General features: G+C 69.7%; 421 protein-coding genes, 4 tRNA genes, 5 pseudogenes and 3 riboswitches (2 of these 433 running past the window's edge). Of the genes and pseudogenes, 278 read left to right on the top strand and 152 right to left on the bottom strand.

Annotated elements, in window-relative coordinates; genetic code table 11:
* Both OG828_RS21485 and mqnE read left to right on the top strand, forming a co-directional pair.
* Window positions 1-355 carry the 3' portion of an Lrp/AsnC family transcriptional regulator gene (locus OG828_RS21485; protein ID WP_210581025.1) on the top strand. The gene continues 101 nt to the left of window position 1, outside the view, so the window shows 355 of its 456 coding nt (coding positions 102-456); its start codon lies off the left edge, out of view; it ends in the stop codon at window positions 353-355.
* Between the two features lie 41 nt (window positions 356-396).
* Entirely contained in the window at window positions 397-1,560 is a 1,164-nt protein-coding gene (mqnE, locus tag OG828_RS21480; protein ID WP_210581027.1) for an aminofutalosine synthase MqnE, read from the top strand.
* Here the strand turns inward: mqnE and OG828_RS49575 are convergent.
* Window positions 1,496-1,747 (bottom strand): MarR family winged helix-turn-helix transcriptional regulator, encoded by a 252-nt coding sequence (locus OG828_RS49575; RefSeq protein WP_443062425.1) that lies wholly within the window; start codon window positions 1,745-1,747, stop codon window positions 1,496-1,498. The genes mqnE and OG828_RS49575 overlap by 65 nt on opposite strands.
* Here OG828_RS49575 and OG828_RS21475 point away from each other — a divergent pair.
* The 5 genes from OG828_RS21475 to OG828_RS21455 all read left to right on the top strand — a co-directional run bounded on the left by OG828_RS21475 (window position 1,676) and on the right by OG828_RS21455 (window position 4,361).
* Window positions 1,676-1,972: a hypothetical protein gene (locus tag OG828_RS21475; protein WP_328502027.1), complete on the top strand. Its 297-nt coding sequence runs from the start codon at window positions 1,676-1,678 to the stop codon at window positions 1,970-1,972. The genes OG828_RS49575 and OG828_RS21475 overlap by 72 nt on opposite strands.
* Window positions 1,973-2,073: 101 nt before the next feature.
* A complete protein-coding gene (locus OG828_RS21470) occupies window positions 2,074-2,733 on the top strand; it encodes a UdgX family uracil-DNA binding protein (RefSeq protein WP_328502026.1) in 660 nt (219 codons plus the stop codon).
* A 16-nt stretch (window positions 2,734-2,749) separates the two neighbouring features.
* A complete protein-coding gene (locus tag OG828_RS21465; RefSeq protein WP_328439117.1) occupies window positions 2,750-3,274 on the top strand; it encodes a GNAT family N-acetyltransferase in 525 nt (174 codons plus the stop codon).
* 85 nt (window positions 3,275-3,359) lie between these two features.
* Window positions 3,360-3,659: a DUF4229 domain-containing protein gene (locus tag OG828_RS21460; RefSeq protein ID WP_210581034.1), complete on the top strand. Its 300-nt coding sequence runs from the start codon at window positions 3,360-3,362 to the stop codon at window positions 3,657-3,659.
* A gap of 36 nt (window positions 3,660-3,695) precedes the next feature.
* The gene (locus OG828_RS21455) at window positions 3,696-4,361 is read left to right on the top strand and encodes a TetR/AcrR family transcriptional regulator (protein WP_328439114.1); all 666 of its coding nucleotides are present in this window, start codon (window positions 3,696-3,698) and stop codon (window positions 4,359-4,361) included.
* Here the strand turns inward: OG828_RS21455 and OG828_RS21450 are convergent.
* Window positions 4,349-5,203: a MaoC family dehydratase gene (locus OG828_RS21450; RefSeq protein ID WP_328502025.1), complete on the bottom strand. Its 855-nt coding sequence runs from the start codon at window positions 5,201-5,203 to the stop codon at window positions 4,349-4,351. The genes OG828_RS21455 and OG828_RS21450 overlap by 13 nt on opposite strands.
* Window positions 5,204-5,545: 342 nt before the next feature.
* Between OG828_RS21450 and OG828_RS21445 the strand changes: the two genes are divergently transcribed.
* Window positions 5,546-7,489, top strand: a complete 1,944-nt coding sequence (locus OG828_RS21445) for an AMP-dependent synthetase/ligase (protein WP_328439110.1) — start codon at window positions 5,546-5,548, stop codon at window positions 7,487-7,489.
* Here OG828_RS21445 and OG828_RS21440 read toward each other — a convergent pair.
* Genes OG828_RS21440 through OG828_RS21430 form a run of 3 tightly spaced genes read right to left on the bottom strand, consistent with a single transcriptional unit; the run spans window position 7,486 to window position 9,598 of the window.
* Window positions 7,486-8,460 (bottom strand): protein-glutamine glutaminase family protein, encoded by a 975-nt coding sequence (locus OG828_RS21440; RefSeq protein ID WP_328502024.1) that lies wholly within the window; start codon window positions 8,458-8,460, stop codon window positions 7,486-7,488. The two genes, OG828_RS21445 and OG828_RS21440, sit on opposite strands and share 4 nt — an antisense overlap.
* Window positions 8,460-8,705, bottom strand: a complete 246-nt coding sequence (locus OG828_RS21435) for a DUF397 domain-containing protein (protein ID WP_328439106.1) — start codon at window positions 8,703-8,705, stop codon at window positions 8,460-8,462. Before OG828_RS21435 ends, OG828_RS21440 begins: the two co-directional genes overlap by 1 nt.
* Entirely contained in the window at window positions 8,702-9,598 is an 897-nt protein-coding gene (locus OG828_RS21430) for a helix-turn-helix domain-containing protein (RefSeq protein ID WP_328502023.1), read from the bottom strand. The genes OG828_RS21435 and OG828_RS21430 overlap by 4 nt, the downstream gene beginning before the upstream one ends.
* Window positions 9,599-9,698: 100 nt before the next feature.
* Here OG828_RS21430 and OG828_RS21425 point away from each other — a divergent pair, with 100 nt between their 5' ends.
* The gene (locus OG828_RS21425; protein WP_328502022.1) at window positions 9,699-10,109 is read left to right on the top strand and encodes an ATP-binding protein; all 411 of its coding nucleotides are present in this window, start codon (window positions 9,699-9,701) and stop codon (window positions 10,107-10,109) included.
* A 116-nt stretch (window positions 10,110-10,225) separates the two neighbouring features.
* Window positions 10,226-11,362: a sugar ABC transporter substrate-binding protein gene (locus tag OG828_RS21420; RefSeq protein WP_328502021.1), complete on the top strand. Its 1,137-nt coding sequence runs from the start codon at window positions 10,226-10,228 to the stop codon at window positions 11,360-11,362.
* A 26-nt stretch (window positions 11,363-11,388) separates the two neighbouring features.
* Here OG828_RS21420 and OG828_RS21415 read toward each other — a convergent pair whose 3' ends face one another.
* From OG828_RS21415 to OG828_RS21400, 4 genes are all read right to left on the bottom strand, one after another.
* The gene (locus OG828_RS21415; RefSeq protein ID WP_328502020.1) at window positions 11,389-12,261 is read right to left on the bottom strand and encodes a LysR family transcriptional regulator; all 873 of its coding nucleotides are present in this window, start codon (window positions 12,259-12,261) and stop codon (window positions 11,389-11,391) included.
* Window positions 12,262-12,425: 164 nt separating this feature from the next.
* Window positions 12,426-13,064: a class I SAM-dependent methyltransferase gene (locus OG828_RS21410; protein WP_328502019.1), complete on the bottom strand. Its 639-nt coding sequence runs from the start codon at window positions 13,062-13,064 to the stop codon at window positions 12,426-12,428.
* 31 nt (window positions 13,065-13,095) lie between these two features.
* Window positions 13,096-13,410: an AzlD domain-containing protein gene (locus tag OG828_RS21405; RefSeq protein WP_328502018.1), complete on the bottom strand. Its 315-nt coding sequence runs from the start codon at window positions 13,408-13,410 to the stop codon at window positions 13,096-13,098.
* The gene (locus OG828_RS21400) at window positions 13,407-14,069 is read right to left on the bottom strand and encodes an AzlC family ABC transporter permease (protein WP_328502017.1); all 663 of its coding nucleotides are present in this window, start codon (window positions 14,067-14,069) and stop codon (window positions 13,407-13,409) included. The genes OG828_RS21405 and OG828_RS21400 overlap by 4 nt, the downstream gene beginning before the upstream one ends.
* A 106-nt stretch (window positions 14,070-14,175) precedes the next feature.
* Here OG828_RS21400 and OG828_RS21395 point away from each other — a divergent pair, with 106 nt between their 5' ends.
* A complete protein-coding gene (locus OG828_RS21395) occupies window positions 14,176-14,724 on the top strand; it encodes a helix-turn-helix domain-containing protein (protein WP_328502016.1) in 549 nt (182 codons plus the stop codon).
* A 104-nt stretch (window positions 14,725-14,828) separates the two neighbouring features.
* On the opposite strand, the gene OG828_RS21390 is transcribed toward OG828_RS21395, so the two are convergent.
* Entirely contained in the window at window positions 14,829-15,032 is a 204-nt protein-coding gene (locus tag OG828_RS21390) for a cold-shock protein (protein WP_003992177.1), read from the bottom strand.
* A gap of 305 nt (window positions 15,033-15,337) precedes the next feature.
* On the opposite strand from OG828_RS21390, the gene OG828_RS21385 reads away from it, so the two are divergent.
* The 8 genes from OG828_RS21385 (at window position 15,338) to OG828_RS21350 (ending at window position 24,723) form a co-directional block, all read left to right on the top strand.
* Window positions 15,338-16,186, top strand: coding sequence for a menaquinone biosynthetic enzyme MqnA/MqnD family protein (locus tag OG828_RS21385; RefSeq protein WP_328359157.1), 849 nt, complete (start codon window positions 15,338-15,340; stop codon window positions 16,184-16,186).
* Window positions 16,187-16,267: 81 nt separating this feature from the next.
* Window positions 16,268-17,947 (top strand): serine/threonine-protein kinase, encoded by a 1,680-nt coding sequence (locus tag OG828_RS21380; protein WP_328502015.1) that lies wholly within the window; start codon window positions 16,268-16,270, stop codon window positions 17,945-17,947.
* 173 nt (window positions 17,948-18,120) lie between these two features.
* Entirely contained in the window at window positions 18,121-20,769 is a 2,649-nt protein-coding gene (locus tag OG828_RS21375) for a YfhO family protein (RefSeq protein WP_328502014.1), read from the top strand.
* Window positions 20,770-20,810: 41 nt separating this feature from the next.
* Window positions 20,811-21,794, top strand: coding sequence for a glycosyltransferase family 2 protein (locus OG828_RS21370; protein WP_328359151.1), 984 nt, complete (start codon window positions 20,811-20,813; stop codon window positions 21,792-21,794).
* Window positions 21,794-22,258, top strand: coding sequence for a GtrA family protein (locus tag OG828_RS21365; protein WP_328359148.1), 465 nt, complete (start codon window positions 21,794-21,796; stop codon window positions 22,256-22,258). The genes OG828_RS21370 and OG828_RS21365 overlap by 1 nt, the downstream gene beginning before the upstream one ends.
* 82 nt (window positions 22,259-22,340) lie before the next feature.
* Entirely contained in the window at window positions 22,341-23,027 is a 687-nt protein-coding gene (locus OG828_RS21360; protein ID WP_328504909.1) for a prepilin peptidase, read from the top strand.
* Window positions 23,028-23,099: 72 nt separating this feature from the next.
* Window positions 23,100-24,299 carry a cyclic dehypoxanthinyl futalosine synthase gene (gene mqnC / locus OG828_RS21355; RefSeq protein ID WP_328439083.1) on the top strand — a complete coding sequence of 400 codons (1,200 nt, stop codon included), beginning with the start codon at window positions 23,100-23,102 and terminating at the stop codon, window positions 24,297-24,299.
* Window positions 24,300-24,306: 7 nt separating this feature from the next.
* Window positions 24,307-24,723 carry an imidazolonepropionase-like domain-containing protein gene (locus OG828_RS21350; RefSeq protein ID WP_328502013.1) on the top strand — a complete coding sequence of 139 codons (417 nt, stop codon included), beginning with the start codon at window positions 24,307-24,309 and terminating at the stop codon, window positions 24,721-24,723.
* A 73-nt stretch (window positions 24,724-24,796) separates the two neighbouring features.
* Here OG828_RS21350 and OG828_RS21345 read toward each other — a convergent pair whose 3' ends face one another.
* Window positions 24,797-25,780, bottom strand: a complete 984-nt coding sequence (locus OG828_RS21345; RefSeq protein WP_328502012.1) for a chitinase — start codon at window positions 25,778-25,780, stop codon at window positions 24,797-24,799.
* 271 nt (window positions 25,781-26,051) lie between these two features.
* Here OG828_RS21345 and OG828_RS21340 point away from each other — a divergent pair, with 271 nt between their 5' ends.
* From OG828_RS21340 to OG828_RS21325, 4 genes are read left to right on the top strand one after another with little or no spacing between them, the layout of a single operon-like run.
* On the top strand, window positions 26,052-26,336 hold the full coding sequence (locus OG828_RS21340; protein WP_328502011.1) for a hypothetical protein: 285 nt from the start codon (window positions 26,052-26,054) through the stop codon (window positions 26,334-26,336).
* A gap of 19 nt (window positions 26,337-26,355) precedes the next feature.
* Window positions 26,356-28,641, top strand: a complete 2,286-nt coding sequence (locus OG828_RS21335; protein WP_328502010.1) for a bifunctional polysaccharide deacetylase/glycosyltransferase family 2 protein — start codon at window positions 26,356-26,358, stop codon at window positions 28,639-28,641.
* 1 nt (window position 28,642) lies between these two features.
* Window positions 28,643-29,746 (top strand): acyltransferase family protein, encoded by a 1,104-nt coding sequence (locus OG828_RS21330; RefSeq protein WP_328502009.1) that lies wholly within the window; start codon window positions 28,643-28,645, stop codon window positions 29,744-29,746.
* A gap of 35 nt (window positions 29,747-29,781) precedes the next feature.
* Window positions 29,782-30,477, top strand: coding sequence for a demethylmenaquinone methyltransferase (locus OG828_RS21325; RefSeq protein WP_301983193.1), 696 nt, complete (start codon window positions 29,782-29,784; stop codon window positions 30,475-30,477).
* Between the two features lie 26 nt (window positions 30,478-30,503).
* On the opposite strand, the gene OG828_RS21320 is transcribed toward OG828_RS21325, so the two are convergent.
* The gene (locus OG828_RS21320; RefSeq protein WP_328359125.1) at window positions 30,504-30,845 is read right to left on the bottom strand and encodes a PASTA domain-containing protein; all 342 of its coding nucleotides are present in this window, start codon (window positions 30,843-30,845) and stop codon (window positions 30,504-30,506) included.
* A gap of 93 nt (window positions 30,846-30,938) precedes the next feature.
* Window positions 30,939-31,445: a GNAT family N-acetyltransferase gene (locus OG828_RS21315; RefSeq protein WP_328359122.1), complete on the bottom strand. Its 507-nt coding sequence runs from the start codon at window positions 31,443-31,445 to the stop codon at window positions 30,939-30,941.
* Window positions 31,446-31,542: 97 nt separating this feature from the next.
* On the opposite strand from OG828_RS21315, the gene OG828_RS21310 reads away from it, so the two are divergent.
* Complete coding sequence (locus OG828_RS21310; RefSeq protein WP_328359119.1) at window positions 31,543-32,829, top strand: geranylgeranyl reductase family protein; 1,287 nt, start codon at window positions 31,543-31,545, stop codon at window positions 32,827-32,829.
* A 108-nt stretch (window positions 32,830-32,937) separates the two neighbouring features.
* Entirely contained in the window at window positions 32,938-34,773 is a 1,836-nt protein-coding gene (locus OG828_RS21305; RefSeq protein WP_328502008.1) for a hydroxysqualene dehydroxylase, read from the top strand.
* 82 nt (window positions 34,774-34,855) lie between these two features.
* On the opposite strand, the gene OG828_RS21300 is transcribed toward OG828_RS21305, so the two are convergent.
* Window positions 34,856-35,698 (bottom strand): C40 family peptidase, encoded by an 843-nt coding sequence (locus tag OG828_RS21300; protein ID WP_328359113.1) that lies wholly within the window; start codon window positions 35,696-35,698, stop codon window positions 34,856-34,858.
* A gap of 713 nt (window positions 35,699-36,411) precedes the next feature.
* Here OG828_RS21300 and OG828_RS21295 point away from each other — a divergent pair.
* The 19 genes from OG828_RS21295 to OG828_RS21205 all read left to right on the top strand — a co-directional run bounded on the left by OG828_RS21295 (window position 36,412) and on the right by OG828_RS21205 (window position 58,067).
* A complete protein-coding gene (locus tag OG828_RS21295) occupies window positions 36,412-36,771 on the top strand; it encodes an NADH-quinone oxidoreductase subunit A (protein ID WP_033319564.1) in 360 nt (119 codons plus the stop codon).
* A 13-nt stretch (window positions 36,772-36,784) separates the two neighbouring features.
* Window positions 36,785-37,339 (top strand): NuoB/complex I 20 kDa subunit family protein, encoded by a 555-nt coding sequence (locus OG828_RS21290; RefSeq protein WP_010041554.1) that lies wholly within the window; start codon window positions 36,785-36,787, stop codon window positions 37,337-37,339.
* Entirely contained in the window at window positions 37,336-38,091 is a 756-nt protein-coding gene (locus OG828_RS21285; RefSeq protein ID WP_328502007.1) for an NADH-quinone oxidoreductase subunit C, read from the top strand. The genes OG828_RS21290 and OG828_RS21285 overlap by 4 nt, the downstream gene beginning before the upstream one ends.
* Window positions 38,088-39,410, top strand: coding sequence for an NADH-quinone oxidoreductase subunit D (locus tag OG828_RS21280; RefSeq protein WP_328359105.1), 1,323 nt, complete (start codon window positions 38,088-38,090; stop codon window positions 39,408-39,410). The genes OG828_RS21285 and OG828_RS21280 overlap by 4 nt, the downstream gene beginning before the upstream one ends.
* Entirely contained in the window at window positions 39,407-40,279 is an 873-nt protein-coding gene (gene nuoE, locus OG828_RS21275; RefSeq protein WP_328359102.1) for an NADH-quinone oxidoreductase subunit NuoE, read from the top strand. Before OG828_RS21280 ends, nuoE begins: the two co-directional genes overlap by 4 nt.
* Window positions 40,276-41,625, top strand: a complete 1,350-nt coding sequence (gene nuoF / locus OG828_RS21270) for an NADH-quinone oxidoreductase subunit NuoF (protein WP_210581079.1) — start codon at window positions 40,276-40,278, stop codon at window positions 41,623-41,625. Before nuoE ends, nuoF begins: the two co-directional genes overlap by 4 nt.
* Window positions 41,622-44,126 (top strand): NADH-quinone oxidoreductase subunit G, encoded by a 2,505-nt coding sequence (locus OG828_RS21265; protein ID WP_328502006.1) that lies wholly within the window; start codon window positions 41,622-41,624, stop codon window positions 44,124-44,126. The genes nuoF and OG828_RS21265 overlap by 4 nt, the downstream gene beginning before the upstream one ends.
* Complete coding sequence (gene nuoH / locus OG828_RS21260) at window positions 44,123-45,487, top strand: NADH-quinone oxidoreductase subunit NuoH (protein WP_328359090.1); 1,365 nt, start codon at window positions 44,123-44,125, stop codon at window positions 45,485-45,487. Before OG828_RS21265 ends, nuoH begins: the two co-directional genes overlap by 4 nt.
* Window positions 45,480-46,082 (top strand): NADH-quinone oxidoreductase subunit NuoI, encoded by a 603-nt coding sequence (nuoI, locus tag OG828_RS21255; protein WP_328439067.1) that lies wholly within the window; start codon window positions 45,480-45,482, stop codon window positions 46,080-46,082. Before nuoH ends, nuoI begins: the two co-directional genes overlap by 8 nt.
* A complete protein-coding gene (locus OG828_RS21250) occupies window positions 46,079-46,897 on the top strand; it encodes an NADH-quinone oxidoreductase subunit J (RefSeq protein ID WP_328359084.1) in 819 nt (272 codons plus the stop codon). Before nuoI ends, OG828_RS21250 begins: the two co-directional genes overlap by 4 nt.
* A complete protein-coding gene (gene nuoK / locus OG828_RS21245) occupies window positions 46,894-47,193 on the top strand; it encodes an NADH-quinone oxidoreductase subunit NuoK (protein WP_210581089.1) in 300 nt (99 codons plus the stop codon). Before OG828_RS21250 ends, nuoK (OG828_RS21245) begins: the two co-directional genes overlap by 4 nt.
* Before the next feature lie 14 nt (window positions 47,194-47,207).
* Window positions 47,208-49,172, top strand: a complete 1,965-nt coding sequence (gene nuoL, locus OG828_RS21240; RefSeq protein ID WP_328359079.1) for an NADH-quinone oxidoreductase subunit L — start codon at window positions 47,208-47,210, stop codon at window positions 49,170-49,172.
* Between the two features lie 5 nt (window positions 49,173-49,177).
* Complete coding sequence (locus OG828_RS21235) at window positions 49,178-50,749, top strand: NADH-quinone oxidoreductase subunit M (RefSeq protein WP_328359076.1); 1,572 nt, start codon at window positions 49,178-49,180, stop codon at window positions 50,747-50,749.
* The gene (gene nuoN / locus OG828_RS21230; protein WP_210581095.1) at window positions 50,746-52,395 is read left to right on the top strand and encodes an NADH-quinone oxidoreductase subunit NuoN; all 1,650 of its coding nucleotides are present in this window, start codon (window positions 50,746-50,748) and stop codon (window positions 52,393-52,395) included. Before OG828_RS21235 ends, nuoN begins: the two co-directional genes overlap by 4 nt.
* Window positions 52,396-52,578: 183 nt before the next feature.
* The gene (gene recQ / locus OG828_RS21225) at window positions 52,579-54,567 is read left to right on the top strand and encodes a DNA helicase RecQ (protein ID WP_328502005.1); all 1,989 of its coding nucleotides are present in this window, start codon (window positions 52,579-52,581) and stop codon (window positions 54,565-54,567) included.
* A 189-nt stretch (window positions 54,568-54,756) separates the two neighbouring features.
* A complete protein-coding gene (locus OG828_RS21220; RefSeq protein ID WP_328502004.1) occupies window positions 54,757-55,275 on the top strand; it encodes a toxin-antitoxin system HicB family antitoxin in 519 nt (172 codons plus the stop codon).
* An 84-nt stretch (window positions 55,276-55,359) separates the two neighbouring features.
* On the top strand, window positions 55,360-56,208 hold the full coding sequence (locus OG828_RS21215; RefSeq protein ID WP_328502003.1) for a DUF4097 family beta strand repeat-containing protein: 849 nt from the start codon (window positions 55,360-55,362) through the stop codon (window positions 56,206-56,208).
* A 63-nt stretch (window positions 56,209-56,271) separates the two neighbouring features.
* Window positions 56,272-57,279 (top strand): ATP-binding cassette domain-containing protein, encoded by a 1,008-nt coding sequence (locus tag OG828_RS21210; RefSeq protein WP_328502002.1) that lies wholly within the window; start codon window positions 56,272-56,274, stop codon window positions 57,277-57,279.
* Complete coding sequence (locus tag OG828_RS21205; RefSeq protein WP_328502001.1) at window positions 57,276-58,067, top strand: ABC transporter permease; 792 nt, start codon at window positions 57,276-57,278, stop codon at window positions 58,065-58,067. The genes OG828_RS21210 and OG828_RS21205 overlap by 4 nt, the downstream gene beginning before the upstream one ends.
* A gap of 51 nt (window positions 58,068-58,118) precedes the next feature.
* Here the strand turns inward: OG828_RS21205 and OG828_RS21200 are convergent, their stop codons facing one another.
* Together OG828_RS21200 and fahA are read right to left on the bottom strand one after the other, a co-directional pair.
* Window positions 58,119-59,060 (bottom strand): M56 family metallopeptidase, encoded by a 942-nt coding sequence (locus OG828_RS21200; RefSeq protein WP_328439057.1) that lies wholly within the window; start codon window positions 59,058-59,060, stop codon window positions 58,119-58,121.
* Between the two features lie 181 nt (window positions 59,061-59,241).
* Entirely contained in the window at window positions 59,242-60,462 is a 1,221-nt protein-coding gene (gene fahA, locus OG828_RS21195) for a fumarylacetoacetase (RefSeq protein ID WP_328439056.1), read from the bottom strand.
* A 298-nt stretch (window positions 60,463-60,760) separates the two neighbouring features.
* On the opposite strand from fahA, the gene OG828_RS21190 reads away from it, so the two are divergent.
* Window positions 60,761-61,588 carry an HAD family hydrolase gene (locus OG828_RS21190; protein ID WP_328359050.1) on the top strand — a complete coding sequence of 276 codons (828 nt, stop codon included), beginning with the start codon at window positions 60,761-60,763 and terminating at the stop codon, window positions 61,586-61,588.
* Between the two features lie 3 nt (window positions 61,589-61,591).
* On the opposite strand, the gene OG828_RS21185 is transcribed toward OG828_RS21190, so the two are convergent.
* Window positions 61,592-62,074: a transglycosylase SLT domain-containing protein gene (locus OG828_RS21185; RefSeq protein ID WP_328439055.1), complete on the bottom strand. Its 483-nt coding sequence runs from the start codon at window positions 62,072-62,074 to the stop codon at window positions 61,592-61,594.
* A 3-nt stretch (window positions 62,075-62,077) separates the two neighbouring features.
* Window positions 62,078-62,251, bottom strand: a riboswitch (cyclic di-AMP (ydaO/yuaA leader).
* A gap of 274 nt (window positions 62,252-62,525) precedes the next feature.
* Window positions 62,526-64,514 (bottom strand): CocE/NonD family hydrolase, encoded by a 1,989-nt coding sequence (locus OG828_RS21180; RefSeq protein ID WP_328502000.1) that lies wholly within the window; start codon window positions 64,512-64,514, stop codon window positions 62,526-62,528.
* A 214-nt stretch (window positions 64,515-64,728) separates the two neighbouring features.
* Here OG828_RS21180 and OG828_RS21175 point away from each other — a divergent pair, with 214 nt between their 5' ends.
* From OG828_RS21175 to OG828_RS21155, 5 genes are all read left to right on the top strand, one after another.
* A complete protein-coding gene (locus tag OG828_RS21175) occupies window positions 64,729-65,739 on the top strand; it encodes a polyprenyl synthetase family protein (protein WP_328359041.1) in 1,011 nt (336 codons plus the stop codon).
* 146 nt (window positions 65,740-65,885) lie between these two features.
* On the top strand, window positions 65,886-66,887 hold the full coding sequence (locus tag OG828_RS21170; protein ID WP_328501999.1) for a CHRD domain-containing protein: 1,002 nt from the start codon (window positions 65,886-65,888) through the stop codon (window positions 66,885-66,887).
* Between the two features lie 260 nt (window positions 66,888-67,147).
* Window positions 67,148-68,377, top strand: a complete 1,230-nt coding sequence (locus OG828_RS21165; protein ID WP_328359035.1) for a LolA family protein — start codon at window positions 67,148-67,150, stop codon at window positions 68,375-68,377.
* 62 nt (window positions 68,378-68,439) lie between these two features.
* Window positions 68,440-69,414, top strand: coding sequence for an ABC transporter ATP-binding protein (locus tag OG828_RS21160; protein WP_328501998.1), 975 nt, complete (start codon window positions 68,440-68,442; stop codon window positions 69,412-69,414).
* Window positions 69,401-70,300 (top strand): ABC transporter permease, encoded by a 900-nt coding sequence (locus OG828_RS21155; RefSeq protein WP_328439050.1) that lies wholly within the window; start codon window positions 69,401-69,403, stop codon window positions 70,298-70,300. The genes OG828_RS21160 and OG828_RS21155 overlap by 14 nt, the downstream gene beginning before the upstream one ends.
* A gap of 16 nt (window positions 70,301-70,316) precedes the next feature.
* On the opposite strand, the gene OG828_RS21150 is transcribed toward OG828_RS21155, so the two are convergent.
* The 3 genes from OG828_RS21150 to OG828_RS21140 form a co-directional block, all read right to left on the bottom strand.
* A complete protein-coding gene (locus OG828_RS21150) occupies window positions 70,317-70,898 on the bottom strand; it encodes a flavodoxin family protein (RefSeq protein ID WP_328359026.1) in 582 nt (193 codons plus the stop codon).
* A gap of 92 nt (window positions 70,899-70,990) precedes the next feature.
* A complete protein-coding gene (locus OG828_RS21145; protein ID WP_443062510.1) occupies window positions 70,991-72,124 on the bottom strand; it encodes an amidase in 1,134 nt (377 codons plus the stop codon).
* Window positions 72,121-72,624 carry a DUF6668 family protein gene (locus OG828_RS21140; RefSeq protein WP_328359023.1) on the bottom strand — a complete coding sequence of 168 codons (504 nt, stop codon included), beginning with the start codon at window positions 72,622-72,624 and terminating at the stop codon, window positions 72,121-72,123. Before OG828_RS21140 ends, OG828_RS21145 begins: the two co-directional genes overlap by 4 nt.
* A gap of 264 nt (window positions 72,625-72,888) precedes the next feature.
* Between OG828_RS21140 and OG828_RS21135 the strand changes: the two genes are divergently transcribed.
* Window positions 72,889-74,361: a tetratricopeptide repeat protein gene (locus tag OG828_RS21135; RefSeq protein WP_328501997.1), complete on the top strand. Its 1,473-nt coding sequence runs from the start codon at window positions 72,889-72,891 to the stop codon at window positions 74,359-74,361.
* Between the two features lie 27 nt (window positions 74,362-74,388).
* Here the strand turns inward: OG828_RS21135 and OG828_RS21130 are convergent, their stop codons facing one another.
* The 3 genes from OG828_RS21130 to OG828_RS21120 form a co-directional block, all read right to left on the bottom strand.
* Complete coding sequence (locus tag OG828_RS21130; RefSeq protein ID WP_328501996.1) at window positions 74,389-75,333, bottom strand: M28 family metallopeptidase; 945 nt, start codon at window positions 75,331-75,333, stop codon at window positions 74,389-74,391.
* Between the two features lie 171 nt (window positions 75,334-75,504).
* On the bottom strand, window positions 75,505-75,972 hold the full coding sequence (locus OG828_RS21125; protein ID WP_328501995.1) for a VOC family protein: 468 nt from the start codon (window positions 75,970-75,972) through the stop codon (window positions 75,505-75,507).
* 26 nt (window positions 75,973-75,998) lie between these two features.
* Entirely contained in the window at window positions 75,999-76,445 is a 447-nt protein-coding gene (locus OG828_RS21120) for a winged helix-turn-helix transcriptional regulator (protein WP_328501994.1), read from the bottom strand.
* A 99-nt stretch (window positions 76,446-76,544) separates the two neighbouring features.
* Here OG828_RS21120 and OG828_RS21115 point away from each other — a divergent pair, with 99 nt between their 5' ends.
* Window positions 76,545-78,056 carry an MFS transporter gene (locus OG828_RS21115; RefSeq protein WP_443062424.1) on the top strand — a complete coding sequence of 504 codons (1,512 nt, stop codon included), beginning with the start codon at window positions 76,545-76,547 and terminating at the stop codon, window positions 78,054-78,056.
* Here OG828_RS21115 and rarD read toward each other — a convergent pair.
* Together rarD and OG828_RS21105 are read right to left on the bottom strand one after the other, a co-directional pair.
* A pseudogene (gene rarD / locus OG828_RS21110) lies at window positions 78,041-78,778 on the bottom strand (EamA family transporter RarD); the annotation flags it as partial. The gene OG828_RS21115 and the pseudogene rarD overlap by 16 nt on opposite strands.
* A gap of 173 nt (window positions 78,779-78,951) precedes the next feature.
* Window positions 78,952-79,806 carry an SDR family oxidoreductase gene (locus tag OG828_RS21105; protein ID WP_328501992.1) on the bottom strand — a complete coding sequence of 285 codons (855 nt, stop codon included), beginning with the start codon at window positions 79,804-79,806 and terminating at the stop codon, window positions 78,952-78,954.
* A gap of 90 nt (window positions 79,807-79,896) precedes the next feature.
* On the opposite strand from OG828_RS21105, the gene OG828_RS21100 reads away from it, so the two are divergent.
* From OG828_RS21100 to OG828_RS21090, 3 genes are all read left to right on the top strand, one after another.
* Window positions 79,897-80,283, top strand: coding sequence for a winged helix-turn-helix transcriptional regulator (locus OG828_RS21100; RefSeq protein ID WP_328501991.1), 387 nt, complete (start codon window positions 79,897-79,899; stop codon window positions 80,281-80,283).
* Window positions 80,284-80,521: 238 nt separating this feature from the next.
* The gene (locus tag OG828_RS21095) at window positions 80,522-81,085 is read left to right on the top strand and encodes a DUF6082 family protein (protein ID WP_328501990.1); all 564 of its coding nucleotides are present in this window, start codon (window positions 80,522-80,524) and stop codon (window positions 81,083-81,085) included.
* A gap of 155 nt (window positions 81,086-81,240) precedes the next feature.
* On the top strand, window positions 81,241-81,498 hold the full coding sequence (locus OG828_RS21090) for a hypothetical protein (protein ID WP_328358996.1): 258 nt from the start codon (window positions 81,241-81,243) through the stop codon (window positions 81,496-81,498).
* A 108-nt stretch (window positions 81,499-81,606) separates the two neighbouring features.
* Here OG828_RS21090 and OG828_RS21085 read toward each other — a convergent pair whose 3' ends face one another.
* The 5 genes from OG828_RS21085 to OG828_RS21065 form a co-directional block, all read right to left on the bottom strand.
* Window positions 81,607-82,686 (bottom strand): 2-oxoacid:ferredoxin oxidoreductase subunit beta, encoded by a 1,080-nt coding sequence (locus OG828_RS21085; protein WP_328501989.1) that lies wholly within the window; start codon window positions 82,684-82,686, stop codon window positions 81,607-81,609.
* A complete protein-coding gene (locus tag OG828_RS21080) occupies window positions 82,679-84,607 on the bottom strand; it encodes a 2-oxoacid:acceptor oxidoreductase subunit alpha (protein ID WP_328358990.1) in 1,929 nt (642 codons plus the stop codon). The genes OG828_RS21085 and OG828_RS21080 overlap by 8 nt, the downstream gene beginning before the upstream one ends.
* 253 nt (window positions 84,608-84,860) lie before the next feature.
* A complete protein-coding gene (locus tag OG828_RS21075; protein WP_307841042.1) occupies window positions 84,861-85,520 on the bottom strand; it encodes a response regulator transcription factor in 660 nt (219 codons plus the stop codon).
* Between the two features lie 452 nt (window positions 85,521-85,972).
* On the bottom strand, window positions 85,973-87,364 hold the full coding sequence (locus tag OG828_RS21070) for a sensor histidine kinase (protein ID WP_328358984.1): 1,392 nt from the start codon (window positions 87,362-87,364) through the stop codon (window positions 85,973-85,975).
* Window positions 87,365-87,494: 130 nt separating this feature from the next.
* Window positions 87,495-88,715, bottom strand: a complete 1,221-nt coding sequence (locus tag OG828_RS21065; protein WP_328358981.1) for a sensor histidine kinase — start codon at window positions 88,713-88,715, stop codon at window positions 87,495-87,497.
* Window positions 88,716-88,911: 196 nt separating this feature from the next.
* On the opposite strand from OG828_RS21065, the gene OG828_RS21060 reads away from it, so the two are divergent.
* From OG828_RS21060 to OG828_RS21000, 13 genes are all read left to right on the top strand, one after another.
* Window positions 88,912-89,319 (top strand): NADH-quinone oxidoreductase subunit A, encoded by a 408-nt coding sequence (locus tag OG828_RS21060; protein WP_328358978.1) that lies wholly within the window; start codon window positions 88,912-88,914, stop codon window positions 89,317-89,319.
* The gene (locus OG828_RS21055; protein WP_328501988.1) at window positions 89,310-90,002 is read left to right on the top strand and encodes an NADH-quinone oxidoreductase subunit B; all 693 of its coding nucleotides are present in this window, start codon (window positions 89,310-89,312) and stop codon (window positions 90,000-90,002) included. Before OG828_RS21060 ends, OG828_RS21055 begins: the two co-directional genes overlap by 10 nt.
* Entirely contained in the window at window positions 89,999-91,132 is a 1,134-nt protein-coding gene (locus OG828_RS21050) for an NADH-quinone oxidoreductase subunit C (RefSeq protein WP_328439037.1), read from the top strand. The genes OG828_RS21055 and OG828_RS21050 overlap by 4 nt, the downstream gene beginning before the upstream one ends.
* The gene (locus OG828_RS21045; RefSeq protein ID WP_328358970.1) at window positions 91,129-92,097 is read left to right on the top strand and encodes a complex I subunit 1/NuoH family protein; all 969 of its coding nucleotides are present in this window, start codon (window positions 91,129-91,131) and stop codon (window positions 92,095-92,097) included. Before OG828_RS21050 ends, OG828_RS21045 begins: the two co-directional genes overlap by 4 nt.
* Window positions 92,098-92,099: 2 nt before the next feature.
* Window positions 92,100-92,855 (top strand): NuoI/complex I 23 kDa subunit family protein, encoded by a 756-nt coding sequence (locus OG828_RS21040; protein WP_328501987.1) that lies wholly within the window; start codon window positions 92,100-92,102, stop codon window positions 92,853-92,855.
* Complete coding sequence (locus OG828_RS21035; RefSeq protein WP_328439035.1) at window positions 92,852-93,595, top strand: NADH-quinone oxidoreductase subunit J family protein; 744 nt, start codon at window positions 92,852-92,854, stop codon at window positions 93,593-93,595. Before OG828_RS21040 ends, OG828_RS21035 begins: the two co-directional genes overlap by 4 nt.
* On the top strand, window positions 93,595-93,984 hold the full coding sequence (nuoK, locus tag OG828_RS21030) for an NADH-quinone oxidoreductase subunit NuoK (protein ID WP_328501986.1): 390 nt from the start codon (window positions 93,595-93,597) through the stop codon (window positions 93,982-93,984). The genes OG828_RS21035 and nuoK (OG828_RS21030) overlap by 1 nt, the downstream gene beginning before the upstream one ends.
* The gene (locus OG828_RS21025; RefSeq protein WP_328501985.1) at window positions 93,981-95,975 is read left to right on the top strand and encodes an NADH-quinone oxidoreductase subunit 5 family protein; all 1,995 of its coding nucleotides are present in this window, start codon (window positions 93,981-93,983) and stop codon (window positions 95,973-95,975) included. Before nuoK (OG828_RS21030) ends, OG828_RS21025 begins: the two co-directional genes overlap by 4 nt.
* 6 nt (window positions 95,976-95,981) lie before the next feature.
* Window positions 95,982-97,556, top strand: coding sequence for a complex I subunit 4 family protein (locus tag OG828_RS21020; protein ID WP_328439033.1), 1,575 nt, complete (start codon window positions 95,982-95,984; stop codon window positions 97,554-97,556).
* Entirely contained in the window at window positions 97,553-99,076 is a 1,524-nt protein-coding gene (locus OG828_RS21015; RefSeq protein ID WP_328439032.1) for an NADH-quinone oxidoreductase subunit N, read from the top strand. Before OG828_RS21020 ends, OG828_RS21015 begins: the two co-directional genes overlap by 4 nt.
* Before the next feature lie 177 nt (window positions 99,077-99,253).
* Entirely contained in the window at window positions 99,254-100,117 is an 864-nt protein-coding gene (gene htpX, locus OG828_RS21010) for a zinc metalloprotease HtpX (RefSeq protein ID WP_328358950.1), read from the top strand.
* Window positions 100,114-100,509 (top strand): YccF domain-containing protein, encoded by a 396-nt coding sequence (locus tag OG828_RS21005; RefSeq protein ID WP_328501984.1) that lies wholly within the window; start codon window positions 100,114-100,116, stop codon window positions 100,507-100,509. Before htpX ends, OG828_RS21005 begins: the two co-directional genes overlap by 4 nt.
* A gap of 129 nt (window positions 100,510-100,638) precedes the next feature.
* Window positions 100,639-100,770 (top strand): hypothetical protein, encoded by a 132-nt coding sequence (locus OG828_RS21000; protein WP_328358944.1) that lies wholly within the window; start codon window positions 100,639-100,641, stop codon window positions 100,768-100,770.
* 60 nt (window positions 100,771-100,830) lie between these two features.
* Here OG828_RS21000 and OG828_RS20995 read toward each other — a convergent pair whose 3' ends face one another.
* The gene (locus OG828_RS20995; RefSeq protein ID WP_328439029.1) at window positions 100,831-102,078 is read right to left on the bottom strand and encodes an APC family permease; all 1,248 of its coding nucleotides are present in this window, start codon (window positions 102,076-102,078) and stop codon (window positions 100,831-100,833) included.
* 161 nt (window positions 102,079-102,239) lie between these two features.
* Between OG828_RS20995 and OG828_RS20990 the strand changes: the two genes are divergently transcribed.
* Window positions 102,240-102,506, top strand: a complete 267-nt coding sequence (locus OG828_RS20990) for a GlsB/YeaQ/YmgE family stress response membrane protein (protein WP_328501983.1) — start codon at window positions 102,240-102,242, stop codon at window positions 102,504-102,506.
* Window positions 102,507-102,592: 86 nt separating this feature from the next.
* Here OG828_RS20990 and OG828_RS20985 read toward each other — a convergent pair whose 3' ends face one another.
* A complete protein-coding gene (locus OG828_RS20985; RefSeq protein WP_189941171.1) occupies window positions 102,593-103,081 on the bottom strand; it encodes a YajQ family cyclic di-GMP-binding protein in 489 nt (162 codons plus the stop codon).
* A gap of 220 nt (window positions 103,082-103,301) precedes the next feature.
* Here OG828_RS20985 and OG828_RS20980 point away from each other — a divergent pair.
* Window positions 103,302-103,383 (top strand) — tRNA-Tyr (locus tag OG828_RS20980).
* A 91-nt stretch (window positions 103,384-103,474) separates the two neighbouring features.
* Entirely contained in the window at window positions 103,475-103,687 is a 213-nt protein-coding gene (locus OG828_RS20975) for a hypothetical protein (protein WP_246886709.1), read from the top strand.
* 35 nt (window positions 103,688-103,722) lie between these two features.
* Here OG828_RS20975 and OG828_RS20970 read toward each other — a convergent pair whose 3' ends face one another.
* Both OG828_RS20970 and OG828_RS20965 read right to left on the bottom strand, forming a co-directional pair.
* A complete protein-coding gene (locus OG828_RS20970) occupies window positions 103,723-104,379 on the bottom strand; it encodes an NAD(P)H-binding protein (protein WP_210582750.1) in 657 nt (218 codons plus the stop codon).
* 244 nt (window positions 104,380-104,623) lie between these two features.
* Window positions 104,624-105,928 carry an amidohydrolase family protein gene (locus OG828_RS20965; protein ID WP_328501982.1) on the bottom strand — a complete coding sequence of 435 codons (1,305 nt, stop codon included), beginning with the start codon at window positions 105,926-105,928 and terminating at the stop codon, window positions 104,624-104,626.
* 244 nt (window positions 105,929-106,172) lie between these two features.
* Between OG828_RS20965 and OG828_RS20960 the strand changes: the two genes are divergently transcribed.
* From OG828_RS20960 to OG828_RS20935, 6 genes are all read left to right on the top strand, one after another.
* Window positions 106,173-106,245: transfer RNA gene (locus OG828_RS20960), tRNA-Thr, on the top strand.
* 46 nt (window positions 106,246-106,291) lie between these two features.
* Window positions 106,292-106,364 (top strand) — tRNA-Met (locus OG828_RS20955).
* Between the two features lie 88 nt (window positions 106,365-106,452).
* Window positions 106,453-106,617, top strand: coding sequence for a 50S ribosomal protein L33 (gene rpmG, locus OG828_RS20950; RefSeq protein WP_003948671.1), 165 nt, complete (start codon window positions 106,453-106,455; stop codon window positions 106,615-106,617).
* Window positions 106,618-106,814: 197 nt separating this feature from the next.
* Window positions 106,815-107,267, top strand: a complete 453-nt coding sequence (locus OG828_RS20945) for a MaoC family dehydratase N-terminal domain-containing protein (RefSeq protein WP_328358924.1) — start codon at window positions 106,815-106,817, stop codon at window positions 107,265-107,267.
* Window positions 107,268-107,269: 2 nt separating this feature from the next.
* Window positions 107,270-107,698, top strand: a complete 429-nt coding sequence (locus OG828_RS20940) for a MaoC family dehydratase (protein ID WP_328439027.1) — start codon at window positions 107,270-107,272, stop codon at window positions 107,696-107,698.
* A gap of 144 nt (window positions 107,699-107,842) precedes the next feature.
* A complete protein-coding gene (locus tag OG828_RS20935; protein ID WP_328501981.1) occupies window positions 107,843-108,898 on the top strand; it encodes a UDP-N-acetylmuramate dehydrogenase in 1,056 nt (351 codons plus the stop codon).
* 22 nt (window positions 108,899-108,920) lie between these two features.
* On the opposite strand, the gene OG828_RS20930 is transcribed toward OG828_RS20935, so the two are convergent.
* On the bottom strand, window positions 108,921-109,553 hold the full coding sequence (locus OG828_RS20930; RefSeq protein WP_328501980.1) for an NAD(P)-dependent oxidoreductase: 633 nt from the start codon (window positions 109,551-109,553) through the stop codon (window positions 108,921-108,923).
* 138 nt (window positions 109,554-109,691) lie between these two features.
* Here OG828_RS20930 and OG828_RS20925 point away from each other — a divergent pair, with 138 nt between their 5' ends.
* Window positions 109,692-110,318 carry a TetR/AcrR family transcriptional regulator gene (locus OG828_RS20925; RefSeq protein ID WP_328501979.1) on the top strand — a complete coding sequence of 209 codons (627 nt, stop codon included), beginning with the start codon at window positions 109,692-109,694 and terminating at the stop codon, window positions 110,316-110,318.
* A gap of 15 nt (window positions 110,319-110,333) precedes the next feature.
* Here the strand turns inward: OG828_RS20925 and OG828_RS20920 are convergent, their stop codons facing one another.
* Together OG828_RS20920 and OG828_RS20915 are read right to left on the bottom strand one after the other, a co-directional pair.
* Complete coding sequence (locus OG828_RS20920) at window positions 110,334-111,365, bottom strand: adenosine deaminase (protein ID WP_328501978.1); 1,032 nt, start codon at window positions 111,363-111,365, stop codon at window positions 110,334-110,336.
* A gap of 121 nt (window positions 111,366-111,486) precedes the next feature.
* Window positions 111,487-112,713, bottom strand: a complete 1,227-nt coding sequence (locus OG828_RS20915; RefSeq protein ID WP_210572687.1) for a pyridoxal phosphate-dependent aminotransferase — start codon at window positions 112,711-112,713, stop codon at window positions 111,487-111,489.
* 272 nt (window positions 112,714-112,985) lie between these two features.
* Here OG828_RS20915 and OG828_RS20910 point away from each other — a divergent pair.
* The 48 genes from OG828_RS20910 (at window position 112,986) to truA (ending at window position 151,957) form a co-directional block, all read left to right on the top strand.
* Window positions 112,986-113,058: transfer RNA gene (locus OG828_RS20910), tRNA-Trp, on the top strand.
* 109 nt (window positions 113,059-113,167) lie between these two features.
* Window positions 113,168-113,449, top strand: a complete 282-nt coding sequence (secE, locus tag OG828_RS20905) for a preprotein translocase subunit SecE (RefSeq protein ID WP_210572689.1) — start codon at window positions 113,168-113,170, stop codon at window positions 113,447-113,449.
* Window positions 113,450-113,526: 77 nt separating this feature from the next.
* Window positions 113,527-114,378, top strand: coding sequence for a transcription termination/antitermination protein NusG (nusG, locus tag OG828_RS20900; RefSeq protein WP_328439024.1), 852 nt, complete (start codon window positions 113,527-113,529; stop codon window positions 114,376-114,378).
* A 167-nt stretch (window positions 114,379-114,545) separates the two neighbouring features.
* Window positions 114,546-114,980: a 50S ribosomal protein L11 gene (gene rplK / locus OG828_RS20895; protein ID WP_328358897.1), complete on the top strand. Its 435-nt coding sequence runs from the start codon at window positions 114,546-114,548 to the stop codon at window positions 114,978-114,980.
* Window positions 114,981-115,057: 77 nt separating this feature from the next.
* The gene (gene rplA, locus OG828_RS20890; RefSeq protein WP_210572693.1) at window positions 115,058-115,783 is read left to right on the top strand and encodes a 50S ribosomal protein L1; all 726 of its coding nucleotides are present in this window, start codon (window positions 115,058-115,060) and stop codon (window positions 115,781-115,783) included.
* Window positions 115,784-115,913: 130 nt separating this feature from the next.
* Entirely contained in the window at window positions 115,914-116,759 is an 846-nt protein-coding gene (locus OG828_RS20885) for a hypothetical protein (RefSeq protein ID WP_328501977.1), read from the top strand.
* 87 nt (window positions 116,760-116,846) lie between these two features.
* Entirely contained in the window at window positions 116,847-117,701 is an 855-nt protein-coding gene (locus OG828_RS20880) for a DUF1396 domain-containing protein (RefSeq protein WP_328439022.1), read from the top strand.
* A gap of 282 nt (window positions 117,702-117,983) precedes the next feature.
* Window positions 117,984-118,514, top strand: coding sequence for a 50S ribosomal protein L10 (gene rplJ / locus OG828_RS20875; protein ID WP_328358887.1), 531 nt, complete (start codon window positions 117,984-117,986; stop codon window positions 118,512-118,514).
* A 122-nt stretch (window positions 118,515-118,636) separates the two neighbouring features.
* Entirely contained in the window at window positions 118,637-119,023 is a 387-nt protein-coding gene (gene rplL / locus OG828_RS20870) for a 50S ribosomal protein L7/L12 (RefSeq protein WP_210572984.1), read from the top strand.
* A gap of 607 nt (window positions 119,024-119,630) precedes the next feature.
* Window positions 119,631-123,116, top strand: a complete 3,486-nt coding sequence (gene rpoB / locus OG828_RS20865) for a DNA-directed RNA polymerase subunit beta (RefSeq protein ID WP_328358884.1) — start codon at window positions 119,631-119,633, stop codon at window positions 123,114-123,116.
* Window positions 123,117-123,218: 102 nt separating this feature from the next.
* Window positions 123,219-127,118 carry a DNA-directed RNA polymerase subunit beta' gene (locus tag OG828_RS20860; protein WP_328358882.1) on the top strand — a complete coding sequence of 1,300 codons (3,900 nt, stop codon included), beginning with the start codon at window positions 123,219-123,221 and terminating at the stop codon, window positions 127,116-127,118.
* Between the two features lie 167 nt (window positions 127,119-127,285).
* Window positions 127,286-127,882 carry a DUF1707 and DUF4190 domain-containing protein gene (locus OG828_RS20855; protein ID WP_328358880.1) on the top strand — a complete coding sequence of 199 codons (597 nt, stop codon included), beginning with the start codon at window positions 127,286-127,288 and terminating at the stop codon, window positions 127,880-127,882.
* Between the two features lie 308 nt (window positions 127,883-128,190).
* Window positions 128,191-128,562, top strand: coding sequence for a 30S ribosomal protein S12 (gene rpsL, locus OG828_RS20850; RefSeq protein WP_003948652.1), 372 nt, complete (start codon window positions 128,191-128,193; stop codon window positions 128,560-128,562).
* A 2-nt stretch (window positions 128,563-128,564) separates the two neighbouring features.
* Entirely contained in the window at window positions 128,565-129,035 is a 471-nt protein-coding gene (rpsG, locus tag OG828_RS20845; protein ID WP_003992340.1) for a 30S ribosomal protein S7, read from the top strand.
* Window positions 129,036-129,076: 41 nt separating this feature from the next.
* Window positions 129,077-131,203, top strand: coding sequence for an elongation factor G (gene fusA, locus OG828_RS20840; RefSeq protein ID WP_328358877.1), 2,127 nt, complete (start codon window positions 129,077-129,079; stop codon window positions 131,201-131,203).
* A gap of 155 nt (window positions 131,204-131,358) precedes the next feature.
* Entirely contained in the window at window positions 131,359-132,552 is a 1,194-nt protein-coding gene (tuf, locus tag OG828_RS20835) for an elongation factor Tu (RefSeq protein WP_151482642.1), read from the top strand.
* Window positions 132,553-132,835: 283 nt separating this feature from the next.
* Window positions 132,836-134,014 carry an acyltransferase family protein gene (locus OG828_RS20830; RefSeq protein WP_443062423.1) on the top strand — a complete coding sequence of 393 codons (1,179 nt, stop codon included), beginning with the start codon at window positions 132,836-132,838 and terminating at the stop codon, window positions 134,012-134,014.
* Window positions 134,015-134,430: 416 nt separating this feature from the next.
* Window positions 134,431-134,739 carry a 30S ribosomal protein S10 gene (gene rpsJ / locus OG828_RS20825; protein WP_003948644.1) on the top strand — a complete coding sequence of 103 codons (309 nt, stop codon included), beginning with the start codon at window positions 134,431-134,433 and terminating at the stop codon, window positions 134,737-134,739.
* A 17-nt stretch (window positions 134,740-134,756) separates the two neighbouring features.
* The gene (gene rplC, locus OG828_RS20820) at window positions 134,757-135,401 is read left to right on the top strand and encodes a 50S ribosomal protein L3 (protein WP_210572712.1); all 645 of its coding nucleotides are present in this window, start codon (window positions 134,757-134,759) and stop codon (window positions 135,399-135,401) included.
* An 8-nt stretch (window positions 135,402-135,409) separates the two neighbouring features.
* On the top strand, window positions 135,410-136,066 hold the full coding sequence (gene rplD / locus OG828_RS20815; protein WP_210572714.1) for a 50S ribosomal protein L4: 657 nt from the start codon (window positions 135,410-135,412) through the stop codon (window positions 136,064-136,066).
* Complete coding sequence (gene rplW / locus OG828_RS20810; protein ID WP_210572716.1) at window positions 136,066-136,485, top strand: 50S ribosomal protein L23; 420 nt, start codon at window positions 136,066-136,068, stop codon at window positions 136,483-136,485. Before rplD ends, rplW begins: the two co-directional genes overlap by 1 nt.
* A 38-nt stretch (window positions 136,486-136,523) precedes the next feature.
* The gene (gene rplB / locus OG828_RS20805; protein ID WP_059192905.1) at window positions 136,524-137,360 is read left to right on the top strand and encodes a 50S ribosomal protein L2; all 837 of its coding nucleotides are present in this window, start codon (window positions 136,524-136,526) and stop codon (window positions 137,358-137,360) included.
* A gap of 12 nt (window positions 137,361-137,372) precedes the next feature.
* Complete coding sequence (gene rpsS / locus OG828_RS20800) at window positions 137,373-137,654, top strand: 30S ribosomal protein S19 (RefSeq protein ID WP_007384069.1); 282 nt, start codon at window positions 137,373-137,375, stop codon at window positions 137,652-137,654.
* Window positions 137,655-137,696: 42 nt separating this feature from the next.
* Window positions 137,697-138,044: a 50S ribosomal protein L22 gene (rplV, locus tag OG828_RS20795; RefSeq protein WP_155058649.1), complete on the top strand. Its 348-nt coding sequence runs from the start codon at window positions 137,697-137,699 to the stop codon at window positions 138,042-138,044.
* Window positions 138,044-138,877 carry a 30S ribosomal protein S3 gene (gene rpsC, locus OG828_RS20790; RefSeq protein WP_210572717.1) on the top strand — a complete coding sequence of 278 codons (834 nt, stop codon included), beginning with the start codon at window positions 138,044-138,046 and terminating at the stop codon, window positions 138,875-138,877. The genes rplV and rpsC overlap by 1 nt, the downstream gene beginning before the upstream one ends.
* A 5-nt stretch (window positions 138,878-138,882) precedes the next feature.
* A complete protein-coding gene (rplP, locus tag OG828_RS20785) occupies window positions 138,883-139,302 on the top strand; it encodes a 50S ribosomal protein L16 (RefSeq protein ID WP_328358859.1) in 420 nt (139 codons plus the stop codon).
* Complete coding sequence (gene rpmC / locus OG828_RS20780; protein WP_010036720.1) at window positions 139,302-139,526, top strand: 50S ribosomal protein L29; 225 nt, start codon at window positions 139,302-139,304, stop codon at window positions 139,524-139,526. The genes rplP and rpmC overlap by 1 nt, the downstream gene beginning before the upstream one ends.
* Window positions 139,526-139,813, top strand: a complete 288-nt coding sequence (gene rpsQ, locus OG828_RS20775) for a 30S ribosomal protein S17 (RefSeq protein ID WP_003992363.1) — start codon at window positions 139,526-139,528, stop codon at window positions 139,811-139,813. The genes rpmC and rpsQ overlap by 1 nt, the downstream gene beginning before the upstream one ends.
* 165 nt (window positions 139,814-139,978) lie before the next feature.
* Complete coding sequence (gene rplN / locus OG828_RS20770; RefSeq protein ID WP_003998823.1) at window positions 139,979-140,347, top strand: 50S ribosomal protein L14; 369 nt, start codon at window positions 139,979-139,981, stop codon at window positions 140,345-140,347.
* 2 nt (window positions 140,348-140,349) lie between these two features.
* A complete protein-coding gene (rplX, locus tag OG828_RS20765; protein WP_003992365.1) occupies window positions 140,350-140,673 on the top strand; it encodes a 50S ribosomal protein L24 in 324 nt (107 codons plus the stop codon).
* Window positions 140,673-141,230: a 50S ribosomal protein L5 gene (rplE, locus tag OG828_RS20760; protein ID WP_121787373.1), complete on the top strand. Its 558-nt coding sequence runs from the start codon at window positions 140,673-140,675 to the stop codon at window positions 141,228-141,230. The genes rplX and rplE overlap by 1 nt, the downstream gene beginning before the upstream one ends.
* A 5-nt stretch (window positions 141,231-141,235) precedes the next feature.
* Entirely contained in the window at window positions 141,236-141,421 is a 186-nt protein-coding gene (locus OG828_RS20755) for a type Z 30S ribosomal protein S14 (protein WP_003948630.1), read from the top strand.
* Between the two features lie 211 nt (window positions 141,422-141,632).
* Window positions 141,633-142,031: a 30S ribosomal protein S8 gene (rpsH, locus tag OG828_RS20750; protein ID WP_015658459.1), complete on the top strand. Its 399-nt coding sequence runs from the start codon at window positions 141,633-141,635 to the stop codon at window positions 142,029-142,031.
* Between the two features lie 24 nt (window positions 142,032-142,055).
* A complete protein-coding gene (gene rplF / locus OG828_RS20745) occupies window positions 142,056-142,595 on the top strand; it encodes a 50S ribosomal protein L6 (RefSeq protein ID WP_210572735.1) in 540 nt (179 codons plus the stop codon).
* Between the two features lie 3 nt (window positions 142,596-142,598).
* Complete coding sequence (gene rplR / locus OG828_RS20740) at window positions 142,599-142,982, top strand: 50S ribosomal protein L18 (RefSeq protein WP_210572736.1); 384 nt, start codon at window positions 142,599-142,601, stop codon at window positions 142,980-142,982.
* Between the two features lie 40 nt (window positions 142,983-143,022).
* Window positions 143,023-143,631, top strand: a complete 609-nt coding sequence (gene rpsE, locus OG828_RS20735; protein WP_030671799.1) for a 30S ribosomal protein S5 — start codon at window positions 143,023-143,025, stop codon at window positions 143,629-143,631.
* Window positions 143,631-143,813 carry a 50S ribosomal protein L30 gene (rpmD, locus tag OG828_RS20730; RefSeq protein WP_005481207.1) on the top strand — a complete coding sequence of 61 codons (183 nt, stop codon included), beginning with the start codon at window positions 143,631-143,633 and terminating at the stop codon, window positions 143,811-143,813. The genes rpsE and rpmD overlap by 1 nt, the downstream gene beginning before the upstream one ends.
* 2 nt (window positions 143,814-143,815) lie before the next feature.
* Complete coding sequence (gene rplO, locus OG828_RS20725) at window positions 143,816-144,271, top strand: 50S ribosomal protein L15 (RefSeq protein ID WP_014674382.1); 456 nt, start codon at window positions 143,816-143,818, stop codon at window positions 144,269-144,271.
* A gap of 245 nt (window positions 144,272-144,516) precedes the next feature.
* Entirely contained in the window at window positions 144,517-145,830 is a 1,314-nt protein-coding gene (gene secY, locus OG828_RS20720; protein WP_328358836.1) for a preprotein translocase subunit SecY, read from the top strand.
* On the top strand, window positions 145,830-146,492 hold the full coding sequence (locus tag OG828_RS20715) for an adenylate kinase (RefSeq protein WP_328358833.1): 663 nt from the start codon (window positions 145,830-145,832) through the stop codon (window positions 146,490-146,492). Before secY ends, OG828_RS20715 begins: the two co-directional genes overlap by 1 nt.
* Before the next feature lie 134 nt (window positions 146,493-146,626).
* Window positions 146,627-147,463 (top strand): type I methionyl aminopeptidase, encoded by an 837-nt coding sequence (map, locus tag OG828_RS20710; protein ID WP_328358830.1) that lies wholly within the window; start codon window positions 146,627-146,629, stop codon window positions 147,461-147,463.
* Between the two features lie 250 nt (window positions 147,464-147,713).
* Window positions 147,714-147,935 (top strand): translation initiation factor IF-1, encoded by a 222-nt coding sequence (gene infA / locus OG828_RS20705; RefSeq protein ID WP_003948620.1) that lies wholly within the window; start codon window positions 147,714-147,716, stop codon window positions 147,933-147,935.
* A gap of 58 nt (window positions 147,936-147,993) precedes the next feature.
* A complete protein-coding gene (gene rpmJ, locus OG828_RS20700) occupies window positions 147,994-148,107 on the top strand; it encodes a 50S ribosomal protein L36 (protein WP_003998809.1) in 114 nt (37 codons plus the stop codon).
* A gap of 224 nt (window positions 148,108-148,331) precedes the next feature.
* Window positions 148,332-148,712, top strand: a complete 381-nt coding sequence (rpsM, locus tag OG828_RS20695; protein ID WP_037680379.1) for a 30S ribosomal protein S13 — start codon at window positions 148,332-148,334, stop codon at window positions 148,710-148,712.
* 69 nt (window positions 148,713-148,781) lie between these two features.
* Window positions 148,782-149,186, top strand: a complete 405-nt coding sequence (rpsK, locus tag OG828_RS20690; protein ID WP_003956432.1) for a 30S ribosomal protein S11 — start codon at window positions 148,782-148,784, stop codon at window positions 149,184-149,186.
* 124 nt (window positions 149,187-149,310) lie between these two features.
* On the top strand, window positions 149,311-150,333 hold the full coding sequence (locus OG828_RS20685) for a DNA-directed RNA polymerase subunit alpha (RefSeq protein WP_210572742.1): 1,023 nt from the start codon (window positions 149,311-149,313) through the stop codon (window positions 150,331-150,333).
* Window positions 150,334-150,450: 117 nt separating this feature from the next.
* The gene (gene rplQ / locus OG828_RS20680) at window positions 150,451-150,954 is read left to right on the top strand and encodes a 50S ribosomal protein L17 (RefSeq protein ID WP_328358824.1); all 504 of its coding nucleotides are present in this window, start codon (window positions 150,451-150,453) and stop codon (window positions 150,952-150,954) included.
* Window positions 150,955-151,099: 145 nt separating this feature from the next.
* The gene (gene truA, locus OG828_RS20675) at window positions 151,100-151,957 is read left to right on the top strand and encodes a tRNA pseudouridine(38-40) synthase TruA (protein WP_328501975.1); all 858 of its coding nucleotides are present in this window, start codon (window positions 151,100-151,102) and stop codon (window positions 151,955-151,957) included.
* A gap of 6 nt (window positions 151,958-151,963) precedes the next feature.
* Here the strand turns inward: truA and OG828_RS20670 are convergent, their stop codons facing one another.
* The 6 genes from OG828_RS20670 to OG828_RS20645 form a co-directional block, all read right to left on the bottom strand.
* Window positions 151,964-153,991 (bottom strand): acyltransferase family protein, encoded by a 2,028-nt coding sequence (locus tag OG828_RS20670; RefSeq protein WP_328501974.1) that lies wholly within the window; start codon window positions 153,989-153,991, stop codon window positions 151,964-151,966.
* Between the two features lie 35 nt (window positions 153,992-154,026).
* Window positions 154,027-155,124, bottom strand: a complete 1,098-nt coding sequence (locus OG828_RS20665) for an NDP-sugar synthase (RefSeq protein WP_328358815.1) — start codon at window positions 155,122-155,124, stop codon at window positions 154,027-154,029.
* Between the two features lie 15 nt (window positions 155,125-155,139).
* The gene (locus tag OG828_RS20660; RefSeq protein ID WP_328501973.1) at window positions 155,140-156,366 is read right to left on the bottom strand and encodes a glycoside hydrolase family 113; all 1,227 of its coding nucleotides are present in this window, start codon (window positions 156,364-156,366) and stop codon (window positions 155,140-155,142) included.
* Window positions 156,367-156,387: 21 nt separating this feature from the next.
* Window positions 156,388-157,839, bottom strand: a complete 1,452-nt coding sequence (locus OG828_RS20655; RefSeq protein ID WP_328358809.1) for a glycosyltransferase family 2 protein — start codon at window positions 157,837-157,839, stop codon at window positions 156,388-156,390.
* Between the two features lie 257 nt (window positions 157,840-158,096).
* Entirely contained in the window at window positions 158,097-159,446 is a 1,350-nt protein-coding gene (locus OG828_RS20650; RefSeq protein ID WP_328501972.1) for a glycoside hydrolase family 26 protein, read from the bottom strand.
* Between the two features lie 174 nt (window positions 159,447-159,620).
* The gene (locus OG828_RS20645) at window positions 159,621-160,433 is read right to left on the bottom strand and encodes a hypothetical protein (protein ID WP_443062422.1); all 813 of its coding nucleotides are present in this window, start codon (window positions 160,431-160,433) and stop codon (window positions 159,621-159,623) included.
* A 203-nt stretch (window positions 160,434-160,636) separates the two neighbouring features.
* On the opposite strand from OG828_RS20645, the gene OG828_RS20640 reads away from it, so the two are divergent.
* The 5 genes from OG828_RS20640 to OG828_RS20620 all read left to right on the top strand — a co-directional run bounded on the left by OG828_RS20640 (window position 160,637) and on the right by OG828_RS20620 (window position 167,658).
* Window positions 160,637-161,803 (top strand): CapA family protein, encoded by a 1,167-nt coding sequence (locus OG828_RS20640; RefSeq protein WP_328501971.1) that lies wholly within the window; start codon window positions 160,637-160,639, stop codon window positions 161,801-161,803.
* A gap of 210 nt (window positions 161,804-162,013) precedes the next feature.
* Window positions 162,014-164,275 (top strand): HAMP domain-containing protein, encoded by a 2,262-nt coding sequence (locus tag OG828_RS20635; protein ID WP_328501970.1) that lies wholly within the window; start codon window positions 162,014-162,016, stop codon window positions 164,273-164,275.
* A gap of 6 nt (window positions 164,276-164,281) precedes the next feature.
* Window positions 164,282-166,006, top strand: a complete 1,725-nt coding sequence (gene pgsB / locus OG828_RS20630; RefSeq protein ID WP_328501969.1) for a poly-gamma-glutamate synthase PgsB — start codon at window positions 164,282-164,284, stop codon at window positions 166,004-166,006.
* A gap of 72 nt (window positions 166,007-166,078) precedes the next feature.
* Window positions 166,079-166,561: a poly-gamma-glutamate biosynthesis protein PgsC/CapC gene (locus tag OG828_RS20625; RefSeq protein ID WP_019753111.1), complete on the top strand. Its 483-nt coding sequence runs from the start codon at window positions 166,079-166,081 to the stop codon at window positions 166,559-166,561.
* Between the two features lie 17 nt (window positions 166,562-166,578).
* Window positions 166,579-167,658, top strand: coding sequence for a C40 family peptidase (locus OG828_RS20620; RefSeq protein WP_328501968.1), 1,080 nt, complete (start codon window positions 166,579-166,581; stop codon window positions 167,656-167,658).
* Between the two features lie 60 nt (window positions 167,659-167,718).
* On the opposite strand, the gene OG828_RS20615 is transcribed toward OG828_RS20620, so the two are convergent.
* Window positions 167,719-168,615 (bottom strand): hypothetical protein, encoded by an 897-nt coding sequence (locus OG828_RS20615; protein WP_328501967.1) that lies wholly within the window; start codon window positions 168,613-168,615, stop codon window positions 167,719-167,721.
* A 296-nt stretch (window positions 168,616-168,911) separates the two neighbouring features.
* On the opposite strand from OG828_RS20615, the gene rplM reads away from it, so the two are divergent.
* The 3 genes from rplM to glmM all read left to right on the top strand — a co-directional run bounded on the left by rplM (window position 168,912) and on the right by glmM (window position 171,464).
* Window positions 168,912-169,355 (top strand): 50S ribosomal protein L13, encoded by a 444-nt coding sequence (rplM, locus tag OG828_RS20610; RefSeq protein WP_328358788.1) that lies wholly within the window; start codon window positions 168,912-168,914, stop codon window positions 169,353-169,355.
* A 42-nt stretch (window positions 169,356-169,397) separates the two neighbouring features.
* Window positions 169,398-169,919: a 30S ribosomal protein S9 gene (gene rpsI, locus OG828_RS20605; RefSeq protein ID WP_210572764.1), complete on the top strand. Its 522-nt coding sequence runs from the start codon at window positions 169,398-169,400 to the stop codon at window positions 169,917-169,919.
* A 186-nt stretch (window positions 169,920-170,105) separates the two neighbouring features.
* Window positions 170,106-171,464, top strand: coding sequence for a phosphoglucosamine mutase (gene glmM / locus OG828_RS20600; protein WP_328358784.1), 1,359 nt, complete (start codon window positions 170,106-170,108; stop codon window positions 171,462-171,464).
* Window positions 171,465-171,478: 14 nt separating this feature from the next.
* Here glmM and OG828_RS20595 read toward each other — a convergent pair whose 3' ends face one another.
* The gene (locus OG828_RS20595) at window positions 171,479-172,429 is read right to left on the bottom strand and encodes a DUF389 domain-containing protein (RefSeq protein WP_328501966.1); all 951 of its coding nucleotides are present in this window, start codon (window positions 172,427-172,429) and stop codon (window positions 171,479-171,481) included.
* A gap of 16 nt (window positions 172,430-172,445) precedes the next feature.
* On the bottom strand, window positions 172,446-173,423 hold the full coding sequence (gene coaA, locus OG828_RS20590) for a type I pantothenate kinase (protein ID WP_328358778.1): 978 nt from the start codon (window positions 173,421-173,423) through the stop codon (window positions 172,446-172,448).
* Window positions 173,424-173,644: 221 nt separating this feature from the next.
* Here coaA and OG828_RS20585 point away from each other — a divergent pair, with 221 nt between their 5' ends.
* A complete protein-coding gene (locus tag OG828_RS20585; RefSeq protein WP_328358775.1) occupies window positions 173,645-174,679 on the top strand; it encodes an ATP-binding cassette domain-containing protein in 1,035 nt (344 codons plus the stop codon).
* The gene (locus OG828_RS20580) at window positions 174,676-175,491 is read left to right on the top strand and encodes an ABC transporter permease (RefSeq protein WP_328358772.1); all 816 of its coding nucleotides are present in this window, start codon (window positions 174,676-174,678) and stop codon (window positions 175,489-175,491) included. Before OG828_RS20585 ends, OG828_RS20580 begins: the two co-directional genes overlap by 4 nt.
* A gap of 48 nt (window positions 175,492-175,539) precedes the next feature.
* On the opposite strand, the gene OG828_RS20575 is transcribed toward OG828_RS20580, so the two are convergent.
* Window positions 175,540-176,199, bottom strand: a complete 660-nt coding sequence (locus OG828_RS20575) for a hypothetical protein (protein ID WP_328501965.1) — start codon at window positions 176,197-176,199, stop codon at window positions 175,540-175,542.
* A gap of 833 nt (window positions 176,200-177,032) precedes the next feature.
* On the opposite strand from OG828_RS20575, the gene OG828_RS20570 reads away from it, so the two are divergent.
* Entirely contained in the window at window positions 177,033-181,853 is a 4,821-nt protein-coding gene (locus OG828_RS20570) for a ricin-type beta-trefoil lectin domain protein (protein WP_328501964.1), read from the top strand.
* 73 nt (window positions 181,854-181,926) lie between these two features.
* Window positions 181,927-183,279 (top strand): hypothetical protein, encoded by a 1,353-nt coding sequence (locus OG828_RS20565; protein ID WP_328501963.1) that lies wholly within the window; start codon window positions 181,927-181,929, stop codon window positions 183,277-183,279.
* 75 nt (window positions 183,280-183,354) lie between these two features.
* On the opposite strand, the gene OG828_RS20560 is transcribed toward OG828_RS20565, so the two are convergent.
* Window positions 183,355-183,978: a TetR/AcrR family transcriptional regulator gene (locus OG828_RS20560; protein ID WP_328501962.1), complete on the bottom strand. Its 624-nt coding sequence runs from the start codon at window positions 183,976-183,978 to the stop codon at window positions 183,355-183,357.
* Between the two features lie 119 nt (window positions 183,979-184,097).
* Between OG828_RS20560 and OG828_RS20555 the strand changes: the two genes are divergently transcribed.
* Window positions 184,098-184,466 (top strand): hypothetical protein, encoded by a 369-nt coding sequence (locus tag OG828_RS20555; RefSeq protein WP_328501961.1) that lies wholly within the window; start codon window positions 184,098-184,100, stop codon window positions 184,464-184,466.
* A gap of 260 nt (window positions 184,467-184,726) precedes the next feature.
* Here OG828_RS20555 and OG828_RS20550 read toward each other — a convergent pair whose 3' ends face one another.
* From OG828_RS20550 to OG828_RS20540, 4 genes are all read right to left on the bottom strand, one after another.
* Entirely contained in the window at window positions 184,727-185,200 is a 474-nt protein-coding gene (locus OG828_RS20550; protein ID WP_328501960.1) for an SMI1/KNR4 family protein, read from the bottom strand.
* Between the two features lie 132 nt (window positions 185,201-185,332).
* Entirely contained in the window at window positions 185,333-185,422 is a 90-nt protein-coding gene (locus OG828_RS49570; RefSeq protein WP_443062421.1) for a hypothetical protein, read from the bottom strand.
* Window positions 185,423-185,738: 316 nt separating this feature from the next.
* Window positions 185,739-186,161, bottom strand: a complete 423-nt coding sequence (locus OG828_RS20545; protein ID WP_328501959.1) for a hypothetical protein — start codon at window positions 186,159-186,161, stop codon at window positions 185,739-185,741.
* The gene (locus tag OG828_RS20540; RefSeq protein ID WP_328504906.1) at window positions 186,154-190,548 is read right to left on the bottom strand and encodes a ricin-type beta-trefoil lectin domain protein; all 4,395 of its coding nucleotides are present in this window, start codon (window positions 190,546-190,548) and stop codon (window positions 186,154-186,156) included. Before OG828_RS20540 ends, OG828_RS20545 begins: the two co-directional genes overlap by 8 nt.
* Before the next feature lie 763 nt (window positions 190,549-191,311).
* Here OG828_RS20540 and glmS point away from each other — a divergent pair.
* Window positions 191,312-193,159 (top strand): glutamine--fructose-6-phosphate transaminase (isomerizing), encoded by a 1,848-nt coding sequence (gene glmS, locus OG828_RS20535; RefSeq protein WP_328501958.1) that lies wholly within the window; start codon window positions 191,312-191,314, stop codon window positions 193,157-193,159.
* Here the strand turns inward: glmS and OG828_RS20530 are convergent.
* Together OG828_RS20530 and OG828_RS20525 are read right to left on the bottom strand one after the other, a co-directional pair.
* Window positions 193,120-193,341, bottom strand: coding sequence for a DUF397 domain-containing protein (locus tag OG828_RS20530; RefSeq protein WP_328501957.1), 222 nt, complete (start codon window positions 193,339-193,341; stop codon window positions 193,120-193,122). The two genes, glmS and OG828_RS20530, sit on opposite strands and share 40 nt — an antisense overlap.
* 7 nt (window positions 193,342-193,348) lie before the next feature.
* Window positions 193,349-194,152 (bottom strand): helix-turn-helix domain-containing protein, encoded by an 804-nt coding sequence (locus OG828_RS20525; protein ID WP_328501956.1) that lies wholly within the window; start codon window positions 194,150-194,152, stop codon window positions 193,349-193,351.
* Window positions 194,153-194,383: 231 nt separating this feature from the next.
* Here OG828_RS20525 and OG828_RS20520 point away from each other — a divergent pair, with 231 nt between their 5' ends.
* The 9 genes from OG828_RS20520 (at window position 194,384) to tsaE (ending at window position 202,408) form a co-directional block, all read left to right on the top strand.
* Complete coding sequence (locus OG828_RS20520; protein ID WP_328501955.1) at window positions 194,384-194,794, top strand: ATP-binding protein; 411 nt, start codon at window positions 194,384-194,386, stop codon at window positions 194,792-194,794.
* A gap of 64 nt (window positions 194,795-194,858) precedes the next feature.
* On the top strand, window positions 194,859-195,149 hold the full coding sequence (locus OG828_RS20515) for a hypothetical protein (protein ID WP_328501954.1): 291 nt from the start codon (window positions 194,859-194,861) through the stop codon (window positions 195,147-195,149).
* On the top strand, window positions 195,146-195,517 hold the full coding sequence (locus OG828_RS20510; RefSeq protein WP_328438989.1) for a holo-ACP synthase: 372 nt from the start codon (window positions 195,146-195,148) through the stop codon (window positions 195,515-195,517). Before OG828_RS20515 ends, OG828_RS20510 begins: the two co-directional genes overlap by 4 nt.
* A gap of 55 nt (window positions 195,518-195,572) precedes the next feature.
* Entirely contained in the window at window positions 195,573-197,006 is a 1,434-nt protein-coding gene (locus OG828_RS20505) for an NAD(P)H-hydrate dehydratase (protein WP_328501953.1), read from the top strand.
* 280 nt (window positions 197,007-197,286) lie between these two features.
* Window positions 197,287-198,111 carry a L,D-transpeptidase family protein gene (locus tag OG828_RS20500; RefSeq protein WP_328501952.1) on the top strand — a complete coding sequence of 275 codons (825 nt, stop codon included), beginning with the start codon at window positions 197,287-197,289 and terminating at the stop codon, window positions 198,109-198,111.
* A 165-nt stretch (window positions 198,112-198,276) separates the two neighbouring features.
* Window positions 198,277-198,921, top strand: a complete 645-nt coding sequence (locus tag OG828_RS20495; RefSeq protein WP_328358724.1) for a M23 family metallopeptidase — start codon at window positions 198,277-198,279, stop codon at window positions 198,919-198,921.
* Between the two features lie 501 nt (window positions 198,922-199,422).
* Window positions 199,423-200,604, top strand: coding sequence for an alanine racemase (alr, locus tag OG828_RS20490; RefSeq protein ID WP_328501951.1), 1,182 nt, complete (start codon window positions 199,423-199,425; stop codon window positions 200,602-200,604).
* A gap of 72 nt (window positions 200,605-200,676) precedes the next feature.
* Window positions 200,677-201,921: an alpha/beta fold hydrolase gene (locus OG828_RS20485; RefSeq protein ID WP_328358718.1), complete on the top strand. Its 1,245-nt coding sequence runs from the start codon at window positions 200,677-200,679 to the stop codon at window positions 201,919-201,921.
* Window positions 201,893-202,408, top strand: coding sequence for a tRNA (adenosine(37)-N6)-threonylcarbamoyltransferase complex ATPase subunit type 1 TsaE (gene tsaE / locus OG828_RS20480; RefSeq protein WP_328438985.1), 516 nt, complete (start codon window positions 201,893-201,895; stop codon window positions 202,406-202,408). The genes OG828_RS20485 and tsaE overlap by 29 nt, the downstream gene beginning before the upstream one ends.
* A gap of 378 nt (window positions 202,409-202,786) precedes the next feature.
* Here the strand turns inward: tsaE and OG828_RS20475 are convergent, their stop codons facing one another.
* Complete coding sequence (locus tag OG828_RS20475; RefSeq protein WP_328501950.1) at window positions 202,787-203,341, bottom strand: hypothetical protein; 555 nt, start codon at window positions 203,339-203,341, stop codon at window positions 202,787-202,789.
* Between the two features lie 108 nt (window positions 203,342-203,449).
* On the opposite strand from OG828_RS20475, the gene tsaB reads away from it, so the two are divergent.
* Genes tsaB through OG828_RS20455 form a run of 4 tightly spaced genes read left to right on the top strand, consistent with a single transcriptional unit; the run spans window position 203,450 to window position 205,926 of the window.
* Complete coding sequence (gene tsaB, locus OG828_RS20470; protein WP_328358709.1) at window positions 203,450-204,103, top strand: tRNA (adenosine(37)-N6)-threonylcarbamoyltransferase complex dimerization subunit type 1 TsaB; 654 nt, start codon at window positions 203,450-203,452, stop codon at window positions 204,101-204,103.
* Between the two features lie 17 nt (window positions 204,104-204,120).
* Entirely contained in the window at window positions 204,121-204,594 is a 474-nt protein-coding gene (gene rimI, locus OG828_RS20465; RefSeq protein ID WP_328372023.1) for a ribosomal protein S18-alanine N-acetyltransferase, read from the top strand.
* A complete protein-coding gene (tsaD, locus tag OG828_RS20460; RefSeq protein WP_328358706.1) occupies window positions 204,587-205,672 on the top strand; it encodes a tRNA (adenosine(37)-N6)-threonylcarbamoyltransferase complex transferase subunit TsaD in 1,086 nt (361 codons plus the stop codon). Before rimI ends, tsaD begins: the two co-directional genes overlap by 8 nt.
* Window positions 205,669-205,926 (top strand): hypothetical protein, encoded by a 258-nt coding sequence (locus tag OG828_RS20455; protein ID WP_328358703.1) that lies wholly within the window; start codon window positions 205,669-205,671, stop codon window positions 205,924-205,926. Before tsaD ends, OG828_RS20455 begins: the two co-directional genes overlap by 4 nt.
* On the opposite strand, the gene OG828_RS20450 is transcribed toward OG828_RS20455, so the two are convergent.
* A complete protein-coding gene (locus OG828_RS20450) occupies window positions 205,877-206,392 on the bottom strand; it encodes a hypothetical protein (protein ID WP_328358700.1) in 516 nt (171 codons plus the stop codon). The genes OG828_RS20455 and OG828_RS20450 overlap by 50 nt on opposite strands.
* A 19-nt stretch (window positions 206,393-206,411) precedes the next feature.
* Window positions 206,412-208,712, bottom strand: coding sequence for a glycoside hydrolase family 3 N-terminal domain-containing protein (locus tag OG828_RS20445; protein ID WP_328438981.1), 2,301 nt, complete (start codon window positions 208,710-208,712; stop codon window positions 206,412-206,414).
* 119 nt (window positions 208,713-208,831) lie between these two features.
* Here OG828_RS20445 and OG828_RS20440 point away from each other — a divergent pair, with 119 nt between their 5' ends.
* The 5 genes from OG828_RS20440 to OG828_RS20420 all read left to right on the top strand — a co-directional run bounded on the left by OG828_RS20440 (window position 208,832) and on the right by OG828_RS20420 (window position 215,041).
* Window positions 208,832-209,899: a LacI family DNA-binding transcriptional regulator gene (locus OG828_RS20440; RefSeq protein ID WP_328438980.1), complete on the top strand. Its 1,068-nt coding sequence runs from the start codon at window positions 208,832-208,834 to the stop codon at window positions 209,897-209,899.
* Between the two features lie 132 nt (window positions 209,900-210,031).
* Window positions 210,032-211,081, top strand: coding sequence for an LCP family protein (locus OG828_RS20435; protein WP_328501949.1), 1,050 nt, complete (start codon window positions 210,032-210,034; stop codon window positions 211,079-211,081).
* Window positions 211,082-211,192: 111 nt separating this feature from the next.
* A complete protein-coding gene (locus tag OG828_RS20430; RefSeq protein WP_328501948.1) occupies window positions 211,193-211,543 on the top strand; it encodes a YciI family protein in 351 nt (116 codons plus the stop codon).
* A 48-nt stretch (window positions 211,544-211,591) separates the two neighbouring features.
* Complete coding sequence (locus OG828_RS20425) at window positions 211,592-212,875, top strand: RNA polymerase sigma factor (protein ID WP_328501947.1); 1,284 nt, start codon at window positions 211,592-211,594, stop codon at window positions 212,873-212,875.
* Between the two features lie 132 nt (window positions 212,876-213,007).
* On the top strand, window positions 213,008-215,041 hold the full coding sequence (locus OG828_RS20420; protein ID WP_328504905.1) for a cell wall-binding repeat-containing protein: 2,034 nt from the start codon (window positions 213,008-213,010) through the stop codon (window positions 215,039-215,041).
* On the opposite strand, the gene OG828_RS20415 is transcribed toward OG828_RS20420, so the two are convergent.
* Entirely contained in the window at window positions 215,019-216,209 is a 1,191-nt protein-coding gene (locus OG828_RS20415) for a class I SAM-dependent methyltransferase (protein WP_328501946.1), read from the bottom strand. The two genes, OG828_RS20420 and OG828_RS20415, sit on opposite strands and share 23 nt — an antisense overlap.
* A gap of 90 nt (window positions 216,210-216,299) precedes the next feature.
* Here OG828_RS20415 and OG828_RS20410 point away from each other — a divergent pair, with 90 nt between their 5' ends.
* From OG828_RS20410 to groL, 4 genes are all read left to right on the top strand, one after another.
* On the top strand, window positions 216,300-217,214 hold the full coding sequence (locus tag OG828_RS20410; protein WP_328501945.1) for a polysaccharide deacetylase family protein: 915 nt from the start codon (window positions 216,300-216,302) through the stop codon (window positions 217,212-217,214).
* A complete protein-coding gene (locus tag OG828_RS20405; RefSeq protein ID WP_328501944.1) occupies window positions 217,211-217,909 on the top strand; it encodes a polysaccharide deacetylase family protein in 699 nt (232 codons plus the stop codon). Before OG828_RS20410 ends, OG828_RS20405 begins: the two co-directional genes overlap by 4 nt.
* 306 nt (window positions 217,910-218,215) lie before the next feature.
* A complete protein-coding gene (groES, locus tag OG828_RS20400) occupies window positions 218,216-218,524 on the top strand; it encodes a co-chaperone GroES (RefSeq protein WP_003998759.1) in 309 nt (102 codons plus the stop codon).
* A 117-nt stretch (window positions 218,525-218,641) separates the two neighbouring features.
* Window positions 218,642-220,264 carry a chaperonin GroEL gene (groL, locus tag OG828_RS20395; RefSeq protein WP_328358673.1) on the top strand — a complete coding sequence of 541 codons (1,623 nt, stop codon included), beginning with the start codon at window positions 218,642-218,644 and terminating at the stop codon, window positions 220,262-220,264.
* Between the two features lie 68 nt (window positions 220,265-220,332).
* On the opposite strand, the gene OG828_RS20390 is transcribed toward groL, so the two are convergent.
* From OG828_RS20390 to OG828_RS20380, 3 genes are all read right to left on the bottom strand, one after another.
* Window positions 220,333-221,040 carry an ester cyclase gene (locus OG828_RS20390; protein ID WP_328358670.1) on the bottom strand — a complete coding sequence of 236 codons (708 nt, stop codon included), beginning with the start codon at window positions 221,038-221,040 and terminating at the stop codon, window positions 220,333-220,335.
* 71 nt (window positions 221,041-221,111) lie between these two features.
* Window positions 221,112-221,885 (bottom strand): SDR family NAD(P)-dependent oxidoreductase, encoded by a 774-nt coding sequence (locus tag OG828_RS20385; RefSeq protein ID WP_328358667.1) that lies wholly within the window; start codon window positions 221,883-221,885, stop codon window positions 221,112-221,114.
* A 226-nt stretch (window positions 221,886-222,111) separates the two neighbouring features.
* Entirely contained in the window at window positions 222,112-222,777 is a 666-nt protein-coding gene (locus OG828_RS20380) for an MOSC domain-containing protein (protein WP_328501943.1), read from the bottom strand.
* A 182-nt stretch (window positions 222,778-222,959) separates the two neighbouring features.
* Between OG828_RS20380 and OG828_RS20375 the strand changes: the two genes are divergently transcribed.
* A complete protein-coding gene (locus tag OG828_RS20375; RefSeq protein WP_328358661.1) occupies window positions 222,960-223,856 on the top strand; it encodes a LysR family transcriptional regulator in 897 nt (298 codons plus the stop codon).
* A gap of 79 nt (window positions 223,857-223,935) precedes the next feature.
* Here OG828_RS20375 and OG828_RS20370 read toward each other — a convergent pair whose 3' ends face one another.
* Window positions 223,936-224,262, bottom strand: a complete 327-nt coding sequence (locus OG828_RS20370) for a WhiB family transcriptional regulator (protein WP_210572845.1) — start codon at window positions 224,260-224,262, stop codon at window positions 223,936-223,938.
* Between the two features lie 380 nt (window positions 224,263-224,642).
* On the opposite strand from OG828_RS20370, the gene OG828_RS20365 reads away from it, so the two are divergent.
* From OG828_RS20365 to OG828_RS20350, 4 genes are all read left to right on the top strand, one after another.
* On the top strand, window positions 224,643-225,254 hold the full coding sequence (locus tag OG828_RS20365; protein WP_003948568.1) for a response regulator transcription factor: 612 nt from the start codon (window positions 224,643-224,645) through the stop codon (window positions 225,252-225,254).
* A 295-nt stretch (window positions 225,255-225,549) separates the two neighbouring features.
* A complete protein-coding gene (locus OG828_RS20360; RefSeq protein WP_210572847.1) occupies window positions 225,550-226,137 on the top strand; it encodes a sigma-70 family RNA polymerase sigma factor in 588 nt (195 codons plus the stop codon).
* 154 nt (window positions 226,138-226,291) lie between these two features.
* A complete protein-coding gene (guaB, locus tag OG828_RS20355; RefSeq protein WP_210572857.1) occupies window positions 226,292-227,797 on the top strand; it encodes an IMP dehydrogenase in 1,506 nt (501 codons plus the stop codon).
* A 116-nt stretch (window positions 227,798-227,913) separates the two neighbouring features.
* On the top strand, window positions 227,914-229,038 hold the full coding sequence (locus OG828_RS20350; protein WP_328438971.1) for a GuaB3 family IMP dehydrogenase-related protein: 1,125 nt from the start codon (window positions 227,914-227,916) through the stop codon (window positions 229,036-229,038).
* Window positions 229,039-229,706: 668 nt separating this feature from the next.
* On the opposite strand, the gene OG828_RS20345 is transcribed toward OG828_RS20350, so the two are convergent.
* Window positions 229,707-230,915 (bottom strand): nucleotide sugar dehydrogenase, encoded by a 1,209-nt coding sequence (locus tag OG828_RS20345; RefSeq protein WP_328501942.1) that lies wholly within the window; start codon window positions 230,913-230,915, stop codon window positions 229,707-229,709.
* Window positions 230,916-231,195: 280 nt separating this feature from the next.
* On the opposite strand from OG828_RS20345, the gene OG828_RS20340 reads away from it, so the two are divergent.
* From OG828_RS20340 to OG828_RS20300, 9 genes are all read left to right on the top strand, one after another.
* Entirely contained in the window at window positions 231,196-232,899 is a 1,704-nt protein-coding gene (locus OG828_RS20340; RefSeq protein ID WP_328358649.1) for a glycerol-3-phosphate dehydrogenase/oxidase, read from the top strand.
* Between the two features lie 115 nt (window positions 232,900-233,014).
* On the top strand, window positions 233,015-235,060 hold the full coding sequence (locus OG828_RS20335; protein ID WP_328501941.1) for a serine/threonine-protein kinase: 2,046 nt from the start codon (window positions 233,015-233,017) through the stop codon (window positions 235,058-235,060).
* A gap of 154 nt (window positions 235,061-235,214) precedes the next feature.
* Window positions 235,215-238,004 (top strand): protein kinase, encoded by a 2,790-nt coding sequence (locus tag OG828_RS20330; RefSeq protein WP_328501940.1) that lies wholly within the window; start codon window positions 235,215-235,217, stop codon window positions 238,002-238,004.
* A 145-nt stretch (window positions 238,005-238,149) separates the two neighbouring features.
* The gene (locus OG828_RS20325) at window positions 238,150-239,805 is read left to right on the top strand and encodes a serine/threonine-protein kinase (protein ID WP_328501939.1); all 1,656 of its coding nucleotides are present in this window, start codon (window positions 238,150-238,152) and stop codon (window positions 239,803-239,805) included.
* A gap of 66 nt (window positions 239,806-239,871) precedes the next feature.
* A complete protein-coding gene (locus tag OG828_RS20320) occupies window positions 239,872-241,299 on the top strand; it encodes a serine/threonine-protein kinase (protein ID WP_443062509.1) in 1,428 nt (475 codons plus the stop codon).
* 111 nt (window positions 241,300-241,410) lie between these two features.
* The gene (locus OG828_RS20315) at window positions 241,411-243,078 is read left to right on the top strand and encodes a serine/threonine-protein kinase (protein ID WP_328501937.1); all 1,668 of its coding nucleotides are present in this window, start codon (window positions 241,411-241,413) and stop codon (window positions 243,076-243,078) included.
* 63 nt (window positions 243,079-243,141) lie between these two features.
* Window positions 243,142-244,863, top strand: coding sequence for a serine/threonine-protein kinase (locus tag OG828_RS20310; RefSeq protein ID WP_328501936.1), 1,722 nt, complete (start codon window positions 243,142-243,144; stop codon window positions 244,861-244,863).
* A 137-nt stretch (window positions 244,864-245,000) separates the two neighbouring features.
* Window positions 245,001-246,614 (top strand): succinic semialdehyde dehydrogenase, encoded by a 1,614-nt coding sequence (locus OG828_RS20305; protein WP_328501935.1) that lies wholly within the window; start codon window positions 245,001-245,003, stop codon window positions 246,612-246,614.
* 77 nt (window positions 246,615-246,691) lie between these two features.
* The gene (locus tag OG828_RS20300; RefSeq protein WP_328501934.1) at window positions 246,692-248,470 is read left to right on the top strand and encodes a GMC family oxidoreductase; all 1,779 of its coding nucleotides are present in this window, start codon (window positions 246,692-246,694) and stop codon (window positions 248,468-248,470) included.
* A gap of 85 nt (window positions 248,471-248,555) precedes the next feature.
* On the opposite strand, the gene OG828_RS20295 is transcribed toward OG828_RS20300, so the two are convergent.
* Window positions 248,556-249,560: a cell wall protein gene (locus tag OG828_RS20295; protein WP_328501933.1), complete on the bottom strand. Its 1,005-nt coding sequence runs from the start codon at window positions 249,558-249,560 to the stop codon at window positions 248,556-248,558.
* Between the two features lie 581 nt (window positions 249,561-250,141).
* Window positions 250,142-250,429 (bottom strand): chorismate mutase, encoded by a 288-nt coding sequence (locus OG828_RS20290; protein WP_328358619.1) that lies wholly within the window; start codon window positions 250,427-250,429, stop codon window positions 250,142-250,144.
* Between the two features lie 314 nt (window positions 250,430-250,743).
* On the opposite strand from OG828_RS20290, the gene guaA reads away from it, so the two are divergent.
* Complete coding sequence (gene guaA / locus OG828_RS20285; RefSeq protein ID WP_328501932.1) at window positions 250,744-252,324, top strand: glutamine-hydrolyzing GMP synthase; 1,581 nt, start codon at window positions 250,744-250,746, stop codon at window positions 252,322-252,324.
* Window positions 252,325-252,342: 18 nt separating this feature from the next.
* On the opposite strand, the gene OG828_RS20280 is transcribed toward guaA, so the two are convergent.
* Complete coding sequence (locus OG828_RS20280; RefSeq protein WP_328501931.1) at window positions 252,343-252,816, bottom strand: pyridoxamine 5'-phosphate oxidase family protein; 474 nt, start codon at window positions 252,814-252,816, stop codon at window positions 252,343-252,345.
* A 139-nt stretch (window positions 252,817-252,955) separates the two neighbouring features.
* Between OG828_RS20280 and OG828_RS20275 the strand changes: the two genes are divergently transcribed.
* Window positions 252,956-253,750 (top strand): class II aldolase/adducin family protein, encoded by a 795-nt coding sequence (locus tag OG828_RS20275; RefSeq protein ID WP_328358610.1) that lies wholly within the window; start codon window positions 252,956-252,958, stop codon window positions 253,748-253,750.
* A gap of 30 nt (window positions 253,751-253,780) precedes the next feature.
* Here the strand turns inward: OG828_RS20275 and OG828_RS20270 are convergent, their stop codons facing one another.
* Entirely contained in the window at window positions 253,781-254,665 is an 885-nt protein-coding gene (locus OG828_RS20270) for a DUF4429 domain-containing protein (protein ID WP_328358607.1), read from the bottom strand.
* A gap of 237 nt (window positions 254,666-254,902) precedes the next feature.
* On the opposite strand from OG828_RS20270, the gene OG828_RS20265 reads away from it, so the two are divergent.
* A complete protein-coding gene (locus OG828_RS20265; RefSeq protein WP_328358604.1) occupies window positions 254,903-256,198 on the top strand; it encodes a hypothetical protein in 1,296 nt (431 codons plus the stop codon).
* Window positions 256,199-256,316: 118 nt separating this feature from the next.
* Window positions 256,317-256,847: a DoxX family protein gene (locus OG828_RS20260; protein ID WP_210572894.1), complete on the top strand. Its 531-nt coding sequence runs from the start codon at window positions 256,317-256,319 to the stop codon at window positions 256,845-256,847.
* A 3-nt stretch (window positions 256,848-256,850) separates the two neighbouring features.
* Here OG828_RS20260 and OG828_RS20255 read toward each other — a convergent pair whose 3' ends face one another.
* Together OG828_RS20255 and OG828_RS20250 are read right to left on the bottom strand one after the other, a co-directional pair.
* A complete protein-coding gene (locus tag OG828_RS20255) occupies window positions 256,851-257,117 on the bottom strand; it encodes a hypothetical protein (protein ID WP_328438958.1) in 267 nt (88 codons plus the stop codon).
* Window positions 257,104-258,732 carry a PspC domain-containing protein gene (locus OG828_RS20250; RefSeq protein WP_328501930.1) on the bottom strand — a complete coding sequence of 543 codons (1,629 nt, stop codon included), beginning with the start codon at window positions 258,730-258,732 and terminating at the stop codon, window positions 257,104-257,106. The genes OG828_RS20255 and OG828_RS20250 overlap by 14 nt, the downstream gene beginning before the upstream one ends.
* Window positions 258,733-258,911: 179 nt before the next feature.
* Here OG828_RS20250 and OG828_RS20245 point away from each other — a divergent pair, with 179 nt between their 5' ends.
* From OG828_RS20245 to OG828_RS20210, 8 genes are all read left to right on the top strand, one after another.
* Window positions 258,912-260,204 (top strand): ATP-binding protein, encoded by a 1,293-nt coding sequence (locus OG828_RS20245; RefSeq protein WP_328358595.1) that lies wholly within the window; start codon window positions 258,912-258,914, stop codon window positions 260,202-260,204.
* Window positions 260,201-260,938, top strand: a complete 738-nt coding sequence (locus OG828_RS20240; RefSeq protein ID WP_328358592.1) for a response regulator transcription factor — start codon at window positions 260,201-260,203, stop codon at window positions 260,936-260,938. The genes OG828_RS20245 and OG828_RS20240 overlap by 4 nt, the downstream gene beginning before the upstream one ends.
* Before the next feature lie 61 nt (window positions 260,939-260,999).
* A complete protein-coding gene (locus OG828_RS20235; RefSeq protein ID WP_328501929.1) occupies window positions 261,000-262,253 on the top strand; it encodes an AAA family ATPase in 1,254 nt (417 codons plus the stop codon).
* A complete protein-coding gene (locus tag OG828_RS20230; RefSeq protein WP_328501928.1) occupies window positions 262,253-262,969 on the top strand; it encodes an RloB family protein in 717 nt (238 codons plus the stop codon). Before OG828_RS20235 ends, OG828_RS20230 begins: the two co-directional genes overlap by 1 nt.
* A 17-nt stretch (window positions 262,970-262,986) precedes the next feature.
* Window positions 262,987-265,818, top strand: a complete 2,832-nt coding sequence (locus OG828_RS20225; protein ID WP_328501927.1) for an N-6 DNA methylase — start codon at window positions 262,987-262,989, stop codon at window positions 265,816-265,818.
* A gap of 161 nt (window positions 265,819-265,979) precedes the next feature.
* Window positions 265,980-268,787, top strand: a complete 2,808-nt coding sequence (locus tag OG828_RS20220; protein ID WP_328501926.1) for a type I restriction-modification system subunit M — start codon at window positions 265,980-265,982, stop codon at window positions 268,785-268,787.
* Window positions 268,777-269,985, top strand: a complete 1,209-nt coding sequence (locus OG828_RS20215; RefSeq protein ID WP_328501925.1) for a restriction endonuclease subunit S — start codon at window positions 268,777-268,779, stop codon at window positions 269,983-269,985. Before OG828_RS20220 ends, OG828_RS20215 begins: the two co-directional genes overlap by 11 nt.
* Before the next feature lie 87 nt (window positions 269,986-270,072).
* Window positions 270,073-270,243 carry a hypothetical protein gene (locus OG828_RS20210; protein WP_328501924.1) on the top strand — a complete coding sequence of 57 codons (171 nt, stop codon included), beginning with the start codon at window positions 270,073-270,075 and terminating at the stop codon, window positions 270,241-270,243.
* A 97-nt stretch (window positions 270,244-270,340) separates the two neighbouring features.
* On the opposite strand, the gene OG828_RS20205 is transcribed toward OG828_RS20210, so the two are convergent.
* The gene (locus tag OG828_RS20205; protein WP_328501923.1) at window positions 270,341-270,793 is read right to left on the bottom strand and encodes an ATP-binding protein; all 453 of its coding nucleotides are present in this window, start codon (window positions 270,791-270,793) and stop codon (window positions 270,341-270,343) included.
* Between the two features lie 110 nt (window positions 270,794-270,903).
* On the opposite strand from OG828_RS20205, the gene OG828_RS20200 reads away from it, so the two are divergent.
* The 8 genes and pseudogenes from OG828_RS20200 to OG828_RS20165 form a co-directional block, all read left to right on the top strand.
* On the top strand, window positions 270,904-271,251 hold the full coding sequence (locus tag OG828_RS20200; RefSeq protein ID WP_328504904.1) for a helix-turn-helix domain-containing protein: 348 nt from the start codon (window positions 270,904-270,906) through the stop codon (window positions 271,249-271,251).
* Complete coding sequence (locus OG828_RS20195) at window positions 271,200-271,742, top strand: DUF5753 domain-containing protein (protein ID WP_328501922.1); 543 nt, start codon at window positions 271,200-271,202, stop codon at window positions 271,740-271,742. Before OG828_RS20200 ends, OG828_RS20195 begins: the two co-directional genes overlap by 52 nt.
* Window positions 271,739-271,984: a DUF397 domain-containing protein gene (locus tag OG828_RS20190; protein WP_328501921.1), complete on the top strand. Its 246-nt coding sequence runs from the start codon at window positions 271,739-271,741 to the stop codon at window positions 271,982-271,984. Before OG828_RS20195 ends, OG828_RS20190 begins: the two co-directional genes overlap by 4 nt.
* Window positions 271,985-272,220: 236 nt before the next feature.
* Complete coding sequence (locus OG828_RS20185; protein WP_328501920.1) at window positions 272,221-272,553, top strand: hypothetical protein; 333 nt, start codon at window positions 272,221-272,223, stop codon at window positions 272,551-272,553.
* A gap of 112 nt (window positions 272,554-272,665) precedes the next feature.
* Complete coding sequence (locus tag OG828_RS20180) at window positions 272,666-273,244, top strand: hypothetical protein (protein WP_328501919.1); 579 nt, start codon at window positions 272,666-272,668, stop codon at window positions 273,242-273,244.
* Between the two features lie 113 nt (window positions 273,245-273,357).
* Window positions 273,358-277,092: a type I restriction endonuclease subunit R gene (locus OG828_RS20175; RefSeq protein ID WP_328501918.1), complete on the top strand. Its 3,735-nt coding sequence runs from the start codon at window positions 273,358-273,360 to the stop codon at window positions 277,090-277,092.
* 37 nt (window positions 277,093-277,129) lie between these two features.
* On the top strand, window positions 277,130-277,918 hold the full coding sequence (locus OG828_RS20170) for a M48 family metallopeptidase (protein WP_328501917.1): 789 nt from the start codon (window positions 277,130-277,132) through the stop codon (window positions 277,916-277,918).
* A gap of 80 nt (window positions 277,919-277,998) precedes the next feature.
* A pseudogene (locus OG828_RS20165) lies at window positions 277,999-278,301 on the top strand (response regulator transcription factor); the annotation flags it as partial.
* Between the two features lie 34 nt (window positions 278,302-278,335).
* Here OG828_RS20165 and OG828_RS20160 read toward each other — a convergent pair.
* Both OG828_RS20160 and OG828_RS20155 read right to left on the bottom strand, forming a co-directional pair.
* Window positions 278,336-278,968 carry a hypothetical protein gene (locus tag OG828_RS20160; RefSeq protein ID WP_328438956.1) on the bottom strand — a complete coding sequence of 211 codons (633 nt, stop codon included), beginning with the start codon at window positions 278,966-278,968 and terminating at the stop codon, window positions 278,336-278,338.
* A 100-nt stretch (window positions 278,969-279,068) separates the two neighbouring features.
* The gene (locus OG828_RS20155) at window positions 279,069-280,109 is read right to left on the bottom strand and encodes a C40 family peptidase (protein ID WP_328438955.1); all 1,041 of its coding nucleotides are present in this window, start codon (window positions 280,107-280,109) and stop codon (window positions 279,069-279,071) included.
* A gap of 440 nt (window positions 280,110-280,549) precedes the next feature.
* Here OG828_RS20155 and OG828_RS20150 point away from each other — a divergent pair, with 440 nt between their 5' ends.
* A complete protein-coding gene (locus tag OG828_RS20150) occupies window positions 280,550-280,903 on the top strand; it encodes a hypothetical protein (protein ID WP_328358584.1) in 354 nt (117 codons plus the stop codon).
* A gap of 94 nt (window positions 280,904-280,997) precedes the next feature.
* Here the strand turns inward: OG828_RS20150 and OG828_RS20145 are convergent, their stop codons facing one another.
* Entirely contained in the window at window positions 280,998-282,161 is a 1,164-nt protein-coding gene (locus OG828_RS20145) for a C40 family peptidase (RefSeq protein ID WP_328358581.1), read from the bottom strand.
* A gap of 8 nt (window positions 282,162-282,169) precedes the next feature.
* Window positions 282,170-282,340: riboswitch (cyclic di-AMP (ydaO/yuaA leader) on the bottom strand.
* Window positions 282,341-282,603: 263 nt separating this feature from the next.
* On the opposite strand from OG828_RS20145, the gene OG828_RS20140 reads away from it, so the two are divergent.
* On the top strand, window positions 282,604-283,692 hold the full coding sequence (locus OG828_RS20140) for a ScyD/ScyE family protein (RefSeq protein WP_328501916.1): 1,089 nt from the start codon (window positions 282,604-282,606) through the stop codon (window positions 283,690-283,692).
* 233 nt (window positions 283,693-283,925) lie between these two features.
* A complete protein-coding gene (gene pcrA, locus OG828_RS20135; protein ID WP_328501915.1) occupies window positions 283,926-286,409 on the top strand; it encodes a DNA helicase PcrA in 2,484 nt (827 codons plus the stop codon).
* A gap of 107 nt (window positions 286,410-286,516) precedes the next feature.
* Here pcrA and OG828_RS20130 read toward each other — a convergent pair whose 3' ends face one another.
* Window positions 286,517-288,121: a M23 family metallopeptidase gene (locus OG828_RS20130; RefSeq protein ID WP_328501914.1), complete on the bottom strand. Its 1,605-nt coding sequence runs from the start codon at window positions 288,119-288,121 to the stop codon at window positions 286,517-286,519.
* Window positions 288,122-288,204: 83 nt separating this feature from the next.
* Window positions 288,205-289,068, bottom strand: a complete 864-nt coding sequence (locus OG828_RS20125) for an esterase/lipase family protein (protein WP_328438951.1) — start codon at window positions 289,066-289,068, stop codon at window positions 288,205-288,207.
* Window positions 289,069-289,571: 503 nt separating this feature from the next.
* Between OG828_RS20125 and OG828_RS20120 the strand changes: the two genes are divergently transcribed.
* Window positions 289,572-289,988 carry a cobalamin B12-binding domain-containing protein gene (locus OG828_RS20120; RefSeq protein ID WP_328358566.1) on the top strand — a complete coding sequence of 139 codons (417 nt, stop codon included), beginning with the start codon at window positions 289,572-289,574 and terminating at the stop codon, window positions 289,986-289,988.
* Window positions 289,989-290,110: 122 nt separating this feature from the next.
* On the opposite strand, the gene OG828_RS20115 is transcribed toward OG828_RS20120, so the two are convergent.
* Together OG828_RS20115 and OG828_RS20110 are read right to left on the bottom strand one after the other, a co-directional pair.
* Complete coding sequence (locus OG828_RS20115) at window positions 290,111-291,709, bottom strand: DUF5691 domain-containing protein (protein ID WP_328501913.1); 1,599 nt, start codon at window positions 291,707-291,709, stop codon at window positions 290,111-290,113.
* A gap of 82 nt (window positions 291,710-291,791) precedes the next feature.
* On the bottom strand, window positions 291,792-293,147 hold the full coding sequence (locus OG828_RS20110) for an SWIM zinc finger family protein (protein ID WP_328501912.1): 1,356 nt from the start codon (window positions 293,145-293,147) through the stop codon (window positions 291,792-291,794).
* Between the two features lie 133 nt (window positions 293,148-293,280).
* Here OG828_RS20110 and OG828_RS20105 point away from each other — a divergent pair, with 133 nt between their 5' ends.
* The 7 genes from OG828_RS20105 (at window position 293,281) to sucD (ending at window position 304,923) form a co-directional block, all read left to right on the top strand.
* Complete coding sequence (locus OG828_RS20105) at window positions 293,281-294,432, top strand: ATP-binding protein (RefSeq protein ID WP_328501911.1); 1,152 nt, start codon at window positions 293,281-293,283, stop codon at window positions 294,430-294,432.
* Window positions 294,411-296,834, top strand: coding sequence for a DUF5682 family protein (locus OG828_RS20100; protein ID WP_328501910.1), 2,424 nt, complete (start codon window positions 294,411-294,413; stop codon window positions 296,832-296,834). The genes OG828_RS20105 and OG828_RS20100 overlap by 22 nt, the downstream gene beginning before the upstream one ends.
* Before the next feature lie 286 nt (window positions 296,835-297,120).
* Window positions 297,121-298,284 (top strand): VWA domain-containing protein, encoded by a 1,164-nt coding sequence (locus OG828_RS20095; RefSeq protein ID WP_328501909.1) that lies wholly within the window; start codon window positions 297,121-297,123, stop codon window positions 298,282-298,284.
* Between the two features lie 256 nt (window positions 298,285-298,540).
* Window positions 298,541-299,716, top strand: a complete 1,176-nt coding sequence (locus OG828_RS20090; protein WP_328501908.1) for a hypothetical protein — start codon at window positions 298,541-298,543, stop codon at window positions 299,714-299,716.
* 330 nt (window positions 299,717-300,046) lie between these two features.
* Window positions 300,047-302,347 carry a hypothetical protein gene (locus OG828_RS20085; RefSeq protein ID WP_328501907.1) on the top strand — a complete coding sequence of 767 codons (2,301 nt, stop codon included), beginning with the start codon at window positions 300,047-300,049 and terminating at the stop codon, window positions 302,345-302,347.
* A 489-nt stretch (window positions 302,348-302,836) separates the two neighbouring features.
* Window positions 302,837-304,015 carry an ADP-forming succinate--CoA ligase subunit beta gene (gene sucC, locus OG828_RS20080; protein ID WP_210572937.1) on the top strand — a complete coding sequence of 393 codons (1,179 nt, stop codon included), beginning with the start codon at window positions 302,837-302,839 and terminating at the stop codon, window positions 304,013-304,015.
* Window positions 304,016-304,038: 23 nt separating this feature from the next.
* Window positions 304,039-304,923, top strand: coding sequence for a succinate--CoA ligase subunit alpha (sucD, locus tag OG828_RS20075; protein WP_124439782.1), 885 nt, complete (start codon window positions 304,039-304,041; stop codon window positions 304,921-304,923).
* A gap of 158 nt (window positions 304,924-305,081) precedes the next feature.
* On the opposite strand, the gene OG828_RS20070 is transcribed toward sucD, so the two are convergent.
* On the bottom strand, window positions 305,082-306,185 hold the full coding sequence (locus OG828_RS20070) for a helix-turn-helix domain-containing protein (RefSeq protein WP_328501906.1): 1,104 nt from the start codon (window positions 306,183-306,185) through the stop codon (window positions 305,082-305,084).
* A gap of 96 nt (window positions 306,186-306,281) precedes the next feature.
* Here OG828_RS20070 and OG828_RS20065 point away from each other — a divergent pair, with 96 nt between their 5' ends.
* Entirely contained in the window at window positions 306,282-307,931 is a 1,650-nt protein-coding gene (locus OG828_RS20065) for a cell division protein PerM (RefSeq protein WP_328501905.1), read from the top strand.
* 867 nt (window positions 307,932-308,798) lie between these two features.
* Here the strand turns inward: OG828_RS20065 and OG828_RS20060 are convergent.
* A complete protein-coding gene (locus OG828_RS20060) occupies window positions 308,799-309,620 on the bottom strand; it encodes a hypothetical protein (protein WP_328501904.1) in 822 nt (273 codons plus the stop codon).
* Window positions 309,621-309,971: 351 nt separating this feature from the next.
* Here OG828_RS20060 and purN point away from each other — a divergent pair, with 351 nt between their 5' ends.
* Together purN and purH are read left to right on the top strand one after the other, a co-directional pair.
* Window positions 309,972-310,601: a phosphoribosylglycinamide formyltransferase gene (purN, locus tag OG828_RS20055; RefSeq protein ID WP_328358526.1), complete on the top strand. Its 630-nt coding sequence runs from the start codon at window positions 309,972-309,974 to the stop codon at window positions 310,599-310,601.
* Entirely contained in the window at window positions 310,598-312,169 is a 1,572-nt protein-coding gene (purH, locus tag OG828_RS20050) for a bifunctional phosphoribosylaminoimidazolecarboxamide formyltransferase/IMP cyclohydrolase (RefSeq protein WP_443060159.1), read from the top strand. Before purN ends, purH begins: the two co-directional genes overlap by 4 nt.
* Before the next feature lie 46 nt (window positions 312,170-312,215).
* Here purH and OG828_RS20045 read toward each other — a convergent pair whose 3' ends face one another.
* The 6 genes from OG828_RS20045 to OG828_RS20020 form a co-directional block, all read right to left on the bottom strand.
* Entirely contained in the window at window positions 312,216-314,009 is a 1,794-nt protein-coding gene (locus OG828_RS20045) for a serine/threonine-protein kinase (RefSeq protein WP_328501903.1), read from the bottom strand.
* 141 nt (window positions 314,010-314,150) lie between these two features.
* On the bottom strand, window positions 314,151-315,986 hold the full coding sequence (locus tag OG828_RS20040; RefSeq protein WP_328501902.1) for a PhoX family protein: 1,836 nt from the start codon (window positions 315,984-315,986) through the stop codon (window positions 314,151-314,153).
* The gene (locus OG828_RS20035) at window positions 315,986-317,956 is read right to left on the bottom strand and encodes a peptidoglycan recognition protein family protein (RefSeq protein ID WP_328501901.1); all 1,971 of its coding nucleotides are present in this window, start codon (window positions 317,954-317,956) and stop codon (window positions 315,986-315,988) included. The genes OG828_RS20040 and OG828_RS20035 overlap by 1 nt, the downstream gene beginning before the upstream one ends.
* A 204-nt stretch (window positions 317,957-318,160) precedes the next feature.
* The gene (locus tag OG828_RS20030) at window positions 318,161-318,520 is read right to left on the bottom strand and encodes a hypothetical protein (RefSeq protein WP_328501900.1); all 360 of its coding nucleotides are present in this window, start codon (window positions 318,518-318,520) and stop codon (window positions 318,161-318,163) included.
* Between the two features lie 225 nt (window positions 318,521-318,745).
* Complete coding sequence (locus OG828_RS20025) at window positions 318,746-319,204, bottom strand: hypothetical protein (protein WP_328501899.1); 459 nt, start codon at window positions 319,202-319,204, stop codon at window positions 318,746-318,748.
* A gap of 96 nt (window positions 319,205-319,300) precedes the next feature.
* Window positions 319,301-320,194 carry a hypothetical protein gene (locus OG828_RS20020; protein ID WP_328501898.1) on the bottom strand — a complete coding sequence of 298 codons (894 nt, stop codon included), beginning with the start codon at window positions 320,192-320,194 and terminating at the stop codon, window positions 319,301-319,303.
* Window positions 320,195-320,315: 121 nt separating this feature from the next.
* Here OG828_RS20020 and OG828_RS20015 point away from each other — a divergent pair, with 121 nt between their 5' ends.
* Complete coding sequence (locus OG828_RS20015) at window positions 320,316-321,329, top strand: helix-turn-helix domain-containing protein (protein WP_328358505.1); 1,014 nt, start codon at window positions 320,316-320,318, stop codon at window positions 321,327-321,329.
* Between the two features lie 52 nt (window positions 321,330-321,381).
* Here OG828_RS20015 and OG828_RS20010 read toward each other — a convergent pair whose 3' ends face one another.
* Together OG828_RS20010 and OG828_RS20005 are read right to left on the bottom strand one after the other, a co-directional pair.
* Window positions 321,382-321,750, bottom strand: coding sequence for an ATP-binding protein (locus OG828_RS20010; RefSeq protein ID WP_328438927.1), 369 nt, complete (start codon window positions 321,748-321,750; stop codon window positions 321,382-321,384).
* Window positions 321,747-321,956, bottom strand: a complete 210-nt coding sequence (locus OG828_RS20005; RefSeq protein WP_328358499.1) for a hypothetical protein — start codon at window positions 321,954-321,956, stop codon at window positions 321,747-321,749. Before OG828_RS20005 ends, OG828_RS20010 begins: the two co-directional genes overlap by 4 nt.
* Window positions 321,957-322,074: 118 nt before the next feature.
* Here OG828_RS20005 and OG828_RS20000 point away from each other — a divergent pair, with 118 nt between their 5' ends.
* On the top strand, window positions 322,075-322,929 hold the full coding sequence (locus OG828_RS20000) for a helix-turn-helix domain-containing protein (RefSeq protein WP_328438926.1): 855 nt from the start codon (window positions 322,075-322,077) through the stop codon (window positions 322,927-322,929).
* Entirely contained in the window at window positions 322,910-323,197 is a 288-nt protein-coding gene (locus OG828_RS19995; protein ID WP_328501897.1) for a DUF397 domain-containing protein, read from the top strand. Before OG828_RS20000 ends, OG828_RS19995 begins: the two co-directional genes overlap by 20 nt.
* A gap of 97 nt (window positions 323,198-323,294) precedes the next feature.
* On the opposite strand, the gene OG828_RS19990 is transcribed toward OG828_RS19995, so the two are convergent.
* The 4 genes from OG828_RS19990 to OG828_RS19975 all read right to left on the bottom strand — a co-directional run bounded on the left by OG828_RS19990 (window position 323,295) and on the right by OG828_RS19975 (window position 326,985).
* Window positions 323,295-323,705, bottom strand: a complete 411-nt coding sequence (locus tag OG828_RS19990; protein WP_328501896.1) for a peptidase inhibitor family I36 protein — start codon at window positions 323,703-323,705, stop codon at window positions 323,295-323,297.
* Between the two features lie 97 nt (window positions 323,706-323,802).
* Window positions 323,803-325,362: a protein kinase domain-containing protein gene (locus tag OG828_RS19985; protein WP_328501895.1), complete on the bottom strand. Its 1,560-nt coding sequence runs from the start codon at window positions 325,360-325,362 to the stop codon at window positions 323,803-323,805.
* Window positions 325,359-326,105, bottom strand: a complete 747-nt coding sequence (locus OG828_RS19980; RefSeq protein ID WP_328358484.1) for an FHA domain-containing protein — start codon at window positions 326,103-326,105, stop codon at window positions 325,359-325,361. Before OG828_RS19980 ends, OG828_RS19985 begins: the two co-directional genes overlap by 4 nt.
* A gap of 142 nt (window positions 326,106-326,247) precedes the next feature.
* The gene (locus tag OG828_RS19975) at window positions 326,248-326,985 is read right to left on the bottom strand and encodes an RDD family protein (RefSeq protein ID WP_328501894.1); all 738 of its coding nucleotides are present in this window, start codon (window positions 326,983-326,985) and stop codon (window positions 326,248-326,250) included.
* Window positions 326,986-327,227: 242 nt separating this feature from the next.
* Here OG828_RS19975 and OG828_RS19970 point away from each other — a divergent pair, with 242 nt between their 5' ends.
* The 5 genes from OG828_RS19970 to OG828_RS19950 all read left to right on the top strand — a co-directional run bounded on the left by OG828_RS19970 (window position 327,228) and on the right by OG828_RS19950 (window position 331,960).
* Window positions 327,228-328,082: a bifunctional methylenetetrahydrofolate dehydrogenase/methenyltetrahydrofolate cyclohydrolase gene (locus OG828_RS19970; protein WP_328501893.1), complete on the top strand. Its 855-nt coding sequence runs from the start codon at window positions 327,228-327,230 to the stop codon at window positions 328,080-328,082.
* Window positions 328,083-328,134: 52 nt separating this feature from the next.
* A complete protein-coding gene (locus OG828_RS19965) occupies window positions 328,135-328,620 on the top strand; it encodes a DUF3017 domain-containing protein (RefSeq protein ID WP_328504903.1) in 486 nt (161 codons plus the stop codon).
* Between the two features lie 80 nt (window positions 328,621-328,700).
* Window positions 328,701-329,150 carry a helix-turn-helix domain-containing protein gene (locus tag OG828_RS19960; RefSeq protein WP_328501892.1) on the top strand — a complete coding sequence of 150 codons (450 nt, stop codon included), beginning with the start codon at window positions 328,701-328,703 and terminating at the stop codon, window positions 329,148-329,150.
* Window positions 329,151-329,373: 223 nt separating this feature from the next.
* Window positions 329,374-330,552: a helix-turn-helix domain-containing protein gene (locus OG828_RS19955; protein ID WP_328358472.1), complete on the top strand. Its 1,179-nt coding sequence runs from the start codon at window positions 329,374-329,376 to the stop codon at window positions 330,550-330,552.
* Window positions 330,553-330,970: 418 nt separating this feature from the next.
* Window positions 330,971-331,960, top strand: a complete 990-nt coding sequence (locus OG828_RS19950; protein ID WP_328501891.1) for a malate dehydrogenase — start codon at window positions 330,971-330,973, stop codon at window positions 331,958-331,960.
* Between the two features lie 49 nt (window positions 331,961-332,009).
* Here OG828_RS19950 and OG828_RS19945 read toward each other — a convergent pair whose 3' ends face one another.
* From OG828_RS19945 to OG828_RS19925, 5 genes are all read right to left on the bottom strand, one after another.
* On the bottom strand, window positions 332,010-335,321 hold the full coding sequence (locus tag OG828_RS19945; protein WP_328501890.1) for an SAV_2336 N-terminal domain-related protein: 3,312 nt from the start codon (window positions 335,319-335,321) through the stop codon (window positions 332,010-332,012).
* Between the two features lie 240 nt (window positions 335,322-335,561).
* A complete protein-coding gene (locus OG828_RS19940; protein ID WP_328358456.1) occupies window positions 335,562-336,512 on the bottom strand; it encodes an AAA family ATPase in 951 nt (316 codons plus the stop codon).
* Complete coding sequence (locus tag OG828_RS19935; protein WP_328501889.1) at window positions 336,509-338,653, bottom strand: VMAP-C domain-containing protein; 2,145 nt, start codon at window positions 338,651-338,653, stop codon at window positions 336,509-336,511. The genes OG828_RS19940 and OG828_RS19935 overlap by 4 nt, the downstream gene beginning before the upstream one ends.
* A gap of 2 nt (window positions 338,654-338,655) precedes the next feature.
* A complete protein-coding gene (locus tag OG828_RS19930) occupies window positions 338,656-339,060 on the bottom strand; it encodes a CU044_2847 family protein (RefSeq protein WP_328501888.1) in 405 nt (134 codons plus the stop codon).
* A gap of 103 nt (window positions 339,061-339,163) precedes the next feature.
* Window positions 339,164-340,075 (bottom strand): bifunctional helix-turn-helix transcriptional regulator/GNAT family N-acetyltransferase, encoded by a 912-nt coding sequence (locus OG828_RS19925; protein WP_328501887.1) that lies wholly within the window; start codon window positions 340,073-340,075, stop codon window positions 339,164-339,166.
* Window positions 340,076-340,242: 167 nt separating this feature from the next.
* Between OG828_RS19925 and OG828_RS19920 the strand changes: the two genes are divergently transcribed.
* From OG828_RS19920 to OG828_RS19885, 8 genes and pseudogenes are all read left to right on the top strand, one after another.
* Complete coding sequence (locus OG828_RS19920; RefSeq protein WP_328501886.1) at window positions 340,243-342,027, top strand: hypothetical protein; 1,785 nt, start codon at window positions 340,243-340,245, stop codon at window positions 342,025-342,027.
* On the top strand, window positions 342,014-342,373 hold the full coding sequence (locus OG828_RS19915; RefSeq protein ID WP_328358441.1) for a hypothetical protein: 360 nt from the start codon (window positions 342,014-342,016) through the stop codon (window positions 342,371-342,373). The genes OG828_RS19920 and OG828_RS19915 overlap by 14 nt, the downstream gene beginning before the upstream one ends.
* Before the next feature lie 10 nt (window positions 342,374-342,383).
* Window positions 342,384-343,925 (top strand): hypothetical protein, encoded by a 1,542-nt coding sequence (locus OG828_RS19910; RefSeq protein ID WP_328501885.1) that lies wholly within the window; start codon window positions 342,384-342,386, stop codon window positions 343,923-343,925.
* Between the two features lie 160 nt (window positions 343,926-344,085).
* Window positions 344,086-345,597, top strand: a complete 1,512-nt coding sequence (locus OG828_RS19905) for an aldehyde dehydrogenase family protein (protein ID WP_328501884.1) — start codon at window positions 344,086-344,088, stop codon at window positions 345,595-345,597.
* A gap of 107 nt (window positions 345,598-345,704) precedes the next feature.
* A complete protein-coding gene (locus tag OG828_RS19900) occupies window positions 345,705-347,234 on the top strand; it encodes a GMC family oxidoreductase (RefSeq protein WP_328501883.1) in 1,530 nt (509 codons plus the stop codon).
* Window positions 347,234-348,305, top strand: a pseudogene (locus tag OG828_RS19895) (quaternary amine ABC transporter ATP-binding protein); the annotation flags it as partial. The gene OG828_RS19900 and the pseudogene OG828_RS19895, both read left to right, overlap by 1 nt.
* Before the next feature lie 502 nt (window positions 348,306-348,807).
* Window positions 348,808-350,748 (top strand): ABC transporter permease, encoded by a 1,941-nt coding sequence (locus OG828_RS19890; protein WP_328501882.1) that lies wholly within the window; start codon window positions 348,808-348,810, stop codon window positions 350,746-350,748.
* Window position 350,749: 1 nt separating this feature from the next.
* Complete coding sequence (locus tag OG828_RS19885) at window positions 350,750-351,709, top strand: ABC transporter substrate-binding protein (RefSeq protein ID WP_328358426.1); 960 nt, start codon at window positions 350,750-350,752, stop codon at window positions 351,707-351,709.
* 58 nt (window positions 351,710-351,767) lie between these two features.
* Here the strand turns inward: OG828_RS19885 and OG828_RS19880 are convergent, their stop codons facing one another.
* Window positions 351,768-352,265 (bottom strand): carboxymuconolactone decarboxylase family protein, encoded by a 498-nt coding sequence (locus OG828_RS19880; protein ID WP_328358424.1) that lies wholly within the window; start codon window positions 352,263-352,265, stop codon window positions 351,768-351,770.
* Between the two features lie 47 nt (window positions 352,266-352,312).
* On the opposite strand from OG828_RS19880, the gene pdxR reads away from it, so the two are divergent.
* Window positions 352,313-353,698: a MocR-like pyridoxine biosynthesis transcription factor PdxR gene (pdxR, locus tag OG828_RS19875; RefSeq protein WP_328501881.1), complete on the top strand. Its 1,386-nt coding sequence runs from the start codon at window positions 352,313-352,315 to the stop codon at window positions 353,696-353,698.
* Between the two features lie 19 nt (window positions 353,699-353,717).
* Here the strand turns inward: pdxR and OG828_RS19870 are convergent, their stop codons facing one another.
* Entirely contained in the window at window positions 353,718-354,611 is an 894-nt protein-coding gene (locus OG828_RS19870) for a DMT family transporter (protein WP_328501880.1), read from the bottom strand.
* 148 nt (window positions 354,612-354,759) lie between these two features.
* Here OG828_RS19870 and OG828_RS19865 point away from each other — a divergent pair, with 148 nt between their 5' ends.
* Together OG828_RS19865 and OG828_RS19860 are read left to right on the top strand one after the other, a co-directional pair.
* Complete coding sequence (locus OG828_RS19865) at window positions 354,760-355,104, top strand: hypothetical protein (RefSeq protein ID WP_328358418.1); 345 nt, start codon at window positions 354,760-354,762, stop codon at window positions 355,102-355,104.
* Between the two features lie 20 nt (window positions 355,105-355,124).
* Window positions 355,125-356,324 (top strand): glutathionylspermidine synthase family protein, encoded by a 1,200-nt coding sequence (locus OG828_RS19860; protein WP_328501879.1) that lies wholly within the window; start codon window positions 355,125-355,127, stop codon window positions 356,322-356,324.
* Window positions 356,325-356,341: 17 nt separating this feature from the next.
* Here OG828_RS19860 and rocD read toward each other — a convergent pair whose 3' ends face one another.
* Window positions 356,342-357,547, bottom strand: a complete 1,206-nt coding sequence (rocD, locus tag OG828_RS19855) for an ornithine--oxo-acid transaminase (protein ID WP_328501878.1) — start codon at window positions 357,545-357,547, stop codon at window positions 356,342-356,344.
* 91 nt (window positions 357,548-357,638) lie between these two features.
* A riboswitch (ZMP/ZTP riboswitch) is annotated at window positions 357,639-357,748 on the top strand.
* A 44-nt stretch (window positions 357,749-357,792) separates the two neighbouring features.
* On the opposite strand from rocD, the gene OG828_RS19850 reads away from it, so the two are divergent.
* The gene (locus tag OG828_RS19850; protein WP_328358406.1) at window positions 357,793-359,244 is read left to right on the top strand and encodes a glycine hydroxymethyltransferase; all 1,452 of its coding nucleotides are present in this window, start codon (window positions 357,793-357,795) and stop codon (window positions 359,242-359,244) included.
* Between the two features lie 17 nt (window positions 359,245-359,261).
* Here the strand turns inward: OG828_RS19850 and OG828_RS19845 are convergent, their stop codons facing one another.
* The 3 genes from OG828_RS19845 to OG828_RS19835 all read right to left on the bottom strand — a co-directional run bounded on the left by OG828_RS19845 (window position 359,262) and on the right by OG828_RS19835 (window position 361,545).
* Entirely contained in the window at window positions 359,262-359,903 is a 642-nt protein-coding gene (locus tag OG828_RS19845; RefSeq protein WP_328501877.1) for a hypothetical protein, read from the bottom strand.
* A gap of 141 nt (window positions 359,904-360,044) precedes the next feature.
* Window positions 360,045-360,956, bottom strand: a complete 912-nt coding sequence (locus OG828_RS19840) for a hypothetical protein (RefSeq protein WP_443060158.1) — start codon at window positions 360,954-360,956, stop codon at window positions 360,045-360,047.
* Entirely contained in the window at window positions 360,943-361,545 is a 603-nt protein-coding gene (locus tag OG828_RS19835; RefSeq protein ID WP_443060157.1) for an RNA polymerase sigma factor, read from the bottom strand. The genes OG828_RS19840 and OG828_RS19835 overlap by 14 nt, the downstream gene beginning before the upstream one ends.
* Window positions 361,546-361,645: 100 nt before the next feature.
* Between OG828_RS19835 and trpS the strand changes: the two genes are divergently transcribed.
* On the top strand, window positions 361,646-362,659 hold the full coding sequence (gene trpS / locus OG828_RS19830) for a tryptophan--tRNA ligase (protein ID WP_328438896.1): 1,014 nt from the start codon (window positions 361,646-361,648) through the stop codon (window positions 362,657-362,659).
* 149 nt (window positions 362,660-362,808) lie between these two features.
* Window positions 362,809-363,387, top strand: a complete 579-nt coding sequence (locus OG828_RS19825) for a 2'-5' RNA ligase family protein (RefSeq protein ID WP_328501876.1) — start codon at window positions 362,809-362,811, stop codon at window positions 363,385-363,387.
* Window positions 363,388-363,396: 9 nt separating this feature from the next.
* Here the strand turns inward: OG828_RS19825 and OG828_RS19820 are convergent, their stop codons facing one another.
* Together OG828_RS19820 and OG828_RS19815 are read right to left on the bottom strand one after the other, a co-directional pair.
* A complete protein-coding gene (locus OG828_RS19820) occupies window positions 363,397-364,152 on the bottom strand; it encodes a decaprenylphospho-beta-D-erythro-pentofuranosid-2-ulose 2-reductase (protein WP_328358388.1) in 756 nt (251 codons plus the stop codon).
* A 19-nt stretch (window positions 364,153-364,171) separates the two neighbouring features.
* Entirely contained in the window at window positions 364,172-365,521 is a 1,350-nt protein-coding gene (locus tag OG828_RS19815; RefSeq protein WP_328501875.1) for an FAD-binding oxidoreductase, read from the bottom strand.
* Window positions 365,522-365,669: 148 nt separating this feature from the next.
* On the opposite strand from OG828_RS19815, the gene OG828_RS19810 reads away from it, so the two are divergent.
* The 4 genes from OG828_RS19810 to OG828_RS19795 are packed head-to-tail and all read left to right on the top strand — an operon-like array spanning window position 365,670 to window position 368,470.
* Entirely contained in the window at window positions 365,670-366,161 is a 492-nt protein-coding gene (locus OG828_RS19810; protein WP_328504902.1) for a phosphatase PAP2 family protein, read from the top strand.
* On the top strand, window positions 366,154-367,140 hold the full coding sequence (locus tag OG828_RS19805; RefSeq protein ID WP_328501874.1) for a decaprenyl-phosphate phosphoribosyltransferase: 987 nt from the start codon (window positions 366,154-366,156) through the stop codon (window positions 367,138-367,140). The genes OG828_RS19810 and OG828_RS19805 overlap by 8 nt, the downstream gene beginning before the upstream one ends.
* Window positions 367,134-367,565, top strand: a complete 432-nt coding sequence (locus OG828_RS19800; protein WP_443060282.1) for a GtrA family protein — start codon at window positions 367,134-367,136, stop codon at window positions 367,563-367,565. The genes OG828_RS19805 and OG828_RS19800 overlap by 7 nt, the downstream gene beginning before the upstream one ends.
* A complete protein-coding gene (locus tag OG828_RS19795; protein ID WP_328438892.1) occupies window positions 367,553-368,470 on the top strand; it encodes a YihY/virulence factor BrkB family protein in 918 nt (305 codons plus the stop codon). Before OG828_RS19800 ends, OG828_RS19795 begins: the two co-directional genes overlap by 13 nt.
* On the opposite strand, the gene OG828_RS19790 is transcribed toward OG828_RS19795, so the two are convergent.
* Window positions 368,418-369,704, bottom strand: a complete 1,287-nt coding sequence (locus OG828_RS19790) for a D-alanyl-D-alanine carboxypeptidase family protein (protein WP_328501873.1) — start codon at window positions 369,702-369,704, stop codon at window positions 368,418-368,420. The genes OG828_RS19795 and OG828_RS19790 overlap by 53 nt on opposite strands.
* Before the next feature lie 91 nt (window positions 369,705-369,795).
* On the opposite strand from OG828_RS19790, the gene OG828_RS19785 reads away from it, so the two are divergent.
* The 3 genes from OG828_RS19785 (at window position 369,796) to OG828_RS19775 (ending at window position 371,937) form a co-directional block, all read left to right on the top strand.
* Window positions 369,796-370,038 carry an SCO4848 family membrane protein gene (locus OG828_RS19785; protein WP_210578149.1) on the top strand — a complete coding sequence of 81 codons (243 nt, stop codon included), beginning with the start codon at window positions 369,796-369,798 and terminating at the stop codon, window positions 370,036-370,038.
* Between the two features lie 45 nt (window positions 370,039-370,083).
* Window positions 370,084-371,343 (top strand): metallophosphoesterase, encoded by a 1,260-nt coding sequence (locus tag OG828_RS19780; RefSeq protein ID WP_328501872.1) that lies wholly within the window; start codon window positions 370,084-370,086, stop codon window positions 371,341-371,343.
* A gap of 192 nt (window positions 371,344-371,535) precedes the next feature.
* Window positions 371,536-371,937, top strand: coding sequence for an ATP-binding protein (locus tag OG828_RS19775; protein WP_328358358.1), 402 nt, complete (start codon window positions 371,536-371,538; stop codon window positions 371,935-371,937).
* 3 nt (window positions 371,938-371,940) lie between these two features.
* On the opposite strand, the gene OG828_RS19770 is transcribed toward OG828_RS19775, so the two are convergent.
* Window positions 371,941-373,401: a sensor histidine kinase gene (locus OG828_RS19770; protein WP_328438889.1), complete on the bottom strand. Its 1,461-nt coding sequence runs from the start codon at window positions 373,399-373,401 to the stop codon at window positions 371,941-371,943.
* Window positions 373,398-374,087: a response regulator transcription factor gene (locus OG828_RS19765; protein WP_210578125.1), complete on the bottom strand. Its 690-nt coding sequence runs from the start codon at window positions 374,085-374,087 to the stop codon at window positions 373,398-373,400. The genes OG828_RS19770 and OG828_RS19765 overlap by 4 nt, the downstream gene beginning before the upstream one ends.
* A gap of 169 nt (window positions 374,088-374,256) precedes the next feature.
* Between OG828_RS19765 and OG828_RS19760 the strand changes: the two genes are divergently transcribed.
* Window positions 374,257-376,659 carry an MMPL family transporter gene (locus OG828_RS19760; RefSeq protein WP_328504901.1) on the top strand — a complete coding sequence of 801 codons (2,403 nt, stop codon included), beginning with the start codon at window positions 374,257-374,259 and terminating at the stop codon, window positions 376,657-376,659.
* On the opposite strand, the gene OG828_RS19755 is transcribed toward OG828_RS19760, so the two are convergent.
* From OG828_RS19755 to OG828_RS19735, 5 genes are all read right to left on the bottom strand, one after another.
* Complete coding sequence (locus OG828_RS19755; RefSeq protein ID WP_328438888.1) at window positions 376,652-377,260, bottom strand: Uma2 family endonuclease; 609 nt, start codon at window positions 377,258-377,260, stop codon at window positions 376,652-376,654. The two genes, OG828_RS19760 and OG828_RS19755, sit on opposite strands and share 8 nt — an antisense overlap.
* Window positions 377,261-377,350: 90 nt before the next feature.
* Window positions 377,351-378,100, bottom strand: coding sequence for a TetR/AcrR family transcriptional regulator (locus OG828_RS19750; RefSeq protein ID WP_328358347.1), 750 nt, complete (start codon window positions 378,098-378,100; stop codon window positions 377,351-377,353).
* 11 nt (window positions 378,101-378,111) lie between these two features.
* On the bottom strand, window positions 378,112-378,633 hold the full coding sequence (locus OG828_RS19745; protein WP_328501871.1) for a thiol-disulfide oxidoreductase DCC family protein: 522 nt from the start codon (window positions 378,631-378,633) through the stop codon (window positions 378,112-378,114).
* Entirely contained in the window at window positions 378,630-379,025 is a 396-nt protein-coding gene (locus OG828_RS19740; RefSeq protein ID WP_210578111.1) for a hypothetical protein, read from the bottom strand. The genes OG828_RS19745 and OG828_RS19740 overlap by 4 nt, the downstream gene beginning before the upstream one ends.
* Before the next feature lie 113 nt (window positions 379,026-379,138).
* Entirely contained in the window at window positions 379,139-379,549 is a 411-nt protein-coding gene (locus OG828_RS19735; RefSeq protein ID WP_328358338.1) for a VOC family protein, read from the bottom strand.
* Window positions 379,550-379,744: 195 nt separating this feature from the next.
* On the opposite strand from OG828_RS19735, the gene OG828_RS19730 reads away from it, so the two are divergent.
* Window positions 379,745-380,686: a hypothetical protein gene (locus OG828_RS19730; RefSeq protein ID WP_328501870.1), complete on the top strand. Its 942-nt coding sequence runs from the start codon at window positions 379,745-379,747 to the stop codon at window positions 380,684-380,686.
* Here OG828_RS19730 and OG828_RS19725 read toward each other — a convergent pair.
* From OG828_RS19725 to OG828_RS19710, 4 genes and pseudogenes are all read right to left on the bottom strand, one after another.
* Window positions 380,648-381,166 carry a hypothetical protein gene (locus tag OG828_RS19725; RefSeq protein ID WP_328358332.1) on the bottom strand — a complete coding sequence of 173 codons (519 nt, stop codon included), beginning with the start codon at window positions 381,164-381,166 and terminating at the stop codon, window positions 380,648-380,650. The two genes, OG828_RS19730 and OG828_RS19725, sit on opposite strands and share 39 nt — an antisense overlap.
* Window positions 381,167-381,738: 572 nt before the next feature.
* Complete coding sequence (locus OG828_RS19720; RefSeq protein WP_328358329.1) at window positions 381,739-382,257, bottom strand: hypothetical protein; 519 nt, start codon at window positions 382,255-382,257, stop codon at window positions 381,739-381,741.
* 160 nt (window positions 382,258-382,417) lie between these two features.
* A pseudogene (locus tag OG828_RS19715) lies at window positions 382,418-382,554 on the bottom strand (succinate dehydrogenase iron-sulfur subunit); the annotation flags it as partial.
* A 256-nt stretch (window positions 382,555-382,810) separates the two neighbouring features.
* Window positions 382,811-383,215: a hypothetical protein gene (locus OG828_RS19710; RefSeq protein ID WP_328501869.1), complete on the bottom strand. Its 405-nt coding sequence runs from the start codon at window positions 383,213-383,215 to the stop codon at window positions 382,811-382,813.
* A gap of 1 nt (window position 383,216) precedes the next feature.
* On the opposite strand from OG828_RS19710, the gene OG828_RS19705 reads away from it, so the two are divergent.
* Window positions 383,217-383,618, top strand: coding sequence for a hypothetical protein (locus OG828_RS19705; RefSeq protein ID WP_328358323.1), 402 nt, complete (start codon window positions 383,217-383,219; stop codon window positions 383,616-383,618).
* A 375-nt stretch (window positions 383,619-383,993) separates the two neighbouring features.
* Here OG828_RS19705 and OG828_RS19700 read toward each other — a convergent pair whose 3' ends face one another.
* Together OG828_RS19700 and OG828_RS19695 are read right to left on the bottom strand one after the other, a co-directional pair.
* Entirely contained in the window at window positions 383,994-384,176 is a 183-nt protein-coding gene (locus tag OG828_RS19700; protein ID WP_328358321.1) for a DUF397 domain-containing protein, read from the bottom strand.
* Window positions 384,177-384,183: 7 nt separating this feature from the next.
* Window positions 384,184-385,035 carry a helix-turn-helix domain-containing protein gene (locus OG828_RS19695; RefSeq protein ID WP_328358318.1) on the bottom strand — a complete coding sequence of 284 codons (852 nt, stop codon included), beginning with the start codon at window positions 385,033-385,035 and terminating at the stop codon, window positions 384,184-384,186.
* A 233-nt stretch (window positions 385,036-385,268) separates the two neighbouring features.
* On the opposite strand from OG828_RS19695, the pseudogene OG828_RS19690 reads away from it, so the two are divergent.
* The 3 genes and pseudogenes from OG828_RS19690 (at window position 385,269) to OG828_RS19680 (ending at window position 386,840) form a co-directional block, all read left to right on the top strand.
* Window positions 385,269-385,726: pseudogene (locus OG828_RS19690) on the top strand (ATP-binding protein).
* Between the two features lie 80 nt (window positions 385,727-385,806).
* On the top strand, window positions 385,807-386,157 hold the full coding sequence (locus OG828_RS19685; protein ID WP_328358312.1) for a hypothetical protein: 351 nt from the start codon (window positions 385,807-385,809) through the stop codon (window positions 386,155-386,157).
* Entirely contained in the window at window positions 386,154-386,840 is a 687-nt protein-coding gene (locus OG828_RS19680; RefSeq protein WP_328501868.1) for a nucleotidyl transferase AbiEii/AbiGii toxin family protein, read from the top strand. Before OG828_RS19685 ends, OG828_RS19680 begins: the two co-directional genes overlap by 4 nt.
* 68 nt (window positions 386,841-386,908) lie before the next feature.
* On the opposite strand, the gene OG828_RS19675 is transcribed toward OG828_RS19680, so the two are convergent.
* The 5 genes from OG828_RS19675 to OG828_RS19655 form a co-directional block, all read right to left on the bottom strand.
* Window positions 386,909-387,688: a succinate dehydrogenase iron-sulfur subunit gene (locus OG828_RS19675; protein ID WP_328501867.1), complete on the bottom strand. Its 780-nt coding sequence runs from the start codon at window positions 387,686-387,688 to the stop codon at window positions 386,909-386,911.
* The gene (gene sdhA, locus OG828_RS19670; protein ID WP_328358304.1) at window positions 387,688-389,442 is read right to left on the bottom strand and encodes a succinate dehydrogenase flavoprotein subunit; all 1,755 of its coding nucleotides are present in this window, start codon (window positions 389,440-389,442) and stop codon (window positions 387,688-387,690) included. The genes OG828_RS19675 and sdhA overlap by 1 nt, the downstream gene beginning before the upstream one ends.
* A gap of 19 nt (window positions 389,443-389,461) precedes the next feature.
* Window positions 389,462-389,944: a succinate dehydrogenase hydrophobic membrane anchor subunit gene (locus tag OG828_RS19665; protein WP_328358301.1), complete on the bottom strand. Its 483-nt coding sequence runs from the start codon at window positions 389,942-389,944 to the stop codon at window positions 389,462-389,464.
* Window positions 389,945-389,949: 5 nt separating this feature from the next.
* A complete protein-coding gene (gene sdhC / locus OG828_RS19660) occupies window positions 389,950-390,330 on the bottom strand; it encodes a succinate dehydrogenase, cytochrome b556 subunit (RefSeq protein ID WP_301983468.1) in 381 nt (126 codons plus the stop codon).
* A gap of 240 nt (window positions 390,331-390,570) precedes the next feature.
* The gene (locus OG828_RS19655; protein WP_328442364.1) at window positions 390,571-391,095 is read right to left on the bottom strand and encodes a 2-oxo-4-hydroxy-4-carboxy-5-ureidoimidazoline decarboxylase; all 525 of its coding nucleotides are present in this window, start codon (window positions 391,093-391,095) and stop codon (window positions 390,571-390,573) included.
* A gap of 202 nt (window positions 391,096-391,297) precedes the next feature.
* Between OG828_RS19655 and OG828_RS19650 the strand changes: the two genes are divergently transcribed.
* The 3 genes from OG828_RS19650 (at window position 391,298) to OG828_RS19640 (ending at window position 394,189) form a co-directional block, all read left to right on the top strand.
* Window positions 391,298-392,908, top strand: coding sequence for a beta-N-acetylhexosaminidase (locus tag OG828_RS19650; protein ID WP_328504900.1), 1,611 nt, complete (start codon window positions 391,298-391,300; stop codon window positions 392,906-392,908).
* 121 nt (window positions 392,909-393,029) lie between these two features.
* Window positions 393,030-393,533, top strand: a complete 504-nt coding sequence (locus tag OG828_RS19645) for a hypothetical protein (protein WP_328504899.1) — start codon at window positions 393,030-393,032, stop codon at window positions 393,531-393,533.
* Between the two features lie 86 nt (window positions 393,534-393,619).
* Window positions 393,620-394,189 (top strand): hypothetical protein, encoded by a 570-nt coding sequence (locus OG828_RS19640; RefSeq protein ID WP_328501866.1) that lies wholly within the window; start codon window positions 393,620-393,622, stop codon window positions 394,187-394,189.
* 9 nt (window positions 394,190-394,198) lie between these two features.
* Here OG828_RS19640 and OG828_RS19635 read toward each other — a convergent pair whose 3' ends face one another.
* The gene (locus OG828_RS19635) at window positions 394,199-394,693 is read right to left on the bottom strand and encodes a DUF1877 family protein (RefSeq protein ID WP_328358295.1); all 495 of its coding nucleotides are present in this window, start codon (window positions 394,691-394,693) and stop codon (window positions 394,199-394,201) included.
* A gap of 165 nt (window positions 394,694-394,858) precedes the next feature.
* Here OG828_RS19635 and OG828_RS19630 point away from each other — a divergent pair, with 165 nt between their 5' ends.
* Window positions 394,859-395,254 (top strand): hypothetical protein, encoded by a 396-nt coding sequence (locus OG828_RS19630; RefSeq protein ID WP_328501865.1) that lies wholly within the window; start codon window positions 394,859-394,861, stop codon window positions 395,252-395,254.
* Between the two features lie 48 nt (window positions 395,255-395,302).
* On the opposite strand, the gene OG828_RS19625 is transcribed toward OG828_RS19630, so the two are convergent.
* Entirely contained in the window at window positions 395,303-397,846 is a 2,544-nt protein-coding gene (locus tag OG828_RS19625; RefSeq protein ID WP_328504898.1) for an FG-GAP-like repeat-containing protein, read from the bottom strand.
* Window positions 397,847-398,278: 432 nt separating this feature from the next.
* On the opposite strand from OG828_RS19625, the gene OG828_RS19620 reads away from it, so the two are divergent.
* The 5 genes from OG828_RS19620 (at window position 398,279) to OG828_RS19600 (ending at window position 402,134) form a co-directional block, all read left to right on the top strand.
* On the top strand, window positions 398,279-398,896 hold the full coding sequence (locus tag OG828_RS19620) for an RNA polymerase sigma factor (protein ID WP_328501864.1): 618 nt from the start codon (window positions 398,279-398,281) through the stop codon (window positions 398,894-398,896).
* A gap of 60 nt (window positions 398,897-398,956) precedes the next feature.
* Entirely contained in the window at window positions 398,957-399,688 is a 732-nt protein-coding gene (locus OG828_RS19615) for a hypothetical protein (protein ID WP_328501863.1), read from the top strand.
* Window positions 399,609-400,097 carry an outer membrane protein assembly factor BamB family protein gene (locus OG828_RS19610; RefSeq protein ID WP_328504897.1) on the top strand — a complete coding sequence of 163 codons (489 nt, stop codon included), beginning with the start codon at window positions 399,609-399,611 and terminating at the stop codon, window positions 400,095-400,097. The genes OG828_RS19615 and OG828_RS19610 overlap by 80 nt, the downstream gene beginning before the upstream one ends.
* Before the next feature lie 292 nt (window positions 400,098-400,389).
* A complete protein-coding gene (locus OG828_RS19605) occupies window positions 400,390-401,064 on the top strand; it encodes an RNA polymerase sigma factor (RefSeq protein WP_328358283.1) in 675 nt (224 codons plus the stop codon).
* Window positions 401,064-402,134: a hypothetical protein gene (locus OG828_RS19600; RefSeq protein WP_328501862.1), complete on the top strand. Its 1,071-nt coding sequence runs from the start codon at window positions 401,064-401,066 to the stop codon at window positions 402,132-402,134. The genes OG828_RS19605 and OG828_RS19600 overlap by 1 nt, the downstream gene beginning before the upstream one ends.
* Window positions 402,135-402,328: 194 nt before the next feature.
* On the opposite strand, the gene OG828_RS19595 is transcribed toward OG828_RS19600, so the two are convergent.
* Entirely contained in the window at window positions 402,329-403,147 is an 819-nt protein-coding gene (locus tag OG828_RS19595) for a L,D-transpeptidase family protein (RefSeq protein WP_328501861.1), read from the bottom strand.
* Window positions 403,148-403,281: 134 nt separating this feature from the next.
* Between OG828_RS19595 and OG828_RS19590 the strand changes: the two genes are divergently transcribed.
* On the top strand, window positions 403,282-404,862 hold the full coding sequence (locus OG828_RS19590) for an acyl-CoA mutase large subunit family protein (protein ID WP_328501860.1): 1,581 nt from the start codon (window positions 403,282-403,284) through the stop codon (window positions 404,860-404,862).
* On the opposite strand, the gene OG828_RS19585 is transcribed toward OG828_RS19590, so the two are convergent.
* A complete protein-coding gene (locus OG828_RS19585; RefSeq protein WP_328501859.1) occupies window positions 404,838-406,415 on the bottom strand; it encodes an FAD-dependent oxidoreductase in 1,578 nt (525 codons plus the stop codon). The two genes, OG828_RS19590 and OG828_RS19585, sit on opposite strands and share 25 nt — an antisense overlap.
* A gap of 72 nt (window positions 406,416-406,487) precedes the next feature.
* Here OG828_RS19585 and OG828_RS19580 point away from each other — a divergent pair, with 72 nt between their 5' ends.
* Window positions 406,488-407,138, top strand: coding sequence for a TetR/AcrR family transcriptional regulator (locus tag OG828_RS19580; protein ID WP_328501858.1), 651 nt, complete (start codon window positions 406,488-406,490; stop codon window positions 407,136-407,138).
* 87 nt (window positions 407,139-407,225) lie between these two features.
* Here the strand turns inward: OG828_RS19580 and OG828_RS19575 are convergent, their stop codons facing one another.
* Both OG828_RS19575 and OG828_RS19570 read right to left on the bottom strand, forming a co-directional pair.
* Window positions 407,226-408,113, bottom strand: coding sequence for a class I SAM-dependent methyltransferase (locus tag OG828_RS19575; RefSeq protein WP_328501857.1), 888 nt, complete (start codon window positions 408,111-408,113; stop codon window positions 407,226-407,228).
* A gap of 115 nt (window positions 408,114-408,228) precedes the next feature.
* Window positions 408,229-409,350 carry an acyltransferase family protein gene (locus tag OG828_RS19570; protein WP_328504896.1) on the bottom strand — a complete coding sequence of 374 codons (1,122 nt, stop codon included), beginning with the start codon at window positions 409,348-409,350 and terminating at the stop codon, window positions 408,229-408,231.
* 253 nt (window positions 409,351-409,603) lie between these two features.
* On the opposite strand from OG828_RS19570, the gene OG828_RS19565 reads away from it, so the two are divergent.
* Together OG828_RS19565 and OG828_RS19560 are read left to right on the top strand one after the other, a co-directional pair.
* Complete coding sequence (locus OG828_RS19565) at window positions 409,604-411,067, top strand: glycosyltransferase family 29 protein (RefSeq protein ID WP_328501856.1); 1,464 nt, start codon at window positions 409,604-409,606, stop codon at window positions 411,065-411,067.
* Window positions 411,064-413,391: a glycosyltransferase gene (locus tag OG828_RS19560; protein WP_328501855.1), complete on the top strand. Its 2,328-nt coding sequence runs from the start codon at window positions 411,064-411,066 to the stop codon at window positions 413,389-413,391. The genes OG828_RS19565 and OG828_RS19560 overlap by 4 nt, the downstream gene beginning before the upstream one ends.
* 92 nt (window positions 413,392-413,483) lie before the next feature.
* Here the strand turns inward: OG828_RS19560 and OG828_RS19555 are convergent, their stop codons facing one another.
* The 3 genes from OG828_RS19555 to OG828_RS19545 all read right to left on the bottom strand — a co-directional run bounded on the left by OG828_RS19555 (window position 413,484) and on the right by OG828_RS19545 (window position 414,892).
* A complete protein-coding gene (locus OG828_RS19555; RefSeq protein ID WP_328501854.1) occupies window positions 413,484-413,930 on the bottom strand; it encodes a PIN domain-containing protein in 447 nt (148 codons plus the stop codon).
* The gene (locus OG828_RS19550; protein WP_328501853.1) at window positions 413,927-414,169 is read right to left on the bottom strand and encodes a type II toxin-antitoxin system Phd/YefM family antitoxin; all 243 of its coding nucleotides are present in this window, start codon (window positions 414,167-414,169) and stop codon (window positions 413,927-413,929) included. The genes OG828_RS19555 and OG828_RS19550 overlap by 4 nt, the downstream gene beginning before the upstream one ends.
* 339 nt (window positions 414,170-414,508) lie before the next feature.
* Entirely contained in the window at window positions 414,509-414,892 is a 384-nt protein-coding gene (locus OG828_RS19545) for a DUF6193 family natural product biosynthesis protein (RefSeq protein ID WP_328501852.1), read from the bottom strand.
* A 274-nt stretch (window positions 414,893-415,166) separates the two neighbouring features.
* Between OG828_RS19545 and OG828_RS19540 the strand changes: the two genes are divergently transcribed.
* Window positions 415,167-416,612 carry an NF041680 family putative transposase gene (locus OG828_RS19540; RefSeq protein ID WP_328442637.1) on the top strand — a complete coding sequence of 482 codons (1,446 nt, stop codon included), beginning with the start codon at window positions 415,167-415,169 and terminating at the stop codon, window positions 416,610-416,612.
* A gap of 374 nt (window positions 416,613-416,986) precedes the next feature.
* Here the strand turns inward: OG828_RS19540 and OG828_RS19535 are convergent, their stop codons facing one another.
* The 3 genes from OG828_RS19535 to OG828_RS19525 form a co-directional block, all read right to left on the bottom strand.
* Entirely contained in the window at window positions 416,987-418,210 is a 1,224-nt protein-coding gene (locus OG828_RS19535; RefSeq protein ID WP_328501851.1) for a hypothetical protein, read from the bottom strand.
* Window positions 418,207-418,755, bottom strand: coding sequence for a SigE family RNA polymerase sigma factor (locus OG828_RS19530; RefSeq protein ID WP_328501850.1), 549 nt, complete (start codon window positions 418,753-418,755; stop codon window positions 418,207-418,209). The genes OG828_RS19535 and OG828_RS19530 overlap by 4 nt, the downstream gene beginning before the upstream one ends.
* A gap of 430 nt (window positions 418,756-419,185) precedes the next feature.
* Entirely contained in the window at window positions 419,186-420,271 is a 1,086-nt protein-coding gene (locus OG828_RS19525) for an IS110 family transposase (protein ID WP_328500514.1), read from the bottom strand.
* 632 nt (window positions 420,272-420,903) lie between these two features.
* On the opposite strand from OG828_RS19525, the gene OG828_RS19515 reads away from it, so the two are divergent.
* Window positions 420,904-421,077 carry a hypothetical protein gene (locus tag OG828_RS19515; protein WP_328501849.1) on the top strand — a complete coding sequence of 58 codons (174 nt, stop codon included), beginning with the start codon at window positions 420,904-420,906 and terminating at the stop codon, window positions 421,075-421,077.
* A 42-nt stretch (window positions 421,078-421,119) separates the two neighbouring features.
* Entirely contained in the window at window positions 421,120-421,839 is a 720-nt protein-coding gene (locus tag OG828_RS19510; RefSeq protein WP_328501848.1) for a class I SAM-dependent methyltransferase, read from the top strand.
* Here the strand turns inward: OG828_RS19510 and OG828_RS19505 are convergent.
* The 4 genes from OG828_RS19505 to OG828_RS19490 form a co-directional block, all read right to left on the bottom strand.
* Window positions 421,824-423,524 (bottom strand): phospholipid carrier-dependent glycosyltransferase, encoded by a 1,701-nt coding sequence (locus OG828_RS19505; protein WP_443062420.1) that lies wholly within the window; start codon window positions 423,522-423,524, stop codon window positions 421,824-421,826. The two genes, OG828_RS19510 and OG828_RS19505, sit on opposite strands and share 16 nt — an antisense overlap.
* Before the next feature lie 77 nt (window positions 423,525-423,601).
* A complete protein-coding gene (locus OG828_RS19500) occupies window positions 423,602-424,576 on the bottom strand; it encodes a class I SAM-dependent methyltransferase (protein WP_328501847.1) in 975 nt (324 codons plus the stop codon).
* A 140-nt stretch (window positions 424,577-424,716) separates the two neighbouring features.
* On the bottom strand, window positions 424,717-426,072 hold the full coding sequence (locus OG828_RS19495) for an alpha-2,8-polysialyltransferase family protein (protein WP_328358250.1): 1,356 nt from the start codon (window positions 426,070-426,072) through the stop codon (window positions 424,717-424,719).
* The gene (locus OG828_RS19490) at window positions 426,072-427,058 is read right to left on the bottom strand and encodes a glycosyltransferase family 2 protein (protein ID WP_328501846.1); all 987 of its coding nucleotides are present in this window, start codon (window positions 427,056-427,058) and stop codon (window positions 426,072-426,074) included. Before OG828_RS19490 ends, OG828_RS19495 begins: the two co-directional genes overlap by 1 nt.
* A 198-nt stretch (window positions 427,059-427,256) precedes the next feature.
* Between OG828_RS19490 and OG828_RS19485 the strand changes: the two genes are divergently transcribed.
* The 4 genes from OG828_RS19485 to OG828_RS19470 all read left to right on the top strand — a co-directional run bounded on the left by OG828_RS19485 (window position 427,257) and on the right by OG828_RS19470 (window position 432,088).
* The gene (locus OG828_RS19485) at window positions 427,257-428,600 is read left to right on the top strand and encodes a DUF6716 putative glycosyltransferase (RefSeq protein ID WP_328358244.1); all 1,344 of its coding nucleotides are present in this window, start codon (window positions 427,257-427,259) and stop codon (window positions 428,598-428,600) included.
* 107 nt (window positions 428,601-428,707) lie between these two features.
* Window positions 428,708-429,940 carry an N-acylneuraminate cytidylyltransferase gene (locus OG828_RS19480; RefSeq protein ID WP_328358239.1) on the top strand — a complete coding sequence of 411 codons (1,233 nt, stop codon included), beginning with the start codon at window positions 428,708-428,710 and terminating at the stop codon, window positions 429,938-429,940.
* 8 nt (window positions 429,941-429,948) lie between these two features.
* Window positions 429,949-430,887, top strand: a complete 939-nt coding sequence (locus OG828_RS19475; protein WP_210578069.1) for an N-acetylneuraminate synthase family protein — start codon at window positions 429,949-429,951, stop codon at window positions 430,885-430,887.
* A gap of 118 nt (window positions 430,888-431,005) precedes the next feature.
* A complete protein-coding gene (locus OG828_RS19470) occupies window positions 431,006-432,088 on the top strand; it encodes a hypothetical protein (protein WP_328358234.1) in 1,083 nt (360 codons plus the stop codon).
* Window positions 432,089-432,266: 178 nt separating this feature from the next.
* On the opposite strand, the gene OG828_RS19465 is transcribed toward OG828_RS19470, so the two are convergent.
* Window positions 432,267-432,926 (bottom strand): class I SAM-dependent DNA methyltransferase, encoded by a 660-nt coding sequence (locus OG828_RS19465; RefSeq protein ID WP_328501845.1) that lies wholly within the window; start codon window positions 432,924-432,926, stop codon window positions 432,267-432,269.
* A gap of 530 nt (window positions 432,927-433,456) precedes the next feature.
* Here OG828_RS19465 and OG828_RS19460 point away from each other — a divergent pair.
* The 8 genes from OG828_RS19460 to OG828_RS19425 all read left to right on the top strand — a co-directional run bounded on the left by OG828_RS19460 (window position 433,457) and on the right by OG828_RS19425 (window position 443,733).
* Window positions 433,457-434,677: a M20 family metallopeptidase gene (locus tag OG828_RS19460; protein ID WP_328504894.1), complete on the top strand. Its 1,221-nt coding sequence runs from the start codon at window positions 433,457-433,459 to the stop codon at window positions 434,675-434,677.
* Between the two features lie 320 nt (window positions 434,678-434,997).
* Window positions 434,998-436,041: a BMP family lipoprotein gene (locus OG828_RS19455; RefSeq protein ID WP_328358228.1), complete on the top strand. Its 1,044-nt coding sequence runs from the start codon at window positions 434,998-435,000 to the stop codon at window positions 436,039-436,041.
* A 732-nt stretch (window positions 436,042-436,773) separates the two neighbouring features.
* Complete coding sequence (locus OG828_RS19450) at window positions 436,774-437,820, top strand: BMP family lipoprotein (RefSeq protein ID WP_328501844.1); 1,047 nt, start codon at window positions 436,774-436,776, stop codon at window positions 437,818-437,820.
* A gap of 210 nt (window positions 437,821-438,030) precedes the next feature.
* Window positions 438,031-439,590: an ABC transporter ATP-binding protein gene (locus tag OG828_RS19445; RefSeq protein ID WP_328358222.1), complete on the top strand. Its 1,560-nt coding sequence runs from the start codon at window positions 438,031-438,033 to the stop codon at window positions 439,588-439,590.
* Between the two features lies 1 nt (window position 439,591).
* Window positions 439,592-440,713 carry an ABC transporter permease gene (locus OG828_RS19440; protein WP_328358219.1) on the top strand — a complete coding sequence of 374 codons (1,122 nt, stop codon included), beginning with the start codon at window positions 439,592-439,594 and terminating at the stop codon, window positions 440,711-440,713.
* Window positions 440,710-441,984 (top strand): ABC transporter permease, encoded by a 1,275-nt coding sequence (locus OG828_RS19435; protein ID WP_328438872.1) that lies wholly within the window; start codon window positions 440,710-440,712, stop codon window positions 441,982-441,984. The genes OG828_RS19440 and OG828_RS19435 overlap by 4 nt, the downstream gene beginning before the upstream one ends.
* Window positions 441,981-442,370 carry a cytidine deaminase gene (locus tag OG828_RS19430; protein ID WP_328358213.1) on the top strand — a complete coding sequence of 130 codons (390 nt, stop codon included), beginning with the start codon at window positions 441,981-441,983 and terminating at the stop codon, window positions 442,368-442,370. Before OG828_RS19435 ends, OG828_RS19430 begins: the two co-directional genes overlap by 4 nt.
* Window positions 442,371-442,440: 70 nt before the next feature.
* A complete protein-coding gene (locus tag OG828_RS19425) occupies window positions 442,441-443,733 on the top strand; it encodes a thymidine phosphorylase (RefSeq protein ID WP_328358210.1) in 1,293 nt (430 codons plus the stop codon).
* 237 nt (window positions 443,734-443,970) lie between these two features.
* On the opposite strand, the gene OG828_RS19420 is transcribed toward OG828_RS19425, so the two are convergent.
* Window positions 443,971-444,894 (bottom strand): AEC family transporter, encoded by a 924-nt coding sequence (locus OG828_RS19420; RefSeq protein ID WP_328501843.1) that lies wholly within the window; start codon window positions 444,892-444,894, stop codon window positions 443,971-443,973.
* A 177-nt stretch (window positions 444,895-445,071) separates the two neighbouring features.
* Here OG828_RS19420 and OG828_RS19415 point away from each other — a divergent pair, with 177 nt between their 5' ends.
* Window positions 445,072-445,458: an STAS domain-containing protein gene (locus tag OG828_RS19415; protein WP_328438869.1), complete on the top strand. Its 387-nt coding sequence runs from the start codon at window positions 445,072-445,074 to the stop codon at window positions 445,456-445,458.
* On the opposite strand, the gene OG828_RS19410 is transcribed toward OG828_RS19415, so the two are convergent.
* Window positions 445,342-446,355, bottom strand: a complete 1,014-nt coding sequence (locus OG828_RS19410) for a sigma-70 family RNA polymerase sigma factor (protein WP_328501842.1) — start codon at window positions 446,353-446,355, stop codon at window positions 445,342-445,344. The genes OG828_RS19415 and OG828_RS19410 overlap by 117 nt on opposite strands.
* Before the next feature lie 386 nt (window positions 446,356-446,741).
* Entirely contained in the window at window positions 446,742-448,028 is a 1,287-nt protein-coding gene (locus tag OG828_RS19405; RefSeq protein ID WP_328501841.1) for an MFS transporter, read from the bottom strand.
* 62 nt (window positions 448,029-448,090) lie between these two features.
* Here OG828_RS19405 and OG828_RS19400 point away from each other — a divergent pair, with 62 nt between their 5' ends.
* Window positions 448,091-449,062, top strand: a complete 972-nt coding sequence (locus OG828_RS19400; RefSeq protein ID WP_328501840.1) for a LysR family transcriptional regulator — start codon at window positions 448,091-448,093, stop codon at window positions 449,060-449,062.
* Window positions 449,063-449,163: 101 nt separating this feature from the next.
* On the opposite strand, the gene OG828_RS19395 is transcribed toward OG828_RS19400, so the two are convergent.
* The gene (locus OG828_RS19395) at window positions 449,164-449,925 is read right to left on the bottom strand and encodes an alpha/beta hydrolase (protein WP_328438865.1); all 762 of its coding nucleotides are present in this window, start codon (window positions 449,923-449,925) and stop codon (window positions 449,164-449,166) included.
* A gap of 113 nt (window positions 449,926-450,038) precedes the next feature.
* Between OG828_RS19395 and OG828_RS19390 the strand changes: the two genes are divergently transcribed.
* Window positions 450,039-451,202 carry an adenosine deaminase gene (locus OG828_RS19390; RefSeq protein ID WP_328358190.1) on the top strand — a complete coding sequence of 388 codons (1,164 nt, stop codon included), beginning with the start codon at window positions 450,039-450,041 and terminating at the stop codon, window positions 451,200-451,202.
* Between the two features lie 156 nt (window positions 451,203-451,358).
* Window positions 451,359-451,706 carry an ATP-binding protein gene (locus tag OG828_RS19385; RefSeq protein WP_210578053.1) on the top strand — a complete coding sequence of 116 codons (348 nt, stop codon included), beginning with the start codon at window positions 451,359-451,361 and terminating at the stop codon, window positions 451,704-451,706.
* 97 nt (window positions 451,707-451,803) lie between these two features.
* Here the strand turns inward: OG828_RS19385 and OG828_RS19380 are convergent, their stop codons facing one another.
* The 5 genes from OG828_RS19380 to afsQ1 form a co-directional block, all read right to left on the bottom strand.
* Window positions 451,804-452,004, bottom strand: coding sequence for a PspC domain-containing protein (locus OG828_RS19380; protein ID WP_328358183.1), 201 nt, complete (start codon window positions 452,002-452,004; stop codon window positions 451,804-451,806).
* A 139-nt stretch (window positions 452,005-452,143) separates the two neighbouring features.
* Window positions 452,144-452,695: a VanZ family protein gene (locus OG828_RS19375; protein WP_210578051.1), complete on the bottom strand. Its 552-nt coding sequence runs from the start codon at window positions 452,693-452,695 to the stop codon at window positions 452,144-452,146.
* A gap of 88 nt (window positions 452,696-452,783) precedes the next feature.
* The gene (locus OG828_RS19370) at window positions 452,784-453,386 is read right to left on the bottom strand and encodes a hypothetical protein (RefSeq protein ID WP_328358175.1); all 603 of its coding nucleotides are present in this window, start codon (window positions 453,384-453,386) and stop codon (window positions 452,784-452,786) included.
* Entirely contained in the window at window positions 453,386-454,960 is a 1,575-nt protein-coding gene (locus tag OG828_RS19365; RefSeq protein ID WP_328501839.1) for a HAMP domain-containing sensor histidine kinase, read from the bottom strand. Before OG828_RS19365 ends, OG828_RS19370 begins: the two co-directional genes overlap by 1 nt.
* A complete protein-coding gene (gene afsQ1 / locus OG828_RS19360) occupies window positions 454,957-455,634 on the bottom strand; it encodes a two-component system response regulator AfsQ1 (protein WP_055611283.1) in 678 nt (225 codons plus the stop codon). The genes OG828_RS19365 and afsQ1 overlap by 4 nt, the downstream gene beginning before the upstream one ends.
* 243 nt (window positions 455,635-455,877) lie before the next feature.
* On the opposite strand from afsQ1, the gene OG828_RS19355 reads away from it, so the two are divergent.
* Window positions 455,878-456,624 (top strand): SigE family RNA polymerase sigma factor, encoded by a 747-nt coding sequence (locus OG828_RS19355; RefSeq protein ID WP_210578048.1) that lies wholly within the window; start codon window positions 455,878-455,880, stop codon window positions 456,622-456,624.
* Window positions 456,625-456,788: 164 nt separating this feature from the next.
* Here OG828_RS19355 and OG828_RS19350 read toward each other — a convergent pair whose 3' ends face one another.
* Window positions 456,789-457,442: a uridine kinase family protein gene (locus OG828_RS19350; RefSeq protein ID WP_443062419.1), complete on the bottom strand. Its 654-nt coding sequence runs from the start codon at window positions 457,440-457,442 to the stop codon at window positions 456,789-456,791.
* A gap of 117 nt (window positions 457,443-457,559) precedes the next feature.
* On the bottom strand, window positions 457,560-458,368 hold the 3' portion of the coding sequence (locus tag OG828_RS19345; protein ID WP_328501837.1) for an aldehyde dehydrogenase family protein. The gene runs 91 nt beyond the window's last position; 809 of the gene's 900 nt are visible here — the last part of the coding sequence; its start codon lies off the right edge, out of view — the gene reads right to left on this strand; its stop codon occupies window positions 457,560-457,562.

Here is a 458,368-nt window from a genome sequence, read left to right as displayed (position 1 = left end):
CACCGACCGCATCAACCGGCTGGAGGCGGCCGGTGTCATCACCGGTTACCGCGCCACCGTCGACGCCGCCTCGCTCGGCCTCGGCGTCACCGCGCTGATCGGTATCTCGCTCTCCGACGCCACCGACCACGAGGACGTGGCCCGGCGACTGAGGGATCTCTCCGAGATCGAGGACTGCTGGTTCATCGCCGGCGAGGACTCCTACATGCTCAAAGTGCGCGCCGCCGACGTGGACGGCCTGGAGAAGATCATCCGTCGGCTCAGCGGCACCAAGGGCGTCTCCCGGACCCGTACGACGATCGTGCTCTCCACGAAGTGGGAGAACCGGGTCGGAGAACTGCCCGAAGAAGCGTAGGCGTACGGTTGTCGAGGCTGTCTGAGAAAGGTGTGACCCCCATGGACGTCGGGCTCAAGCGCGAGCTGGAGCAGAAGGTCAGGGCCGGTGAGCGGCTGACCCGTGAGGACGGCATCGCGCTGTACGAGTCGGACGACCTGGCCTGGCTGGGCGGGCTGGCGCACGAGGTGCGGACGCGCAAGAACGGCGACGTCGTGCACTTCAACGTCAACCGGCACCTCAACATGACCAACGTCTGCACGGCCTCCTGCGCCTACTGCTCGTTCCAGCGCAAGCCGGGCGAGAAGGACGCGTACACGATGCGCATCGAGGAGGCCGTGAAGCTCGCCAAGTCGATGGAGGGCGAGAACCTCACCGAGCTGCACATCGTCAATGGGCTGCATCCCAATCTTCCGTGGCGGTACTACCCCCGTTCCCTGCGCGAGCTGAAGGCGGCGCTCCCCGACGTGTCGCTCAAGGCGTTCACGGCGACGGAGATCCACCACTTCGAGACGATCTCCGGGCTGAGCGCGTCCGAGATCCTGGACGAGCTGATCGACGCCGGTCTTGAGTCCCTCACCGGCGGCGGCGCGGAGATCTTCGACTGGGAGGTGCGGCAGCACATCGTGGACCACCGCACCCACTGGGAGGACTGGTCCCGCATCCACCGGCTGGCGCACGAGAAGGGTCTGAAGACCCCCTGCACCATGCTGTACGGCCACATCGAGGAGCCGCGGCACCGCGTGGACCATGTGCTCCGGCTCCGTGAGCTGCAGGACGAGACGAACGGCTTCCAGGTCTTCATCCCGCTGCGCTACCAGCACGACTTCGTCGACATGAAGGACGGCAAGGTACGCAACCGCCTCCAGGCGCGCACGCAGATGGCGACGGGTGCGGAGGCTCTGAAGACCTTCGCCGTCTCCCGTCTCCTCTTCGACAACGTCCCGCACGTCAAGGTCTTCTGGGTCATGCACGGCGTCCAGACCGCGCAGCTGGCCCTCCAGCACGGCGCCGACGACATGGACGGGTCGGTCGTCGAGTACAAGATCACGCACGACGCGGACGACTTCGGTACGCCGAACAAGCTCACCCGTGAGGATCTGCTGGACCTGATCCGGGATGCGGGGTTCCGGCCGGTGGAGCGGAACACGCGATACGAGATCATTCGGGAGTACGAGGGTCCGGACCCGGAGCGCCGGGAGTCGCCGCAGCCGATGCGGGTGTGATTTCGAGGGCCGCGGTGGCCTGGGCCGAGCGCATGGCGTGCAGACCGGTGTCCGTGAGGACGGCGTCGTTGCCGCGTCCGTCGTTGTCGGGACGTTCCTTGCGGACCATGCCGTGGTGGGCCAGCCCGTCGACCACGCGGGTGATCCGGGAGGGTGTGAGACCGGCCGCGGCAACGAGTGCGGACATACGCATGCGCCGGTCGGGGCCTCGCTCAAGAGGAGCAGTACAGCGAACGTCGCCGTGCGCGCGGCCGGCTACACCGGCGAGATCATCCTGGAGACCGCGGAGGCCGGCGGGATGATGCAGATGGCCGCCGACCAGGACGAACTCGTCGCGAGTGCGAAGGCCCACCGCCTGCTCGGCTGGCGCCCCCGCCACGCCTCGTTCACCGACAACCCCGAGCAGCACTAGCGCGCGTGGAAGGCCGGCCAGTCGAGCACCACCGACTGAACACGCGGCGGGGCGGCGGCGCACGACCGCGCTGACAGGGCCGACGTGGGTACTCGGGCGGCATGACTAGTACTAAGGCGCCTGAGGATGCCTACACCGCTGAGCCCTTCCTTCCCGACCGCGGTGGTCTTCCCGCCCTGCGTCGCGCCGCCGCCGACTGCCGCGGCTGCCCCCTGCACCGGGACGCCACCCAGACCGTCTTCGGCGCCGGGAACTCGGACGCTCGCGTCATGCTCGTCGGCGAGCAGCCCGGCGATCAGGAGGACCGTCAGGGCAAGCCCTTCGTCGGGCCCGCCGGGCGGCTCCTGGACAGTGCGCTGGAGGAGGCCGGCATCGACCCGGCGGACGCCTATGTCACCAATGCCGTCAAGCACTTCAAGTTCACGCAGGCCGAGCCGCGTAAGCGCCGTATCCACAAGGCGCCGACGCTGCGTGAGATGACGGCGTGCGGGCCGTGGCTCGCGGCCGAGCTGGCGGCCGTGGAGCCGGAGTTGATCATCGTGCTCGGTGCCACCGCGGGCAAGGCGCTGCTGGGGTCGTCGTTCCGGGTGACGCAGGTGCGCGGGGCGGTGCTGGAGGAGGAGATCCATGGACGTCGGGAGCGGCTGGTGCCGACCGTGCACCCGTCGTCGGTGCTGCGGGCGCAGGACGACAAGGACCGGAGGGCGGCGTACGAGGGGCTGGTCTCGGATCTGAAGGTGGCGGCGCGCGCACTGTCGTAATGGCTACGATGCTGGCGTGTCCCTTACTTTCACCCTGGACCCCGCCGTCGATCCCGCCCTCCGCGACGGCATTCTCGGCCTGTGGACCGACGTCTCCAACGCGGGCGGCTCCGTCGGTTTCGTGCCCCCGGTGACGCGGGAGGCGATACGCCCGGAGCTGGTGAAGCACTTCGCGGCGATGGCGGAGGGCCGCACCCGGCTGCTCGTCGGGCACGACGAGGCCGGGCAGGTCGCGGCGGCCGCCTTCCTCACGTTCAACACGCACCGGCTGATGACGCACTGGCTGTGGCTGTACACGGTGATGGTGCACCCGCGGCACCAGGGCCGGGGCTACGGCCGTGACCTGCTGTCCGCCGCCGAGGACGCGGCCCGCGGCTTCGACGGCATCGAGGCGATCCGGCTCACCTGCCGGGGCGGCAACGGTCTTGAGCGGTTCTACGGCTCCTGCGGCTACAAGGAGGTCGGGCGGGTCCCCGGCGCGATCCGCGTCGCTCCCGGGGACGACCGGGACGACGTGCACATGCTGCTGACGCTGAGCTGACCGTCGTACACCCCCCTCCAAGATCGGAAGGTGCGCGTGCTTCACTGGATGACGGACCTTTTTGGAATCGGAAGAGTGGATTGAGATGCTCCGCTACACACTGATGCGCCTCGGGATCTTCGCGGGCTGCCTCGTGGTCGTCTGGGGCCTCGTCTACTCCGGCCTGGCCCCGCGCGGTCTCGGCGAGTCCAACGGCATGTGGGTCGTCCTGCTGGCTCTGGTGATCTCCGCCCCGATCAGCTTCGTGGCGCTGCGCAAGGAGCGGGACCGGGCGTCGGTGCGGATCGTCCAGAAAGTGGACCGGGTGAAGGCCAACCTGGACGCCAACCGCTCCCAGGAGGACGTGGCGGACGACGCCTCCCGTGCGCAGGGGCACGCCTCTTAAGGCACTGCCGCGGCCTGCGAACCGTAGGCTGACCCCATGGGTGCCGTGAAGACCAAGCGGATGCCGCGTGCCGTCCGTGAGCAGCAGATGCTCGACGCCGCCGTGCGGACCTTCGGCCAGCGGGGATACATGGCCGCGTCGATGGACGAGATAGCCGAACTGGCGGGCGTCTCCAAGCCGTTGGTCTATCTGTACCTCAACTCGAAGGAAGACCTCTTCACGGCGTGCATCCGCCGGGAGGCGGCCGCGCTCACTGAAGCGGTCCGCAAGGGCGTCGACCCGGGGCTGCCCGCCGACCGCCAACTCTGGGCGGGGCTGCGGGCGTTCTTCACGCACACCTCGCAGAACCCGGACGCCTGGTCGGTGCTGCATCTCCAGGCCCGCACGCACGGCGAGCCGTTCGCTTCCGAGGTCGCCGCGATGCGCGAGGAGATCGTCGCGTTCGTCACGCAGTTGATCCTGGCCGGCGCCCGCGAGGCACACCACGACCCGGACCTGCCGGAGCGCGAGGTCGCCGGTCTCGCCGAGGCCCTGGTCGGCGCCGCCGAGTCCCTCGCCGCCTGGGCCAACACGACACCGGGCATGACCGCCCGTCAGGCCGCCGCAACACTCATGAACTTCGCCTGGGCAGGCCTGGGCGGCCTGATCGCGGGCCGCCCCTGGTCCCCACCGGAGGAGCCGGAGCCGGCTCAGGCCGGGTAGACCGCGCCACTCACATGCGTCCGGTCGCCGCCCCGTAGCTCGAAGCGTTCGCCGTCCGCCGTGTACGTCACCGTGCCCGGCAGCAGCACCGGTGCCTTGAACTGGGCCCGCACCAGCGCCCGTTCCGGGACGCCGTGTGCCGCCAGGCATCGGGCCACGGTCCACATCCCGTGGGCGATGGCTCGGCGGAAGCCGAAGAGGCGGGCCGTGAAGGCGTAGAGGTGGATCGGGTTGCGGTCTCCGGACGCGGACGCGGACGCGTAGCGCCGGCCGATGTCTCCGGCCAGCCGCCACTCGGCGATGACGGGCAACGGCTCCGTCTCTTTCTTCGGATTCTTCGGAGTCGGAGATCGTGGTGGGGTACGGGCGTCCGTCCGATGCCGGGCCAGATACGTGCTCCGCGACTCCCATACGACGTCCCCCGCCGCCCGCACCTCCGTGACGACCGCGGCCTCCGTGCCCCGCCGATGGGGCGCCAGTCCCTCGACGTGGACGCCGACTTCGTACTCCCCGGTCGCCGGGAGCGCACGCCGCTGGGTGATCTCGATCGACGTATGGACGAGTCCCAGCAGCGGCAGCGGAAAGCCCCGGCCGCTCATCAGCCGCATGGCCAGCGGAAAGCCCAGCACATGCGGATAGGTGACCGGCAGCGCGTCGTCGCCGGTGGCGAAGCCGCAGACGCGTTCGTAGGCGGCCAGCCGGGCGAGGTCGATGCGGACGCCGGGCAGGACGAGCCGGGTGCGGGGGAAGTCGGCGTCCGGGCGGGGCCGTTTGAAGGGGGAGAGGAGGGCGCCGCGGGCGAGCAGGGGCGTGAGCGCGGGCGCGTCGGTCAGGTCGGCCATGGTCATCTCCCCACGCGGAAACTATGCTTACTCTGGAGTAAAGTTACCTCAGGTAAGGCCAGGTCGGGAGGTGAACATTCCTCACCTTAGGGGGTTCCAACGTGCTGGCGGAGCAGGGAAGTTGACGTCCGTCCGGCCGGTTCCTGTGTGATCGCCGAGGTTGCACATCCCCGGCCCCTTACCGCCCCGTAACCCGCACGAACTCCACACCTGGGCGCCGTACGATCTCCCACCTAACCAGCGGTAACACGCGTGGCCGCACACCGCTGGTGAACGCCGCAGTACGCGCTGCGCGTACTTCATGCAGCAGAGGTACGAGCTGCACGCCCCAGGAGCTGCCCCATGTCGATCCCGCAAGCGTCCCCGTCCGGCTCCACCCCCGACTTCGGCATCGACCTCGACTACGACGGCGAGCCGATCCTCAGGGCGCCGGAGATCCGTCGGCTGGACGGAGTGGTGCGGGAGGTGGCCATCCCGCCGCTGGTCGCACCGGCCGTGCACGGCTCGCTCGCCGACCTGCCGTTCGACCGTGCGGAGACGCAGCCGGAACTTGTCGTCCTCAGCCGCAAGACGGAGGACGACAGCTGGATCGACGTGACCGCCGCCGAGTTCGCCGCGCAGGTGCACGCGGTGGCCAAAGGGCTGATCGCCGAAGGGCTGGTCCCCGGCGACCGGGTCGCCGTCATGGCGCGTACGAGGTACGAGTGGACGCTCCTCGACTTCGCCGCCTGGGCCGCCGGCCTGGTGACCGTCCCCGTCTACCCCACCTCCTCCGTCTTCCAGGTCCGCTGGATCCTCCAGGACTCCGGCGCGGTCGCCCTGGTCACCGAGACCGCCGCGCAGGCCGCCGCCATCGGCCCCGAGCGCGAACGCCTGCCCGACCTGCGCCATATGTGGGTCATCGAGAAGGGCCATGTGGACCGGCTGGCGGAGCTGGGCGAGCAGGTGCCGGACCAGGAGGTGGACGTACGCCGCGGGATGCTGGTCCCCGACACCATCGCCACCCTCGTCTACACCTCGGGCACGACCGGCCGGCCCAAGGGCTGCGCGCTCAGCCACGGCAACTTCTTCGCCGAGGTCGACAACGCGATCGAACTCCTGTACCCGATCTTCAAGGCGCGGACGAGCGAAGAGGCGTCGGTTCTGCTGTTCCTGCCGATGTCGCATGTCTTCGGCCGGATGGTGGCGATCGCATGCGTCCGGGCGGGAGTACGGTTGGGTCATGCGCCGAGCCTGAAACCGGACGACCTGCTGCCGGACCTGGCGAGCTTCAGACCGACGTGTCTGCTGGCCATCCCGTACATGCTGGAGAAGATCTTCAACAGCGCGCGGGCGCGTGCGGAGTCGAGCGGCCGGGTCTCGGCGTTCGACCGTGCGACGAACGTGGCCATCAAGTACGGCGAGGCGATGGAGGCGAAACAGACGGGGACGGGCTCGGGCCCCAACCGGGCGCTGAAAGCCGCGCGCACCTTCTACGACCCGCTGGTCTACCGCCGTATCCGCAACGCCATGGGCGGACGCGTGCGGTACGCGATCTGCGGCGGCTCACCGCTGGGCAGGCGGCTGGCCGCGTTCTACGCCGGGGCGGGCATCGAGATCTACGAGGGCTACGGTCTGACCGAGGTCACCGCCGCGGCGACCATCACACCCCCGCTCAAACCCCGTCTGGGCACGGTCGGCTGGCCGCTCCCCGGTACCAGGGTCCGCATCGCCGCGGACGGCGAGATTCTGCTGGCCGGCGGTCAGGTGCTGCGCGGCTACTGGGACCCGCAGGCCGGCGGAGTCGTCCCCGCGGCCCCCGACGGCTGGCTGGCGACGGGGGACATCGGCGCGCTGGACGACGAGGGCTACCTGACGATCACCGGCCGCAAGAAGGAACTCCTGATCACCGCGGGCGGCAAGAGTGTGGCCCCGGCCCCGCTGGAGAACTGGCTCCGCTCCCACCCGCTGATCTCCCAGGCGATCGTCGTCGGCGACGGCCGCCCCTACGTCTCCGCGCTGATCACCCTCGACATGGACGGCATCACCCACTGGCGCCGCATGAACGGCAAACACCCCGTCCCCGCCGAACTCCTGGTCAACGACGAGGAGTTGACCGCCATCCTGCAACGCGCCGTGGACGACGCCAACAAGCTCGTCTCCCGCCCCGAGTCGATCCGTCGCTTTGCGATTCTGCCGCAGGACTTCACGGAGTTCTCCGGCCATCTGACGCCCTCCATGAAACTGCGCCGCGAGGCGGTCATGCGGGACTTCGCGGCGGATGTGGAGCGGCTGTACGAACGTTAGTGGGGACTGTATTCCGTGGCGCTGAGCTGGTCCGGCCGATTGTCGTCGCCCGGTCTCCCGAGGAATCCCCAGGCGGTCTGGTGGACGTTCGTGTCCTTGTTCACCTGGACGCGGTCGGCCCACTCGCTCAGTTCGAGCGGACCCGACCTGGAGAAGACGGGATCGATGACCAGGACTCCGTCCGCCGTCGTCACCGAGGCCGCGACGTGGTGCCTCCACTGGTGATCGGCGTGCACACGGCCCCCCGATGACGTGGCCCACTGCTTCGAGAGATGGTTGGCGGCGATCGCCGGGTCCCGCTCGGCGATCGCCAGACAGATCGCGTGGGCCCTGTCCTCACAGCCGTCCTCGCCCACCTCACCGCCGGAGCTGCCGAAGGCGGGCGTCAGTTGGGGCCACATGGCTTCGAGGGTGTCTTTGGTCGGAGGCCCTGCGGACGGGAAGTCCTGCGCAAGGTATTCGAGCTGGTCCTCGAGTTTTTCCAGATACGTGGTCTTCGTCTTGCTGTCCGGTTTCTCACGGACGAGCCTGATGGCCTCGCGCACGGTCTCCACCGACCGCAGGGGAGCCAGGTTCTTCAGCAGGGAAAGAATGTCCAACATGTCTTGGGCTTTATTCTTGGCCTGCTGGGAAATGCCCTCGTTGTCCGCCTGCTCCAGCATTGCGGTTATCTTGGTCTGCTGCCTGGTGATCCGCTCCACGCTGTCCGCCGAGAACTGCTCCTCCCACTCCTCCTCCTCGGAGGAGCTCCCGGCTTCCCGTGCCTGCTTCGCCGGCTCTTGCTCCTCCGGCGACTTGGACCTCTTGCGTTTGCCGCCCGGGGCCTCCATGCGCTGGATCACCGCGGTGACGGCGGCATTGCCCGCAGTGCGCTGCAACGCCAACAGGGGGTGGGCGGGTTGAGGGGTACGCGCCCGGGCGGTCGAGTCCGTTCCCTGCGCGTGCGTCTCGTCACGGGCCGACCGGCGCATCAAGCACTCCCGGCGTAGGTGAGGAAGTCGGCCCAGACTGTGGGGGAGAGGGTGAGGCGGGGGCCGGTGGGGTTCTTGGAGTCGCGGATGTGGATGGTGTGGGGGCAGGTGGCGACTTCTACGCATTCGCCGCCCTCGCCTCCGCTGTGCGTCGACTTGCGCCAGACGTACGCGGCTTCGAGGCACTCGCCGCCCTCGCCGTCGCTGTAGCTGGACTTGAACCAGTCGAGCCTGTCGATGTTCACAGCTCCCCCAACTTCTTCTCGATCAAGGTGCGGGACTCCAAGGGACTGAGGGCCAGTGCCCGCATGATTCCATAGCGCTCGGCGAGCTTCCGTACTTCCTCCGTGTCAGTGATAAGCCTTGGATAGCCCTGCGCTTCCGTATAGCCCACCTGCGCATGCTTCTGGGGCGTCAGCAGGTTGAACGCACCGCCCAGGTTGGGGTGTTCCTCGACCTTGGTCGGCATGACCTGGAGTTCGACGTTCCGCAGGCTGCCGATCTTCAGCAGACGCTCCAACTGCTCCGCGAAGACCGCCTTCCCGCCGATCGGCCGGTCGAGGATGACCTCTTCGAGCACGTAGCTGATGACGGGCAGGGGGTCGCGCTCGAAGACCTGCTGCCGGGACAGCCGGTCCGACACCCGCTTCTCGATGGCCTCCTCGCTCAGCAGCGGGCGCCGCTTGACGAACACGGCGTGCGCGTAGTCCGGCGTTTGTAGCAGCCCCGGCATGCCATGGTTGGCGTAGAAGTGCAGCTCGACGGCCTCCGCCTCCAGCGCCGCGTAACTCCGGTACCACTCCGGATGCCGGGTCCGCCGCTTGGACATCGCCTGCTCGACGTCCTCCATCGCCTCCTTCAACAGCCCGTCGGCGTTGAGGAGTTCGTCCGCCTTCTCCAGGAACTCCGGCCGGGGTGCCCGCACTCCCCGCTCCATCGCCCCGATCTGGTCGGGCCCGTATCCGACCATGGCGCCGAACTGCTTCTGTGTCAGCCCCGCCCGCTCGCGCAGCAGCCGGAGCATCCTGCCCAGCGTGCGGAACAACTCGATGGTTCCATCCGCCTCCGCCGGCGTCTCCGGCCGCCGCTCCCGCTCATCCGTCACGTGCGTCACCGCCCCTGCGTCGTCGTTGGTCACGGCCGACTGCCCGACATCGCACGCCCCGCAGCCGTACTGCTACGCAGAGTCGCGCCGTCGCCCCTGGCCAGCGTAGATACAACCGGCCACGCTGAGTGACGTGAACGCCGAAATCTCCACCCAGCGCCTGAGTGCCACCCCCCGAGGTGCCCGGCTCGCCAGACGACTCACCGCGTTGCAACTCGCCGCGTGGGGGCACCCGTACGACAGCGAGGTGAACCGCACCGCGCAGCAGCTGGTCGCCGAGCTCGCGGCGAATGCCGTGACGCACGGTCGTGTTCCCGGGCGGGACTTCGAGTTGCGGCTGCTGCTGTTTCCTGAGGAGACCGTGCGTATTGAGGTGAGTGACCCGAGGGGGGATCGGCAGCTCCGGTTCATCAATGAGCCGGAGGGGGAGTGTGGGCGGGGGTTGATTCTCGTCTCGCTGCTCGCTCTCACCTGGGGCGTTGCGGAGCGCGACGTCGGGAAGACGGTGTGGGTGGAACTCGCCCTCAAGGAGCCGGGGTTCTGAGCGCGGAAAACGGTTGCCGTCCTGTGACGACAACCGCTTGACGTGACATGCCGCCGGGGCATTGGCTACCGCCACCCGGGTAGCAACGCCGCTCATCCGCTCGGAAGGCTCCAGTAGTGAACCCTCTTTCCCCCCACACATCAGCCCTACGCCGTATCTGCATAGCGATCGCCGCCTCCGTCTCGGCCCTGTCGATCACCGCGTGCGGTGTCGTCGACGGAATCGGGGACAGCGACAGCTCCGCGACCCCGGAGAAGGGCGACGACATCACGGTGGGCCTGCTCCTGCCGGACAAGGACACGACCCGTTTCGACAAGTTCGACCATCCGCTGATCAAGAAGGAAGTCGCGACCCTCACCAACAACAAGGGCAAGGTCGTCTACGCCAACGCCGAGGCGAGCGTGGCCGAGCAGAGCCGGCAGTTCCAGAAGATGATCGCCGACAAGGTGGATGTCATCCTCGTCGACGCGCTGGATGCCAAGGCCATCGCCTCGGACGTACAGAAGGCCAAGGACGCGAACATTCCGGTCATCGCCTACGACCGGCTCGCGCAGGGGCCCATCGACGCGTATGTCTCCCACGACAACGAGCTGGTCGGCGAGGTGCAGGGCCGCGCCATCATGGGCGAACTCGGCTCGCGGGCCGAGTCCTCCAAGGTCGTCATGATGAACGGCGACCCCGACGACCCGAACACGGCACTGTTCAAGAAGGGCGCGCTCGATGAACTCGAAGGCAAGGTCGACATCGTCGAGCAGTACGACACGGACAAGTGGTCGCCCGACGTCGCCGAAGCGAACATGGGGAAGGCGATCGAGGCCGTCGGGGTGGACGACATCGCCGCCGTGTACGCGGCGAGCGACGGCCTCGCGGGCCCCGTCATCACGGCGCTGAAGGCGGCGGGCGCGAGCAGGATTCCGCCGGTGACCGGGCAGGACGCGAATCTGGACGCGGTGCAGCGGATCGTCGCGGGCGACCAGTACATGACCGTGTACAAGCCGTTCGCCGAGGAGGCGACCCAGGCCGCGAGGATGGCCGTGTTCAAGGTCCAGGGGCGCTCGATCGAGTTCGACGCACTGACTCAGGACAAGGTCGACAGCCCGACGCAGGACGACATTCCCGCACAGCTGGTACCGGTGATCGCGGTCACCCAGGACAACATCGAGGAGACGCTGATCCAGGACGACGTCTACACCGTCAAGGAGATCTGCACCGCGGAGTACGGGGCGGACTGCGCGGCGATCGGCCTGAAGTAAGCCCGGAGTGGAGTGGCGCGGAGCGGTCAGGCCTGCGCGCCGTCCCTCCGGTAGCTCTCGACCAAGTGCGCGAACGCCCTGGTCGGCGGGCTGAGCGCATCCCAGCGGCGCACGGCCCAGCCGACGGGCAGCGGGCGGAGGCCGGGGAGCGGGATCAGGCGGAGGGCTCCGTCGCCGGGGACGGGCAGCCCCGGCAACGCGGGCACGACCGCCCGCCCGACCCCCAGCTCGGCCAGGAGCAGCGCGGTGTCCCAGTCGGCCACGCTGGTGTCGAAGCTGAAACGGACGCCCAAGTCGGCGCAGGCGGCGTCGAGATGGGCGGCCGAGGTGGAGGTCGGGGGCAGCCGTATGAGGCGTACGTCCTCCAGCGCGGCGGCGTCCAGGGACGCGCGGTCGGCCAGCGGATCGCCGGCCCGCACCGCCAGTACCCACGGCAGCTCCACCACCGGCCGCTGCTCGATGCCCCGCACCGGTCGGCCCAGCGTGATCCACGCCAGGTCCAGGTCGCTGTCGGCCAGCGCGTCGAAACACGCCCGGCTCGAACTCTCCGTACGGAACTCCAGGTTGACCTTGGGATGCCGCTGCCGGAACGTCACCACCGCGTCCGACATGAAGTGCCGTACGGTCGTCGCGCCGGTCGCCACCTGTACCGTGCCGCTCTCCCCGTCGGCCAGATCCCGCAGCCGCCGCAGCGCCAGCTCCAGCCCGACGAGCCCTTCGGACGCGGCCGCCTCCAGAACGCGGCCGGCATGTGTCGGTACGACACCCCGAGGCTGCCGCTCCAACCGCTTCACGTGCTGGGTCACCGTGGACTGGGTGCACGAGAGATCGCGTGCCACCGCACTGAGGCTCCCGGCCCGGCACACCGCCATGAATACACGCAGGTCGTCGGGGGTCACAACACGACCGTCTGCGGCGCGCTCGAGCTTCGATCGCCAGGCCATGTGTCCGTTGCTTTCCGACCGGGGCGCCGCGTTTCCTGAGCAGCTGCGGGTTCGTTGTGGCTGGTCGCGCAGTTCCCCGCGCCCCTAGCGGGGCGCTGCACCTCGGCGCGTTTGTCTGGCTATGCGGGTTTGCGGGCGATCAGCGACGCCTGTTCCGTCGTCTCGTTCGGGGCAGCCTCTCGCACCATCCGCATGACGGGCGCGAACCCTGCCGCCCGGAGCAGGCCGTCGATCTGGTCCGGTCGGCGGCGTTGGAAGTCCAGGGTCACCTCATGCCCCCAGGGCCGTTCGTGGCGGCGGGGCTCGTCGCCGATCTGGAAGGCGATCAGGAGGTGGCCGCCCGGTGCCAGGACGCGGCGGAACTCGGCGAAGAGGGAGGGGAGTTCGGTCACGGGGGTGTGGATGGACGAGTACCAGGACACGGCGCCCGCGAGCGAACCGTCGGGAAGGTCCAGCTCCAGCATCGAGCCCTGCTCGAACCGCAGCTCCGGATTCTCCCGCCGGGCGATCGCGAGCATCGACTCCGACAGGTCGAGCCCGAAGGCGGACAGTCCGAGGGAGGCGAGGTGGGCCGTCGCCCGCCCCGGCCCGCAGCCCAGGTCGGCCACGCGACCGCCTGCCCCCACCAGTTCCGCGAACCCGGCGAACACCGCCCGGTCCAGCGGCGTGGCGAACGCGGTACGGAAGAGGTCGGCGTAGTCCTCGGCGATGGCGTCGTAGAAGGTGCGGGTGGCGGTGAGGAAATCGGCTTCGGTCATGGCCGGGGACCCTACCGACGCCCACTGACACTCACCCCACACCCGCCGCCCGCAACACCGCCGTTGTGACCGCCGCCCCCAGCACGACCACCACGAACGGCGCCCGACACCACGCCAGCATGCCCGCCACCAGCACCCCACCCGGCCGCGCCCACCCCGCGAAGTCCCCGCCCTCGGTCAGTGCTCCGGTCGCCAGCAGCGCGGTGAGCAGGACGATCGCGCCCGCCGACATCAACTCCTGGACCTTCGGCGGGAGTTCCACACGCCCGTACAGAACCGGTCCGACCAGCCGGAAGGCGTACGTCCCCACCGCCAGCGCCAGGATCATCGCGACCGTCGCGTTCATGCCGCCGCCCGCCTCCGTCCGTATACCAAGAGTCCGGCGAGCGCGAGCAGTACCGGCACCCCGGCGGGCACGGCGGGGGTCACCGCCAGTGCCACGACCGCGCCGAGCACGGCGGCCCGTCGTATGCCCGCGTCCTTGCGCAGGGTGGGCAGTACCAGGGCCACCAGGACGGCCGGGAAGGCCGCGTCGAGGCCGTACGTCGCCGTGTCGCCGAGCGCGCTTCCCGCGAGGGCGCCCGCGAGGACGCCGGTGTTCCAGGCGGCGAACAGGCCCAGGCCGTTCACCCAGAATGCCGTGCGGCGTCGTACCGGATCGGGCTGGGCGAGGGTGAAGGCGACCGTCTCGTCGGTGACGAGGTGGGCGCCGAGGAAGCGGGCGAGCCGGCTCCGGGTGCCGAGGACGTCCGCCACGGCCAGGCTGAAGGCCGCCGTCCGGGTGTTCAGGATCAGCCCGGTCGCCGCCGCGGCGAACGGCCCGCCCCCGGCCAGCAGTACGCCGACCGCGCTGAACTGCGCCGAACCCGCGTACACGACCAGCGACATCACCACCGGCACCCAGACCGGCAGCCCGCCGACCACGGAGACCGCGCCGAAGGAGACGCCGACGACACCGCTCGCCAGCCAGACGAGGGCGCTGTCGCGCACCAGAGGTGCCATCATCGGTGTTCGGAGTAGCGAACGCATGTTTTCTAGGATGAACACACAGGTGCCTGTTCGTCAAGGCGAACGAACGTACCTGTAGAGCGAACGACAGGAAGTGAAGCGTATGAGTGAGCCCCTCACCTGGATCGCCGCCTCCCTGCGCCGTGAGCGCACCCGGGCCGGGCTGTCGCTGTCCGAGCTGGCCAAGCGGGCGGGGATCGCGAAGTCCACGCTGTCCCAGCTGGAGGCGGGCAGCGGGAACCCCAGCGTGGAGACGCTGTGGGCGTTGGGGGTCGCGCTCGGGGTGCCGTTCAGCGCGCTGGTGGAGCCGCCGGTTTCGGCCGTTCAGGTGATCCGGGCGGGGGAGGGACCTACGGTCGCCTCCGAACGGGCGGACTACGTGGCCACCTTGCTCTCCGCCAGTCCGCCCGGCGCCCGGCGGGACATCTACCACCTGCGGGCGGAACCGGGTCCGGCCCGGGAGTCGGAGCCGCACATTCCGGGGAGCGTGGAGCACTTGATCGTCAGCACGGGCCGGGTGAAGGCGGGACCCCGGGGCGAGGAGGTCGAGCTGGGGCCCGGCGACTACATGTCGTATCGCGGAGATGTGCCGCATTCGTACGAGGCACTGGCGGCCGGGACGACGTTCGTGCTGGTCATGCAGCATGTGTGAGGTGCGGGGGTGTAAAGGCAGGAGCCCCGTCGCCTTGCGGCGCGGGGCTCCTTGGGTACTGCTATTCGTTCCGGATCAAAGCACCAGGCTCCGAGGCCGAAGACTCAGACGGGGGTGACGTTCTCCGCCTGCGGGCCCTTCGGGCCCTGAGTGACGTCGAAGGAGACCTGCTGGTTCTCCTCCAGCGAGCGGAAGCCGCTCGCATTGATCGCGGAGTAGTGAACGAAGACGTCGGGGCCGCCGCCTTCTTGGGCGATGAAACCAAAGCCCTTTTCGGCGTTGAACCACTTCACGGTTCCGGTAGCCATAAGCCCTCCTTGGGCCCAAAGGGTTGCCCTGCTCCAGAACCTGCAAGTGTGAAAACAGTGCCGCACAACTGCATACGTCTGAAAACGACGAGAGCCCGCGGTTACATGCTCCGCAGGCTCTGTACTGCAAGGGAAACCAAACTGCAACTTGCGGCGAGCCTAGCATGCAGGCAGCCGAAAGCAATAGAGGCCAAGATCACGTCACTCGGAAGTTTGAAGATCAAGGCGGGGGCTGACGGGGCCTATGAGGCGGTTCGCGGCACCCTGAAGAGTGCACCGTACCCCACGGGGTCTAGTCTCGCGATGTGGACATTTCTCGCACCCGGCCGCGCGTCGGCCACATTCAGTTCCTCAACTGCCTGCCCCTGTACTGGGGGCTCGCGAGAACCGGCACCCTCCTCGACTTCGAGCTGACCAAGGACACCCCGGAGAAGCTCAGCGAGCAGCTGGTCAAGGGTGACCTGGACATCGGGCCCATCACGCTCGTGGAGTTCCTGCGCAACGCCGACGACCTGGTCGCCTTCCCGGACATCGCCGTCGGCTGCGACGGACCGGTGATGTCCTGCGTGATCGTCTCGCAGGTCCCGCTGGACCGGCTGGACGGCGCCCGGGTCGCCCTCGGCTCGACCTCGCGCACCTCCGTCCGCCTGGCCCAGCTGCTGCTGGCCGACCGCTACGGCGTGCGGCCCGAGTACTACACGTGCCCGCCCGACCTGAGCCTGATGATGCAGGAGGCCGAGGCGGCCGTACTGATCGGGGACGCCGCGCTGCGCGCCAACCTGCTCGACGGTCCGCGCTTCGGCCTCGAGGTGCACGACCTCGGCGCGCTGTGGAAGGAGTGGACCGGCCTGCCCTTCGTCTTCGCCGTCTGGGCCGCCCGCCGCGACTACCTGGAGCGCGAGCCCGTCATCACCCGCGCGGTGCACGAGGCCTTCCTCGCCTCCCGCAACCTCTCCCTCGACGAGGTCGGCAAGGTCGCCGAACAGGCGGCCCGCTGGGAGGCCTTCGACGAACAGGTCCTGGAGCGGTACTTCACGACCCTCGACTTCCGCTTCGGGGCACCCCAGTTGGAGGCGGTCGCCGAGTTCGCCCGCCGCGTCGGTCCGACGACGGGCTTCCCGGCCGACGTGAAGGTGGATCTGCTCCAGCCGTAGGAGCGTCTGTACCCATAGGCTGCCGGGAGTGCAGGCGCACGCGCAGGAGACTGGCGTGCGCGGGGGAGAGGGGGGCGCGCCATGCAACCGCTCGACGTCGACGAACCCACCACCGTGGGTCCCTACCGGCTGCTCGGCCGGCTCGGCTCCGGCGGCATGGGGCGGGTCTATCTGGGCCGCAGCTCCGGCGGCCGCACGGTCGCGGTGAAGATCGTGCACCCGCATTTCGCCCTCGACGAGGAGTTCCGCGCCCGCTTCCGGCGCGAGGTCGACGCCGCGCGCCGGGTGGGCGGCGCCTGGACCGCGCCGGTGCTGGACGCCGACCCCGACGCGCGAGTGCCGTGGGTGGCCACCGCGTATGCGGCGGGCCCCTCGCTGAGCGCGGCGGTCACGGACCGGGGTCCGCTGCCGCTCCATTCCGTACGAGCCTTGGGTGCGGGTCTGGCCGAGGCGCTGGCGGCCGTGCACGAACTGGGGCTGGTTCACCGGGATGTGAAGCCCTCGAACGTGCTGCTCACCCTCGACGGGCCGCTGCTGATCGACTTCGGGATCGCCCGGGCCACGGACGGCACGGCGTCTCTCACCTCCACCGGCGTCTCGATCGGCTCGCCCGGCTATATGTCGCCCGAGCAGATCCTCGGCAAGGGCGTCACGGGTGCGGCGGACGTCTTCTCGCTGGGGGCGGTGCTGGCGTACGCGGCGACGGGGGAGCCGCCGTTCCGCGGTGACTCGTCGGCGGCGCTGCTCTACAAGGTCGTCCACGAAGAGCCCGAACTCGGGCCCCTGACCGGTGACTTGCGGGAGCTGGTGGCGGCCTGTCTCGGGAAGGACCCGGAGGCACGGCCCTCGCCGGGTGAGGTGGCCCGGCTGCTGGCTCCGGAGGGCGCGGCCCGGTTGGTCTCGGGCGGGTGGCTGCCGGGGGCGCTGGTGGAGCAGGTGAGCCGGGGTGCCGTACAGCTGCTGAATCTTGAGGCGGCGGGGGACGTGGTGTCGGGGCCGGTGGGGTTCAGTAATCCGTCGGTGGGGGAGTTCGGGCCGCCGCCTGTCATGCCGTCCGTCGCGTCGTCGGGTTCCGTGCCGTCGCCGGTCATGCCGTCCGTCGCGCCGTCAGGTTCCGCGCCGCAGGCCTCCGTGCCCGAGCCGCGTGACGCCGCGCCGACGGTGCCTCCGCAGCAGCCCGGCAAGCTCTCCGTTTCCGTGGCGGCGACCTCGGCGCCGGGTGACGGGGGGCGGGGGCGGAGGGTGAGCTGCACGGTGGCTCTCGCGGTCGCGGGGGCGCTGGCGGCGGTGACGGTGGGGTCGGTGTTCGTGTTCGACCTGCTGCCGGGAGACGGCAACGCGTCGGACACGGCGGGCGGTTCACCGTCCAGCTCGGCGTCCAGTGAGGCGCCGGGTGACAGCAACCCGACCGCTGTGCCCGCCGCCTACCTCGGCACCTGGGAAGGCCAGGCCACCGGACTCGGCGGCAGCCTCCCCATGGGCACCTTCCGGGTCACCCTCCACAAGGCTGACGTGGGCGAGGAGTTGGGGACTCTTCGGCAGACCGATCCGGTCGGCCTCGTCTGCAATGACGTACTGACCCTGAAGAGTGTGTCGGCGAAGCAGATCGTGGCGACGTCCGTGGGGGCGGAGGGCAATCACGCGGGGTGCAGTCAGGCCGCCGCGACGGTGCGGATCACTCCGGTCGGGGACGATCTGACCTACCGGTCGGACAGTGCGGAGTCGGGGAATCCGACGGCCCGGATGTCGAAGATCAATTAGCGGTTCCCGCTTCAGGACACCTTTTGTCTACCTTTTGGTAATGCCCCGTTCGGGAAACTCCGGTGCGCGTATCCGGAATTGTTCCCCACAGTTCCTCATGTCACACAACCATTCCTGAGCAGCGCTCATCTAAGACGGCGAATCACCCGCAATTCTCCGGAGGCTTGCCGAGAATGGTCAGTCCGAGCCTGCCCTTGACGGAACAGGCGACCCAGGCAACGCCGTCGCCCGGGGCCGCGCACGGAACCCGGACCCGGCTCCGCCTCCGTCTGCTTCGCCGTCCCGCTGGCCCGGCAGGCACCGCCGCGCTGCTGGCCGCGGCCCTCACCCTCGCCGTCCTGTGCGCCGGCGACATCATCGCCCGCAGCTACCCCTTCGGCTCCCGCACCCGCAGCGTCAACGACCTCGGCAACCAGTACGTCCCCTTCCATGCCCACCTGTGGGACCTGCTGCACGGGCGGGCCGACGGCGGCCTCCTCGTCAACTGGCAGTCCGGGTACGGCTCCAGCTTCCTGCCCGACCTCGGTACGTACGTCAGCAGCCCCTTCGCCCTGCTCGTAGGGGTGTTCCCGCGGGACGAGATCGACCTCGCGGTGTATGTGATCACCCTGCTGAAGGTGGCGTCGGCGGGCGCTGCGATGGCGTACCTGCTGCTCCGGATGCGTCCCGGCCGCTGGTGGGCCGCGGGGCTGCTGGGTGCGTCGTACGCCCTGTGCGGCTGGACGTTGGCCTCCGCCATCTACAACGTGATGTGGCTCGACGGCCTGCTCGCCCTGCCGCTGCTGTGCCTGGTCGGCGAGTGGGCGCTGAACGACCGGCGCCGGGTGCTCGGCGTGATCATCGTGGCGCTCGTCTGGATCGCCAACTTCTACACGGCGTACATGGCCACGCTCGCCGCCGGTCTGGTGGTGTTACTGCGGCTGTGGCTCGCGGACCTCGACCGGCGGCAGCGCCTCGCGGCGGCGGGCCGCGCCGTCCTGACCATGGCGCTCGGCGTCGGACTGGCCGCGCCGCTGGTGGTCGTCGTGTACTTCGGCACCAAGCACGCCTACCCCGGCGTGGTCCGGACGTTCGTCCCCTCATCGACCGAGGACATGGTGGCCCGGCTGCTGCCGACGACGTACAACTTCGGTACGCCCGCCATCTACGTCGGCACCACAGCGCTGCTGCTCGCCCTCGCCCTGCCCTTCCACCGGAAGGTCCCGCGCCCGGTCCGCTACGGCTGGACGCTGCTCGCCGTCGCCGTCGCGCTGTCGTTCCAGTGGGGCCCGACCCACCTTCTCTGGCACGCCTTCTCCACCCCGAACGGCAGCTCGTACCGCCAGACCTTCGTGCTCTGCGGGCTGCTGGTGATCGCCGCGTGGCATGCGCTGGCGTACGGCCCTCCCGGGCGGCGCGCGTTGGGTGCAGCGGGCGGACTGCTGGCGCTGATCATCGCCGTCGCGAGCCGCAGCGCGCTGACGGACCGCTCCTTCGTCCTGCCGCTCGCCCTGCTCGCCGCCGCGGGCGCCCTGTGCGGGCTGGCCCTGCTCGCCCGCCACCACAGCGGGCGGCGCAAGACGGTCCTCGCCGGACTGGCCGTCACCCTGCTCATCGGCACGCAGGTCGCCGAGGCCACCGCCACCTCCGCCGTCGCCACCCGGCTGCGCTTCGGGCACCTGGACGACTACGCGCCCTGGGGACCGCGGCAGCAGCAACAGGCGGACGCGATCGCCGAGGCCGACGGCTGGCCCCGCCATCGGACCGACCCGGGCCGGGAGCAGACCGTCGGCAACGATCCGCTGATGGTGGGCGGTCAGGGCGCCCAGTACTACAGCAGCCTGACCGCCGACGTCCTCAGCCGCACGCTCATCGCCCTCGGAGGCGGCTACACCTCGCGCGGCCGCAACATCCAGAGCCTGGACAACGCCGTCACGGACGCGATCTTCGCCGTCGGCGCGCGGGTGCACTCACCGCCGGACCCGCACCAGGGCTGGTTCCCGCAGGACGGCACCAAGGCGACCGTGACCCGCCAGGACGTGCCGCCCCTGGTGACGGTGCGGCCGACCGCCGGCGCGAACGTCTCCGCCTTCGGACCGTCGCCGTACCGCAACCAGGAACTGCTGCTGGGCGCCCGCGTCTACACCGTGCCCCCCATCACCGTCCGCACCCCCTCCGGGAAGCAGCCGCAGCGCAGCGGCGACAGCCGACCCGGCCTGCGGGTCAACGGCCCCGGCAAGTCGACGATCACCGCCACCTGCCGGCCCGGCAGCGAGGCGTACCTCTGGGCCCCGCACTTCGCGGGCACCGCGAGCATCGCCGGGGCGCGGACCCCCGGGCGGTTCCGCTCCGACCCCGGTACCAAGATCGCCGCGATCGAGCCCGTCGGCACGGTCCCGGCGTCCGGACGGCTCCGCATCGAGCTGTCCCCGAACGGGCCGGGCGTCGTCCCCGAGGGCGCGGTCGGCTGCCTCGACACCGGGCGCCTGCGCGCCGCCGTCGACCGGCTGAAGACCACGGGCGCCACGAAGGTGTCCGTCTCCGACGGCACGATCCGCGCCGAACTGCCGCCCGGCAGCAAGGGAACCGCGGTCGTCGCGGCCCCGCGCATCGCCGGCTGGCGCTGTGCGACCGGTGCCGCCGACGCCGTACCCGCGAAGCAGTACTACGGCCTGATCGCTGTCCCCCTGGACGGCTCCTCGACCAGTCTCACCTGCACGTTCCACCCACCGGGCCTGCGCCTGGGCGGAGCCGTCGGCGCCGCCTCCCTGCTGACCCTCATCGCCCTCAGCGTCCTCGCCGCGGTCAGACGACGGCGCGCACACCACCATCCGAGCGCCTGACCACCGCTCGCCGACCGGACCTCACGGGGAGTACCCGAACCATGCTCATCTCGATCGTCGCACCCTGCTTCAACGAAGAAGACGTCATAGCCAGGTTCCACGACGCGGTCCAGAAGATCGCGGAGGAACTCCTGCCGCTCGGCCACGACATGGAGTTCGTCTACGTCGACGACGGCAGCCGCGACCGGACCCTCGAGGAGTTGCAGCGGTTGGCCGAACTCGACGCGCGCGTGCGCTATGTCTCCTTCAGCCGGAACTTCGGCAAGGAGGCAGCCCTGCTCGCCGGTCTGCGCCACGCCTCGGGAGACGCCGTGATCGTCATGGACGCGGACCTCCAGCACCCGCCGGAGCTGATCCACCGCATGGTGGAACTGCACACCCAGGGCTACGACCAGGTCATCGCCAAGCGCACCAGGACCGGCGACCGCTTCACCCGCACGGTCACCGCCCGCCTCTACTACCGCCTCATCAACCGGCTCGTCGACGTCGAACTCGTCGACGGCGTGGGCGACTTCCGCCTGCTCTCCCGGCGTGTGGTGGACGCGATCGTGGACCTCACCGAGTACAACCGCTTCTCCAAGGGCCTGTTCGCCTGGGTCGGCTTCCCCAGCACCACCTTCGAGTACGAGAACGCCACCCGCGCCCACGGCAGCAGCTCCTGGAGCTTCCGCAGCCTGCTCAACTACGGCCTCGACGGCCTGCTCTCCTTCAACAACCGCCCGCTGCGCGCCGCCCTCTACCTCGGCATGGCACTGCTGTTGTGCACGGGCCTCTACACGGCGTGGATCGTGGGAGCCGCGCTCATCAACGGCGTCGAGACCCCGGGCTATGTCACGATTATCACGGCCGTCACCGCCGCGGCGGCCATGCAAATGATCATGCTGGGGATCATCGGTGAGTACACCGGGCGGATCTACTACGAGGTCAAGGGCCGCCCGCACTTCCTGGTGAAGGCGACGAACGTGGACCGAGCCCAGCACCCGGCACGATGCGGCGGTCACCCGACCAAGGATCTCATTCCCTGATGAGCAATTCCCTGACCAGCGACTCCCCGACGAGTAACTCCCGGACGAGCACGCGAACCGGAACCGAATCGGAGCCCCGCCCGATATCGGGCCAGATCGTCGTCTTCGCCGTCGTCGGTGTCATCAACACCGGCACGTACTACGGCCTTTACCTGCTGCTCCTGCCGCACCTTCCGTACATGGCCGCGCACCTCGTCGCCTCCGGTCTCAGCATGATCGGATCCTTCTTCCTCAACACCCGGTTCACTTACCGGACGAGACCGACCTGGCGGAAATTCCTGCTGTTCCCCCTGACAAACGCGACGAGCTTCGTCGTCACCACGGCAGGGGTGTACGTCATCGTCGACATCCTGCACGCCGGAAGCCGCTTCGCTCCGCTGCTCGCGTCGATGGTGGCGATCCCGGCGACGTTCGTGGTGTCCCGGACGATCATGCTGCCGAGGGCCGGCAGAAGCTCTCAGTAAAAAAGGATCGGCAGAACCGCCGCTGCCATACTGACTCCTTGTGACTGGCCTCCTCGTGACCGTCGCCGCGTTGTGGGGCGCGATGGCGGGCGCGCTGCTGCCCCGCGCGGCCTACCGCTTCGCCGTCCCGTCCGGAGAGGCGTGGCGTGAGCGGTGCCCCGGCGGGCATCCGATCCGTGGATGGGCCGGGCGGGCACGATGCGCGGATTGCCCATCCCCGTCGTACGGCCCCGCCACCACCCCCCTCCTCCCCCTGACCACCGCCCTCGTCTGCGCCGCCCTCGCCGCCGCCACCGACACCCGCCCCGAAATCGCCGTCTGGCTCCTCCTCGCCCCCGTCGGCGTGCTCCTCGCGGTCGTCGACTTCCGGGTGCGGCGTCTGCCGGACGCGCTGACCCTCCCGCTCGCGGCGGCGGTCCTGGTCCTTCTCGGGCTTGTCGCGCTCGTCCCCGAGCACACCGGGGACTGGCTCACCGCCCTGTTCGGCGCGCTGACGCTCGGCTGCGGCTACCTCGTCCTGTTCCTGATCAACCCCGGCGGCATGGGCTTCGGCGACGTCAAGCTGGCCCTCGGCATGGGCGCCGCGCTCGGCTGGTACGGCTGGCCGACCGTGATGCTCGGCACGCTCGCGGGGTTCGTACTGGGGGCGCTCTACGGCGGTGCGCTCGTCGTCGCGCGGAAGGCGGGCCGGAAGACGGCGATCCCGTTCGGGCCGTTCCTGATCGCGGGGGCGTATGTCGGCTTGCTGATCGGGGCGTACACGGCCTGAGGTCGGCTCGGTAAAAGGCCTGGCGTAGGCTGGTTGGGTCCGTCCACAACCCTTGACGAAAGGGACGCTCCGGTGACCGAGAAGGCCGACCTTCAGTCCGTCCTCGACCGTGCCGCCGAGGGTGGGCGGATCACCCCGGAGGAGGCGCTCGACCTCTACCGCGACGCCCCGCTGCACGCGCTCGGCGCCGCCGCCGACGCCGTACGCAAGCGCAGGTACGCCGGGACCGAGCACATCGCGACGTACATCATCGAGCGCAACATCAACTACACGAACGTCTGCGTCACGGCCTGCAAGTTCTGCGCCTTCTACGCGCCCCCCAAGGACACGGCCAAGGGCTGGACCCGCGACCTCGACGACATTCTGCGGCGGTGTGCCGAGACGGTCGAGCTCGGCGGCACGCAGATCATGTTCCAGGGCGGACACCACCCGGACTTCGGCGTCGAGTACTACGAGCAGCACTTCTCGGCGATCAAGCAGGCGTTCCCGCAGCTCGTCATCCACAGCCTGGGGGCGAGCGAGGTCGAGCACATGGCCCGGATCTCCAAGGTGAGCGTCGAGGAGGCGATCCAGCGCATTCACACCGCCGGCCTCGACTCCTTCGCCGGCGCCGGCGCGGAACTCCTTCCCGCGCGCCCCCGCAAGGCCATCGCGCCCCTCAAGGAGTCCGGCGAGCGCTGGCTGGAGATCATGGAGGCCGCGCACAAGCTGGGTGTGGAATCGACGTCCACGATGCTCATGGGCACGGGCGAGACCAACGCCGAGCGCATCGAGCATCTGCGGATGATCCGAGAGGTACAGGACCGCACGGGCGGCTTCCGGGCCTTCATCCCGTACACCTACCAGCCCGAGAACAACCACCTGAAGGGCCGCACGCAGGCCACGCTCTTCGAGTACCTGCGGATGATCGCCATCGCGCGCCTCTTCATGGACAACATCGCCCACATCCAGGGCTCTTGGCTGACCACGGGCAAGGAGGTCGGCCAGCTCTCCCTCCACTACGGCGCCGACGACCTCGGCTCGATCATGCTGGAGGAGAACGTCGTCTCCAGCGCGGGCGCCAAGCACCGCTCCAACCGTCTCGAGATCATCGACCTGATCCGCAAGGCGGGACGCGTCCCGGCCCAGCGCTCGACCACGTACGAGCACCTCGTCGTCCACGACGACCCGGCCAACGACCCCGTCGACGAGCGCGTCATGTCCCACATCTCGTCCACCGCGATCGAGGGCGGCACGGCACACCCCGAGCTGAAGCTCCTCGCTTCCAACTGACCTACGCGTGCTGACGATTCACGCGGCGGACGAGGGCGGCGCCGTCGCGGTGGCGGGGACGCGCGTCGCCGCGGTGGGGTCGCTCACCGAGCTGACGGAACGGTTCCCGGATGCGCGGGTGCGGCAGTGGCCCGGCGGCGTCCTCGGCCCCGCGCGCGTGCACGACGGCCCCCTCCCGGACGCCCCGACACCGCGCGAACGGATTCACGCGGTGCTGAAGGAGGGAGCGGTGGCGGTACTGGAGGAGCACGCCGACACCGCTGAACTGCGGGCAGCGGCGGCACGGAACGACGTGCTCGTGCTGCCGAGCACCCGGCCCACGACGATCACCGAGAACGCCCGGGCGGATCTGGCGGTGTTCGACGAGAAGGGCGAGTGCATGGCGACGGTGTGCGCGGGGCGTCTGGTGCATAGACGCCGTTAAGTTCAGCGCCCCTTTTAGGGGCGCGGGGAACTGCGCGACCAGCCCTCCACGACCCGCACTCGCCGACGCACCCTCACCCGGCAAACGCTTCCGCAAACGCTCCTACCTCCTGCTCAACACCGCTGCAATTCGTAGCCGCGTCATCTTCGTCCGCGTTCCCGCCCGCACACTCCTGATCCCGGAACGTCGACCACATGGACACCCACGCAACCGACCTCTGCTCCGCAAACGCCCGCACTTCCGCCGCATCCGACAACGTGAACGTCTCCCCATCCACGTCGTTCACCCCGATCATCGAAGTCAACGCCATTCCACGCCAAGCCGCCGCATCGGACAGCCCGAAAACATCCGCCAGTTGATCGTGCGCCGCCTTCGCCGCGGTGATCGCATAGCCCCCCATATCCCCGTCGTACGACTCGCCGTAATTCATGGTCATGAGGTTGACCGTGGAGACCTGCACGGAGTGGTCGTTGGCCGACTCCAGCAACACCAGGCTGTCGTCGTCCAGCCCCGACGGCATGACCGGCAGCGTGAACGACACGTTCAGGTCACTGCGCTCCTGCTGAAGCAACGCGATGGCCTCGGACCGCAGTTCGACCGAGGCGGAGTCGGCCAGCGCATCGCCCTCGATGTCGAAGTCGGCCTGCTCGGACCCGGCGGCGTCCAGCGCCTTGCCGTAGGCCTGAGCCAACTCGCTCGCGCTGTCGCAGCTTTCCGCCAGTTCCTTCCCGGAAGCCCCGCCGAAGGAGACGCGGACGGAGGCGCCGGACTCCTTGAGCGCGGAGATACGGGACTGAACGGCCGTATCGCCGATGGCGGTCGAGCCGTTCCACTTCGGGGTGCAGCCGCTGCCGTCGGAGATGACGAAGGCCAGGTTGTACGTCGTGGGGGAGCCCACGGAGTCGTTGTCGGACGCGGCCGTGGAACTGACGTATGGGGCGTAGGACGTGCTGGACGTTGTGCTCGGCGACGCGGATTCGGAGCCACTGGAGCACCCCGCGGTGACCAGCGCCATCAGACAGGTGAGCCCGGCTGCCGGCCTCAAGAAACTCCGCATTGCGTATGCACCCGCTCTCGTGATTTCGCAGCGAAAATGTCTCACACCGAGCTGACGTCATAAGGGCGGAATCCGTACAGATCGCTCAATCTCTCAGTGAACGCACAGGTTAAGACGTTTCTCATGGGCCTCTCACATGAACTCCCGAGTTTCTGCCACATAAAGGCGCCCTAATATCCGGGGAATGCATTCCGAGCCTGCCATCGAAACCCGCGCCGCTGTGCGCGGTCGCCGCCGCAAACGCGGCAGTGGGACCTCCGTAGAGGGGCCCGTGTTCGTTGACAACTCCGGTCGCCGGTCCAAGGTGCTGCGCCGGATCGGCGTCCTCGTCGGTGTCGTCTGCCTCGGCTACGCGGTCGTCCTGGGCATGGCGTTCATGGGCGTGGGCATCTCGCTCAACCCGTCCCAGCTGCTGCCCTTCGGCAACAACGGCCAGGGCGCCCCGGGGGGTTACCAGGGACCCGGCGGCGGCCGGCAGCCGCCGGGCGGCATCGCCCCCACCGGCGCCCCGCCGACCGCCTCCCCGACGCCGACCGCGACCTCCGCCGCCAACTGACCGGAACACAGCCACTCTCATGACCACGACGACGTCCTCCCGCGGCCGCAGGCGCGCTCCCTCGAAGGTGCAGCGGGCCGCCGGCAAGGCCGCGGCGCTGCAGAAGCCGCGTGTGATCCTCGCCCTGCTGCTCCTGCTCGCGCTGACCTGCATCATGCTGCTCGACGGCTATCTGCGCGCCGAGGTCGGCGGCGATCAGCGCGTGCGCAGCGGCGCCAGCTCCAACAAGGTCCCGGACAAGATCCTCGACGGCGGCCCGATCGTCACCTTCCGGGGCGGCCAGGCCACCACGCTGTCCGTACCGGAGAAGACCATCGCGCTCACCTTCGACGACGGCCCCAACCCGACGTACACGCCCCAGGTCCTGAAGATCCTCGAGAAGTACGACGTCCCCGCCACGTTCTTCGTGGTCGGCTCGATGGTCTCCCGCTACCCGGGCATCGTGAAGGACCTGGTCGAGCAGGGCAACGAGGTGGGCATCCACACCTTCACCCACGTCGACCTCTCCTACCAGAGCGACGCCCGCATCAAGCGCGAGATGACCCAGACGCAACTCGCGCTCGCGGGCGCGGCCGGCATCACGACCACCCTGTTCCGCGCCCCGTACTCCGCGGAGACGGACGCCATCGACAACTACAGCTGGCCCGTCTACAAGAAGCTCGGCGAGGAAGGCTTCACCAGCGTCTTCATCGACACCGACAGCGACGACTGGAAGCAGCCGGGCGTCTCGAAGATCATCAAGGGGGCCACGCCGTCGAAGAACAAGGGTGCGTCGGTCCTCTTCCACGACGCGGGCGGGGTGCGTGAGCAGACGGTCAAGGCGCTGCCGACGTACATCGAGAAGATGAAGGCGAAGGGGTACACCTTCACCACCATCAGCGGGGTGATCCAGCAGCAGGAGGCGAGCGGGCAGGCCGAGGCCGATACGGGTGCGCCCGCAATCGGCGGCCGCCAGCCCGGCAGCACACAGCCCGGCACCGGTTCCGGCGCTTCGAACCTCCAGGCCGCCCACCGCACCGCCACTGGCGCCACCCTCTATGAGGGCAAGGCCCTCATCGTCGCCGTCGCGGTCGCCGAGTGGACCGTGCCGACGCTGTCCGTGGGGCTGATGATCGTCGGCGTGGCCGTGATCGGCCGGTTCGGGATGATGCTGATCCTGGCCCGCCGCCACTACAGACAGCGCAACAAACGCCGGTTCAGCTGGGGGCCGCCGGTCACCCGGCCGGTGAGCGTGGTCGTTCCGGCGTACAACGAGAAGGAGTGCATCGCCAACACCCTGGAGTCGCTGGCGAAGAGCACCCATCCGATCGAGATCATCATCGTCGACGACGGGTCGTCGGACGGCACCTCGGAGATCGCGCGGAGTGCGGCCGACTCGCTCGGCATGCGCAACGTCCGCGTCATCCGCCAGGAGAACGCGGGCAAGCCGGCGGCGTTGAACAACGGGGTGCGCAGCGCCAGTTTCGACATCGTCGTGATGATGGATGGCGACACCGTCTTCGAGCCGGACACCGTACGGCAGCTGGTGCAGCCCTTCGCCGACCCCGGGATCGGCGCGGTCGCGGGCAACGCCAAGGTCGGCAACCGCAACACGATCATCGGCGCCTGGCAGCACATCGAGTACGTGATGGGCTTCAACCTCGACCGCCGCATGTACGACCTGCTGCGCTGCATGCCGACCATCCCCGGCGCGATCGGCGCGTTCCGCCGCGAGGCGGTCCTCGAGGTCGGCGGGATGAGCGAGGACACGCTCGCCGAGGACACCGACATCACCATCGCCATGCACCGCGCGGGGTGGCGGGTCGTCTACCAGGAGCACGCGCGCGCGTGGACCGAGGCGCCGGGTTCGCTGAAGCAGCTGTGGTCGCAGCGGTATCGATGGTCGTACGGCACGATGCAGGCGCTGTGGAAGCACCGAAAGTCACTTACGGACAAGGGTCCTTCGGGCCGCTTCGGCCGGGTGGGCATGCCGTTGGTCGTGATCTTCCAGATCATCACGCCGGTCTTCGCACCGCTCATCGACGTCTTCACCGTCTACTCGATGATCTTCGTCGACTTCAAGGCGGCCCTGCTGGCCTGGCTCGCGGTCCTCGGCGTCCAGCTCTTCTGCGCGGCGTACGCCTTCCGCCTCGACCGGGAGCAGTACCGCTACCTCCTGATGATGCCTCTCCAGCAACTGGCCTACCGCCAGATGATGTACCTCGTCCTCATCCACTCCTGCATCACCGCCCTCACCGGCGGACGCCTCCGCTGGCAGAAACTGAAGCGGACCGGCGAGGTCGGGACTCCGGCGGGGGCGAGCTGAGATGGGCGCGCACAGCAAGGCGCCCTTGGTCGCCGTCGCTCCTCCCGCCGCCGATGCCCACCCGGCGCCGGCGCCCACCCGGGACCGTTACTTCGACACGCTGCGGGCCCTCGCCCTCATCCGCGTGGTCGCTTACCACACCTTCGGCTGGGCCTGGGCCGGCTTGGTGTTCCCCTCCATGGGCATCATGTTCGGCCTGGCCGGCTCCCTGATGGCGAAGTCCCTGGACCGCCCGGCGTTCACGGTGGTGCGGAGCCGGATACGCCGGCTGCTGCCGCCGTTCTGGTTCTGGGGCTTCTTCGTCGTCCTCGCGATGCTGATCCACGGCTGGATGCCGGGTTGGCAGATCGTCTTCTGGGTCGTGCCGCTCGGCGACCCGCCGGGCAACGCGTGGGGCGAACAGGCCTGGGAGATCCTCTGGTACCTGCGGACGTACCTCTGGTTCGTCCTGCTGTCCCCGCTCCTGCTGAAGGTGTTCCGGCTTGCCCCCGTCCCGGTGCTTCTGCTGTCCCTCTGCCCGGTCCTGGTCCTGACCTTCCTCTGGTCGGGCTCGGACAACCGGTTCGGCAGCGCGCTGTGGGACCTGTCGACGTACCTCTTCTGCTGGATGCTCGGCTTCGCCCATCGCGACGGCGTGCTCCAGCGGATGCGACCCGCCGTCGTCGTCGTGCTGTCGCTCGCCGCGATGGGGTACGGCGGCTGGTACGCCGTCGGCCACCAGACCGAGTTCGGCACCTACGACCTCGACGAGATCCCCCTCGCGCAGGCCTTCTGGTCGGCCGGTTTCGTGCTGCTCCTGATGTGGGCCAAGGCCCGCTTCCGGATCGACTTCGCCGGGCTCACCCGCTTCCGGCCGCTGGACAGGATCGTGACGGTCTTCAACGCGCGCGCGGTCACGATCTACCTCTGGCACGAGATCGCGCTGATCCTGGCCGTCCCGCTGATCGACCGGTTCTGGAAGGTGCCGGCCTTCGAGAGGTACCTGCCGCTGGAGAGCCAGTGGTTCATGTTCGGCGTCGGCTGGGTCCTGATCGCGGTGTTCGTCCTGGCGTGCGGATGGGTGGAGGACGTGGCGGCGAAGAGGAGACCGCGGCTGCTCCCCTGAGCGGGCACGGTGGGACGTACTGCAAGAATGGGCCCGTGACCCGCGCCTCCCTGAACAAGCAGCCGCACGAAGTCGCCTCGATGTTCGACGACGTCGCGGAACGGTACGACCTGACGAACGACGTGCTGTCGCTCGGCCAGGACCGGGTCTGGCGCAAGGAGGTCGCCAGGGCCGTCGACGCCCGCCCCGCCCAGAAGGTGCTGGACCTGGCGGCCGGTACGGCGACGTCCTCGCTGCCCTTCGCCCGCACCGGCGCGTATGTCGTCCCCTGCGACTTCTCGCTCGGCATGCTCCAGGTCGGCAAGCGGAACCACCCGTGGCTGCCGCTGACCGCGGGCGACGCGACCAAGCTGCCCTTCAGGGACGACGTGTTCGACGCCGTCACGATCTCCTTCGGGCTGCGCAACGTCCAGGACACGGATGGCGCCCTGCGTGAGATGTACCGGGTGACCAAGCCCGGCGGCCGGGTCGTGATCTGCGAGTTCTCGCACCCGACCTGGGCGCCCTTCCGCACGGTCTACACCGAGTACCTGATGCGCGCCCTGCCGCCGATCGCCCGTACGGTCTCCTCCAACCCGGACGCGTACGTCTACCTCGCCGAGTCCATCCGCGCCTGGCCCGACCAGCCCGCGCTGGCCGAGCGGCTGCGCAAGGCCGGCTGGTCGAGGGTGGCCTGGCGGAACCTGACCGGCGGGGTGGTCGCTCTGCACCGGGGCTTCAAGGAGAGCTGAGCTTCCTCAGTTCGGCGGAGCGACTGTCACCGGCGGAGCACCTCGAATGCGTCCCCGGGCGCGTCCAGTTCGCGCTGCAGTCCGCCCGTCGGCGGATTCGGCATCCGCGGCTCACGCACGCCCGCGCCTCCGCCGCCTTCCCCCTCACCCAGTTCGAACCACACGGTGACCACGGCCCCGTGCGGCACCTCGACGCCGGGCGGCGGGTACTGCCGTACGACATAGTCGACGACCGTGAGATGGAAGTCGGGGCGGTCGGGCGCGGCCAGCAGCACGCCGTGTGCCTCTGCCGCCTCGCGCGCGTCCATGGCCATCAGACCGACCAGCTTCGGTACGCGCACTTCGGGCGTCTTGGGTGTTATGCGCACAGATGTCACCCCCAGCGGTACAGGCAGGGTAACCGCCTGGGGGTGTCATCCGGAAGCGTCAAGTGGCTTTCTGTAGCAGCCGGTTACTGAGAGTTACAGGTCGAGTCGGTAGCGGTGGCCCCGCTGCTTCGACTCGGGTGTCGTGTAGACCTCGGCGAGCCGCATGCCGAGCCGTTGCGTCACCGCGATCGAGCGTGCGTTGTCGGCGTGCACCATCGCCACGACGCTCGGTACCCCGGCCGCCCGCACCCGCTCCAGCGTCATGTGCGCGGCGGCGGTGACGTAACCCTTGCCCCAGTACGCCCGCCCGAGCCGCCAGCCGATCTCTATCTCGCCCGTGGGACCCCACTCCCGCTCCCACGGCTGGGCGCCGGTGAAGCCGATGACCTCGCCGGACTCGTCGAGCATGGACCACAGGCAGAAGCCGCGTTCGGCGTCGTGTCTGCGCTGGCGGGCGGTGAGTTCCTCGTACACCGACAGCTCGGCCGGCTTGCCGCCGTGGAACTCCATGACGTCCGGGTCGTCGAAGATCCGGTGCCAGGCGAGGGCGTCCTCGTCGGTGGGGACACGGAGCCGTACCACGGGGAGTGCTCGGTTCACGGGGCAGCCCTTCAGCCGGGTGATCAGTAACGCTGAATAGACTGCCCATGTCCAGTGCCCGTCGGCACGCAGATTGCGAACTTGGGGAGATCCCGCCGTGACCGAGCCCCTCTCCGAAAACACCGCCGATGTGATCGTCGTCGGCGCGGGGCCAGCCGGCTCCACGACCGCGTACCACCTGGCGAAGGCCGGACTCGACGTACTGCTGCTGGAGAAGACCAGCTTCCCCCGCGAAAAGGTGTGCGGCGACGGGCTGACCCCGCGCGCCACCAAGCAGCTCGTCTCGATGGGCATCGACATCTCGGAAGAGGCCGGCTGGCTCCGCAACAAGGGGCTCCGGATCATCGGCGGAGGTGTGCGACTGCAGCTGGACTGGCCGGATCTCGCCTCCTTCCCCGACTACGGCCTCGTCCGCAAGCGCGACGACTTCGACGAGCAGCTCGCCCGCCAGGCCCAGAAGGCGGGGGCCCGGCTGTACGAGCGCTGCAACGTCGGCGCCCCGATCATCGACGACCGCACGGGCCGGATCACGGGCGTCCACGCCAAGCTGGGGGAGGAAAAGAGGGAGGTGACCTTCCACGCACCGCTCGTGGTGGCCGCCGACGGCAACTCCACCCGCCTCTCCCTGGCGATGGGACTGCACCGCCGCGAGGACCGTCCGATGGGCGTCGCGGTCCGCACGTACTTCGAGAGCCCCCGCCACGACGACGACTACCTGGAGTCCTGGCTGGAGCTGTGGGACCGCCGCGGCCCGGGCGAGGACCGGCTGCTGCCGGGCTACGGCTGGATCTTCGGCATGGGCGACGGCACGTCCAACGTCGGCCTGGGCGTCCTCAACACCTCCGACTCCTTCAAGGAGCTGGACTGGCGCGAGGTGCTGAAGGCCTGGTGCGCGTCCATGCCGGAGGACTGGGGCTACACGCCGGAGAACATGACCGGACCGATTCGCGGGGCCGCGCTGCCCATGGCCTTCAACCGCCAGCCCCACTACACACGCGGGCTGCTGCTCGTCGGCGACGCCGGCGGCCTGGTGAACCCCTTCAACGGCGAGGGCATCGCCTACGCCATGGAGTCCGGCCAGATCGCCGCCGACGTCATCGTGCAGGCACACGCGCGTGCCACCCCGGCCCAGCGGGAGATCGCCCTCCAGCGCTACCCGCGCGTCCTCAAGGACACCTACGGCGGCTACTACACGCTGGGCCGCGCCTTCGTGAAGCTCATCGGCAACCCGAAGGTCATGAAGATCGCGACCCAGCGCGGCCTGACCCACCCGCTCCTGATGAAGTTCACCCTGAAGATGCTGGCCAACCTCACCGACCCGACCGGCGGCGACGCGATGGACCGGATCATCAACGGGCTGAGCAAGGTGGCGCCGAAGGCCTGATCCGGCAGCGTCGAACTCCCCTTCGTACGCTGCCTGTTGTGAGGATGGTGTGGGTGGCCGGGATTCGGGGTTCCGGCCTCCGGCACCCCTCCCTACCCTCCCGTATTCATGACAACAGAACACACGCAGCAGCCCGAGCAGCAGTCCGGCCACACCCGCAGACGCTTCCTCGCCGGCGCGAGCGCGGGCGTCGCCGGGGGAGTCGCCGGGGGAGTCGGCCTCACCTTAGGAACCGCCGGGGGCGCGTCCGCCGCCGCGCCCGGCAAGCGCGTCGCCGTCCTCGGCGGCGGGGTCTCCGGACTCAGCGCCGCCCACGAACTCGCCGAGCGCGGCTACGCGGTGACCGTCTACGAGTACTACGACGCCCTCGGGGGCAAGGCCCGCTCGATGCCGTTTCCCGGCACGGCGGCCGGAGGGCGGCAGGACCTCCCCGCCGAACACGGCTTCCGCTTCTTCCCCGGCTTCTACCGCAACCTGCCGGACACGATGCGCCGCATCCCCTTCCCGGGCAACGCGAACGGCGTCCACGACAACCTCCGCAGCGGCACCGAGGCCCTCTTCGCCCGCGCGGCCGGCCGCCCCGACCTGCACTTCCCGCTGCGCCGCCTCACCACCCCGCCCGCCCCCGGCGACATCACCCCGATCTGGATCCGGGACCAGATCCTCTCCGTCCTCGACCTCGGCACCCGCCTGCCCGCCCACGAGGCCGCGTACTTCGCGGGCCGGCTCCTCGTCCACCTCACCAGCTGCGAGGCCCGCCGCCAGGACCAGTGGGAGAAGACCTCCTGGTGGGACTTCATCCGTGCGGAGGAGATGAGCGAGGAGTACCAGACCGTCCTCGGCGTCGGCCAGACCCGCAACCTGGTCGCCACGCGCGCGGAGGTCGCCTCCACCCGCACCGTCGGCCGCATCATCATCGAGGCCCTGCTGCTGTGGGGCCTCCTCGGCCGCGGCATGGACGGCGACGCCGACGTCGACCGCGTCCTCAACGCCCCCACCAGCGAGGCCTGGATCGACCCCTGGGAGACGTATCTGCGCTCCCTGGGCGTCGAGTTCGTGCTGGGGACGCAGGTCGAGGAGATCGTGTACGAGGGGGGCCGGGTGACCGGCGTACGCGTCTCCGCGCGCGACGGGGGCCAGGCCCGTACCGTCACCGCCGACCACTACATCTGCGCCCTGCCCGTCGAGCACGCCCGCCGCACCTGGGGCTCCGCCCTGCGCGCGGCCGACCCGCAGCTCGCGCGCTGCGACGCGCTGGAGACGGACTGGATGGTCGGCGTGATGTTCTATCTGCGCACCCTGACGCCGGTCGTCAACGGGCACATCAACTGCCTCGACTCACCCTGGTCGGTGACGGCCGTGGGCCAGGCCCAGTTCTGGGACGGACGGGACTTTTCGGCCGACTACGGAGACGGCCGCGCGCACGACTGCCTGTCGGCCATCATCTCCGAGTGGGACAAGCCGGGCATCCTGTACGGCAAGACGGCCCGCGAGTGCACGCGCGAGGAGGTCGTCGCCGAGCTCTGGGCCCAACTGAAGGACGGCCTGAACGACTCCGGCAAGACGACGCTCACCGACGAGGACCGCCTCGGCTGGTTCATGGACCCGGCGGTGACGGGCCTGGGCGGCGGGAACCCGCAGAACCGCGAGCAACTCCTCATCCACCCCACGGGCACCCTCTACAACCGCCCCACGGCCCACACCAAGGTGCCCGGCTTCTATCTCGCCGGCGACTACGTCCGTACCGATGTGGACCTGGCGACCATGGAAGGCGCCAACGAGTCCGCGCGGCTGGCCGTCAACGCGCTTCTCGACGCGGACAATTCGGACGCAGAGCGCTGTGAGATCCAGGAGCTGTTCCGCCCGCCGGAGATGGAACCGCTCAAACGCGTCGACGAGGTCCGCTACCGGCTGGGCCTGCCCAACACCTTCGACCTCGGCTGAACGGGCCGCAGAACGCCACCAGGAGGGCCGCTGCCCCCGAGCGGCTGCGGCCCTTCCGGTCCTGCGTTTCGCTGTACGCGCCTCAGAGCACGCGCACCGCACCCGACGCCGGGTACCCGGACAGGTCCTGGATCACCACGCCCTTGGAGGGGTTGGCCGCGTCCAGGTACTGGCCGTTTCCGATGTAGACGCCCGTGTGGTACGCGGAACCCTTGCCGCCCCAGTACAGGATGTCGCCCACCTGGAGGTTGGACAGGGAGACCTCGGTGCCGACCGTCGACTGGTCCTGCGACACCCGCGGAAGGTCCACGCCGACCTGCTTGAACGCGGCCTGCACCAGGCTGGAGCAGTCCCAGGCGTCGGGGCCCGTGGCGCCCATGACGTAGGCGTCGCCCACCTGTGCCTGGAGGAAGGAGATGACCGTCGCGACGCTGCCGCTGGCCGGGGCGGACACCGAGGCGGAGGTCTCGGTGCCGGCGTCGGCGGAGAGCGTGGTCCGCTCGGCGGCGCGGGAGGCGGCGGCCTCGGCGGCAGCCCTGCGGGCCTCCTCCGCCTTCTCCTTGGCCTCGGCCTTCTTCTTCGCCTCGGCGAGGTCCTTCTTGGCCTCCTTGGCGGCCTCGGCGGCGGCCGCGTCGCGCTCGGCCTGCAGCTCATAGGTGGCCGCGGCCAGCTGGGTGGCCTGTGCGGACTGCTCGACCTGAGCGGTCAGGTCGGCGGTGAGCGTGGGCAGTTCGAGCGTCTGTGTCACCGGCTCGGCCGCGTTCGCCGAAGCGGACGCGCCGGCCACTGCCACGGTGCTGAGGATGCCACCGGCAACTCCGGCTCGCATCGCGACTGTCGACGTCGCGGTGCGGCGGGGCTTCCGGTGGCTGCGTATGTGAGCGGTGTGGGACATGGGACTAACCGGTATCAGGGGCTCCTCCATACCTTCAAGAAACGTGTGCTGCGCCACAGTTGTTCAATCGGCGCCCCGAATCCCGGGCGCGTCACTCCTTATTGACGCCGTAACGGACATTGCGGACGGCCGCCATTCGGCCGGTGATCACGGCCTTTCTTCGTTACGCCCGAATTGCCCCCCGCCTACCACTGGTTGGGACAGGTGGCCAACCCCGGTTCTCCTGTGCCCCTCATGGGTGTGGCAGAGGTCACGCAACGGTTACGGACCCGGGTGCGTCTTGCGTGCACGCCTCCACCGAATCCGCTCGTGAATGCGCGCACGCGTCCACACCCCACACCGCCCCTCCCTCTGATGTGCGAACGCAGCCCTCTACCAAGGCCTCGCGTCCAGTGCGAATTTGCATGCAAGGGAAGTCTCTTGATATGGAGACGCCGCCTCCCAACTGCGTCGACGAGCGGAAATATCACCTCTGGTGATCACTCGGACGCTTCTCGTGTGAAGATCACCGCTCATCCGACTTCATGATCCTTCGTCAGGTGGTGGAGATCACAAAGCTTGTGCAATACCCCGTGTCGCAGATCACAGAGCGCCGGGCATAAGATGCGAGGCAGTTGGGCTTGTGACCTGCTTCACATGTTCTCGATCTTCGCCGGGACGAGCGGGGTTCGTGGGACAGGTGAGGCGGGTGCGAACCCGGCCAACCGCCAGCAGTCAGTGCCGACTGAGAGGAGCGAGGAGCGGTGAACGCCTATGCGCCCATCCTCGTACTGGGAGCCCTCGGGGCAGGCTTTGCGATCTTCTCCGTGGTCATGGCCACGCTGATCGGTCCGAAGCGTTACAACCGGGCCAAGCTCGAGGCCTACGAGTGCGGCATCGAGCCGACCCCCACGCCGGCCGGCGGCGGGCGCTTCCCGATCAAGTACTACCTGACGGCGATGCTCTTCATCATCTTCGATATCGAGATCGTCTTCCTCTACCCCTGGGCCGTCACCTTCGACGCCCTGGGTGTTTTCGGGCTCGTGGAGATGCTGCTCTTCGTGCTCACCGTCTTCGTGGCCTACGCGTACGTATGGCGACGCGGCGGCCTGGAATGGGACTGAGGGGCCTTAACTCATGGGACTCGAAGAAAAGCTGCCGAGCGGCTTCCTGCTGACCACCGTCGAGCAGGCCGCGGGCTGGGTGCGCAAGTCGTCCGTCTTCCCCGCCACCTTCGGCCTCGCGTGCTGCGCCATCGAGATGATGACGACCGGCGCCGGCCGCTACGACCTGGCGCGCTTCGGCATGGAGGTCTTCCGCGGCTCACCGCGCCAGGCGGACCTGATGATCGTCGCGGGCCGGGTCAGCCAGAAGATGGCGCCGGTGCTCAGGCAGGTCTATGACCAGATGCCGAACCCCAAGTGGGTGATCTCCATGGGGGTGTGCGCCTCCTCCGGCGGCATGTTCAACAACTACGCCATCGTCCAGGGCGTCGACCACATCGTCCCGGTCGACATCTATCTGCCCGGCTGCCCGCCGCGGCCGGAGATGCTGATGGACGCGATCCTCAAGCTCCACCAGAAGATCCAGACCTCCAAGCTCGGTGTGAACGCCGAGGAGGCGGCTCGTGAAGCGGAGGAAGCGGCCCTCAAGGCCCTGCCGACGATCGAGATGAAGGGGCTGCTGCGATGAGCGACGCCAACGGCACCAGCGGGGCGTCGAACGGGGTGAACCCCGAGAAGGACCTCGGCGCGGACAACCTCCCCGGCCAGCGCGGTGAGGGCGGTGAGGAGATCCGCGTCCAGCGCGGCATGTTCGGCGCCAACAACGGCGGCGACACCTCCGGCTACGGCGGCCTGGTCCGCTCGGTCCGACTCCCGGGACCGGCGAGCCGCCCCTACGGAGGGTGGTTCGACGAGGTCGCCGACGAACTCGAGGGCGCGCTGGAGGAACAGGGCCTCCTCCCCGAGAACGCGATCGAGAAGACGGTCGTCGACCGCGGCGAACTCACCTTCCACATCGAACGCGAGCACCTGCTCCGCGTCGCCCGCACCCTGCGCGACGACCCCGCCCTGCGCTTCGAGCTCTGCACCGGCGTGAGCGGTGTCCACTATCTCCACGACAAGGGCCGCGAGCTGCACGCCGTCTACCACCTGCGCTCGATCACCCACAACCGGCTGATCCGCCTGGAAGTCAGCGCTCCGGACGCCGACCCGCACATCCCGTCCCTGGTCTCCGTCTATCCGACCAACGACTGGCACGAGCGCGAGACCTACGACTTCTACGGCATCGTCTTCGACGGTCACCCGGCCCTGACGCGGATCATGATGCCGGACGACTGGCAGGGTCACCCGCAGCGCAAGGACTACCCCCTCGGCGGCATCCCCGTCGAGTACAAGGGCGCCCAGATCCCGGCTCCGGACCAGCGGAGGTCGTACTCATGAGCACGCAGCACGCAACTCCGCGGGAGACCACCGAGGGCACCGTATACACGGTCACCGGTGGCGACTGGGACGAGGTCGTCCAGTCCGCGGCCCGGGCCGACGACGAGCGCATCGTCGTCAACATGGGCCCCCAGCACCCCTCCACCCACGGAGTGCTCCGCCTGATCCTGGAGATCGACGGCGAAACGGTCACCGAGGCCCGCTGCGGCATCGGCTACCTCCACACCGGCATCGAGAAGAACCTCGAGTTCCGCACGTGGACGCAGGGCACCACCTTCGTCACGCGCATGGATTACCTGACGTCCTTCTTCAACGAGACCGCCTACTGTCTCGCCGTCGAGAAACTCCTCGGCATCGAGGACCAGATCCCCGACCGGGCCACGATCATCCGGGTGCTCCTGATGGAGCTGAACCGCCTCTCCTCGCACCTGGTCTGCATCGCCACCGGCGGCATGGAACTCGGCGCCACCACGATCATGATCTACGGATTCCGTGATCGTGAAATGATTCTCGACATCTACGAGCTCATCACGGGCCTGAGGATGAACCACGCGTACATCCGCCCCGGCGGACTCGCGCAGGACCTGCCGCCCGGCGCGGTGGACCACATCCGCGAGTTCGTGAAGAAGATGAAGAAGAACCTCCCCGAGTACGACAAGCTCGCCACCGGGAACCCCATCTTCAAGGCCCGTATGCAGGACGTCGGCTATCTCGATCTGTCCGGCTGCATGGCCCTCGGCGCCACCGGCCCGATCCTGCGCTCCACCGGCCTGCCGCACGACCTGCGCAAGACGCAGCCCTACTGCGGCTACGAGACCTACGACTTCGACGTCCCGACCACCGACACCTGCGACTCCTACGGCCGCTTCCTGATCCGCCTGGAAGAGATGCGCCAGTCGCTCAGGATCGTCGAGCAGTGCCTGGACCGGCTGCAGCCCGGCCCGGTCATGGTCACCGACAAGAAGATCGCCTGGCCGGCCCAGCTCGCCCTGGGACCGGACGGGCTCGGCAACTCGCTCGACCACATCAAGAAGATCATGGGCACCTCCATGGAGGCCCTGATCCACCACTTCAAGCTGGTGACCGAGGGCTTCCGCGTCCCGCCGGGACAGGCGTACGCGGCAGTCGAGTCACCCAAGGGCGAACTCGGGGTGCACGCCGTCTCCGACGGAGGCACCCGCCCCTACCGGGTCCACTTCCGCGACCCGTCCTTCACCAACCTGCAGGCCATGGCGGCGATGTGCGAAGGCGGCCAGGTCGCCGACGTGATCGTCGCCGTCGCGTCCATCGACCCCGTGATGGGAGGCGTCGACCGGTGACCACCTCTTCTTCGGAGCGGGGCGTCAGCCTGGGCATGCCCGAACTGCCCGCGCCCGCCTACCCGGACGACGTCCGAGCCCGGCTGGAGACCGACGCGCGCGAGATCATCGCCCGCTACCCGGACTCCCGGTCCGCGCTGCTGCCGTTGCTGCACCTCGTCCAGTCGGAGGAGGGCCATGTCACGCGCACCGGGATGCGGTTCTGCGCGGACATGCTCGACCTGACCACGGCCGAGGTCACCGCGGTCGCCACCTTCTACACCATGTACCGGCGCAGGCCGAGCGGTGACTACCAGGTCGGCGTCTGCACCAACACGCTCTGCGCCGTGATGGGCGGGGACGCGATCTTCGAGGAGCTCCAGGAGCACCTCGGCGTCGGCAACGGCGAGACCACCGACGACGGCAAGGTCACCCTGGAGCACATCGAGTGCAACGCGGCCTGCGACTTCGCGCCGGTCGTGATGGTCAACTGGGAGTTCTTCGACAACCAGACCCCGGCCACCGCCAAGCGTCTCGTCGACGACCTGCGCGCGGGACGCCCGGTCGAGCCCACGCGCGGGGCGCCGCTGTGCACCTTCAAGGAGACCGCCCGGATCCTCGCCGGCTTCCCCGACGAGCGGCCAGGGGCCGTCGAGGCAAGCGGCGGAGCGGGACCCGCCTCGCTGGTGGGCCTCCGCCTGGCCAGGGGAGAGGCCGCACCCGCGCGCGTGGTCCATCCGCGGGAGGGCGGCCCGCACACCGAGCCGCAGGACAGGGCCGTACACGAGCCGTCACCCACAGAACACCTGAGCTCGCACGACGCGCCGCAGGACACATCGGCATCCGACCCCGCCCACCCGGCAGGGCCTACCGCCGAGGAGGGGGAGTGATGACCTTGGCAGCCGAGATCAAGGACACGAGTCCTGAAAAGCTGCTCGCACCCGTGCTGTCGGCCTTCTGGGACGAGGACAGGTCCTGGACGCTGGACGTCTACCGAAGGCACGAAGGATACGAGGGGCTGCGCAAGGCACTCGCCATGTCGCCGGACGACCTCATCGCGTATGTGAAGGAGTCCGGGCTGCGGGGCCGTGGCGGCGCGGGATTCCCGACGGGAATGAAATGGCAGTTCATTCCCCAGGGTGATGGAAAACCGCACTATCTAGTTGTCAACGCCGACGAGTCGGAGCCCGGAACGTGCAAGGACATTCCGCTCCTCTTCGCGAACCCGCATAGCCTCATCGAGGGCATTGTGATCGCGTGTTATGCCATCAGGTCGTCGCATGCCTTCATCTATCTGCGTGGTGAAGTCGTCCCTGTTCTGCGGCGGTTGCACGAGGCCGTGCGCGAGGCCTACGAGGCCGGCTTCCTCGGCGAGAACATCCTGGGCAGTGGCCTTGATCTCCAACTCACCGTGCACGCGGGCGCGGGCGCGTACATCTGCGGTGAAGAGACCGCACTGCTCGACTCGCTCGAGGGCCGCCGGGGTCAACCGCGGCTCCGTCCCCCCTTCCCTGCCGTCGCGGGCCTCTATGCGTGCCCGACTGTGGTGAATAACGTCGAGTCGATCGCGTCGGTTCCCGCCATCCTGAAAAACGGCAAGGACTGGTTCAGGTCGATGGGCAGCGAGAAGTCCCCGGGCTTCACGCTCTACTCGCTCAGCGGCCATGTCGCCAATCCCGGCCAGTTCGAGGCGCCGCTCGGCATCACGCTCCGCCAGCTCCTCGAAATGAGCGGCGGCATGCGGCCGGGGCACCGCCTCAAGTTCTGGACGCCCGGTGGGTCCTCGACGCCGATGTTCACCGACGAGCACCTCGACGTCCCTCTCGACTACGAGGGAGTGGGCGCCGCCGGTTCCATGCTCGGCACCAAAGCCCTGCAGTGCTTCGACGAGACGACCTGCGTGGTGCGGGCCGTCACCCGCTGGACCGAGTTCTACGCCCATGAGTCCTGCGGCAAGTGCACACCGTGCCGCGAAGGGACGTACTGGCTCGTGCAGTTGCTGCGCGACATCGAGGCCGGCAAGGGCGTGATGAGCGACCTCGACAAGCTGAACGACATCGCCGACAACATCAACGGCAAGTCCTTCTGCGCCCTCGGCGACGGTGCCGCCTCGCCGATCTTCTCCTCGCTGAAGTACTTCCGCGAGGAGTACGAGCAGCACATCACGGGCCGCGGCTGCCCCTTCGACCCGGCCAAGTCGACGGCCTGGGCCGACCGCACGGAGGTGAACGCATGACCGTGACCACCAACGCTCCCTCCGGAGGGGGAGAGGCGGCGGTCCCGCCGGAAGATCTCGTCTCGCTGACGATCGACGGCGTCGAGATCAGCGTGCCCAAGGGCACCCTGGTCATCAGGGCCGCCGAACAACTCGGCATCGAGATCCCCCGGTTCTGCGACCATCCCCTCCTCGACCCGGCCGGCGCCTGCCGCCAGTGCATCGTCGAGGTCGAGGGCCAGCGCAAGCCGATGGCGTCCTGCACGATCACCTGCACCGACGGGATGGTGGTCAAGACCCACCTCACCTCGCCGGTCGCCGAGAAGGCCCAGCACGGTGTGATGGAGCTGCTGCTCATCAACCACCCGCTGGACTGCCCGGTCTGCGACAAGGGTGGCGAGTGCCCGCTGCAGAACCAGGCGATGTCGCACGGCAACGCGGAGTCCCGCTTCGAGGGAAAGAAGCGGACCTTCGAGAAGCCCGTCCCGATCTCCAAGCAGGTGCTGCTGGACCGGGAGCGGTGCGTGCTGTGCGCCCGCTGCACCCGGTTCTCCAACCAGATCGCGGGCGACCCGATGATCGAGCTGCTGGAGCGGGGCGCGCTGCAGCAGGTCGGTACCGGCGAGGGCGACCCCTTCGAGTCGTACTTCTCCGGCAACACCATCCAGATCTGCCCGGTCGGCGCGCTCACCTCGGCGGCGTACCGCTTCCGCTCCCGCCCGTTCGACCTCGTCTCCTCGCCGAGCGTGTGCGAGCACTGCTCCGGCGGCTGCGCGACCCGCACCGACCACCGGCGCGGCAAGGTCATGCGGCGCCTCGCCGCCAACGACCCCCAGGTCAACGAGGAGTGGATCTGCGACAAGGGGCGCTTCGGCTTCCGGTACGCGCAACAGCGGGACCGGATCGACACGCCGCTGGTGCGCAACGCCGAGGGGGACCTGGTCCCCGCGTCGTGGCCGGAGGCCCTGCAGATCGCGGCTCAGGGGCTGCTCGCCTCGCGCGGGCGCACCGGAGTCCTGACCGGCGGGCGCCTCACCGTCGAGGACGCCTACGCCTACAGCAAGTTCGCACGCGTGGCGCTCGACACGAACGACATCGACTTCCGCGCGCGGGTGCACAGCGGCGAGGAGGCCGACTTCCTGGCCGCCCAGGTCGCCGGGCGCGGACGGGATCTCGACGGTACGGGCGTCACGTACACCTCTCTGGAGAAGGCACCCGCGGTCCTGCTGGTCGGGTTCGAGGCCGAGGAGGAGGCGCCCGGCGTCTTCCTGCGGCTGCGCAAGGCCTGGCGGGGACACGGGCAGAAGGTGTTCGCGCTGGCCACGCACGCCACGCGCGGCCTGGAGAAGGCGGGCGGCACGCTGCTGCCCGCCGCTCCCGGCACCGAGACCGAGTGGCTGGATGCGCTCGCGAGCGGGGTCGGCCTGGAGGACGACGGTGCCAAGGCCGCCGAGGCGCTGCGCACCAAGGGCGCGGTGATCGTCGTCGGCGAGCGGCTGGCCACCGTGGCGGGCGGACTCACCGCCGCCGCACGGTTCGCCACCGCGACCGGCGCCCACCTCGTGTGGATTCCGCGCCGGGCCGGTGAGCGGGGCGCGATCGAGGCGGGCGCGCTGCCGTCGCTGCTGCCGGGCGGGCGTCCGGCCACCGACCCGCGCGCGCGTGAGGAGGTCGCCGCGGCCTGGGGCGTCGCCGAACTCCCGCTCCGCTACGGCCGGGACACCGGCCAGATCGTCGAGGACGCCGCCACAGGCGAACTCCAGGCGCTGCTCGTCGCCGGCGTCGAGATCGCCGACCTGCCCGACCCGGCACGCGCGCGTGAAGCACTTCACGAGGTGGGCTTCGTGGTGTCGCTTGAGCTGAGGCCCAGCGAGATCACCGAGCTCGCGGACGTCGTGCTCCCCGTCGCGGCGGTGGCCGAGAAGGCGGGCACCTTCCTCAACTGGGAAGGCCGGGCTCGCATGTTCGAGGCCGCGCTCAAGCCCGACCACATGACCCGCACCCTCGCGCCGACCGACGCGCGTGCGCTGCAGATGCTGGCCGACGCCATGGACGTACATCTGGGGCTGCCGGATCTGCGCACCGCGCGCGCGGAGCTGGACCGGCTCGGCGCCTGGGACGGGCCGCGGGCCACCGAGCCGCTGGCGATCGCGGGCGTGTTGCCGCGGCCGGCCGCCGGGGAGGCCGTGCTCGCGGGGCACCGGCTGCTGCTCGACCAGGGCCGTCTGCAGGAGGGCGACGAGGCGCTCGCCGGGACCCGGCACGCCGCCCACGCGCGCGTGTCGGCCGCGACGGCTGCCGAGGCGGGCGTCAAGGAAGGCGACCTCCTCGCCGTGACCGGTACCGCGGGAACGGTCGAACTACCTCTCAGGGTCACCGAGATGCCCGACCGCGTGGTCTGGCTCCCGCTGAACTCCACCGGCGGGGGCGTCGCCTCCGACACCGGGGCGCTGCCCGGCTCCCTGGTCCGCATCGGCCCGGCGACGCAACCGACCGAGGCCCCCAAGGAGGTGGAGGCATGAGCCGGTACCTCGCCGCTGAAGACCTCTCGATGTTCGGCCTCGACCCCTGGTGGCTGGTCGTCATCAAGGCGGTGTTCTGCTTCGCCTTCCTGATGGTGACCGTGCTGTTCTCCATCGTCTGGGAGCGCAAGGTCGTCGCCTGGATGCAGCTGCGCATCGGCCCCAACCGGCACGGCCCCTGGGGCATGCTCCAGTCGCTCGCCGACGGCATCAAGCTGATGCTCAAGGAAGACCTCGTCGTCAAGCGCGCGGACAAGGCGGTCTACATCCTCGCTCCGATCGTCGCGGCCATCCCGGCCTTCATGGCGATCGCGGTGATCCCCTTCGGACCGGCCGGCAACGAGATCTCGATCTTCGGCCACCGCACCACGATGCAGCTCACCGACCTGCCCATCGCGATGCTCTACATCCTCGCGGTCGCCTCGGTCGGCATCTACGGCATCGTTCTCGCGGGTTGGAGTTCCGGATCCACCTATCCGCTGCTCGGCGGCCTGCGGTCCTGCGCGCAGATGATCTCGTACGAGATCGCCATGGGCGCCGCCTTCGCCTCCGTCTTCCTCTACTCGGGGTCGATGTCGACGTCGGCGATCGTCGAGGCGCAGCAGGACCGCTGGTACATCATCCTGCTGCCGGTGTCCTTCGTGATCTACATCATCACGATGGTCGGCGAGACCAACCGCGCCCCCTTCGACATGCCGGAGTCCGAGGGCGACCTGGTCGGCGGCTTCAATACCGAGTACTCGTCGATCAAGTTCGCGATGTTCATGCTCGCCGAGTACGTGAACATGGTGACGGTCTCGGCCGTGTCGGTGACGCTCTTCCTGGGCGGCTGGCGGGCCCCCTGGCCGGTCTCCACCTTCTGGGAGGGCGCGAACCACGGCTGGTGGCCGATGCTCTGGTTCGTCGTCAAGGTCCAGTTGCTGCTGTTCTTCTTCATCTGGCTGCGCGGCACGCTGCCGCGGGTCCGTTACGACCAGCTGATGAAGCTCGGCTGGAAGGTCCTCATCCCGGTCTCCGTGGTCTGGCTGATGCTCGTCGCCACGGTGCGGACGCTGCGGAACGAGAACTACGACTTCGCCGACATCGCCCTGTACGTCGGTGGCGGTGTCCTCGGCCTCCTGCTGCTCTCCTTCGTCGCCGACATGTTCCGCGAGAAGGCGAAGGCGGCCGAGCGGGCCACCGAAGAGCCCCCGGGCTTCGACCCGATGGCGGGCGGATTCCCCGTGCCGCCACTGCCGGGACAGGAGCTGCCGCCGGTGCCCCGGCGCCGTTCGCGCCGCGAGCGGGAGTTGATTGTCAGTGGTGGGCCGGATACTGCCAGTGACGGATCTCTGGATGGAAAGGAGGCGTCCGATGGCTGAGGAGCCCAAGGAGACCAAACCCGGTTTCCAGAACCCGGTGGCCGGCTTCGGCGTGACCTTCAAGGCCATGTTCAAGAAGCGGCTGACCGAGCAGTACCCGGAGCAGCAGAAGACCACCGCCCCCCGGTTCCACGGACGGCACCAGCTCAACCGCCATCCGGACGGCCTGGAGAAGTGCGTCGGCTGCGAGCTGTGCGCCTGGGCCTGCCCCGCCGACGCGATCTACGTCGAGGGCGCGGACAACACGGACGAGGAGCGCTACTCGCCGGGCGAGCGGTACGGCCGCGTCTACCAGATCAACTACGCCCGCTGCATCCTGTGCGGCCTGTGCATCGAGGCGTGCCCCACGCGCGCGCTCACGATGACGAACGAGTTCGAGCTCGCCGACTCCAGCCGTGCCAACCTGATCTACACCAAGGAACAGCTGCTGGCCGGCCTCGACGACGCCATGGTCGACACCCCGCACGCCATCTACCCGGGGATGGACGAGCAGGACTACTACCGGGGCCTGGTGACGGAGGCCGCGCCCGGCACGGAGCAGCAAGTCGCGGTCTCCAAGGGAGAGAAGCCCGAGGACGAGGGGGTGGAAGCGTGAGCGCGCAGCTCGCCGCCTACTCCACCTCCACCGGAGAGGCCTTCCAGTTCTGGGTCCTCGGTACCGTCGCGGTGATCGGCGCCCTGTGCACCGTCTTCATGAAGAAGGCCGTGCACAGTGCGCTCTGCCTCGCCGGGACCATGATCATTCTGGCGGTGTTCTACCTCGCCAACGGCGCCTACTTCCTGGGCGTCGTGCAGATCGTCGTCTACACCGGCGCGATCATGATGCTGTTCCTGTTCGTGGTGATGCTCGTCGGCGTGACGGCTGCGGACTCCCTGAAGGAGACCATCAAGGGCCAGCGCTGGCTGGCCCTTCTCTGCGGGCTCGGCTTCGGCATCCTGTTGGTCGCGGGTATCGGGAACGCCTCCCTGACGGAGTTCACCGGCCTGGCCCAGGCCAACGCGAACGGCAATGTGGAGGGTCTCGCGGCCCTTCTCTTCACCAAGTACGTCTTCGCCTTCGAAATCACCGGCGCCCTGCTGATCACGGCCGCCGTCGGCGCCATGGTGCTCACCCACCGGGAGCGCACCGAACGGGCCAAGACCCAGCGCGAGCTGGCCGAGCAGCGTGTGCGCGAGGGCAAGCACCTGCCGCCGCTGCCCGCGCCCGGTGTCTACGCCCGGCACAACGCGGTGGACATCGCGGGCCTGCTGCCCGACGGCACACCGTCCGAGCTCACCGTCAGCAAGACGCTGCGCGAACGCGGCCAGATCCGTGATGTGTCCACCGAGGCGATCAACGACCTCAAGGCCCTGGAGCAGCGCGCCGAGGACCGCCTGGAGCGCACGAAGAGCGGGGAGGCGTCGAAGTGAATCCGGTCAACTACATCTACCTCGCCGCCCTGTTGTTCACGATCGGCGCCACCGGAGTACTGATCCGGCGGAACGCGATCGTGGTCTTCATGTGCATCGAGCTGATGCTCAACGCCTGCAACCTTTCGCTCGTCGCCTTCTCCCGGATGCACGGCAATCTCGACGGCCAGATCATCGCGTTCTTCACGATGGTCGTCGCCGCCGCGGAGGTCGTGGTCGGGCTCGCGATCATCGTGTCGCTGTTCCGTTCCCGCCACTCGGCCTCGGTCGACGACGCCAGCCTGATGAAGCTCTAAGGGGTCGCTGAATCGTGGAGAACCTGATTGCGCTGCTGGTGGCGGCGCCTCTGCTCGGAGCGGCCGTACTGCTGTGCGGCGGCCGGCGGCTCGATGCCGTCGGCCACTGGATCGGGACGGTCCTCGCGGCCGTCTCCTTCGTGATCGGCGTGGTCCTCTTCGTCGACATGCTGGGGAAGGGCGCCGAGGAACGCGAACTCGGCCAGCACCTGTTCAGCTGGGTGCCGGTCGAGGGCTTCCAGGCCGACGTCGCCTTCCAGCTCGACCAGTTGTCGATGACGTTCGTCCTGCTGATCACCGGCGTCGGCTCGCTGATCCACGTGTACTCGATCGGGTACATGGAGCACGACGAGCGGCGCCGCCGCTTCTTCGGTTATCTGAACCTGTTCCTCGCGGCGATGCTGCTGCTCGTCCTCGCCGACAACTACCTGCTGCTGTACGTCGGCTGGGAAGGCGTCGGTCTGGCGTCGTACCTGCTGATCGGTTTCTGGCAGCACAAGCCCAGCGCGGCGACCGCCGCGAAGAAGGCCTTCCTGGTCAACCGGGTCGGCGACATGGGCCTGTCGATCGCGATCATGATCATGTTCACGACGTTCGGGACCTTCGCCTTCGGGCCGGTGCTCGGCAGCCACGAAGAGGAGGGCCTCGTCGGCGGTACCAGCGAGGCCACCCTCACCGGCATCGGGCTGATGCTGCTCCTGGCCGCCTGCGGCAAGTCCGCCCAGGTGCCGCTGCAGTCCTGGCTCGGGGACGCGATGGAGGGCCCGACCCCGGTCTCGGCCCTCATCCACGCCGCGACGATGGTCACCGCGGGCGTCTATCTGATCGTCCGCTCCGGAGCGATCTTCAACGCCGCGCCGGACGCGCAGTTGGCGGTCACCGTGGTCGGCGCCGTCACGCTCCTGTTCGGTGCGATCGTCGGTTGCGCGAAGGACGACATCAAGAAGGCGCTGGCCGGCTCGACCATGTCGCAGATCGGCTACATGATCCTCGCCGCCGGCCTCGGCCCCATCGGCTACGTCTTCGCGATCATGCACCTGGTGACGCACGGCTTCTTCAAGGCCGGGCTGTTCCTCGGCGCCGGTTCGGTCATGCACGGCATGAACGACGAGGTCGACATGAGGAAGTACGGCGGTCTGAGGAAGTACATGCCGGTCACCTTCGTCACCTTCGGCCTCGGCTACCTCGCCATCATCGGCTTCCCGGGCCTGTCCGGCTTCTTCTCCAAGGACAAGATCATCGAGGCGGCGTTCGCCAAGGGCGGCACCGAGGGCTGGATCCTCGGCGGCGCGGCCCTGCTCGGCGCGGCCATCACGGCGTTCTACATGACGCGCGTGATGCTGATGACGTTCTTCGGAGAAGAACGCTGGCGGCACGCCAAGACGGCTTCCCCCGCCGAGCCGAGTGCGGAGCCCGCCGCCGAGACTCACGGCGAGCACGCGGAACCGCATCCGCACGAGTCGCCGAGGTCCATGACGATCCCGATGATCGTGTTGGCCTTCGGATCGGTTTTCGCCGGCGGGTTCTTCAGCATCGGCGACCGCTTCCTGCACTGGCTGGAGCCCATCACCGGGCACGACCACGGCGACTCACCGCTCAGCGCGGGAGCGGTCACGGGAGCGACCGTGGCGTGCATGGTCATCGGTGTCGCCCTCGCCTACGCGCAGTACGGCCGCCGCCCGGTCCCGGTCGCCGCCCCGCGCGGATCGCTGCTCACCCGGGCCGCCCGGCGCGATCTGCTCCAGGACGACTTCAACCACGTCGTCCTGGTCCGCGGCGGCGAGCACCTGACGCGGTCCCTGGTGTACGTCGACCACACCCTGGTCGACGGAGTCGTCAACGGCACGGCGGCCTCGGTCGGCGGCCTCTCCGGACGGATGCGCAGGCTGCAGAACGGCTTCGCGCGGTCGTACGCGGTCTCGATGTTCGGCGGCGCGGCGATCCTCGTCGCCGCGACCCTGCTGATGAGGGCGGTCTGATACCGATGTCCTTTCCACTGCTGACAGCGACGGCGGCGCTCCCCGCGATCGGGGCGATCGCCACGGCCGCCGTACCGGCCGCCCAGCGCACCGCCGCCAAGTGGCTGGCGCTGCTGGTCTCGCTGGCCACCCTCGGGCTGGCCATCACCACCCTGGTGCGCTTCGATCCCGACGGTGACCGCTACCAGCTGACCGAATCCCACCCCTGGATCGCGGAGTTCGGGGTCCGGTACGAGCTGGGTGTGGACGGCATCGCGGTGGCGCTGATCGCGCTGACCGCCCTGCTGATCCCGTTCATCATCCTCGCGGGCTGGCACGACGCCGATCCGCTGGAGACCGGAAGCAGGCGCTGGCGGCCGACGCAGGGCTTCTTCGCCCTGATCCTGGCCGTCGAGGCGATGGTGATCCTCTCCTTCGAGGCCACCGACGTCTTCCTCTTCTACATCTTCTTCGAAGCCATGCTGATCCCGATGTACTTCCTCATCGGCGGCTTCGGGGACCGCGCCCACCAGCACGGCGAGAAGGTGGCGTCGACGCAACGGTCGTACGCGGCCGTGAAGTTCCTGCTCTACAACCTGGTCGGCGGTCTGATCATGCTGGCCGCCGTGATCGGCCTGTATGTGGTCGCCGGGAACTTCTCGCTCCAGGAGATCGCCGAGGCGCGGGCCAACGGCTCGCTCGACATGGCGACCAACACCGAACGCTGGCTGTTCCTGGGCTTCTTCTTCGCCTTCGCGGTGAAGGCGCCGCTGTGGCCGCTGCACACCTGGCTGCCCAACGCGATGGGGGAGGCCACCGCTCCGGTCGCCGTCCTCATCACGGCGGTCGTCGACAAGGTGGGCACCTTCGCGATGCTCCGCTTCTGCCTCCAGCTGTTCCCGGAGGCATCGAAGTGGGCGACGCCCGTCATCCTCGTACTGGCGCTGATCAGCATCATCTACGGGGCGCTGCTCGCCGTCGGGCAGCGGGACATCAAGCGGCTGGTGGCGTACGCGTCGATCTCGCACTTCGGGTTCATCATCATGGGCATCTTCGCGATGACCAGCCAGGGCCAGTCGGGCGCGACGCTGTACATGGTCAACCACGGGATCTCGACGGCCGCGTTGATGCTGGTGGCCGGCTTCCTGATCTCGCGGCGCGGCTCGCGGCTCATCGCGGACTACGGAGGGGTGCAGAAGGTCGCTCCGGTGCTCGCGGGCACGTTCCTGATCGGTAGCCTGGCGACCCTGTCGCTGCCCGGACTCGCCCCCTTTGTCAGTGAATTCCTGGTCCTGGTCGGCACGTTCGCGCGCTATCCCGTCATCGGGATCATCGCCACGTTCGGCATCGTGCTTGCCGCGCTCTACACCCTGGTCCTCTACCAGAGGACGATGACGGGCCCGGTGAAGGCGGAGGTCGCGGCGATGCCGGATCTCCGGGTGCGTGAACTGGTGGTCGTGGCCCCGCTGGTCGCGCTGCTGATCTTCCTGGGCGTCTACCCGAAGCCCGTCACGGACATCGTGAACCCGGCGGTCAAGCAGACCATGTCCGACGTAGAGCAGAAGGATCCTCAGCCCGAGGTGGAGGCGGCCAAGTGAGTACAGCAGTCGTCCACAGCCTGTGGACAACCGCGGCCGATCCGATCTCGAAGATCGAGTCGCCGAAGATCGAATACGGACAATTGTCGCCGACCTTGATCGTCGTCGGGGCGGCGGTGGTCGGGGTACTGGTCGAGGCGCTGGTGCCGCGCAAGGCCCGCTACTACGTGCAGGTCTTCGTCTCCGTCGTGGCGCTGGTCGCCGCCTTCGCGGCGGTCGTCGCGCTCGCGGCGGACGGATACGGCACGACCCGTGCGGGCATCGCGGCGATGGGCGCCATCGCCGTCGACGGGCCGGCCCTGTTCCTGCAGGGCACGATCCTGCTCGCCGGTCTGGTGGGCCTGTTCACCTTCGCCGAACGGCGGCTGGACCCGGCGGCGCACGGAAACCGCGTCGACTCGTTCGCCGCGCAGGCCGCCTCTGTGCCGGGCAGCGACAGTGAAAAGGCCGCGGTCAAGGCGGGGTTCACCACCACCGAGGTGTTCCCGCTGCTGCTGTTCGCGATCGCGGGCATGCTGATCTTCCCGGCTGCCAACGACCTGCTGACGCTGTTCATCGCCCTGGAAGTCTTCTCCCTTCCGCTGTACCTGCTGTGCGCGATCGCCCGCCGCAAGCGGCTGATGTCGCAGGAGGCCGCGGTCAAGTACTTCCTGCTCGGCGCGTTCGCCTCCGCGTTCACGCTGTTCGGCATCGCGCTGCTGTACGGCTACGCGGGCTCGGTGTCGTACGCGACGATCGCGCAGGTCGTCGACGGCACGGTCACGAACGTCACCCCGGCGCTCGCGGACACCATGGGCAACGACGCGCTGCTGCTCATCGGCGCCGCGATGCTCGTGATGGGCCTGCTGTTCAAGGTCGGCGCCGTCCCGTTCCACATGTGGACGCCGGACGTCTACCAGGGCGCACCGACCCCGGTCACCGGATTCATGGCGGCGGCGACCAAGGTGGCCGCGTTCGGCGCGCTGCTCAGGATTCTGTACGTCGTGCTGCCCGGCCTGCGCTGGGACTGGCGGCCGGTCATGTGGGCCGTCGCGATCGTCACCATGCTCGGCGGTGCGATCGTCGCGATCACGCAGACCGACATCAAGCGGCTGCTGGCGTACTCGTCGATCGCGCACGCGGGCTTCATCCTCGCGGGTGTCATCGCGACCACGCCGGACGGGGTGTCGTCCGTGCTCTTCTATCTGGGCGCTTACTCGTTCGTGACGATCGGCGCGTTCGCGGTGGTCACGCTGGTACGGGACGCCGGTGGCGAGGCGACGCACCTGTCCAAGTGGGCGGGTCTCGGGCGTCGTTCGCCGCTGGTTGCGGCCGTGTTCGCGGTGTTCCTGCTGGCCTTCGCGGGCATTCCGCTGACCTCCGGCTTCGCCGGGAAGTTCGCCGTGTTCAAGGCGGCGGCGGAGGGCGGTGCGGGCCCGCTGGTCGTGGTCGGTGTGATCTCGTCGGCGATCGCCGCGTTCTTCTACATCCGCGTCATCGTGCTGATGTTCTTCAGCGAGCCGGCGCCCGAGGGCCCGACGGTCGCCGTGCCGTCGGCGCTCACGACGACGGCGATCGGCGTGGGCGTGGCGGTCACGCTGGTGCTCGGTGTGGCGCCGCAGTACTTCCTGGACCTGGCGAGCCAGGCGGGAGTGTTCGTGCGCTGAACCGATCCGGACGCATACGGCCGCCCGGCACCCCACGCTCTGGGGTGCCGGGCGGCCGTGCGTGAAAGGGCTGCTGTTCCGTGGGTCCCGGGGCGGGTGAAGCCTGTGGATAACTCCGACGGTGTCAGAGCTGGCCCCTATCGTGGAGGCAGTGGTCGAGGTACGGCGTACGGGGGCACAGCGATGGGTGGGACGGGCGGGATCGGCGGGATGACAGCGGTAGTCGGGAGCGAGGCGCTAGCCACGCTCCACAGAGTTTTCGGGTACGACAGTTTCCGCGGCGAGCAGGAAGCCGTCATCGAGCATGTCGTGGCCGGCGAGGACGCCGTCGTGCTCATGCCGACCGGGGGCGGCAAGTCACTGTGCTACCAGATCCCGTCCCTGGTCAGACCCGGTACGGGCGTGGTCGTCTCACCGCTCATCGCGCTGATGCAGGACCAGGTGGACGCGCTGCGGGCGCTCGGCGTGCGAGCCGGGTTCATGAACTCCACGCAGGACTTCGACGAGCGCCGGGTGGTGGAGGCCGAGTTCCTGGCGGGCGAGCTGGACCTGCTGTATCTGGCGCCGGAGCGCCTGCGGCTGGAGGCCACCCTCGATCTGCTCTCGCGCGGCAAGATCGCCGTCTTCGCGATCGACGAGGCGCACTGCGTGTCCCAGTGGGGGCACGACTTCCGCCCCGACTATCTGGCCCTCTCGCTGCTCGGGGAGCGCTGGCCGGACGTCCCGCGGATCGCCCTCACGGCGACAGCCACCCACGCGACGCACCAGGAGATCACCCAGCGGCTGAACATGCCGGCGGCCCGCCATTTCGTGGCGAGCTTCGACCGGCCCAACATCCAGTACCGAATCGTGCCGAAGGCGGACCCCAAGAAGCAGCTGCTGAGCTTCCTGCGCGAGGAGCACGCGGGCGACGCGGGCATCGTGTACTGCCTGTCCCGCAAGTCGGTGGACTCGACGGCCGAGTTCCTGAGCCGCAACGGCATCGAGGCGGTGCCCTACCACGCCGGTCTGGACGCGGGCACGCGCGCGGCGCACCAGTCCCGGTTCCTGCGGGAGGACGGTCTGGTCGTGGTGGCGACCATCGCCTTCGGGATGGGCATCGACAAGCCGGACGTACGGTTCGTCGCGCATCTGGATCTGCCGAAGTCGGTGGAGGGCTACTACCAGGAGACAGGGCGTGCGGGGCGGGACGGGCTGCCGTCCACGGCCTGGATGGCGTACGGGCTCAACGACGTCATACAGCAGCGCAAGCTGATCCAGTCCGGCGAGGGGGACGAGGCGTTCCGGCGACGGGCCGCTGCCCACCTGGACTCGATGCTGGCGCTGTGCGAGACGGCGCAGTGCCGCCGGGGTCAGCTTCTCGCCTACTTCGGTCAGGATCCCGATCCGGCGGGCTGCGGCAACTGCGACACCTGTCTGACCCCGCCGGAGACGTGGGACGGCACCGTCGCCGCGCAGAAGGTGCTGTCGACGGTGGTGCGGCTGCAGCGGGAGCGCGGGCAGAAGTTCGGCGCGGTGCAGATCGTCGACATCCTGCTCGGCAAGCGCACCGGCAAGGTGATCCAGTTCGACCACGACCAGCTGTCCGTGTTCGGCATCGGCGAGGAGCTGTCCGAGGGCGAATGGCGGGGCGTCGTACGGCAGTTGCTGGCACAGGGGCTGCTTGCGGTCGAAGGGGAGTACGGCACGCTGGTGCTGACCGAGGCGAGCGGGGAGGTGCTGCGGCGGGAGCGGGAGGTGCCACTGCGCAAGGAACCGAAGAAGCCGGCGTCGGCGCGTACGACGTCCTCCTCGTCCGGCCGGGGCGACCGCAAGCCCAAGGCGGCGGTGGCCGAACTGCCCGAGGAACTGCAGCCCGCCTTCGAGGCGCTGCGCGCTTGGCGTGCCGAGCAGGCCCGTGAGCAAGGTGTCCCGGCGTATGTGATCTTCCATGACGCCACCCTCCGGGAGATCGTCACGGTGTGGCCGACGTCGGTGCGAGAGCTCGGCGGTGTCAGTGGGGTGGGTGAGAAGAAGCTCGCGACGTACGGGGAGGGCGTCATCGGAGTGCTGGCCTCGCTGGAGGGCGGGGCGCCCGGGGCCGCTCCCGCTCCCGCGATCGCCGGTGCGACGGGCGATGACGATCACTGGCCTGAGATGGATGCGGACGCGGAGCCGGACGACTGGGGGTAGGCGGTTCCGGTGATGCCGTAATGGCGTCACATGGCACCAGGTGGTGTCATCCGGTGCTGCGTGGTGCCGCAATCTCCCGTGTGGGCGCCAATGTGTTCTCGCAGGTCAGGGTGGGGTCAGCGGGGCGTCATGCCTGGGATGCCGCCTGACCGCTTGCGTGTGGCGCCATAGTGGTGCCATCATGGCGTCATGGACCTCACGCCGTATGTCGACACCCTCCGCCGTGAACTCGCGGTGGCCGCCGAAGCCGGCGGGGACGAAGCCCGCGAGCTGGCCGAACGGCTCACGGCTCCGCTGGAGTCGGCGACTCGTCTGACCCTGCTCAATGTGCTCTCCGCCGCGATGGACGAGATCACCCGTGAACTCGCCCCCGGCTCGGTCGACGTACGGCTGCGTGGGCTCGACCCCGACTTCGTGGTGACACTGCCGCCGACCGAGGACGGCATCCCAGCGGAGCCTGTCGCGCCCGTCGAACACCTCAGGGCCCCGGCTCCCGTCGACGGTGACGAGGGCGGCACCGCTCGCGTCAATCTGCGGCTGCCGACGCACCTCAAGGCGCGTGCCGAGGAGGCCGCGAGCCGTGAGGGGCTGTCGGTCAACGCGTGGCTGGTGCGGGCCGTGTCGGCCGCGGTCGACGGTGGCGCCCGGCCGCGTCCGGCGGAGAAGACCCGGACCGTCGGACAGAGCTTCACGGGCTGGGTGCGCTAGCCCGCGCCTCCGCCCCGCTTCACTTCATCCACACCACGTCCCACCAGCGGGGACGTCCTGAAGACCCAAGAGGACGGGACAGCCATGCCTTCTTTCGACACTCCCGAACCGATCTCGGTCACCGCGAAGGTGGAGGCCGGTTCCATCCAGTTCACCGCGGGTGACCGCCGCGACACCGTCGTCGAAGCGCGGCCCCGTGATCCGAAGAGGGACCTGGACGTACGGGCGGCCGAGCAGACCGAGGTCACGTACGCGAGCGGCGTACTGACCGTCACGACCCCCAAGGCCATTCTGTTCGGCCTCGGCCGGACCGGCGCCGTCGATGTGACGGTCGAACTGCCCTCGGGCTCGCACATCGACCTGACCGGCGCCTGGGCACAGGTGCTGGGCGAGGGTCGGCTCGGCGAGGTCCGTGTGAAGATTTCGGCCGGCGACGCCCGCTTCGACGAGACCGGCCCGCTCCAGCTGGCCGTGTCGCACGGCCCTGTCACCGTGGACCGGGTCGAGGGCATGGCCGAGATCACCAGCAACACCGGCAATGTGCGCGTTGGTCTCGTCGACGGCCCCGCCGTTCTGAAGAACTCGCACGGCACCACGATCGTCGGCGCCGTGACCGGCGAGTTGCGGGTGAGCGGCGCCCACGGCGCCATCGACATCGCTCGCGTCGAGGCCTCGGTCACCGGCACCTCGACCCACGGCTCTCTGCGTGTCGCCGAAGTCGCCTGCGGCGACGTCCAGTTGGAGACGTCCAACGGTTCCATCGAGGTCGGCATCCGCGAGGGCACCGCCGCCTGGCTCGACGTCCGCTCCAACCGCGGGCGGGTACGCAACACGCTCACTGCGTCCGAGGCCCCGGAGCACACCGAGGACACCGTCAAGGTTCGCGCACGGACCAACTGGGGCAACATCGACATCCGCCGCGCCAAGTCCTGAGCGCGACCCATCCGCAATGCGCCTTATCCCCGCCCCACTTCAGCCTTCAAAAGGGAGGGCTCCATGCCTTCATCTGTCATGCCCACGTCCAGGCGTGGCGGCGACGGTCCGCAGTCGCCCGCCGCCGTCTCCACTGTCGGTCTGCGCAAGTCCTACGGCGACAAGACCGTCCTCGACGGCATGGACCTGCGCATCCCGGCCGGTTCCGTGTTCGCGCTGCTCGGGCCGAACGGCGCCGGGAAGACCACCGCCGTGAAGATCCTTTCCACGCTCATCACCGCCGACGGCGGGCAGGCCCAGGTGGCGGGCCACGACATCGCCGCCGATCCGCAGGCCGTGCGCGAGGCGATCGGTGTCACCGGGCAGTTCTCGGCCGTGGACGGGCTGATCACGGGTGAGGAGAACATGCTCCTCATGGCGGACCTGCACCACCTGTCCAGGTCCGAGGGGCGGCGGGTCGCCGCCGAACTGCTCGAACGCTTCGACCTGGTGGAGGCGGCCAAGAAGCCCGCGCAGAGCTACTCCGGCGGCATGAAGCGGCGGCTCGACATCGCCATGACGCTGGTCGGCAGTCCGCGGATCATCTTTCTCGACGAGCCGACCACCGGACTCGACCCCCGCTCCCGCCACAACATGTGGGGCATCATCCGCGAACTCGTCTCCGACGGCGTCACGGTCTTCCTCACCACCCAGTACCTGGAAGAGGCCGACGAACTCGCCGACCGCATCGCCGTTCTCAACGACGGCAAGATCGCCGCTGAAGGCACCGCCGACGAGCTCAAGCGGCTCATCCCCGGCGGACACGTCCGCCTCCGCTTCACCGACCCGGCCGCCTACCAGTCCGCCGCCGCCACGCTCCGCGAAGTCACCCGGGACAACGAATCCCTCGCCCTGCACATCCCCAGCGACGGCAGCCAGCGCGAGCTGCGCTCCCTCCTCGACTGGCTGGACTCCGCCGGCATCGAGGCGGACGAGCTGACCGTCCACACCCCTGACCTCGACGACGTCTTCTTCGCCCTCACCGGCAGCGGCACCGACGTCCCCAACCAGCCCAAGGAGAACGTCCGATGAGCAACCTCTCCCTCGCCGTGCGCGACTCCTCCACGATGCTGCGGCGCAATCTCCTCCACGCCCGCCGCTACCCGTCGCTCACCCTGAATCTGCTGCTCACGCCGGTGATGCTCCTGCTGCTGTTCGTCTACATCTTCGGCGACACGATGAGCGCGGGGATCGGGGGCGGCGGGGCGGACAGGTCCGAGTACATCGCCTATCTCGTGCCCGGCGTTCTGATGATGACCACCGGTTCCACCGCGGTCGGCACCGCCGTGTCCGTCGCCATGGACATGAACGAGGGCATCATCGCCCGCTTCCGCACCCTGGCGATCCACCGCGGCTCGGTGCTCATCGGGCACGTTCTCGGCAGCGTGCTCCAGGCGATCATGAGCGTGCTCTTCGTCGGCGCCATCGGCGTGGCCATCGGCTTCCGCTCCACGGACGCCACGGCCCTGGAGTGGCTGGCGGCATTCGCCCTGCTCACGCTGTTCACCCTGGCGCTCACCTGGCTCGCGGTCGGCATGGGCCTGGTCAGCCCGAACGCCGAGGCGGCCAGCAACAACGCCCTGCCGCTGGTCTTCCTCCCGCTCATCTCCAGCGCCTTCGTCCCGCTCGACGCGATGCCGGGCTGGTTCCAGCCGATCGCCGAGTACCAGCCGTTCACCCCGGCCATCGAGACCCTGCGCGGTCTGCTGCTGGGCAGCGAGATAGGCCACAACGGATGGCTCGCGGTCGCCTGGTGCCTCGCCCTCACCGCACTCGGATACGTCTGGTCCAAGTCGGTTTTCAACCGCGACCCGAAGTAGCTGACGCGAAGCAGCTGACCCGAAGTAGCGAGGCTGTCCCCTCCGGCCCCCTTACGCCAACGCCGTCAACCCCGGCCCGAAAAGGATCAGCAGGGGCAGCAACGGCACCAGCGCGGCCGTCGTCGTAGCGATGATCCTGCGGCGGCGGCCCAGCCGCGGGCGGGGCTCAAGGAGCCGGTCCACGCGCTCGCCGAGCAGGCGGTGGCTGGACGCGCAGGAGAGGACGCCCCGGTGCTGGTTGAGCTCGATCAACGCCAGTGCGGTGGTCAGGTGGCCGCACCGGCGGGACGCCGTGTCGTCGGCGGCGAGTTCGACCAGGCGGTGGGTCTGGTCGCAGAAGTGGGCGAAGAGCGGGATGCGGGGGAAACCGGTGGCGAGGGCGGTGGACAGGTGCAGCAGCCAGTCGTGGTGGGCGCGGGCGTGGTCGCGTTCGTGGGTGAGTACGGCATCGAGCTGGTGGTCGGTCAGCCGGTGCAGGGCGCCGGTGGTGACGACCAGTTGGGGCGGGTTGCCGGGCATCCACCAGGCGTCGGGGTACTCGTCCTCGAGGACCAGGAGCGGACCGCGCGCGGCGGCACCCAGCCCGGCCGGCAGCTCGGGGGCGCGTTCGAGCAGATGCGCTCGGGTCTGGCCGCGGCGCCTGCGCGCCTCCACCAGCTCACGGGCGAGCATCGCCGTCGTCCAGGCGGCCCCGCAGGCCAGCAGCAGGGTGAGGGCGGCGGCCCAGGCCGGGGCCGTGGACAGGTCGTACGCGGCGGTCACCGACGGCGGCGCCGGGGCGAAGACCCGGTCACGGACGGTGTGGAAGACGGCGGCCGTGCCCAGCACGAGCGCCGTCAGACAGCACAGCAGTACCGTGGCGACCAGGCACTGCCACACCCACAGCCCGACCACGGGTTCCCGCTCCGGCCACACCGCCCGGGTCAGCGCACGCGGGACCGGCACGGCGGCCGTGAGGGCGACGACGCTCAGCAGGAGCAGGCAGACGGTCATGCCAGGGTCTCCGGATCCTGGTCGGGAAGGCTGCGCTTCGGGAGGAGGTGCGGCTACGGGGCATCCCGCCCGCCGTAAGTATGACGGCGATGGCCGCCCGAGTCATGGGACAAGCACGACCCGATCCCCGCACCCGCCCCCTCCCGGCCCCCGCGTCAGCCCTCCCCCTCAGCCCACCCCCTCAGTTCCCCGCCACGACCCGCCCCACAACCTCCCCCACCCCGACCCGCACCCCGTCCGCCCCCGGCGCCCAGGCCGACAGCGTCACCACGTCCCCGTCCTCCAGGAACGTCCGCTTGCCGTCGGGGAGTTCCAGGGTGTCGCGGCCGTTCCAGGTCAGCTCCAGGAGGGAGCCGCGTTCGTGTTCGGCCGGGCCGCTGACCGTGCCGGAGCCGTAGAGGTCGCCGGTGCGCAGGGAGGCGCCGTTGACGGTCATGTGGGCCAGTTGCTGGGCGGCGGTCCAGTACATGGTGGAGAAGGGCGGCTCCGAGACCACATGGCCGTTGATCGCGACCGAGATGCGCAGGTCGTAACCGCCGGGCTCCACGTCGGAAGCGGTGTCGTCCAGATAGGGGAGCAACGCATGCGTCCGCTCCGGCGGCGCCACCCGCGCCCCCTCCAGCGCGTCCAGCGGCGTGATCCACGCCGACACCGACGTGGCGAAGGACTTGCCGAGGAACGGGCCGAGGGGGACGTACTCCCAGGCCTGGATGTCGCGTGCGGACCAGTCGTTGAGGAGGCAGAGGCCGAAGACGTGGTCCCGGAAGTCGCCGAGCCCCACCGGCCGGCCCATCGGCGACGGCGTGCCCACCACGAAGCCGACCTCCGCCTCGATGTCCAGGCGGACGGAGGGGCCGAAGACGGGCGCCGGGTCGGCGGGGGACTTGCGCTGCCCTGACGGTCGTACGACATCCGTGCCCGACACGACCACCGTGCCGGAGCGGCCGTGGTAACCGATCGGCAGATGCTTCCAGTTGGGGGTCAGGGAGTCGGGGGCGTCGGGGCGGAAGATGCGGCCGACGTTCCGGGCGTGGTTCTCGGAGGCGTAGAAGTCGACGTAGTCCGCGACCTCGAAGGGGAGGTGCAGGGTCACCGAGGACAGGGGGTGGAACAGCGGCGCGACGGTCTCCCGGTGGGACGGCACCGTCAGCCACGCCGTCAGCGCGCGCCGTACGTCCGACCAGGTGGTGCGGCCCGCGGCCAGCAGCGGGTTGAGGGTCGGCCGGGCGAGCAGGGGGGCGTACGGCGAGCCGAGCGCGTGCGCCGCCGCGCCCGCGTCGAGGACGTGGTCGCCGAGCCGGACCCCGACCCTCCGCTCCGTGGTACCGGCGGGGGAGAAGACACCGTACGGAAGGTTGTGCGGGCCGAAGGGGTCGCCCTCGGGGACATCGAAGGGGGGCATGGGTGCTGCCTCGCTCTCGTGCGGTCCGTATGCCAGGTGTGTCATGTGGTCGCGGCACACGTTACGGGGGCGAGGCCTGGTGCGGCAGCCGCAGGTCAGCGACGTCACCGAAGCCGATCCGGACGGCGGTGGGGGCCTCCGGGAGGAGCCTGTGGGAACGAGACGTCACGGCGTCACGGTGTCAGCCGGTCCGTGGGTGTCCCGAGGGAGTGAAACGGGGGCTCTGCGGCCCAAGTCGCCGTAGGAGGCGTCCTGTTCGCGTCGAGTCGGTCGGGCTTTCTGTCCGTATTCTCTGATCATGGCCGCACCCATCGCATATTCACTCATCGCCACTGACCTGGACGGCACCCTGCTCCGGGGCGACGACACGCTCTCCGACCGGTCGCTCGCCGCGCTTGCGCAGGTGACGGCGTTCGGCGCCCGGCACCTGGTGGTGACGGGGCGGCCGGCCCCGAGGGTGCGGCCGTTGCTCGACATCCTCGGCAGCGGGGGGCTCGCGGTGTGCGGACAGGGCGCGCAGGTGTACGACGCCGGCGCGGACCGTCTGCTGTGGTCCGTCACGCTGGACCGGGAGCTGGCCGAGACAGCGCTCGGCAAGATCGAGGCGGAGATCGGGCAGGTGTACGCCGCCGTCGACCAGGACGGCGTCGACGGGCTCACGCTCATCGAACCGGGGTATCTGATGCCGCACCCGACCTTGCCCGCCGTACGCGTGGGGCGCCGCGACGACCTGTGGTGCGCGCCCATCAGCAAGGTGCTGCTGCGTCATCCCGCCCTGTCCGACGACGAGTTGGCGGCGACGGCGCGCGCGGTGGTGGGTTCCCTCGCGACGGTCACCATGTCGGGACCCGGGACCGTCGAACTCCAGCCAATCGGAGTGACCAAGGCGACCGGTCTCGCGCTGGCCGCCGAGCATCTGGGGCTGGGACCGGGGCAGACCATCGCCTTCGGGGACATGCCCAACGACATCCCCATGTTCGACTGGGCGGCGCACGGCGTCGCCATGGCCAACGCCCATCCCGAACTCAAGGCGGTGGCCGACGAGATCACCTTGTCGAACGAGGACGACGGCATCGCCGTCGTCCTCGAACGTCTCTTCCCGGAACGTCTCTTCCCGACGGGGTAGTTCTCAGTACGCGCCGAAGACGTTGTCGATCGAGCCGTACCGCTGGAACGCGTAGTTGCAGGCGGCGGTGATGTTCGCGACCGGGTCGTACGGGTCGAACTTGGTGCCGGCCACGTGGTACGCCTGGAAGGTCGGGTCGATGACCTGGAGGAGGCCCTTCGACGGGGTGCCCGCGGCGGCGTTGGAGTCCCAGTTGTTGATGGCGGCCGGGTTGCCCGAGGACTCCCGCATGATGTTGCGGTAGATGCCGTCGTACGACCCGGGGATGCCGTTCTGCGCCATCACCTGGAGGGACGCCCGGATCCAGCCGTCGAGGGTGTCTGAGTAGCCCAGCGAGGTGGCGGTGGCCACGGTCGGGGTGGCCGCCGAGGCGCTGGTCGCGCCGATGACCGGCAGCGCGAGGACGGCGACGCCGGTGCCGGCGACGGCGATGGCGCGGGTGATGCGAGCGGTTCTGGTTCGGCGGTGCTTACCGGCTGCAGCCATGGCGAAGTTCCTCTCCGGCGCCTGCGAGGTGAGCTGTCGGGTTCGGGCTGGGAGGTGCCCGGCCACACCCTCGTGCTGGGCATGGCTTCACCCCGAGCCGTCCCGGTGCGGTGTCCGGTCCGGCGGCTTACCTGGGTCCCCCGCTCCTGCCGTGCGGTGAGTCGGTCAATGGGTCGTTCGGGCGGTGGCAGGATTCGGCGTCCGCCCGACAGGCCGGGAACGTATGCGAGAGCACATGTCCGAAACAAGTACCGGATTCACACATCGCACCTATTGACCTTGGTGTGCGGCGAATGTGCCGCTTGATCCTTTGCACTCGCCAAGCCCAACTCGCCATGACGGAAGGCGGATCGACGGGTGCCTGTGTGTTTTCTGTGCAGGCCGGGACGTGAGTCACATCACGCGTGATCGCAAGCGCGGCAAAACGGGCAATCAGCTCAAGAGGGCTTTATTAACCGGCCGTTCGCGGGATGCGCTTCTCCCAGGTCCGATGGAAGACCACCTGGCCGCCCTCCGTGCAGATCACCTCGTCGGAGGTGGTGAAGTGGTCCCCGTCGCAGCTGATCTCCGATCGGGTGCGGACCGTGGTGTCCCAGCCCTGTTCCGGGCGGTGCAGCCGGATCGACCAGTCCGAGCGGGTGCGGGCCGACAGCGGATCCGCCTCGTCGATCGCGTACGTCTCCAGCGCGTCCTCGGTGCACTCCAGCCCGTCGGGGTGGACGCGCGTGCCGCCGTACCTCGGGTCGACCTCAAGGCGCCACACGCCGCTCGTGACGTCCCGCACCACCAGGCGCTCGGGGCGCGGCTCGTCGAGCGTGGCGGGGAAGTTGACGCCCAGCGGCTCGGCCTGCTCGGGCTCCTCGAAACGGATATTCCAGTCGAATTCGCGCTTCCGTACGGGCAGTTCGAGGAAGCAGCCCGCCGGGTCCAGGGTGAAGCCCGCCGCGGACTCGGGCTGCGGCCAGATCCACGGCCAGTACGCGGAGGAGACGGCGAGCCGGATGCGGTGGCCGGGCGGGAAGACATGGCCGATGGCATTCAGCTCGAAGGTCACCTCTTCGGTGGTGCCCGGCGTCCACGACACGGTCCGGTCGCGGCCCGCTCGTGCCGAGAGGTTCAGCGCTCCACGCGTGACCAGGGTCGACGAGCCGTCCGGCGCTACGTCACACACCCTCGCCACGATCTGCCCCCGCGGCGCCTGAGCAGTCACCCGCAGCCCCACCCGCGCCCGCCCCAGCACCCACGTCTCCTCGGCCACCGGAAACTCGAAGCACACCGACCGCGCGTCCTCCTCCCGCTGGTCCGGCGGCAGGTCGGCGTCGTTGCCGATGGGAAGGAAGCGGCCGGCGTCGACCCCGGTGTGCATCGGCGACCGTACGAGGACGGGGGCGCCCTGACAGGCGTACGTCACTGTCGTCACGTTAGGGGAGGGCCACGCGGGCTCGCCGACCCAGCGGCCGGGCAGGGTGCCGTACACCGTGGCGGGGTGGTGGGAGTCGGTGACGTAGGCGCGCAGCAGGGGCTCGGGGAGTTCCCCCTTGCCCTTGAGCCAGTGGTCCCACCAGTGCAGCGTCTCCTGGAGGAAGCCGATCGCCGGGCCGGGTGGCAGGCCGCGATCGGGGTACTGGTGCGACCAGGGGCCGATCAGTCCTCGTACGCGATCGGGCGGGAGGTGCTCGACGAGCCGCAGCACGGTGTCGCGGTACGGGTCGTGCCAGCCGCCCACCGCGAGGACGGCCGCCTTGATCGCGCCGTAGTCCTCGCAGACGCTGCCGTGGCGCCAGTACCGGTCTCGGGTCTGGTGGGTGAGCCAGGTGTGGATGAGCGGCTGGACAGCCTCCAGGCGCTCGACCCACATCTCGCGCCAGGCCTCGCCGGCGTACCGCGGATCGGGCGGCCGAGAGGCGAAGGCGAGCAGGGTGGCGGCCCGGGCGTGCATGTCCACTGCGAGGACGGAACCTCCCACGTAGTGCACGTCGTTGTCATAGCGATCGTCCGTCGCGCAGACGGTCACGATCGCCTTGAGCGGCTCGGGCGCGAGGGCCGCGATCTGGAGGGAGTTGGAGCCGCCCCAGGAGATGCCGAACATGCCCACCTTGCCGTCGCACCAGGGCTGCGCCGCCAGCCAGTTGACCACCTCCACGCCATCTGCCAGCTCCGTCACCGCGTACTCGTCGCCCGGCACGCCTTCACTGTTGCCGTGCCCGCGCACGTCGACCCGGACGGAGGCGTAGCCGTGGCCCGCGTACCAGGGGTGGCGCTGGAAGTCGCGCGGGGCGGTCCAGTCGGTCAGGCGGTACGGGAGGTATTCGAGGAGCGCCGGCACGGGCTCGTCGGTGAGCGGGCGCCACACGCGCGCGTAGAGCAGGGTCCCGTCCGACAGAGGGATACGGAGGTCCTCGTGAGTCGTCTCGTAGGGGAAGGACGTGCGGATGTTCATGGACACACCTCCCTACTTCCGGGTAAGTCGATAGATATCCATTCTTTTCAGATGATCGAAAACATACCGGTCGTGATCCGATACCGCCCGTGGTGCACGGGTGGGTGGGCATCGGTGATCGAAAGGTGACCGGATACGCTGACTTGAGTGATGGCAGCGACCTATCGACAAACCGTGTAAACGCCAGTGGACACCAGCAGACAGGAGACCCCTCGTGACCGTCGTCGGGCCGTTCGGGCTGAGCGTGCGGGACCAGGCTCTGGAAGCCGATGTCCAGGCCGGATTGGCGGCTGTCGAGGAAGGGTTGCTCGAAGCCACCAAGAGTGAGGTCCCGTTCATCACCGAGGCCGCGCAGCATCTGGTGCGGGCCGGCGGCAAGCGCTTCCGGCCACTGCTCGTGATGCTCTCCGCGCAGTTCGGGGACCCGTACGCACCGGGGGTCGTGCCGTCCGCCGTGGTCGTCGAGCTGACGCACCTCGCGACGCTGTACCACGACGACGTGATGGACGAGGCGGCCGTACGACGAGGGGTGCCCAGCGCGAACGTCCGCTGGGGCAACTCGGTCGCCGTGCTCACCGGTGACTTCCTCTTCGCGCGCGCCTCGCACACCCTCGCCGATCTCGGTCCGGAGGCGGTGCGGGTGCAGGCGGAGGCGTTCGAGCGGCTGGTGACCGGACAGATCCTGGAGACGGCCGGCCCGACGGACGGCCGGGATCCGGTCGAGCACTACTTGGATGTGCTGAGCGGGAAGACCGGGTCGCTGGTCGCGGTGTCGTGCCGGTTCGGGGCGATGATGTCGGGCGCCGACGAGACGATGATCGACGTGCTGACGCAGTACGGGGAGCGGCTCGGGGTCGCCTTCCAGCTCGCCGACGACGTACTGGACATCGCCTCCGACTCGCACGAGTCCGGGAAGACGCCGGGGACCGATCTGCGCGAGGGGATTCCGACACTTCCGGTGCTGAGGCTGCGGGAGCGGGCGGCCCGCCTGGGGCTGGCCGACGACGTCGCGCTGTGCGAGCTGCTGGACTCCGACCTGAGTGACGACGCGCGGCTCGCAGAGGCGCTCGCGGGCCTGCGCGGGCATCCCGCGCTGGAGCAGGCGCGGCGGGACACGGTGCGGTATGCGGAGGACGCGCGGGCCGCGCTGGCTCCGTTGCCGGAGTGCGATGCGAAGGCGGCGCTGCTGGAGTTGTGCGACGCCGTGGTGCATCGGGCGGGTTGATTCCGGCGCTGAGCAGCGGGGACTTGCGGCGTGACGCAGGTCACACTGCTGGACTGAGTCCAGACTGAGATCGCTTCCGTATTCATGCCCAGAAGCTGACGCAGGGGGCGTCAGCTGCAATACGGGGAGACAAAAGAATCATGGGCATGAATGCGACGTTCTCACTGCGCCGTAAGAGCCTGATCGTCACCGCTGTCGCGGTGGCCGCCGCCGGTGGTGTCGCCGCCGCGGTGATTCCTGCCTTCGCCGCCGGAGGCAACCGCGCCGACCACGCGGGGCACACCGGAGGCGCAGGCATCGTGAGCCAGAGCGGCACCGTGGCGGGCGGCAAGGGCGGGACCATCCTCGCCGCCAGTCTGCGGGGCGCCAACGAGGTGCCCGTGGCGGGCGGTCCGGCCGTCGGGGACAAGGACGGCGCCGCGCTCCAGTTCGTGAAGGTGAAGGGCGACAAGGTGTCCGTCGCCGTGAAGTGGCGCGGCACCGACAAGCCGACCCTGCTCCACATCCACCAGGGCGCCAAGGGCACGAACGGCGGCGTCAAGGTCGACTTCACCAAGCTGCTCGCGGGCGCCAAGGGCAAGACCGTCACCGGCACCGTCAAGGTCGACGACGCCGCCCTGCTCAACTCGCTGAAGTCCGACCCGGGTTCGTTCTACGCCAACCTGCACACGGCCGAGTTCCCGGGCGGAGCCGTCCGCGGCCAGCTGCACAAGGTGACCACGGCGTTCGATTTCCGCGACGCGCTCGACAACTTCCAGGCATCCGTCCTCAAGGGCAAGCAGATCTACGAGTGCAAGCCGGCCGAGGGCGGCGGGTACGCCTTCGCCCAACGGGACGTCAGCGCCCTCCTGGCCGGACCGATCGCGCACTCCTTCGTCGAGCCCAACTCCGGTACGCCGCAGTGGATCGCGCCCGACCGCAGCGCCGTCACCGGATCGGTCATCAGCAGGACGCCCAACGGCGACAAGAACATCCCGGAGCTGGACCTCAAGGCCACCCAGTCCGGCAAGCACCGCGGGCTCCTCGCCGACACCGCGGAGATCCTGCGGCTGAACACCGTCGGCGGCGTCGCCCCGGCCGGCTCCTGCGAGCCGGGTGCCATCGTGGGCGTGCCCTACCAGGCGGACTACGTGTTCATTCAGCGCTGACCCACGTGGCGCTGATCCACTCCGACGGGCGGCGTCTTCCCCGCACGACCCCTACGGGTCGGGGGAGGCGCCGCCCTTCCGCGTCATACCGCAGCAGTACGCGGAGTTGGCTCCGCAGGTTGACGTATACCTCGGGCGGATTTGGTCAACTGGAGACCACGGAAAACACCACTCCTCACCGATTCGGGTGAGAATGGCGGCTCAGGGTGGGACGAGTGCGATCAAGCGACAGCCGCCGCTACGACGGAGGTAAGGCACACATGGCACCGTACGAATCCGACGACAGCACGACCGCCGGCGAGGTCGACGACCTTCGCGCCGGACGCCGCAAGGCCGCGCGGTACGTCGTTCCCGTCGCGGTGGTGGGCGTGGCGGCGGCGACCATCGGGCTCGTCCCGGCGATCGCCGACTCCGGCGACCCCGACCTGCCCAAGATCAGCGCGCAGCAACTCATCGAGAAGATCGCCGCATCGGACGTGGAGCAGCTGTCCGGCACGGTGAAGATCAGCACGGACCTGGGGCTGCCGGACCTCGGCGGCCTGGAGAGCAGCCTGATGTCCGGGGCGACGCAGTCGGGCGAGGGCTCGTCCGCCGACCCGAGCTCCAAGCTCATGGAGCTGGCGTCCGGCACGCACACCGTGCGCGTCGCCGCCGACGGCGAGGACAAGCACAAAATCTCGCTGCTGCAGAACGCCGCCGAGTACAGCCTGATCCACAACGGCAAGGACGTCTGGGGCTACGACAGCGCGTCCAACGAGGTCTACCACGGCACCGCCTCCGAAAGCGCGGACGGGAAGTCGAAGGAAGACGTCCCGGCCACGCCCCAGGAGCTCGCCGAGGAGGCCCTGAAGTCGGTCGACGACACGACGTCCGTGACCGTCGACGGCACCGCGCAGATCGCGGGCCGGGACGCCTACCGGCTGCTCATCAAGCCGAAGGACTCCGGCTCCACGGTCGGTGCGATCACCGTAGGCGTGGACGCCAAGACCGGTCTGCCGCTGAAGTTCACGCTGACCCCGGCGAGCGGCGGCTCCGCCGTGGTGGACGCGGGCTTCACCCAGGTCACCTTCGCCAAGCCGGCCGCCTCGACCTTCGACTTCACCCCGCCCAAGGGTGCGAAGGTCACGGAGGAGGGCGACGTCGCGGCCGGGGAGCACGGCCGGGCTCCGGGCAACTTCGGGGCCCCGGAGGACTTCAAGGCTCCGGACGAGAAGGTGGCGCCCGAGGGCGAGCCGAAGATCATAGGCGAGGGCTGGAACTCCATCGCCGTCATCGAGACCGGCGGCGAGGGCATGCCCTCCGGCTCCGAGGTCGGCGGCGAGTTCGGGGGCTTCCTCGACTCCCTCGGCGACAAGGTGACCGGCAAGTTCGGCGAGGGCACGGTCTTCAAGACCCGCCTGGTCAACGCCCTGATGACGGACGACGGCAAGATCTACGTCGGCGCGGTCACGAAGGACGCCCTGGTGAAGGCGGCCGACGCGGGCAAGTAACAGCCGTACACAGAACCCTCGTACGCGACGTACCGTACGCGTACGACGAATCGAGGGAGCCGATGGACGAGCCGCCCGCGACGGAGCCGGACACGGAGGGTGTGGGTGACGAGGTCATCCGGACCCGTGCGCTCACCAAGCGCTTCCGTGGAGGGCAGCTCGCCGTCGACGGCCTGGATCTGACCGTCCCGGCGGGCAGCGTCTTCGGCTTCCTCGGTCCCAACGGCTCCGGCAAGACCACCACCATCCGCATGCTGATGGGCCTCATCGAGCCGACCTCCGGCACGGCACGCGTGCTCGGGCAGCCCATGCCCCGGGGCACGCGCGCCGTACTGCCGCACGTCGGCGCCCTGATCGAGGGGCCCGCGCTGTACGGCTTCCTCTCCGGCCGCGACAACCTCATCCGGTACGACGCCGCCGACCCGACCGCCGACCCGCGCACCCGGCGTGCACGCGTTGCGGCGGCGCTCGACCGGGTGGGCCTGACAGCGGCAGGGAGCAAGAAGGCGAAGGCGTACTCGCTCGGCATGAAGCAGCGGCTGGGTCTCGCCGCCGCCCTGCTCCAGCCCCGCCGTCTCCTCGTCCTCGACGAGCCGACGAACGGGCTCGACCCGCAAGGCATGCGTGAGATTCGTTCCCTGATCAGGGAGTTGGCCTCCGACGGCACGACCGTCTTCCTCTCCTCCCATCTGCTGGACGAGATCGAGCAGGTCTGCAGCCATGCCGCCGTGATGGCGCAGGGGCGGCTGATCACACAGGGCGCGGTGGCGGACCTGGCGGCCGGGATACGGGGCCGGCTCGTCGTCACCACCCCGGACGCGGGCGACGCGGCCCGGGTACTCAAGGAACAGGGCGCCTCGGACGTCACCGTCGAGGACGACCGGGTCACCGCGGAACCGCCCGAGCGTGACCTCGCCGAGGTGAACGCCGCGTTGGTGACGGCGGGGGTCCGGGTCCGCGGGTTCGGGGTCGAACGGGCTTCCCTGGAGGACGCGTTCGTGGCGCTGACGGGGGAGGGCTTCGATGTCGCGGGCTGAGTTGGCCGGGTCGAGCGAGGTCCGAGTTCCCCGGAAACAGAGCCCGCTCTGGACCTTCGGTCTCCTCCGCAGCGAGCTGGTGACGACGTTCCGGCGCTGGCGCACGCTCGCGCTTCTCGGTGTCCTGGCCGCCGTACCCGTCCTGGTCGGGATCGCCGTCAAGATCGAGACGAGCGACGGCTCCGGGGTCGGCGGAGGAGGCGGCGGTGGAGAGGGGCCGGCCTTCATCTCGCAGATCACCAACAACGGCCTCTTCCTGGTCTTCACCGCGCTGGCCGCGACGCTCCCCTTCTTCCTGCCGATGGCCATCGGCGTCATCGCGGGCGACGCGATCGCCGGCGAGGCCAACGCGGGAACGCTGCGCTATCTGCTCGTCGCCCCGGCCGGCCGCACCCGCCTGCTGCTCACCAAGTACGCGACCACAATGGCTTTCTGCCTGGTGGCCACACTGGTCGTCGCGGTCTCGGCGCTCACGGTCGGCGCGCTGCTCTTCCCGCTGGGGGACCTCACGACGATCTCGGGAACCCAGATCGGCTTCACCGAGGGCCTGGGCCGAGCCCTGCTGATCGCCCTGGTCGTCGCCGCGTCACTGACGGGCGTGGCGGCCCTCGGCCTGTTCGTCTCCACGCTCACCAACAGCGGCATCGCGGCGATGGCGACGACGGTCGGTCTGCTGATCACCGTCCAGATCCTCGACCAGATACCGCAACTGCACGCACTCCAGCCGTACTTCTTCTCCCACTACTGGCTGTCCTTCGCCGACCTCATGCGCGACCCGATCTACTGGGACGACCTGGTGAAGAACCTCGGCCTGCAAGGCCTCTACGCCGCGGTGTTCGGGGCGGCCGCCTGGGCGCGGTTCACGACGAAGGACGTCACTGCGTAGAAGTCGGCTGTAGAAGTCAGCTGTCGTACGGGAAGCGCGCGAGCGGCGCCTCCCGCGCGAAGAACGTCTTGGCGTGGGCGAGTGCCTCGGTGTCCTTGAGGACGTCACCGGGCTTGCTGCCGTTGCCGAGCAGGACGCCGCCGAAGCGCATCCCCATGTAGGCGGCCGAGTTGTTGAGGGTGCCGATCAGCGGGTCGGCGACCTCCCGCTCTTCGTGCGCGAGCGCGGTGACGCCCCAGAGGGTGCGCCCGGCCAGCGTCGCCTTGAAGTCGAGGCCGGGGGTGCGCAGCCAGCCCGCCCAGTAGTCGAGGTAGCGCTTGGTGGGGGCGGACACCGAGTACCAGTACAGCGGCGAGGCGATCACGATGTCCGTCGCCGAAAGCGTCGCGTCCAGCAGGAACCCCGTGTTGCCCTCCGTGGGGCGGACATGGTCGCTGTCGTGCCGCAGATCCTCGTAGTCGGGCAGCGGACGGGCGGCGAGGTCGATCCACTCCTGCTCGACGTCCGCGGGCAACTGCTCGGCGGCCTTGCGGGCCAGCAGTTCGGTGTTGCCCTCGCTGCGGCTGCTGCCCAGCAGGAACAGGAAACGGCGGCTCATGACATCCCCCACTTGGTCGGCGTACGACGGCTACTTGCGTACGCAGTATATGCGCACACATCTAAATGTCCATGGGGCCATGGGTCCATGTGTCACTTGTACGGTGCCGGCCGCGCCCGCAATCCGGCTCGCCCCTCCGCCTCCCGCGCCACCCCCAGCAGCAACGCCTCCCGGCCGCGCCCTGCCACCAGCTGAAGCCCGACCGGACAGCCGTCGGCGCCGAAACCGGCCGGGAGACTGAGCGCCGGATGGCCGCTGAGGTTGAACGCCCAGGTGAGCGCCGTGGAGTAGCGGTCGCCCGGGCCTTCGTGGCCGTGCGGCGGGTTCGGGGTGGTCGGGGTCAGCAAGACGTCCGCGTCCGCGAAGAGGGCGTCGAGGCGGCGGTCGTTCTCCGCGCGGAGGCGGTGGGCGGCGGCGGGGTCGGCGCCGGGGGTGCGGAGGGCGAGCCAGGCGGGGGCGGGGTCTTCGAGACGGAGGGTGGCTCGGACGGGTCGTACGACTCCGGTGTCGGCGAGGTGCCGCGCCGCCGTGCGGGCGATCGCGACGAGGTCCGGATCGGGGGCCGCGAAGCCGAGGTCGGGGGACCAGACGGCGGTCGGCGCGGGTGCTTCGGAGTCCGATGGTTGTTGTTCCCCGGCCATGATCCGCCAGTACGCCGCCGCATCCTCCGCACACCGCGCCAGCACCCCGGCTGCCGTGAGCCCCGTACGGTCGGTGTTCGTCGTCTTCAGGCCGACGATCCCGCACCAGGCGGCGGGGATACGCACCGACCCCGCCCCGTCGCTGCCGGTCGCCAGCGGCACCAGACCCGCGGCCACCGCGGCGGCGGAACCGGCCGAGGAACCACCGGGGGTGCGGTCGGAGCGCCAGGGATTGACGGTACGGCCGTATGCGCCAAGTCCCCAGGTCTGCCAGGGAGTTCCGGGCCCGGGAACGGACGTGGCACCCACGGGGACGCACCCGGCCTCGACCAGCGGAGCCGCCGTACGCAGCCCGTGCCGCCGCCCCTTCACGCCGATCGGCACCCCGGCCAGCGGCAGCCGCTCGCCCGCGGCGACCCGTACGTCCACCTCGCCCGCCCGCCGCAGCGCCTCCTCGCCCCACACCTCGACGAAGGCGCACAGCTCGGGCTCGGCCTGCCGGATCCGCTCCAGCGACTCCGCTACGACATCGACGGCGCGCAGCGTCCCCGACCGTACGGCGGCGGCGATCTCGGTGGCGGTCAGCGAGTCCGTACCTCCGTGAGCCTCGCCAGGGCCGCGGTCTCGCGCGGCGGCGTCCCGCTCAGGTCGCCCAGGCGCCAGCTCTGCACCCACGGCACGCGGTACACGTCGATCACCGACTCGATCACCTTGACCTGCCGGGCGAGCGGGCGCGGCAGCCGGCCGGGGGCGTCCGCGACGAGGACGACGGCGTCGAGGTCGAGTCCCTGCGGGGCCTCCCCGCGCCGGAAGACCTCCACGGCGTGCAGGGCGGACGTCAGGCCGGTCGCGTGGGTGCGGGCGACGAGCAGCACCGACCGCGGATCATCGGGGCCGGGCCAGTCACGTCCGCAGTCCTGGCCGCCGTAGACGCCGGCCAGCGTGGTGACGCCCGCCCCGCCGTGCGTGCCGACCCAGGAGAAACGCCGGGCCGTGGCACCGGGATGCGCGGGACCCTCCGGCTCCGTCACGGCCACCGGGCCGCGGAGCCAGATCTCCGGCCCCAGCTGCACATCCGTCCGCATGCCCCACTCCGTCCTCCCGATCCGCCGATCACCCCGCCTGCGCCGGCTCCACGACGGGCGTGAGCTCTGGGACGAGGCTGTGACGCCCTGGTGACGTGGGAACCGGAGGCGAGCGGAGAGACTACTCAACAGTACGTGTACGACCGGATCTTGCTGTCGGGGGGCACGGAAGCGGAGACCGCGGGGCGGGGGGCACCATGGAAACCGAACCCGTAGCCGAACGCCCCGTCCGCGGACGACCCGACACATCCGAGTGAGGGAACGATGTCTCGACTCAGCCGCGACAAGAAGCGGGAACAGAAGCACGCCGCTCAGCCGGCGGGCCCCGCGGTGGCCCCCATCGACGTCCACGTCCCCGTGGCGGGGCCGGGCGCGGGCACCGCATCGGTCGGCGGTGTCCCCGTCGTCCCCGCTCCCGGCGAGGAACTCCAGCACACCGTCCTCAACCACCTCCACCGCATCGCCCTCGCCACCGGCCACCCCGTCCACGCCACCATCCACGACGAGCGCATCGGCTACGTCGTCCCGCTCCAGATGAACGGCGACGGCTCCACGCAGTTCAGGGGGGAGCCGGTGCGGGTGGGAGTGGGGGCGGTGACGGGTTCGAGTTCGGGGACGGGGACGGCAGTGGGTTCGGGGACGGTGGGGGAGTCGCAGCCGATGCGGGAGGGCGTATCCACCGGGGACGCCGCGCGAGGGTCGGCGCAGGGGGTCGTATCCCCTGGAGGCGTATCCGCAGGGGACGTGCCCGCAGCGGATGCTGTACGAGACGCCGTACCGCCGCCTCCCCCTCCCGGTCCGCCCGCGCCGCCCCGCGACAGGTCCACGCACGTGCTGCGCGCCGTACCGGAATCGCAGCCGCAGCCGCAGGCGCCCCGCGACGCGGCCCCCACCTTCCGCCTGCGCACCCTGCCGGAGTCGGTGCAGGACACTCCGCCCGGCACGGTCGCACCACCGATGGGCGAATTCGGCCCGCCGCCGGCGATGGACGCGCCCTCGCCCTGGCCCTCAACCCCGGACGCCCAGCCCCTCCCGTCCCAAGACGCCCAGCCCCTCCCGCCCCCAGCCCTCAAGGACCCCACGCCCCTCCCTTCCCCGACCTCCCAACCTCTCCCGCCCCACCACCACAAACCGCAGCCACCCGTCGACGCGCCCTCGCCCTACACCTCCGCCCTCGACCTCGACCCTGAGGCCAAGCCGACCCCGCCCCGCGGGTTCGACGCGGTGGCCGAGGCGGTGCTGGGGGACGACCCGCTGGCCGGGGCGCATGGGGACGAGGGGGCTCAACTCGCGGAGCCGGTCGGGCGGATCGGGGAGGCGGTCAGGGAGGGGCGGATCGAGTCGGCCGCGGAGTTGGCGGCGGAGACGGTGGCGGAGGCGTCGGGGACGCTGGGGCCGGAGCACCCGGAAGTGCTGCGGCTGCGTGAACTCACTGCCTACGTCGCCTACTTGGCGGGCGACCCGGTTCATGCCTTCGGCCTCTCCCTCGACCTGGCCAGGATCCGCAGCCGGGCCCACGACGCGGAGGCCGCGTACGGCAATGTGCAGAGCGCGGCGACCGCCTGGCGGGCGGTACGCGACCCGGAGCAGGGCCTGCTGCTGGGCCGGGACCTGATCGGCCTGTGGAGCGAGCTCACGGCGGAGGACGGTCCCGCAGCCGAGGACATCGAGCAACTCGAGTCGGCCCGGGCGCGGATGGACCGTCTGGCCGAGCGCGCCCGGACCCTGAACTCCTGACCGGAGCTTGGACTCCTAATTGGACTCCTAAGAGGACAGCTCCCACACGGCGTGCGCGATGGCGTCGCTGTTCCGGTCCAGCGCGGTGTCGTTGATGTTGGACGTCGTGTCGCAGGACGAGTGGTAGCAGCGGTCGAACGCCTGCCCCGACGTACCGCCCCACTTGGCCGCCTGCGCCGCCGTCTTGGCTCGGCTCGCGCCGGTGAACAGCCCGCCCACCGGCACGCCCGCGCTCTTGAACGGCGCGTGGTCGGAGCGTCCGTCGCCCTCGGTCTCTATCTCCGTGGGGACGCCGAGGCCGGTGAAGTAGTCCTTGAAGGTCTTCTCGATCGCCGGATCGTCGTCGTAGACGAAGTAGCCGGCGTTGGGCGAGCCGATCATGTCGAAGTTGAGGTAGCCGCTGATCTTCGCCCGGTTCGCCGAGGACAGGTTGTTGACGTAGTGCCGGGAACCGACGAGGCCCAGTTCCTCCGCGCCCCACCAGGCGAACCGCAGATGCTTTGTGGGCTGGTGGTTCGCGCGGGACACGGCCAGCGCGGTCTCCAGGACCGCCGCCGAGCCCGATCCGTTGTCGTTGATGCCGGCCCCTGAGGTGACGCTGTCGAGGTGCGAGCCGGCCATGACGACCTGGTTGGTGTCGCCGCCCGGCCAGTCCGCGATCAGGTTGTAGCCGGTGCGGCCGGAGGACGTGAACTGCTGGACGGCCGTGGTGTAACCGGCGGCGTCCAGCTTGGCCTTCACATAGTCGAGCGAGGCCTTGTAACCGGCCCGGCCGTGCGCCCGGTTGCCGCCGTTGGCGGTGGCGATGGACTGGAGCTGGGCGAGGTGCGCCTTGACGCCGGCCACGGGGATGTCGGGGGCGGCGGCCACCGCGGGTGCGGGGGCCGCCCCGGCTATGGATCCGCCGACCAGGAGGGATGCGGCCGCGACGACGGCGGTGGCCGTGACGCGTCCGGGAACCGAGAGCTTCATGTGGGGGGCTCCGAATTCCTTGGGGATCACAGGTGATTCCTGGATCCCACCGTGAATGGGGTGCCTGGATGGTGAAGCTCCGGCTGACGCTCCGTCAAGAGCGCTATCAGGACAGATGTGTTCGTATATCGGGCGGCAGCGGGTAGATCGACTGGCAGGTCGGCGGGCCGATCACTGCACGCAGAACTCGTTCCCCTCGGGATCGGTCATCACGGCCCACTCCCCGCCGGGCTCCTTCACCTCCCGCTGCACGCTCGCGCCCAGCTCCCGCAGCCGCTCGACCTCCTCCGCGCGCCGCCCCTTGCCGGGGTGCAGATCGAGGTGGAGCCGGTTCTTGACGGACTTGGCCTCGGGTACGCGCTGGAACAGCAGCCGGCGCCCCAGTCCGGCGCCGTTGTCCTCGTCGTACGGATCGTCCGGATGCCGTACGCCGACCAGGTCCCGGAAGGCGAGCCGGGCGTGGAACTCGACGGTCGCCTCGCGCGGCAGGACGCCGAGTTCGAGGAGGCGTTCGATGAAGGCGTTGTTGTCCTCGACCTTGTAGTGGAGCGCGGCGGCCCAGAAGTCGGCCTGGGACTGCGGGTTGGCGCAGTCGATGACGAGCTTCCAGTGGACGGGTGTGGGAGTGCTCTCAGTCATGAGTCCACTTATAGCCGCGCTTCCGGTCAGCGGCTGTCCTGAACGGCCGCGGCCTCGCGCCGGTCGTACGCCGCCCGCGCCGCCGCGATCTCCTGTTGATGCTGTTCCGTCCACGCCACCAGCGACCGGATGGTGGCGTGCAGCGTTCCGCCCAGCGGAGTGAGTTCGTACTCCACCCGTGGCGGGACGACCGGATGCACCGTCCGCTTCACCAGCCCGTCCCGCTCCAGCTGGCGCAGGGTCACGGTCAGCATGCGCTGGCTGACGCCGTCGATCTCGCGGCGCAGCTCGGTGAAGCGCAGCCGCCGGTTCTCCAGCAGGGCGATGACGAGCAGCGACCACTTGTCGGCGACGCGGTCGAGGATCTGCCGAACCTCGCAGCCCTCCCGGGTGTCCCACTGGAAGGGGTCGGCGTCGCCGTAGTCCATGGTGCTCTCGCAGTTACTCGGTGACTTTGAAGTGCCTTCTTCCATGTCTTGTGATGCTGCCGCAGGCTGGAGGCGGTTACAAGAGGGAACTGACCCTCAACCGAGTAACCGGAACACGTGCCTTCGCCTACCCGAGGAGTCCCCATGGGCACCCGTGCCTGGGCCCTGCTCTTCGTCCTCTGCGGAACGATCTTCCTGGAGGGCATCGACGTCGCCATGATGGCCGTCGCGATCCCGTCGATCCGATCCGATCTCGGTCTGTCCACAGGCACCGCGGCCTGGGTGATGAGCGGCTATGTGCTCGGTTACGCGGGCTTCACCCTGCTCGGCGGACGGGCCGCCGACCTGCTCGGGCGGCGCCGGATGTTCCTGCTCTGGCTGACCGTCTTCCTGGTCTTCTCCGGCCTCGGCGGGTTCGCGACCGAGGGCTGGATGCTGGTCGTCGCCCGGTTCGTCACCGGTGTGTCGGCCGCGTTCATGACCCCGGCGGCGCTGTCGCTGATCACGACGTCGTACGCGGAGGGCCCGCAGCGCAACAAGGCCCTGCTGGTCTTCGCCGGCACGGCCGCCGGCGGCTTCTCGCTCGGCCTCGTCATCGGCGGCCTGCTCACCCAGCTCGGCTGGCGCTGGGTGTTCTTCGCGCCGGTGCTGCTGGCGGGGGCGCTGCTGGTCCCGGCGGTACGGCTGATTCCGCGGCAGGAGACGCCTCAGCAGGAGACGGTGGAGCAGGGCGCATCGCGTCAGGAAACGGCTCAGCAAGCCCCGCCGTCGAAGACCCGCCGCGGGTTCGACCTACCCGGCGCGCTCACCGCCGCCGGCGCGATGCTGCTGGCCGCCTATACCGTCGTACGACTGGAGCACGGTCCGCACGGCTGGCCGCTGACCGCCGTGTCCGGTGCCGCCGCGCTGCTGCTGGCCGCTGCTTTCGTCGCCGTCGAACGGCGTAGTCCGGATCCGCTGGTGCGGCTCGGCATCCTGCGCAGCGGGGCGCTCGTCCGGGCCGACCTGGGGGCGCTGTTGTTCGTCGGCGCCTTCTTCGGCTTCCAGTTCGTGGTGACGCTGTACTTGCAGGAGCTGCGGGGGTGGTCGTCGCTGCAGACCGCGATCGCCCTGGTGATCATGGGATGTGACATGGTGCTGGCGCCGACGCTCACCCCGAAGCTGGTCGCCCGCTACGGCAACGCCCGCGTGATCGTCGCCGGATTCGCGCTCGCGGTCGTCGCGTACGGGCTGTTCCTGCCGGTCGGCATGGACTGGTCGTACGCCGCGATGTTCCCGACGCTGATCATCTCGGGCACGGCGTTCGCGCTGGCGTACGGGCCCTTGACCATCGCGGCGACGGACGGGGTCGCCGAGGAGGAGCAGGGGCTGGCGGGCGGGCTGCTGAACACCGCCACGCAGTTCGGCTCGGCGATCGGGATCTCGGCGGTGACCGCGGTCTACGGCTTGGCGTCGACCGGGTCGGGTCCTGAGGCCACGCTGTCCGCGTTCCGTACGGCGCTCTGGGTGCCCGTCGTGATGGTGGTGCTGGGCCTGTCGATCTCGGCCCTGACCCTGCGCGCCGACCGCCAGGCGTCGGCGGTGAGCAGCGTCAGCGCGAGCCAGACCAGCGCGAACCCGGCCCAGCGCTCGGGCGGCATGGCCTCACGGAAGTAGGCGACGCCGAGCAGGAACTGGAAGACGGGGGCCAGGTACTGCAGCAGGCCCAGCGTCGACAGGGGCACGCGGATCGCCGCCGCGCCGAAGCAGACCAGCGGCAGCGCGGTGACCACGCCGGTTGCGGCGAGCAGTACCGCGTGCCCCGCACCCTCGGCGGTGAACGTCGAGTCGCCCTGCGCGCTCAGCCACAGCAGATAGCCGAGGGCGGGCAGGAACTGGATCGCGGTCTCCGCGGTCAGCGACTCCAGGCCGCTGAGGTTGACCTTCTTCTTCACCAGGCCGTAGGTGGCGAAGGAGAAGGCGAGGATCAGGGAGATCCACGGCGGCTGCCCGTATCCGACGGTCAGGACGAGGACGGCGGCGAATCCGATGCCGACCGCCGCCCACTGCACGGGCCGCAGCCGTTCTTTCAGGAGCAGCACGCCCATCGCGATGGTGACCAGCGGGTTGATGAAGTATCCGAGGGAGGCCTCGACGACCCGGTCGTTGTTCACGGCCCAGATGTAGACGCCCCAGTTGACGGCGATGACGGCCGCGGCGACCGAGACGAGTGCGAGCCGCCGCGGCTGCCGCAGCAGCTCTCCGGCCCACTTCCAGCGTCGTACGACGAGAAGCACCGCGGCGACGACGACGAAGGACCACGCCATCCGATGGGCGAGGACCTCGGACGGACCGGCCGGCTTGAGCAGGGGGAAGTAGAGGGGAAACAGCCCCCACATCCCGTAGGCCGCAAAGCCGTTCAGCAGTCCTATGCGCCGCTCACTCTTCGGCTCCCCGGTCACCGGCTCCTCCTTCATGCGTCGCTCGCCCGCATGAAGGTAGCGCCGAACGCCCCCGCGTGTCATGCCCGTATCGCTATACGGTCATGACACGCGGGGGCGTCGTCAGAGACTCAGCCCTTGAGCGCGGCGGTGATCGCCTCGGACAGCGGGGCGGTCGGGCGGCCGGCCAGGCGGGACAGCTCGCCGTTGACGAAGGCCAGCTCGCCCTTCTCGATGGACTGGTCCACGCCGGCCAGGATCGCGGCGAGCGGCTCGGGCAGCCCGGCGCCGGTCAGGATCCCGATGAGAGCGTCGGCGGGGACGGGGCTGTACGCGATCTCCTTGCCGGTCTGCGCGCTCAGCTCGGCCGCGTACTCCGCGAAGCTCCAGGCCGCGTCGCCGCTCAGCTCGTACGTCTTGTTCTCGTGCCCCTCGCCGGTCAGCACTCCGACGGCGGCGGCCGCGTAGTCGGCGCGCGCGGCGGAGGCGACCTTGCCCTCGCCGGCGGCGGCGACGACCGCGTTGTGCTCCAGCACCGGGGCGAGGTTCTCGGTGTAGTTCTCGTGGTACCAGCCGTTGCGCAGCAGCGTGTAGGGCAGGCCCGAGGCGAGGAGTACGTCCTCGGTGGCGCGGTGGTCGTCGCCGAGCGCGGCGGTCAGGCTGCCGGGGGCGCTGGTGTAGGCGAGGAGCGCGACACCGGCGGCCTTGGCGGCGTCGATGACGACCTGGTGCTGGGCGACGCGGCCCTTGTCGAACTCGTTGCCCGAGATGAGCAGCACCTTGTCGCCGGCCGCGAACAGGCCGTCGAAGGTCTCCGGAGCGTTGTAGTCGGCGACCGCGATCTTCACGCCGCGGGCCGCGAAGTCGGCGGCCTTCTCCGGGGTGCGGACGACGGCGGTGATCTGATCGGCCGGGACCTTGTCCAGCAGCTGCTCGACGACGAGGCGGCCGAGGTGTCCGGTGGCTCCGGTGACAACGATGCTCATGATGAGGAACTCCTTGTGGGGTGCGTTGGCACTAACCCTAGGGCATGCACTAACTCATCGAAAGTACCCACTTTGAAGTAAGGTACTGGCATGGCAGTAACCGAATGGCACCCCGACGGTGCGACGATGTGCCCGTACCGCCTGGTCCTTGAGCACGTCACCAGCAAGTGGGGCGTCATGATCCTCATCCAGCTCCTCGACGGCCCGCACCGCTTCAGCGAACTGCGCCGCGCGATCAGCCAGGTCCGCCAGGTCAGCGAGAAAATGCTCACGCAGACCCTCCAGACCCTGGAGCGCGACGGCATGGTCCACCGCGAGGCCCACCCGGTGATCCCCCCACGCGTCGACTACTCCCTCACCGACCTCGGCCGCGAGGCCGCGGAACAGGTGCGCGACCTCGCGCTGTGGACACAGAAGCGGATGGGCGCGGTGCAGGAGGCGCGGGATGCGTACGACGCGGCGAAAAGGCAGGCCTGAGCAGGGATGATGCATACGGTCCCGGCCGGCTGACGCGCATGCGGGCGGCGCTCGAAGGGCACACATATGTCGGGGCGTTGGTCGACATGCGAGACACGTCCTTCGATGCGCCCCCTCTCCGCCTCCCGCGCTTGCTTGTGCCGCCGGGCACGCTGGGAAGGGGTGTCACGCCCACTGTGTGCCGACCCGCGCCCCACCCGTCGGTGCACGGACACCAGATCCAGAGGGATGTCTTGACATGGCCACACAGATACCGGTCGCGATAGGGCGAAGTATCGGTTCTGCAGTAGCTGCGGGGTTCGGCCTCTTACGGGAATCGCTCACCCGTGGGACCCGCCGCCGACGCCAGGAGGAAATCCTGCTGGACTTGCTCCGGCAGCTCGCGTTGATGACCGAGGAGGTTCATCGGGCGAACCTGATCCAGGAACACCGCATCACCATGGAGCAGATGAACCGGACCATCGACGATCCCTCCCTGGCCGACGCCCGCTCCACGCTGGCCGGGGTCTCCGAGGCCAAACGCCGGCAGATGATCTTCGCCAACGGGCAGTACGCGTCGCTCCTGCTGGCCTATCGCGTCGGAACGTTCGAGTGGACCGAACTCCTGGGCCACCTGAGGATTCTGTGCCGCAACGACATCTTCGCCGAGTACTGGGATCGAACCGCCGAGCATCGGCGCAGCCTGCCCGGCGACTCCCTGGAGCGGCGGCTGGGCAAGGTGATCGACGGCATGCTGGAGGAGCTGGCCGATGATCCGGACCGGTGGTGGGTTGTCGGGTCGGTCGATGCGGCACCTGAGTGACAGGGTTTCTGTACCGGCGATCCTCTAGTCTCGCTCGCAGGTGTGAAATGTAGCCCGTGAGGGTGAAAGTGTGAATGCAGCGAGTTGCCTGGCCCGGTCGAACTGCATTTAATTAGCCGGACTTCCCTTTGTCCGGATCATGAAGAGGCCTCCGAGTGTTCAGCGAAACCCGTGTCGTAACCGTCGTCCGTCGCCTCGGAGACTCCCCTCGCGCCAGGGGAAGCCACACCAACGAAACCTGTCCGGACGTCTTCGAACTGAGTGACGGCAACTTCGCGGTGATCGGCACGGAGGCCACCGCCGATCTCGACCCGCACCTTCCCCCGGACGCTGCCCGAGCCGACTACGAGCGCATCGTCGTGATCGACCGGGACACCCTGATCCGCGCCAAGAAAGACATCCCGGACGAGTAGTGCACCCGTGCGCCCCCTGTACGCCTCCCGCGCGGACTTGCGGTCGTGCGCCGAACGCCGAGGGCCCGGGTGCTGTGTCGCACCCGGGCCCTGTATGCCGTACAGCTGTCAGCCGACTACGGTCCAGGTGTCGCCGCCGGCCAGCAGTGCCGCCAGGTCGCCCTTGCCGTTCTGTTCGATCGCCGTGTCGAGCTGGTCGGCCATCTGCGTGTCGTAGACGGGTCGGTCGACGGAGCGCAGGACGCCGATGGGGGTGTGGTGCAGGGTGTCCGGGTCGGCGAGGCGGGACAGGGCGAACGCCGTGGTCGGTGAGGTCGCGTGGGCGTCGTGGACCAGGATCTGCGCCTCGTTCTCCGGCGTGATGGTCACGACCTTGAGGTCGCCGGTGTACTCGTCGCGTACGACACCCTTCGAGCCGTCGGCACCGAAGCGGATCGGCTGCCCGTGCTCCAGCCGGATCACCGCCTCCTCCGCCTGCTGCTTGTCCTTGATCGCGTCGAAGGCGCCGTCGTTGAAGATGTTGCAGTTCTGGTAGATCTCGATCAGTGCCGTGCCCGGGTGGGCGGCGGCCTGGCGCAGCACCTCGGTCAGGTGCTTGCGGTCGGAGTCCACCGTCCGGGCCACGAAGGACGCCTCGGCGCCGATCGCCAGCGAGACCGGGTTGAAGGGCGCGTCCAAGGAGCCCATCGGCGTCGACTTGGTGATCTTGCCGACTTCCGACGTCGGGCTGTACTGGCCCTTCGTGAGGCCGTAGATCCGGTTGTTGAAGAGCAGGATCTTCAGGTTCACATTGCGGCGCAGGGCGTGGATGAGGTGGTTGCCGCCGATGGACAGCGCGTCGCCGTCGCCGGTGACGACCCACACGCTCAGGTCGCGGCGGGAGGCTGCCAGGCCGGTCGCGATGGCGGGGGCGCGGCCGTGGATGGAGTGCATGCCGTACGTGTTCATGTAGTACGGGAAGCGGGACGAGCAGCCGATGCCCGAGACGAAGACGATGTTCTCCTTGGCCAGGCCCAGCTCCGGCATGAAGCCCTGCACGGCCGCGAGGATCGCGTAGTCACCGCAGCCGGGGCACCAGCGCACTTCCTGGTCGGACTTGAAGTCCTTCATGGACTGGCGGGCCTCGGCCTTGGGGACGAGCGAAAGCGACTCGATCGTGCCCGTGCCTTCCGTGGACGTCTCAGCCATCGAGGGCCTCCTTGAGAGCCGTGGCGAGCTGTTCGGCCTTGAACGGCATGCCGTTGACCTGGTTGTAGCTGTGCGCGTCGACCAGGTACTTCGCCCGGATCAGCGTGGCGAGCTGACCGAGGTTCATCTCGGGCACTACCACCTTCTCGTAACGCTCCAGCACCGCGCCGAGATTCCGCGGGAAGGGGTTGAGGTGCCGCAGATGGGCCTGTGCGATGGACTCCCCGGCCCGGCGCAGCCGCCGTACCGCCGCCGTGATCGGCCCGTACGTCGAGCCCCAGCCCAGGACCAGCGTCCGCGCGCCGTCCGGGTCGTCGACCTCCAGCTCCGGCACGTCGATGCCGTCGATCTTCGCCTGCCGGGTGCGGACCATGAAGTCGTGGTTGGCGGGATCGTAGGAGATGTTGCCGGAGCCGTCCTGCTTCTCGATGCCGCCGATGCGGTGTTCGAGGCCCGGCGTGCCCGGGATCGCCCAGGGGCGGGCGAGGGTCTGCGGGTCGCGTTTGTACGGCCAGAAGACCTCGCTGCCGTCCTCCAGGGTGTGGTTCGGGCCCTGCGCGAACTGCACCCCCAGGTCCGGGAGGTCGTCGATGTCGGGGATGCGCCATGGCTCCGAGCCGTTGGCCAGGTAGCCGTCGGACAGCAGCATCACCGGCGTGCGGTACGTCAGCGCGATACGCGCCGCCTCCAGCGCGGCGTCGAAGCAGTCGGCCGGCGTCTGCGGGGCGATGATCGGGACCGGGGCCTCGCCGTTGCGGCCGAACATGGCCTGGAGGAGGTCCGCCTGCTCGGTCTTGGTGGGCAGGCCGGTGGACGGCCCGCCGCGCTGGATGTCGATCACCAGCAGCGGCAGCTCCAGGGAGACCGCGAGCCCGATGGTCTCCGACTTCAGCGCCACACCGGGACCGGACGTGGTGGTGACGGCCAGCGAGCCGCCGAAGGCCGCGCCCAGGGCGGCGCCGATGCCGGCGATCTCGTCCTCGGCCTGGAAGGTCCGTACACCGAAGTTCTTGTGCTTGCTCAGCTCGTGCAGGATGTCCGAGGCCGGGGTGATCGGGTACGAGCCCAGGAACAGCGGCAGGTCCGCCTGGCGGGACGCGGCGACCAGTCCGTAGGACAGGGCCAGGTTCCCGGAGATGTTGCGGTAGGTGCCGACCGGGAAGGCCTTCGCGGCCGGGGCCACCTCGTAGGAGACGGCGAAGTCCTCCGTCGTCTCGCCGAAGTTCCAGCCCGCCCGGAACGCGGCGATGTTCGCGGCCGCGATATCGGGCTTCTTGGCGAATTTGGCGGTGAGGAACTTCTCGGTGCCCTCGGTGGGCCGGTGGTACATCCAGCTCAGCAGGCCAAGCGCGAACATGTTCTTGCTGCGCTCGGCCTCCTTGCGGGTGAGGTCGAACTCCTTGAGCGCCTCGACCGTCAGCGTCGTCAGCGGCACCGGATGAAGGTTGTAGCCGTCGAGCGAACCGTCCTCCAGCGGGCTCGCCGCATAGCCGACCTTCTGCATCGCCCGTTTGGTGAACTCGTCCGTGTTGACGATGATCTCCGCGCCGCGCGGCACATCGGCGATGTTGGCCTTCAGGGCGGCCGGGTTCATCGCGACCAGCACGTTCGGCGCGTCGCCCGGGGTCAGGATGTCGTGGTCGGCGAAATGGAGCTGGAAAGACGAAACGCCCGGCAGGGTTCCTGCGGGCGCGCGGATCTCGGCGGGGAAGTTCGGCAGCGTCGACAGATCGTTGCCGAAGGACGCCGTCTCCGAGGTGAAGCGATCTCCGGTGAGCTGCATACCGTCACCCGAGTCCCCCGCGAACCGAATGATCACTCTGTCCAGCCGGCGGACGTCCTTCTCTCCTGCCGGTTTGCGCTGCTCTCCCACGACGGCTTCGTCGGCCTGCTCCGCTGGGCTGCTGACCTGGCTGGTCACTGAACTGGACCTCCCTCGAGGCGGCTGTCCGGGAACGGCCTTCCCGCAGGCCCTCCCAGGATCAACCCTACGTCCGTAAGGGGCGCCCTCCCGCGGCCATTCGCATGATGGACGCCGCTTTGAGACGGTTCGCCGCCCTGACTTGTCATGATTTCCCGACCCCCGGCGCTTCCCTCAAAGACGCTTCCCGTGCGGGTTTCGGTTCTGGCCTCAATTTCCTCGCCCCCCGATTGACTGACACGGTGTCAGGTCCTCAGGAGTTCAAGTAGGTCAAAACAGCGAGTACCCGCCGATGGTCCCCGTCGCTCTGGGACAGGCCGAGCTTCAGGAAGATATTGCTGACGTGCTTCTCGACGGCGCCGTCGCTCACCACGAGCTGCCGGGCGATCGCGGAGTTGGTCCGCCCCTCGGCCATCAGGCCCAGGACCTCCCGCTCCCGTGGGGTGAGTCGCGCGAGCACATCCTGCTTACGGGAGCGGCCGAGCAGCTGCGCGACGACCTCCGGGTCCAGGGCGGTGCCGCCCTCGGCCACCCGGACCACCGCGTCCACGAACTCACGCACCTCGGCTACCCGGTCCTTGAGCAGATACCCGACCCCGTGGCTGGAACCTGCCAGCAGTTCGGTGGCGTACCGCTCCTCCACATACTGTGACAACACGAGCACGCCCAGTCCGGGATGCGCCTTGCGCAGCTGCACGGCCGCGCGAACGCCTTCGTCGGTGTGCGTCGGCGGCATCCGTACGTCGGCCACGACCACGTCGGGCAGCGATCCGGCCGCGTCCAGCTCACCGATGGTCTTGATCAGCGCGTCCCCGTCACCCACCCCGGCCACGACGTCATGACCCCGGTCGGTCAACAGCCGAGTCAGCCCCTCCCGGAGCAGCACCGAATCCTCGGCGATGACCACACGCACCCTGTCCTCCACGATCTTCGGCCCCCCACAGCCCAACAGCGCCCACCAAGACCCCCAGCATTCCAGCATTCGGTCCGGACTGCGCCAGGGCTGCGGAAATGGGGACGGGAATGGCGGGGTGGTGGGGGGAGGGGGCAGAGTTTCGGCCGCCCGCGGCTGCGGACTGCCCGTAGTTGCACGTATCCGGTTGTCGCGCGGCGGAGGCGGCGGGCCGCCGTCGCGCCAAGCTGCGGACCCCGTCCCGCTCAGCTGCGGGCTGCTGTCCCGCCCCAGCTGCGGGCATGCGTGCCGCCTGGGGCGGCACGGGTGGGCGCAGGCGGCACCCCGCCAGCGCCGGGCTGCGCGACCCACCCCACCCCGGCCACGACGGCGCGGCGGCTGCGCACCCACCTTTGCCCAGCCCCAGCCCAGCTCAGCCCTGCCCCAGCTCAGCCCCGGCCCACGTCACCCGCTCACACCCGCTCACTCCGCCACGGCAACTCCGCCGTCACCCGCGTAGGCCCCCCCACCGGCGAATCCACCACCAGAATCCCGTCCACCGCGTCCAACCGCTCGGCCAGCCCCGCCAGCCCCGACCCACCGGAGGTGTCCGCGCCCCCCACCCCGTTGTCCACGACCTGCAGCATCAGCCGGTGATCCACCCGCCACACATCCACCGCCGCCCACGTGGCCCGCGAATGCTTGCTGATGTTCTGCAGCAGCTCCGACACCGTGAAGTACGCGATCCCCTCGATCGCCGGCGCCGGCCGCTCCACCAGATCGACCTCCACCTGCACCGGCACCGTGCACCGCGACGCCACCGACGACAGCGCCGCATCCAGCCCCCGGTCCGTCAGCACCGCCGGATGAATCCCCCGCGCCAGATCCCGCAGCTCCTGCAGCGCCGTCTTCACCTCACCGTGCGCCTCGTCCACCATCCGCGCCGCGGCCTGAGGATCCTCCGTCAGCTTCTCCTTCGCCAGCCCCAGATCCATCGCCAACGCCACCAGCCGCGCCTGCGCCCCGTCGTGCAGATCCCGCTCGATCCGCCGCAGGTCGGCCGCCGCGGTGTCGACCACGACCCCCCGGTCCGACTCCAGCTCCACGACCCGCGTGGCCAGCCGCGACGGCCCGAGCAGCCCGTGCACCAGCATCCGGTCCACCGTGGTCAACGCCCGCACGATCCACGGCGTGGCCAGCGTGAACAACAGCCCCACCAGCGCCGTGACGGTGATCTCGAAGGGGTTGTCGAGGTAGACGTGGTGGGTCTCGTCGCCGTACAACTGCAGGCCGTCCTGACCGCCGTACACCGGGAAGAGCCAGAACCACAGCGGATACGTCAGCAGCGACCAGCCGATCGACCAGGCGGTCACGGAGACGACGAAGGAGAACACCGCCCAGGGCAGGTGCAGCACCGCGTACAGCAGTGCCCGCCACGACGAGCCGCTCTTGAGTACGGCCCCCATCCAGGCCATCGCGCCGGGCTTCCGCATCCGCAGCGGCTCGGGCGCCGCCACCTCGAGCCCCAGCAGCCCCCGCGCCCGCGCCCGCTCCAGCGACCCGAACAGCCGGCACCCGGCGAGCCCCGCGGCCAGCACCGGAATCCCGAGGAAGGTGACCAGCAGGCCCGCGCCCAGCGACACCATCGTCACGGCGTAGGTGTAGAGCAGGATGCTGATCGGCAGGCTCAGCAGCACATACGTGAACTCGCGCCAGCTGCGCGCCTCGAACGGCGCCCGCAGCCCCGCCGGCAGCCGGTGCCGCCTGGTCTCGGTGGCGTACGTGGCGTACTCCGTGGGGTGTCCGGTGGGGTGTCCGAGCCCGCTGTCGCGCTGGGCGTAGCCCTGTCCGTACTCCGTGGCCATCGGCGTCGTCCGTTCTACTCGGCCTGCTCGTCCTGGTCGTACCGCGGCTGTGCCGTCGTACCCCACACACTGCTCTGCCGCGGTTCCGCGGACCATGGAGTCCGTCGGCCTCTTGAACGGGGGGTTTTCCCTACCTCTGGGCGCCCGCGTCAGGCGCGCGGTCCCGCCACGGCAGCTCGGCCGTCACCGTCGTAGGGCCGCCGGCCGGCGAGTCGACGACGAACAGGCCGTCGACGGCGTCCAGCCGCTCGGCGAGGCCGCTCATGCCGGTCCCGCCGTCGAGCTGCGCACCGCCGCGCCCGTCGTCCCACACCTGGATCAGCAACCGGTTCTCCACCCGCCACACATCGACCGACGCGGTCCGCGCCCCGCTGTGCTTGCTGATGTTCTGCAGCAGCTCGGAGACGGTGAAGTAGGCGATGCCCTCGATCGCCGCGGCCGGCCTGGCGTCCAGGTCGGCCATCACCTTCACGGGCACGGTGCAGCGCGAGGCGACGGAGGAGAGCGCCGCGTCCAGGCCACGGTCGGTGAGGACCGCGGGGTGGATCCCGCGCGCGAGGTCCCGCAGCTCCTGCAGCGCCAGCTTCACCTCGCCGTGCGCCTCCGCGATCATCGACGCGGCGTAGTCCGGGTCCTCCAGCAGCTTCTCCTTGGCCAGGCCCAGCCCCATGGCCAGATTGACCAGCCGCGCCTGCGCCCCGTCATGCAGGTCGCGTTCGATGCGCCTCAGGTCGGCGGCGGCCGTGTCGACCACGACCCCCCGGTCCGACTCCAGCTCGGCGATACGGCGCTCCAGCTCGTCCGAGGGCGACAGCAGCCCCCGCACCATCGCCCGGTCCGCGTTGGTCAGCCCCCGCGCGATGAACGGCAGCACCGGCCACAGCACGAACAGCGAGACCAGCGTGATGGTGAAGGTGAGGATGCCCCAGGGCAGCCGGATGAAGTCGTACAGAACCGTGCGCCAGCCCACCGGGTCCTTCAGCGACATCCACAGCTGCGCGAAGACGCCGTTGTTGCGGCTGCGCAACGGCAGTGGGCTCGGCTCATCGATCCGCACCCCGAGCAGCGCCCTGGCCCGCTTCCGTTCCAGCTTGCCCAACTGTCGCGCGCCCATCAGCCCGGCCGCGAGCAGCGGGAAGCCGATCACCGTGACGGTCAGCCACGCGCCGGTGGCCAGCACCGTCACGACGTACACGAACCCGAACAGCGCGATCGGAAGGTTCGCCAGCAGGTGCGCGATCTCCTTCCAGGTCTGCCGGTCGTAGGCGAAACGGGCCGGCGGCAGACGGTCGGCGTCGGTGGCGGTGACGTCGTATCGAGACGTGCCGGGGGTGGGGATGCGTGCGGTCATATGGGCTAGCGTGCCGCGCGGACGGCCGACGCGCCATGAGGTCGGCCGCCGGGATACACGGGGGAAAACCCCACCCCTGTGGACCAAGGCGTGAAGGCCTGCTTACCGTCGCTTTATCAGGGCCTAGACTCCCGTGCGTACAGATCGTCGAACGCAGGGTTCACGTGGGTCACGAGGTCAGGGAGTGAGGACGGACGTGAAGACGGACGTGCGCGATTCGACCGTCGTCGTCGCGGCGGACTACTTCCAGTCGTACTCGGTCGTGGGGCTGCTCGCCGTCATCGGCGTGCTGTTCGTCGCGGTCGCCTTCGGCGCCGGCCGCCTGCTGCGGCCCGTGGTCCCCACCCCCGAGAAGCTTCTGACGTACGAGTGCGGCGTCGACCCCGTCGGCGAGGGCTGGGCCCACACCCAGGTCCGCTACTACGTCTACGCCTTCCTGTACGTCATCTTCGCCGTCGACTCGATCTTCCTGTTCCCGTGGGCGACGGTCTTCGCCGCGCCCGGCTACGGCGCGGCGACGCTGGTGGAGATGTTCCTCTTCCTCGGCTTCCTGGCCGTGGGCCTGCTGTACGCCTACAAGAAGGGAGTCCTGGCATGGACGTGACTCCTTCTTCCGAGCCTGTTCTGCTGCCGGAGCCGAAACGGCTGGGCGCGCTCGCCCGTCTCGCCCCCGAGCCGATGAAGGTCGTCCTGAACTGGGGCCGCCGCTACTCGCTCTGGGTCTTCAACTTCGGCCTCGCCTGCTGCGCGATCGAGTTCATCGCCGCGTCGATGGCCCGACATGACTTCATCCGGCTGGGTGTCATCCCGTTCGCACCCGGTCCGCGCCAGGCCGACCTGATGGTCGTCTCCGGCACGGTCACCGACAAGATGGCCCCCGCCGTGAAGCGCCTGTACGAGCAGATGCCCGAGCCCAAGTACGTCATCTCCTTCGGCGCGTGCAGCAACTGCGGCGGCCCGTACTGGGACTCGTACTCCGTCACCAAGGGCGTCGACCAGATCATCCCCGTGGATGTGTACGTGCCGGGCTGCCCGCCCAGGCCCGAGGCGCTGCTCCAGGGGATCATCAAGCTCCAGGAGAAGATCTCTCGGGAGTCGCTGGGGGAGCGGTACGGAACTCCTGCGGGGCGTCCGTCCGCGGCGGCGCTGCAGAGCGGATTGGTGCAGCCGCCGGCGGTGTCGGCGACGGGTGGCGGTAGCGGGGCGGACAGCGGTAGCGGGGCCGAGAGCGGTAGCGGGACGGACAGCGGTACCGCGAAGGACGGCGATACGGGGGAGGCCCGATGACCGGTGCCGTCGGCTGGCTGCCCGCCCCCGCGGAGGAACTCTTCGGCGCGGAGGCCACGGCCGAGGAGTCGTACGAGGTCCTGACGGTCGACGTACCGGCGTCGGCCTGGACCACGGCACTCCGGACCGCCCGCGACGAACTGGGCTGCACCTACTTCGACTGGCTCAGCGCGGTCGACGAACCCGGCACGGGCTTTCGCATCGCGGCCCATGTCGCCGCCCTCTCGCCGGTACGACGCCTGCTGCTCCGTACGACGGTCCCGCACGAGGCCCCTGCCCTGCCCACCGCCATCGACGTGTACGCGGGCGCGGCCTGGCACGAACGCGAGACCCACGAAATGTTCGGCGTCCACTTCGAGGGCCACCCGGCGCTGGACCACCTCCTCCTGCCCGAGACCTTCGAGGGCCACCCCCTCCGCAAGGACTTCGTCCTCGCCTCCCGCGTGGTCAAGGCATGGCCGGGCGCGAAGGAACCGGGCGAGTCCGAGCACGGCGGCCCCAAGCGCCGCCAGATGCTCCCCCCGGGCGTCCCCGACCCCAACGAATGGGGCCCCCAGAAGGGCCAACTCCCGCCCGCCCCGGCCCGCCCCGCACGCGGCGCGGCAGCACGCGGCACGGGCGAACGTCCTGCACGGGCAGCACGTGCGGGTGCGGGTGGGAGCGCGGGCGCGGGCGACCGTCCGGTACGTCGTAGCCGTACGGCGTCGGAGGGCTCGGCGAGTCAGACGGCGACGCCGGACAGCGGCACAGGCTCGGGGGAGGGAGCGCCTTCGGCTCCGTCGGCTACTTCGGCTGCCCCGGCCCGGCCGCGTCGCGCGCGGAGCGTGGGCGAGGGTTCGGCCTCGCAGCGGACGGAGGCAGCGACGCCGGAGGGTGCGGCGCCAGAGGACGCGTCGGACTCCGCCTCCGCCACCGGCACGCCGCCCGAGGCGCCCCGGAGCGCGGACGCCCCCTGGCACCACGCCCGCCCCGCGTTCAACGAACCCGAGCCGGAGGGGGCCGAGCCGCCCGGGAAGACCGCCCCGAAGTCCGAGGACGAGAACGCGGACGCCACCCCGGAAACCCCGCGCCCCGAACCCTCAACTTCCGAGTCCCCGACCCCCGAAGACCCCGCAGGAGGCCCGCAGTGAACGACGTGCTCGACGTCACCCTGCGACTCCTGATCGTCTTCGTCGTCTTCCTCACCTTCCCTCTGATCATCGGTCAGACGGAGCACAAGGTCATGGCCCATATGCAGGGCCGCCTCGGCCCCATGTACGCCGGTGGCTTCCACGGCTGGGCCCAACTCGTCGCGGACGGCGTGAAGTTCGCGCAGAAGGAAGATGTGGTCCCGGCGGACGCGGACCGCCGTGTCTTCCAGCTCGCCCCTGCCGTAGCGCTCCTCCCGTACCTCCTGGTCCTCCTCGCCATCCCCATCGGCCCGGGCGAGGGCGCGGTCGGCGAGGTCATCGACGCGGGCATCTTCTTCGTCCTCGCGGTGATGGGCGTAGGCGTCCTCGGCTCGCTCATGGCCGGCTGGGCATCCGCCAACAAGTTCTCCCTCCTCGGCGGCCTGCGCACCGCCGCCCAACTCCTCGCCTACGAACTCCCGATGCTGCTCACCGCCGCCTCCGTGGCGATGGCAGCCGGCACGGTCTCCCTCCCCGGCATCCTCGACGCCTTCGAGTGGTGGTGGCTGCCCTGGCAGATCGTCGGCGCGATCGTCTTCTTCGTGGCGGGGCTGGCCGAACTGCAGCGTCCCCCGTTCGACATGCCGGTTGCCGACTCGGAGATCATCTTCGGCGCCTACACCGAGTACACCGGCCTCCGCTTCGCCCTGTTCCTCCTCGCCGAGTACGCCGGAATCGTCGTCCTGTGCGGCCTCACCACCGTCCTCTTCCTGGGCGGCTGGCACGGCCCCTGGGGCGCCGACGGCCTCGGCTGGGTCTGGACCCTGCTGAAGACGGCCGTCCTCGCCTTCATCGTGATCTGGCTCCGCGTGACCTACCCCCGCCTGCGCGAGGACCAGCTCCAGAAGCTCGCCTGGACCCTCCTCGTCCCCCTCTCCCTCGCCCAGATCGCCCTCACCGGCATCGTGAAGGTGGTGATCCAGTAACCATGGCCCCCATTCCCGGGTCCGGCCTCGCCAAGGGCCTGGCCGTCACCCTCCGCACGATGACCAGGAAGTCCGTCACCGACCAGTACCCGGACGCCCAGCCCGACCTGCCGCCCCGCACCCGCGGTGTCATCGGCCTGTTCGAGGAGAACTGCACGGTCTGCATGCTGTGCGCCCGCGAGTGCCCGGACTGGTGCATCTACATCGACTCCCACAAGGAGACGGTCCCGCCCGCGGCCCCCGGCGGTCGCGAACGCAGCCGCAACGTCCTGGACCGCTTCGCCATCGACTTCGCCCTGTGCATGTACTGCGGTATCTGCATCGAGGTCTGTCCTTTCGACGCCCTGTTCTGGTCCCCGGAGTTCGAGTACGCCGAGACCGACATCCGCGAACTCACCCACGAACGCGACAAGCTCCGCGAGTGGATGTGGACGGTCCCCGCCCCACCCGCCCTCGACCCCGCCGCGGAAGAACCCAAGGAAATCGCCGCAGCCCGCAAAACCGCCGACAAACTGGCAGCCGCACAGGCCGAACCACCCCCTCCGCCCGAGGGCCAGCCCGGCACCGCGCCATCCGGGCCCACACTGCCCCCCAAGCCTGAGGGCCAGCCCGGCACCGCCCAACCGTCCGGGCCCACATCGACCCCCACACCCGAGAGCGGGCCCGGCACCACCCCACAGGCGAAGCCGTCCGATCCGCAGGCCAAGCCCTCCGATTCCCAGGCCAAGCCCTCCGACCCGCAGGGAGGCGAGTCGTGATCCTCGCCTCGGCCGCCGCGTCGGCGCACACCACGACCACCGTCGCCGCCGACACGCACGGCTTTCTCTCCCCGACCGGCGTCGAGATCGCCTTCCTCCTCGTCGGCCTGGTCACCTTCGGCGCCGCCCTGGTCACCGTCACCACCCGGCAGCTGGTGCACGCCGCCCTGTGGCTGGTGGTGACCCTCGGCGGCCTCGCCGTGGAATACCTCCTGCTCACCGCCGAGTTCATCGCCTGGGTCCAGGTCCTCATCTACGTCGGTTCCGTCGTCGTCCTCCTTCTGTTCGGTCTGATGCTCACCAGGGCCCCCATCGGCCGCTCCCCGGACGCCGACTCCGGCAACCGCTGGGCCGCCCTCACCGTCGCCGTCGCCGCGGCCGCCGCCCTGGTCTGGGTCGTCGTCGACGCCTTCCGCACGACCTGGATCGAGCTGGACGGCCCGGCCGCCGGCTCCACCGAGGCCACCGGAGCGAGCCTCTTCCAGAACTGGGTCCTCCCCTTCGAGGCCCTCTCCGTCCTCCTCCTCGCCGCCCTGGTCGGCGCGATCGTCCTCTCCCGCAAGACAAAGGCGGACGCGGCCACCGGCCCGAACACCCCGAGCGGCAAGGGAACCGACCGAGCCAAGGGCGACCGAGCCAAGGGAGCCGACCCAGGCAAGGGGTCCGACAACGGCACGGGAGCCCGCAGCGGCACGGGAGCCGGCCGCGCAGACGGCTCCGACGAGGAAGGTGTCCGCTGATGCACCTCGCCTATCCCGGCGTACTCTCCGCCCTCCTCTTCTGCACCGGCCTCTACGGCGTCCTCGCCCGGCGCAACGCGATCCTGGTTCTGATGTCCGTCGAGCTGATGCTCAACGCCGTCAACCTCAACCTCGTCGCCTTCGACGTCTGGCTCAGCAGGACCGCCGAGGAGACCCTGCACTCCGGCCAGGCGCTGACCCTGTTCACCATCGCCATCGCCGCCGCCGAGATCGGCATCGGCCTGGCGATCGTCCTCGCCGTCCACCGCAACCGCGGCACCGCGGACATCGACAAGCTCCGCGACACCGCCGAGGGCCACGAGCCCGAGAGCCCCGAGACCGACGGCCCGGCAGCCGGCGCGGCCGAGAAGGCTGAGGCCACCGCGTGACCACGACCACCCTCGCCGTCCTCGTCCCCCTCCTCCCGTTCCTGGGCGCGGCCGCCGGCCTGCTCCTGGGCCGTAGCGCTCCCGGCTTCGTCCGCCCGCTCGCCGTCCTGCCCGTCCTCACCTCCCTCGTTGTGGCTGTGCTGGTCGCCGTGCGCCAGGGCGGTGACGAGGCCGTGACCGCGGCCACCGAACTGACCCCCACGGGCTCGATCCCGATCGAACTCGCCCTGCACATCGACGGCTTCGCCGCCCTCGTCGCCGTACTGGTCGCCTTCGTCGCCTCCTGCGTGCAGATCTACTCGATGGGCTACCTGCGCGACGACCCGCGCTACCCCTCGTACGCCGCCCTCGTCTCCCTCTTCACCTCCGCGATGCTCCTCGTCGTCTACTCCGGCGACCTGATGGTGCTGCTGGTCGGCTGGGAGATCATGGGCATCTGCTCCTACTTCCTGGTCGGTCACTACTGGGAGACCCCGGAGGCCCGCGCCGCCTCCCTCAAGGCATTCCTGGTGACCAAGCTCGGTGACGTCCCCTTCCTGATCGGCCTGTTCGCGCTGGCCACCGACGCCGGGTCCTTCCGGATCACCAAGATCCTCGGTGCCGTGTCGACCGGCGCGCTCGACCATCCGACCCTGATCGCCCTGCTGCTCCTCGCCGGCGTGGCGGGCAAGTCGGCGCAGTTCCCGCTGCACACCTGGCTCCCCGACGCGATGGCCGGCCCGACGCCCGTCTCCGCGCTGATCCACGCCGCGACGATGGTCGCCGCCGGTGTCTACTTCATCGCCCGTCTCCTCCCTGTCTTCGAGGCCTCGCAGGCCGCGATGGTCGTCCTCGCCGTCATGGCCGCCGTCACGATGGCCGGCTCGGCGCTGGCCGCGCTCGCCCAGGACGACATCAAGCGCGTCCTCGCCTACTCGACGATCGGCCAGCTCGGCTACATGACCGGCGCCCTCGCTGTCGGCGACCGCGGAGCCGCCGTCTTTCACCTCCTCACGCACGGCGCCTTCAAGGCGCTGCTGTTCCTCGCGGCCGGCGTGATCATCCACGCTGCCGGCACCAACTCGCTGGCCGCCATGTCCCGGATGCGCGACCTGCGCGACCGCGTCCCGGACGCCTACTGGACGATGACCGTGGCCCTCCTCGCGCTCGCCGCGATCCCGCCCTTCAGCGGCTTCTTCTCCAAGGAGTCCGTCCTCGGCGCCGCTGAGCACATCACCACCGGCCACGCCGAAGGCGTCCCCCTCGCCGCGGGCTGGATCATCCTCGTCGCCGGCCTGCTCACAGCCCTGCTCACCGCCGCCTACGCGATGCGCCTGTGGCTGCTCGCCTTCCGCGGCCGGGGAGCCGAGGCCCCGGACCACGGCAGGCAGCCCCTCACCATGACCGTGGTGCTCTGGGTGCTCGCCGCGCCGTCACTCGCCATCGGCGGGCTGGCCTACCAGTCGCTGCCCGGCTGGTTCGACGGCGACGATCTGACCCCGACCCTCGCCACGTCCATCCTCGGCACGGGCCTCGCCGTGGTCGGCGGACTCGTCACCTACGGGGCCTGGCAGCGCACCACCGCACTGGCGGCCCGCACACCGATCGGCGCGGTCGCGGCCCACCCCGAAGGCGACGCCGGACTGGTCGAGGCCGAGGCCATCGCAAGCCACGCGCCTGCCTACGGAGATGTGGCCTACGCGCCCGACCCGGCCGACCCGGGCCGCCTCCTGCTCGGCCCGCTCCACCGGCACGCGGCTGTCGGCTTCCACCTCGACGCCGTGTACTCGGCACTCTTCGTCCGCCCGGTCCGGGCCGGAGCCACCCTCGTCCGGTTCCTGGACCGCGAGGTCGTCGAGACCTACGTACGCGGCGCGGGCACCCTGCCGCGCTGGCTCGGTGCCGCCGTACGACGCGCACAGACCGGCAATGTGCAGACCTATGTGAGCGCGCTGCTCGCCGGCACCGTCGTCCTCGCGGTCGCCGCCGTCCTCGTCGCCACCGGAGCGTGAGCAGGCGTGATCGATATCAACGAGTCCGTGATGCAGTTCCTTCTGGCATTCGTCGTCGTCGGCCCGCTCCTCGGCGCGGCCGCCGCTCTCCTGCCGGCTCCGCCCGGGCTGAAGGGGAAGTCACCCGAGCAGGCCGTGCTGCGGCACGGCGTCACCGTGACCGGCGCGGTCCTCATCGCCGCGATCGTCCTCACGCTGGGCTTCGACCACGACCAGCCGTCGAAGATGCAGGCCAGCACGGACATCAGCTGGATCCCCGCACTCGACGTACGGATCCACCTCGGCATCGACGGCATTTCCCTCCCCCTTCTGGTCCTGACCGCGCTGCTGACCTTCCTCTGCGCGCTCTACTCCTACTTCAAGATGCCTGCGGGCCCGACCCCGAAGGCCTTCGTCGCACTGCTGCTCGTCCTCGAGTCCGGCACCCTCGCGACCTTCGCCGTCCTCGATCTGCTGCTGTTCTTCCTCGCGTTCGAGATGGTGCTCATCCCGATGTACTTCCTCATCGCCCGCTGGGGCGGCGAGGGCCGGACCCAGGCGGCCTGGCGGTTCATCCTCTACACGCTGCTCGGATCCGTGGTCATGCTGCTCGGCCTGCTGCTGATCGGAATCAACGCGGGCACATTCGACATGGTGGCACTCGCCACTGACAACGGCCGGTCGCTGACCACATCCGTGCAGGTCATCGCCGTTTTGTCGATCGGTATCGGGCTCGCGGTCAAGACGCCGATGTGGCCGCTGCACAGCTGGCTGCCGGACGCCCACACCGCAGCGCCGACCGTGGGTTCGGTCCTGCTGGCAGGCGTCCTGCTGAAGATGGGTACGTACGGGTTCGTCCGAATTCTGCTGCCCATCACGCCCGACGGCTTCCGCACCTTCGCGCCGTATCTCGCCGCGTTCGCCGTCGTCGGGATCATCTACGGATCGCTGGCCTGCCTCGCCCTCGCCAAGCAGGGCGCGAAAGGCGATCTGAAGCGCCTCATCGCCTACTCCTCCGTCGGCCACATGGGCTTCGTCCTGCTCGGCATCGCTACGATGACCCCGACCGGCGTGAACGGCGCACTGTTCGCCAACATCGCCCACGGCCTCATCACCGGCCTCCTCTTCTTCCTGGTCGGCGCGCTGAAGGACCGCACGGGCACGACCGACCTCGACACCCTCGCCGACAAGACCGGCGCCGCGCTCTACGCCAAGACACCCCGCCTCGGCGGTCTGCTCGCCTTCGCCGCGGTCGCCTCGCTCGGGCTGCCGGGCCTCGCCGGATTCTGGGGCGAGATGCTGGCGCTGTTCGGCGCGTTCGACCCCGCCGACGAACTCAGCCGCCCGGCGTTCCTGACCTTCATGTCGATCGCCGCGTTCGGCACCCTGCTGACGGCCGCGTACCTGCTCGTCGTGGTCCGCCGCGTCTGCATGGGCGTCGTCCCGCACGAGGCACCGAAGCTCGCCGACGTCCAGAGCTACGAGTTCGCGGCCTGGACCCCGCTCGTCGCCCTCACCGTCATCGCCGGGCTGTGGCCGAAGGCCCTCCTCGGTCTGACCGACCCGGCCGTGCAGCAGCTCCTCGCAGGAGGCACCCGATGAGCGCCCTGGCCCAGCCACTGGCCGAGTCCCTCGTCCAGTCCGTCGACTGGCTCGCCATCGCGCCGCCCACCGTCACGGCAGTCGTCGGACTCGTCGTCCTCGTGGCCGACCTGTTCCTCGCCGAGACCCGGAAGACACTGCTCGGCTGGGTGTCGGTCGCGGGCCTCGCCGCCTCCGCCGCCCTGTTGCTGCCCCTCCTGGACGGCGACCGGAGCACCTTCTGCCTGACTGGCGCCCCGGACATCTGCAGCTATACGGCCGACCGCTTCACCCTCGTCATCCAGTTCCTGGTCCTCGGCGGCGCCCTCCTGGCCGCCCTGCTGTCGGTGACGGCCCTGAAGGACGCCAACAAGGGACTCCCCGAAGGGGAGTTCTGGTTCCTGCTCCTGTCCTCCGCGGCCGGCGCCGCCCTCCTGCCCGCCTCCCGCGACCTGGCGACCCTCATCGTCGCCCTGGAAGTAGCCTCCCTGCCTGCCTTCGCCCTCGTCGGCCTCCGCCACGGCGACCGGAAGTCCTCCGAGGCGGCGCTGAAGTTCTTCCTGTCCTCGGTGACCGCGACCGCGGTCAGCCTCATGGGCATCAGCTTCGTGTACGCCTCCACCGGCACCCTCTACCTCACCCAGATCGCCGACCGGATCCAGGATGTCGACGGACAGCTCGTCACCCTCACCCAGACCGGCGTCGTCCTCACCCTCGTCGGCTTCGCCTTCAAGACGGCCGCCGTGCCCTTCCACTTCTGGGTTCCCGACACCTACATCGGAGCGCCGCTGCCGGTCGCCGCCTATCTGTCGGTCGTCGGCAAGGCGGTCGGCTTCTCCGGCCTGATCCTCGTCACGGTCATCGCGCTGCCGTCGTACGCCGACGTCTGGGGCCCGGCACTCGCCGCGCTGGCCGCCCTGACCATGACCGTCGGTAACGTCGGCGCCCTGCGCCAGCAGGCCACGCGCGCGTACAGCGCCGTACGACTGCTCGCCTGGTCGTCCGTCGGCCAGGCCGGCTATCTGCTCGTGCCGATCGCCGCCGCCGCGTACTCCGACGACGCCGAGAAGTCCATCGGCTCCACCGTCGCCTACGCGCTCATGTACGCCGCCGTGAACCTCGGCGCCTTCGCGGTGGCCGCACTGGTGGGCCGTACAAGACCCCTCAACCGCATCACCGACTACCGCGGCCTGTACGCGAAGAACCCCCTCTCCGCCCTCCTCCTGGCCTTCTTCCTGCTCTGCCTCGCCGGACTGCCCCCGGGCATCATCGGCCTCTTCGCCAAGGTCACCGTCTTCTCCGCGGCCGTCGACGCGGGCCTCGGCTGGCTCGCCGTGGTGATGGCCGTCAACGTAGTCATCGCGCTGTTCTACTACCTCCAGTGGACGGCCCTGCTCTTCCGCGCCCCGGAGGGCGAGCCCGTCGAGCACCGGGTGCCCGCACCCGTCACCGCGGCGATCACCATCACCGCCGCACTCGGCATCGCTCTCTCCGGAGCGCCCCAGGTGGTCCTGCGCTTCGCCGACACCGGCCTCTTCTGAGCACACGGACCTCACCCGGACGGCCCACGCCCGCCGCCGCACGCACAAGGGAACTAGTCATCCTCGCCTGGCGTTGACCAGTACGGGAGGGTCCACTGGACGTGACACCACGGCACCAGTGGCTTCGGACATCGACAAGCAAAGGGTTCCCCTGCCGCACCACTTGGAGGGCGTACCGTGCACCGCCGGCACAACGGGCTCAGGACCGCAGTACTCCTCGGGGGACTGTCCGCACTCATCATCGTCATCGGTAGCCTCTTCGGCCGTATGGGGCTCATCGTCGCGGTCGTGATCGCCCTCGGGACCAACGCGTACGCGTACTGGAACAGCGACAAGCTCGCGCTACGCGCGATGCGCGCCCGCCCGGTGAGCGAATTCGAGGCCCCGGCCCTGTACCGCATGGTCCGTGACCTCTCCACCCAGGCCCGCCAGCCCATGCCCCGCCTGTACATCTCCCCGACGGAGGCGCCGAACGCCTTCGCGACCGGCCGCAACCCGCGCAACGCGGCCGTGTGCTGCACCGAAGGCATCCTGCGCATCCTCGACGAGCGCGAACTGCGCGGCGTCATCGGCCACGAACTCAGCCACGTCTACAACCGCGACATCCTGATCTCGTCGGTCGCCGGCGCGCTCGCCTCGGTGATCATGTTCCTCGTCAACTTCGCCTGGCTGATCCCGATCGGCCGCTCCGATGACGACGACGGACCCGGCCTCCTCGGCATGCTGCTGATCATGATCCTGGGCCCGCTCGCCGCCACCCTCATCCAACTGGCCATCAGCCGCTCCAGGGAGTACGAGGCGGACGCATCCGGCGCCCAGCTCACCGGCGATCCCCTGGCCCTCGCCAGCGCCCTGCGCAAGCTCGAGACGGGCACCAAGCAGCTCCCGCTGCCGCCCGAACCCCGCATCGAGACGGCGAGCCACATGATGATCGCGAACCCCTTCCGGCCCGGTCAGGGATTCTCCAAGATGTTCTCGACACATCCGCCGATGGCCGAACGCATCGCCCGGCTCGAGAAGATGGCAGGTCGCCCCCAGTGAAGACAATCCTCAACGTCATCTGGCTCGTCCTGAGCGGCTTCTGGCTGTTCCTCGGCTACCTGCTCGCGGGCCTGCTGCTGTGCATCACCATCATCGGCATCCCGTTCGGTGTCGCCGCGTTTCGTATCGGCGTCTACGCCCTCTGGCCCTTCGGGTACACGACGGTCGAGCGCCGCGACGCCGGCGCCCCCTCCTGCGTCGGCAACGTCCTGTGGCTGGTCCTCGCGGGCTGGTGGCTCGCCCTGGCCCACATCGTCACCGGCATCGCCCTGTGCGTCACGATCATCGGCATCCCGTTCGGCATCGCCAATTTCAAGCTCATCCCGGTGTCGCTGCTCCCGCTGGGCCGCGAAATCGTGTCGACGGACCAGCCGTTCTCGTCGCGTTGGTAGGGCAGAGGCGGCAACCGGTCCGGTAGGGCAGAGGCGACAATCGCGCCGCCTCCGACCGCCAGTTATCCACAGCCCGACGGTTGTCCACAGCCTCGCCCGATTGTCAGTGGCGGCTTGCATCATGAACTCATGACCGAGATCGAGCAGTTGCTGACACGGGTGGCGGCCAAGGCACGCACGGCTTGGCACGCCGAGATGAACGAAGAGCTGGAGCTGGCCCCTTGGGCCGACTTCCGCATACGCACGGCGTCGATGCCGTAACCCGCCTCGCAGGGCCACGGGCCCACTGCGCACTACCGCCGGGCCACCCAGACCGCGCACCTACCGCCCGGCAACCCACCGTCGCCGTACGCCATACGCCGCCACGCCCAAGGTCAGCACGCCCGCACCCACGACCACTGAGACCACCGGCAACGCGAACGCCAGCACCGCACACCCGAGCAGCCCGACCGCCGGCACCACCCGGGTCAAGGGTGCCGATCGGAGCGTCCAGGCCGACGCGTTGGCCACCGCGTAGTAGACCAGCACACCGAAGGAGGAGAACCCGATCGCGCCGCGTACATCCACCGTGGCGGCCAGGACCGCGACCACCGCGCCCACGGCCAGCTCCGCCCGGTGCGGCACCTGGAAGCGCGGATGGACGGCCGCCAGCGCGCCGGGCAGATGCCGGTCCCGCGCCATCGCGAGCGTCGTACGCGAGACACCGAGGATCAGGGCGAGCAGCGAACCCAGCGCGGCCACGGCAGCACCCACCCGCACCACCGGCACCAGCCCCGGAACCCCCGCCGCCCGCACCGCGTCGGCCAGTGGCGCGGCCGCGTCGCCCAGAGCGCCCGCTCCCAGCACGGAAAGGACAGCCACCGCCACACACGCGTACACCACCAGTGCGATGCCCAGAGCCAGCGGGATGGCACGGGGGATGGTGCGCGCGGGATCCCGTACCTCCTCACCGAGGGTCGCGATCCGCGCGTACCCGGCGAACGCGAAGAACAGCAGACCCGCCGCCTGAAGCACCCCGCCCAGCCCCCCGGAGGCCCCGATGTCCAGCCGCCCGGCGTCGGAGTCCCCGGACCCCAGGCACACGACCACCACGGAAGCGAGGACAGCCAGCACGACAGCCACGATCACCCGGGTCAGCCAGGCCGACTTCTGGACCCCGCCATAGTTCACCGCGGTCAGCGCCACCACGGCCGCGACCGCCACGGCGTGCGCCTGCTCCGGCCAGACGTACGCGCCCACGGTGAGCGCCATCGCCGCACAGGACGCCGTCTTGCCGACCACGAACGACCAGCCGGCGAGATAACCCCAGAACTCCCCGAGCCGCTCGCGCCCGTACACATACGTGCCGCCCGAGGCCGGATACAGCGCGGCCAGCCGCGCCGACGACGTGGCGTTGCAGTAGGCGACCACGGCGGCGATGCCCAGCCCGAGCAGCAGCCCGGACCCGGCGGCGTGTGCGGCGGGCGCCAGGGCGGCGAAGATCCCGGCTCCGACCATCGAACCCAGGCCGATGAGCACGGCGTCCCCCACACCCAGGGTGCGCCGTAGTTCAGAGCTGGAAGTCGTCACGCACCGCACCCTACTGATCAGTGCAACCGCCGGGTGCACCGGTGACGTCCTCTCCGTCAACAAGGCACGAACACGCGCGCGACCAGTACAACCGGCCCGACGGGACCCACATCACAGCGCAGGGACAGTGCGGGCACAGCACGAAGGGGCAGGTTCACGGCATGATCATCGTTGGCTGGATCATCCTGGGACTGTTGGCCGGAGCCATCGCCAAGTTCCTGCTGCCGGGCCGTGACCCGGGCGGCTTCATCGGTACGACCGTGATCGGCATCGCGGGCGCGTTCATCGGCGGCTGGATATCGGCCCGTTGGCTGGACCACCCGATCACCAAGGACTTCTACGACACCACGACCTGGGCCGCGGCGATCGGCGGCTCCCTGGTCCTGCTGGTCGCCTACCGCCTCCTGTTCGGCAACTCGCGCGACTGAGCGCTTCTCCCGACCGCAGCCAGCAGGCGAGAAGGGTGGGCACCACTCGGTGCCCACCCTTCCGCGTACGGCGTCACAGGCGCGACTTACCGGTAGTTCACGAACTGCAGCGCGAAGTCGAAGTCCTTGCCCTTCAGCAGAGCGATGACGGCCTGCAGGTCATCACGGCTCTTCGAGCTGACCCGCAGCTCCTCGCCCTGAACCTGGGCCTTCACGCCCTTCGGACCCTCGTCGCGAATGATCTTCGCCACCTTCTTCGCGTTCTCCTGGGAGATGCCCTCCTCGATCGACGCGAAGATCTTGTACTCCTTGCCGGACAGCTGGGGCTCGCCCGCGTCCAGGGCCTTCAGCGAGATCCCACGCTTGATCAGCTTGGACTGGAAGACGTCGAGGACAGCCTTCACCCGGTCCTCGGAGTTCGCCTCCATCAGGATCTTGTCACCGGACCACGAGATCGAGGCACCCACGCCCTTGAAGTCGTAGCGCTGCGAGATCTCCTTGGCGGCCTGGTTGAGGGCGTTGTCGACCTCCTGCCGCTCGACCTTCGAGACGATGTCGAAACTGGAGTCGGCCATGTCCTGTGGCTCCTTGTATCGGGGTGCGTATCGGGTGCGTATCGGCGTACGTGGGGCCGCCGAGCCCGGCGTCGTCCCGGGCCGCATCCGCATAAGCCTAGCCACCCACCGTCCCCCGAGCGCCGATCAATCGGGTGGCGAAGCACCCCTGTCCATCGGGTATTGTTTACGTCGTTGCCAGCGAGCACCGCCGAAAAGCGGTTCGAACGGCAGCAACCCCGGCGGTGTGCCCGAGCGGCCAAAGGGAGCAGACTGTAAATCTGCCGGCTCAGCCTTCCCAGGTTCGAATCCTGGCGCCGCCACAGTGAAAACGAGACCCTCTCCGAACTGCGGAAACGCAGACGGAGGGGGTCTCTTCGTTGGCAGGGTGCTCTGCCGGGGCACACTGGCCCCATGTCCACTCCTCGCAGACGGTGTCCCGAATGCCGGCGTGAGATCGCCGTCGTTGCGGGGAGGTTCGCGCGGCACGATCCGCCGGGGGCGCGGGAGAGTGGGGAGCTGGTGTCCTGCTCCGGTTCACGCAGATTCGCGGAACTCGGGGCGACCCAGCCGTCGTTGGACGGGTACGTCGTCCCCGAGTTTCCCGGGCAGCTGCCGCTCTTCTGAGGGGCGCGGGGCTGCTCCGACCCCGCAGCCGCCCCTCAGTTGCCCGCCACCGACTTCACCGCGACCGCCACCGGTGCCGACCCGCTGACCAGCTCCAGGGTCAGGCCTGCCGTCGCCGGAGTGTCCACGAGTTCCGCCAGTACGGCGGCCACATCGTCGCGCGGGATCGCGCCGCGGCCCGTGTGGGCCTCCAGGCGTACGAGACCGGTACCGGCGTCGTTCGTGAGCATGCCGGGGCGCAGGATCGTCCAGTCGAGGGCGTCGAGGCTCTGTACGTGCGCGTCGGCCTCGCCCTTGGCGCGCAGATACACGTCGAAGACCTCGCTTCCTTCATGTGCCGGGTTCGCGCCCATCGACGACACGACCACGTGACGTCGTACGCCCGCCCGGACCGCCGCGTCCGCGAACAGGATCGCCGCGTCCCGGTCGACCGTGTCCTTGCGGGCCGCCCCGCTGCCGGGGCCCGCGCCGGCCGCGAAGACCGCCGCGTCCGCGCCCTGCAGATGGGCCGCGGCCTCCTCGACCGAGGCCGACTCCAGGTCCAGCAGGATCGGTTCGGCGCCGGCTTCTCTCAGATCGTCGCCCTGTTCGGCGTGGCGGATGATCCCTGCCGCCTCGTCTCCGCGCGCGGCGAGCAGTCGCTCCAGCCGCAGCGCGATCTGACCATGACCCCCAGCGATGACAATGCGCATGCTTCCGACCGTACGCCCGGACGGCCGCCCATGCCGCACGACTTCAGCCACGCCCCACGGCGCGCACTCCCCGGATCGTGCGCCGGGCGCCTATCAATGCCCCACGCTCCGCATCCGCAGCGCCCGCACCACGGTCACGCGCCCCACATCAGGGCGCACACAGCACCCGCGCACGCCCCGACCTCAATCCCGACCTCAATTCCGATCCCGACCCGGCCCGCGTGCACCCTCACCACCCCCACCCTCACGACAACTCCCCGCGCCCCTGCCGAGGCAACCCCAGCTCCACCGCCACCGTCGAGTTGCAGTACTCCCGCACCGCGCTCGTCCGTGCCACCACGCGCCCCCGGTGCACCACGATCCGGCTGTACGCCAGCGACAGCGCGCTCGCCAGCCCGTCGCCCCGCACAGCGAGCAGTTCGGCCGGGAATCCCGCCTCCACACGGACCTCGGGCAGGCCGAGCACCGCACGAGCGGTGGTGCTCACCGCGTCGTAGGCCTCCTCGGGGCGCAGCCCGTAGCGCGAGGCGAGCAGATACGCGGCCTCCAGCGGGTCGCCGCGGCCGACCGGGTTGGAGACGTCACGGAGCGACCCGCTGCCCGCGGCCACCCGTACGCCGGCCGAGCGCAGCAGCCGTACCGGAGCGGTGCCCCGGCGGTCCACGCCCCCGCAGCCGCCCTGGGGCAGGCACGCCACCGTCACTCCGGCCGCGGCGAGCTGGTCGGCGGTACGGGCGGCCACCTCGGAGGGCAGTCGGCCGAGGCCCCCGCACGGGCCGAGCGTGACCCCGGGGCGCAGCCCGCCGGCCATGGTCGCGAGGCGGGCGAGACGAGCCGGGTCGGTGGCGTCCGTGTGCAGGTCGACGGGGCAGCCGTGCTCGGTGGCGACCTCCAGGACAGCCTCGACGTAGCCCGTCGGATCGGGGTCCAGATCCGGGCAGCCGCCCACCACGGAGGCGCCCATCTTCGCCGCGTCCCGCAGTATCGCGAGTCCGTCCGCCCCGGCGCGGCCGGTCAGCACACGGGGCATGGCCACCGTCATCAGCTCGGTGAGCCCGCGCAGCGATCGCCGAGCCTGCAGTACGGCGCCCAGCGCGCCCAGCCCCTGCACGTCACCCACGCGCACGTGCGCGCGCAGCGCGGTCGCCCCGTGTCCGAGCTGCAGCAGCGCGGCCTCGGTCGCCCGGCGCTGGACGTCCTGGGGGTCGTACGAGACCGGACCGCCCTCGTCCGCCGACAGCGCGGTGTCGGCGTGGGCGTGCGGCTCGGCCGGGGCGGGCAGCAGCAGATAGCCGCCGAGATCCACCCGCGCGCCCGGGCCGGGCGCACCCTCCGCCGTCAGGCTCCCGGCGGTACCGACCGCCTCGATTCGCTCGCCGCCCAGCCGTACGTCCACCGTCCGGCCGTCGGTGAGGCGCGCACCGCACAGCAGCAGGGACGCTGATTCGGTCTGCCCGGATGGGCCCGTTGAACCCCACGAGCCCGAAGCTGACGACGAGCCCGAAGCGGACGGCGACGAAGGGGGCGGCTGCGGCTGGCTGTCGGGCATCGCGCTCCAGTGGCTCGGGGACTGCGCGGAGGACGCAAGATCACACAGAGTGAGTCGAGCCTAGGGCGGCGATCCGCGCGCGACGCGCAGGAGCGCATTAGTCGTACCGGCGTGGTCCGCCGAACGGGAGAGGCGCGCGGGGACGCTTCACGCGCGCGTGGCGGACCTGCGTTCGGGACGGGACAGGGTGCCGCGAAACGGATTTGGGTGAACGGCGGCCGAGCGTGTAATGTCTTCATCGCTCGCCCCAATAGCTCAGTCGGTAGAGCGTCTCCATGGTAAGGAGAAGGTCTACGGTTCGATTCCGTATTGGGGCTCCGGTGTGGGAGGTTCTCGCCGCGAGGCGGGAACCGATCACATCACAGCGGTGTAGCTCAGTCGGTAGAGCAAGCGGCTCATAATCGCTGTGTCACCGGTTCAAGTCCGGTCACCGCTACTGACAGTAGCCGATTGTGGGGTCGGTCCTTCGATCGGCTACTCTTTTATGCGTTAATCGTCCCATCCGTTCGTCAAGGAGCACTCCTGTGGCTGCCACCGACGTCCGCCCGAAGATCACGCTGGCCTGCGTGGAGTGCAAGGAGCGGAACTACATCACCAAGAAGAACCGGCGTAACAACCCGGACCGACTGGAGATGAAGAAGCACTGCCCGCGTTGCAACGCGCACACCGCGCACCGCGAAACGCGATAAATCAGGCTCGTACGACGAGGCCGTCCCCACATCGGGGGCGGCCTCGCGTCGTTCCACCGACCGGAACCGACCGGTAACCGCGCGGACCGGTAACTGCACCAGCCGGCAACCGCTCGGACGGCAGCAACGGCGACAACGGCAACAGCAGGACCAGCAGGCCAGCAGGACCAGCTGAACTATCAGGAGGTGCCGAGCCCATGGCGCTCGACCAGTCCTTCGTGGGGCGGACCTATCCGCCCACCGATCCCTATGAGGTGGGCCGGGAGAAGATCCGCGAGTTCGCGGAGGCCGTGGGGGACACCAACCCGGCGTACACGGACCCGGAGGCCGCCAAGGCGCTGGGTCACGCCGATGTGATCGCCCCGCCGACCTTCGTCTTCTCGATCACCTTCAAGGCCGCGGGACAGGTCACCGCCGACCCCCAACTGGGCCTGGACTACAGCCGGGTGGTGCACGGCGACCAGAAGTTCTCCTACGTCCGCCCGGTGCGCGCCGGCGACCGGCTCACGGTCACGTCCACCATCGAGGCGATCAAGTCCATGGCGGGCAACGACATCCTGGACATCCGCGGCGAGGTCCACGACGAGGCGGGCGAGCACGTCGTCACCGCCTGGACCAAGCTCGTGGCGCGCGCCGCAGAGGGGGACTGAGAGTGACCGCGAAGATCTCGTACGAGGACGTGGAGGTCGGCACCGAGCTGCCGGCCCAGTCCTTTCCCGTGACCCGCGCCACCCTCGTTCGGTACGCGGGCGCCTCCGGGGACTTCAACCCGATCCACTGGAACGAGAAGTTCGCCAAGGAGGTCGGGCTGCCGGACGTCATCGCGCACGGCATGTTCACCATGGCCGAGGCGATCCGCGTGGTCACCGACTGGACCGGCGACCCGGCCGCGGTCGTCGAGTACGGCGTCCGCTTCACCCGCCCCGTCGTCGTCCCGAACGACGACCAGGGCGCCACGATCGAGGTCGCCGGCAAGGTCGCGGCCAAGCTCGACGACGACACGGTCCGCGTCGACCTGACCGTCACGAGCGCGGGGCAGAAGGTGCTGGGGATGTCACGGGCGGTCGTCCGGCTGGCCTGAGCATGGTCTTCGGTAAGGGGCGCCCGCCATGGCGGGCGCCCCTTACCCACACCGAAGGCGCTACGCGCACCCCCACCCACCCGCGCCCCCCGCCGGGAGGCATCGCACCGAAGCCCCCACCCACCGTCTCGTACTCTTGAGCCCGTGCAGGAACTCCACGACGCCCCCCTCGCCCCCCTGACCACCTTCCGGCTGGGCGGCCCCGCCACCCGCCTGGTCACCGCGACGACCGACGCCGAGGTGGTCGCCGTCGTACGGGAAGCCGACGACAACGGAACGCCCCTGCTGCTCATCGGCGGCGGCTCGAACCTGGTCATCGGCGACAAGGGCTTCGACGGCACGGCCCTGCGCATCGCCACCCAAGGCTTCGAACTCACCGGCACCACGCTCGAACTGGCCGCCGGCGAGGTATGGACGGACGCAGTCGCCCGCACCGTAGAGGCCGGACTCGCCGGCATCGAGTGCCTGGCCGGCATCCCCGGCTCGGCAGGCGCGACCCCGATCCAGAACGTCGGCGCGTACGGCCAGGAGGTCTCCTCGACGATCACCGAGGTCGTCGCCTACGACCGAACGACCCGCGAGACGGTCACCCTCCACAACACCGACTGCGCCTTCTCGTACCGTCACAGCCGCTTCAAGGCCGACCCCGAGCGCTACGTCGTCCTGCGCGTCCGCCTCCAACTGGAGGACGCCGACGGCCTCTCCGCGCCCGTCAAGTACGCCGAGACGGCCCGCGCGCTCGGCGTCGACCCCGGCGACCGCGTGCCCCTCACCGCCGCCCGTGAGACCGTGCTCAAGCTCCGCACCGGCAAGGGCATGGTCCTGGACCCCGAGGACCACGACACCTGGTCCGCCGGCTCCTTCTTCACCAACCCGATCCTCACCGACGCGGAGTTCGCCGAGTTCCACGCGCGCGTGCACGCCCGGCTCGGCGACGGCGTGGAGCCGCCCGCCTATCCCGCGGGCGACGGCCACACCAAGACCTCCGCCGCCTGGCTGATCGACAAGGCCGGCTTCACCAAGGGCTACGGCACCGGCCCGGCCCGCATCTCCACCAAGCACACCCTCGCCCTCACCAACCGCGGCGAGGCGAACACCGAGGACCTGCTGGCGCTCGCCCGTGAGGTCGTCACCGGTGTCCGCGAGGCCTTCGGGATCACGCTGGTCAACGAACCGGTGACCGTGGGCGTGACCTTGTAAGGGCCACCCCGCCCTTCAAGGATCAGTAGGCGACACCCACCCCCTGCTTCACCGTCCCCGCCTCGTCCGTCATTGCCAGCATCGCGTGGGCCACGTCCGCGCGGCCGATGAAGCGGCCCTTGGCCGGAGTCCCGCCGACGACCGTGCGGTACCTGCCGGTGAGCGGTTTGTCCTGGAGCCGGGGCGGTCGCACCGAGGTCCAGTCGACCGCGCTGCGGGTGAGCTCCGCCTCCATCTCCCTGAGGTCGTCGTAGACGTCCTTGAGGATCGCGGAGACCAGACCGCGCGCGGCGCGATCGAGGGGGCCGTCCCCCTCCGGCGCGGGCCCGAGCGGAGCCGCGCTCACCACCAGCAGCCGCCGCGTGCCCTCCGCCTCCATGGCCCGCAGCACCGTGCGCGTGAGACGGGCGGCGACACCGGCGTCCTTACGGCTGCGCGCGCCGAGTCCCGAAAGGACCGCGTCCCGGCCGGACACCGCGGGGCGCAGCGCTTCCGGGTCGGTCATGTCCGCCCGGAACACCTCCAGGCCCGCGCCCGTCACCGCAAGCCGCGCGGGATCCCGTACGACCGCCGTCACCTGGTGCCCGGCGGTCAGCGCCTGCCGGACGATCTCCTGCCCGATGCCGCCGGTGGCACCGAAAACCGTGAGGTTCATGAGTGGTTCTCCCGTCTCCGCAATCTCGTCTCCGCGATCTGGTCTCCACGACGGGGTGGGTGAGTGTTCACTCACCCTGCCTGACTCCAGAGTGGGTAAGTACTCACCCACCCGTCAACCCCGGTAAGGTCCGCCCTCGTGGAATCCGTGCAGAAACCCGCCCGCGAACCCGCCCGCGAACCCGCCCGCGTCCGCATCCTCGACGCCGCCCACGAGCTGATGCTCACCCTCGGCCTGGCCCGCGCCACCACCAAGGAGATCGCCAAGGCGGCCGGCTGCTCGGAGGCCGCGCTCTACAAGCACTTCGCGAGCAAGGAGGACCTGTTCATCCGCGTCCTCGCCGAGCGCCTGCCTCGCCTCGGCCCCCTCCTGACCAGCCTCGCCGCCGAACCGGGCCGGCACACGCTGGAGGAGAACCTCACCGAGATCGCCCGCCAGGCCGCCCTGTTCTACGAGCAGAGCTTCCCGATCGCCGCCTCGCTGTATGCCGAGACCCAGCTGAAGCGACGGCACGACGACGCGATGCGGCAGATGGGCATGGGGCCGCACAAGCCCATCGAGGGCCTGGACGCCTACCTTCGCGCGGAGCGGGACGCGGGCCGCATCCGCGCCGACGCCGACACCTTCGCGGCCGCGTCCCTGCTCCTCGGCGCCTGCGCCCAGCGCGCGTTCGCCTACGACGCGACACCGGAAGGCGTACGGCCGCCCCTGGACACCTTCGCCCGGCGGCTCGCCCGCACGCTCCTGGCCGGCGTCACCGCATGAGGCGCACCGCCTGAGCTACGCCGTCAGCCAGTCGTCGATGCCCGACAGCAGCTTGCGCCGCACATCCTCCGGCGCCGCGGACGCCCGTACCGACTGGCGGGCCAGCTCCGCCAACTCGGCGTCCGTGAAGGCGTGGTGGCGGCGGGCCAGCTCGTACTGGGCGGCCAGCCGGGAGCCGAAGAGCAGCGGGTCGTCGGCGCCCAGCGCCATCGGGACGCCCGCCTCGAACAGCGTCCGCAGCGGGATGTCCTCCGGTTCCTCGTAGACGCCGAGGGCCACATTCGACGCCGGGCACACCTCGCAGGTGATCCCCCGGTCGGCCAGCCGCTTCAGCAGCCGCGGGTCCTCCGCCGCCCGCACACCGTGCCCGATCCGGTTCGCGTGCAGGTCGTCCAGGCAGTCCCGCACCGACGCCGGGCCGGTCAGCTCACCGCCGTGCGGAGCCGACAGCAGGCCGCCCTCGCGCGCGATGTGGAACGCGCGGTCGAAGTCCCGCGCCATGCCCCGCCGTTCGTCGTTCGACAACCCGAAGCCGACCACACCCCGGTCCGCGTACCGCACCGCCAGCCGGGCCAGCGTGCGGGCGTCCAGCGGATGCTTCATCCGGTTCGCGGCGACCAGCACCCGCATCCCGAGCCCGGTCTCCCGCATCGCCGAGTCCACCGCGTCCAGGATGACCTCCAGCGCCGGGATCAGACCGCCCAGCCGAGGGGCGTACGACGTCGGGTCGACCTGGATCTCCAGCCACCCCGAGCCGTCCTTGATGTCCTCCTCCGCGGCCTCCCGCACCAGCCGCTGGATGTCTTCGGGCTCCCGCAGACACGAGCGCGCCGAGTCGTACAGCCGCTGGAAGCGGAACCAGCCCCGCTCGTCCGTAGCCCGCAGTCTCGGCGGCTCCCCGCTCGTCAGCGCATCGGTCAGCGCCTCGGGCAGCCGCACGCCGTACTTGTCGGCCAGCTCCAGCAGGGTGGTGGGCCGCATCGAGCCGGTGAAGTGCAGGTGCAGATGGGCTTTCGGCAGCTCAGAGACATCACGTACACGCTCCATCCCAGGATCCTGCCGTACGTTCCCGCCCTCCCGGTAGCGCTTTCCCCGTTAGTGGTCTTGCTCGCACAAACGAATGGGGCACATACCGACATCGGTATGTGCCCCAGGCCGGAAGGAACCGTCAGTCGCGGGCCTCCGCCAGCAGCTTCTGGATCCGCGAGACACCCTCGACGAGATCCTCGTCACCCAGGGCGTACGACAGGCGCAGATAGCCCGGAGTGCCGAAGGCCTCGCCGGGTACGACCGCTACCTCGGCCTCCTCCAGGATCAGCGCGGCCAGCTCGACCGAGTCCTGCGGGCGCTTGCCGCGGATCTCCTTGCCGAGCAGACCCTTCACCGACGGGTACGCGTAGAAGGCGCCCTCCGGCTCCGGGCACACCACGCCGTCGATCTCGTTGAGCATCCGCACGATCGTCCTGCGGCGCCGGTCGAAGGCCTCGCGCATCTTCGCGACCGCGTCCAGGTCGCCGGAGACCGCGGCCAGCGCCGCCACCTGGGCGACGTTCGACACGTTCGACGTGGCGTGCGACTGGAGGTTCGTCGCCGCCTTCACCACGTCCTTCGGGCCGATGATCCAGCCCACCCGCCAGCCCGTCATGGCGTACGTCTTGGCCACCCCGTTGACCACGATGCACTTGTCGCGCAGCTCGGGCAGCAGCGCGGGCAGCGACACGGACGCCGCGTCGCCGTACACCAGGTGCTCGTAGATCTCGTCCGTCAGCACCCACAGCCCGTGCTCCGCGGCCCAGCGGCCGATCGCCTCGGTGTCCTGCTCGCTGTAGACCGCGCCGGTCGGGTTCGACGGCGAGACGAAGAGGACGACCTTCGTCTTCTCCGTGCGCGCCGCTTCCAGCTGCTCCACGCTCACCCGGTAGCCGGTCGTCTCGTCCGCGACGACGTCCACCGGCACACCGCCGGCCAGCCGGATCGACTCCGGGTACGTCGTCCAGTACGGCGCCGGGACGATGACCTCGTCGCCCGGGTCGAGGATCGCGGCGAAGGCCTCGTAGATCGCCTGCTTGCCGCCGTTGGTGACCAGGATCTGCGACGGGTCGACCTCGTAGCCGGAGTCGCGCAGCGTCTTCGCGGCGATCGCGGCCTTCAGCTCGGGCAGGCCGCCCGCGGGCGTGTAGCGGTGGTACTTCGGGTTCTTGCAGGCCTCGATCGCGGCCTCGACGATGTAGTCCGGGGTCGGGAAGTCGGGCTCGCCGGCGCCGAAGCCGATCACCGGACGTCCGGCGGCCTTGAGGGCCTTGGCCTTGGCGTCCACGGCGAGGGTGGCGGACTCGGAGATCGCGCCGACTCGGGCGGAGACCCGACGCTCGGTGGGAGGGGTTGCAGGGCTCATGGGCCCCATCGTTTCAGACCGGAAACCTGCCCGGCACGCGGGTTTCACGGACTGAACAACACCGGGCCGATCGCTGAACAAGCGTCCGGAACCGGCCCGCGGCCAGGGTGATCTTCGGCCACACCGTCACCGACAAAGCCCCTACGGGCACTTTCTGTTCGACGCCCGGCCGCAGAACACGTACACTCTCACCTCGTTGGCCTCATACAGGCCGCGCTCATCCGGTGCACACCGAGCATCCGGGCGGATGCGGTACGTTTGGGGAGAACCAAAGGGTCGTAGCTCAATTGGTAGAGCACTGGTCTCCAAAACCAGCGGTTGGGGGTTCAAGTCCCTCCGGCCCTGCTACACACACCTTCGCCAGGATGTGTGCGCATGTACGTACAAGCAGCAATGCGCCGTGCGGCTCAGACCGGGCGCGGCACGGCCACGACCCGGAATCAGGTGAGGACGAATGACGGACGCCGTGGGCTCCATCGACACGCCTGATGCCCAGGACGAGACGCCGAAGAAGCAGGGCCGCAAGGGCGGCAAGCGCGCAAAGAAGGGCCCGCTGAAGCGGCTCGCGCTCTTCTACCGCCAGATCGTCGCGGAACTCCGCAAGGTCGTCTGGCCCTCGCGCAACCAGCTGACGACGTACACGACCGTCGTGATCATCTTCGTCGTCATCATGATCGGCCTGGTGACTCTGATTGACTTCGGACTCGACAAGGCCGCCAAGTACGTCTTCGGCTGAGCCGAAAGCGAAGGGCGCCGTACCCGGCGCCCCTATTCGCGCGTTCCACCCCATGTATCCAGGAAGAAGCAGCCACCGTGTCTGACCCGAACGTGAACGACGCCATCGAGCCGGTCGAGTCCGTGGAAGACGAGCTCGAGATCGTCGAGGGTGCCGACGACGACCTGGACGAGGTCGAGGCTGCCGACGCCGCCGAGGGTGAGCCCGCCGAGGAAACCGCCGTACACGTCGAGGACGAGGCGGCCGAGGCCGAGACGGCTGAGGACGAGGCTGAGGCTGAGGCGACCGAGGAAGAGGAGCCGGCCGAGCCGGTCGACCCCGTCGCCGCCCTGCGCGAGGAACTCCGCACGCTTCCCGGTGAGTGGTACGTCATCCACACCTACGCCGGCTACGAGAACCGCGTGAAAACCAACCTGGAGCAGCGCGCCGTCTCGCTGAACGTCGAGGACTACATCTTCGCGGCCGAGGTGCCGCAGGAAGAGGTCGTCCAGATCAAGAACGGCGACCGCAAGACGATCAAGCAGAACAAGCTCCCGGGCTACGTCCTCGTCCGCATGGACCTGACGAACGAGTCCTGGGGCGTCGTCCGCAACACCCCCGGCGTCACCGGCTTCGTGGGCAACGCCTACGACCCGTACCCGCTGACCCTGGACGAGATCGTCAAGATGCTCGCCCCCGAGGCCGAGGAGAAGGCCGCCCGCGAGGCCGCCGAGGCCGAGGGCAAGCCCGCTCCGCAGCGCAAGGTCGAGGTCCAGGTGCTGGACTTCGAGGTCGGCGACTCGGTCACCGTCACCGACGGCCCGTTCGCCACGCTGCAGGCCACCATCAACGAGATCAACGCCGACTCGAAGAAGGTCAAGGGCCTCGTGGAGATCTTCGGCCGGGAGACGCCGGTCGAGCTGTCCTTCGACCAGATCCAGAAGAACTAGCACCTTCTGGACGTACGCCTTCCGAACAGGTCAGACGGGCTGCTGAAGCCGGTCTGACCTGCTCGGTTTTTGGCCGCGCAGGGATACCCGTTATCGTTGTGCGGTATGCCTCCATCCGGATGATCGGGTGGCAGGCGATCACCTCTCACTAGGACCCGGAGAGAGCAATGCCTCCCAAGAAGAAGAAGGTCACGGGGCTCATCAAGCTCCAGATCCAGGCCGGTGCGGCCAACCCGGCGCCGCCGGTCGGCCCCGCGCTGGGTCAGCACGGCGTCAACATCATGGAGTTCTGCAAGGCCTACAACGCCGCGACCGAGTCGCAGCGTGGCTGGGTGATCCCGGTGGAGATCACGGTCTACGAGGACCGCTCCTTCACCTTTATCACCAAGACTCCGCCGGCCGCGAAGATGATCCTCAAGGCCGCGGGCGTGGAGAAGGGCTCCGGCGAGCCGCACAAGACCAAGGTCGCCAAGATCACCGAGGCGCAGGTCCGCGAGATCGCCACCACGAAGATGCCCGACCTCAACGCCAACGACATCGACGCCGCCGCGAAGATCATCGCCGGCACCGCCCGTTCCATGGGCATCACGGTCGAGGGCTGAACCCCAACCTCCAGCAGCAGAAGTGGCGGGGCCTGCTCGGCCCGGACCACGACTCCTAAGAATCCCCAGGAGCAGTAGTGAGCAAGCGCAGCAAGTCTCTCCGCGCTGCGGACGCCAAGATCGACCGGGAGAAGCTCTACGCCCCGCTCGAGGCCGTCCGTCTCGCCAAGGAGACCTCCACGACCAAGTTCGACGGCACCGTCGAGGTCGCCTTCCGTCTGGGTGTCGACCCGCGCAAGGCCGACCAGATGGTCCGTGGCACCGTGAACCTTCCGCACGGCACCGGCAAGACCGCCCGGGTCCTGGTCTTCGCGACCGGCGACCGTGCCGAGGCCGCGCGTGCCGCGGGCGCCGACATCGTCGGCTCCGACGAGCTCATCGACGAGGTGACGAAGGGCCGTCTGGACTTCGACGCCGTCGTCGCCACCCCGGACCTCATGGGCAAGGTCGGCCGCCTCGGCCGGGTCCTCGGCCCGCGTGGTCTGATGCCGAACCCGAAGACCGGCACCGTGACCCCGGACGTGGCCAAGGCCGTGACCGAGATCAAGGGCGGCAAGATCGAGTTCCGCGTCGACAAGCACTCGAACCTGCACTTCATCATCGGCAAGTCGTCCTTCGACGACACCAAGCTGGTGGAGAACTACGGCGCCGCGCTGGAGGAGATCCTCCGTCTGAAGCCGTCCGCCGCCAAGGGTCGCTACATCAAGAAGGCCGCCATCACCACCACGATGGGCCCCGGCATCCCGGTCGACCCGAACCGCACCCGCAACCTCCTCGTCGAGGAGGACCCGGCAGCTGTCTGACCGGGCCGAGCCCCACAGGCTCGCTGACGTCCGGCGACGGGCCCCACACCTTCCGAGGTGCGGGGCCCGTCCCCTTTTCGCGCTCCGCTGGGTTAGCGTGCGAGCAGGGCAACGCACGGGGGTGGAACGCATGCAGAGGACTACGGCACACTGCCTGGCTCTCACGATCGCGCTGACGGCGGCGACCGGCTGCACCTCCTCCGACGGCCCCGACGAGGACGACCAGGAGCGCAGGCCGCCCCGCGCCCTCCTCGCCGCCCTGCGCACCGTGGAACGCTCCACCGACGGCGCCGACTCGGCCAAGGTGGAGTCCACCACCGTCATGGGCAGCGAACTGTCCCTCGAAGCCGACGGCGCCCTCGGCTGGGCCGACGGCCTCACCGGCACCCTGACCATCACCTACACCGGCGGCTCCACGGCCGAGACCATGCGCGACCTCGGCGTCACATCGATGGAGGCCCGCTACCTCCCCGACGCCTACTACGCCCGGATGGGCGACACGTTCGCCGAGCAGACCGGCGGCAAGCACTGGATCCGCTACGCCTACGACGATCTGGACGACCTCGGCGGCGGCGCGGCCGCGAGCTTCGCGGACCAGATGCGCAGCGCCACCCCCAACCAGTCGGTGAAGCTTCTGCTCGCCTCCGGGGACGTACACAAGATCGGCGAGGAGCAGGTGCGCGGCCAGCACACCACGCACTACTCCGGCACGGTCTCCGTGGGCGACCTCGCCGACGCCGAGCTGAAGGAACTGCTGCGGCAGGCCGGCGTCACCACCCAGACCGTCGACATCTGGGTCGACGACCAGGACCTGCTGATCAAGAAGATCGAGCAGGGCCGGCTGGCGACCGGCCACCTCACGCAGACCGCGTACTACAGCGACTACGGCGTGCGGGTCACCGCCGCCGAGCCGCCGGCCTCCGACAGCGAGGACTTCAAGGAACTACTGAAGAAACAAGGCGGCAGCGCCTCCTGAACCTCAGGGAATTCAGCGGCCCCCTCAGGCCCGCTGGGATAGGCTCGCGAGGCTGTGAATCAGCCGTGTGTTCCTTGGGGGGAATCGATGAAGACTGCTGTACGCCGTTCCGTGCGCCGCCGGGCGCCGGGCGCCGGACTTGCCGCGCTGCTGCTCGCGGGGGGTGCCGTCGGCTGCGGCACCGAGCAGTCGCCGGAGATGACGCCGGTGGCCGCCGTGGCCAAGGCCGCCGAGAAGACGGAGAAGATCACTTCCCTGAGCTATCGGATGCGCGGCGAGGTACCGAGCGACGGCCGGGTCGAGGCCGAGGCCGCGATGCGCATGGAGCCGTTGGCGATGAGCATGAAGATACGGATGCCCGACGACCCCGAGGTCAAGGGCGCCGTCGAGATGCGCATCGTCGGCAAGTCGCTGTACATCGGCGGCGAGGCGATGGCCGGGCAGATGGACGGCAAGAGCTGGATGAAGATCGACGCCCCCAAGTCGGGTGGCGGCGAGCACCGGCTCGGCGCCGAGACGGCCGGTGTCGCCCAGGCCGAGCGGAACCCGGCCGCCGAAGCCGCCTTCCTCACCGGCGCCGACGACGTCACCGACGTCGGCACCGAGACGGTCGACGGGGTGAAGACCACCCACTACAAGGGCACGCTCACCCTCGACGACATGCGGGACAGCCTCAAGGACGAGGACAAGAAGACTCGCGAACGGCGTGAGAAGAGCCTCGAACAGTACGAGGACATGGGCGTCGACAAGCTCACCATGGACATGTGGGTCGACGGTGAGGACCACACCAAGCAGTTCCGCATGCGCGGCGATGCCGACAAGGGCACCCTCGACATGACCGTCACCTTCTCCGACCTCAACGAGCCGGTCACCGTCCAGGCCCCGCCCGCCAAGGACACCATGGACCTCGGCGACATGATGAAGGAACTCGGCAAGGCCTGAGCACCGTACGACCGGATTTGCCTGACGGCGATCCGGTCACGTACGCTCCTACAGAAGCCAAAGACCGCTGGTCGTTGCTGTGCGCTCGCGAGAGGGTGCGGTGGCCGAAGGATCCGCTGAATGGCGGACGACCCGCGCAGGTGAATGTGGAAGTGCTCCTGGAGTGCCCATGTCTCATGGGAATTCCGGTCGAGCTACGCCCCGTGCGCCTGCGCCGGGGCGTTTCGTTTACCCCAGCCCCTTCCGAGCGGTCCTCAACACCCGGAAGGAGGCCGACGCTCTATGGCAAGGCCCGACAAGGCTGCCGCGGTAGCCGAGCTGACGGAGCAGTTCCGCAGCTCGAACGCCGCCGTGCTGACCGAGTACCGGGGTCTCACCGTGGCGCAGCTCAAGACGCTGCGCCGTTCGCTCGGTGAGAACGCCCAGTACGCCGTGGTGAAGAACACGCTGACCAAGATTGCGGCCAACGAGGCCGGGATCACGACGCTCGACGACCTGTTCAACGGTCCGACGGCGGTCGCCTTCGTCACCGGTGACCCGGTGGTGTCGGCGAAGGGTCTTCGTGACTTCGCCAAGGACAACCCGAACCTCGTCATCAAGGGCGGTGTCCTTGACGGTAAGGCGCTGTCCGCCGACGAGATCAAGAAGCTTGCGGACCTCGAGTCCCGCGAGGTTCTGCTCGCCAAGCTGGCGGGTGCCTTCAAGGCCAAGCAGACTCAGGCTGCCCAGGTCTTCCAGGCGCTCCCGTCGAAGCTCGTCCGCACCGTGGACGCGCTTCGCGCCAAGCAGGACGAGCAGGGCGGTGCCGAGTAATTCGGCTCGCGAAATGACCGCCGCCTGAGGCTTTGCGCCTTGAGGCAACGGTCGTAGCGGGCCGAACGTACGCCCGCCAGACATGTACACACGGCACCAGCCGAATTAGTGGAAGGAAAGCCATCGTGGCTCTCACCCAGGACGAACTGCTCGCCGAGTTCGAGGGCATGACCCTCATCCAGCTCTCCGAGTTCGTGAAGGCGTTCGAGGAGAAGTTCGACGTCACCGCCGCCGCTGCGGTCGCCGTCGCCGGCCCGGCCGCTGCCGGCGGCGCCCCGGCCGAGGCCGAGGCCGAGCAGGACGAGTTCGACGTCATCCTCACGGGTGCCGGCGAGAAGAAGATCCAGGTCATCAAGGTCGTGCGTGAGCTGACCTCGCTGGGCCTGAAGGAGGCCAAGGACCTCGTGGACGGCGCCCCGAAGCCCGTCGTCGAGAAGGTCGCCAAGGAGGCCGCCGAGAAGGCTGCCGAGTCCCTCAAGGCCGCCGGCGCCTCCGTCGAGGTCAAGTAACACCTCAACGGGTCCTCGAGGATCCGTTGCGAGCTGATACAGCCGTAGGGCTGTAACGCGAGCGCACCGAAGAGCGATCATCCATCCGGGTGGTCGCTCTTCGGCGTTCCCGGTGCCTGGTGGTGGCGGCCTTGCACGGGCGGATGCGCGGAGTAGGGTGATCTTCGTCGTGTCTCCGGGCACCTCCGAAGTCGGCCGCAAGTGACGATGGCAGCACCCGGTTTGGGCAAGGGGGGCCTTGACGAACCGCACGCAGCGCGCAATTCTCAGGACGCGTCGTCACAACGATCCGGATCCGAGGCATGGATCGACGGCGAAGAGGGAAGCATCGAAGTGCATTGAGGGCGTGGCTTGCAGCAGGGGTTGAGAACAACGAGGGTCTTCAAAAACCCGAACTGGACATCAGTGGGCCTTGTGGCTACACTGACCCTTTGCGCTGCCTGTTAGCTGTCCCCTGCCCGTCACCAGGGGCATGCCCTCCCTTGAGCACCGACGATCAGAACGTCCCTGACCTGGCCTTTTGGCTAAATCAGGGAGTGCTGTCTCTGTGCGCAGGAGGGGGACCGGTACGCGCGTAGTGAGTCCGAGCCCTCGGAAGGACCCCCTCTTGGCCGCCTCGCGCACTGCCTCGACCGCGAATACGAACAACGGCGCCAGCACCGCCCCGCTGCGCATCTCCTTTGCAAAGATCAAGGAGCCCCTCGAGGTTCCCAACCTGCTCGCGCTGCAGACCGAGAGCTTCGACTGGCTGCTCGGCAACACCGCCTGGCAGAGTCGGGTCGAGGCGGCTCTGGAGTCCGGTCAGGACGTCCCCACCAAGTCCGGTCTGGAGGAGATCTTCGAGGAGATCTCTCCGATCGAGGACTTTTCCGGGTCGATGTCGCTGACTTTCCGCGACCACCGTTTCGAGCCTCCGAAGAACTCCATCGACGAGTGCAAGGAGCGCGACTTCACGTACGCCGCCCCGCTCTTCGTCACCGCCGAGTTCACCAACAACGAGACCGGCGAGATCAAGTCCCAGACCGTCTTCATGGGCGACTTCCCGCTCATGACCGGCAAGGGCACCTTCGTCATCAACGGCACCGAGCGTGTCGTGGTGTCGCAGCTGGTCCGCTCGCCCGGCGTCTACTTCGACTCCTCCATCGACAAGACGTCCGACAAGGACATCTTCTCCGCCAAGATCATCCCGTCCCGGGGTGCCTGGCTGGAGATGGAGATCGACAAGCGCGACATGGTCGGTGTCCGCATCGACCGCAAGCGCAAGCAGTCCGTCACCGTTCTCCTGAAGGCTCTCGGCTGGACCACCGAGCAGATCCTCGAGGAGTTCGGCGAGTACGAATCCATGCGCGCCACCCTGGAGAAGGACCACACCCAGGGCCAGGACGACGCGCTGCTCGACATCTACCGCAAGCTGCGTCCGGGCGAGCCCCCCACCCGGGAGGCCGCGCAGACGCTGCTCGAGAACCTCTACTTCAACCCGAAGCGTTACGACCTCGCCAAGGTCGGCCGCTACAAGGTGAACAAGAAGCTCGGTGCGGACGAGCCGCTGGACGCCGGTGTGCTCACCACCGACGACATCATCGCCACCATCAAGTACCTGGTGAAGCTGCACGCCGGTGAGACCGAGACGGTCGGTGAGTCCGGTCGCTCGATCATGGTTGAGACCGACGACATCGACCACTTCGGCAACCGTCGTATCCGCAGCGTCGGCGAGCTGATCCAGAACCAGGTCCGTACGGGTCTCGCCCGTATGGAGCGCGTCGTGCGTGAGCGCATGACCACGCAGGACGTCGAGGCGATCACGCCGCAGACCCTGATCAACATCCGGCCGGTCGTCGCCTCCATCAAGGAGTTCTTCGGCACCAGCCAGCTGTCCCAGTTCATGGACCAGAACAACCCGCTGTCGGGGCTGACGCACAAGCGTCGTCTGAACGCCCTCGGCCCGGGTGGTCTCTCCCGTGAGCGGGCCGGCTTCGAGGTCCGTGACGTTCACCCGTCGCACTACGGCCGCATGTGCCCGATCGAGACGCCTGAAGGCCCGAACATCGGTCTGATCGGCTCGCTCGCCTCCTACGGCCGGGTCAACGCGTTCGGCTTCATCGAGACGCCGTACCGCAAGGTCGTCGACGGTGTCGTCACCGACGACGTCGACTACCTGACCGCCGACGAGGAGGACCGGTTCGTCATCGCGCAGGCCAACGCGCCGCTCTCCGAGGACTTCCGGTTCGAGGAGTCCCGCGTGCTGGTCCGCCGCCGTGGCGGCGAGGTCGACTACGTCCCCGGTGACGACGTCGACTACATGGACGTCTCGCCGCGCCAGATGGTGTCGGTCGCGACCGCCATGATCCCGTTCCTGGAGCACGACGACGCCAACCGTGCCCTCATGGGCGCGAACATGATGCGGCAGGCCGTGCCGCTCATCAAGTCCGAGGCCCCGCTCGTCGGCACCGGCATGGAGTACCGCTCCGCCGTCGACGCCGGTGACGTGGTCAAGGCCGAGAAGGCGGGTGTCGTCCAGGAGGTCTCCGCGGACTACATCACCACCGCCAACGACGACGGCACATACATCACGTACCGTCTGGCCAAGTTCGCCCGCTCCAACCAGGGCACCTCGGTCAACCAGAAGGTCATCGTCCACGAGGGCGACCGGATCATCGAGGGCCAGGTCCTCGCCGACGGTCCGGCCACCCAGCAGGGCGAGATGGCGCTGGGCAAGAACCTGCTCGTGGCGTTCATGCCGTGGGAGGGTCACAACTACGAGGACGCGATCATCCTGTCGCAGCGCCTCGTGCAGGACGACGTCCTCTCCTCGATCCACATCGAGGAGCACGAGGTCGACGCCCGTGACACCAAGCTCGGCCCCGAGGAGATCACCCGGGACATCCCGAACGTCTCCGAGGAGGTCCTCGCCGACCTCGACGAGCGCGGCATCATCCGTATCGGTGCCGAGGTCGTCGCCGGCGACATCCTGGTCGGCAAGGTCACGCCCAAGGGCGAGACCGAGCTGACCCCGGAGGAGCGCCTGCTCCGTGCGATCTTCGGTGAGAAGGCCCGTGAGGTCCGTGACACCTCGCTGAAGGTGCCGCACGGCGAGATCGGCAAGGTCATCGGCGTCCGTGTCTTCGACCGTGAAGAGGGCGACGAACTGCCGCCGGGCGTGAACCAGCTGGTTCGTGTCTACGTGGCGCAGAAGCGCAAGATCACGGACGGTGACAAGCTCGCCGGCCGTCACGGCAACAAGGGTGTCATCTCCAAGATCCTGCCCATCGAGGACATGCCGTTCCTCGAGGACGGGACCCCGGTCGACATCATCCTGAACCCGCTGGGTGTGCCGTCCCGAATGAACCCGGGACAGGTCCTGGAGATCCACCTCGGCTGGCTCGCCAGCCGCGGCTGGGACGTCTCCGGCCTCGCGGAGGACTGGGCGCAGCGACTCCAGGTCATCGGCGCCGACCAGGTCGACGCGGGCACGAACGTCGCGACCCCCGTCTTCGACGGTGCGCGTGAGGACGAGCTCGCCGGTCTGCTGCAGCACACCATCCCGAACCGCGACGGCGACCGCATGGTCCTCCCGTCCGGCAAGGCGCGGCTGTTCGACGGCCGTAGCGGTGAGCCGTTCCCGGAGCCGATCTCGGTCGGCTACATGTACATCTTGAAGCTGCACCACCTGGTCGACGACAAGCTGCACGCCCGTTCGACCGGTCCGTACTCGATGATCACCCAGCAGCCGCTGGGTGGTAAGGCCCAGTTCGGTGGCCAGCGGTTCGGCGAGATGGAGGTGTGGGCGCTGGAGGCTTATGGCGCCGCGTACGCCCTCCAGGAGCTGCTGACCATCAAGTCCGACGACGTCACCGGCCGCGTGAAGGTCTACGAGGCCATCGTCAAGGGCGAGAACATCCCGGAGCCCGGCATCCCCGAGTCCTTCAAGGTGCTCATCAAGGAGATGCAGTCTCTCTGCCTGAATGTGGAGGTGCTGTCCAGCGACGGTATGTCCATCGAGATGCGTGACACAGACGAGGATGTCTTCCGCGCTGCGGAGGAGCTCGGCATCGACCTGTCCCGGCGTGAGCCGAGCAGCGTCGAAGAGGTCTGACGGAGTCCGGCGGGCCTTTCTGAGAGATCAGCAAAGGCCCGCCGACCCCGCGACCCCGTATCAGACCCCAAGACTTACGACCCTGAGAGGGATTGACGCATAGTGCTCGACGTCAACTTCTTCGACGAGCTCCGGATCGGCCTGGCCACCGCTGACGACATCCGTCAGTGGAGCCACGGCGAGGTCAAGAAGCCCGAGACGATCAACTACCGCACCCTCAAGCCCGAAAAGGACGGACTCTTCTGCGAGAAGATCTTCGGTCCGACCCGGGACTGGGAGTGCTACTGCGGCAAGTACAAGCGTGTCCGGTTCAAGGGCATCATCTGTGAGCGCTGCGGCGTCGAGGTGACTCGCGCCAAGGTGCGCCGTGAGCGGATGGGCCACATCGAACTGGCCGCCCCCGTCACGCACATCTGGTACTTCAAGGGTGTCCCGTCGCGCCTCGGCTACCTGCTGGACCTGGCGCCCAAGGACCTCGAGAAGGTCATCTACTTCGCGGCGTACATGATCACGTACGTCGACGAGGAGCGCCGTACTCGCGACCTGCCCTCCCTGGAGGCGCATGTCTCCGTCGAGCGGCAGCAGGTCGAGAACCGTCGCGACTCCGACCTGGAGGCCCGCGCCAAGAAGCTCGAGACCGACCTGGCCGAGCTCGAGGCCGAGGGCGCCAAGGCCGACGTGCGCCGCAAGGTGCGCGAAGGTGCCGAGCGGGAGATGAAGCAGCTGCGTGACCGTGCGCAGCGCGAGATCGACCGGCTCGACGAGGTGTGGACCCGCTTCAAGAACCTCAAGGTCCAGGACCTCGAGGGCGACGAGCTGCTCTACCGCGAGCTGCGGGACCGCTTCGGCACGTACTTCGACGGTTCGATGGGTGCCGCGGCGCTGCAGAAGCGCCTGGAGTCCTTCGACCTCGACGAGGAGGCCGAGCGTCTCCGCGAGATCATCCGTACCGGCAAGGGCCAGAAGAAGACCCGTGCGCTGAAGCGGCTGAAGGTCGTGTCTGCCTTCCTGCAGACCTCCAACAGCCCCAAGGGCATGGTCCTCGACTGCGTCCCGGTCATCCCGCCGGACCTTCGCCCGATGGTGCAGCTGGACGGTGGCCGCTTCGCGACCTCCGACCTGAACGACCTGTACCGCCGTGTGATCAACCGCAACAACCGTCTGAAGAGGCTCCTCGACCTCGGCGCGCCCGAGATCATCGTCAACAACGAGAAGCGCATGCTTCAGGAGGCTGTTGACGCCCTCTTCGACAACGGTCGTCGTGGCCGTCCGGTGACCGGTCCCGGTAACCGTCCCCTGAAGTCCCTCAGCGACATGCTGAAGGGCAAGCAGGGCCGCTTCCGTCAGAACCTACTCGGTAAGCGTGTGGACTACTCCGCGCGTTCCGTGATCGTCGTCGGTCCGCAGCTGAAGCTGCACCAGTGCGGTCTGCCGAAGGCGATGGCGCTGGAGCTCTTCAAGCCGTTCGTGATGAAGCGCCTGGTGGACCTGAACCACGCGCAGAACATCAAGAGCGCGAAGCGCATGGTGGAGCGCGGCCGCACGGTCGTGTACGACGTCCTCGAAGAGGTCATCGCCGAGCACCCGGTTCTGCTGAACCGTGCTCCCACCCTGCACCGCCTCGGCATCCAGGCCTTCGAGCCGCAGCTGGTCGAGGGCAAGGCCATCCAGATCCACCCGCTCGTCTGCACCGCGTTCAACGCGGACTTCGACGGCGACCAGATGGCCGTACACCTTCCGCTGTCCGCGGAGGCGCAGGCCGAGGCGCGCATCCTGATGCTGTCCTCGAACAACATCCTCAAGCCCGCCGACGGCCGTCCGGTGACGATGCCGACCCAGGACATGGTCCTCGGTCTGTTCTTCCTCACCACCGACGGCGAGATGCGGGACGTCAAGGGCGAGGGCCGGTCCTTCGGCTCGGCGGCCGAGGCGATCATGGCGTTCGACGCCGGCGAGCTCTCGCTGCAGTCGCGCGTGGACATCCGCTTCCCGGTGGGCACCATCCCGCCGCGCGGCTGGACCCCGCCGACGCAGGAAGAGGGCGACCCGGAGTGGCAGCAGGGTGACAGCTTCCGGCTGAACACCACGCTGGGCCGCGCGCTCTTCAACGAGCTGCTGCCCGAGGACTACCCGTTCGTCGACTACGAGGTCGGCAAGAAGCAGCTCTCCGAGATCGTCAACGACCTCGCCGAGCGCTACCCCAAGGTCATCGTGGCGGCGACGCTCGACAACCTGAAGGCAGCCGGCTTCTACTGGGCGACCCGTTCCGGCGTCACCGTGGCCATCTCCGACGTCGTCGTTCCCGAGGCGAAGAAGGAGATCGTCAAGGGTTACGAGGCGCAGGACGAGAAGGTCCAGAAGCAGTACGAGCGCGGTCTGATCACCAAGGACGAGCGCACCCAGGAACTCATCGCGATCTGGACCAAGGCGACCAACGAGGTCGCCGAGGCCATGAACGAGAACTTCCCGAAGACCAACCCGATCTTCATGATGGTGAACTCGGGCGCACGAGGCAACATGATGCAGATGCGTCAGATCGCCGGTATGCGTGGTCTGGTGTCGAACGCCAAGAACGAGACGATTCCGCGTCCGATCAAGGCCTCGTTCCGTGAGGGTCTGTCGGTGCTGGAGTACTTCATCTCCACGCACGGTGCCCGTAAGGGTCTCGCCGACACCGCCCTGCGTACCGCCGACTCGGGTTACCTGACCCGTCGTCTGGTGGACGTCTCGCAGGACGTGATCATCCGCGAGGAGGACTGCGGTACCGAGCGCGGTCTGAAGCTGAAGATCGCCGAGCGCGGCGCCGACGGCACGCTCCGCAAGACCGATGACGTCGAGACCAGCGTCTACGCCCGCATGCTCGCCGAGGACGTCGTCGTCGACGGCAAGGTGATCGCGCCGGCCAACGTGGACCTCGGCGATGTGCTCATCGACCAGCTGGTGCACCACGGCATCGAGCAGGTGAAGACCCGTTCGATCCTGACCTGCGAGTCCCAGGTCGGCACCTGCGCCATGTGCTACGGCCGCTCGCTGGCCACCGGCAAGCTGGTCGACATCGGTGAGGCGGTCGGCATCATCGCCGCCCAGTCCATCGGTGAGCCCGGCACCCAGCTGACGATGCGTACCTTCCACACCGGTGGTGTGGCCGGTGACGACATCACCCAGGGTCTGCCGCGTGTCGTCGAGCTCTTCGAGGCCCGTACCCCGAAGGGTGTCGCCCCGATCTCCGAGGCCCAGGGCCGCGTGCGGATCGAGGAGACCGAGAAGACCAAGAAGATCGTCATCACCCCGGACGACGGCAGCGACGAGACGGCGTTCCCGATCTCGAAGCGTGCCCGGCTCCTGGTCAGCGAGGGCGAGCACGTCGAGGTGGGCCAGAAGCTCACCGTGGGTGCCACCAACCCGCACGACGTGCTGCGCATTCTGGGCCAGCGTGCCGTCCAGGTCCACCTGGTCGGCGAGGTCCAGAAGGTCTACAACTCGCAGGGTGTGTCGATCCACGACAAGCACATCGAGATCATCATCCGGCAGATGCTCCGCCGCGTGACGATCATCGAGTCCGGCGACGCCGAGCTGCTGCCCGGCGAGCTGGTCGAGCGCACGAAGTTCGAGACCGAGAACCGTCGTGTGGTCCAGGAGGGCGGTCACCCGGCCTCCGGTCGTCCGCAGCTGATGGGTATCACCAAGGCCTCGCTGGCGACGGAATCCTGGCTGTCGGCCGCCTCCTTCCAGGAGACGACCCGAGTCCTGACGGACGCGGCGATCAACGCCAAGTCCGACAGCCTCATCGGCCTCAAGGAGAACGTCATCATCGGTAAGCTCATCCCGGCCGGTACGGGCCTGTCCCGCTACCGCAACATCCGGGTCGAGCCGACCGAGGAGGCCAAGGCCGCGATGTACTCGGCCGTCGGCTACGACGACATCGACTACTCGCCGTTCGGCACGGGCTCCGGCCAGGCCGTTCCGCTGGAGGACTACGACTACGGTCCGTACAACCAGTAAGCGAGTCGCTTGAGTTGCTTGAACTGAAGGGCGGTCACCTCTCGGGGTGGCCGCCCTTCGGCGTCTCAGGGGACTCTCCGGGTTTTCTCCGGGTCGTCCCTGGTGCCGGAGATGCCGGTTTCGGCGCATGATGGAGGCACTCCGACCGATACGGGGGGTGGTGCTCCATGACGCATCCGTCGTGGCAGCCGTGGCAGGGCAACGGCACGCCGCAGTCGTGGCAGGGAAGCGGGAGTCCTGCCCCGCAGCGGTGGCAGGGGGGCGGTGTCCCGCAGCCATGGGCCGGCCAGGGCAGCCCGTCCATGCTCGCCTCGCACGCCGACCGTGAGCGTGCCGTGGACGTGCTCAGAGCGGGGTTCGGCGAGGGGCGGCTGGAGCAGGGGGAGTTCGAGAAGCGGGTCGGGCGGGCCTACGCGGCCCGTACGGTGGGTGAGCTGGCGCTGCTGGTCGCCGACCTGCCGCAGGGGCCCGTACCGCACCCTGCGCCCGTCACGCACGTGCCGGGGACCTTTCTGCCGGCCCGGCCGCAGACGAACGGCAAGGCGGTCGGTTCCGCGGTGTGCGGTGCGCTGTGCCTGCTGACGTTCGGGCTGACCGGCGTCCCCGCGGTGGTCCTGGGCCACGCCGCCCGCGCCGAGATCCGCCGGACCGGGGAGGCGGGCGATGCGCTCGCGCTCACGGGGCTGGTGATCGGCTGGCTGTCAACGGTGGGCTGGGCGATCATGCTGGCCGCGATGATCGTGGCAGCCGCAGCGTCCGCGTGACGCGCTCGGATCGTCGATTCGAAGATCATCAGCCGCACAGGGGCTTGACATGCTCCGTGCCGCGATCCGGCCGAGGCCCATTTGTTTTGACCGCAGCGAATGAGGTAGGTACGCTCAGACCTTGTGCCTGGGGTGTGCCCTGGCTCTCGTGCGTGCCTTCAACCGCACTGGGGTCCGAGAGCGGCCACCGTAATCTGCGCCTCTTTCTGCCTGGCGGCGGGAGTCTGCGGGTTCGACACACCCGACCGCGTGGGTCGGCGACGTTCCAGGTTAGCTTCACCATTCGGCACACAGAAACCGGAGAAGTAGTGCCTACGATCCAGCAGCTGGTCCGGAAGGGCCGGCAGGACAAGGTCGAGAAGAACAAGACGCCCGCACTCGAGGGTTCCCCTCAGCGCCGCGGCGTCTGCACGCGTGTGTTCACGACCACCCCGAAGAAGCCGAACTCGGCCCTGCGTAAGGTCGCGCGTGTGCGTCTGACCAGCGGGATCGAAGTCACCGCTTACATTCCGGGTGAGGGACACAACCTGCAGGAGCACTCCATCGTGCTCGTGCGTGGCGGCCGTGTGAAGGACCTGCCGGGTGTTCGCTACAAGATCATCCGTGGCTCCCTCGACACCCAGGGTGTCAAGAACCGCAAGCAGGCCCGCAGCCGCTACGGCGCCAAGAAGGAGAAGTAAGAATGCCTCGTAAGGGCCCCGCCCCGAAGCGCCCGGTCATCATCGACCCGGTCTACGGTTCTCCTCTGGTGACCTCCCTCATCAACAAGGTGCTGCTGAACGGCAAGCGCTCCACCGCCGAGCGCATCGTGTACGGCGCCATGGAGGGTCTGCGTGAGAAGACGGGCAACGACCCGATCATCACGCTGAAGCGCGCGCTGGAGAACATCAAGCCGACCCTCGAGGTCAAGTCCCGCCGTGTCGGTGGCGCCACCTACCAGGTTCCGATCGAGGTCAAGCCCGGTCGTGCCAACACCCTGGCGCTGCGCTGGCTGGTCGGTTACTCCCGCGCCCGTCGCGAGAAGACCATGACCGAGCGTCTGCTCAACGAGCTTCTCGACGCTTCGAACGGCCTTGGTGCGGCCGTCAAGAAGCGCGAGGACACGCACAAGATGGCCGAGTCCAACAAGGCCTTCGCGCACTACCGCTGGTAGTCGCTACCCCATCGAGAGAACCGAGAGAAGACGAAAGCCTTATGGCTACCACTTCGCTTGACCTGGCCAAGGTGCGCAATATCGGCATCATGGCCCACATCGACGCGGGCAAGACGACCACCACCGAGCGGATCCTGTTCTACACCGGCGTTTCGTACAAGATCGGTGAGGTCCACGACGGCGCTGCCACCATGGACTGGATGGAGCAGGAGCAGGAGCGTGGCATCACGATCACCTCTGCTGCCACCACCTGTCACTGGCCGCTGGAAGACGTCGACCACACCATCAACATCATCGACACCCCGGGCCACGTGGACTTCACCGTCGAGGTGGAGCGTTCGCTGCGTGTGCTCGACGGCGCGGTGACGGTGTTCGACGGCGTCGCCGGCGTTGAGCCCCAGTCCGAGACGGTGTGGCGTCAGGCGGACCGCTACGGCGTTCCGCGCATCTGCTTCGTGAACAAGCTCGACCGTACGGGCGCCGAGTTCCACCGCTGCGTGGACATGATCTCGGACCGTCTGGGCGCGCAGCCGATCGTCATGCAGCTCCCGATCGGTGCCGAGGCCGACTTCAAGGGCGTCGTCGACCTGGTCACCATGAAGGCGTTCGTGTGGTCCGCCGAGGCCACCAAGGGCGAGATGTACGACGTCGTCGACATCCCGGACACGCACACCGAGGCTGCCGAGGAGTACCGCGGCAAGCTGCTGGAGGCCGTGGCCGAGAACGACGAAGAGATCATGGAGCTGTACCTGGAGGGCGAGGAGCCTTCCGCGGAGCAGCTGTACGCCGCGATCCGTCGCATCACCATCGCGTCCGGCAAGTCCAGCGACACCACGGTCACCCCGGTGTTCTGCGGTACCGCGTTCAAGAACAAGGGCGTTCAGCCCCTGCTCGACGCGGTCGTGCGCTACCTCCCCTCCCCGCTCGACGTCGAGGCCATCGAGGGCCATGACGTCAAGGACCCGGAGCTGGTCATCCGGCGCAAGCCGTCGGACGACGAGCCGCTGTCGGCGCTGGCGTTCAAGATCATGAGCGACCCGCACCTCGGCAAGCTCACCTTCGTCCGGGTCTACTCGGGCCGCCTGGAGTCCGGCACCGCCGTGCTGAACTCCGTCAAGGGCAGGAAGGAGCGCATCGGCAAGATCTACCGCATGCACGCGAACAAGCGTGAGGAGATCGAGTCGGTGGGCGCCGGTGACATCGTCGCCGTCATGGGCCTGAAGCAGACCACCACCGGTGAGACGCTGGCCGACGACAAGAACCCGGTGATCCTGGAGTCCATGGACTTCCCGGCGCCGGTCATCCAGGTCGCCATCGAGCCCAAGTCGAAGGGCGACCAGGAGAAGCTGGGCGTCGCGATCCAGCGCCTGGCCGAGGAGGACCCGTCCTTCCAGGTCCACTCGGACGAGGAGACCGGCCAGACCATCATCGGCGGTATGGGCGAGTTGCACCTCGAGGTGCTGGTCGACCGTATGCGCCGTGAGTTCAAGGTCGAGGCCAACGTCGGTAAGCCGCAGGTCGCGTACCGTGAGACGATCCGCAAGGCCGTCGAGCGCGTGGACTACACCCACAAGAAGCAGACCGGTGGTACCGGTCAGTTCGCCAAGGTGCAGATCGCGATCGAGCCCATCGAGGGTGGCGACGCCTCCTACGAGTTCGTGAACAAGGTGACCGGTGGTCGTATCCCGAAGGAGTACATCCCTTCGGTCGACGCCGGTGCGCAGGAGGCCATGCAGTTCGGCATCCTCGCCGGGTACGAGATGACGGGCGTCCGCGTCATTCTTCTCGACGGTGCCTACCACGAGGTCGACTCCTCCGAGCTCGCGTTCAAGATCGCCGGTTCGCAGGCCTTCAAGGAGGCCGCGCGCAAGGCCAGCCCCGTGCTGCTCGAGCCGATGATGGCCGTCGAGGTCACCACGCCCGAGGACTACATGGGTGAGGTCATCGGCGACATCAACTCCCGCCGTGGTCAGATCCAGGCCATGGAGGAGCGGGCCGGTGCCCGCGTCGTGAAGGGTCTCGTGCCCCTCTCGGAGATGTTCGGCTACGTCGGAGACCTCCGCAGCAAGACGTCGGGTCGCGCAAGCTACTCGATGCAGTTCGACTCCTACGCCGAGGTTCCGCGGAACGTCGCCGAGGAGATCATCGCGAAGGCCAAGGGCGAGTAACGCACTCCGTTCACACGCTTTAGGCTTGACTCCGGAGCCTCAGGGGGCATTCCGCCACAATCATGGTGGGAATGCCCCGGGCCCGGGCTTTCCAGCAAAGATCACCTGGCGCCGATGAAGCAAGGCGTTCAGAACCACTCCACAGGAGGACCCCAGTGGCGAAGGCGAAGTTCGAGCGGACTAAGCCGCACGTCAACATCGGCACCATCGGTCACATCGACCACGGTAAGACGACCCTCACGGCCGCCATTACCAAGGTGCTGCACGACGCGTACCCGGACCTGAACGAGGCCTCGGCCTTCGACCAGATCGACAAGGCTCCTGAGGAGCGCCAGCGCGGTATCACCATCTCCATCGCGCACGTCGAGTACCAGACGGAGACGCGTCACTACGCCCACGTCGACTGCCCCGGTCACGCGGACTACATCAAGAACATGATCACCGGTGCTGCCCAGATGGACGGCGCCATCCTCGTGGTCGCCGCCACCGACGGCCCGATGCCGCAGACCAAGGAGCACGTGCTCCTGGCCCGCCAGGTCGGCGTTCCGTACATCGTCGTCGCGCTGAACAAGGCCGACATGGTGGACGACGAGGAGATCCTGGAGCTCGTCGAGCTCGAGGTTCGTGAGCTGCTCTCCGAGTACGAGTTCCCGGGCGACGACCTTCCGGTCGTCAAGGTCTCGGCGCTCAAGGCCCTTGAGGGCGACAAGGAGTGGGGTCAGTCCGTCCTCGACCTGATGAAGGCCGTCGACGAGTCGATCCCGCAGCCCGAGCGTGACGTCGACAAGCCGTTCCTGATGCCGATCGAGGACGTCTTCACGATCACCGGTCGCGGTACGGTCGTCACCGGCCGTATCGAGCGTGGTGTCCTGAAGGTCAACGAGACCGTCGACATCGTGGGCATCAAGCAGGAGAAGACCACCACCACGGTCACCGGCATCGAGATGTTCCGCAAGCTGCTCGACGAGGGCCAGGCCGGTGAGAACGTCGGTCTGCTGCTTCGTGGCATCAAGCGCGAGGACGTCGAGCGCGGCCAGGTCATCATCAAGCCGGGCTCGGTCACCCCGCACACCGAGTTCGAGGCGCAGGCCTACATCCTGTCCAAGGACGAGGGTGGCCGCCACACGCCGTTCTTCAACAACTACCGCCCGCAGTTCTACTTCCGTACGACGGACGTGACCGGCGTGGTGACCCTCCCCGAGGGCACCGAGATGGTCATGCCGGGTGACAACACCGAGATGAAGGTGGAGCTCATCCAGCCCGTCGCCATGGAGGAGGGCCTGAAGTTCGCCATCCGTGAGGGTGGCCGGACCGTGGGCGCCGGCCAGGTCACCAAGATCAACAAGTGACCTGACCCGGTAGATCCCTGAAGGGGCCCGTACGACTTCGGTCGTGCGGGCCCTTTCGCTATGCGCTCCATGCGCTCTGTTCGAACAATTCCGATGGTTGTGCTGAGGCCAGGTGAAACCTGGTCGAACGTTGTGCGGCGGATTGGCGAGAGTTCCGGCAATTTCGAAACGCCCGCGCGAGGAATGTTCTTTTCTGTCCCGGTGGGGCGGAACGTACAGCCGTAGCGTGAACGGTCGTCCGTGGCCGTCGGGCCCCAACTACCGAGGATGGCAAGGTCTCTTGATGCAGGGTGTGCGCAGCCGCTTGTCGGTACCGATGCCGGCCGTGGTGGCCGAGCGTCCACCACAACTGACCCCCGCGCCACGCCCGGACCGGCCCACCCGCGTCGCACGGCAGCGCCCCAGGCTCTACGTCCTCGACGGCATCCGCCTCCTCGCCGCCCTGATGGTGGTCCTGCACCACTTCGTCGGCACGAGCCGGGTCAACCGGCCGGGCAACGTGATCTGGGACCGCCCCGTGTCGGAGATCATGCCGACGGTGTTCCGTGTCTCGTCCTTCGGCTGGATCGGCGTCGAGATCTTCTTCGTGATCAGCGGCTTCGTGATCTGCATGTCCTGCTGGGGCCGTACGCCCAAGGACTTCTTCGTGTCGCGGGTGATCCGCCTCTACCCGGCCTACTGGTTCGCGGTCTTCTTCACGACCGCCGTGCTGGTGCTCATGCCCGGGGTGTGGGAGCGGCTGTCGATGCGGAAGGTGCTCTTCAACCTGACGATGCTGCAAGCGGGTTCGGGCGTGCCGCACGTCGACGGCGTGTACTGGACGCTCTGGTCGGAGCTGCGGTTCTATCTGCTGTTCCTCATCGTCGTCGCCATGGGCCTGACCTACCGCCGGGTCATCATCTTCTGCTGCGTCTGGGGCGCGGCCGCGATGCTCGCCCCCATCTCCAAGTTCCCGCTCATGGTGCTGGTCGCCGACCCGAGCGCCGCGTGGTACTTCATCGCCGGCCTCGCCCTCTACCTCATGCACCGCTTCGGCCAGGACCTGCTCCTGTGGGGCATCCTCGCGATGGCCTGGCTCATGGGTCAGTTGGAGCTGGGGGAGCGGGTCGGGCACGAGGGCGTCAGCAGCTGGCGCGGCGCGGTGGTCATCTTCACCGCCTTCATGCTGTTCATGGTCGCCATCGCCCTCGGCTACACCGACCGCATCCAGTGGAAGTGGCTGGTGACGGCGGGCTGTCTGACCTATCCGCTCTACCTCGTGCACTACGTCGCCGGTACGGTCCTCATCAGCCGCCTGCACGACACGATGGACCCGCGCCTGCTGGTCGCCTCCCTCATCGCCGGCTTCATGGTGCTCAGCTGGCTCGTGCACCGGCTCGTGGAACGTCCGGCGGCACGGGCCCTGAAGAAGGGGCTGGACTCGTCCTTCGTACGGCTGCGGGGCTTCCAGCGCGCGGCCTGAGGCCTCGGATCTGCCGCCCTGTGTTTGACCTGCGTCACGCTCGGGGTATTGTCTCCGGCTCGATTGGCCAGCGACCTGCCCCATATGGCAGACTGTCCGAGTTGCTCGGTCGAGTGTTGATGCTGCGCGCCTCCCGCCGGGAGGACCGGAAGCGAGTCCCACAGTACTCGTCGCCCTAACTGCCTCATGGCAGCGCTGGGGCGGACGTACGGGAATCTTTCGGGAAGTGTCAGTGCGGCACCGGCCAGGCACCCGGTGGGTCTTCACCCCCGGCCGTGCTTTCCAGCAGGGAAGTTCCAGAGATGGGACATCTGTGTCAGTGAGAGTGCGACACGCCCGACCGCGTGGGTCGGAGGTGGAGTGTTCGGAACACCGGGTTCCAGAGCGTTAAACGAGAGACAGGACTACTAGTAGCCATGGCGGGACAGAAGATCCGCATCCGGCTCAAGGCCTACGACCACGAGGTCATCGACTCCTCGGCGAAGAAGATCGTCGAGACGGTGACGCGTACTGGTGCGTCGGTCGCGGGCCCGGTGCCGCTGCCCACTGAGAAGAACGTGTACTGCGTCATCAAGTCGCCGCACAAGTACAAGGACTCGCGCGAGCACTTCGAGATGCGTACCCACAAGCGCCTGATCGACATCCTCGACCCCACCCCCAAGACCGTTGACTCTCTGATGCGACTCGACCTCCCGGCCGGTGTCGACATCGAGATCAAGCTCTGAGGGTCGGTGAGCTGAGAATGACCAAGCAGATCAAGGGCATCCTGGGCGAGAAGCTCGGCATGACGCAGGTGTGGGACGAGAACAACCGTGTTGTTCCGGTCACCGTCGTCAAGGCCGGCCCGAACGTCGTGACCCAGGTCCGTACGAATGACAGTGACGGCTACGAGTCGGTCCAGATCGCCTTCGGCGAGATCGACCCGCGCAAGGTGAACAAGCCCCTCAAGGGCCACTTCGCCAAGGCCGACGTCACCCCCCGTCGCCACCTCGTCGAGATCCGTACCGCTGACGCCAGCGAGTACACCCTCGGCCAGGAGATCACCGCCGAGGTGTTCGAGGCCGGGATCAAGGTCGACGTGACCGGCAAGAGCAAGGGCAAGGGCTTCGCCGGTGTCATGAAGCGTCACAACTTCAAGGGCCTCGGCGCCGGACACGGCACCCAGCGCAAGCACCGCTCTCCCGGTTCCATCGGTGGCTGCGCCACCCCGGGCCGTGTGTTCAAGGGCCTCCGCATGGCGGGTCGTATGGGCAACGAGCGCGTCACCACCCAGAACCTGACCGTCCACGCCGTTGACGCGGAGAAGGGTCTGCTGCTCATCAAGGGCGCGGTTCCCGGTCCGAACGGCGGCCTCGTCCTGGTCCGCACCGCGGCCAAGGGGGCCTGAGGTAACCGATGAGCACTGTTGACATCCTTTCGCCCGCCGGCGAGAAGGCCGGAAGCGTCGAGCTCCCCGCGGAGATCTTCGACGTGGAGAAGATCAGCGTTCCGCTGCTTCACCAGGTCGTCGTCGCGCAGCTGGCAGCTGCCCGCCAGGGCACCCACAAGACCAAGCGCCGCGGTGAAGTCCGTGGTGGTGGCCGCAAGCCGTACCGCCAGAAGGGCACCGGTCGCGCCCGTCAGGGTTCGACGCGTGCGCCGCAGTTCGCCGGCGGTGGCGTCGTCCACGGCCCGCAGCCGCGTGACTACTCGCAGCGGACCCCGAAGAAGATGAAGGCCGCGGCCCTGCGCCACGCCCTCACCGACCGGGCCCGCAACAACCGCATCCACGTCGTCTCCGGCGTCATCGAGGGCGAGAGCCCGTCGACGAAGGCCGCGAAGACGCTCTTCGGCAAGATCAGCGAGCGCAAGAACCTGCTGCTCGTCATCGACCGTGCCGACGAGGCCGCGTGGCTGTCCGCCCGCAACCTGCCCCAGGTCCACATCCTGGAGCCGGGCCAGCTGAACACGTACGACGTTCTCGTCTCGGACGACGTGGTCTTCACCCAGGCCGCCTTCGAGTCCTTCGTGTCCGGCCCGAAGGCCAATGACACCGAAGGGAGCGAGGTCTGATGGCCATCCGTCACCCCGCCATTGCCTCCAAGGCCGCCAAGAAGGCCAAGGCCGCGCGCGTCGCCAAGGCGCGTCGCCACGCCACCGAGGGCAAGAACACCGTCGTCACCCCGGCGAGCAAGGCGTACACGGACCCCCGTGACGTCCTGCTGAAGCCGGTCGTGTCCGAGAAGAGCTACGCGCTCATCGACGAGAACAAGTACACGTTCCTGGTCGACCCGAGTGCCAACAAGACCCAGATCAAGCAGGCCGTCCAGGCGGTCTTCTCGGTCAAGGTCACCGGGGTCAACACGATCAACCGCCAGGGCAAGCGCAAGCGGACCCGCACCGGCTTCGGCCAGCGTGCGGCGACCAAGCGCGCGATCGTGACCCTCGCTGAGGGCGACCGTATCGACATCTTCGGCGGTCCGACCGCGTAAGCGGGTCGGATCGTCCGATATCGGACGAGGACTGAGAAATGGGAATCCGCAAGTACAAGCCGACTACGCCGGGCCGTCGTGGTTCCAGCGTCGCCGACTTCGTCGAGGTCACGCGGTCCACGCCGGAGAAGTCGCTGGTCCGCCCGCTGCACAGCAAGGGCGGCCGTAACAACGCCGGTCGTGTGACCGTTCGCCACCAGGGTGGCGGACACAAGCGCGCCTACCGTGTCATCGACTTCCGTCGCCATGACAAGGACGGCGTGCCGGCGAAGGTCGCGCACATCGAGTACGACCCCAACCGCACCGCGCGCATCGCGCTGCTGCACTACGCGGACGGCGAGAAGCGCTACATCCTCGCCCCGCGCAACCTGCAGCAGGGTGACCGCGTCGAGAACGGTCCCGGGGCCGACATCAAGCCGGGCAACAACCTGGCGCTCCGCAACATCCCGGTCGGTACCACGATCCACGCGATCGAGCTCCGTCCGGGTGGCGGCGCCAAGTTCGCCCGTTCCGCCGGTGCCTCCGTGCAGCTGCTCGCGAAGGAGGGCCAGATGGCCCACCTCCGTATGCCGTCCGGTGAGATCCGCCTGGTCGACGTGCGCTGCCGCGCCACCGTCGGCGAGGTCGGCAACGCCGAGCAGTCCAACATCAACTGGGGCAAGGCCGGCCGCAAGCGCTGGCTGGGCGTCCGCCCGACCGTTCGCGGTGTGGCGATGAACCCGGTTGACCACCCGCACGGTGGTGGTGAGGGCAAGACCTCCGGTGGTCGCCACCCGGTCAGCCCCTGGGGTCAGAAGGAAGGACGTACTCGTTCGCCCAAGAAGGCGTCGAACAAGTACATCGTCCGCCGCCGCAAGACGAACAAGAAGCGCTAGGAGCGGGTTTAGATGCCGCGCAGTCTCAAGAAGGGGCCCTTCGTCGACGACCACCTGATCAAGAAGGTGGACGCCCAGAACGAAGCCGGTTCCAAGAACGTCATCAAGACCTGGTCCCGTCGCTCGATGATCGTCCCGGCCATGCTCGGCCACACGATCGCGGTGCACAACGGCAAGACCCACATCCCGGTGTTCGTCACCGAGTCGATGGTCGGCCACAAGCTCGGCGAGTTCTCGCCGACGCGCACCTTCCGGGGCCACGTCAAGGACGACCGGAAGTCGAAGCGCCGCTAGTAGCGGATCGCATTCAGACAAAGAAACCTGAAAGGGACAACCATGGAAGCCAGGGCCCAGGCGCGGTACATCCGCGTCACGCCCATGAAGGCCCGCCGCGTGGTGGACCTCATCCGTGGCATGGATGCCACGGAGGCCCAGGCGGTCCTGCGATTCGCTCCGCAGGCCGCCTCCGAGCCGGTCGGCAAGGTGCTCGACAGCGCCATTGCCAACGCCGCGCACAACTACGACCACACCGACGCCGACAGCCTCTTCATCTCCGAGGCGTACGTCGACGAGGGTCCGACCCTGAAGCGGTTCCGTCCGCGCGCCCAGGGCCGTGCCTACCGGATCCGCAAGCGGACCAGCCACATCACCGTGGTCGTCAGCAGCAAGGAAGGAACCCGGTAATGGGCCAGAAGGTAAACCCGCATGGGTTCCGCCTCGGTGTCACGACCGACTTCAAGTCGCGTTGGTACGCCGACAAGCTGTACAAGGACTACGTCAAGGAAGACGTCGCCATCCGTCGGATGATGACGTCCGGCATGGAGCGCGCCGGTATCTCGAAGGTGGAGATCGAGCGCACCCGTGACCGCGTGCGTGTGGACATCCACACCGCGCGTCCGGGCATCGTCATCGGCCGCCGTGGCGCCGAGGCCGACCGCATCCGCGGTGACCTGGAGAAGCTGACCGGCAAGCAGGTCCAGCTGAACATCCTCGAGGTCAAGAACCCGGAGACGGACGCTCAGCTGGTGGCCCAGGCCGTCGCCGAGCAGCTGTCCTCCCGCGTCTCCTTCCGTCGGGCCATGCGTAAGAGCATGCAGTCCGCCATGAAGGCCGGCGCCAAGGGCATCAAGATCCAGTGCGGTGGCCGTCTCGGCGGCGCCGAGATGTCCCGCTCGGAGTTCTACCGCGAGGGCCGTGTGCCCCTGCACACGCTCCGCGCGAACGTGGACTACGGCTTCTTCGAGGCCAAGACGACCTTCGGCCGTATCGGTGTGAAGGTCTGGATCTACAAGGGCGACGTCAAGAACATCGCCGAGGTCCGCGCCGAGAACGCTGCCGCCCGTGCGGGTAACCGCCCGGCTCGCGGTGGCGGCGCCGACCGCCCGGCCCGTGGTGGCCGCGGTGGCGAGCGTGGCGGGCGCGGTCGTAAGCCGCAGCAGGCTGCCGGCGCCGAGGCCCCCAAGGCCGAGGCTCCCGCCGCCGCCGCTCCGGCTGAGAGCACCGGAACGGAGGCCTGACCGACATGCTGATCCCCCGTAGGGTCAAGCACCGCAAGCAGCACCACCCGAAGCGCTCCGGCATGTCCAAGGGTGGCACGCAGGTTGCGTTCGGCGAATACGGCATCCAGGCGCTGACCCCGGCGTACGTCACGAACCGTCAGATCGAAGCGGCTCGTATCGCCATGACCCGTCACATCAAGCGTGGCGGCAAGGTCTGGATCAACATTTACCCGGACCGCCCCCTGACGAAGAAGCCGGCCGAGACCCGCATGGGTTCCGGTAAGGGTTCTCCCGAGTGGTGGGTGGCCAACGTCAAGCCCGGACGTGTGATGTTCGAGCTGTCGTACCCCAACGAGAAGATCGCGCGCGAGGCCCTGACCCGTGCGGCTCACAAGCTGCCGATGAAGTGCAAGATCGTCAAGCGCGAGGCAGGTGAATCGTGATGTCGGCCGGTACCAAGGCGTCCGAGCTGCGCGAGCTGGGCAACGAGGAGCTGCTCAACAAGCTCCGCGAGGCCAAGGAAGAGCTGTTCAACCTCCGCTTCCAGGCGGCGACCGGACAGCTCGAGAACCACGGTCGGCTGAAGGCCGTCCGTAAGGACATCGCGCGGATCTACACCCTGATGCGTGAGCGCGAGCTGGGCATCGAGACGGTGGAGAGCGCCTGATGAGTGAGAGCAACGTGACTGAGCAGACCGCAGAGGCGCGCGGCTTCCGCAAGACCCGTGAGGGTCTCGTCGTCAGCGACAAGATGGACAAGACCGTCGTCGTCGCCGTCGAGGACCGCGTCAAGCACGCGCTGTACGGCAAGGTCATCCGCCGTACGAACAAGCTCAAGGCGCACGACGAGCAGAACGCCGCGGGCGTCGGCGACCGGGTTCTCCTGATGGAGACCCGTCCGCTGTCCGCGACGAAGCGCTGGCGCGTCGTCGAGATCCTCGAGAAGGCGAAGTAAACAAGCGGGGGTTCGCCCCCGCTGCCCCGCCGGGAGCTCCGGCTCCCGGCGCGGGTTTCGCTGTGAAGAGGCTTAAGTAATTCCTGCGGAGTAACCCGCAGGACGGTTCCGCCAGGCTCTCCGGCTCACCGCCGGAGGGAACCGGCAGACAATCAGGAGATAGACGTGATCCAGCAGGAGTCGCGACTGCGTGTCGCCGACAACACTGGTGCGAAGGAGATCCTTTGCATCCGTGTGCTCGGTGGCTCCGGTCGCCGCTACGCGGGCATCGGTGACGTCATCGTCGCCACCGTCAAGGACGCGATCCCCGGTGGCAACGTGAAGAAGGGTGACGTCGTCAAGGCGGTCATCGTTCGCACCGTCAAGGAGCGCCGCCGTCCGGACGGCTCGTACATCCGCTTCGACGAGAACGCCGCCGTCATTCTGAAGAACGACGGCGACCCTCGCGGCACCCGTATCTTCGGCCCCGTCGGCCGTGAGCTGCGCGAGAAGAAGTTCATGAAGATCATCTCGCTCGCGCCGGAGGTGCTGTAAGCATGAAGATCAAGAAGGGCGACCTGGTCCAGGTCATCACCGGTAAGGACAAGGGCAAGCAGGGCAAGGTCATCGCGGCCTTCCCCCGTGAGGACCGCGTCCTGGTCGAGGGTGTCAACCGGGTCAAGAAGCACACCAAGGCCGGTCCGACCGCTCGCGGTTCGCAGGCCGGCGGCATCGTCACGACCGAGGCGCCGATCCACGTCTCCAACGTCCAGCTGGTCGTTGAGAAGGACGGCAACAAGGTCGTCACGCGTGTCGGTTACCGCTTCGACGACGAAGGCAACAAGATCCGCGTTGCCAAGCGGACGGGTGAGGACATCTGATGGCTACCACCACCACCCCGCGTCTGAAGCAGAAGTACCGCGAGGAGATCGCGGGCAAGCTGCGTGACGAGTTCAAGTACGAGAACGTCATGCAGATCCCCGGCCTCGTCAAGATCGTGGTCAACATGGGTGTGGGCGACGCCGCCCGCGACTCCAAGCTGATCGACGGCGCGATTCGCGACCTCACCACGATCACCGGTCAGAAGCCGGCCGTCACCAAGGCCCGCAAGTCCATCGCGCAGTTCAAGCTGCGTGAGGGTCAGCCGATCGGTGCCCACGTCACGCTCCGTGGCGACCGCATGTGGGAGTTCCTGGACCGCACCCTGTCGCTCGCGCTGCCGCGCATCCGCGACTTCCGTGGTCTGTCCCCCAAGCAGTTCGACGGCCGTGGCAACTACACCTTCGGTCTCACGGAGCAGGTCATGTTCCACGAGATCGACCAGGACAAGATCGACCGCGTCCGGGGTATGGACATCACCGTGGTCACCACGGCGACCAACGACGCCGAGGGCCGCGCGCTCCTCCGTCACCTCGGCTTCCCCTTCAAGGAGGCGTAAGCGAGATGGCGAAGAAGGCTCTGATTGCCAAGGCTGCTCGTAAGCCCAAGTTCGGTGTACGTGGCTACACGCGCTGCCAGCGCTGTGGTCGTCCGCACTCCGTGTACCGCAAGTTCGGCCTCTGCCGCGTGTGCCTTCGTGAGATGGCTCACCGTGGCGAGCTGCCGGGCGTGACCAAGAGCTCCTGGTAGTCCCGTACTTCGGGACGTCAGGAACTCTCGGTAAGTAAAGGGCAGTGTCAGGTGCCCACCTCTCCGTGGCTTAGGCTAGGAGGGTTGGGCGCCTGGACGCCCATACGACTTACTACGCCGTAGGTCCACCGCGCCGCACCCGCCCCGTCTCGGATCGGGGAGAGGGATGGCGCACCAGGAAACCCCGGCGAGAGAGGCCGAAGGCCAATTCATGACCATGACTGATCCGATCGCAGACATGCTTACGCGTCTGCGGAACGCGAACTCGGCGTACCACGACACCGTGGCGATGCCGCACTCGAAGATCAAGTCTCACATCGCGGAGATCCTCCAGCAGGAGGGCTTCATCACGGGCTGGAAGGTCGAGGACGCCGAGGTCGGCAAGAACCTCGTCCTGGAGCTGAAGTTCGGCCCCAACCGTGAGCGCTCCATCGCGGGCATCAAGCGGATCTCCAAGCCCGGTCTCCGGGTGTACGCGAAGTCCACCAACCTGCCGAAGGTGCTCGGCGGCCTCGGCGTGGCGATCATCTCCACGTCGCACGGGCTTCTCACCGACAAGCAGGCCGGCAAGAAGGGCGTAGGCGGAGAAGTTCTCGCCTACGTCTGGTAGCGGAAGGGAACGGAGGAAACAGCTATGTCGCGCATTGGCAAGCTCCCCATCACGGTTCCCGCCGGCGTGGACGTCACCATCGATGGCCGCACGGTCCAGGTGAAGGGCCCCAAGGGCACCCTCTCCCACACCATTGCGGCGCCGATCGAGATCGCTAAGGGCGAGGACGGCGTGCTGAACGTCGTGCGTCCGAACGACGAGCGTCAGAACAAGGCCCTGCACGGCCTGTCCCGCACGCTGGTGGCGAACATGATCACCGGCGTGACCCAGGGTTACGTGAAGAAGCTCGAGATCAGCGGTGTCGGTTACCGCGTGCAGGCCAAGGGTTCGAACCTGGAGTTCGCTCTCGGCTACAGCCACCCGATCACCGTCGAGGCCCCCGAAGGCATCACCTTCAAGGTCGAGAACCCGACGCGGTTCTCGGTCGAGGGCATCGACAAGCAGAAGGTCGGCGAGGTTGCGGCCAACATCCGCAAGCTGCGCAAGCCCGACCCGTACAAGGCCAAGGGCGTCAAGTACGAGGGCGAAGTCATCCGCCGCAAGGTCGGAAAGGCGGGTAAGTAAGCCATGGCATACGGACAGAAGATCCTTAAGGGCGACGCCTACAAGCGCGCCGCGATCAAGCGCCGTCACATCCGGATCCGCAAGAAGGTCGCGGGTACGGCGGAGCGTCCGCGTCTGGTCGTTACCCGCTCCAACCGCCACATCGTGGCCCAGGTGATCGACGACATCAAGGGTCACACCCTGGCGTCGGCGTCCACTCTGGACACCTCGGTGCGCGGTGGCGAGGGTGACAAGTCCGCACAGGCCAAGCAGGTCGGCGCCCTGGTCGCCGAGCGCGCCAAGGCCGCGGGCGTCGAGGCCGTCGTATTCGACCGTGGTGGTAACCAGTACGCCGGGCGCATTGCCGCTCTGGCGGACGCCGCCCGCGAAGCCGGACTGAAGTTCTAGTCGGTTCCGTAGCTAGCGGAGACAGAGAGAGGTAATTCCAATGGCTGGACCCCAGCGCCGCGGTGGCGGTGCCGGTGGCGGCGAGCGGCGGGACCGGAAGGGCCGTGACGGCGGCGCAGCTGCCGCCGAGAAGACCGCGTACGTTGAGCGCGTTGTCGCGATCAACCGCGTCGCCAAGGTTGTGAAGGGTGGTCGTCGCTTCAGCTTCACTGCGCTCGTCGTAGTGGGCGACGGTGACGGCACCGTGGGTGTCGGTTACGGCAAGGCCAAGGAGGTGCCGGCCGCCATCGCCAAGGGTGTTGAGGAGGCCAAGAAGCACTTCTTCAAGGTCCCCCGTATCCAGGGCACCATCCCGCACCCGATCACGGGTGAGAAGGCTGCCGGCGTCGTTCTCCTCAAGCCGGCTTCGCCGGGTACCGGTGTTATCGCCGGTGGTCCCGTGCGTGCCGTCCTGGAGTGCGCCGGTATCCACGACGTGCTGTCGAAGTCGCTCGGCTCGTCGAACGCGATCAACATCGTGCACGCGACCGTGGAGGCCCTGAAGGGTCTGCAGCGTCCCGAGGAGATCGCGGCCCGCCGTGGTCTGCCGCTCGAGGACGTCGCTCCCGCGGCTCTGCTGCGTGCGCGTGCCGGGGCTGGTGCTGCGTAATGGCTCAGCTCAAGATCACGCAGACGAAGTCGTACATCGGCAGCAAGCAGAACCACCGTGACACCCTGCGCTCCCTTGGTCTCAAGGGCATCAACACGCAGGTCGTCAAGGAGGATCGTCCCGAGTTCCGCGGCATGGTGCACACCGTCCGCCACCTCGTGACGGTCGAGGAGGTCGACTGATCATGGCGGAGCAGAACCCGCTCAAGATCCACAACCTCCGTCCCGCCCCGGGCGCCAAGACCGCCAAGACCCGTGTGGGTCGTGGTGAGGCGTCGAAGGGTAAGACGGCCGGTCGTGGTACCAAGGGTACGAAGGCCCGTTACCAGGTTCCGGAGCGCTTCGAGGGTGGCCAGATGCCCCTCCACATGCGTCTCCCGAAGCTGAAGGGGTTCAAGAACCCGTTCAAGACCGAGTACCAGGTCGTGAACCTCGACAAGCTGGCCGCGCTCTACCCCGAGGGTGGCGAGGTCACCGTCGAGGGTCTGGTGGCCAAGGGTGCTGTTCGCAAGAACAGCCTCGTCAAGGTGCTCGGCCAGGGCGAGATCTCCGTGGCGCTGCAGGTGACGGTCGACGCCGTCTCCGGCTCCGCCAAGGAGAAGATCACCGCCGCCGGCGGCACCGTCACCGAGCTCGTCTGAACACCTCAGGCGCCTCGATGACTTGAGCGATCCCGACCGGGGATACCCACAAATGGGGTATCCCCGGTTGGTCGTTCCAAGGGTGGCAGTCCCGCGGGTAAGGTGGCCTGCACTGCCAACTTTTACTGAGTGCTTCACGTGGGGCACTCAGAGCGGCAGTTGACCGTTACGTATGTCGTTGTTATCCATCGGAATCTCACAACCGTCACCCTTGACGCAGAAGCGCGGGGGTCGCAGGAGGCACCGTGCTCACCGCGTTCGCCCGGGCGTTCAAGACGCCCGACCTGCGCAAGAAGCTGCTCTTCACGCTCGGCATCATCGTGATCTACCGGATCGGTACGCATATCCCGATCCCCGGTGTCGACTATCAGAACGTCCAGACCTGTATCGACGTGGCCAAGGGCAACCAGGGCCTGTTCGGTCTGGTCAACATGTTCAGCGGCGGCGCGTTGCTGCAGATCACGATCTTCGCGCTCGGCATCATGCCGTACATCACGGCGAGCATCATCCTGCAGCTGCTGACGGTGGTGATCCCGCGGCTCGAGGCCCTGAAGAAGGAGGGCTCGGCCGGTACAGCGAAGATCACGCAGTACACCCGGTATCTGACGGTCGCGCTCGCCGTCCTCCAGGGCACCGGCCTGGTCGCCACCGCCCGCAGCGGCGCGCTCTTCCAGGGCTGCCCCGTGGCCTCCGAGATCGTCCCGGACCAGTCGATCTTCGTGACCATCACCATGGTCATCACCATGACCGCCGGTACGGCCGTCGTGATGTGGCTCGGTGAGCTCGTCACCGACCGCGGCATCGGCAACGGCATGTCGATCCTGATGTTCATCTCGATCGCCGCGACCTTCCCGTCCGCGCTGTGGGCCATCAAGACGCAGGGCTCCCTGGCCGACGGCTGGATCGAGTTCGGCACCGTCGTCCTCGTCGGCCTGTTCATGGTCGGCCTGGTGGTCTTCGTCGAGCAGGCACAGCGCCGCATCCCCGTGCAGTACGCGAAGCGGATGATCGGCCGCCGCTCCTACGGCGGCACGTCCACGTACATCCCGCTGAAGGTGAACCAGGCGGGTGTGATTCCCGTCATCTTCGCCTCGTCGCTGCTCTACATCCCGGCACTGATCGCGCAGTTCTCGAGCGGGAACTCCAGCTGGAAAACGTGGATCGAGTCACACCTGGTGAAGGGTGACCATCCGATTTACATCACTCTGTACTTCTTGCTCATCGTTTTCTTCGCGTTCTTCTATGTGGCTATCTCCTTCAACCCCGAAGAAGTAGCCGACAACATGAAGAAGTATGGTGGCTTCATCCCGGGCATCCGGGCTGGCCGGCCGACCGCTGAGTACCTGTCGTACGTGCTCAACCGGATCACCTGGCCGGGTTCGCTGTACCTGGGTCTGATCGCTCTCGTCCCGACAATGGCGTTGGCTGGTTTCGGGGCAAACCAGAACTTCCCGTTCGGCGGCACCAGCATCCTGATCATCGTGGGTGTCGGTCTCGAGACGGTGAAGCAGATCGAGAGCCAGCTCCAGCAGCGCAATTACGAAGGGTTCCTCCGCTGATGCGAATCGTCCTCGTCGGGCCGCCGGGCGCCGGTAAGGGTACGCAGGCCTCGCGCCTTGCCGAGAAGCTGCGCATCCCGCACATCTCCACGGGCGATCTGTTCCGCGCGAACATCAGCCAGCAGACGGAACTCGGCAAACTCGCGAAGTCCTACATGGACGCCGGCAACCTGGTCCCCGACGAGGTCACCATCGCGATGGCCAAGGACCGCATGGAGCAGCCCGACGCGGAGAACGGCTTTCTGCTCGACGGCTTCCCGCGCAATGTCTCGCAGGCCGAGGCGCTGGACGGGGTGCTGGAGACCGAGGACGTCACGCTGGACGCGGTGCTGGATCTCGAGGCACCCGAGGAAGAGGTCGTCAAGCGGATCGCCGGCCGGCGGATCTGCCGGAGGGACTCCGCGCACGTCTTCCATGTGACGTACAGCGCGCCGAAGAAGGATGGCGTCTGCGACGTCTGCGGCGGTGAGCTGTACCAGCGGGACGACGACTCCGAGGAGACCGTCCGCAAGCGGCTCGAGGTCTACCACACGCAGACCGAACCGATCATCGACTACTACAAGACCCAGGGCCTGGTCGTCACGATCAACGCGATGGGTCCCGTGGACGAGGTCACCGGTCGTGCGCTGGAGGCGCTGAAGCGCGAGGGCGACGAGAAGTAGTCGTTCGTACGTTGTCGTAGCCGCGGTTCCCCGTCGGGGGACCGCGGCTACTGCGTGAGAGCGGACGCATGCCGCGCACGTATGGTTGTGGAAGCAGCCCCATTTCTCCCCGTTGCAGAAAGGCCACCGCCGCCATGGTGCAGATCAAGTCCCCTGAGCAGATCGCCAAGATGCGTGAGGCGGGGCTGGTCGTTGCCGCCATTCACGCGGCGACGCGGGAGGCGGCCGTGCCGGGTGCTTCCACCAAGGACCTGGACGAGGTCGCGCGGAAGGTGCTCGCGGAGCACGGGGCGAAGTCGAACTTCCTCGGGTACGGCGGCTTCCCGGCCACCATCTGCACATCCGTGAACGAGGTCGTGGTCCACGGCATCCCGTCCGACGAGGTCGTGCTCAAGGACGGCGACATCATCTCCGTCGACGCCGGCGCGATCATCGACGGCTGGCACGGCGACGCGGCCTACACCGTCTTCGTGGGCTCCGGTCACGCGCCGGAGCTGATCGAGCTCTCCCGGGTGACGGAGGAGTCGATGTGGGCGGGCATCGCCGCGATGAAGCAGGGGCATCGCCTCGTCGACGTCTCCCGTGCCATCGAGACGTACATCCGCCGCCAGCCGAAGCCCGGGGGCGGGCGCTACGGGATCATCGAGGACTACGGCGGCCATGGCATCGGCACGGAGATGCACATGGATCCGCATCTGCTGAACTATGTCGAGAAGCGGCGGGGCAAGGGGCCGAAGCTGGTGCCCGGGTTCTGCCTGGCGATCGAGCCGATGGTGTCGCTGGGTACGCCGAAGACCGAGGTCCTCGCGGATGACTGGACGGTCGTCACGACGGACGGTACGTGGTCGTCCCACTGGGAGCATTCGGTTGCGTTGACCGAGCAGGGGCCGCTGGTGCTTACGTCTCCCGACGGGGGTCGGGCGAAGTTGGCGGAGTACGGGATCGTCGCTGCGCCGGATCCGTTGAGCTGAGCGCCGTCCGGGCGGGGTGTTCTGCTCTCGTCGGCGGCTGCGGGTTTGTGGGGGCTTGTCGCGCAGTTCCCCGCGCCCCTTACGGGGCGCTCCAGTCCCGAGCGCTTAATGATCTGGGTGTTGGGGCAGGCTTCCTCGATTCGTCTTTCCGGGTGCGCTGACGTAGACTGACTCGTCGGCTCTTGTGTACCCGCATGTCTGCATGCGCTCGCACAGGGTCGATCAAGGTAGTCGATTCGAAGGGCGAAGCGTGGCCAAGAAGCAAGGTGCCATCGAGATCGAGGGCACTGTCGTCGAGTCTCTTCCGAACGCCATGTTCAAGGTCGAGCTCCAGAACGGCCACCAGGTCCTGGCACATATCAGCGGCAAGATGCGAATGCACTACATCCGTATCCTCCCTGACGACCGGGTCGTGGTGGAGTTGTCTCCGTACGACCTGACGCGTGGCCGGATCGTCTACCGGTACAAGTAGATCTTGCCTGTGCCCCGGCTCGCCGGGGTGGTGGCACTGACCCGGAGAACCTCACCTAATGAAGGTCAAGCCGAGCGTCAAGAAGATCTGCGACAAGTGCAGGGTGATCCGCCGTCACGGTCGGGTCATGGTCATCTGCGAGAACCCGCGCCACAAGCAGCGCCAGGGCTGACGCACGACCGACTCTCTGCATCCGCAGAACTTCGCGCGACGCAAGCAGTACATGTTCATACGCGGAATCCAGGGCTGAGACTCATCAGACCTGACACCCCCGGTCGGAGGCTGGGGACCCAGTTCGTACCTAATCTTTGGCTGCATCTTTTGAACAGCGTGAAGAGGCCGGCGGCTGGGAGTCGGTTCCGTGTCAGACCTCCGAACGACAACTGGAGCCATTGAATGGCACGCGTTTCCGGTGTCGACATCCCGCGCGAAAAGCGTGTGGAAGTCGCCCTGACCTACGTGTTCGGCATCGGCCGGACCCTTTCGCAGCTGACGCTGGCGGAGACGGGCATCGACCCGAACACCCGTGTTCGCGACCTCTCCGAGGAGCAGCTCGTCGCGATCCGCGAGTACGTGGACAACAACATCAAGACCGAGGGTGACCTCCGTCGTGAGATCCAGGCCGACATTCGCCGCAAGGTGGAGATCGGCTGCTACCAGGGTCTCCGTCACCGTCGTGGCCTGCCCGTCCGCGGTCAGCGCACCAGCACGAACGCTCGTACCCGCAAGGGCCCGCGTCGCGCCATCGCCGGTAAGAAGAAGCCGGGCAAGAAGTAGTCCGCAGCGGACAACGCTTCATCAGCGGTCTTCGCTGTAGGACCGACCACCTCCCCGTAGGAGTTATAGATGCCCCCCAAGGGTCGTCAGGGCGCTGCCAAGAAGGTGCGCCGCAAGGAAAAGAAGAACGTCGCTCACGGTCACGCGCACATCAAGAGCACGTTCAACAACACGATCGTCTCCATCACGGACCCGTCCGGCAACGTGATCTCCTGGGCCTCCGCCGGCCACGTCGGCTTCAAGGGCTCCCGGAAGTCCACGCCGTTCGCCGCGCAGATGGCCGCCGAGTCGGCTGCCCGCCGCGCCCAGGAGCACGGCATGCGCAAGGTCGACGTGTTCGTCAAGGGCCCGGGTTCCGGTCGTGAGACCGCCATCCGTTCGCTCCAGGCGACCGGTCTCGAGGTCGGCTCCATCCAGGACGTCACCCCGACCCCGCACAACGGCTGCCGTCCGCCGAAGCGCCGTCGCGTCTGACCTGACGTACGGCTGCTTGGTTTGAGGTTTTCGGGCGGTATGGCTCTTCGGAGTCGTATCGCCCGTACCCTTGTAACAAATCAGGGCGTCAAATAGCGGGCGCCCCTGACAGAAGGAACGCAACATGCTGATCGCTCAGCGTCCCTCGTTGACCGAAGAGGTCGTCGACGAATTCCGCTCCCGGTTCGTGATCGAGCCGCTGGAGCCGGGCTTCGGCTACACCCTCGGCAACTCCCTGCGTCGGACTCTCCTGTCGTCGATCCCCGGAGCCGCTGTCACCAGCATCCGTATCGACGGTGTCCTGCACGAGTTCACCACCGTGCCGGGCGTCAAGGAGGACGTCACCGACCTGATCCTCAACATCAAGCAGCTGGTCGTGAGCAGTGAGCACGACGAGCCGGTCGTGATGTACCTGCGCAAGCAGGGCCCGGGTCTGGTCACCGCCGCCGACATCGCGCCCCCGGCCGGTGTCGAGGTGCACAACCCCGACCTCGTCCTTGCCACGCTCAACGGCAAGGGCAAGCTGGAGATGGAGCTCACGGTCGAGCGTGGCCGTGGTTACGTCTCCGCCGTGCAGAACAAGCAGGTCGGTCAGGAGATCGGGCGTATTCCGGTCGACTCGATCTACTCGCCGGTGCTGAAGGTCACGTACAAGGTCGAGGCCACGCGTGTCGAGCAGCGCACCGACTTCGACAAGCTGATCGTCGACGTCGAGACCAAGCAGGCCATGCGTCCGCGTGACGCGATGGCGTCGGCCGGTAAGACCCTGGTCGAGCTGTTCGGTCTGGCGCGCGAGCTCAACATCGACGCCGAGGGCATCGACATGGGCCCGTCCCCCACGGACGCCGCCCTTGCCGCCGATCTGGCGCTGCCGATCGAGGAGCTGGAGCTCACCGTCCGGTCGTACAACTGCCTCAAGCGTGAGGGCATCCACTCCGTGGGTGAACTGGTCGCGCGCTCCGAGGCCGATCTCCTCGACATTCGCAACTTCGGTGCGAAGTCCATCGACGAGGTCAAGGCGAAGCTGCACGGCATGGGCCTGGCCCTCAAGGACAGCCCGCCCGGATTCGACCCCACTGCTGCGGCGGACGCGTTCGGCGCGGACGACGACGCGGATGCGGGCTTTGTGGAGACCGAGCAGTACTGATCGGTTCCACTTCCGGGGTTCGCGTCAGCGGACCCCGGATCTCCGACAGACGACCGTCTGCTCGGATACTGACCCCGGTACCTGATACGGCCGGGGCAGACACCTAGGAGAAACATCATGCCGAAGCCCGCCAAGGGTGCCCGTCTGGGCGGCAGTGCCGCGCACGAGAAGCTGCTTCTCGCGAACCTCGCGAAGGCGCTTTTCGAGCACGGTCGGATCACCACCACCGAGGCGAAGGCCCGCCGTCTGCGGCCGTATGCCGAGCGTCTGGTCACCAAGGCGAAGAAGGGCGACCTTCACAACCGCCGTCAGGTGCTCCAGGTCATCACGGACAAGAGCATCGTGCACACGCTCTTCACCGAGATCGGTCCGCGGTACGAGAACCGTCCGGGTGGTTACACCCGTATCACCAAGATCGGTAACCGTCGGGGCGACAACGCGCCCATGGCTGTCATCGAGCTGGTGGAAGCGCTGACGGTCGCGCAGGAGGCGACGGGTGAGGCCGAGGCTGCGACTAAGCGTGCCGCCAAGGACGCCGAGGTTGCGGTTGAGACCAAGGTTGACGTGACCAAGGCCGACGAGGCCGAGGACACTGTCGCCGAGGAGTCGAAGGACGCGTAAGCGTTCTGCCGGGGGCTGTTTCGTTGGCGGGTGCGGCTTCGTCGTGGCTTGTCGCGCAGTTCCCCGCGCCCCTTTGGGGCGCGATTGCGGGTCCGTTCCTTTTCAAGGGGCGGGCCCGTTTTTGTGTTGCTGAGAGGATCTGTACGTGAGTGATGACGCAGCGCCCGGGTTCGTGCGAGTGCGCCTTGATCTGTCCTACGACGGGACCGAGTTCTCCGGCTGGGCCAAGCAGGCCGGTGGGCGTAGGACCGTGCAGGGGGAGATCGAGGATGCTCTGCGGACTGTCACGCGGTCCCGGGAGACGTATGAGCTGACCGTGGCCGGGCGGACCGATGCCGGGGTGCATGCGCGGGGGCAGGTCGCGCATGTCGATCTGCCTCGGGAGGTGTGGGGGGAGCATCACGAGAAGTTGCTGAAGCGGCTTGCCGGGCGGTTGCCGAAGGATGTGCGGGTGTGGGCGCTGAGGGAGGCGCCGGACGGGTTCAACGCGCGGTTCTCGGCTGTCTGGCGGCGGTATGCGTATCGCGTCACCGACAATCCGGGGGGCGTCGATCCGTTGCTGCGGAGTCATGTGCTGTGGCATGACTGGCCGCTCGACGTCGATGCCATGAACGAGGCGGCTCAAGGGCTGCTGGGGGAGCATGACTTCGCCGCCTACTGCAAGAAGCGGGAGGGGGCGACCACCATTCGTACGCTGCAGGAGCTGCGCCTGGTGCGGGGTGAGGACGGGATCGTCACGGCGACCGTGCGGGCGGATGCGTTCTGCCACAACATGGTGCGGTCGTTGATCGGGGCGCTGTTGTTCGTGGGGGACGGGCATCGGGGGCCGGACTGGCCGGGGAAGGTGCTTGCCGCCGGTGTGCGTGACTCCGCCGTGCATGTCGTACGGCCGCATGGGCTGACGTTGGAGGAAGTCGGTTACCCCGCCGACGAGTTGCTGGCCGCGCGGAACAAGGAGGCGCGGAACAGGCGGACGTTGCCGTCGGCGGGGTGCTGCGGCTAGCGGGGGTCAGCCGGCCAGGGCCTCTTTCAGCGTCGGCTGGAGATAGGGGACCAGGGACTTCGCGTAGCCGGCCGTGATGTGGCTGGAGTCGAAGTACACGATCTGGTCGGCGATCACCGTCGGGCACACGTCGCTCGCACAGAACGCGGGCAGGGTGTCGATGATCTCGGCACCGTGGCGCTTGGCCACCCGCTGCTCCATCTCCCGGTACTCGGGGTACTCGATGGCCTGGTCCTGTGCGGGATTGCAGGACGAGATGTCGTCGGTGTGGGTGGCGAGACAGTCCGGTACGTTCCGGCCGGGCTGCGGGCTGTCGGTGAGGTAGACCAGCTTGGCGCCGGTGTCCTCGAAGACCTGGAAGGCCTTTTCGGCGCCGGCCTCCCGCGCCTCGCGGCGGACGCGGTTGGTGACGACGATGACATCGGGCTTGACCTTCTCGAGTTCGTCGAAGGCCGATTCCCGCCAGCTGTCGCACTCGGAGTACTTGCGGTTGAGCTCGGGATTCTGGATCGAGTAGACCTCGGGGGAGCAGCCGCCCTTCGCCATGGTGATGATCCTGGCGTTGAGCTTCCGCCCGATCTCGTGGAAGGCGTCGCCCCACTGCCAGGCGTGGGAGTCGCCGATGACGACGATCGACGTCTTTCCTTCCGGGTCTCCGATGACGCAGTTGTCGCGCATGACGAATTCGGTGACCTGGGTGTTGTCGATGCAGCCGTAGTGGGTCTTGTCGTCGGGGGACTTGGGCAGAGCGCTCTGCGCGACGTTGGAGAGTTTCGTCTGGAGCACGGACTTCCGCACCGAATCCGGGCCGGAATAGCCGACCTTTCCGTCCGCTGCGACGGCGGTGGTCGAGAGGTTCAGCGGGAGCGTGGTCATGGCGAAGGCCGCGGCGGCGGCGGTGCCCGCGACGGCCGTGCCGCCGGCGAAGATGCCCTTCCAGGGGCGGGCCACCAGCTGCGGGTTGTTCCGGAAGCGGGCCTCGACCATGTAGTACATGGCGTAGGCCAGGATCAGCGACAGCGAGGCGACGCGGAACCGGTCAGAGTATGAGAGCTCGTGGCCGGTGATGTCCGGCCAGAGGATGAGGACCGGCCAGTGCCAGAGGTACCAGCCGTAGCTGACGTTGGCGACGGAGTTGAAGACCGGGTTGTTCAGCAGCCATTCCGCGCCGAGGCGGGGAGCGGCGCATCCGCCGGCGATGATCATGGAAGCGCCCAGGACGGGGCCGGCCACCGCGTATCCCGGCAGCGGGGTTTCCGGGGTGATGAGGAGCGCGGTGCCGATCGCGACGGCGAGCCCGGCCCAGGAGATGATCGCCGCCAGCCCGTGGTTCATACGGGAGAGCAGCGGGGCCCCGAGGGCGAGCAGGATGCCGAAGGCGAGTTCCCAGATGCGGGTGTGGGTGCCGAAGTAGGCGAGGGGCTGGTTCGAGGCTGTCTGCTGGATGGACAGATACAGTGACCCGCCCACCACGGCCGTGAGGAACAGTCCCACGAGGATGCGGTTGCCGAAGAGGGCGCGGCTGAGCCAGGCCGTGACGAACAGGACGATCGGCGCGGCGACGTAGAACTGCTCCTCGATGCCCAGCGACCAGAAGTGCTGGTAAGGGGACTGGGTCCCGTCGTTGGCGAAGTAGTCGGTGCCCGTCTCGACGAGCCGCCAGTTCATGACGCTCAGCGCGGAGGCGAATCCGTCCTCCATGTAGTCACGGAACCTGAGCGGGCTGCCGTAGACCCACGCGAGGGCCGCCGTGGCGAGGATGACGACGGCCATGCCGGGGGCGAGGCGGCGCATACGACGCGCCCAGAACTTGGTCAGTGACACCTTGCCGGTCTTGTCGATCTCGGCGAGGAGCTGGCTGCCGATGAGGAAGCCGCTGAGGACGAAGCTGACGTCCACGCCGCCGTGGATGTCGAGGATGCCGACGTGCATGCTGACCACCATCATGATGGCCACGGCGCGCAGGCCCTGAATGTCCGGCCGGTACTTGCGAAGAGGCTCTGTCTGCGCGGCCGTTGAACGATGGCGGGTCACGGTTCTCCAGTAACTTTCCGGGCTGGCCGGTGACTTCAGTGGACCGTCGGGCAGGCGACAGCCGTACCGCTGACGCGCACCCCCTGGGCGGGAATGCGGATGCCGCACGACAGCCGCAGCTGGGCGGGCAGCTCGTTCTGGGCGCCGACGTGTGCGTGGCAGCCCACCACGACTTCGCGGAGGAACGATTCGCTGCCGATCGAGGAGTCGTGGTCCACCACGGACTCGTGGATCTGGGCGCCCTCGGCCACGGTGACGTTCCCGCCGATGATCGAGCGGTCGACGACCACGTGTGCGCCGATGACGGCGTGCGGGCCGATCGTTGAGCCGCCGGTGATACGGGCGGTCGGGTCGACGGTGGCGGTGGGATGGATCAGGGCCTCGGCCGGCCGGTCCACCAGGGGAGACGTCGCCCGGCCGGTGATCAGGTCGGCCGAGCCGTGGACGAAGGCCAGCGGTGTGCCGAGGTCACGCCAGTAGTCGTCGGTGGTGTGGCCGTAGACGCGCCGCCCCTGGGCGACGAGCTGCGGGAAGGTCTCCTGCTCGACCGAGACCTCGCGGTCGGCCGGGATGGCGTCCAGCACGGACCGGCGGAAGACATAGCAGCCGGCGTTGATCTGGTCGGTGACGCACTCCTCCTGGGTCTTGGGCTTCTCCAGGAAGGACAGGACCCTTCCGGACGCGTCGGTGGGTACGAGGCCGAAGGCGCGCGGGTCCGAGACGCGGGTGAGATACAGCGTCACGTCCGCTTGCCGCGCCTCGTGCTGCTCCAAGACGTCCCGCAGGTCGAGGCCGGACAGGATGTCGCCGTTGAGGATCAGGACAGGGGCATCCGCCGGACCGCGCAGCAGGCGGGCCGCGTTGCGGATGGCGCCGCCCGTGCCGAGCGGGACGCTCTCGACGGCGTAGGAGATCCGCAGTTCCTGGGAGAAGTCCTTGAACTCCTCCTCGAAGAGGCTGGCGAGATACGAGGTGGCGAACACCACGTGCTCGACGCCCGCGTCCATCAGCTTGGCGATCTGGTGCCGGATGAAGGACGAGCCGGCGACGTTGAGCAGCGGCTTCGGGGTGTGGTTCGTCAGGGGGCGCAGGCGGGTTCCCTTGCCGCCCACCAAAATGATGGCTTCTTGCATGATGGCCTCGCTCGGTCAGCTGGCGGTGTCGGTACCGGGGCCTGCGTAATCAGAGGTGAAGCAGGACTTGATGGCCTTCTCGGTCAGGGGGCGTCCGGCGAAGTCGAGCCGGGAGGCGACCTTGTCGTCGGGCTTGGAGTTCGGGTCGTCGTCGAAGTAGACCGACCACCAATAGACGCCGCTCATCTGCCGTTCCTGGACGACCTGGCAGACGGCCTCGTACCAGTTGGCCTGCACCTCGGGGTTGACGGCGCGCTTGTTGTAGAAGTCGCCGGGCGCCTTGTAGGCGCCCTTCATCGCGCCGATGCCGGCCTCGGCGATGGTGATGTTGGGCAGCGGGCCGGTGGCCTTCTTGTCCAGCCAGTCGTTCCAGCCCTCGACCAGCGTCTCGACGGGAGCGGTGTCCGCCACCTTCACGGGGAAGTAGGCGTCGACGCCGAGGTGGCTGACCGGCATGTTGATGCGGCCGCGGACGTAGTTGTCCCAGTTGGCGTCATAGGCGACCTCGCCGGAGAAGGTCTTCTCGGCGGAGGCGACCAGGGACTCCCAGCGGGTGTCGCCCTCCATGGAGTTCAGCTCGGTGCCGATGACGAAGGTCGCCGCCCGCTCACGGTCCGCCGCCTTCAGGTACGGCGTCAGGAACTTCTTGTACGAGGCGAACCAGGCGTCGCGGTCGGCGGGGTCGATGTTCCCGCGCCAGCCGCCGCTGTCCACATCGAGGGACGTCTCGTCCATCAGCGGCCGTACGGTCGTACGCAGCCCGGCCTCGTGGAAGATCTGCAGGACGCGGGCGAGCCGCTCGGCGGTGGGCGTCTTGCCGCCCCCGCTGATCTTCGTGGAGTCGAGGTCGCCGGTGAAGAAGGGGAAGCTCACGCTGACGGAGTTGGCGTGCAGGCCGACGAGGTAGTCGGAGTGCAGTTTCGCCTGTTTCTCCACGTAGTCGAGGGCGTGCTCGGGGTTGTCCTCCCAGTAGAGCTGGACGCCCCACTGCGGCATGCCCTCCTTCCATTCCTTGGTCACCTTGGCGATCTCCGCCGTGGCCGGGGTCGACGTACCCGCGGCGGTGCCGTCCGAGGGGGCCTTCGGCTTTCCGGCGTCCTCGCCGTTGAGCACGACGTCGGGCAGCAGTGAACCGGACTCCCAACGCAGCGGGTGGTCACCGGCGACGAAGGGGACCGCGATCACGAAGGAGATGACGGATACGGGCAGCACGGCAAGCAGAGGCAAGCGGGCGCGCTTCATGAGGTGTCGGTCTCTTCCGGGTCAGGCGGGCTTGGCGATGACGACGAACTTGTTCTCCTCGCGGCGGATGAACTTCCACAGGCCCTTGATGCCGCCGATCCCCTCGATGAGGGAGAAGAGAGGGAGCATGAGGATCACCGCGAAGGGCTCCCACCACTTGCGCCTGCCGTTCGCGGACGCGATCGCGTTGAGCCGCAGCCCTTCCCAGTACGCCCAGATCACATAGGCGAAGCTGATCGACCACAGCACGACGACCGACTGGGTCACGGGCGAGGTGTTCATGTCGCCGATGAACCAGGCCAGGAAGAGCACCGTGCCGACGTGCTGCAGCGGGCCGAGGATCCAGCTCGTCACGCAGATGGTCAGGAACCAGCGGTAGCGCAGCGGCACCTTGCGGTTGAAGCAGAGGGCGACCAGGCCCCAGGCCCAGCGCTCGCGCTGCTTGATGAAGTCCTTGGAGTTGGCCGGCGAGGCGCCGTAGCAGCGGCCGTTGAACCAGTCGCTGCGGCCCGGGTAGATACGGCAGAAGGTCAGGGCCAGCCGGGCGTCCTCGACGATCTCCTTGGGACCGAAGTCCCAGCCGATCTCGGCCTCGATGGAGGCGCGGATGACCAGGAGCTCACCGTGTACGCCGGCGGCCGGTGTGCCCAGTCCCGTGAAGGCGCGGAACCGCGCGATGTCGTCCGCCGGGCGGATGGCGTCGGCGAACCAGGTGAACATGCTCACCGCGTTCTCGCGCGGGTAGGTCAGGATGCCCTGCGCCATGTGCTTGACCACTTCGGGGGTCGCGCGCCGCTGGCGGTTGATGAACTGGGCGAGGGACGCCGCGGTGTCCGGACCGACGCCGGTGTCGTCGTCCATGTGCAGCACCCAGACGTTCTCCAGCGCCTCGCCCTCCTCGATGCGCAGCTCGTGGGCGTAGTGGTTGGCGCGGGCCTTGAACCGGGTGCCGTTCTGCGTCTCGTAGGCCTTCGGGACCGTGACCACACGGATGAGAGGGCTGGTCGCCGCCAGTGCGTCGATCCGCTCGGCGGCCTCGCAGCCCTCCTCGGTGAGGACGTCCACCCGCATGTACGGGAACCACTCGGGGAGGTGCTCCACATAGGACAGGACGGAACGTTCCAGCGCCGGGTAGGTGTCGTGGCGGCCGATGGTGGGCACGAGCGTGATCAGGAAATCCTGCTCCACCAGGGCGGGCGGCGTCATCAGATGCGCCTTGCGGGCCCGGCGGCGGATCAGGATGAAGCCCTGAATGGACACGAGCACACCCGGGACGGGCAGGGCCCAGGCGATGGTGATCAGCCAGGCCAGCGGTGAGTCGGAGGGTGTGTACGACCAGAGACTGAAGACGAGCAGCCCTACCAGCGGGATGAGGAAGGGCAGAATCCCCGGCCGCCAAGCCGCTGTGCGCTTGGCGAGTTTCTGATTGTGCCGTGAGTGCGGCACACCCCCGTCGACCAGTGTCGATGCCATGACGACTGCGGAACTCCCCCGTGAGATCGGTGGTGCGTTGAGGCAGCGACAGATCTCGGCCGCGGCGCGACAGAGCGCACCACAGCACCTTCCCTACGGGATCCCCACCCCTCAACGCCCTCGTTGGCGTGAAAATCGGCCAATGCCGCTCAGATGCCCCCCCAGGCGTCCAGAACCATTGACCGAACAGGAGCACGATCCTGGCATACGTGTCCGGGGCATGGAACAGCTGTGAGGGAGATGTGTTTAAAAGTTAATCAAGCGAAGTCTTGAGCCGTGATCACACGGGAGGAGTGGTACGTCCGTTTCGCGTCGTCTGTGGTGTTCTTCTTCCGCGGCTCGGAGACGTTGTCGTACGACAGCGCCTGCCCCCACACCGTCCACAGCACCCACGGTGTCCTGACCAGGGTCTTGGGCTGCGCGGCGTTGAGCGGGACATGGAAGGACTCGGAGACGATCCGGGGCCTGCGGTACGTCTCCAGACCGCGGTACCACACCTCGGTCCAGGCTCCGTCGCCGAACGGCTCGGCCGGGGTGTCGCTGTAGTCGTCGACGCCGACGATGTCGACGTGGCGCCCGCCGGGGTAGTACGGCCCGGGCTCGCGGCCGTAAGGGCCCTGCCAGGAGTTCGGGGCCCAGACGAAGATCAGGTTGTGCAGGCCGCGGCGGTGGACGAGGTAGTCGTATGTCACCTGCCACAGCTTGCGGAAGGCCGCCGGGTCCTGCCCGGACCACCAGAAGGCACGGCCCGGTGCGGTGTTCATCTCGTGGTATGGCCGCAGCAGCACGGGTACGCCCTGGTCGGCGAGGTAGCCCAGGTGGTCCGCGAGATAGGCGAGGTCCCGCAGCAGGTCCCGGTGCTCGGCGGTGCCCCGGCTCACCACCCTGGCGAACCAGCGGGGGTCCCGCGCGGCGGGCGAGTTGCGGTGCAGGGTCTGCGGGAAGCCCTTGACGGGGCTGCCCGGGTAGGGCTGGTGGAAGGAGAACCCGACCAGGCCCGCCGGGGCGCCGCCGTTGTGCGGCAGCGACACCTCGGCTCCGGTCGCGCACTCCCGGTGCGTGCCCGAGGGGCGGTACGAGCCGTCGGCCGCCCTGGGCAGGCCCGCCCACACGCCGACGGCCAGGTCCACGGCGTCCTCGACATACCCCCAGTGGCGGCGGCAGCCCGGCCAGTCGCCGGAGTAGGAGCGGGACCGGCCCACCGCCCAGCCGGGCTGGCCGTAGCCGGGGCCGAGGTCCAGCTCCACGAAGCCGGGCAGGCGGCCGGTGATGTCGCGGGCCTTGCGGTAGTAGTAGCCGGGCTGCTTGGTGCCCCGGTAGTCGCCGTACTGCGCGTTGTACCGCTCGTTGTGCAGCTCGACGTGCTGGCCGATCACCGTGCGGCTCGGGCGGCCGCGGCGGGCGGTGTTCTCGAGGTTCGCGAGCATCTCGTACACGCGGCGGGCCTCGGGGGTGGCCTTCGGGTCACGGTCCCGCAGATCGGTCGGCACGAGCCGGGGGCCGGCCTCGCCGTCGTCCTGGTCGGGCCAGGCCCACACCGCCAGCGGGGCGAGGACGGCGGCGCCGGCGGCTGCGCCGAGCAGCTTGATCCGGCCTCGCATGCGCATGGGCTCCGCCCCGTTCCCGATATGACGTGGGGTGATTGTCTCCCGGTGTGGGTGGCTCCGCGGGGCGGGGTGGGCGGTACTGGTTCGTTGGCGGGTGCGGGTTCGTTGTGGCTTGTCGCGCAGTTCCCCGCGCCCCTTTCGGGGCGTTGTTCGCCGCCGGTGTGTATCTCGTGCTCAGTTCTGCGACCAGGTCCTCAGGAGGTCGCCTAGCGCGTCTGCCGTTTCCTTGGCGTCGGGGCCGTCGTCCCTGGCGTCGGGGGACAGTTCCACGTGGAGGAACGTGGCGTGTCGGCGTTCGGCGGACCTGCCCTGGACGTTCGAGGTGCCTTCCAGTGGGCAGCGGGCCGACCAGCCGCGGCAGACGCGCAGGCCTTCCGACTCCAGGCGGTCGGCCAGTGCCGAGGCCTCGTCGGATGTGCTCTGTGCCGCGCCGCCGGAGACGATGGCCTCGTAGGGGCGGTCGGACGTCTCGGCGAAGCCGTGGAGCTGGAGACCGGGGACACCGCGCTTCTGGAGCTCTACGACGATGGCGTGGAAGGCGCTGTCCTCGCGGTGGGCGACGTCCGCGGCGTCCGCGCGGCCGGCGCGGCGGTGGGCGCCGGCCACGACGAGGGCGCCCGAGGGGGCGTCCTCCAGCAGCCGGACGCCGAGCGCCTCGGTGTCGCGGTCGGAGACGGGGTGCGGCACCTGTACGTTCCAGCGCACCGCGGAGTCCGCGGTCAGGTAGAGGCGGCCCCAGGTCGCGGCCTCGCCGTCCGGGCGCAGGGCGGCGATCTCGTTGTAACGGCGGCCGGAGTCGGTGTCGGTGAGGCGGGTGACGCCGAGGCCGAGGGGGGAGAGCAGGCGCTCGGCCTTCTCCGCGTCGCCGTCCAGCAGACGGCCTACGCCGCGCGCCAGCTGTTCGCGACGGGCCGCGCCGGGCGGTGTGTAGGAGGCGTCGGGCTCGAGGTCGGCCGTATACGAGAGGATCCGGCTGCGGAGGTCCACCAGCTCCCGAGATTTCGGAACCGAACCCTCCGTGGACTCGGGCGATGCCGTCTGGCAGCCGGCCAGTGCCAGGATCAAAACCCCTTGGGCAAGAATGTGGGCGAAACGTGACTGTCTCGTGACGGTAATGACCAGTTGAGCTGTGAGGCCCATGTGAGTATGGCGCGGTGACATTCCGTAAGTCTCTCCGTATAGGCCGTTCGGTGGCGGTTCTGGGAGCTCTGGCCGGCCTGGTCGCCTCCTGTGCCTCCGAGCCGTCCGGGGCGCAGGTGAAGCCGGGCGGGCGCTCGTTCACCGTCGCCGCCGCGGGTGATGTGCTCATCCACCCCGAACTCGTCGAGCAGGCGGCCAAGGACGCCGAGAAGACCGATGAGGGGCAGGCCGGGCTGGACTTCGGACCGCTCATGGCCGGGGTGAAGCCGGTCATCAGCAAGGCCGATCTGGCCATCTGTCACATGGAGACTCCGGTCGGCACGCCCAAGGGCCCCTTCGAGGGGTACCCGGAGTTCCTCGTGCCCCCGCAGATCCTCACGACTCTCAAGGACGTGGGGTACGACACCTGCTCCACGGCCTCCAATCACACCTACGACCACGGTCTGAAGGCCGTGAAGCGCAGCCTGGACACGATGGACGAGGTGGGCCTCGGCCACACCGGGTCCGCGCGTACGCCCGAGGAAGCAGAGCAGATCAACGTCCGGGACGTCAACGGCGTCAAGGTCGCCCATCTCTCCTTCTCCTGGGAGTCCTTCCTCAACCCCACGCCCGAGAAGGAGCGCTGGGCCCTCAACCGGATCGGCATCGACCCGATCAAGAAGGCCGAGGCCCGGGCCCGCAAGAAGGGGGCCGAGGTGGTGATCCTCTCGGTGCACTGGGGACTGGAGCACTACAACGAGCCGAGCGTCCCGCAGCTGAAGCTGGCGGAGCGGATCACCAAGGAGACCGGGATCGACCTGGTGATCGGTCACCACTCCCACGTGGTGCAGCCCATCCAGAAGCTCAACGGCACCTGGGTCGCCTACAGCCTCGGCAACCAGGTGGCCCGCCACTCCTCGCCGACCGGCCTCACCGAGGAGGGCGCGATCGGCTGGTTCGAGTTCAGGGAGACGACCGACGGCTGGGACGTCGGCGCCCGCTACCGGACCACGCTGGTCGACATCCCGCCGGAGGTGGAGGCCGGGGAGAAGGCGCCCGAAGGAGCGGTCGAGGACCATCGCGTGGTGGACGTGCAGCAGTTGCTCGACCGCCCCGGAGAGCTGTCCGAGGACCGGCTCGCCCGCTACCGGCTGGCCGCCGACCGCACCCGCGGCTTCCTCTACAACCGGGGCGCCCCAGGTGGCGACGGTCTGGAGCAGCTCGCGCTCGGGACGTGACGATTGACACAGGCAGCGGTTGCCCGCCGAAACCCAACCCCGGCGTGTTTTAACCGTCTTTTAAAGTGACGGCGTCTCATGTCCGCGTCAGCGGTGGCTCCTGCGAGCGCCTGAGTAGTGAAGAGGCGAAGGAAACCACCGGTGATTTCGACACAAAGCGGACCCCGTCCTGGGCGGGGCGGGCGGCGGCGTCTGCGCAGACGGGCGGACATGCCGCTCCTGGGCGGTATACGACCGCCGATCGCGCTGCTGTGCCTGCTGATCCTCGCCCTGGCGGGGCTGACCGCCAAGGTGCTGGGCCCCGCCGGTGAGCCGGCCGTGCCGAAGGCGGTGCTGCGTTCCCAGCAGCACTTCGCGCAGGACGGCGCCATCGCCCTGCGTGCGTCGATCGACGAGCGGGTCACCGACCTGAACCGCATGGCGGCCGCGCTGAACGCGGGGGAGCCCGCGGAACCGGAGCGGGTGCTGTCGGATCTGAGCAACACGTATCAGAAGTGGACCGGCACCACCGTGCTGGACCTGGAGAGCGGCAAGGTGCTCGCCGCGAGGGGTGAAACGATTCCCCTCGCCTGGCTGGACAAGGACGTCCTGACCGGTGAGAACGCCCTCACCCCCCGCATGGTCCGGCTGAAGACCGGTGACGTGCGGCTGATGACCATGGCCCTCCTCGACCGGAAGGACCGTCCGCAGCAGCTGCTGATCGCCTCCAACAGTCTCTCCGTGCCCGCCATCAACCTGGGCCCTTTCCGCTCCATGGCCGTCGTGGCCCGGGGCGGCGAGGTCCTCGCCACGGCCGGCTTCGAGCGGGCCGAGGCGCTCAACTCGGACGCGGAGCGCAGCGAACTCTCCTTCCTGCAGAAGCAGATGACCCGGCTGTCCGAGCGGGCGGCGAAGGAGACCGAGGCCGACCCGGTCAGCGCGCGCGAACCCGGCTCCCGCGGCTACCCGGGCGTCAGCGGAACCCTGCTGGGCAACTCCTACAACGGCCGGATCGCCACCGCCGGATACGCCTCCCTCGCCTCCGCCGACCCCGAGCAGCGCAAGAGCGTCGGCGCGGGCCTCGGGCTGACCGTCGTGGCCATGCTGCCCGTGGTGCAGGAGCAGGCCGTCGGGCAGGAGCGGGAGCTGTACGGGCTGGTGGCGGCCGGCGTCCTCGTGGTCTTCGGGCTGGTGGCGGCGGCCCTGCTGTGGATGGCCGTGCAGCGGCCCCTGCTGGGGCTCTTCCTGGAGTCCCGCCGACTGGCCCGCGGCGATCTGACCCGTCCCGTGGCCGTGCCCCGCTGGGGCGAGGCCGCCCGCATCGGCGCCGCCCTGGAGCGGCTGCGTGCGCAGCTGTCCGGTGGGGACGCGGAGCCCGACCCCAGTGGTCGTCAGGGCCGGCTCGGACTGCGGGTCCCTCTGGCACTGACCGCCGCCCTGCTGTTGCTGTGGTGTGTGCCGGTCGGGCTGCTGCTCAACCGCACCGACGCCTCGGTGAGTGTGCCGAGCACCATGGTCAATGACCAGCGCGACCGCACCGACCTGGTCGCCGACCGCGTCCGCCGGGCCCTCAACGAAGCCCAGGCCGACCTCGTCTCCATCTCCCGGCTGATCGACGCCGACGACCCCGACGCCACCACGGGTGTGCTCGACGACGCCCTGCGCAAGCACACGCGCTACGGCTCCCTGTACGTCGTCGACGAGGGCGACGTCGTCGCCCGCGCCGGGGCGGAGCCCGACTCGGCCTGGAGTGAGGAAGAGGACGAAGAGGATGAAGGGGACGGCGACTCGCTCGTCCGTGTGTCGGGCGAGGGCGGCAAGAAGCCGGTGATCCAGGCCGGGGCCGCCGTACCGGACCACAAGGGCATGACCCTGGTCGGCGAGGTACGGGTGGAGTTCCTGAACTCGCTGCTGAACCGGCCCGGTCTCGGCGAGGTCCGCGTGGTCGACACCAAGGCCAGGACGATCGCCGCCAGCGACGGCTTCCTCGCCTTCGAGGACCTGCCGCGTGAATCGCTCACCGACCTCGTGCGGGCGGGCAGCGTCCAGGTGGGCGCGGGCCCGGTGGAGAACGGCCTGCTGATCCGCGAGGGGCGCTCGGTCACCGTCGCCGCCGCGGCGCCCTTCTCCGGCGGCGGCGTGGCCGCCGACATCGGCTGGACCGTCGTCAGCTGGCAGGACGCCAAGCACTTCGAGATCGCCCCGTACGAACGCGAGGACCGCAGCGTGCTCGCCGGGATGCTCGGGCTCGCGCTGATCGTGGTCTGCCTGGGCTGGATCCACCTGGTCGTGGTCCGGCCGCTGCGGGCGCTGGCGAGCAGCGCCGAGAAGCTGGCCGACGGCGACCTCAAGACCGTGCTCTACCCCCGCTACCACGACGAGGTGGGGGCCGTCGTCCGCAGCCTCGAACTGGTCCGCCAGCAGTTGCAGGCCCGCAGGCAGAACCAGTCGCGCCGGAGTGCCGAGCCCCGGCTCGGCGCCGGAGAAAGGTGACCGGCCGTGCTGTACCTCTACTTCGTGCTGCTGATCGGCGGGGTGTTCCTGCTGATCGCGGGCATCATCGAGCAGCGCAGGCACTACGCCGCCCTGCACACCATCCCCTCCCGGGTGCTCGTCAACGGCATCCGCGGCAAGTCCTCCATCACCCGCCTGTGCGCGGGCGCCCTGCGCGGCGGTGACCTGGTCACCGTGGCCAAGACGACGGGCACCGCGGCGCGCTTCATCCACCCGGACGCGACGGAGGAGCCGGTCTACCGCAAGTTCGGCATCGCCAACGTGGTGGAGCAGATCGGCATCGTCCGCCGGGCCGCCACCTACCGTCCCGACGCGCTGGTCATCGAGTGCATGGCGGTCATGCCGGCCCTGCAGGAGGTCAACCAGAGCAAGCTGATCCGCTCGACGATCGGCGTGCTGTGCAACGTCCGTGAGGACCACCTCGCCGAGATGGGCCCCACCCTGGACGACGTGGCGCGCTCGCTGTGCCGCTCGATGCCGGAGGACGGCATCTGCGTCACCGCGGAGAGGGAGCGCTTCCACATCCTCCAGGAGGAGGCGGACGCCCGTAACTGCAAGCTGATCTACGCCGACCCGGACACGGTCACCGACGAGGAGCTGCGCGGCTTCAGCTGGTTCACCTTCAAGGAGAACGTGGCCATCGCGCTGGTCGTGGCGGACCTGCTCGGCATCGAGCGCAAGGTCGCGTTGCAGGGCATGTACGACGCCCCGCCGGACCCGGGTGTGCTCTCCGTGGAGAAGTACGTCGCCCCCGACGGCAAGCGGCTCGCCTTCGCCAACGTCTTCGCGGCCAACGACCCCGAGTCCACGCTGATGAACATCAACCAGCTGCTCGACCTCGGCGCGATCCGCCGCCCCCTGAACGTCGTGATCAACTGCCGCCCGGACCGGGTGGAGCGCAACGGGCAGATGGGCGAGATCATCCCCGATCTGCAGCCGGACAACGTCTTCGTCATCGGGCACCCCTCCAAGAGCGCCATCGACGCCATCCCCGCCGACTGGCGCGACCGCGCGGTCGACCTCGGCGGCGAGCGCCGCGCGGCGGACGAGTTCATGCCGACCCTGCTCGGCCGCATGTCCGACGGCTCCTCCCTGGTCGCCATCGGCAACATCCACGGACAGGGCGAGGAACTCCTGGAGTACCTGGCCGAGCTCCCGGCGGACGAGAGCGACGCCGACGAGCCGGGGCAGCCGGCCGCCGCCGCACCGCACCAGCCGCAGCGCCTGGACCCGTACGCCTCGTACCCCACGGCCTACGAGGAGCGGTACCAGGCCTCGCAGACCCAGGAGATCCCGGTGATCAGCATCCCGGCGCCGGCGCGGTACGCCGAGGCCCCGGGCACGTATGCCGGGGCCGTGCCGGGCCGGGATCACGGCATGGGGCAGCCGTACGGCGAGAGCCGGCAGCACTCCGGAGTTCAGCAGCACCCCGGCACCCAGCAGCGATACGCCGAGGCACAGCAGTACGGCGGCCCGGACGCGCCGCAGGCCCCGGCGCAGTCGCCGCCTGCGGCCGGGCAGGCGGAGCTCTCGGCGTGGTTCCGCACCGCGCGCCAGCCGTCGCCGGGGCCTGATCAGGGCCAAGTACCCGGCCATGAGCCGCCGTACGGCGCCGGGCCCGTGCCGCAGCCGTCCGCCGACGATCCCTTCGGCCGGCCGCACCGGCGGCCGGCGGACGACGAGGGAGGGGGACACCCGCCGCGCGCCTGACCCGCCCGCCGGCCACGGCCCGCCTCGCCCTTGAACCCGCATCCCCCTCGTCCCCTCGTCCGGAGACCCCCGTTGACCACCGCCGCCCTGACCCCCGAGATGGCTGCCCTGGGCATCGCCATAGGCCTGTTCTTCTCGCTGCTCTGCTATCTCACGACCAACCTGTCGCCCGGCGGCATGATCACCCCCGGCTGGCTCGCGCTCACCCTCATCGAGGACCTTCAGCGCGCCGCCATGGTGGTGGGCGTCACCGCCCTGACCTACGGCGGCACCAAGATCATGCAGCGGCTGGTGATCCTGTACGGCAAGCGGCTGTTCGCGGCGGTGGTGCTGCTGGGCGTGCTGTTGCAGGCCACGGTGATGATCGTGCTCTCGATCGAGTTCCCGCTGCTGTACGGCAACCAGACCCTCGGCTTCATCGTGCCGGGCCTGATCGCCTACCAGATGGTGCGCCAGCCCAAGGGAGCCACCCTGCTGGCCACCGGCACCGTCTCCCTCATGGCCTACATCGTCGTCGCCGCCGGCCTGCTGCTCGGCGTCATGCCGACCGTCTGAGAACCGAGGAGCAATTGATGGCAGGGAAGAAGAAGTCGCGGCCCGTCGTCACGGGCCTGGTGCTGCTGGCGCTCGTCGGCGCCTCCGGCTACCTCACGGTCGAACTGCGGGGGCAGGAGGAGGCGGGCGTCACCGAGGTGCGCAACGTCGGGGTCCTGGAGGGCGGCCGCAGCACCGGGGCCGCCTCGACGGACACCGGGAAGGAGACCTGGTCCCGGCTGGAGAACCCGGCGCGGTCCGTGCTGCGCGGGGGCGACGGCCAGATCAAGGCCGTGTTCACGGACGGCGCGCGCACCGCGACCCTGACCGGCCCGGCCCGCACCTTCCAGGAGCCGACCTCGACCGCGTCGAAGGTCAGCACGACGGAATGGGTACGGCTGATGCCGGAGCCCTGGGCCAAGGGGGCGGAGCAGAAGAAGTGGTTCAAGGACTGGTACGCCGAGTACCGGGACAGCAAGGAGGACGACCTCTTCGCCATCGCCTTCCAGTACGTGGCCGGCACGCCGGAGAAGAAGGACGAGGAGGGCACCGTCTACGCCGGTGACGCGAACTTCGGTCCGCTGAACACGGCCGGGGGCGAGGGCGGCGACCTGCGCCTGGAGGAGTCCGACTTCTACGACTACCTCGGGGTGCAGTACCCCTTCCGGGACGGCGCCGTCGGACAGCCGGAGAGCATCCGGGCCAGATCCCTCGACTGCTCGGGCTTCATCCGCATGGTGCTGGGCTACCGGGCCCGTTACCCCCTGATGTCCTCGGACACCTCCGGCGACGGACTGCCCCGTACCGCCAACGGCATGGCCCGCTCCGAGGAGGGCGTCGACATCCTGCCGCTCGCCGGGATCTCGGCGAAGGACCGGCCCTCCGCCATCGACCAGCTCCAGCCGGGCGACCTCGTCTTCTTCAAGCTCGACACCCGCACCGGCCAGCGACTCGACCACGTCGGCATGGTCCTCGGACATGACACCGAGGGGCACCTGATCTTCGTCTCCAGCCGTGAGGAGGTCAACGGGCCGACGATCGGTGACGTGGGCGGTGTCTCCCGGCTGGACGGCAACGGGTACTACGCCAAGACGCTGCGCAGCGCCAAGCGCCTGTGAGCCCGAGGGCGGCGGCCGACTGATCGTCGGCCGCCGTCATGCGCCGGTTGCCGCTGCTCGTTACTCGTTCGCCGCCGCTGACGCCTGGGCCTCGCCGCGCCGGCGGATCTGGCGGAACGTGAACTCCTGGAGGTCGTCGCCCGAGCTGAAGACCTCGGTGCTCTTGTCCGTGACGTCGTTGCCGTTGATGAAGCCGGCGACGGTGAAGTAGGCGTAACGGCCATAGGAGTTGGTGGTCGTGCGGCAGGTGGGGCCATTGCAGAAGGGCTTGACGCCGCCGCCGGACAGGGACGCGACGACGCTCTTGCTGTCGGCCTGTCCCTTGGTCTTCGTCGCCTGTGCCTCGGTGTTGAAGACGGCCACGCCGACCGTCACCGCGATGCCGCTCCTGGTGTAGGTGACGCGCAGGAAGCGGGTGCAGTCGTTGGCCTTGAGGACCCTGCCGAGGGTGCCCTGGGGGTTGGCGGCCGAGGCGCAGTTCTTCGTGTCGGCCGTCGGACCCTTCTTGTACAGGGTCTCGCCCATGGTCAGCTGCGTGCCCGGGAAGAGGATCTCCGGGCTGAGCGCGGCCTTGTCCTTCTTCACGCTGGCCACGAAGTCCTTGGGGTCCAGCGGCGGCGGCGCGGTGGTCGGCGCGAAGGACGGGTCCGCGCCGCCGGACGCGCTCGGGATGTCCGCGGTCGACGGCAGCTGGGAGGACGGGTTGCCGGACGCCTCGCTGTCACCGTTCGCCGACACCACGGCCACGGCGACAGCGGCACCTATCGCCACGGTGGCCAGCGCGCCGCCGCCGACGAGCAGCAGTCGGCGGCGTTTGTTGCGGGTCTCCGACGCTTCGGCGAGAGCGGCCCAGTCCGGAGTCTCGCCGTCGCCGCTGCTGCTGCTCCACGGCTGCTGCTGCGAATTCGGTTTCCAGGGGTCCCACTGGGACTGAGGACCCCCCTGCCCAAAGCTCATGGGGCGCATCTTAGACGGGGCGGCAACCTGTGTGCCCGCCTGTCTCACAGGTCACGGTGGCGCCGGTGGCCGCGACGTCGTTTTGACCCATCCGGGGCGGCGCGGGTACTCTTCAAGTTCGTTATGCGTATCGGCTTAGTCGTTCTCACGCGAGAGGCCCTTACGTAGGTTCCCTGGAGCAGTTACCAGTGGGCGGCATACGGGCAACGTTCCCGGCATTGTCGTCCCCAGCTGCACGATCGCTTCAGTGATGCCATGTGTCAGGACCATTCCACTGAAGAAGCGAAGGCTACGAAGTGCGTACGTACAGCCCCAAGCCCGGCGATGTGACTCGCCAGTGGCACGTCATTGACGCCCAGGACGTCGTCCTGGGCCGTCTGGCTACCACCGCTGCGAACCTCCTCCGTGGCAAGCACAAGCCGATCTATGCCCCGCACATGGACATGGGCGACTTCGTCATCATCATCAACGCCGACAAGGTCCACCTGTCCGGCAACAAGAAGACCCAGAAGCTGGCGTACCGCCACTCCGGTTACCCGGGTGGTCTGCGCTCCGTCCGTTACGACGAGCTGCTGGCGAAGAACCCCGAGAAGGCCGTCGAGAAGGCCATCAAGGGCATGATCCCCAAGAACACCCTGGGCCGTCAGATGCTCACGAAGCTGAAGGTCTACTCGGGCGAGAACCACCCGCACGCTGCCCAGCAGCCGGTTCCGTTCGAGATCACCCAGGTCGCGCAGTAAGTCCGGCCACCCCCTAAGACTGAAGAGAATCTGAGGAGAATCGTGGCCGAGACCACCGTCGAGACGCCCGTCGAGGGCGAAGAGATCGTCGACATCGAGAGCTACACCACCGAGTCCGAGGTCCCCGTCGAGGGCGAGTACACCTCGGAGTCGCTGGCGTCCCGCTTCGGCGACCCCCAGCCGGCCGCCGGCCTGGGCCGCCGCAAGAACGCCATCGCCCGCGTCCGGATCGTCCCGGGCACCGGCAAGTGGAAGATCAACGGTCGCACCCTCGAGGACTACTTCCCGAACAAGGTGCACCAGCAGGAAGTCAACGAGCCCTTCAAGGTGCTCGAGCTCGAAGGCCGTTACGACGTCGTCGCCCGCATCGCGGGTGGCGGTGTCTCCGGCCAGGCCGGCGCCCTGCGCCTCGGTGTGGCCCGCGCGCTGAACGAGGCCGACGTGGACAACAACCGCGGCGCCCTCAAGAAGGCCGGCTTCCTCCGTCGCGACGACCGTGCGGTCGAGCGCAAGAAGGCCGGTCTGAAGAAGGCCCGCAAGGCTCCGCAGTACAGCAAGCGCTAAGCTTCGCTGCCTGCTCGTACTCGCGGTACTACCAGCAGTACGCAGTACGTCCGAACGCCCCGGCGGCACGCCACAGTGCCGTCGGGGCGTTCGTTTATCACAGCCAAGGGCGTATAACGGCACAAGACGTTCAAGGACTTGTGTGATCGCCTGATCTCCGAAAGTGACGCTTTATCAGGAGGACAAGTGGGACGACTCTTCGGCACAGACGGCGTGCGCGGTGTCGCCAACGCGGATCTGACGGCCGAGTTGGCACTCGGCCTCTCCGTCGCCGCGGCGCATGTACTGGCCGAGGCGGGCACGTTCGCGGGGCACCGGCCGACCGCCGTGGTCGGCCGTGACCCGCGCGCGTCCGGGGAGTTCCTGGAGGCCGCCGTGGTCGCGGGCCTGGCCAGCGCGGGTGTGGACGTGCTGCGCGTCGGTGTGCTGCCGACCCCCGCGGTCGCCCACCTCACCGGCGCGCTCGGCGCGGACCTCGGCGTGATGCTCTCCGCCAGCCACAACGCCATGCCCGACAACGGCGTCAAGTTCTTCGCCCGCGGCGGCCACAAGCTCGCCGACGAGCTGGAGGACCGTATCGAGGCGGTCTACGAGGAGCACCGGACGGGCGCTCCGTGGAACCGGCCCACGGGTGCGGGCGTCGGGCGGGTGACGTCGTACGACGAGGGCTTCGAGCAGTACGTCACCCACCTCGTCTCCGTCCTCCCGAACCGTCTCGACGGGCTGAAGGTCGTCCTCGACGAGGCGCACGGTGCCGCGGCGCGGGTCTCGCCGGAGGCGTTCTCGCGGGCCGGTGCGGAGGTCATCACGATCGGTGCCGAGCCGGACGGGCTCAACATCAACGACGGCTGTGGCTCCACGCATCTGGGTTTGCTGCAGACGGCCGTCGTCGAGCACGGCGCGCATCTCGGTATCGCGCACGACGGTGACGCCGACCGGTGTCTCGCCGTCGACCACACCGGTGCGGAGGTGGACGGCGACCAGATCCTGGCCGTGCTCGCGCTGGCGATGCGGGAACGCTCCGCGCTGCGTGCCGAGACGGTGGTGGCGACGGTGATGTCCAATCTCGGGTTCAAACTGGCCATGGAGCGCGAGGGGTTGACGCTCATTCAGACGGCCGTCGGGGACCGGTATGTGCTGGAGGAGATGAAGGAGCACGACTACGCCCTCGGCGGCGAGCAGTCCGGGCACGTCATCATCCTCGACCACGCGACGACCGGTGACGGGACGTTGACCGGGCTGTTGCTGGCGGCGCGGGTCGCGGAGACGGGTCGTACGCTGCGGGATCTTGCTTCTGTGATGGAGCGGTTGCCTCAGGTGCTCGTCAATGTGCCGGATGTCGACAGGGCCCGTGTCGGGGACTCGGCCGAGCTCGCGGTTGCCGTGGCTGAGGCGGAGCGGGAACTGGGGGCGACGGGGCGGGTGTTGCTCCGGCCGTCGGGGACTGAGCCGTTGGTGCGGGTGATGGTCGAGGCGGCGGATATCGAGCAGGCTCGGTCCGTGGCCGGGCGGCTTGCGGATGCGGTGAAGTCGGCGCTCGGGTAGTACGGCCGGCTCCGTCAGAACGGCCTTCCTGCTTTGGCGGTACGTTCGCGCTGCCCGGCCCAGAGCCACTTCTGGGCCAGGAGCGTGAGCGTTCCGGCGAGGAGGATGCCCAGCAGGTTGAGCAGGAGTTGCTCGGTGGAGCCCCAGGTCTGCTTGGTGTCGCCGTAGCTCAGGGCGACCGCCGCGTTGGCTGCCGCGGGGACTGTGGTCACGGAGATGGCCACGCCCACCAGGGCGCCCGACTTGGCTGAGGTGAGGGACAGGGTGCCCGCGATACCGGCCAGGACCGCCACGATGAAGGAGAACTCGTCGGGGGCGTAGATGAAGGCCGTGTTGGGCCGTGTGGCATCCAACTGCTCCCGCGTGAACTCTCCGATCGAGTCCATGAAGAGGCTGAAGGCGACGGTCACCGCCATCGCCACCGCGAAGCCGACCAGAAGCGCGATCAGTGAGCGCAACGCGAGGCGGGGATGGCGCTGGACGATCGCCGTGGAGAAGCCGGCCAGGGGGCCGAACTCCGGGCCGACCGCCATCGCGCCCACGATCAGGATGGCGTTGTCGAGGACGACACCGCAGGCCGCGATCATCGTGGCGAGCGTGATGAAGGCGACGTAGGTGATCGACAGCGTCGACTCCTCGTGCGTCGCGTCCGCCAGGTGCTCCCACAGGACCGCGTCCGCGCCCTCGCCGGGTGCCTCCTCCGCGGCCTTGTCGGCGCGCTTGGACAGTGACAGGTCGATGTTCTCGACGGCGATGGAACCCGTCTCGTCCAGGTTCAACTCCCGTAGGGCGCCGATGAGTTCGTCGCCCGCCTCGCGCGCCACGTCGCACATCACCACGTCCCCCGCGGGGTTGCGGGCGGCGCCCGGCAGCACCACGAGGTGGGTGGTGCCGACCGTGTTCTCGATCAGGCAGACCACGTCGTCGGTCTTGCCGGCCGGGGTGATCAGGCGGAGGTGCAGCATGGGGGCAGGGTAGCGGTCACAGCTTGCGCAGACTGAGCCGCTGCACCTTGTGGTCGGGGCCCTTGCGGATGATCAGGGTGGCGCGGCCGCGGGTGGGGGCCACGTTCTCGACGAGGTTCGGCCTGTTGATCGTGCGCCAGGTGGTGCGGGCGTAGTCGAGGGCCTCCTCCTCGGAGACCTGGGTGTACTTGCGGAAGTACGAGGACGGGTTCTGGAAGGCGGTGTCGCGGAGTTTGCGGAACCGGTTCAGGTACCAGCGCTCGATGTCCTCGGGGCGGGCGTCGACGTACACGCTGAAGTCGAAGTAGTCGGCGAGACCGACGCGGGTGCGGCCGTCCTTGCCGGGGAGGGCGGGCTGCAGGACGTTCAGGCCCTCGACGATCAGGATGTCCGGGCGGCGCACGGTGAGCTTCTGGTCCGGGACGATGTCGTAGATCAGGTGGGAGTAGACGGGGGCCGTGACCTCGTCCTTGCCCGCCTTGATGTCGGCGACGAAACGGGTGAGCGCGCGGCGGTCGTACGACTCGGGGAAGCCCTTTCGCGACATCAGGCCGCGGGCCTCCAACTCCTTGGTGGGCAGGAGGAATCCGTCCGTGGTGACCAGCTCCACGCGCGGGTGCTCGGGCCAGCGGGAGAGCAGGGCCTGGAGGAGGCGGGCGACCGTGGACTTTCCTACGGCGACCGATCCGGCGACGCCTATGACGAACGGGGTGCCGGACTGGGAGCCCTTCTCGCCGGTGTCACCGAGGAAGGTGTTCAGGGCGCCGCGGAGGCCGTCGGTGGCGCCGATGTAGAGGTTGAGGAGCCGGGACAGCGGGAGGTAGATGTCCCGCACCTCGTCGAGGTCGATGACATCGCCGAGGCCGCGCAGCTTCTCGACCTCCTCGGCGGTGAGGGGGAGCGGCGTCTTGTCGCGCAGCGCGCTCCACTCCGTGCGGGTGAGGTCGACGTAGGGAGTCGCCTCCGGCCTGTGCCGGTGGGCGCTCCGGGGCATCGGGGAGACCGGAGAGATCACAGTCCATTGTTACGGGAGTACGAACGGTCGGCGGGGTGGGGTCCGTCACGCGGTCGGCTTTCGGGGCGAATCCGGGCAAGACGGGGAATGTCAGTGGCGTGCGTCACAGTTGTGGGAAAGGCGGGCCCGCGCCAGGATCCATGATCGCCCAGGCCCGGGCTCATGAACAGCGAGGGGTGACGAACGTCGAGGGGTGACCCATGACCTATGCGATTGAGGCGGAAGGCCTGGTCAAACGGTTCAAGGAGACCGAGGCGCTGGCCGGGGTCGATCTGGGGGCCCGTAAGGGCTCGGTGCTCGGGCTGCTCGGTCCCAACGGCGCGGGGAAGACGACCGCTGTGCGGATCTTCGCGACCCTGCTGCGTCCCGACGCCGGCCGGGCCCATGTGGCCGGTCATGACGTGGTCCGGGACGCCGGGGTCGTCCGCGCTCTCGTCGGGCTGACCGGGCAGTACGCGGCGGTGGACGAGAACCTGACCGGTACGGAGAACCTGCTGCTCATCGGCCGACTGCTCGGTCTGCCGCGGCGGGAGGCCAAGGCGAGGGCGGGTGAGCTGCTGGAGCGCTTTCAGCTGACGGACGCGGCCGGACGGGCCGTGAAGACCTTCTCCGGCGGCATGCGCAGGCGCCTCGACCTCGCGGCCAGCCTGGTGGGCCGGCCCAGCATCCTCTTCCTCGACGAGCCGACCACCGGCCTGGACCCGCACAGCCGCGGTGAGCTCTGGAACCTGCTGCGGGGCCTGGTCGCGGACGGCGCGACCGCCCTGCTGACCACGCAGTATCTGAACGAGGCCGATGTGCTCGCCGACGACATCGTGGTGATCGACAAGGGCCGGGTGATCGCCGAGGGCACCCCGGACCAGCTGAAGTCGCAGGTCGGCGGGCAGGTGCTGCAACTGCGGCCGGTGCTGGCGCAGGACCTCGCGCGGGCGCATCGCCTGGTCGCCCAGGCGGCCGGGCCGCAGACCCAGATCGAGGGCGAGACGATCACGGCCCCGGTCAACGACCCCCAGCTCATGCCGGCCGTGGTACGCACGCTCGACCGCGAGGGCATCGCGGTGGGCGAACTGGCGCTGCGCCGCTCCTCGCTGGACGAAGTGTTCCTGGCGCTGACGGGCCACCGTGCCGAGCCAGGAGACCCGGGAGAGCCGGGCGATCCGGAGGGCGACGGCGGTGCGGCCGTACGAGACTCCGAGGCGGAGCGGGAGAAGGCGGAGGCGGTGAGCCGGTCATGACCGCGACCAGTGCCACTGCCGCCGCCCCGATCACGGCATCGGGCCGCGTGCGGCCCCTGGCCGGCATCCAGCAGACCTTCACGATGGCCTGGCGGAGCCTGGTCGCCGTCAAGCACAACCCGCTCGAACTGGTCGACTACAGCATCACGCCGATCATGTTCGTGTTCCTCTTCACCTATGTGCTGGGCGGGCAGATGGCCGGATCGCCCGAGGCGTATCTGAAGTACGCGCTGCCCGGGATCATCGTGCAGAACACCCTGTTCATGACCATGTACACGGCCATGGCACTCAACACGGACCTCACGAAGGGCGTCTTCGACCGCCTGCGCAGCCTGCCGATAGCCCGTTCCGCCCCGCTCATCGGGCGGATCACCGCGGACCTCGCCAAGCACGTCTGGGCGATGCTGCTGATGATCGGCCTGGGCCTGTTGCTCGGTTTCCGGATAACCGGCGGCTTCGACGGATTCCTGCTCGGCATCCTGCTGCTGGTCGTCTTCGCCGCGGCCGTCTCCTGGAGCGCGGTGCTGATCGGGATGCTGGCCGGCGACGCGGAGAAGGTACAGGCCTTCGCCTTCACCCTCATCTTCCCCATCACCTTCACCAGCAGCGCCTTCGTCGTCGTCGACACCATGCCCGGCTGGCTCCAGGCCTTCAGCGACGTCAATCCCGTGACGCATCTGTCCGACGCGTTCCGGGGGTTGCTGCTGGGCGGGGCGGTGGCGGAGCCGGTGATGTGGTCGTTGGTGTGGGCTGCGGGGATCGCGCTTGTCTTCTATCCGTTGGCGATGAGGGCTTATCGGGCGAAGACCTGAGGCCGGGCGGGATGGTGGGTGGGGTCCGTCGCGTGGGGTTGCTCGGAGTCACCGGCGGGGAGTCCTGCCGGGGGCCGTGGAGTAGAACGCCAGGATGATCCCGAGGCCGCCCGCGACCCAGCCGACTACCGCGGGGATCCGGCCGAGGACGACCGCCTCCCTGTGCTGGTCGGCGTATCCGGAGGTGGCGGCCTCGTCGCCCAGGGCCCGCCCTTCGAACTCCGCGGTGTCGTCCTCCTCGCCCGCGGGGAGCGGGCCGCGCAGGCCGTACCTGTCGAAGTCGTCGCGCCAGATGTGGACCGTGCCCTGTTGCGTACGGTCGTCGGATCCGAGCGCCTCCCAGGAGCCGTGGCACTCGCCGGCGCCCATCTTGCAGGTCCAGCGCTTGGGCACGCTGATGGTCCTCGGCTCGCCGTACTTCCAGATGTACTCCCCTTCACCACGCTCGAGGTACCCCATGAAGGCCAAGGTCGCCACGATCAGCAGGGCGGCCGCGTGGAAGAGGACGAGGCGCGGTGCCCCGCGCACCTCTATGACCTCGCCGTTGACGGAGAAGAACATCCCCGGGATCAGGAGCGCGGCGGCAACGCCGATCACCACGGCGAGCAGGACCCTGCCTTCCAGCTGAGTGCCGGGCTCCTGGAGGAGCTGCCACGCCGTCACCCCGGCGGCCAGCCAGAGCAGCGTGACGACCAGTCCCTTGCGCATCCGGACAGTCAATCAGTTCCAGGCGTCGGGCTGGGGGGCGTCGAGGACGGCCAACAACCACACGTCGTCGAGCGATCCGACCTTCCTGGGTCTGCGGCATGTGGTGAAGCTGCAGCTGCTGGCGGCGAGCCCTGGCTTCGGGTGGCGGGCCATGGTCTCCAAGTGGACGGAGGGGATGCGATGCGCTGGTGTTTTAGCCGTTGGCCTGTCCTGAGCGCCGGGTAGGCGCCTCGCGGAGAGCCCCTCGCGGTGTGACCGGGCATGTCGATGATCAGGCGATTTCCGGTCATTTTAGTGGCGGAGAGTATTCGCCGTCTGCGCCATTTCTTTACAGGTCTCACACAGATAACTCCTGGCGTGAGCACGGAGTTTGCACGTTCCGTGCCGTGAACAGCCCTGCATGCGACGTCCGGTTCTGCAGCCCGGACGTCGAGATCTGCGCTTGCCGCCCCCGGTTGGCCCAGGGCTAAGGTGAACGCCGCGCGCTTGCATGAGGGGCTTGACCACCCCGCGCCGTGACGCGCGCACGTCATTCGGTGGCCGATGGGACTGTGCCGCCATGGGGGGAATGCTTCGTCATGCCGCGATACCGGCTCGTTGTGAACGCCTACGTGGTCGCTGCTGTCTGTTGCCCCTGTTCCCGCGCCGGAACGGCGGGCTGACCCCGCGTGAATCCCACCGCCTCTTGGGGCGGTCACCCCTGCCTGCCCTCACTCACTACGAAAGATGCCGCCTTGCGATTCAGACCGGGGTTGTTCAACTCCAGATCACGAACATCCGCAGCGTTCACCTCTGCCGTCACGTCCGTAGCGGCTCTGGCCGTCCTCGGTGGCTTGGCCGTACAGCCCGGCCAGCTCGGCCGGGGTGCCGAGCAGCCCGTCGCCGCGGCGAGCGACTCGTACGACGGCTTCGACACCAAAGCGGCTGAGCAGCTGAGGGAAGATCAGTGTGTGGCCGCTGATGCCCTGCGCAAGGGCGGGCCCAACCTGTTCGCCCTCGCACAGAACGCTCTCGTGCTGCCGCCCGATCAGCTCCACCAGAAGCTCAAGCGGGATCTCTCCGACAACAACTCCCCCCTGCACCAGGCCTCTTACGCGGACAGTGCCAGCAGCGACCAGTGGGTCAAGAAGGCGAATGACCAGGAGCGTGCGTTCTCAACCGCCGTCAGCGGTCTGACGTCCTACCCTGACGAACCGCGCGGAGCCAGCGAGATCTACGACAAGACCGGCCTGCTTCCGTGGCTGTACCAGTCGTACTTCAAGTCGGTCGACTTGTTCTCCCCGTTCTACGATCCGTCGCCCACCGCCGACGACAAGACGAAGGCCGCCGCGCTCGCGGTCGGCGACCCCCTGTACACCACTGGGGGCACGCCGGAGGAGCAGCAGGCGTGGAAGCTGTGGAAGAAGAACTCCGGGAAGATCGAACCCAATGAGCTGTTCGTTCCCAGGGTGTTCGCCGATGACGCCCGTATCTTCCTGTCTTCGGGCGGCTTCCCTCGCACGGCCCCGGCTCCGGAAACCCCGGAGTTCCGCATCGCGGTCGAGGACTTGAAGGCCCGCTTCGCGTCGTGTGCGTGGCACGCCCCGATCGACCCGAACCGGGTGCTCGGCAAGGAGGTGGCGCAGGCGTCCGCCGAGTGGCAGCAGGAGATCGCCGCGCAGGCCACGCAGCGGCAGCAGATCCTCGCCAACAACGTCACCGCCACGAAGGCATTGCAGGACGGCACCTTCACCCTGGGCCAGGTCCTCGGCCAGTCGTGGCTCGCCGACTACTCCACCCGTTGGCAGGACTACTGGTCCGCCGGCGGGCTGGGATGGATCGGCGACAGCCATGTGGCTATCGAGGTGCCGGGCGCGAGGGGCAGCTGCCTGGACGTCGCGGGCGGTGGCAAGACCAACGGCACGCCCGTTCAGATCTACACCTGCAACGGCGGCGCGGGCCAGCAGTGGACGCTCGAGGGCAGCGAGGACGACCTTCGCCTGCGTAATGTCGGCTCGCAAAGGTGCCTGGACGTGGCCGGGAACGCGTCGGCGAACGGCACGAAGATCCAGATCTACGACTGCTACAAGTCGGAGGGGCAGTCGTGGAAGGGCGACGTCCGCGCCACCGCGCCCCTGAAGAGCGTGAGCACGGGCAAGTGTCTGGACCTGAGCGCGTTCACCAAGAGCACGGACGCGCGGCTGTTGGACTGCAAGAACGCCGGCTCGCAGAAGTTCCTGATCAAGCCGTCCGGTCACCAGGGCACGGACAGCCCCTTGTACCCGGAAAAGGCGGAGTTCGACAAGGCGAAGAAGGTCGTCACCGACGCTCAGACGGCGTCGAAGAAGCAGCTGGCCGCACTCAAGACCCAGTTGGAGAACGCCAAGAAGTCGGCCACCGCGTCTGATACCGCTGAGCAGGCTGCGTACGGTATCGCGGATGCCGCCGGCGCGCCGCGGGGCCGTGGGCTTCTGGTCGGTCAGCAGAAGGCGCAGGTCACCAAGGGGTCCGTGGCGGCGCTGACAGCGATGGTGAAAGCCGCTGAGACCGCCGAGGCCGCAACCCGTGCCTCTGCCGGTGACAGCGAGACGATCACGCAGCGTGCGCTGGCGCAGGCCGCGCAGGTCAACGCGGAGTTCCGTAAGGAGGCCGCGCGCACGGCCGAGTTGCAGGCGAAGGCCGCGGCGGACGCGGCCAAGCTGCACCGGGACAACGCCAAGAAGGACAAGGAGACCGCGGAGGCCAAGCTCGTCGTCGCGCTGAAGGCGGAAGCGGACGCGAAGGCGGCTGCCGCCGACGCGCACGCCAAGCGGCTCGCGGCCGAGGCTGAGGAGAAGACGGCCAAGGCGGAGAAGGAGACCGCTGCCGCCAAGCAAGGCGAAGCGGCTCAGCACAAGAAGAACGCGCAGGCGGAGGCGGCGACCGCGCAGGACGCCAAGGAGAAGGCCGAGGCCGCCGAGGGGACCGCGGTCGCGCGGAAGAACGACGCGGTCAAGGCCCGCGACAAGGCTCGCGACCTGCGGGACGACGCGTGGGACGCCGAGCAGAAGGCCCACGCCTCCCGCGCAAAGGCGGACGCCAAGGAGGCGTTCGCCCAGGCTCACGAGTCCGACAGCAACGCCCAGGAGTCCAGGGCAGCAGCGGACGCCGCGAACAAGTACGCGGACGATGCCGAGGCTGCCGCGGGTCGGGCCCGGGGTGAGGCGGATGCCGCGACCGATGCGGCAGCCGAGGCGGATGCCGCGGCCACTCGCGCCGAAGCGGCCGCCAAGCGGTCCCGTGCGAACGCGGACGCCGCTCAGGCCGCCAAGCTGAGGGCCGACGCCGCCGTCGCGACCGCGACCAGCGCCGTGGCCGACGCCATCAAGGCGTCCCAGCACGCCTCCGCCGAGGCCAAGACGGCCGTCGAGCTGGCGGACGAAGCGGAGAAGCTGGCCAAGACCGCCAAATCCCAGGCGGACGAGGCGAACAAGGAGGCCGCCAAGGCCCTGGCCGCCTCGGCGAAGGCCGCGGGCTTCGCCTACGTCACCGCGCAGGCAGCGGTCGACGCGGGCAGCGCCGCCGCCCAGGCCGCCAAGCCGGCCAACGACGCGATCGAACTCGGCTCCCCCTACGTGAACACCGACTCGGCCGCCGGCCTGGTCGTGCTGACCGGACAGGCGTCGAAGTCGATCGCCGACCAGCAGCAGGCCGTCGCCGAGGCCCACGCCAAGAACGCGCAGGCCGAAGCCTCCGCGGCCAAGAACCTCGCCGACCAGGCGAAGGGCGACGCGAAGATCGCCTACCAACACGCGGCCAACGCGGCCGGACACGCGGCGGACGCCCGCACCTACTCCAAGGAGGCCCTCGGTTACGCGGCCGACGCCGCCAAGGCTGCTGCAAAGGCGTCGGCATCACTGGCCCGCACCGTCGAGTACGACCGCCAGGCCACCGTGGACGCCGAAGCCGCCGACAAGGCCGCAGGCCGGGCCGAAGGCCACGCCAAGGACGCCCGCGCCTCCGCCGACCAGGCCGCCCTCGACGCCCAGGCCGCACGCGCCGCCGCAGCCGCGGCCGAGCAGTCCGCCAAGGACGCACGCGCGGCCGCCGACCGCGCCGACGCCGCCGCCACCGAAGCCGAACAGGCCGCCAAGGACGCGCTGAAGTACGCCAAGGAGGCACAGAAGGCAGCCGAGGAAGCGGCACGCAACGCCGCGAACAAGCAGGTCTCGACCGGCGCGGGCACCGGAGTCGGCGGCACGTGGTACGTCGTCGACGAGGACACCATCGAGATCACCGACGCCAAGCAGCACGCCCCCTGCGAAATCACGGTCGGCTTCGAAGGCTGCACCACCACGTTCACGGTCACCTTCAGCGCGGTGGTCGACTTCTTCCTCTGCACCGACCCCGACGCGACGGCAAGCGCCGGCGGCTGCCCGTCGGCGGACACGCTGCTCATCGAAAGCAAGCGCATCCCAGGTCTGAAGAAGGACGTCACCCAGTACTTCTCCAAGCTGGAACTCATCCAGCAGACCCTCACCTACAAGCTCATCAAGGCGGTCCTGGTCCAGGACTTCGTCGACTGCTGGCACGGCAGCGCCAGCGGCTGCGCCTGGGCCCTGAGCAACTTCATCCCCGGCAAGGCGTTCGGCAAGGTCTTCGAAGGGATCCGCGCTCTGGACGCCGCCATGCGGACCGGCGTCGGAGTCCGTGATGCGTTCAAGGCCCTCAAGGCCCTTGACCTGGACCCGGCGACGCTGGCCAAGATCGAGGACACGGTCAACGTCTACGAAGACGTAGTGACCTCCTGCAAGGTCAACAGCTTCCCCGGAGACACTCGGGTACTGATGGCCGACGGAACCCACAAGGCCATCCGTGATGTGCACGAGGGTGACCTGGTGCTGGCCGCCGACCCCGGGACCGGGCTGCTTCGGGCCAAGACGGTGACGGACACCTTCCGGCACGACACCGAGCACCTGGTCGACATCACCGTGACCGGCGGCCTGCTGACCAGCACGACCGGGCACCGGGTCTTCGTCGTCGGCCGTGGCTGGACCATGGTCTCCGAACTGCGAGTCGGGGACCGGCTGCGCAGCCCGGACGGGACGGAACAGACCGTCACCGCCCTGCGTGACCGCCCCGGTCTGGCGCCCCGGAAGGTGTACGACCTCACCGTCGCCGGACTGCACACGTTCTACGTCCGCCCCGAGGGCGAGCAGTCGCAGGACGTTCTGGTCCACAACTGCACCGACATCATCGGTGACGAAGGTCTCCATGGGGCGCATACGCTGGAGCAGCACGTCCGCCCCGACGCCGCCGCGATGCACGCCAAGGCCCAGAAGGACGGCATCGCGGGGAAGTGGACCGATGAGGCGACGGCTGCTCGTGCCGTCAAGAAGGCGTTCGATCAGTGGGTCAAGGATCCGCGCAATGCGGATCGGCTGGCGACGTGGAAGCGCAAGCAATCCATGAACAAGCGCCCATTCGACGCGAAGAGGGACACTCTCCCCTTTGACTGGGAGCTCAGGGATGAGGGATCACTCGGGCACGTGTGGAGGAAGAACGGCAGCCAGGCGGGAGAAGCAGCGGGCAACAAGGTGCGCGTCGTGCTGAAGTACGTACCGAAGACCGCGAGCCCACCCCACAAGCCGAGCATGTTCGTCGTCTTCACGTCCTACCCGCTCCCCAAGCAGTAGCCGCTTGACCGAGTAGCCGGTGAGCGGGGGCACCCCTCGCCTCGAGGGGTACCCCCGCCACGCAGGAGGTTGTATGGCACAGGTACGCGAGGTGTACTACGTCGACTACGGGGCGGACTTCGGGATCAGTGGCTTCGCCCGGAAGCTGCTTTCCCGTACGGCTCTTCGTCTCGACGAGCCGGTGGTGACCGCCTTCGCCGCGGCGGCTGCAGAGGACGATGACGACCGGCTCGGCGAGGATGTACGCCTTCTGCTGGATTCCCCCCTCCCGGACACGGTGATCCACGCCGTGTGGCTGGCCGCCGTAAGAAGATGCTTCGACCCGGTCGAGGAGGGCACGGGCCTGCGCACGTGGCTGCGACGCCTCTCGGATGTGTGCCCGCCGCAGACTCGAGAGCTTCATGCAAGCGAAGCGAAAGCCCTGGACGAGGTGCGACCGGTGGTGACGGAGGAGGAGCTGCGCAGGTCCGTGGCGGCGGAGATCGACCAGGCTGCAGCCGGACTGGAACGCGCCGTCGCGGTACCGGACATCGTTCCGGCGCTGCGGCAGGTCGTGAACCAGCTGAACGCCGACCTCGGATTCCGCTTGTTCTTGCGCGCCGCGAAGGCGTACTCCGTGCCGGTCGGGAAGGACCAGTACGACCGGCTTCTGAAGATCGGGGAACGACTGGCCTACCCCACGGCAGCCGTCTACGACGATCTGAATGTGAGATGGCCACCCATCGACCCAAGTCGGCGTGACTTCGAGCTCGGCCGCTTCGGCCTGCCCATGCTCGCGGCCGTGTTCTGGCAAGACGCGTGGCGGTATGAGGGCACCGTGCTGGAGAACATCCGGACCATCACCCATCGTGACCTCGGAGACGGCCCGGGCTCGCAGGCGGCGGTACTGCTGGAGGACGTACAACGTCTGCTGGGCTCCACACTGTCCGGCAACGCGGTCACCGCGCTGTGGCGGGCAGCCTCGGGGCGGTGGAACTATCCCGACGAATTCGACGCCGACGGGCGGGCATGGCTCGAACAGGTCGCGCAGGTGTGCAGAGAGCGACTGAAGGATGTCGACCCCGTCTACACGCCCCTCGTCTCGCCTGCCCGGGCCGAGCTGGCGAAGACGGTTCTGCGGGAGGTCCAGCAGGTCACCCCGGTGTTGACGGACAAGATCGCGAGCACTGACGCCGCCGCTGTCCGGGGCGTTGTGGCAGCGCTGAAGGACGTGGTCACAGCCATCGACCCCGACCTGGGCTTCCGCCTCCTCCTCCAGATTCTCCACGCGTGCGACGTCCCCATCACCGAAGCCCAGCGCACCCGCTACATGGTGATCGGGGAACGGTTCGGCTACAGCGAGGATCACATCGACGACCGGTTGCCCGGGCTCGAGGACGAGCGCATCGACCCTGACACGTCAGTCCGCGATCGATGCACTCCGTAGCCAGGTCAAGGAAGACGTCGTCCTACAGTCGCTGATGCGTCGGGACGTCCTTTGGGTCGGTCCGCAGACGGTCGGTCATCGACCAGCCGCGGCCTCTGCCCTGATGCCGGCCAGCAGCAGCCGCAGCCCGAACTGGAACTGTTCGGCTGACCCGACGACAAACAGTTCCTCGCCCGGGGCGGCGGCCCCGGGCAGCTCGCTCACTATGTCGCGTACCTGCTCCCAGCGCCGGTCCCGCACCCCCGCCTGGACCGCCATGGCCAGCGACGAGGCCAGGTAGGCGATGAGTGTCTGGAAGCTTCGTACCGCCGTGGCCGACGGCAGCCCGGCCGCCCCGAGCGCACCCAGCATGCCCACGGCGATCCGCCGCCCGTTCTCTCCCATGGGCGGACGCGCGGCCAGATGCGCGGTGATCCCCGGATGCCTCAGCGCGGCCTCGCGGATGGCGTCCGCGGTCACTGAGATGCGCTCATCCCACGGCATCCGGAGGTCGGCGTCCCTCACCTCGGCGACGGCGAGGTCGGCAACGGCGTCGAACAGGGCCTCACGGTTCGCGAAGTGCCGGTAGAGCGCCATGGGGTCACATCCCAGCTCCGCTGCGATCCGGCGCATCGTCATCGCCTCCGCACCGCCGCGATCGCCCACCTCCAGGGCTTTACGGACGATCAGTTCGGGGGTGAGGAAGCGAGTTTTGGCCATGCCTCCAGTCTCGCACCGTGTCTACGCCGTAGACATCCCGCCTTCACCATGTCTACGCTGTAGACAGAGTAGTAGTCGCTGTGGCGCTGAGCGCGCCGCCGATCCGAAGGAGGCGGAAAATGCCCACCACCCTTACTGTCGGCCGATGCGTGGCTGCCCTCATCAGCCTGGGAACGCTCGTCAATCTGCTCGTGAGCGATGTGGAGAGCGCCTTCGTCGCCCCCGATGTGCTGGTGAGCGCCGCACTGATCGCCGCTGCGGGGCTGTCGGCGGGGCGCGCGGTGCCGGTGCTCGCATCCGCGTTCGCACTGGCGTCCGGCGTGTTCACGGTGGCTGTGTTCTCCAATTTCGTCCGGGACGAGGTGGGAGTCGGGGTCCTCATACCCGCACTGATCAGCTTGGTCATGACCGTGATCTTCTCTTGGCGCATCGGCCTGCCTGCCCAGAGCGAGGCCCTCACCCGACGACCCGTCACTCACTCCCACTAGCCTCCACCGACTCCGGAGCGGTTCAGGGCGTCGTGAGAATGCCCACCACACCAACAAGTCGCTTACTGTTCGGCGGACTGCTGCTGGGTGGGGCGGTAGCGGAGCCGGTGATGTGGTCGACGCCGAGGGCAGCCGGGGCATTGTCCTGAAAACCCGCCGTTGTGAGGATCCCGACGCCCCGACTTCCTCGGCGGTGAGGGGGCTCGGAGTCTTGTCGCGCAGATGCGGACCCCTGTCCGTTGTCGGTCCTGCGGAGTGGATCAGCTCAGATTCTGCTGGCATTCCTTGAGCGCGAACTCTCCGAAGCTGTCCGCGATCTTCTCCATCAGCCCGCCGTCCAGGGCCCCTGGATTCCAGGTGAAGACGGGGTACTCGCCGTCGTCGTCGGGCTGGGAGGTGTCGAGCACGGCGAACAACCACACGTCGTCGAGCAGGACCACCATCAGTTCCGGCGGCATGCCGACGGTGGCCCGGGTGTCGAGGGTCTCGGCCACGGAGCCCAGGAGCACATCCCCGGCGCGTTCGGTCTCGTAGACACCGAGGAACTCTGTGGGCGGCACATCCCAAGTGCCGAACTCCTCGATCAGGAGCCGGTACGACGGCGGGAACGTCAGGCCCATCTCCCGCTCGGCACGGGCGATCATGTCGGGAGAACAGCCCTGGTGGCGCCTTGCCCTGTCCTCGTTGGCGCGAACCAAGTCGATGACCTGTCGGCTCGCTTCGATGCCCGTCATCCGCCGAAGTCCTTCGCTCGGTTGGCCCAGTACCGCTCCCGCGCTTGAAGCTCGGGTGGTCGATCCCGCTGAGGATCTTCGTCCCGCACTTCCAGTGGATGGTTTCGCTTTTCGTCGACTGGATCGAGCAGGTCACCTCGGCGATCGGACCTGGTTCTGCAGCATGTGGTGAAGCCGCATCTGCTTGTCGTCCGGACTGTACGGGGGCCTGCCGTTCCGCATCGACTCCAAATTGCTCAGGCGCTCCTTCTGCTAGGGCGACGTGTAGAGATCTTTAACTGTGCGAGTTGCATCGGGCGGTGACGGCTGGCGTGGGCCACGCTATGCCGGAGGTGGCTACGACGTCGTAATTCGGGGTCTGGCGCAAGTTTTGTGGTTCCGCCACTGTGTGTGAGGGGATCGCGCTGCTACGCGGGCTTATCGGGCGAAGACTTGAGGCGAGCTTCGGCGGAGAGGCCCACCGCACCATCGCTCAGCTTGAAGCAGGCCCCGCCGAGACCCTGCAACTTGGTTTCGGCGGAGCCTGCACATGGATGGATCAGGGCTGGAGGCCTATCACGTGGACCATGCTCCCGTGGCCGTGTCTGTCTGGTTCTTCGACGTCGAATCCCGCCGAGGTGAGAATCCCCAGAAGAGCAGCCTGCATCTGATTGAGCACCGTTTTGTGGTGGCGGACGACCCGAGGCGGGTTCGAGTAGTCGATTCCTTGCGCGAAGAGATCAAGAGCGGCGTCCTTCAGTTCCGCTTCCGTGCGCCAGTCCACGTACACCCCGCCTTCGACGAAGGGCGCTACGTGTACGTCCGCGCCGGGCCGACTTTGCGGCCCGCCGCTGAGGTCGCCCCGGTACACCGGAAGACCGGCACGTTGCAGTTCCCGACACACCCGCTCGGCCAGCGCCTGGCGCTGCTCGATGACCTCCGGCGAGGCTTTCGGGTGCACGTCGAATTCGGGTTCAGTCATGGGTCTCTCGTTCCTCGCCCTGCTGATCGGTCGTCGCAGCACGTGATGCACGTCTTCCGTCGGCCTGCCTGACGTACCTGTCCAGCAATTCCCTTGCCGCGTCCGCGTAGTCAGGGTGGTAAGGGACCGACCAGGTGACCGGTGTGCCCGGTTTGAGGCTGGCGGTCAATTCATCGGCACACTTGGGGCAGGGTTGCCGCTCAGTGTACAGAGCCTTGATGTTCTCGCCCGTGAATCCCTTTTCCTTCAGCATTGCCAGAATCGTTGTCTCCGAGTGGCCGTTGAAGCCGCTACTGGCGACTATGAAGTCACCGTTTTTGCCATTCCATCCCGGTACCTCCGCGACAGCGACGTTGTGATCCCCCTCGTAGAATCCGGAATCCTTCCTGAACTTGTAGGCCAACTTACTCAAGTCGTCGCTGTTGTAGCGGATTACCCCCGTGGGGCATCCCGCGGCGGTCGTTGCCGCTCGTGAGGCCAGAGGTGTGCGGGCGCTCTTGAGACAGGTCTTGACGATTCCGTCGAGTCCCTTGATCCCAATCGAGAGCACGACGTCGTCGGCCAGGCCGATGGAACGCAGGGCCTTGTAGGCGTCGGCGAAGCCGATGCCGGTCCGTGCGGCCGCGTCCAACGACCTCACCGCGTCCGCGATGGGCCTGAGGATCTTGCCTGCGAAGAGGCTGGCGACGTCAACGGCCGCCCAGGCGCAGCCGCCCCAGCTTCCGCCCGCTCCGCCGGGAGTGAGCTTCTGGACGCACTTGATCCAGCCCCCGAAGAGGATGTCGACCGGGTCGATGTTCTTGTTGTACTCCGCGATCGTGATGTTGCGAGTGACCTCGGTGGACAGTTCCTTGGTCGGGTGCTCGCCGAGGTACGTCGTCGCGCCCGAGGGGCAGGTGAACCGCTCCAGGTCCAGGTCTTCGGCGGTGCACATGTACAGGTCGAGGACCGCCTTGAACCGGATCTTCGAGGTGATCGTGCAGTCGCCCTTGTAGAAGAGCTTGTCGATCCACCCCTCGCAGCCGTCCGTCTGTTTCACGACCTGCGGATCGCCGATCGTCTCGAGATGGTCGACGACGTAGAACATGTTGCCGATGGCGGCGCCGTTCTCGTCGACGACGGTTCCCGTCTCGATCTGATGCGCGTTGTCCTGCTTCTCGGTCCGGTCGGCCGCTTCCTGGGCCTCCTTGGCGTACTTGTCGGCGTCCTTCGCCGCCTCTTCCGCCTCGGTCGCGGCCGTGTCGGCGCGGTCGGCTGCCGCGCGGGCGTCCTTGGCGGCCTCCTCGGCCAATGAGGCGGCCGTGCGGGCGGCTTCGGCGTCGAGGGCTGCCTGGTCGGCGGAGTCGCGGGCCGCCTTGGCGTGGCTTTCGGCGCGGCCTGCTGCCTTGTCGGCGGCTTCGGCGTCCACGGTGGCCTGGCGGTCGTACTCGATGGTGCGGGCCAGTGACGCGGTGGCCTTGGATGCGGCCGTGGCGGCCTCGGCGGCGTAGCCGAGGGCCTCGTTCGCGTAGCCGCGAGCGTCCGAGGCGTGTTTGGCGGCGTTCGCTGCGTGCTGGTGAGCGGCCTTAGCGTCGCCCTCCGCCTGGTCGGCGATCGCCTTGGATGCGGCAGCCTCCTCCTGGGCGTTCTTGGCGTGGGCCTGGGCGACGGCCTTCTGTTGCTCTGCGATCGACTTCGATGCCTGGCCCGTCAGCACCACCAGGCCCGCGGCCGAGTCGGTGGTGACATACGGGGAGCCGAGCTGGATGGCGTCATTGGCCGGCTTGGCGACTTGCGCGGCCGCCTTCCCGGCGTTCACCGCCGCCTGGGCGGTGACATGGGCGAAGCCCGCGGCCTTTGCCGAGGCCAGTACCGCCTTGGCGGCTTCCTTGCGCGCCTCGTCCGCATGGGACTTGGCGGTCTTGGCCTTCGCTTCCGCCTCGTCCGCCAGCTTCACCGCCGCGCGCGCTTCCGACGCAGCGTGCTGTGAGGCCTTGATCGCGTCCGCTGCGGCACTCGTCGCGGTCTTCACCGCGGCATCGGCCTTCAACTTCGCCGCCTGCGCGCCGTCCGCCGCGGCTCGGGCCCGCTTGGCGGCGGCCTCGGCGCGGGTGGCCGCCGCGTCCGCCTCTTCAGCCGCCTTGGTCGCTGCGTTCGCCTCCGAGCGCGCCTTGGTGGCGGCCGATTCGGCATCGTCCGCGTGCTTGTCGGCGTCATTGGCGGCGGCTCTGGCGGCGTCTGCTGCCTCGCCGGCGTCCAGGGAATCGGCGTATGCGGCCTTCGCGTCGGCCTTGGCGCGGACGGCGGCGGCCTTCTGCTCGGCGTCCCATGCGTCGTCCCGCATCGCCTTGGCGTGGTCGCGGGCCTTGATGGCGGCGTTCTTCTTCTCGACCGCCGTGGCTTCGGACGCTTCGGCCTCGTTCTTGGCGTTGTTCGCCTTCGTCGCCTCAGTCTCGGCGTTCTTCTTGTGCTGCGCGGCCTCGGCCTGCTTGGCGGCGGCCTTCTCCTTCTCCGCCTTCGCCGTCTTCTCTTCGGCCTCGGCAGCCAGGCGCTTGGCGTGGGCGTCGGCGGCGGCTGCCTTGGCCTCGCCCTCGGCCTTGAGGGCCACAGAGAGCTTGGCTTCTGCGGTCTCCTTGTCCTTCTTGGCGTTGTCGCGGTGCACCTTCGCGGCGTCGGCCGCGGCCTTGGCCTGCAATTCGGCCGTCTCAGCGGCCTTCTTGCGGAACTCCGCCTTCACCTGCGCGGCCTGTGCGAGCGCACGCTGAGCAATGGTCTGGCTGTCACCGCCGGAGGCGCGGGTGGCGGCCTCAGCGGTCTCGCCGGCCTTCACCATCGCCTCGAGTGCGGCGACCGCCCCCTTGGTGACCTGAGCCTTCTGCTGGCCGACCAGCAGGCCGCGGCCCCGGGGCGCACCATTGCCGTCGGCGATGGCGTAGGCGGCCTGCTCGGCGCTGTCGCTGGTGGACGCGGCCTTCTTCGCGACGGCGAGCTCCGTCTTGAGCACGGCCAGCTGCTTCGCCGCACCCGCCTGGCTGGCCGCGATGCCGGCCTTGGCCTTGTCGAACTGTGCCTTCGGTGGAACCGTGCCGTTGTGGCCGGTCGGCTCGACGTCGAACTGCTGCGGGCCGCTGCCGTTGCACGTCCACAGCCACGAGTTGTGGCCGTTGGCGTATTCGTGCAGGTCGAGGCACTTGTCGGTGCCGACGTTACGCAGGCTGGTGGTGGCGCGGAGGTTGAACTCCCACGTCTGCGCCGGGCTGCTGTTGCACGTCCAGATCTGGATCTTCGTGCCGTTGGCCGAGTCGCTGTTCGACACGTCCATGCACTTCAGCGAGTTGACGTTCTGAAGGTGCAGGCCCTTGTCGTCGCCGTAGACCTTCCACTTCTGCGCCGCCGAACCGTTGCACGTGTACAGCTGGACAGGAGTACCGCTGTCCTTCTTTCCCCCCTCGACATCCAGGCATTTGCCCTGAGCGGCATGGACCTCGATCACTGCCGGTGCATCCCCGACCCAGCCGGGCCCACCCGGAGACCAGTAGTCCTGCCAGCGCGCGAGACGGTCGGCCGTCCAGGACTGTCCCAGCAACTCACCCAGCGTCTTCGAGCCTGCGGCGAGAGCCTTGGTGGCGTCCTCGTTGGCGTCCAGGATCTGGTTGCGCTGCGTTGCCTGGGAGGTGATCTCCTGCTGCCATTCCGCCGACGCGGCGGCAACCTCCTTGCCGAGGACCTTGCTCGGGTCGATCGGGGTGCGCCAGGCGCACGCCGCGAACCGGGACTTGAGATCCTCGACCGCGATCCGGTGTTCGACGGTGCCCGGCTCGGACGCGGTGCGCGGGAAACCGCCGGAGGAAAGGAAGAGACGCGCATTGTCCGCGCTCATGGGCTCAAACGCCCCGTCGGTCAGCTTCTTCCAGGCCTGGTGTTCCGCGTACGCCTGCTGCCATTCGGGAGTGGGCAGCGACGAGTCAGGGGACTGGCCGTAGAGCGGGGTGCCCAGGTCGGTGACGGCCTTGACCGTCTTGTCGTCGGCCTTCGCCGTCGGATCCTTGTAGAAGTCGCTCTCGTCCGTCCAGAACCGGGCCGAGATCCACTTCGTCAGGCCGGTCTGGGCGTAGAAGTCCTCCTTCCCGTCACCGGGCGACCCGGGCGGCCAGTGGAAGTCGGTCTCGGTGAAACCGGCCGGAGTCGTCAGTCCCTCCAGCGGCTTGTGCCATGCGTTGACGCGGGCTGCGAGCGCCGACTGTTCCGCGTCCGCGGCGGCCTGGTCCTGGTCGAACGCCTTGGACAGTGGGGTGTCGTTCCAGTACTCGCGGTTGGCCGCGGTGCGCAGCTTGTCGGGAGTCTGGCCGAGGGCGGCCTGAGCGGTGCTGAACATGGCCCGGCCGCCCGTGCGCAGCGCGTCGGCCATCAGGCACTGGTCCTGGCGGAGTTGTTCAGCCGCCGTGGCGTCGAAGCCGTCGTAGCTGTCTGCCACGGGGGTGCTGCCGTCCGCCGCGTCCCGGTCGGGCGGGACGGACTGGACGGCCAGGCCGCTCAGCACGGCCACGGCCACAGCGGACGACACGATGGGGGTCAGGAACCGGGTCTTTCGCAGTTTGGGTATGCGGTGTCCTGGTCTGGGTCTGAAGCGCAAGAGGGCATCCCTTCTTCGTCATAGGGGCGGGCGAGGCCCGAAGAGAGGGGGAACTGTGCGGTGCGGGTCAGGGACAGCGCACTGTGCGGCTCTGGCCGGTCTGTGCGAATGGCAGCAGATGCGCAGGCATGACGAAGTGGTCCCTCCCCGTGTGGCGACGCTGTTCCCCCGGTCGCCGATTGACGCGCACGATGGCGGGCTGGTCAGCTCCGCTGCGCGCGGCGATCACGATAGGCGTGCGTCATGGGCATGTAACAGGGGGTAAGCCCGATCGCACCTGGGCCTGGCGCGAAGTCGCGCCTCCCGTGGTCGCACTCCCGGGCATGTAAATGTCGTGCGTGACTTGCGAGTTATTTGTGTGTGTCACGTGAAGTGGAGGGGAGAGGGAGGGCTGCATGTCGGTCAGAACTGGCTGAATGTCGCGTGTGTCTGCGCTTCGGGCAGATGCTCGGCGGAGCGTTCGTACTGTGGTGGGAATTTCTGAAATCGGGCAGGCGGAGGCCGTTTCGGGCGTGGGTTCGGTCGTAGGCTGCCGCGCATGTGCGGAATCGTGGGATACGTGGGGTCGCAGTCGGCGCTTGATGTGGTGATGGCCGGGCTGAAGCGGCTGGAGTACCGGGGGTATGACTCGGCGGGTGTCGCCGTGCTCTCGGACGGTGGGATGGCGGCTGCGAAGAGGGCCGGGAAGCTGGTCAATCTGGAGAAGGAACTCCTTGAGCGGCCGTTGCCGACCGGTTTGACGGGGATCGGGCATACGCGGTGGGCCACGCATGGGGGGCCGACCGATGCGAATGCTCATCCGCATCTCGACAACGCGGGGCGCGTCGCCGTCGTGCACAACGGGATCATCGAGAACTTCGCTCTCTTGAGGGCCGAGTTGGAGGAGCGGGGGCATGAGCTGGCCTCCGAGACCGACACCGAGGTCGTCGCCCATCTGCTCGCCGAGGAGTTCTCGTCCTGCGCCGATCTCGCGGAGGCGATGCGGCTGGTGTGCCGGCGGTTGGAGGGGGCGTTCACGCTGGTCGCCGTGCATGCGGATGAGCCCGATGTGGTGGTGGGGGCGCGGCGGAACTCGCCGCTCGTGGTGGGGGTTGGGGAGGGGGAGGCGTTTCTCGCCTCCGATGTCGCCGCGTTCATCGCTCACACGCGGTCCGCGATCGAGCTGGGGCAGGACCAGGTCGTCGAGTTGCGGCGGGACGGGGTGACCGTGACCGGGTTCGACGGGCGGCCCGCCGAGGTGCGGTCGTATCACGTCGACTGGGACGCGTCCGCCGCGGAAAAGGGCGGCTACGACTACTTCATGCTCAAGGAGATCGCCGAGCAGCCGAAGGCCGTCGCCGACACGTTGCTGGGCCGCATCGATGCGGCCGGTTCGCTGACGCTGGACGAGGTGCGGATCGCTCCTCAGGTGCTGCGGGAAGTCGACAAGGTCGTCATCGTGGCCTGCGGTACGGCCTTTCACGCCGGGCTCATCGCCAAGTACGCCATCGAGCACTGGACGCGGATTCCGTGCGAGGTGGAGCTGGCGAGCGAGTTCCGGTACCGGGATCCGATCCTCGACCCGCAGTCGCTCGTCATCGCGATCTCGCAGTCCGGCGAGACCATGGACACGCTGATGGCCCTACGGCACGCCCGCGAGCAGGGGTCCAAGGTGCTGGCCATCTGCAACACGAACGGGTCGACCATTCCCCGTGAGTCCGACGCCGTTCTCTACACCCATGCCGGTCCTGAGGTGGCCGTCGCTTCGACCAAGGCCTTTCTGACACAGCTCGTGGCCTGCTATCTCGTCGCCCTCTATCTCGGGCAGGTGCGCGGGACCAAATGGGGTGACGAGATCCGGGACGTGATCCGGGACCTGTCCGAGATCTCCGGTGCGGTCGAGCGGGTGCTGGAGACCATGGAGCCCGTACGGGAGCTTGCGCGCACCCTTGCCGAGAAGGACACGGTGTTGTTCCTGGGGCGGCACGTGGGGTATCCGGTCGCGCTGGAGGGGGCGTTGAAGCTCAAGGAGCTTGCTTACATGCACGCCGAGGGCTTTGCGGCGGGGGAGTTGAAGCACGGGCCGATCGCCCTCATCGAGGACGATCTGCCGGTGGTGGTTGTGGTGCCTTCGCCTCGGGGGCGGTCCGTTCTCCACGACAAGATCGTGTCCAACATCCAGGAGATCCGGGCGCGGGGGGCGCAGACCATCGTCATCGCGGAGGAGGGGGACGAGGCGGTGGTGCCGTATGCGGATCACTTGATTCGGATTCCGGCTACGCCGACGTTGCTGCAGCCGTTGGTGGCCACGGTGCCGCTTCAGGTGTTCGCGTGTGAGCTGGCCACCGCCCGGGGGAACGAGGTGGATCAGCCTCGGAACCTGGCGAAGTCGGTGACGGTGGAGTGAGCCGGCTTTAGGGCTTCGATGAAGGTGGTGAAGGCTCCGGCCGGGAAGGTGATGGTCGCGCTGGCCGGGGTCTTTGTGTCGCGGATGGCTATGTGGGTGGGGGAGTTGGCGACCTCTACGCACTCGTTGCCGTCGCCCTCACCCGAATAGGACGACTTCCGCCAGTTGTCGGAGGTGGTCATGGATGCCTCACAGCTCTTTCGCCAGCTTGTGGATGAAGTCACGCGACGGTTCAGGGTCGAGTGATACAGCCTCCACCTTACGGAAGCGCGTTCGATAAACGTTGAGCTGAGCCTCGGAATCGATGAGTACTGAGCCATGGGGTGCGTCGCGCACCACGGTGTCCAGTTTGGGTAGGGGGCCGCCCACGTACGTCATCGTGCTGGAGGCTGTCGCGAAGCCGTCCAGGTCGAAGGGGATGACGCGCACGGTGATGTGGTCTGCTTCGGAGAGCCCGAGGAGTCGGGTGAGTTGGGCCCTTGCGGCGGCGCGGTCGCTGACTCGGATCCGAAGTGCCGCCTCGTGGATCACCGCTTCGTACGGGACGGTGAAATCCTGACGGGCCTTTCGGTGTTGGATGCGCAACTCGACTTCGTCACTGGTCAGTTCCGGGAGTCTGGACGAGAAGACGGCACGCGAGTAGTCCTCCGTCTGCAGCAGGCCGGGCACGTACAGGATTGCCACGTGGCGTAGGAACCGGGCGTGGTGCTCAAGCTCGGACAGGTCCAGGAAGGGCGTGGGGAGCAGACCCCGGAACTGCTCCCACCAGCCGCGTGTCCGGTCGGTGGCCATCGTGACGAGGGCGTTGATGAACTCGTCGTCCGTGCAGGCGTAATGGGATGCGAGGCGGCGAAGTCGCTGCTCGCTCACGCCCGCGAGGCCCGATTCGATGTGGGTGATCTGGGCGGGGCTCACTCCGAGCAGTGCTGCCGCCTGGCGGGCGTTGAGGTCTGCCGCCTCACGGAGTCTGCGCAGTTCGGTCGCCAGTCGCATCTGGCGTGCTGTCGGTTCGCGCCTCAAAGCTCTCGACGGCTCCTTGCTTCAACGCGCCTATGGGCGCGACTCGTTCGGTGTCAGATTACGCGATCGGCTTGCTGCGTCTCTAGATTTAGATCTACTGTCGGTGATGAAAGGAGCACGCTGCGGAAGCGCACCGCTCCGTCCTGCCACGACGGCTGCGGCACTGCCACCGCACCTTCCCACCACCCCGAACGGAGCTCACGCATGCCCGAAACCGAGCCCTGGGAGTACACGCTCTACATCCCGAACGATGTCCGAGCCGTCACCGTCTCCCGCCGCACCCTCCGCCTCATCCTCACCATGCACGGCCTCATCAGCCTCGTCGACACCGCGGAGCTTCTCGCCACCGAGCTGATCGCCAACGCCGTACGCCACACCAAGGGGCCCGCGGCCCTACGGGTGCGGTGGGCGGCTGGTGTGCTGCGGATCGGGGCGTGGGATGCGGATCCCGAACCGCCGGAACCGCCAGGGGGGTTGGAGCAACTCGGGGAAGCCGAGGAAGGGCGCGGGCTGGCTCTCGTACGGGCCTGCGCCGATGTGTGGGGCTGGCAGCCGCTGACCAGACACGGCAACCGCGGCAAATACGTGTGGTGTGAGCTGACTTCAGCGGCGTGAACGTTTCCCGCTTCCGGGCAGTCCGCCCAGTGATCAATCTACGGTGCCTGCATGGAAGGAAGACATGTCGTTCGTCAGCTACTTCCCCGGTCGGGGAACTGTCCGTGAGACGGCTTACCGGGAAGGCAAGGCAGAGGGCGAGGCCAAAGGGATTCTGTCCGTGCTGGAGGTGCGTGGTATCCCCGTATCGGACAGTGTGCGCGAGCGGATCACCAGCTGCACCGATCTCGACCGCATGGACGCCTGGCTGGAGCGATCCCGCACGGTCGGGCGGGCCGAGGACCTGTTCGCCGAGGACTCGGAGGTTCCGGGGACCGGTCCGGGGCGCCCGGTGGGTCGTAGAGTGCCCGGGTGAGCATCATCGGGGTCGGTATCGACGTGGCCGAGATCGATCGGTTCGCGGCTTCGCTCAAGCGGACGCCTGGGCTGGCTGAACGGCTGTTTTTGAAGAGTGAGTTGCTGTTGCCCAGTGGGGAGCGGCGGGGGGTCGCCTCGCTCGCCGCCCGCTTTGCGGCCAAGGAGGCGGTGGCCAAGGCGTTGGGGGCGCCGGCGGGGCTGCTGTGGACCGATGCCGAGGTTTTCGTCGAGGACAGCGGGCAGCCGCGGTTGCGGGTGACGGGGACGGTGGCGGCGCGGGCGGCGGAGCTGGGGGTGCGGTCCTGGCATGTGTCGTTGAGCCATGACGCGGGGGTGGCCTCTGCCGTGGTCGTGGCTGAGGCGTAGTGGGCGAGCGCTCCGTGACCTGAAGAAGTGGCCGTTTCGAGAGAGACTCGATTCCATGCGTACTGCGTACAGCGTGGAGACGGTCAGGGCTGCCGAGCGGGAACTCATGGCACGGCTGCCCGAGGGGGCGTTGATGCAGCGGGCCGCGGCCGGACTGGCCGTTGCCTGCGGGCAGTTGATGGGGCGGGTGTACGGCAGCCGGGTGGTGCTGCTGGTCGGGAGTGGGGACAACGGCGGCGACGCGCTGTACGCGGGGGCCCGGCTGGCCCGGCGTGGTGCGGGGGTCTCGGCGGTGCTGCTGTCGCCCGAGCGGGCGCACGCCGGAGGGCTCGCGGCGCTGCGCCGGGCGGGTGGCCGGGCCGTGCGCCCGGGGGATGCCGAGGAGTTGATCGCGGCGGCCGATCTCGTCGTCGACGGCATCGTCGGGATCGGTGGGAAGGGTGGGCTGCGGGCGGAGGCGGTGCCGTTGGCAACGGTAGTCGCGGATTCGCTTGCTGCCGTTGTCGCCGTCGATCTGCCCAGTGGCGTCGACGCCGACACCGGTGAGGTGCGGGGTGCGGCCATCCGCGCCGATCTGACCGTGACCTTCGGGACGCACAAGCCGGGGTTGCTGATCGATCCGGCGCGGGAGTACGCCGGGTCGGTACGGCTCGTCGACATCGGGCTCGAACTGCCTGTCGAGGCCGAGTTGGAGGCTTTGCAGCACGCCGATGTGGCGGCGCTGCTGCCGGTGCCGGGCGGGGAGAGCGACAAGTACCGGCGGGGCGTCGTCGGGATCGCCGCCGGGTCCGCGCGGTATCCGGGGGCGGCGGTGCTGGCTGTGGCGGGGGCGTTGCGGGGTGGGGCCGGGGCCGTGCGGTACGTCGGGCCGGCCGCGGATGCCGTGATCTCCCGTTTCCCCGAGACGCTGGTGTCCGACAAGGGGCCCAAGCAGGCGGGGCGGGTGCAGGCGTGGGTCGTGGGGCCTGGGGCCGGGGACGATGCGTCGGCTGTGGGGGAGGTGTTGCGGGCGGATGTGCCGGTGCTGGTGGATGCGGACGGGTTGCGGCTTGCGGATCCGGATGTCGTACGTCGTCGTAACGCGCCGACGCTGATGACTCCCCATGCTGGGGAAGCCGCCGCGCTGTTGGGGGTTGCGCGGGAGGAGGTCGAGGGGGCTCGGCTGTTCTTCGCGCGGGAGTTGGCGGGGCGGTATGCGGCGGCGGTGTTGCTGAAGGGGTCGACGACGTTGGTTGTGGATGCGGGGGGTGGGGCGGCGGTGAGGGTGAATCCGACGGGGACGGCTTGGCTGGCGACCGCGGGGAGTGGGGACGTGTTGTCGGGGCTGGCGGGGTCTTTGCTGGCGGCGGGGCTTTCGGCTGTCGATGCGGGGAGTGTGGCGGCGTATCTGCATGGGTTGGCGGGGCGGTTTGCGGCGGATGGGGCGCCGGTGGGGGCGCATGACGTTGCCGAGGCGATTCCGGGGGCGTGGAGGGATGTACGGGGGTGAGGGGGCGTGGGCTGTGTGGCGCCCGGGGTGAGGGCTGGGCGGGGGTAGGTCGCGCTGCGGCGGCGTGAGGGCTGAGGCGGGGTGGGTCGCGCAGCCCGGCGCTTACGGGGTGCCGCCTGCGCCCACCCGTGCCGCCCCAGGCGGCACGCATGCCCGCAGCTTGGCGGACAGGCACCGTCCCCGCGGCACGTATGCCCGCAGCTTGGCGGGCGGCTGCGTACGGGTGATGTCTGCCGCGCGGCTCCCCGGTGTCGTCGAGGCCGCGCGCTTATGTGAGCGCATGATCAGTGGACGTCTTGTGCGCCGGAGTGTCGCGGTTTTGTTGGCCGTTGTCACTGTGATTCCTGTGGGGAGCGCCGCTGCGGAACCTGGGCCGAATGCAGCTGGTGTGGAAGGGGAGTTGGTGCCGGGGGAGAGTGCGACCGGCGATGAATTGGATGCCGTCGAGACGGAGCTCAGGGACGCGGCCGACAGAGCTTATGCATTTCTTGAGGATGTTCCGGTCGACGAGGAGATCGTGCCGGACAGCTGCCCCGACTTCACCGGGCCTTATCAGCGGCAGGTCGAGCGGTACCTGAAGTTGAAGGTGGACGGGAAGCAGTCGGAGAGGGACTGCGACGCGATCCGGGCGTTTCAGGAGAAGCAGGGTATCGAGGTCGACGGATATGCCGGGCCCCTTACGTGGGCGTGGACGCAGGTCGCCGCCGCGAAGAAGAACCCCAATGCCGCGAAGAAGTGCCCGGTACGGACGTATCGCGTCGCCTGTGTCGATCTCAGCCGGCAACTGACCTGGGTGCAGAAGGGGAAGAAGGTCGTCTTCGGGCCGGTGCCCATGCGCAGTGGGCGGGCCGGGCATCGGACTCGTGTCGGATGGCACACGATCCACTGGCGGCACAAGAATCACTACTCGACGCTCTACAAGTCCCCTATGCCGTACGCCCAGTTCTTCAGCGGCGGTCAGGCATTCCACGCCGTCCACGGCACCATCTTCACCACCGTCGGCTCCCGAGGCTGCGTCAGCTTGCGCCACGGCGACGCCCGCAAGCTGTGGGGCCTGCTGAAGAAGGGCGATCGGGTGTACGTATGGGGGCGTCGGCCGATCTGAGCGCGAGGCGACGGCCGTAACTCGTGTGCGCGCGTTGTGATTGCGGCCGTCGCTCGCAAACGGTGGGCGGGAAATTGGCGCTTCCTAGGTGAAGAAACCACCGAAGGGAGCAATACCGGTCGGCCGAGTGTGCGGAGAAGAAATGGGGGATGGTTCGCTGGCGGCATGAGTGAATCAGACATACGTGATGCTACTCGGCGTGAAGTGCTGGGAGGGGCGGCCGTTGTTCTGGGGGGCGCCGTCCTTGGGAAGCGCGCGAGCGATTCTGATTCGGGTGACTGGGGTGAGGAACCGGCCGGGAGTTGTGGCATCGAGTACGACGAGGAATTCGAGGCCCTGCTCGCGGACGTGGAGGAACCCCAGGACTGGGTGGACCCGGACGAAGACGTGTACCGCGCCCCGAAGAAATGGCGCCGTCCGGTACGGCGGCGGGTCAAGGTCACGGCGCGTTACCGGATGCGGGGGAGTTGGGCGGTCGGGTATCACACCGGAATCGACCTCGCCGTACCGAAGGGAACCCCGGTCTATTCGGTGGGCCCCGGTGTCGTGGTGCTGGCCCGGTGGTCGGGGTCGTACGGCAAGGCCGTGACGGTGAAGATGAGTGACCGCCGCTATGTCGTCTACGCCCATCTGTCGCGTATCTCCGTGGAACGGGGCGACAAGGTCCGGCCCGGCACGCGGCTCGGCAACAGCGGCAGCACCGGCCGTGCCACCGGACCGCATCTGCATTTCGAGGTGCGCACCCGCCGCAAGTACGGCTCGGACATCGACCCGGTGAAATACCTGGCCCGGCACGGACTGCGCCTCTGACCCGCCCGCACGGTGCCGCAGCGGCGATGGGGTCCCGGCGAGTGGTGCGGCGGCCTGCGGAGCGCACGTCTCCGCGGGCCGCGGCAGCAACGCGTCGACGGGTCCCGGCGGGCGTGCGGCACCAGGCCCTGGCGCCGGGCGCGGACGGCCGCTGCGCGGCGCAGCGGGCCGTCCGGCTCGGGCGTCTCCGTGTGGGGCCTGGTGTGGGTGGTTGCTGCGTGGCGGGCAGGGGGGTTCGGTCCGGGCATCTCCGTGCGGGGCCCGGTGTGGACGGTTGCTGCATCGCGCACAGGGCCCCCGGCCCGGGCACCTCATGCGGGCAGTCGCGCGTGATGGCCGGGCGCGGACGGCCGCTGCGTCGCGCACAGGGCCCCCGGCCCGGGCATCTCATGTGGGCCGGCGCGGCCAGGATTCCCCTGCTACTCGGCGGGACGCCGTCGCGGCGGCCGCCGGCGGCCGGAGAGCTCGGCCGTCAGACCCCTCTGAGACACTGGGGGCGCCATGACTGAGAACGCACCACCGCCGACCGCCCCGCTGCGTGCCCGCGCCGAGATCGATCTGGCCGCGCTGCGGGCCAATGTGCGGGTCCTGCGCGCCCTGGCACCGGGTGCGCAGCTGATGGCCGTGGTGAAGTCCGACGCCTACGGCCATGGCGCGGTGCCGTGCGCCCGTGCGGCCGTCGAGGCCGGGGCGAGCTGGCTGGGAACCGCCACTCCCGAGGAGGCCCTCGCGCTGCGGGCCGCCGGTGTGCCGGGGCGGATCATGTGCTGGCTGTGGACCCCGGGCGGGCCCTGGCGCGAGGCCATCGAGGCCGATCTCGATGTATCCGTCAGCGGTATGTGGGCTCTACAGGAAGTGACCGCTGCCGCTCAGCAGACGACGACCCGCACCCGCACCCCCGCCCGGGTCCAGCTCAAGGCCGACACCGGACTCGGGCGAGGCGGCTGCCAGCCCGGTGGCGACTGGGCCGAGCTGGTCGGCGCCGCCCTGCGCGCCGAGCAGGACGGACTCATCCGCATCACCGGGCTCTGGTCGCACTTCGCCTGCGCCGACGAGCCCGGGCATCCCTCCATCGACGCCCAGCTCGGCCGCTTCCGGGAGATGGTGTCGTATGCGGAGGGGCAGGGCGTTCGGCCCGAGGTGCGGCACATCGCCAACTCGCCGGCCACGCTCACCATCCCCGACAGCCACTTCGACCTCGTCCGCGCCGGGATCGCCGTCTACGGCATCTCGCCCAGCCCGGAGATCGGCGGCCCGGCCGACTTCGGACTGCGGCCGGTGATGACGCTGTCGGCGTCGGTCGCGTTGGTGAAGCACGTTCCGGGCGGTCACGGCGTGAGTTACGGGCATCACTACACCACCCCCGGCGAGACCACCCTGGGCCTGGTGCCCGTGGGATACGCGGACGGCATCCCGCGGCACGCCTCCGGGACCGGGCCGGTCATGATCGGCGGCAAGTGGCGTACGGTCGCGGGGCGGATCGCGATGGATCAGTTCGTCGTGGATCTGGGGGGCGACGAGCCCGTGACCGGGACCGAGGCGGTCCTGTTCGGGCCCGGCGACCGCGGTGAGCCCACCGCCGAGGACTGGGCGCAGGCCGCGGGCACCATCGCGTACGAAATCGTCACCCGCATCGGAACCCGTGTCCCCCGCGTCTATGTGAACGAGGAACAAGCGGGGTAGACGCCAGGAGGCGTGCACCGCAGTCATCCACCGCCATCCGGCGACCAGCAGTACGGCGAAGAGGAGCGATTCGTGAGCGAGAGCAGTGCGGAGGCCGTAGCGAACGCCGCCTCGGCGGCCGTCGCCTCCGCCACGGGGGCGGCCGGGAACTGGCGCCGGGTGACCGGTATCGCGGGTGCCGCGATCGGCGTGGTCGCCGCGGGCGCGGCGGCCGGCGTCGCGATCGAACGCATGACGGTCGGCCGCGGGATGCGGCAGAAGGCCCGCCTCGCCCTGGACTCGGCCGGACCGTACGGCGCCCTGCGCGGCACCCCCGGCAAGGCGTATGCCGACGACGGCACCGAGCTGTACTACGAGGTCGACGACGTCGAACCCCAGGAGGGGCTCACCCCGCGGCGCCGCCGGCTCTTCGGCCGTAAGGCCCCCGCCCCGGTCACCGTCGTCTTCAGCCACGGCTACTGCCTCAGCCAGGACTCCTGGCACTTTCAGCGCGCGGCGCTCAGGGGTGTCGTACGGACGGTGCACTGGGACCAGCGCAGCCACGGCCGGTCCGCGCGCGGGGTGTCCCAGGTCGAGGACGGCATTCCGATCACCATCGACCAGCTGGGCCGCGATCTGAAGGCCGTGATCGACGCGGCCGTGCCCGAGGGGCCGATCGTGCTGGTCGGGCACTCCATGGGCGGGATGACCGTGATGGCACTGGCCGCCCAGTTCCCGGAGCTGGTCCGGGAGCGGGTCACCGCCGTCGCGCTGATCGGTACGTCGTCGGGGAAGCTCGGCGAGGTCAACTTCGGGCTGCCGGTCGCGGGCGTCAACGCCGTACGTCGCGTGCTCCCCGGAGTGCTGAAAGCGCTGGGGCAGCAGGCGGCGCTGGTCGAGCGGGGGCGGCGGGCCACCGCCGATCTGTTCGCCGGGATCATCAAGCGCTACTCGTTCGCGTCCCGGGACGTCGATCCGGCGGTCGCGCGGTTCGCCGAGCGGATGATCGAGGGCACGCCGATCGATGTGGTCGCCGAGTTCTACCCGGCCTTCGGGGACCACGACAAGACCGAGGCGCTGGCGTATTTCACCGATCTGCCGGTGCTGGTACTGGCCGGGGTCAGGGACCTCGTCACGCCCAGTGAGCACAGCGAGGCCATCGCCGATCTGCTGCCGGACGCCGAGCTCGTCCTCGTCCCGGACGCCGGGCACCTGGTGATGCTGGAGCACCCGGAAGTGGTCACCGACCGTCTCGCCGACCTGCTCACCCGCGCGGGTGCCGTGCCGGCAGGGGCTACCGTAAGTGGCTATGGAAGCAGTACCGCACAGCCAGGCTGAGCCGGGCGTCCAGAACCTCACCATCACCTCCCCCGACCAGATGCGGGAACTCGGCCGCCACCTCGCCAAGCTGCTGCGCGCCGGTGACCTCGTGATGCTCAGCGGGGAGCTCGGCGCGGGCAAGACGACGCTGACCCGGGGGCTGGGTGAAGGGCTCGGGGTCCGGGGGGCCGTCACCTCACCGACGTTCGTGATCGCGCGCGTGCATCCGTCGCTGGGTGACGGGCCGCCGCTGGTCCACGTCGACGCGTACCGCCTCGGTGGCGGCCTCGACGAGATGGAGGACCTCGACCTCGATGTCTCGCTGCCCGAGTCGGTGATCGTCGTGGAGTGGGGCGAGGGGAAGGTCGAGGAGCTGACCGACGACCGGTTGCAGGTCGACATCCACCGGGCCGTCGGCGACACGGCCGACGAGGTTCGGCGGGTGACGCTGACCGGGCTGGGGGAGCGGTGGGCGAACGCGGACCTCAGCGTGCTGTCGGCGTGAGCGTGAACGTTCCGACAAGGCGTCGGCAAGTTATTGCTTTCGGGGTCTTGCGCGTGGTCACATGGTACCCAGTCTGTAGTTAGGTCTACCTAACTACGTCCGCCCCCGTCCCTCAGGAGGCGTCCATGTCGGCTTCGGAACGCAGCACGGAGAACGACCGGTATGAGGTCCGGCCTCAGCAGCCGTACGCGGTTGGCGGGGTGTCGATGAGTGCGTTGCTGGCGTCTTGTGCGGCGGCGCGCGTGATTTCCACGCCGCCGACTGCGCCAGCGCGGTGTGAGACAGAGGGCCGTCGGGCCGCGTAGTCGTCTGCGGGTTCGTTGTGGCTGGTCGCGCAGTTCCCCGCGCCCCTATCGGGGCGCTGTACTGACCCTGGCTCTAGCGGATCACGACGATCTTCTGGCCCACCGTCGCGAACTGCCACATCGCGTTGCCGTCGGCCCGTGATTCGCGGATGCCGCCTGTTTTCACCGTGGGGTCGGGGACCGGGGTCGAGCCGTCGACGGCTGCGCTGAAGCCGATGGCTACGCCGTCGACGCTGGTGAAGCGGACGACGTGTTCGATGGGGGTGCCGTCGGAGCCGGTGACCGCTTTCGAGCGGGAGGTGACGAAGTAGGTGCCGGGCGGTGGGTCGACCGTGCTCGGGTTGACCTTGAAGGTGTGCTGGACCTTGTTGCCCCGGGTGACGAGCCAGACGCGGTCGGCGTCCACCGAGTACACGACGCGTTCACCCGTTCCGGAACCGGCGGGCAGTGCCTCGGGGTGCTGCCCGTCCCGTGCCGCCTTGGAGGTGGCCGCCGAGGCCGAGCCGCCCGCCTGGGGCCGGCCCAGATCGGCCGGTACGGTCGCCGAGGCCTGGTAGGCGAGGAAGCCGATGGTCGCGACGGCCGCCGCGGTCAGCACGGCCACGAATCCGGCGCTGCTGCTTGGCACGGTCGCCCACCTCTTCGTCGTACGTCACGCTTCGTTGCGACGGTAGCAGCAGGTGACCGCCGGACCTGGGCGGCCGTGCTCGAGCCCGCGGAGCCGTAGGCTGTTTGCGTGCTCTTGCTAGCTCTGGATACCGCCACCCCCGCCGTCACCGTCGCTCTGCACGACGGGACGGATGTCATCGCCTCGTCGAGTCAGATCGACGCGCGCCGACACGGAGAGTTGCTGCTGCCGGCCGTCGACCGTGTGCTGACGGAGGCGGGGCTGAAACTCGACGCCGTCACCGGGATCGTCGTAGGGATCGGTCCGGGCCCGTACACCGGGCTGCGGGTCGGTCTGATGACCGCGGACACGTTCGGGCTGGCGCTCGGCGTCCCCGTGCACGGACTGTGCACGCTCGACGGCCTCGCGTACGCGTCCGACATGGGCAGCCCCTTCGTCGTGGCCACCGACGCCCGGCGCAAGGAGGTCTACTGGGCGCGCTACGCCGACTCCCGTACGCGCGTCACCGATCCCGCCGTCGACCGGCCCGCCGACATCGCCGACCGGGTCGCGGGACTGCCCGCCGTCGGCGCGGGCGCGCTGCTGTACCCGGACACCTTCCCCAACGTGCACGAGCCCGAGCATGTGTCGGCCGCGGCGCTCGCGAGCCTCGCCGCCGAGAGGCTGGCGGCCGGCGCGGAACTGCCCGTGCCGCGGCCGCTGTACCTGCGCCGTCCCGACGCCCAGGTGCCCAAGAACTACAAGGTGGTCACCCCCAAGTGACAGCGGTGCTGCGCGAGATGCGCTGGTGGGACATCGATGCCGTGCTCGAGCTGGAGAAGGACCTCTTCCCCGAGGACGCCTGGTCGCGCGGGATGTTCTGGTCCGAGCTCGCCCACGCGCGCGGTCCCGCGGCGACCAAGCGGTACGTCGTCGCCGTCGACGCGGACCGGCTCGTCGGGTACGCGGGCCTCGCCGCGTCCGGAGACCTCGCCGACATCCAGACCATCGCCGTCACCCGCGACCACTGGGGCACCGGCCTCGGCGGGCGGCTGCTGACCGAACTGCTGCGGGCGGCCACCGCCTTCGAGTGTGCCGAAGTGATGCTGGAGTGCCGGATCGACAACGTCCGCGCGCAGAAGCTGTACGAGCGCTACGGCTTCGAGGCCATCGGCTTCCGGCGCGGCTACTACCAGCCGGGGAACGTGGACGCCCTCGTCATGCGACTGACCGACCCATCAACCTCCGTACAAGGAACCGAGATCAATGGCTGACGAACCTCTGGTCCTGGGGATCGAGACCTCCTGCGACGAGACCGGCGTCGGCATCGTCCGCGGCACGACCCTGCTGGCGGACGCCGTCGCGTCCAGCGTCGACGAGCACGCCCGCTTCGGCGGCGTGGTGCCCGAGGTCGCCTCCCGGGCGCATCTGGAGGCGATGGTCCCGACGATCGACCGTGCGCTGAAGGAGGCCGGGGTGAGCGCCAGGGACCTGGACGGCATCGCCGTCACCGCCGGTCCCGGCCTCGCCGGCGCCCTGCTGGTCGGCGTCTCGGCGGCGAAGGCGTACGCCTACGCGCTGGGCAAGCCGCTGTACGGCGTGAACCACCTGGCCTCGCACATCTGCGTGGACCAGCTGGAGCACGGCGCGCTGCCCGAGCCGACGATGGCGCTGCTGGTGTCCGGCGGGCACTCGTCCCTGCTGCTGTCCTCCGACATCACCTCCGACGTACGGCCGCTGGGCGCGACCATCGACGACGCGGCCGGCGAGGCCTTCGACAAGATCGCGCGGGTGCTGAACCTCGGTTTCCCGGGCGGTCCCGTCATCGACCGGTACGCGAAGGAGGGCGACCCTCAGGCCATCGCCTTCCCGCGCGGGCTGACCGGGCCCCGCGATCCGGCGTACGACTTCTCCTTCTCCGGCCTGAAGACCGCCGTGGCCCGCTGGATCGAGGCCAAGCGGGCGGCGGGGGAGGAGGTGCCGGTGCGCGATGTGGCGGCGTCCTTCCAGGAGGCGGTCGTGGACGTGCTGACCCGCAAGGCCGTACGGGCCTGCAAGGACGAGGGCGTCGGGCATCTGATGATCGGCGGTGGCGTGGCGGCCAACTCCCGGCTGCGGCACCTCGCCCAGCATCGGTGTGAGGCGGCCGGGATCGAACTGCGGGTGCCGCGGCCCAAGTTGTGCACCGACAACGGCGCGATGGTCGCCGCGCTCGGCGCGGAGATGGTGGCGCGGGGGCGGGCGGTGTCCAGCTGGGACCTGTCGGCGGACTCCTCGCTGCCGGTGACCGACCCGCATGTGCCGGGGCACGACCATGTCCACGAGGTCAGCAAGGACAACCTGTACTCATGACCGTGGCGTTGATGTGGGAGGCGCGGGCGGTCGAAGGGCGGGGCGAGGAGCTGCTGGCCTGGGCGCGCGAGCAGCGGCTTCCCGAGGAGCCGCTGCGCCGGGAGACCTTCCGGGCCCCGCAGGACCGGGTGCTGGTCATCACGTGGTGGGACGCCGACTACGACGCCGTACTGCCGGAACTGCCCGAACCTGACGGTGAGTTGGTCACCCGGGCAGTGCACCGGTGGCGGTTCGAGGCAGTGGCCGGGGGCTGAAGGAGAGCCGCCAGGGCTTGTCCGGGTCGTGGCCCCGCCACAGCACCTTGCCGTGGCGGCGCTCCCAGTCGGCGGCGAGCCAGGCCTGCCCCAGCCAGGCCAGCGCCGGCCAGAGCGGGAACAGGGCGGCCACGGGGTCCAGGGCGAACGCGAAGCCCAGCGTCGCGGCCGTCGTCATGGTGAACAGCCACGGATTGACCGGACGCCGGAGCAGGGACGCCTCGACGGGCGCCTCCTCCAAGGGGACCGCGGCCTCGAAGTCCCGCACCTCGCTGAGCCCTTTGATGCGGGTCCCCCCGACGAGCGTGAGCAGCGTCGCGAAGCCGATCAGGCCGAGGACGAACAGCGGCAGCCCGCTCCAGCTGACCAGCGCCCCCTGGGAGACGGCGGTCACCGGCACGCAGACGGCGGTCACGGTCAGCACGGTGATGACGGACCGCAGTTCGTGGTGGACGTATCTGTCCATCGCGCCCCTCCCCCGAGGCTCAGGACACCACCGCCTCGCACCGCAGCCGGCGGTCCGGGCCGAGCACGCGTACCGGGCCGGTGAGAGTCAGTCGTGCCGTGTGCAGCACTTCCGCGCTGGATACCCCCAACCGTAGTTCCAGCACGCCCGGTTCGACCACGCGGTGATGTGAGCGGTCGGTGAAGGCGGAGAGATCCGCGTGGAAGCGGAAGCTCACCCGGCGGGATTCTCCGGGTGCCAGCTCCAGCCGCTGATAGCCGATCAGCCGGACGTCCGGGCGGGTCACCGACGCCACCGGGTCGTGGAGGTAGAGCTGGACGACCTCCGCGCCCGCGCGGTCGCCGGTGTTGCGGACGGTCACGGTCATCTCGTACGAGCCGTCCGTGCCGATCTCCGCCTCCGCCGCGTCGGACTCCCAGGCGAACGTGGTGTACGAGCGGCCGTGCCCGAAGGCGTACAGCGGCGTCGGGTCCAGGTTGCTGACCTCGCCGGCCAGGCCCAGCGGGGGCTGGAGGTAGGTCCAGGGCTGTCCGCCGGGCACGTGCGGGACGCTCACGGGGAGGCGGCCGGAGGGGTTGACGCGGCCCGACAGCACTCCCGCCACCGCCGGGCCGCCCTCCTCCCCCGGGAAGAACGCCTGGACGACCGCGCCGAGGCGCCCGTGCCAGCGGCCGAGCGCGTAGGGCCGTCCCGTCAGGAGGACGAGCACGACCGGTACGCCCGTCGCGATCAGCTGGTCCAGCAACTCGCCCTGTACGCCCGGCAGCCGCAGGTCCGTCACATCGCAGCCCTCGCCCGAGGTGCCCCGCCCGAACAGGCCCGCCCGGTCGCCAAGCACCGCCACGCACACATCCGCCTCGGAGGCCCGGGCCACCGCCTCCTCGAAGCCGGAGGTGTCCGGGTCCGAGGTGTCGCAGCCCTCGGCGAACGTCACCTTGGCGTCGGGGAGTTCGTCGCGCAGGGCCTGGAGGACGGGCGGGATCTCGATGCCCATGGGGACTTCGGGGTGGTGGGTGAGGACGTGGGACGGGAAGGAGTAGCAGCCGAGCATGGCGAGGGCGTCCGCCGCGCGCGGGCCCACGACCGCGATGCGGGCGTCCGGGGCCAGCGGCAGCACGCCGTCCGGGTTGTCCAGCAGGACCACGGACTCCTCGGCCAGTCGGCGGGCGAGGGCGCGGTTGGCCGTCGAGTCGAGGTCGATCGGGCCCTTGGGCTCCGGGTCCCAGTCGGCGTCCAGGAGGCCGAGTTCGCACTTCTGGAGCAGGACCCGGCGGGTGGCCCGGTCCACCAGTTCCTCGGGGACGCGGCCCTCCCGTACCGCCTCCAGCAGCGGGCGGCCGTAGCACTTCACCGTCGGCAGTTCCACGTCGATGCCCGCGGCGAGCGCCGCGTGCGCCGCCTCGGCGGGGGAGCCGGCGACGCGGTGCAGGGTCTCGAGGAACGCGATGCCGAAGTAGTCGGCGACGACCGTGCCGGTGAACCCCCAGTCCCGGCGCAGGAGTTCGGTCAGCAGGGCCGGGTCCGCGGAGGCCGGGACGCCGTCCGTCTCGTTGTAGGCCGCCATCACCGAACGGGCCCCGCCCTCGCGCAGCGCCATCTCGAAGGGCGGCAGGATCACGTCCGCGAGCTCCCGGACGCCCGCCCGCACGGGGGCCTGGTTCCGGGCGCCCGCGGAGGACGCGTACCCGGCGAAGTGCTTGAGCGTGGCGACGATCCCGGCCGACTCAAGGCCGCGTACATAGGCGGCACCGACCGTGCCGACCAGGTACGGGTCCTCGCCGATCGTCTCCTCGACCCGGCCCCAGCGCGGATCCCGTACGACGTCCAGGACGGGCGCGAGGCCCTGGTGGACGCCGGCCGTGCGCAGGTCGCGGCCGATGTGCCGGGCCATCTCCTCGACCAGCGGCGGGTCGAAGGTGGCGCCCCAGGCGAGGGGGACCGGGTAGGCCGTGGCGCCCCAGGCCGTGAAGCCGGCCAGGCATTCCTCGTGGGCCACGGCAGGGATGCCGAAGCGGCCCGCGTCGGCGATACGGCGCTGGGCGCGGGCCAATGCCTGCGCGCCCAGCGCCGGGTCCACGGGGGCGGTGCCGTAGGAGCGGGTGAGCTGGCCCAGGCCGTGGGTGATCAGCTCGGCGAAGTCTTCGGCGGAGCCGACAGTCATGTCGTGCTGGTGCGGAGCGACTCCGTCGCCGTCCGTGGCGGCGCCCACCCACACGCCGTACAGCTGGGCGGTCTTCTCCTCCAGCGTCATCCGGGCGAGGAGATCGTCGACGCGGGCGGCGGCGGGCAGGGCGGGGTCACGCCAGGGGGCGGTGGTCATGAAACTCCTGTCGGTTCCCGGTCGCTGGCGAATGTTTCGTTATACACTTCGAATGTTCCGGGACGCTATGGCGCTCAGAAGGGTTCGTCAAGAGGGGGTGCAGGGATACGATCGCCGCCATGACACCCTCCGAGCCCGCTCAAACCCGGACGGCAGGACGCTCGACGCAGACCGCGACGCTCGCCGAGATCGCCCGCGAGGCCGGCGTATCCGCGCCGACTGTTTCGAAGGTCCTCAACGGACGGGCCGATGTCGCCCCGGCGACCCGGACCCGCGTCGAGGAACTGCTGCGCGCCCACGGCTACCGGCGCCGCCGCGCCGAGGCGAGCCGCTCCCCCCTGATCGACCTGGTCTTCCACGAGCTGGAGAGCGCGTGGGCGATGGAGGTCATCCGGGGCGTGGAGAACGTGGCGCGGGACGCCGGGCTGAGCGTGGTGCTCAGCGAGAGCGCCGGCCGGCTCACCCCCGGCCGCACCTGGGCCGACCAGGTCGCCGCCCGCCGCCCGCACGGCGTGATCCTCGTCCTGTCCGGCCTCGACGAGTCCCAGCGCGCCCTGCTGACCAGCCGTTCCATCCCGTTCGTGGTGATGGACCCGGCGGGCGACCCGGGCGCCGACGTGCCGTCCATCGGCGCCACCAACTGGCAGGGCGGGCTCGCCGCCACGCGCCATCTCGTCGAGCTGGGGCACACCCGGATCGGCGCGATCACCGGACCGTCCCGGATGATGTGCAGCCGCGCCCGGGTGGACGGCTACCGGGCGGCGCTGGAGACCGCCGGGCTGCCGGTCGACCCCGAGCTGATCAAGAACGGCGACTTCCACCACGAGACGGGCTACCGGCGCGGACTGGACCTGCTGCGCGCCCCCGACCGGCCCACCGCGGTCTTCGCCGGCAACGACCTCCAGGCGCTCGGCCTGTACGAGGCGGCGCGCGAGCTGGGGCTGCGCATCCCGGAGGACCTGAGCGTCGTCGGCTTCGACGATCTGCCGATCGCCCGCTGGGTGGGGCCGCCGCTGACGACCGTACGGCAGCCGCTGACCGAGATGGCCGAGGCGGCGGCCAAGCTCGTCCTCGATCTCGCGCGCGAGCAGGGGACCCCGGCGGCGACACGGGTGGAGCTGGCGACGAGTCTGGTGGTGCGCAGCAGCACGGAGGCACCGCCCGCTCTCCCGAAGTCAGTCGGATGACCGGCCGAAACTTTCGGAGGTGCTGAAAGTCGTCGGTTCTGCCCTGAGGCTGGGCTGAGAAGTCTTAGATTTTCCGCAGAAACCGCGGGCAGGGGTGTCCTCTCGTAATAATTCGGACTTACGTTCCTGTCCGTGACTGCTGATGACGAACACGGGGACGACAACGGGGGATCGGACAGACACATACGCCCGCGCGCCGGCCTGCTGAAGGCCGTCGGTCTCACCCTGGCCGGTCTGCTGGCGCTGGGCGCCGCTGGGGCCGGCTGGGTCTACTGGCACCTCAACGACAACATCACGAGCGTCGACATCAACAGCGCGCTCGGCGACGACCGCCCGGCCAAGTCGATGACGACGCCCGCCGGTTCGGCGTCCGCGTCCCCCCTGCCCACCGAGGCACTGAACATCCTGGTCCTCGGCTCGGACTCGCGGGACGGCGAGGAGAACCAGCAGCTCGGCGGCGGCGACAGTGGCGGCGCCCGCTCCGACACGGCGATGGTCGTCCACGTCGACGCCGGCCGCACCGAGGCCACCGTGGTCAGCATCCCGCGCGACACGCTCGTCACCCGGCCGTCCTGCCCGCTTGCGGACGGGGAGTCGACGGAGGAGGCGTACGGCGTGATGTTCAACAGCGCCTATGCGGTGGGCGGTCCGGTCTGTGCCGTGAAGACCGTCGAGTCGATGACGGACGTCCGCATGGACCACTACATCGAGATCGACTTCGCCGGCTTCGCCAAGCTGGTCGACGCGCTCGGCGGGGTCACCGTCAGCACGGACGAGGACATCGACGACGAGGACAGCCACCTGACCCTGGAGGCCGGCACCCACCACCTGGACGGCGAGCAGGCCCTGGGCCTCGCCCGCACCCGGCACGGCATCGGCGACGGCAGCGACCTCGGGCGCATAGGCCTCCAGCAGACGCTCGTGAAGGCCTTGCTGGAACGGCTGTCCGACATCGGTCCCACCCGGCTCTACTCGGTCGCCGACGCCGTGACCGGCAGCCTCACCACCGACACCGGCCTGGACTCACTGACCGAGCTGTACGCGCTGGGGCAGAGCCTCGAAGGGCTGTCCGCGGACGACACGACGACGGTGACCATGCCGGTGGAGAGGGCACCTTCGGACGCCAACCGGGTGGTCGCTCAGGAGCCGGAGGCGGGGGAGTTGTGGGAGTCGTTGCGGTGAGGAGAATGTCCCCGAAGAAATCCGGGGCGCGTGTCGATCCGGCCGTCTCCCGATCGACACAGGGGTGAAAGGCGGGGAGAGGCCCCGCCGGTCCGTGTCGAAGGAGTCCCCATGCCCCGCTACCTGTCGCTGGTGAAGACCCAGGAGAGCCAGGCGGCCGCCGGCCCCAGCCCCGAACTGATGCAGCGGATGGGCGAGTTGATCGAGGAGATGACCAAGGCCGGGGTGATGCTCGACACCGCCGGTCTGACGCCCACCGCCCAGGGCACCCGCGTGCACTGGGAGGACGGGAAGATCTCCGTGACCGACGGTCCGTTCACCGAGACCAAGGAGGCCGTCGGCGGTTACGCGATCCTCCAGTGCAAGGACAGGGCCGAGGCGCTGGAGTGGACCAAGCGGTTCCTGAAGGTGCACGAGGACTTCTGGACGGTGACCTGCGAGGTGCGGGAGATCATGGGCTGAGCCTCCGGTCCTTGGAGGCACGCCGGTCCGGGTGTCCAATGGGGGGCTGTGAGCAGTTCGCAGCCCCCCGCCGACCCGCGCGCCACCGCCGACCCGCGATCCACCGTCGAGACCGTCTTCCGTATCGAGTCGCCCCGCGTCATCGCCGCCGTCGCCCGTGTCGTCCGCGACGTCGGCATCGCCGAGGAGCTGGCCCAGGACGCCCTGGTCGCCGCGCTGGAGCAGTGGCCCCGGGACGGGGTTCCCGACAATCCGGGCGCCTGGCTGATGGCGACCGCCAGGCACCGCGCCGTCGACCTGATCCGGCGCAAGGAGAACTACGCCCGCAAGCTGGCGGAGATCGGCCGCGACCTGTCGACGGTGACCGAGCCCGAGGAGCCCGCGGACCCCGACGACATCGACGACGACCTGCTCCGCCTCGTCTTCACCGCCTGCCATCCGGTCCTCTCCGCAGAGGCCCGTATCGCCCTCACCCTGCGCCTCCTCGGCGGCCTGACCACAGCGGAGATCGCCCGCGCCTTCCTCGTCCCGGAATCGACGGTCGCCCAGCGCATCGTCCGCGCGAAACGCACCCTCGCCACGAAGAACGTCGCCTTCGAGGTGCCGTACGGCCCCGACCGCGAGGCCCGCCTCGGCTCCGTTCTCGACGTCATCTACCTGATCTTCAACGAGGGTTACGCCGCCACGGCCGGCGACGACTGGCTGCGCCCGTCCCTCGCCGAGGACGCGCTGCGGCTGGCCCGGCAGCTGGCAGGACTGATGCCCAAGGAGCCCGAGGTGCACGGCCTGGCCTCGCTGCTGGAGTTCCAGGCGTCGCGGATGGCCGCCCGCACCGGCCCGGACGGTGAGCCGGTCCTGCTCCAGGACCAGAGCCGCAGCCGCTGGAACCGGCTCCTCATCGCCCGCGGGATCACCGCCCTGGACCGCGCGGACGCGGTGTCCACCGGCGTGCCCGGCCCGTACGCCCTCCAGGCCGCGATCGCCGCCTGCCACGCGCACGCGCTCACCTACGAGGACACGGACTGGCGCGCGATCGCCACCCTGTACGGCCTGCTCGCCGCCCGCGCCCCCTCCCCGGTCGTCGAACTCAACCGCGCGGTCGCCGTGTCGATGGCGGACGGCCCCGCCCCGGCCCTGGAGCTGGTCGACGCCCTCGCCACCGAACCCGCCCTGCGGGACTACCACTTGCTGCCGAGCGTGCGCGGCGATCTGCTGGCCCGCCTGGGGCGTACGGCGGAGGCCCGCGAGGAGTTCGCCCGGGCGGCCGGCCTTGCACGCAACGAACGCGAGCGGAAGCTGCTGCTGGCCAGGGCGCGGGAGTGCGATGCGTAACCCGAAGACGTAACCCGAAAACGCACAGCTGTTCACCAGTGACTCTGTTCCCCTCACGCCTCGTTGGGCACTACAGTGACCCGGCCTCTGTGTAGAGGCTGTGAAGATCCATGGGGGGATCGAACCTTGAGCATGTTCACGCGCCGCCGTGCCGCGGCGCTCGCGACCGCGGCGGCGCTCGCCGCCGTGGGCACCCTGGCCACCGCACCGGGCGCCGCCGCCGACGAGGCAGGGCCCTGGCCGGGCACCGAGGGCCGGATCCTCACCGACGGCCCCGTCCTCGTCGACCCGGCCACCGGACGGGCCACCGCGGTCCCGGGCACCTCCGGCGACGACGCCGCCTGGGCGCCGGACGGCAGCCGGCTGGTCACCGCCTGGAGCCAGATCTCCAGCGTCCGGCCCAGCGGCTCCTCGAAGATCACCCTGCCCTGGGCGGAGGGCATGCGCTCCAGCGCCGCCTACGAGGACCTGGCGTTCTGGTGGGGCGGCCGCTACGTCGTCTTCGCCTCCGGCGGCCAGCTCGCCTACGGCCCCTCCGACGGCTCGTTCGCGCCCGCCCCGCTGCTGTCCGAGGCCCTGGAACCGGCCAAGGTCTGCGACGAGGACCCGACGGTGAGCCCGTCCGGCCTGCTCGCCTTCTCCCGTCGCGTCGAGGGCTGTTCCGACAGCGCGCGGATCTATACCTACGACGGAACGACGAACACGCTCAAGCGGGTCCTCGCCAACGCCGAGCAGCCCGCCTTCTCGCCCGACGGCACCAAGCTGGCCTTCGTCCGCAAGGACCCCGACGGCAACCCGCAGATCCTCACGGCGAACGCCGACGGCACCGACGTCCGGCAGCACACCGACGGCCCCCGCCGGTACGCCAACCCGTCCTGGTCGCCCACCGGCAAGCGGATCGTCTTCGACGCCCACACCTCGCCGAACAGCGACGACGTACACACCACCGAGTACGTCGACCTGGCCACCGGCGAGCTCACGCGGGTCCCGGGCACGCCGCAGGGCAGCAACCCCAGCTGGCAGCCGCTGCGCAAGAACCGCACCGGCCGGATCTGGGGCAGCAACGCCTACAACACCAACGTCGCCTCCTCGCGCTGGACCTGGAACAAGATCGGCGGCAGTGTGCCGGGCCTGCTGAACGCCAAGGCCGCGGTGCTGGTCAACCAGGACGACGCGGCCTACTCGCTCACCGCGCCCGCGCTGGCCGGCAAGAAGCAGGGGCCGGTGCTCACGACCCCGAAGACCGGGCTGTCCACAGCGGTGAAGAGCGAGCTGAAGCGGGTGCTGAAGCCGGGCGCCAGTGTGTATCTCGTCGGCGGCACGTCCATCCTCAGCAGCAATGTCGCCGCCCAGCTGAGGACGCTCGGCTACGTCCCCAAGCGGCTGTCCGGCGCCGACCGCTACGAGACATCGGTCAAGGTGGCGCAGTCCGTCACCGGCGCCCCGAAGTATGTGTTCCTGGCGTCGGGCACCGACTACCGTGCGGCTCTCCCGGCAGCCGCCGCGGCCGGCGCCGACGGAGCGGCCAGTGCGGGCAGCGTCGTCCTCACCAACGGCAAGAAGCTGACCGCGGCCGTGAAGTCGTACCTCAACAGCCTGAACCCGGACAAGACCATGGTCATCACGGTCGGGTCGGACGCCAAGTACGCGCTGACCCACACGGGTTTCTCCCGGTGGCCGTCGACGTACTCGTACTACCCGATCACGGGGAGCACCGACGCGGCGCTGTCTGTGGCGGTCGCCAAGTTCTGGTGGACGGCGCCGAGTTCGGTGGCGCTCGCCTACGCGGGCGCCTGGCGCGACGGCCTGTCCGCCGGTGCGGCGATGAACGTCTTCGGGCCCCTCCTGTGGACCTCCCGCCCCGCCCTGTCGGACGAGACCAAGAGCTATCTGCTGCGCGAGTCCGCGAGCACGAGCTTCACGGTCGCGTTCGGCCCCACCGCCTCCGTCACCGCGAGCACGCTGAACACGGCGGGCGCCTCGATCAGCGCCAGCGGCTCCCAATTCGTGTACCACGAGTACTACAACGGCACGGTGCCCACGAGCACGCAGGCGAGCACCTTCTCGGCCCGCACGAACGGCGGTCAGCCCGCCACCGTGGCCCGCACCGGCCCGACCGGCGCCGACCCCCACCTGGAGCCCCTCAAGACGCTCCACCGGCAGTAGCCGACGGCTTCGAGGGGGCGCCGACGAGCATGGTCGGCGCCCCCTCGACCCGGGTGAGGAACACCGTCGCCGCGTTGGGCCCCTGCGGCTTGACCTTCCTGCGCAACTCCTCCGGCTCCACCGCCGACCCCCGCTTCTTCACGGTCAGCGTCCCGACCTGCCGCTCCCGGAGCAGTGCCTTCAACTTCTTGACGCTGAAGTGGAGTTGATCGGTGATCTCGTACGCGGTGGCGTACGGGGTCTCGTGATGCTCGTCGGCGGTGATGTACGCGATGGTGGGGTCGATCAGCCCGCCGTCCAGTGACTCGGCGACCTCGGCGACCAGATGGGCCCGGATGACGGCGCCGTCGGGCTCGTACAAGTACCGCCCCACAGGCCGGACTTCGGGGTCGGGCAGCCCGCGTCCCAGCAGGGTCCGCGGCCCCGGCAGCAGGGTCGCGCGCACGGCGCCCGGCTCGGTGCCGAACCACAGCACCGCCTCCTTCACATCCCCGCCGTCGGAGATCCACTCGGCCTCGGCCTCGGCGGGGACGGCTTCATGGGGGATTCCGGGCGCGATCTTCAGAGCGGCGCGGGGAGCTTCGAGTGCCGTCCGCACCGCCCAGGACAGGGGCGGCGAGTAGGCCTCGGGGTCGAAGATCCGGCCCCGGCCGCCACGCCGGGCGGGGTCGACGAACACGGCGTCGTACGCAGTCGTGTCCACCTCCGTCACATCCACTTCCCGCACCTCGATCAGCCCGGCCAGCCCCAGCGCGTCGGCGTTCGCGCGCGCCACCGCCGCCGTCAGCGGATCCCGGTCCACGGCCAGCACCCGGATCCCGGCGCGGGCGAACGCGATCGCGTCACCGCCGATACCGCAGCACAGGTCAGCGACCGACCGGATCCCCAGCGCCTTGAACCGCTCGGCCCGATACGCCGCCACGCTCGCCCGCGTCGACTGCTCCACCCCGTTCGGCGTGAAGAACATCCGCCCCGCGTCCTCGGCCCCGAACTTCGCCACCGCCCGCTGCCGCAGCCGCGCCTGCCCGAGCGCCGCCGACACCAGCTCGGCGGGGTGCTCGCGGCGCAGCCGGGTGGCGACGGCGAGTTCCCGCGCGGGGTCGGTACCGCGGACCTCGTCGAGGAGGGCGCGGCCTTCGGGGGTGAGGAGGGGGGCGAGGTCGTTCACCGGTTCATTGTGGGCCAGTCGGTGGATGGTGCATGCGCGGCGGCGGTGTCGGCCGGGGTTGGGGGCGGGTGCCTGCGAGGATCCGGCTCCATGCGAGTAGTCGTACAAAATGATAAATACGGTGCGTATCGGAAGCGCCGGATCCGTGCCGGAATCGCCGTGCTCGCCGCCGCGGCCATCGCCTCGGGCTGCGCGGACGGCGCCTCCACGGCACCGCCCGCAGCAGGCCAGCAGCCCCGTGAGGCGCCCGGCGCCAAGGCCCCCGACAAGCGGCACGCCGCGCAGCGGGCCCGGGCCGCGGCGGCGAAACGCTGGGGCCTGTCGCGGGTCCCCCTGACCGCCCCGCCGCCCCCGGCCGTGAAGCCGGAGATCAAGACCCGCGCGGGCTTCGAGGTGGACGGCCATGAGGAGGACGACCTTCCGCCGGTCTTCACCACGATCCCCACCCGGCAGAAGATCGTCTTCCTCACGATCGACGACGGCGCCGAGAAGGACCCGGCGTTCCTGCGCATGATGCGCGAACTGCGGGTCCCGTACACCGCGTTCCTCAGCGACTACCTGGTGAAGGAGGACTACGGCTACTTCAAGCGCATGCAGCAGGCGGGCGTGAGCCTGCACAACCACACCCTCCACCACCCGTACCTGCCGGGCCTGTCGTACTCCCGCCAGAAGCGCGAGATCTGCGGCATGCAGAACGTCATCGAGAAGCACTACGGCACCCGCCCGACCCTCTTCCGCCCGCCCTTCGGCAACTACAACGCGGACACCCTGTACGCCGCGAAGGCCTGCGGCATCAAGTACGCGCCCCTGTGGAACGAGGAGGTCTTCGCCGACCACTGGGAGTACCGCGAGTGGGACCGTGACCTTCATCCCGGCGACATCGTTCTCAGCCACTTCCGCGGTAAGGACGACTGGAAGGGCACGATGCCGGACATGGTCCGACGGTTCCTGGAGAAGGTCACGGCGAAGGGGTACGCCGTGGCACGGCTGGAGGACTACCTGTGAGGCCGCGCGCGGCCGGGGCGCTGGCGCTGACCGTCGCGCTGCTCACCGGCTGCGCCCAGTCCGTCGACCCCCTCGAACGCCTCGGCGAGAAGGCGGCCGGACGGGTGAGCCCGCACGGCCCGGGGGCGGACCGGGGTCTGCCGCCCGTGGTCGACCGGGTCCGCACCCGGGACAAGGTCGTCTTCCTGACCTACGACGACGGGGCGGAGAAGGACCCCCGCTTCGTCGACATGGTCCGCGAACTGCGGCTCCCGGTCAGCATGTTCCTCACGGACAGCGTCGTGGGCCCGGGCTACGGCCACTTCGCGCGCCTGCAGTCGGTCGGCGCGAGCATCCAGAACCACACCCTCGACCACACCGCCCTGCCCGGCCTGCCCTACGCCGGCCAGCGCGCCGAGATCTGCGGCCAGCAGGACAAGCTCAAGTCCCGCTTCGGCATCCGCCCCCGCCTCTTCCGCCCGCCCCACGGCCGCTACGACATGACGACCCTGCACGCCACCGCCGACTGCGGCCTCGCGGCGATCGTCCTGTGGACCTCCGCCGACACCGACGACGCCCCCCTCCACCCCGGCGACATCATCCTCATCGGCCCGGACGACCCGACCGGCCCACCCCTGTGGCAGCGAACGGAACGGGTGCTGCGGCGAGTGGAGGAGGCGGGGCTGAGGGTGGGGCGGCTCGAGGATTACCTGTAGACAAATCCAGCCCGTCCGGCGTTTGAGGACGAGGCCGCCAGGCCGAAGCGGGGGTCTGGGGGCGCAGCCCCCAGGAAACCAACGCCGGGATCCACGCAACGGACGTCCACCAGAATCCGCCGACGCGCCGCAGGCATTGGCACTCCGCTTGACCGAGTGCTAACCCCGTCATAGTCTCTGGTCTGGCACTCCCCCCTGGAGAGTGCCAATAGCGACGGGCAGGTCCGGCACCCGCGACGACGGATCGACCTGGTCGCCACCTCAGACAGTTAACCCCGTGAGATCTCCGAAGGGGGAGGTCGGATCGTGACGACCACCAGCTCCAAGGTTGCCATCAAGCCGCTTGAGGACCGCATCGTGGTCCAGCCGCTCGACGCGGAGCAGACCACCGCCTCTGGCCTGGTCATCCCGGACACCGCCAAGGAGAAGCCCCAGGAGGGCGTCGTCCTGGCCGTGGGCCCGGGCCGCTTCGAGAACGGCGAGCGCCTGCCGCTCGACGTCAAGACCGGCGACATCGTGCTGTACAGCAAGTACGGCGGCACCGAAGTGAAGTACAACGGCGAGGAGTACCTGGTGCTCTCCGCTCGCGACGTGCTCGCGATCATCGAGAAGTAGATCAACGAAGCACATTTGTTTTTGAGCTGCGCCCCGGGCCCCCGCGACCTTATGAAGCCGGGCGTCAGGGGCGCAGTTCGTTTCACCCACGTTTTCCGAGAGGGCTGAACCGCTCCCATGGCGAAGATCCTGAAGTTCGACGAGGACGCCCGTCGCGCCCTCGAGCGCGGCGTCAACAAGCTTGCCGACACGGTCAAGGTGACGATCGGCCCCAAGGGCCGCAACGTCGTCATCGACAAGAAGTTCGGCGCACCCACCATCACCAACGACGGTGTCACGATCGCCCGCGAGGTGGAGATCGAGGACCCGTACGAGAACCTCGGCGCGCAGCTGGTGAAGGAGGTGGCGACCAAGACCAACGACATCGCTGGTGACGGCACCACCACCGCCACCGTGCTGGCCCAGGCGCTGGTCCGCGAGGGCCTGAAGAACGTCGCCGCCGGCGCCTCCCCGGCCGCCCTGAAGAAGGGCATCGACGCCGCCGTCGCCGCGGTCTCCGCGGAGCTCCTCGCGACCGCGCGCCCGATCGACGAGAAGTCCGACATCGCCGCCGTCGCCGCGCTGTCCGCGCAGGACCAGCAGGTCGGCGAGCTGATCGCCGAGGCGATGGACAAGGTCGGCAAGGACGGTGTCATCACCGTCGAGGAGTCCAACACCTTCGGTCTGGAGCTGGACTTCACCGAGGGCATGGCTTTCGACAAGGGCTACCTGTCGCCGTACATGGTGTCCGACCAGGAGCGTATGGAGGCCGTCCTCGACGACCCGTACATCCTGATCAACCAGGGCAAGATCTCGTCCATCCAGGACCTGCTGCCCCTGCTGGAGAAGGTCATCCAGTCCAACTCCTCCAAGCCGCTGCTGATCATCGCCGAGGACGTGGAGGGCGAGGCCCTCTCCACCCTCGTCGTGAACAAGATCCGCGGCACCTTCAACGCGGTGGCCGTCAAGGCCCCCGGCTTCGGCGACCGCCGCAAGGCGATGCTGGAGGACATGGCCGTCCTCACCGGCGCCACCGTCATCTCCGAGGAGGTCGGCCTCAAGCTCGACCAGGCCGGTCTGGACGTCCTCGGCTCCGCGCGCCGCGTCACCGTCACCAAGGACGACACCACGATCGTCGACGGTGCCGGTGAGAAGGGCGGCGTCGAGGGCCGCATCGCGCAGATCAAGGCCGAGATCGAGACCACGGACTCCGACTGGGACCGCGAGAAGCTCCAGGAGCGCCTCGCGAAGCTGGCCGGCGGCGTGTGCGTGATCAAGGTCGGCGCCGCCACCGAGGTGGAGCTGAAGGAGAAGAAGCACCGTCTGGAGGACGCCATCTCCGCGACCCGCGCCGCGGTCGAGGAGGGCATCGTCTCCGGTGGTGGCTCCGCGCTCGTCCACGCCGCCAAGGTCCTCGAGGGCAACCTCGACAAGACCGGCGACGAGGCCACCGGTGTCGCCGTCGTCCGCCGCGCGGTCGTCGAGCCGCTGCGCTGGATCGCCGAGAACGCCGGCCTGGAGGGCTACGTCATCACCTCCAAGGTCGCCGAGCTCGACAAGGGCCAGGGCTTCAACGCCGCCACCGGCGAGTACGGCGACCTGGTCAAGGCCGGCGTCATCGACCCGGTGAAGGTCACCCGCTCCGCCCTGGAGAACGCCGCCTCCATCGCCTCCCTGCTCCTCACGACCGAGACCCTGGTCGTCGAGAAGAAGGAAGAGGAAGAGCCGGCCGCCGCGGGCGGCCACGGCCACTCCCACTGACGTAAGTCGGCACCGAGGCCCGGCACCCTGGGGGTGCCGGGCCTTCGCGTTGCCCTGCTTGCCTCAGGTCACTGCTCCAGCGCGTCCAGCGCCCCCAACTGCTCCATCAGCCCCAGCCGGTCGTACTGCCACCAGCCCTCGGCGATCTTCCCGTCCGGACCGCACCGGTGGATGGTCGTCCCGGTCATGGAGACCTGCTTCCCGGTGGACGCGATCCCGACGAACTCGCCCTTGTGCCGGCCGTTCCAGGTCCAGCGGGTGCACACCCGGTCACCCTGGGCCAGCTGGTCCTCGATCGTGAACGAGAAGTCGAAGCCGCCCCGCCACACCTCGACCTCGCGCCGGAAGGCGTCGAGCCCGATGACGTCCTGCGGGTTGCTGGGATCGTGGTCGTGATAGTCCTCGATGAGCACGTCGTTGAACGTGGGCGCCTCGCCCTCCCCGGGCAGCGCGTCGAAGAACCGCCGCGCGGTGGCCGCGTACAACTGCTCGTCGCGCACCACGTCCAGATCCGTGAACGTCGGCATCTCGTCGCAGAGAGCGACCATCTCCCGGAAGATCTTGTCGGTCTCCGGGAGGTTCGAGTTCCGCATCGCCTCCTCGTACGACGGGAACTCCACGATCTCGATGAAGTGCGACGCGTCTGACCGGTCCTTGCCGATCACGCTGTGCGTCGCGGTCCGCTTCCCCTTGGTCTGCTCGACCCAGGTGTCCATCAGCCGGTTCATCTCGTCGAACCGGCTCGTCTTGCAGTCGATGAGCTGTACGAACGTCATGGCGTCGCCTCCGTCCCCCGAGGGTCCGGTCGAACAGCTCCATTCTCCTCCTGAGCGCTCCGTCTGTCGGCCTACTGCGGCCCGTACTTGCGCCCCGTCTTCGAGGTGATCCCGCCGAGCATCCCGCGCGGCACCACCTTCGCCATCCCCATCAGCACCTTGTACCGGGGGTCGGGAATCGACAGCGTCTTGCCGCGCGCCAGGTCGGCGAGGGCCGCCGCGGCCAGCTTGTCGGCGTCCAGCCACATCCAGCCGGGGATGTTGTCCGTGCCCATCCCGGCCCGCTCGTGGAACTCCGTACGGACGAAACCGGGGGCCACCGCCATCAGCCGTACGCCGCTGCCGGCCAGATCACGCGCCGCGCCCTGCGTGAACTGCACGACCCACGCCTTGGACGCCCCGTACGTACCGCGCGGCACGAAGGCGGCGACCGAGGCGACGTTGATGACGCCGCCCCGTCCGCGCTCCCGCATCGCCTCCGCCGCGGCGGAGGTCAGCCGCAGCACCGCCTCGCAGTGCACCTTGAGCATCTTCAGCTCGTCGGCCATGGATACGTCGAGATAGCGGCCCTTGTTGCCGAAGCCCGCGTTGTTGATCAGCAGGTCGACGGGGTTCTTGCGGTCGGCGAGGCGGGCGGCCACCGCGTCGATGCCGGTGTCCTCGGCGAGGTCGGCCGACAGCACCTCCGCCTCGATGCCGTGCCGGTCGTGCAGTTCGGTCGCCTGCTCCGCGAGCCGCTTGGTGTCCCGCGCGACCAGGACGAGGTTGTGCCCGTCGGCCGCCAGCCGCCGCGCGAACGCGGCGCCGATGCCCGCGGTGGATCCGGTGATGAGAGCCGTTGTCATGGCGCAAGGTTAAACACCCCGGAGCCCGCCAGTCCGCTCCCTGCACAGGCCCTCCCGCCAGGTGAAGCCCAGGCGAAGGACGAGGTGGTGAGAGCGCGTCAGGCCGATGGGCGCGACGCGGTGCGAGAGGGGATCAGACGCCGAGCGGTTCGGCGCAGACGCCGTCCCCGGCCCGCGGATTCCGGTGCGCCGGTCCCCGCACCAACCGGCGGGACGCCCTCGCGCGTCAGGCCCTCTGCTTCTCCACGTACTTCCGGGCCGCGGCCACCGCCTCCGGGTGCAGTGCCTCGCCCGCCGCGAGCAGTTGGGGGAGCAGTGCCCGCTCGGTGGTCATCGCACGGAACTGCAGGGCGACGGTCACCTCGTGAGCGGGCCGGTGCACGATCTCGACCGGATCGCCCGCGCGGATCTCGCCGGGCTCGATCACCCGCAGATACGCGCCGGGCGCCCCCTTCGCCGTGAAGCGCTTGACCCACCGCTGTTCACCCACATGGGCCTGGAAGACGCTGCACGGAATCCGGCCGCTGGTGACCTCCAGCACCACGGCCCCTATGCGCCAGCGCTCGCCGATCAGCGCCCCTGACACATCCAGACCGGTCGTCGTGAGGTTCTCGCCGAACACGCCGTTCGCCAGCGGTCGCCCCAACTCCCGTTCCCAGTCGTCGAGATCCTCGCGCGCGACCGCGTACACGGCCTGGTTGTCGCCGCCGTGGTGCCGTGTGTGGCACACCGCGTCCCCGGCCACCCCGCTCCCCGCGAGGCCCTTGGGCCCGGGCGCCGCCACCCCCACCGGCCCGTCCACCGGCCGCTTGTCGATGCCGGTCACACCGTCCGGCTGGTCCGTGTACGGCACGGACTTCGGGCGGCCCAGATTGACAGACAGAAGCTTCATGGAGGGCACGCTAGCGCTCCGCTGGAAGAGCGGTGACAAACCGCGGGCCGGTGGGGCTGGTCGCGCCCGCGCGGCGGAGCCGCATATTGATACAGCCCCGCGCCCCTTACGGGGCGCGACCGGCACCCAAAGTGTCTACGGAATATCCGGCATCGTACCCAAGGAGCGCTTATGCTCAAGGAGTGATCGAGGCCCGTCATCTCCGTGTCCTGCGCGCCGTGGCCACCACCGGTTCCTTCTCGGCGGCGGGCCGTGAACTGGGCTGCACCCAGCCCGCCGTCAGCCAGCAGATGAAGGCCCTGGAGGCGTCGGTCGGCACCCCCCTGCTGATCCGCACCGGCCGCGAGATGCGGCTGACGCAAGCCGGCGAGGCCCTCGTGCGGCACGCCTCCGGCATCCTCGCCGGGCTCACCGCCGCCGAGGAGGAGGTCGCCGCGATCGCGGGCCTGCGCGCGGGCCGCGTCCGCCTGGTCTCCTTCCCCAGCGGCAGCTCCACCCTCGTCCCCACCGCCCTCGCCGCCCTGCGCGCCGCCCACCCCGGCACCCGCGTCTCCCTGGAGGAGGCCGAACCGCCGCGCTCCGTCGAGATGCTGCGCGAGGGCGACTGCGACATCGCCCTCGCCTTCCGCTACGAGGGAGCGGCGGGCGCCGAGGAGTGGGACGACCTCGTCGTACGACCGCTGCTGCGCGACCGTCTCGTCGCGCTGGTGCCGGAACGCCACCGGCTCGGCCGCGCGGACTCCGTCGCCATCGGCGAACTCGCCGCCGAGCCCTGGATCGCGGGCTGCCCGCGCTGCCGCGGCCAGTTGGTCGAGGTCTGCGAGGGCGCGGGCTTCACTCCCCGCATCGACTTCGCGACCGACGACTACCCCGCGGTCGTCGGCCTGGTGGCCGCGGGCCTGGGCGTCGCCGTCCTGCCCCAGCTCGCCATCGAGTCCGTACGGCCACGGGGCGCGCGCACGGTGACGCTGGAACCGGCGGTACGGCGGGAGATCGTCGCGCTCACGCTGCCCGACCTGGCGCAGGTGCCCGCCGTGGCGGCGACGCTGGAGCAACTGGCGCGGGCGGCCACAAGGTAGGGGCACGCGAACGCGTGCCCCTTGTGTGGTCTGCGTCTGTGCAGAAACTGTGCAGAAACGTTCCTTCTATTGTGATCGGTCAACTGGACGAGGCATGTTCGCCGGCCGGTGATGCCGACACCAGCCGATTGCGCGCCCGCCCCATGAGCTCTTCGCGCTCGTCCTCGGTCAGGCCGCCCCAGACGCCGTACGGCTCGCGCACCGCCAGCGCGTGCGCCGCGCACTGCGCGCGGACCGGGCACCTCATGCAGACCTCCTTGGCCGAGTTCTCACGAGCACTCCGCGCCGCACCCCGCTCGCCCTCCGGATGAAAGAAGAGCGAGCTGTCCACCCCGCGACAGGCAGCGAGCAACTGCCAGTCCCACAGGTCCGCGTTCGGTCCGGGAAGGCGGGAGAAATCTGCCATTACGTGACCCCTTGTAGCCGTTCTGGGCGGATACGGTGTCCACGACCGTACATCTACGATCTAAGGAGATGAAAATATGACTCATTGCGAATCTAGCCTCAGAATCCACTTGATGGGAAGAAATGGGGCTAAATGGGGCATGGTTGTGATGAAACGTTGAGGGTCTTCTGCGCCTCTCTGCACCGTGTCCGCCCCCTCACGTAGAGTGCCGAAGACGGCGCGCGGCCCCGTAACTCTTTCGAGTGACCGTCGTTGAGAGTGCGGAGGCGGTTGAACCAACAAGCGCTCGGGCAGGCGTCCGAGGCGGTCGACCGCACAGGTGACGATTTCGTACCAGCCTGGAGGCTCAAGGTGACGTGCATCAGCTGCGGAGGACGGCCATGACATCCGTCCTCGTCTGCGACGACTCCCCGCTTGCCCGAGAGGCGCTCCGCCGCGCGGTCGCGACCGTGCCCGGTGTCGAGCGCGTGACGACCGCGGCCAACGGCGAGGAAGTCCTCCGCCGCTGGGGCGCCGATCGCTCGGACCTGATTCTGATGGACGTACGCATGCCCGGTCTGGGCGGCGTCGAGACCGTCCGGCGGCTGCTGTCCGCCGACCCCGGTGCGCGCATCATCATGCTCACCGTCGCCGAGGACCTGGACGGGGTCGCTCTCGCGGTCGCCGCCGGTGCGCGGGGGTATCTGCACAAGGACGCGTCGCGTGCGGAGCTGCGGGCGACGGTGACGCAGGCGCTGGCGGATCCGACGTGGCGGCTAGCTCCGCGGCGGCTGCGGTCCGCTGAGATGGGGGCGGCGCCGACGCTCACGGCGCGTGAGATCCAGGTGCTCGAGGGTATGAGCCACGGTCGGTCCAATGCCGAGATCGGGCGCGAGCTCTTTCTCTCCGAGGACACGGTCAAGACGCATGCGCGGCGCTTGTTCAAGAAGCTCGGGGCTTCGGACCGGGCGCATGCGGTGGCGCTCGGCTTCCGGTGGGGCCTGGTTCGTTAAGAACTCGGTCGTACAGGTTGTTGCTTTGGTGCGGGCCGTTCGTGGCTGGTCGCGCAGTTCCCCGCGCCCCTTCGGGGGCGCGGCTGCGAGGTCTGTCAATCGGTCCCGTCGGTGCCCGCTGCTCGTTTCGGCGCGGATGCCGCATCCTTGAGGTGTGGAGTCTCTCGGGGACGAGTCGGTCGAGCGGAAGGGGAGGGCGCAGGGGATGAGTTCCGGCGCACCTGCTCATAACGCTTCGGTGCACAACAACGGACGCGGTGCCACGGACCCGACGGCCGCAAGGCACCATGGACCGATGCGCGATGACGAGGCATCCCGTGCCCAAGGGGCGATCGGAGCGCTCGTTCATCGTGCCGTCGACGGGGACGAGCAGGCGACGCATGACCTGCTCGCCCATGTTCACCCCCTGGCCCTGCGCTACTGCCGCACCCGTCTGTCCCGGCTTCCGGGCGACGCGCGGCACTTCGTGGAGGACCTGGCCCAGGAGGTCTGCGTCGCCGTCCTCCTCGCCCTCCCGCGCTACAAGGACACCGGCCGCCCCTTCGAGGCCTTCGTCTTCGCCATCGCCGCGCACAAGGTCGCGGACCTGCAGCGGGCGGCGATGCGGCACCCGGGTTCGACGGCGGTCCCGTCGAACGAGATGCCGGAGCGGCCCGACGACTCACTGGGCCCCGAAGAGCGCGCGCTGCTCAGCAGCGACGCCGAATGGGCCAAGAAACTGCTGGCCAACCTCCCGGAGAACCAGCGCGAGCTGCTGCTGCTGCGCATCGCCGTAGGCTTGACGGCGGAGGAGACGGGTCAGATGTTGGGAATGTCACCCGGTGCGGTCCGCGTGGCGCAGCACCGGGCGCTGAGCCGACTCAGGGCACTGGCAGAGCAGTGACCGCTGTGCCGTAAGCGCCTTCCTTGAACAGGCCGCTCGCGACGTCCGTACGAACATACGAAGCCGGTGGTCACCCAGAACCGTGGAATTTGAGACCCATGCTTCCCGTTAGCATGGACATCCGCACCGATCAAGGCCATTTGGGGAAGGTGTCATGACTGCGAACGTCGACGGAGTGCCCGGTAAATTCGCGACACTCGGGCTGACCTACGACGACGTGCTGCTGCTGCCGGGCGCATCCGAGGTGCTGCCGGGCGCGGTCGACACCTCGTCCCGCATCTCCCGCAACGTCCGGGTCAACATCCCGCTGCTCTCGGCGGCGATGGACAAGGTGACCGAGTCCCGCATGGCGATCGCGATGGCCCGCCTCGGCGGCGTCGGAGTGCTGCACCGCAACCTCTCCGTCGAGGACCAGGTCAACCAGGTGGACCTGGTCAAGCGGTCCGAGTCCGGCATGGTCACCGACCCGATCACGGTGAACCCGGAGGCGACGCTCGCCGAGGCGGACGCCCTGTGCGCCAAGTTCCGCATCAGCGGTGTCCCCGTCACCGACCCGGCCGGCAAGCTGCTCGGCATCGTCACCAACCGCGACATGGCCTTCGAGTCCGACCGCAGCCGGCAGGTGCGCGAGGTCATGACGCCGATGCCGCTGGTCACCGGCAAGGTCGGCATCTCCGGCGTGGACGCCATGGAGCTGCTGCGCCGCCACAAGATCGAGAAGCTTCCGCTGGTCGACGACGCGGGCGTGCTCAAGGGCCTCATCACGGTCAAGGACTTCGTAAAGGCCGAGAAGTACCCGAACGCCGCCAAGGACGGCGAGGGCCGGCTGCTCGTCGGTGCCGCCGTGGGCGCCAGCCCCGAGGCCCTGGAGCGCGCCCAGGCGCTCGCCGCGGCCGGGGTGGACTTCCTGGTCGTCGACACCTCGCACGGCCACAACAGCAACGCCCTCAGCTGGATGTCGAAGATCAAGTCGAACGTGTCCGTCGACGTGATCGGCGGCAACGTCGCCACCCGTGACGGCGCCCAGGCGCTGATCGACGCCGGTGTCGACGGCATCAAGGTGGGCGTGGGCCCCGGCTCCATCTGTACGACCCGCGTGGTCGCCGGCATCGGCGTCCCGCAGGTCACCGCCATCTACGAGGCCTCCCTCGCCGCCCGCCCGGCGGGTATCCCGCTGATCGGCGACGGCGGCCTGCAGTACTCCGGCGACATCGGCAAGGCGCTCGCCGCCGGTGCCGACACGGTGATGCTGGGCAGCCTGCTCGCGGGGTGCGAGGAGTCGCCCGGTGAGCTGCAGTTCATCAACGGCAAGCAGTTCAAGTCGTACCGCGGTATGGGCTCGCTCGGTGCCATGCAGTCCCGGGGCCAGGGCAAGTCGTACTCGAAGGACCGTTACTTCCAGGCCGAGGTCTCGGCCGACGACAAGCTGGTGCCCGAGGGCATCGAGGGCCAGGTGCCCTTCCGCGGCCCGCTGTCCAGCGTCCTGCACCAGCTCGTCGGCGGGCTGCGCCAGACCATGGGCTATGTGGGCGCCGCCACCATCGAGGAGATGGAGGCCAAGGGCCGCTTCGTGCGGATCACCTCCGCGGGCCTCAAGGAGAGCCACCCGCACGACATCCAGATGACGGTCGAGGCGCCGAACTACAGCCGCAGCAAGTGACGCGCACGCGCGCGTGAAGCGTGTCCAAGGGCGGCCCCGCAGCATCCGGGGCCGCCCTTGTCGTAGCCGTCGGCGATACTGGAAGACGCTGAAAGCATCAGGGAAAGGCCACACACGTGACTGAGATCGAGATCGGGCGCGGCAAGCGCGGCCGCAGGGCGTACGCCTTCGACGACATCGCCGTCGTCCCCAGCCGTCGTACGCGCGACCCGAAGGAGGTCTCGATCACCTGGCAGATCGACGCCTACCGTTTCGAGCTGCCCTTCCTGGCCGCCCCCATGGACTCGGTCGTCTCCCCGGCCAGCGCGATCCGCATCGGCGAGCTCGGCGGCCTCGGCGTGCTGAACCTCGAAGGCCTGTGGACGCGGTACGACGACCCGCAGCCGCTGCTCGACGAGATCGTCGGCCTCCCCGTCGAGGCGGCCACCCGCCGCCTCCAGGAGATCTACGCCGCTCCGATCAAGGAGGAGCTGATCGGCCGGCGCATCAAGGAGGTGCGCGACTCGGGCGTGGTCACCGCTGCCGCGCTCTCCCCGCAGCGCACGGCCCAGTTCTCCAAGGCCGTCGTGGACGCGGGCGTGGACATCTTCGTCATCCGCGGCACGACCGTCTCGGCGGAGCACGTCTCCGGTTCGCACGAGCCGCTCAACCTGAAGCAGTTCATCTACGAACTCGACGTCCCGGTGATCGTCGGCGGCTGCGCGACGTACACCGCGGCCCTGCACCTGATGCGTACCGGCGCGGCGGGCGTCCTCGTCGGCTTCGGCGGCGGCGCGGCGCACACCACGCGCAATGTGCTGGGCATCCAGGTGCCCATGGCGACTGCTGTCGCGGATGTGGCGGCGGCGCGGCGTGACTACATGGACGAGTCCGGTGGGCGGTACGTCCACGTGATCGCGGACGGCGGCGTCGGCTGGTCCGGCGACCTCCCCAAGGCGGTCGCCTGCGGTGCGGACGCGGTGATGATGGGCTCCCCGCTCGCGCGTGCCTCGGACGCGCCGGGTCAGGGGCACCACTGGGGCATGGAGGCGGTCAACGAGGAACTGCCGCGCGGTAAGAAGGTCGACCTCGGGACTGTCGGCACGATCGAGGAGGTGCTGACGGGTCCGTCGCACACTCCCGACGGCTCCATGAACTTCTTCGGTGCGCTGCGGCGGGCGATGGCCACGACCGGGTACAGCGAGCTGAAGGAGTTCCAGCGGGTCGAGGTGACGGTGGCTGACTCGCAGCACAAGCGGTAGGCCGTAGGTCTGCGTCTGGGGCTACGTCTGCGTCAGGGAAGGGCCGGTCACTCCGGGAGGGGTGACCGGCCCTTTTGCGTGCCCAACTGTGCCTGGGTGGGGGCGCGTTGTGTGGGAGGGGGCGCGTGGTTGCGTTTGGGGCGAATGTGGGCCGAATGGGCGTGGGGAGTCGGTAGTGTCCTTGATCGGCGCCCCAGTCCTCTGGGGTGCCCCCTTCCAAGGACACGGTCCGGACCCCGCCCTCGGGGCCCGGCCCGAATTCCAATGGACCGTCCACCGGGCTTACTGGGCGGCGTCATGGAAGGGGGCGCCCAATGGGACGTCACCGCAAGCCCACCCGTTGGGACCGCACTTGGCTTCGGCTGGTGAAGTTCCGGAGGAGGTGGATCTTGTGGTACTACGGACGGTGAGCGGCCGCCCCCATAAGAGGTAGGGGCGGACACCCGTAATCCGTTCGGAGCCCATCGCAGTAGGCCCTGCGGTGGGCTCCACCTTGTTGGTGTGATGGTGAGCGGCCGTCCCTACGAGAACTAGGGGCGGACACTCCGTGATCCATCCACGAGCCTCACGCAGTGCCCTCTGCGGTGGGCTTCACCTGCCTCTACGGTACTGGCGCCAGACGCCCCGCGCCACCAACCCGGAGGCTCACGCACCCCACGCGCCCCCCTTCACAACCGATGCGCCGCCCCCGTAGGCGTAGCCCCCCGCGTATCCAGCAGCAGCTGTGCCTTCACCGACAGCCCCTGAAGGTCATACGTCCGATGCTGCTGGAGCAGGATCGTCAGGTCGGCCTCCGCGGCGGCCTCGTACAGGGAGTCCGCGCGGGGGACCGGGCGGTCGAGGATGTTCCAGGACGGGATGTACGGGTCGTGGTAGCTGATGGAGGCGCCGAGTTCCATCAGGCGGATGGCGATCTCCTGGGCGGGGGTGGACTGTTGGTCGGCGAGGTCGGGCTTGTAGGTGACGCCGAGGAGGAGGACGCGGGCGCCGCGGGCGGACATGCCGTGCTCGTTGAGGAGCTTGGCGGCGCGCTGGATGACGTAGCGGGGCATCTGGTTGTTGACCTGCTGGGCGAGTTCGACCATGCGCAGGGTGCGGCCGGCGCGGCCGGTGAGGTCCTGGGGGACGGAGTGGCCGCCGACGCCGGGGCCGGGGCGGAAGGTCTGGAAGCCGAAGGGCTTGGTCTCGGCGCAGCGGATGACGTCCCAGAGGTCGACGCCCAAGTCATAGCAGAGGACGGCCATTTCGTTGACGAGGGCGATGTTGACGTGCCGGAAGTTGGTCTCCAGGAGCTGCACGGTTTCGGCTTCGCGGGGTCCACGCGCGCGTACCACCTTGTCGGTGAGGCGGCCGTAGAAGGCGGCGGCCGACTCGGTGCAGGCGGGGGTGAGGCCGCCGATCACCTTGGGGATGTTGGCCGGGGTGAAGTCGCGGTTGCCGGGGTCGACGCGGCTGGGGGAGTAGGCGAGGTGGAAGTCGCGGCCCGCGCGCAGTCCTGAGCCCTCTTCGAGGAGCGGGCGGAGGAACTCCTCGGTGGTGCCCGGGTGTACGGGGGATTCGAGGATCACCGTGGTGTGCGGGCGCAGCCGCTCGGCCAGGGTGCGCGCGGCGGCCTCCACCTGGCCGAGGTCGAGGCCGCCGTCCGCGCCCCGGGGGGTCGGGGCGCAGATGACGGCGGTGCGCACCCGGCCCAGCTCCGCCGGGTTGGTGGTCGGCCGGAAGCCCCCCGAGAGCATCCGGCGCAGTTCGGCGGGGCTGAGGGAGCCGGGCTCGGGCCCCGTCTTGTACCCGATCGTGGCGACGCCGGCGGCGACGGCGGCCTGGGCCAGCGGCAGGCCGTACGGGCCGAGACCGATGACGGCGAGATCTGCGGGCATGGCGTGGGCCGTCCTTCCCAGTAGCCGAAGCGGGACAGGTGCGCAAGTCGTGTGGACAGCGTGAGCGAGCGCAATGTGAGACTAGGAGTAAATATGACCGATATACGGCATTGATTTTCCTGTGTCTTTTTGTGTCTTCTGGCAGGTCGGTGAAAGTTGTCCACAGGTCGGCGGGCGGGCGGTGGCTGAAGTCGGGCATGACGGTCAGAATTTGGGCATGGGGGAGACGGACGGGGTTCACCCGACGGGTGGGACCGGCGACCGACAGCAGGAGGCAGTGGTGAGGACAGCGACACTGGGGCCGGCGCAGCGTGCCGAGTCCCTGGCAGCAATGGCCGAGCACGAGCTGGACCTGCTGGTGGTGGGCGGCGGCGTCGTCGGCGCCGGCACGGCCCTGGACGCGGTGACACGCGGCCTGTCCACGGGGCTGGTCGAGGCACGTGACTGGGCGTCGGGCACATCGAGCAGGTCCAGCAAGCTGATCCATGGCGGCCTGCGCTATCTGGAGATGCTCGACTTCGCGCTCGTCCGGGAGGCGCTGAAGGAGCGCGGGCTGTTGCTGGGGCGGCTGGCCCCGCATCTGGTGAAGCCGGTGCCGTTCCTGTATCCGCTGCAGTACCAGGGCTGGGAGCGCCTGTACGCCGGCTTGGGCGTCGCCCTGTACGACGCCATGTCGATGGCCCGCCACGGCCGGGGCCTGGCCACGCACCGCCACCTGAGCCGCCGTCACGCCCTGCGCGTCGCGCCCGCCCTGAAGGCGGAGGCGCTGGTCGGCGCGTTGCAGTACTACGACGCGCAGATGGACGACGCCCGCTTCGTGGCGACCCTGGTGCGCACCGCCGCGGTGTACGGGGCGAAGACCGCCAACCGCGCGCGCGTGACCGGCTTCCTGCGCGAGGGAGAACGGGTCGTCGGGGCCCGGGTGCAGGACGTGGAGGCGGGCGGGGAGTACGAGATCCGCGCCAAGCAGATCGTCAACGCCACGGGCGTGTGGACCGACGACACGCAGGCGCTGGTGGGGGAGCGGGGGCAGTTCCACGTCCGCGCGTCCAAGGGCATCCACCTGGTCGTGCCCAAGGACCGCATCCACTCGTCGACCGGCCTGATCCTGCGCACCGAGAAGTCCGTGCTGTTCGTCATCCCGTGGGGCCGCCACTGGATCATCGGCACCACCGACACCGACTGGGACCTCGACAAGGCCCACCCGGCCGCCTCCAGCGCCGACATCGACTATCTGCTGGAGCATGTGAACTCCGTGCTCGCGGTGCCGCTCACGCGCGACGACGTCGAGGGCGTGTACGCGGGGCTGCGCCCGCTGCTGGCCGGCGAGTCGGACGCCACGAGCAAGCTGTCCCGCGAGCACACCGTCGCGCACCCGGTGCCGGGGCTGGTGGTCGTCGCGGGCGGCAAGTACACGACGTACCGCGTGATGGCCAAGGACGCGGTGGACGAGGCGGTGCACGGCCTCGACATGCGGGTCGCCGAGTGCGTCACCGAGGACGTCCCGCTGATCGGCGCCGAGGGCTACCGGGCGCTGTGGAACGCGCGCGCACGGATCGCCGCCCGCTCGGGGCTCCATGTGGTGCGCGTGGAGCACCTGTTGAACCGGTACGGGGCGATGGCGGAGGAAGTCCTCGACCTCATCGGCGCCGACGCGTCGCTGGGTGAGCCCCTGCAGGCCGCCGACGACTATCTGCGCGCCGAGGTCGTGTACGCCGCCTCGCACGAGGGAGCACGGCACCTGGACGACGTACTGACCCGGCGTACCCGTATCTCCATCGAGACCTTCGACCGGGGCACGCGCAGTGCCCGCGAGGCCGCCGAGCTGATGGCGCCCGTCCTCGGCTGGGACAAGGACCACATCGAGCGCGAGATCGAGCACTACGAGAAGCGGGTGCAGGCGGAGCGGGAGTCGCAGCGCCAGCCGGACGACCTGACGGCGGATGCGGCCAGGCTGGGGGCGCCGGACATCGTGCCGTTGTAGAGCCTTCGGCTCCCGCAGTCCCTTCCGCTCGGCGCCTGGGGCACCCTGGGCGTCGGGCACTTGCCGAGTAAGAGACAATGGAGGCTCTGTCAGGGCGGGTTGCATGAGGGGACGCATGTCGGAGGCGGAGCGGGCGGGGACATCCCGTCAGGACAAGAGCGCACGTCTCCTCGCCGGGCGGTACCGGCTGGGAGATGTGCTCGGCCGCGGCGGCATGGGCACGGTCTGGCGTGCCGAGGACGAAACCCTGGGCCGGACGGTCGCCGTCAAGGAACTCAGGTTTCCGTCCAGCATCGACGAGGACGAGAAACGACGGCTCATCACGCGCACCCTGCGTGAGGCCAAGGCGATCGCGCGGATCCGCAACAACAGCGCGGTGACGGTCTTCGACGTGGTCGACGAGGACGACCGGCCGTGGATCGTGATGGAACTCGTCGAGGGCAAGTCGCTCGCCGAGGTCATCCGGGAGGACGGCCTGTTGGAGCCCCGGCGCGCGGCCGAGGTGGGCCTCGCGGTCCTCGATGTGCTGCGTTCGGCTCATCGCGAGGGCATCCTGCACCGCGATGTGAAGCCGTCGAACGTGTTGCTCGAGTCCGGCTCCGACCGGGTCGTGCTCACCGACTTCGGTATCGCGCAGGTCGAGGGCGACCCGTCCATCACATCGACCGGCATGCTCGTCGGCGCCCCCTCCTACATCTCTCCGGAGCGGGCCCGCGGGCACAAGCCGGGACCGGCGGCCGACCTGTGGTCGCTCGGCGGGCTGCTGTACGCGTCGGTGGAGGGCGCCCCGCCGTACGACAAGGGGTCCGCGATCGCGACCCTCACCGCGGTGATGACCGAGCCGCTGGAGGAGCCGAAGAACGCGGGACCGCTCAAGGACGTCATCTACGGCCTGCTCACCAAGGACCCGGCCCAGCGGCTGGACGACGCCGGTGCGCGCGCCATGCTCAACGCGGTGATCCACGCGCCCGAGCCGAAGGAGGCCGAGCCGGAGCCGCCGGCGGACGCGACGAAGGTCGTGCCGCTGCCGGCACAGCCGGACGAGCCGAAGGACAAGGCGGCCAAGGCGGGTTCCGCGGGCGCGGAGGCGGGTGAGCGGCTGCGCGGCGCGCTGCGTTCCATGCGGAAGGCCGCCGCGTCGGCCGGGGCGGCCACGGCGTCGGCCGCGGCCACCGCTCGCCCCAAGTCCGGGAGCGAGACGACGGTTTCGGAATCCGAGGGTGCGGCTGAGACCGCGTCCGGGGAGTCGGGTACGGCGTCGGCGTCGGCCGGCGAGCGCCTCGCATCGGGTGAGGCCTCCGGATCATCGCAAGCCGCGAACACGGCTTCGAGCGGGCGGAGTTCGGGATGGCCCGTCATGCCGCCGCCGGACCTGCCGCCGCGGCCCGTGCCCCGGGCGCCGCTCACCGATGTGGTGCCGAAGCGCACGCTGGTGATCATCGCGGTGGTCGTCGTGCTCGCGGTGCTCGGCACGGTGCTGGCGTTCATGTTCGGGGACGACGACGGTTCGAACGACTCGGCGAGCGGCGGCGGCAAGGCCTCCGCCTCGGCGAGTGCGAGCGCCTCGACCAAGGAGGACGCGGGCGGGGGCACGCGTACGGACAGTAAGGCGACGGAGTCCGCCGGAGCGGGGTCGACGGCGGGTTCGACGTCCGGTTCCGGGTCCGGAAGTACGCCGAGCGCGAGTGCGTCCGGTGGCGGTGGCGGTGGTGCCGAGGCCGGCGGGGCGGCCGGGGTGGCGTCGACGCACCAGGGCGGCACCTATGCGATCGGGCTGCCCAAGGGGTGGAAGTTCCAGACCGCGGGGGCTTCGGGCGACCGGTTCACCGGGCCCGACGGGCAGAAGCTGCTGATCGCCTGGACGTCCACGCCCAAGGGTGACCCGGTGGCGGACTGGAAGAGCCAGGAGCGGTACATGACGCGCTCCCAGTACAAGAAGATCCGGATAGTGGCGGTGGGCTACCGCGGCTGGAACGCGGCCGACTGGGAGTTCACCTATGTGGAGAGCGGGACCAAGTACCGGGTCATCGACCGCGGGTTCGTCGTCGACGACGACCAGGGCTATGCGCTGATGTACACCGCGAAAGCCGCGAACTGGGGCAGCGAGCTGCGCAAGGACACCTGGCAGACGCTGGCGAAGAGTTTCGAACCCAAGTCGTGACGTGACGGGCCCGGCGTAACGGGGCATGAGATCTGGGCATCACCTCGGTGCGGGTTGCCTCCGGCACGTATCGTGAGTGGTTGCGGACCGTACGCATCCATAACGGGCCGCAAGGCGAACGGATTTGACCAACCGGGCGGCCGGGGGAGGCAACGTGGACGACTATGCGGGTCGGGTACTCGCCGACCGCTACCGCCTGCCGCTGCCGCCGTCCGACGAGTACGAACTCACCGAGTCCCGGGCCTTCGACACCTACAGCGGGCAGGAAGTCCTGGTCAGGCAGGTGCCGTTGCCGGAGATCGTCGAGGCCGAGGTGCTCGACGCGGAGGGGCTGCCGGACGGGTTCACGGCACGGTTGCCGGACGGTTTCGCGGCCCGGGACCGTGGGGCGCGGGAGCGTGGTGCGCGACGCCCTCCGGTGCGGAAGGCCACGCGGCGGCCCACCGATCCGGCCGTACGGCGTGCCGTCGAGGCCGCGCAGGCCGCGGCCCGAATTCCCGACCACCCCCGGCTCGACCAGGTCTTCGACGTGTTCGCCGAGGGCGGTTCGCTGTGGATCGTCAGCGAACTGGTGGCCGCACGGCCGCTGGCGGCCCTCCTCGCCGAGAAGCCGCTGACGCCGTACCGGGCGGCCGAGGTCGCCTCCGACGTCCTGATGGCGCTGCGCGTCCTGCACGCCCACGGCTGGGTCCACCGCAACATCACCGCCCGCACGGTCCTCGTCTGCGACGACGGCCGCGTCATGCTGACCGGCCTCGCGGTCGGGGCGGCGGAGGAGGCGCTGTGCGGGTACGACCCGGTACCGGCCGAGGACGGCGACGCGGGCGAGGGCGCGGGGGAGGGTGGCGCTCCCGGGTTCGGTGACGGGCGCGAGGGCGGAGGCTCCGACGGGTCTGTGGGCTCCGCGGGTTTGCGGGGTGCGGATGGCCGTGGTCCGTCCGGCGGGTTCGCTGGTGCTGGTGGTCCGGTGAGTCCGGCCGGCTTCGGAGGGCCCGGCGGCACCGGTGGCGGTTCCGGGGCCGCGGACGTCGATCCCGAGGCCGCGCGGAGGGCCGCGATCGAGGCTCGGGCGGCCGGAGGGCTGCCGGCTGTCGGGGCGGAAGCGGCGAATGGGGCGGGCGCGTCGAGCGCGATCGCCCGCAGGGCTCCCGACACCGGCGGTGACATCCGGGCCGCGCGCGCCGGGGCGATCGCCGCGTACCGAGCGGGCGCCAGGGCCGCAGCCCGCGTCCAGGAGGCGGAGCAGAGCAGCCGGGCCGCCCTCCCCGGGGCCCGCCCCTCCCCCGAGGGCACCCCGCACGCACAGACCGACGGCTCGACGCAGCGGCCGTATGCCGACGGCGCCCAGCAGCCGCCGTACGCCCCCGGAAGCGACGCGTCCAACCTCCGGCCCGCGTCCGAAACCGGCGTCGACCCGTCGTCGTACCCCTACGACCACGGTCTCGGCATCCCGCCGAATTCCCTTGCCCCGGGACAGATCGCCGACCCGTACGGAGTGGGCGGAGCCTCCTGGCACGGGGCGGCCCCTCGCGGTGTGCAGACCGGGGCCAATGGCCAAGTCGGCGGCGACCAGGGGGGTCGTACGGCACTCCCTCCCGGAGGGAACGCCCCCGCCCCCCTTCCCGACGCCTCTCAGACCCCGCCCCCCAGCCGCTGGGACGACCTCGTCGCCGGGGCGCCGGTGCGGCGGGGGCCGACGACCGCGCTGGCCGCCGAGCGGGCGCGGCAGGCGCGGATGGCCGTGGTGGGGCCGGTGACGGAGCGCTGGGCGCCGGAGCAGGCCGGGCCGGTGCACGAGAACTGGCAGTTGGCGGCGCCGATCGGGCCGGCCACCGATCTGTGGGCGCTGGGGGCGTTGCTGTTCCGGGCCGTGCAGGGGCATGGGCCGTATCCGGAGGAGTCGACGGCCGAGCTGGTGCAGCTGGTGTGCGCGGAGCCGCCCGCCTTCGCGGAGGAGTGCGGTCCGCTGCGGCCGGTCGTCGAGTCGTTGCTGCGTCAGGACCCCACGGACCGGCTCGAGTTCGAGGAGCTGCGGGGCTGGCTGCGTTCGCTGGTGCGGTCGGCGCCCGAGCCGGAAGCCGGGGCGCATGTCGTCGCCGCGCCGCCCGTCGACGCGAGCCGGCTGCCGATCGTACGGCGCAAGGGCGAGCTGGTGCGCAGGCGGCGGGCCGGGCTGCCCGCGACGCACGGGCGGCACAAGCGGGCGCGGCAGCAGGCCCGTTCGCCGCGCAGTCTCGGCCGTACGTTGCTGCTGCTGGTGTTGCTGGCGATGGCCGCGGCGATCGCGTACGCGATGCTGTTCATGCCCAAGTCCGACAGCACCGGCACCGAGGACACCGACCGGACCGGGACCGCAGGTGCAGTGAGCCAGGAACCCGAGCAGTCGCCCGAGGCGAGCAGTGAGCCGCGGCCCGACCAGACCTCGCCGGGCGCGGAGAGCCCCTCGGCGTCGGCCGGTTCCGACGAGACGCAGACCACCACTCCCGACCTCCCCGACGGCTTCGCGCTGCGCACGGACCAGGAGGGCTTCGCCGTCGCCGTCGCGGGCGGCTGGGACCGGACAGCGAAGAACGGGCGTGGACAAGTCGTCTACTCGAACGGCGACTTCGACCTCATCGTCGTACCGGGACGGGACACCGCGGACGAGTACGGCACCGATCCGATGGCGTATCAGCGGGAGAAGGAGCCCGAGTTGCAGCCGTACCGTGACTCCAGCTGGGCCACCTCCACCGGCCTGAAGACGATTCAGGTGGGCGGGCGGACCATGGCCGAGGGGCAGTTCACCTGGACCGGCGCCGACGACCGCGAGCTGTTCGTGCGCAACCTCGCGATCCTGATCGACGGGCGCTATCACGTGCTGCAACTGCGCGGCCCGGACGCCGAGCGGGACGAAGTGACGCGGCTGTACGAGCAGGCGGCGGCGACCTATCGGGTCACGGGCTGACAGCGCTTGCGGTGTTCGGTTGCCTGTCGGCCGCCGAAGCGACAACCGTCACAGGACTGTCTCCGTGCCACCCCCGCGGTTCCCTGCGGGCGGGCCGGTCCTTAGTCTGACCCTGTCAAGACCATTGCGGGGCAACGTGAATCAGATGCAGGGCCTGCTTCTCGCGGGCCGCTACCGGCTTGCCGACTCGATCGGCAGCGGCGGCATGGGCCGCGTGTGGCGCGCGCATGACGAGGTGCTGCACCGGGCGGTGGCGATCAAGGAACTGACCGCCGCGCTCTATGTCTCCGAGGCGGACCAGGAGCGACTCCTCGCCCGTACCCGGGCCGAGGCGCGCGCTGCCGCGCGGATCAACCACTCCGCCGTCGTCACCGTGCACGACGTGCTGGAGCACGACGGCCGGCCGTGGATCGTGATGGAGCTGATCGAGGGCCACTCGCTCGCCGACGCGGTGAAGGAGCGGGGCCGGGTCGCGCCGGAGGAGACCGCCCGTATCGGACTGTGGGTGCTGCGCGCCCTGCGTGCCGCCCACTCCGCCGGTGTCCTGCACCGCGATGTGAAGCCCGGCAACGTCCTCCTCTCGCAGGACGGGCGCGTGCTCCTCACCGACTTCGGTATCGCGCAGATCGAGGGCGACAACACGATCACCCGCACCGGAGAGGTCGTCGGCTCGGTCGACTACCTGGCCCCCGAGCGCATCCGCGGCCATGATCCCGGGCCGTCCTCCGACCTGTGGGCGCTGGGCGCCACGCTGTACACGGCGGTGGAGGGCAGATCGCCGTTCCGCCGCACCTCGCCGCTGACCACCATGCAGGCGGTTGTCGAGGAGGAGCCCGCGCCACCGCAGCACGCCGGCCCGCTCGGCGACGTCATCACCGCCCTGCTGCACAAGGATCCGGCCGTACGACCCGACGCGGAGGCCGCCGAGCTGATGCTCGCGGAGGCGGCGGAGGGGCGTCGGCCCAGCGGGGCGCAGGTGTATGTGCCGACGCAACATGGGGTCCCGCAACATGGGGTCCCGCACCATGGGGCCCCGCACCATGAGACCGGCGCCGTGCATATGCCGCAGAGCCAGAGTCCGGACACCGGGGCGCCGTATCCGCCCGCCACCGGCCCGACGACGTTCGCGCCACCGACCGGCATCGGGCCGGTGCCCCCGGCCCGGCCGAAGCGCCGCCGTCTGCGCACGCTCGCCCTGGTCGTCGTGCTCGCCGCGCTGGTCGGCGGTGGTGGCGCCGTGGCGTACCAGAAGTGGGACGAGGGACGGCGGACGGACAGTACGTCGACGCCGCCTTCGCCCAGCCCCACTCCGCCATCAGATGGCTGGGTGGCCGTCGAAGACCCGCTCGGCTTCGGACTCTCCCTCCCCAAGGGCTGGGAGCGGAAGCCCTACGGCGTAGACGGCGACCTCACGCAGATCGACTACACGCCCGACGGCGGCAAGCACTTCGTTCGCATCGCCATCGACCTCTCACCGGACTTCGACGACCCGTACCAGCATCAGCTTGACCTGGAAGAACAGCTCAAGATCAACGGGTTGGTCAACTACAACCGCGTGACCATGGAGGAGAACACCTACCGCGATCACAAGGGTTCGCTGTGGGAGTACACCTGGACCGCGCTGAAGAAGGATCCTCCGTACGTCGCCGGGCCGCGCCGTGCCGTCGAAGAGATGTACATCGCCCGGGACGGCACCGAGTACGTGATCTACATGTCGTCGCCGGCAAAGGACTGGGCGACGGCCGACAAGCAGTTCAAGCGGATTCTGCAGAGCTGGCGGGAGCCCACCCGCACGCCCTGAACTTTCGGCCACCGCCCGTGACTTGGCCGATCGGCGCTCCGGAGGGGACCCATCCGGTGCGGCATGATGGGGCGCATGGGGACCCAGAGGGAGCAGGGGGACGGCCGATGGGGCAACCCCCGTCTGATCGCGGGTCGTTACCGGCTCGATGTGCGGCTGGGCCGTGGCGGCATGGGTGTCGTGTGGCGGGCCACCGACCGGCTCCTGCGCCGGCGGGTGGCGGTGAAGGAACTGCTCCTCGACGAGACCCTCTCCGCTGACGAGGTCCGGCAGCAGCGCGACCGCACGCTGCGCGAGGCCCGCGCGGTCGCCCAGCTCAGCCACCCGCACATCATCGTCGTCCATGATGTGGTCGAGCACGACGAACGCCCGTTCATCGTCATGGAGTTGATCGACGGCTGCTCCCTCGCCGAGCGCATCTCCAGGGACGGCCCGCTCGACGCCCCTGAGGCCGCCCGGATCGGTATCGCCCTGCTCAGCGCCCTGCGCACCGCGCACGCGGCCGGTGTCCTGCACCGCGACCTCAAGCCCGCGAACGTCCTGCTGGAGCCCGCCACCGGCCGCGTCGTCCTCACCGACTTCGGCATCGCCCGGCTGACGGGCGCCCCCACGCTCACCGAGAGCGGCACCTTCGTCGGCTCGCCCGAGTACACCGCGCCCGAGCGCATGACGGGCGCCCGCACCGGCCCCGAGTCCGACCTGTGGTCGCTGGGAGCGCTGCTGTGCGCGAGCCTGAGCGGTGAATCGCCGTTCCGGCGCGACTCGTTGGGCGGCATCGTGCACGCGGTGATCGCCGACGACATCCGTCCGCCCGTCCAGGCCGAGCCGATCCTGCCCGTCGTACGAGGGCTGCTGGAGCGCGATCCGGACCAGCGGCTGGACGCCGAGCGGGCCGAGCGGATGCTGCGGGACTTTCTCGACATGGGGCGACTGCCGCCGCAGGCGGTGACGTACCGGCGGCGGCGCGTGCTGGTGGGCGCGCTGCTGGTCGCCGCGACGGCGGGGGCGGGGGCGTCGGCGGCGGCACTGCTCATGAGCGGCGGGGACGGTACGCCTCGTGCGGAAGTGTCCGCACCCGCCGGCTACCGGGTCGTCGAGGAGCCGGCGGGGTTCTCGCTGGCCGTGCCGGCGGGGTTCACCCGTCGCGCTCAGGGGCTGTACGTGTCGAGTGGAGAAACCTTCCGCCTGAGCGTCCGGATCAGCGAGGCCGAGCCCGGCGGCGCCCTGGACGCGATGCGGCGAGCGCACGAGAAGGGGCCGGAGACCCACGCGGGGTACCGCGACGGCCGGGTCATCGCCACCACCCACCACGGACACCCCGCCGCCCGCCGGGAGTTCACCTGGAATCCGGCAGGTCCGGCGAAGTACACGTACGAGCTGTGGTGGCAGGAGGACGGCCGGTTGTACGAGGTTCAGGTGTCGGCGCCGGTGGAGGAGGCGCGGCAGGGGCGCGCGTATTTCGACGTAGCGCTCGACACGTTCATGTGGGCGTGAACGGGAGATAGAGCCGCAAACGGTGGATAAGGGGCGAACTGCGTCACGGCTCTGTGACCGGAATGCGTTCCCTGTGGAACCGGGAGCGGTTGCCGCGATATGGATAAACACATGAGCAGCAACGGGGGAGCCCCTTACGGGTCCGACGAGCCGACGAGTTTCGATCTGCAACCGCCGAGACCGCCCGCAGCGGTGCCGCACCCCAATAACCCGTATGCGGCGCCCGTACAGGTCGCGCCCGCGCAGTCGTCCGCGCCCGCGCAGTCCGCGCAGTCCGCGCCAGCGCAGGACCCGGGCGCCGGGCGGCTGATCGCGGGCCGTTACCGGCTGCTGGCCAAGCTCGGACACGGCGGTATGGGCACGGTATGGCGGGCCAAGGACGAGACGATGGACCGCGAGGTCGCCGTCAAGGAGCCGCGCGTTCCGGATCACCTTCCCGAACGCGAACGTGCCAACGCCTTCGAGCGGATGCGTCGCGAGGCGCGTGCCGCGGCCCGGCTGGACCACCCGGCGGTCGTGATGGTGTACGACGTCGCGGTCGTGGACGGCCGGCCATGGATCGTGATGGAGCTGGTGCAGGGCCGTTCGCTGGGCGACGCGTTGCAGGAGGGCACGCTCGGGGCCCGGGAAGCGGCGAGAATCGGCCTCGAAGTGCTGGGCGCGCTGGAGGCCGCGCACGCGGCGGGCATCCTGCACCGGGACGTCAAGCCGGACAACGTCCTGCTCGGCCGGCACGACCGCGTCGTCCTCACCGACTTCGGCATCGCGCAGATCGAGGGCGAGACCAACCTCACCGACACCGGTGGCTTCGTCGGCTCGCCGGAGTACATCGCGCCGGAGCGGGTGCTGGGCCAACGCCCCGGCCCCGCAAGCGACTTGTGGTCCCTGGGTGTGGTCCTCTATGCGGCCGCGGAGGGCGTCTCACCATTCCGCCGCAGCAACACCCCGGCCACGCTCCAGTCCGTCCTCAACGCCACGCCCGCACCGCCGGCGTCGGCCTCCGGCTCGCTCGCCGAGACCATCAACGGCCTGCTCCAGAAGGATCCCGCCCGCCGCCCGAACGCGGGCCAGGTACGCGCCCTGCTGGAGTCGGCCGTGAATCCGCCGGCGCCCGCGCCGACGCAGGTCGTGCGGATCGCCGGGGACGACGGCAGGGGAGGCGTCCGGCTGGGGCGCAAGGCGTTGCTCGGGATCGGTGCGGCGGTCGTCGCGGGTGCGGTGGCGGCGTATCTGGTGATCGCCGACCCGTTCGCGGGGTCCCAGCCGGACGGCTGGAAAGAGCGGGCGCACCCGAAGCTGGGGGTGACACTCCAGGTGCCGGCGAACTACCAGGTCGGCAAGCCGGACGCCGACGACAACGACAAGAACTGGGTCACCTACACCGACTGGAGCGGCAGCATCTGGATCGGCGTGAACCTGGCCAGGAAGTCCGAGGACACCTCGAACGAGATCAAGAACTCCGCCGCGGCCGAAATGTACGCCGACAACGAGGTGTTCAAGGACCAGGGCAGTTACGACTTCGCCATGCCGGAGAACGCTCGGACCAGCCCGAAGGAGACCACGTACCAGGGCAAGCAGTCGGCCGAGAACACCGTCACGTACACCACGACCGACACCCAGAACCCGCGCCCCCGCGAGCTGAAGCTCTTCTACTACAAGACCTCGGCCGGCGATATGTACAAGGTGACGATCAGCTACCCCGGCAAGGGCGACTTCACCGAGCGAGGACGCGACGTGGCGCGGACGGCGATCGCCAACCTGGACATCGACAAGCTGTAGCCGGCGGCCTGATCGCAAGGCATCGCGTCGACAAAGCGCCTTCCCGCACGGTAGTCATGGGGCATGAGCAACGACGGGGGTGGGGCAGGCCCCAAGGGCCGGCTTGTCGGTGGGCGCTACCGGCTGGTCGAGCGCATCGGCTCCGGCGGAATGGGCACCGTCTGGCGGGCGCACGACGAACTCGTGGACCGCGAAGTCGCCGTCAAGCAGCCGCGGTTACCGGGCGACCCGGAGGACGCCGGCCACCAGCGCGCCGCCAACCGGCTCTATCGCGAGGCCCGCGCCGCCGCCCGCGTCGATCATCCCTCGGCCGTCTCCATCCATGACGTCGTCGTGGATGACGGACTGCCCTGGATCGTCATGGAGTTGATCCGCGGGGAGTCCCTGCACGAGGTGCTGCAACGCGGGCCGCTGGAACCCGCCGAGTCGGCCCGGGTCGGCCTCGCCGTCCTCGGCGCGCTGCGCGCCGCGCACGCCGTCGGGATCGTCCACCGCGACGTCAAGCCGGCCAACGTCCTGCTCGGCCCGCACGGCCGCGTCGTCCTCACCGACTTCGGCATCGCCCATGTCCAGGGCGAGGAATCCCTCACCCTCAGCGGCGAGTTCGTCGGCTCCCTCGAATTCATCGCCCCCGAGCGCATGTCCGGCCGGGGCGCCGGTCCCCCCTCCGACCTGTGGTCCCTGGGCGTCCTGCTCTACGGCGCCGTAGAAGGATGGTCCCCCTTCCGTCGTACGACGCTGGAGTCCACCCTCGCCGCGATCCTCTCCGCGGACCCGCCCGAGCCCAAGCAGGCCGGACCGCTCGGGTCGCTCATCGTGCGACTGCTGGTCAAGGAGCCCGAGCAGCGGCCGGACCCGGACGAGGTCGGCAAGATCCTGGAGGCGGCGGCCGGACGATGGCCGACGGCCGGTCCGACCGGGGCACCCGTGACGGAGGCCCAGGACGCCTCCCAGCTGAGGGAGTTCTCCGACGACGTCGGGACGATACTGCTGGCAGACGCGGCCGCCCCGAAAACAGCCGACGGCGCGACCGGCCCCGAAGCGGAAGCCGAAGCCATACCGGAGCCCGATCAGGAGGAGCCGCAGCCCGCTCCCGACGAGTCGAAGAGCCCCAACCCCGACCCGACCCCCGACACCGTCTCCACCCCCAAATCCCCCCGCCCCGCCCTCCTCCGTCACCCCCTCCCCGCCGCCCTGCTCGGCGCCCTCCTCGCCGGCGGCATCTGGCTCGGTACTTCCCTCGCCGACACCGACACCGACAGCGGAGCGGCGGGCGAGCGCACGCCCTCCGCCCCCGGCGTCGAAGCGGGCAACTCCACGTCCGCGCCCTGGACCGAGCACCGCGAGGAGGACATGAAGGCCGTCGTCTCCGTCCCGGCCGGCTACGACGAATACGCCCGGGAGGGCAACGCGGCCGGCCAGCCCCGGATCGTGGTCTACGCGGACGACAGCGAGACCGTACAGATCCGGCTGACCCAGTGGGACAAGGCGCCCCGCTCCCCGATGGGCCAGGCCAAGGAGGCGCACGCCCACTGGGACAGCTACAACGGGGACGCGCGGACGCAGTACACGCGCACCAGCATCGACGGCTACGAGGCGGTGCTCGCCGACACCACCTACGACATGAAGGAGTACCCGACGCGGGTCATGGAGCTGATGATCCTGACCGACGACGGCCGGATGTACGAGCTGCGTGTGGACATGCCCAAGGGGACGGCGGACGAGAAGAAGGGCACGGCGGCGTTCAAGGGCGCCCGTGACCGTCTTGAGATCGGAACGGGCTGAACCATCGCTGATCGTCTCCACTCAAGACCCTGATCAGCGCGTTTGTTGCCAGTGATCGCTGGCGCCCTGTGAGCACTCGGTGAATCCCTATTACCGCCGGGTACACAAAGCCTCCGCCGCGGCATACCCTGCGGCTCATGACGGACTCGCAGGCCCCGGTAAAGACCGGCACCAACCCGCTCGCCCCCGCCCCCGCGGGCGCCCGTACCGCCGCCGACGTGGTCACCCCCGAGCTGATCGCGCAGCTCACCAAGGGCGTGGCCGGATCCGGCCGGACCGCCAACCACACGCCGTTCACCGGCGAGAAGCTGGCCGACCTGCCCGAGTCCACACCGGAGGACGTACGGCAGGCCTTCGAGGCGGCCCGCAAGGCCCAGTCCGTCTGGGCGCAGGTTCCGGTGCGGCAGCGCGCCGCCGTCCTGCTCCGCTTCCACGACCTGGTGCTGGAACGCCAGGCCGAGGTCCTCGACCTCATCCAGCTGGAGACCGGCAAGGCGCGGCTGCACGCCCACGAGGAAGTGCAGGCGGTGGCCGTCGCGGCCCGCCACTACGGCCGTAGGGCGCCCGCGTATCTCCGGCCCAAGCGGCACGCCGGCGCCGTGCCCACGCTCACCCGCGTCACCGAACTGCGCCACCCGCGCGGCGTCGTGGGCCAGATCGCCCCCTGGAACTACCCCCTCGAACTCTCCGTCGGCGACGCGCTCCCCGCCTTCGTCGCGGGCAACGCGGTCGTCATGAAGCCGGACACGGAGACGTGCCTGACCGCGCTGTGGGCCCGGGACCTGCTGAGCGAGGCCGGACTGCCCGCCGACGTCTTCCAGGTCGTCCTCGGCGAGGGCCCCGTCGTCGGCCCGGAACTCGTCAAGCACGCCGACTACGTCTCCTTCACCGGTTCCACCCGCACCGGCCGCGAGGTCGCCCAGGGCGCCGCCGCCCGGCTGATCGGCGTCTCCCTCGAACTCGGCGGCAAGAACGCCATGCTGGTCCTCGACGACGCCGACATCGACAAGGCGGCGGCCGGCGCGGTGCGCGCCTGCTTCTCCTCCGCCGGCCAACTGTGCATCTCCATCGAGCGGTTGTACGTCCATGAGTCGATCGCCGACGCCTTCCTGGAACGCTTCGCCACCCGCACCAAGGCGATGCGGCTCGGCACGTCCCTCGCCTACGGCGCCGACATGGGATCGCTGGTCGGCGAACGCCAGCTGGAGACCGTGACGCGGCACGTCGACGAGGCCGTGGAGAAGGGTGCGAAGGTCGTCGCGGGCGGCGTGGCCCGCCCCGACATCGGCCCGTACTTCTACGAGCCCACCATCCTCGACGGCGTCACGGAACCCATGTCGGTCTGCACGGAGGAGACCTTCGGCCCCGTCGTCTCCCTCTACCGCTTCAAGACCGAGGACGAGGCCGTCGAACTCGCCAACTCCACGCCGTACGGCCTGAACTCCTCCGTCTGGACGAAGAACGGCACCCGCGGCCGCGCGGTCGCCGCCCGCCTGCGCACCGGCACCGTCAACGTCAACGAGGGCTACGCCCCCGCCTACGGCAGCGTCCAGTCCCCGATGGGCGGCATGAAGGACTCCGGCCTCGGCCGCCGCCACGGCTCCGAGGGCATCCTCAAGTACACGGAGGCCCAGACGGTGGCCCACCAGCGACTGCTGCCGATGGCCCCGTCACTGGGAATGGACGACGAGAAGTACGCGGCCTTCATGAGCCGCAGTCTCCGGCTGATGAAGGCATTCCGGTTCAGGTAAAGGTGCCCCGATAGGGGCGCGGGGAACTGCGCGACCAGCCACCGATCACCCGCACGGACACTCAACGAGGAGCACACGTGCCCCAGGACACCTACGACTACGACGTCATAGTCGTCGGCTCCGGCTTCGGCGGCTCAGTGACCGCCCTCCGCCTCACCGAAAAGGGCTACACCGTAGGCGTCCTGGAAGCCGGCCGCCGCTTCACCCCCGAAACCCTCCCCAAGAACTCCTGGGACCTGAAGAACTACCTCTGGGCCCCCCGGCTCAGAATGTTCGGCCTCCAGCGCATCCACCTGCTGGGCAACGTCATGGTGCTGGCGGGCGCCGGCGTCGGCGGCGGCTCGCTCAACTACGCCAACACCCTCTACGTACCGCCGAAGCCGTTCTTCGAGGACCCCCAGTGGCGTGACATCACCGACTGGCAGGAGGAGCTGCGGCCGTACTACGACCAGGCCCAGCGCATGCTCGGCGTACGGCTCAACCCGACCATGACCCCGTCCGACGTACATCTGAAGGCGGCCGCCGAGCGGATGGGCGTCGGTGACACCTTCCACCTCGCGCCGGTCGGCGTGTTCTTCGGGGACGGCAAGGACGCCGACGGGACCACGAAGGCCGCGCCCGGCGAGCAGGCCGGCGACCCGTACTTCGGCGGCGCGGGCCCCGTGCGCAGGGCCTGCAACGAGTGCGGCGAGTGCATGACCGGCTGCCGCCACGGCGCCAAGAACACCCTCAACGAGAACTACCTCTATCTCGCCGAGAAGGCGGGCGCGGTCGTGCACCCGATGACGACGGTCGTGTCGGTCACGGACGACTCGCAGGGCGGGTACGCGGTGGCCACGCTGCCGACCGACGACAAGAAGAAGGGCGAGGGCCGCACCTTCAAGGCCCGCCGGGTCGTCCTCGCCGCCGGTACCTACGGCACCCAGACCCTGCTGCACCGCATGAAAGCGACCGGCCAACTCCCATACATCTCGGGCCGGTTGGGCGAACTGACCCGCACCAACTCCGAGGCACTGGTCGGCGCGCAGACCGACAACCGGCGCTACCGCAAGGTCACCGGCGAGCGGAAGGCCGACTTCACCCGCGGGGTCGCCATCACGTCCTCGATCCACCCGGACGCCAACACGCACATCGAGCCGGTCCGCTACGGCAAGGGCTCCAACTCGATGGGCGGCCTGTCGATCCTCCAGGTCCCCTACGTGGACGGCGGGTCCCGCGTCGCGGCCTGGCTGAAGAACTCCGCCCGGCACCCGCTCCTCGTCCTGCGCTCCCTCTCCAACCGCCGCTGGTCGGAGCGGACCATCATCGGCCTGGTGATGCAGTCGCTGGACAACTCCCTGACGACGTACCTGAAACCGGACGGCGTCGGCAAAGGCCTGCTGACCGCACGCCAGGGCCATGGCGCCCCCAACCCCAAGCAGATCAAGGCGGCTTCACAGGCGGCGTCGGCGATCGCGGAGTCGATCAACGGCTTCGCCGGTTCCAACGTCGGCGAACTGATGGGCACCCCGCTGACCGCCCACTTCCTCGGCGGCTGCCCGATCGGCGACTCACCCGAGACCGGCGTGATCGACCCATACCACCGCCTCTACGGCCACCCCGGCATCTCCGTCGTCGACGGCGCCGCGGTCTCCGCCAACCTGGGCGTGAACCCGTCCCTCACCATCACCGCCCAGGCCGAGCGGGCGATGTCGTTCTGGCCCAACAAGGGCGAGGACGACCCGCGTCCCGCGCAGGGCGTGCCGTACGAGCGGCTGAAGCCGGTCGAGCCCAAGTCGCCGACGGTCCCGGCGGACGCGTTCGGCGCGCTGAAGTTGCCGTTCCTGGGGATACCGGCGGTGCCGCCGAAGAAGTGACCGGTACCAACAAGCCGGTAGCAGCAAGAAGGACCTGCGCCCCCCTCCGAGCGCAGGTCCTTCTTAGTCTTGCGGGAAGCTCCGGTTACGCGTTCGCGCCGGCCTTCCGTCGGCGCATCGCGAAGACCGCGCCCGCACCGGCGACGATGGCGACGCCGCTGACCAGGCCGATGGCCGGCAGCGCGGAGCTCGCGCCGGTGTCGGCGAGGTTGCCGGTCGGCAGGTCGGAGATGCTGCCCTGCGGCTTCTTCCCCGGGCCCTTGCCGCCGTTGTCACCCGGCGTGGCGGTCCCCGGGTCCGGGTTGGCGGAGCCGGCCTTCAGGACCTCGAAGTCGTCCTGGGCCCAGCCCTCGGCGATGCAGTCCTGGCCGTCGACGTTGTCGAGGTAGGCACCGGAGCCGAAGGAGTAGGCGTCACCGGCAGGGGCCTTGGCGTCGATGCTGACGCGCAGATCCAGCGTCTGGCTGGCCTTCGACTTCAGCGTCTCGACGGCGAAGAAAAGGTCACCGGCCCACTCGGAGTCCCCGATCCGCTCCCAGGAGCCGGACTCGGGGTTCTTGAACTCCAGGTCGACGTAGGGGCTCAGATACTTCGACTCGTCGAGCTCGAAGTTCTCGACCTCGGCGTAGAAGGCGAGGTCCTCGACGTCCGTGCCGGACTCGTTGGTGACGATCAGCTTGAAGCCGTGGAAGCCGTCACCCGCGACGATCTTGCCGGGCAGGCCCTTGACGTCCGCGGACACCTTGGCGTCGGCGAAGTCCTGGTCGACTTCCTCGCAGAACGGGACGTCCGGCTCCTCGCTCGGCTCGGGCCGGCCCGACTGGCTCGCGGAGGCGGAGGGCGTGGCACTCCCGGTCGGCGCGGAACTCGTCGGGGCGGCGACGGCCGACGTGGTGCCCGTCGGGAGCGTGGTGGTGCTCGGTGTCGCCGTGGCCGTGTCGCTCGCCGTCCCGGAGGGCGTCTCGGTGACGGTCTCGGTGGGAGTCGGGGAAGCCGACCCCTCCGCGAACGCGGCGGGCGCGGACAGCAGCGCGAACGGCGATATCGCAGCCGTCGCGGCCGCGACCGCCATGGCACGGCGAAGCTTCATGCAGCCCTCGAATAGTCCATACGACACGGGTGTGGCCCTTGATACGCCTGGTTTGATCCGCGAACCCTGTGAAAGGTTGCCCTCCGCTTCACGGAATTCTTATGTGGCCTGAGTCACTGGGTGACCGCCCGGGTCATGCAGAAGGGCCCCGCGGGCGTGAGCCGCGGGGCCCTTCTTTGGTCAGCACCGACGTCAGGGCAGCGCCGGTGCCTGGGGAGCGGCGCCGGGGGGTTGCGCCGCTTGCCTGGTCTCGACCTTTGGCAGAGGCTTGTTACGCATCGTGCTGGACGGGCGGGACCTCCGCAACCTTTTGACCCATCCTTGTACGTTTCCTTGGCCCTGTCCGGGGGGATCCTGGGGGTCTATCTTCCCGCCGGCCGGCCCCGGGCGTCCCCGGAGCCGGCCGTTCTCCTGGGCGACCGGGCTGCTGTCCCCTGCCGTCCGGTCACCAGCGAGCCACGCGTGGTTCTTCGGGCCCGCCCCTGGCTGGCACGGACATCGAGACCAACGAACCCTTTTGCACGCCGGTCACGCGCCGTACGGGTGAGAGGAATGCGCACGTCTGTGCCGGGAACGCGGTTTCAGATCTTGCCGCGGCACAGCTCCAGCAGGGTCATCGCCAGCGAGGTGCCCGGCTTGCCCAGCGCCTCCCTGTAGTGGGCGAGGATCTCCATCTCGCGGGAGAGGTTCACGCGCCGGCCGCCGGAGGCGATCCGGGCCTCCTGGACGACGGCGGAGACGGCCATCCGTTCCTGGATCAGGCCGATGATCCGGTCGTCGAGTGCGTCGATGCGCTCACGGGCGCCGGTGATCGTCTCGGCGGCCTCGCGGGTGTGCGCGCCGGTCTTCTCCGTTGCGGTGGTGGTCATCTCGGGGCTCCTCCATAGGGCTGGGCAGGGTGCCCCGGATCGACACGACCCGGAAAACGTCAGGCGCCCCGGGCCTTGTCGGCCCGGGGCGCCTGGTGAGTCGCTTGTCAGTCTCTCAAGCAGCACGACCATGGCAGCCGGCGGGCCGGGTGCCATAGGTAAAGACGAAGGTCTTCGTGTGCGTGAGCATGGGGTCAGTATGACGTGGCCGTCGGTGACGGCCAATCCGGTTCGCATCCTGAGACGGGAGGGGTGCACGTATACCCCGTTAGAATCGGTGGCACAGCCCTTGTCAAGCCGCCGGAAGGCAACCCGTGTCATCAGCGACCCCTGCTGCCGCCGCCCCCGACACCGTCCTGGTCGTCGACTTCGGCGCGCAGTATGCCCAGCTCATCGCCCGTCGCGTCCGCGAGGCCCGGGTCTACAGCGAGATCGTGCCGAGCACCATGCCGGTGGCGGAGATGCTCGCCAAGAACCCGGCGGCGATCATCCTGTCCGGCGGCCCTTCGTCGGTGTACGCGGAGGGCGCCCCGCGCCTCGACCGCGAGATCTTCGAGTCCGGCGTCCCCGTCTTCGGCATGTGCTACGGCTTCCAGCTGATGGCGACGTCGCTCGGCGGCACGGTCGACAACACGGGGGCGCGCGAGTACGGCCGTACGGACCTGCATGTCAGCAAGTCCGGCTCCACCCTCTTCGAGGGCACGCCGGCCGAGCAGTCCGTGTGGATGTCGCACGGCGACGCCTGCTCCGCCGCCCCCGAGGGCTTCAGCGTGACGGCCTCCACGGACGTCGTCCCGGTCGCCGCCTTCGAGAACGACGAGAAGAAGCTGTACGGCGTCCAGTACCACCCGGAGGTCATGCACTCCACGCACGGCCAGCAGGTGCTGGAGCACTTCCTGTACCGGGGTGCCGGGCTGACCCCGAGCTGGACCACCGGCAATGTGATCGAGGAGCAGGTCGCCGCGATCCGTGAGCAGGTCGGCGACAAGCGCGCCATCTGCGGGCTGTCCGGCGGCGTGGACTCCGCCGTCGCCGCCGCCCTCGTACAGAAGGCCATCGGCTCCCAGCTGACCTGCGTGTACGTCGACCACGGCCTGATGCGCAAGGGCGAGACCGAGCAGGTCGAGAAGGACTTCGTGGCCGCGACCGGCGTACAGCTGAAGGTCGTGGATGCTCAGGAGCGGTTCCTGTCCGCTTTGAAGGGTGTCTCCGACCCCGAGGAGAAGCGGAAGATCATCGGCCGCGAGTTCATCCGCGTCTTCGAGCAGGCGCAGGCCGAGATCATCGCGGACGAGGGTCCGGCGGTGGAATTCCTCGTGCAGGGGACCCTGTACCCGGACGTGGTCGAGTCCGGTGGTGGCACCGGCACCGCCAACATCAAGTCCCACCACAATGTGGGCGGGCTGCCGGAAGACCTCGAGTTCCAGCTGATCGAGCCGCTGCGCAAGCTGTTCAAGGATGAGGTCCGGATGGTCGGCCAGGAGCTGGGCCTGCCGGACGAGATCGTCCAGCGGCAGCCGTTCCCGGGCCCGGGTCTTGGCATCCGTATCGTCGGCGACGTGACGAAGGAGCGGCTCGACCTGCTGCGCGAGGCCGACGCCATCGCCCGCGAGGAGCTGACCGCGGCCGGGCTCGACCGTGACATCTGGCAGTGCCCGGTCGTCCTGCTCGCGGACGTCCGCAGCGTCGGCGTCCAGGGCGACGGCCGGACGTACGGCCACCCGATCGTCCTGCGCCCGGTCTCCAGCGAGGACGCGATGACGGCCGACTGGTCGCGACTGCCGTACGACGTGCTCGCGAAGATCTCGACGCGGATCACGAACGAGGTCGCGGACGTCAACCGGGTCGTGCTCGACGTGACGAGCAAGCCGCCGGGGACGATCGAGTGGGAGTGACCCCGGATTCTCCGGTGTTCAGGTGCGTTTGATGACGCGCACCGGCTCGCCGGGCTTCCAGACCTCGACGACCAGGTACTTGTCGTCCTCGACGTAGGTCCGTACGACCTCCGTCAGCGCGGTGCGGAAGAGGTGGAACGGCTCCGGCGGTTCCACCTCTTCGCCGTATCCGGCCTTGGTCTCCGGGTCGGTGACCTCGATCGCCCGCCCGCTGATCCGCACATCGCCACCGCCCATGGACTGCCCTTCCCCGGGGTTCGCCTGGAGCGCGAAACGCGGGTCGCGGTGCAGGTCGAGGGCCTTGCGGGAGTCCGGCATCATGCCGAGCCAGAGCTCGCCGTTCAGGAAGCGGACCTCCAGGCCGGTGGTGCGGGGAGAGCCGTCCTTGCGGAGGGTGGCGAGGATGTGGTGGGTGAAGGCGCCGAATCGCTCCTCGACGGTCTTGGCGAGGTCGGGTTCCGCGGTGACGAAGGCCGCCCAGTTCTTTGTCATACGGCGAGTGTGCCGCCGATACCCGACACCTTCTGTCCGATTTCGATTGCACGCTGCTTCTTTACACATCACCCCTGTTCTCCTGCGCTGACCGACGGTAACTTCCGCCCCGTAAAGGAACCCAGTGCAGGAGGAACCTATGCACGGGCCCACACCGCCCACGCCGCTGCCCACCGACCGGCTGCAGTTCGCCATGCCGCCGATGCACGAGTCGGTCGACGACGAGCGCCGGCATCGCAAGGAGCGGCTCGCGGGCGCGCTGCGGATCTTCGGGCGGCTCGGCTTCGAGGACGGTGTCTCGGGGCACATCACCGCGCGCGACCCGGAGTACAGCAACTGCTTCTGGGTCAATCCGTTCGGGATGCCGTTCAAGCACGTCACCGTGAGCGACCTGGTGCTCGTCAACGCCGACGGGCAGGTGATCGAGGGCCGCTATCACGTCAACCAGGCCGCGTTCACCGTCCACGCGCAGGTGCACGCGGCCCGGCCCGACGTTGTCGCGGTCGCCCACTGCCACTCGGTGTACGGGCGGGCGCTGTCGGCCCTCGGCGATCTGCTGGACCCGATCACCCAGGAGAGCTGCGCCTTCTACGAGGACCACGCCCTCTACGACGCCTACACCGGCGTCGCCGTCGACGCCGAGGAGGGCCGCCGCATCGCCGACGCGCTCGCCTCGCGCAAGGCGCTGATCCTCCGCAACCACGGGCTGCTGACGGTGGGGGACTCGGTCGACGCGGCGGCCTGGTGGTTCCTGTCGCTGGAGCGGTCCTGCAAGGTGCAGCTGACGGCGAAGGCGGCCGGGCGGCCGTTCCTCATCGACCACAAGGCCGCGGTGGCCACGCGGGAGCAGTTGGGCGGGGATCTGGTGGCGTGGATCAACTATCAGCCGTTGTGGCAGGACGTCAGCCGCAGTGAGCCGGACTTGTTGTCGTAGGGCGTAGGGCGTGTTGGGGGTGGCGGCGGCTCAAAAGCCTCGTAGCACCGCCGCCTTGGTCATCGCGAACTCCTCGTCGGTGAGGACGCCGTCGCGGTGCAGTTCGCCCAGTTCCCGCAGCCGGCGCAGGAGTACGTCGTGGTGGTCGGCCTGCGGCGGTACGGCGGCCGTCAGTTGGCGGCGGTCCGCGTAATCGCTGCCCGTGCGGGTCGACGGGTGCGGCAGTCGCGCGGTGACCGCGGTGGCGACCAGGGCCGTGAGCAGGTCGCGGCGGGCGCTGCCCCACAGGTCCAGGGCGAACGGGTCCTTCTCCGGCGGCAGTTTGGAGAACACCGTCTCGCGGGTCACGAAGCGCAGGAAGCCGTCCTCGTAGCCGGAGTTGGGCAGCCACTCGACCTGTTCGAGGTCGCCGATGTTGATGATCCGTGGGCCCGTCGCGCGTTTGACGCGGTCGGAGGTGTCGGACCAGTCGATCCGCACCTGCGTACCGTCGAAGGAGACCGTCCCGTCGGAGGAGCGGACCGAGACGGGCACCGGCGGGCCCGGCAGCAGATAGGTCTTGGCCGGGTCGCTCGGGATCTGGTCCAGGAGCAGCGCGCGGCGGATCTCCTCGGCCACGTACTCGGCGACTCCGGAGCGGTCGATGTCCACGACCAGCCGGTACGGGTCGGCCGCGTCGGGCAGCCGGCCGCCCGTCGCCTGGAGGAGGGGGTCGGCGCCTTCCCTCAGCCGCATCCGGAGCCGGCCGCGCTTGCGTTCGGGCTCGAAGACGATGCCGGAGACGGCCTCCAGCGGCACGGCGATCTCTCCGTACGTCTGCCGGAACAGTGGCACGGAGCGGTGCAGGCCCGGCGTGATCCTGACCGTGCTGCCGTCGAAGGCCCAGGTCCCGTCGCGCTGGATGATCTCGGCCATAGGGAAATTCTCGCAGCAGGGTCAACACGGCGGGCCTCCCTTTCCCTCGCGGTGACCTGACCTGCCGGATGGGGGGGTGGGTGTGGTAGGGCACAATTCGCAGTCGTCGTGGGGGATTCGTGGGTCGGGGGCCTTTTCGCCGGGTTCGTGGGTTCTTGGGTTCGGTTCGTGGGTTGTTCGGTTCGGTTCGTGGGTTCGTGTGTTCGTTCGGGATCTGATGGCGTCTGAGGAGGATGCGTGGCGGTGCAGGAGGCGAGACAGGGTGGGGGTGCTGACTCGGGCGGGCCGACGGGTGGGCATCGGGGTGGCTGCACGTGTGGTGACTGTCCGCACGGGGCCCGTGCGGGGCATCGGCGGGCCGTCGCCGAATTCCTGCTGAAGCGGGACGAGTTCGCGGCGGGGCAAGGGCTGCCCGCCGCCGTGGCGCACTCCGCCTCGGCCTCCCGCCAGTGGGTGTCCGAGGAGTTGGCCCAGTCCGCCGAACTCGTCGCCGAACGCGGCCGTGCCGAGGGCGACGCCTGGCTCGTCCGCCTGTGGTGGCATACGTCCTGTGCCGTGGGGGCGCTGGCCCTGCTGCTCTTGCTCGCCCAGGCGCTCACCGCGATCGGCGCGGGCTGGACGAGTGCGCGGACCGCCGGGCTGCTCGCCGCGTTGGTCGTGGCCGGTGCCTTGACGGCGGCCTCGTGGTTCCACCGGGCGCGCGGCGGTGCGCTCGCGCCGGTCATCGGTGAGGACAACCGGCTGTCCACGTCGCGTGCGGTGGCCGGGGCGTGGGTGCTGTTCGTGGCGTACGCAGTGCTGGTGCTGGCCGGCCGTCTCGCGGCGGCCTCCGGGCACGAGGAGCGGGACGCGCTGATCGCCGGGCTCGAACTCGCCCGGGGTGCCGGGGTCGTGACCGTGCTCGCCGTGGTCTGCGGGATCGCGGTGCTGGTGCGGCGGGTCGTCGGGATGCGGGTGCTGGGGCAACGGCTGCAGAAGGTACGGGCGGACCGGCCACGGGCTGCCGACCTGCTGACGGACGACTCGGGGCGGGGGTCGTTCGCCGACCTTCAGTACGTCGTGATCAGCGGGGTCGCGTTGCTGTTCGCGGCGGTGCGGCTGGCGCGACGGCCGGATCAGCTGCCCGATCTGCCGTGGGGGCTGGCGGTCGTGGTGCTGGTGTCGGCGGCGACGTATGTGGCCGGGAAGTACGCGGAAGGGGGTCGGCCGGTGATCCTTTCGGTCGTGCGGTCCCGGGAGACCGGTGCTCTGGACGCGCCCATCCGCACCGGCGACGACATCGAGATCCGGGGAGCCGGATTCGTGCCGCCGGGAGCGCAGGGCGCGGACCGGTTGGCGCGGATGGTCGTCCGGATCGGTGCGGTCCATGTGCATGTACCGCTGGTGCCGGTGACCGGCGGGTTCAGCAACCCCACGGACGCGGTGCTCACGGTGCCGGTGCCGGTGGACGTGGAGCCCGGGCGGCTGGACGTTCAGGTGGTGACGGCCGCGGGGGCCGAGACGAATCGGTACGCGATCGATGTGACGGAGTGACGCGGAAGCTGGACCAAGTCGGAAAAACTGGTCTGGACGAGGTTGAGCGGGGCAGCCTCTTCGTGCGTATCGTCATTTGAGGGGTCACGTCACAGCGGGCGAGAGGCGGCTACGAGCGATGACTCACGGCATTCGTACGGACACGCACTCCCCCTATCTCGACGGCGGCCGCGACTGGCGGGACACCGCCACCCGTTACGCCCTGCTACCGCTCCGAGTCTTCCTCGGCGTCACCTTCATCTACGCCGGCCTGGACAAACTCACCGACAGCGCCTTCATGAAGGACTCCGGTTCCGGGTCCGTCGGCGATCTGATGCGTACGGTGCGTGACTCATCGGCGATCCCGGCCCTGGTCGACCAGGCGCTCAAGAACCCCGTCGGCTTCGGCTACGCCATCGCCTTCGGCGAGCTGGCCGTCGGCATCGGCACACTGATCGGCCTGCTCACCCGCATCGCCGCGCTGGGCGGTGCGCTCATCTCCCTCAGTCTGTGGCTGACCGTGAGCTGGGCCACCGAGCCCTACTACTACGGCAATGACCTCGCCTACCTGATGGCCTGGCTGCCTCTCGTCCTCGCGGGCGCGCCCATGCTGTCGCTGGACGCCGCGCTACGAGGGCGACGACGACAGCGGACGGGGGCATTTCGGTAACCCTCAGCCCGCCTGCGTGGGGTTGTGGCCCGGTGCTTGCGGCTGGGCCCCGGTCGGGCCGGGTGCGCCGGTTCGGCGTCTGCGGCGGCGTATGCCCCGGGTCAGACCACCCACCGTGGCTGCCAGGCAGAAGCCGATCACGACGAGCGGTATCACCGCGAACCACGGTGTCTCCCAGGCGCCGCCCGCGTCGCCGGCGTAGATGATGCCCGCGAGGGTCAGGAAGGCGCCGGCGACCAGTCGGCCGGGCTGGACCTCATGACGTAGCACGGCTCACCTCCGCCTGTCCGACGCCGACCCGGAGATCGAGGTCGAGTGTGCCGGTGCTCTTGGTGCCCGAGGGCGGTGTGAGGGTCAGTTCCTGGTGTCGGCCCGGTTCCACGTCCACGTCCTGTTGCTCGTCGCCCGGCAGTTGGATGTCGCCCACGCCCACGTCGATGGTCACCTTCACGGTCACGTCCTTCGGCACGATCACCTTCAGCCGGCCCACGCCGACGTCGGCGCCCGTGTCGACCGTTCGGCCCTTGGCGAGGGGCACTTCCGTCAGGTCGAGCGTGCCGACGCCTGTGCCCAGCTCGTAGTGCTGCCGCACGTCCGCCACCGCGGTGGGGCGCCATGTCTCCTCTATCCACTGCGTGCTGATGTCCTTCGGTATCGCGGCCGCCGCGGCGAGCAGACTCGCCGTGAAGACCGCGAGGAAGAACGAACCGGCTCCCGTGCGGCCCAGGAACGCGCTGACGGCTATGCCCAGGCCGAGGACGATGAGCGCGCAGGCGAGCCCGGTCTGGAGGCTGGTGCCGAGGGGGTGTTCGTCCCAGGTGAGGCGGGTGCCCAGGCCGCCGGCGAGGAGGGCGAGCAGGGAGACCCAGCCGCCGATCCAGCGGGGGCCGCGCGGACGCGCTGCCTGGACGGGGGTGCGGCGGCGTATGTCGTCGGGGCTGTTGCCCCATGGGCCGAGGCCGATGTTGACGGCCGCGGCGATGTCGCGGGCGTGGGAGTCCCCCGGGCCCCAGAGATAGCCCGTCCCGCCCTCGTGCGTGCCGTCCTTGACGATGGGGTCGCGCCACCAGGACGGGTAGACGGTGGGGACGGGCGGGGCCTGTGCCTCCGGCGGGGCGTCCGCGACCGCCTGGGCGGCCAGGGGGTCGGGGTCGGGCGTGCCGCGGTGCCGGGACCAGTAGGCGGCGCCCGCGAGGAGCAGGGAGAGGACCACGGCGAAGGTCAGCACCCCGCCGTTGTTCAGCAGGGTCAAGAACACCCCGCAGCCCACCAGCGCGAACAGCACGGCCGTCAGCGCCTGGCCGTCGACCCTGCCGGTCAGCAGCTTGCGCACCTCGTTCTGCTCCTCGTCCTCGTACGGGACGAAGAGCCAGGCGAAGCCGTAGAAGATGAGACCGAGGCCACCGGTCGCCGACAGCACCGCCAGCGTGATCCGGAAGATCACCGGATCCATGTCGCACTGCCGCCCGAGCCCGGCACACACCCCGGCCAGCATCTTGTGCGACCGATCCCGCCGGAAGCGGTGAGGCGGACCGGGGACGTCGGCGGGCTGGGCGGTTGCGTCGGCTGGCTGGGCGGGTGCGTCGGTGGGTGGGCGGGGTGTGTTGGTCGGCCGGCCGGATGCGTCGGCGGGCTGGTCGGGCGCGGTGGCCGCCTCTTCGGCTCCGGTCGCGGCGGTCGTCCCTTCACCTCCGGTCGCGGCGGGTGCGTCGTTCGCTTCGGATGCCGTGGTCGGGCCGGGCGCCTGCGCGCCCCCCTTCTCGTACGCGCGAGGCTCCTTTCCCTCGGTGCCGGGCGCGTCCGTGGCGTCCTGCCCGGTGCCCGGGGCGGGGCGTGGGCCGGAGCCGGGTCCCGGACCCGTCGCGGCGTGCTGGTGATCTGTCATGAGTCCATGGTGACGGGCGCAGTGCCTCGGCGGGAGTCGGAACGACCCTGGCCGGACCCTGATATCGGCCCTGAGCCGGCGGCGGGGAAGCGTTCGACGGGGACGGGTTTCGAAGATCAGGGGAGTCTCGGGGGTCGACCCTGATGCCTCGGCCGTCCGGGCGTGTGAACATCGATGGCATGCCGGAAGCCGCAACAGCGCCACTCGTGGAACCGCGGCCGCCGCGCAAGCTCTACCGCAGCAGTGACGGACGCTGGCTGGGTGGCGTGGCGCGGGGGCTCGCCGGGCATCTCGGGCTGCCTGTGATCTGGGTGCGGCTGGTCTTCGTCGGCCTTTTCATGGCGGACGGCCTCGGCGCTCTGCTCTATGCCGCGTTCTGGTTCTTCGTGCCGCTCGGTATCGGCGGCGTCGAAGCCCAGCGGCCCCCCTCCCTCGTCGGCACGGAAACCTCGCCCGACGGCCGCCGCAGACTCGTCGCCCGCAAGCCGGACAAGGGCCAGATCGTCGCCCTGCTCCTCATGGTCGTCGTGGCCATGGTCTTCGTCGGCAGTGTGAATCTGGGCAGCGGCGCCCAGGCGTATCTCGTGCCGGCCGTGCTCGTCGGCGCGGGCGTCGCCCTCGTCTGGCGCCAGGCGGACAACGCCCGCCGGGCCCGCTGGGTCGAGGCCGGCCGCCGCAAGCGCACGCTCAACCTGCTGCGGGCCGTGGGCGGGGTGCTGCTGGTCACCGCCGGCGTCTCCGGCATCTTCGTCCTGCAGGGCTCCGCCGCCCACCTCGGCTCGGTCCTGCAGGCCGCCCTCGCGGTCCTCGTCGGGATAACGCTCCTCGCCGGTCCCTACCTCGTGCGCATGACCCAGGACCTGTCCGAGGAGCGGCTGATGCGCATCCGCGCCCAGGAACGCGCCGAAGTCGCCGCGCACGTCCACGACTCGGTGCTGCACACCCTGACCCTGATCCAGCGCAACGCGGAGAACGCGAGCGAGGTGCGCCGCCTCGCCCGAGCCCAGGAGCGCGACCTGCGCACCTGGCTCTACAAACCCGAGGGCACCGGCAAGGACGAGGCCGACGAACCCACCACCCTCGCCGACGCCGTGCGGCGCAACGCGGCCGAGGTCGAGGACAAGCACGGCGTCCCCATAGAGGTCGTCGTGGTCGGCGACTGCCCGCTCGACGAGAGAATCGCCGCACAAATGCAAGCCGCACGCGAGGCGATGGTGAACGCCGCCAAGTACGGTGGCGAGGGCGGCGCCGTCCAGGTCTTCGCCGAAGTGGAGGGGAAGACGGTCTTCGTGTCCGTCCGGGACCGCGGACCGGGCTTCGATCTCGACTCGATACCCGCCGACCGTATGGGTGTCAGAGAATCGATCATCGGCCGCATGGAGCGCAACGGCGGTTCGGCCCGGCTGCGTGCCGTGCCGGACGGCGGCACTGAGGTCGAGCTGGAGATGGAGAGGGCGGAGAAGACGACATGAGCGACCCGACCGAGGCAAGCGGTACGGCGGGAGCGGCGGAGTCGGCCGAGTCCGCCAAGGCGGGCGGCGGCGAGCGCCGGGTCCGCGTGGTCCTCGTCGACGACCACCGCATGTTCCGTACCGGCGTACAGGCCGAGATCGGACAGACCGAGCAGACCGGCGTCGAAGTCGTCGGCGAGGCCGCGGACGTCGACCAGGCGGTCACGGTCATCACCGCGACCCGGCCCGAGGTCGTCCTCCTCGACGTGCACCTCCCGGGTGGCGGCGGGGTCGAAGTGCTGCGCCGCTGCGCCCCGTTGATGGCGGACACCGAGCAGCCCGTCCGTTTCCTCGCCCTGTCCGTCTCGGACGCGGCGGAGGACGTGATCGGCGTGATCCGGGGCGGCGCGCGAGGCTACGTGACCAAGACGATCACGGGCACGGACCTGGTCGCCTCCATCTTCCGTGTGCAGGAAGGCGACGCGGTCTTCTCGCCGAGGCTCGCCGGGTTCGTTCTGGACGCCTTCGCCTCGACGGACGCCCCGCCCGTGGACGAGGACCTCGACCGCCTCACCCAGCGCGAGCGCGAGGTGCTGCGTCTGATCGCCCGTGGCTATGCCTACAAGGAGATCGCCAAGCAGCTGTTCATCTCCGTGAAGACGGTCGAGTCCCATGTCTCCGCGGTGCTGAGGAAGCTCCAGCTGTCCAACCGGCATGAGCTGACCCGGTGGGCGACGGCACGGCGGCTGGTCTGACCATCCGGTAGCTGCGTGAGCGATCACCCGGTTACTCTGTGCGCGACGAGAGGAGGGCGGCATGCTGCTGAGATTCCGCGCGGCGAATGTGCGATCGCTGCGGGACGAGCAAGAGCTGTCCTTCGTGGTCCCGCAGGGCGATGAATCGGACGCGGCGCGCAAGCTGACGCTCTCCGATGGAAAGACGCTCCGGGTCTACCCGGTTCTCGGCATTTTCGGCGCCAACGCATCAGGCAAGTCGAACGTCATCACGGCCCTCATGAAGATGAAGGAAGCTGTCCTCGGGTCGTATGGGGGGTGGACGTCCTACCAGGGTATCCCTAGGGAGGAGTTCGCACTCGACCCCAAGTCGGCCACCGAAAGCACCTTCTACGAAGTCGACTTCGTCCTGGAAGACGGAGTTCGGTGGACTTACGGGTTCGAGCTCGGCTCGACGAGGGTGGAGTCCGAGTGGCTGCATTCGTACCCCAAGGGTCGGCGTCAGGTGTGGCTGGATCGCGACGCCACGCGCGGCAACGTCTTCGACTTCCCGGGCGACCGCATCCAGGACCGTGCCCTCCTGGCCCGTACGACGCGCCCCAACGCCCTCTTGCTCAGCAGAGCCGCCAACGACAACCACCCTCAACTCACCCAGATCTACACCTGGTTCAACCAGAACCTATGGGATATCACCCCGGAGACCGAGCGCAGTCAGCGCGAAGCCTTCACGGCTCGTGAGCTTCTGAACGAGACGTCCCGTGACCGTATCGAGGAACTGCTCCGGGTAGCCGATCTCGGCATCAGAGGCGCCGAAGTGGAGCAACAGCCGGGACAGAGCCCACGGGTTCGTCTTCTCCACGGAAGCGACACCGGTGAGCCTGTCGCCTTCGACTGGCAGCGCGAGTCGTTCGGCACGCGTTCTTGGTTCGCGCTGATCGGACCTCTGCTGCTGGCGCTGGACCGAGGCGCTGTCCTGCTCATCGATGAACTGGATGCCAGCCTCCACCCTCGTTTCGCGGCCGAAGTCGTTCGGCTCTTCCAAGCTCCGTGGGTCAACACCAAGGGCGCACAGCTCGTCTTCACCTCGCACGACCCGTCGCTGCTCAAGAGCCCAAGGGGCGGTCGCCCACTGGAATCCGGGCAGGTCTGGCTGACGGAGAAGGACGACAGCGGAGCCACGGAGCTGTATCCGCTCAGCGATGTCGACCCTGGGCCTGAAGAAGACCTGAGTGACTCCTACCTCGCGGGCGCCTTCGGCGCGGTCCCGCGTGTGACTCAAGGGCAAATCGGCCGCAGGGTGCTGACAGCACTGGCAGGGGAGGCAGAGCGTTCCTGATGGCGAGGGTCAAGGGGCGGGACGGCATAAGCCGCGGCAAGAAGCCACGAGCCGGTGACCGGCCTCGTGAGGTGTACGTCTTCACGGAGGGCGAGGTCACCGAGCCGGAGTTCGTCGAGTACGTGATGGGGCACGGGACCCGCGCGCAGCAGGGGCGCAGGATCAATCACTCCATCGAGAACGCCGCAGTTTCGTCGAGCCGCCGCAAGCCCCTGCCTCTCGTGGAAGACGCCATCGACAAGCTGGTCGAAGTGCAGAAGGCCGCCAAGAAGGCCGGCCTGAAACCCGAGGACTGGAACTGGCCTCAGGTCTGGTGTCTGTTCGACCGGGATCAGCACAAGGACATCCCCACGGCCTTTTCACGGGCGAAGAAGGCAGGGGTGCACGTCGCCTACTCTCACCCCTGTTTCGAGCTGTGGCGCCTGCTCCACTATCAGAACTACACGAGCACCTTCGGCGGTGTCTGCGACGATGTCGCCGCCCGCCTCAAGCGGCAGCCCGGCTTTCTCCAGACATACGGCCCCAATGGCCGGGCTGTCTCTCCGGAGGACGCCAAGCGGATCAAATCGGGGCAGCTGGCGCGCAACTACAAGAAGGCTCGCCAGTACGCGCAGCAGATCAACTCCGTGCACACCGGCTCTGACCAGAACCGCTGGGACCCGTATACCGACGTCTGGCGCTTCGTTGAGGAAGGCCTGGACGTGGTCGACTACTGAGCCAACTGTCTTCGAGCGTGGCGGAGGGCGCCGCGCTGTGGGAGAAGCGAGAGACGGCGGGGAGCGTGGCTTTGAACTTCACTGTGCCGAATGACGTGGAGCGCGCTCTCCGTAACGCCATGGAAGCGGTGCCCCGCATTGTCAGTGATCATCGGGACCGGCCAGACGTGGTCCTCGCCATGCTCTTCTCGCAGCACGCGCTCGATGAGTTCGACCAGGAGCGATGGGCTGAATCCCGGCGCCGCATCACCGGGGCTAGGGGGACGGGCGCGGGCGGTGCTCTGCCTCGCATGCTGGAAGACCAGGCACTTCGGGTGCTGGGCGCGACCGGCGAGGAGAGCGATCGTCCTCCGCTGATCGCCGGACTCCTTCGACGGGCGGCCGCCGCCGTCGGACGGATGGATGACGCGGCTCAAGAGAGATTGATCGAGGCAATCCGCGGAGTGCGACTCGACTTCGCAGCTCTTGCTTATCCCGAGATGCTCGGCGACGCCATGGAGTCCTTCCTCAAGGCGACTGAGGCGTCGATGCGCCACTCGGGAGAGCACTACACACCTCGCGAGTTGGTCCACTTGCTGACTGAAGTCGCCCAGCCGCAGGCTGGCATGCGGATCTATGACCCCTTCTGCGGAACGGGGGGCATGCTTCTGCACGCCAAGCAGTACGTGGATGAGCAGGGGAGGGATGCCCCACCGCCAGCGCTCGCCGGGCAGGACATCGACGCCTCGACCGCCGAACTCGCCAGCCTGAACCTGTACTTTCACCAGATCCAGGACCCTGCCGTTGAGCGCGGTGATTCCCTGTTGTCGGCTCCGTCGGAGTCAGGTGAGTTCGACCTCGTTCTCAGTGTGCCGCCGTTCGGCCTGTCCCTTCGGGCGGACCAGGCACAGGCGGTGGGACAGTACGCACGGTACGGACCGGTTTCCGAAAGGGGCCCGGCGGACTGGGGTTTTCTCCAGTACATGCTCGGACTGGTGACCCGGCGTGGGGGATCGGTCTGCACGGTGGTTACGCACGGTCCACTGTTCCGTGGCGGGCGAGACCAGGCCACGCGCACGGCACTGCTGGACGCTGACGTGGTCGAGGCTGTCATCGGTCTCGCGCCGAACCTCTTCTCGTCGACGGCAATCGCGCCCTGCGTGCTGCTCCTGCGTGCTCCCGGGCAAAAGACGGCGGAACGGCGCGGCAAGGTGCTGTTTATCGATGCCTCTCGTGAATACGAACGTGGGCTCGCGCAGAACCTGATGCGATCGGAACACATCGAGAAGATCGCTTCCGCAGTTCGAGGTTTCGCAGATGTCCGCCGTTTCGCTCGGGTCGTGGACCGGTCGTATCTCTCCGAGAATGACGACAGTCTCAATATCCGCAGGTACGTTGACAGCGCCCCGCTACCGGAACCGCAGGACATACAGGCCCACCTGAGCGGTGGAATGCCGGTAGCCGAGATCAATGACAAAGAAGCGCTGCTGGGAGCCTACGGAATCGCGCCACGCCAGCTCTTCACCGCGCGATACGGAGATCCGGCCTACATGGATTTCCTGCCGCCGCCCGAGCGGCCGGACCCCCGAACGCTGACAGAACTGGCCCGAGACAGCGAGCAGCGCCTGCTCGCCGCCTTTGATCAGTGGTGGGGGCTGGCACAGAGGCACATCGCAGGGCTTGCACCAGCCCAGAGCGGAGCTGAGACGTCCAACAACCGGACGGGTCTCGTGAAGCGCCAACTACTCAAGGCCTACGCCGAGTTGATGGGAGCGTCGAGCATCCTGGCTCCGTATTCCCTCTCCGGGGCGTTCACGGACTGGTGGCGTGAGGTCGGCCCCCATCTCAGGACCCTGGCGCGACGGGGCTGTCCGCTGCCGCCGGAGGAGGACCTGTCCGCGCTTCGGGAAGGTCTGACGAGCAGGCTCGATGCCCTGGTCGCGTCGAGGCGAAGGGAGCTTGTCGACACGTACGAGAGGTGGCAGGAGAAGTACGGGCTGTCGTTCCGTGAGATCGAGTCCCAGCTGACCGGCCCGAGCGCCAGCTTCCTCCAGAACAACCCGTGGTCCCAGCAGAGCGCGTGGGATCTCTCCTCCCTGGCCGGCGCGGATGTGGCGGACAGACGGCGCCAGACCGCACAGCGGGTCCATGCCCTGACAGACACGGAGAAGACTGTCGAAGGGGCCCTGGCCAAGTTGGACGTGGACGAGTTGATGATTCTGCTACCGGTGCTCGACGCCGCGTCCGAGACCGACGGCCGAGTTGATCGCCGCACCCTCGGAGAGGTCATCAAGACCGCCAGGACCGGAACATCCGGTCGCCTGAGTGAGGAGCCCAACGGTGTCCCCGCAGTGGAGGCTCGTCACCTCACCGAGCGCGGCTTCGTGGCGGCCGGGCTCCGTTACCGGCGTGCGGACTCCCCTCCCAGACTCTCGGAGATCCTGACAGTCGGCGACGTTCTGCTGACGGCTCGTGTCACGGCAGCCCGGGGATACCGTGCGATCGTCTGGAATGAGCAGCTTCCCAACGCCACATACGGCGGAAGCGTCCTCAGGCTCCTGCCGGACGCCACCCGCGTCCTGCCGGGATATCTGGCGGCCTGGCTCTCACACCGCTCGGTACACCCCCGTCTCTATGCTCAGGCGCGTGAGAGCCGCGACGAGCTGTACGACCTGCCTGCCGGCCGACTGCTGAACGTGGAGATCGAACTGCCGGGTCTTGAGGAACAGCAGCGCATCGTGGATGCGGTGACCGCACTCGCCGAGCAGCGTGAACTGCGGCACGCTCAGCTGGCCAAGATCGACCTGATCAAGCGGACCATGATGAAGGACCTGGAATCCGACCGGACCTCGGTCGGTTTTGTGAGCTGACCTGGTGCCGGTTGACGTACGGAAGCAAGAATCTCGTGATTACGGAAAGGCACATCCGCTCACAATGTGCTCTTGATGGGATGTGGTGATCCCTGACTCGTGAGAAGCCGTAGGCTTCCCGATGCAGCCGGACAAGCCAGTCACCACAGGGAGTGCCGTACGTGGCCAAGCTCACGCTCGCGCAATTGGAACGCCATCTCTTCGCGGCGGCGGACATCCTGCGCGGCACGATGGACGCCGCTGAGTACCGCGACTTCATCTTCGTACTCCTCTTCCTCAAGCGGGTGAACGACGAGTTCGAGGCCGCCCAGCAAGCGATCATCAAGGAGCGACTGGAGGCCGGCGACAGCCCCGAGGACGCGAAGGACGAGGCAGAGCAGTACGAGTGGTACGGCCCGCGCGGAGTCATCTTCGTGCCTGAGGAGGCCCGCTGGGAGAAGCTGGCCGGGGCCGTCGACGACGTCGCCACGGAGTACCTCCAGCCCGCCCTCGACGCGCTGGAGCGCCAGAAGGGCAACAGCGAACTGCGTGGCCTGTTCGCCCACGTCAACTTCAACCGCATCGGCGGCGGAGGCAGCGGCAAGGGCTCAGCCGCCGCCCTGGCCGACAACCGGCTCCGGTCGCTCATCGAGCACTTCGGCAGCATCCGGCTGCGTGGCGAGGACTTCGAGTTCCCCGACATGATCGGCGCCGCGTACGAGTATCTGATCAAGGACTTCGCGGACACGGCAGGCAGCAAGGGCGGCGAGTTCTACACCCCGCGTGCGGTGGTCCGCATGATGGTCGAGCTGGCGCGCCCGCACGGCGGCATGCGGATCTACGACCCGTGTGTGGGCTCCGGAGGCATGCTGATCCACGCTATGGAGTACGTCGACGAGCACGGCGAGGACTCCAAGGACCTGAGGCTGGCCGGACAGGACGCCAACAGTGGCTCCTGGGTCATGGCCACGATGAACATGCTTTTCCACGGGGCCAAGCACTTCTCCCTCAGAACGGGCGACACGCTCACCAACCCACTCCACCCCGAGCGCGACTTCGACCTGGTGCTCAGCAACCCGCCCTTCTCCATGGACTACAAACAGTCCGAGGTACCGAACCTGCTGAGCCGCATGCCGCACGGCCAGACCTCCGAGCGCGGCAAAGCCGACCTGATGTTCCTCCAGCACATGCTGGACATGGTGAAGCAGCGGGACGGCTCCGTCTTCACCGTCATGCCGCACGGCGTACTCTTCCGCGGCGGCGAGGAACAGAAGATCCGCGCCAACCTCCTGAAGGCTGACCTCATCGAAGCGGTCATCGGACTCGCGCCGAACCTCTTCTACGGGACGGGCATCCCGGCGTGCGTGATCGCGCTGCGCCCGCCGGCGCAGAGGCGCCCGGACCGCCGTAACCAGGTGCTGTTCATCAACGCGGGCCGCGAGTTCCACGCGGAGCGCGCCCAGAACGTCCTGCTCCCCGAGCACATCGAGAAGATCGTCTCCACCTTCCGCGCGTTCCAGGACGACGAGACCTTCGAGGACGTAGAGGGCTTCGCACGCGCGGTCGGGCGCGACGACCTGGCGGAGAACGGCTACAACCTCAACATCCGCCGCTACGTCGACAACACCCCGCCGGCCGAGCCGCAGGACGTACGGGCCCACCTGATGGGCGGTGTCCCGGTCGCCGAGATCGAGGCGAAGAAGGAACTCCTCGACGCGTACGAGATCAAGGTTCAGGACCTGTTCGACATACGGGCCGACGATCCTGAGTACGTCGACTTCCTGCCCGAGGGCGAACGACCGGACGCGTCCCGCCTGGCCGAGCTGGCGAGCGGGCGGGAGCAGAAGCTCTGGACCGCCTTCGAGGAGTGGTGGAAGGCAGAGGCCGACCAGATCGCGAACCTGGAGCCCATCGAGGGCGACGAACGCACGGAGCACGAACGTAAGGCCCAACTCGCCCGTCTGCGCGCCGACTTGATCGACTCTTTCCGGCAAAGCCTGCTCGCGGTCGGCGTCCTGGATCGGTACGCGCTGGCGGGCGCGGTCGCCGGTTGGTGGCACGAAGCCAAGAACGACCTCAAGGCCCTGTCGGTCAACGGCTTCGGCGGCGTCGTCGACGGCTGGGTCGAGACCGTCCTGACCATGCTCGCCCCCGAGCCCGACCCGCGCACGGGCGGAGCACGCGACCGTACGGCGGCGGAGCGGCGGCAGGCCTACGACCACAAGGTCGTCGCGGCCATCGCGCCCGACTTCCTGGACGACCTGGCCGCCGCGGAGCGCACCCACGCGGACCTGGACGCCAAGGTGAAGGCCGCGCAGGAGGCCGAGGCCGCGCTGGAGGAGGCCCGGGCCGCGGCGGAGTCACCGGACGCCGACTCGGAGGGGTCTGCCGAGATCGACCCGGCGTTGATCGAGGCGGTGCTCAGCAAGGCCGAGATGCGGGAGCTGACGAAGCAGCGGTCCGAGGCGAAGAAGGCCATCGAGGAGCTGGAGGACGACTTCTGGCCGGTCGCGGCAGTCCAGCGGAAGAAGGCCGAGCAGCGGGAGAAGGCCAAGAAGAAGGTGGGGGGCGGTCGTTCGAGGGCTGGGGGTACCACCAAGGGGCGGCGGGCTCTGGCTGCGGAGGAGGCTGGGCAGGGGGCGTTGTTGGAAATTCCGGTTCCGAGTCCGGTTGAGGGTACGGATGCGGAGAACGGCGCTGACGGTGATGGCCCTGGTGAGGGCGGCGCCGTGAAGGTGGCGCGCCTCATCCGGGCGAGGAAGAAGCTGGCCGAGGCTGCGGGGGAGCGGGACGTGGTGCTCGGGATTCTGCGGGATGACCTGGCGGGGAAGCTGGGCGGGCATGTGGTGCGTCGGCAGCGGGAGTTGGCTGAGGCGTATCGGGTTTGGGAGGGGAAGTACGCCGTTTCCTTGCGGGATATCGAGGGTCGGCGGCTGGAAGCTGCGCAGGCGTTGGACGGGTTCCTGAAGGAGCTTGGGTATGTCGGCTGAGGACTCGATTCGCTGGCTCCCTGTGGGCGAGGTCGGTGATGTGCGCATGGGGAAGCAGCTTTCGCCGTCGAGTCGGGCCAACGGTGAGCAGTTTCCCTATCTGAGGGTCGCGAATGTGCTTGACGGCCGTATCGACTATTCCGACGTCAAGTTGATGGGCTTTACGCAGAGCGAACGCGAGGCGTATGCGCTGCAGCCAGGAGATATTCTGCTGAATGAGGGGCAGAGTCTCGAACTCGTCGGGCGTAGTGCCATCTATCGGGGGCCTGCAGCGGCATTCTGCTTTCAGAACACGATTGTGCGGTTTCGGGCTGGTGGTCTGGTTCTTCCTGAGTATGCGCAGGCTGTTTTTAGTCGGTGGCTGAGTACAGGTGTGTTCGCGTCGATCGCCAAGAAGACTACAAGTATTGCGCATCTAGGAGGGGATCGGTTCGCGAAGCTTCTCTTCCCTGTGCGATCTCTCGCGGAGCAGCAGTACATCGTTGAGATGATCGCGGCATCGTCTGCGGAAGAGCGACTCATGGAAGAGTCGATCACGAAACTGCGCGCAACGCGCGCGGGTGTAGTTGAAGCGTTGCTGTCACGCAGTGTGTGGGGCGTGTCATTGGGAGAAGTACTCAGTGGCGCACCTCGGAATGGATACTCGCCCACAGCGACGCAGGAGTGGACCGGGGTGCAGGTGCTCGGGCTGGGATGCCTGACATCGGACGGCTTTGCGCCTCGGCAGTTGAAGAACGCTCCTCCGACGGTCATGCCCGGCCATTACGCCATGCTCCGTGATGGAGATCTCCTAATGAGCCGAGCGAACACGAGGGACCTAGTCGGCCTCGCAGGGGTATATCGAGGCAGTGGCACCCCATCTATCTATCCCGATTTGATGATGCGCCTTACCCCGGCTGAAGGCTGGAGCGCTGAAGCTCTAGAGGTGGTTCTTAGGTCGCAGTGCGCTAGGCGACAGATCCGTGCTCTCGCTCAGGGGACCTCTGAGAGTATGGTGAAGATTTCCGGCCGATCGATTCAGGCGATCTCTCTGCCTGCTCTTTCCATTCAGGATCAGGAGCAGCTTCTAATTGCTGTAAGTAGCTTTGACCAGCGACTTGAACAGGAAGATCTAAGGCTGGCAAAGCTCCGTACGGTCAGGCAAGGGTTGGTCGATGACTTGTTGTCTGGAAGGGTGCGTGTGCCGGGCGCCGTGTAGGACTGGTACTTGGGAGCGAGGCAGGACTTTTCGAAGCTCACGATGCGATCATGCAGCATGCGCCTCGAACGATAGTGAACCGATGTCGTGTCCGGCCGTGAGTCGTACGTCGGCATCGAGGGCGGCAGCCGGAACGCGCAGCAGGCCGACCGTGGCCTGTGTTCCGCCCTCCTGGATGCACTCGATCTCGTCCTGGGGCATCCCCGCCCGCTCGGCCAGTTCCGCCGAGGTGAGCCCAAGGCCATCCGGCGGTCGTAGAGGGCCTGGCCGCGAGCCAGTGCCTCCCGGATAGTGATCCGCTCCGGGTCGTCGGTCTCGGCACCTGATGGCGTCCAGTGCCTACCGCTGTCAGGTGTCACTGCAGGTCCTCGGAGACGTCAGTGGGCTTGTGCGAGAGCTCGAACCACACCGTCTTGCCGATCCCGCAAGGTCTGGGGTCCGCGCCCCAGGCATCCGCCAGCACGGTCACCAGTGTGAGGCCTCGGCCGGTCTCGTCATCCAGGCGTGCTTCCCGTGGCGTCGGTAGCGTGTCGTTCGCGTCTGTTACGGAGACGCGTAGGCGGTCGTCCGCCATGAGACAGCGGGCCCAGATCTCTCGGCCCGGGGAGACCTTCGCGTGGCGGTACGCGTTCGTCATCAGCTCGCTGAGCAGGAGTACCGCCGTCTCCGTCAGCTCGGCCGGGAGCTTCCATGAAGTGGCCTGCTCGCGCAGGAGGGTTCGGGCTCTGCCCACGCTGCGGGAGTGGCGGGGCAGGCGCCATTCGATGTCCTGGGGAATGGAAGTGAGGCCTGGGGGCGGCGTCGGCATGCGCTCTTCGTTCCTTGGGGGGTGAGTCTTCGCCATTTGCAGTGATCAGGCTGGTGGCTGGCGCGTAGCCTCGGGAGTAGCGGAACGGGTACACAGCGTGCTTGTACACGGTGTGTCTACGGGAGGCGGGTGAGTCCGTGGCCACGGGGGAGTCCCAGCAGGCGCAGCAGAACTGGCGGTACTGCGGAGGTCAGATCAAGCTGTGGCGCGAGGAGTCGGGTGTCAGTCGGCAGCGGCTCGCCGACGAGGCCGGCTATGACTACGAGTACGTCAAGTCCATGGAGTGCGGGAGGCGGCGGCCGACGCTGGGGCTGTTGCAGGTCGCGGATCAGATGTGCGGGGCGCGAGGGAAGTTGTTGGCTGGGCAGGAGTTCCTGAACCCTTCCCGGCGCGGTCCCAGGAGTACATGGCGATCGAGGCCGAGGCAATCACAGTGCAGTGGTACGAGCCGATGCTGATTCCAGGGCTGCTGCAGACCGGGGAGTACGCACAGGAGTTGATCGGCAATGATTGCCCGCCGCTTGACGCGGAGACAGTGGCCGAGCGAGTTGCTGCCAGGCTCAGACGGCAGGAGAAGCTGACCAGTAAGCCGCTCGCGTTGTGCAGCTTCGTACTTCACGAGGCCGCGCTGCGTGCTGTGGTCGGTAGTGAAGGCGTGATGCGGCGACAGCTTGAGCGGCTCCTGGAAGTGGGGCAGCAGCGCAACGTCTCGATCCAGGTGTTGCCATTCAGTGGTGCTCCAGCGGCAGCGCTCAGCGGTCCTATCGTGTTGGTGGAGACGACCGATCACGAGCAGTACGCATTTGCCGACGGTCAGGAGACGGGTGCGCTGTACGGCAGCGGGGACAAACTCAGCACCCTCATGCAACGGCATGGCATGATCCGCATGCAGGCGCTTAGCGTTGAGGGGTCTGCCCGGTTCATCAGGAAGTTGGCGGAGGAGCTATGAGCGCCGAACTGACGTGGTTCAAGTCGAGCTACAGCGACTCCTCGGGCAGCGCGTGCCTCGAAGTCGCCTACACCTGGCGCAAGTCCAGCCACAGTAGCGACTTCGAAGACGCCTGTGTAGAAGTCGCCGCCTGCCCCCGCACCATCCACGTCCGCAACTCGAAGCTCGGCGCTCGAAGCCCCCGCTTCGCCGTCCCCGCTGACGCCTGGACCTCGTTCGTCGCGTACGCCGCCGGAGCCTGAGCCTCGGGCTTCGAGCCCCGAGACCCGAGCCTCTTGTAAGGAATGGGTGGTTGCTTCAACCCACCCTCCCGCCCTACCTGTGTCGCAACTCCCTCGCATACCAGCCGACATGACTATTCGTGATCGGCTTGCGACACGGCGTCGCTGCCGTCTAGCGTTCGCCACAACAAACAACCCCGGTCGGGTGTTACCAGCACCCGCCGGGGTCTCACCCCAAGATCGAAACGAGCGATCTCGTGGCTTACGAAAACTCTAGCGCTGCCCTGCCCGCGCCCGCAGCGCATCCCATGGCCAAGCCCGGCTACGGCAAGCGTTCCGCCCCGGACCAGAAGCCTCCGCGCCGAGGCGACTTCGATCACCTCCCCGCCCGCGAGGCCTACCTCGCCCTACTCCTCGACCGGCTCTGCGAGCACGCCGCGATGGACGCCAAGACCATCGCCAAGGCGCAGCCCCTCTATGGTCAGGCGAGCGTCCGCAGCGCGCTCAACGAGCTGTCGCGGGCCGGGCATCTGCGCCGGGTACGGCGGCGGGCCGAGGCCGAACTCGACGGACGTACCGATCGCGCCTGAGGCATCAGCTCTCGCCTCGTCGGCCTCCGAGCCCGGGGTCGCCGCCACCGACGTACCGCCTCCCGTCGTACCGTCACACGACGATTCACCGCAGCCCGGGACACAGCCCGAGTTGCAGCCGAGGCCGCAGCAGCCCTCGGCGGAACGGACCTCCACCTCCACCGCCTACGATGCCCTCGCCCGCCTCGGCCTCCACGACCCGCGCCTGGCCCTCTCCTCCGCCGACTGCGCAGCACTCGCGGCGCTGGCCGGTGACTGGCTCGCGCGCGGCGTGACTGTCGACTACCTCGTGCGCACCCTGGCCGCCGGGCTGCCCGAGCAGGTCCACTCGCCCGGGGCCTTCGTCCGCCGCAGGCTCATCGACAAGCTGCCGCCCGAGCGACCCGCCCCTGCGACGGATGCTCAGCCTCCCCGCCCGGCGCCCCGCACACTCATGGAGTGCACCGACTGCGGCGTCCCCGGTCGCCCGGAAGCCCTGCCAGGAGGCCTTTGCCGGGCATGCCGCCCTGGAACGGCCGGCGGGCCGGAAACGCCGTACCGGCCCGAAACCGGCACCCACCCCACCGCGCCGCCACCCACACCGCTCACCCCCGCCGACGTACAGCGAAACGCCACACACCTCCGCCGCACCCTCGCCGCCCGGCACGATCCACCTCAGGCTCCAGCCCCGGCGCCCTCACGCTTGGCCTGAACTCGCCTGAACTGTCCGACTCCGCCCTCCCCTTCGCCTCACCTGCCGCAAAATAGAACAACGGCCAGGACCATCAGCCGGGACGTAGTGTGAACGGGGAAGGGCGCGAGTACATGGCACGGGGCACCGTCGAGCTGGACGAGGTCGAGCAGCCGATCATCGACCAGCTGACGTCGATGGGGTGGAAGCACGTCCACGGGCCTGATCTCGCCGATCCGGACGGCGATGATGACCGCGGCTACAGTGACGTACTGCTCGTCAAACGCCTCAGCTCGGCCATCCGGCGGCTCAACCGTGTCACGGGCACCGGCGAGGCCTGGATGGACACGGCCGATGTCGGCAGCGCCGTGGCAGCGCTGTGGCGGACGGCCCGCAATGTCGCCACGGAGAAGCTAAAGGACGTCAACAGCGATGTGACGAGCCTGCTGCTGAGCGGAACCCCGGCCACCGGGCACGAAGTTCATCACCAGGGCAAGACCGTTCATGTCCAGTACGTCGACTGGGAGTTGGAGGGGCTCAGCGACGACGAGATCCTGCGGAGGAACGAGTACCTCGTCGTCGATCAACTGAGGGTGCGAACGGTCGACGGGGTGGAGGTCGTTCTCGACCTTGTCCTGTTCGTCAATGGGATTCCCGTCGCCGTCATCGAGTGCAAGAGCCCGGACCGGCAGGACCCCGTCGGCTCGGCGATCCGGGATCTGCGCGCCTATGCCGGTGTGCCGCTCGACGACGACACACGCGAACCCCATGAACGGCCGGGCGGCGTGCCCGAGTTGTTCGCGTCCGTGCAGCTGCTGGTCGCGGCTAGCGGGAGCGACGCCGCGCTCGGCACGATCACGTCGAGCGAGGAGCACTTCGCCGCCTGGCGCAGTGTGACGCCGGACTACAAGGACGACGAGGCGCTGGCCCGCGCTCTGCAGAAGACCAGGAGGGCGGACGGCAAGCGGAGGCTGTTGGGGGAGGGGCAGGAACTCACCGATCAGCACAGGCTCGTCGCCATCGTCCTCAAGCCGCGGAACCTGCTCAACATCATGCGGCACTACGTCTTCGAGCTTCCCGTCAAGACGAGGGAGGGCGAGCCGCCGGTCACCGTCAAGACGGTCTGCCGGCACCAGCAGTACCGGGCCGTCGAGAAGATCGTGCACAAGCTGCGGACCGGGCGCACCCCCGAGGACCCCGCCGCCGAGGTCGACGAGCGCGGCGGTGTCATCTGGCACACCCAGGGGTCCGGCAAGAGCCTCACGATGGCGTTCCTCGCCCGGAGGCTGCACACGAGCCGGGATCCGCGGCTGAATCGGTTCACCATCCTCGTCGTGACCGACCGCAAGCAGTTGGAGCAGCAGCTCTCGGCCGCGGTGCGGATCAGCGGCAGCCCCGTACGGATCGCGAAGTCCCAGGCCGACGCGGAAGGGATGCTGAAGCGGGCCGGGAAACCGGGCGGGCGTGCGGTCATCTTCACGATGATCCAGAAGTTTCTCGGGCGGATCCCCGGTGTCGTGGGGGAGACGGCCGCCGACGACGACCGGGACCCGGCAGCCGAGTTCGCGGCGGCGCAGGTCCGCCTCGACGAGGGCGGTGACGCGGAAGCCGCCGCCGACCCGACCCCGGACGCGGCGGCCGTCGAGGAGGTACGACGCCAGTTCACGGAGTGCAGTACGTCGACGCATGTGCTGGTGCTCGTCGACGAGGCACACCGGTCGCACACCTCCGTGCTGCACGCGTGCCTGCGGGATGCCGTTCCGAATGCCGCGCGGATCGGGTTCACCGGCACGCCGATCATGAAGGGCCGGCTGACCGACACCGGACGGATCTTCGGGCTTGAGCCGGACGACAAGTTCCTCGACTCCTACCTGATGGACGAGGCGGAGCGGGACAAGGTCGTCGTGCCCGTCCGGTACGAGGGGCGTACGGGGTCGGCCGAGGTGAAGGAGAAGGACGACCTCAACGCCAAGTTCGACGACCTCGTCGCCGGGCTGCGGGAAGAGGACAAAGACAAGTTCCGCAACGGGCTGAAGCCCACCAGCCGCGATGTCGCCGAGTCCCTGCCACTGATCCGCCGCAAGGCCATGGACATGCTGGAGCACTACGTCACCGGGCCGCTGACCGGCGGCTTCAAGGCACAGGTGGCGGCCGTCAGTCGACACGCGGTGGTGCTCTACCGGCACATGCTGAACGACGCGCGGGCCGAGCTGCTGGAACGGGTCAGGGAGTTCGATCCAGCAACCCTGCGGCACAAGGACCTGAAGGACTATTCGTGGGACGAACTCGTGCTGCTGCGGGCCTGGCAGTACCAGGAGCTGCTGCGGCGCATCGACTTCGTACCGGTCATCTCGGCGGGCAGCGAGCAGAAGCAGGGACTGTGGCGGGAGTGGACCGATCCGGTGCGGCAGCAGGAGCACATCGAGCGGTTCCTGGAGCCCTTCCCGGAGCTGCCCCCGGACAACCCGTGGGTGATCGAGCATGTGCCTGAGCCCGACCCCGTGGGTGGCGGCGCTATCAGAATGAATCCCTGGAGCGAGCCGGCGCCCCCGTCCGCCGCGTCCGGCGCGAATCCCTGGAGCAGCGCACGGCCGCCCCGAAGGACGGCATCCGCGTCGGACGCGAACCCATGGAGCGAGGCGGAACAGCCGCCGATCGCCTTCCTCATCGTGAAGTCCATGCTTCTGACCGGGTTCGACGCCCCGATCGAGCAGGCCCTCTACCTCGACAGGCCGATCCAGGACGCCGAACTGCTCCAGGCCATCGCCCGCGTGAACCGGCCTCGCCAGGGCAAGCACGAGGGGCGCGTCGTGGACTACTACGGCGTATTGAACGACCTCGCGGTCACGCTGCCCGCCTACAAGGGCGACGGCCCCACCCTCCGTACGGTGCGGAGCCTCGCGAGCGAGATCCCGGACCTGCGCAACGCTGCCGGGGAAGTCGAGCGGTTCCTTGCCGACAGGGGAATCAGCGGCCTCGACTCGCCCGCGGGCATCACGGGCGGTATGCGCGCCCTGGGCGACGAGGACGCACGCGCCGTGTTTGACGAGAAGCTCGCCGAATTCTTCGACGCGCTGGAGCGTGTGCTGCCCCATCAGGGGGCCCTGGAGCAGGTGCCGAATGCCCGGCGCTGGGCGCTCTTGCAGAAGCGTGTGCGCAGGCACTACCGGGATGCGGCGGGCGGTGAGTTCTCCATGAGGGCGTACGGCCGGAAGGTGCGGGCCATGGTCGCCGATCACCTGGAGCTGCCGGAGATCCAGCAGGTGATCGCGCCTGTGTCGATCCTCGCTCCGGACTTCGACGAGGCCGTGGGGCGGATCTCCGACGTGGAGGAGTCGGCGGCGGAGCAGGTTCAGGCGCTCCGCTATCACCTCGAAGAACGCCGGGAGAAGGAGGACCGGCCCGTCTACCGCACGCTGGCCGAGGAGCTGGAGAAGATCCTTGAGGAGTTCGACGGCCGCTGGGACGAAATCAAGGTACGTATCGGCCCGATGATCGACCGGGCCAGGAAGGCGGAGCAGGCCGATCCAGCCGTTGCCGATCTCAGCTCGGTGGAGCAGCAGCTGTACACGAAGCTGTCGGAGCGGCTGGCCGAGGATCAAGCCTTCGACCAGCCCGGACAGGACTTCTTGCGGCAGCTGACGATCGATCTCACCTCGCTCATCTCCCGGCACGTCGCCAGCGCCGCCTGGTCGGGTACCGAGTCGAGCCTGGACGAGCTGCAGAGCGCCATCTGGCGCCAGCTGCGAGATGCCGGTCTGAAGCCGAGGGAGCGTGACAGGAAGCCGTTGCGTGACCTGTCCGAATCACTGACGGGGCACGCGCAGAGGCACGCCTCGGCGTTCCGTGCGCTGAGGCGGGAGCGGTAGGCGGGGGGAGCGGCGGAAGCGATGGACAATGGGTCGCGTGCCAGCCTCCGATCCGCCCTCCCCTGACAAGGCCATCGACCGTGTACCGCTCGTCCACGGCCAGATGCTCGTGGCCGACGGCCGGGAGCTCTCGGTGAGTGTGAGCGTCCGGCGGAAGCAACTGGGCCTGACGGTCGAACGAGACGGCTCGCTGACCCTCCGCGTTCCCCCAGAGTGCGATCCCCGGAGAGCAGAGGGCTTCGTCCGGAAGAGTCGGCCCTGGATCGAGGCCAAGCTGCGGCTGCGCGAGCAGCATCGTCCGGCACATCCGGTGCGTGCGATCCGAGAAGGTGAGACATTCCGCTACCTCGGGCGTGAGTACCGGCTGCTGCTGGTGGACGAGGGTGGGGCGCCCGTTCGGCTTGTTGCCGGACGGCTTGCCCTGGACAAGGCGGTTGCGGTGGAGCCGCGCCGGGCGCGGCGGGAACTCATCGCCTGGTACCGCAAGGCCGGTCTGCGGTGGGCGCAAGGGCGGCTCCAGCCGTGGGCGGCCCGCATGGAGGTGCCGGAACCCGCTGTGACCGTCCGGGACGTGGGCAACCGATGGGGGACTTACCGGCAGGGTGAAGGGAAGAACGGCAGAGTGGCACTCCACTGGGCCGTCTTTCAGCTTCCCGCGCATCTGGTCGACTACATTATCGCCCACGAGTTGGCGCACATCAAGATCTCCGGCCATGGCGCCGACTACTGGACACTCCTCAAGCGAGCGATTCCTGAGTGCGAGGTGCGGAAAGCGGAGCTTGACGACCTGGGCCGACGTCTGTGGCTTGGGCAGGTCATCAAGTAGGCCTGACACAGGCCGCGACTCCCCACGACTCGGTGCTTCGTACCCGCTCACGCCACCCGCGTCGCCCCCGCAAACGGCATCTCGTCGATTTCCGTGTGCAGGAAGGCGACGCGGTCTTCTCGCCGAGGCTCGCCGGGTTCGTTCTGGACGCCTTCGCCTCGACGGACGCCCCGCCCGTGGACGAGGACCTCGACCGCCTCACCCAGCGCGAGCGCGAGGTGCTGCGTCTGATCGCCCGTGGCTATGCCTACAAGGAGATCGCCAAGCAGCTGTTCATCTCCGTGAAGACGGTCGAGTCCCATGTCTCCGCGGTGCTGAGGAAGCTCCAGCTGTCCAACCGGCACGAGCTGACCCGGTGGGCGACGGCACGGCGGCTGGTCTGATCCACGGACGGGGGCGGTAGCAGGGAGCCGCGGTTCAGTGGTGGCCCGGCCGCGGCGCCGGGCCCAGCGCGCGTACGGCCCAGCGGTAGTGCCGTACGGCCTTGATCACGCCTATCAGACCCGTCAGCCACAGGATCGTGCCGATGCCCATGTCGAGGGCGACATCGCTGTAGCGCGTCCGGTCCGGCTCCGCACCGGCCGCCGAGGCGAACGACGCCCACAGGCCGATCACGCAGAGCGCGACGGAGGAGAGCAGCCAGAAGAGGCTGAGGCCGGGGGAGCGGAGACCGGCGTCGGTCTCCGGGTCGCTGTCCAACTGCAGCCAGGCGTCGAGGAGTTGCCGTATGCGATGGTCGCGGCGGATGGCGTGGGCCAGCGTGATGACGGACGGGGACAGGGCCGCGAGGCCGAGCAGCGCGAAGACGGGGCCGAGGAGGAAGCCGAGCGGATCGCGCTCCTCCAGTTGCTGCAGCGGGATCACCAGCAGCGCCCAGCCGATGATCGCGGAGAGCGCCAGCAGCCACAGCAGCAGTACCCGGTGAACCCCGATGCTGCACCGGTGCAGCTCCTCCAGCGCCCGCTCCCGGTCCGCCAGCAGGGCCGCCCGGTCCGGCCACATCCGGCTCTGCGGCGGTGGGGGAGGCGGCGGCAGTGCGGAGCGCGGCATCGACACCTTCTCGGGGCACGGGACGTCGTACGAAGCGTTTCGCAGACGCTACCGTGCCGACGTGGGCATGCCACGCCCTGTGGTGTGCCGTCGGACACCTTCACGCCACCCGCGTCGCCCCCGCGAACGGCATCTCGTCGATGGGCGCCAGCCGTACCGGCGCCGAGGGGTTGGGGGCGTGGATCATCTGGCCGTTGCCGACGTAGAGGCCGACATGACTGATGCCGGAGTAGAAGAACACCAGGTCGCCCGGGAGGAGTTCGGCGCGGGAGACCCGGCGGCCGGCGTCGATCTGGGCGTAGGTCGTACGGGGCAGGGAGATGCCCGCGGAGCGGTACGCGGCCTGCATGAGGCCCGAGCAGTCGAAGGCGTCGGGGCCGGTCGCGCCCCACACATAGGGGCTGCCGAGCTTCTGGTAGGCGTACGAAACGGCGGATGCCGCACGGGCGTTGGGGGCCTGCACCGGACCCGTCAGGCCGTCCCGTGCGTCCGTACGTGAGGCGCGTCCGGCGTCCTCGAGCCGGGCCCGCTCCTCGGCCGTCAGCCGGGACAGCAGCCGCCGGGCCGCGTCCAGCTTGCCGGTGATCGTCTTCTTGTGCCGCTTCAGCTCGGCCTGCCGGGACTTCAGTGAGGTGAGCTCGATGTGCGCGGCGCCGCGCAATTGCTCGATCTCGCGCAGCTGCTTGCGTACGCGGTCGACGGACGCGGCCTGACGGCTGCCCGCACGTTCGGCGAACTCGGCGCCCTGGAGGTATCCGTCCGGGTCGGCGGAGAGCGCGAGCTGGAGCGCGGGGTCGAGGCCGCCGTCGCGGTACTGTGCCGCCGCCATCGAACCCAGCGCGGCCCGCTCGGAGTTGAGGCCGTCCGTCTTGCGCGCCGCCTCGTCCCGCAGGTCCCGCAGGCGCTGCTCGGCCGCCTCCGACTTCTCCTTCGCGCCGTTGTACTTCTCGGTGGCGACCTCCGCCTCCTGGTACAGCTTGTCCACCTTCGCCTTGACCTGAGCGGGCGTCAGCTCCGGCTCCGCATGCCCGGTCCCGTCCAGACCGGTCGCGGTCGCGGCGCCCGCGAGGGCGATCGTGGCGGCCGTACGGACCGATGTGCCGCCGGTCGAACGCTGTCGGGGCTTGCGGTGCGCTGCCACGTGGACCTGCACGTCCTTTCGTCCGACCGCCGGGGCCGTGGGGGCCGCCGGCGGCTCTGCGTCCGGCGGCGACCCGCACAGGGGGAGCGGACCGCCGCCGGACCTTTTCGGCGGGGTGATCGACTGCCGCCCCTGGCCCGGGCGGCGGTGGGGAGCCGGTCACCTGGAGGAGGACGCTAAACCCGGGTGTGTCGGACGGGTAACGCCTTGCGCGGAACTGACGTGAGCGGACCGCGCGGTGACCGTAAGCGATCGTGATCCCGTTCCTGGGCCGTCGACTTCACGCAGTGTGGTGACCGAAGTGAGGATTCCGGGACTCCTGCGGATGACGGGCTGCTATGGGCCGCATATATGCAACCTCCGCGCCAAGCCGGGCCGGGGTGTCGCTGCCACAGGCCGGTGTCATGTGCCCCGACCGCCTCTGATTAGGCTCCGGCCTCATGGACGTACTCATCCATCTCTTCGTCGGCCTGCACATCATCGGCATCGCCGCCCTGCTCGGCGGCTTCTTCACCCAGCTGAAGGCGATGGGGCAGGGCACCGCCCGCTTCGTCCCCGCGATGCTGCACGGCGCGCTGACCATGCTGGTCACCGGCATGATCCTGGTCGGCCTCAACCAGGCCGACGACCAGTCCGTCAACAACATCAAGATCGGTGTGAAGCTGGCGCTGCTGGTCGTGATCCTCGGGCTCGTCTATGTGAAGCGCGACGACGAGAAGGTGGAGAAGCCGCTGTTCGGCCTGGTCGGACTGCTGACCACGGCGAACGTCTTCATCGCGGTGCTGTGGACCTGAGGTCCTGAGGTGCGGCGGCGGAGATGACGGCGGCCCGCGCGAGAGCGATCGCCTCGGTCCCCGCCGCCGTCAACCCCAACGGGAAGACGCTTCCTCAGGCCGGCCGTACCACGCTGTGGATCGACGACTCACCGTCGTAGAAGATCGACTCCTCGCGCACATAGGCGCCCGGCTTCGGTGCGTGGATCATCATGCCGTTGCCGATGTAGATGCCGACGTGGCTGATGTCGTCGTAGAAGAAGACCAGGTCGCCGGGTTGGGCGGCGGAAAGGGAGACGGTCGTGCCGGCGTTCACCTGGTCCCAGGTGGTGCGCGGGAGGGAGATGCCGGCGGCGTTCCAGGCGGCCTGGGTGAGGCCGGAGCAGTCGTAGGAGTCCGGGCCGGTGGCGCCCCAGACGTACGGCTTGCCGATCGTGGAGCGGGCGAAGGCGAGGACCTTCTCGGCCTTGGTGGCGTACGAGGAGTCGGCCACGGAGGTGTCGGAGGACTCCGACGTGCCGGTGCCGGTCTCCTGCCGCTGCTGCGCCGCCTCCTGGGCCGCCGCCTCCGCCGCGGCCTGCTGCCTGGCGAGCTCCGCGGCCTTGCGCTCGGCCTCCTGCTGCTTCTGCCGCTCGATCTCGGCGAGCCGCGCCTTCTCCTCGGCGGTCAGCTTCGACAGCAGTTCGCGCGCGTCGGCCAGCTTCTGCTGGACGGTCGTCTTGGCGGCCTTCAGGTCGCCCTGCGACTCGGTGAGCGTCTCGAGGCTCGCGGTGGCTTCCCGGCGCTTCTCCATCGTCGCGGACTGCTGCGTGACGAAGTCGTCGACCGCCTCCTTCTGACGGCCGGTCATCCGGTCCATCAGCTGGGTCTGGTCGAAGTAGTCCTGCGGGGTGTCCGCGAGCAGGAAGGTCGCCGTGTCGGGGGCGGAGGCGCCGGTGCGGTACTGGGCCGAGGCGAAGGAACCCAGTTCCTCGCGCGCCTCGTTGAGCTTCTGCGTGCGCTGCGCCACATCGTCGAGGAGGGTGTCGACACGCTTGCGCTGCTTGGTGGTCTTCTCTTTCGCCGAGTTGTACTTCTCGGTCGCCGACTCGGCCTGGCGGTAGAGATCGCCGACCTTCTTCTCGACCTCTTCGAGACTCGGCTTGTCGTCGGCCGCGGGGGCGGCGTTGGCCGACTGGGACAGCAGGGCTACGGAGGTGAGGGCCGCGGTGGCGAGGGCGGGGGTCCGTATGCCTGCGACGCGCGAACCCGAAGGACGCGACTTGCGGTGCGACGCCAAGGGAGGCGACTCCTTCCATCGTCCGCCTACCGAGTTAGCTGTCGGGTTCGGGCGGGTGGTTCGGAAGGGTTGCCCTACGACCGCTTCCCGAAGGGAAGTCCGGCCGATTCACCCCAAGTTCGGTGGGTCCCCGGCTCCGGACTGCCCCGTGGGCGTGCCGGACTCGGCGGAGGCCGTACGGCCCGGCGACGTTCGCCGGTAGGGGTCGTGCGGCCTGGAGGAACGCTAACCAACTCGTGTGGCCTCTGTGAAGGTTGATGGGCGAAATGCCCGATACATTTTCGTGACCTTAGCCCAGGGCGTCGCTCGCCGTGGTCAATACGGAAGGGTCTGCGGTGCGTTGCTCGTATTTTGTCCGGAGTGACGTCGTCCGCCCGCTTCGGGGCGGTAGCTTCCAGCCAGCCACGGTCGGGAGCCGTGGCGGCTGAGAGGGAGTACGGCCATGAGGAACCGCACCGCACTCGTCATCGCCACAGGAGTCGCACTCACCGTCACCGCGGGCATCGCACCCGCGAGCGCGGGCGCCGATCAGGCCGGCCGCACCGGCGGCAAACCCGTCGTCCGCGTGATCGCGAAGGGCCTCGACAATCCACGCCAGCTGTCGTACGACCACGGGCGCCTGTACGTCGCCGAGGCGGGCCGCGGCGGCAAGAAGTGCATCGGGGAGGGGCCGGAGGGCGAGACCTGCATCGGCCTCACGTCGGCCGTCACCAAGATCTACTGGAACGGGGGCGCGTGGAAGCACTACAGGGTGGTGCAGGGGCTGCCCTCGGCCGCCGCCCCTGACGGCGGCTTCGCGACCGGCGTCGACGGTGTCTCCGCGCGGCACGGCAAGGTCTGGGGCGTCGAGACCTTCGCCCCGCCGGAGGCCGGAGTGCCCACGACCCCGCCCTGGGACAAGCTCGGCAAGCTGCTGAAGATCAGCCACGGCACGGCGAAGATCGCCGCGGACATCGCGGCCGTGGAGCTGAAGCACAACCCGCACAAGGCATCCGTGGAGTCCAACCCGTACGCCGTCCTCGCCCTCCCCGACGGCCGCAAGATCGTCGCCGACGCCGCCGGCAACGACCTGATCGAGGTCTCGCCGTCGGGCCGGGCCCGCCCCTTCACCGTCTTCCCGGACCACGACAAGAACCAGTCCGTCCCGACCTCCCTGGCGCTCGGCCCCGACGGCAAGCTCTACGTCGGCGAGCTCAACGGCGAGAGCGAGAAGCCCACCGCGCGCGTGTGGCAGGTCGACCCCCGGACCGGCAAGATCCTCGGCTGGAAGTCCGGCTTCGGCTCGATCACCGGGCTCGCCCTCAACGGCAAGGGCGACCTGTACGTCAGCCAGCTCTTCGCCGGCGTCGTCACCAAGGTCTCCCACGGCAAGCGGACGAACGTGAAGGTCCCGTTCCCGGCGGGCGTGGCCGTCGACCCGCACGACAGCAAGGTCTACGTCTCGGCCTGGTCCGTCGCCGACCGGGACGGAACGGATCTGGGACAGGGCAAGACGCCGGGCGGCCAGGTCTGGAAGATCCTCGGCTTCTGAGCGGACTGGGGCGTCGCCAACTCTGAGACCCTTGGGCCTTGGAATTCGGCGATGTTCTCAGGGCGGCGGCGGGCTGTCAGTGGGGCGCCTTAGGGTCTGTCCGGTGGACCGGTTCGGGTTTCGCGCCGGTTCCTGATCAACAGACCCGAGCGGGGTCTGGTGCGGCAGATGTGCGTGCCAGGGCCCGCGACCCACGGACTGGGCCATCGGGCAGGCCCTAAACTCGGAGAGCGATGAGCAGCCTCTTTGATGACAGCTTTCTGGCGGACCTCCAGGCCCCGCGGGGCCCCGCGGAGGAACCCCCGCCGCCGCCCGAGGACGAGCATGTGCCGGAGCCGGTTCCGGACGATCTGTTCGGCGGGAAGTTCGACGCGCCGCCGGACCGGGACGCGTACTACCGGGACGGCGCGCACCGCCCGGCGGTGGACCCGGCCGCGCTCCTGGACGGGCTGAACGAGAACCAGCGAGCGGCCGTCGTCCACTCCGGCTCCCCGCTGCTCATCGTGGCCGGCGCAGGCTCCGGCAAGACGCGCGTGCTGACGCACCGCATCGCGTACCTGCTCGGCGAGCGCAAGGTGCACCCCGGCCAGATCCTCGCGATCACCTTCACCAACAAGGCCGCCGGCGAGATGAAGGAGCGCGTCGAGCAACTCGTCGGCCCACGCGCGAACGCGATGTGGGTGATGACCTTCCACAGCGCGTGCGTGCGCATCCTGCGCCGGGAGAGCAAGAAGCTCGGCTTCACCTCGTCCTTCTCGATCTACGACGCCGCCGACTCCAAGCGCCTGATGGCCCTGGTCTGCCGCGACCTGGACCTCGATCCCAAGCGCTACCCACCCAAGTCCTTCAGCGCCAAGATCAGCAACCTGAAGAACGAGCTGATCGACGAGGAGGACTTCGCCGCCCAGGCCACCGACGGCTTCGAGAAGACCCTCGCCCAGGCGTACGCGATGTACCAGTCGCGCCTGCGCGAGGCCAACGCCCTCGACTTCGACGACCTGATCATGACGACGGTCAACCTGCTGCGCGCCTTCCCCGACGTCGCCGAGCACTACCGCCGCCGCTTCCGGCACGTCATGGTCGACGAGTACCAGGACACCAACCACGCGCAGTACGCCCTGGTACGCGAACTCGTCGGCACCGGTGAACACGATGAGGACGTACCGCCCAGCGACCACGACCTGCTCCCCGCCGAACTGTGCGTCGTCGGTGACGCCGACCAGTCGATCTACGCCTTCCGCGGCGCGACCATCCGCAACATCCTCCAGTTCGAGGAGGACTACCCGGACGCGACGACGATCCTGCTGGAGCAGAACTACCGCTCCACCCAGACGATCCTCACCGCGGCCAACGCCGTCATCGAGCGCAACGAGTCCCGCCGCCCCAAGAACCTGTGGACCAACGCGGGCGCGGGCGCGCGCATCACCGGCTATGTCGCCGACACCGAGCACGACGAGGCGCAGTTCGTCGCCGAGGAGATAGACCGCCTCACGGACGCGGGCGACGCGAAGGCGGGAGACGTCGCCGTCTTCTACCGGACGAACGCCCAGTCCCGTGTCTTCGAAGAGGTCTTCATCCGCGTCGGCCTGCCCTACAAGGTCGTCGGCGGCGTCCGCTTCTACGAGCGCAAGGAGGTCAGGGACGTCCTGGCCTACCTGCGCGTGCTCGCCAACCCCGAGGACTCGGTCCCGCTGCGCCGCATCCTCAACGTGCCCAAGCGGGGCATCGGCGACCGCGCCGAGGCGATGATCGACGCCCTCTCCCAGCGCGAGAAGATCAGCTTCCCGCAGGCACTGCGCCGCGTCGACGAGGCATACGGCATGGCCGCCCGGTCGACGAACGCGGTCAAGCGGTTCAACGTGCTCATGGAGGAGCTCCGTACGATCGTCGAGTCGGGCGCGGGACCCGCGACCGTCCTCGAGGCCGTCCTCGAACGCACCGGCTACCTCGCCGAGTTGCAGGCCTCCACCGACCCGCAGGACGAGACCCGGATCGAGAACCTCCAGGAACTCGCGGCCGTGGCCCTGGAGTTTGAGCAGGAGTCCGGGGAGGGCGAGGCCGCGGGCGGACTCTCCGAATTCCTGGAGCGCGTCGCCCTGGTCGCCGACTCCGACCAGATCCCCGACGAGGACGAGGAAGGCGCGGGCGTCATCACCCTGATGACCCTGCACACCGCCAAGGGCCTCGAATTCCCCGTCGTGTTCCTGACCGGCATGGAGGACGGCGTCTTCCCGCACATGCGCGCCCTCGGCCAGACCAAGGAGCTGGAGGAGGAGCGCCGCCTGGCGTACGTCGGCATCACGCGCGCGCGTGAGCGCCTGTATCTGACGCGGTCCGCCATGCGGAGCGCGTGGGGGCAGCCGTCGTACAACCCGCCCTCGCGTTTCCTGGCGGAGATTCCGGACCAGCACGTGGACTGGAAGCGGACCGGTCCCTCCGCGGCCCCCGCGGGCCCGGTGTCGGGCGTCGCCGCCTCTCTGTCCTCGTCCCGCTCCCGCTCGTCGGCGTCGGGCGCCTCCGGCTTCGCCACGCGACGGACCTCGGAGAAGCCGGTGGTCGCGCTGGCGGTCGGCGACCGGGTCACCCACGACCAGTTCGGTCTCGGCACGGTGATGGCGGTCAAGGGCACAGGCGGCAACGCGGAGGCCACGATCGACTTCGGCGACACCAAGCCGAAGCGCTTGCTGCTGCGGTATGCGCCGGTGGAGAAGCTCTGACTGCGGGCCGGTGGGGGCTGGTCGCGCCCACGCGGCGGAGCCGCATATCGACACAGCCCCGCGCCCCTACGGGGCGCTGCCGAACCGCGGAACTCCGCAGTTCCGTCTTACGTCGGGTCCAGCCCGTGGCTGCGCAGCCAGGCCAGCGGGTCTATGGCGGAGCCACCGGACGGCTTCACCTCGAAGTGCAGGTGCGGGCCGGTCGAGTTGCCGGAGTTGCCGGAGTACGCGATCGTGTCGCCGGCTTTCACGGTCGTACCGGACGAGACGGCGTACGTGGAGAGGTGGCAGTACCACGTCTCCGTACCGTCCTTGTCGGTCACGATCATCATGTTGCCGTAGGAGCTGTTCCACTCCGTGCGGACGGTGCCGTCGGTCGCGGCCATCACCGGCGTGCCGTACGAGACCGGGAAGTCGATGCCGGTGTGGATGGACATCCAGTTGATGCCGGACTGGCCGAAGTAGGCGCTGAGCCCGTGCCGGGCGACCGGCAGGGCGTACTTCGGACGCAGCCGCTCCTTGCGGGCCGCCGCCGCCGCCGCCTTCTTCTTCTCGGCCTCCTGCTGGGCCTTGAGGTCGATGCGCTCCTGCGTACGGCTGGCCCGGTCGGCGAAGTCGTCGGCACCGGCGGTGAGGCTCTCGAGCTGGGTGTCCAGCTTGTTGTTCGCGGCGGACGGCTTGACGGACTTCGTGTCCGCCGCGGTCGTCGACGTGTCGCCGCCGTCGTCGGTCAGTGTGCCGACGGACGCGGCGGCGATGCCCGCGACACCCATCACACACGCCGACGGCACGGCGACCGTCAGCAGCGCGGAGCGCTTGGCGGGCGTACGGCGACGGGAGCGCCCCGCGCCACGCGCGGCCGCGCGTGAGCCGGGCGCAGGGGTCGGCGAGACGGCCTCTTCCTGCTCTTCCTGGTCGTCGAGCAGGGGTGTTACGGCGGGCTGCTCGCCGGTCGAGCCGGTGAGGCTCGTGTGGTCCAACCCGCCCTCGCCCTGGGCGAGTTCGTCGTACGAGACTTGCTCGTACTCGTCGGCCGGGTGCTGGGCGCCGTCCGAGTTCCACTGCGTGGCGTCGTACGCGCCGGTGTCGAAGGTCTGCGTGCCCCAGCCCCACTGCTGGGTCTGGTCCGCCGCGCCGGAGTGCTCAGGCTGCTCGGGCTGCAGCCAAGTACCCGAATCCCACTGGCCGGTGGCCTCGGGGCCGGTGGACTGCGGCGGGATGACGGAGAGCGGCTGGTGGCCGTCGGTCCAGGCGGTGGTGTCGTACGCGCCGGTGTCGTAGGCCGCGTGGTGCTGGGCCGCGTACACGTCGTAGTTCAGCGTCTGGTGACTGCCCGTCGACCACTGAGTGCCGTCGTACGAGCCCGTGTTCTCGCCGGGCATGCTGCCGAAGAGCGGGTCGGCGTCGAAGGTCGGGGTGGCGTAGGCACCGGTGTCCAGGCCCGCCGCGCCCGCGGGAATACCGTTCGCCGCGTAGGCGTCGTACGTGGTGAAGTCACCGTAGTGGGCTTCCTGTCCGCCGTACGGCGCGTAGGGCGCCGAGGCATCGGAAGCCGGAGCCGGGGAGGTGATGATCCCCGACGGGTGACGTTCGTTCACCAACTTCTCTCTCGCCTCGACAACAGGGGCTGCCAGAGCAGTGCGGTGACTGTACCCGGCAGTACGCGGGCGCGACAATCTTCGGCAGGTTTCGCGCCTGAAGGAAACGGGCATTCGGCCGTGTTTCGGGGGACGGCGGGCGCGGGTTTGGCCCTGTGTTCGAAGAGTGTTCGAAGTTGTTTGGGGTGGAGCGAACGTCACGCCACGGTCAGACCACCGGTCCGGGCGGCTGCTTCGGCTCCCGTCGGCGCGGAGTCGAGGGCCTGGCGTATGCCGGTCGCGACGGCGGGGTGCACGGGCAGGGCGAGGTGCCCGACGCCGCTCACCCGCACGTTGTGCGCCAGCAGGTCGGGGTGGTCGATGCAGGCGGTCTCCAGCGGGTCCATCAGGTGGTCCAGGTCGCTCCAGAAGCTCACGAACTGCGTACGGCATCCGGGGGCCGGCCGGGTGAGCTCCTCGAGGACGTCCGAGCCCGGGCGCATCTGGCGGACGATCGGGTGGGCGTTCATGAGCGGAGCAACCCGGGTGCCGGAGTGCGGCGTGCCCAGTGTCACCAGCGTCCTGACGCGGATGTCACCGCCCAGTCGCTGTACGTAATAACGGGCGATCAGTCCGCCGAGGCTGTGGCCGACGATGTCCACCTGATTACTGCCCGTGCGCTCGCAGATCTCCTCTATGTGCCGGGCGAGCAGCTCGGCCGCGGCGCGTATGTCGCAGGTCAGCGGAGAGTAGTTGAGCGACTCGATCTGCTGCCTGCCGTGCTGGGCGAGACTGCGGCGCAGCAGGACGAAGACCGAGCGGTTGTCGATGAAGCCGTGCAGGAGGACGACCGGGGGTTTGGCCTCCGTCGGCAGCTGTGCGGTGTCGGGCGGGGGAAGCGCGGGGCCCGGGCCGCGGCGCTCCTGGATGATGCCGGACGGGTAGAGGAGGAGATGTCCCGCGAGGATGGCGAGGTCCAGGGCGGTCGCCTTCAGGAGGTTCATGGACAGCCCCGCCAGTCTGCTGGGGAGCAGACGCTGACAGAGGGGAAGAAAGGGCACTACCGCCCTGGTGACCTTCATGGCCGACCTCCTGTCGGCACGCGGAAGGACGGCTCTGTCCCCCGTGTGCCCTCGTGGGAAGCCGTGCCCAAGACGGCCGACGGTGTGCCGGCGGGGCGCGTGGGACGGGTGCGGTCGGGGGCCTGAGGTGCGCCTGCGGTGCAAGACGCGCCTGTGGTGCCGATGAAGCGACGAGGTCCCCTGTCGGTGTGGCGACGAGGCTCCCCGCTGTCGTGCCGTACCTGTCCTACGTGCCCTGCCTGCCACCGTCGGTGCGTCCCACCGCCACGGCGCGCGGCCTGCGGCGCGGTGGTGCGACGACCTCGTTGCGGCTCCCTGTGCGCTTGGAACGGTGCGCGGCTAACGTGTCCCACCGTGTGATTTCCCCCTCGGTCGGCACCGCGAAACTGCCGGTTACGGGATGGTGGAGATAACGTTCGTTCACTTCCTCGGCCGGTGTGCTGTGAGGTGGGGTACGTATACGTAGCGGTAGGGATGCATGTAGTCGCTTCATGGAGGCAGTGATGGGTGTGGCAGCCGGTCCGATCCGCGTGGTGGTGGCCAAGCCGGGGCTCGACGGTCACGATCGCGGGGCCAAGGTGATCGCGCGGGCGCTGCGCGACGCCGGCATGGAGGTCATCTACACCGGGCTCCACCAGACCCCGGAACAGATCGTCGACACGGCGATCCAGGAGGACGCCGACGCGATCGGCCTCTCCATCCTCTCCGGTGCCCACAACACCCTGTTCGCCGCCGTGATCGAGCTCCTGAAGGAGCGTGACGCCGAGGACATCCTGGTCTTCGGAGGCGGCATCATTCCCGAGGCGGACATCGCTCCGCTGAAGGAGAAGGGGGTTGCCGAGATCTTCACGCCGGGAGCGACGACGGCTTCGATCGTGGAGTGGGTCAGGGCGAACGTGGTGCAGCCGGCTGGGGCGTAGGCGCTCCGCTGGGGGTGCCGTGATGGGTCGTGGGTTGTCTGCGGGCCCGTGGGGGCTGGTCGCGCAGTTCCCCGCGCCCCTTCGGGGCGCTGCCGGACCGTCGGCGACTCCACTCGACTTGTTTAGGGTGTCTCCAGCTCCTTCGCCATGGCCGCCCTCAGGCGCAGGGTTGTGACCAGGCGTTGGAATGCCTCCGCCCAGTAGCCTCCGGCTCCCGGTGACGCGTCCTCCGGTTCGTCCGGTACGGCCATCAGGCCGTCCAGTCGGGACGCCTCCCCGGGGTCCAGGCAGCGTTCGGCCAAGCCCATCACTCCGCTGAAACTCCATGGGTAACTCCCCGCGTCTCGCGCGATGTTGAGTGCGTCTACCACAGCCCGCCCCAGGGGCTCGGCCCACGGCACCGCGCACACTCCGAGCAGTTGGAACGCCTCGGACAGTCCGTGCGCCGCGATGAACCCGGCCACCCACTCGGCGCGTTCGGCGGAGCCCAGCGTGCCGAGGAGCTTTGCCCGTTCCGCCAGGGACACCGCTCCTGGGCCGCTGGCTTCCGGTGCCGACGGGGTGCCGAGGAGCGCCCGTGCCCACTCCGCGTCGCGTTGCCGCACGGCGGCTCGGCACCATGCCGCGTGCAGTTCGCCCTGCCAGTCGTCCGCGACCGGCAGCGCCAGGATCTCCTGAGGAGTGCGTCCGCCGAGCCGGCCGGGCCAGGTCCCGAGCGGTGCCGCTTCGACCAACTGACCGAACCACCATGACCGTTCACCCCGTCCCGCCGGAGCCTTGGTCACGACACCGTCCCGCTCCATGCTGGGGTCGCACTCGTGCGGCGCTTCAACGGCGATAGTCGGTATCTCCCGCATACGGTCGACGGTCACGCACGCCCCGGCCCGGACCGCCATCCGTCCGGCCAGTGCCGAGCCCGGCAGCGCCGACAGCAACTCCGCCGCCGTCGCCCGTACATTGCGGCTCCGGTCGGTCAGTGCCTGTTCCAGGAACGGCTCGTCGTCCGGTCCCAGTCCCGTCCGCAGCGAGTCCAGGAACATCAGGCGGTCCTCCGCCCGTTCCGTCGACCAGGTGGTCGCGAGCAGTTCGCGTGCGACGGCGGGCACGCGGGCGCGGATGGTCGCGAGCAGGGCGACCCGCTCAGCGAACAGTCCCTCCTGCCAGAGCTCCCGTACCTTCTCCGTGTCTTCGGGGTCCGGCACCGCCGCGCCCCCGCCGGGCGCCGCACGCAGGGCGAACCGCCAGTCAGGGTTGAGCCGGGCGAGCCACATCGCCCGCGGTCCCGCGAACGTCAGCGCCGCCGGCCGTAGATCCGTACGGCCGCGAGCCGCGTCCAGCAGCGCGGGCAGCATCTCCGGTGGCGCCGCGAAGCCGCGCGTGTTGGCCCTCGCGAGCCACTGCGGCAGCAACTCCATGAGATCCGGTGCCGTGCCTCTGCTACGGCCGGCGCCCGCGCCGGGACGGTCGGCCAGCAGCAGCGCGAGCCTGCGGGCCGCCGCGGCGGGCAGGTGCGGGCGCGGGTCCTCGGGCGCCGGTTCCGGGCGCTCGGCCGCTCGCGCGGGTCGTAGCCCGGCCCGCCGTCGTACGGTCTCCACGGCCGCCGCGTCCAACAGCGCCACCGGGGCCTCCCGGCCGGGAACGGAACCCGGCGGAGTGCGCCGCTCGGTCCCGAGCAGGGCGGTGGTGACCAGGTCCTCCCAGGCGCTTGACGCGGTGTTCATGCGCTTCCCTTCCGTTGGGTGCTGTGTGGTGGTTGAAGGGTCATCGACGTCGGGTGTCCGGTGGGGCGGGACACATGCAGGCTCAGCACAGCGCCACCGCCTCACCCGCTCCTTCCGTCCAGGCGGTCAGCGGGTTGAAGCCGCGGTGGCCGCACTCGCCGAAGACCTTGAGGGGGGCGCCGCCGGACAGAGCGACGAGTCGCCACAGGCCGGGGCGGGAGCGGGCCGATGGGGTCAGCGGCAGGGCCGTTGCCCCGTCGGCGTCCGCCAGTTCCCAGGAGTCGCCGTCCGGGGTCGGTATGACGCGGTCGAGCGTGACCGGGACCGACTCCAGCCAGGGGTCGTCCCGCAGCGCATCGCCGTAACGGGCGGCCGCCTGGGCCGTCGTCACTCCCGGCGGACGTATCGCCGCCGGAGCGGGTGGCGCGAACTGCTCACCCAGGGAAGCCCGCAGTTGCCCAGCTCCGGGGTACGCGGACACCTCGGCGTCCAGGGTCAGCCCGACCGGCAGCGCCAGTTCGGGAGCGCGGCCCGCGGCGCCGTAGGAGAGGAGCAGTGCGGTGCGAGCCGTGTCGGCGCCGTGCAGCCAGATTCTGCGGGTCGTCAGCTTCGGATCGGCCGTGTCGTACTGGGCGAGGATCAGCCAGCGGTCCCGGACCGGCTGGCCGTCCGCCGAGGCGGGCAGGCCGACGCGGGAGCGGACCGTCGCCGCCAGTTCCTCGGGCAGCCGCTCCCGGCGCAGCCAGCCCTGGTCGAGGAGGTGGAGCAGGGCGCACTCCTCCAGCAGCCGCACCGGCCAGCCGGGACCGGACGCCGGGATCGCCCCCAACTCGCGGACGCGTGAGGCCAGTCCGGGGGCCTGGGCGTCGACCATGCGGGCCGCGGTCTCCTCCCACAGCCCGTACCCCGCCTGCTCCGCGCCCGCGAGGCCGCCGCGCAACAGGTCAGCCAGGCGCTGCTCCAGCTCCGACGCCCCCGCCGTGACCCGCTCGGCGCGACGCTCCGCCCGGCGCCGGGCGGCCTCCGGATCACCGGACCCGGACGTGGCACCGGTCGGCCCCGCCGCCCGCTTCTCCTCCGTGCGCCGGCGTCTGCCGGCGAGCCACTGCTCCGCCCAGTCCGGCGCCCGGCCCGGCGGCACCGCGGCGTCGCCGCCCGCCCAGAGCAGCAGCAGCCCGAGCGCGTGTTTGCACGGGAACTTGCGGCTCGGACAACTGCACTTGTACGCGGGGCCGGAGGCGTCCGCGATGTCGACGACCGTCTGATACGGCTTGCTGCCACTGCCCTTGCACAGCCCCCACACCGTCCCCTCGTCGGAACTGCCCGCCTCGGACCACGGCCCGGCCGCTCCGAGTTTGCTTCCCGCCTTGCGTGACGCGGCGTCAGGCGCCAGTGCAAGCACCTGGTCCGCGGTCCAGCGCACCCCCTGCTGAGTCATGTCATCGAAGGTAGATCCCACCACTGACAATCGGTCCGGCGAGCGCGTTTGCGCAGGTCAGAACAGATTGTCAGTGGCGTGGTGCACGGTGGACACCAGATCCGAACCGGCCGAGCTGGAGGGGGCCTCAGCCATGTCTGTGACCGTGGAACCGTCGTCCGTCGAAGTGCCCGAGAACACGCCCGCGCAAGATTCCGCGCAGGAAGCGGAGGCGCTGCGCCCGCACGCCGAGGACGCCTTCGCCGCCGAACTCGCCACGCTGGCCGCGCAGGACGACCGTCCGCGCCCGGCCCGCTGGAAGATGTCGCCGTGGGCCGTCGCCACATATCTCCTCGGCGGCACCCTGCCGGACGGCACGGTGATCACACCGAAGTACGTCGGCCCGCGCCGCATCGTCGAGGTCGCCGTCACCACACTCGCCACCGACCGCGCCCTGCTACTGCTCGGCGTGCCCGGCACCGCCAAGACCTGGGTCTCCGAGCATCTGGCCGCGGCGGTCAGCGGCGACTCGACCCTGCTCGTGCAGGGCACGGCGGGCACGCCGGAGGAGGCGATCCGGTACGGCTGGAACTACGCGCAGTTGCTCGCGCACGGCCCGACCCGTGACGCCCTCGTGCCCAGCCCGGTGATGCGGGCCATGGCCGAAGGGATGACAGCGCGGGTCGAGGAGCTGACCCGCATCCCGGCCGACGTGCAGGACACGCTCATCACGATCCTGTCGGAGAAGACGCTGCCGATACCGGAGCTGGGGCAGGAGGTGCAGGCGGTCCGCGGCTTCAACCTGATCGCCACGGCCAACGACCGCGACCGCGGGGTCAACGACCTGTCCAGCGCGCTGCGCCGCCGCTTCAACACGGTCGTGCTGCCGCTGCCGGAGAGCGTCGAGGCCGAGGTCGACATCGTCTCCCGTCGCGTGGACCAGATCGGCCGCTCCCTCGACCTGCCGTCCGTGCCGGACGGTGTCGACGAGATCCGCCGCGTCGTGACCGTCTTCCGCGAGCTGCGCGACGGGGCCACCTCCGACGGCCGTACGAAGGTGAAGTCGCCCAGCGGCACGCTGTCCACCGCCGAGGCGATCTCCGTCGTCACCAGCGGGCTGGCGCTGGCCGCCCACTTCGGCGACGGCGTGCTGCGGGCCGGTGACGTCGCCGCGGGCATCCTCGGCGCCGTCGTCCGTGACCCGGCGGCCGACCGGGTCATCTGGCAGGAGTACCTGGAGGCGGTCGTCCGCGAGCGCGACGGCTGGAAGGACTTCTACCGGGCATGCCGGGAGGTGAGCGCGTGAGCGACAAGGGCGGGGGTGCTGCCGCGGGGCCACTGCTTCTCGGCGTACGGCATCACGGGCCCGGCTCGGCGCGCGCCGTGCGGGCGGCACTGGACGCGGCCCGGCCGCGGGTCGTACTGATCGAGGGCCCGCCCGAGGCCGACGCGCTGATTCCGCTGGCCGCCGACGAGGAGATGCGGCCACCGGTCGCCCTCCTCGCCCACGCCGTGGACGAGCCCGGCCGCTCGGCCTTCTGGCCGCTGGCCGAGTTCTCCCCGGAGTGGGTCGCCATCCGCTGGGCCCTGGACCACGAAGTACCGGCCCGCTTCATCGACTTGCCGGCCACCCACACGCTGGTGTGGGAGCGGGACGCGGAGGCCGGGAGTGAGGGCGAGGGCGAGGACGCCGGGCCTGCGGAGCCGGGGGAGGGCTCGGGTGCTGAGGAGGCGCAGGCGCCCACCGTCGCTGACGTCCGTGTCGATCCGCTGGCCGTGCTTGCCGAAGCCGCCGGTTATGACGACCCCGAGCGGTGGTGGGAGGACGTGGTCGAGCACCGGGGGGTCGGGGAGAGGGACGCGTTCGCGCCGTTCGTCGTGCTGGAAGAGGCGATGGGGGCGCTGCGGGAGGTGTACGGGACCGGGGGGCATGACCGGGATCTCGTGCGGGAGGCGTATATGCGGCTCCAAGTGCGGGCGGCGCAGCGTGAGTTCGGGGACGCGGTGGCCGTGGTGTGCGGGGCCTGGCATGTGCCCGCGCTGCGGCAGAAGGCTGCCGTCTCGGTCGACCGGGCGCTGCTGAAGGGGCTGCCCAAGGTCAAGGTGGACATGACCTGGGTGCCGTGGACGCACCGCAGGCTGGCGCGGGTCAGCGGATACGGCGCGGGCATCGACTCGCCGGGCTGGTACGGGCATCTGTTCAGCGCGCCGGACCGGCCGGTCGAGCGGTGGCTGACGAAGGTCGCGGGGCTGCTGCGCGACGAGGACCGGCTCGTCTCCTCGGCTCATGTCATCGAGGCGGTGCGGCTGGCGGAGACGCTCGCCGCGATGCGCGGACGTCCGCTGCCGGGGCTGAGTGAGACGACCGACGCCGTACGGGCGGTGATGTGCGAGGGCTCGGACGTGCCGCTGGCGCTGGTGCACGACCGGCTGGTCGTGGGCGATGTGCTGGGGGAGGTGCCGCGGTCGGCGCCCGCGGTGCCGTTGCAGCGGGACCTCGACCGGATCCAGCGCCGGCTGCGGCTCAAACCGGAGGCGCTGGAGCGGGAGTTGGAGCTCGACCTGCGCAAGGAGACCGACGCCGGACGCAGCAGACTGCTGCACCGGCTGCGGCTGCTGGGTGTCGAGTGGGGTGATCCGGCGGCTTCTCGGGGCAGTACGGGTACGTTCCGGGAGACCTGGCGGCTGCGGTGGGAGCCGGAGCTGTCTGTGCGGGTCGCCGAGGCCGGCGTGTGGGGGACGACCGTGCTCGCCGCCGCGACCGCCAAGGCGGAGGCCGACGCCGTATCGGCGCAGGGCCTCGCCGAGGTCACCGCACTCGCTGAGCGGTGCCTGCTGGCCGAACTGCCGGACGCGTTGCCCACGGTGATGCGGATCCTCGCCGACCGCGCCGCCCTGGACACCGACGTCGGCCATCTCGCCCAGGCCCTGCCCGCCCTGGTCCGCTCCCTGCGGTACGGCGACGTGCGCGGCACGGACACCAGCGCCCTGGCCGAGGTCGCGGCAGGCCTCGCCGAGCGGATCTTCGTCGGCCTGCCTCCGGCGTGCGCCGCGCTCGACGCGGACGCGGCGGAGGAGATGCGGCGCCATGTGGACGCCGTGCACGGGGCGGTGGGGCTGCTGGGCGATGCTTCCGCGCCGGGCCACGGTGACCTGCGGGTTCGCTGGCGGTCGGTGCTGCGGGTGCTGTCGGGACGGGACACCGTGCCCGGCGTCGTCCGGGGGCGTGCGGTGCGGTTGCTGCTGGACGAAGGGGAGTTGGGGCAGGACGAGGCGGCGCGGCTCATGGGGCTCGTGCTGTCGCCGGGGACCGCACCGGCGGACGGGGCCGCGTGGATCGAGGGGTTCGTCGGCGGCGGTTCGGGCGGCGGGATGCTCCTCGTCCACGACGAGCGGTTGCTCGGACTGGTCGACGCCTGGCTGACGGGGGTACCGGCGGAGGCGTTCACGGACGTACTGCCGCTGCTGCGGCGGACGTTCTCGGCGTACGAGCCGGGGGTGCGGCGGACCCTCGGTGAACTGGTCCGGCGCGGACCGGGGGCGCGGGGGAGCACGGCGGCCGCCGGTTCCGGGACACCCGGGTTCGCATCCGACCTGGACATGGCGCGAGCTGACGCGGTGCTGCCGGTGGTGCGGTTGCTGTTGGGGCTGGATGACGGCGATCACCCGAGCGCTGACGACAAGGGCCTTGTGGGGGTGGGGAGATGACGATCGACGGGTTGAACGAGCCGAGGGAGCCGCGTGAGCCGAGGGAGTGTACTGAAGCGGTGAACGGGGTCGCGGGTATGGATGGCGGCCAGGCGCTCCTGGTGGCAGACGGTCCGAGGATGACTGTGCGGGTGATGCCGCTATGGGCGCGTCCGGTGACGGGGCGGCCCGCGGCGGGACAGCGGCCTGCGGGGGAGGCGCCTGCGGGGGATCAGCGGCCTGCGGTGGAGGGGCCTACGAGGAACCAGCGAGCTGTGGCGGGGCGGACTCTCACGGGGGTGGGTGTATGACGACCGAGGCGATGGACCCGGCGCAGGAGCGGTTGCGGCGGTGGCGGCTGGTGCTCGGGGGTGACGCGGCTGACGGCACCGGGTGCACGCTGGCCGGGCAGGACGCCGCGATGGACGGGGCGCTCTCCGCGCTCTACGGGCAGGGGGAGAAACCGCGGACGGGACGGGACCGTTCGGCGGGGCTGGGGGCGTCGGCGCCGTCAGTGGCGCGCTGGCTCGGGGACATCCGGGCGTACTTCCCCTCCTCCGTGGTGCAGGTGATGCAGCGTGACGCCATCGACCGGCTCGGCCTCGCCACGCTGCTGCTAGAGCCGGAGATGCTGGAGGCGGTGGACGCGGACGTGCATCTCGTCGGCACGCTGCTCTCGCTGAACAAGGCGATGCCGGAGACCACGAAGGAGACGGCACGGGCGGTCGTGCGCAAGGTCGTCGAGGACCTCGAGAAACGGCTCGCCAGCCGCACCCGGGCCACGCTCACCGGCGCCCTCGACCGCAGCGCACGCGTCAACCGGCCCCGCCATCACGACATCGACTGGAACCGCACGATCGCGGCCAACCTCAAGCACTACCTGCCCGAGTACCGGACGATCGTGCCCGAGCGGCTCATCGGATACGGGCGGGCCTCCCAGTCCATGAAGAAGGAAGTCATCCTCTGCATCGACCAGTCGGGGTCGATGGCGGCGTCGGTCGTCTACGCATCGGTGTTCGGGGCGGTGCTGGCGTCGATGCGGTCGGTCAGTACGCGGCTCGTCGTCTTCGACACGGCCGTCGTCGACCTCACCGACCAGCTCGACGATCCGGTCGATGTGCTCTTCGGCACGCAACTCGGCGGCGGTACGGACATCAACCGGGCGCTCGCGTACTGCCAGTCGCAGATCACCCGGCCCGCGGAGACGGTGGTCGTGCTGATCAGCGACCTCTACGAGGGAGGCATCCGGAACGAGATGCTCAAGCGGGTCGCGGCGATGAAGGGGTCGGGGGTGCAGTTCGTGACGCTTCTCGCGCTGTCGGACGAGGGGGCGCCCGCGTATGACCGGGAGCACGCGGCCGCACTCGCGGCGCTGGGCGCGCCGGCCTTCGCCTGCACGCCCGATCTGTTCCCCGAGGTGATGGCTGCGGCGATCGAGAAGCGGCCGTTGCCGGTTCCGGACAGCGCATGACGACGGAAGGGAGGACATCGGGAGGGAGGACGTCAGGAGGAGAGGAGGGCGGTGAAGTCGGTTCGCTGACGATTTGTCGACCGACTTCGGCCAGCAAATGGGACATGTGTACCCATCGGTGCCGAGGGGGCTTGCGTAACCTCGGGAGGCGCGTGCAAGGATCGAGGCCTTGTCAGCGGTGCGCCGCGCCCCGCTTGCCCGCATGCGTCGCGCCGACCTGTCGCTCGTTCCGCCGCACGGGAGGACCCACCCCCTCTTGACCTTCTCAGCAGCCCTGTCCGGCGCCGCTCTGCGTGTCATGCGCACAGCGGCCGGGCGGCGTGCGCTGGAACTGGCGCTGCTGGTGTGTGGGTTGTTCGCGCTCGGACTGCTCTACGGGGAGCAGGCGCACGCGACGGACGGGGACGGGATGACGTCGGCGACCTCGGCCGAGGCCGTGCGGCAAACGGAGCCGGGGGACGGAGTCCTGGCGGCGACGCGGGCCACGGTCGGGCGGTTGGTGAGTCCGCCGACTGAGCGTGCGGACGGGGTAGCTGGTGACGCGATCGAGGCCGTGGCCTCTGACGCGGACTCCTCCAAGTCGGCCTTCCCGGAGGCCAACCCTCCCGAGGCCAACCCTCCCGAGGCCAACTCCTCCCAGGTCGACTCCTCCGAAGTCACCGCTCCCAAGCACCCCCAGGCCGACAAGGCACTCCCTCACCCGCGCACCCCAGGGCCCGCCGACCGCATACTCCGGCCGGTGACCGAGGGTGTCGTCGCGCCGGTCACCGGACGGGTCGTCAGGCCCGTGACCGAGGAGGTCGCCGGATCCGTGGGCGAGCGGGTCGTGCGGCCGGTCGGTGGTCTGGTGGGGGGCGTGGCCGAAGGGCTGGATGAGGCGCAGAGGAACATACCGCCGCTGTCGTTGTTGCCGTCCCTGCCGCTGACGCCCGAGTCGCCGGTGCTGCCGGAATTCCCGGGTGCCCTGCTGCCTGGGCTGCCCGAACTGCCCCTTCCGCCGGAGCTTCCGGTACTTCCGGTACTTCCGGGGCAGACGCTCCCCGCGCCGGTGACGTCGGCACCGCAGCCGGGGCCGGACGGCGAGGCGACGGGCGACGGCGCCTCCAAGCAACGTACGGACGGGGCAGCGGCCGTAGCGTACGGCCCGGTGTTCGTCGCCGACGCGTCGTCGGCCGGCGACGCGACGCGGGCCGCCGGGCATCGCGTCCGGCCCACCGAGTACGCGCCCGACCAGCCCGCTCCCGGCGGTGATCCGGGGGGTGCGCTGGGCAACCGTTCGGCGGCCGACAACGGCGGCTCGCGGCACGGCGATGCGCATGCCGTCGCTCTGTACCACCGGGCGCCGCTGAGGCTGGTGGCCGGCGCCGCCGCGCGTCATGACGCGGGCGAGACCCGGGACATGCACCCGGACATTCCCGTCTCCCCGGCATAGGGCAGGCCTCCCCCCGCCGTAGACCTGCCGCGCGGGGGCGGACCAGGTCTGCCCTCCCGTCCGGACACCCCTCCGATCTCCGGACGGAAGCCGCCGGAGCCGTATCGGCACCTGTCATCGCATCCGGATCCACATCCATATCCACCTCCGCGTCCACCGGTTCGCTCTCCCCGGACGGTGTGGGACGGACGGAATGGCGGACCTGCGGAGGCGAACGGGTGCGGCGGTGACGGACATGTCCCCAGCCTCCCGAAGTGCCTTGAGTTCCAAGGGCTTCGGGGCTCCCCAGGGTCGTTCGAGCCCTCAAGGATCTAAGGATCTGACGCACGTATGAACAAGAACATCCGCCGCTCCATCGTCATAGCCGCCGGTGTCACCGGCGCCTGGGCGCTCGGTTCCTCCGTGGCCGGCGCGGACGAGTTGCCCGCAGCGTCCGTGACCACGCCTGACGCGACGACCGACGACGTCACGTCCGACGTGACCACCGCCCTCACCGACACGCTCGGGAACGTCACCGACACGGTCGACGGCGTCGTCACCGGCGTGACGGACACGGTCTCCGGCGCCGCCGGGGACACCACCACCGAGGCGACGTCGACCACCCAGGCGACCGGCGCCACCGCCGACAAGGCCGCCGTCGGCGCCACTGAGCAGGCTCGCCGGTATGTCGACGCCGAGGTGACAGTGCCGAAGGCGTCCAAGGTGAGGGGCGCCCAGGCGATCCAGGGCGCCAAGGCCGCGCGCGCGGCGCAGGCCGAGGCCAAGGTCACGGCAGCGGACGCCGCGGGCACGGTCCGCGCCACCGCCGAGAACACCTCGGCCACGGTCCACGCCTCCGTCTCCGACGCCCCCACCGCACCGCGCGGCGGCATCGACTACCTCTTCGGCCCCCTCTCCGCCTTCGCCCCCGAATTGGAGAAGGCCCTGGCCGCCGCCCAGACGAAGCTCCAGGCCACCCAGTCGGCCGCCCGCGCCCAGGCCCAGGGCATCGACGGCGTCGTACGCAACAAGGCCCAGCACGTGGTCGCGGGCGCGGGCCGCACGGCATCAGGCGTGACCGGCACCGCGCAGACCACGGTCACCGGGCTCCAGGGCCGTGCCGCCGGTACGACCGCCATGGTCACCGGCTCGGCCCACTCCACGCTCACCGGAGTGGAGGGTCACGCGGCTCACCTGGCTAGCGCCGCCACCGGCACCGCGCAGACCACGGTCACCGGGCTCCAGGGCCGTGCCGCCGGTACGACCGCCACGGTCACCGGCTCGGCCCACTCCACGGTCACCGGCGTGGAGGGCCACGCGGCTCACCTGGCTAGCGCCGCCACCGGCACCGCGCAGGCCGCCGTCACCGGAGCTCACGCCCACACCGCCCCCGTCCTCGCCACGGCCACCTCGCAGGCCACCACTGTCACCAGCGCCGCCGAGGCCTCCGTCTCCGCCGTCCCCGGTCACCTCACCGGCACGGTCGGCGGGGTGAAGCAGCACGTCGTCGGGACTGTGAGCAGCGTCCCGGGGACGGTCACGCCGGTCGTCGAGGAGACGGTCGTCGCGGCCGTGCCGCCCGTCGCCGATCACGCCGTGCACGGCGTCGTCCCGGTCGCGGAGCAGACCGTGGCCGGTGTCGTGCCGGTCGCCGAGGGTGCCGTCGGCGGGGTGGCGCCCGCTGCCACCCGTGCGGTGAACGGGGTGACGCCGGTTGCCGAGGGTGCCGTCGGCGGGGTCGTGCCCGTCGCCACTCGCGCCGTGGACGGGGTGACGCCGGTCGTCGGGCAGACGGTCGCCGGGGTCGGGGCCACCGCCGGGTACGCAGTCGACGCCGCGAGCGCGCTGGCGTACGGAGTCGTGGCTGATGTCCAGCCCGTCGCGGGTGGCGTCGTGCAGGGTGTGCCGCCGGTCGCCACCGGGGCGGTCGCCGATGTGCAGGGCGTCGCAGGCGGCGCCGTCGCCGGGGTGCAGCCGGTCGTGGGCGGGGTCGTCGCGGACGTACCGCCGTACGCCACCGGACTGGTCGGTCAGGTCGCCGACGACACCACGCACGCCGTCCTGCCGCCCGTCGGCAACGCCGCCGTGCACGGCGTGGCCCCGGTCGCGCAGCAGGCCGTCGGGGACGCGGGTGCGCTGGCGTACGGCGTGGTGGGCGACGTCGAGCCCTTCGCGGGCGGCGTCGTCGGTGCCGTACCGCCGCTGGCGCAGGGCGTGGCCGGGCAGGTGCCGCCGTTCGCGTACGGGGCCGCCGGAGCGGTGCAGCCGGTGGTCGAGACGGCTGTGGAAACGGTTCGCCCGGTCGTGCAGGGCGTCGGCGGGAGCGCCACGGAGTTGGCGTACGGCGTCACCGGTGAGGTGCGGCCCTTCGCGTACGGCGTCGTCGGCGAGGTCGACCCCTTCGTCCACGGTGTCGCCGGGCAGGCCGTGCCCTTCGCGCAGGAGCTGACCGGGACCGTCCAGGCCGCCGCGGGCCCGCTCGCCGAGCACGCGGTGACCGGCGTCGACGGGGTCGCCGAGTCGGTCACTCCGGCCTACATCCAGAACATCCAGAACGTTCAGAACGTCCAGGGCTACGCGCAGGACGCCACCCCCGGCTACGTCACCGGCTACGCCTCCGGCGCGCAGTACGGCACCCCGTACAGCGTCTGACCGCAGGCCCGCCACCGACGCCGTACGACGGGCCCCGGCGGAACCGTCATCCGGCGCACTCACCGACTCCGCGGCGGCGATGGACCCGGACGGCCGAAGCCGTCGGACCGTCCGGCCGGCACCCCGCGGACGGGCGGGCTGATCCCCATTGGGGTGGGGATCAACCGGCCCCGCACCCCTGAAGAGGCGCTGTTGCGCCCCTGAGGGGGCTGTTGAAGAGGCCTCACCGGGTCAACCCCAGCCCGGTGAGGCCTTTCACCTGCGGCACGCCGTGCCAGTGATCGCGGCATCATGTGACAGGTATCACCGCTCAGGTGTGACCCCTGATTTAGAGACCCTTGTCCGGCGGCGATAACCTGCGAGACGGACATGCCGCGCGCTCGGACACCGTGTGCGCCTCCCTTGTGACAGACAGCGGACGTCACGTTGCCCTCGCGGCACGCCCACGCAGACAACGAACCGCGAGATCACTGATAGGGACGGAAGCGCGTGGACCTGTTCGAGTACCAGGCGAGGGACCTCTTCGCCAAGCACGATGTACCGGTGCTGGCCGGTGAAGTCATCGACACGCCTGAGGCGGCCCGCGCAGCCACTGAGCGCCTCGGTGGCAAGTCCGTCGTCAAGGCTCAGGTGAAGGTCGGTGGCCGTGGCAAGGCCGGCGGCGTGAAGCTCGCCGCGACCCCGGACGAGGCCGTCGCCCGCGCGACGGACATCCTCGGCATGGACATCAAGGGCCACACGGTCCACAAGGTGATGATCGCCGAGACGGCTCCGGAGATCGTGGAGGAGTACTACGTCTCCTTCCTCCTGGACCGTGCCAACCGCACCTTCCTCTCCATCGCCTCCGTCGAGGGCGGCGTGGAGATCGAGGAGGTGGCGGCCAACCGTCCGGAGGCCGTCGCCAAGACGCCGATCGACGCCAACGAGGGCGTGACCCCGCAGAAGGCCCGCGAGATCGTCGCGGCCGCGAAGTTCCCGGCCGACGTCGCCGACAAGGTCGCCGACATCCTCGTCACCCTGTGGGACACCTTCATCAAGGAGGACGCTCTCCTGGTCGAGGTCAACCCGCTGGCGAAGGTCGCCTCCGGCGACGTCATCGCCCTGGACGGCAAGGTCTCCCTGGACGAGAACGCCGAGTTCCGCCAGCCGGACCACGAGGCCCTCCAGGACAAGGACTCCGCGAACCCGCTCGAGGCCGCGGCCAAGGAGAAGAACCTCAACTACGTCAAGCTCGACGGCGAGGTCGGCATCATCGGCAACGGCGCGGGTCTCGTCATGAGCACCCTGGACGTCGTCGCGTACGCCGGTGAGAAGCACGGTGGCGTCAAGCCCGCCAACTTCCTCGACATCGGCGGCGGCGCCTCCGCCCAGGTCATGGCGAACGGCCTGGAGATCATCCTGGGCGACCCGGACGTCAAGTCCGTCTTCGTCAACGTCTTCGGTGGCATCACCGCCTGCGACGAGGTCGCCAACGGCATCGTCCAGGCCCTGGAGCTCCTGAAGACCAAGGGCGAGGACGTCACCAAGCCGCTCGTCGTCCGCCTCGACGGCAACAACGCCGAGCTGGGTCGTCAGATCCTGTCGGACGCCAACCACCCGCTGGTCCAGCGCGTGGACACCATGGACGGCGCGGCCGACAAGGCCGCCGAGCTCGCGGCTGCGAAGTAAGGGATCGAGGGACTCAGACCACCATGGCTATCTTCCTCAACAAGGACAGCAAGGTCATCGTCCAGGGCATGACCGGTGCCACGGGCATGAAGCACACCAAGCTCATGCTGGCCGACGGCACGAACATCGTCGGTGGCGTGAACCCGCGTAAGGCGGGCACGTCGGTCGACATCGACGGCAACGAGATCCCGGTCTTCGGCACGGTCGCCGAGGCGATCGAGAAGACGGGCGCGAACGTATCCGTCCTCTTCGTGCCGCCGGCCTTCGCCAAGGCCGCGGTCGTCGAGGCGATCGACGCCGAGATCCCGCTCGCGGTCGTCATCACCGAGGGCATCGCGGTGCACGACTCGGCCGCGTTCTACGCGTACGCCGTGTCGCAGGGCAACAAGACCCGGATCATCGGCCCGAACTGCCCCGGTCTCATCACCCCGGGTCAGTCCAACGCCGGCATCATCCCGGGCGACATCACCAAGCCGGGCCGTATCGGTCTGGTGTCGAAGTCCGGCACGCTGACGTACCAGATGATGTACGAGCTGCGGGACATCGGCTTCTCCTCCGCCGTCGGTATCGGTGGTGACCCGGTCATCGGTACGACCCACATCGACGCGCTCGCCGCGTTCGAGGCCGACCCCGACACCGACCTGATCGTGATGATCGGTGAGATCGGTGGCGACGCGGAGGAGCGGGCCGCGGCCTTCATCAAGGAGAACGTGAAGAAGCCGGTCGTCGGCTACGTCGCGGGCTTCACCGCGCCCGAGGGCAAGACCATGGGTCACGCGGGTGCGATCGTGTCCGGTTCGTCCGGTACGGCCGCTGCGAAGAAGGAGGCGCTGGAGGCTGCGGGCGTCAAGGTGGGCAAGACGCCTACCGAGACGGCGAAGCTGGCGCGGGAGCTTCTTGCCGGCTGAGCGGGTTCTTGGCTGAGCGTCGGTGGCCCGTTCCCCTGTGTGGGGGCGGGCCCACCGGCGTTTCCGCTTGCCCGCGCTGGCGGGGTGCCGCCTGCGCCCACCCGTGCCGCCCTAGGCGGCACGAATGCCCGCAGCTGGGGCGGACCGGCTGTCCGCAGCTACGGCAGCGTCGGTTGCAGTCTCTCCGGGCCTCTCGCCGACTCCTCCCGCAGCTTCTCGCGCAGTTTCGACTCCGCCTCCGACAACGGGCCCGGGGCCACGCGTTTCGGGACGCCGCGTACGTCGCTGCCCGGTGCCACCGGGGGCTCGTAGTGGGTCGGGGCCGAGCGGAGGGTGAGGGATGTGGTGCCGATCAAGGCGACGGTGAAGGCGATGGCGGCGCGGGTCCAGAAGCGGGCGCGGCGTTCGCTGCCGTGGCGGACCGCGGGGGGCTGGGCGGCGCGGAGGCGTTCGGTGGAGGCGAGGGTGGCGAGCCGGCGGTGGAGTTCGGCCGGGTCGGACAGCTCCGGCAGCCGTTCGGCGATCGCCGCGCGCGCGTGCAGCAGGCGGTTCGCCGTCGCCGGAGTGCTCGCCTCCGTCTCCGCCGCCGTGTCCGGCAGATCGAGGCCTACACCGTCGTACAGCAGGAGCGTGCGGCGGTGTGGTGGCGGGAGTTTCAGGAGTACGTCCATCAGCGCGCGGTCGGTGGCGTCGGCGGGGGGCGGTTCGGGGTGCCGGTAGCGCGGGCGGAGGCGGTGCCAGGGGGAGAGGGCGCACTCGTACGCCGTCGCCCGCACCCAGCCCGCCGGGTCACGGTCGAGCGCCACCTCCGGCCAGCTCTGCCAGGCGAGTTGGAAGGCCCGCTCGACCGACTCGCGGGCGAGTTCGCGGCGCCCCGTGAGCAGATAGGTCTGCCGGACCAGGGCGGGTGCGCAGAACGCGTACAGCGCGTCGAAGGCCTGAGCGGGTGTCAGGGCGTCGGACCGCAGGTCGATCGTCACCGGAGCGGGGTCTTGACCCGCCGTCACTTCCTTAGGGTCCTTCTGTTCCTTCTGTTCCTTCTCGTCCTGCTCGTTCTTCTCGGTCGCGAGTTCGGCCAGCAGCTTCGCGTAGGCATCCCGTTTCCGGCCGCGCGGAGTCGTCCGGCCGGTCTCCCACGAGCGGACCGTTTCCCGGGCGACGCCCACCCGCGCCGCGACCTGAGCCTGCGTCAACGACTGGGCCTCGCGCAGGCGTCGGCGTTCGTCGGGCGGGGGGAGCGGGGTCGAAGGGCTCTGCTTCACGGCTCGCCCTTTCGTACGAAAAAGTACATAAGCATATATTGAGCGACACATCGGTGGTTTGCCTGTTACGACGGGAAAGCGCGTGTCGTTGGGACCATGGCGGGCGTGACCCAGATGACCGTTCGCCGCCGTTCGTCGTTGTCGTTGCTGCTCGCCCGGATGCGCGACCGTTCGCCCGGGCTGACCGCGAGCCTGCTGGCCGGTGTGCTGGCGGCGGCGGTGGGGCTCGGGTCGTTCGCCGTGCTGGTGTTGGTGCTGTGGATCAGTTCGCCGTATCCCGACAGCGGGCCGGGCGGGGCGCTGCATGTCGCCGCCGCGCTGTGGCTGCTGGCGCACGGGGCCGACCTGGTCCGCACCGACTCGCTCTCCGGCGGCCCCGCGCCGGTCGGCATCACCCCGCTGATGCTGCTCGTGCTGCCGGTGCTGTTGCTGCACCGGGCAGCGCGGGACGTCGCGGCGGACGAGCGTGAGGTGGACGGACGCGGCAGCGGTGAAGAGCCGGGGCCGGGGCCGGTGGTGGCGTTGGCGGGCGTGGTCCTCGGCTATCTCGGAGTCGGTGCGGCGGCGGCTCTGTATGCCTCGGGGGGTGCGTTGCGGCCGTCGTGGGTGTGGGTGTGCGTGTGTGTGCCGGTGGTCGCGACGGTGGCGGCGGGGGCGGGGGTCTGGACGGCGTACGGGCGTACGGGTGAGCCGGTCTACAGCGTGCTGAACCATATGCCGCCGTGGGTGCGGCGGCGGGTACGGCGTCTTCTCCTCGTACCGGATTTCCCGTCCCGTCTCTTCGCCGCCGCGCGCGCCGCGGGTGCCGGGGCGGCCGTGCTGGTCGGGGGTGGGGCGCTGCTGCTGACGGTGTCGCTGATCTGGCACGGCGAGGCGGCCAGGAGGTCCTTTCTGCAGCTGACAGAAGGGGGGTCCGGGCAGTTCGCGGTGCTGTTGCTCTGCATGGCGCTCGTCCCGAACGCGGCCGTGTGGGGAGCGTCGTACGCCCTTGGCCCCGGCTTCACCCTGGGCGTCGGCCACGTCGTGTCTCCCCTGTCCTCGGCCCCCGCCCCACTCCTGCCGCCGTTCCCACTGCTGGCGGCGGTACCGGACGCGGGGGCCGGAACGCCGCTGAACTGGGCGGCGGGGGTGATTCCGGTGGTGGCGGCGGTGACGGTGGGGTGGTTCGTGGGTGGGGCGGCTGGTGGGGGGCAGGGTGGGGTGGGGGATGAGGGTGCTTCGTCGGGGGCGGGATCGGTACGGGCGACAGGCGTGGGATCGGTACGGGCGACGGACGCGGGGTCTCGGGGGGCCGCGGGGGCGGGGGTCGGTGACGGCGGGCACAGTGCCTGGTCGTGGCGGCGGACCGCTGGGACGGCCGGGTGGGCTGCTGTGCTGTGCGCGGGGCTGATCGCTGTCCTTGCCGCGTTGTCGGGTGGGCCGCTCGGTGTGGCGGCGCTGGCACGGTTCGGGCCGGAGTGGTGGCAGGCCGGTGGGGCGGCGTTGGGGTGGATCGTGGGGGTGGCGGTTGTGGTGGCGGTGGGGGTGCGGGGGTGGCGGTGCCGGGGGAGCCGGGGGAGTCGGGAGGCGGAGAGCGCGGCGGATGTCACGTCGGGTGTCTTCTGTGAGCCCCTTGAGTCGGACGATGACTCCGAGGCGTACGACCTGCTGCCCGCCGAGGTCGATCCGCAACCGGCGTCGGGCGACGACGAGGGCCATGTGGAGCTGGGGAAGGTGGCGCCGCCCGCGCAGTCACCAGAAGCCTGAACTCGCCCCCGCCGCCCCTACCCGTCCCATCCCTGGTGGCTGCGCCCCCAGACCCCCGCTTCGGCCTGAACGGCCTCGTCCTCAAACGCCGGACGGGCTGAAATGCGCGCACCGGTGCCGGGAAGCGCGCGCCCCCAGCGGGTGGGTGGGGGTTGGGGATGGCCGTTCTCGTCCTTGAACGCCGGACGGGCTGGAATGCGCGCACCGGTGCCGGGAAGCGCGCGCCCCCAGCGGGTGGGTGGGGGTTGGGGATGGCCGTTCTCGTCCTTGAACGCCGGACGGGCTGGAATGCGCGCACCGGTGCCGGGAAGCGCGCGCCCCCAGCGGGTGGGTGGGGGTTGGGGATGGCCGTTCTCGTCCTTGAACGCCGGACGGGCTGGAATGCGCGCACCGGTGCCGAGAAGCGAACGCCCCCAGCGGGTGGGTGGGGGTTGGGGATGGCCGTTCTCGTCCTTGAACGCCGGACGGGCTGGAATGCGCGCACCGGTGCCGAGAAGCGAACGCCCCCAGCGGGTGGGTGGGGGTTGGGGATGGCCGTTCTCGTCCTTGAACGCCGGACGGGCTGGAATGCGCGCACCGGTGCCGAGAAGCGAACGCCCCCAGCGGGTGGGTGGGGGTTGGGGATGGCCGTTCTCGTCCTCAAACGCCGGACCGGCTGGAATGCGCGCACCGGTGCCGAGGAGTGAGGCACCCCCAACGGGCTCGAGCGTGCTCCCGGCGTCGAGAAGCGAGCGCGGCTACCGGGTGCGTGGGGTTCGGGATGGCCGTTCTCGGCCTCCAGCCCTACCGGCCAGTTGTCACCGGCGTGTCCTCAGGAAGCCCTCCCGAAACCGCGCCCTCGAAGCGCTCGAAGTGGCGGCTTCTCTCTCAGTTCTCCGTGCCCAGTACCCCCCGCAGCTCCTCCGGCAGGAGCTGGCTGCAGGACTGCTTGGCCTCGTTGGTGAGGGAGTCGCTGACGCAGGTGTAGTAGTCGCGGTAGACGAGCTGGGCGGTGAAGGTCGCGGCGACGAGGGCGATGGCGAGGGACGAGGTGACGAGGCCGGTCACCGCGGCCGTGGTCTGAGGGCGGGCGTTGCCGGCGGGGGCCGGGGTGTCCGGGTCGGCGGTGCGGGGCTTGATGCGCAGAGCGGTGATGCCCCAGTACAGGGAGAGGGCGCCCAGCAGCAGCGCGACGTACGGCCAGCTGAAGAGGGCGAAGAAGAAGGCCCACATGCCGGAGAGCAGGGAGTACCGCGCGCGGCGCTGGGCCGGGTCCGCCGGGTCCCAGCGCAGGTTCGTGCCGGGACCGCTGCCGCCGGGGCCGCCTTCCTGGCCGCCGCCGCCCTGATCGCCCCGGTCGCCCCGGTCGCCCGGACGGTCGCCGAAGCCGCCCGAGGAGCGGCCGGGCTGGCGGTCGCTCCACTGGCTGCCCCACGGAGAGCGCGAGCCGTCCTCACGGTCACCGTCTCCGGAGGAGTCCTCGCCCGACGGGCGCCGCGGCTGCCACGGGCGGTCCGGCGTGCCCTCCGGCGGCGGCGCGAACGGGTTGTCCTCACCCGCCGAGCCGCCCTGCCCTTCGCCGTTCGGCTGGCCCGAGGGCGCGTCGGGCGGCGAGGCGGGGCGCTCCCGCAGAACCAGCAGGGCGCTGCGCTCCCCTCCCTGCACCGACTGCTGGGGGAGCGTGAGGAGTCGCAGGCTGCGGTCCGGCATCAAGTGAGCGTCTTCCCCTTGGTGATAACGACGTGGTGACAACGACGTGCTGACAACGACGTGCTGAACAACTGCTGAACGGTCCCGCGTGAGCGGTCTCTCCGTAAAACGCACCACCTACCGCCCGCGTTCCCCGGTCCGCTCCTCGCAGACGCTACCTTCCGGCCACGCCCCCGTCCCATGGGGGCCGCCCGGTGTGCCGGTATCGTTGCTGACGGTCGGCCGCTTCGTAGACTTCCCCGTATCCGGGGGCGCGAAGCATTCGTATGAACGTACATAGCCACTGACGTGCATCGTGTCGTGCATACCACCGGCCGTACGGAAGACGCTCCCCCGAGAAAGGGCCCCACCGTGGCCGCCAAGCCCGTGGCCAAGCGCCTTGTCGTGCTGGTCTCCGGATCCGGTACGAATCTGCAGGCGCTGCTCGACGCCATCGCCGAAACCGGCGCCGAGGCGTACGGCGCCGAGATCGTCGCCGTCGGGGCCGACCGCGAGGGCATCGAGGGGCTGGCGCGGGCCGAGCGTGCCGGGCTGGCGACCTTTGTGCGGAAGGTCAAGGACTACGGGACCCGTGAGGAGTGGGACGCGGCGCTCACCGAGGCCGTGGCCGCGTACGAGCCCGACCTCGTCGTGTCGGCCGGGTTCATGAAGATCCTGGGGAAGGAATTCCTCGCGCGCTTCGGCGGGCGGATCGTCAATACGCACCCCGCCCTCCTCCCCAGTTTCCCCGGCGCCCACGGCGTCCGCGACACCCTCGCGTACGGCGCCAAGGTCACCGGCTGCACCGTCCACTTCGTCGACGACGGCGTCGACACCGGGCCGATCATCGCTCAGGGCGTGGTCGAGGTCCGGGACGAGGACGACGAGAGCGCTCTGCACGAGCGCATCAAGGAAGTCGAGCGAAGACTGCTCGTCGAGGTCGTGGGGCGGCTCGCCCGCAACGGCTATCGCATTGAGGGACGAAAGGTAGTTATCCCGTGACCGCCGAAGTGACCACGGAAGGCACACAGCGCCCGATCAAGCGTGCGCTCATCAGCGTCTACGACAAGACCGGGCTCGAAGACCTCGCCCGCGGGCTGCACGAGGCCGGGGTCGCACTCGTCTCCACCGGTTCCACGGCTGGCCGGATCGCCGCCGCAGGCGTGCCGGTCACCAAGGTCGAGGAACTCACCGGGTTCCCCGAGTGCCTGGACGGCCGGGTCAAGACGCTGCACCCGCGCGTGCACGCCGGGATCCTCGCCGATCTCCGGCTCGAGGACCATCGCAACCAGCTGACCGAGCTGGGAGTCGAGCCCTTCGATCTCGTCGTCGTGAACCTCTACCCCTTCACCGAGACCGTGGCCTCGGGCGCCTCGCCCGACGAGTGCGTCGAGCAGATCGACATCGGCGGTCCCTCCATGGTCCGGGCCGCCGCCAAGAACCACCCCTCCGTGGCGGTAGTCGTCAGCCCCGACCGCTACGGCGACGTGCTCAAGGCTGTCGCGGACGGCGGCTTCGACCTCACCGCGCGCAAGCGGCTCGCGGCAGAAGCGTTCCGGCACACCGCCGAGTACGACGTGGCGGTCGCGGGCTGGTTCGCGGGCGACTACGCAGGTGACGGTACGGAGTTCCCGGGCTTCATCGGCGTCACGTACGAGCGCAAGAACGTGCTGCGGTACGGCGAGAACCCGCACCAGCCCGCCGCCCTCTACACGGGAGGCTGCGGCGGTCTCGCCGAGGCGGAGCAGTTGCACGGCAAGGAGATGTCGTACAACAACTACACGGACACCGACGCCGCGCGCCGTGCCGCCTACGACCACAGCGAGCCTTGCGTCGCGATCATCAAGCATGCCAACCCGTGCGGCATCGCGATCGGCGCGGACGTCGCCGAGGCGCACCGTAAGGCGCACGCCTGTGATCCGCTGTCCGCCTTCGGTGGTGTGATCGCCGTCAACCGTCCGGTGTCCGTGGCGATGGCCGAGCAGGTGGCCGAGATCTTCACCGAGGTCATCGTCGCCCCGGACTACGAGGACGGCGCGGTCGAGATTCTCGCCCGCAAGAAGAACATCCGCGTCCTTCGCTGCCCCGAAGGCCCGCAGCCCCCGGCCGAGTTCAAGCCGATCGACGGCGGCGGTCTCGCCCAGGTCAAGGACGTACTCCAGGCCGAGGGCGACGACCCCGCGAACTGGACCCTGGCGACCGGCGAGGCCCTGTCCGCCGACGAGTTGGCGGACCTCGCCTTCGCCTGGCGGGCCTGCCGGGCCGTGAAGTCCAACGCCATCCTGCTCGCCAAGGACGGCGCTTCGGTCGGCGTGGGGATGGGGCAGGTGAACCGGGTCGACTCCTGCAAGCTGGCCGTTGAGCGCGCCGGGGCCGAGCGGGCCCGCGGTTCGTTCGTCGCGTCGGACGCGTTCTTCCCGTTCCCCGACAACATCGATGTCCTGAGCGCCGCCGGCGTCAAGGCCATCGTCCAGCCCGGCGGTTCGGTCCGCGACGAGCTGGTGGTGGAGGCAGCGAAGAAGGCCGGCGTGACGATGTACTTCACGGGGACGCGGCACTTCTTCCACTGATCTTCCACTGACACACGAGTGCCGGCGGCGCTGCGCGGATCGATCGCTACGTCGAACTGCGCAGCGCGCCCCAGGTGTTGGGCCCGACCTCGCCATCGACGGCCAGCCCCTTGGCGCTCTGGAACTGCTTGACCGCGGCCAGGGTGCCGTCGCCGAACTGGCCGTCCACGCCCGCGCTGCCGACGCTGTAGCCGCGCTTTTCCAGCATGCACTGCACCTGTGTGACGCGGCGGTTCTTGTCGCCGTACTGCGTCAGGTCGGTGCCGGAGTAGTGCGTGCACTGGGTGATCCACGGTGGGGCGGCGGGCGTGGAGGGGGCCTTGGTGGGCGAGGTGCTGTTGTCGCCGCCGCTCCCGCCGTTGCTTCCGTTGCCGGGAGTGGCGGTGACGGTGAGTGTGGGTTGTGCGCCGCCCGTGGTGCCGCCGGCTCCGGACGCTTCGCCGCCGCTGCTGTCGGCTGCTCCGCCCATGCCCTGTTGGTCCTCGCGCTCCTCCTTCTTCTTCCCGGACTCCTTCTCGGAGGGGGAGGGCGAGGGCGAGGTGGGAGAGGCTGACGTCGGCTCGTCGTCGAAGGCCGTGCTGCTGGAGGTCGTGGGGGAGGCGGAGGTCGGTTCGTCGCGCTCGGAGCGGGTGAGCAGGAAGGCACTGACGACCACGGCGACGACGGCGGCGCCCGCGACGACGGCGAGGTACGTCCCCCGTCGTGATCGGCGCGGGCTGTTCTCGCCGCTCCCGGTGGCGAGCGGGGTCTGTGGGAACGCGCCGTGCCCGTCCGGAGGCGTCGCAGGTCCGAAGACGAGGCCGGGAGCGGGGGCGGCCCCGCGTTCCGCAGGAGCCCGGAAGTGGAGGGTCTGCTCGGCGGAGGCCTGTTCCAGCACCTCGCAGGCCCGTTGCCGGGAGCGCAGTCGGCCGCGCAGGGGCTCCGGCCAGGAGTTCGCGTGGCCGTGCCCAGCGGCCGTGGCCGCGTCGAGCAGCTGCCGGGGGGTGGGCCGTCCGGCCGGGTCCTTGGCGAGACAGGCCGACAGGAGTTCCGCCAACGCGGGGTCCGCTGCCGCGAGTTCGGCCATGACGTCCGGCTTCGGCTCCTCGAAGGCGACCCGGTGCATCACGTCCACGCCGGTTCCGTCGCCGAAGGGGGCGTTGCCGGTGGTGGCGTATGTGAGGCTTCCCGCGAGCGAGAAGACGTCGGAGGCGGTGTCGCAGCGGCCCTCGCGCAGATACTCGGGCGACATGTAGGCCGGGGTGCCGACCCGGGCGCCGGTCGTGGTGATGGCGCTGCTGTCCGCGGCCTGCGAGATGCCGAAGTCGATGACATGCGCGCCCTGGAGGGACAGGAGCACGTTGGACGGCTTGAGATCACGGTGTACGACCCCGGCCGCGGTCATCGCCGACAGGGCCTGCCCGAGATCGGCGACCAGCCGCCACACCGCGGTCGGCCCCAGCACGCCGCACTCGCGGACGGCTTCGGCGAGGTTGAGGCCGGGCAGGTACTGCGTGGCCATCCAGAGCAGCGAGTCGTCGAACCCGGTGCCGAGCAGGTCTGGCGTGCGCGGAGTGTGGACCTGGGCATGCACGGACGCCTCGCGCTCGAACCGCCGCCGGAACCGGGGGTCTTCGGCGTACTCGGGTCGGATCACCTTGACGGCGGCGAGGCCGGGGGTGTTGTCGGCGGGGCGGGCCAGATAGACGTGGCCCATACCGCCGCTGCCGAGCAGCCCGAGCGGGACGTACGGTCCGACACGTCCGGGATCGGCGGCTCGCAGCGGCCTCGCACCCGCCTGTTGCAGCGCGGTCTCGCCGGCCTCGGGTGTGTACGGCGACCCGGGTGGCTGGTCTGTCATGGGTCCCCCGACCGCTTTGTCCTACTCAACGTGCCCTTGTGTCATTCCAGTTGACCCCCTCGAAGAGACTACCGTTTCGTATGTGCGTGGAGGGGCCCGTCGGGTGTCAGAGGACAGCGGGCCCGCGACCCCTCGGTGCTTTCAGGGGCGCCGGCGTACGGCGACCGTGGCGGATCGAGGGCGGCTGTCTGCCCGGCGGTCCGGCCAGGTGCTGACGGCGCCGGGATGCGCCGCGTCCGGGGCGCCCCAGCGGGCGGTGCGTTCGCCGGGATGCTGGATGTTGACGAAGAGCGTCTGTCCGTCAGGTGCGGCGGTGACACCGGTTACCTCGGCACCGCGCGGGGCGGTGAGGAACCGACGGACCGTCCCGGTGGCGGTGTCGGCGGCCAGCAGGGCGTTGTTCCCGGCCGAACGGTGGGTGCGGGAGGGGCCGTTCAACGCGTTGCCCGAGACTCCGGTGGAGATCCAGAGGGTCCCGTCCGTCCCGAACCACAGGCCCTTGGGCGAGGCGAACGCGCCGTCGGACGTCAGCCGCCGGTCACCAGCGGCGAGGAACGTCTCCCAGCGGAAGCCGTGCGCCCCTTCGTGGTGCTCTGCGTCGCTCTCACGCCAGCGGATGACCCGCCCGTACGGGTCGGCCGCGCCCGCTTCGGCCCTCGCGGCTCCGCCCGTGCAGGATGAACAGCCGCCCGCGCTGTTGGCGAGGGCCAGATACACGTCCCCGTCCGGGCCGACTGCGACCCGCTCGGGCCGTCCCAGCGGCGTGGCACCGAGGGCGTCCGCGGCCAGTCGGGTCCGTACGAGGACGTCCGCCTGGTCGCGCCAGCCCGCGGCTCGGGTGAGCGGGCCCTCGCCGTGCCGGAGCGGCAGCCACTCGCCCGCTCCGTCCGGGGCGATTCTGGCCACGTAGAGGGTGCCGTGGTCCAGCGGACTCCTGCCCGCCGCCAGCAGTCCGCGCCAACTGCCCGCGCTGGCGTACTTGTAGAGATACTCGCCGTCCTCGGCATCGGTGCTGTACACCACCGCGCGCCCGGCGGACTCGGTGACCGTGGCGCTGCCGTGCGTGAAGCGGCCGAGGGCCGTGCGCTTGACGGGGACGGACGACGGGTCGTGAGGGTCCAGCTCCACGACCCAGCCGAAATCGCCCGGCCGCGCCTTGGCGGACGCCAGGTCGAACCGGGGGTCGGTACGGTGCCAAGGGGAGCCGAAGCCGGAGGCTGACAGCCCGTAGCGCACGTCGGCCTCGCGCCGCCGCCAGCCGGGATCGTCGGTGCCGAAGAAGGCGTTGAAGTTCTCCTCCGCAGTCAGATAGGTGCCCCAGGGGGTGATCCCCTGGCCGCTACAGGCCAGCACGCCTCGTGACCTGCCCCCGACTGCCACGGGACCGGAGAACCGTACCGGCGAGTCGCCCGTGATCCGCCGGTTGTACGCCGAGTCCACGGCCTTCCACGTACCGCCGGACTCCCGCACCTCCAGGACGGTGAGGCCCTGGGCGGCGATCGCCTTGTCCGCCCCGCCGCCCAGCAGGTCGGGGTCTGTCGTCTCGTGGCCGATCACCAGCAGCCCGCGGCGACTGCCCGCGGCACCCTCGGCCAGGGGGAAGAACTGGACGCCGTGATGGTGGCTGCCGACCTGCATGGCCTGCTCGGCGGCCGTATTGCTCCCGTCCGCCCGCCAGCGTGGCCCGGACGCGCGCACGGCCTGGCCCCAGGGGGCGAGGACGTCGGCGGTGAAGCCCGCGGGGACCGTGACGGCATCGGCCTCGCTCGCCGCCACCGCGGTGAAGGCCGACAGGCCCCCGGGCGGCCGTGCCCGGCCGGCCGACGGGGCGGTGGCCGACGGCACGGGAGCGGCGGTGGCTCTGGGCGTGCCCAGGCCCAGCAGCCCGGCGGCGGCAAGGGTCGCGCTCGCGACGACGCCCCGTCGGGACAGTCCGGTTGCCGGGGAGTACGGGGTGTTCGGTGCCTCGTTCCGCATCACAGTCTCCCCTGGTTGAGGGCGGTCTGCAGGGCCTTGGTGGTGGCCGCGCCCCAGCCGCCGTCCAAAATCAGACCGGCGCGGATCATCTTGTTGAGGTGACCTTGCAGCGCCTTCACCGTGGCCTCGCCGACGGCGCCGTCCACGATCAGGCCGGCGTCGGTCCAGGTGTTGAGGTGCTCCTGCAATGCCCGTTTGGACTCCGGCCCCCAGACGCCGTCCGCGGTGACGCCGATCGCCCGCTGTGTCGCGGCGATGGTGGCGGGCCCGAACTCCCCGTCCACCACGAGCTGTTCACCATCGGCGTACCGGCCGTACGCCGCCTCGGTGGCGGGCCCCCAGAGCCCGTCCACCCCGGTTCCGACCTTGTCCTGCAGCCAGCGCACACCGGCCTCGGTGCGGGGGCCGAAGACGCCGTCCACGTCGAGGGGCGGGGTGTAGCCGAGTGCGTTCACCGCGCTCTGCTGGGAGCTGACCGAGCGTACGGTGGTCAGTCCGCCGCCCATGTGCCCCGGGGAGCCGCCGATGTGGGCGACGTAGGCCGCTTCCGTGGCGGTTCCCCACAGTCCGTCGGCTTCGGTGCCGATCTTGTTCTGGAGCCAGCGGACTCCGGCGTCGGTGAGCGGGCCGAATTTACCGTCGACGCCGAGGGGCGGGGTGTAGCCGAGTGCGTTCACCGCGTGCTGCTGCGAGGCGATGGAGCGGATCGTGGACAGTCCGCCTCCACTGCCGCCCTCGCCGGTGTAGGCCACGTACGCCGCCTCGGTCAGCGGCCCCCACAGTCCGTCGGCCTGTGCGCCGACCTTGTTCTGGAGCCACCGGACTCCGGCGTCGGTGAGCTGGCCGAAGGCGCCGTCCACGGTCAGCGGCGGGGTGTAGCCGAGCCCGTTGACGGCTCGTTGCTGCGAGGCGATGGACCGGACGGTGGTCAGGCCGCCGCTGGAACCGTCGTCCGGCGGATCGCCGTCGTAGACCGGTTCACCGCCCACGATGGGATACGTGGTTCCCGGCAACCCGCTCTGTACCCAGGCGCGGAGCGCCGCGCCGGGGCACTGGGTGGAGCCGAGCGCGCTGTGGTAGGTCGCGGCGAGCGCCTTGCCGGTCTTCTCCCTGGCGGCGTGGTAGAGGCTCCGGATGGCGTTCTTGGCGGCCGTGGTGGCATCGCCGTTCCGGCCGATGAAACAGACACCGAAGTGGGTGGTGTTGTAACCCGTCGCATGCGCGCCCTCGTTGGCCCAGCCGCGCCCTTCGAAGATGCGGCCCTGCACGTCGACGAGGAAGTTGTATCCGATGTCCCACCAGCCGTTCGAGTCCATGTGGTAGTTTTGGATGGCCTTCGGCGTCTGGCTGGTGGGCCCCGCGGAGTAGTGGACGGCGAAACCGGTGCGCTGCGACAGCGGGACCTTCGCCTCACTGACGGGCGGGCGTGCTCCCCACTGGGCACGGGAAATGATCTGAAGCTGCGTCGGGTTGCTCGCGGCGGGAACTCCGGGGTCCATCAAGGAGCCGGTGTGCGCATAGCGCAGAAGGTTGCCGGGGCACTCCGTGTTGTAGCCCTTGGAGTGAGGGAACATGTTGGGGCCGGCCTTCTTGCCGGCCGGAACGTCCGTCCGCAGATACGCGATCAGATTCTTGATCGAGGTCCGCATCGCGGAGGTCGGCTCGTCTTCGGACCGGAGGAGACCGCAGATGGAATAGAAGGCGGCGTTCCGGCCGACCGCACCGTGGTCCGCGACCCAGACGTGTCCTTTGGGTACGTTTCCCTGGGCGGGGGCATCGCCGCCGTTCGCCTCTCCCCGTTCGAGGCCACGCCCCTCGTATATGTCTCCGTGCGGGCAGACGAAGTAGTTGTAGCCGATGTCCCCGTCGGCCTTCCCGTACATGTCCGACCAGGCGTCGGCCACGTCCTTCGCACACTCCGCGGCGTTGTCGAGATCGGACGAACCCCCGCCTCTGTGGTGGATGAACACACCTCCCTTCCAAGGGGACCATGTGCGACGCGACGGCTCCGGTGATGCTCCCACCTCGTCGACCAGTTCCTCGGCCGCCTTCTCGTAATCCCCGTAGAATTCCGCCCATGCCTTCCGCGCGATAAGGAGACCTCCTGTCGTGGTGGTGGCGGCAAACGGGGCCCAGGTTGACCGGGGCCGAATGTCGATGGACATCGAGGACTCCTAATCGAGGAAGGCGCCGCACTCCGAGCTCGGCACCCAGCGGTGCGAGCTGATGTTGTCGTTCGCGGGGGTGCCATTGCTGAACGTCGTTCCCGCGAGGCTGTCCGCGTAGGCTTCGGACGCCTCCAGGCAGAGATGACCGCCGCTGTAGCCGGGGCCCTCGTAGAACTTGACGGCCAGTCCGGTGGTGCCCTTGAACAGGACGGAGGTCGCGGCGTTGTCGTTGTTGCGCTGGAATGGGCCCGAGCTGTCGCCCAGTTCGAGTCGTTGCTTGCGGACCTGCCGAAGAGGCCACTGCAGTTGGTGAGGTCGTAGGCATAGAGGTAGCCCGACGATGCGTTGCGCCAGGCGGTGTCGCACGCCGTGGACGCCTGTGCACCGGTCGTGGGGACGAGCGCACCGAGCGCCGCGAGGCTGAGAATGGCGGCTGTGGCCAGGGTCTTGCGCATGGTGGATCTCCTTGTCCTGTGTGCCTGTCTCTCGTGACTGGGGGATGACCTCGAGTGGGGTTCCCGGGACGCCCGTGGCCCGCCGGGAGGCGGCGGGCCACGGGGTGGTGCACGGGCCGGCCGTGCGAGTGAGTGGTCAGCTGTCAGGAGTGAGGCCCGCGCCGCACCCGCTCCAGATCCACCGGTGTGAGCTGATCTGGTTGTTCACCTCGATGCCGGTGCTGAAGTACTGATTGTCGAGGTTGCTTATCTTCTCGCCCGCTGCGAGGCAGGTGTTACCGCCTGCCCAGTCGTCCCCCGTCCCGTTGAAGAGCTGGACGCGCATGCCGCTCGTGCCCTTGTTGATGAGGGACGTCGCCTGGTTGGTGTCCCTGCCCGAGAAGACCCCGGTGCTGTTGCCCCAGTCCTGGTCCTGGCCCTCCGTGCTGCCGAGGAGGGTGCCGCAGTTGGTGGCGTTGTACGCGGCGAACCTGCCGGAAGCGAGGGCGTTGTACGCGTTCTCGCAGGGCGTGGCGGCCTGGGCGCCGGTTGCCGGGACGATGGCCCCGAGGGTCGCGAGGCCGAGAGTCGCGGCCGTGGCCAGGATCTTGCGCATGATGCATCACTCCTTGTGTGCGGGTGTGGTGTTACGGGTCCCGCGGCTGTGGCGCCGCGGAAGTCTGGATGCCTGGTCCCGGACGGGAGATGCCGGTCAGGCCGTCGAGCCGGTGATCTCCTCGGCCCGGGCGAGCGCGTCGAGGCTCATGCGCTCGTAGGCGGCGATGTCGTCGCCGTACCGCGTGAGTCGCTTCTCGCGGTACTCGTTGTCGAGCGCGCGTGCCGTCCTGGCCAACGGTGTCTCGTTGGCGCAGGTGGCCTCGGCGACCGCGAGGCCGACCTCGACGGCGTACGCCTTCTCCTCGCTCAGACCCTTGGTGAGCTCGGGGAGCTTTTCGCGGGCCTCCGGCGGATCGGCGTAGTCGTGGCCCGCCGCCCGCATGCACGCCGACCACTGCTTGACCGCGGCCGTGAATCGCCGGTCCTTGACGAGGTCCGATTGGTACAGAGGCGTCAGGTTCGTGGCCGTCTTCTCGGCCCGGAACCAGGTCTCGAAGTCCCCGTACAGCCGGCCCTTGGCGTCGGCCAGGCAGCTGTCGCGGGAGGTCTGGACCGTGGTGCCGGTGGGCAGTTCGGCCGTCAGCGTTCCGCTCGACATCGAGCCCAGGAGTGTGTCGCTGTACCGGGCGCGTTCCTCCCGCGGGAGCGTTTTGGCGTACGCGTTGTTCCGGTCGTCGCGATGGACGTTCTGGGCCTTCTTCTGAAGCCTGCTGCCGTAGCCGTGCCGCTTCGCCCAGCCGACGTCGGTCAGGAAGGCACCGTCGCCCTTCAGGTCGTCGACCGCCGGGAGAGCCCCCACCCAGTACTTGAAGCCCTTCTCCTCCATGCACTCCTTGACGAGCATCTGCTCGGCACGCCGTACCACGACCTCCTCGGCCGCGGTCAACTCACGTCCATGGCCGCCGGGTTCGGCTTCCGTGCCGCAGCCGGCGGTCGCGGCGGCGACGATCACGACACTCGCGCAGGCCGAGATAAACATGCGCCTCATGTCCGTTGAACCCCCGTTTATCGCGTCTTGATCTCCGCGACCTACGATCTCCCAGCTGACCGTGGAGAACCAACGCTGTTGCGCTGTAGAGCAAAAGCCGAGTTCAACGGGGGAGAATGACATGCTCCGCATTCACTTCGGCGAAGTGGATCTGGCGAGAACCAGGATTGCCGTCGCGCCTGATCCGCTCTGGGAGATCGCCGCGAGCCTGCACCGATTGCAGTCACGGAGAGGGCGGTGGGCCTACGCCGGCTGGTATCGCACGGCACGGCAGCAATTGCGGGAGAGGGGGCTGGAGCGTGTCCTGCGGGGCGTCCTTCTGCCCTTGTATCCAAGGGCCGCCTACTTTCCGGACTTTCTGACTCCCGCCGATGCGGTGGGCGGTTGGGACGCGGGAGTTGAATCAATTCTGGCCACGCCTCCGCAACGGGTCCTCAACGAGATGGCCATCCTCGGCCGGACCAACGGGGCCCCGTCGTGGGCCGGGCAGCTGGCCGGGCTGGAGGCGCGCAAGGAGTTCGTGGGGATGCTGCGCGCGTACTACGACGTGGTGGTGGCCCCGTACGAAGAACAGGCACAGGCCCGGATCGAGGCCGAGCGGGCGCAGCGGAGCCGCGGGCTCCTGGACGGCGGAGTGGAGGGCATGCTCGCCGGTCTCGGACCCATGCTGCGCTGGCGCGCTCCCGTCCTGGAGGTCACCTACCCCAAGCAGGCCGACGACCGAGACCTGCATCTGAACGGCCGTGGGCTCACGCTCGTCCCCTCGTACTTCAACTGGGCTGAGCCAGTAGCCTTCGCCGACCCGGAACTGCCACCCGTGCTCTGGTACTCGCTGCTCCACGAGCAGAGCCCGCCGCCGGAGACCCCGCACGGCGCCGGCGCCCCCGACACACCCCTGGTCGCCCTGCTCGGGCGTGCCCGCGCGGTCGCTCTGGGCGCCGCGTCCACCGGCGCCACGACCGGCGAGATCGCCCGCGCCGCGGGAGTCTCGGCGTCCTCCGCCAGCCGACACGCCACCGCGCTGCGCGAAGCGGGACTCGTCACCACCATCCGCACCGGCTCGGCCGTGCTGCACACGCTCACACCGGCGGGGGCGTCCCTGCTCCGCGCCGCCACACAGCGGACGCCTGGCTGATCTCGGGCCGCAGGCGGCGCACCGCGCGAACGGTGCGCCCCTCGCCCATGCGTCAGGGGCCGTCGGGCAGTTCGCACCACACCGTCTTGCCGTCCGTGCCCTGTTCCACGCCCCACCGCAGCACGAGCGCGTCGAGCAGCGGCAAGCCCCGGCCCGTTTCGTCCTCGGCGCCGGCCTCACGAAGGACGAGCCAGGTGCACGGCCCGGCGTCGGTGACCTCGATTCGAGTCCGTCCCTCGGCTCGGGTCAGGAGCAGGGATACAGGGGTGCCCTCGCCGACATGGCGGATCACGTTCGTCAGTAGCTCGCTGACGCAGAGCTGTACGTCCGGGCAGGGGACCCCGAGATGCTCGCGCACGGCGCGGCGGGCCTCGGGGACGGCTTTGGGGATGGCGATCAGCTCCAGCCGCAGAGGGGTCACAGGGCGGCCGCCTTGCGCAGCGCGGTGGTGAGGGCGTCGGCCGTGGCCAGGTTGCAGTTTCCGAGCGCGATCAGGGGGAGGGCGTACGGGCCTGTGAGCGTGGGCAGTTCGAGGCCGAGGGAGGGGAGCGTGATGCCGTTCGCTGCCAGGGCGGCGCGCAGCGCTTCGACGTGGGGATCGGCCTCGTGGGGGTGGGGGACCGGCATGGACGTGCGCCTTCCTGTGCGCTCTGTGTGACGAACTGCTCACACAGTGGCGGCAAACGGCGTACCGTCAAAGACGTTTGGCCTTCACAGCGGGGAATGTGGAGAGAGGCGGTCAAGGGTGCCCGGCAGCAAGAACATTGACGGGTCGGCGAGCGTTCCCGAGTTCTACGGCAAGGAGTTGCGGTGGAAGCGGGAGGCAGCGGGGCTGACGCTTCAGGAGACGGTGGAGGGGTCGTTCTACGGGGCGACCTACCTGAGCGAGATCGAGCGCGGGCAGCGGCGGATGCCGGAGGATCTGGCGCGGCACGTTGATCGGTTGCTGGGGACGGACGGGTTCTTCGGACGCCGGTGTGAGGATGTGCGGAAGGCTCGACGGAAGGGGCACGCCGAGTACTTCGAGCGGGTGCTGGAGGCCGAGAAGTACGCGACGGCCATTGAGGAGTGGTCGCCCGCCGTCCTGCCGGGCCTGCTGCAGACGCCCGCGTACGCGCGGGCAGTGGTCCGTGCAACGCATCCGCTGGCGCCGGACGACGAGGTGGAGGAGAAGGTCAGCGCCCGGATGGAGCGGGCAGGTCTCTTCGAGCGCGACCACAGGAAGCCGATGTACTGGGTGATCCTGCACGAGTCGATCCTGCGCGACCCCATCCTGCCGCCCGAGGAGATGGCCGCGCAGCTCGACGGCATCGCGGTGTTGGCGCGACGGCACCGGATCGCTCCACAGATCCTGCCGTGGAGGCGGGGAGCGCATCCCTTCATGCTGGGCACCGCCATGATCATGACCTTCGCCGACGCCCCTCCGCTCGCATACACGGAGTCGCTGCACACCGGTGACACCATCGACGATCCGGCCCTCGTGGCGGAGTACCGCAGGTCGTACGATCTGCTCAGGGCCGCCGCACTGCCGCCTGAGGCGTCCCTCGTGATGATCGAGGAAGCGGCAGAGGATTCTCGAAATGGCAAGCAACCAGATTGACTTGAGCGCCGCTCTCTGGCGTAAGAGCAGCTACAGCAACGGCTCCGGCGGGGACTGCGTAGAGGTCGCCGAAGGCTTCGTCGGCGCCGCCGTCTGGCGCAAGTCCAGCTACAGCAACGGCTCCGGCGGGAACTGCGTCGAGATCCGCGACGACCTCCCCGGCCTCGTCCCCGTCCGGGACTCCAAGAACCCCCAGGGACCCGCCCTGTTCTTCCCCGCGACCGCCTGGGCGCCCTTCGTCCGATTCCTTCAGGAGCCGCGCGGCTAGGGGCGGCCACGGCGGCGCATGGCGTGACGCGGAACGGCCTCCGGTCCTCCCCCGAGGGGACCGGAGGCCGTGGCCGGGTGAGCGGCCTGTCGGCGTGCTAGGTGGTGACGCGGTAGGCGCTGACCCACGGGCCGATGTCGCCGTAGCCGGTGTCGTCGATGGTGATCGACCACCCGGTGCAGTCGGCGTGCTCCCACAGCTCCACCCTGGCGCTGCTCTCGGTGCGGGCGGATCGGATGCTGTCGTTCCAGTTGTCGCCGACGTAGGTGCAGGCTCCCGTGTCTCCGGAGAACCAACCGTCCAGACCCTCGAAGCTCTCCTCCGCGAAGGCGTGCCAGCTGGCGGCCGCCAGACGGGCATCGCCGGTGGACGAGTCGGACGACGCGTCGGCGGATGCGGTGCCGGCGCCGGCCGACAGCAGCCCGACCGCGGCGAGCGTGGCGGCCGCGGCGGTCACCCGCTTGAACCCGCTCTTGAACCCGCTCTTGGACCCGATTGACTTCTTCATGGTGTGTCCTTCCTTGAGACGTTCACCCACCCCCGTAGGCGGACGTCCTCACCCTCGCGTGGAAGGGCAGGGGAGAGGTACCTCGGAACTCTCAGGGTCACTTCTTGCCCGGCGGCGTGTACTCCTTGAGGTAGTGGGCGACGCGGGCGGCGTAGTCGCGGTACTTCGGGGGAACACCGCCCGCGTTGTTCACCACCTTGGTCGACGTCCGGTAGGCGGCGGCCAGCAGGACCTGGCGGTCGCCGGACAGGCCGGACGGCTTGAGGCGGGGGTCCATGAAGCAGAGGTAGCGGCTCACGGCCGGGATCGACTCGGCGGGGGTGAGGGGAGGTCTGGGGGTTTCCTTCGGTGGGACGCCGTCCGCGTTGATCCACCAGCGCAGGATGCTGGGCGTCCAGCGGGCGATGCCGTACTCGCCCGCCCCCGGATCGGAGAGGTTCGGGTCGAAGTTGCTCTCCGCCTTCAGCAGCGCGGCGATCAGCGCCGGAGTGACCTCCGGCTGCACGCAGTCGTGGGCGGAGTCGACGATCAGGCGGCGGTATTCGACGGGGACGCCTTTGTCCGTACGGAGTTCCGCGGCGCCGTAGGTGGCGGCCGTGACCTTCTGGGGCTCGTCGTCCGAGGGCTCGCTCCCGTCCGCCCAGCTGCTGATGCCGTAGCCGAGCGCCGCCACGCCGGCGGTGGCGATCGCGGCGGCCAGGGCGGTCGTACGGCGGGAGCGGCGGCCGGGGCGGAGGGCGCGGGGCAGGCGGGGGGAGCGGGTGGTGCCCGCGGCGGTCTCGACGCGGCGCAGCAACGCGTCCGTGCCGATCCGGTCGGCGTGTGTCCGGGTCAGGCAGTCCCGCACGATCTCCCGCCAGGCGTCCGGGAGTTCGGGCGACAGACGCAGCTCGTCGGTGCCGCGGGCGTAGGCGGCGGCCGCGTCGCGGCGGGCCGTCGGGGTGCCGCCGGGCAGCGGGAAGGAGCCGGTCAGGACCAGATGTGCCAGCACACCGAAGGCCCAGACGTCGGCCGACGGGCGGATACGGCGGCCCCGTTCGCCGATCTCCGACCAGAGCAGCTCGGGTGGGGTGTAGTCGGGGGTGGAGAAGGCGGGCGTGTACGCGTGCGTGCCCTCCAGCTCGGCCGCCATGTTGAAGTCGGCGAGGCGGGCCGAACCGTCCCGCATCAGCAGGACGTTGGCCGGCTTCAGATCTCCGTGCACCCAGCCGGCGTGGTGCAGCTGCGCCAGGCCCTCGCAGATCTGCGCGAGCAGGGCGGGCGCGGCGGCCGGGCGGGCGTCCGCGGCGAGCAGGGCCGACAGCGAACCCTCCGCCTTCTCCAGTACGAGGACGGTGGCGCCGTCGAGCGCGGGCACGGCCGGATCGTCGACGGTGAAGGTGTCGTACATCCGGATCAGCCGCGGCTGCTTCAGCCTGCGGTGCAACTCGACCTCGCGCTCGATCAGTTCGCGCAGATGGGCGAGTTGGCGCGGGGTGCCGGTGCCGGTGGGCAGGAACTTCAGGGCGGCCGTGCGGGGCAGACCGGCACCGGTGTCGGGGCCGGCCCGCCGCGCCTCGTAGACACTCCCGAACGCCCCCGTCGCGATCGGCGCCCGCACCTCCCACGGGCCCGCCCGGTAGCCCTTCGGGACCGGCACGGCGTACGGCTCGGTCACGGAGCCACCCGGCCGGGGGAGGGGTCGGACAGGACCACGAGGTCGTCCTCGCGGACGAGGTCGAAGCGGAGGGCGAGGGAGACCAGGGACTCCTTCTTGCCGTTCAGGCGCGGACCCGTGTCCGCCGTGTCCGGGCCGGGCTTGAGGCGCAGCTTCACGGCCAGGTAGTCGATGTTCCACTGCACCGAAGTGCGGGAGGCGGCGGGCCAGTTGGGGCGCAGTCGTTCGACGACCTGGTCCATGGTGGGCAGCGGGGCGTGCGGTTCACCGCGCAGGCGGGGTTCGCACAGGGCCGCGAGGACCGCGAAGTAGCGCTTGGTGCGGTCGACGGAGAACGCCGGGGCGGTGGTCGCGCCGTCCAGGCCCCCCGCGGTGCTGAGGTAGTCGTGGCGCGGTGCCCACACCTCGACCGGCAGCAGATCGCCCGCCGCGGGCAGCACGATCCGCGAGAACTCGAAGGGGACGGGCGCGTCCAGTCGCCCGGGCCCCACCTTGATGTGCTCGCCGGCGCCCTCCGGGTTCTCCACGACGTACGTCTGACTCGAGCTGAGGTTGCTCAGCACCCAGAAGGCGCCCTGCGCGGCGATGGCGCCCGCTCTGCGCGAGACGCCGTCGTGGGCGATCTCCAGGTCGTTGTCGGCGCCGCGCCCGAAGGTGAGCCGTTCACCCGGGGCGAGTCGGAGCTGAGGGCGGTCGATCTGGTCCGCCGCGCTCGGCGGCGATACCACGATGATGCTGTACAAGGTGCGTCTCCCCGTGCCTGGCGGCTACGGGTTCAGAGTAGGGCGACGCGGCAGGGCCGTGCCTTCCCCTGCAAGGGTGAGACACGGCCCTGCCACATGATTGGCGCGAAAGCGTCAGTTCTGAAGGTGTCAGTTCAAGGCGTCAGTTCTGGACGACCATCGTGCCGGCCGCCTTGTCGTGCCAGCCCTGCTGGCGGCCCGACTTGTCCCAGAACGGGGACAGGTAGACCACGAGCTGGCCGATACCGCAGGCGAAGCTGCCGACGAGCGGGATGATCCAGCGGATGAAGGAGGAGCCAAGGCCGGGCTTCTGGCCGGTGTCGGCCTTCAGCACCCGGATGCCGACGGCGAGCTTGCCCAGGGTGGCGCCCATCAGGCCGACCATCAGCCACTCGTAGAGCAGGCTCGCGATGGCCAGCACGCCGAACACCGCGCCCAGCGACGCCACGATGTCCGAGGAGGCGTCGTTGATGCAGCTGTTGTAGTCGACCGCGTTCGGGTCGCAGTCCTGGGCGGCGCCGACGGAACCGGCGATACCCGCGAACGTGAGGATGCCGTAGAGCACACCGATGATCAGGGCGTCGAGCAGTCGCGCACCGAACCGGCGGCCCATCGACGCGACCTGCGGATAACCCGGCCCGCCGGGAGCACCCGGCATCCCGGCGCCGCCCGGGTACTGGGGGTAGCCGTAACCGCCCTGCGGAGGGACCCCGCCGTGCGGTGCCTGCGGGTAGCCCTGCGGCGCCTGCGGTGCCTGGGGATAGCCGTAGCCGGGCTGACCCTGCTGGGGATAGCCGTACCCGGGCTGCTGCTGCGGCTGTTGCGGGTTCTGCGGATTCTGTGGCTGACCGTAGGGGTTGTTGGGCGAGCCGAAACTCATCTGGGGTTCCTCCGTTGCGCAGGGTGGGGACGGTGCGGAGGCGCGGAGGAACATCAGATCTGAGCGGCTTGCCCCCCAACACGGACCGCGATATGGCGCCGCTCATCGTTCTTTATGGATGACTTATTTGTCCAGCCGTGTTCGCTGTGTGTTGTGCAAGTGCAACATCCACGAGCGGCCGGAGCGGCGGCGGACGGGACCCGGATTGGAACCAGGGCCCGGTCATCCGGGAGGATGGAGCCATGACCGCCCAGATTCTCGATGGCAAGGCCACCGCAGCCGCGATCAAGTCCGACCTGACCGCCCGCGTGGCGGCGCTGAAGGAGAAGGGCATCACGCCCGGCCTCGGCACTGTCCTGGTCGGGGAGGACCCCGGCAGCCAGAAGTACGTCGCGGGCAAGCACCGCGACTGTGCCCAGGTAGGCATCGCTTCCATCCAGCGCCAGCTGCCCGCGACGGCGACGCAGGAGGAGATCGAGGCGGTGGTGCGGGAGCTGAACGAGGACCCCGCCTGCACCGGTTACATCGTCCAGCTGCCCCTGCCCAGGGGCATCGACGAGAACCGCATCCTGGAACTGATGGACCCGGACAAGGACGCGGACGGGCTCCACCCGATGAACCTCGGCCGGCTGGTGCTCAACGAGCCCGCGCCGCTGCCCTGCACCCCGAACGGCGTGCTCACCCTGCTGCGCCGCTACGGCGTGGAGATCAAGGGCGCCGAGGTCGTGGTCGTCGGCCGCGGTGTCACCATCGGCCGCCCGATGCCGCTGCTGCTGACCCGGCGCAGCGAGAACGCGACCGTGACCCAGTGCCACACGGGCACGCGGGACCTGTCGGCACATCTGCGGAACGCCGACATCATCATCGCCGCCGCCGGCTCCGCGCATCTGATCCGCCCCGAGGACGTCAAGCCGGGCGCCGCCGTTCTCGACGTCGGTGTCTCGCGCAGCGCCGAGGGCAAGATCGTCGGCGATGTCCACCCGGACGTCGCGAAGGTCGCCGGCTGGATCTCCCCCAACCCCGGCGGTGTCGGCCCGATGACCCGGGCGCAGCTGCTGGTCAACGTGGTCGAGGCGGCGGAGCGCAGTGTCGGCTGACGGCAGCGGCGTGTCGGCCGACGGCAGCGAGGTGTCGGCTGACGGCAGCGAGGTGGTGAAGGCGACGCCCGCCGGCGCCGGCGAGACGGCCGACGATCTCGAGGTGCGGGACGCGGTCAGCGCGCCCGATGCCGAGGGCAGGCCGCGGCGGGTCACTCGCCGCTTTCCGCTGTTCACGCGGGATACGGCACGTCCGGAGGGCGGGGGTCGCGCCGCACCCGGGGACGCGCCGGCGCCGGCCCGGCAGTGGCCGATGCTGGCGGTGCTGTCGCTGGTGGGGGTGGGGTTGCTGGTGACGGCGCTCGATGCGTTCCGTATCGGCACGATGCTGATCGGCGTTGCCCTGCTCAGTGGGGCCGTGCTGCGGTTCGTGCTGCCGGGGGTGGGGATGCTGGCGGTTCGGTCGCGGTTCACGGATATCGCCACGTATGGGGTGTTGGGGCTGGTGATTGTGCTGCTGGCGTTGATGGTGCAGCCGAATCCTTGGCTGGAGATTCCGTTCTTGAAGGACACGCTGCATTTCACTGTGGATACGTAGGTTGTCGGTTCGCTGCGGGTGTGTGGGGGCTGGTCGCGCAGTTCCCCGCGCCCCTTACGGGGCGCTGCAGGAGGTGAGCGATGGGCGGGTGGCAGCCGTTGCCTGAGGATCTGCCGCCGGAGGTACGGCACTTCGTGGAGCAGTTGCGGCAGGTGAAGGACCGGACCGGCCTCAGCCTGGTCGCGCTCGGTGCGCGTACCGCGTACAGCAAGTCCTCCTGGCACCGCTACCTCAACGCCACGCAGCCGCCGCCCCGGCAGGCCGTGGTCGCCCTGTGCCGCGTCGCGGGCGTGGACGCGGAGCGCCTGGGTGTGCGCTGGGAGATGGCGGTGGAGGCCTGGCCGCGACCGACGGGAACGCAGAAGGGCGACGGGGACGAGGAGTACGAGGACGACCCCACGCGTCCGTGGTGGGACACGCCGGACGAGGTGCCGGCCGCGGATCCGTCCCGTCGGCTGCTCGTGGTGGCCGCCGTTCTGGTACTGGTTCTGCTGGTGCTGACGGTGATCGGCGTCGTCGTCTTCGGATAGCTTCACCGGTGGGAGACTGGACCACGGTCCGGTGGGCGTGCGACCGTGCATGCCCTCGGCCTCGACGCACCCGTGCGCCCCCCACCCCGGGAACTGAGATCCTTACTGGGCGCATCCCTGTGGGTAGCCAGAACGGGGACTCGGCAGAGGGCACCAGGCGCGGGGGCACGGAACAGCACGAACCGGGGGGAAGAGGGGGGTAGCAATGCCTCGTTGGAGGGACTTGCCGGATGAACTCGATCCGCAGGTCAGGGAGTTCGCGAGCCAGTTGCGGAGGCTGGTGGACCGCAGTGGCCTGAGCGTCGCCGCGGTGGCCGACCGCACGGGCTACAGCAAGACGTCCTGGGAGCGTTATCTCAACGGCCGGCTGCTCGCGCCCAAGGGTGCGATCGTGGCGCTGGCCGAGGTGACCGGGACCAATCCCATCCATCTGACGACCATGTGGGAGCTGGCCGAGCGTGCGTGGAGCCGTTCGGAGATGCGTCACGACATGACCATGGAGGCGATCCGGATCTCCCAGGCGCGTGCCGCGCTCGGCGAGTTCGGGGCGCCGCCCGCCAACGCGAAGAGCGGCAAGACGGCCCGTAAGAGCGGCAGCGCGACGGCGATGCCGGGGATCGCGGGACCGGCGGGGGTGGCACCGACGGTGCCGCCGCAGCCGACGGGGTCGGAAGTGCGGGACGCGGAGCCCGGTATATCCGGTACGTCCGGTCGCGCCGGTGGGGGCAACTCGTGGGGGATGGCCGGGTATGCGGGGCCTTCGCCGGTTGGGGGCGCGCGAGCGGGGGGTGCTGGTGCGGGTGTGCCTGCGGGTTCGGGTGCTGCCGTGCCGGGTGCCGCTGTGCCGGGGGCGTTCGGTGAGCCGCCGCAGGGGACTCGTCCGGGGGACGGTTCGCCGTCCGGCGGGTCGTCGGGGAAGCGCAAGGTGACGATGTTCCTCGCGGCGGTCGTCGGGGTGCTCGTCGTGGCCGCCGGCGCGTTCTTCTTCATGGAGCGCGGCGACGACAAGCCCAAGGACACCGCCAAGTCGCCCTCGCCGTCCGCCAGCTCCGATCCCGCGCTGCCCGCCGGGGTGAAGTGCAGTGGTGCCGACTGCACGGGCCAGGACGCGGAGGCCATGGGGTGCAGTGGGGATCTGGTGACCACCGCGAAGACGGCGACTGTCGGTACGACCGTCGTCGAGGTGCGGTACAGCGAGACCTGTGGCGCGGCGTGGGGACGTATCACCGCGGCCGCGCAGGGCGATGAGGTGCAGGTGACGGTGGGGAAGGCCGAGCAGACGGGGTCCATCACCGCCGCCGGGGACACGATCGCGTACACGCCGATGGTGGGCGTGAAGGATGCGGGCGAGGCGGAGGCGTGCGTGACGCTGGCCTCCGGCGAGCAGGGGTGTACGGAGTAGTTGGGGTGCCGTGTGCTGGTGCGGGCGGGTGGGCGGGGGTTTCGCTCGCCCGCGCCGGCGGGGTGCCGCTGCGCCCACCCGTGCCGCCCCAGCGGCACGACTGCCCGCAGCTACGTCGCGGGCCAAAAGAATTCCCGTGCGGCAGGAATGGCCGCCCGCATCTAGGGCAGGCGGAAACTACCCCCACGGGAGTCCGGCTGTGTCGGTACCCCCACCTGGCGGCCGCTGTTGTCCCCCCTCTCCCGGGCATGGCGGCCGCCTTCTTTTGAGGGCTGTGGGGTGGGCCACAGGGGGCCGGACGTCCGGGATCCCGGATGCGCGATAGCCTGACGGGTGATCTCTCTTGACGCCAAGAGATCGATCATTCGGACCCCCGGGGCAGGGACGCCCCACCGCCAGCTGTCATACGGAGAACGCCATGACCCGCACTCCCGTGAACGTCACCGTCACCGGCGCGGCCGGCCAGATCGGTTACGCCCTGCTCTTCCGCATCGCCTCCGGCCAGCTGCTCGGCGCGGACGTGCCGGTCAAGCTGCGGCTCCTGGAGATCACCCCGGCGCTGAAGGCCGCCGAGGGCACCGCAATGGAGCTGGACGACTGCGCGTTCTCCCTCCTCCAGGGCATCGAGATCACCGACGACCCGAACGTCGCCTTCGACGGCGCCAACGTCGCACTGCTCGTAGGCGCCCGCCCCCGCACCAAGGGCATGGAGCGCGGTGACCTCCTGGAGGCCAACGGCGGCATCTTCAAGCCGCAGGGCCAGGCCATCAACGCCCACGCCGCGGACGACATCAAGGTCCTGGTCGTCGGCAACCCGGCCAACACCAACGCGCTCATCGCGCAGGCCGCCGCGCCCGACGTACCGGCCGAGCGCTTCACCGCGATGACGCGCCTCGACCACAACCGTGCGCTGAGCCAGCTCGCGAAGAAGACGGGCGCCTCGGTCGCCGACATCAAGCGGCTGACCATCTGGGGCAACCACTCCGCCACCCAGTACCCGGACATCTTCCACGCCACCATCGCCGGCAAGAACGCCGCCGAGACCGTGAACGACGAGAAGTGGCTGGCCGAGGACTTCATCCCGACCGTCGCCAAGCGCGGCGCCGCCATCATCGAGGCCCGCGGCGCGTCCTCCGCGGCCTCCGCCGCCAACGCCGCCATCGACCACGTGTACAGCTGGGTCAACGGCACCGCCGACGGCGACTGGGTCTCCATGGGCATTCCGTCCGACGGTTCGTACGGCGTCCCGGAGGGGCTCATCTCCTCCTTCCCGGTCACCACCAAGGACGGCACGTACGAGATCGTCCAGGGCCTGGACATCAACGAGTTCTCCCGCGCCCGCATCGACGCCTCCGTCAAGGAGCTCGAGGAGGAGCGCGAGGCGGTCCGCGGCCTCGGCCTCATCTGAGCCGACGTGTTCTCCCGATCCCCGGGCCGCGGTGCGCGCGGCCCGGGGATCAGTGCGTTGCGGCCGGGACGACGAGTTCCGCGAGCTTCAGGAACGCGTGTGCGGTGGCGGGGCGCAGCTTGCCCAGGCCCTGGAAGCCGTAGTACCGCAGATTCGTGTCGTACGGGATGTGGGTCACCTGAGACGGGCTGATCCGCAGGCGTTCAGCCAGGTCGGAGGAAGGGGCGGGGCGTCGGCCGTCCATGTCGGTGACGACCACCAGCACGTCGTCGGCGAGGTCGGTGTGCCGGGAGTCGCGCAACCCGCCCAGCATGTTCTCCGCGATCCGGACGTCCCACGGTGAGGGGCCGCAGCACAGCAGCAGCCGGTCCGTCAGATCCAGCACCACCTCGGCGGAGCGGTCCGGCCAGGGCCCGTCCCAGTCGGTGAGCACGAACGCGTAGTAGGGCGCCGTCTGTTCCAGCACCCGCGCGTATTCCTGCGGGTGCGCGGGATTGGGACCGGACCTGCCTTCGGGGTGCGCGGCCACTTCCAGGCCGGAGGGGCGGCGGACGGTGCGGCGGCGGATGTCCTGGTACGAGGCATGGCCCGGCAGCCGCGTGAGCTCGCGCAGCGTGCCCTGCTCGAGCGCCCCCAGGAAGCTGTGGAGCGCCCCCGTCGTCGGCGCCCCGTCCAGGGCGAGCACGGGCTCGCCGCGGACCGCGGCGAGTAGCGAGCCGAGGGCGACCGTCGTGGTGGGGCGCCCGCAGCGGGCGTGGACGGAGAGCAGGGTCAGCCGTACGCCGTGGCGCAGCGGCACGCGTAGCCGCCCTGCGCGCTCCTCGCTCTCCCGCCGGGCGGCGCCGAAGCGGGGCAGCCGCAGGGGGAGTTCGTCCGGGGTCCAGCTGTTGAGGATCAGCTTCAGGGGCGCCCGTTCCGTGGGAGGGGGCGGCAGTGGGGCGTCCTGCTTGGCCCGCTTCTGGTCGATGTAGCGGGCCAGCACGTCCGCCACCTCGCCCGCCGCCGGGCGCTCGGCGGGGTCGTCGTCGAGGCAGCGCAGGACGAGGTGCCGCAGCTGTCCCCAGGTGTCGCCCTGCCACAGGTGCATGCCCTCCGGCAGGCCGGGCAGGTGCACGCCCGCCTTGCTGCTGATCAGCTGCAGCAGCTCGCCCAGCGCGCGCACGCTGTCCGCCTCGGTCGGCACCGGGCCCGTGCCCGCGTACCGCCCGTCGACGGCACAGTCCGACAGATCGGCGAGCACCACCGAGCGGCGCAGCACGATCACGCTGTCGGCGCCGAGGTCCGCGGGCACGATGCCGTTGGTGTGGCACACGCTGAGCGCGCTCGCCAGATGCCAGGCGACGAGCAGCCCGGCGAGCACGTCGAAGGGCGCGGTGCCGTTGGCGACGGACCTTTCCACCAGGTCCGCGAGGCGCGGCGGCTGCCGGGCGGGCGCGTCCGCGTCGGCGACCGGAGTCATCGCCAGCCAGGGCGGGCTGGCGTCCGGACGGACGCCCAGCAGGGCGGGCGCATACCGACCCTGGAGCCGGCCGAGCACTTCAGCCTCCACCTCGATCAACCGAGCGTTGGCTGCGGGCAGATCGGGCCGCGGGGTGCGCAGCACCACCCACTGGCCCTGCCTGTCGACACCCCGGTACACCACGGTCCGCCGCCCGCGGCGCCGCCCGCGCAGCTCGTACGGGCCGAGGCGGTGCGGGTCGGTGTCGGTGAGCGGGCTCCAGTCGTCGTCGGCGGGCGGCTGCGGATCGGGCGGTGTCGGTCCGCCGGGCCGCCGTCCGACCGGCACCCCGAACCGCTCCAGCAGCCGCCGCTCCACGCTGGTGAACGGCCGGTGCGAGAGGGGGAGTTCGGCGGAGCCGTCCGGGTGGGCGAGCCAGGCGGGGAAGTCGGGGGAGTTGCCCGCCAGTTGCTCCAGACGGCGGCCGATGCTGCGGCTGGTGCTGAGGAGTTCGGCCTGCGGTACGGCGTCGAGCAGCACCGACTTGGCGTCCTCGCTGAAGTCGAAGACCCGGTGCTTGGCGGGCAGCGGGCCCGGCACCGGCGCCGGATGCGGCCGGACCAGGCCGCCCAGGAACACCTCCGCGAGATGCGAGGTCCGGGCGGGCCACGGCACCGCCGTCTGCACCAGCCGCATCACCGGCACCGACAGCGGTGACACGGCGGCGAGATGGGCGGCGAGCCGGTACGCCTCCGGGGTGGCCGCGTCCCGGAAGTGCTGCGCGCTGTGCAGATCGCCGGCGGCGGTGACGGTGGCGTACGGGCTGGGCCGGGACAGCAGCGGCAGCTCCATGGTCGTGCCCGGCGAGGCGAGCAGCCGCGCCCAGTCGCCGAGCGCGCGGGCGGTGGGCTCCAGGACCGGCACCGGTACGCCCTCGAAGCGGGCGAGGCCCGGCAGGACCGGGTCGGCGATCTGCCAGGAGGCGTTGGCGCCGCCGATGTGCCGGGTCGTGGCCTGCCAGCGCTCGGCGCGGATGCCGGACGCCTCCCACATGTCGGGCGGCAGGGTGTGCAACAGGGCGACGGGACCGCGGTCGGCCCACGTCCGCAGCAGCTCGTACAGCGCGGGGTGGCGCCAGGCCGCGCCCATACCGTCGCTGACGACGAGGACGAGAGTGCGGCCCGTCGGGTCGTTGACCGTGGTCGTCGGCAGAGGCGTGCTGTGCTGCTCGAACGGCCGGGCGTGCAGCCGGGGTTCGCGGGCGGAGCGGGTGTCCAGGCCGAGGACGCGGGTGGTCGCGAAGGCGCCGAGGCGTTCCAGCAGGACGCGCAGTTCGGCGCCGAGCCGGTGCCACAGCAGCATCGACAGGCCGTCGTCGACGAGGAGTGCGAGGTGCAGCCAGCGTTCCTGCACGGGCCGCTGCACCACGTCCGGCAGCCCCGTCTCGGCGAGCTCGGCCGCGGTGCGCTCCTCGTCGATCTCCCGCCGGTGCCGACTGGCATGCCGGCGGCGCAACGGCCGTAGCGCACGGCCGAGTTCCAGCTCGTTGCCCAGCGCCTTGCTCTCCGGGACGCGTACCGGCATCGCCGACCGGGGCCGGGGCCCGGGCCGCCGCTCGGGGGGCGGGATCCGCGTCGGCGCGGAGCGGGCCGACGCGTACAGCGAGGGCGCGGTGAGATCGGGCAGGTCGTCACCCTCCGGACGCGGCGTGGGCGCCGACGGCGTCTCGGCGTCCGATGCGGTGCCGGAGGCCTCGGGCGGGGCGGGCCGGGGGCTGTGCAGGTCGCGGGTGAGCGGGGCGACCTCCCCCGCGGGCAGTCGGCGGGCCAGCCAGAGCACGTCGAGGACCTGGTCGGCATCCAGATCATGGCCGCATGCGCGCAACACCCGCAACGCCTCACCGAGCCGCCCACCTCCGGCCATGGTCACCGCACCCTCAGTCCCTGCGGGGCGCCGCCGGAGCCGACTTCCTCGGTGCGGCGATCCCTCTCGGCCCTGTCACCGTTCCCGGGAAGGCTCATGGTGGCGTCGGAGCCGGCCCTCTCGGTGCGGCGACCCCTCGCGGTCATGTCACCGCTCCCCGGAGGGCTTGCGGCGGCGTCGAATCCGGCCCCCTGGGTACGACCCTTCGCGTCGGCGATACGAGCCTGTCCCCCGGCCATCTCACAGCGCCCCGGTGAGCTGATGCAGGACCGCGTCGAGCAGGCCCTCCGCGTCGAGGTCGACCCCGCCGGCCCGGAGGAAGACGGCGTTGAGGAGTTGGTCGGTGGCCAGTTCGCCAGGTGCCCGGCGGCGCAGGAACGCCTCCAGGAGGTCGTCGGCCTCGCGCAGCGCCTCCTCGCCCAGGTGCGCGGCGACGATCGCGCGCAGCCGCTCCTCGTCGGGCACGGGCAGGTCGAGGCGGATACAGCGGCGCAGGAACGCGGGCGGGAAGTCGCGCTCGCCGTTGCTGGTGATGACGACGACCGGGAACTCCGCGCACTGGATCCGGCCCTGGTGGACACCGACCGTGCCCCGGTGGTCGGCGGTCTGCACCTCCACCTCGGTGACCTCCTCGGGCAGCCGGGTCAGCTCGGGTATCTCGAAGACGCCCTCCTCGAACACCGTCAGCAGATCGTTGGGCAGGTCCACATCGCCCTTGTCCATCTCGTCGATCAGCAGCGCACGCGGCGTGGGACTCGGCACCAGCGCCGTGCCGAGCGGACCCAGCCGGATGAACGTACCGATGGACGGCTCGTGTTCGCCCCGGTCACGGCTGAGCGTGGTCTCGCGCAGCCGGCCGATCGCGTCGTACTGGTAGAGCGCCTCCCGCACGGTGGAGCGGCTGTTGATCGGCCAGCGCAGCAGGGAGCCGAGGCTCAGCTCATGGGCGACGGCCCGTGCCAGCGAGGACTTGCCGGTGCCGGCGGGGCCGGTGACCAGCAGCGGACGGCGCAGATGCAGCGCGGCGTTGACGACATCCGCGTGCTTGGGCTCGATCAGATACGGCAGCTCCGGCCGGCCGCCCGCGCCGGGAGCGAAGCGGCGCCACGGCGGGGCCGGCGGAAGGGCGACGGCACGGGGCACGCCGTCGCCGCGGAAGAGGCGCCAGTCGGCCTCGGCAGCGGGGGTCATGCGCTCTCCTGGGGTTCGGTCAGGTGCAGTCGGGGCACGGTACGGTCGGCGTCGGCCCAGGCGAGGACGGGTCGCCCGGGGTATTCCCGCGGGTGGAGCACGGTGTTGGCGCGGTAGGAGCGGACCTTGTCGGGCAGCTCCCGGGTGGCGGCCCCGGCCAGCCTCTCGACGGCGTGCGAGTCCTGGTCCCGGGCGCGGTCCCACACCACCACCGGTATGCCCATGGCGAGACAGATCTGCACGATGCGGTCCCGGTGTTCCGCGGGCACGTCGACGGAGACGCGGACCGCGTCGAGACGGTCCATCAGCTCGGCGTAGAGGGTCTTCGGGTCGAGGGACGCGCCCGAGACGACGAGGGTTGCTCCGGTGTCCAGCAGCCGCCAGCGGCGCCGCCAGTCCGGCTGGAAGCGCTCGTGCCTGCGCAGCAGATCGGGGCAGTGCACGACCAGGGGGTACTCGACCCCGAGCACGCCCGGCACGATCTGGCCGGGGGCCTGCGCCTCCCATTCGTCGACGGGCAGGTTGAGACTCTTGTCGTCCACGAGGACTTCGACGAGCGGGCGTTCGGCGTCCTCCGTGGCCGGGGTGAGGGTCTCCAGCACCTGGATCAGCTCGCGGGCGGCCTCCTGTGGCGTGTACGACATGGAGGTGTCCGTCGAGACCTGGCGGGGGCCGGTGCCCTCGTCGCACCAGATCCGCAGCCGGTGCCGCCCCGGCTCCACCGCTCTCACCTGCACCAGCACCCGTACCCGCGACCGGCTGCGGAGGGCGCGGGCCCACTCCAGTCCGTCCGAGCGCCGTTCGGCGAGCGCGGAGCGGGGGATGCCGAGCCGTTTCGCCACCCCGTCCGACCAGATGCGCAGCCGCGCGCGATGCTCCTGGGCACAGAGCGCGCCGACGTACTCCAGCACCCGCAGCAGCGCCGGGACCCGGGGTTCGCCGTCCTCGGAGCGGCCGTCGCCGGGCAGGGTCTCCAGGTGGTCGATGAGCGCGTCGAGCGTCTCGCCGCCGGGGAACGCGGCGGCCAGCGGCAGTGCGGCGCGCACCGCCTCGGCGAACCGTGCGAGAACACCCGGGTCCAGGTCGCGCAGCCGCGCGTGCAGTTGGTGGTGCTCCCGCGGGGAGAGCAGCCGCGGCACCCGGGAGAGTTGTCCGGCGGCCAGGATCCGCTCCGCCGCCTCGGGGTGGTTCTTCCGCAGCAGTCCGGTCAGCACGGGTAACGCCCGCGGGTGCTGCAGGAGGAACGCCGCGAACTCCTCGACGGTCGGCGGTGTCACGTCACCGCCGTGCCCGACGCCGCACTCGGTGGCCAGCCGCCTGGCCACGTCGCCGAGTTCGGACCCGGTGGGCAGCGCGTCGCCGATGGTCTCGGCGAGCAGCCCGAAGGCGGCGTCGTCGGGGCCGGCGGACGCGGGCCCGGTGAGGTCGGGGACGCCCGCGGTGCGCAGCTCGGCCTCGACGCGCTGCCAGGGGATGCCCCAGCTGCGGCGGATCAGATGCTGGGGGTCGGGCGGGACGGGCCGCCCGTTCGTGGCGTCGCGGGGCGGCATGAAGTGGGCGGCGACCAGGCCGACGACCGCCTTCTCGTGCAGGCACCACAGCGGGCCGCCGCTGTAGCCGGGCCCGACGGCCATGCCGGTGGCCTCCCCGTCGAGGTAGGCGATCGGCCCGTCGTCGGTCTTGACCTTCAGGTCGGCGAAGGTGGCGTCGTGCCCGCTCGCATGCCAGGCGCGCACCTCCTGCCCGGCCCGCAGCGCGCTCCGGTGCGGCGGCGCCGGGGCGCTGCCGGGCGGTGCGTCGACCCGCAGCACGGCGAGGTCGCCGAGCCATTCGTCGGCGCTGGGGTGCACCGGGCCGCCCTCCTTGGCGCGCGGCGGGATCCAGTGGGCGACGCGCGCGGGGCAGCGCTCGAATCTGCCGTACGGCATCCGGATGGCGACGTGCAGCTCACCCGGGCCCGGTGTGCGCACCTCGAACGGATGCCGGCCGAGCGCGTCGTTGACGACATGGGCGCAGGTCAGCACGGTGTCCGCGGCGAGCACGAGACCGGCCCCCGTCCATCGGCCCTCCGGGCCGCCGACGGACACCGAGTACGGCGCCGGATCATGGAACGCGGGCAGCGGGGCTCTGAACCACCCCACGCTCACTCCAGGCCCGGAGCCGGCGCGGGGGCCGTGGCTCCCGTCGGGTTCCAGGTGGCCGTCACAGTGAGGTGGGCCTGCCCCTTGGCGCCGACGATGCCGAGCTTGAGATCCTGCCCGACCTGGACCCCGAGGGTCACGCTCAGCTCGGTCGGCGGCTCGGGCGCGGCCCGTACGGCGTCGTGGACCTCCTGCAGCAGCGGCCCGAGCGGCCGGAGCGCCGCCCGCAGCGTGCCCGCCGCCAGGGAGGCCACGGCCCCGCCGCCGGAGGACACCGGCACCGCCCGTCCCATGCCTTCGGGAAGCGCCCCGCCCGGCTCGGGCGGCCCTTCCTGAGGGGCTGCGGGCGTCAGCAGGAACCTGACCGGTGTGCCGTCGTCGAACTGCAACTCCGCTGAGGTGGACATGGTCATATTGTGAACCGACAGCGGGGACCATGACAGGAGCACGTGTCGTCAACTCGGCTGAGAATCCGGATCGTTGCCGGGTGTTCGAGGGCACCTCATCTCGTCAGTCCCGTAGCCGCTTCTCGAACCAGTGGTGGGCGTAGACGTGGTCGACGTACGGCGGGATCTCCCGGTATCCGCACGCCCGGTACATCGCCTGCGCCTCCGTGAGCACCGCGTGCGTGTCCAGTCGTACGACGTCGAAGGCGCGGCGTCGGCCCTCCCGCTCCAGGGCGTCGAGGATCCGGCGGGCGAGCCCGAGGCGCCGGGCGTCCGGATGCACCCACACATGCCGGATCTCACCGACGCCGTTTTCGAGCCGCCGCAGCGCCCCGCACCCCACGGGCCTGTCCTCCTCGTACGCCACGAAGAACGCCCCGGCGTCCCCGGACACCTCCTCGGGCCGTACGAGGTCGGACGTGTCGAAACCTTCCGGGAAGCGGTCGTCGATGTCGGCGGCGTAGGCGTCGAGGCAGGCCTGGGCGTCCTCGGAGGCGCCGTCGACGAGGTCGACGGTGATGGCGGCGAGGCGCAGCAGGCGTCGGGTGGTGGTCATCGCCTCCGTGAGGTCGGCGCGCTGCCGGTCGGTGAGACCGCCGAGGAGGTGGGCAACGAGGGCGTTGGCCCGGCGCTGCTGTTCCTTCAGCTCGACGTGCCCGGCCCGGGTCAGCTCGACCATCCGCAGCCGGTTGTCGTCGGGGTGCACGGCGATACGGACCATGCCCTGCGCATCCAGCGCCTTCGCCATCCGGCTCAGGTACCCGGCGTCCAGGCCGAGCCGGCTCCTCAGCTCCCGCAGGGACACCCCGGCCCCGCTCTCGGAGATCTCGAACAGCAGCCGGGCCTCGCCGAGCGGACGGTCCTGGCCGAGGTAATGGTCGTCGAGCGCGCCGATACGGCGTGTGAAGTAGCGGTTGAACCGGCGGAAGGCCGTCACGTGCTCCGTCGAGACTGGCTCAGTACTGACTGGCTCCATACTTCTTTGACTTTAGTCAAAGGATTCGTGCTCGTCCAGTGCGGGAGCGGGGGAGACACCGCCTGCCTCCCGGTATTCCGGTTCCCCTCGCCCCACCTGCCCCTCTATGCTGATGGATCGTCAACAACACTGTGAGTAAGGGCGTTTACACGCATCGGGGGAGCAGCGTGAGCACCGCATACGTGCCTCAGCAACCGCAGCCGACACCGGCCGGCGCACCGCCATCGGCACCCGCACCGCCGCACCCGCCCACACCGCCGCACGCCAGCGAGGCGACCCGGCTGCTGTGCGCGGGCACCTATCTGGATTCCGGTTACCGGGACCGGGTCATCGAGCAGCTGCACCTCCACGAACAGCGGATCGCCGCCCCGTCGCTCGGCTTCGACGCGGCCCGAGTGCTCGCGCACGCGCTGCGCGCCCGGCGCCAGGAACTGCTGTGGGCCGGGCTGATCGCCGGCCTGTGGCTGGTGGGGCTGCCGCTGACCGGCGGACTGCTCGCCGGGTTCCTCGTCCCCAGCCTGCTGCTCGCGGTCGCCTCCTGGGTCCGCGGCAAGGAGGCGCAGCCGCCGCTGTACCGACGGCTGCCCGCCTTCATGTTCCGCTGGTGGGGCCGCATCCTCTTCACGATGTTCCTGATCATCGCCCTGGTCGCGGCGTTCGGCGGCGGGGACGACGAGTCGTACTCCTCCTCCTACTACGGCGACTCGTACTACGCCGGCGACTCGTCCACCTGGACCGACCTGCTGGCCCCGGACTTCTCCGACGCCGGTGGCATCCTCGAGCCCTGGCAGGCCTGGCTCACGCTCGGCGTGTTCGCGCTGATCGCGCTGTGCGTGGCCGGACAGCGCGGCCAGTTCGCCAAGGTGCTGGCCGCCGAGCTGTCGCCGCAGCGCTTCCCGGACGCGGCCGGCGACCCCGCCGAGCAGGCCGAGGGGCAGCGCTTCCAGCGGCTCAAGGAACGCATCCGCGTCGAACAGCACGCGCCGCTGATCATGTACCACGAGAAGCGGCCGTTCTGCGGGGCCGGACTCGCCTACCAGACCTGGGTGCTCGCCGTCGAACTGCGCGCCGACGCCACGAAGGACGAGCAGCTGCCGCTCAGCAACCGCACCGTCCTGGAGAAGATCCGCCCGCTGCTCGAACAGCTGCGGCTGCCCTCCGAGTTCGCCGGCCACACGGTCCGCGACCGGCTGCGCTGGCTGGAGATCGACGAGTGCGTGTTCCTGCCGGCCGAAGGGCTCGCGCGGCGCGAGGACGCGCCGTACAACGTGCCCGCCTTCGAGGAGCACCGGGCGCGGGCCGTCGAGGAAGGGGCCGAGAAGCGGCGGCACTTCCTGCGCATCCGGGTCGGCGGCTGGGAGGAGGAGCTGGTCGTCACGGTCTTCGTGCGCATCCACACCCAGGGCCGCATGCTCATGCTGGAGATCGCCCCGCATGTGCTGCTGCCGGTGCGTCAGGACTTCAAGGACGCCGACCGCACGGCGCACACCTTCCGGAACAACAACCCGCTCGGCAAGGCGGCGTGGGCGGTGGCCCGCGTGCCCGGTTCCGCGGCCCGCTCCCTGGCGACGCTGGGCAGGGGCCTGGCGTACGCGTGGAAGCTGCTCACCGGCGGACACTCGGGCGCCCTGCCCGACGGTCCGGCCCTGTCGGTGCGCGAGCTGGGCCAGGTGTCCGAGGGCTCGCTCTTCCAGGAGATGGACGTCTCCCGCTACCTCAAGAGCGTGCAGGACCGGGTCGCCCACGGCGTGCTGACCGCGCTGGCCGAATCCGGTTACCAGACCGGGGAGTTCGTCCAGAAGATCGTGAACATCAGCAATGGGGGCGTGAACATCGAGGGCGGCATCCATGGCAGCACGTTCGCGATGGGTGAGAAGGCCAGCGCCTCGTCCTCTACGACAACCGGCGGCGCCGCGCCGCAGAAGGGAACCGGCAGCGATGGCAACGGATGAGCCGAGCGTCAACATCAGCGGCGGGGTTCACGGCAGTACCTTCGCCATCGGCAACCAGGCGCACGCCGAGAGCCACCACGGTGCGGCCGCGCCGCGTGACCCGGCCGCCGAGGAGATGCTGAAGGCCGTGCGTGAACTGCGTGCCGACCTCACCCGGGTGCGCGCGAGCGACGAGACGGCCGCACTGGCCGCCGCGCTCGCCGAGACCGAGGAGGAGATCGTCACCACCGGCCAGGCAGGTCCGACCCGCCTCGAACGCCTGCGGCAGCTGCTGAACGACTCCCAGGCGCTGGTCGGCCTCATCGCCTCCGCCGGGGCCGTGGCCGGTCTGCTGGGAATGGGGTGAAGGGGACGCCATGAGCGGGGGAGCGCGGTACTGGAACGAGGAGACACAGCGCTGGGAGGACGGCGACGGCAGCGGCACGTCGTCGACACCGGTTACGCCACCACCGGCCCGCCCCGGGTTCGCCCCGGAGTGGCCGCCGGGAGTGGGCCCGGGCCCGGCATCCGCCGGGCCCCCCTCCGGCTCGCCGCCCGCCCCGCCGGTCTCCACCCCTGACGGCTCCTCCTTCCCGCCGGTCTCCACTCCCGACGGCTCCTCTGCCCCGCCGGCCTCCACTCCTGACGGCTCCTCCTCTCCGCCGGTCTCCGCTCCTGACGGCTCCTCTGCCCCGCCGGTCTCCACTCCTGACGGCTCCTCCTCTCCGCCGGTCTCCGCTCCTGACGGCTCCTCTGCCCCGCCGGTCTCCACTCCTGACGGCTCCTCCTTCCCGCCGGTCTCCACTCCTGACGGCTCCTCCTCTCCGCCGGTCTCCACTCCTGACGGCTCCTCCTCTCCGCCGGTCTCCACTCCTGACGGCTCCTCCTTCCCGCCGCCCGTACCCCCCGCCGGGCTCGCCGGGGCCGCCTCCCAGGGTGACGGGGTGGCCGAGGGCGTCGCCGGCCACGGCGGTGTCATCGGCTGGCCCGGAGCCGGTGAGGGAAGTGCCTGGCACGGGCCGGGGGCCGCCGGTGGTGCGGCGGGGGCGTGGTCCGTGCCCGAGCATGTGGGCGCGGGCGTGGGCGCGGGCGTGGCGTCGCCGGATGAGTGGCCGGGTGCGGTGACGGGTACGTCCTGGCCTGCCGTCGACCCTCAGTCCGCCCCGCCCGCTCCCGCCGGCGGGATGAGCCGTCGGCTCGTGTGGTCCGTGGTGGTCGGGGCTGCCGTCGTCGGGGTCGCCGTAAGCCTTGTGCTGACGTTGGTCGTCGGGGGAGGGGACGAGGGCGACGAGCCGTCGGCCGCCACGAGCCCGTCCGCGGAGGCGGAGGCCGGTGGGTCGCAGCCGAGCGATCCGAGCGATCCGTTCGCGTCGTCGCCGGAGCCGTCGTTCACCGAGGAGACGGCGTCGCCCTCCGCCTCGGTCCCCGTACTCCCCGTCGGGTACGAGCTGTACGAGGACGAGGAGGGCTTCCGGATCGCGAGGCCCGCCGGGTGGACGCGAAGCTCGGTGGATTCGCAGTACGGCATGGCGGTCGTCAACTACCGCAGCCCGGACAGCGAACGCCGGCTGCAGGTGTACCAGGTGGCGGAGGGGTCACCGGAGGAGTCATTCGAGCTGTTCCTGTCAGACGAGACCCCGAAGGCGCCCGGCTTCGAGCAACTGGACCTCCAGACCCTCGACGACAGCGAGTTCACGGGCACCCGGCTGGAGTACCGGGCCGACTCCCTCAAGGGCGAGCCCGATGTCGGCCCCTGGCATGTCTACGACGAGCGTTTCGTCGCCGAGGACGGCAACATCTACGCGATCGCCGCGTACGGCCTCGACGCGGACGGCCCCGAGGACGAGCTCCAGCTCCTGACCACCGCGGTGGACGCGTTCTGCCCGCCCTACGCCTGCGAACCGGCGTCCATCGACTGAGGCGATCAAGGCGACCAATGCGCCTGTTCAGTGACACGCCCCACTTTCGGCCACGCATTGCGCATGCATCAGCGCGGCCGGGGGCATGCGCTCACGGTCCCCGAGGGTGACACGTATGTGACTCAGGGGCACTGAACAGGAACGGAAGGCAATACCGATCATGGCAAGGCAGCAGGCGCAACGGACGATCCATGTCGACGGCCAGTGGCTGGAAGCGGTCTCCGGCGCCACCCGCGAGATCCTCGACCCGGCAGACGCCCTGCCCTTCGCAGTGGTCGCGGAGGGTGACGAGAAGGACACCGACCTGGCGGTCGCCGCGGCCCGCCGCGCCTTCGACGAGGGGGACTGGCCGCACACCCCCGTCGCCGAGCGCGCCGCGCTGCTGCGCCGCGTCGCCGACCTCCTCGTGCGCGACCGTGAACCGCTCGGGCTGCTGGAGAGCCGCGACGCGGGCAAGACCGTCGAAGAGGGCCGGATCGACATCGACTGCGTAGCCGACGCCTTCCGCTATTTCGCCGATCTGGTGGCGGCGGAGGGCGCGGGCCGGGTGGTCGACGCGGGCTCGCCCGACATCCACAGCGTCGTGGTGCACGAGCCGGTCGGCGTCTGCGCGCTGATCACGCCCTGGAACTACCCCCTGTTGCAGGCCAGCTGGAAGATCGCCCCGGCGCTCGCGGCCGGCAACACCTTCGTGATCAAGCCGAGCGAGATCACGCCGCTGACGACGATCGCCCTGATCGACCTGCTGGCGGAGGCCGGTCTGCCCGCAGGCGTGGCCAACATCGTCACCGGACCCGGTCACTCCGTCGGCGCCCGCCTCGCCGAGCACCCCGACGTCGACCTCGTCTCCTTCACCGGCGGCCTGATCAGCGGCACGAAGGTCGCGCAGGCCGCCGCCGTGACCGTCAAGAAGGTCGCCCTTGAACTCGGCGGCAAGAACCCCAACGTCGTCTTCGCCGACGCCTGCGCCACCGACGAGGACTTCGACACGGCCGTCGACCAGGCCCTCAACGCCGCCTTCATCCACAGCGGCCAGGTGTGCTCCGCGGGCGCCCGGCTCATCGTCGAGGAGTCGGTCCGGGAGCGCTTCGTCGCCGAACTCGCCCGCCGAGCCTCGAAGATCCGCCTCGGCCGCGGCACCGAGGACGGCGTGGAGTGCGGGCCGCTGGTCTCCGAGCAGCAGCGCGCGAAGACCGAGTCGTACGTCGCCTCCGCGCTGGAAGAGGGCGCGGTGCTGCGCTCCGGCGGCAAGCGCCCCGAGCCGAGCGCGGAACGCCCGGCCACCGGCTACTTCTACGAGCCGACGGTGCTCGACCAGTGCCACCGCGAGATGAAGGTCGTACGCGAAGAGGTCTTCGGCCCGGTCCTCACCGTCGAGACGTTCCGCACGGAGGACGAGGCGGTCGCTCTCGCCAACGACACGGAGTACGGGCTCGCGGGCGGCGTCTGGACCACCGACGCGGGGCGGGCCCGCCGGGTCGCCGCGCGGCTGCGGCACGGCACGGTCTGGATCAACGACTTCCATCCCTATCTGCCGCAGGCGGAGTGGGGTGGCTTCGGTAAGAGCGGGGTGGGGCGCGAGCTTGGTCCGGCGGGGCTTGCGGAGTATCGCGAGAGCAAGCACGTGTACCAGAACCTGGCGCCGAAGCCGGTTCGTTGGTTCGCCGGGTAGCGGGCTCGACTGCCGCGCCGTCGTGGCTGGTCGCGCAGTTCCCCGCGCCCCTTTGGGGCGCGTTCCGTCCCCCCTCTCTGGCCTGATCCCCTTGGAGTAACCACCCCATGTCCGAAAACCCCCACGTCTACGACTACGTCGTCATCGGCGGCGGCACCGCGGGCTCTGTCATCGCCTCCCGCCTCACCGAGAATCCGGATGTCACCGTCGCTGTCATCGAGGGCGGTCCCAGTGATGTCGGCCGGGACGACGTGCTGACGTTGCGTCGCTGGATGGGCCTGCTGGGCGGTGAGCTGGACTATGACTACCCGACGACCGAGCAGCCGCGCGGCAACTCGCACATCCGGCACAGCCGTGCCCGGGTGCTCGGGGGGTGTTCGAGCCACAACACGCTCATCGCGTTCAAGCCGCTGCCGTCCGACTGGGACGAGTGGGAGGCGGCCGGCGCTCAGGGGTGGGGTGCGGTGCCGATGGAGGCCTACTGGGCCCGGCTGCTGAACAACATCGTCCCGGTCGACGAGAAGGACCGGAACGCCATCGCCCGCGACTTCGTCGACGCCGCCCAGGCCGCACTCGGCGTTCCGCGCGTCGAGGGCTTCAACAAAAAGCCGTTCACCGAGGGCGTCGGCTTCTTCGACCTCGCCTACCACCCGGAGAACAACAAGCGGTCGAGCGCGTCGGTGGCGTACCTCCACCCCGTGATGGACGAGCGCCCGAACCTGACGATCCTGCTGGAGACGTGGGCGCACCGGCTGGAGCTGGACGGCACGCGGGCGGAAGGCGTGCACGTACGGGACAAGGACGGCGCGGAGTTCGTCGTACGAGCCCGCAACGAGGTCCTGCTCTGCGCCGGCGCCGTGGACTCGCCGCGCCTGCTGCTCCACTCGGGCATCGGGCCTCGTGAGGACCTGGAAGCACTCGGTATCCCGGTCGTCCACGATCTGCCCGGCGTCGGTGAGAACCTGCTCGACCACCCGGAGTCGGTGATCGTCTGGGAGACGGACGGCCCCATCCCGGAGAACTCCGCGATGGACTCCGACGCGGGCCTGTTCGTGCGCCGCGACCCCGAACACGCGGGCCCGGACCTGATGTTCCACTTCTACCAGATCCCGTTCACGGACAATCCGGAGCGACTGGGCTACGAGCGCCCGGAGTTCGGCGTCTCGATGACCCCGAACATCCCCAAGCCGAAGTCCCGTGGCCGCCTGTACCTGACGAGCGCCGACCCCGCCGTGAAGCCCGCCCTCGACTTCCGCTACTTCACGGACGAGGACGACTACGACGGCCGGACGCTGGTCGACGGCATCCGTATCGCCCGCGAGATCGCCAAGACCGAGCCCCTCGCGGGCTGGCTCAAGCGTGAGGTGTGCCCCGGCCCGGAGATCCTCGGTGACGCGGAACTCAGCGAGTACGCCCGTAAGGTCGCGCACACCGTGTACCACCCGGCGGGCACCTGCCGTATGGGCGCGGAGGCCGACGAACTGGCGGTCGTCGACCCGCAGTTGAGGATCCGCGGCCTGGAGGGGATCCGGATCGCCGACGCGTCCGTGTTCCCGACGATGCCCGCCGTGAACCCGATGATCGGGGTGCTCATGGTCGGGGAGAAGGCCGTCGACCTGATCGGTGGTGGTGCGTGATGAGTACGACTCCGACCCCGACCACGACCCCGATTCCGACGACGACCCCGAACACGCCCGTCTTCTCCGTCCAGGGCCTGTGGAAGGTCTTCGGTCCGAAGGCGGACCGCGTCCCCGCCGACCCGGAACTGGCGGCCCTCGAACCCGCCGACCTCCGCGCCCGGACCGGCTGCACGGCCGCCGTCCGTGACGTCTCCTTCGACGTCCGCAAGGGCGAGGTCTTCGTCGTCATGGGTCTGTCCGGCTCCGGCAAGTCCACCCTGGTCCGCTGTCTGACCCGCCTCATCGAGCCGACGTCCGGCACGATCGCCATCGACGGCGAGGACGTCCGCGCGATGGACAAGCCGCGACTGCGCGAACTCCGCCGGCACCGCGCCGCGATGGTCTTCCAGCACTTCGGCCTCCTCCCGCACCGCACCGTCCTCGACAACGTCGCCTACGGCCTGGAGATCCAGGGCGTGGGCAAGGCGGAGCGCCGCGCGCGGGCGGCGGAAGTGGTGGCCAAGGTCGGCCTGGACGGCATGGAGCAACGCAAGCCGAGCCAGCTGTCCGGCGGCCAGCGCCAGCGCGTGGGCCTCGCCCGGGCACTGGCGGTGGACCCTGAAGTCCTCCTCTTCGACGAGCCGTTCAGCGCGCTCGACCCCCTCATCCGGCGCGACATGCAGGAGGAGGTCATCCGCCTCCACCGCGAAGAGGGCCGCACGATGGTCTTCATCACCCACGACCTCAGCGAGGCCCTCAAGCTCGGCGACCGCATCGCCCTCATGCGCGACGGCCGCGTGGTGCAACTGGGCACGCCGGAGGAGATCGTGGGCTCCCCGGCCGACGAGTACGTACGGGAATTCGTACGCGATGTGCCGCGCGAGCACGTGATGACGGTACGGACGGCCATGCGGCCAGCATCGGCCGACGAGGAGGCGAGCAACAGCCCTGCGATCGCACCGGACGCCACGGTCTCGGAGGCGATCGAGGCAGTGGCCCGGGCCGGGGCACCGGTGCGTGTGATGGCCGAAGGCCGGTGCGCAGGCATCGTGGACGCGGACGCGCTGCTTGGGGTCGTAGCCGGCGTAGCTGCGGACGACGGCACCCGCGATTCCGCAGCCGCTGCGAACGACGGCAGCCGCGAAGCCGCCGTAGCCGCGGATGGCGGCAGCCGTGAAACCGCCGTAGCCGCGGACGACGGCAGCCGCGAAGCCGCCGTAGCCGCGGATGGCGGCAGCCGTGAAACCGCCGTAGCCGCGGATGGCGGCAGCCGTGAAACCGCCGTAGCTGCGGACGACGGCAGCCGCGAAACCGCCGTAGCTGCGGACGACGGCAGCCGTGAAACCGCCGTAGCTGCGGACGACGGCAGCCGTGAAACCGCCGTAGCTGCGGATGGCGGCAGCCGTGAAACCGCCGTAGCTGCGGATGGCGACAGCCGCGAAACCACCGCCGCTGCGGATGGCGGCTCCCGCGAAGCCGCCGCCGCTGCGGGCAGTCGTGCCGCTGGGGCGGCACGGGTGGGCGCAGCGGCACCCCGCCAGCGCGGGCGAGCGTCACGCCCCGACGGCGACCCCCACGCGGAGGCGGTCTGATGGCAACGCTCACCGTCCCGACCTCTCGCACGGCACTACCCGGCCTCCTGAAGCACCCGGCGGTGGCCAAGCTCACCCTTCTCACCCTCACCGCAGCGATCCTCGTCCCCCTCGCCAACGCCCGCTGGGCCGGCGGCGCCTGGCCCGACGCGCTGACCGTCGACGTATCCGACCCCCTCACCAGGACCAGCGACTGGATCATCGACAACCGGGACAGCCACCCCCTGTTCCTCTACTTCTTCGGCCACGTCAGCAACGCCGTCGTCGTCTCCGTACGCGCCGTCTACCTCCTCCTGCTGGCCGCCGGCTGGGCAGGCGTCACCGCGTTCGGCGCACTGATCGCCTGGCGGGTGGCCGGCGTGCGCCTGGCCCTCGGCACGGCCGCCGCGTTCTTCACCTGCGGCCTGCTCGGCATGTGGATCCCGACCATGCAGACCCTCGCCCTGATGGTCGTGGCGGTCCTCGCCTCGGTCGTGGTCGGCGCGCTCCTCGGTCTCGCCGCGGGCCTGTCCCCTCGTACGGACCGCGCCCTGCGCCCGGTCCTGGACACCATGCAGGTGCTGCCCGCCTTCGCCTACCTCCTCCCCGTCGTCCTGGTCTTCGGCATCGGCGTCCCCGCGGCCGTCCTCGCCACCGTCGTCTACGCCGCCCCGCCGATGGCCCGCCTCACCGCGCTGGGCCTGCGCGGCGCCGACAAGGAGGTACTGGAGGCGGTCGAGTCGCTCGGAACCACCGCACGCCAGCGCCTGCTGACCGCACGTATCCCGCTGGCCCGCAAGGAACTCCTCCTCGGCCTCAACCAGACGATCATGATGGCGCTGTCGATGGCGGTCATCGCGTCGGTGATCGGCGGCGGAGGTCTCGGTGACCGCGTCTACCAGGCGCTGGCCTCGGTCGACGTGGGCGTCGCGCTCACGGCCGGGATCCCGATCGTGCTGCTCGCGGTCGTCCTGGACCGCGTGACCGGCGCGGCAGGCGAGCAGCGGGGCGGGGACGGCCGTAAGGCGATATGGGCGTACGGGGCCGGCGGCGCCCTCGTCATCGCCCTCGCCGCCCGGTTCGCGGGCCGTGCCGACTGGCCGGACGTCTGGACGGTCGCCATCGCCGAGCCGGTCAACCGGGCCGTCGACTGGATGACCGCGCACCTCTACTCCGGCGTCCCCGTCATCGGCGGCACCGCCGACTGGGCCGCGCACTTCACCACCTGGGTCCTGGACCCGGTCCGTGACGGACTGCAGTGGCTGCCCTGGTGGTCGGTGCTGCTGATCGTCGCCGCGCTGGCCTGGCTGATCGGCACCTGGCGCACCGCGCTGACCGCCGTACTCGCCATGGCCGCGATCGGCGTACTCGGCGTCTGGGACTCCTCGCTCGACACCCTCTCCCAGGTCCTCGCGGCCGTGGCCGTCACCCTCGTCCTCGGCTTCGCGACCGGTGTCGCGGCGGCCCGCAGCGACCGCGTCGAGCGGCTGCTCCGTCCCCTCCTGGACGTCTTCCAGACGATGCCGCAGTTCGTCTATCTGATCCCGGTCGTCGCGCTGTTCGGCGTGGGCCGCGCCCCTGCCGTCGCCGCGGCCGTCGTCTACGCGCTTCCGGCCGTCGTCCGCATCACCGCGCAGGGCCTGCGCCAGGTCGACCCGGCCGCGCTGGAGTCGTCGAGTTCGCTCGGCGCGACGACCTGGCAGCAACTCCGCCAGGTCCAACTCCCCCTCGCCCGCCCGGCATTGCTGCTCGCCCTCAACCAGGGCGTGGTCCTCGTCCTCGCCGTCGTCATCATCGGCGGCCTGGTCGGTGGCGGAGCCCTCGGCTACGACGTCGTGTTCGGGCTCGCGCAGGGCGATCTGGCGACCGGCCTGGTCGCGGGCGCCGCGATCGTGTGCCTCGGCCTGATGCTCGACCGGGTGACCCAGCCGACCGAACGCCGCGCGAAGAAGGGAGCGTGACATGCGACTTCGTACGACTGCCATGGTGGCCGGGGCGTCTTCGCTGCTGCTGCTCACCGGCTGCGGCGCCGCCGACATGACCAAGCAGGCCTCGCCCTTCGCCAACGCGCAGGGCGCCAAGACCGTCACCCTGTCCGTGCAGTCCTGGGTCGGCGCGCAGGCCAACGTCGCCGTCGCCCAGTACCTGCTCGAACACGAGCTGGGCTACCGCGTCGACACCGTCCAGATCGACGAGGTGCCTGCCTGGGACGCGCTCAGCCAGGGCCGCGTCGACGCGCTCCTGGAGGACTGGGGCCACCCGGAGGAGGAGCAGCGCTACGTCGCCGACAAGAAGACGATCGTGAACGGCGGCGGACTCGGCGTCACCGGGCACATCGGCTGGTACGTCCCGACGTACTTCGCCAAACAGCACCCCGACGTCACGGACTGGAAGAACCTGAACAAGTACGCCTCCCAGCTGCGCACCGCCGAGAGCGGCGGCAAGGGCCAGCTGATGGACGGCTCCCCGTCCTACGTCACCAACGACAAGGCGCTGGTCAAGAACCTGAAGCTGAACTACCAGGTGGTCTTCGCCGGTTCGGAGGCCGCGCAGATCACCCAGATCAAACAGTTCGCCAAGGAGAAGAAGCCCTTCCTCACCTACTGGTACGCCCCCCAGTGGCTCTTCAAGAAGGTCCCCATGACCGAGGTGAAGCTCCCGGCGTACAAGGAGGGCTGCGACGCCGACCCGGAGAAGGTCGCCTGCGCCTATCCGCACACCCCGCTGCAGAAGTACCTCAACGCCGACTTCGCCAAGAACGGCGGCGAGGCGGCCCGGTTCCTGAAGAACTTCAAATGGACCACCGAGGACCAGAACGAGGTCTCCCTGATGATCGCCGACCAGAAGCTCAGCCCCGAGGAGGCGGCGAAGAAGTGGGTGGACAGCCACGAGTCGACATGGCGGGCGTGGCTGTCCCAGTAGCCCGGTAACCCGGTAGCGGCACACCGGGGCGCCCTTGCGGGAGGGCGCCCCGGTGTCGTCACCCGTGCTCCCCCGGCGTGTAGTGCCCCGGCACCATCCGGCAGGTCACGCCGAACCGGTTCCAGGCGTTGATCACCGTGATCGCGGCGATCAGCTGGGCCAGCTCGGCCTCCTCGAACTGCTTCGCGGCGCTCTCGTAGACCTCGTCCGGCACGAAGCCGTCGGTCAGGACGGTCACGGCGTCCGTCAGCTCCAGCGCGGCCAGTTCCTTGTCCGTGTAGAAGTGCCGGGACTCCTCCCAGGCGCCCAGCTGGATGATCCGCTCGACGCTCTCGCCCGCGGCCAGCGCGTCCTTGCTGTGCATGTCGAGGCAGAACGCGCAGCGGTTGAGCTGCGAGGCGCGGACCTTCACCAGCTCCAGGAGCTTGGGGTCGAGGCCCTTCCGGGAGGCCGCGTCGAGGCGGACCATCGCCTTGTAGACCTCGGGGGCGTGCTCGGCCCAGGCCAGCCGGGGGGTGTGCTCGGGGGCGTACGGAACGGTTTCGTGTGTGGTCATGGACTCGACCCTAGGAGCGAAGCAGCCCAGGAGTATGGTCCATTTCCATGGCGGAATCCTGGGCCACTCTGGGCGTCGACCTGCATCTGGAACCGACCGGCTCCGGCCTGCGCCGGGGCCTGACCGACGCCCTGCGCGAAGCGGTCCGCACCGGCCGCCTCGCCCCCGGCACCCGGCTGCCCTCCTCCCGCACCCTCGCCGCCGACCTGGGCATCGCCCGCAACACGGTCGCCGACGCCTACGCCGACCTCGTCGCCGAGGGCTGGCTCACCGCCCGCCAGGGCTCAGGCACCCGTGTCGGCGATCGAACGGTCGTCCCGCCGGCCGACCCGTCCCGCTCGCGCCGGGAGCAGCACCGTCCGACGTACGACCTCCGCCCCGGCACCCCCGACCTCGCCTCCTTCCCCCGCGCCGCATGGCTCAAGGCCGCCCGCCGCGCCTTCACCGCCCCCCCGAACGACGCCCTCGGCTACGGCGACCCCCGCGGCCGCGTCGAACTGCGCACCGCACTCGCCGGCTACCTCGCCCGGGCCCGCGGCGTGCGCACCGACCCCGACCGGATCCTGATCTGCTCCGGCTTCGCCCACGCCCTGGGGCTCCTCGCCACGGTCCTGCGGTCGCGCGGCACACGGACGGCCGCCGTGGAGGCGTACGGCCTTCCCCCGCACCGGGACCTGCTCACGGCCGCCGGCCTGCGCACCCGCCCCCTGCCCTACGACGAACTCGGCACGGATATCGGCGAGTTGAGCGGCGTCGGCGCCGTACTCCTCACGCCCGCCCATCAGTTCCCCATGGGCGTGTCCCTGCACCGTGACCGGCGGACGGCCGTCGTGGACTGGGCGCGGCGCACCGGCGGGCTGGTGCTGGAGGACGACTACGACGGCGAGTTCCGCTACGACCGCCAGCCCATAGGCGCCCTCCAGGATCTCGACCCGGACCGCGTGGTCCACCTCGGCACGGCCAGCAAGTCCCTCGCCCCCGCGCTGCGCCTGGCGTGGATGGTCCTGCCGCCCGGGCTGACGGACGAGGCGGTGGCGGCGAAGGGCGGCCACGACACCTGCGGGGTACTGGACCAGCTGACGCTGGCCGAGTTCATCACGTCCGGGGCCTACGACCGCCATGTACGCGCCGCCCGGCTGCGCTACCGGCGCCGCCGGGACGCCCTGGTCGCGGCCCTGGCCTCGCGGGCGCCGGAGGTGCGGGTCACCGGCATCGCGGCCGGCCTGCACGCCGTCCTGCGCCTTCCGCCCGGCACCGAGAAGCCGGTACTCCAGGCCGCCACCTGGCAGGGCCTCGCCCTGCACGGACTGACCTACTTCCGCCACCGGGAGGCCGTGACCGAGCCCTTGGACGCCCTGGTCGTCGGGTACGGCACACCACCGGACCACGCGTGGACGGGGGCACTGGACGCGCTGTGCCGGGTGCTGCCGTAGGACGGGCCCGGCTCAGGCTCTAAGGCCGAGGATCCGCAGAACTCGGGACATTCCCGAGGTCGGCCGGCTCAGGCGCCTCCTCCAAGCCCTCCTGCGTGACCTCCTTCGTCACCTCCCCGAACCGCGCCAGCGCCAGCGCCCCCGCCACGGCCACCAGGAACCCCAGCACGGCGAGCCACGTCAGCCCTTCCCGCGTACGGTCGCCCAGCCACACCACGCCCACGAGCGCGGGCCCGACGGTCTCCCCGATCACCATCCCGGCGGTGGCGGTGGTCACCGACCCGCGCTGCAGGGCCGAGGTCAGCGACAGGAACGCGGCACCGCCGCCCAGCAGCAGCGCGTACGCCGCCGGATTCGCGAGGAGGTCCGAGGGCCCGAGCGAGTCGATCAGCCGCACCGCCACCTCGACCACGCCGAAGCCGAACCCGGCGCCCAGCCCCAGCAGCAGGGCACGCCCCCGCTCCGGCAGCCGCCCGCCACTCAGCCCGAGCAGCAGCACCGCCACGGCCGTGGCGAGCATCGCGTACTCCAGCGCCGCCGGCCCGCCCCGGTCGCCCTCCGTCCCCGACGCCACCCCCAGCATCGCGAGCCCGGCGCACACGACGCCCACCGCGCCCCACTCGGTCCCGGTGAGCCGTACCCGCAGCAGCCGCGCCGCGACCACCGCCGTCACGGCGAGGCTGGAGGCCAGCGCCGCACCGACCGCGTAGATCGGCACCGACCGCAGCGCGGCGACCTGGAACAAGAACCCCAGCCCGTCGAGCGCCAGCCCGGCCAGATACCGCCACTGCCGGACCGCCCGCAGGAACAGCGCGGCCTCCCCGCCCCGGCCCGTGTCCACCGTGCGCGTCGCCATCGCCTGCAACACCGTCGCCGTACCGAAGCAGACCGCGGCACCAAGGGCGCACACCATTCCAAAGAGCACAAAGACTGTAGGGGAGGGGGCGAGGGGCGGCCCGACTGCGGGGCCTCTCTTACCGATCTCTAAGCTGACCGCCGAAGATCACGCATCAACGGATCGCACAACCAGCAGATCGCACCACCAACGGGGAGACATGAACATGGCGGACACGCGCCGGCAACTGCGCTCGGGCACGGTCGTACTGGGCGGCATGGGACTGCTCGCCGCGGCCCTGACCTCCTGCTCCTCCGACCCCGACAAGCGCTGCGTGGACCGCGACAGCTACCGCCTCGGCAAGGGCTACAACGTCGTCGCCGACAAGAACTGCAAGTCGGCCACGACCGTCGACGGCGCCTACTACTACGGCGGCAAGAAGAAGGGCGACTGGGTCAAGGGCGGCTCCTTCACCAAGTCCGGCAAGGGATCCGGCAGTTCCTCGGGCAGCGGCGGCAGCGGAGTCGACCGGGGCGGCTTCGGCAGCGACAAGGGCAGCTCCGGCGGCTGAACGGGAACGTACCGACACCCATGGAACGCCGCACCATCGAGCCCCGCCCCGGCTGGCAGCAGACCGTCGAGGAACAGGGCCTCATCTATCCCCTCACCCGCCACCCCGACAACTCCCTGCGCCCCTACTGGGACGAGAGCGCCTACTACGTCTTCTCCCTCCCGGAAGTGGAGGCGCTGGAGGAGGTCGTCGAGGAACTGCACGGCATGTGCCTGGCAGCGGCCGAGCACATCGTGCGCGAGGACCGCTTCGCCGACCTCGGCATCAGCGACCCGCGCATCGTCGAAGCGGTCACCGAGGCCTGGCACCGCCGCACCGAACTCCCCTCCGTCTACGGCCGTTTCGACCTCCGCTACGACGGCACGGGCCCGGCGAAGCTCCTCGAGTACAACGCCGACACGCCCACCTCCCTGGTGGAGGCGGCCTCGCCCCAATGGTTCTGGATGGAGGAGCGCTTCCCGGGCGCCGACCAGTGGAACTCCCTCCACGAACGCCTCATCGACGCCTGGAAACAGCAGTCCGCGCTGCTCCCGCCCGGCAGCCCGCTCTACTTCGCGCACTCCTCGGCCGACGAACTCGGCGAGGACCTGATGACGGTCGCCTATCTGAAGGAGACAGCGGAACAGGCGGGTCTGGACACCGCCTGGATCTCCATGGAGGAGATCGGCTGGGACCGCCTCTCCGGCCGCTTCGTCGACAACCAACTCCGCTTCATCCGCAGCTGTTTCAAGCTCTACCCCTGGGAATGGCTCACCACCGACCGCTTCGCCGGCCATGTCCTCGACACCCTCGACAACGGCGGCGGCACCGGCAGCACCCTGTGGATCGAACCGGCCTGGAAGATGCTGCTCAGCAACAAGGCCCTGCTGGCCATCCTCTGGGAACTCTCTCCGGGCCACCCCAACCTGCTCCCCGCCTACCTCGACGGCCCCCGCGACCTGGCCACCACCACGGGCTACGTCGCCAAGCCCCTGCTGGGCCGGGAGGGCGCGGGCGTGACGATCCACGAGCCCCGCCCCAGGGACACCGACGCCGATCCCGCCGTACGCGAAGAGCCCTGCTGCTACCAGGAGTTGGCGCCCCTCCCCGACTTCGACGGCAACCGCGTCGTCCTCGGCGCCTGGGTCGTCGGGAACGAGTCGGCGGGCCTCGGCATCCGGGAGTCGTCGGGCCTGATCACAGACGAGTACGCGCGCTTTCTGCCGCACGTGATCCTCTAGACCACCAAAGACCACCTCTAGACCCCCAATACGCCCCGCAACTGCGCCAGCCCCCAGTCCAGGTCCTCCTTTCCGATCACCAGGGGCGGCGCGACGCGGATCGTCGCCCCATGGGTGTCCTTCACCAGCACACCCCGGTCCATCAGCTTCTCGGACACCTCCCGCCCCGTCCCGTACCCCCGGGCGATGTCGATGCCTGCCCACAGCCCGCGCCCCCGGACCTCGGTCACATGGCCCGTGCCGACCAGCGCCGCCAGCTCCCGCTGCAGATGCTCGCCCAGCTCCGTGGCCCGCGCCTGGAACTCGCCCGTCCGCAGCATCGCCAGCACCTCCAGCGCCACCGCACAGGCCAGCGGATTCCCGCCGAACGTCGACCCGTGCTCCCCGGGCCGGAACACCCCCAGCACCTCGGCGCTCGACACCACGGCCGACACGGGCACGACGCCACCGCCGAGGGCCTTGCCCAGCACATACATGTCGGGCACCACCCCCTCGTGCTCGCACGCGAAGGTACGTCCCGTCCGCCCCAGCCCCGACTGGATCTCGTCGGCGACGAAGAGAACATTCCGCTCCCGCGCCAGCTCCCGCACCGCCGGCAGATAACCGTGCGGCGGCACGATCACCCCCGACTCGCCCTGGATCGGCTCCAGCAGCACCGCCACCGTGTTCTCGGTCATCGCCTCCCGCATCGCCGTCAGATCCCCGTACGGCACGATCGCGAAGCCCGGCGTGTACGGCCCGAAGTCCGCGCGCGCCTCCGGGTCCGTGGAGAAGCTGATGACTGTCGTCGTACGGCCGTGGAAATTGCCGCCCGCGACCACGATCTTCGCCATCTCCGCCGGCACGCCCTTGACCCGGTACCCCCACTTCCGGGCCGTCTTCACGGCCGTCTCCACCGCTTCCGCCCCCGTGTTCATCGGCAGCACCATCTCCATGCCGCACAGCTCGGCCAGCTCCGCGCAGAACGCGGCGAACCGGTCGTGATGAAACGCCCGCGACGTCAGCGTCACCCGATCCAGCTGAGCCTTCGCCGCATCGATCAGCCGCCGGTTGCGGTGACCGAAATTGAGCGCCGAATACCCGGCCAGCAGATCCAGATACCGCCGCCCCTCGATATCCGTCATCCAGGCCCCGTCCGCCGTCGCCACGACGACCGGCAGCGGGTGGTAGTTGTGCGCGCTGTGGGCGCCGGCGGCTTCGATGAGGCTTTCCGTAGCAGTCACGGCAACTCCCGAACATGAGGCGGATCCCCTTCCTATCGTCGCTCGGATGCCGGACGCGGGAGCCAAGCCGACTCATGCGCCCGGTAGGCTGATCGCGGGCCGTGACTGGCGCGCTGGGATGGGACCGACCATCGGGGAGCGGCCCTCGACGGGCTGCACCTCGGGCCTGGCGAGCGAGTGCCGTGCGCCTGGGCCGAACCGTGAACCGTGACCGCTTCAAGCCACGCCGCCCGGAGGCCGACCACATGTCAGACCAGCAGCCCCTCTCCACCGAGTCCACCGCCTTCCGCGCCGCCCTCGACGTGATCCGCGCCGTCGAGCCGCGCGTCGCCGACGCCATCGGACAGGAGGTCCACGATCAGCGCGAGATGCTCAAGCTGATCGCCTCCGAGAACTACGCCTCCCCGGCCACCCTGCTCGCCATGGGCAACTGGTTCAGCGACAAGTACGCCGAGGGCACCATCGGCCGCCGCTTCTACGCCGGCTGCCGCAACGTCGACACCGTCGAGTCCCTCGCCGCCGAGCACGCCCGCGAACTCTTCGGCGCCCGCCACGCCTACGTCCAGCCGCACTCCGGCATCGACGCCAACCTCGTCGCCTTCTGGTCCGTCCTCGCCGCCCGCGTCGAGGCCCCCGCCCTGGAGAAGGCCGGCGTCCGCCAGGTCAACGACCTCTCCGAGGCCGACTGGGCCGAGCTCCGCCAGGCCTTCGGCAACCAGCGCATGCTCGGCATGTCCCTGGACGCCGGCGGCCACCTCACCCACGGCTTCCGCCCGAACATCTCCGGCAAGATGTTCGACCAGCGCTCCTACGGCACCGACCCGCAGACCGGACTGGTGGACTACGAGGCCCTGCGCGCCTCCGCCCGCGATTTCAAGCCGCTGATCATCGTCGCCGGCTACTCCGCCTACCCCCGTCTCGTGAACTTCCGGATCATGCGGGAGATCGCCGACGAGGTCGGGGCGACCCTGATGGTGGACATGGCGCACTTCGCGGGCCTCGTGGCCGGCAAGGTCCTCACCGGCGACTTCGACCCCGTCCCGCACGCCCAGATCGTCACCACCACGACCCATAAGTCCCTCCGCGGCCCCCGCGGCGGCATGGTCCTGTGCGACGACTCCCTCAAGGACCAGGTCGACCGCGGCTGCCCGATGGTCCTCGGCGGCCCGCTCCCGCATGTCATGGCCGCCAAGGCCGTCGCCCTCGCCGAGGCCCGTCAGCCCTCCTTCCAGGACTACGCCCAGCGCATCGTCGACAACTCCCGCGCCCTCGCCGACGGCCTGATGCGCCGGGGCGCGACCCTGGTGACCGGCGGCACCGACAACCACCTCAACCTGATCGACGTCGCCTCCTCCTACGGCCTCACCGGCCGCCAGGCCGAGGCCGCCCTGCTCGAATCCGGCATCGTCACCAACCGCAACTCCATCCCGGCCGACCCCAACGGCGCCTGGTACACCTCCGGTATCCGCATCGGCACCCCCGCCCTGACCACCCGCGGCCTGGGCACCGCCGAGATGGACGAGGTCGCCGCCCTCATCGACCGCGTCCTCACCACCACGGAACCCGGCACCACCAAGTCGGGGGCGCCCTCCAAGGCCGCCCACATCCTCGACCCCAAGGTCGCCGACGAGATCTCCCACCGCGCGACCGACCTGGTCGCCGGCTTCCCGCTGTACCCGGAGATCGACCTGGGCTGAAGCTCAAGGATCGATGCTCAAAGATCGATCAGCTCATGTCGTGGCTCCTCCCGCGGCGGCCCGGCCTCGTGCCCGGCCGCCGCGCGGCGTATCAGCAGCGTGCCGCCGACACCGGCACCGAACCCGACGGCCAGCCCCGGCAGCGCCCACCACCAGTCGGTGTCACTGGAGGCGGCCGTGGCGGCTGCCCGAGTCGTGGTGGCAGCGTTGTCCGCCGTACCGCCTTCGTCCGCAGCACCGGCGGCTCCCGGGTTCGAGACCTTGTCGATCACGCCGAGCTTTGCGAGCAGGGTGTGCAGTTGAGCCGGCTGCTGAGCCTTCTTCCACTGGTCGTTTCCCTTGGGCGGTGTGCCCATGGCCGTGTTGATCCATATGTCCTCGGCGTAGCTCACGATCACGGAGTCCTGCCGCCAGGGCGTCGCATCGTGGATCATCCACGTGATGTTGACGTACTCGCCCGAGGCGGCGGCACGCTCGCGGGCCCGCTTGTCCGTGTCGGGAGCCCGGTCCGTCTGATCGAGCAATGTCTGCAACTGGGCGTACTCCGAGGCCGAGGAGTAGAGTCCTGTGGCCTCCTGGGTAGTCGGCGAGGCCAGCAGCACGCTCGTCGGCCCGCCGGCGGACGCGGGAGGCGCGCCCAGGACGGCCAGGGTCAGCATCGCGGCCAATGTCCCTGCGCTAGCGATCAGTTGACGCATTCTCACCATGAGGTCCCCCACCGGTCCGGTGCGGCCCGTCCGTGGGCCGCGTGTCACTTCTGGTACACCGCCCGACCCGCCGGGGTTCCCACCTTTCCCGCACTATTCGGATCCGGATTCCGAGGATTTCTCGAGCGACTTAGCGATCTCCACCGCCCGCTCCCTCGACGCCACCCCCTCCAGCCGCAGCGTCACGTCCTCGCCGTCCGTCCGGTGCATCCACAGCAGCGTCGGACCCGCTGTCCGTTCCTTGCGGGTGTAGCGGTCCCCGTTCTCGTCGACCAGCCAGAAGCTGAGCAGGTGTGGCCGGGGGAACCACAGGGCCATGTCCGAGCCCGACGTGCCGCCCCCGCCCAGCTGCAGCCACTCCGGCTGTGCGCGCACGGTCTTGGCGAAGGAGACGTCCAGGCGGGCCGGGTACTCGTCCAGCCGGATCGTGCGCCCGTCCTCCTGACGGCACAACGTCACCAGGAACCGCCCCTGCGGCTCGGCCGTCACCGACACCGCGTCCGGCGTGCCGAACGCCTCCGGCACCAGCGGCGCGAACCCGGCCCGCCGCTCCGCCTGCGCCGGCGACACCGGCCTCCCGCAGCCGGGCACCTCGGCGCCCGGAGAAGGCTCCGCCGACGGGTCGTACCGCACCTCGACCCCGCCGAAGCCGAACCAGTCGAAGACCGTGGCCCGCACCGGAGGCGTGAGCACCAGCACCGTCAGCAGACCGCACAGTGCCGCGGTCAGGGAACGCCATCGCAGCCGCGTCCACCGCCGGACCGCCCGCAGCCGCTCACCGGTGCCCGGTGGCTCGGCCACCGGCACCGGCACCTGCTCGGCGAGTATCTGCTGCAGCACCCGCTCGACCATCGTCTCGGAACCGGCGGCCCCGGAACCGTCGTCCCCGGGCCGGTCCAGCGACCGGCCCAGCGCCCTCAGCTCCTCCGGCAGCCGCGAGGCCTCGCCGCGACGCCGGCCGCCGTGCTGATCGTCGTACGACTCCTGGCCGTCACTCATGCTCATCACCCCCTTCCCGAGGCTGGAAATCCGGCAGCAGCCTGCCCAGCTTCCGCAGGGCGCGGTTGAGCCGGGACTTCACCGTGCCCCGGGGCCAGCCCAGGGCCTGGGCCGTCTCGGACTCGTCCATCTCCAGCAGATAGCGGTAGGTGACGACCAGACGGTGCTCCTCGCTCAGCTTCTCCAGGGCGGCCTGCAGCGCGATCCGGCGCTCTATCTCCAGGGCCGCGACCGCCGGGTCCGCCGCGTCCGGTATCCGCGGCTCCGCCTCCACGAACGCCGCCTCACGGCCGGCGAGCGTGCGCTGGCGGGCCGCCGTGCGCACTGTGTTCCTCGTCTCATTGGCGACGATCGACAGCAGCCAGGGCTTGAACGCCGCGCCGTCCTTGAACCGGCCCAGCGCGCAGTACGCCTTCACGAACGCCTGCTGCACCACGTCTTCCGCGTCCGCACCCGCCCCGAGCGCCGCGGCCGCACGCAGCGCGATGCCCGTATGGGCCCGCACCAGCTCCGCATACGCCTCCGGCTCTCCGGCGCGTACGCGTGCGATCACCGCGGCCTCATCGACGATGCGGCCCCCCTCCCGCGTCCTCACAGTCTTGTTACACCGCCGGGGCCAGATCGGTTCCCACCTGTTCCCGGCCAGTTCTCAGCCCGTTCCGGATCGCCCCCCGAGACCTGAGAGAATGGTGGACATGGCCCTTGATCGTCCTCGCGTGCTCTCCGGAATCCAGCCCACCGCGGGCTCGTTCCACCTCGGCAACTACCTCGGCGCTGTCCGTCAGTGGGTGGCCCTGCAGGAGACCCACGACGCGTTCTACATGGTCGTCGACCTGCACGCGCTCACGGTTCCGCAGGACCCGAAGGAGCTGCGGGCCAACACCCGCCTCGCCGCGGCGCAGCTGCTGGCCGCGGGACTCGACGCGGAGCGCTGCACGCTCTTCGTCCAGAGCCATGTCCCCGAGCACGCCCAGCTCGCCTGGATCATGAACTGCCTCACCGGCTTCGGCGAGGCGTCCCGCATGACCCAGTTCAAGGACAAGTCCGCCAAGCAGGGCGCCGACCGTGCCAGCGTCGGCCTCTTCACGTACCCGATCCTCCAGGTCGCGGACATCCTGCTCTACCAGGCGAACGAGGTCCCGGTCGGCGAGGACCAGCGCCAGCACATCGAGCTCACCCGTGACCTCGCCGAGCGCTTCAACGGCCGCTTCGGCGAGACCTTCACGATCCCGAAGCCGTACATCCTCAGGGAGACGGCGAAGATCTACGACCTCCAGGAACCGTCGATCAAGATGAGCAAGTCGGCATCGACCCCGAAGGGGTTGATCAATCTGCTCGACGATCCCAAGGCCACCGCCAAGAAGGTCAAGAGCGCGGTCACCGACACGGACACCGTGATCCGCTTCGACGCGGAGAACAAGCCGGGCGTCAGCAACCTGCTCACCATCTACTCGACCCTCACGGGCGAGGGGATCGCGGACCTGGAGCAGAAGTACGACGGCAAGGGCTACGGCGCACTCAAGACCGACCTCGCCGAGATCATGGTCGGGTTCGTGACGCCGTTCCGCGAGCGCACCCAGCAGTACCTGGACGACCCGGAGACGCTGGACTCGATCCTCGCCAAGGGCGCGGAGAAGGCGCGTGCCGTCGCCGCGGAGACCCTGTCCCAGGCGTACGACAGAGTGGGCTTCCTGCCCGCGAAGCACTGACAGGCGCTCAGGCGTACCACCGCACAGACGTACCACAGAGCAGAGCGCTGCACATCACTATGGTTGCGCCTGCCCACAACACACCCGTGGCCGTACAGTCGATAGCCGGACGGCTGGGCACGCACCCGAAAATGACGACAGGAGACGACGTGGGGACCGTAACGATCGGTGTGTCGATCGCGGTCCCGGAGCCTCACGGCAGCCTGCTCCAGGAGCGGCGCGCGGGCTTCGGCGACGCCGCGGCGCACGGCATCCCCACGCACGTCACGCTGCTGCCGCCGACAGAAGTCGACGACAGCGAGCTGCCCGCGATCGAGACCCACCTCGTCGAGGTCGCGGCAGCCGCGCGCCCCTTCCCGATGCGGCTGTCCGGCACGGGCACCTTCCGCCCCCTGTCCCCGGTCGTGTTCGTCCAGGTCGTCGAGGGCGCCGCGGCCTGCACCTGGCTGCAGAAGCAGATCCGCGACGCGTCCGGCCCGGTGGCGCGCGAACTGCAGTTCCCGTACCACCCGCATGTCACCGTGGCGCACGGCATCGACGACGAGGCGATGGACCGCGCCTTCGAGGCACTCGCCGACTACACCGCCGCCTGGCCCTGCACCGGCTTCGCGCTCTACGAACAGGGCGCCGACGGCGTATGGCGCAAGCTGCGCGAGTACTCCTTCGGCAGCGCGGTCGTACCGCCGCAGCCGGGCCGCGCGGAGCGGGGCTCCCTGCCGACTCGCTAGGGCTCGGCCCTAGACCGGCAGCCGCCGGAACACCGCCCGCGGCACATGCCGCAGCGCCGACATCACCAGCCGCAGTGCGCCCGGCACCCACACGGTCTCCGAGCGCCGCCTCAGGCCCAGCTCGATGGCCGTCGCGACCGCCTCCGGAGTCGTGGCGAGCGGTGCCTCTTCCCGGCCGGCGGTCATCTTCGACCGTACGAACCCTGGGCGTACGACCATGACGTGCACGCCGGTGCCGTGGAGCGCGTCGCCCAGGCCCTGGGTGAAGGTGTCGAGGCCGGCCTTGCTGGAGCCGTAGATGAAGTTGGCGCGGCGGGCGCGTTCGCCGGCGACGGAGGAGAGCACCACCAGGGAGCCGTGGCCCTGGGTCTGCAACGCGCGCGCGGCGACGAGTGCCGAGGACACCGCGCCCGTGTAGTTGGTCTGCGCGACCCGTACCGCGGCGGCCGGGTCGCGTTCGTCGTGTGCCTGGTCGCCGAGGATGCCGAAGGCGAGCAGCACCATGTCGATGTCGCCCTCGGCGAAGACCTTGTCGAGCACCGTCTCGTGGGAGCCGGGGTCGAGCGCGTCGAAGGGGACGGTGTGCACCTCTGCCCCCAGGGCGCGCAGTTCGGCGGCGGCCCCGTCGAGTGCGGGCGTCGGGCGGCCCGCCAGCCACACCGTGCGGGTGCGGCGGGCGATCAGACGGCGCGCGGTGGCCAGCGCGATCTCCGACGTACCGCCGAGGACGAGCAGGGACTGAGGGAGGCCGAAGGCGTCCTTCACGACAGCTCCTAGAGGTTGCCTAGAGGGTGAGGCGGCGCGACAGGTCCGACACGAACACCCCGCGGGGGTCCAACTGCGCACGCAGGGCGCGGAACTCGTCGAGCCTGGGGTACATCGAGGTGAGCAGTTCCGGACGCAGCCGGGAGTCCTTGGCCAGGTAGACGCGCCCGCCCGCCGCGGCGACCTCCTCGTCCAGTTCGTCGAGGAAGGCGCCGAGGCCGGGCAGCCCGGCCGGGATGTCCAGGGCCAGCGTCCAGCCGGGCACGGGGAAGGAGAGCCAGCCCGGGTCGGCGTCCCCGAAGCGCTTGAGGACGGCGAGGAACGACGGGCAGCGGTGCTCGCGGATACGCCGCACGATCCGGCGCAGGGCGTCCTCCTGGCCGTATCCGACGACGAACTGGTACTGCACGAAGCCGCCGCGGCCGTAGACGCGGTTCCAGTGGGGGACGCCGTCGAGGGGGTGGAAGAAGGTGGAGAGCTTCTGCAGCCGGCCGGTACGCGCGCGTGGCGCCTTCCGGTACCAGAGGTCGTTGAACAGGCCCACGGTGGTGCGGTTGAGCAGCCCCTCCGGGAGGAAGGCGGGGGCGGGCGGCAACTGGGCGGGGCGGAAGGAAAGCGGGGCTCTACGCGCGCGTGCGGGCAGGGTGTCGAGTGGTGCGTGGTCGCCGCGGGTCAGCACCGCGCGGCCCGTCGCGGCGCCGCGTGCCAGGAGGTCGATCCAGGCGACCGAGTAGCGGTAGAGGTGGTCGGTCGCGGTCAGACGGGCCATCAGGTCGTTGAGGTCCGTGGCGCGTTCGGTGTCGACGGACATGAGGGAGGTCTGTACCGGCTGGAGCTGGACCGTCGCGGTCAGGATGACGCCGGTCAGGCCCATGCCGCCGGCCGTCGCGTCGAAGAGGGGGGTGTCGCGGCCGACGGCGCGGATCTCGCCGTCGGCGGTGAGGAGTTCCAGCGACAGGACGTGCCGGGTGAAGGAGCCGGACACATGGTGGTTCTTGCCGTGGATGTCGGCGCCGATCGCGCCGCCGACGGTCACCTGGCGGGTGCCGGGGGTGACGGGGACGAACCAGCCGAGCGGCAGCAGGACTTCCATCAGGCGGTGCAGCGAGACACCGGCGTCGCACAGGACGGTGCCGCCGTCGGCGTCGATGGCGTGGACGCGGTCCAGGCCCGTCATGTCGAACACGATCCCGCCGGCGTTCTGCGCCGCGTCCCCGTACGCCCGTCCCAGCCCCCTGGGGATGCCACCGCGGGCCCCGCAGTCCCGGACGGCCGCCGCGGCCTCCTCGTACGTCCGAGGACGGATCAGCCGGGCGGCGGTGGGAGCGGTGCGGCCCCATCCCGTGACGGAAACGGTGTCGGCAGACATGCGGTGACCGTATAGCCGCGGCTTATCGCCCTGTTTCGTAACATTCCGTCACTCGCCGAAATGGGTGATTAATGGGATGTCGCTCAATATTGCCGTAATTCCGGCAGGGGTGGCGTGAACAGTGAGTCCAGTGGACGACTTCGACACCATGGACGACCGAATCCTTTCCGCCTTCCATGCCTGCGGTGCGGACCCGCGCGTCGCGGGCGCCGCGCGCGCCCTGTCGTGGGCGGGTGAGCACGGTGCGCTGTGGATCGCGGCGGGTCTCGCCGGTGCGGCCGTGGACGGAGCGCGGCGCGGCGCCTGGTTGCGAGGCACAGCGCTCACCGCGGGCGCGCACGTCGCCAGCATGGGCGTGAAGCGCGTCGTACGCCGTGCGCGTCCCACGCGTCTCGCGCCCCGCGTGCGCACCGCCGGCCGCCACTCCTTCCCGAGCTCGCACGCCACCTCCGCAGCCGCGGCCGCCGTCGCCTACGGCGCACTCGGCGCCCCCCTCGTCCCCCCGCTCGCCGTCGCCATGTGCCTCTCCCGCCTGGTGGCCGGCGTGCACTACCCGTCCGACGTCGCGGCGGGGGCCGCCCTCGGGGCGCTGACGGCGCGGCTCGGGGCGCGCTGGATGCGAGGGAGCAGACATGACTGAGACGGCACCTCTCAGGACCTCCGCCGACGGCACACGCCCCACCAAGGCCGCGCACTACCCGGACGGCGCGCGCCCCACCCCCAACGCGCCCCCCAGACGCACCCTCCTCCGCGGCCTCCTCACGACCGCACGCCCCAAGCAGTGGGTCAAGAACGTCCTGGTCGTCGCCGCCCCCGCCGCCGCCGGGCAGTTGCTCGTGCCCGGCGCACTCACCCGCATCGCCCTGGTCTTCGCGCTGTTCACGGCCTGCGCCGCCGCCGTCTACCTGATCAACGACGCCCGCGACGCCGACGCCGACCGCGCCCACCCCACCAAGTGCCACCGCCCCGTCGCCGCCGGCCAGGTCCCCGTACCGGTCGCGTACGCCGTCGGCGGCGCCCTCGCCGTCCTCGCGCCCCTCGCGGCGGCCCGGCTCACCACGCCCGCCGTCGCGGCGCTGCTGACCGCGTACATCGGCATGCAACTGGCCTACTGCGTCAGCCTCAAGCACGTCCTGGTCGTCGACCTCGTCGTCGTCACCACCGGGTTCCTGATGCGCGCGATGGTCGGCGGGCTCGCGCTCGACATCCCCCTGTCGCGCTGGTTCCTGATCACCACCGGCTTCGGCGCGCTGTTCATGGTGTCCGCCAAGCGCTACTCCGAAGCCGTCCAGCTGGCCGGCACAGCGGGCGCCACGCGCGCGTTGCTCACCGAATACACCACCGGCTACCTGCGTTTCGTATGGCAGCTGGCGGCCGGCGTCGCCGTCCTCGGCTACTGCCTGTGGGCCCTCGAGGAGGGCGGCGTCCCCGACACCAGCGTCCTGCCGTGGCGGCAGCTGTCCATGGTCGCCTTCATCGTGGCGATCCTCCGCTACGCCGTCTTCGCCGACCGCGGCACCGCGGGCGAACCCGAGGACGTCGTCCTCCACGACCGCGCCCTCGCACTCATCGCGCTGGCCTGGCTGGCGATGTACGGCTTGGCGGTGGCCAACTGGTGAATCTCCCGCGCGGCCGTGAACTGCTCGGATTCGGCTCAGTGGGCCTCCTCGCCTACGCCGTCGACCTCGCCCTCTTCACCTGGCTGCGCGGACCCGCCGGCATCGAACCGCTCACCGCCAAGGTGATCTCCTTCGGGGCCGGCTGCTCCGTGGCGTACGTGGGCAACGCGTTCGGCACCTACCGGGCCACCAGACCGCGCGGACTGCGCCCGTACGCCGTGTTCTTCGCGGTGAACGCCGCAGGGGCGCTCGTCCAGCTCCTGTGCCTCGCCGTCAGCCACTATGGCCTCGGCTTCACCTCGCAGCGCGCGGACACCGTGTCCGGCGCGGGAATCGGCATGGCGATCGCCACTGTCCTGCGGTTTTGGGGCACTCGGACATTGGTCTTCCGCAACGAGGGCAGAGTCGGATCATGGACTGGCTGAAAAAGCTCCCTGTCGTCGGGCCGCTGACGGCCCGATTGATGGTCACGCACGCGTGGCGGTCGTACGAGCGTCTGGACCGGGTGAAGTGGACGCGGCTGGCCGCCGCGATGACGTTCATCAGCTTCGTGGCGCTCTTCCCGCTGCTGACAGTGGCCGCCGCCGTCGCGGCGGCGACCCTCAGCGAATCCCGGCAGAACGAGCTGGAGGACAAGATCGCCGAGCAGGTGCCCGGCATCTCCGAGCAGCTCAACATCGACGGCCTGGTCGCCAACGCCGGCACCGTCGGCCTCATCGCCGGCGCCGTGCTGCTGTTCACCGGCATCGGCTGGGTCGGCTCGATGCGCGACTGTCTGCGCGCGGTGTGGGAGCTGCCCGACAGCGAGGAGAACCCGGTCCTGAGCAAGGCCAAGGACGCGGGCATCCTCGTAGGCCTCGGCGGCGCGCTCCTCGTGACGCTGGCCGCCTCCACCGTCGCCTCCGCGATGGTCGGCTGGATCACCGAGCGGATCGGCATCAAGGAGGGCGGCTGGGGCGGGGTCCTGCTGTACGTCGCCGCGTTCGCCGTCGCCGTCCTCGCGAACTTCCTCGTGCTCCTGTACGTCCTCACTCTGCTGCCCGGCGTCGAACCGTCGCGCCGCCGGCTGATGGTGGCCGCGTTGATCGGCGCGATCGGGTTCGAGCTGCTCAAGCTGCTGCTCAGCGGCTATATGCAGGGCGTGGCCGCGAAGAGCATGTACGGCGCGTTCGGCGTCCCCGTCGCCCTGCTGCTGTGGATCAACTTCACCTCGAAGCTGGTCCTGTTCTGTGCCGCGTGGACGGCGACGGGGAGCAAGGAGGAAGAGATCGCCGAGGTCACGGACGCGTCCGGCGACGTACCAGGTCAGGCAGCGGCCACCGGCGGTTGACCAGGAACGCGCCCGCCGCGAGCAGCACCAGCACCCCGCCGGTGATCGCGAACGCGACCCCGACCCCGCCGGAACCGCTCTCGGCCGCCGCGCCCGTCACGGGCTTCGCGGACGCCTCGCTGTCCCCGGCGCCACCGGCCTCACCGCCGTCGTTCGCCCCCGGCTGGGCGCCGGCCTGCGCCGCGCTCTTCGGGGGCACCAACTCGCCCACCGGCTGCACCTTCCCGGCCGCCTTGAACCCCCAGTCGAAGAGCGTGGCGGTCTCCTTGTAGACCTCGTTGGCCGCGTCCTTCTCCGGGTTCATGACGGTGACCAGCAGCACCTTGCCGTTGCGCTCGGCGACGCCGGTGAAGGTGGAGCCGGCGTTGGTGGTGTTGCCGTTCTTGACGCCCGCGATGCCCTGGTACTGGGCGAGGCCGCTGTCGCCGGTCAGCAGCCGGTTGGTGTTCTGGATCTCGAAGGTCTCGCGGACCGTCTTGCCCTTCTTGTTCTTCGTCGTCTTGCCCGGGAACTTCGCGGACACCGTGGAGCAGTACTCGCGGAAGTCCTTCTTCTGCAGCCCGGAGCGGGCGATCAGCGTCAGGTCGTACGCGGAGGAGACCTGCCCGGGGGCGTCGTAGCCGTCGGGGCTGACCACGTTCGTGTCGAGGGCTTGGAGCTCCTCGGCGTGCTCGTTCATCTCCTTGACGGTGTCCGCGACGCCGTCGTTCATCGCGGACAGCACATGCACCGCGTCGTTGCCGGAGCGCAGGAAGACGCCGAGCCACAGGTCGTGGACCGTGTACGTCTCGCCCTCCTTGATCCCGACCATGCTGGATCCGGTGCCGATGTCGGCCAGGTCGCCGGGCACCACGGTGTGCTTCATGGTCTTCGGGAACTTCGGCAGCACGGTGTCCGCGAACAGCATCTTCAGGGTGCTCGCCGGGGGCAGCCGCCAATGCGCGTTGTTCGCGGCCAGCACATCGCCCGACTCGGCGTCGGAGACGATCCACGACCGCGCGGACAGATCCTTGGGAAGCACCGGCACCCCGCTCGCGAGATTGACCTGTGCCCCCGCCTTCCCGAGCCGGGTGCCGCCCACGGCCGACATGTTCGCCGGGGGAGTGGCCGAGGGCGTCGGCTTCGGCGTCGGCTTGGGCGCCGCGAGAACCGGCGCGGCGGTCAGCGAAAGGGACAACAACGTGGCGGAAGTGACCAGCAGGGATCGCCTGGCGGTCTTCATGGGTGCGGACACGGTCGAGAACGTACCTGTCGCGGGCCGGGAAGTCCCACCGCCCGCCCCACCCCGGCGGCGGATCCGGACAGGCGGCGGCGATACTGAAGGCATGAAGCTCAGCCGCCCCGTCTCCTGGTTCCTGCTCGCCTTCGGGGTGTGGAGCTGGATCATCTGGATCACTTTCGTCAAGAACCTCGTCAAGGACGGCAGCGGGCTCGCGTTCGACGACGCGGGCGACCCGACCGCGTACTTCTGGGTGCACCTGCTGCTCGCCGTCGTTTCCTTCGTATTGGGGACGGTCGTCGGCGGCATCGGGTTGCGCGGAATTCGCGCACTGCGCCGAACGTCATAACTGACAAGCCGTACTGGACCGTCGACAACTGAGGGATACGACACCGTGGTCATCGTCTTCGCGCTCGTGGCGCTGCTCGTGCTGGGCGCGTTGGTGGCGGGCAACTGGTTCGTCTGGCGCCGCCTGTTCCGCGACACGACGCGCGGTCCGGGCCCGGTGCGGCGCACCGGCGCGGTGCTGATCGCGGGCGGCTGGACCCTGACGATCACGGCCTTCGTGGCCGAACGCTCCGGCGCCCCCTTCTGGCTCCAGCAGGTTCTGGCCTGGCCTGGCTTCCTGTGGCTGGCCCTGTCGATATATCTCCTTCTGGCCGTGCTGGCGGGTGAGGTCGTACGGCCACTGCTGCGGCGGTGGCTGGAGCGGCGGGCGTCCGCGGAAGTCGCCGTACCGCAGGCCGTACCGCAGGAGGAACCCATACCTGTGGGTGCCCCGGCCGACCCGCCCGCACCGGAGCCCGCATCCCCCGCGGCCCCGCCCGCCCCCTCCCGCCGCCTCTTCGTCTCCCGAGTCATCGGCGGTGCCGCGGCCGCGGCCGCCGTCGGCACGGTCGGGGTCGGTACGTACGGCGTCCTGAACGGTCCGAGTGTGAAGCGGGTCACCGTCCCGCTGGCGAAACTCCCGCGCGCGGCGCACGGTTTCCGGATCGCCGTCGTCAGTGACATCCACCTGAGCCCGGTCCTCGGCCGGGGCTTCGCGCAGAAGGTCGTCGACACGATCAACGCGACCCAGCCCGATCTGATCGCGGTGGTCGGCGACCTGGTGGACGGCAGCGTCAAGGACCTGGGCCCGGCGGCGGCACCTCTGGCGCAGCTGAGGGCACGGCACGGCGCGTACTTCGTCACCGGCAACCACGAGTACTTCTCCGGCGCCGAGCAGTGGGTCGAGGAGGTGCGCCGGCTCGGCCTGCGCCCACTGGAGAACGCCCGTACGGAACTGACCCACTTCGACCTCGCGGGCGTCAACGACGTCTCGGGCGAGGACGAGGGCCAAGGCCCCGACTTCGCGAAGGCCCTCGGCGACCGGGACACGGCACGCGCGTGCGTGCTCCTCGCCCACCAGCCCGTCCAGATCCACGACGCCGTCGACCACGGCGTAGACCTCCAGCTCTCCGGCCACACCCACGGCGGCCAGCTCTGGCCCGGCAACCTCATCGCCGCGGCCGCCAACCCGACCCTCGCGGGCCTGGAGCGCTACGGCGACACCCAGCTCTACGTCACCCGCGGCGCGGGCGCGTGGGGGCCGCCGACGCGGGTGGGGGCGCCGTCGGACATCACGGTGGTGGAACTGGCGTCACGCCAAGCGTGACGCTCCGCGGGATGTGCCGCGATTGGCCGTCGGTCGTCTGCGGGTCCGTTGTGGCTGGTCGCGCAGTTCCCCGCGCCCCTTCGGGGCGCTGGATCTGACGTGATCTCGTTGCCCTGTGTTGTGCACCAGCGGCGCCGGGCAGCTTCTCTACACAGCACCATGTGACGGAGGTGTGTGGGATGAGGAGCAGACGTGGTGAGACGCAACTCCTTCCGGCTGCCCCGGCATCCGGCTTCCGTCGGTCTCGCCCGGCGGAGGGTGCGGGATCATCTGACCGACTGGGGACACGGCCCGCAGGACCCGGCGCTGGCCGACGCGGTCCTGCTGGTGTCCGAGCTGGCCACCAACGTCGTACGCCATGGTCCTTTGCTGGAGCGAGAGTTCGAGGTGGCGGTGACCGCTCTCGCGGACGGTTCCTGTCTGATCGAGGTGTCGGACGAGGACCAGGCGGAGCTCCGGCCGCGGGTGGTGGGCGAGTGGGAGGAGACCGGCCGCGGACTCCATCTCGTGGAGAGCGTCGCGGCGGCATGGGGGGTGTGGAGCCGCGGCAGACACGGCAAGACCGTCTGGGCGCTGGTGACGGCCGCCTCCTAGGCGCTACGACGGTATGGGCGCCCGCACCGGCAGGGTGACCGTCACCGCCAGCCCCTCACCCGGCGCCGTCCGCACCGCCACATCGCCCCCGTGCGCCCGTACGACACCCTGCACGATCGCCATCCCCAGTCCGCTGCCCGCGCCGCCCCCGGCCCGGAAGAACCGGTCGAAGATCCGGGCCGCGTCCTCCTCGGCGAGCCCCGGTCCCTTGTCCTCGACGCGCAGCCGTACGACGCCGTCGCTCCGCTCCACGCCCAGCCGGACCGGCACATCGGCCGCCGTGTGCGTGCGTACGTTGCCCACCAGGTTGCCCAGCACCTGCCGCAGCCCCGACTCGTCGGCGCGCACCAGCAGGGAGCCGTCGGCGTCGACGCCGATCGGCCGGTCCGGCTGCTGCACCCGTAGATCCTCGGCCGCGTCGCGCACCAGGCGGCTCAGGTCGACGTTCCGGAACCGCAGTTCGGGCTGCTGGTCGAGACGGGCGAGGGTGAGCATTTCGTCGACGAGCCGCCCCATCCGGTCGGACTCCGTCATCACCCGCTCCCCGGCACGCTTCCGCTCGGCAGGATCGGTCAGCATCCCCCTGTCGAACAGCTGGAGATAGCCGCGTATCGCGGACAGCGGGGTGCGCAGCTCGTGCGAGGCGTCGGCGACGAAGCGGCGCAGCTGGGCCGCGCTGCGTTCACGGGTGAGATACGCCGACTCGACCTGGTGGAGCATGGAGTTGAGGGCGAGCCGCAGCTGTTCCACCTCCAGCGTGGCTTCCCGGCTGGACGGCACGCGCCGGGTCAGGTCCCCCTCGGCGATCGCCGACGACGTCTCCACCATGTCCTCCAGCGGCCGCATCCGGCGGCTCACACTGAGCATGGTCAGACAGGCGAGCAGCGCCAGCAGCATCGTGCCGAAGGCGAAGTCGAGCTTGAGCGCCTTGGCCATGCCTTCGTGCAGGGCCTCGGTGGAGGTGGCGATCAGCACGATCGTGCCGTCGGACAGCTTCGCCCCGACCATCCGGTACGACTCGTCCCCGACCCGCACGTCCCGCGGCCCCGTCTCGGCGGCGAGCGCGGCCGGGTCGTCCGTGGCCTCGGCGAGCGCCCGCTGCCGCTCCGTGGGCGCGAGCGGCCCGAGCGCCACGGGGCTGCCCTTGCCGTCGACGGCGACGAACACGGAGGCCGCCGTGTTGGGCAGCGCGTCGGTGTCGTCGGCGGTGAAGTTGTCGAGGGCGACGGCCACTTCGCCCAGCGACTCGATCTGCTCCATGGTGAACCCGGCGTTCTGCAGCGAGATACGCTCGCTGACCAGCTCCGAGTCCACCTTGTCGAGCAGATAGTGCCGCGCGGTCATCAGGCTCACCGCGGTCGCCATGACGATGCCGAGCGCCAGCAGCGCCACGTTCGCCAGCGTCAGCTTGGCGCGCAGCGAGTGGATCCCGCCGCGCTTGCACCGAAACCGCCCGAGCGTCATGCCAGTCCGTATCCGACGCCACGCCGGGTGGTGATCACCGGCGCGCCCAGGGCGTCCAGCTTGCGCCGCAGATAGCTGATGTAGGTCTCCACGACGGTCGACTCGGGCGGGGTGTGCTCGTACTGCCAGACGTGGCGCAGGAGTTGCTCCTTGGGGACGATCCGGCCGCCGTTGCGCACCAGGAAGCGCAGCAGGGCGTACTCGGTGGGGGTGAGCTCGACCGTCCGGCCCGCGCGGTGCACGCAGTACGTCGTCTCGTCCAGCTCCAGATCGCCGTACCGCAGTGGTGGGCGCTGCGGGAGGACGTCCGACGACCGGGTGCGCCGCAGGACCGCCGTGATGCGCGCGACGACCTCGTCGATGTTGAACGGCTTGGTGATGTAGTCGTCGCCGAAGCCGAGGGCGCCGACTATCTCGGCGGGCGAGTCGCGCGCAGTGAGGAAGACCAGCGCCAGATCGGGCCGCGCGGCCCGCAGTTGGTGGCCCAGGGCGCGGCCGTCGCCGTCCGGCAGCATGACGTCGAGCAGAGCGGCGTCCGGCCGCGTCCGCTCGGCGAGCGTGAGTGCCTCACGGACGGTGCCCGCGATCATCACCTCGAACCGGTGGTAGCGCAGCGCTATGGCGAGGACGTCCGCGATGCTCTCCTCGTCCTCGACGACCAGCACAGTGCCTGGAGCCTTCGACATGCCCCCAGTATCGGCGCGGGCACTGACAACGGGGCCCGTTCCGGTCTTTGGAGTTCCTTGAGAGTCATGGGCGGGTCATGTCCACGCACGCGTGCCGCCGCCAATCCTGTTGCCCAGGACCTGGGGGACCAACCGAACCGAGCGACGAAGGAGCTTGAGCGTGGCGGCATTGGCACGCTGGTGCTATCGGCACCGGCTGGTGGTCCTGTTGCTGTGGGTGGGGGCACTGTTCGGCGTGAGCTTCGCGGGATCGGCCGCGGGCACGGACTACGCGAACGTCTTCTCCCTGCCCAACACGGACTCCAAAAAGGCGTACGACCTGATGGAGAAGGCGTTCCCGGAGAGTTCCGGCGACACCGACACGATCGTGTGGAAGGTCGACGAGGGATCGGTTCGGGACGGGTCCGTGCAGTCCCGGATCGAGCCCGCGCTGAACGAGATCGCGGGCATGGAGGGGGTCGGCGAGGTCACCAGCCCGTACGCGGCTGAGGGCGGAGCGGCGCAGATCAGTGAGAACGGGCGGATCGCCTACGCCCAGGTCACCTTCACCGAGCAGGCGAACGCCGTGCCCAAGGAGCTGGTGGAGGACGTCGTCGACACGGCGCAGGACGCCGAACGCGACGGCCTGCAGGTGGAGTTGGGCGGTCAGGCGATCACCCGGGTCCAGGAGGCGGCCCAGGGTACGTCCGAGCTGGTCGGCGTCCTGGCGGCGGCGATCGTCCTCTTCCTCGCCTTCGGCGCGTTCTTCGCGATGCTGCTGCCGATCGTCGTGGCGGTCGTCGCGCTGGGCATCGGCCTGATGGGGACGGGACTGATCAGCCATGTCACGAACGTCCCCGATGTCGCCCCGCTGCTCGGCTCGTTGATCGGCCTGGGCGTGGGCATCGACTACGCGTTGTTCATCGTCACCCGGCACCGGCGCGGCATCCTGCGCGGGATGAAGCCGGAGGAGGCGGCAGTGAAGGCCCTCAACACCTCGGGACGTGCCGTGCTGTTCGCGGGCGGCACCGTGGTCATCGCCCTCGCCGGCATGCTGGTGATGAATCTGCGCTTCCTCGACGGCGTGGTCATCGCGACGTCCCTGACCGTCGTGCTGGGCGTGCTGGCCGCGGTCACCCTGCTGCCGGCGCTCCTCGGACTGCTCGGCATGCGGGTCCTCAGCCGCCGGCAGCGGCGTCGGCTCGCCGCGGCGGGACCGGAGCCGGAGCACGCGAGCGGGCCGGCGGCGCGCTGGTCGGCGTACGTCGAACGCCGCCCCCGCTCCACCGCCGTCGTGGCCCTCCTCGTCATGGTCGGCCTCTCGATCCCCGTCCTGTCGATCCGGCTCGGCACCTCGGACCAGGGCAACCACAAGGAGTCGACGACGACCCGGCAGGCGTACGACCTGCTCGCCGAGGGTTTCGGGCCCGGTTTCAACGGGCCGCTGCAGGTGGTGGTGGACGGCGAAGCCACGACGGGGCTCGTCTCGAGCATCGAGTCGACGGAGGGTGTGGCGGCGGTCGCCGCACTGCCGCCCGCGAACGGCGTCTCGGTGATCCAGGTGGTTCCGACCACGTCACCGCAGGATGTGGAGACCGACCGGCTGATCGACCGCCTGCGCGACGACGTCATCCCAGCGGCCGACGTCGAGGCGCACGTGGGCGGGGTGACGGCGGTGTCCAAGGACTTCGCGTCGGTGACCGCCGACCGCCTCCCGTACTTCATCGCGGCGATCATCACCCTCGGTTTCCTGCTGCTGATGGTGGCCTTCCGCTCCCTGGTGGTGCCCCTGACGGCCGCGGTGATGAACCTCGTCGCGGCGGCCGCGTCCTTCGGCGTACTCGTGGCGATCTTCCAATGGGGCTGGGGCACCGAGATCCTCGGCCTCGGCAAGGAGGGCCCGATCGCCGCCTTCCTGCCGGTGATCATGCTGTCCCTGCTCTTCGGCCTCTCGATGGACTACCAGGTGTTCCTGGTGAGCCGCATGCACGAGGAGTGGGTGCACACCAAGGACAACGCGCGTGCGGTCCGCGTGGGCCTGGCGGAGACGAGCCGCGTCATCAACTGCGCGGCCCTGATCATGATGTGCGTCTTCAGCGCCTTCATCCTCAGCGGTGAGCTGGAGGCCGCGATGGCGGGCATCGGCCTCGCCGGGGCGGTCGCCCTCGACGCCTTCATCCTCCGCACGGCCCTGGTACCGGCCGCGATGCATCTGCTCGGCAACACCAACTGGTGGTTGCCGGCCGGCCTGGAGAAGCGGCTGCCGCATCTGGCGGTGGAACCGCGTGAGGAAGAAACGGAGCCTGCCATGGAGGGTGCTGCCTCAGTCGTCCACGGCTACATCCGCACGGCCGACGGCGAGCCGGTCGGGGGCGCAGCGGTGACGCTGCTCTCGAAGGGCGGCCGTCAACTGGACCGGGTCACATCCCTGGCCGACGGCTCATACATCCTGTCCGTCCCGGCACCGGGGTCGTATCTCCTGGCGACGACTGCGGCTTCGTACGGGTCGCGGGCACGGCATGTGGTGGTGGAGGACGGGCCGTTGGTGTTCGACGTGGAGTTGGCGGAGGGGGAGGTGGACGCGGTCAATTAGCCCTCGGCTGACCGGCTTTGAGGATCTCGTCGACATCGAGGGTGACCTTGGCGCCGAGAGTGTCGGGGAGGGTGGCGATTTCGCCGGGGACGTACGGGCGATGGTTCTCGTACGTGTCCCCGGCGGGGTCGGTGAGGACGTGCAGGCGCTGGTGCTTGCGGTTGACGATGACGTAGACCGGAATCTTTGCCTGGGCGTAGGCCTTGACCTTGGCGCGCAGGTCGGCTTGCCAGTTGCTGGAGGTGACCTCTAGTACGAGGCGGAAGGCAGCCGGGTCGTAGCAGTTGTTCTCGATGAGCTGGTCGTCGATGTCGGCGTCCACCACACAGAGATCCGGGATCGCATAGTCCTCGGGGCCGTCAGGCAGCCAGACGCCGATGCCCTGGTGTACTTCGGTCTCGTCTTCGTCGAGCCCGGCGACCTCGAACGGGCGGGCCAGCTTCTTGAGCGCTCTGGCATGACCGAGGTCCGGGAGTGGGGTCACGACGATCAGCCCTTCGATGATCTCGACGCGTTGGCCCCGGAGGCGTTCCATGACGCGATTCGCCTCCGCGATCAGCGGCCTATCGTCCTGTGGCTGCTCGACGGATGCTGCGGACATCACGTGCCTCCCGTGGGCTGGTGTCGAGAGCATCATCGTAGGCAGCCCGGTCGCCCGATGTCCCCTTCGAACCCGTTCACCCGAAAGTGATCACTCGCCCCGGCGCCCCTTGCTGTCCCCCGGCTCCGTCAGCACCTTCGTCATCCCGGGAAGGAAGTCCGTGAACAGCTCATGCACCTCCCGCACCAGCGGCCGCAGCACCCGGAAGCGGGCCAGCGACACGCCGAGCGCGGTGAGCCGTGCCCCTCGCTCGGCCAGGCGATAGCTCCGCTCGCGTCCTTCGGTCCGGTCGAAGATCCAGTACAGGACGAGCCCCATCTGGGAGAGCCACATCAACTCGGGGAGGATGTCCCGCAGTTCCTCCGGGACCTTGGTCTTCGTAGCGCCGGAGAGCACCTCGCGGTGGACGGAGATGGCCTCCACGCGCGCGTGCTCCGACTCCGGGGAGAAGGGGCTGAGCGGGCTGTCGGGATCGGCGGCGTTCTTGAAGAACTGCACAGCGAACTCGTGGTACGGCTGTGCGACGTCGAGCCACGCCTTCAGGACGCCCGCGAGCCGCGCCTCCAGACCCGTCTCCCGGTCCAGGACCTCCCGGACCGCCGCCTGGTGCTCGGCGGCGATCCGGTCGTAGAAGCCCTGGATCAGGTGTTCCTTGCCGGCGAAGTAGTAGTACGCGTTGCCGACGGAGACTCCGGCCTCCTGGGCGATGGCCCGCATGGTGGTCTTGTCGTACCCCCGCTCCTGGAAGAGCCGCATCGCCGTCTCCAGGATCACCGCGCGGGTCTGCTCGGACTTGCTCGGGGTACTGCCCTCATCGGGGCCGTCGTTGTTCGCAGGCACGGAACAAGAGCCTAATCAGCGGCGCAGGCACCGCTGTCGCACCCCGGCGGATCGTAGAACCACCCGAGCTTCGGCTCGTAGGTCCATCCGTCCGCGCGGCGGTACACGCTGCCGCCCCACTGGCCCCCGCCCGTCCGGCCCCCGCCCCGCTTGGCCCCGCCCCACTGACCTCCACGCCATTTGGCGGCGGCGAGCACCGCGCCCCTCGCCAGCCTCGACCCGGTCGGGGTGCTCAGCCGATGAGCGAGCGGCCGGTGCTCGCGCAGCGCCCACAGGACGACGATCCAGGCGGCGGTGTCGCGGTAGACCTGTCCGGAGTCGCCGACGACGGTGATCTCCTCGAGAGTCGCGCGGTGATCGAGCCCGGGAAACCGCCCCCGGGCCTCCCGCGATCCCGCCGGCACCATGTCCAGCGCCACCAGCTGCGGCTGCCGTATGAGCCAGTCGCGCAGGAAGGTGCACAGGGAGCACTCGGTGTCGTACAGGACGGTGAGCCGGCGGACCGGGATCCGGTCCGCCGTATCCACCGTCATGCCTGGACCCAGTCCTGCGGCGCGACCGGCGGCACCTGCTCCCGCTCCATGACGCCCCGCCGCCGTATCCGGTTGAGCACGTACACGTTGCCCAGGTGCATGACCCCGAGCACCAGCAGTACCACGCCGACCTTGGTCGACAGGGCCTCGAAGATCCCGCGGGTGTCCGCGATCGTCCCGTCGCCGCTGAGGTAGAGCGCGACGAACCCGAGGTTGACGAGGTAGAAGCCGACCACCAGGAGGTGGTTGACGGCGTCGGCGAGCTTCTCGTTGCCCTTCAGTACATCGGCGAGGAAGATCCGCCCGTTCCGGCTGAGTGTGCGGGCCACCCAGACGGTGAGCGCGATGCTGACGAGCAGGTAGATGACGTAGGCGACGACCGTGCGGTCCATGCGCCTCCCCCTTCTTGAACGCGTTCAAAACGCTGACAGGAGAGACTGTAGACCTGCTTTTGAACGTGTTCAACTCGCTTGCGGGGGAGCTGCGTCACACCCTCCGTGCCGCCTCAGGCCCTCCGTGCGAGCTCGGGCCGTTTCGTGTAGTCGGTGAGCCCGATGACGTTCCCCCACGGGTCGGCGATCTCGACGGTCCAGCCGGTGGCCACGGAGAACGGCTCGTCGAGCAGGGCGATACCGGCACCGAGCAGCGCCTGGGCGGCCATCTTGGCGTTCGGCACCTCCAGCCACACCTTGGGCGAGGGCCATGTCGGCGGCCGGTGCCCGAACTCCTCCTCGGCCCGCAGCAGAATCCCCGGCGTCTCGCCCCCGACCTTCAGCAGCGCGATCCCGGCCTCGTCGAACCGGAACGCCACCGCGAACCCGGCCCGCTCATAGAAGTCGACGGCCTCACCGAGGTCCCCGACGGGCAGCAGCACATTGTCGAAACCGAGCAGCTCGTACGACTCGTCATCTGACATGACGTCAGAGTAAGGAGCGGTACGGCTCTCCAGGCGGCAGCAGAGCCCGGGCTGACGATGTGATCACTCGTTGAGGTGAGTGGCCCTGGGGCGTGACGGCCTGGACCGTCCCTGTGGAGTCGCATTGACGTGACAGCCATACTGAAGTGCATTGAGAGGCGTATGGGGGCGAGGGAGCTCAGGGGGAGGCAGCTCGTGCGACGGGTGCTGGCTGTGCACTTCGTGCCGTGCGCGCTCTTCGTCACGTGCGTCTATGCGCTGGTGCGTGCCGGGAGCTTCGTGGGCCGAAGTCACTGGAGTGTGGCACTGCCGTCGGACCCCGCCGCGACTGCCGGAGCCCTGTTGGTCATGGGTGCGTGCTCCGCCGTACTTGCGATGCTGCTTTATCCCTTCCAGGTGCGGGCCGTACGGGTTTGGGAGGGGTATTGGGACCGGTGGCCGTTCACTGCCGGGTTGGCAGGCGTACTGACGGAGTTGCAGCGTCGCCGTGGGCGGACGCTCCGTCGGCGGACCGAGGCCCTGTCCGCCCGGGATCCCAACTCCCACCGGGTTGCGGCCGACGCAGCGAGGCGGCTGGCCGCAAGACCGTTCGAGGACGACCTCCTTCCCACTGCGCTCGGCAACGCCTTGCGGGCAGGGGAGCTAAGCGCCGGCGAGCGCTACGGTCTGGCGACTCTGACCTCGTGGCCGCGCATACACATGCAGATTTCCGACCGCCTGGCCGCGGCGCTGCGGTCCGCCCGGACCGCCCTCGACGCAGCAGTCAACCTCTGTTGGAGCTTCCTCGGTTCGGGAACGGTCGCGGCCGTGGCGCTGTATGACGAGCCGGGTGCCCGCTGGCTGCCACTGATGGCGCTGGTGCTGATCACGGTGGCGTACAAGGGAGCAGTGACGGCGGCACAGGCGTACGCGGGTCTGATGCACATTGTGTACGACCTGCACCGGTTCGATCTGCTGGAGGCGCTGCATCATCCCCTGCCGGATCAAGAGAACGAAGCCGAGACGTTCTGGCGGGTTTCGGCGTTCTTCGCGGGCCGACCCAGCTCCCGTCTTCCCTACGACCATCGGGATGGACCGCTCGCGTCCGGATTGCACTCCTCATCCACGGGCGATGCTCACGGCTCCACAGATGCCTAGGACGTGAATTGTGAACGCCCCCTCTGGAGGCGTGGATTCGTCAGGTCGGGAGTCCGGCGGAGTAACCCGGGTGAGGAGGGCGCCCAGCGTATGAACGTGCACTGTGCTGGTGGGTGGGACGATGAGATGTACGTGCCCGGCGACAGCCGTGACGTTCACTTCTACGTCGTTCTCCAACTGACGCAGATCCGCCCGGAGCTCACCGAGGACGGCCCGTGCGGTCAGCAGCGGACCCGTGCCCGCGGGCACGATGACGGCACCCGTGGCCAGCAGGCGGGTCCAGTTGGAGCGATGGCCGGAGCCCACGGCTGACAGCACGAGCGCTGTCCCCGCCACGACCAGGAGGGTAGGCGCCAGCAGGTCCCGTGCGATGTGCCCGTCCAGTCCGTGGGTAACAGCCAGGCCGACCACGGCAACGGCGCCGAGCGTCACGGGACCGATGAGCGAACCGGCCGGGACGGCCGACCTCAACAGGTTCACTGACGCCAGAGCGAGCAAGGCCCATGGCCACCACCGGGCTGCCCACGACAGCGTCGCTTGTGTACGAGTGGCGGGATCTCCGGCGAGCAGTGCCCCGGTCGCCACTGCGAGTATCCCCACCCATATTCGAACCCGCGAGGCACGGCCACCCCCCTTGGCAGATGTCATCGCCGCGCGCCGCCTCCCGAATCCGCGGAACCTCGGGGTACCGCGGCGTCATGTTAGCCGGGGGTGTCGGTGCCCGCTGCTTGTGACGGAGTGATATTGAGGTCCGCCAGCAATGCGTTCATCTCCGCGCCGCTCCGGCACGCGAGTAACAGAATCGGGTGGACGCTCCGGTATGGGCAATTCCCCAGGTGGTCCACGCTGTCGCCGGGCTCCAGCGGATCAATCTCTCTCTTTTCGATCTGAATGGGTATCCGCCGTTCCCTGACTGAGCGCGGTACTAGCAGGTTCCCGTACCCGCGCGGCACGGTTTCTCCGCAGCCTGGACAGGGATGTGGTGGCACCGCGAATCCGGGTAGTACCACTTCTTGGTACATCTTCCCTCCCTTTGTGAGCCGTTGCGCGAATCACCATTTCTTGACCAGGAACCACACCCACACAGCGTCGGCGACAGTGCACAGCAGAACGAGGATCGCCGAGGCAATTCGCCAGCGGAACTGCTCGCCACAATCCGGCGGCACGAGTGCGGCAGCGATACCGAGCCCGAGCATCAATGTTCCGGCATTGAAAACAATCCCGGCGTACCGGAGGTTGTCTTCGTACGCGATCTGAGACTGCTTAAGGATCTCCGTCTTCGCTTCCTCCGTTGGCTCGACCCAGTCGTATGCCTTCCGCCGCGCTTCCCGTTCTTCCCAGGTGAACTTGAACTGCAGCGCGTAGTACGACATCTGAATACTGGCGATGAGAGCCATCGACGTGGCCACGAGCAGCAGCAGGATGACGCCCGGCCATCTGAACTCGTCGTCGGCACCCGCGACCACACCGGCCAGCCCGAGCGCCGCCGCCGCCAGCAGCGGCGCCGCGACGAAATGAGCTTCCTTTGCCGCGGCGCCGAAGCCGTGACGTTGTGCGTGCCTGCGCACCACGGCAATCCCCCCGGCGCCTCCAGCGCTTCCCGAGGGGAGTGTGCGGGCGGAATCCATCCCTCAGTAGTGCCCGAACATGACAAAACAGTGAAGGGCCCCACCTCCGGCAACACCGGAAACGGAGCCCTCAGCTGTTACGCGTACTTGCTCGGAAGGGAGATCAGAACCGCCGAGTAATCGGCGCCTTCTCACCTCCGCGATCGCCTTGGTGACCTCAGCCCCGCGTGGGCAAGCATCCGCGCAGTTGAACGTCATACGGCAACGTCACACGCCATTCTTGTCGTTGAGGGTCTCCAGGTGGGCGTTCCTCGTGATTCGAGGACGTGCTGGTGTTTCCGGCTGAGGCCATCGCAGGACCACGGCAGACCCGCCACTGGCCGGGCATCTCCGTTGTGCACCCTTACGAGCTGGACCAAGCACGAACTCATACGGCGTCACCGGCACCTATCACGCGGGCTCAACGTCTCCGGCCCCTTCGGTACGGGGATCGATCTGACGGAGAGGACCCGCACTGGCAGATGAACGGCGGGACAGCCGTTGGCGGGTCTCCTCCTCAGCCGACCGCGATGCGCGTCTGCCACCACGTGGTGGGGCCGACGACCGCGGTCCCAGTGCTCGAGGTGGTGGCTCTGCCGCCGGGGTGGAAGCGGACGGATCCGTCGGACCGTACGGCCCAGATGTCGGGGATGTTGTCGTTGTTGGCGTCGGGTGTGCCCAGCAGGAAGGGGACGCTGGCGACGGCCCAGCCGGAGGCGCTGTACTCCGTGTCGGTGCCGCCGGAGGAGTCGGCCGCGGTGGACAGGGAGTTCAGGTCGACTCCACCGCTGTCGGCGGCGATGCCCTTGCGGAGGATGAGTCTGCCGGAGGTGGCTCTGCGGTAGACGGTGTCGGTGACGCCGTCGCCGGAGACGTCCTGGGCGAGGACGATGTCGCGGTCCGCCCACGAGGGGAGGTGCACAGTGATCGATGTCTCGGATGCGCTGGCGCGGTTGGGTCATCCGCCGGTCACCTGGCGCGAAGAGGTCGCAGTCGAGGTCGCCGACTATCTGGCCCGATCGGTCGGAGGGGTTATCGACTGGGACAAGGAAGCTGACGAGGAATGGCTGAGCGTCCTGGTCCGGGACGCTCGCGTGGCGATGGTGTCCACAACGCTGCGACTGATCGTCGTCGAGGAACGCATTTCAGGAGTTTTGCAAGGCCTCGCCCAGGACGGAACGGTGATTCTTGTTCCGTCGTTCGACGCTCCAGTCATACGCTGCGATATCGCCGTGCTCGGGCGGGCGTTCGCCGAGGAGGAGAAGCTCCGAGAACTGGAGATGGAAACCTTCTCGGCAAACGATCTGTGGTTCGCCACCGTGTGAGCCCACCCGGCCGCACGGTCCAGCCCGCTGCGCTTTCGCCCTGCCCAATGCTGGGCGGAAGTGACTACAGCCCCTGAATGACCGTCCCGGTGACCTGCGCCCCACAAATGGTGATCAGCACGAATTCCTTGTCAATGCACACCTGTTGACGCAGTACCGTCGTGCTGAGGCGTCCGCCCATCGCTCCCACCGGGCCGATGGACGGCGGGCCGGATGCAGTGCCGCAGCCGGCCTTCAAGAGCCGACGCCGCCACCGCCCAGCTACGAGCGCCGGACCTCATCGACCACCTTCCCGCCCTGCACCAGGTAGGTGCCCTTGGCCCGGAACGTGAAAGAACTTGGCGCCCAGATCACCCGAGCGAGTGTGCTTCGCGCTCAGCGCCTCGCGTCCGCCGCGTGCGAGAGGAAGTCCGCCCAAGTGGTGGGTGGGAACGTGAGGTGAGGTCCGGTGAGGGTTTTGGAGTCGCGTATGTGGATGACGGTCGGGGTGGTGGCTATCTCGACGCAGTTCGAGGCGTCGGGGCTGTAAGTGGACTTCTTCCAGTGGAGTTCGGGCACGGTTACCTCAGACGGTCTGGGCGATGCGGTGGATCAGGTCACGGGACTCTGCGGGCTTGAGGGCGTTCGCCTCCATGCGGTCGAGTACGAGTCGGTACTTCTCCAATTGGGCCTCGGCGTCCAGGAACTCGCAGCCGTGATGGGTGTCCAGCTGAACAGTGTCCAGCTGGGGAACCGGCCCCGCCAGATAGTCGACGGACTGTCCGGTGCCGGGAAAGGAGCCCTTGCCGAACGGGATCACTCTTACGGAGACGTGGTCCAGCTCGCTCATGTCCAGAAGGTGCTGGAGCTGGGCGCGCACGGTAGCAGGGCCGCCGTACCCCATGTGCAGTGCGCACTCGTGGAGCACGGCTGTGTACGGGGGCGGGTCCTCGCGGTGGAGGATTCCCTGTCGCTTGATCCGGTGGCTGACGCGGTGCTCGATCTCGTACTGCCGCAATTCAGGCACCGCCTCCTTGAAGAGGGCGCGGGCGTGGTCGGTCGTCTGGAGCAGGGCGGGGATGTGAATGACCAGGGCGACGCGCAGGGCTGCCGCGTGGTGTTCCAACTCGGCGAGGTCGATGAGGCCGACCGGCAGGTAGTCGCGGTAGCTGTCCCACCAGCCGCGCGTCTGGCGTTGCGCCATCGTGGCGAGGGCATCCACGAGGCGGGGGTCTCCGCAGTCATAGGTGCGTGCGAGTGAGCGGACACGGTCGGCGCTGAGGGGGCTGCGCCCTGTCTCGATCATGCTGACCCGCCCTTGGTTGACGCCGAGTCTTGCGGCTGCGCCAGTGGCCGTCAGCCCCGCTCGCTCGCGAGCCTTGCGCAGTTCAGCCCCCAAACGCCGTTGTCGCAGGGTCGGTGTGCTGGCGGGTGGCAAGGGGCCTCCTTTCCGGCCGCGGCGCGGCTCTCGGGTACCTCACACGGGGTAATTGCCGATGCACTTCTCTGGATTCACTGAGAAGTATCTCAATGCCGCGTTAGCGTAGCGCCCACATCGCCAACTCGCCCCACCCAGAAGCCGGAAGCGCACCAACCCAGGCAATGCCACCGCCGGGCACGGCAGTTGAGCGAACCCGAGCCCCCTTCCCTGTGAGACTGCTGAAGGTTTCCATGGGCACCGTAGCCCTGCCTGACACCTGGGTGTACGCCCTCCGCCTCCCCCATGACCCCCGAGCCGCACGTGTCGCACGTATGACCGTACGGGCCACTCTGAACGGTCACGGCATGCACGAAGTCGTCGACGTCGTCGAGCTGTTGACGTCCGAGTTGGTCACGAACGCCTACCGCCACACACGGGGCCCTCGTCCCTCCGGCTGACCGCCCTGGGCGACGGACGCCTGCGGACCGGCGTATGGGACACGAGCTCCCACATCCCCGCCCCCTTCGACAAGCCGCCCGGCGACCGCGTCCCGCCCCCGCCGGCGGACGTCACAAGCGGGCATGGCCTGCTGCTCGTCCAGGAGTACGCCGACTCATGGGGAGGCTGGCCCATCGGTGACGGCCTGCTCGACAGGGGCGCCGGGAAGCTGCTCTGGTTCGAGGTCGGTGGGAGGAGGGCCGGGTGCTGAATCGGGCAGCGGTATCGGGTTCGTACGGGCGGAGCCGTTCGCGCGGGCCGCATGCGGAGCAGTACCGGCATACTGCTGTCGTGACCGAGTACGCAGACAGAAGCAGCAGAGTGCCCTCCCGCTGGGGTTACGGGACGGAGCGGCTGCCGACCGCGCTCGACGAGCTGGCCGGTCCCGAGGGCGGGGACGTAGAGCTTCCGCTGGAGCTTGCGTGGTCCGGGCTGCGTGTCTTCGACCTTGGCGACGTGAAGCTGCTGCTGGGTTTGTACCGGATCGTCCTGAACAACGGCTCGCGGGATGACTTCGTGCGTTACCTCAGCCGCGAGCATCTCGTCCGTCACTGGCCGATCCTGCGCAAGATGCTGGGGCGTGGCGTGCGCGAGACGTGGGAGCAAGCCTTCCCCGAACTCCGCCGCTCCAGTGCCGCATGAAGCTGCCCGCGCTGCATTGCCGTCTGCTCGCGGATGCCCTGGAGGCGGGCGAAGCGTACGAGCTGGCCCTGGCCGGCGGGTACGCGGTGCAGGCTCACGGCCTGGTCACTCGCCTGAGCCAGGACCTGGACTTCGCGACCCGGCACCCCGCGTCGATGACGGACATTGTGCCGCGTCTCGCGGACGGTCTGCGAAGCAGGGGCTGGGCGGTTGCCGTGGTCGATGTCAGGCCGCTGAAGGCGAGGCTGCTCGTCACGGACCCGGACAGCAGGGAAGCCTGCGAGGTCGACCTCCTCAAGGAGGCCCTGTCCCGTAGGCCCGTTGCCATGGACGTCGGGCCGGTGGTCAGTCTTGAGGATCTGGTGGTCATGAAGGTGCGCGCGCTCGGTGATCGTGGCCTGCCGCGGGACGTGATCGACGTACATGCGGCCTGCCGGTACTACTCCGTGATCGAACTCGAGCAGCTGGGGCTGCGCGATGAAGCCGAGTTCGATCTCAGGGAGCTGCGGGACCGGCTGGAGAGCGTCGTCTGGGTGAGCGACGAGGAATTCGCCGCATACGGGCTCGGGCCCGAGGCGATCACCCAGCTGCGCCAGTGGGCGCTGGACTGGGAATCCGATCTCGGGCTTCGGCTCGCCGAGGATTACGAAGACGGCGAGGATCCGGAAAGCGGCCACTACTGACCGCCCAACGCCAGAGGGCCCCGTTCCCGAAGTGACGGAAACAGGGCCCTCAAGTCAGGCGGAGAAGATCAGAAGCGGCGCGTGATCAGCGCCTTCTTGACCTCCGCGATCGCCTTGGTGACCTCGATGCCGCGTGGGCAGGCGTCCGTGCAGTTGAAGGTCGTGCGGCAGCGCCAGACGCCGTCCTTGTCGTTGAGGATCTCCAGGCGTTGCTCGCCCGCTTCGTCACGGCTGTCGAAGATGAAGCGGTGGGCATTCACGATCGCCGCCGGGCCGAAGTACTGGCCGTCGTTCCAGAAGACCGGGCAGGAGGACGTGCAGGCGGCGCAGAGGATGCACTTCGTGGTGTCGTCGAAGCGTTCGCGGTCCTCGGCGGTCTGCAGGCGCTCGCGCGTCGGCTCGTTCGTGTCCTTCGTGATGAGGAAGGGCATGACGTCGCGGTAGGCCTGGAAGAACGGCTCCATGTCGACGACCAGGTCCTTGAGGACCGTCAGGCCCTTGATGGGCTCGACCGTGATCGGCTTCTCGGGGCTGAGGTCCTTGATCAGCGTCTTGCAGGCCAGACGGTTCTTGCCGTTGATCCGCATCGCGTCGGAGCCGCAGATGCCGTGGGCGCAGGAGCGGCGGAAGGTGAGCGTGCCGTCCACTTCCCACTTGATCTTGTGGAGGGCGTCGAGGACGCGTTCCTTCGGGTCGATCTCCACCTGGAAGTCTTCCCAGGCCGCTTCCGCCGAGACCTCGGAGTTGAAGCGGCGGATGCGGAAGGTGGCCGTGATGTACGGGGAGTCGGCGAAGCCGGGCTCAGGCGTGCCGGCCGCGTCCGCCTTGTCCAGGGTCGGGGTTGCCATCAGTACTTACGCTCCATCGGCTGGTAGCGGGTCTGGACGACCGGCTTGTAGTCGAGACGAATGGACTCCGTGCCGTCGTCGCCCACCTCGCGGTACGCCATGGTGTGGCGCATGAAGTTGACGTCGTCGCGGTTCGGGTAGTCCTCGCGGTAGTGACCGCCGCGGGACTCCTTGCGGGCCAGGGCGGAGACCGCCATGACCTCGGCCAGGTCCAGGAGGTTGCCGAGTTCGATGGCTTCCAGCAGGTCCGTGTTGAACCGCTTGCCCTTGTCCTGGATCGAGACGTTCTTGTAGCGCTCGCGCAGCTCCGCGATCTTCTCGACCGCCGTCTTGATCGTCTGCTCGGTGCGGAACACCATGACGTTCGCGTCCATGGTCTCCTGCAGCTCGCGCCGCAGGGTCGACACCCGCTCCGTGCCGGTGGAGGAGCGCAGGTGCTCGACCTGCGCGACGACCAGCGAAGCCGGGTCCTCGGGCAGCTCGACGTGCTGGACCGTCTGCGAGTAGTCGGCGGCGGCGATGCCGGCCCGTTTGCCGAACACGTTGATGTCCAGCAGCGAGTTGGTGCCGAGGCGGTTCGCGCCGTGGACGGAGACGCAGGCGACCTCGCCCGCCGCGTACAGGCCGGGAACGACCGTCGTGTTGTCGGCCAGCACCTCACCCTCGACGTTCGTCGGGATGCCGCCCATCGCGTAGTGCGCGGTGGGCTGGATCGGGATCGGGTCCGTGTACGGCTCGATGCCCAGGTAGGTGCGGGCGAACTCGGTGATGTCGGGCAGCTTGGCGTCCAGCTGCTCCGGGGGGAGGTGGGTGAGGTCCAGGTAGACGTGGTCGCCCTCGGGACCGCAGCCGCGGCCCTCGCGGATCTCCGTGTAGATGGACCGGGACACGACGTCACGCGACGCCAGGTCCTTCATCACCGGCGCGTACTTCTCCATGAAGCGCTCGCCGTCCTTGTTGCGGAGGATGCCGCCCTCACCGCGGGCGCCCTCCGTCAGCAGGATGCCCATGCGCCAGATGCCGGTCGGGTGGAACTGGAAGAACTCCATGTCCTCCAGCGGCAGCCCGCGACGGTAGACCGCCGCCTGGCCGTCACCCGTCAGCGTGTGCGCGTTCGACGTCACCTTGAAGAACTTGCCGCAGCCGCCGGACGCGTAGATCACGGCCTTCGCCTGGAAGACGTGGATCTCGCCGGTGGCCAGCTCGTACGCCACCACGCCGGCCGACCGCTTCACGCCGTCGACCTCGGTGATCAGCTGGTCGAGGACGTAGAACTCGTTGTAGAACTCCACGCCCTCCTTCACGCAGTTCTGGTACAGCGTCTGGAGGATCATGTGGCCGGTGCGGTCGGCCGCGTAGCAGGAGCGGCGGACCGGGGCCTCGCCGTGGTTCCGGCTGTGACCGCCGAAGCGGCGCTGGTCGATCGTGCCGTTCGGCGTGCGGTTGAACGGCAGGCCCATCTTCTCCAGGTCGAGGACCGAGTCGATGGCCTCCTTCGCCAGGATCTCGGCGGCGTCCTGGTCGACCAGGTAGTCACCGCCCTTGACCGTGTCGAAGGTGTGCCACTCCCAGTTGTCCTCCTCCACGTTCGCGAGCGCGGCGGCCATACCGCCCTGCGCGGCGCCCGTGTGGGAGCGGGTCGGGTAGAGCTTGGTCAGCACCGCGGTCCGGCTGCGCTTCGTCGACTCGATGGCGGCGCGCATGCCGGCGCCACCCGCGCCGACGATGACTGTGTCGTACTTGTGGATCTTCATTGGTCTCGTAGCCCCGGATCTAGCGGATGTTCGGGTCGAAGGTGAAGATCACCAGCGTGCCCAGCAGGATGGTGAACACCGTGGCGGTGTAGAGCAGGCCCTTCAGCCACAGCCGGGTGTTCGCGCGCTCCGCGTAGTCGTTGATGACCGTGCGCAGGCCATTGGCGCCGTGCAGCATCGCCAGCCACAGCATCAGCAGGTCCCAGACCTGCCAGAAGGGACTGGCCCAGCGGCCGGCCACGAAGGCGAAGCCGATCTTCGACACGCCGCCGTCCAGCACGAGCTGGATCAGCAGGTGGCCGAGGACCAGGACGACCAGCACCACGCCGGACAGGCGCATGAACAGCCAGGCGGCCATCTCGAAGTTGCCCCGTGTGGACTTCGGGGTCTTCTTGGTCCGCTTGCGCGGGGCTTCGATCAGCGGCGCCGGGTTGTCGACGCCGTAGAGGGACTCGCCCTCCACGGGGCCGATACCGGCGGCGGTCTTTTCGGTGGTGGACATACGCGTCAGCTCCCGAACAGTTCACGAGCGGCGTGACCGAGGACGGGGTAGATCGCCCCGAGCATCAGTACGAGCCACAGGCCGACGACGGACCAGAGCATCTGCTTCTGGTAGCGCGGGCCCTTGGACCAGAAGTCGACGGCGATGACACGCAGGCCGTTGAGCGCGTGGAAGAGGATGGCGGCGACGAGGCCGTACTCCAGCAGCGCGACGAGCGGCGTCTTGTACGTGGCCACGACGTCGTCGTAGGCCTCGGGAGAGACACGGACGAGAGCGGTGTCCAGCACGTGAACGAACAGGAAGAAGAAAATGAGGACGCCGGTGACTCGATGAGCCACCCAGGACCACATTCCTTCCCGGCCGCGGTACAGCGTTCCAGCCGGCACGGAAGTTCCTCCGGGAGCGGGGATTGGGGCCGCGCCGGCTTGTGTGGTCGGTCGGGCCCGGCCGGGTACGGTCCACCGGCCCCCAGCATCGTAGCGACGGTTGCCTGTGGTGCTTACGCCGGGCCCGTTGATGTGATCAATGTGGCAGGCGAACGGGCTATTGGAGGTGGTGTGTGGGGTTATGTGCCGGGTGCGGGTGGGTGGGGGCTTGTCGCGCCCACGCGGCGGAGCCGCAAATTGTCACAGCCCCGCGCCCCTGAGGGCGTCTTTCAAACGTCCCCTGGCCAGTCTCCGGAGTTCCTCTGCTGCCACCACTCGTTCCTCTTCCGGATCGTTTGTCAATCGTGACCGGATTCCCGCCAGGATCTGGTCGAGGACTTCGCTGGGTGGCAGGTGGTCGACACAGATGACGAACGCGTGTCCGAATCGCGCCTCGTATGCGGCATGTGCGGCACACAGTGCGGTATGGGCGGCCGAGTACGTTCCGTCGGGGAGTTCAGGAAGCGTTTCTGCTGACAGGGCCGCTGCCAGGTCTGCCGCTGTCAGGTCGTACGCCGCTTCGTCGGCGGCGGCCAGGAGGGACTCGAGGTCCGGGTAGGGGCGGTGGTCGGCTACCCGGTGGGCCCAGCGGGGGCTGTGGAGGCAGGTGAGAAGGGTGTGGAGGACGTCTTCCAGGGGGGCCGTGTTGAAGTGGTCCAGCGGGGAAGACGTGTCCCGGGTCTGCTCGGGTATGGCGACTTGGCCAGTGAGGTGTGTGGGCGTCACGTGATTCGGCAGGGGATGGTGTGAGAGATGTGCCACCACGTTATCGAGATCGGACATGACGTGTCCGACGGATGCCCGAATTTCACCCGCACGGGAGAGTTTCGGAACGCGTGGTGGACGGATGTCGCACGGCTCAGGGCCTAGGTTGGCGCCCGTGAGTCAGCACAGGCGCAGGATCTCGGCATGGACGGACAGGCGGCGGATGCTGGTCGCGGCGGCGACCGTGGTGGCGGTCGGGCTGGGCCTCGGGATCTGGGCGGCCGCGGGGGACGAGGGTGATCCGGGAGCGGATTCGGCGTCCCGGCTGCCCGCGGCCGGAACGACGACGACATCGGCGGCGGCTCTGTCGGAGACTCCGAGTCCCCGTCCCAGCCCGAGCCGCACCTACCCGCTGTCGAAGACGCCCCGCACCATTCCCGCCGTCCGCGCGCACACTCCTGCCCGTGGGCCCGGCTGGAAGCCGGCGCGCGGTCAGCGGGTGGTCGTGAACGACGCGGAGCTCGTCGACGAGGGGCGGCTGCTCGCGGGTGAGCTGGGGCTGTCGTACGCGGGGGAGAAGGACGACGTGCGCGCCGGGGACGTACGGCTGGCGCTGAACGACGACGAGGGCGCGGATCCGGAGTCGTACGCCATGACCGTGCGTGGCGGGCGGGTGAACATCAGCGGGCCCGCGGACTCGGGCGTGTTCTACGGCACCCGGACGCTCAAGCAGGCGGTGCGCGGTGGTGGTACGGCACCGGAGGGCGTCGTACGCGACGAGCCGGCGAAGCCGCAGCGGGGGCTGATGCTCGACATCGCCCGCAAGCACTTCACGGCCGGGTGGATCGAGGACCGGGTGCGTGAGCTGGCGGACCTGAAGTTCAACCAGCTGGGGCTGCACTTCTCGGACGACCAGGGGTTCCGGATCGAGTCCGACACGCATCCGGAGATCGTGTCCAAGGAGCATCTGACCAAGGCGCAGGTGAAGAAGATCGTCGAGCTGGGGGAGCGGCTGCATGTGACGGTCGTGCCCGAGATCGACTCTCCGGGGCATCTCGGGGCCGTGATCGCCGCCCATCCCGAACTGCAGCTGCGCAGCGCGCAGGGAGCGGCGCCGCGGGGTGCGATCGACATCTCCAAGGACGAGTCCGGCGCCATCGTCGACGATCTGCTCAACGAGTACGCCGACCTGTTCCCCGGCGGCTACTGGCATCTCGGCGGTGACGAGTACGCGGCGTTGACGTCGGACAACCCCGAGGCCGCCTATCCGCAGCTGGCCGCCGCCGCGACCGAGGCGTACGGCTCCGGCGCCACCGTCGCCGACCTCGCCACCGGCTGGCTCAACGACCGCGCGGACACGATCCGTACGCACGACCGGACGATGCGGGCGTGGAACGACGGCTTCTACGCCGGTACGTCCGTCGAGGCGGCCGAGGATCTCCAGGTCGCCTACTGGACGGGCAAGGAGATCGGGGCGCGGCTGCCGGTGGAGTATCTGAGCGCCGGGCGCGACCTCGTCAACTACAACGACGAGTTCCTGTACTACGTCCTCGGGCAGCCCCAGACCTTCGTCTATCCGACGGGACAGCGGATCTACGAGCAGTGGACGCCGCGGGTGGTGCGCGGTACGCAGGCGGTTCCGGTGCGGTACGAGGACCAGATCCTCGGCGGCTCCTTCGCGGTGTGGTGCGATCTCGCCGACTCGCAGACCCAGGAGCAGGTCGCGGCCGGGATCCGGATGCCGCTGGCGGCGACCGTGCAGAAGCTGTGGAACCCGGGCCGGCCGCAGCTGTCCTGGGCGGAGTTCAAGGCGCTGGCCGAGCGGCTGGATTGACGCCTGGAGTTGTGCGGACACGCGCGAATTGTCCGGTGCTGCTGCGAACTCCCGTACGACTGTGATGTATTCGGCCGACTGTGATGTTTTCGGCGTGAGCCGAAGCCAGGAGGGGGCCGGGATGGGTTTCTGGGGGTATTTCGTCGTGGGTCGCAGCGAGCGGCCGCTCGAGGAGTTGGCGGCGCTGTCCAGCGCGAAGGGGATGAGCTTACGGGCGTCCGCGCCCGGGGGCTGGCAGGTGTGGGAGTACCCGAGTGGGGACGGCGACGTCGGGAGCATGAACGCGCTGGCCCAGGAGAGCGGGGCGCCCGCGCTGTTCGGATACGTCATGGACAGCGACTGTGTGGTCATCGAGGCGGCGGGGCCACAGAGCGGGGCGTGGTCGACCTGTCTCGCGCGGGGCGCGATGGCCGGGTACCTCGGCGCCGACGAGGAGGGGCGCATGCTGGAGGACTACTTCCTCGAGCCGCGTGACGCCGCCGAGCGGGCCGTCGCCTGGGCCGCGGAGGCCGGGCACGAGGTGTCCGACGGGCCGTTGCTGGACGTTCTCACCTCCGATGCCGACCCGTTGGCCGAAAATCTATTCTTCCGTATGCTCGACCGGCTCGGCGTCGTCCCCCTGTGACACTCCCGGGCCGTCGCACGCAGTAAGGGGAAGTGCGGGCTCCGTAAAGGTGGGCGCCCCGCGAAGCCCCGCAGAGGGAGGCGTGGATGAGCCTGGTGGAACTGATCGCGCAGGCCGACGAACGCGGCCTGGCCGCCAGCGGGTTGGCTTGTTTGGATCGCTGCGTACCGCTGCTGGGCGGTGACGACGAGGTGCTGCGGCCGCTGTGGGGGAACCTCGCGGACGGCGGGGACAGCACCGCGTGGGGCGAACTGCTGGAGCAGGCGCGCGGAAAGCTGGGCATCGCGGACGTCATGGACGACGCGGATGTCGAGGACGAGGCCGCGCTGCTCGTCCGGCGCATGCTGGCCGCCGCCCCGGCCGTCCGGTCCGCCGCTGAGGCGCGGATGTGGGCCGACGCCTGCTCCGTCGCCGCGCTGCAGATCCACCGGCTCCTCGACGTCGCGGACGACGCCGCCTCGCTCGACGCCCGCCGCGAGGGCCGTACGGAAGGCATGCCGCCGCTCGTCGCCGCCGAACTGCGCCGCCAGGTCGCCGTCCTGGAACTGCTCGCCGGGCATGGCGCGAGCGGCCTGCGCCATGCGCTGGAGGTGTCGACGGAGGGGCGGCGCGTGCTGCGCGCCGTCGTGTCACGGCGGGCGCGGGGGCGGCGCTGAGCGTTCGGCTCAGGTGACCAGCCACTTCACCACCGCGTCCCCGTACTCCGCCGTGCGGGCGTAGAACGCGGTCAGATCGCGGTGGGACGCCGCGAAGACGCCGTGGACCTCCGGCTCCGTGTCGGGTCCGCCGTACCGCGGCAGCAGCTTGTCGCGCACCGGCCGCCACAGGGCGTCGAAGTCGGCACCCGTGAGGAACGCGGCGACCCGGGCCACCTGCGCCGCGGTCAGCACCAGGAACGGCGGCCTGTCCGGCTCGGGATGGAGCACCGGCCGGCCGCCCAGGACCACATGGGCCCAGGGTCCCTCCTCGGAGTGGTGCGGGGGCGTGCAGGCGTAGAGGAGCTGGTGGTCGAGGTAGTGCTTGTCGAGCATTTCCTCGCGGTGCCGGTCGAGGCGCCGGCGCACGGTGTCCCAGTCGTCCTCGAAGAGCTTCTGCTGCCAGGTGGCGCTGTTGCGCAGGGCCGCGGGTGGTACGGCGCGCAAGTGGAAGTACGTGCTCATCGGTGACAAGAGCGCACGGACGTCCCGAATCGTCACTGGGGCGTCAACCCGTCGTGCTGAGCGAATCCTGTGCGGGTCGTGCAGGCGGTGGGGCGGTCCTGCGCCGGTCTCGCGCAGTGGCCCGATCCGCGTGACGAAATACCCGCTGACCTCGCTTTTCCGAATGTGACGACACAGCAGGGGAGCAGGCCTCAGGCCGCGGCGAAGCCGGTGCGGTGGGCGGCGGACGCGGTGGCGACCATGCGCGAGGGCGCGCGGCTGCGGCTCGACTACTCGGCGCAGAGCCTGTGGCGCGTCGACCGGATGATCGAGGAACTGCGCCGTGAGGGAACGCCGTACACCGCCGTGGAGACCGTGCTGCGCGGCTTCGGCGCGTACGCCGGTGAGGTGGTCGTCCGGCAGACCGGCGCCGAGTGGTGGGCGGGCGGCGGCGACCACTGGGTCCGCACCCCCGACGGCCGGCTGTGGGATCCGATCGACGAGGCCCGGCGCTGTTTCGCCGGGGACGGCTCGCTGCGGCTGCTGTGCCGGGACGCGACCCGCACAACGGCACGCCACTGACCGGCCGGGGCCCTGCCCACTGCACAGGACCCCGGCCGACCGCCTTGCTTACGGCGCCAGCGTCTGGCCGAGGCGGGCGCCCGTCGGGGTGCCCAGCGTGCCCTTGCCGAACATGACGGTGTACGAGTACCCGAGCCCCGTGCTGTTGCTCGGGAGGTACGTCAGGACGCCGTTGCCCGCGTCCTCGCCCTGCGCGCCGATGGTGAGGTCGGCCCGCCCGAACCCGGACAGGTCCGTCAACGACACCGACGTACCGAACGCGTCGCCGCTCTCGGTGGAGCCGGGCACGCCGGTGGTGTCCTGCGAGATCCCGACCGAGCCGGAGCCGGTGAGGCCGGACGCGCTGCCCTTGATCAGGAGCGCCTGGCCCGCGTTGACCTGGTTGACGCCGCCGCGGGTGATGTCCTCGTTCGGTACGCCCGCGAGGGCGTCGGCGTAGCCGTCGGCGTTGAAGTCGCCGACCGAGACGGAGACGCCCATCGCGTCGTTCGTCTCGTCGGCTCCGGGAACTCCCGTGCTGTCCTGGTGGATCGTCGTCATCCCGGTGGTGGTGAAGCCGGCGGACGAGCCCGGGACCATCGTGACCTGGCCGCCGGTCCTGCCGCCGGACTCGGCGGCGATGGGCTGGCCGATGACGATGTCGTCGTAGCCGTTGCCGTTGACGTCGCCCGCGGCGAGGGAGCGACCGCCCTTGACGGAGATCACGCCCACCTTGGCCAGCCCGGTGGCCGAACCCGCGAAGCGGACGACGCGGCCGATGCCGCCGGTGTCGCGGTAGTTGAGGGCGACGTCCGCGTAACCGTCCCGGTTGAAGTCGCCCGTCGCGGCGTCCAGGTAGGCGAGCGAGCCGGATGCGGTGGTGAGGGTGCCGTACTTGTACGCGCCGCCGGTCTGCCGGACGTTGAAGTTGCCGCCCTTGCCCGTGCCGGCCGAGAAGACGTCCGCCCTGCCGTCGGCGTCGAAGTCGCCCACGGCCACCGTCGAGCCGAGCTTGGCGCCCGCCGCCGTGACCCCTGTCGTGGTGTACGAGAAGCCGGTCGTGAGGGCGGGGCCGTACATCACCGTGACCTGGCCGCGGTCGGCGTTGCCGCTGGTGTCGTCCTCGCCGGGGGAGCCGATCGCGAGGTCGGCGTAGCCGTCGCCGTTGACGTCGCCCCAGGCGGTCGCGGTGCCGAAGGCGTCGCCGGTCTCGGAGGAACCGGGGACGCCGGCGCTGTTCTGGGTGAGGCCCAGCTTCGCCGTGGTGACGGGGCCGTCGATGCCGCCCGGGACCACGGTCACCCGGTTCGCCTTCGGGGTGCCGGCGACCAGGTCGTCGATGCCGTCGCGGTTGACGTCGGCGGTCGGGATCGCGGAGTTCTTGCCCGCGTTCGCCGCGAAGCGCCGGATCTCGGCCAGCTTGGAATAGAGGTTCTTGCCCGGGCAGGCGGTGGCGAAGCCGTCGCGGTGACCGGAGATCGTGTTGAGCGTGGCCTGCTGGCCCTGGTCCCAGACGCCGGTGTCGGCGCCCGCGGTCAGTGTGACCTTGCCGGTCGGGTTGCCGCCGTACTGGCCGAGCTTCCAGGCGGCGACGCGGGCCACGGACTCCAGGGTGGCCCGGGTCGGCCGGCCCGCGGGCTTCGCGGGAGTGGTGGCCGTGGCGGCGGCGCCCTCGAAGTCGCCGAGGACGGCGATGCCGGTCGAGTCACCGTTGAAGCCGTAGGTGTGCGCGCCGCGCACCGGCAGGTCGACGCCGCCCGCGCGGCCCTCGAAGATCCGGCCGCACTTGTCGACCAGGAAGTTGTAGCCGATGTCGTTCCACTGCTCGGTCTCGACGTGGTACGCCATGATGCCGCGCACCAGCGAAGCCGACTCGGCGCAGCTGTAGTTGTTCGTGCCGACCGTGTGGTGCACGAAGACCGCGCTGACCTTCTCGATGTACTCCGCCGGGTCGTCGACCATCGACTCGTCGGCGCCCCACTGGGCGCGGGAGATGATCGGCGGCCGGTGGACGGTGGAGGGCGGGGCGGTGGGGACGGTCGCGGTGGGGGTCGGGCTGGCGCTCGTGCTGGGGCTCTGGCTTGCGGTAGGGCTTGAACTCTGGCTCGGCGACGGGCTGTTGCTCTCGCTCGGGGAGGCCGAGGCCGACGGGGACGGCGATCCCGTGTCGGACGGCGACGCGCTCACGTCCTCGACGACGAAGGCCGCAGCCTCCATGTCGGAACCTGTGCCGTCGAGCGCCTTGTTCTTCGCCTCCGCGGCGGTCACGCCGGGGTCGACGAGGTTGATCTCAAGTCCCTTGGGCAGACCGGCGCTCGCCGATCCGTCCCCGGCGACGACACGGGCCTCGACCCCGTCGGACGGCCCGACCCAGAGCGGTTCGGAACCGCCCCGGGCGTCCTCGGCGCCGGGCTCGGCGCGGTCGACGGGGTGTGCCTCGTCGACGTCCAGGTTCCGCCAGCCGGTCCACTCGCCGGTCTCAATGCTCCGGGTCCGCACCTGCGCGGTGCCGTCGAGCGCCTGGGCGTCCTCGGCCCAGGTGACGCCGAGCAGCGAGAACTGCTGGGTGCCGGTCCTGGCGAGTGCCCGCTTGCCGGTGCCGGCGGCCTTCATGGTGAGGTCGTGGACCTCCACCGGCCGTTTGTCGCGGGCGATTTGGGCCGGCTGATCGGAACTCGGTTCGGCGACCGCGTAGGTCACGACTCCGGCGCCCCCAAGTACCACTGCCCCGATGGTGAGCCAGGCTCTTCGCTTGAGGCTCAGTGGTTTGTACGCATGGGTCGTCTTGCGACTCAAATGTCCCACCCCTAGGAATCAACAGAAAGCCCACCCGTCACACAGGTCGGCGATCCTTACAGCGCCTGGCGATCTGTGAACATCACGGGTTGGGGATGTGCCCTGCGTCACTCCCTTCACCGGTGGGACGCCGAGGGTGCTGTGACACTTCTGTGAAGCCCGGCGCTGATGACCGTGGGGGCTGTTCGTGCGGGCGGTGACGTCGCGCGGGGCGGTCCGCCGCGGACTCGGTACGAACGAGGACAGTTCTTGGGCCAGGGAAAGGAACCCCGCCGCGTGCAGGCGTACGACGGGGAACTGGGCGTGGCCGTCGCGCGGGCCCAGGACGGTGACGAGGCCGCCTTCGCCGTCGCTTACCGGATCGTGCAGTCGGGACTGCTCGGCTATCTGCGCGGGATCGTCGGCGACGACGCGGAGGACGTGGCCTCGGACGCGTGGTTGGAGATCGCCCGGGACCTCGGGCGGTTCAAGGGCGACGGGGCCGGGTTCCGGGGCTGGACGGCGACCATCGCCCGGCACCGGGCGCTGGACCATCTGCGCCGGCAGAAGGTGCGGCCCCGGTCGACGGCGACGGAGCAGGACGTACTGGATCTGCCCTCCGCGCACAGCACGCACGACCAGGCGCTGGAGGCCATCTCCACCGAGCACGCCCTGGAGCTGGTCCGCGGACTGCCGCGCGAGCAGGCCGAGGCCGTTCTGCTGCGGGTGGTCGTCGGCCTCGACGGCCCCGCCGCCGCCCGCGTCCTGGGCAAGCGGCCCGGCGCGGTGCGCACCGCCGCGTACCGGGGGCTGAAGCGCCTGGCGCAGCAGCTGGGAGTCGAGGGTGTGACGGATGACGGCTCCCGGACGCTGGGGGAGTCGACATGAGCGATGACGCCGGTGGGCCGCCGGACAGGCCGGAGGGCCGGACGAGGAACGGGATCGGACATGGGTGAACGGCAGCGCGGAGACCGGGCCGCATCCGGCCGCCGGGGTGCGCGACCGGGCGACGCCGTGTCCGGACCCGGGCGGGCACGCGACGGGGCCGAACTGGAGGCGCTGCTGGCCGCCGCGATACGCGAAGGCGATGTCGACGCGGCGGGCGAGCAGCGGGCCGTGGCCGCGTTCCGGGCCGCCCGGGACGCCGGCGAGCACCGTGCCCGCACCCGCCGCCGCGACGACTGGCGGCCCCGGGAGCAGCGCGGCGTGAAGCGCTCTCTGAAGGCCACGCTCTCCCTGTTCCTCGCGAGCCTCACCCTGGGCGGGGTCGCGGTCGCCGCGATCGGCACGGCCGGGTCCTCCTCCGATGGCACCGACGACGGCCACCAGCGCCCGCCCGCCTCGTCCGGCCCGACCGACGCACCGGCCGCCGATCCTTCGGCGCCTTCGGCGACGGAGTCCGTACGTCCGGACCGTCCCGCCACCGCCCAGGACACCGAGGCGCACTGCCGCGCCTACGAGCACGTCAAGGGCAACGGCAAGGCCCTGGAGTCGACGGCCTGGCAGCGGCTGATCGCGGCCGCGGGCGGGGAGCGGAACGTCGCCGGTTACTGCGCCGGGCAGCTGACCGACAGCAAGAAGGGCAACGCGGACGACGCGGATAAGGCGGGTAAGGCGGACGAGAACGGTAAGGGCGGCGGTCAGGCCGGGGCCGGCAACCCCAAGGGGAAGAAGGACTGACCGGGACAGCCGGGCCTTCCGGCAGATCCCCGACCACCTCTTCCTGGAAGGCGCCCCGCGCGGCACGCCCACCGTGATCGACGGGACCGTGTACTTCGTCCGCCCCGACGGGACGGTCACCGCGGTCAACGCGTCCAACGGCGCCCGGCTCTGGCAGCGTGACGCACAGATCGAGAACCTGTCGGCCCCGGCGCACTCGACCGCGTACGGCACCGTCTACTTCGCCAACCGCTACGGCCGCCTCATCGCCCTGGACCAGGACACCGGCGCCGTCCGCTGGACCACGGCCAAGCTGGATGATCCGGGCACGTCGGCCGAGAACACGATCCCGAGCGTGCTACTGGTGAAGGACACGGTCGTGGCCGTGGCAGGGGAGACGGCCTTCTCCGTACACCCCGATCAAGACTGAGGGCCGACGCGGAGACGGCCGGGGCCGCCACCCCCCACAGGAGAGGCCCCGGCCGTCGCGCGGCACGGGCCGCGCGGCGGCCCGTATCTCCTACAGCGCCATGAGTGCGTTTTCTGTCACACCTCGCGCACACCTCGCGCCGTCCCGCGGTGGTTGCATCTTGTACGGTCATGGACGAGCAGCGGTTTCAGGTCGTAACGTGCCTTTCGCGCCGGACGGGGAAGGTGACTGATCACGTGAGCGACGGCCGAGAAGCCGCGGCCGGCTACTGACCATCGACCGAGGAATGCGGGTGCTGGGGGACGACGCGGAGCTGACTGCCGCGGTGCTTGCGGCACAGGACGGGGACGAGACCGCGTTCCGGACTGTGTACCGCACGGTGCACCCGCGGCTCCTCGGGTACGTCCGGACACTCGTCGGCGAGTACGACGCAGAGGACGTCGCCTCCGAGGCCTGGCTGCAGATAGCCCGCGACCTGGAACGGTTCAGCGGGGACGCGGACCGCTTCCGTGGCTGGGCCGCCCGGATCGCCCGCAACCGCGCGCTGGACCACATACGGATGCGCGGCCGGCGCCCCGCGATCGGCGGCGACGAGACCGAGCTGACCGGGAAGGCCGCCGAGTCCGACACGGCCGGCGAGGCGATCGAGGCGCTGGCCACGGACAGCACGCTCTCGCTCATCGCCCGGCTGCCGCAGGACCAGGCCGAGGCCGTCGTGCTGCGCGTGGTGGTGGGCCTCGACGCCAAGACCGCCGCGGAGACCCTCGGCAAGCGCCCGGGGGCGGTGCGAACGGCCGCGCACCGGGGTCTGAAGCGGCTCGCCGAACTGCTCGGCGCCCCTCCGGAGGCGGATCCGGAATCGATCGGCGGGCTCGACGCGCTGCCGCCGCAGAGAGAACCGCACGACCATGCGGTGACGTCCGCGAGTGTGACGCATATGCGTCCGCGGACGCAGAAGGACATGTGATGGCCGACGAGCAGTACAGATGGCTGGACCGCGAAACGGCGGAACTCCTCCTGCGCGGTGAGTCATTGGAAGCTGTCGACCTGGCCGACCACGATCAGGCCGCCCGGCTCGCCGAAACCCTCGGTGCGCTGTCCGCCGTACCCCCGCAGACCGACGACGCCGAACTCCCCGGTGAGGCCGCCGCGCTGGCCGCGTTCCGCAAGGTGCGCGCCGAGAAGGGTGAGCCGGCGGTCGTCTTCGGCGGTGCCCGGCACGGGGCCGCCGACGCCGGCCTGGTCCGGATCGGCGCCCCCGCCCGCCCCGACCGGCGCCCCCGCTGGACCCGCCCGTTGCGCCTGGGCCTGGCCGCCTCGGTGGCCGCCGTCATGGTCGGTGGCGTCGCCGCCGCGGCCGGAACCGGGCTCCTGCCCACCCCGTTCGACGCCGACGAACCGGTGCCCGGCGCCTCGGTCTCGGCCGCCGTGAGCCCCGACCGCCCCCTGGCGTCGACCCCGCCGAAGGACACCCCGGACGGCGGAAACGGAACGCCCGAGCCGAGCGGCTCCCCGAGTGGCCCGGCCGTCGGCGCACCCCCGCAGAACACCCACCCCGGCGGCGAGGCTCCCGAGGAGACCCCCGGCACCGAGCGCAAGGGCGACGGCTTCCGCAACTGGTGGGGCTCCGTCACCGACGCCTGCCGCGACGTGCGCGCCGGCAAGGAACTGCCTCCCGACCGCCGACGCGCGCTGGAGGGCATGGCGGGCGGCTCCGGACGCGTGACGAAGTACTGCAAGGCCGTCCTGAACGCGTCCGACGGCGACGACGGGGCCGGCGACTTTGACGACCGCTCCGGCAGGGACAGGGGCGACACCAGGGACGACGAGCAGGACCGAGGCGGTGACGACGACGCCGGTGGCATAGCGCCCGGCGACTCCGGGGACGACAAGCCCCTGCAGCCCGGCCTCACGTCAGTGCAGCCGAAGCGGGCGACGACCTCCCCGAAGGCGGAACCGACGCCGTCCTCTCCCGCGCCGACGCCCAGCCCCTCGTACAGCGCCCTCGGCTCCCCCGAGCCTGATTCAAGCCTCTGACCTGCGATTTTGCCCGCGCTGCAGCTTCTCGCGCGGCGGGCGTGACATTTTCGGCCGCGCTGGCGCAGTAATGAATGAGCCGACTGGTCATCGGCCGACGCACAGAGCCGGGGTTCCCCCCGTACCTACGGCTCGTGCACTGGCGCGGGCGGGACACGTTCCCCCGGTCCCGCCCGCGCCCCACACACCGCTTCTCACCAGTGGACGACGACCTTGTCGCCGTTCCTCACCTGCGCGAACAGCCGCGCGATCGCCGCCTCGTCCCGCACGTTGACGCAGCCGTGCGAGGCACCGGCGTACCCGGTGGCCGCGAAGTCCGACGAGTAGTGCACCGCCTGGCCGCCGCTGAAGAACATCGCGTACGGCATCGGCGAGTCATAGAGCGTCGACACGTGGTGCCGCGACTTCCAGTAGACGCTGAACACACCTTCCCGGGTGGGTGTGTACTGCGAGCCGAACCGCACCGGCACCGTCAGGACGGTCCGCCCGTCGATCATCCAGCGCAGGGTCCGGCTCGTCTTGCTGATGCACAGCACCCGGCCGGTCATGCAGCGCGTGTCGGGCGCGTCGGCCGGCTGGCCGCCCATCAGATACAGGTCCCAGTGGCCCGGCTCCCGCGTCATGTCCAGCAGCCGCTGCCAGGTGACGGCGTCGGTCTTCCCGGTCTTCGGCAGCCCGCGCTTGCCCTGGAACCCCTTGACGGCCTGTTCGGTCAGGTCGTCGTACGTCCCCGTCGGCCCGTCGAACAGCCAGGCGACCTGCCGCAGCCGGGCCTGCAGCTCACGCACGTCCCGCCCGGTGTCGCCGCGCTTCCACAGGACCTTGGGAGGCGTGGCGGGCGGCGTGGACGGCTTGGCGCTCGGGGTGGAGCCGGGTTTGTCGTCGGCCGCCGGCGTCCGGGAGAGCTCTATGCGCACCGGCGGCGGCTGTCCGCCCTCCGAGCCCGCGGCCTGCACCGTGCACCCGGTCAGCACGCACACTCCGGCGAGCGCGCCTGCCCACGATCTCTCCATACTCCTGTTACGCATCCAGGCCCCGTCGGTCTCACTGCCGGCTGTATGTCACCTGAGATGTTCCCCGCGGGTGACGGGTTGCGAACTTGGCGGCATGGTGGTGACCGGGGCCGAGCAACGCGGGAGGCATACGCATGACGCGCGAGTCGGAGTCCGGACTGCCCATCGAGCCGGTGTACGGGCCGTCGGCGCTCGACGGCTGGGACCCGGCGCGCCAGCTGGGCGAGCCGGGGTCGTACCCCTTCACCCGGGGCGTGTACCCGTCCATGTACACGGGCCGCCCGTGGACCATGCGCCAGTACGCCGGTTTCGGCACGGCGGCCGAGTCCAACGCCCGCTACCGGGACCTGATCGCACACGGCACGACCGGCCTCTCGGTCGCCTTCGACCTGCCCACCCAGATGGGCCACGACTCCGATGCTCCGATCGCGCACGGCGAGGTCGGCAAGGTCGGCGTGGCGATCGACTCGGTCGACGACATGCGGGTGCTGTTCGGCGGGATCCCGCTGGACCAGGTCTCCACCTCCATGACGATCAACGCGCCCGCGGCACTGCTGCTGCTCCTCTACCAGCTGGTGGCGGAGGAGCAGGGGGTGAGCGCCGACCGGCTCACCGGCACGATCCAGAACGACGTACTGAAGGAGTACATCGCGCGCGGGACGTACATCTTCCCGCCGAAGCCCTCCCTGCGCCTGACCGCGGACATCTTCAAGTACTGCCGCGCCGAGATCCCCAAGTGGAACACCATCTCGATCTCCGGCTACCACATGGCCGAAGCGGGCGCCTCACCCGTGCAGGAGATCGCTTTCACCCTGGCGGACGGTATCGAGTACGTCCGTACGGCCGTAGCGGCCGGCATGGACGTCGACGACTTCGCGCCCCGTCTGTCCTTCTTCTTCGTGGCGCGTACGACGATCCTGGAGGAGGTCGCCAAGTTCCGCGCGGCACGCAGGATCTGGGCGCGGGTGATGCGGGACGAGTTCGGTGCCAAGAACCCCAAGTCGCTGATGCTGCGCTTCCACACGCAGACGGCGGGCGTGCAACTCACCGCCCAGCAGCCCGAGGTGAACCTGGTCCGCGTCGCCGTCCAGGCCCTGTCCGCTGTGCTCGGCGGCACCCAGTCCCTGCACACCAACTCCTTCGACGAGGCGATCGCGCTGCCGACGGACAAGAGCGCGCGCCTGGCCCTGCGGACCCAGCAGGTGCTGGCCTACGAGACGGATGTGACGGCGACGGTGGACCCCTTCGCCGGCTCCTACGTGATCGAGAAGATGACGGACGAGGTCGAGGTTGCGGCCGTCGAACTGATGACGAAGGTCGAGGAGTTGGGCGGCGCCGTCAACGCCATCGAGCGAGGCTTCCAGAAGGGCGAGATCGAGCGCAACGCGTATCGGATCGCCCAGGAGACCGACTCCGGTGAGCGGGTCGTCGTAGGCGTCAACCGCTTCCGCCTCGACGAGGAGGAGCCGTACGAGCCCCTCCGCGTCGACCCGGCCATCGAGGCCCAGCAGGTGGAACGTCTCGCCAAGCTGCGGGCGGAGCGGGACCAGCGGGCGGTGGACTCGGCCCTCGCGGCTCTGAAGAAGGCCGCTGAGGGCCAGGACAACGTCCTGTACCCGATGAAGGAGGCGCTGCGGGCCCGGGCGACGGTGGGGGAGGTGTGCAACGCGCTTCGGGAGGTCTGGGGCGCTTATGTGCCGAGCGACGCGTTCTGAGCGGCCTGGCCGACGCGGGCCAGGTAGTCCGTGAGCCCGGCCGCCCGGTCACCGGCCCAGCCGACGTAACCGTCCGGCCGTACGAGAAACAGCCCGGTCCCGTACGTCCCCAGCCGCGCCCCGCCGACGACCCGCACCGACTCCGGAACCCGGGGTGTCGGGGCGCCGATGGCCACAAGCGTCCAGTGCGGCCCTCGGAATGCGTCAAACAGCCGTACGCGGTCCAGCGTGCCGTCGGGTGCGCGGTCGCCCGCCCGCACCGGGCCCGGGGTGTCACGGGTCTCCCTCGTCAGCGTCGAGTCCCGGTAGCCAAGACCCAGTTGCTGGGTTGCCGCGCCCCGCCGTACCTCACCGCGGTGCACGCTCGTCGACAACCCCAGCATGTCCGCGGCGACGGCCCGCCGCTCCTCCTCGTAGGTGTCGAGCAACGTCTCTGCCGCCCCGTCCCGCAGCACCGCCCCCAGCTTCCACCCCAGGTTGTACGCGTCCTGCACGCTGGTGTTGAGCCCCTGCCCGCCGGCCGGCGAGTGCACATGCGCCGCGTCGCCCGCAAGGAACACCCGGCCGTCGCGGAAGCGGTCCGCGAGGGCCGCCCGCGGGCGGAAGTCCGAGGCCCAGCGCACTTCGGTCACGTCGTCGGGGGCTAGGTGCGAGCGGGCGGCGACAACTTTGCGGATGCCGTCGAGGGACAGGTCGGGATCGGTGCCCTCGGGGAAGCGGGCGGTCAGCTGGAAGTCCTCGGTGCCGGCGAGCGGGCAGATCGCGAGGTAGTCCTCGCCCTCGCGCGGCGGGAAGATGTGCCAGTTGTCGCGGTCGAGGCCCGTGATCCGTACGTCCGCCACGAGCATCGGACTCGGATCCACCGTCTCCCCGGTCATGCCGATGCCCAGCGCCCGCCGCACGGCCGAGCGCCCCCCGTCGGCGGCGACGAGGTAACGGGCCCGGATCTGCTCCCCCGAGGCGAAGCGCGCGATCACGCCCACCGCATCCTGCTCAACGGACACGACCTCACGGCCGAACTCGACCGGCCCGCCTGAGCGGCCTTGGCCGAGTCGGCTGCGCTTCGACCGCGCCCTGGAGGGGCGCGGGGCTGTGACATATGCGGCTCCGCCGCGTGGGCGCGACCAGTCCCCACCGGCCTGCAGATGATCGACGGCCGATCTTGGCGCATCCAGCGGAGCGCTCAGTTCCGCCAGCCGGGCGAACAGGATCTGCTGGGTGCGCCACTGCGGCACCATCCACGGCGCGGTGTACGGCGCGTCCTCCGTCGGCTCGGCCGCGTCGAACATGTGGTGCTCGCCCATCCGCCGGCCGTCCTGCCAGATCATCCCGACCGGATAGCCGCCGCCGGCCGCCCGGATTGCGTCCAGCACTCCCAGGTCGTCGAAGACCTCCATCGTGCGCGGCTGCATGCCCTTGCCGCGTGAGCCCGGGAACAGCCGGTCCGCGCGCTCCACCACCAGGGCGTCCACGCCACGCCGGGCCAGGTCCACGCCGAGGGCCAGTCCGGTGGGGCCGGCGCCGACGATCAGTACGTCCGTGGAAACAGTCATGATCCACTCTCCTTAACGCTGTTAAGTGCCGTCGCCGACGAGAGTGCCCTTAACGCTGTTAAGCTGTCAAGTGTGAGCACGGAACGCCGAGCACCCCTCGACCGCAAGCGGGTCGCGGACACCGCCCTCAAGCTCCTGAACGAGGTCGGTCTGGACGGCCTGACCCTGCGCGCCATCGCCAGGGAGCTGGACGTCAAGGCGCCCGCCCTGTACTGGCACTTCAAGGACAAACAGGCGCTGCTCGACGAGATGGCGACGGAGATGTACCGCCGGATGGCCGCCGGAACGCCACTCGATCCCGGGGACACCTGGCAGGAGCGGCTGCTGAAGTCCAACCGCGGGCTGCGCACGGAACTGCTCCGCTACCGCGACGGCGCCAAGGTGTTCAGCGGCTCACGCTTCACCGCGTTGGAGCACGCCGGGCAGATGGAGGACAACCTGCGCCTGTTCACGGCCACCGGGTTCACCCTCGCCCACGCGGTCCGCGCGACCCAGACGACGTACCTCTACACCCTCGGCTTCGTCACCGAGGAACAGGGCGTCGAGCCCCTGCCGGGCGAGCGCCGCGAGGGCTTCGACGTAGCAGAACGCGCCCGCCTGATGGCCGACTACCCTCTGTCGGCCAAGGCGGGCGCGGAGCTTTTCCAGGATTACGACCAGCACTTCGAGGAGGGCCTGGCCTTGATCATTGAGGGAATCGAGGCACGCTACGGCATCGGCTGACGGTCAGCAGCCGCGCCCCAAAGGGGCGCGGGGAACTGCGCGACCAGCCACGATGGCGCCGCACCCGAACAACGACCCAGCCCGGCACTACCCGCGGAGCCTACGCGCCGCCCGCGTCACGATCGGCGGCAACAGCTCCCGCCCGATGCGCCGCGCAAGCGAGGGCCGGCGCTTCGGCGCGGGGGCAACCACCGGTTCCGGCTCGGGCTCCTTGTAGTAGCGGGAGTACGGAAAGTCCGGCGCCTCCATCCCCTTCTTCGCCCGAGTCCGCACCAGCCGGTGCCCCGCGGCCTCCTGAATGCTCAGCCCGACATCCGTACGCTCCCGGATCATGGTCAGCAGCTCCTCCTGGACGGGCCCGGGATCCCCCCACGTGCCGTACAGCTTCTGCGTGCTGAGGCAGATCGGGCGCAGCCCGCGGTTGAGGACGGCCTCCCACGTGGCGACCGAGACGCCCGGGGTGTGCTCGGAGCGGAAGTCGTCGAGGACGACGATGCCGTCCGGCAGCAGCAGCTCGTGCGCGGCGCCGATGTCGTCGCGGACGTGCTCGTACAGGTGCGAGGCGTCGATGTGGAGGAAGCGGCAGCTGCCGGGGTCGACCTCTTTCGAGATCAGGGAGCTGGGGCCCTGGATCACCTTCGGGAGGACGTCGTGGAAGGCGAGGTAGTTCCGCTCGAAGGCCTGCCGGGTGAGGGAACCGTACGACTTGTTGTGCTCGGCCCGGTTCGCGCCGTCGGGAGCGTCGCTCTCGAACAGGTCGCACACCGTGAACTTCTCGCCGCCCCGCAGGTGCTCACCCAGCAGGATCGCGCTCTTGCCCATGAAGACGCCGAGTTCCACCAGGTCTCCGGGCTGCCCCAGTCTTTCCTGCCGGTCCAGGAACCAGGTGAAGAGCACTTGGTCCAGTGGGGGGAACCAGCCAGGGACGTCCTTGAGTTCTCCGGGATCCGCGGAGATCTGCTGTGGGTTTGCCATGAAGCGAGCCTGCTCAATCAGTGCCGGGCAATCTATCCGCCGACTGAACGTCAGGTGAACAAAGTCCTCCAAACGGACAGCCTTGCGGCCCCCAGCGTAGGGGGGACGAACCCCGTCAGCGCGTCTTGGCGAGCGCGGTTCGCAACCGCGGTGTGAGTGGCTTCTCGACGAAGCGGTGCAGTAGCCAGGCCAGCAGCAGCATCGAAGCGATCGTCAGGATGAACGTCAGCCCCGACGATACGTACATCTCCCTGTGGAGCGCGTGTATCACCACCCAGCCGAGGTGCTCGTGGACCAGGTAGAAGGGGTACGTCAGGGCTCCGGCCACGGTCAGCCAGCGCCAGTTCGCCCAGTTCAGCCAGCCCAGCGCGATCGCGGCGACGGCCACGAAGCCGAACGTCACGATGGCCACGATCACCAGCTGGGAGCGGTTGGCGAAGGCGTCCGGGCTGGGCGCGCGCCACAGGCTCTCCACCACGGTGTGCTGCCCGATCAGCCAGCTCACCGCCACGATGCCCCAGCCGTACACGTCCTTGCGGTCGCGGTGGATGAGGTAGAGGCCGACGCCGCCGATGAAGAAGGGCGCGTACTCGGGCATCAGCACGATGTCGAGGAATGGTTCCTTCGCGCCCTTCGCGATCGCCGCCAGCAGCGTCCAGCCCGCGCAGAACATGATCACCCGCTGCCGGGTCGCCCCCGGCAGGACGACGCACAGCGCGAACAGCGCGTAGAAGCGGACCTCGGCCCACAGGGTCCAGCAGACGCCGAGCACCCGGTCCACACCCAGCGGATACTGAAGCATCGTCATGTTGACCAGGGTCTCGCTCGGCGACAGCGCCTTGTAGGTGACCATCGGCAGGGCGAACACGGCCGTCACGATCAGGATCGCGGCCCAGTACGCGGGCATCAGCCGGGAGACGCGGGAGGCGAAGAACGACTTCAGGGGCCGGCCCCAGCCGCTCATGCAGATCACGAAGCCGCTGATGACGAAGAAGATCTGGACGCCCAGGCAGCCGTACGAGAAGAGTTCGTGGAGGGTGGGGAACTGGTGCTTGGCCGAGCCGCCCCAGGCGGTGGTGACCTCTCCGCCCCGGCCGCCGTAGTGGTAGGCGGCTACCATCAGGGCGGCGAGCAGTCGCAGGCCGTCGAGGGCGCGCAGTCGGGTTTCGCGGGGTTTCGTCCGTTCTGGCTTCCGGTCCGGGACCGGGGCCGTCTCGGACGCGGGTCGGACGGTGATGCTGGTCACGAAAATCCCCTCGACGGGCTCTCCTGTGGGTGGCCCCAGCACATTAGTCCGAATCACAGACTAGCCTTGGTTGACGCGGCTACGATTATCCGTCTGGTTGCAGGGAGTTCACCTTCAGGTCGTTTTGACTTCCTAATTTTTTCCTCCATCCCCCCACGGATACGTAAACGGTTTCAAGATCCCCCCACTTGCCTGTACACGGCAGCAAACATGAAGCATTGGCTTGGCAAAAAACAGGAGCGCCATGACGAGGGTCCAGAACAGACGGGCACGTGCGCGTGGGGGGGAGCTGGACGACTGCTTGCGCGCGTGCGCTGTACACAGCGGCAAACTCGTCGGAAGCATCGACCGCCGCCGCATCGAACTCTCCGAGCAGTTGCGGAAGCTTCTGGTGGTGTGGGGAACAACACCCGCCACGGCGGCGCCCGCCCCGGCGTCCGGTGCCACAGCGCTGCTCAAGCGCGCGGTCAAGGGCTCGGCGGCGGTGCCCAGCGGCGGCATCGCCCCTGAACTGCTCGACGCCCTGCTCGCCGTGGCCAACCAGGCGCTCAAGTGCGGCTACGACGACGAGCTCAACCTCGCCCTGGTGATCAGCGACACCGTGCTGGCCCACCGCAAGAACTCCCGCGCCGGCTGGCGGCTGCGTGCCCGCCTCCTTGAGACCCTCGGCGAGGAGACCGAGGCGCGGGAGGCGTACGAGCGCTACCTCGGCCTCACCGACGAGGACGGCTTCGGCGTCACCGCGAAGATCGCCGGCCTGAAGGTCGCCGCCGACCGCGAGCGGCAACTGCTGGAGCTGCTGAAGCGTCAGGTCCCGGACGCCCAGGCGTTCGCCCGCGGCAACCCCACCGAGATCTGGGCCGAGGGCCTCACCGCCCACGCCCTCGGCGACTGGGCCGCGGCCGAGCCCCGCATGGTCGGCGCGCTGCTCGCGCTGGCGGACGACGGCGCCCCCGTCGCCGACCGCCAGGACCTGTTCAGCCAGTACCTGGACCTGCGTATCACCGTCGACAGCGATGTCACCGCGCTCACCGAGGTTCTCGAGCTCTACGCCGAGCAGCGCCGCGGCCGGATGCGCGGCCCGGTCGCCGACCCCACGATCGGCGGGGTGAAGTGGATCAGCCTCGGCGAGTTCCGCAACCGGATCGCCGGCAAGTCCGTCTGCCTGATCGCCAACTCCGGCCGGGTCGGCGCCAGCTCGATGGGCGCCGAGATCGACGCGTACGACATCGTGGTGCGCTTCAACTCGTACAAGATCGACCCTAAGCACACCGGCAGCCGTACCGACATCCACGCCACGATCCACAAGCACGGCTTCAACTGGGACAAGCAGGTCGACACCCGGCTCGTCTTCGGCGGCATCTCCGGCGACTGGAAGTGGTCGCTGCGCAACCGGCTGGTGCCCGGCGCGCAGACCCACCTCGGCGACGAGTCGCTGCGCTGGCCCGTGCGCAACATCGGCCGGCTGTCCAGCGACCAGTGGTCCGGCATCCCGACCACCGGCTTCAACATGCTGTTCCTGCTGGACTTCCTGGACGTCAGCCCCACCCTGGACCTGATCGGCTTCGACTTCTACGAGAGCGGCGCCTACCGCGTTCAGGAAGCGATGAAGCTCGCCATCACGTCCGTCCACGAGTACACCAGCGAGAAGGCATGGGTCATGGAGCGGGCCCAGAGCATGACCGACATGAGGATATCCCTGCGATGACGACCACTTCCCTGACCGGGGCCCCCACCGAGGCAACGCACTCCGCGGCCGACCTCACCGGCAAGCGGCGGATCGCCTTCGCGTCCTACGTCGACGAGAACTACCTGCCCGGCTTCCTCGTCCTGCTGCGCAGCCTCGCGCTGTCCAACCCGAGCGTGTGCGAGGACTTCGTCGTCCTCTACGACGATCTGCGCCCCGGCTCGATCGCCAAGATCCGCGCCCTGCACCCGCGCATCGTGCTGCGCCGCGTCAACGACGCGCACTACGACTCGTACAAGAAGGGCGACCAGGACAACTACCTGGTCCGCAAGGCGTACTTCATCCTCGACGTGTTCCGGATGCGTGAGTACGACACCGTGATCACGCTCGACACCGACATGGTCGTCCTCGGCGACCTCGGTGAACTCCTCAAGCTCCGCCATGGCCTGGCGGCCGTGTCGCAGTTCTTCTACGGGCAGCACAAGCTCAACTCGGGTCTGCTGGTCATCCAGCGCGAGTACCTGAGCGACGAGTTCTGCGCCAAGATCGACGCGACCGGACGCAGCGGCGACTACGAGCTGGACAAGCACGACCAGGGCATCCTGAACGCCGTCCTCGACGGCGACTTCATCCGCCTCGACGCGCGCTACAACTTCGTCAAGCGGCGGCTCTCCGGCGACCAGCCCGTCCCCGAGGACACCGCGATCCTGCACTTCACGGGCCGTCACAAGCCGTGGCAGGGCGGTGAGTCGGGGTACAGCCTGGCCGAGGAGAAGTGGCGCGAGTACGAGCTGGACGACGCCGACTTCCACGCGGCCTACCTCTCCTCCTCCGGCGGCCTCCACCACGACCTGGTCGTGCACTACGGCACCCCGCACGTCGCCCGCACCGGCGACGTCGAGACCGCCCGCAAGGTGGCCGCCGCGCACATCGCGACCGGCAACTACCAGGACGCCGTGGACATCCTGGAAAGCGTCCGCATCCCGCTCGACGCGGCCTGGCCGCACGAGGTGCTCGGCCACGCCCTGATGAGCGTCTCCCGCTACGACGAGGCCAAGGCGCAGCTGCTGCTGGCGACGGCCGCCCCCAACCGGGCTGCCACCGCCTACGCCCGGCTCGCCCAGATGGCCTGGGTGCACGGCGACAACGCCTCGGCGCTGAAGTACGCGACGAGCGGCATGTCCGTCGACATCACCCACCGCTCCAGCCGCCTGTGGGCGCAGCGCGCGTCCGCCGTCCCCTCGCAGGAGCAGGGCTCCGCCGAGGACCAGCTCGCGCACGTCGCCTTCTACATGGACCGGCAGGGCAACGCGGGCGACAAGCTGCTCCCGGAGAGCGTCCGCAGCGCCTTCGGGCCGGACACCGGCTCCCGCCGCTGGCACTCCGTGCACGCCCACCGGCTGTTCGACGAGGCCGCGCTGGAGCGCGTCAACGCCCGCCGCGGCCTGGTCATCGGCGGTGGCGGCCTGTTCATCCCGGACACCATGCCGAACGGCAACAGCGCCTGGCAGTGGAACGTCCCGGACGACCTGATGCGCCGCATCGACGTCCCCATCGCGGTGTACGCCGTCGGCTTCAACGCCTTCGACGGACAGTCCTACCGGGCCAACCGCTTCCGCGACTCGCTGCGCCTGCTGGTCGAGAAGTCCTCCTTCTTCGGGCTGCGCAACCACGGCTCGATCGAGAAGGTGCGGTCCATGCTCCCGGCCCACCTGCACGACAAGGTGCGCTTCCAGCCGTGCCCGACCACGGTGACGCGCCAGCTCGTGCCCGGCTGGCAGGACCCGGCGACCCGCGACGACACCATCCTGATCAACGCCGCCTACGACCGCGCGGGTCTGCGCTTCGGCCATGACTACGCCTACTTCCTGGCCCAAATGGCCCAGGCGGTACGGGACTTGGGCGAGCTGGCCGAGGTCCAGTGCGTGGCCCACTCGCTCGACGACGAGAAGATCGTCTTCGACCTGCGCCGCGAGCACGGCATCTCGATGCCCGTCATCCCGATGTACGACTTCGACAACGACGGCATCCGGGACCTGTACGCCCGCACCAAGCTCGTGATCGGCATGCGCGGCCACGCGGGAATGATCCCGTTCGGTTGCGGCACGCCCATCATCAGCCTGATCTCGCACCCGAAGATGGCGTACTTCCTGCGCGACATCGAACGGCCCGAGTGGGGCGTCTCCGTCCACGACCGCAACCTCGCCGCGGTCCTGGTCGAGCGCTCCAAGGAACTGCTCAAGGACCACGCGGCGACGGTTGCCGACGTGCACGGCCGGCAGCAGGAACTGTGGAAGGTCACGGAGGCGAACGCGGCGGATCTGCGAGCGATTCTCGGCGGCTGATCCAGGGCGGACGCCCTCGTGTCCTCGTAGAGGATGTCGACGACGCTCCCGCGGCCTTCAGGCCGCGGGAGCGCGTCCGCTCTGGCCTTGCTTTACATGTCGTCAGGGAGCAGCCGGAACGCGTCGTGCCCGGTCAGTGGACGGACCATACGGAAGTGCTGGTCCGAGGTGAACACGACGTCAGTTCGATACGCCGCGGCCAGGGCGACGTTCATGGCGTCAGCCATTCCGATGCCTGTGCCGCCGTCTGCGTCCGCATACCCTTCCGCGACAGCGATGGCGGAGCTGAGGTGGGGGCCGACTGACGGCACTTCGAATCGGCGAGTGGCGACGTTGCGTTCGATGAACCGCGCAGCCGCCAGAGCCTTGCGGGCTCCGGCTCTCGACGTGATCAAGTAGTCCAACTCGGCCAGCACCAGCGGGGAGACGATGAGGTGGCTGATGGTGGCGAGGGCCTTCTTGTGCGCCTCGTGGCCGGTGAGCTTCGGGTCGAGGAGCCGGTAGAGAGCATTGGTGTCAGCGACGGCGACCAGACTCAAGACCCCATCCCCTTGAGCGTGTCCTCGATCTCCTCATCGGTCAGGTCGGGAAGCCCGAGGTCGGGGAGTTCGATCTCGCCCATCGGGTCGGTGGGGTACGGAGGGATGTCGTCCTCGGAGATCGGCACGACACGTGCGACGGCCACGCCATTCTTGGTGACGGTGACCGTCTCGCCGCGAGCCGCCGCGGCGAGGATCTGCGAGGACTTCTGGTTGAAGTCACGGGCGGTAGCTTCCATGTATTACATGTTACTACATGGCGGTATGGGGAGCACTGAACGCCGGAACCTCGCCCGAGCCGGGCACGTCCCGCATGACCATCGAGACCTTGACCATCGAGACCTGGGGAGTGGGCCCCGGCGGGGAACGAGTCGGCTGGACCCGGCGGCCTACGGTCCGGCGATCCCGGCCCCGGAGCGGGGCGCTGACTCGCTCGCTGTCCCCGCGCCGGGTATGGCCCGCGCGGCCGCTGGCGGCACTCCAAGATGGCCGTCCGTCCCTGTCCATGCCGCTGGCGGCGGGGTGGCGGCCCCGTGGCGCCGATCTTCCAGCCGAACTCTTCTCTGGTGGCCCGCATCTCAGCTCGCGTGGCGGCCTTCGTGGGCCGCGAGTTCCTCGGGGGTGCCCAGGAAGGCAGGCCCGCAGCCCTCCGGCAGGCGCTCGACCACCAGAGCGACGGCTTCCTCGGCAGTGGCCACCCGGCCCACCGACTCGTTCCGGGAGGGACCCCAGACGAAGTAGGTCCCTCCGTACTCGGACAGGATGAAGGGGATGTCCCAGGTCCACCGCCCTCTGGTGCAGCGGCTGAAGTGCAGCTCCGCCATCCCGGTCCAGACGAACAGCTGCCGAAGCCGCGGTTCCGCGTAGGCCAGGTCCAGCAACTCGGCCCGTACGCGCCCGTCGTCCCGCACTTTCTGCCAGCTCGCCGCTACGATCGCGTCCCGCTCTGCATCTCTGTCCATGAGCCCATCACGTCCCCTCGGTCATGCCTTGGTGCGCTCCAGTGCATCGGCACCGCAGAGGGTGACGGCGAGTCCCCACTGTGCCCAGACCGAGGTGCCGCGTGCCACCTTGGCTCGGCGGCTCGTCGGGGACTTGGCTTGTTCTTTTTCTTCCGGCCTCGAACGGTGTCTCGTACTGAGTCGCTCACCTGAGGGTTTGCCGGACGTGGGGGCGGCCTTCGTCTGATCCTGTGCTCCGACCAAGGTGCACGTGACCAAGACGAAGGCCGTGAGGGTGAGTCTGCTGCCTGATGGTGTGCGGAGGGATGCGTTCGCGGAAGCGTCACGCTTCCGGGGCGAGTTCTACGAGTGTCTGACCGCTCGGCGCGACGAGTTGTTCGAGCTGACGGATGCGGTGCTGTGTGCGGACGGGGCAGTGAAGTCCCCGGTGGACCTGACGCTGCTGCCCGAGCATCGGCGTGGGCACGGAGCGATGTACGGAGGCCTGAACCACGGCCGGATCGATGTCGGCCGGGTGCGGACGGTGCTGGCCGGGTTGTCGCTGCCGCGGTTCGACGGCGGGCGTCTGGTCCTGGCCGTCGATGTGTCGCCATGGCTTCGTTCGGACGCGCCGTGCTCGGCCGAGCGGCTGTTCTGCCATGTCTATGGCCGGGCGAAGACGGCGTCGCAGTTCATCCCGGGCTGGCCCTACTCCTTCGTCGCCGTCCTGGAGCCGGGTGCCACCTCTTGGACAGCGATCCTGGACGCGGTCCGGCTCGGACCGGTGGACGACGCCACCGCGGTCACCGCCGCCCAGCTGCGGGGAATCGTTGAACGGCTCATCGCCGCGGGTCAGTGGCGGGCCGGAGACCCGGACATCGTGATCGTCAGCGATGCCGGCTACGACGTCACCCGCCTGGCCTGGGTCCTACGCGATCTGCCGGTCGAGCTGGTCGGCCGGGTCCGCTCCGACCGCGTCATGAGACTGCCGAAGCCGCCTCGTGTCTACGACCCGAAGGGCGGCCGGCCGCCAAAGCACGGTCCGGAATTCCGCTTTGCCAAGCCGGAGACCTGGCCCGAGCCCACGATCACCACGGTCACCGCCACGACCAACTACGGCAAGGCCCAGACGCAGGCATGGGACCGGGTCCACCCAAGGCTCACCCACCGCTCCTCATGGCTCGACCATGATGGTGAACTGCCCTTGGTGGAGGGCACGTTGATCCGGTTGAAGGTCGAGCATCTGTCGAAGGACCGTGATGCCCCGCCGGTGTGGTTATGGTCCTCCAAGACCGGCGTCACTCCGGACGACGTGGACCGTTTCTGGCAGGCATTTCTCCGCCGCTTCGACCTGGAGCACACCTTCCGCTTCGCGAAGCAGACCCTCGGCTGGACCACTCCGAAGCTCCGTACTCCCGAGGCGGCGGACCGCTGGACCTGGATCCTGATCGTCGCTCACACTCAGCTCCGGCTCGCCCGGCCCCTCGCCGAGGACCTCCGCCGGCCCTGGGAGAAACCCACCCCTTCCGACCGGCTCACCCCTGCCCGGGTCCGCCGGGGGTTCAGGAACATCCGCGCTCACCTCGCCTGCCCGACCCGTGTTCCCAAACCTCGAGGCGCCGGCCCAGGACGGCCACCTGGCGCCAGGAACAAACACCGGGCACCCCGATACGACGTCGGCAAGACCGTCAAACGGCCCGAGACCCTCAAGGCCATCGGCAAGCCTGGCAGGTCCTGGTAGATAAAGAACAAGCTTGGAGAACGTTCCATAACCGTCCTTGTATCTGACGTCCTTGCCGTACACGTCGGCATTCCAGCCGCCCGGAACGTGATAGCCGGCGGGGCGGACCTCATAGTGGGTTTTGCTGTAGGTGGGGCAGCGCTTGATCTTCTTGTACTTGATCGGCACTCGCTACTGCTTCGCGAAGTGCGGACCCTTGTTGAGGTAGCCGACCGACGAGCCTGCCGAGAGCCACCCATGGTGGCGGTGAAGGCGTTGCAGACCGCCCTGGGCCTCCCGGCGGGCCGGAACGCGGACCGCTTCTGGCGGCGGATGAGGCAGGCGTGCGGGCCCGTGGCCTGTGACAGCCTCTGGCCCGTACGCCCGCGATGGTGCTATCGCCGCGCGGTGAACACCGGTGTCCAGTTGCCGGACGCCGTGCTGGAGTCGCCGCGGACGCCGGACAGCGGCTGCGTCTGCTCACTGCCGACCGTGACGAGGAGTAGCCGGTGGTGGCTCGGGTCCTTGCCGTTGCACTGCCCGGGATCGCAGCCCCAGGCGATCAGGCGCTTGTCGTCCACCCACGCGATCAGGCGCTCGGCGGGCATCACCGCGACCTGCTCGCCGGTCTTCGCGTCCACGATCCTCGACTTCACCGCGACCCGCTTTCCATCAGGGGACAGCCCGGCCTCGTAGTAGCTCACATACCTGTCGGCCACCGGCTGCCGGGCATGCCCGCCCCGCAGGTCGTAGTACATCCGGCCCAGATCGCTCGGCTCCCAGACGAGGTCGGGGTCACCGGCGCTGAAGCTGAGGTCCTCGCGCCCGCCGAAGCCCTGCATCTCGCCCTCGGTGTCCGAAGGGCGGTCGGCGAACTCGGCCGTGCCGGACTCCACGTCGATGACGTAGAAGCCGGTGCGTACCGTCAGGTCTTCGTTCTCCCCCACCTGGCCCGGCACGGGCTCCAGCGCCTCCTCCGCTCGGCCCACGTCCGACTCGGCCAGCGGCATGCGGTCCGGGTTCGCCGAGTACGCCGTGGCGATCAGCCGCTTGCCGTCAGCCGAATACGAGACTCCGGCCACCCCCTTGTCCAGCTGGATCCAGCGCGCGACCTTCATCGTGGCCAGATCGAGGATGCCGATTCGCCGGACGGGGAAGTCCCGCTCCAGCACGGCCGCCGTCTGCATCCCCGGGGCCACGGCGATCCAGCCCCAGCCGGTCTTCTCGTAGCGCCCGGTGTTCGGGTTGTACAGGTGCCAGACCGGGGTGGTGATCTGCTCCTTGCCCGGCAGCATCTCGCTGTGCTCCTCGCGGTACGCCGACACCGCCACGTCGCCGGCGGCGATCAGCTCCCGCGGCGGGGACTGTCCGGGCCGGGCGACCACGTCGTCCTGCGGGATCTCCACGGCGGGCCGGGGATCCGCGGGCCCGGACTCGATCAGGGGCACGGCCACGGCGATGGCCAAAATCGCCGCGACGGCCGTGATCACCCCCGCGTAGCGGCGGGTGCGGCGGCGGGCGCGGGTGCGCAGCACCCGGTCGGCGAGGCCGGGCCGCGGCGCGGCCGCTTCCTCGGCCATGCCGCGCAGCGAGTCACGCAGCAGTTCTTCTACGTTCACGGTCCGACCTCCGAGAGGTTCTGCGGGCTCTCGCCCGGTGCGAAGGCGGAGAGTTCGGGGGCCATGGAGCGCAGCTTGCCCAGCGCGCGGTACGTGGTGCTGCGGACCGTGCCCACCGAGCAGCCGAGCAACTCGGCCACGTCGCCTTCGGGCAGGTCCTCGTAATAGCGCAGCACCAGCATGGTCCGCTGCCGCGTGGTCAGCCGCCGCATCGCCCGGCCGACGATCAGGCGCAGCTCCACCGCGTCCGCGGTGTCGCCGCCGCCGTGGCCGGTGCGGGTCTCGGGCAGCTCGGCCACGCTCTGCTCCCGCGACGGCCACTTCAGCCGCCACCGCCCGATCTGCTGGCGGTAGAGGATCTGGCGGACGTACACCTCCGGTTCCTCGATCCGCTGCCAGTGTCCGGCGGCCTTGATCAGGGCGTTCTGCAGCAGGTCCTCGGCCGCTCCGCGGTCCCCGCCGCTGAGCAGCAGCGAGAGCCTGAGCAGCACGGCGGATCTGCTTTCCACGAACTCGCGGAAGCTGTCCTCATTCGCCTGGTCCATCGCCCCACCCCCCTCCGTCGATGATGTGCGGCACCGGTGCTGACCCTGAAGACGCCTGCGGGGGCGCGGCGCTATGCGTCAAAGATGGCTTCACCTGCCGAGCCACGGAGTTTGAACGCAGTGATTCCTGATATGTAGCAGGTTCTTGTCAAGGGGCAGGGGTGTGCGGCCCCTCCCCGTTGGGAGGGGTGTGGGGCTGGCGGGGGCGGACCGGGGTGTGCGTGTCGTGGCGTCGACGCGCGGTCAGCCTGATATGCGCGGGTTGGATACCGCATGACCGGTTGTGCGTCGGGAACGGACCGCTCATCTAATGCCGGGCGTGGCCCGCAAGGAGCGGGCTGCTCATAGGAATTCCGCGGATCGTTCCTCGCGCTGCACGGTCCCCGGGCTGATGCCCCGCCAGCGGTTCTTGTGGAGGAGTTGATGGGCGTCAGTCCTCCATGATTGCCAGGCTCCAGCACCAGCCGGACAGTTCCCGGGCGACGGCCACGACACTGATGGTGGAGCGTTTGTGACGGGCGTCCAGGTTCAACCAGCGCTGGTGCAGGCGTCGGTTGCCCCGTTCGGCGCGTTGCCGGACAGGGGCGGCGACGTGGTCGAGGCGGGCCTGGAGACCGGCGCCGGGGCGTCGGTAGGGACGGCGGTGGTGCCAGGCGGCCTCCACCAGGAGCCGTCGGGCATGGGTGTTGCCCGTCTTGGTGATGCCTCCCTGGCGGCGCTGGCTGCCGGAAGAGTCCTCGCTGGGGACAAGCCCCAGGTAGGAGCCGATGGTCGAGCCGGTGAAGCGGTGCCAGTCACCGATCTCGACGGCGAGGCCGAACGCGGTGAAGGTGCTCACCCCGCGCATGCAGGCCAGTCGGCGGACGGCCGGGGCCCAGGCAGGTTGGGCGGCGAGTTCGGTGATGGCCGCATCCAGGCGGGTCCGGCGTGCTTCGAGGGCCCATACCGTCTCCAGGGCCTCGTCGTAGGCGACCCGCAGACCGAACTCGTCGAAGCGGTGTCCGGTCAGCCAGTGGTGATGGGCAGCGGTCCAGGCCCTGCCGTCGGTGTAGACGATGCCGCGGCGCAGTAGCAGTTTGGCCACGCGGTGGCGGGCGCGCATCAGGTCGGCGCGGACGTCGTCGCGGGCCCGGGTGAGGTCCCGGGCAGCTTCCTGTTCCAGATCAGGCACCCGCACCGCGGGCAGCTCGTCCAGTCGGATCAGTTTCGCGAGCCGCTGGGCATCGCGCTTGTCGGTCTTGACCCGGTCTCCGGCCGGCCGTTCCATTTTCGACGGGGCCGCCACCACGCAGCGGATACCAGCCTGCTGCATGGCGCGTGCCAGGACGAAGCCGGTCGGTCCGGCCTCGTAGGCAACCGCGGCTGGCTGCGGCAGACGGCGCACCCAGGCAACCACGTCCGCTGTGTTGACGACGAGCCGGTCGGTGAAGATTTCACCGGTCGTACCGTCCAGTGCCCAGGCCGTGGTGGAGCGGGCGTGGACATCCAGGCCGACCGAAGTACGTTCGGAAAACATCCGGTGCCTCCCGGTAATTGCGGCACTACCCGCCACCGTGCCCACCGGCAGGCAACCCGCGTCAACTTGCGCGAGGGGCATCGGGCTTGGTCTTCTCTGCGGTCGAACCCACCGACGCTTCATACGATCTAATTGGCAGCCGAGTCGTCGTGGGACGCCGAGCGGCCAATCACTGAGAGCCACAAGCGGCAGAGCCTTTTCAACCACACCCCGCGTCCCTGGGTGGGTGAACCATACGAAGGGCTCACCGCCTCCCGCAGAACAACGTAGGGAGCCTTTTCCAACGTGGCTGCGGCGCAGGCGAGTTGGGCTACACCCCGGCCATCTGACGCGGTGAAGCTCCTGGTAGACGAGTTCACGACCAAGATCGATAGCTCGACCAGGAGCTTCATCGTGCTTGTCCAACCGTCTGCGATCAACCTGTCCAGCTCTCACCTGCGCTTGCTCACCCGGCAGCTCGCCGACCGGCGCCGCCAGATCGGTACCCGCTGGCGGCGCCTGGCGGCCTCCCGCCGGGATCAGGGGCTGTGCGCTTGGCTCCGTAGACATGTCGGCTCGTGTCGCTGGCGTGATGAAGTCGGGTGCCTTCCTCATGGCTTGGACCGGCAAAAAAAGGGGCGGGATGGAACGCGATGAGCCGGATCCGTTCGTCCATCGAGTGCGCAGCGAGATCCATTTGGGAGGCGGTGGAGTTCTGCGGCATCAACAAGATCATGCCGGTGCACGGGCCCAACCGTCCCACCTGGTGCAATTTGCTGCTGGACCTCGCCGCCCCGGCCCTCCGCCCCGTGATTCCTTGCCGCTGACTCCGGGGGCACCGCTCGGTCGGCGTGCCGCACAATGGTCCGGTGATCGACGATGCTTCGCCGACAACGGCCCAACCGCCGCCCCAGTTGGTCCAGGACGACGAGTTGACCGGCCATTCCGTAGTGGCCAACATCGTCATGAACCGCGAGCGGGTCCTGACGGGCGTCAACAGCTACAGTCGCGAACTCGGCTTCGACCCCGCCGAGTTCCTGTACAGCCACGGCCCCGCCCCGGCCTGGCTGGACATGTGCAGCGGAGAAGGGCTAGCCCTCCACGCGGCAGCGCGGCGGCTCCCGCAGGCCACCATCACCGGCGTGGACCTGGTCGGCCCGCTGCTGCCGCCGGCGCTGCCCGACGGTCTCGAACTCATCACCGCTGACCTCGGCCGTTGGTCCCCAGAGCGCCGCTATGACTTGATCACCTGTGTCCACGGGCTGCACTACATCGGTGACCGGCTCTCCCTGCTGGAGCGGGCCGCCTCGTGGCTCACCGAAACCGGCCTGCTGGTCGCCCATCTCGACCCCTCGACGCTGCGGCGCCCCGACGGCAGTGACCTCTCCCGGCCGATCCTGCGGGCATTGCGCGCCGCCGGCTTCCACTACTCGGCCCGCGACCACCGCCTCAGCCTGCGGGGCGGGCGTCCCATCGCCTTGCCCTTCACCTACCTCGGCGCCGACCCGCAGGCCGGCCCCAACTACACAGGCCAGCCTGCCGTCGCCTCGTACTACCGCCCCACTGCCGAGCGTCAGGGCCGGCGATAGATCCTGATCGAGTGCCCGACCTCGTCCACCGCGCTGCTGCTGTCGATCAGCGCGGCCAGCGGGGCCTCCGCTGTGGCGGCCGCGGTGTCCGACACGACGAGCAGTCCGCGGACCTTGTCCGGGGAGACGGTCATGGGGTCGGAGGCGTGGATGCCGTAGTAGGAGGGCTGGCCGCTGCCCTTGTAGACCAGCCAGACCGTCTCGTGCGGGTAGCGGTGCCGCAGGCGGTCGGCGAGCCTGCCGAGGTCCTGGCCCCAGTCGACGTTCGAGTCGTGCAGCCATAGATGGCTTTTCGCGGGCCCGCCGAACGCCTCGTTCGCATACGGCAGGTAGTACGGGTACGTGCTGAGCGAGCTGACGCCGACGAACGCGACGAGCGTCGCCGTCACGGCGTACGCCCACCGCCGCCGGACCGCGATCACGGCCGCCGCCGCGACGGCGAGGAAGAACGGCACGAAGATCGCGTACCGGACGCCGAGGTCGCGGTCGCCGGTCATGGCCGCGGCGAGCAGAACGGCCGTGGGAAGCAGCACGTACGGGACCGCGGGTCGCAGTTGCCGGATCGCGCAAAGGGCCACGGCACCGGCCGCCCACAGGGCGAGCATGCCGAGTGGCGTCTTCACCAGCAGGGCGGCCGGCAGGTAGTACCAGAGCGCGCCGTTGTAAGGCCGGCCGTAGAGGAAGCCCTCCCGCACCACGGTCTCCTCCTTGCCGAACTGGAGCAGCATTCCGTCCCGGTACTCGCGGGGGAACGGCAGCAGGTCGGCGGCGAGGGCCCGCAGCCCGTGCACCTTGGGCATACCGGCGGGCGCGGTCCAGTGCAGCCGCGGGTCGACGACGAGATAGGAGGCCCACACGACGGCGACCGCGATCAGCGCCATCCCGGCCGCCCACGCGACTCCTGATGCGAGCAGCCGGGCCATGCGGCGCGGGGCGTGCCGGGGTGCACGCCGGGCTGCGAGGACGGTCAGTACGGCGAGGAGGAGCACCACGGGAACAGCCGGCAGCGTGGTCATCTTGGTGGCCAGGGCCGCGCCGAGCGCGGCCCCCGCCAACGGGAGGTACACCCCCGGTCGCCGCCGCGCCCGCCAGGTCAGCCAGACCGACGTCAGCACGAAGCCCGCCGCGGGCACGTCGAGGGTGGCCAGTGACCCGTGGGCGATGACGTCGGGCGAGAAGGCGTACAACGCGAGCGCCGCCAGGGCGCCCGCGCGGCCGGTGAGGTCGCGGGCGAACGCGCAGACAACCAGCCCGAACAGCAGCGTCAGCACGATCATCGGCGTACGGGCCCACAACATCAGCCGCTGCGCGTCGTTGCCGGTCTCGAACAGCAGATGGCGTCCGAGCCTGCTCTGGTCACCGCGGAAGCCCTGCTTGAGATGCGGGTCGGCGACGAGCACACCGGTCGCGATGATGAGCTTGCCCAGCGGCGGATGCTCCGGGTTGTACCGCAGGCTGTGCTCTTTGAGATAGACCGTGGCCGTGCCGACGTAGACCGGCTCGTCGGTGGTCGGGGACTGCTCCCTGGCGGTGGTGACCATCGCCACCGCCATCTGGGCGAGGAGCGCCACGACGGCGAGCACGAACACCAGCTGTCGGTGCCGGCGCAACGCGGCGAAGCGCTCCGCGGGTCTTCGGGGCCTCCCGTCGCTCTCGGGGGCACTGTCGGCGGTTTCCGTCTGCACGGCCCCAGAACCCGGCCCGACGGCGCGCGTTGGCACCGCCGGGCCCTGGACCGCTCGATGGCCGCTCCGGGCAGCTCTCACCCCTTGCGGACCAGCTTCTTCAGTCTCGACATCGGCGACACCTTCGGCGCGCTCTCGTACGCCTTCTTCAGCTGCGCGAAGTGGTCGGCGCGGGTGCGGCTGAGGTACTCGTCGGTCTGCAGGGGCCGGGCGATCGACCAGGCCCTCTTGTGCTGGCCGTCGTAGTGGCAGACGAACGCCTTGGAGAACTCCAGGACGGACTTGAAGGGAATGCCGCCGGTGTGGTCGCGGTCGACGCGCTCCTGGACGGCGGAGATCAGCTTCAGCTTCTCGTCGACCGTGTAGGCGTCCTCGGTGATCCGGTGCATCACGTCCGTGGGGATCGGCTTGGTCACCTCGAAGGCGAGCGTGGAGCGGATCGGCGGGCCCGCGATCTCGATGTACGGCAGCAGGGCGCCCGTGCTGTGGTGCAACCAGGGCAGACGCGGTCCCGCGAAGTCCTGGTGGAGGACGACCGTGCCGGGCTGCATGCGGCTCAGGAACCGCTCCGACACGCACTTGAAGACCTTGGCGGTCTTGGCTATGTCGATGTGCAGGAACTCGACCGGGCTGGTGTCCGACGGGTCCGAGGTCTGCCACAGGTCGCCGGCGTGGATCTCCAGGAAGGGGAGGAAGGGTTCCAGCCGGCCCTTGAAGTCGTTCAGGAACGAGTCGTCGTCCTCCGGCTTGTGCCCGGAGTCGAAGAACTTCTCCGTGGCGTACGTGCCCTTGCCGACCCGGAAGAAGTCGTACGCGTGCAGCCGTCCCGTCTTCGCGTCGAAGGCCGGGTTCTCCTGCAGTCCCATCGCGAGCGCGTACGTCGACCCGCCGCCGCCGGAGCCCAGTTCCACGATCCGGCCCTTGCCTGTGAGGTGATGCCGCCCCACGAGGTAGAGGAACTGCAGCTCCCACTGGCTGCACTGGGTGTAGGGCAGGTCGTCCGGCAGCTTGACGCTGTCGAACATGGAGTAGAGCCGGCCGAGCGTCGTCATGAGTGCCTCACGGTGTTCGAATCAGGCGGTGCCCGTGATCCTAGAGTTCACGGGCACCACCTCACCATGGAATCCGCGGAGTAGCTGGGTGGCCTGTCGTCGTTCGCCTGGCATTGGCTCCGCGTTCACTCGTGATTCGCTCAGCGCTTCACGGCCTTCTTCAGAGCCCGGGCCTTGCGCACCACCCGGCGTGCCGTCGCGTTGCGGGGCAGGAACGACAGCCGCTCCGGGATGCCGCCGGGCAGGCCGAGCGAGGTGAGCCGCTTGCGCTTGAAGTAGCGCTGGGTGCGCGGGCCGAAGTGCTCGGAGAGGTAGCGCTCCGCGACCGGGCGCAGGCTCGCGTAGATCTGCGGCTGCATGGTGAACCCTATGGCGGTGACCAGGGCCCACAGCGTGTCCGCGGGGACGGTCTCCTCGCCCTTGCGGTTCTCCAGGTCCGGCAGCACCGCGTCGGCCAGCACCGCCGGGACGCGGTTGCTGTTCTGGTACGGCGTCAGCCGCTCCAGGAGCGGCTCGGTGCCGATGCGGGCGACCGGGAGGTCGTAGAACGCGGAGGCGGTGAACAGCGCCGTCGAGAAGCAGCCGACGACCAGCCCGGGCCGGGACTTCTCGAACAGCACCTCGGCGAGGACCGGGGTGTCCAGGACGGTGAGGTCGACGCCGAGCTTCTCGGCCTCGGTCTCCAGGATCCGGCTGTAGCGGGCCGGTGCGGTGGGGTGCGGCTTGAAGACGATCGAGCGGTGCCCGCGCGCCACGGCTCCGCGCATCATCCGCACGTGCAGCTCCTCTTCCTCCTTGGGGGAGAGGATGTTCAGCGCGGACAGGTACTGGCCGAGGAGCAGCGCCGCGTTGTCGGGCAGGACCGGCAGCTCCGGTACGACGCCGCCGAGGCCGCTGAGCACCTTCAGGAACGCGGGCGCCGGCACGACCTGCGCCGGGACGTCGAACTCAGTCAGCAGCATCGGCGTCAGACCGGGCACCAGGTCCAGGTGCAGCAGGCGCCGTACCCGGGTGCCGACCAGCGGGTCCAGCTTGTTGCGGGTGGGGCCGTAGCTCATCAGGCCGTCGGCGTAGACGTCGATCGGGGCGCCGGTGAACAGCTGGGCCAGGGTGAGCGCCGGGCTGACCTGGATGGACTCCAGGACCAGCTCCACCCGGTCCTCGCCCAGGTCCCACAGCAGCCGCAGATACCGCTCGAACAACGGGATGTCGTCCGGGCGCGGCGTCCAGGCACCGGGGTGGAAGGGCTTGATGGCCTCGTTGTAGGACAGCACGCCGTCGAAGTGGTCGCGCAGCGACTCGAAGCCCGGCATCTGGTCGACGGCCGGCGTGGTCTCCGGCGTCCCGGCGTTGTTGAACACCAGCAGCAGCCGGCGGTCCGCCTCGGCGAAGCAGTCCGAGTCGATCGCGGCGGCCAGGGTGGCCGCTCCGTACAGCGTCGAGGCGCAGAAGATCTGGGTCGTACGGGAGGACGTCGTAGGGGAGGACGAGGACATCAGGCGGCCGCCTTCGCAGTGGTGACCCTGCGCCGCAGCCGCCGCAGCTTGCTGGCCCGGCGCAGGTCCATCGTGTCGAGCACATCGACGAGCTGGTCCTGCGGCATGCGCTTGATCGCCGCGGCGGACATCGCCCGCAGCTGCTTGGCCACCTCCGGCTCGAACTTGTCGATCTCGGACAGGTGGTGGGCGATGATCGCGCAGTACGTCCGCACCGCCTTCGGCAGCAGACGCTCGGCGTCCCGGTCGGCCGCCGTCTCCTCAATCACCTGGTCGAAGGCACGGATGAAGTCGAGTTGACGGACGTCACCGATCTGAGTGAGAGAGGAAGCGACCCCCCGCCGGTAGAAGACGCCCAGCAGACCGACGACGGCGAACGACTCCGCCTCGCGGTGCAGCTTCCAGATCCACGGCCGGTCCTCGGCGGTGCGCAGCCCGTGGGTGAAGTGCAGCACTCCCTTGTCCAGCAGACGGCGGTGGTAGGCGCCGGCCCAGGCGTAGGCGTAGTCGACGGAGGTCGTGCGGTCGACGGGGAGGATCGCCTCGCGCGGGTCGAGCACCTCGCCCCGGCGGCCGTGCGGGTGCCTGTGCACCGAGCGGGCGCGGGCGGTGGCCTGGACGTGGTCCGTCCGGATGAAGTCGCAGCCCAGCTCCTCGATGGCCGAGACCAGGTCGGAGAGGTAGCCGGGGGCGATCCAGTCGTCGCCGTCGAGGAAGGTCAGATATTCGCCGGTCGCCGCGTCGAGGCCCGTGTTGCGTGCGGTGGCCAGCCCTCCGTTCTCCTCGTGGCGGATGAAGCGCACCTGGGCGACGTCCGAGAGTTCCTCGGCGGCCCGTTCGAGAATCGCGGGGGTTTCGTCCTTGGATTTGTCGTCTACCAGGATGAACTCGAAGTCGCGCCTGGCGTTCGCGCGCAGGCTTCTGAGCATGTCGGGGGCGTATTGCTGCACGTTGTAGAACGGCACGATCACGGAAAGCTTTGGCACCTGCGAAAGCCTAGAGGGCTCACCGGCGGCAGAACTTTCTGGTGATCGTACTACAGGTGAACTCAGTGTGTCGGAACGGTGCATACCAAGTACTTCCGCAGGTCTGACAGGCCAGTTCGGTTGTCGTGGTGCTGTTGTTAACCTTTTGTTGAGTCGCGGTTGGGCTATACATAGGAAATGCTTCCTAGCGTCTTCGGCGTGCCAGCAAGTACCAGCAAGCCCCCGCGGATCGCCGTGCTCGCGGACTCCGACACCCGCTGGAAATGGGGTGCTTTGACCGCGGGTCGTATCGCTCCGGGCCCGTCCATGGAAACCGGACCGCGAGGCGACACGCAAGTTGCCCCTGCCCTGAGCGGATTTCTGCTACGCGGCCGGGCCACGCCAACCGCCCGCCAGCTGGCGGAAGTCGGCGTCCAGGCCGACTCCCTGCGGGAGGTCACCGCGGTCGAGTTCCTGCGTGCCATGGACCAGGAGGAGTACGACATCGTCGTGCTCGCCCTGGTCGGCGGCGGTGTCCAGGCGATGCTGCACGGCCTCAAGCGGATCTGGGAGGGACGCCCGAAACGTCCCGTCGTCGTCACCGGCTATGTCGGAGTCGTCTACGAGAAGCTCGCCGACGGCCTGCTGCTGCGGCACGGCGCGGACCTCGTCCTCGCCAACTCCCGCCAGGACGCGGACCGTTTCCGGGGGGTTTACGACGGTGTGGGCGCCGACTCCTCGTCGGTCACCGAAGTCGCCCTGCCGTTCCTGGGCGGCGCTGCCTACACGGGTGAACACGAGCCGTACACCGTGGTGTTCGCCGCGCAGCCCTCGGTCCCGGAGAGCCGCAAGGACCGTACGTACCTGCTGGACCGGCTGATTCAGCACGCCCGCAAGCACCCCGAGCGCGAGGTGCTGCTCAAGCTGCGCTCCAAGCCGGGCGAACACACCACGCACATCGAGGAGTTGCCCTACCAGAAGCTGGCGCAGAAGACCGATCTGCCCGCCAACTTCCGCCTGGTCTACGGGCACATGGGCGAGGTCCTCGACCGCACCGACCTGATGGTCACGATCAGTTCCACGGCGGCCCTTGAAGCCCTGCACCGACGCATTCCCACGGTCATCCTCACCGACCTGGGTGTACGCGAGATGCTCGGCAATCACCATTTCGTGGGGTCCGGCTGCCTCGCCTCCTGGGACCAACTCGACGAGGGACACCGGCCCACCCCGGACGAGGAGTGGGTGTCCCGGCAGGGCGTCGCGGCCGACGGAACCTACGAGACCGCGTTCGACGCGGCCCGTGAGCGGATCGCCAAGCTGCTCTCCGCGCCCGAGCTGCCGCCCCTCACGCCGTACTACACACCGGCTACCGCGCCCGGCTATCTGCCCGGCATACTCGCCCGCCACCACCTCGGCCCGGACGGCAGTCCGCTGCCCGGTGCGCCCGCCGCCGACAAGGATCCCGGACCGGTCCGGCAGATCGTGCGCCGGGCGGCGCGCGGCGCCTACCGGCACGGCGTCCAGCGGGTCGCGCCCGTGATCCGGCGCATGGGGGAGCTGTGAGCGACCCGACCGGGGCGCCGGGACGCGTCCCGCACCCCTCGCGAGCAAATGCGGGGCCTTCGCAGGACAACCAAGGCCCTTCGCAAGAAGTCCAAGGAGTTATGTCCATGAACAACTCGCAAGCAGACCGAGGCGCCTCGGTGCGCAGAGTGCTCGCGGTGATCCCCGCGCGCGGCGGCTCCAAGGGCGTGCCCGCGAAGAACCTCGCCCCGGTCGGGGGCGTGCCGCTGGTGGCCCGCGCGGTGCGCGAGTGCCGTGCCGCTCGACTGGTGACCGACGTCGTCGTCTCCACCGACGACCAGGCGATCGCGGCCGCGGCCCGCCAGGCGGGCGCCGAGGTCGTGCTCCGCCCGGCCGCCATCGCCGGCGACACGGCGACCTCCGAGGCCGCCGTGCTGCACGCCATGGACGCGCACGAGGCGCTGCACGGGTCCTCGGTGGACGTGGTGATGCTGGTGCAGTGCACCAGCCCGTTCCTCGCCCGGGAGGACGTGGACGGCGTCGCCGCGGCGATCCTCGACAACGGCGCGGACACCGCGGTGACCGTGGCCGCGTTCCACGGGTTCATCTGGCGGGACGGCGACGAGGGCGCCGAGGACGGCGGCCACGGCGTCAACCACGACAAGTCCTTCCGCCCGCGCCGCCAGGACCGCCCCCAGGACTTCCTGGAGACCGGCGCCGCCTACGCGATGGACGCGGCCGGCTTCCGCAAGCACCAGCACCGCTTCTTCGGCCGCACCGAGCTGGTCCGCACGGACCCCGCCCGCGTCCTGGAGATCGACGACCACCACGAGCTGGCGCGGGCCCGGGCGCTCGCCCCCCTCTTCGACGCGGACCGTCCCGGTGCGCTGCCGACCGCCGCCGACATCGACGCGGTCGTCCTCGACTTCGACGGCACCCAGACCGATGACCGGGTGCTGATCGACTCCGACGGAAAGGAGTTCGTCTCCGTGCACCGCGGAGACGGCCTCGGCATCGCGGCCCTGCGCAAGTCGGGCCTGAAGATGCTGATCCTGTCCACGGAGCAGAACCCGGTCGTCGCCGCCCGGGCCCGGAAGCTGCAGATTCCGGTCCTGCACGGCATCGACCGGAAAGACCTCGCGCTGAAGCAGTGGTGCGAGGAGCAGGGCATCGCGCCTGAGCGCGTGCTCTACGTCGGCAACGACGTCAACGACCTCCCGTGCTTCGCCCTCGTGGGCTGGCCCGTGGCGGTCGCGAGCGCCCACGACGTCGTGCGCGGCGCCGCACGCGCGGTCACCACCATCCCGGGTGGCGACGGCGCGATCCGAGAGATCGCCAGCTGGATCCTCGGCCCCTCTCTCGATTCCCTCACCAAGTAAGGAAACCCATGAGCACCAACACCCGCATCCGTTCGTTCGGTTCGCGCGAGGTCGGCCCCGGTAAGCCTGTCTACGTCTGCGGCGAGATCGGCATCAACCACAACGGTGACCTGGAGAACGCCTTCAAGCTGATCGACGTGGCCGCCGAGGCCGGCTGTGACGCGGTGAAGTTCCAGAAGCGCACCCCGGAGATCTGCACCCCGCGCGACCAGTGGGACATCGAGCGCGACACCCCCTGGGGCCGGATGACCTACATCGACTACCGCCACCGCGTGGAGTTCGGCGAGGACGAGTACCGCCAGATCGACGAGTACTGCAAGTCCAAGAACATCGCCTGGTTCGCCTCCCCGTGGGACACCGAGGCCGTCGCCTTCCTCGAGAAGTTCAACGTCCCCGCCCACAAGGTCGCCTCCGCGTCCCTCACCGACGACGAGCTGCTGAAGGCGCTGCGCGCCACCGGCCGCGCGGTCATCCTCTCCACCGGCATGTCGACGCCGAAGCAGATCCGCCACGCGGTCGAGGTCCTCGGCTCGGACAACATCCTCATGTGCCACGCCACCTCGACCTACCCGGCGAAGGCCGAGGAGCTCAACCTCCGCGTGATCAACACGCTGGAGAAGGAGTACCCGAACGTTCCGATCGGCTACTCCGGCCACGAGACCGGCCTGCAGACCACGCTGGCCGCGGTCGCCCTCGGCGCGGTGTTCGTCGAGCGCCACATCACCCTGGACCGCGCGATGTGGGGCTCCGACCAGGCCGCTTCCGTCGAGCCGCAGGGCCTCACCCGCCTCGTCCGTGACATCCGCACCATCGAGGCCTCCCTCGGTGACGGTGTCAAGAAGGTCTACGAGTCCGAGCTGGGCCCGATGAAGAAGCTGCGCCGCGTCAACGGCGTCGTGGCCGAGGCGGAGATCGCCGCCGCCGCGGGCGAGCCGGTCCAGGTCTGATCCCCCTCAGACAGCGATTCGGGGCGGACACCGGCCGGTGTCCGCCCCGAACGCCCCCCAGAACGCTTAGAGTTCGCAGCGCGCAGACAGCGCCTTACGACGGGACGGTCGTTCGCCGATGAGCCCCCGTGCCGGGTCAGCCGGCCTGAAGACTCTCGCTTTCGTGGAGAGTCCGGTACAGCTCCTGAACGTGCTGGAGTGGGCGCATGCCCAGGCTCCGCACACCCAGGAGGGCCCCGACGCGGGGCTCACCCTGGTGGTCCTGTCCCCGATCGACCCGATGACCCGCGGCCAGCTGCGACGGATGTCCGAGCTGGCCCGTCAGGAGGGCCACGAGGTCCGCTGGGAGGAGGCGCGGGGCGGCGCCATGGCGCCGTTCCAGACCATCGGCGGTCTGACGGGCATGCTCCGCCGGGCCGACCGGATCGTCCTCGGCGATCCCTTCTCCCGTTACGTCCAGCTGCTGCTGACCATCACCAAGGCACGTGACCTGGTGGTCGTCGACGACGGCACGGCGACGATGGAGTTCGTCGCCCAGCTGGCCAGCGGTGAGCGCCTGGTGCGCTGGCACCGCAAGGGCGGCCGCCCCGGGCCCAGGGACCTGATCTTCGCCCCGGTGTCGTCCTCGGCCCGCCGCCGCCTCACGCCCAGCGAGAAGCGCCGGGTGGAGATCTTCTCGTCCATGCCGATGGCGGACACCCCGGCCGGAGTGACGGTCACCGCGAACACCTTCGCCTGGACCCGCTTCCGCTTCGGCCCGCCCCGGATCACCAAGGGCGCGGACATGGTCGGCACCTCGCTGGTCGAGACCGGCGTCGTGGACGGCGACAGCTATCTGGAGGCCGTCCGCTCCCTGGCCAAGGCCCACGGCGCCACCCGCTACTTCGCCCACCGCCGGGAGGGCACGGAGAAGCTCCATCGGCTGGCCGTCGAGACGGGACTGGAGATCGTACGACCGGACCTTCCGCTGGAGCTGATCGCCCGGCGCGGGCCCATCGGCCGGACGATCCTCAGCTTCCCCTCCACCGTCGTCCACACCCTCCCCCTCGCCCTGTCCGGCACGGAGGTCCGCGTCGCCGTGTGCGACATCGACCCCGCCTGGCTGACGGAGAACGCCTCGCCCCGCGCACAGGGGTTCCTGTCAGGGGTCACCGGCACGGCACGGGACGTGCACCGGCTGTCGGCGGTCACGGCGGTGTGACGTCGGCGCGGCCGGTACGGACTGTTGAGCTGTGCCGGCTGTGGGCCGGCTCGCCTCGTGCGCAGGTTTTTGCCGGGGGTGACGGGACGGCACGGGACGTGCGCCGACTGTCGGCGGTCACGGCGGTCACGGCGGTCACGGCGGTCACGGCGGTGTGGCCGGTGCAGGGCCGCGTGCGCTACGCCGGCTTGCGGGCCAGGAGGAACGCGCGGGGGCGGCTCTCGTCCTCGTGGGGTTCGCGGACGACGCGTGCGCGGGCGTCGAGGCCCGCCTTGGTCAGGTGGTCGGCCACCGTCTCCGGGGTGCGCCAGTAGCAGTCGAGCGCGATCTGCTGTCCGAAGCGTTCCGTGAGGTGTTCGGAGCCGTCGTGGTCGCCGGTCTGGAAGGCGAGCAGCACATGGCCGCCGGGGACCAGGACGCGATGGAACTCCGCGAACGTCGTCGGCAGATGATCGTCGGGGATGTGGATCAGCGAGTAGAGCGCGACGATGCCGCCCAGGGTCTCGTCCGGAAGGTCCAGCGACGTCATCGAGCCCACGTGGAAACGGAGTTCGGGGTACGTCCGGGTGGCCAGCGCCACCATGCGCGGCGAGAGGTCGATGCCGAACACCGGCAGGCCGAGGTCGTTCAGGCGGGCGGTCACGGCACCCGGGCCACTGCCGATGTCGGCCACGGGATGCGGCGCCGCGCCCTTCACCAGTTCGGCGAAGCCGGTGAGCAGGGCCCGGTCCAGGGGCAGGTCGGCCAGATGGTCGGCGAGACGGTCGCTGTACGGGCCCGCTATGGCGTCGTACGAGGTCCGGGTCGCGTGGAGGAAAGCGGGGGTTTCGGGGTTCACGGGGCGCACGCTAGTGGGGGCGGGCGGGGTCGGGGGGCCGGTTCGGCTGACTGCTGCCTGTCCGGTGCCGGCTGTTTCCCGGCTGCCCGCTTGCCGATCGCGTTCCGGCTGCCCGTTTGCCGGTCGTGTTCCGGCTGGTCGCTCGCCGGTCGCGGGTGGGCTTGGTGCGTGCTTGCCTGGTGGGGGCGTGGTCGCGGGGGCGTGGAGTGTTCGTCGTGCGCCGGGTGGAGCCGCGGTCGGGGGGTCGTGGGGGCGTGGTCGGGGCCCAGGTCGGGCGGGGTGGGCCGGGCTCGGGCCGCCGTTCCGACAGGTGAACAGAACCGCCGGGGGCGCGGTGGGCGTGGTATCCGTGGAGAGTGGGTAACCGGATCTCATGATCCACTCGGCCGGAAGTCGGACGAGTTTACCCATCTCAGTCGAAAGCCATGCGTCTGGCGGCCAGATTTTCTTCCCCTAACAGGTTGAACTTTTGTTGATCGTGGGTCAGTTGGCCACCCGGGCGTCCTACCCTTCAGAGGGTGAAGCAACTGATGTCACTGGAGTCCGAGGCCGATCTCCCCGGGGAAGCCGTGCTCGCCGGCACGCTGCCCGAGGCGCTGCGTGCCGAACTCGTCGCCTTCCGGCGCGACTTGCACATGCATCCGGAGCTGGGCAACCAGGAGTTCCGCACCACCGCGGCCATCAAGGCACGGCTCGAGAAGGCCGGCCTCGCCCCGCGCGTGCTGGCCATCGGGACCGGGCTCGTCTGCGACATCGGTGACCTGGACGGCGTACACCCCATGCTCGCGCTGCGCGCCGACATCGACGCGCTGCCCATTCCGGACACGAAGAGCGAGTGCTCGTACCGCTCGACCGTGCCCGATCGGGCGCATGCGTGCGGGCACGATGTGCATACGACCGTGGTGCTGGGCGCCGGGCTCGTGCTGGCCGAGCTGCACCGGCAGGGGAAGCTGCCGCGGCCCGTGCGGCTGCTGTTCCAGCCCGCGGAGGAGGTGCTGCCCGGGGGTGCCGCCGATGCCATCGAGTGCGGCGTGCTGGAGGGTGTGGGGCGGATCATCGCCGTGCACTGTGACCCGCGGGTGGATGCCGGGAAGATCGGGTTGCGGGCCGGGGCGATCACGTCCGCTTGTGATCGGCTGGAGATCGCTCTGGATGGGCCCGGTGGGCATACCGCTCGGCCTCATCTGACGACTGATTTGGTGACTGCGGCGGCTCGGGTCGTCACCGATGTGCCCGCTCTTGTTTCGCGGCGCGTCGATTCGCGTAGTGGACTCGCCGTGACCTGGGGGCGGGTCGAGTCCGGCCACGCTCCCAACGTCATTCCGCAGCACGCCGAACTGTCCGGGACCGTGCGGTGCCTGGACATCGAGGCGTGGCGGCAGGCGCCGGACATCGTGCATGCGGCGATCGACGAGATCGCCAATCTGTACCGGGCCAAGTCCGAGATCAACTATGTGCGGGGCGTGCCGCCCGTCGTCAACGACGCGGGCGTCACCGAGCTGCTGCGGGACGCCATGGTCGCGCGGCGCGGTGTCGAGGCCGTGGAGGACACCGAGCAGTCTCTCGGTGGCGAGGACTTCTCCTGGTACCTGGAGCATGTGCCGGGGGCCATGGCCCGGCTCGGGGTGCGGACGCCGGGGGAGCGGACCGTGCGCGATCTGCATCAGGGGGACTTCGACGCCGACGAGTCGGCGATCACGGTGGGTGTGGAGCTGTTCACGGCGGCCGCGCTGCTTGAGGGCGGGGTGTAGGGCGGGCGGGTGTAGGGCGCGCGGCTGGTGGTGGTTCGTTCCGGTTGCGGACGGGGGATCGCGGGGGCAGCCTGAGCGCATGGCGTTCATGTCCGGGCGCCATCACGCTGACGGCACCCCCGGTACACGGAGCGTGCGGGACCCATGGGGTGCGGTGTCCCAAGAACACCTTTCGATCCGGTGGTTCACAAGGACGTAACCGGCCATCGGCACGAATGGATAACGGCCACGCGAAACCCCGTTCCCAGGAGTGTCTACGCGCGTTACTGTGCGCCGAACTCAGCACCCACTGCGGGGCTTGGAGAATGGGGAACTTCACGATGCGTCGGATATCCAAACTGACCCGCGTCGCGGTGGGGGTCGCGTCGCTCGCACTCGCCGCGACCGCATGCGGTGGCACCAGCAGTGACAGTGGTGACGAGGCCAAGGAGGATCTGGGTCTCGCCATCGCGTACGACATCGGCGGCAAGGGCGACCAGTCCTTCAACGACGCCGCGTACGCGGGCCTGCAGAAGGCTCAGAAGGAGTTCGGCTACAAGACGGACGACGTCGAGCCGACCGAGGGCGAGACCGATGCGGACAAGGAGCAGCGGCTGTCCTCGCTGGCCAAGCAGGGCTACAACCCCGTGATCGGCATCGGGTTCGCCTACGGTCCCGCGATGGAGGCCGTGGCCTCGAAGTACCCGGACACCACGTTCGGCATCGTGGACTCGGTCGTCGAGGGCGACAATGTCGCGTCTCTCGTCTTCGCCGAGGAGCAGGCCTCCTACCTCGCCGGTGTCGCCGCGGCGAAGGCGACGAAGACCAACACGGTTGGCTTTGTCGGCGGTGTCGACATCCCGCTGATCCACAAGTTCGAGGCCGGCTACAAGCAGGGCGTCGCGGAGACCAACCCGAAGGTCAAGGTCGTCTCGCAGTATCTGACGCAGACCGCCGAGGAGGGTGGCTTCTCCAGCCCCGACAAGGGCAAGGCCGCGGCCGAGGGTCAGATCGAGAAGAAGGCCGATGTCGTCTACCAGGCTGCCGGGCTGTCCGGGCAGGGTGTGATCGAGGCTGCGGCGAAGGCCAAGGTGTGGGCGATCGGGGTCGACTCCGACCAGTACAAGCAGGCGGCGCTGGCGCAGTACAAGAACTACATCCTGACGTCGGCTCTGAAGGATGTCGGCGGTGCGGTGTACGCGCTGTCGAAGTCGGTCGAGGACGGTAAGCCGCTGGCGGGTGTCCAGACCTTCGACCTGAAGGTGAACGGCGTCGGGCTCGCCGAGAGCAACCCGGAGTTCGCGAAGATCGCGGGTCTGTCGGACGCGGTGGCCAAGGCGAAGGCGGCGATCATCGACGGGTCCATCAAGGTCAAGACCGAGTAGTCCGCGGTTGGATTGACGTGGAGCGGGCCGGCATCCGATGGGGTGCCGGCCCGCTTCGCGTTGTGTGGGGGTGCGGAGTGCCTCCCGGCGGGGCTGCGGCTGGTTGGGGGTGCGCGTAGCGCCTGCCGGTGGGGGGTGGGTCGGGGCCGGGGTGGGGGTGTCCGTCCTCGGTCGGGCGGTTGCCGCTTCTCCGCAGGTACCCCGCGTTGACGCCCGCCGCTGCGGGCGGACACCCCCCACCCCGTCCCCTTCCCGCCGCGCGCGACTGCGGGAGCACGGTCCCACCCCGTCAGGGCGCGGGCAGTCGTGTGGCGGGGGCGGCGCCCACTCAGCAGGCGGCCGCACCGTCCCGCCCACGGGCTGCCGCCCCGCCAAGCTGCGAGCTGCCGTCCCGCCAAGCTGCGAGCTGCCCTTCCGCCAAGCTGCGGGCATGCGTGCCGCCTGGGGCGGCACGGGTGGGCGCAGGCGGCGCCCCGTCGGCGCCGGGCTGTGCGACCCACCCCCGGCCGGCACCAACCCACGGCACCCTGTCGGCGCCGGGCTGCGTGACCGACCCCCTGGCCGGCACCAACCCGCGGCACCCGTCAGCGCCGCCCTCCGCGAAGCGCAGGGCACGGGCGGGTAACAAGGTGGACAGAAGGGGTTTTCAGGCTTGTCTACGCGCGTTAATCTGCGGCGAAGCCAGCGCCGTAGCCGATCCGTCCGGCGCTCGTACGACAGGAGCACCACAACATGCGCCGGGTTTCCCGCCTCGCGGTCGCGGGCGCAGCGACCGCCTCCCTCGCCCTCGTTCTGTCCGCCTGTGGCGGTACGTCCACCTCCGCCTCGTCGGAGTCGGACGGCGACAAGGGCCTCGCCATCGCGTACGACGTCGGCGGCAAGGGCGACCAGTCCTTCAACGACGCCGCGTACGCGGGGCTGGAGAGGGCGAAGAAGGAGTTCGGGTACGAGACGGACGACGTCGAGCCCACGGACGGGGAGACGGACGCCGACAAGGCTCAGCGGCTGGCCTCCCTGGCGAAGCAGGGGTACAACCCGGTGATCGGTGTCGGCTACGCGTACGCGCCGGCCGTCAAGGAGGTCGCCGAGAAGTATCCGGACACGACGTTCGGCATCGTCGACGACTCCCAGGTCCAGGCGGACAACGTGGCCGACCTGGTGTTCTCCGAGGAGGAGGCCTCCTACCTCGCCGGTGTGGCGGCCGCCAAGAGCACCAAGACCAACACCGTGGGCTTTGTGGGTGGTGTGGATATTCCGTTGATCCACAAGTTCCAGGCCGGCTTCGCGCAGGGCGTCAAGGACACCGACCCGAAGGTCAAGGTTCTGTCGCAGTACCTGACGCAGACCGCGGAGGAAGGCGGCTTCTCCAGCCCCGACAAGGGCAAGTCGGCCGCCGAGGGGCAGATCGAGAAGAAGGCCGATGTCGTGTATGCGGCGGCCGGTCTGTCGGGGCAGGGTGTGATCGAAGCCGCCGCCGCCAACAAGGTGTGGGCGATCGGTGTCGACTCCGACCAGTACAAGCAGGCAGCGCTCGCCACGTACAAGGAATCCATCCTGACCTCGGCGACCAAGGACGTCGCCAAGGCGGTCTACAACCTGGCGAAGTCGGTCGAGGACGGTAAGCCCGAGACCGGTATCGTTCGTGGCGATCTGAAGAGCGGCGAGGTCGGCCTCGCGGACTCCAACCCGAAGTTCGCGGACGACGCCGCCCTCCAGGAAGCCATCCAGACGGCCAAGGAGAAGATCATCAGCGGCGAGATCAAGGTCAAGTCCAGCTGAATATCGAGACCCTGAGCAGCGTGTAACCGCGGGGTTACGTCCGCTCAACGGGGTACGGGGAGGCTTCTCCCCGTACCCCGTTGTCAGCGAATGCGTCGGCCCCTTTGAATGCCGTAGGGGCGCTACGCGCGTAGACGACCCCCGTCCCCAGGAGAGTGCGCCATCAACGCGTCCAGCAGCCCTCCGGCCGGCGCGGCGGTCAACGGTCAGGTGACCGCCGTCGAGCTCGCCGGGATCACAAAGCGTTTCCCGGGCGTCGTGGCCAACCACGACATCCACCTCACGGTCCGCAAGGGCACCGTCCACGCCCTCGTCGGAGAGAACGGCGCCGGCAAGTCGACGCTGATGAAGATCCTCTACGGCATGCAGAAACCGGACGAGGGCACCATCGCGATCGACGGTGAGCAGGTCAGCTTCGGCAGTCCCGCCGACGCCATCGCCCGCGGCATCGGCATGGTGCACCAGCACTTCATGCTCGCCGACAATCTGACCGTCCTCGAGAACGTGGTGCTGGGCAGCGAGAAGCTGTACGGCATCGGGGGCAGGGCCCGGCGGAAGATCAAGGAGATCTCCGAGCGGTACGGGCTGGGGGTGCGGCCCGATGTGCTCGTGGAGGAGCTCGGCGTCGCCGCCCGGCAGCGGGTGGAGATTCTGAAGGTTCTTTATCGGGGTGCGACCACTCTGATTCTGGACGAGCCGACGGCTGTGCTTGTGCCGCAGGAAGTCGACGCTCTGTTCGACAATCTGCGTGAGCTGCGGGCCGAGGGGCTGTCGGTCATCTTCATCTCGCACAAGCTGGGCGAGGTGCTGTCGGTCGCCGACGAGATCACCGTCATCCGGCGGGGGACCACTGTGGGGACCGCTGTTCCCGCCGAGACCACCTCGCGTCAGCTCGCCGAGATGATGGTCGGCAGCGAGCTGCCCACGCCGGAGACCGCCGAGTCGACCGTCACCGACCGTCCGGTCATCAGCGTGGAGAAGCTGCGGCTGGAGGCGTTCGGGGGCAAGGCGCTGCTCGACGACATCACCTTCACCATTCACGCCGGTGAGGTGCTCGGTATCGCCGGTGTCGAGGGCAACGGGCAGACCGAACTGGTCGACGCGCTCATCGGGCTCAAGGCCGCCGACTCCGGCACCATCACGCTGGCGGAGGAGGAGATCACCGGCTGGACCACCCGTAAGCGCCGTGAGCAGGGCATCGGGTACATCCCCGAGGACCGGCACCGCCATGGACTGCTCCTGGAGGCGCCGCTCTGGGAGAACCGCATCCTCGGGCACGTCACCGAGAAGCCGAACGCCAAGGGCGTATGGCTCGATCCGAAGGCCGCGCAGGAGGACACGCGCCGGATCGTCGAGGCGTACGACGTCCGCACCCCCGGCATCGACGTCACCGCCTCCTCCCTGTCCGGAGGCAACCAGCAGAAGCTGATCGTCGGCCGCGAGATGACCCACAAGCCGCGCTTCCTCATCGCCTCCCACCCCACCCGCGGTGTGGACGTCGGTGCGCAGGCCGCCATCTGGGATCACATTCGCGAGGCGCGGCGGGAGGGGCTTGCGGTGCTGCTGATCTCCGCCGATCTGGACGAGCTGATCGGCCTGTCCGACACCCTCCGCGTGATCTACAACGGCAAGCTGGTCGCCGACGCCGATCCGGCCACCATCACCCCGGAGGAGCTCGGCTCGGCCATGACCGGTGCGGCCACCGGTCATCTGGAGCACGAGGAAACCCCCGAAGACGCCCCCGAGCCCGGCGAAGACGAGGCCCGCTGAAATGAAGAAGTTCGACAAGGAGCGCGTGCTCCTCGCGGTGGCCGGACCGGTCATCGCGCTCGCCGTGGCCTTCGCGCTGAGCTCGATCGTGCTGATCGCCTCGGGCAAGAACCCGGTCGAGCCGTTCACGATCATGTTCGAGCAGATCGGGTTCTCCGACATCCAGGTCCTGGTCATCAACCAGGCCTCGATGTACTACATCGCGGCGCTCGCGGTGGCCATCGGCTTCCGGATGAACCTGTTCAACATCGGCGTCGACGGCCAGTACCAGCTCGCCGCCATGATGGCCGCGATCGTCGGCGCCCACGCCGATCTGCCGGCCGCCCTGCAGATCCCGCTGCTCCTCCTGACCGCCGTCTGCACCGGCGCCTTCTGGTCCGGTATCGCCGGTGTCCTCAAGGTCACCCGGGGCGTCAGCGAGGTCGTCGCGACGATCATGCTGAACGCGATCGCCACCTCCGTCATCGCCTACCTGTGGCTGCCGAACGTCTTCGGTGTGAAGGTCGGCAACAACAACACCACCGGCGAGATGCACGAGTCCGGCTGGGTGCCGGGCATCGACATGGGCGACGCGGGCGAGATCTACGGCCTGGTGATCCTCGCCGTGGTGCTCGGCATCGCCTTCTGGGTCACCCTCAACCGCACCCGGTTCGGCTTCGACCTGCGCGCCTCCGGCGCCTCGGAGACCGCCGCCGCGGCCAGCGGTGTCGACCCCAAGCGCATGGTGCTCACCGCCATGCTGCTCTCCGGCGGCCTCGCCGGTCTCGCGGGCCTGCCGATCCTGCTCGGCGACGCCCACACCTACAACCTCAACTTCCCCACCGGCATCGGCTTCCTCGGTATCGGCATCGCCCTGCTCGGCCGCAACAGCCCGGTCGGCATCGCCTTCGCCGCCCTGCTGTGGGCCTGGCTCGACAAGGCCTCGCCCGAGCTGGACTTCCACGACTACGACAAGGAGATCGCGGTCATCATGCAGGGCCTGATCGTGCTCTCGGTCGTCGTCTCCTATGAGGCCGTACGCGAATGGGGTCTGCGCCGCCAGCAGCGCCGCGTCGGCGCTGAACTGGCCGCCGGTCACGTCCTCGGCGCCACCAACACCACGAAGGAGGTGGCTGGCCGATGACCGCCCCCATCTCGGCGACCGACGTCAACCAGCCCACGCTGCAGCCCGCGGCGCCGACCGGCCGGCGCCTGTCGTGGCCCGTCGTGCTGCTGGTCATCGCCGGAGCCCTGGCGCTGACCTCGATCGTCCGCATCATCACCGGCGCCGACGGCATCACCAACGTCAGCCAGATGTCCACCGCGCTCCAGCTCGCCGTGCCGATCGGTCTCGCCGGTCTCGGCGGTCTGTGGGCCGAGCGCGCGGGCGTCGTCAACATCGGCCTCGAGGGCATGATGATCCTCGGCACCTGGTTCGGCGCCTGGGCCGGGTTCCAGTGGGGCCCGTGGACCGGTGTCCTCGTCGGCATCATCGGCGGCTGCGTCGGCGGTCTGCTGCACGCCCTCGTCACCGTCACCTTCAACGTCAACCACATCGTCTCCGGTGTGGCCATCAACATCCTCGCCCTGGGCGCCACCCGCTATCTCGCGCCTCTCGCCTTCGAGGGCCACGAGGGCGGCTCCGCCAAGCAGTCCCCGGCGATCGACTCGCTCGGCAACTTCACGGTGCCAGGTCTCTCCGACGGCCTGCGGGACCTCAACGAAAAGGGCTGGTTCTTCATCTCCGACGTCGCCGGACTGCTCGGCGGCCTGATCACCAATGTCTCCTGGCTGACCCTGATCGCCGTCGCGCTGATCCCCGCGACCTGGTGGATCCTGTGGCGCACGGCGTTCGGTCTGCGGCTGCGGTCCTGCGGTGAGAACCCGGTCGCCGCCGAGTCGCTCGGTGTGAACGTCTACAAGTACAAGTACCTGGCCGTCATCATCTCGGGCGGTCTGGCGGGCCTCGGTGGCGCGTTCCTCTCCATCGTCGCCAACCCCTTCTATCTGGAGGGCCAGGTCAGCGGTCGCGGCTACATCGGCCTCGCCGCGATGATCTTCGGTAACTGGATGCCGGGCGGACTCGCCATCGGCGCGGGCCTGTTCGGCTACACCGACAGCCTCAACCTGCGCGGCGGCTCCGAGAACGTCCACGCGCTGCTGCTGCTCGGGGCGCTGCTGCTGGTCATCGGCGCGATCTGGCTGGCGTTCCGGAAGAAGTACACCTCGTCCGCGGTCACCCTGCTCATCGGCGGCCTGGTGTTCGCCTGGTACGCCGGCACCAACGAGGTTCCCAACCAGGTCGTCTCGGCCACGCCGTACGTCATCACGCTGATCGTCCTCGCGTTGTCCGCCCAGCGGCTGCGCATGCCGAAGGCGGACGGCATGCCGTACCGGAAGGGACAAGGCAAGTGACCGTCGACTGGGAGGCCCTGCGGTCGGTGGCGAGGGACGCCATGTCCCATGCGTACGCCCCCTACTCGGGCTACCCGGTCGGCGTCGCCGCCCTGGTCGACGACGGCCGCACGGTCTCCGGCTGCAATGTCGAGAACGCCTCCTACGGGCTCGGGCTGTGCGCCGAGTGCGGGCTCGTCTCGGAGCTGCAGCGCACCGGCGGCGGCCGGCTGACGCACTTCACCTGCGTCGACGGCAAGGGCGACATCCTCGTCCCGTGCGGCCGCTGCCGGCAGCTGCTGTACGAGTTCGGCGGCCCGGACCTGCTGCTTGAGACACCGGCGGGCATCCTGCCGCTGTCTCAGATGCTGCCGCAGGCCTTCGGGCCGGGGCACCTCGCCAAGTAACTCCCGTGCGGCCCCTTCGAACCGGATCGGAGGGGCCGCGCACTTTCTTGCTCTTTTCGGAAGGAACGCCATGGCTGCTTTGTCGACGGATGCCATCTCCGTCATCCGTACCAAGCGGGACCGCGGTGAACTCAGCGACGTGCAGATCGACTGGGTCATCGACGCGTACACCCGCGGGGAGGTCGCCGACGAGCAGATGTCCGCGCTCGCGATGGCGATCCTGCTCAACGGCATGAACCGCCGGGAGATCGCCCGCTGGACGGCCGCGATGATCGCCTCCGGCGAGCGCATGGACTTCTCGTCGCTGTCCCGTCCCACGGCTGACAAGCACTCGACGGGCGGGGTCGGCGACAAGATTACGCTTCCGCTGGCCCCGCTGGTCGCGGCGTGCGGGGCGGCCGTGCCCCAGCTGTCGGGCCGAGGCCTCGGCCACACCGGCGGCACACTGGACAAGCTGGAGTCGATCCCCGGCTGGCGGGCGCTGCTCTCGAACGAGGAGATGCTGTCCGTGCTGGACGGCGTCGGCGCGGTTATCTGCGCGGCGGGCGACGGCCTGGCCCCCGCGGACAAGAAGCTGTACGCCCTGCGCGATGTGACCGGCACGGTCGAGGCGATCCCCCTGATCGCCTCCTCGATCATGTCGAAGAAGATCGCCGAGGGCACGGGCTCGCTCGTCCTGGACGTCAAGGTCGGCACGGGCGCGTTCATGAAGACCATCGAGGACGCGCGGGAACTGGCGTCCACGATGGTGGGCCTGGGCACCGACCACGGCGTCAAGACGGTCGCGCTCCTGACGGACATGTCGACCCCGCTGGGCCTGACGGCCGGTAACGCCCTTGAGGTCCGGGAGTCGGTCGAGGTCCTGGCGGGCGGCGGCCCCTCGGACGTCGTGGAGCTGACCATCGCCCTGGCCCGCGAAATGCTCGACGCGGCGGGCATCCGTGACACCGACCCGGCGAAGGCCCTGGCCGACGGCTCCGCGATGGACGTCTGGCGGCGCATGATCGCGGCACAGGGCGGCGACCCGGACGCGGAACTGCCGGTGGCGCGCGAGCAGCACGTGGTGAAGGCGAGCGCCTCCGGCGTCCTGACCCGCCTCGACGCCTACGACATCGGCGTCGCCGCCTGGCGCCTCGGCGCGGGGCGTGCCCGCAAGGAGGACCCGGTCCAGGCGGGCGCGGGCGTGGAGCTGCACGCCAAGCCGGGAGACACGGTGACCGAGGGCCAGCCCCTGCTGACCCTGCACACGGACACGCCGGAACGCTTCGCGTACGCCCTGGAGGCGGTGGAGGGTTCGTACGACGTCTCGGCGGCGGGGACGGACTTCAAGGCGTCGCCGGTGGTGCGGGAGCGTATTGCCTGACGCGCCTGAGCGCTCCGCTGGAAGTGCCGTGACGGGCCGTCGATCGTCTGCGGCACCATCGTGGCTGGTCGCTCCCCCACTCTCGAATTCGCTCGAGCGGGGGGACCCCCATCGCGGCGGAGCCGCACATTGATACAGCCCCGCGCCCCTTCGGGCGCTGCCCGAACCGCAGCCGACTTCGCCAGGCCCTAAAGGGGCCGGAACCTTCGGGCTCCGGCCCCTTTCGCCTGCGTGCCCTCAGCCGAGCAGGGTCGCGACGACCACCAGGACCGGTACCGAGAGCGCCGTCGACAGCAGGATCGAGTCGCGTGCGAGTCGCTCGGCCACCCGGTATCTCGACGCGTAGGTGAAGAGGTTCTGCGCGGCCGGGAGTGCCGACGTGACGACCACGTCGAGGAGTTGGGCGCCGTGGAGGCCGAAGGCGCCGGCCGCGAGTGCCCAGGCCGCCGCGGGCTGGCCCACCGACTTCAGCGCCACCGACAGCAGGACCAGATGCCGGTCCGGACCCCGGCCGGGCATCGTGCTGCCGCACAGGGAGATGCCGAAGGCGAGCAGGACGGCGGGGACCGACATGTTGCCGATCAGGGTCACGGGGTCCATGACGGGGGCCGGGACGCGGAGGCCGGTCGCCGAGACCGCGACGCCGGCCAGCGAACCCAGGGCGATCGGATTGCGCAGCGGCGTCAGGAGCCTCAGCCACAGCGGCTCCTTGCCGTCCCGGGCGGTCGAGAGGTCCAGCACCGTCAGCGCGATGGGCGTCAGCAGCAGGAGCTGGAACAGCAGCACCGGCGCCACCAGCGAGGCGTCACCCAGGACGTACACCGCGATCGGGATGCCGAGGTTGCCCGAGTTGACGTAGCTGGAGCACAGCGCGCCGATCGTCGTACGCCCCGGGCCCCAGCCGCGTACGGCACCCACCGCGATGAACACGCCCGCCGCCGCTGCCGTGCTCAGCGCGGTCACCAGCAGACGGCTGGAGAAGACCACCGACAGGTCGGTCTGCGCGAGCGTGGTGAACAGCAACGCCGGGGACGCCACGTGGAAGGCCAGCTTGGTCAGTACCTCGCGGCCATGCTCGCCGAGGTGACCGCGGCGGCCGAGCACATAGCCCACCGCGATGACGACCGCGATCACCGCGAAGCCCGTCAGCACCCCCTGCACAGCGCCTCCTCAGCGGTGAGGAAGCCGTGGGGTATCGCCGGAGGTGCTGATTCATGGAGCATGCACCCAACCCTCCGGGGAAGGCGGGACGCAGGTCAATGTGATCCTTCGCGGGCCGCGCGCGGGTGTACGGCAGCCTGCGGTGTGGGTGTACGGCACGTCCAGCGCGGCGCCCCGATGAGTTACGCCCGCCCGCCCGGTCTACCGCTCGTGGACGCCATGACACCCGCAGTACTCGTGCTGACCGGCCCCGTCACCAGGGACGAGGTGACAGGGCTGTGCGACGACGTGCGGGCGCTGCTGGAGGCGACGGAGGCCGGGGTCGTGGTGTGCGACGTCGGCGGGCTCGGACCGCCGGGGCTCGGCACCGTCGACCTGCTGGCCCGGCTGGAACTCGCCGCCCGGCGGGCCGGAGGCCGCATCCGGCTCCGCGATCCAGCCCCCGCCCTACACGCCCTCCTCGACCTGGTCGGTCTCCGCTTCGACATGGAGGGGCAGCCCGAACAGCGGGAACCAGCGTTCGGTGTCCAGGAAGCAGTGGAACCCGGTGATCCGGCCGTCTGATATCTCCAGGACCTGCACCGCCCACGGGGTGAAGCCGCCCTTCTCCGGGTCCGGCTTGTACTGGGCGAAGCCCGGCAGGCCGTTGACCTGGACCGGCACCAGATGGGAGCCGGCGCACGGGGCACCGAGCGTCGTCATGAAGCCGGTGATGTCCTTGACGCCGGTCAGCCACAGGTCGAACGGCGGCATCGTCATGATCGCGTCCTCGTGCAGCAACGCCGTCAGGGCCGTCATGTCATAGCCCTCGAACGCCGCGACATAGCGCTCCAGGAGCTTCTGCTGCTCCTCGTCCAGCGGGTCGGAGACGGTGGCATCCGCACCCGGCTGCTCCCGCTCCGCGAGCGTCGCCCGCGCCCGCTGCAGCGCGCTGTTGACCGACGCGACCGTCGTGCCGAGCAGTTCGGCGACCTCGCTCGCCTTCCAGGCCAGGACCTCGCGCAGGATCAGCACCGCGCGCTGCTTGGGCGGGAGTTGCTGGAGGGCGGCCATGAACGCGAGCCGCACGGACTCCTTGGCGATGGCCGCCTCCGCCGGGTCGGCGGTGGTGGGGAGCACGCGGGCGTCCGGCATGGGCTCCAGCCAGGTGTTGTCCGGGCGGGGGGAGAGGGCGGCCTGGGCGAGAGGGGTGGAGTCGGTGAGGTCCATCGGCCGGGCGCGTTTGTTGCCTGCGGTGAGCATGTCCAGGCAGACGTTCGTCGCGATTCTGTAGAGCCAGGAGCGGACGCTGGAGCGGCCTTCGAACTTGTCGTAGCTGCGCCAGGCTCGGATGAGGGTGTCCTGCACCGCGTCCTCCGCCTCGAAGCTCGAGCCGAGCATGCGGTAGCAGTAGCCGGTCAGCTCGGTCCGGTGTGCTTCGAGCTTGGTGTCCAGGTCTGTTGTCGTCGTGATGTCGGTCATCGATCGTCCACCCACCCCTGTGGCCGTGCCTGTGTCGTACGCCTCATTGCGTCCAGCACTTCGGAAGCTACCGCAGCCCACTGACAATGGCGTGCGGAGTGGATGAACGTGCAGGTCAGGAGAGTTCGCCCCCGCCGCCCCTACCCGTCCCATCCCCCAGGGGCTCCGCCCCTTCGACCCCGCCAGGGGGCTCTGCCCCCTGGACCCCCGCTCCTCAAACGCCGGAGGGGCTGGATTTTCAGCGCCGGGTCGGCATCATTCAGCCCGTCCGGCGTTTGAGGACGAGGCCGTTCAGGCCGAAGCGGGGGTCTGGGGGCGGCAGCCCCCAGGGATGGGACGGGTAGGGGCGGCGGGGGCGAGGAAAATCCGTTGTCGGACCCGGCGTCTCAGTGCGCCGTCGCCGGGTCCCGTCGTGCGGCGACCCTTGCCGCTGCGACGGATCCGAACACCGTGATGGTCACGACGCCGAGTACCGCCAGCAGTCCGACCCCGACGGTCCCGGCCCAGCCCCCTGCGTGGAAGGCCACCGCTCCGGCCGTGCTGCCCGCGCTGGAGCCGATGTAGTACGCCGACTGGTACAGGGCCGAGGCCTGGGCGCGGCCCGTGGTCGCCGTCTTGCTGACCGCCGAGGACGCCACCGCGTGGCCCGCGAAGAAGCCTGCCGTGATGAGGATCAGGCCGAGCAGGACGAGGGGGAGCGAGTCCGCGATGGACAGCAGGAGGCCCGTCGCCGTCGTGCCGCCGGCCAGGTACAGCGCACCCCTGCGGCCCAGGCGGCCCACCAGGCGCCCGGCCGTGGACGCCGACACCGTGCCGACCAGGTAGACCAGGAAGATGGAGCCGACGATGCCCTGCGGGAGGCTGAACGGCTCCTCGGTCAGGCGGTAGCCGATCACCGTGTACACGCCGCCGAAGACGGTCATGAACAGCGCGCCGATCGCGTACAGACGGCACAGCAACGGGTTGGCGAGGTGATCGCGCACCGTGCGGGCCAGCACGCGGGGCCGTAGCGAGCCCGGCCTGAAGTGCTTCGGGGAGGGCAGCAGCAGACGGAACGCCACCGCGCAGGCCACGGCGAGCGCGCCGATCACGCCCACCGCGACCCGCCAGCCCCACTCCTGCGCGACCCACCCGGTGATGACCCGGCCGCTCATCCCGCCGACGCTGTTGCCCGCGACGAACAGACCGATGGCGGTCACCAGCGCCTTCGGCCGGACCTCCTCCGCCAGATACGCCGTCGCGGAGGCCGGAAGCCCCGCCAGCGCCGCGCCCTGCAACGCCCGCAGCGCGACCAGCGCGGGCAGCGAGGGGGCGAACGGGACCAGCATCCCGACCGTCACCGCCACCACCAGCGACGCCGTCATGACCGTACGACGGCCATAACGCTCCGACAGCGCGCTCATCGGAAGGACGAACAGCGCCAGACCGCCCGTCGCCGCCGCCACCGTCCAGCTCGCGTCACTCGCCGTCACCCCGAACTCGCCGGAGATCAGGGGGAGGAGGGCCTGGGTGGAGTACAGCAGCGCGAAGGTCGCCACGCCCGCGAGGAACAGGGCGAAACTCATCCGGCGGTAGCCGGGCCCGCCCGGAGCCATACGGGAGTCGGAGGAGACGGCGGGAACAACGGAGTCGGCGCCCACGGTGGTGGACGCCTCGGTACTGGCAGCAGGCATGCCTCGAAGGTAAAGAGCCCGCACTCATCCGTCCAATGCATGGAATCGGCATAATCGTTCCCATGGTGCATCAGCAGAGGTCACAGGCCCGCCTGTCACCGTCCAGTGACACAGAAGACATGACGACCATGACAGACATGTCGATGCTGCTCGCTCCCCGCCTCGCCTACTTCGCCGGCGTCGCGCGCACCGAGCATGTGACCCGGGCCGCGCAGGAGATGAACGTCCCGCAGTCCACCCTCTCCCGAGCCATGGTCCGCCTCGAACAGGACCTGGGCGTCGACCTGTTCGCCCGCCGCGGCCGTACGGTGTCCCTGACCCCCGCCGGACGCACCTTCCTCACCTCCGTCGAGCGCGCCCTCGCCGAGATCGAGCGCGCCGCCGACGAGGTGCGCGCCGACGCCGATCCGGCCGCCGGCAAGGTCGCGTTCGGGTTCCTGCACACCATGGGGTGGGAGACCGTCCCCGGCCTCATCAGCGCCTTCCGCGCCGACCATCCCCGCGTCCGCTTCAGCCTCGTCCAGAACTACGGCGAGGCGATGATCGAGCGGCTGCGCGCGGGAGAACTCGACCTCTGTCTCACCTCACCCGTCCCCGACGCCCCGGACCTCGTCGCCCGCCGCCTCGACGAGCAGAAACTCCGCCTCGTCGTCCCGGCCGACCACCGCCTCGCCACCCGCAAACGCATCCGCCTCGCCGAGGCCGCCGACGAAACCTTCGTCACCCTCGAACCCGGCTACGGCCTCCGCCGCATCACCGACGACCTCTGCAAGGAGGCCGGATTCAAGCCTCGAATCGCCTTCGAGGGAGAGGAGGCGGAGACCCTGCGGGGCCTGGTCGCGGCCGGGCTGGGGGTGTCCCTCCTACCGCCGCCCGCCGTGCCACGCCCGGGCGTCGTAGAACTGACGGTCACAGCCCCAAGAGCGGCACGAGAAATCGGCGTCGCGTGGCTCGACGGCCACCCGGACACACCCCCAGTGGCGGCGTTCAAGAGGTTCCTACTGTCAAAGAGAGGGAACTTGCTCCCGACCTAGCCGCATCGCCCTCAGGGGCGCGGGGCTGTATCGATTTGCGGCTCCGCCGCGTGGGCGCGACCAGCCACAACGAACCCGCACACCCCCACCCACCCCAACCATCAACGGCGAAGGGACCGCCCAAAGCCGGAGGCAAGCGGCATGCGCAACCCCAAAGGAGGCGGAGCCGCAAACGCATCCTCAACCGGCCGCGAAAACGCCCGCCCGAACAACGCCCCCATCACGAAGTCCTCCGCAAGAGACAGCACTTCATCCCGATGCTGCTGCAAGCCATGACGATCGGAGTGAACCTCGAACCGGCACACGTTCCGGTTGGACTTCTTCGCCCGCTCCGCGAGCCGGAACGACAGCTCCGGGTCGGTGCGCTCGTCGTTCGTGCCGTGCACGATCATCACCCGCCGCCCGGCGAGCTGCTTCACCGGTTCGGGCGGCGCGGCCACGTCGTCCTCCGGCAGCCAAGGGCCGAGTGCCAGCACGGAGTTGACGGCGTCGTGCCCGGCCGCGCGCAGGGCCGCCCGGCCGCCCATGTCGATGCCGGCGAGGCAGACGGGGACGTCGCCATAGCGTCGTACGACCTCGCTGGCCGCCCAGGACGCGTCGCGGGCGAGATGCGCCTCGCTGCCGTTCCAGCCGCGGTAGCGGTAGTGCACGACGTGGGTCACCAGCCCCTCGTCGCGGCCCGCGCGCGCCAGACGGCGGCCCAACGCCCGTACGGACGCGGCTGCCAGCATCGGGGAGGGTCGGCGGCCGGAGACCTCGTCGCCGCCGGGGAGCAGCAGCACCGCCCCGCCGACCGCCCTCGGCTCCGGGCCGAGCGTCCTCCCCAGCCGGGCCGTGCGAACCGGCGTCGCTTGCTGTGCCATGACAGAACAGTGTCAGAAGTGGGGGTGTACGCGACCCTGCCGCACGGTCACCGTTGCGTATCGACGGATTCGCGCGACGCGCGATCTACGCGCGTAGGAGTTAGAGTGCGAAAATGACGAGCCAGACTGCCCCGATGGGAAACACACCGAGCTCGGACCAGATCCGCCGGGCACCCAAGGTTCTGCTGCACGACCACCTCGACGGCGGGCTGCGCCCCGGCACGATCGTCGACCTCGCCCGCGCGACGGGCTACTCCCAGCTCCCCGAGACCGACCCGGACAAGCTCGGCGTCTGGTTCCGGGAATCCGCCGACTCCGGTTCTCTGGAGCGGTACTTGGAAACGTTCTCCCACACCGTCGGTGTCATGCAGACCCGTGAGTCGCTCGTCCGGGTCGCCGCCGAGTGTGCCGAGGACCTCGCCGAGGACGGCGTCGTGTACGCGGAGGTGCGGTACGCGCCCGAGCAGCACCTCGAAGGCGGGCTCACCCTCGAAGAGGTCGTCGAGGCCGTCAACGAGGGCTTCCGGGAAGGCGAGCGGACCGCCCGCGCGAACGGCCACCGCATCCGCGTCGGCGCCCTGCTCACCGCCATGCGGCACGCCGCCCGCGCCCTGGAGATCGCCGAACTCGCCAACCGTTACCGCGACTTGGGCGTCGTCGGCTTCGACATCGCCGGCGCCGAGGCCGGCTACCCGCCCACCCGGCACCTGGACGCCTTCGAGTACCTCAAGCGCGAGAACAACCACTTCACCATCCACGCGGGCGAGGCCTTCGGCCTGCCGTCCATCTGGCAGGCCCTCCAGTGGTGCGGCGCCGACCGGCTCGGGCACGGGGTGCGGATCATCGACGACATCCAGGTGCACGCCGACGGCTCGGTGAAGCTCGGGCGGCTCGCCTCGTACGTACGGGACAAGCGCGTCCCGCTGGAGCTGTGCCCCAGCTCCAACCTGCAGACCGGCGCCGCGGCCTCGTACGCCGAGCACCCGATCGGGCTGCTGCGGCGGCTGCATTTCCGGGCCACGGTGAACACCGACAATAGGCTGATGTCCCACACCAGTATGAGCCGGGAATTCGAGCACCTAGTCGAGGCATTCGGGTACACCCTTGACGACATGCAATGGTTCTCGGTCAATGCTATGAAGTCAGCATTCATTCCTTTCGATGAACGGCTGGCGATGATCAATGACGTCATCAAGCCGGGATACGCCGAGCTGAAGTCCGAATGGCTGTTCCGCGAGAACGCTTCCACCAGCGGTTCTACGGCATCCGAGGGCTGATCGGGGTTTGATCTCGGGCTGTTCCGGGGCGTCAGCGCACACGAAATTCTGACGGCATTCACAACCTGCCCGCATTTCGGTATTTGCGGTGGGCGGCGAGGGATGTTTACGGTTGTGAACAAATCCCCGTCGGCCCTATTCAAGGACGCATTCACGATGAAGCAGTCTGCTGCCAAGACCCTCGGTGTCGCCGCGCTCGGTGCCGCCTTCGCCGCCGCCGGAACCGGCGCCGCGCACGCCGCCCCGGCCGTCGTTCCGGACACCGGGTCGGTGGTGAACACCGCCAAGATGGTCACCGCGGCGCTGCCGGCGGAGGACGTCTCCAAGACCCTGCCGGCCGGTGAGAAGGAGCGCGGCGTCGAGGGGGCGTACGTGCTCACCCCGGTCACCGGCCCCACCCTCGCCGGATGGGCCCTGGCCCAGGGCCTCACCTCCCCGGCCTCCCTGCTGCTCGGCGGGATGCCGGTGCAGGCCGTGCCGGTCCAGGCGGTGCCGGTGGGCTGAGCTGAGCCCTCGAAGCGCGCCGATGGGGCGCACCCCGTTGCTCGGGGTGCGCCCCATCGGCGTTGATGCGCAAGGCGCTTACCAGTACGCCAGGGACTTACCAGGACGTGCGGGCCTTCTCCTCCGAGGGCAGGAAGATCCACAGCGCGATGTAGAGCAGGAACTGCGGGCCCGGCAGCAGACAGGACAGGACGAAGATCACGCGCATCGTGGTCGCGGAGGTGCCGAAGCGCCGTGCCAGCGCAGCGCACACTCCGCCGATCATGCGGCCGTTGGTGGGGCGGGCAAGGGCGGTCATTGCGGCTCCTTCGTGTTGTTTGGCTCGTTCGCCTCCGGGGCGCCCCTTCGGCTCACTCGCGGTGCGTTGACGCGAGGCCCCTCTGTGGTGGCCTCATCTGTCTTCAACGCTACGGCGACGAAGGGGGCAAAGCGTCGCTCTACGGTGCGATCCCGACCCTGGGAATCGTCGGGGTGCGACCCTGAGCCGGCTCCTCCTGGCGGACGGTCGTACGCCGTTTGCGCTCGGTCCTGCGGCGGAGCGCGAGGCGACCCGCCGGGACCAGCGTCAGATGCGCGAGGGCGACGCCCACCGTGTTCAGCAGGAGCGAGTCGACGTCGACGATCTGGCCGGGCACGCCGGTCTGCAGGAGTTCGATGCCGAGCGAGATCAGGGCGCCCGCGGTGATCGTACGGACCAGGGAGCCGAGCGGGGAGGCGAGGAGTCTGCCGTGGGCCAGCGGGAGCAGCACGCCCAGCGGCGCGAGGAGCGCGAGCCCCTCGCCGATGCGCCGGGCCGCCTCCGGCCAGCCCAGCGCCAGATCGGCGCGGATGCCGGCGAACGGACGCAGATTGGCGGGCATCACCCAGGGGACGTCCAGCGGACGCAGCGTGAGCCAGGCGACGAACGCGAGGTGTGCGGCGAGGAGGACACCCCCTGCCACACGGATGCGAATCGCGGCGCCGCCGCCGATGGAGCCTTCACGCTGCACGCCCCCCTAGACGCGGCCCTCGGCACGATCGGTTCCGCAATGTCGACACACAGTGTTTGAGGCATACGACACAGGGCTCGAACCGAGGTCAGCCGCCCGTGACCCCCGTCGACGGCGGCGTCTGTGTGCCCGGCCTCGAGCGGACCTCGTCGGTGCATTCGTAGCGCTGTACGGGTCCGGTGTCCGGGCCGCCGAGGATCACTGAGCCGTCGCCCTCGGCCGCGGCGGAGTCGGAGAGGGTGCAGACGGTCTGGGCGAGGGCGTAGGAGGTGAGGTCCTCGGGCGGGGTGCTCAGCCGCAGCGCGTCCTCGGGGTCGCCGGGGCGCGGGCCGTCGACGGTCATGCCGCCGCGTACGTCGGTGGTGTACCCGGCTTCCTTCTCGGCCGCCGACGGAGTCTGGGCCAGCTCGTCGAGGAGCTCCTGCGCGACCAGCACCCGCCGCTCGGAGTCCACGGCACCGTCGGGCACCCGTACGGTCCGGTCGACGGCCACCAGCGACGAGCGGCACAGCAGGAAGACCTGGACCGGCAGCCCGCGCGAGGCCTGCGTCGAGGCGTCCTGCTCGGTCTGCGCGCACTGCACGCGCGACGGCGCGGGCCCGAAGTCCGTCGGCACCTCGGTGGCCCGGATCCCGCACCCGGCCAGCAGCACGGCGAGCACGGGAACGGCCGCCCATCGGCGTACGGTCATCAGGCCTCCCCCTCCGCGCGCTTGCCGTTCTTCTTCTCGTCGGTCTCCTGCGCCGTCAGCTCCGACGCGTCCCGCGGCAGCGACAGCGTGAACACCGCACCGCCTTCGGAGGAGTTGGCGGCGGTGATCGCGCCGCCGTGGATGTGTGCGCTCTCCATGGCGATGGACAGGCCGAGCCCGCTGCCCTCGGAGCGCGGCCGGGAGGCGCTCGCCTTGTAGAAGCGGTCGAAGACGTGCGGCAGGACGTCCTCGGGGATGCCGGGCCCGTGGTCGCGCACCTCGATGACGACGTCCTCGACCGCCTCACGCACCGACACCTGCACCGGCGACCCGCCGTGCTTGAGCGCGTTGCCGATCAGGTTCGCCATGATCACGTCCAGGCGGCGCGGGTCGAGCCGGGCGTGGATGCCGCGCTCGGCGTTCAGTTCCACCGCGTCCAGCCAGGCCCGCGCGTCGATGCAGGCGGTGATCTGGTCGGCGATGTCGACGTCGTCCAGGACGAGCCGCGCGGTGCCCGCGTCGAAGCGGGTGACCTCCATCAGGTTCTCGACCAGGTCGTTCAGCCGCCGCGTCTCGCTGACGACGAGCCGTACGGCGGGCTCGATCATCGGGTCCATCGACCCGGACTCCGCCTCCAGCTCCTCCTCCAGGATCTCCGTCACGGCGGTGATCGCGGTGAGCGGCGTACGGAGTTCATGGCTCATGTCCGCGACGAACCGCCGGGACGAGTCCTCCCGCGCGGCCATCTCGGCGACCCGCTTCTCCAGCGCTTCTGCCGCGTCGTTGAACGTCCTTGACAGATCGGCGAGTTCATCGGTCCCGGACACCCTCAGCCGGGTGTCCAGCTTGCCCTCGCCGAGCCGCCGGGCGGCGACCCCGAGCCGGTGCACGGGCTTGAGTACGGTCGTGGCGGCGGCCTGCGCGAGCAGTGCGGAGCCGATCAGCGCCAGGCCCGTGGCGATCCCCAGCGACCAGGCGAGGGAGTTGAGGTCCTTCGCCTCCGGCTCCAGCGACTTGAGCATGTAGCCGGTCGGCCCGCCGCCGATCACCTTCGTGCCGGCCACCAGATAAGGGGTGCCGTCCTCGACGGTTCGCTGCCAGTACAGGTGGTACGCGTACTTGTTGTTCGCGTTGACCTCCTGCTCCTTGTTCACCGCCGTACGCAGCGACTTGGGCACGTCCTGGAGCGCGAAGCCGTCCAGGGCGCCGGAGTTGCCGTACACGGTCCGGCCGCTGTCGTCCTGGGCGACGAGCAGCACGCTGAAGCGCTGGCTGCTGTTCGCCATCTGGCCCGCGGTGTGCTGCAGTTCGTCCTGGGTGGGGTGCTCGGGCAGGGCGCCCGCGCGGTTCTGCATCTCCTGCTGGAAGTCGGCCAGCACGGCGTCCTGGGTGCGGGTGAGCACGGCCTCGCGGTTGAGCCAGTACGCGATCGCGGACGCGGACACCGCGGCGGTCAGCGCGACCAGGCCGAAGACGACGACCAGCCGCAGCCGCAGACTGGTGAAACGCAGCCGGGCCACCTGTCGTGCGCGTGCCGCGGCCCAGCCGCGGAAGCCCCCGTGCGCTGGTGTCACTGAGGACTGTCCAGCCGGTAGCCGACGCCGCGCACCGTCCGGATCAGCGTCGGGGACGACGGCACGTCCTCCACCTTCGCCCGCAGCCGCTGCACACACGCGTCCACCAGCCGTGAGTCACCGAGGTAGTCGTGCTCCCACACCAGCCGCAGCAGCTGCTGCCGGGACAGCGCCTGACCGGGCCGCCGGCTCAGCTCGAGGAGCAGCCGCAGCTCGGTCGGCGTGAGCTGGAGATCCTCGCCGTTCTTCGTCACGGTCATCGCCGCCCGGTCGATCACCAGGCTGCCGAAGGTCGCCGCGTCGTTCGCCTCCCGCTCCCCGCGCCGCAGCACGGCCCGGATCCGGGCGTCGAGCACCCGTCCCTGCACGGGCTTGACGACATAGTCGTCGGCACCGGACTCGAGACCGACGACCACATCGATGTCGTCGCTCCGCGCGGTCAGCAGGATGATCGGCAGCTGGTCCGTGCGCCGGATGCGCCGGCACACCTCGAAGCCGTCGATGCCGGGCAGCATCACGTCCAGCACGATCAGGTCCGGCCGCTGCTCGCGCAAGAGCTTCAGACCGTCCTCACCGGTGGCAGCGGTGGCAACCCGATGTCCCTGGCGCGTCAGTGACAGCTCCAGGGCCGTACGGATGGCGTCGTCGTCCTCGATCAGCAACAGGGAAGGCACGCGCTCATTCTGGCCCATGCGGGGCTGGGGTTTCGACACTTGTACGGCTCCGTGCACGTAGCGCTGTTTTCCGTGATCGGACTGTGAGGTACCTGTCACAGACCCCTGTGACAGGTCTGTGACAGTCGGCGGACACGGCCATGAAGTCGGCTCGGCAAGCTTTTGGGCACAGGCAAGGAAGCGAGGCCGCAGACCAGGCCGAGCGAGAACGAACACCGGGAAGTCCACGACGGGGGGCGCGAGATGAACACGCTGCACAGCACGAGCGCAAGCGCAGTTGTCACGCGTCTGCACGACGTGAACGGGGGCCGGGGTTCCGAGAAGTCCGGTGCCGTGAGCGGGCGGGGGTGCGCTCGCGGCACCGGGCGTCAGCACACCGCGTACATGACGGTGGTTGACGGTCTCACGGGGGAAACGCACGGGGGAACCGCGTACGGGGAGGACTCGGGGGAGCGTCGGCGCTCGCTGTCGGAGGCGGAGTTCACCGCCTACGTCCAGGAGCGCCGCGCCTCCCTGTACGCAACCGCCTACCACCTCACCGGTGACCGCTTCGAGGCCGAGGACCTGCTGCAGAGCGCGCTGTTCTCGACGTACCGGGCGTGGGACCGGATCAGTGACAAGGCCGCGGTCGGGGGCTACCTCCGCCGCACCATGACGAACCTGCACATCAGCGCGTGGCGGCGCCGCAAGCTGAACGAATACCCGACCGAGGAACTGCCGGAGACGCCCGGCGACACGGACGCGATGCGCGGCACGGAACTGCGCGCGGTCCTGTGGCAGGCGCTGGCCCGGCTGCCCGAACTCCAGCGGACGATGCTGGTCCTCCGTTACTACGAGGGCCGCACCGACCCGGAGATCGCGGAGATCCTCGACATCAGTGTCGGCACGGTGAAGTCCAGCATCTGGCGGTCGCTCCGCCGGCTGCGCGAGGACGAGGTCCTCAGCTTCGGCCGTGACGAGGAGGAGTCCTTCGGGGAGCTTGTCGCCTGAAGGTCTGGGGGGAAGCAAGTAACGGGGTAGCACGGGGGAACGGTTCCGGGGGGAACCAACGGGGTCACGGGGGACCACGGGGGAGCACAAAGGAGCGGGACTGGTGGGCCGGGGGGTCCGTCCAGTCCCGCTTTCGTGTGTGCGGTACGACGCCGGGGCGGCGCCTAGACCGCCGTACGCGCCGTCGCGCACCGCCCGGCCGCCGCGTCCGCCAGCCGCCCCATCGCCTCGTCGCGGTCGCAGGCGTACGCGCCCAGCGCGGTCTGACGGGCCACGATGGACCGCTCGGCACGCATCAGCCGCCAGCCCCGCCGCAGCAGGAACGGCACGGACTTGCGCCCCTCCTTCAGATCCCGCAGGAAACGGCGCCGGAAGGTCCGCACCGGTCCGCGGCTCAGACACAGCGCGTCGGCCAGGACGCCGAGCTCACGGCAGCGCGTGACGATCTCGGCGGCGAAGATGCCCTCCGCGATGAACAGCGGGGTGCGCCCGATGTCGACGGTCTCCGCGCCGGTGCGGGCGCTGCGGGAGATGTCGTACAGCGGGACGTCCGTACGACCCGTGCGGCACAGCTCCGCGATGGCGGCGACGGCGGTGTCCGCGTCCCAGGAGTCGGGATGGTCCCAGTCGATGTCGGAGCTCCCGAGGACCTGCGGCAGCGTCGGGTCGTCGCCCTCCTTGTAGAAGTCGTCGAGCCGCAGCACCGGAAGACCGGAGCGGGCGGCGAGCAGGGACTTGCCGGAGCCGGAGGGGCCGCAGAGCAGCACGACTCGCGTCGGTATGGCCGGTTGGGAACTCACGGGACACCAGTGTGGCATTCACTTGCCGTTCATCGAAGCCGTGGGTCGGCATGTGAAGTGCGCATCACAGAGAGCCGCGCCTTCCCTGGACGGAGGGGAAGCGCGGCTCTCCGGTCTCGGGCGGCTCCAGTACCTCTAATACGACGAGCCGGACGCGCCCAGCGACCCCGTCGGGTGCCAGACCGTCTTCGTCTCCAGGAATGCCGTCAGGCGCTCGGTGCCCGGGGTCGCCGTGTAATCCACAGGCTGTGGACGCAGGACGCGCTTGAGGTTGTCGGCCGCCGCGATCTCCAGTTCCTTCGCGAGTACGTCATCGGCGCCCGCGAGGTCGATCGCGTTGACGTCCTGGTGCGCGGCCAGGGGCGCCGCGATCTCCGCCGTACGGCCGGAGAGGAGGTTGACGACACCGCCGGGCAGGTCGGAGGTGGCCAGCACTTCGCCCAGCGACAGGGCGGGCAGCGGGGACTTCTCGCTCGCCACCACGATCGCCGTGTTGCCGGTCGCGATCACCGGGGCGACGACCGAGACCAGGCCCAGGAAGGACGACTCCTGGGGGGCGAGGACGGCGACGACGCCCGTCGGCTCGGGCGAGGAGAGGTTGAAGAACGGGCCCGCGACCGGGTTGCCGCCGCCGACCACCTGGGCGATCTTGTCGGTCCAGCCCGCGTACCAGACCCAGCGGTCGATCGTGGCGTCCACGACCCCCGCCGCCTTGGACTTGGAGAGTCCTTCGGCGTCGGCCACTTCGCGCGTGAACTGATCGCGGCGGCCCTCCAGCATCTCCGCGACGCGGTAGAGGATCTGGCCGCGGTTGTACGCGGTCGCGCCGGACCAGCCGCCGAAGGCCTTGCGGGCGGCGACCACCGCGTCCCGGGCGTCCTTGCGGGAGGAGAGCGGCGCGTTGGCCAGCCACTTGCCCTTCGAGTCCGTCACCTCGTACACCC

It is taken from the genome of Streptomyces sp. NBC_00457 (genome assembly GCF_036014015.1).
GTDB lineage: Bacteria > Actinomycetota > Actinomycetes > Streptomycetales > Streptomycetaceae > Streptomyces.
This window is presented reverse-complemented; position numbering and strand designations above follow the sequence as displayed.

Excerpts from the sequence above, each read along its gene's own strand:
- mqnE (WP_210581027.1), top strand. The coding sequence starts at position 397 with ATGGACGTCGGGCTCAAGCGCGAGCTGGAGCAGAAGGTCAGGGCCGGT.
- OG828_RS49575 (WP_443062425.1), bottom strand. The coding sequence starts at position 1,747 with ATGTCCGCACTCGTTGCCGCGGCCGGTCTCACACCCTCCCGGATCACC.
- OG828_RS21470 (WP_328502026.1), top strand. The coding sequence starts at position 2,074 with ATGACTAGTACTAAGGCGCCTGAGGATGCCTACACCGCTGAGCCCTTC.
- OG828_RS21460 (WP_210581034.1), top strand. The coding sequence starts at position 3,360 with ATGCTCCGCTACACACTGATGCGCCTCGGGATCTTCGCGGGCTGCCTC.
- OG828_RS21455 (WP_328439114.1), top strand. The coding sequence starts at position 3,696 with ATGGGTGCCGTGAAGACCAAGCGGATGCCGCGTGCCGTCCGTGAGCAG.
- OG828_RS21450 (WP_328502025.1), bottom strand. The coding sequence starts at position 5,203 with ATGGCCGACCTGACCGACGCGCCCGCGCTCACGCCCCTGCTCGCCCGC.
- OG828_RS21445 (WP_328439110.1), top strand. The coding sequence starts at position 5,546 with ATGTCGATCCCGCAAGCGTCCCCGTCCGGCTCCACCCCCGACTTCGGC.
- OG828_RS21440 (WP_328502024.1), bottom strand. The coding sequence starts at position 8,460 with ATGCGCCGGTCGGCCCGTGACGAGACGCACGCGCAGGGAACGGACTCG.
- OG828_RS21410 (WP_328502019.1), bottom strand. The coding sequence starts at position 13,064 with ATGACCGAAGCCGATTTCCTCACCGCCACCCGCACCTTCTACGACGCC.
- OG828_RS21405 (WP_328502018.1), bottom strand. The coding sequence starts at position 13,410 with ATGAACGCGACGGTCGCGATGATCCTGGCGCTGGCGGTGGGGACGTAC.
- OG828_RS21400 (WP_328502017.1), bottom strand. The coding sequence starts at position 14,069 with ATGATGGCACCTCTGGTGCGCGACAGCGCCCTCGTCTGGCTGGCGAGC.
- OG828_RS21395 (WP_328502016.1), top strand. The coding sequence starts at position 14,176 with ATGAGTGAGCCCCTCACCTGGATCGCCGCCTCCCTGCGCCGTGAGCGC.
- OG828_RS21390 (WP_003992177.1), bottom strand. The coding sequence starts at position 15,032 with ATGGCTACCGGAACCGTGAAGTGGTTCAACGCCGAAAAGGGCTTTGGT.
- OG828_RS21380 (WP_328502015.1), top strand. The coding sequence starts at position 16,268 with ATGCAACCGCTCGACGTCGACGAACCCACCACCGTGGGTCCCTACCGG.
- OG828_RS21375 (WP_328502014.1), top strand. The coding sequence starts at position 18,121 with ATGGTCAGTCCGAGCCTGCCCTTGACGGAACAGGCGACCCAGGCAACG.
- OG828_RS21370 (WP_328359151.1), top strand. The coding sequence starts at position 20,811 with ATGCTCATCTCGATCGTCGCACCCTGCTTCAACGAAGAAGACGTCATA.
- OG828_RS21365 (WP_328359148.1), top strand. The coding sequence starts at position 21,794 with ATGAGCAATTCCCTGACCAGCGACTCCCCGACGAGTAACTCCCGGACG.
- OG828_RS21360 (WP_328504909.1), top strand. The coding sequence starts at position 22,341 with ATGGCGGGCGCGCTGCTGCCCCGCGCGGCCTACCGCTTCGCCGTCCCG.
- OG828_RS21345 (WP_328502012.1), bottom strand. The coding sequence starts at position 25,780 with ATGCGGAGTTTCTTGAGGCCGGCAGCCGGGCTCACCTGTCTGATGGCG.
- OG828_RS21335 (WP_328502010.1), top strand. The coding sequence starts at position 26,356 with ATGACCACGACGACGTCCTCCCGCGGCCGCAGGCGCGCTCCCTCGAAG.
- OG828_RS21330 (WP_328502009.1), top strand. The coding sequence starts at position 28,643 with ATGGGCGCGCACAGCAAGGCGCCCTTGGTCGCCGTCGCTCCTCCCGCC.
- OG828_RS21305 (WP_328502008.1), top strand. The coding sequence starts at position 32,938 with ATGACAACAGAACACACGCAGCAGCCCGAGCAGCAGTCCGGCCACACC.
- OG828_RS21300 (WP_328359113.1), bottom strand. The coding sequence starts at position 35,698 with ATGGAGGAGCCCCTGATACCGGTTAGTCCCATGTCCCACACCGCTCAC.
- OG828_RS21290 (WP_010041554.1), top strand. The coding sequence starts at position 36,785 with ATGGGACTCGAAGAAAAGCTGCCGAGCGGCTTCCTGCTGACCACCGTC.
- OG828_RS21285 (WP_328502007.1), top strand. The coding sequence starts at position 37,336 with ATGAGCGACGCCAACGGCACCAGCGGGGCGTCGAACGGGGTGAACCCC.
- OG828_RS21280 (WP_328359105.1), top strand. The coding sequence starts at position 38,088 with ATGAGCACGCAGCACGCAACTCCGCGGGAGACCACCGAGGGCACCGTA.
- OG828_RS21265 (WP_328502006.1), top strand. The coding sequence starts at position 41,622 with ATGACCGTGACCACCAACGCTCCCTCCGGAGGGGGAGAGGCGGCGGTC.
- nuoH (WP_328359090.1), top strand. The coding sequence starts at position 44,123 with ATGAGCCGGTACCTCGCCGCTGAAGACCTCTCGATGTTCGGCCTCGAC.
- nuoI (WP_328439067.1), top strand. The coding sequence starts at position 45,480 with ATGGCTGAGGAGCCCAAGGAGACCAAACCCGGTTTCCAGAACCCGGTG.
- OG828_RS21235 (WP_328359076.1), top strand. The coding sequence starts at position 49,178 with ATGTCCTTTCCACTGCTGACAGCGACGGCGGCGCTCCCCGCGATCGGG.
- recQ (WP_328502005.1), top strand. The coding sequence starts at position 52,579 with ATGGGTGGGACGGGCGGGATCGGCGGGATGACAGCGGTAGTCGGGAGC.
- OG828_RS21220 (WP_328502004.1), top strand. The coding sequence starts at position 54,757 with ATGGACCTCACGCCGTATGTCGACACCCTCCGCCGTGAACTCGCGGTG.
- OG828_RS21215 (WP_328502003.1), top strand. The coding sequence starts at position 55,360 with ATGCCTTCTTTCGACACTCCCGAACCGATCTCGGTCACCGCGAAGGTG.
- OG828_RS21210 (WP_328502002.1), top strand. The coding sequence starts at position 56,272 with ATGCCTTCATCTGTCATGCCCACGTCCAGGCGTGGCGGCGACGGTCCG.
- OG828_RS21205 (WP_328502001.1), top strand. The coding sequence starts at position 57,276 with ATGAGCAACCTCTCCCTCGCCGTGCGCGACTCCTCCACGATGCTGCGG.
- OG828_RS21200 (WP_328439057.1), bottom strand. The coding sequence starts at position 59,060 with ATGACCGTCTGCCTGCTCCTGCTGAGCGTCGTCGCCCTCACGGCCGCC.
- fahA (WP_328439056.1), bottom strand. The coding sequence starts at position 60,462 with ATGCCCCCCTTCGATGTCCCCGAGGGCGACCCCTTCGGCCCGCACAAC.
- OG828_RS21190 (WP_328359050.1), top strand. The coding sequence starts at position 60,761 with ATGGCCGCACCCATCGCATATTCACTCATCGCCACTGACCTGGACGGC.
- OG828_RS21185 (WP_328439055.1), bottom strand. The coding sequence starts at position 62,074 with ATGGCTGCAGCCGGTAAGCACCGCCGAACCAGAACCGCTCGCATCACC.
- OG828_RS21180 (WP_328502000.1), bottom strand. The coding sequence starts at position 64,514 with ATGAACATCCGCACGTCCTTCCCCTACGAGACGACTCACGAGGACCTC.
- OG828_RS21170 (WP_328501999.1), top strand. The coding sequence starts at position 65,886 with ATGAATGCGACGTTCTCACTGCGCCGTAAGAGCCTGATCGTCACCGCT.
- OG828_RS21165 (WP_328359035.1), top strand. The coding sequence starts at position 67,148 with ATGGCACCGTACGAATCCGACGACAGCACGACCGCCGGCGAGGTCGAC.
- OG828_RS21160 (WP_328501998.1), top strand. The coding sequence starts at position 68,440 with ATGGACGAGCCGCCCGCGACGGAGCCGGACACGGAGGGTGTGGGTGAC.
- OG828_RS21155 (WP_328439050.1), top strand. The coding sequence starts at position 69,401 with ATGTCGCGGGCTGAGTTGGCCGGGTCGAGCGAGGTCCGAGTTCCCCGG.
- OG828_RS21150 (WP_328359026.1), bottom strand. The coding sequence starts at position 70,898 with ATGAGCCGCCGTTTCCTGTTCCTGCTGGGCAGCAGCCGCAGCGAGGGC.
- OG828_RS21140 (WP_328359023.1), bottom strand. The coding sequence starts at position 72,624 with ATGCGGACGGATGTGCAGCTGGGGCCGGAGATCTGGCTCCGCGGCCCG.
- OG828_RS21135 (WP_328501997.1), top strand. The coding sequence starts at position 72,889 with ATGTCTCGACTCAGCCGCGACAAGAAGCGGGAACAGAAGCACGCCGCT.
- OG828_RS21130 (WP_328501996.1), bottom strand. The coding sequence starts at position 75,333 with ATGAAGCTCTCGGTTCCCGGACGCGTCACGGCCACCGCCGTCGTCGCG.
- OG828_RS21125 (WP_328501995.1), bottom strand. The coding sequence starts at position 75,972 with ATGACTGAGAGCACTCCCACACCCGTCCACTGGAAGCTCGTCATCGAC.
- OG828_RS21120 (WP_328501994.1), bottom strand. The coding sequence starts at position 76,445 with ATGGAAGAAGGCACTTCAAAGTCACCGAGTAACTGCGAGAGCACCATG.
- OG828_RS21115 (WP_443062424.1), top strand. The coding sequence starts at position 76,545 with ATGGGCACCCGTGCCTGGGCCCTGCTCTTCGTCCTCTGCGGAACGATC.
- OG828_RS21105 (WP_328501992.1), bottom strand. The coding sequence starts at position 79,806 with ATGAGCATCGTTGTCACCGGAGCCACCGGACACCTCGGCCGCCTCGTC.
- OG828_RS21100 (WP_328501991.1), top strand. The coding sequence starts at position 79,897 with ATGGCAGTAACCGAATGGCACCCCGACGGTGCGACGATGTGCCCGTAC.
- OG828_RS21095 (WP_328501990.1), top strand. The coding sequence starts at position 80,522 with ATGGCCACACAGATACCGGTCGCGATAGGGCGAAGTATCGGTTCTGCA.
- OG828_RS21085 (WP_328501989.1), bottom strand. The coding sequence starts at position 82,686 with ATGGCTGAGACGTCCACGGAAGGCACGGGCACGATCGAGTCGCTTTCG.
- OG828_RS21070 (WP_328358984.1), bottom strand. The coding sequence starts at position 87,364 with ATGGCCACGGAGTACGGACAGGGCTACGCCCAGCGCGACAGCGGGCTC.
- OG828_RS21065 (WP_328358981.1), bottom strand. The coding sequence starts at position 88,715 with ATGACCGCACGCATCCCCACCCCCGGCACGTCTCGATACGACGTCACC.
- OG828_RS21055 (WP_328501988.1), top strand. The coding sequence starts at position 89,310 with ATGGACGTGACTCCTTCTTCCGAGCCTGTTCTGCTGCCGGAGCCGAAA.
- OG828_RS21050 (WP_328439037.1), top strand. The coding sequence starts at position 89,999 with ATGACCGGTGCCGTCGGCTGGCTGCCCGCCCCCGCGGAGGAACTCTTC.
- OG828_RS21040 (WP_328501987.1), top strand. The coding sequence starts at position 92,100 with ATGGCCCCCATTCCCGGGTCCGGCCTCGCCAAGGGCCTGGCCGTCACC.
- nuoK (WP_328501986.1), top strand. The coding sequence starts at position 93,595 with ATGCACCTCGCCTATCCCGGCGTACTCTCCGCCCTCCTCTTCTGCACC.
- OG828_RS21015 (WP_328439032.1), top strand. The coding sequence starts at position 97,553 with ATGAGCGCCCTGGCCCAGCCACTGGCCGAGTCCCTCGTCCAGTCCGTC.
- OG828_RS21000 (WP_328358944.1), top strand. The coding sequence starts at position 100,639 with ATGACCGAGATCGAGCAGTTGCTGACACGGGTGGCGGCCAAGGCACGC.
- OG828_RS20990 (WP_328501983.1), top strand. The coding sequence starts at position 102,240 with ATGATCATCGTTGGCTGGATCATCCTGGGACTGTTGGCCGGAGCCATC.
- OG828_RS20985 (WP_189941171.1), bottom strand. The coding sequence starts at position 103,081 with ATGGCCGACTCCAGTTTCGACATCGTCTCGAAGGTCGAGCGGCAGGAG.
- OG828_RS20975 (WP_246886709.1), top strand. The coding sequence starts at position 103,475 with ATGTCCACTCCTCGCAGACGGTGTCCCGAATGCCGGCGTGAGATCGCC.
- OG828_RS20970 (WP_210582750.1), bottom strand. The coding sequence starts at position 104,379 with ATGCGCATTGTCATCGCTGGGGGTCATGGTCAGATCGCGCTGCGGCTG.
- OG828_RS20965 (WP_328501982.1), bottom strand. The coding sequence starts at position 105,928 with ATGCCCGACAGCCAGCCGCAGCCGCCCCCTTCGTCGCCGTCCGCTTCG.
- OG828_RS20945 (WP_328358924.1), top strand. The coding sequence starts at position 106,815 with ATGGCGCTCGACCAGTCCTTCGTGGGGCGGACCTATCCGCCCACCGAT.
- OG828_RS20930 (WP_328501980.1), bottom strand. The coding sequence starts at position 109,553 with ATGAACCTCACGGTTTTCGGTGCCACCGGCGGCATCGGGCAGGAGATC.
- OG828_RS20920 (WP_328501978.1), bottom strand. The coding sequence starts at position 111,365 with ATGGAGCGTGTACGTGATGTCTCTGAGCTGCCGAAAGCCCATCTGCAC.
- OG828_RS20915 (WP_210572687.1), bottom strand. The coding sequence starts at position 112,713 with ATGAGCCCTGCAACCCCTCCCACCGAGCGTCGGGTCTCCGCCCGAGTC.
- secE (WP_210572689.1), top strand. The coding sequence starts at position 113,168 with ATGACGGACGCCGTGGGCTCCATCGACACGCCTGATGCCCAGGACGAG.
- rplK (WP_328358897.1), top strand. The coding sequence starts at position 114,546 with ATGCCTCCCAAGAAGAAGAAGGTCACGGGGCTCATCAAGCTCCAGATC.
- OG828_RS20885 (WP_328501977.1), top strand. The coding sequence starts at position 115,914 with ATGCAGAGGACTACGGCACACTGCCTGGCTCTCACGATCGCGCTGACG.
- OG828_RS20880 (WP_328439022.1), top strand. The coding sequence starts at position 116,847 with ATGAAGACTGCTGTACGCCGTTCCGTGCGCCGCCGGGCGCCGGGCGCC.
- rplJ (WP_328358887.1), top strand. The coding sequence starts at position 117,984 with ATGGCAAGGCCCGACAAGGCTGCCGCGGTAGCCGAGCTGACGGAGCAG.
- OG828_RS20855 (WP_328358880.1), top strand. The coding sequence starts at position 127,286 with ATGACGCATCCGTCGTGGCAGCCGTGGCAGGGCAACGGCACGCCGCAG.
- rpsG (WP_003992340.1), top strand. The coding sequence starts at position 128,565 with ATGCCTCGTAAGGGCCCCGCCCCGAAGCGCCCGGTCATCATCGACCCG.
- fusA (WP_328358877.1), top strand. The coding sequence starts at position 129,077 with ATGGCTACCACTTCGCTTGACCTGGCCAAGGTGCGCAATATCGGCATC.
- OG828_RS20830 (WP_443062423.1), top strand. The coding sequence starts at position 132,836 with ATGCAGGGTGTGCGCAGCCGCTTGTCGGTACCGATGCCGGCCGTGGTG.
- rpsJ (WP_003948644.1), top strand. The coding sequence starts at position 134,431 with ATGGCGGGACAGAAGATCCGCATCCGGCTCAAGGCCTACGACCACGAG.
- rplC (WP_210572712.1), top strand. The coding sequence starts at position 134,757 with ATGACCAAGCAGATCAAGGGCATCCTGGGCGAGAAGCTCGGCATGACG.
- rplD (WP_210572714.1), top strand. The coding sequence starts at position 135,410 with ATGAGCACTGTTGACATCCTTTCGCCCGCCGGCGAGAAGGCCGGAAGC.
- rplW (WP_210572716.1), top strand. The coding sequence starts at position 136,066 with ATGGCCATCCGTCACCCCGCCATTGCCTCCAAGGCCGCCAAGAAGGCC.
- rplB (WP_059192905.1), top strand. The coding sequence starts at position 136,524 with ATGGGAATCCGCAAGTACAAGCCGACTACGCCGGGCCGTCGTGGTTCC.
- rpsS (WP_007384069.1), top strand. The coding sequence starts at position 137,373 with ATGCCGCGCAGTCTCAAGAAGGGGCCCTTCGTCGACGACCACCTGATC.
- rplV (WP_155058649.1), top strand. The coding sequence starts at position 137,697 with ATGGAAGCCAGGGCCCAGGCGCGGTACATCCGCGTCACGCCCATGAAG.
- rpsC (WP_210572717.1), top strand. The coding sequence starts at position 138,044 with ATGGGCCAGAAGGTAAACCCGCATGGGTTCCGCCTCGGTGTCACGACC.
- rplP (WP_328358859.1), top strand. The coding sequence starts at position 138,883 with ATGCTGATCCCCCGTAGGGTCAAGCACCGCAAGCAGCACCACCCGAAG.
- rpmC (WP_010036720.1), top strand. The coding sequence starts at position 139,302 with ATGTCGGCCGGTACCAAGGCGTCCGAGCTGCGCGAGCTGGGCAACGAG.
- rpsQ (WP_003992363.1), top strand. The coding sequence starts at position 139,526 with ATGAGTGAGAGCAACGTGACTGAGCAGACCGCAGAGGCGCGCGGCTTC.
- rplX (WP_003992365.1), top strand. The coding sequence starts at position 140,350 with ATGAAGATCAAGAAGGGCGACCTGGTCCAGGTCATCACCGGTAAGGAC.
- rplE (WP_121787373.1), top strand. The coding sequence starts at position 140,673 with ATGGCTACCACCACCACCCCGCGTCTGAAGCAGAAGTACCGCGAGGAG.
- OG828_RS20755 (WP_003948630.1), top strand. The coding sequence starts at position 141,236 with ATGGCGAAGAAGGCTCTGATTGCCAAGGCTGCTCGTAAGCCCAAGTTC.
- rpsH (WP_015658459.1), top strand. The coding sequence starts at position 141,633 with ATGACCATGACTGATCCGATCGCAGACATGCTTACGCGTCTGCGGAAC.
- rplF (WP_210572735.1), top strand. The coding sequence starts at position 142,056 with ATGTCGCGCATTGGCAAGCTCCCCATCACGGTTCCCGCCGGCGTGGAC.
- rplR (WP_210572736.1), top strand. The coding sequence starts at position 142,599 with ATGGCATACGGACAGAAGATCCTTAAGGGCGACGCCTACAAGCGCGCC.
- rpsE (WP_030671799.1), top strand. The coding sequence starts at position 143,023 with ATGGCTGGACCCCAGCGCCGCGGTGGCGGTGCCGGTGGCGGCGAGCGG.
- rpmD (WP_005481207.1), top strand. The coding sequence starts at position 143,631 with ATGGCTCAGCTCAAGATCACGCAGACGAAGTCGTACATCGGCAGCAAG.
- rplO (WP_014674382.1), top strand. The coding sequence starts at position 143,816 with ATGGCGGAGCAGAACCCGCTCAAGATCCACAACCTCCGTCCCGCCCCG.
- OG828_RS20715 (WP_328358833.1), top strand. The coding sequence starts at position 145,830 with ATGCGAATCGTCCTCGTCGGGCCGCCGGGCGCCGGTAAGGGTACGCAG.
- map (WP_328358830.1), top strand. The coding sequence starts at position 146,627 with ATGGTGCAGATCAAGTCCCCTGAGCAGATCGCCAAGATGCGTGAGGCG.
- rpmJ (WP_003998809.1), top strand. The coding sequence starts at position 147,994 with ATGAAGGTCAAGCCGAGCGTCAAGAAGATCTGCGACAAGTGCAGGGTG.
- rpsM (WP_037680379.1), top strand. The coding sequence starts at position 148,332 with ATGGCACGCGTTTCCGGTGTCGACATCCCGCGCGAAAAGCGTGTGGAA.
- rpsK (WP_003956432.1), top strand. The coding sequence starts at position 148,782 with ATGCCCCCCAAGGGTCGTCAGGGCGCTGCCAAGAAGGTGCGCCGCAAG.
- OG828_RS20685 (WP_210572742.1), top strand. The coding sequence starts at position 149,311 with ATGCTGATCGCTCAGCGTCCCTCGTTGACCGAAGAGGTCGTCGACGAA.
- rplQ (WP_328358824.1), top strand. The coding sequence starts at position 150,451 with ATGCCGAAGCCCGCCAAGGGTGCCCGTCTGGGCGGCAGTGCCGCGCAC.
- OG828_RS20665 (WP_328358815.1), bottom strand. The coding sequence starts at position 155,124 with ATGCAAGAAGCCATCATTTTGGTGGGCGGCAAGGGAACCCGCCTGCGC.
- OG828_RS20660 (WP_328501973.1), bottom strand. The coding sequence starts at position 156,366 with ATGAAGCGCGCCCGCTTGCCTCTGCTTGCCGTGCTGCCCGTATCCGTC.
- OG828_RS20655 (WP_328358809.1), bottom strand. The coding sequence starts at position 157,839 with ATGGCATCGACACTGGTCGACGGGGGTGTGCCGCACTCACGGCACAAT.
- OG828_RS20650 (WP_328501972.1), bottom strand. The coding sequence starts at position 159,446 with ATGCGCATGCGAGGCCGGATCAAGCTGCTCGGCGCAGCCGCCGGCGCC.
- OG828_RS20635 (WP_328501970.1), top strand. The coding sequence starts at position 162,014 with ATGCCGCTCCTGGGCGGTATACGACCGCCGATCGCGCTGCTGTGCCTG.
- OG828_RS20620 (WP_328501968.1), top strand. The coding sequence starts at position 166,579 with ATGGCAGGGAAGAAGAAGTCGCGGCCCGTCGTCACGGGCCTGGTGCTG.
- OG828_RS20615 (WP_328501967.1), bottom strand. The coding sequence starts at position 168,615 with ATGAGCTTTGGGCAGGGGGGTCCTCAGTCCCAGTGGGACCCCTGGAAA.
- OG828_RS20595 (WP_328501966.1), bottom strand. The coding sequence starts at position 172,429 with ATGCTGCACCTCCGCCTGATCACCCCGGCCGGCAAGACCGACGACGTG.
- coaA (WP_328358778.1), bottom strand. The coding sequence starts at position 173,423 with ATGCCCCGGAGCGCCCACCGGCACAGGCCGGAGGCGACTCCCTACGTC.
- OG828_RS20585 (WP_328358775.1), top strand. The coding sequence starts at position 173,645 with ATGACCTATGCGATTGAGGCGGAAGGCCTGGTCAAACGGTTCAAGGAG.
- OG828_RS20580 (WP_328358772.1), top strand. The coding sequence starts at position 174,676 with ATGACCGCGACCAGTGCCACTGCCGCCGCCCCGATCACGGCATCGGGC.
- OG828_RS20575 (WP_328501965.1), bottom strand. The coding sequence starts at position 176,199 with ATGCGCAAGGGACTGGTCGTCACGCTGCTCTGGCTGGCCGCCGGGGTG.
- OG828_RS20565 (WP_328501963.1), top strand. The coding sequence starts at position 181,927 with ATGGCACAGGTACGCGAGGTGTACTACGTCGACTACGGGGCGGACTTC.
- OG828_RS20560 (WP_328501962.1), bottom strand. The coding sequence starts at position 183,978 with ATGGCCAAAACTCGCTTCCTCACCCCCGAACTGATCGTCCGTAAAGCC.
- OG828_RS20555 (WP_328501961.1), top strand. The coding sequence starts at position 184,098 with ATGCCCACCACCCTTACTGTCGGCCGATGCGTGGCTGCCCTCATCAGC.
- OG828_RS20550 (WP_328501960.1), bottom strand. The coding sequence starts at position 185,200 with ATGACGGGCATCGAAGCGAGCCGACAGGTCATCGACTTGGTTCGCGCC.
- OG828_RS49570 (WP_443062421.1), bottom strand. The coding sequence starts at position 185,422 with ATGCGGAACGGCAGGCCCCCGTACAGTCCGGACGACAAGCAGATGCGG.
- OG828_RS20545 (WP_328501959.1), bottom strand. The coding sequence starts at position 186,161 with ATGACTGAACCCGAATTCGACGTGCACCCGAAAGCCTCGCCGGAGGTC.
- OG828_RS20540 (WP_328504906.1), bottom strand. The coding sequence starts at position 190,548 with ATGGCCGACGCGCTGCGCACGGGCGGCCGGGCCATGTTCAGCACCGCT.
- glmS (WP_328501958.1), top strand. The coding sequence starts at position 191,312 with ATGTGCGGAATCGTGGGATACGTGGGGTCGCAGTCGGCGCTTGATGTG.
- OG828_RS20530 (WP_328501957.1), bottom strand. The coding sequence starts at position 193,341 with ATGACCACCTCCGACAACTGGCGGAAGTCGTCCTATTCGGGTGAGGGC.
- OG828_RS20525 (WP_328501956.1), bottom strand. The coding sequence starts at position 194,152 with ATGCGACTGGCGACCGAACTGCGCAGACTCCGTGAGGCGGCAGACCTC.
- OG828_RS20520 (WP_328501955.1), top strand. The coding sequence starts at position 194,384 with ATGCCCGAAACCGAGCCCTGGGAGTACACGCTCTACATCCCGAACGAT.
- OG828_RS20515 (WP_328501954.1), top strand. The coding sequence starts at position 194,859 with ATGTCGTTCGTCAGCTACTTCCCCGGTCGGGGAACTGTCCGTGAGACG.
- OG828_RS20505 (WP_328501953.1), top strand. The coding sequence starts at position 195,573 with ATGCGTACTGCGTACAGCGTGGAGACGGTCAGGGCTGCCGAGCGGGAA.
- OG828_RS20500 (WP_328501952.1), top strand. The coding sequence starts at position 197,287 with ATGATCAGTGGACGTCTTGTGCGCCGGAGTGTCGCGGTTTTGTTGGCC.
- OG828_RS20495 (WP_328358724.1), top strand. The coding sequence starts at position 198,277 with ATGAGTGAATCAGACATACGTGATGCTACTCGGCGTGAAGTGCTGGGA.
- alr (WP_328501951.1), top strand. The coding sequence starts at position 199,423 with ATGACTGAGAACGCACCACCGCCGACCGCCCCGCTGCGTGCCCGCGCC.
- tsaE (WP_328438985.1), top strand. The coding sequence starts at position 201,893 with ATGGAAGCAGTACCGCACAGCCAGGCTGAGCCGGGCGTCCAGAACCTC.
- rimI (WP_328372023.1), top strand. The coding sequence starts at position 204,121 with ATGCGCTGGTGGGACATCGATGCCGTGCTCGAGCTGGAGAAGGACCTC.
- tsaD (WP_328358706.1), top strand. The coding sequence starts at position 204,587 with ATGGCTGACGAACCTCTGGTCCTGGGGATCGAGACCTCCTGCGACGAG.
- OG828_RS20455 (WP_328358703.1), top strand. The coding sequence starts at position 205,669 with ATGACCGTGGCGTTGATGTGGGAGGCGCGGGCGGTCGAAGGGCGGGGC.
- OG828_RS20450 (WP_328358700.1), bottom strand. The coding sequence starts at position 206,392 with ATGGACAGATACGTCCACCACGAACTGCGGTCCGTCATCACCGTGCTG.
- OG828_RS20445 (WP_328438981.1), bottom strand. The coding sequence starts at position 208,712 with ATGACCACCGCCCCCTGGCGTGACCCCGCCCTGCCCGCCGCCGCCCGC.
- OG828_RS20440 (WP_328438980.1), top strand. The coding sequence starts at position 208,832 with ATGACACCCTCCGAGCCCGCTCAAACCCGGACGGCAGGACGCTCGACG.
- OG828_RS20430 (WP_328501948.1), top strand. The coding sequence starts at position 211,193 with ATGCCCCGCTACCTGTCGCTGGTGAAGACCCAGGAGAGCCAGGCGGCC.
- OG828_RS20420 (WP_328504905.1), top strand. The coding sequence starts at position 213,008 with ATGTTCACGCGCCGCCGTGCCGCGGCGCTCGCGACCGCGGCGGCGCTC.
- OG828_RS20410 (WP_328501945.1), top strand. The coding sequence starts at position 216,300 with ATGCGAGTAGTCGTACAAAATGATAAATACGGTGCGTATCGGAAGCGC.
- groL (WP_328358673.1), top strand. The coding sequence starts at position 218,642 with ATGGCGAAGATCCTGAAGTTCGACGAGGACGCCCGTCGCGCCCTCGAG.
- OG828_RS20390 (WP_328358670.1), bottom strand. The coding sequence starts at position 221,040 with ATGACGTTCGTACAGCTCATCGACTGCAAGACGAGCCGGTTCGACGAG.
- OG828_RS20385 (WP_328358667.1), bottom strand. The coding sequence starts at position 221,885 with ATGACAACGGCTCTCATCACCGGATCCACCGCGGGCATCGGCGCCGCG.
- OG828_RS20380 (WP_328501943.1), bottom strand. The coding sequence starts at position 222,777 with ATGAAGCTTCTGTCTGTCAATCTGGGCCGCCCGAAGTCCGTGCCGTAC.
- OG828_RS20370 (WP_210572845.1), bottom strand. The coding sequence starts at position 224,262 with ATGGCAGATTTCTCCCGCCTTCCCGGACCGAACGCGGACCTGTGGGAC.
- OG828_RS20365 (WP_003948568.1), top strand. The coding sequence starts at position 224,643 with ATGACATCCGTCCTCGTCTGCGACGACTCCCCGCTTGCCCGAGAGGCG.
- OG828_RS20360 (WP_210572847.1), top strand. The coding sequence starts at position 225,550 with ATGCGCGATGACGAGGCATCCCGTGCCCAAGGGGCGATCGGAGCGCTC.
- guaB (WP_210572857.1), top strand. The coding sequence starts at position 226,292 with ATGACTGCGAACGTCGACGGAGTGCCCGGTAAATTCGCGACACTCGGG.
- OG828_RS20345 (WP_328501942.1), bottom strand. The coding sequence starts at position 230,915 with ATGCCCGCAGATCTCGCCGTCATCGGTCTCGGCCCGTACGGCCTGCCG.
- OG828_RS20335 (WP_328501941.1), top strand. The coding sequence starts at position 233,015 with ATGTCGGAGGCGGAGCGGGCGGGGACATCCCGTCAGGACAAGAGCGCA.
- OG828_RS20325 (WP_328501939.1), top strand. The coding sequence starts at position 238,150 with ATGCAGGGCCTGCTTCTCGCGGGCCGCTACCGGCTTGCCGACTCGATC.
- OG828_RS20320 (WP_443062509.1), top strand. The coding sequence starts at position 239,872 with ATGGGGCGCATGGGGACCCAGAGGGAGCAGGGGGACGGCCGATGGGGC.
- OG828_RS20315 (WP_328501937.1), top strand. The coding sequence starts at position 241,411 with ATGAGCAGCAACGGGGGAGCCCCTTACGGGTCCGACGAGCCGACGAGT.
- OG828_RS20310 (WP_328501936.1), top strand. The coding sequence starts at position 243,142 with ATGAGCAACGACGGGGGTGGGGCAGGCCCCAAGGGCCGGCTTGTCGGT.
- OG828_RS20305 (WP_328501935.1), top strand. The coding sequence starts at position 245,001 with ATGACGGACTCGCAGGCCCCGGTAAAGACCGGCACCAACCCGCTCGCC.
- OG828_RS20295 (WP_328501933.1), bottom strand. The coding sequence starts at position 249,560 with ATGAAGCTTCGCCGTGCCATGGCGGTCGCGGCCGCGACGGCTGCGATA.
- OG828_RS20290 (WP_328358619.1), bottom strand. The coding sequence starts at position 250,429 with ATGACCACCACCGCAACGGAGAAGACCGGCGCGCACACCCGCGAGGCC.
- OG828_RS20280 (WP_328501931.1), bottom strand. The coding sequence starts at position 252,816 with ATGACAAAGAACTGGGCGGCCTTCGTCACCGCGGAACCCGACCTCGCC.
- OG828_RS20275 (WP_328358610.1), top strand. The coding sequence starts at position 252,956 with ATGCACGGGCCCACACCGCCCACGCCGCTGCCCACCGACCGGCTGCAG.
- OG828_RS20270 (WP_328358607.1), bottom strand. The coding sequence starts at position 254,665 with ATGGCCGAGATCATCCAGCGCGACGGGACCTGGGCCTTCGACGGCAGC.
- OG828_RS20260 (WP_210572894.1), top strand. The coding sequence starts at position 256,317 with ATGACTCACGGCATTCGTACGGACACGCACTCCCCCTATCTCGACGGC.
- OG828_RS20250 (WP_328501930.1), bottom strand. The coding sequence starts at position 258,732 with ATGACAGATCACCAGCACGCCGCGACGGGTCCGGGACCCGGCTCCGGC.
- OG828_RS20245 (WP_328358595.1), top strand. The coding sequence starts at position 258,912 with ATGCCGGAAGCCGCAACAGCGCCACTCGTGGAACCGCGGCCGCCGCGC.
- OG828_RS20240 (WP_328358592.1), top strand. The coding sequence starts at position 260,201 with ATGAGCGACCCGACCGAGGCAAGCGGTACGGCGGGAGCGGCGGAGTCG.
- OG828_RS20235 (WP_328501929.1), top strand. The coding sequence starts at position 261,000 with ATGCTGCTGAGATTCCGCGCGGCGAATGTGCGATCGCTGCGGGACGAG.
- OG828_RS20230 (WP_328501928.1), top strand. The coding sequence starts at position 262,253 with ATGGCGAGGGTCAAGGGGCGGGACGGCATAAGCCGCGGCAAGAAGCCA.
- OG828_RS20215 (WP_328501925.1), top strand. The coding sequence starts at position 268,777 with ATGTCGGCTGAGGACTCGATTCGCTGGCTCCCTGTGGGCGAGGTCGGT.
- OG828_RS20205 (WP_328501923.1), bottom strand. The coding sequence starts at position 270,793 with ATGCCGACGCCGCCCCCAGGCCTCACTTCCATTCCCCAGGACATCGAA.
- OG828_RS20195 (WP_328501922.1), top strand. The coding sequence starts at position 271,200 with ATGGCGATCGAGGCCGAGGCAATCACAGTGCAGTGGTACGAGCCGATG.
- OG828_RS20190 (WP_328501921.1), top strand. The coding sequence starts at position 271,739 with ATGAGCGCCGAACTGACGTGGTTCAAGTCGAGCTACAGCGACTCCTCG.
- OG828_RS20175 (WP_328501918.1), top strand. The coding sequence starts at position 273,358 with ATGGCACGGGGCACCGTCGAGCTGGACGAGGTCGAGCAGCCGATCATC.
- OG828_RS20160 (WP_328438956.1), bottom strand. The coding sequence starts at position 278,968 with ATGCCGCGCTCCGCACTGCCGCCGCCTCCCCCACCGCCGCAGAGCCGG.
- OG828_RS20150 (WP_328358584.1), top strand. The coding sequence starts at position 280,550 with ATGGACGTACTCATCCATCTCTTCGTCGGCCTGCACATCATCGGCATC.
- OG828_RS20140 (WP_328501916.1), top strand. The coding sequence starts at position 282,604 with ATGAGGAACCGCACCGCACTCGTCATCGCCACAGGAGTCGCACTCACC.
- pcrA (WP_328501915.1), top strand. The coding sequence starts at position 283,926 with ATGAGCAGCCTCTTTGATGACAGCTTTCTGGCGGACCTCCAGGCCCCG.
- OG828_RS20130 (WP_328501914.1), bottom strand. The coding sequence starts at position 288,121 with ATGCCCGTTTCCTTCAGGCGCGAAACCTGCCGAAGATTGTCGCGCCCG.
- OG828_RS20125 (WP_328438951.1), bottom strand. The coding sequence starts at position 289,068 with ATGAAGGTCACCAGGGCGGTAGTGCCCTTTCTTCCCCTCTGTCAGCGT.
- OG828_RS20120 (WP_328358566.1), top strand. The coding sequence starts at position 289,572 with ATGGGTGTGGCAGCCGGTCCGATCCGCGTGGTGGTGGCCAAGCCGGGG.
- OG828_RS20115 (WP_328501913.1), bottom strand. The coding sequence starts at position 291,709 with ATGAACACCGCGTCAAGCGCCTGGGAGGACCTGGTCACCACCGCCCTG.
- OG828_RS20110 (WP_328501912.1), bottom strand. The coding sequence starts at position 293,147 with ATGACTCAGCAGGGGGTGCGCTGGACCGCGGACCAGGTGCTTGCACTG.
- OG828_RS20105 (WP_328501911.1), top strand. The coding sequence starts at position 293,281 with ATGTCTGTGACCGTGGAACCGTCGTCCGTCGAAGTGCCCGAGAACACG.
- OG828_RS20100 (WP_328501910.1), top strand. The coding sequence starts at position 294,411 with ATGCCGGGAGGTGAGCGCGTGAGCGACAAGGGCGGGGGTGCTGCCGCG.
- OG828_RS20095 (WP_328501909.1), top strand. The coding sequence starts at position 297,121 with ATGACGACCGAGGCGATGGACCCGGCGCAGGAGCGGTTGCGGCGGTGG.
- OG828_RS20085 (WP_328501907.1), top strand. The coding sequence starts at position 300,047 with ATGAACAAGAACATCCGCCGCTCCATCGTCATAGCCGCCGGTGTCACC.
- sucD (WP_124439782.1), top strand. The coding sequence starts at position 304,039 with ATGGCTATCTTCCTCAACAAGGACAGCAAGGTCATCGTCCAGGGCATG.
- OG828_RS20065 (WP_328501905.1), top strand. The coding sequence starts at position 306,282 with ATGGCGGGCGTGACCCAGATGACCGTTCGCCGCCGTTCGTCGTTGTCG.
- OG828_RS20060 (WP_328501904.1), bottom strand. The coding sequence starts at position 309,620 with ATGCCGGACCGCAGCCTGCGACTCCTCACGCTCCCCCAGCAGTCGGTG.
- OG828_RS20045 (WP_328501903.1), bottom strand. The coding sequence starts at position 314,009 with ATGACAGACCAGCCACCCGGGTCGCCGTACACACCCGAGGCCGGCGAG.
- OG828_RS20040 (WP_328501902.1), bottom strand. The coding sequence starts at position 315,986 with ATGCGGAACGAGGCACCGAACACCCCGTACTCCCCGGCAACCGGACTG.
- OG828_RS20025 (WP_328501899.1), bottom strand. The coding sequence starts at position 319,204 with ATGCGCAAGATCCTGGCCACGGCCGCGACTCTCGGCCTCGCGACCCTC.
- OG828_RS20020 (WP_328501898.1), bottom strand. The coding sequence starts at position 320,194 with ATGAGGCGCATGTTTATCTCGGCCTGCGCGAGTGTCGTGATCGTCGCC.
- OG828_RS20015 (WP_328358505.1), top strand. The coding sequence starts at position 320,316 with ATGCTCCGCATTCACTTCGGCGAAGTGGATCTGGCGAGAACCAGGATT.
- OG828_RS20005 (WP_328358499.1), bottom strand. The coding sequence starts at position 321,956 with ATGCCGGTCCCCCACCCCCACGAGGCCGATCCCCACGTCGAAGCGCTG.
- OG828_RS19995 (WP_328501897.1), top strand. The coding sequence starts at position 322,910 with ATGGCAAGCAACCAGATTGACTTGAGCGCCGCTCTCTGGCGTAAGAGC.
- OG828_RS19990 (WP_328501896.1), bottom strand. The coding sequence starts at position 323,705 with ATGAAGAAGTCAATCGGGTCCAAGAGCGGGTTCAAGAGCGGGTTCAAG.
- OG828_RS19975 (WP_328501894.1), bottom strand. The coding sequence starts at position 326,985 with ATGAGTTTCGGCTCGCCCAACAACCCCTACGGTCAGCCACAGAATCCG.
- OG828_RS19970 (WP_328501893.1), top strand. The coding sequence starts at position 327,228 with ATGACCGCCCAGATTCTCGATGGCAAGGCCACCGCAGCCGCGATCAAG.
- OG828_RS19960 (WP_328501892.1), top strand. The coding sequence starts at position 328,701 with ATGGGCGGGTGGCAGCCGTTGCCTGAGGATCTGCCGCCGGAGGTACGG.
- OG828_RS19950 (WP_328501891.1), top strand. The coding sequence starts at position 330,971 with ATGACCCGCACTCCCGTGAACGTCACCGTCACCGGCGCGGCCGGCCAG.
- OG828_RS19945 (WP_328501890.1), bottom strand. The coding sequence starts at position 335,321 with ATGGCCGGAGGTGGGCGGCTCGGTGAGGCGTTGCGGGTGTTGCGCGCA.
- OG828_RS19940 (WP_328358456.1), bottom strand. The coding sequence starts at position 336,512 with ATGACCCCCGCTGCCGAGGCCGACTGGCGCCTCTTCCGCGGCGACGGC.
- OG828_RS19930 (WP_328501888.1), bottom strand. The coding sequence starts at position 339,060 with ATGTCCACCTCAGCGGAGTTGCAGTTCGACGACGGCACACCGGTCAGG.
- OG828_RS19925 (WP_328501887.1), bottom strand. The coding sequence starts at position 340,075 with ATGGAGCCAGTCAGTACTGAGCCAGTCTCGACGGAGCACGTGACGGCC.
- OG828_RS19915 (WP_328358441.1), top strand. The coding sequence starts at position 342,014 with ATGGCAACGGATGAGCCGAGCGTCAACATCAGCGGCGGGGTTCACGGC.
- OG828_RS19910 (WP_328501885.1), top strand. The coding sequence starts at position 342,384 with ATGAGCGGGGGAGCGCGGTACTGGAACGAGGAGACACAGCGCTGGGAG.
- OG828_RS19905 (WP_328501884.1), top strand. The coding sequence starts at position 344,086 with ATGGCAAGGCAGCAGGCGCAACGGACGATCCATGTCGACGGCCAGTGG.
- OG828_RS19900 (WP_328501883.1), top strand. The coding sequence starts at position 345,705 with ATGTCCGAAAACCCCCACGTCTACGACTACGTCGTCATCGGCGGCGGC.
- OG828_RS19890 (WP_328501882.1), top strand. The coding sequence starts at position 348,808 with ATGGCAACGCTCACCGTCCCGACCTCTCGCACGGCACTACCCGGCCTC.
- OG828_RS19885 (WP_328358426.1), top strand. The coding sequence starts at position 350,750 with ATGCGACTTCGTACGACTGCCATGGTGGCCGGGGCGTCTTCGCTGCTG.
- OG828_RS19880 (WP_328358424.1), bottom strand. The coding sequence starts at position 352,265 with ATGACCACACACGAAACCGTTCCGTACGCCCCCGAGCACACCCCCCGG.
- pdxR (WP_328501881.1), top strand. The coding sequence starts at position 352,313 with ATGGCGGAATCCTGGGCCACTCTGGGCGTCGACCTGCATCTGGAACCG.
- OG828_RS19870 (WP_328501880.1), bottom strand. The coding sequence starts at position 354,611 with ATGGTGTGCGCCCTTGGTGCCGCGGTCTGCTTCGGTACGGCGACGGTG.
- OG828_RS19865 (WP_328358418.1), top strand. The coding sequence starts at position 354,760 with ATGGCGGACACGCGCCGGCAACTGCGCTCGGGCACGGTCGTACTGGGC.
- OG828_RS19860 (WP_328501879.1), top strand. The coding sequence starts at position 355,125 with ATGGAACGCCGCACCATCGAGCCCCGCCCCGGCTGGCAGCAGACCGTC.
- OG828_RS19850 (WP_328358406.1), top strand. The coding sequence starts at position 357,793 with ATGTCAGACCAGCAGCCCCTCTCCACCGAGTCCACCGCCTTCCGCGCC.
- OG828_RS19845 (WP_328501877.1), bottom strand. The coding sequence starts at position 359,903 with ATGCTGACCCTGGCCGTCCTGGGCGCGCCTCCCGCGTCCGCCGGCGGG.
- OG828_RS19840 (WP_443060158.1), bottom strand. The coding sequence starts at position 360,956 with ATGAGCATGAGTGACGGCCAGGAGTCGTACGACGATCAGCACGGCGGC.
- trpS (WP_328438896.1), top strand. The coding sequence starts at position 361,646 with ATGGCCCTTGATCGTCCTCGCGTGCTCTCCGGAATCCAGCCCACCGCG.
- OG828_RS19815 (WP_328501875.1), bottom strand. The coding sequence starts at position 365,521 with ATGTCTGCCGACACCGTTTCCGTCACGGGATGGGGCCGCACCGCTCCC.
- OG828_RS19810 (WP_328504902.1), top strand. The coding sequence starts at position 365,670 with ATGGACGACCGAATCCTTTCCGCCTTCCATGCCTGCGGTGCGGACCCG.
- OG828_RS19805 (WP_328501874.1), top strand. The coding sequence starts at position 366,154 with ATGACTGAGACGGCACCTCTCAGGACCTCCGCCGACGGCACACGCCCC.
- OG828_RS19795 (WP_328438892.1), top strand. The coding sequence starts at position 367,553 with ATGGACTGGCTGAAAAAGCTCCCTGTCGTCGGGCCGCTGACGGCCCGA.
- OG828_RS19785 (WP_210578149.1), top strand. The coding sequence starts at position 369,796 with ATGAAGCTCAGCCGCCCCGTCTCCTGGTTCCTGCTCGCCTTCGGGGTG.
- OG828_RS19770 (WP_328438889.1), bottom strand. The coding sequence starts at position 373,401 with ATGACGCTCGGGCGGTTTCGGTGCAAGCGCGGCGGGATCCACTCGCTG.
- OG828_RS19765 (WP_210578125.1), bottom strand. The coding sequence starts at position 374,087 with ATGTCGAAGGCTCCAGGCACTGTGCTGGTCGTCGAGGACGAGGAGAGC.
- OG828_RS19755 (WP_328438888.1), bottom strand. The coding sequence starts at position 377,260 with ATGTCCGCAGCATCCGTCGAGCAGCCACAGGACGATAGGCCGCTGATC.
- OG828_RS19745 (WP_328501871.1), bottom strand. The coding sequence starts at position 378,633 with ATGACGGTGGATACGGCGGACCGGATCCCGGTCCGCCGGCTCACCGTC.
- OG828_RS19740 (WP_210578111.1), bottom strand. The coding sequence starts at position 379,025 with ATGGACCGCACGGTCGTCGCCTACGTCATCTACCTGCTCGTCAGCATC.
- OG828_RS19735 (WP_328358338.1), bottom strand. The coding sequence starts at position 379,549 with ATGTCAGATGACGAGTCGTACGAGCTGCTCGGTTTCGACAATGTGCTG.
- OG828_RS19680 (WP_328501868.1), top strand. The coding sequence starts at position 386,154 with ATGAAGCTGCCCGCGCTGCATTGCCGTCTGCTCGCGGATGCCCTGGAG.
- OG828_RS19675 (WP_328501867.1), bottom strand. The coding sequence starts at position 387,688 with ATGGCAACCCCGACCCTGGACAAGGCGGACGCGGCCGGCACGCCTGAG.
- sdhA (WP_328358304.1), bottom strand. The coding sequence starts at position 389,442 with ATGAAGATCCACAAGTACGACACAGTCATCGTCGGCGCGGGTGGCGCC.
- OG828_RS19665 (WP_328358301.1), bottom strand. The coding sequence starts at position 389,944 with ATGTCCACCACCGAAAAGACCGCCGCCGGTATCGGCCCCGTGGAGGGC.
- OG828_RS19650 (WP_328504900.1), top strand. The coding sequence starts at position 391,298 with ATGCTGGTCGCGGCGGCGACCGTGGTGGCGGTCGGGCTGGGCCTCGGG.
- OG828_RS19645 (WP_328504899.1), top strand. The coding sequence starts at position 393,030 with ATGGGTTTCTGGGGGTATTTCGTCGTGGGTCGCAGCGAGCGGCCGCTC.
- OG828_RS19640 (WP_328501866.1), top strand. The coding sequence starts at position 393,620 with ATGAGCCTGGTGGAACTGATCGCGCAGGCCGACGAACGCGGCCTGGCC.
- OG828_RS19635 (WP_328358295.1), bottom strand. The coding sequence starts at position 394,693 with ATGAGCACGTACTTCCACTTGCGCGCCGTACCACCCGCGGCCCTGCGC.
- OG828_RS19625 (WP_328504898.1), bottom strand. The coding sequence starts at position 397,846 with ATGAAGGCCGCCGGCACCGGCAAGCGGGCACTCGCCAGGACCGGCACC.
- OG828_RS19615 (WP_328501863.1), top strand. The coding sequence starts at position 398,957 with ATGGGTGAACGGCAGCGCGGAGACCGGGCCGCATCCGGCCGCCGGGGT.
- OG828_RS19600 (WP_328501862.1), top strand. The coding sequence starts at position 401,064 with ATGGCCGACGAGCAGTACAGATGGCTGGACCGCGAAACGGCGGAACTC.
- OG828_RS19595 (WP_328501861.1), bottom strand. The coding sequence starts at position 403,147 with ATGGAGAGATCGTGGGCAGGCGCGCTCGCCGGAGTGTGCGTGCTGACC.
- OG828_RS19590 (WP_328501860.1), top strand. The coding sequence starts at position 403,282 with ATGACGCGCGAGTCGGAGTCCGGACTGCCCATCGAGCCGGTGTACGGG.
- OG828_RS19585 (WP_328501859.1), bottom strand. The coding sequence starts at position 406,415 with ATGACTGTTTCCACGGACGTACTGATCGTCGGCGCCGGCCCCACCGGA.
- OG828_RS19575 (WP_328501857.1), bottom strand. The coding sequence starts at position 408,113 with ATGGCAAACCCACAGCAGATCTCCGCGGATCCCGGAGAACTCAAGGAC.
- OG828_RS19565 (WP_328501856.1), top strand. The coding sequence starts at position 409,604 with ATGACGAGGGTCCAGAACAGACGGGCACGTGCGCGTGGGGGGGAGCTG.
- OG828_RS19560 (WP_328501855.1), top strand. The coding sequence starts at position 411,064 with ATGACGACCACTTCCCTGACCGGGGCCCCCACCGAGGCAACGCACTCC.
- OG828_RS19550 (WP_328501853.1), bottom strand. The coding sequence starts at position 414,169 with ATGGAAGCTACCGCCCGTGACTTCAACCAGAAGTCCTCGCAGATCCTC.
- OG828_RS19545 (WP_328501852.1), bottom strand. The coding sequence starts at position 414,892 with ATGGACAGAGATGCAGAGCGGGACGCGATCGTAGCGGCGAGCTGGCAG.
- OG828_RS19530 (WP_328501850.1), bottom strand. The coding sequence starts at position 418,755 with ATGGACCAGGCGAATGAGGACAGCTTCCGCGAGTTCGTGGAAAGCAGA.
- OG828_RS19525 (WP_328500514.1), bottom strand. The coding sequence starts at position 420,271 with ATGTTTTCCGAACGTACTTCGGTCGGCCTGGATGTCCACGCCCGCTCC.
- OG828_RS19515 (WP_328501849.1), top strand. The coding sequence starts at position 420,904 with ATGAGCCGGATCCGTTCGTCCATCGAGTGCGCAGCGAGATCCATTTGG.
- OG828_RS19500 (WP_328501847.1), bottom strand. The coding sequence starts at position 424,576 with ATGACGACGCTCGGCCGGCTCTACTCCATGTTCGACAGCGTCAAGCTG.
- OG828_RS19495 (WP_328358250.1), bottom strand. The coding sequence starts at position 426,072 with ATGTCCTCGTCCTCCCCTACGACGTCCTCCCGTACGACCCAGATCTTC.
- OG828_RS19480 (WP_328358239.1), top strand. The coding sequence starts at position 428,708 with ATGAACAACTCGCAAGCAGACCGAGGCGCCTCGGTGCGCAGAGTGCTC.
- OG828_RS19475 (WP_210578069.1), top strand. The coding sequence starts at position 429,949 with ATGAGCACCAACACCCGCATCCGTTCGTTCGGTTCGCGCGAGGTCGGC.
- OG828_RS19470 (WP_328358234.1), top strand. The coding sequence starts at position 431,006 with ATGAGCCCCCGTGCCGGGTCAGCCGGCCTGAAGACTCTCGCTTTCGTG.
- OG828_RS19460 (WP_328504894.1), top strand. The coding sequence starts at position 433,457 with ATGTCACTGGAGTCCGAGGCCGATCTCCCCGGGGAAGCCGTGCTCGCC.
- OG828_RS19455 (WP_328358228.1), top strand. The coding sequence starts at position 434,998 with ATGCGTCGGATATCCAAACTGACCCGCGTCGCGGTGGGGGTCGCGTCG.
- OG828_RS19450 (WP_328501844.1), top strand. The coding sequence starts at position 436,774 with ATGCGCCGGGTTTCCCGCCTCGCGGTCGCGGGCGCAGCGACCGCCTCC.
- OG828_RS19440 (WP_328358219.1), top strand. The coding sequence starts at position 439,592 with ATGAAGAAGTTCGACAAGGAGCGCGTGCTCCTCGCGGTGGCCGGACCG.
- OG828_RS19435 (WP_328438872.1), top strand. The coding sequence starts at position 440,710 with ATGACCGCCCCCATCTCGGCGACCGACGTCAACCAGCCCACGCTGCAG.
- OG828_RS19425 (WP_328358210.1), top strand. The coding sequence starts at position 442,441 with ATGGCTGCTTTGTCGACGGATGCCATCTCCGTCATCCGTACCAAGCGG.
- OG828_RS19415 (WP_328438869.1), top strand. The coding sequence starts at position 445,072 with ATGAGTTACGCCCGCCCGCCCGGTCTACCGCTCGTGGACGCCATGACA.
- OG828_RS19410 (WP_328501842.1), bottom strand. The coding sequence starts at position 446,355 with ATGACCGACATCACGACGACAACAGACCTGGACACCAAGCTCGAAGCA.
- OG828_RS19405 (WP_328501841.1), bottom strand. The coding sequence starts at position 448,028 with ATGCCTGCTGCCAGTACCGAGGCGTCCACCACCGTGGGCGCCGACTCC.
- OG828_RS19400 (WP_328501840.1), top strand. The coding sequence starts at position 448,091 with ATGGTGCATCAGCAGAGGTCACAGGCCCGCCTGTCACCGTCCAGTGAC.
- OG828_RS19395 (WP_328438865.1), bottom strand. The coding sequence starts at position 449,925 with ATGGCACAGCAAGCGACGCCGGTTCGCACGGCCCGGCTGGGGAGGACG.
- OG828_RS19390 (WP_328358190.1), top strand. The coding sequence starts at position 450,039 with ATGACGAGCCAGACTGCCCCGATGGGAAACACACCGAGCTCGGACCAG.
- OG828_RS19385 (WP_210578053.1), top strand. The coding sequence starts at position 451,359 with ATGAAGCAGTCTGCTGCCAAGACCCTCGGTGTCGCCGCGCTCGGTGCC.
- OG828_RS19380 (WP_328358183.1), bottom strand. The coding sequence starts at position 452,004 with ATGACCGCCCTTGCCCGCCCCACCAACGGCCGCATGATCGGCGGAGTG.
- OG828_RS19370 (WP_328358175.1), bottom strand. The coding sequence starts at position 453,386 with ATGACCGTACGCCGATGGGCGGCCGTTCCCGTGCTCGCCGTGCTGCTG.
- OG828_RS19355 (WP_210578048.1), top strand. The coding sequence starts at position 455,878 with ATGAACACGCTGCACAGCACGAGCGCAAGCGCAGTTGTCACGCGTCTG.
- OG828_RS19350 (WP_443062419.1), bottom strand. The coding sequence starts at position 457,442 with ATGCCACACTGGTGTCCCGTGAGTTCCCAACCGGCCATACCGACGCGA.